This window comes from Alishewanella sp. BS5-314 (assembly GCF_025377695.1).
Lineage (GTDB): Bacteria > Pseudomonadota > Gammaproteobacteria > Enterobacterales > Alteromonadaceae > Alishewanella > Alishewanella aestuarii.
In genome coordinates this window covers 710,603-1,171,975 of sequence record NZ_JACEHJ010000002.1, presented here as the reverse complement: position 1 = coordinate 1,171,975, position 461,373 = coordinate 710,603, and the positions used below count along the sequence as shown (strand labels likewise).

The 461,373-nt window shown below is 51.0% G+C and carries 399 protein-coding genes, 9 tRNA genes, 3 rRNA genes, 1 other RNA gene and 3 pseudogenes (1 of these 415 running past the window's edge); 233 read left to right on the top strand and 182 right to left on the bottom strand.

Annotated features, from left to right (window positions below; genetic code table 11):
- Nucleotides 1–44 precede the first annotated feature (44 nt).
- Together H1D31_RS09900 and H1D31_RS09895 are read left to right on the top strand one after the other, a co-directional pair.
- Nucleotides 45–467: a YqaA family protein gene (locus H1D31_RS09900; protein ID WP_261258185.1), complete on the top strand. Its 423-nt coding sequence runs from the start codon at nucleotides 45–47 to the stop codon at nucleotides 465–467.
- A gap of 76 nt (nucleotides 468–543) precedes the next feature.
- On the top strand, nucleotides 544–936 hold the full coding sequence (locus tag H1D31_RS09895) for a DUF2750 domain-containing protein (protein WP_065955316.1): 393 nt from the start codon (nucleotides 544–546) through the stop codon (nucleotides 934–936).
- Between the two features lie 80 nt (nucleotides 937–1,016).
- On the opposite strand, the gene H1D31_RS09890 is transcribed toward H1D31_RS09895, so the two are convergent.
- The gene (locus tag H1D31_RS09890) at nucleotides 1,017–1,997 is read right to left on the bottom strand and encodes a 2-hydroxyacid dehydrogenase (RefSeq protein ID WP_008608112.1); all 981 of its coding nucleotides are present in this window, start codon (nucleotides 1,995–1,997) and stop codon (nucleotides 1,017–1,019) included.
- Between the two features lie 70 nt (nucleotides 1,998–2,067).
- A complete protein-coding gene (locus H1D31_RS09885; RefSeq protein WP_008608113.1) occupies nucleotides 2,068–2,547 on the bottom strand; it encodes a glutathione peroxidase in 480 nt (159 codons plus the stop codon).
- An 80-nt stretch (nucleotides 2,548–2,627) separates the two neighbouring features.
- On the opposite strand from H1D31_RS09885, the gene H1D31_RS09880 reads away from it, so the two are divergent.
- Nucleotides 2,628–3,509, top strand: a complete 882-nt coding sequence (locus tag H1D31_RS09880) for an NAD(P)-dependent oxidoreductase (RefSeq protein ID WP_261258182.1) — start codon at nucleotides 2,628–2,630, stop codon at nucleotides 3,507–3,509.
- Between the two features lie 642 nt (nucleotides 3,510–4,151).
- Here H1D31_RS09880 and H1D31_RS09875 read toward each other — a convergent pair.
- From H1D31_RS09875 to H1D31_RS09835, 9 genes are all read right to left on the bottom strand, one after another.
- Nucleotides 4,152–5,663 (bottom strand): leucyl aminopeptidase, encoded by a 1,512-nt coding sequence (locus H1D31_RS09875; protein WP_261258180.1) that lies wholly within the window; start codon nucleotides 5,661–5,663, stop codon nucleotides 4,152–4,154.
- A 146-nt stretch (nucleotides 5,664–5,809) separates the two neighbouring features.
- Nucleotides 5,810–6,469: a CoA transferase subunit B gene (locus tag H1D31_RS09870; protein ID WP_261258178.1), complete on the bottom strand. Its 660-nt coding sequence runs from the start codon at nucleotides 6,467–6,469 to the stop codon at nucleotides 5,810–5,812.
- Between the two features lie 10 nt (nucleotides 6,470–6,479).
- On the bottom strand, nucleotides 6,480–7,181 hold the full coding sequence (locus tag H1D31_RS09865; RefSeq protein ID WP_261258175.1) for a CoA transferase subunit A: 702 nt from the start codon (nucleotides 7,179–7,181) through the stop codon (nucleotides 6,480–6,482).
- Between the two features lie 704 nt (nucleotides 7,182–7,885).
- A complete protein-coding gene (locus H1D31_RS09860; protein ID WP_261258173.1) occupies nucleotides 7,886–8,797 on the bottom strand; it encodes a hydroxymethylglutaryl-CoA lyase in 912 nt (303 codons plus the stop codon).
- Complete coding sequence (locus tag H1D31_RS09855; protein WP_065955313.1) at nucleotides 8,794–10,776, bottom strand: acetyl/propionyl/methylcrotonyl-CoA carboxylase subunit alpha; 1,983 nt, start codon at nucleotides 10,774–10,776, stop codon at nucleotides 8,794–8,796. The genes H1D31_RS09860 and H1D31_RS09855 overlap by 4 nt, the downstream gene beginning before the upstream one ends.
- An 81-nt stretch (nucleotides 10,777–10,857) precedes the next feature.
- On the bottom strand, nucleotides 10,858–11,649 hold the full coding sequence (locus tag H1D31_RS09850; protein WP_261258170.1) for an enoyl-CoA hydratase/isomerase family protein: 792 nt from the start codon (nucleotides 11,647–11,649) through the stop codon (nucleotides 10,858–10,860).
- A gap of 767 nt (nucleotides 11,650–12,416) precedes the next feature.
- Nucleotides 12,417–14,024, bottom strand: a complete 1,608-nt coding sequence (locus tag H1D31_RS09845; RefSeq protein ID WP_261258167.1) for a carboxyl transferase domain-containing protein — start codon at nucleotides 14,022–14,024, stop codon at nucleotides 12,417–12,419.
- A gap of 1 nt (nucleotide 14,025) precedes the next feature.
- On the bottom strand, nucleotides 14,026–15,195 hold the full coding sequence (locus tag H1D31_RS09840) for an isovaleryl-CoA dehydrogenase (protein WP_008608134.1): 1,170 nt from the start codon (nucleotides 15,193–15,195) through the stop codon (nucleotides 14,026–14,028).
- Between the two features lies 1 nt (nucleotide 15,196).
- Nucleotides 15,197–15,610 (bottom strand): MerR family transcriptional regulator, encoded by a 414-nt coding sequence (locus H1D31_RS09835; RefSeq protein ID WP_008608135.1) that lies wholly within the window; start codon nucleotides 15,608–15,610, stop codon nucleotides 15,197–15,199.
- 262 nt (nucleotides 15,611–15,872) lie between these two features.
- On the opposite strand from H1D31_RS09835, the gene H1D31_RS09830 reads away from it, so the two are divergent.
- The 10 genes from H1D31_RS09830 (at nucleotide 15,873) to H1D31_RS09785 (ending at nucleotide 24,883) form a co-directional block, all read left to right on the top strand.
- Nucleotides 15,873–17,057, top strand: a complete 1,185-nt coding sequence (locus H1D31_RS09830; RefSeq protein WP_261258163.1) for a thiolase family protein — start codon at nucleotides 15,873–15,875, stop codon at nucleotides 17,055–17,057.
- 185 nt (nucleotides 17,058–17,242) lie between these two features.
- Nucleotides 17,243–18,739: a CoA-acylating methylmalonate-semialdehyde dehydrogenase gene (locus H1D31_RS09825; protein WP_261258161.1), complete on the top strand. Its 1,497-nt coding sequence runs from the start codon at nucleotides 17,243–17,245 to the stop codon at nucleotides 18,737–18,739.
- A 134-nt stretch (nucleotides 18,740–18,873) separates the two neighbouring features.
- Nucleotides 18,874–20,031, top strand: coding sequence for an acyl-CoA dehydrogenase family protein (locus tag H1D31_RS09820; RefSeq protein WP_261258160.1), 1,158 nt, complete (start codon nucleotides 18,874–18,876; stop codon nucleotides 20,029–20,031).
- Nucleotides 20,032–20,158: 127 nt separating this feature from the next.
- Nucleotides 20,159–21,304, top strand: a complete 1,146-nt coding sequence (locus H1D31_RS09815; protein ID WP_261258158.1) for an enoyl-CoA hydratase/isomerase family protein — start codon at nucleotides 20,159–20,161, stop codon at nucleotides 21,302–21,304.
- Nucleotides 21,305–21,354: 50 nt separating this feature from the next.
- Nucleotides 21,355–22,248 carry a 3-hydroxyisobutyrate dehydrogenase gene (gene mmsB / locus H1D31_RS09810; RefSeq protein WP_261258155.1) on the top strand — a complete coding sequence of 298 codons (894 nt, stop codon included), beginning with the start codon at nucleotides 21,355–21,357 and terminating at the stop codon, nucleotides 22,246–22,248.
- 382 nt (nucleotides 22,249–22,630) lie between these two features.
- Complete coding sequence (locus H1D31_RS09805; protein ID WP_008608149.1) at nucleotides 22,631–23,389, top strand: SDR family oxidoreductase; 759 nt, start codon at nucleotides 22,631–22,633, stop codon at nucleotides 23,387–23,389.
- A gap of 77 nt (nucleotides 23,390–23,466) precedes the next feature.
- Complete coding sequence (locus tag H1D31_RS09800; protein WP_409976779.1) at nucleotides 23,467–23,760, top strand: type II toxin-antitoxin system ParD family antitoxin; 294 nt, start codon at nucleotides 23,467–23,469, stop codon at nucleotides 23,758–23,760.
- Nucleotides 23,753–24,052, top strand: a complete 300-nt coding sequence (locus H1D31_RS09795) for a type II toxin-antitoxin system RelE/ParE family toxin (protein WP_008983781.1) — start codon at nucleotides 23,753–23,755, stop codon at nucleotides 24,050–24,052. Before H1D31_RS09800 ends, H1D31_RS09795 begins: the two co-directional genes overlap by 8 nt.
- An 18-nt stretch (nucleotides 24,053–24,070) precedes the next feature.
- Nucleotides 24,071–24,496 (top strand): nuclear transport factor 2 family protein, encoded by a 426-nt coding sequence (locus H1D31_RS09790; protein ID WP_261258151.1) that lies wholly within the window; start codon nucleotides 24,071–24,073, stop codon nucleotides 24,494–24,496.
- Nucleotides 24,497–24,586: 90 nt separating this feature from the next.
- Nucleotides 24,587–24,883 (top strand): DUF6482 family protein, encoded by a 297-nt coding sequence (locus H1D31_RS09785; protein WP_008608154.1) that lies wholly within the window; start codon nucleotides 24,587–24,589, stop codon nucleotides 24,881–24,883.
- A gap of 97 nt (nucleotides 24,884–24,980) precedes the next feature.
- On the opposite strand, the gene H1D31_RS09780 is transcribed toward H1D31_RS09785, so the two are convergent.
- From H1D31_RS09780 to wecA, 3 genes are read right to left on the bottom strand one after another with little or no spacing between them, the layout of a single operon-like run.
- Nucleotides 24,981–26,138, bottom strand: coding sequence for a polysaccharide pyruvyl transferase family protein (locus tag H1D31_RS09780; protein ID WP_261258148.1), 1,158 nt, complete (start codon nucleotides 26,136–26,138; stop codon nucleotides 24,981–24,983).
- A gap of 13 nt (nucleotides 26,139–26,151) precedes the next feature.
- Nucleotides 26,152–27,459, bottom strand: a complete 1,308-nt coding sequence (locus H1D31_RS09775; protein WP_261258146.1) for a flippase — start codon at nucleotides 27,457–27,459, stop codon at nucleotides 26,152–26,154.
- Complete coding sequence (wecA, locus tag H1D31_RS09770; RefSeq protein ID WP_261258144.1) at nucleotides 27,456–28,517, bottom strand: UDP-N-acetylglucosamine--undecaprenyl-phosphate N-acetylglucosaminephosphotransferase; 1,062 nt, start codon at nucleotides 28,515–28,517, stop codon at nucleotides 27,456–27,458. Before wecA ends, H1D31_RS09775 begins: the two co-directional genes overlap by 4 nt.
- A 161-nt stretch (nucleotides 28,518–28,678) precedes the next feature.
- Here wecA and H1D31_RS09765 point away from each other — a divergent pair, with 161 nt between their 5' ends.
- From H1D31_RS09765 to H1D31_RS09745, 5 genes are read left to right on the top strand one after another with little or no spacing between them, the layout of a single operon-like run.
- Entirely contained in the window at nucleotides 28,679–29,737 is a 1,059-nt protein-coding gene (locus H1D31_RS09765) for a glycosyltransferase family 4 protein (protein ID WP_261258142.1), read from the top strand.
- Nucleotides 29,734–30,471: a WecB/TagA/CpsF family glycosyltransferase gene (locus H1D31_RS09760; RefSeq protein WP_261258140.1), complete on the top strand. Its 738-nt coding sequence runs from the start codon at nucleotides 29,734–29,736 to the stop codon at nucleotides 30,469–30,471. Before H1D31_RS09765 ends, H1D31_RS09760 begins: the two co-directional genes overlap by 4 nt.
- Nucleotides 30,472–30,481: 10 nt before the next feature.
- Nucleotides 30,482–31,375, top strand: a complete 894-nt coding sequence (locus H1D31_RS09755; RefSeq protein WP_261258138.1) for a glycosyltransferase — start codon at nucleotides 30,482–30,484, stop codon at nucleotides 31,373–31,375.
- Nucleotides 31,372–32,712, top strand: a complete 1,341-nt coding sequence (locus tag H1D31_RS09750) for an O-antigen ligase family protein (protein ID WP_261258136.1) — start codon at nucleotides 31,372–31,374, stop codon at nucleotides 32,710–32,712. The genes H1D31_RS09755 and H1D31_RS09750 overlap by 4 nt, the downstream gene beginning before the upstream one ends.
- Nucleotides 32,709–33,398, top strand: a complete 690-nt coding sequence (locus H1D31_RS09745) for a YdcF family protein (RefSeq protein ID WP_261258134.1) — start codon at nucleotides 32,709–32,711, stop codon at nucleotides 33,396–33,398. The genes H1D31_RS09750 and H1D31_RS09745 overlap by 4 nt, the downstream gene beginning before the upstream one ends.
- On the opposite strand, the gene rrtA is transcribed toward H1D31_RS09745, so the two are convergent.
- On the bottom strand, nucleotides 33,385–33,963 hold the full coding sequence (rrtA, locus tag H1D31_RS09740; RefSeq protein WP_261258132.1) for a rhombosortase: 579 nt from the start codon (nucleotides 33,961–33,963) through the stop codon (nucleotides 33,385–33,387). The two genes, H1D31_RS09745 and rrtA, sit on opposite strands and share 14 nt — an antisense overlap.
- Before the next feature lie 69 nt (nucleotides 33,964–34,032).
- On the opposite strand from rrtA, the gene ggt (H1D31_RS09735) reads away from it, so the two are divergent.
- Nucleotides 34,033–35,772, top strand: coding sequence for a gamma-glutamyltransferase (ggt, locus tag H1D31_RS09735; protein WP_261258130.1), 1,740 nt, complete (start codon nucleotides 34,033–34,035; stop codon nucleotides 35,770–35,772).
- Between the two features lie 13 nt (nucleotides 35,773–35,785).
- Nucleotides 35,786–36,520 carry an enoyl-CoA hydratase-related protein gene (locus H1D31_RS09730; protein ID WP_008608178.1) on the top strand — a complete coding sequence of 245 codons (735 nt, stop codon included), beginning with the start codon at nucleotides 35,786–35,788 and terminating at the stop codon, nucleotides 36,518–36,520.
- A gap of 62 nt (nucleotides 36,521–36,582) precedes the next feature.
- Here the strand turns inward: H1D31_RS09730 and H1D31_RS09725 are convergent, their stop codons facing one another.
- The gene (locus tag H1D31_RS09725) at nucleotides 36,583–37,032 is read right to left on the bottom strand and encodes a hypothetical protein (protein ID WP_261258127.1); all 450 of its coding nucleotides are present in this window, start codon (nucleotides 37,030–37,032) and stop codon (nucleotides 36,583–36,585) included.
- 146 nt (nucleotides 37,033–37,178) lie between these two features.
- On the bottom strand, nucleotides 37,179–38,150 hold the full coding sequence (cysK, locus tag H1D31_RS09720; RefSeq protein WP_008608185.1) for a cysteine synthase A: 972 nt from the start codon (nucleotides 38,148–38,150) through the stop codon (nucleotides 37,179–37,181).
- Between the two features lie 112 nt (nucleotides 38,151–38,262).
- Between cysK and H1D31_RS09715 the strand changes: the two genes are divergently transcribed.
- The 3 genes from H1D31_RS09715 to H1D31_RS09705 are packed head-to-tail and all read left to right on the top strand — an operon-like array spanning nucleotide 38,263 to nucleotide 40,615.
- A complete protein-coding gene (locus H1D31_RS09715; protein WP_008608188.1) occupies nucleotides 38,263–39,108 on the top strand; it encodes an AAA family ATPase in 846 nt (281 codons plus the stop codon).
- A complete protein-coding gene (locus tag H1D31_RS09710; RefSeq protein WP_008951817.1) occupies nucleotides 39,109–40,278 on the top strand; it encodes a vWA domain-containing protein in 1,170 nt (389 codons plus the stop codon). It abuts the gene before it with no gap.
- A gap of 43 nt (nucleotides 40,279–40,321) precedes the next feature.
- Nucleotides 40,322–40,615, top strand: a complete 294-nt coding sequence (locus tag H1D31_RS09705; RefSeq protein WP_008951818.1) for a hypothetical protein — start codon at nucleotides 40,322–40,324, stop codon at nucleotides 40,613–40,615.
- 4 nt (nucleotides 40,616–40,619) lie between these two features.
- Here H1D31_RS09705 and H1D31_RS09700 read toward each other — a convergent pair whose 3' ends face one another.
- The 5 genes from H1D31_RS09700 to H1D31_RS09680 all read right to left on the bottom strand — a co-directional run bounded on the left by H1D31_RS09700 (nucleotide 40,620) and on the right by H1D31_RS09680 (nucleotide 44,071).
- The gene (locus H1D31_RS09700; RefSeq protein ID WP_008951819.1) at nucleotides 40,620–41,471 is read right to left on the bottom strand and encodes a PA4780 family RIO1-like protein kinase; all 852 of its coding nucleotides are present in this window, start codon (nucleotides 41,469–41,471) and stop codon (nucleotides 40,620–40,622) included.
- Between the two features lie 75 nt (nucleotides 41,472–41,546).
- Nucleotides 41,547–42,443, bottom strand: a complete 897-nt coding sequence (locus H1D31_RS09695) for a hypothetical protein (protein ID WP_261258120.1) — start codon at nucleotides 42,441–42,443, stop codon at nucleotides 41,547–41,549.
- A gap of 11 nt (nucleotides 42,444–42,454) precedes the next feature.
- Nucleotides 42,455–43,219, bottom strand: coding sequence for a hypothetical protein (locus tag H1D31_RS09690; RefSeq protein ID WP_261258117.1), 765 nt, complete (start codon nucleotides 43,217–43,219; stop codon nucleotides 42,455–42,457).
- Nucleotides 43,220–43,221: 2 nt separating this feature from the next.
- Nucleotides 43,222–43,779, bottom strand: coding sequence for a hypothetical protein (locus tag H1D31_RS09685; protein WP_261258115.1), 558 nt, complete (start codon nucleotides 43,777–43,779; stop codon nucleotides 43,222–43,224).
- A 7-nt stretch (nucleotides 43,780–43,786) separates the two neighbouring features.
- Entirely contained in the window at nucleotides 43,787–44,071 is a 285-nt protein-coding gene (locus H1D31_RS09680; RefSeq protein WP_008608197.1) for a J domain-containing protein, read from the bottom strand.
- A 209-nt stretch (nucleotides 44,072–44,280) separates the two neighbouring features.
- Between H1D31_RS09680 and H1D31_RS09675 the strand changes: the two genes are divergently transcribed.
- Both H1D31_RS09675 and secF read left to right on the top strand, forming a co-directional pair.
- The gene (locus H1D31_RS09675) at nucleotides 44,281–44,583 is read left to right on the top strand and encodes a hypothetical protein (RefSeq protein ID WP_008608198.1); all 303 of its coding nucleotides are present in this window, start codon (nucleotides 44,281–44,283) and stop codon (nucleotides 44,581–44,583) included.
- A gap of 74 nt (nucleotides 44,584–44,657) precedes the next feature.
- On the top strand, nucleotides 44,658–45,596 hold the full coding sequence (gene secF / locus H1D31_RS09670; protein WP_065955285.1) for a protein translocase subunit SecF: 939 nt from the start codon (nucleotides 44,658–44,660) through the stop codon (nucleotides 45,594–45,596).
- 14 nt (nucleotides 45,597–45,610) lie between these two features.
- Here the strand turns inward: secF and H1D31_RS09665 are convergent, their stop codons facing one another.
- Together H1D31_RS09665 and asnB are read right to left on the bottom strand one after the other, a co-directional pair.
- Entirely contained in the window at nucleotides 45,611–46,759 is a 1,149-nt protein-coding gene (locus H1D31_RS09665) for a hypothetical protein (RefSeq protein WP_261258112.1), read from the bottom strand.
- A gap of 174 nt (nucleotides 46,760–46,933) precedes the next feature.
- Complete coding sequence (gene asnB, locus H1D31_RS09660) at nucleotides 46,934–48,598, bottom strand: asparagine synthase B (protein ID WP_008983755.1); 1,665 nt, start codon at nucleotides 48,596–48,598, stop codon at nucleotides 46,934–46,936.
- Between the two features lie 152 nt (nucleotides 48,599–48,750).
- Here asnB and H1D31_RS09655 point away from each other — a divergent pair, with 152 nt between their 5' ends.
- The 6 genes from H1D31_RS09655 (at nucleotide 48,751) to H1D31_RS09630 (ending at nucleotide 53,766) form a co-directional block, all read left to right on the top strand.
- Nucleotides 48,751–49,569, top strand: a complete 819-nt coding sequence (locus tag H1D31_RS09655) for a DUF3025 domain-containing protein (protein ID WP_261258110.1) — start codon at nucleotides 48,751–48,753, stop codon at nucleotides 49,567–49,569.
- 12 nt (nucleotides 49,570–49,581) lie between these two features.
- A complete protein-coding gene (locus tag H1D31_RS09650) occupies nucleotides 49,582–50,382 on the top strand; it encodes an ABC transporter ATP-binding protein (protein WP_008951827.1) in 801 nt (266 codons plus the stop codon).
- Nucleotides 50,382–51,584: an ABC transporter permease gene (locus H1D31_RS09645; RefSeq protein ID WP_261258107.1), complete on the top strand. Its 1,203-nt coding sequence runs from the start codon at nucleotides 50,382–50,384 to the stop codon at nucleotides 51,582–51,584. The genes H1D31_RS09650 and H1D31_RS09645 overlap by 1 nt, the downstream gene beginning before the upstream one ends.
- Before the next feature lie 93 nt (nucleotides 51,585–51,677).
- Nucleotides 51,678–51,884 (top strand): bacterioferritin-associated ferredoxin, encoded by a 207-nt coding sequence (locus H1D31_RS09640; RefSeq protein ID WP_008951828.1) that lies wholly within the window; start codon nucleotides 51,678–51,680, stop codon nucleotides 51,882–51,884.
- A gap of 133 nt (nucleotides 51,885–52,017) precedes the next feature.
- Nucleotides 52,018–52,911 carry an aspartoacylase gene (locus H1D31_RS09635; RefSeq protein WP_261258104.1) on the top strand — a complete coding sequence of 298 codons (894 nt, stop codon included), beginning with the start codon at nucleotides 52,018–52,020 and terminating at the stop codon, nucleotides 52,909–52,911.
- A 138-nt stretch (nucleotides 52,912–53,049) separates the two neighbouring features.
- A complete protein-coding gene (locus H1D31_RS09630) occupies nucleotides 53,050–53,766 on the top strand; it encodes a substrate-binding periplasmic protein (RefSeq protein WP_261258102.1) in 717 nt (238 codons plus the stop codon).
- 48 nt (nucleotides 53,767–53,814) lie between these two features.
- On the opposite strand, the gene gloA is transcribed toward H1D31_RS09630, so the two are convergent.
- From gloA to H1D31_RS09570, 12 genes are all read right to left on the bottom strand, one after another.
- Nucleotides 53,815–54,216: a lactoylglutathione lyase gene (gene gloA, locus H1D31_RS09625; protein WP_261258100.1), complete on the bottom strand. Its 402-nt coding sequence runs from the start codon at nucleotides 54,214–54,216 to the stop codon at nucleotides 53,815–53,817.
- A gap of 9 nt (nucleotides 54,217–54,225) precedes the next feature.
- Entirely contained in the window at nucleotides 54,226–54,858 is a 633-nt protein-coding gene (gene nth / locus H1D31_RS09620) for an endonuclease III (protein ID WP_261258097.1), read from the bottom strand.
- A gap of 12 nt (nucleotides 54,859–54,870) precedes the next feature.
- A complete protein-coding gene (locus H1D31_RS09615) occupies nucleotides 54,871–55,566 on the bottom strand; it encodes an electron transport complex subunit E (protein WP_008608215.1) in 696 nt (231 codons plus the stop codon).
- Nucleotides 55,563–56,195, bottom strand: coding sequence for an electron transport complex subunit RsxG (rsxG, locus tag H1D31_RS09610; protein ID WP_261258092.1), 633 nt, complete (start codon nucleotides 56,193–56,195; stop codon nucleotides 55,563–55,565). The genes H1D31_RS09615 and rsxG overlap by 4 nt, the downstream gene beginning before the upstream one ends.
- The gene (gene rsxD / locus H1D31_RS09605; protein WP_008608217.1) at nucleotides 56,192–57,259 is read right to left on the bottom strand and encodes an electron transport complex subunit RsxD; all 1,068 of its coding nucleotides are present in this window, start codon (nucleotides 57,257–57,259) and stop codon (nucleotides 56,192–56,194) included. The genes rsxG and rsxD overlap by 4 nt, the downstream gene beginning before the upstream one ends.
- Nucleotides 57,256–59,496, bottom strand: a complete 2,241-nt coding sequence (rsxC, locus tag H1D31_RS09600) for an electron transport complex subunit RsxC (RefSeq protein WP_261258089.1) — start codon at nucleotides 59,494–59,496, stop codon at nucleotides 57,256–57,258. The genes rsxD and rsxC overlap by 4 nt, the downstream gene beginning before the upstream one ends.
- A gap of 6 nt (nucleotides 59,497–59,502) precedes the next feature.
- Nucleotides 59,503–60,054, bottom strand: a complete 552-nt coding sequence (gene rsxB, locus H1D31_RS09595) for an electron transport complex subunit RsxB (RefSeq protein WP_261258086.1) — start codon at nucleotides 60,052–60,054, stop codon at nucleotides 59,503–59,505.
- Nucleotides 60,051–60,635 carry an electron transport complex subunit RsxA gene (gene rsxA, locus H1D31_RS09590; RefSeq protein ID WP_008608221.1) on the bottom strand — a complete coding sequence of 195 codons (585 nt, stop codon included), beginning with the start codon at nucleotides 60,633–60,635 and terminating at the stop codon, nucleotides 60,051–60,053. Before rsxA ends, rsxB begins: the two co-directional genes overlap by 4 nt.
- Nucleotides 60,636–60,756: 121 nt before the next feature.
- On the bottom strand, nucleotides 60,757–62,685 hold the full coding sequence (locus H1D31_RS09585) for an EAL domain-containing protein (RefSeq protein WP_083216232.1): 1,929 nt from the start codon (nucleotides 62,683–62,685) through the stop codon (nucleotides 60,757–60,759).
- A gap of 139 nt (nucleotides 62,686–62,824) precedes the next feature.
- Nucleotides 62,825–62,901: transfer RNA gene (locus H1D31_RS09580), tRNA-Asn, on the bottom strand.
- A 31-nt stretch (nucleotides 62,902–62,932) separates the two neighbouring features.
- Nucleotides 62,933–63,009: transfer RNA gene (locus tag H1D31_RS09575), tRNA-Asn, on the bottom strand.
- A 21-nt stretch (nucleotides 63,010–63,030) separates the two neighbouring features.
- Nucleotides 63,031–63,107, bottom strand: a tRNA-Asn gene (locus H1D31_RS09570).
- 570 nt (nucleotides 63,108–63,677) lie between these two features.
- Between H1D31_RS09570 and H1D31_RS09565 the strand changes: the two genes are divergently transcribed.
- From H1D31_RS09565 to H1D31_RS09555, 3 genes are all read left to right on the top strand, one after another.
- On the top strand, nucleotides 63,678–64,982 hold the full coding sequence (locus tag H1D31_RS09565; protein WP_409976778.1) for an MATE family efflux transporter: 1,305 nt from the start codon (nucleotides 63,678–63,680) through the stop codon (nucleotides 64,980–64,982).
- 8 nt (nucleotides 64,983–64,990) lie between these two features.
- Nucleotides 64,991–67,006: an excinuclease ABC subunit UvrB gene (uvrB, locus tag H1D31_RS09560; RefSeq protein ID WP_261258077.1), complete on the top strand. Its 2,016-nt coding sequence runs from the start codon at nucleotides 64,991–64,993 to the stop codon at nucleotides 67,004–67,006.
- A gap of 120 nt (nucleotides 67,007–67,126) precedes the next feature.
- The gene (locus H1D31_RS09555; RefSeq protein ID WP_261258074.1) at nucleotides 67,127–67,915 is read left to right on the top strand and encodes a putative porin; all 789 of its coding nucleotides are present in this window, start codon (nucleotides 67,127–67,129) and stop codon (nucleotides 67,913–67,915) included.
- Nucleotides 67,916–67,970: 55 nt separating this feature from the next.
- On the opposite strand, the gene H1D31_RS09550 is transcribed toward H1D31_RS09555, so the two are convergent.
- The 9 genes from H1D31_RS09550 to H1D31_RS09510 all read right to left on the bottom strand — a co-directional run bounded on the left by H1D31_RS09550 (nucleotide 67,971) and on the right by H1D31_RS09510 (nucleotide 80,194).
- The gene (locus H1D31_RS09550; RefSeq protein WP_261258072.1) at nucleotides 67,971–69,248 is read right to left on the bottom strand and encodes an acetyl-CoA hydrolase/transferase family protein; all 1,278 of its coding nucleotides are present in this window, start codon (nucleotides 69,246–69,248) and stop codon (nucleotides 67,971–67,973) included.
- Between the two features lie 123 nt (nucleotides 69,249–69,371).
- Nucleotides 69,372–71,459 (bottom strand): elongation factor G, encoded by a 2,088-nt coding sequence (gene fusA, locus H1D31_RS09545; RefSeq protein ID WP_261258070.1) that lies wholly within the window; start codon nucleotides 71,457–71,459, stop codon nucleotides 69,372–69,374.
- A gap of 129 nt (nucleotides 71,460–71,588) precedes the next feature.
- Nucleotides 71,589–72,986: a 30S ribosomal protein S12 methylthiotransferase RimO gene (gene rimO / locus H1D31_RS09540; RefSeq protein WP_261258068.1), complete on the bottom strand. Its 1,398-nt coding sequence runs from the start codon at nucleotides 72,984–72,986 to the stop codon at nucleotides 71,589–71,591.
- Nucleotides 72,987–73,088: 102 nt separating this feature from the next.
- Nucleotides 73,089–73,502: a BLUF domain-containing protein gene (locus tag H1D31_RS09535; protein ID WP_261258066.1), complete on the bottom strand. Its 414-nt coding sequence runs from the start codon at nucleotides 73,500–73,502 to the stop codon at nucleotides 73,089–73,091.
- A gap of 9 nt (nucleotides 73,503–73,511) precedes the next feature.
- Entirely contained in the window at nucleotides 73,512–74,447 is a 936-nt protein-coding gene (ylqF, locus tag H1D31_RS09530; RefSeq protein ID WP_261258064.1) for a ribosome biogenesis GTPase YlqF, read from the bottom strand.
- Between the two features lie 18 nt (nucleotides 74,448–74,465).
- Nucleotides 74,466–74,972, bottom strand: coding sequence for a DUF3087 family protein (locus H1D31_RS09525; protein WP_065955268.1), 507 nt, complete (start codon nucleotides 74,970–74,972; stop codon nucleotides 74,466–74,468).
- 12 nt (nucleotides 74,973–74,984) lie between these two features.
- Nucleotides 74,985–76,031 carry a peptidoglycan binding protein CsiV gene (locus H1D31_RS09520; protein WP_261258060.1) on the bottom strand — a complete coding sequence of 349 codons (1,047 nt, stop codon included), beginning with the start codon at nucleotides 76,029–76,031 and terminating at the stop codon, nucleotides 74,985–74,987.
- Entirely contained in the window at nucleotides 76,031–79,507 is a 3,477-nt protein-coding gene (mfd, locus tag H1D31_RS09515; protein ID WP_261258058.1) for a transcription-repair coupling factor, read from the bottom strand. Before mfd ends, H1D31_RS09520 begins: the two co-directional genes overlap by 1 nt.
- Before the next feature lie 108 nt (nucleotides 79,508–79,615).
- On the bottom strand, nucleotides 79,616–80,194 hold the full coding sequence (locus H1D31_RS09510) for a PilZ domain-containing protein (RefSeq protein WP_065955265.1): 579 nt from the start codon (nucleotides 80,192–80,194) through the stop codon (nucleotides 79,616–79,618).
- Between the two features lie 109 nt (nucleotides 80,195–80,303).
- Between H1D31_RS09510 and H1D31_RS09505 the strand changes: the two genes are divergently transcribed.
- From H1D31_RS09505 to H1D31_RS09495, 3 genes are read left to right on the top strand one after another with little or no spacing between them, the layout of a single operon-like run.
- Nucleotides 80,304–81,503 carry a lipoprotein-releasing ABC transporter permease subunit gene (locus H1D31_RS09505; RefSeq protein WP_314732996.1) on the top strand — a complete coding sequence of 400 codons (1,200 nt, stop codon included), beginning with the start codon at nucleotides 80,304–80,306 and terminating at the stop codon, nucleotides 81,501–81,503.
- Nucleotides 81,496–82,173 carry a lipoprotein-releasing ABC transporter ATP-binding protein LolD gene (lolD, locus tag H1D31_RS09500; protein ID WP_065955264.1) on the top strand — a complete coding sequence of 226 codons (678 nt, stop codon included), beginning with the start codon at nucleotides 81,496–81,498 and terminating at the stop codon, nucleotides 82,171–82,173. The genes H1D31_RS09505 and lolD overlap by 8 nt, the downstream gene beginning before the upstream one ends.
- Nucleotides 82,167–83,411: a lipoprotein-releasing ABC transporter permease subunit gene (locus H1D31_RS09495; protein WP_261258052.1), complete on the top strand. Its 1,245-nt coding sequence runs from the start codon at nucleotides 82,167–82,169 to the stop codon at nucleotides 83,409–83,411. The genes lolD and H1D31_RS09495 overlap by 7 nt, the downstream gene beginning before the upstream one ends.
- Before the next feature lie 6 nt (nucleotides 83,412–83,417).
- On the opposite strand, the gene H1D31_RS09490 is transcribed toward H1D31_RS09495, so the two are convergent.
- Entirely contained in the window at nucleotides 83,418–83,963 is a 546-nt protein-coding gene (locus H1D31_RS09490; RefSeq protein ID WP_261258050.1) for a DUF2062 domain-containing protein, read from the bottom strand.
- Nucleotides 83,964–84,060: 97 nt separating this feature from the next.
- On the opposite strand from H1D31_RS09490, the gene H1D31_RS09485 reads away from it, so the two are divergent.
- The 7 genes from H1D31_RS09485 to tcdA are packed head-to-tail and all read left to right on the top strand — an operon-like array spanning nucleotide 84,061 to nucleotide 91,414.
- Nucleotides 84,061–86,214 carry a DNA internalization-related competence protein ComEC/Rec2 gene (locus tag H1D31_RS09485; RefSeq protein ID WP_409976777.1) on the top strand — a complete coding sequence of 718 codons (2,154 nt, stop codon included), beginning with the start codon at nucleotides 84,061–84,063 and terminating at the stop codon, nucleotides 86,212–86,214.
- A 56-nt stretch (nucleotides 86,215–86,270) separates the two neighbouring features.
- Nucleotides 86,271–87,998 carry a lipid A export permease/ATP-binding protein MsbA gene (msbA, locus tag H1D31_RS09480; RefSeq protein ID WP_261260084.1) on the top strand — a complete coding sequence of 576 codons (1,728 nt, stop codon included), beginning with the start codon at nucleotides 86,271–86,273 and terminating at the stop codon, nucleotides 87,996–87,998.
- Nucleotides 87,995–88,993, top strand: coding sequence for a tetraacyldisaccharide 4'-kinase (gene lpxK / locus H1D31_RS09475; RefSeq protein WP_261258046.1), 999 nt, complete (start codon nucleotides 87,995–87,997; stop codon nucleotides 88,991–88,993). The genes msbA and lpxK overlap by 4 nt, the downstream gene beginning before the upstream one ends.
- On the top strand, nucleotides 88,968–89,165 hold the full coding sequence (locus H1D31_RS09470) for a Trm112 family protein (protein ID WP_261258044.1): 198 nt from the start codon (nucleotides 88,968–88,970) through the stop codon (nucleotides 89,163–89,165). Before lpxK ends, H1D31_RS09470 begins: the two co-directional genes overlap by 26 nt.
- Nucleotides 89,153–89,905, top strand: a complete 753-nt coding sequence (kdsB, locus tag H1D31_RS09465; RefSeq protein ID WP_261258042.1) for a 3-deoxy-manno-octulosonate cytidylyltransferase — start codon at nucleotides 89,153–89,155, stop codon at nucleotides 89,903–89,905. Before H1D31_RS09470 ends, kdsB begins: the two co-directional genes overlap by 13 nt.
- Nucleotides 89,898–90,614, top strand: a complete 717-nt coding sequence (locus tag H1D31_RS09460) for a pseudouridine synthase (RefSeq protein ID WP_261258040.1) — start codon at nucleotides 89,898–89,900, stop codon at nucleotides 90,612–90,614. Before kdsB ends, H1D31_RS09460 begins: the two co-directional genes overlap by 8 nt.
- A complete protein-coding gene (gene tcdA / locus H1D31_RS09455) occupies nucleotides 90,614–91,414 on the top strand; it encodes a tRNA cyclic N6-threonylcarbamoyladenosine(37) synthase TcdA (RefSeq protein WP_261258038.1) in 801 nt (266 codons plus the stop codon). Before H1D31_RS09460 ends, tcdA begins: the two co-directional genes overlap by 1 nt.
- A 14-nt stretch (nucleotides 91,415–91,428) precedes the next feature.
- Here tcdA and H1D31_RS09450 read toward each other — a convergent pair whose 3' ends face one another.
- The 3 genes from H1D31_RS09450 to gltA all read right to left on the bottom strand — a co-directional run bounded on the left by H1D31_RS09450 (nucleotide 91,429) and on the right by gltA (nucleotide 94,499).
- The gene (locus H1D31_RS09450) at nucleotides 91,429–91,872 is read right to left on the bottom strand and encodes a SufE family protein (protein WP_261258036.1); all 444 of its coding nucleotides are present in this window, start codon (nucleotides 91,870–91,872) and stop codon (nucleotides 91,429–91,431) included.
- Between the two features lie 2 nt (nucleotides 91,873–91,874).
- Entirely contained in the window at nucleotides 91,875–93,089 is a 1,215-nt protein-coding gene (locus tag H1D31_RS09445) for an aminotransferase class V-fold PLP-dependent enzyme (RefSeq protein WP_261258034.1), read from the bottom strand.
- Between the two features lie 132 nt (nucleotides 93,090–93,221).
- Nucleotides 93,222–94,499, bottom strand: coding sequence for a citrate synthase (gene gltA / locus H1D31_RS09440; protein WP_261258032.1), 1,278 nt, complete (start codon nucleotides 94,497–94,499; stop codon nucleotides 93,222–93,224).
- 364 nt (nucleotides 94,500–94,863) lie between these two features.
- Here gltA and sdhC point away from each other — a divergent pair, with 364 nt between their 5' ends.
- The 11 genes and pseudogenes from sdhC (at nucleotide 94,864) to glnS (ending at nucleotide 108,125) form a co-directional block, all read left to right on the top strand.
- A complete protein-coding gene (gene sdhC, locus H1D31_RS09435) occupies nucleotides 94,864–95,241 on the top strand; it encodes a succinate dehydrogenase, cytochrome b556 subunit (RefSeq protein ID WP_138984257.1) in 378 nt (125 codons plus the stop codon).
- On the top strand, nucleotides 95,232–95,579 hold the full coding sequence (gene sdhD, locus H1D31_RS09430) for a succinate dehydrogenase, hydrophobic membrane anchor protein (protein WP_261258030.1): 348 nt from the start codon (nucleotides 95,232–95,234) through the stop codon (nucleotides 95,577–95,579). The genes sdhC and sdhD overlap by 10 nt, the downstream gene beginning before the upstream one ends.
- Nucleotides 95,580–97,352, top strand: a complete 1,773-nt coding sequence (gene sdhA, locus H1D31_RS09425) for a succinate dehydrogenase flavoprotein subunit (RefSeq protein ID WP_261258027.1) — start codon at nucleotides 95,580–95,582, stop codon at nucleotides 97,350–97,352. It abuts the gene before it with no gap.
- Between the two features lie 14 nt (nucleotides 97,353–97,366).
- Entirely contained in the window at nucleotides 97,367–98,086 is a 720-nt protein-coding gene (locus H1D31_RS09420; RefSeq protein ID WP_008608256.1) for a succinate dehydrogenase iron-sulfur subunit, read from the top strand.
- 100 nt (nucleotides 98,087–98,186) lie between these two features.
- Entirely contained in the window at nucleotides 98,187–100,997 is a 2,811-nt protein-coding gene (locus H1D31_RS09415) for a 2-oxoglutarate dehydrogenase E1 component (protein ID WP_261258025.1), read from the top strand.
- 62 nt (nucleotides 100,998–101,059) lie between these two features.
- Nucleotides 101,060–102,256: pseudogene (gene odhB, locus H1D31_RS09410) on the top strand (2-oxoglutarate dehydrogenase complex dihydrolipoyllysine-residue succinyltransferase); the annotation flags it as partial.
- A 139-nt stretch (nucleotides 102,257–102,395) separates the two neighbouring features.
- A complete protein-coding gene (sucC, locus tag H1D31_RS09405; RefSeq protein ID WP_008608259.1) occupies nucleotides 102,396–103,562 on the top strand; it encodes an ADP-forming succinate--CoA ligase subunit beta in 1,167 nt (388 codons plus the stop codon).
- Between the two features lie 10 nt (nucleotides 103,563–103,572).
- Nucleotides 103,573–104,445 carry a succinate--CoA ligase subunit alpha gene (sucD, locus tag H1D31_RS09400; protein ID WP_008951868.1) on the top strand — a complete coding sequence of 291 codons (873 nt, stop codon included), beginning with the start codon at nucleotides 103,573–103,575 and terminating at the stop codon, nucleotides 104,443–104,445.
- 71 nt (nucleotides 104,446–104,516) lie between these two features.
- Nucleotides 104,517–105,314 carry a nicotinamide riboside transporter PnuC gene (gene pnuC, locus H1D31_RS09395; RefSeq protein WP_261258020.1) on the top strand — a complete coding sequence of 266 codons (798 nt, stop codon included), beginning with the start codon at nucleotides 104,517–104,519 and terminating at the stop codon, nucleotides 105,312–105,314.
- Nucleotides 105,311–106,351: a multifunctional transcriptional regulator/nicotinamide-nucleotide adenylyltransferase/ribosylnicotinamide kinase NadR gene (gene nadR, locus H1D31_RS09390; RefSeq protein WP_261258019.1), complete on the top strand. Its 1,041-nt coding sequence runs from the start codon at nucleotides 105,311–105,313 to the stop codon at nucleotides 106,349–106,351. Before pnuC ends, nadR begins: the two co-directional genes overlap by 4 nt.
- A 109-nt stretch (nucleotides 106,352–106,460) precedes the next feature.
- A complete protein-coding gene (glnS, locus tag H1D31_RS09385) occupies nucleotides 106,461–108,125 on the top strand; it encodes a glutamine--tRNA ligase (RefSeq protein WP_261258018.1) in 1,665 nt (554 codons plus the stop codon).
- Between the two features lie 72 nt (nucleotides 108,126–108,197).
- On the opposite strand, the gene H1D31_RS09380 is transcribed toward glnS, so the two are convergent.
- Nucleotides 108,198–108,392: a DUF3185 family protein gene (locus tag H1D31_RS09380; RefSeq protein ID WP_008951872.1), complete on the bottom strand. Its 195-nt coding sequence runs from the start codon at nucleotides 108,390–108,392 to the stop codon at nucleotides 108,198–108,200.
- 132 nt (nucleotides 108,393–108,524) lie between these two features.
- On the opposite strand from H1D31_RS09380, the gene H1D31_RS09375 reads away from it, so the two are divergent.
- The 6 genes from H1D31_RS09375 to H1D31_RS09350 all read left to right on the top strand — a co-directional run bounded on the left by H1D31_RS09375 (nucleotide 108,525) and on the right by H1D31_RS09350 (nucleotide 112,370).
- Nucleotides 108,525–109,148 (top strand): LysE family translocator, encoded by a 624-nt coding sequence (locus tag H1D31_RS09375; RefSeq protein ID WP_008608266.1) that lies wholly within the window; start codon nucleotides 108,525–108,527, stop codon nucleotides 109,146–109,148.
- Nucleotides 109,149–109,160: 12 nt separating this feature from the next.
- A complete protein-coding gene (locus H1D31_RS09370; protein ID WP_261258014.1) occupies nucleotides 109,161–109,694 on the top strand; it encodes a hypothetical protein in 534 nt (177 codons plus the stop codon).
- On the top strand, nucleotides 109,688–110,035 hold the full coding sequence (locus H1D31_RS09365) for a hypothetical protein (RefSeq protein ID WP_261258013.1): 348 nt from the start codon (nucleotides 109,688–109,690) through the stop codon (nucleotides 110,033–110,035). The genes H1D31_RS09370 and H1D31_RS09365 overlap by 7 nt, the downstream gene beginning before the upstream one ends.
- Nucleotides 110,036–110,044: 9 nt before the next feature.
- Nucleotides 110,045–111,223: an elongation factor P maturation arginine rhamnosyltransferase EarP gene (gene earP / locus H1D31_RS09360; protein ID WP_261258010.1), complete on the top strand. Its 1,179-nt coding sequence runs from the start codon at nucleotides 110,045–110,047 to the stop codon at nucleotides 111,221–111,223.
- Between the two features lie 21 nt (nucleotides 111,224–111,244).
- Nucleotides 111,245–111,802: an elongation factor P gene (efp, locus tag H1D31_RS09355; protein WP_039925269.1), complete on the top strand. Its 558-nt coding sequence runs from the start codon at nucleotides 111,245–111,247 to the stop codon at nucleotides 111,800–111,802.
- A gap of 97 nt (nucleotides 111,803–111,899) precedes the next feature.
- Entirely contained in the window at nucleotides 111,900–112,370 is a 471-nt protein-coding gene (locus H1D31_RS09350; protein WP_008951877.1) for a DUF1456 family protein, read from the top strand.
- Nucleotides 112,371–112,379: 9 nt separating this feature from the next.
- On the opposite strand, the gene H1D31_RS09345 is transcribed toward H1D31_RS09350, so the two are convergent.
- The 5 genes from H1D31_RS09345 to H1D31_RS09325 form a co-directional block, all read right to left on the bottom strand.
- Nucleotides 112,380–113,039: an exonuclease domain-containing protein gene (locus tag H1D31_RS09345; RefSeq protein WP_065956332.1), complete on the bottom strand. Its 660-nt coding sequence runs from the start codon at nucleotides 113,037–113,039 to the stop codon at nucleotides 112,380–112,382.
- A gap of 1 nt (nucleotide 113,040) precedes the next feature.
- On the bottom strand, nucleotides 113,041–114,861 hold the full coding sequence (locus H1D31_RS09340; protein WP_261258006.1) for a putative nucleotidyltransferase substrate binding domain-containing protein: 1,821 nt from the start codon (nucleotides 114,859–114,861) through the stop codon (nucleotides 113,041–113,043).
- A 22-nt stretch (nucleotides 114,862–114,883) separates the two neighbouring features.
- Nucleotides 114,884–115,402, bottom strand: coding sequence for a hypothetical protein (locus H1D31_RS09335; RefSeq protein WP_261258005.1), 519 nt, complete (start codon nucleotides 115,400–115,402; stop codon nucleotides 114,884–114,886).
- An 86-nt stretch (nucleotides 115,403–115,488) separates the two neighbouring features.
- A complete protein-coding gene (locus H1D31_RS09330; RefSeq protein ID WP_261258003.1) occupies nucleotides 115,489–117,255 on the bottom strand; it encodes a sodium:solute symporter family protein in 1,767 nt (588 codons plus the stop codon).
- A gap of 5 nt (nucleotides 117,256–117,260) precedes the next feature.
- On the bottom strand, nucleotides 117,261–117,521 hold the full coding sequence (locus H1D31_RS09325; protein ID WP_008608280.1) for a DUF4212 domain-containing protein: 261 nt from the start codon (nucleotides 117,519–117,521) through the stop codon (nucleotides 117,261–117,263).
- A 425-nt stretch (nucleotides 117,522–117,946) separates the two neighbouring features.
- Between H1D31_RS09325 and H1D31_RS09320 the strand changes: the two genes are divergently transcribed.
- Nucleotides 117,947–121,504 carry a PAS domain-containing hybrid sensor histidine kinase/response regulator gene (locus H1D31_RS09320; protein ID WP_261258000.1) on the top strand — a complete coding sequence of 1,186 codons (3,558 nt, stop codon included), beginning with the start codon at nucleotides 117,947–117,949 and terminating at the stop codon, nucleotides 121,502–121,504.
- Between the two features lie 80 nt (nucleotides 121,505–121,584).
- On the opposite strand, the gene H1D31_RS09315 is transcribed toward H1D31_RS09320, so the two are convergent.
- A complete protein-coding gene (locus H1D31_RS09315; protein WP_008608282.1) occupies nucleotides 121,585–122,259 on the bottom strand; it encodes a response regulator transcription factor in 675 nt (224 codons plus the stop codon).
- 106 nt (nucleotides 122,260–122,365) lie between these two features.
- The gene (acs, locus tag H1D31_RS09310) at nucleotides 122,366–124,321 is read right to left on the bottom strand and encodes an acetate--CoA ligase (protein WP_261257998.1); all 1,956 of its coding nucleotides are present in this window, start codon (nucleotides 124,319–124,321) and stop codon (nucleotides 122,366–122,368) included.
- A gap of 234 nt (nucleotides 124,322–124,555) precedes the next feature.
- Between acs and H1D31_RS09305 the strand changes: the two genes are divergently transcribed.
- On the top strand, nucleotides 124,556–125,725 hold the full coding sequence (locus tag H1D31_RS09305; protein ID WP_065956339.1) for a DcaP family trimeric outer membrane transporter: 1,170 nt from the start codon (nucleotides 124,556–124,558) through the stop codon (nucleotides 125,723–125,725).
- Nucleotides 125,726–125,891: 166 nt separating this feature from the next.
- Here the strand turns inward: H1D31_RS09305 and rne are convergent, their stop codons facing one another.
- Nucleotides 125,892–129,029 (bottom strand): ribonuclease E, encoded by a 3,138-nt coding sequence (gene rne / locus H1D31_RS09300; protein ID WP_261260083.1) that lies wholly within the window; start codon nucleotides 129,027–129,029, stop codon nucleotides 125,892–125,894.
- A gap of 515 nt (nucleotides 129,030–129,544) precedes the next feature.
- Between rne and rluC the strand changes: the two genes are divergently transcribed.
- Both rluC and H1D31_RS09290 read left to right on the top strand, forming a co-directional pair.
- The gene (gene rluC / locus H1D31_RS09295) at nucleotides 129,545–130,498 is read left to right on the top strand and encodes a 23S rRNA pseudouridine(955/2504/2580) synthase RluC (RefSeq protein ID WP_261257996.1); all 954 of its coding nucleotides are present in this window, start codon (nucleotides 129,545–129,547) and stop codon (nucleotides 130,496–130,498) included.
- Between the two features lie 34 nt (nucleotides 130,499–130,532).
- Nucleotides 130,533–131,183 carry an HAD-IA family hydrolase gene (locus H1D31_RS09290; protein ID WP_261257994.1) on the top strand — a complete coding sequence of 217 codons (651 nt, stop codon included), beginning with the start codon at nucleotides 130,533–130,535 and terminating at the stop codon, nucleotides 131,181–131,183.
- Here the strand turns inward: H1D31_RS09290 and H1D31_RS09285 are convergent.
- On the bottom strand, nucleotides 131,160–131,771 hold the full coding sequence (locus H1D31_RS09285; RefSeq protein ID WP_261257992.1) for a Maf family protein: 612 nt from the start codon (nucleotides 131,769–131,771) through the stop codon (nucleotides 131,160–131,162). The genes H1D31_RS09290 and H1D31_RS09285 overlap by 24 nt on opposite strands.
- 154 nt (nucleotides 131,772–131,925) lie before the next feature.
- Between H1D31_RS09285 and yceD the strand changes: the two genes are divergently transcribed.
- From yceD to prpF, 20 genes are all read left to right on the top strand, one after another.
- A complete protein-coding gene (gene yceD / locus H1D31_RS09280; protein WP_261257990.1) occupies nucleotides 131,926–132,453 on the top strand; it encodes a 23S rRNA accumulation protein YceD in 528 nt (175 codons plus the stop codon).
- 15 nt (nucleotides 132,454–132,468) lie between these two features.
- On the top strand, nucleotides 132,469–132,633 hold the full coding sequence (rpmF, locus tag H1D31_RS09275; RefSeq protein ID WP_008951891.1) for a 50S ribosomal protein L32: 165 nt from the start codon (nucleotides 132,469–132,471) through the stop codon (nucleotides 132,631–132,633).
- Nucleotides 132,634–132,672: 39 nt separating this feature from the next.
- On the top strand, nucleotides 132,673–133,704 hold the full coding sequence (plsX, locus tag H1D31_RS09270) for a phosphate acyltransferase PlsX (protein ID WP_261257986.1): 1,032 nt from the start codon (nucleotides 132,673–132,675) through the stop codon (nucleotides 133,702–133,704).
- A 6-nt stretch (nucleotides 133,705–133,710) separates the two neighbouring features.
- Nucleotides 133,711–134,670 carry a beta-ketoacyl-ACP synthase III gene (locus tag H1D31_RS09265; RefSeq protein ID WP_008608293.1) on the top strand — a complete coding sequence of 320 codons (960 nt, stop codon included), beginning with the start codon at nucleotides 133,711–133,713 and terminating at the stop codon, nucleotides 134,668–134,670.
- 60 nt (nucleotides 134,671–134,730) lie between these two features.
- Nucleotides 134,731–135,666: an ACP S-malonyltransferase gene (fabD, locus tag H1D31_RS09260; protein ID WP_261257984.1), complete on the top strand. Its 936-nt coding sequence runs from the start codon at nucleotides 134,731–134,733 to the stop codon at nucleotides 135,664–135,666.
- Between the two features lie 21 nt (nucleotides 135,667–135,687).
- Nucleotides 135,688–136,422, top strand: a complete 735-nt coding sequence (fabG, locus tag H1D31_RS09255) for a 3-oxoacyl-ACP reductase FabG (RefSeq protein WP_039925270.1) — start codon at nucleotides 135,688–135,690, stop codon at nucleotides 136,420–136,422.
- 127 nt (nucleotides 136,423–136,549) lie between these two features.
- Entirely contained in the window at nucleotides 136,550–136,786 is a 237-nt protein-coding gene (gene acpP / locus H1D31_RS09250) for an acyl carrier protein (protein ID WP_008608297.1), read from the top strand.
- A gap of 81 nt (nucleotides 136,787–136,867) precedes the next feature.
- Nucleotides 136,868–138,106: a beta-ketoacyl-ACP synthase II gene (gene fabF / locus H1D31_RS09245; protein ID WP_261257980.1), complete on the top strand. Its 1,239-nt coding sequence runs from the start codon at nucleotides 136,868–136,870 to the stop codon at nucleotides 138,104–138,106.
- A gap of 156 nt (nucleotides 138,107–138,262) precedes the next feature.
- A complete protein-coding gene (pabC, locus tag H1D31_RS09240) occupies nucleotides 138,263–139,060 on the top strand; it encodes an aminodeoxychorismate lyase (RefSeq protein ID WP_261257977.1) in 798 nt (265 codons plus the stop codon).
- A complete protein-coding gene (gene mltG / locus H1D31_RS09235; protein WP_261257975.1) occupies nucleotides 139,054–140,103 on the top strand; it encodes an endolytic transglycosylase MltG in 1,050 nt (349 codons plus the stop codon). Before pabC ends, mltG begins: the two co-directional genes overlap by 7 nt.
- Entirely contained in the window at nucleotides 140,093–140,719 is a 627-nt protein-coding gene (gene tmk, locus H1D31_RS09230; RefSeq protein ID WP_261257973.1) for a dTMP kinase, read from the top strand. Before mltG ends, tmk begins: the two co-directional genes overlap by 11 nt.
- A gap of 1 nt (nucleotide 140,720) precedes the next feature.
- Entirely contained in the window at nucleotides 140,721–141,662 is a 942-nt protein-coding gene (gene holB / locus H1D31_RS09225) for a DNA polymerase III subunit delta' (RefSeq protein ID WP_261257971.1), read from the top strand.
- Nucleotides 141,663–141,674: 12 nt separating this feature from the next.
- Complete coding sequence (locus H1D31_RS09220; RefSeq protein ID WP_065956534.1) at nucleotides 141,675–142,001, top strand: PilZ domain-containing protein; 327 nt, start codon at nucleotides 141,675–141,677, stop codon at nucleotides 141,999–142,001.
- Nucleotides 142,002–142,035: 34 nt separating this feature from the next.
- Nucleotides 142,036–142,827, top strand: a complete 792-nt coding sequence (locus H1D31_RS09215) for a TatD family hydrolase (RefSeq protein WP_261257968.1) — start codon at nucleotides 142,036–142,038, stop codon at nucleotides 142,825–142,827.
- 1,475 nt (nucleotides 142,828–144,302) lie between these two features.
- The gene (locus tag H1D31_RS09210) at nucleotides 144,303–144,455 is read left to right on the top strand and encodes a hypothetical protein (RefSeq protein WP_261257965.1); all 153 of its coding nucleotides are present in this window, start codon (nucleotides 144,303–144,305) and stop codon (nucleotides 144,453–144,455) included.
- Entirely contained in the window at nucleotides 144,452–145,138 is a 687-nt protein-coding gene (locus H1D31_RS09205; RefSeq protein WP_065956535.1) for a GntR family transcriptional regulator, read from the top strand. Before H1D31_RS09210 ends, H1D31_RS09205 begins: the two co-directional genes overlap by 4 nt.
- A gap of 1 nt (nucleotide 145,139) precedes the next feature.
- Nucleotides 145,140–146,024, top strand: coding sequence for a methylisocitrate lyase (prpB, locus tag H1D31_RS09200; RefSeq protein WP_065956536.1), 885 nt, complete (start codon nucleotides 145,140–145,142; stop codon nucleotides 146,022–146,024).
- A 178-nt stretch (nucleotides 146,025–146,202) separates the two neighbouring features.
- Nucleotides 146,203–147,330, top strand: a complete 1,128-nt coding sequence (prpC, locus tag H1D31_RS09195; RefSeq protein ID WP_261257961.1) for a 2-methylcitrate synthase — start codon at nucleotides 146,203–146,205, stop codon at nucleotides 147,328–147,330.
- A gap of 232 nt (nucleotides 147,331–147,562) precedes the next feature.
- Entirely contained in the window at nucleotides 147,563–150,148 is a 2,586-nt protein-coding gene (gene acnD, locus H1D31_RS09190) for a Fe/S-dependent 2-methylisocitrate dehydratase AcnD (RefSeq protein ID WP_261257959.1), read from the top strand.
- On the top strand, nucleotides 150,148–151,335 hold the full coding sequence (gene prpF / locus H1D31_RS09185) for a 2-methylaconitate cis-trans isomerase PrpF (RefSeq protein WP_261257957.1): 1,188 nt from the start codon (nucleotides 150,148–150,150) through the stop codon (nucleotides 151,333–151,335). The genes acnD and prpF overlap by 1 nt, the downstream gene beginning before the upstream one ends.
- A 223-nt stretch (nucleotides 151,336–151,558) precedes the next feature.
- Here the strand turns inward: prpF and H1D31_RS09180 are convergent, their stop codons facing one another.
- The 3 genes from H1D31_RS09180 to H1D31_RS09170 form a co-directional block, all read right to left on the bottom strand.
- Nucleotides 151,559–151,822, bottom strand: a complete 264-nt coding sequence (locus tag H1D31_RS09180) for a Txe/YoeB family addiction module toxin (protein WP_261257955.1) — start codon at nucleotides 151,820–151,822, stop codon at nucleotides 151,559–151,561.
- On the bottom strand, nucleotides 151,815–152,069 hold the full coding sequence (locus H1D31_RS09175; RefSeq protein WP_008951909.1) for a type II toxin-antitoxin system Phd/YefM family antitoxin: 255 nt from the start codon (nucleotides 152,067–152,069) through the stop codon (nucleotides 151,815–151,817). Before H1D31_RS09175 ends, H1D31_RS09180 begins: the two co-directional genes overlap by 8 nt.
- 149 nt (nucleotides 152,070–152,218) lie before the next feature.
- The gene (locus H1D31_RS09170; RefSeq protein ID WP_261257951.1) at nucleotides 152,219–153,190 is read right to left on the bottom strand and encodes an integron integrase; all 972 of its coding nucleotides are present in this window, start codon (nucleotides 153,188–153,190) and stop codon (nucleotides 152,219–152,221) included.
- A 310-nt stretch (nucleotides 153,191–153,500) separates the two neighbouring features.
- Between H1D31_RS09170 and H1D31_RS09165 the strand changes: the two genes are divergently transcribed.
- From H1D31_RS09165 to H1D31_RS09115, 12 genes are all read left to right on the top strand, one after another.
- Nucleotides 153,501–154,340, top strand: a complete 840-nt coding sequence (locus tag H1D31_RS09165; RefSeq protein WP_261257948.1) for a tyrosine-type recombinase/integrase — start codon at nucleotides 153,501–153,503, stop codon at nucleotides 154,338–154,340.
- Complete coding sequence (locus tag H1D31_RS09160) at nucleotides 154,337–155,425, top strand: IS91 family transposase (RefSeq protein WP_261257945.1); 1,089 nt, start codon at nucleotides 154,337–154,339, stop codon at nucleotides 155,423–155,425. The genes H1D31_RS09165 and H1D31_RS09160 overlap by 4 nt, the downstream gene beginning before the upstream one ends.
- A 299-nt stretch (nucleotides 155,426–155,724) precedes the next feature.
- Entirely contained in the window at nucleotides 155,725–156,120 is a 396-nt protein-coding gene (locus tag H1D31_RS09155) for a hypothetical protein (protein WP_261257942.1), read from the top strand.
- Nucleotides 156,121–156,230: 110 nt separating this feature from the next.
- On the top strand, nucleotides 156,231–156,659 hold the full coding sequence (locus H1D31_RS09150) for an energy transducer TonB (RefSeq protein WP_261257940.1): 429 nt from the start codon (nucleotides 156,231–156,233) through the stop codon (nucleotides 156,657–156,659).
- Nucleotides 156,660–157,172: 513 nt separating this feature from the next.
- Nucleotides 157,173–157,961 carry a DUF2071 domain-containing protein gene (locus H1D31_RS09145; RefSeq protein ID WP_261257937.1) on the top strand — a complete coding sequence of 263 codons (789 nt, stop codon included), beginning with the start codon at nucleotides 157,173–157,175 and terminating at the stop codon, nucleotides 157,959–157,961.
- 101 nt (nucleotides 157,962–158,062) lie between these two features.
- Nucleotides 158,063–158,332, top strand: coding sequence for a hypothetical protein (locus H1D31_RS09140; RefSeq protein WP_261257936.1), 270 nt, complete (start codon nucleotides 158,063–158,065; stop codon nucleotides 158,330–158,332).
- Nucleotides 158,333–158,438: 106 nt separating this feature from the next.
- The gene (locus tag H1D31_RS09135; RefSeq protein WP_261257934.1) at nucleotides 158,439–158,786 is read left to right on the top strand and encodes a hypothetical protein; all 348 of its coding nucleotides are present in this window, start codon (nucleotides 158,439–158,441) and stop codon (nucleotides 158,784–158,786) included.
- 137 nt (nucleotides 158,787–158,923) lie between these two features.
- Entirely contained in the window at nucleotides 158,924–159,181 is a 258-nt protein-coding gene (locus H1D31_RS17350; protein ID WP_409976776.1) for a TonB family protein, read from the top strand.
- A gap of 476 nt (nucleotides 159,182–159,657) precedes the next feature.
- Nucleotides 159,658–159,978, top strand: coding sequence for a hypothetical protein (locus H1D31_RS09130; RefSeq protein WP_261257932.1), 321 nt, complete (start codon nucleotides 159,658–159,660; stop codon nucleotides 159,976–159,978).
- A 115-nt stretch (nucleotides 159,979–160,093) separates the two neighbouring features.
- Nucleotides 160,094–160,282, top strand: a complete 189-nt coding sequence (locus tag H1D31_RS09125) for an antitermination protein NusB (protein WP_261257931.1) — start codon at nucleotides 160,094–160,096, stop codon at nucleotides 160,280–160,282.
- A gap of 235 nt (nucleotides 160,283–160,517) precedes the next feature.
- A complete protein-coding gene (locus H1D31_RS09120; RefSeq protein ID WP_261257928.1) occupies nucleotides 160,518–160,937 on the top strand; it encodes a hypothetical protein in 420 nt (139 codons plus the stop codon).
- Between the two features lie 33 nt (nucleotides 160,938–160,970).
- A complete protein-coding gene (locus H1D31_RS09115; RefSeq protein ID WP_261257926.1) occupies nucleotides 160,971–161,324 on the top strand; it encodes a hypothetical protein in 354 nt (117 codons plus the stop codon).
- Between the two features lie 244 nt (nucleotides 161,325–161,568).
- Here the strand turns inward: H1D31_RS09115 and H1D31_RS09110 are convergent.
- A pseudogene (locus H1D31_RS09110) lies at nucleotides 161,569–162,648 on the bottom strand (IS3 family transposase).
- A gap of 137 nt (nucleotides 162,649–162,785) precedes the next feature.
- Between H1D31_RS09110 and H1D31_RS09105 the strand changes: the two are divergent.
- The 3 genes from H1D31_RS09105 to H1D31_RS09095 all read left to right on the top strand — a co-directional run bounded on the left by H1D31_RS09105 (nucleotide 162,786) and on the right by H1D31_RS09095 (nucleotide 165,899).
- Nucleotides 162,786–163,181, top strand: coding sequence for a VOC family protein (locus tag H1D31_RS09105; RefSeq protein ID WP_261257924.1), 396 nt, complete (start codon nucleotides 162,786–162,788; stop codon nucleotides 163,179–163,181).
- A gap of 177 nt (nucleotides 163,182–163,358) precedes the next feature.
- Nucleotides 163,359–165,206, top strand: a complete 1,848-nt coding sequence (locus H1D31_RS09100) for a sensor domain-containing diguanylate cyclase (RefSeq protein WP_261257922.1) — start codon at nucleotides 163,359–163,361, stop codon at nucleotides 165,204–165,206.
- Nucleotides 165,207–165,350: 144 nt separating this feature from the next.
- Complete coding sequence (locus H1D31_RS09095; protein ID WP_261257920.1) at nucleotides 165,351–165,899, top strand: hypothetical protein; 549 nt, start codon at nucleotides 165,351–165,353, stop codon at nucleotides 165,897–165,899.
- Between the two features lie 24 nt (nucleotides 165,900–165,923).
- Here H1D31_RS09095 and H1D31_RS09090 read toward each other — a convergent pair whose 3' ends face one another.
- The 3 genes from H1D31_RS09090 to sbcB form a co-directional block, all read right to left on the bottom strand.
- The gene (locus H1D31_RS09090; protein ID WP_261257919.1) at nucleotides 165,924–166,400 is read right to left on the bottom strand and encodes a DUF6644 family protein; all 477 of its coding nucleotides are present in this window, start codon (nucleotides 166,398–166,400) and stop codon (nucleotides 165,924–165,926) included.
- Nucleotides 166,401–166,403: 3 nt separating this feature from the next.
- Nucleotides 166,404–166,787: a hypothetical protein gene (locus H1D31_RS09085; protein WP_261257917.1), complete on the bottom strand. Its 384-nt coding sequence runs from the start codon at nucleotides 166,785–166,787 to the stop codon at nucleotides 166,404–166,406.
- 109 nt (nucleotides 166,788–166,896) lie between these two features.
- Nucleotides 166,897–168,330, bottom strand: a complete 1,434-nt coding sequence (gene sbcB, locus H1D31_RS09080) for an exodeoxyribonuclease I (protein WP_261257915.1) — start codon at nucleotides 168,328–168,330, stop codon at nucleotides 166,897–166,899.
- Between the two features lie 224 nt (nucleotides 168,331–168,554).
- Between sbcB and H1D31_RS09075 the strand changes: the two genes are divergently transcribed.
- The gene (locus H1D31_RS09075; protein ID WP_008949332.1) at nucleotides 168,555–170,102 is read left to right on the top strand and encodes a methyl-accepting chemotaxis protein; all 1,548 of its coding nucleotides are present in this window, start codon (nucleotides 168,555–168,557) and stop codon (nucleotides 170,100–170,102) included.
- A 26-nt stretch (nucleotides 170,103–170,128) separates the two neighbouring features.
- Nucleotides 170,129–172,471, top strand: coding sequence for a putative bifunctional diguanylate cyclase/phosphodiesterase (locus H1D31_RS09070; protein ID WP_261257913.1), 2,343 nt, complete (start codon nucleotides 170,129–170,131; stop codon nucleotides 172,469–172,471).
- Here the strand turns inward: H1D31_RS09070 and H1D31_RS09065 are convergent.
- Nucleotides 172,380–173,339, bottom strand: a complete 960-nt coding sequence (locus H1D31_RS09065) for a LysR family transcriptional regulator (RefSeq protein ID WP_261257911.1) — start codon at nucleotides 173,337–173,339, stop codon at nucleotides 172,380–172,382. The two genes, H1D31_RS09070 and H1D31_RS09065, sit on opposite strands and share 92 nt — an antisense overlap.
- A 123-nt stretch (nucleotides 173,340–173,462) precedes the next feature.
- Here H1D31_RS09065 and H1D31_RS09060 point away from each other — a divergent pair, with 123 nt between their 5' ends.
- On the top strand, nucleotides 173,463–174,386 hold the full coding sequence (locus H1D31_RS09060; RefSeq protein WP_008608350.1) for a sodium-dependent bicarbonate transport family permease: 924 nt from the start codon (nucleotides 173,463–173,465) through the stop codon (nucleotides 174,384–174,386).
- Here H1D31_RS09060 and H1D31_RS09055 read toward each other — a convergent pair.
- Both H1D31_RS09055 and H1D31_RS09050 read right to left on the bottom strand, forming a co-directional pair.
- A complete protein-coding gene (locus tag H1D31_RS09055; protein WP_261257908.1) occupies nucleotides 174,383–175,837 on the bottom strand; it encodes a protein adenylyltransferase SelO in 1,455 nt (484 codons plus the stop codon). The two genes, H1D31_RS09060 and H1D31_RS09055, sit on opposite strands and share 4 nt — an antisense overlap.
- A 77-nt stretch (nucleotides 175,838–175,914) precedes the next feature.
- Nucleotides 175,915–176,766, bottom strand: coding sequence for a MurR/RpiR family transcriptional regulator (locus tag H1D31_RS09050; RefSeq protein WP_008608352.1), 852 nt, complete (start codon nucleotides 176,764–176,766; stop codon nucleotides 175,915–175,917).
- Nucleotides 176,767–176,928: 162 nt separating this feature from the next.
- Between H1D31_RS09050 and H1D31_RS09045 the strand changes: the two genes are divergently transcribed.
- From H1D31_RS09045 to H1D31_RS09030, 4 genes are all read left to right on the top strand, one after another.
- Nucleotides 176,929–177,639: a hypothetical protein gene (locus H1D31_RS09045; RefSeq protein ID WP_039925328.1), complete on the top strand. Its 711-nt coding sequence runs from the start codon at nucleotides 176,929–176,931 to the stop codon at nucleotides 177,637–177,639.
- Between the two features lie 74 nt (nucleotides 177,640–177,713).
- On the top strand, nucleotides 177,714–178,559 hold the full coding sequence (locus H1D31_RS09040) for a DUF4394 domain-containing protein (RefSeq protein WP_261257904.1): 846 nt from the start codon (nucleotides 177,714–177,716) through the stop codon (nucleotides 178,557–178,559).
- Nucleotides 178,549–179,163: a methylamine utilization protein gene (locus H1D31_RS09035; protein ID WP_261257901.1), complete on the top strand. Its 615-nt coding sequence runs from the start codon at nucleotides 178,549–178,551 to the stop codon at nucleotides 179,161–179,163. The genes H1D31_RS09040 and H1D31_RS09035 overlap by 11 nt, the downstream gene beginning before the upstream one ends.
- A 117-nt stretch (nucleotides 179,164–179,280) precedes the next feature.
- Nucleotides 179,281–180,078: a hypothetical protein gene (locus H1D31_RS09030; RefSeq protein WP_261257899.1), complete on the top strand. Its 798-nt coding sequence runs from the start codon at nucleotides 179,281–179,283 to the stop codon at nucleotides 180,076–180,078.
- Between the two features lie 60 nt (nucleotides 180,079–180,138).
- Here H1D31_RS09030 and katG read toward each other — a convergent pair whose 3' ends face one another.
- Nucleotides 180,139–182,325 carry a catalase/peroxidase HPI gene (katG, locus tag H1D31_RS09025; RefSeq protein WP_261257896.1) on the bottom strand — a complete coding sequence of 729 codons (2,187 nt, stop codon included), beginning with the start codon at nucleotides 182,323–182,325 and terminating at the stop codon, nucleotides 180,139–180,141.
- 156 nt (nucleotides 182,326–182,481) lie between these two features.
- The gene (locus H1D31_RS09020; protein ID WP_008983652.1) at nucleotides 182,482–182,769 is read right to left on the bottom strand and encodes a hypothetical protein; all 288 of its coding nucleotides are present in this window, start codon (nucleotides 182,767–182,769) and stop codon (nucleotides 182,482–182,484) included.
- Between the two features lie 171 nt (nucleotides 182,770–182,940).
- Between H1D31_RS09020 and H1D31_RS09015 the strand changes: the two genes are divergently transcribed.
- From H1D31_RS09015 to H1D31_RS08900, 24 genes are all read left to right on the top strand, one after another.
- Complete coding sequence (locus tag H1D31_RS09015; RefSeq protein ID WP_261257890.1) at nucleotides 182,941–184,698, top strand: ABC transporter transmembrane domain-containing protein; 1,758 nt, start codon at nucleotides 182,941–182,943, stop codon at nucleotides 184,696–184,698.
- Between the two features lie 54 nt (nucleotides 184,699–184,752).
- Nucleotides 184,753–185,292 (top strand): hypothetical protein, encoded by a 540-nt coding sequence (locus tag H1D31_RS09010; RefSeq protein ID WP_261257888.1) that lies wholly within the window; start codon nucleotides 184,753–184,755, stop codon nucleotides 185,290–185,292.
- A 148-nt stretch (nucleotides 185,293–185,440) separates the two neighbouring features.
- The gene (recC, locus tag H1D31_RS09005; protein WP_261257886.1) at nucleotides 185,441–189,058 is read left to right on the top strand and encodes an exodeoxyribonuclease V subunit gamma; all 3,618 of its coding nucleotides are present in this window, start codon (nucleotides 185,441–185,443) and stop codon (nucleotides 189,056–189,058) included.
- A 46-nt stretch (nucleotides 189,059–189,104) separates the two neighbouring features.
- Nucleotides 189,105–192,908 carry an exodeoxyribonuclease V subunit beta gene (gene recB, locus H1D31_RS09000; RefSeq protein WP_261257884.1) on the top strand — a complete coding sequence of 1,268 codons (3,804 nt, stop codon included), beginning with the start codon at nucleotides 189,105–189,107 and terminating at the stop codon, nucleotides 192,906–192,908.
- Nucleotides 192,898–194,967 carry an exodeoxyribonuclease V subunit alpha gene (gene recD / locus H1D31_RS08995; RefSeq protein WP_261257882.1) on the top strand — a complete coding sequence of 690 codons (2,070 nt, stop codon included), beginning with the start codon at nucleotides 192,898–192,900 and terminating at the stop codon, nucleotides 194,965–194,967. Before recB ends, recD begins: the two co-directional genes overlap by 11 nt.
- A gap of 23 nt (nucleotides 194,968–194,990) precedes the next feature.
- On the top strand, nucleotides 194,991–195,704 hold the full coding sequence (locus tag H1D31_RS08990) for a DUF4919 domain-containing protein (protein ID WP_261257880.1): 714 nt from the start codon (nucleotides 194,991–194,993) through the stop codon (nucleotides 195,702–195,704).
- Between the two features lie 34 nt (nucleotides 195,705–195,738).
- Nucleotides 195,739–197,580, top strand: a complete 1,842-nt coding sequence (locus tag H1D31_RS08985; protein WP_261257878.1) for a protein kinase domain-containing protein — start codon at nucleotides 195,739–195,741, stop codon at nucleotides 197,578–197,580.
- Nucleotides 197,581–197,714: 134 nt separating this feature from the next.
- On the top strand, nucleotides 197,715–198,185 hold the full coding sequence (locus tag H1D31_RS08980) for a GAF domain-containing protein (RefSeq protein WP_261257876.1): 471 nt from the start codon (nucleotides 197,715–197,717) through the stop codon (nucleotides 198,183–198,185).
- The gene (locus tag H1D31_RS08975; protein WP_008608374.1) at nucleotides 198,185–198,496 is read left to right on the top strand and encodes a hypothetical protein; all 312 of its coding nucleotides are present in this window, start codon (nucleotides 198,185–198,187) and stop codon (nucleotides 198,494–198,496) included. The genes H1D31_RS08980 and H1D31_RS08975 overlap by 1 nt, the downstream gene beginning before the upstream one ends.
- Nucleotides 198,465–199,295, top strand: coding sequence for an RNA chaperone ProQ (gene proQ / locus H1D31_RS08970; RefSeq protein WP_238534577.1), 831 nt, complete (start codon nucleotides 198,465–198,467; stop codon nucleotides 199,293–199,295). The genes H1D31_RS08975 and proQ overlap by 32 nt, the downstream gene beginning before the upstream one ends.
- A 17-nt stretch (nucleotides 199,296–199,312) precedes the next feature.
- Entirely contained in the window at nucleotides 199,313–201,334 is a 2,022-nt protein-coding gene (gene prc, locus H1D31_RS08965) for a carboxy terminal-processing peptidase (protein WP_261257872.1), read from the top strand.
- Between the two features lie 83 nt (nucleotides 201,335–201,417).
- A complete protein-coding gene (locus tag H1D31_RS08960; RefSeq protein ID WP_261257871.1) occupies nucleotides 201,418–202,824 on the top strand; it encodes a sodium-dependent transporter in 1,407 nt (468 codons plus the stop codon).
- A 14-nt stretch (nucleotides 202,825–202,838) separates the two neighbouring features.
- Nucleotides 202,839–204,320 carry a Na+/H+ antiporter NhaC gene (gene nhaC / locus H1D31_RS08955; protein WP_261257870.1) on the top strand — a complete coding sequence of 494 codons (1,482 nt, stop codon included), beginning with the start codon at nucleotides 202,839–202,841 and terminating at the stop codon, nucleotides 204,318–204,320.
- Between the two features lie 65 nt (nucleotides 204,321–204,385).
- On the top strand, nucleotides 204,386–206,959 hold the full coding sequence (gene pepN / locus H1D31_RS08950; RefSeq protein WP_261257868.1) for an aminopeptidase N: 2,574 nt from the start codon (nucleotides 204,386–204,388) through the stop codon (nucleotides 206,957–206,959).
- Entirely contained in the window at nucleotides 206,956–207,180 is a 225-nt protein-coding gene (locus H1D31_RS08945) for a DUF2835 family protein (RefSeq protein WP_008608384.1), read from the top strand. Before pepN ends, H1D31_RS08945 begins: the two co-directional genes overlap by 4 nt.
- A 324-nt stretch (nucleotides 207,181–207,504) precedes the next feature.
- Nucleotides 207,505–209,580: a DUF1302 domain-containing protein gene (locus tag H1D31_RS08940; RefSeq protein ID WP_261257866.1), complete on the top strand. Its 2,076-nt coding sequence runs from the start codon at nucleotides 207,505–207,507 to the stop codon at nucleotides 209,578–209,580.
- 13 nt (nucleotides 209,581–209,593) lie between these two features.
- Nucleotides 209,594–210,958, top strand: a complete 1,365-nt coding sequence (locus tag H1D31_RS08935) for a DUF1329 domain-containing protein (protein WP_261260082.1) — start codon at nucleotides 209,594–209,596, stop codon at nucleotides 210,956–210,958.
- Nucleotides 210,959–211,050: 92 nt separating this feature from the next.
- On the top strand, nucleotides 211,051–212,100 hold the full coding sequence (locus tag H1D31_RS08930) for a WD40/YVTN/BNR-like repeat-containing protein (protein WP_261257864.1): 1,050 nt from the start codon (nucleotides 211,051–211,053) through the stop codon (nucleotides 212,098–212,100).
- Nucleotide 212,101: 1 nt separating this feature from the next.
- Nucleotides 212,102–214,420, top strand: coding sequence for an efflux RND transporter permease subunit (locus tag H1D31_RS08925; RefSeq protein ID WP_261257862.1), 2,319 nt, complete (start codon nucleotides 212,102–212,104; stop codon nucleotides 214,418–214,420).
- Between the two features lie 240 nt (nucleotides 214,421–214,660).
- Nucleotides 214,661–219,487: an NAD-glutamate dehydrogenase gene (locus H1D31_RS08920; RefSeq protein ID WP_261257859.1), complete on the top strand. Its 4,827-nt coding sequence runs from the start codon at nucleotides 214,661–214,663 to the stop codon at nucleotides 219,485–219,487.
- A 72-nt stretch (nucleotides 219,488–219,559) separates the two neighbouring features.
- Nucleotides 219,560–220,570, top strand: coding sequence for a quinone-dependent dihydroorotate dehydrogenase (pyrD, locus tag H1D31_RS08915; RefSeq protein ID WP_261257857.1), 1,011 nt, complete (start codon nucleotides 219,560–219,562; stop codon nucleotides 220,568–220,570).
- Between the two features lie 109 nt (nucleotides 220,571–220,679).
- Nucleotides 220,680–221,195 carry a cell division protein ZapC gene (locus H1D31_RS08910; RefSeq protein WP_261257855.1) on the top strand — a complete coding sequence of 172 codons (516 nt, stop codon included), beginning with the start codon at nucleotides 220,680–220,682 and terminating at the stop codon, nucleotides 221,193–221,195.
- Between the two features lie 60 nt (nucleotides 221,196–221,255).
- Nucleotides 221,256–222,761, top strand: a complete 1,506-nt coding sequence (gene cls, locus H1D31_RS08905) for a cardiolipin synthase (protein ID WP_261257853.1) — start codon at nucleotides 221,256–221,258, stop codon at nucleotides 222,759–222,761.
- A gap of 23 nt (nucleotides 222,762–222,784) precedes the next feature.
- Nucleotides 222,785–223,999, top strand: coding sequence for a class I SAM-dependent methyltransferase (locus tag H1D31_RS08900; protein WP_261257851.1), 1,215 nt, complete (start codon nucleotides 222,785–222,787; stop codon nucleotides 223,997–223,999).
- A 26-nt stretch (nucleotides 224,000–224,025) separates the two neighbouring features.
- Here H1D31_RS08900 and H1D31_RS08895 read toward each other — a convergent pair whose 3' ends face one another.
- From H1D31_RS08895 to ggt (H1D31_RS08885), 3 genes are all read right to left on the bottom strand, one after another.
- Nucleotides 224,026–225,042 (bottom strand): PHB depolymerase family esterase, encoded by a 1,017-nt coding sequence (locus H1D31_RS08895; RefSeq protein WP_261257849.1) that lies wholly within the window; start codon nucleotides 225,040–225,042, stop codon nucleotides 224,026–224,028.
- A 73-nt stretch (nucleotides 225,043–225,115) separates the two neighbouring features.
- Nucleotides 225,116–225,892 (bottom strand): amino acid ABC transporter, encoded by a 777-nt coding sequence (locus tag H1D31_RS08890; protein WP_261257847.1) that lies wholly within the window; start codon nucleotides 225,890–225,892, stop codon nucleotides 225,116–225,118.
- Nucleotides 225,893–225,902: 10 nt separating this feature from the next.
- Nucleotides 225,903–227,591 (bottom strand): gamma-glutamyltransferase, encoded by a 1,689-nt coding sequence (gene ggt, locus H1D31_RS08885; RefSeq protein ID WP_261257845.1) that lies wholly within the window; start codon nucleotides 227,589–227,591, stop codon nucleotides 225,903–225,905.
- A gap of 261 nt (nucleotides 227,592–227,852) precedes the next feature.
- Here ggt (H1D31_RS08885) and H1D31_RS08880 point away from each other — a divergent pair, with 261 nt between their 5' ends.
- The 4 genes from H1D31_RS08880 to H1D31_RS08865 all read left to right on the top strand — a co-directional run bounded on the left by H1D31_RS08880 (nucleotide 227,853) and on the right by H1D31_RS08865 (nucleotide 233,758).
- Nucleotides 227,853–228,851, top strand: coding sequence for an isoaspartyl peptidase/L-asparaginase family protein (locus H1D31_RS08880; RefSeq protein WP_261257844.1), 999 nt, complete (start codon nucleotides 227,853–227,855; stop codon nucleotides 228,849–228,851).
- Nucleotides 228,852–228,970: 119 nt separating this feature from the next.
- Nucleotides 228,971–229,390, top strand: a complete 420-nt coding sequence (locus H1D31_RS08875; RefSeq protein ID WP_261257842.1) for a CBS domain-containing protein — start codon at nucleotides 228,971–228,973, stop codon at nucleotides 229,388–229,390.
- A 125-nt stretch (nucleotides 229,391–229,515) separates the two neighbouring features.
- Nucleotides 229,516–233,397: an ATP-dependent RNA helicase HrpA gene (gene hrpA / locus H1D31_RS08870; RefSeq protein ID WP_261257840.1), complete on the top strand. Its 3,882-nt coding sequence runs from the start codon at nucleotides 229,516–229,518 to the stop codon at nucleotides 233,395–233,397.
- Nucleotides 233,398–233,458: 61 nt separating this feature from the next.
- Nucleotides 233,459–233,758 carry a PilZ domain-containing protein gene (locus H1D31_RS08865; protein WP_261257838.1) on the top strand — a complete coding sequence of 100 codons (300 nt, stop codon included), beginning with the start codon at nucleotides 233,459–233,461 and terminating at the stop codon, nucleotides 233,756–233,758.
- Between the two features lie 52 nt (nucleotides 233,759–233,810).
- Here H1D31_RS08865 and H1D31_RS08860 read toward each other — a convergent pair whose 3' ends face one another.
- Nucleotides 233,811–235,013, bottom strand: coding sequence for a class I SAM-dependent rRNA methyltransferase (locus tag H1D31_RS08860; RefSeq protein WP_261257837.1), 1,203 nt, complete (start codon nucleotides 235,011–235,013; stop codon nucleotides 233,811–233,813).
- A gap of 116 nt (nucleotides 235,014–235,129) precedes the next feature.
- On the opposite strand from H1D31_RS08860, the gene H1D31_RS08855 reads away from it, so the two are divergent.
- A complete protein-coding gene (locus H1D31_RS08855; RefSeq protein ID WP_261257835.1) occupies nucleotides 235,130–236,137 on the top strand; it encodes an NAD(P)H-quinone oxidoreductase in 1,008 nt (335 codons plus the stop codon).
- Nucleotides 236,138–236,186: 49 nt separating this feature from the next.
- Nucleotides 236,187–237,656 (top strand): hypothetical protein, encoded by a 1,470-nt coding sequence (locus H1D31_RS08850; protein WP_261257833.1) that lies wholly within the window; start codon nucleotides 236,187–236,189, stop codon nucleotides 237,654–237,656.
- A gap of 30 nt (nucleotides 237,657–237,686) precedes the next feature.
- Here H1D31_RS08850 and H1D31_RS08845 read toward each other — a convergent pair whose 3' ends face one another.
- Nucleotides 237,687–239,282 (bottom strand): MFS transporter, encoded by a 1,596-nt coding sequence (locus tag H1D31_RS08845; protein WP_261257831.1) that lies wholly within the window; start codon nucleotides 239,280–239,282, stop codon nucleotides 237,687–237,689.
- A gap of 21 nt (nucleotides 239,283–239,303) precedes the next feature.
- A complete protein-coding gene (metG, locus tag H1D31_RS08840) occupies nucleotides 239,304–241,364 on the bottom strand; it encodes a methionine--tRNA ligase (RefSeq protein WP_261257829.1) in 2,061 nt (686 codons plus the stop codon).
- A gap of 149 nt (nucleotides 241,365–241,513) precedes the next feature.
- Here metG and apbC point away from each other — a divergent pair, with 149 nt between their 5' ends.
- The 3 genes from apbC to H1D31_RS08825 all read left to right on the top strand — a co-directional run bounded on the left by apbC (nucleotide 241,514) and on the right by H1D31_RS08825 (nucleotide 243,789).
- Nucleotides 241,514–242,413, top strand: coding sequence for an iron-sulfur cluster carrier protein ApbC (gene apbC / locus H1D31_RS08835; protein ID WP_261257827.1), 900 nt, complete (start codon nucleotides 241,514–241,516; stop codon nucleotides 242,411–242,413).
- A 2-nt stretch (nucleotides 242,414–242,415) separates the two neighbouring features.
- Entirely contained in the window at nucleotides 242,416–243,012 is a 597-nt protein-coding gene (gene dcd, locus H1D31_RS08830) for a dCTP deaminase (protein WP_008949292.1), read from the top strand.
- Nucleotides 243,013–243,213: 201 nt separating this feature from the next.
- Nucleotides 243,214–243,789 carry a glutathione S-transferase family protein gene (locus tag H1D31_RS08825; protein WP_261257824.1) on the top strand — a complete coding sequence of 192 codons (576 nt, stop codon included), beginning with the start codon at nucleotides 243,214–243,216 and terminating at the stop codon, nucleotides 243,787–243,789.
- 42 nt (nucleotides 243,790–243,831) lie between these two features.
- On the opposite strand, the gene hepT is transcribed toward H1D31_RS08825, so the two are convergent.
- The 4 genes from hepT to H1D31_RS08805 all read right to left on the bottom strand — a co-directional run bounded on the left by hepT (nucleotide 243,832) and on the right by H1D31_RS08805 (nucleotide 246,077).
- Entirely contained in the window at nucleotides 243,832–244,263 is a 432-nt protein-coding gene (gene hepT / locus H1D31_RS08820; protein ID WP_065955096.1) for a type VII toxin-antitoxin system HepT family RNase toxin, read from the bottom strand.
- The gene (gene mntA / locus H1D31_RS08815) at nucleotides 244,253–244,651 is read right to left on the bottom strand and encodes a type VII toxin-antitoxin system MntA family adenylyltransferase antitoxin (protein ID WP_261257822.1); all 399 of its coding nucleotides are present in this window, start codon (nucleotides 244,649–244,651) and stop codon (nucleotides 244,253–244,255) included. Before mntA ends, hepT begins: the two co-directional genes overlap by 11 nt.
- A gap of 100 nt (nucleotides 244,652–244,751) precedes the next feature.
- Nucleotides 244,752–245,303, bottom strand: a complete 552-nt coding sequence (locus H1D31_RS08810) for a YaeQ family protein (RefSeq protein ID WP_261257819.1) — start codon at nucleotides 245,301–245,303, stop codon at nucleotides 244,752–244,754.
- An 81-nt stretch (nucleotides 245,304–245,384) separates the two neighbouring features.
- Nucleotides 245,385–246,077: a superoxide dismutase gene (locus tag H1D31_RS08805; RefSeq protein WP_261257816.1), complete on the bottom strand. Its 693-nt coding sequence runs from the start codon at nucleotides 246,075–246,077 to the stop codon at nucleotides 245,385–245,387.
- 1,230 nt (nucleotides 246,078–247,307) lie between these two features.
- On the opposite strand from H1D31_RS08805, the gene H1D31_RS08800 reads away from it, so the two are divergent.
- Nucleotides 247,308–247,982 carry a response regulator transcription factor gene (locus H1D31_RS08800; RefSeq protein ID WP_261257813.1) on the top strand — a complete coding sequence of 225 codons (675 nt, stop codon included), beginning with the start codon at nucleotides 247,308–247,310 and terminating at the stop codon, nucleotides 247,980–247,982.
- Complete coding sequence (locus H1D31_RS08795) at nucleotides 247,979–249,307, top strand: sensor histidine kinase (RefSeq protein WP_261257812.1); 1,329 nt, start codon at nucleotides 247,979–247,981, stop codon at nucleotides 249,305–249,307. Before H1D31_RS08800 ends, H1D31_RS08795 begins: the two co-directional genes overlap by 4 nt.
- A 134-nt stretch (nucleotides 249,308–249,441) precedes the next feature.
- Here the strand turns inward: H1D31_RS08795 and H1D31_RS08790 are convergent, their stop codons facing one another.
- A complete protein-coding gene (locus tag H1D31_RS08790) occupies nucleotides 249,442–249,843 on the bottom strand; it encodes a RidA family protein (RefSeq protein WP_261257810.1) in 402 nt (133 codons plus the stop codon).
- 187 nt (nucleotides 249,844–250,030) lie between these two features.
- On the opposite strand from H1D31_RS08790, the gene H1D31_RS08785 reads away from it, so the two are divergent.
- The 3 genes from H1D31_RS08785 to H1D31_RS08775 all read left to right on the top strand — a co-directional run bounded on the left by H1D31_RS08785 (nucleotide 250,031) and on the right by H1D31_RS08775 (nucleotide 252,481).
- Nucleotides 250,031–250,612, top strand: coding sequence for a TetR/AcrR family transcriptional regulator (locus H1D31_RS08785; protein ID WP_261257807.1), 582 nt, complete (start codon nucleotides 250,031–250,033; stop codon nucleotides 250,610–250,612).
- A gap of 171 nt (nucleotides 250,613–250,783) precedes the next feature.
- On the top strand, nucleotides 250,784–251,380 hold the full coding sequence (locus H1D31_RS08780) for a CGNR zinc finger domain-containing protein (protein WP_261257804.1): 597 nt from the start codon (nucleotides 250,784–250,786) through the stop codon (nucleotides 251,378–251,380).
- A gap of 150 nt (nucleotides 251,381–251,530) precedes the next feature.
- Nucleotides 251,531–252,481 carry an alpha/beta fold hydrolase gene (locus H1D31_RS08775; protein ID WP_261257802.1) on the top strand — a complete coding sequence of 317 codons (951 nt, stop codon included), beginning with the start codon at nucleotides 251,531–251,533 and terminating at the stop codon, nucleotides 252,479–252,481.
- Between the two features lie 190 nt (nucleotides 252,482–252,671).
- Here H1D31_RS08775 and H1D31_RS08770 read toward each other — a convergent pair whose 3' ends face one another.
- Both H1D31_RS08770 and H1D31_RS08765 read right to left on the bottom strand, forming a co-directional pair.
- Complete coding sequence (locus H1D31_RS08770) at nucleotides 252,672–253,133, bottom strand: nuclear transport factor 2 family protein (protein WP_261257801.1); 462 nt, start codon at nucleotides 253,131–253,133, stop codon at nucleotides 252,672–252,674.
- Nucleotides 253,134–253,147: 14 nt separating this feature from the next.
- A complete protein-coding gene (locus tag H1D31_RS08765; protein WP_261257800.1) occupies nucleotides 253,148–253,891 on the bottom strand; it encodes an SDR family oxidoreductase in 744 nt (247 codons plus the stop codon).
- Nucleotides 253,892–254,151: 260 nt separating this feature from the next.
- Here H1D31_RS08765 and H1D31_RS08760 point away from each other — a divergent pair, with 260 nt between their 5' ends.
- Both H1D31_RS08760 and H1D31_RS08755 read left to right on the top strand, forming a co-directional pair.
- Complete coding sequence (locus H1D31_RS08760) at nucleotides 254,152–254,958, top strand: AraC family transcriptional regulator (protein ID WP_261257798.1); 807 nt, start codon at nucleotides 254,152–254,154, stop codon at nucleotides 254,956–254,958.
- Nucleotides 254,959–255,043: 85 nt separating this feature from the next.
- Nucleotides 255,044–255,484, top strand: coding sequence for a GNAT family N-acetyltransferase (locus H1D31_RS08755; protein ID WP_261257796.1), 441 nt, complete (start codon nucleotides 255,044–255,046; stop codon nucleotides 255,482–255,484).
- Between the two features lie 161 nt (nucleotides 255,485–255,645).
- Here the strand turns inward: H1D31_RS08755 and H1D31_RS08750 are convergent.
- Nucleotides 255,646–255,722: transfer RNA gene (locus tag H1D31_RS08750), tRNA-Pro, on the bottom strand.
- A gap of 177 nt (nucleotides 255,723–255,899) precedes the next feature.
- Between H1D31_RS08750 and H1D31_RS08745 the strand changes: the two genes are divergently transcribed.
- The 7 genes from H1D31_RS08745 (at nucleotide 255,900) to H1D31_RS08715 (ending at nucleotide 262,697) form a co-directional block, all read left to right on the top strand.
- A complete protein-coding gene (locus H1D31_RS08745) occupies nucleotides 255,900–257,039 on the top strand; it encodes a 1-acyl-sn-glycerol-3-phosphate acyltransferase (RefSeq protein WP_261257795.1) in 1,140 nt (379 codons plus the stop codon).
- Nucleotides 257,039–257,890 (top strand): EamA family transporter, encoded by an 852-nt coding sequence (locus H1D31_RS08740; protein ID WP_261257793.1) that lies wholly within the window; start codon nucleotides 257,039–257,041, stop codon nucleotides 257,888–257,890. Before H1D31_RS08745 ends, H1D31_RS08740 begins: the two co-directional genes overlap by 1 nt.
- Nucleotides 257,891–257,896: 6 nt before the next feature.
- Nucleotides 257,897–258,154: a DUF2960 family protein gene (locus H1D31_RS08735; protein WP_008608438.1), complete on the top strand. Its 258-nt coding sequence runs from the start codon at nucleotides 257,897–257,899 to the stop codon at nucleotides 258,152–258,154.
- 61 nt (nucleotides 258,155–258,215) lie between these two features.
- Nucleotides 258,216–259,346 carry a M14-type cytosolic carboxypeptidase gene (locus H1D31_RS08730; RefSeq protein ID WP_261257791.1) on the top strand — a complete coding sequence of 377 codons (1,131 nt, stop codon included), beginning with the start codon at nucleotides 258,216–258,218 and terminating at the stop codon, nucleotides 259,344–259,346.
- 28 nt (nucleotides 259,347–259,374) lie between these two features.
- Nucleotides 259,375–259,701: a hypothetical protein gene (locus H1D31_RS08725; protein WP_008608440.1), complete on the top strand. Its 327-nt coding sequence runs from the start codon at nucleotides 259,375–259,377 to the stop codon at nucleotides 259,699–259,701.
- Nucleotide 259,702: 1 nt separating this feature from the next.
- Complete coding sequence (locus tag H1D31_RS08720; protein ID WP_008608441.1) at nucleotides 259,703–259,984, top strand: YeaC family protein; 282 nt, start codon at nucleotides 259,703–259,705, stop codon at nucleotides 259,982–259,984.
- Nucleotides 259,974–262,697, top strand: coding sequence for a DUF349 domain-containing protein (locus tag H1D31_RS08715; protein ID WP_261257790.1), 2,724 nt, complete (start codon nucleotides 259,974–259,976; stop codon nucleotides 262,695–262,697). Before H1D31_RS08720 ends, H1D31_RS08715 begins: the two co-directional genes overlap by 11 nt.
- A gap of 487 nt (nucleotides 262,698–263,184) precedes the next feature.
- Here the strand turns inward: H1D31_RS08715 and H1D31_RS08710 are convergent, their stop codons facing one another.
- The 3 genes from H1D31_RS08710 to H1D31_RS08700 all read right to left on the bottom strand — a co-directional run bounded on the left by H1D31_RS08710 (nucleotide 263,185) and on the right by H1D31_RS08700 (nucleotide 266,214).
- Nucleotides 263,185–263,787, bottom strand: a complete 603-nt coding sequence (locus H1D31_RS08710) for a cold shock and DUF1294 domain-containing protein (RefSeq protein ID WP_261257788.1) — start codon at nucleotides 263,785–263,787, stop codon at nucleotides 263,185–263,187.
- A gap of 378 nt (nucleotides 263,788–264,165) precedes the next feature.
- Entirely contained in the window at nucleotides 264,166–265,533 is a 1,368-nt protein-coding gene (locus H1D31_RS08705) for a TrkH family potassium uptake protein (protein ID WP_261257786.1), read from the bottom strand.
- Between the two features lie 27 nt (nucleotides 265,534–265,560).
- Nucleotides 265,561–266,214, bottom strand: coding sequence for a potassium channel family protein (locus H1D31_RS08700; RefSeq protein ID WP_261257784.1), 654 nt, complete (start codon nucleotides 266,212–266,214; stop codon nucleotides 265,561–265,563).
- Nucleotides 266,215–266,397: 183 nt separating this feature from the next.
- Between H1D31_RS08700 and H1D31_RS08695 the strand changes: the two genes are divergently transcribed.
- Genes H1D31_RS08695 through H1D31_RS08680 form a run of 4 tightly spaced genes read left to right on the top strand, consistent with a single transcriptional unit; the run spans nucleotide 266,398 to nucleotide 270,749 of the window.
- Nucleotides 266,398–267,882, top strand: a complete 1,485-nt coding sequence (locus H1D31_RS08695) for a TrkH family potassium uptake protein (protein ID WP_261257783.1) — start codon at nucleotides 266,398–266,400, stop codon at nucleotides 267,880–267,882.
- A gap of 12 nt (nucleotides 267,883–267,894) precedes the next feature.
- Nucleotides 267,895–268,971 carry a DUF4118 domain-containing protein gene (locus tag H1D31_RS08690; protein ID WP_261257781.1) on the top strand — a complete coding sequence of 359 codons (1,077 nt, stop codon included), beginning with the start codon at nucleotides 267,895–267,897 and terminating at the stop codon, nucleotides 268,969–268,971.
- 32 nt (nucleotides 268,972–269,003) lie between these two features.
- Nucleotides 269,004–269,678, top strand: coding sequence for a response regulator (locus H1D31_RS08685; protein WP_261257778.1), 675 nt, complete (start codon nucleotides 269,004–269,006; stop codon nucleotides 269,676–269,678).
- 45 nt (nucleotides 269,679–269,723) lie between these two features.
- Nucleotides 269,724–270,749, top strand: coding sequence for an FAD:protein FMN transferase (locus tag H1D31_RS08680; RefSeq protein ID WP_261257776.1), 1,026 nt, complete (start codon nucleotides 269,724–269,726; stop codon nucleotides 270,747–270,749).
- Between the two features lie 297 nt (nucleotides 270,750–271,046).
- Here H1D31_RS08680 and H1D31_RS08675 read toward each other — a convergent pair whose 3' ends face one another.
- The 7 genes from H1D31_RS08675 to sppA all read right to left on the bottom strand — a co-directional run bounded on the left by H1D31_RS08675 (nucleotide 271,047) and on the right by sppA (nucleotide 283,813).
- Entirely contained in the window at nucleotides 271,047–273,665 is a 2,619-nt protein-coding gene (locus tag H1D31_RS08675; RefSeq protein WP_261257775.1) for an AAA family ATPase, read from the bottom strand.
- 11 nt (nucleotides 273,666–273,676) lie between these two features.
- A complete protein-coding gene (locus H1D31_RS08670; protein ID WP_261257773.1) occupies nucleotides 273,677–274,903 on the bottom strand; it encodes a restriction endonuclease subunit S in 1,227 nt (408 codons plus the stop codon).
- A complete protein-coding gene (locus tag H1D31_RS08665) occupies nucleotides 274,896–276,530 on the bottom strand; it encodes a class I SAM-dependent DNA methyltransferase (RefSeq protein WP_261257771.1) in 1,635 nt (544 codons plus the stop codon). The genes H1D31_RS08670 and H1D31_RS08665 overlap by 8 nt, the downstream gene beginning before the upstream one ends.
- Before the next feature lie 61 nt (nucleotides 276,531–276,591).
- Nucleotides 276,592–279,708 (bottom strand): type I restriction endonuclease subunit R, encoded by a 3,117-nt coding sequence (locus tag H1D31_RS08660; RefSeq protein ID WP_261257769.1) that lies wholly within the window; start codon nucleotides 279,706–279,708, stop codon nucleotides 276,592–276,594.
- Between the two features lie 12 nt (nucleotides 279,709–279,720).
- The gene (locus tag H1D31_RS08655; RefSeq protein ID WP_261257767.1) at nucleotides 279,721–279,924 is read right to left on the bottom strand and encodes a helix-turn-helix domain-containing protein; all 204 of its coding nucleotides are present in this window, start codon (nucleotides 279,922–279,924) and stop codon (nucleotides 279,721–279,723) included.
- 934 nt (nucleotides 279,925–280,858) lie between these two features.
- Nucleotides 280,859–281,872, bottom strand: coding sequence for an asparaginase (gene ansA / locus H1D31_RS08650; RefSeq protein WP_008949279.1), 1,014 nt, complete (start codon nucleotides 281,870–281,872; stop codon nucleotides 280,859–280,861).
- 60 nt (nucleotides 281,873–281,932) lie between these two features.
- Nucleotides 281,933–283,813, bottom strand: a complete 1,881-nt coding sequence (gene sppA / locus H1D31_RS08645) for a signal peptide peptidase SppA (RefSeq protein WP_261257764.1) — start codon at nucleotides 283,811–283,813, stop codon at nucleotides 281,933–281,935.
- Between the two features lie 134 nt (nucleotides 283,814–283,947).
- Between sppA and H1D31_RS08640 the strand changes: the two genes are divergently transcribed.
- From H1D31_RS08640 to H1D31_RS08625, 4 genes are all read left to right on the top strand, one after another.
- The gene (locus tag H1D31_RS08640) at nucleotides 283,948–285,993 is read left to right on the top strand and encodes an NADPH-dependent 2,4-dienoyl-CoA reductase (RefSeq protein ID WP_314732995.1); all 2,046 of its coding nucleotides are present in this window, start codon (nucleotides 283,948–283,950) and stop codon (nucleotides 285,991–285,993) included.
- Nucleotides 285,994–286,348: 355 nt separating this feature from the next.
- Complete coding sequence (gene glgC / locus H1D31_RS08635; RefSeq protein WP_008949276.1) at nucleotides 286,349–287,596, top strand: glucose-1-phosphate adenylyltransferase; 1,248 nt, start codon at nucleotides 286,349–286,351, stop codon at nucleotides 287,594–287,596.
- Nucleotides 287,597–287,624: 28 nt separating this feature from the next.
- Entirely contained in the window at nucleotides 287,625–289,055 is a 1,431-nt protein-coding gene (locus H1D31_RS08630) for a glycogen synthase (RefSeq protein ID WP_261257761.1), read from the top strand.
- A gap of 97 nt (nucleotides 289,056–289,152) precedes the next feature.
- Complete coding sequence (locus H1D31_RS08625) at nucleotides 289,153–289,710, top strand: NAD(P)H nitroreductase (protein WP_008949274.1); 558 nt, start codon at nucleotides 289,153–289,155, stop codon at nucleotides 289,708–289,710.
- Between the two features lie 158 nt (nucleotides 289,711–289,868).
- On the opposite strand, the gene asnS is transcribed toward H1D31_RS08625, so the two are convergent.
- From asnS to bioA, 4 genes are all read right to left on the bottom strand, one after another.
- A complete protein-coding gene (gene asnS / locus H1D31_RS08620) occupies nucleotides 289,869–291,269 on the bottom strand; it encodes an asparagine--tRNA ligase (RefSeq protein ID WP_065954777.1) in 1,401 nt (466 codons plus the stop codon).
- Between the two features lie 149 nt (nucleotides 291,270–291,418).
- Nucleotides 291,419–291,919: a hypothetical protein gene (locus H1D31_RS08615; protein WP_261257758.1), complete on the bottom strand. Its 501-nt coding sequence runs from the start codon at nucleotides 291,917–291,919 to the stop codon at nucleotides 291,419–291,421.
- Entirely contained in the window at nucleotides 291,919–292,782 is an 864-nt protein-coding gene (locus tag H1D31_RS08610; RefSeq protein ID WP_261257756.1) for an MBL fold metallo-hydrolase, read from the bottom strand. Before H1D31_RS08610 ends, H1D31_RS08615 begins: the two co-directional genes overlap by 1 nt.
- A 58-nt stretch (nucleotides 292,783–292,840) precedes the next feature.
- Nucleotides 292,841–294,115 (bottom strand): adenosylmethionine--8-amino-7-oxononanoate transaminase, encoded by a 1,275-nt coding sequence (gene bioA, locus H1D31_RS08605; RefSeq protein WP_261257752.1) that lies wholly within the window; start codon nucleotides 294,113–294,115, stop codon nucleotides 292,841–292,843.
- A gap of 117 nt (nucleotides 294,116–294,232) precedes the next feature.
- Between bioA and bioB the strand changes: the two genes are divergently transcribed.
- From bioB to htpX, 5 genes are all read left to right on the top strand, one after another.
- On the top strand, nucleotides 294,233–295,288 hold the full coding sequence (gene bioB / locus H1D31_RS08600; RefSeq protein ID WP_008949270.1) for a biotin synthase BioB: 1,056 nt from the start codon (nucleotides 294,233–294,235) through the stop codon (nucleotides 295,286–295,288).
- 5 nt (nucleotides 295,289–295,293) lie between these two features.
- Nucleotides 295,294–296,499, top strand: coding sequence for an aminotransferase class I/II-fold pyridoxal phosphate-dependent enzyme (locus tag H1D31_RS08595; protein WP_261257747.1), 1,206 nt, complete (start codon nucleotides 295,294–295,296; stop codon nucleotides 296,497–296,499).
- 11 nt (nucleotides 296,500–296,510) lie between these two features.
- Complete coding sequence (locus tag H1D31_RS08590) at nucleotides 296,511–297,299, top strand: methyltransferase domain-containing protein (RefSeq protein ID WP_261257745.1); 789 nt, start codon at nucleotides 296,511–296,513, stop codon at nucleotides 297,297–297,299.
- 2 nt (nucleotides 297,300–297,301) lie between these two features.
- Nucleotides 297,302–297,994 carry a dethiobiotin synthase gene (gene bioD, locus H1D31_RS08585; RefSeq protein WP_261257743.1) on the top strand — a complete coding sequence of 231 codons (693 nt, stop codon included), beginning with the start codon at nucleotides 297,302–297,304 and terminating at the stop codon, nucleotides 297,992–297,994.
- A 137-nt stretch (nucleotides 297,995–298,131) separates the two neighbouring features.
- Complete coding sequence (htpX, locus tag H1D31_RS08580) at nucleotides 298,132–298,992, top strand: protease HtpX (RefSeq protein ID WP_261257740.1); 861 nt, start codon at nucleotides 298,132–298,134, stop codon at nucleotides 298,990–298,992.
- A gap of 84 nt (nucleotides 298,993–299,076) precedes the next feature.
- On the opposite strand, the gene H1D31_RS08575 is transcribed toward htpX, so the two are convergent.
- On the bottom strand, nucleotides 299,077–299,415 hold the full coding sequence (locus H1D31_RS08575) for a zinc ribbon domain-containing protein YjdM (RefSeq protein ID WP_008608465.1): 339 nt from the start codon (nucleotides 299,413–299,415) through the stop codon (nucleotides 299,077–299,079).
- 204 nt (nucleotides 299,416–299,619) lie between these two features.
- On the opposite strand from H1D31_RS08575, the gene H1D31_RS08570 reads away from it, so the two are divergent.
- The 3 genes from H1D31_RS08570 to H1D31_RS08560 all read left to right on the top strand — a co-directional run bounded on the left by H1D31_RS08570 (nucleotide 299,620) and on the right by H1D31_RS08560 (nucleotide 304,500).
- Nucleotides 299,620–300,750: a pyridoxal-phosphate-dependent aminotransferase family protein gene (locus H1D31_RS08570; protein ID WP_261260080.1), complete on the top strand. Its 1,131-nt coding sequence runs from the start codon at nucleotides 299,620–299,622 to the stop codon at nucleotides 300,748–300,750.
- 160 nt (nucleotides 300,751–300,910) lie between these two features.
- A complete protein-coding gene (locus H1D31_RS08565; protein ID WP_261257737.1) occupies nucleotides 300,911–304,195 on the top strand; it encodes a S41 family peptidase in 3,285 nt (1,094 codons plus the stop codon).
- Between the two features lie 62 nt (nucleotides 304,196–304,257).
- The gene (locus tag H1D31_RS08560; protein ID WP_008608470.1) at nucleotides 304,258–304,500 is read left to right on the top strand and encodes a TIGR02647 family protein; all 243 of its coding nucleotides are present in this window, start codon (nucleotides 304,258–304,260) and stop codon (nucleotides 304,498–304,500) included.
- A 19-nt stretch (nucleotides 304,501–304,519) separates the two neighbouring features.
- Here H1D31_RS08560 and H1D31_RS08555 read toward each other — a convergent pair whose 3' ends face one another.
- Genes H1D31_RS08555 through H1D31_RS08540 form a run of 4 tightly spaced genes read right to left on the bottom strand, consistent with a single transcriptional unit; the run spans nucleotide 304,520 to nucleotide 309,022 of the window.
- Nucleotides 304,520–306,484, bottom strand: a complete 1,965-nt coding sequence (locus H1D31_RS08555) for a DUF3488 and transglutaminase-like domain-containing protein (protein ID WP_261257734.1) — start codon at nucleotides 306,482–306,484, stop codon at nucleotides 304,520–304,522.
- On the bottom strand, nucleotides 306,478–307,413 hold the full coding sequence (locus H1D31_RS08550) for a DUF58 domain-containing protein (protein WP_261257732.1): 936 nt from the start codon (nucleotides 307,411–307,413) through the stop codon (nucleotides 306,478–306,480). Before H1D31_RS08550 ends, H1D31_RS08555 begins: the two co-directional genes overlap by 7 nt.
- A gap of 16 nt (nucleotides 307,414–307,429) precedes the next feature.
- Nucleotides 307,430–308,338 carry an AAA family ATPase gene (locus H1D31_RS08545; protein ID WP_261257730.1) on the bottom strand — a complete coding sequence of 303 codons (909 nt, stop codon included), beginning with the start codon at nucleotides 308,336–308,338 and terminating at the stop codon, nucleotides 307,430–307,432.
- 48 nt (nucleotides 308,339–308,386) lie between these two features.
- Nucleotides 308,387–309,022 carry a response regulator transcription factor gene (locus H1D31_RS08540; protein ID WP_261257728.1) on the bottom strand — a complete coding sequence of 212 codons (636 nt, stop codon included), beginning with the start codon at nucleotides 309,020–309,022 and terminating at the stop codon, nucleotides 308,387–308,389.
- Between the two features lie 68 nt (nucleotides 309,023–309,090).
- On the opposite strand from H1D31_RS08540, the gene H1D31_RS08535 reads away from it, so the two are divergent.
- Nucleotides 309,091–309,582, top strand: coding sequence for a low molecular weight protein-tyrosine-phosphatase (locus H1D31_RS08535; RefSeq protein ID WP_261257726.1), 492 nt, complete (start codon nucleotides 309,091–309,093; stop codon nucleotides 309,580–309,582).
- A gap of 99 nt (nucleotides 309,583–309,681) precedes the next feature.
- Entirely contained in the window at nucleotides 309,682–311,031 is a 1,350-nt protein-coding gene (locus tag H1D31_RS08530) for a class II 3-deoxy-7-phosphoheptulonate synthase (RefSeq protein ID WP_008608477.1), read from the top strand.
- 64 nt (nucleotides 311,032–311,095) lie between these two features.
- Here the strand turns inward: H1D31_RS08530 and H1D31_RS08525 are convergent, their stop codons facing one another.
- Complete coding sequence (locus tag H1D31_RS08525) at nucleotides 311,096–311,905, bottom strand: pyruvate, water dikinase regulatory protein (RefSeq protein WP_261257724.1); 810 nt, start codon at nucleotides 311,903–311,905, stop codon at nucleotides 311,096–311,098.
- Nucleotides 311,906–312,038: 133 nt separating this feature from the next.
- On the opposite strand from H1D31_RS08525, the gene ppsA reads away from it, so the two are divergent.
- The 3 genes from ppsA to H1D31_RS08510 all read left to right on the top strand — a co-directional run bounded on the left by ppsA (nucleotide 312,039) and on the right by H1D31_RS08510 (nucleotide 316,966).
- Nucleotides 312,039–314,420, top strand: coding sequence for a phosphoenolpyruvate synthase (gene ppsA / locus H1D31_RS08520; RefSeq protein ID WP_261257722.1), 2,382 nt, complete (start codon nucleotides 312,039–312,041; stop codon nucleotides 314,418–314,420).
- Nucleotides 314,421–314,597: 177 nt separating this feature from the next.
- On the top strand, nucleotides 314,598–316,109 hold the full coding sequence (locus H1D31_RS08515) for an alanine/glycine:cation symporter family protein (protein ID WP_261257720.1): 1,512 nt from the start codon (nucleotides 314,598–314,600) through the stop codon (nucleotides 316,107–316,109).
- Nucleotides 316,110–316,270: 161 nt separating this feature from the next.
- Entirely contained in the window at nucleotides 316,271–316,966 is a 696-nt protein-coding gene (locus H1D31_RS08510; RefSeq protein WP_261257718.1) for a glutathione S-transferase family protein, read from the top strand.
- Here H1D31_RS08510 and H1D31_RS08505 read toward each other — a convergent pair.
- A complete protein-coding gene (locus H1D31_RS08505; RefSeq protein WP_065954763.1) occupies nucleotides 316,963–318,807 on the bottom strand; it encodes an ABC transporter ATP-binding protein in 1,845 nt (614 codons plus the stop codon). The two genes, H1D31_RS08510 and H1D31_RS08505, sit on opposite strands and share 4 nt — an antisense overlap.
- Nucleotides 318,808–319,069: 262 nt before the next feature.
- Between H1D31_RS08505 and ribA the strand changes: the two genes are divergently transcribed.
- Both ribA and H1D31_RS08495 read left to right on the top strand, forming a co-directional pair.
- Nucleotides 319,070–319,651, top strand: a complete 582-nt coding sequence (gene ribA / locus H1D31_RS08500; protein WP_065954762.1) for a GTP cyclohydrolase II — start codon at nucleotides 319,070–319,072, stop codon at nucleotides 319,649–319,651.
- Between the two features lie 83 nt (nucleotides 319,652–319,734).
- Nucleotides 319,735–322,776, top strand: a complete 3,042-nt coding sequence (locus tag H1D31_RS08495) for an FAD-binding and (Fe-S)-binding domain-containing protein (protein ID WP_261257713.1) — start codon at nucleotides 319,735–319,737, stop codon at nucleotides 322,774–322,776.
- 58 nt (nucleotides 322,777–322,834) lie between these two features.
- On the opposite strand, the gene H1D31_RS08490 is transcribed toward H1D31_RS08495, so the two are convergent.
- Nucleotides 322,835–325,399, bottom strand: a complete 2,565-nt coding sequence (locus tag H1D31_RS08490) for a TonB-dependent receptor plug domain-containing protein (RefSeq protein ID WP_261257711.1) — start codon at nucleotides 325,397–325,399, stop codon at nucleotides 322,835–322,837.
- A 166-nt stretch (nucleotides 325,400–325,565) separates the two neighbouring features.
- Between H1D31_RS08490 and H1D31_RS08485 the strand changes: the two genes are divergently transcribed.
- The 5 genes from H1D31_RS08485 to H1D31_RS08465 all read left to right on the top strand — a co-directional run bounded on the left by H1D31_RS08485 (nucleotide 325,566) and on the right by H1D31_RS08465 (nucleotide 330,027).
- The gene (locus tag H1D31_RS08485; protein ID WP_261257710.1) at nucleotides 325,566–326,150 is read left to right on the top strand and encodes a GNAT family N-acetyltransferase; all 585 of its coding nucleotides are present in this window, start codon (nucleotides 325,566–325,568) and stop codon (nucleotides 326,148–326,150) included.
- A complete protein-coding gene (locus H1D31_RS08480) occupies nucleotides 326,150–327,493 on the top strand; it encodes an NAD(P)/FAD-dependent oxidoreductase (protein WP_261257708.1) in 1,344 nt (447 codons plus the stop codon). Before H1D31_RS08485 ends, H1D31_RS08480 begins: the two co-directional genes overlap by 1 nt.
- Nucleotides 327,494–327,535: 42 nt before the next feature.
- Nucleotides 327,536–328,177: a LysE family translocator gene (locus H1D31_RS08475; RefSeq protein ID WP_261257706.1), complete on the top strand. Its 642-nt coding sequence runs from the start codon at nucleotides 327,536–327,538 to the stop codon at nucleotides 328,175–328,177.
- Between the two features lie 125 nt (nucleotides 328,178–328,302).
- The gene (locus H1D31_RS08470; protein WP_261257704.1) at nucleotides 328,303–329,220 is read left to right on the top strand and encodes a rhodanese-related sulfurtransferase; all 918 of its coding nucleotides are present in this window, start codon (nucleotides 328,303–328,305) and stop codon (nucleotides 329,218–329,220) included.
- Between the two features lie 237 nt (nucleotides 329,221–329,457).
- On the top strand, nucleotides 329,458–330,027 hold the full coding sequence (locus tag H1D31_RS08465; protein WP_261257701.1) for a YceI family protein: 570 nt from the start codon (nucleotides 329,458–329,460) through the stop codon (nucleotides 330,025–330,027).
- Between the two features lie 56 nt (nucleotides 330,028–330,083).
- Here the strand turns inward: H1D31_RS08465 and H1D31_RS08460 are convergent, their stop codons facing one another.
- From H1D31_RS08460 to ubiG, 5 genes are all read right to left on the bottom strand, one after another.
- Nucleotides 330,084–331,058 (bottom strand): tetratricopeptide repeat protein, encoded by a 975-nt coding sequence (locus tag H1D31_RS08460; RefSeq protein WP_261257699.1) that lies wholly within the window; start codon nucleotides 331,056–331,058, stop codon nucleotides 330,084–330,086.
- 65 nt (nucleotides 331,059–331,123) lie between these two features.
- Nucleotides 331,124–331,381, bottom strand: a complete 258-nt coding sequence (gene yfaE, locus H1D31_RS08455) for a class I ribonucleotide reductase maintenance protein YfaE (RefSeq protein ID WP_065954756.1) — start codon at nucleotides 331,379–331,381, stop codon at nucleotides 331,124–331,126.
- Nucleotides 331,382–331,386: 5 nt separating this feature from the next.
- Nucleotides 331,387–332,517 carry a class Ia ribonucleoside-diphosphate reductase subunit beta gene (gene nrdB, locus H1D31_RS08450; RefSeq protein WP_008608508.1) on the bottom strand — a complete coding sequence of 377 codons (1,131 nt, stop codon included), beginning with the start codon at nucleotides 332,515–332,517 and terminating at the stop codon, nucleotides 331,387–331,389.
- Between the two features lie 69 nt (nucleotides 332,518–332,586).
- Nucleotides 332,587–334,872 carry a class 1a ribonucleoside-diphosphate reductase subunit alpha gene (gene nrdA / locus H1D31_RS08445; protein ID WP_261257696.1) on the bottom strand — a complete coding sequence of 762 codons (2,286 nt, stop codon included), beginning with the start codon at nucleotides 334,870–334,872 and terminating at the stop codon, nucleotides 332,587–332,589.
- 352 nt (nucleotides 334,873–335,224) lie between these two features.
- Nucleotides 335,225–335,953: a bifunctional 2-polyprenyl-6-hydroxyphenol methylase/3-demethylubiquinol 3-O-methyltransferase UbiG gene (gene ubiG, locus H1D31_RS08440; RefSeq protein ID WP_008608512.1), complete on the bottom strand. Its 729-nt coding sequence runs from the start codon at nucleotides 335,951–335,953 to the stop codon at nucleotides 335,225–335,227.
- 188 nt (nucleotides 335,954–336,141) lie between these two features.
- On the opposite strand from ubiG, the gene gyrA reads away from it, so the two are divergent.
- The 11 genes and pseudogenes from gyrA to H1D31_RS08385 all read left to right on the top strand — a co-directional run bounded on the left by gyrA (nucleotide 336,142) and on the right by H1D31_RS08385 (nucleotide 348,583).
- The gene (gene gyrA / locus H1D31_RS08435) at nucleotides 336,142–338,772 is read left to right on the top strand and encodes a DNA topoisomerase (ATP-hydrolyzing) subunit A (protein ID WP_261257694.1); all 2,631 of its coding nucleotides are present in this window, start codon (nucleotides 336,142–336,144) and stop codon (nucleotides 338,770–338,772) included.
- 105 nt (nucleotides 338,773–338,877) lie between these two features.
- A complete protein-coding gene (gene serC, locus H1D31_RS08430; protein WP_261257693.1) occupies nucleotides 338,878–339,960 on the top strand; it encodes a 3-phosphoserine/phosphohydroxythreonine transaminase in 1,083 nt (360 codons plus the stop codon).
- Nucleotides 339,957–341,237, top strand: coding sequence for a 3-phosphoshikimate 1-carboxyvinyltransferase (gene aroA / locus H1D31_RS08425; protein WP_261257692.1), 1,281 nt, complete (start codon nucleotides 339,957–339,959; stop codon nucleotides 341,235–341,237). Before serC ends, aroA begins: the two co-directional genes overlap by 4 nt.
- A gap of 144 nt (nucleotides 341,238–341,381) precedes the next feature.
- Complete coding sequence (gene cmk / locus H1D31_RS08420) at nucleotides 341,382–342,074, top strand: (d)CMP kinase (protein WP_008608517.1); 693 nt, start codon at nucleotides 341,382–341,384, stop codon at nucleotides 342,072–342,074.
- Between the two features lie 110 nt (nucleotides 342,075–342,184).
- Complete coding sequence (gene rpsA / locus H1D31_RS08415) at nucleotides 342,185–343,864, top strand: 30S ribosomal protein S1 (RefSeq protein WP_008949235.1); 1,680 nt, start codon at nucleotides 342,185–342,187, stop codon at nucleotides 343,862–343,864.
- Between the two features lie 41 nt (nucleotides 343,865–343,905).
- Nucleotides 343,906–344,214: pseudogene (gene ihfB, locus H1D31_RS08410) on the top strand (integration host factor subunit beta); the annotation flags it as partial.
- Nucleotides 344,215–344,252: 38 nt separating this feature from the next.
- A complete protein-coding gene (locus H1D31_RS08405) occupies nucleotides 344,253–344,498 on the top strand; it encodes a DUF1049 domain-containing protein (protein ID WP_008608520.1) in 246 nt (81 codons plus the stop codon).
- A 5-nt stretch (nucleotides 344,499–344,503) separates the two neighbouring features.
- Nucleotides 344,504–345,637: an N-acetylglucosaminyl transferase gene (locus H1D31_RS08400; RefSeq protein ID WP_261257688.1), complete on the top strand. Its 1,134-nt coding sequence runs from the start codon at nucleotides 344,504–344,506 to the stop codon at nucleotides 345,635–345,637.
- A 21-nt stretch (nucleotides 345,638–345,658) separates the two neighbouring features.
- The gene (pyrF, locus tag H1D31_RS08395) at nucleotides 345,659–346,357 is read left to right on the top strand and encodes an orotidine-5'-phosphate decarboxylase (protein ID WP_261257686.1); all 699 of its coding nucleotides are present in this window, start codon (nucleotides 345,659–345,661) and stop codon (nucleotides 346,355–346,357) included.
- 145 nt (nucleotides 346,358–346,502) lie between these two features.
- A complete protein-coding gene (locus H1D31_RS08390) occupies nucleotides 346,503–348,227 on the top strand; it encodes a potassium/proton antiporter (protein WP_261257684.1) in 1,725 nt (574 codons plus the stop codon).
- Nucleotides 348,228–348,301: 74 nt separating this feature from the next.
- Entirely contained in the window at nucleotides 348,302–348,583 is a 282-nt protein-coding gene (locus H1D31_RS08385; RefSeq protein ID WP_261257682.1) for a hypothetical protein, read from the top strand.
- A 26-nt stretch (nucleotides 348,584–348,609) separates the two neighbouring features.
- Here H1D31_RS08385 and H1D31_RS08380 read toward each other — a convergent pair whose 3' ends face one another.
- A complete protein-coding gene (locus tag H1D31_RS08380; protein ID WP_138984171.1) occupies nucleotides 348,610–349,107 on the bottom strand; it encodes a hypothetical protein in 498 nt (165 codons plus the stop codon).
- A 331-nt stretch (nucleotides 349,108–349,438) separates the two neighbouring features.
- Here H1D31_RS08380 and H1D31_RS08375 point away from each other — a divergent pair, with 331 nt between their 5' ends.
- Nucleotides 349,439–350,152: an SGNH/GDSL hydrolase family protein gene (locus H1D31_RS08375; RefSeq protein ID WP_261257677.1), complete on the top strand. Its 714-nt coding sequence runs from the start codon at nucleotides 349,439–349,441 to the stop codon at nucleotides 350,150–350,152.
- Between the two features lie 16 nt (nucleotides 350,153–350,168).
- Entirely contained in the window at nucleotides 350,169–350,768 is a 600-nt protein-coding gene (locus H1D31_RS08370; RefSeq protein ID WP_261257675.1) for a class I SAM-dependent methyltransferase, read from the top strand.
- 35 nt (nucleotides 350,769–350,803) lie between these two features.
- Here the strand turns inward: H1D31_RS08370 and H1D31_RS08365 are convergent, their stop codons facing one another.
- The 7 genes from H1D31_RS08365 to H1D31_RS08335 all read right to left on the bottom strand — a co-directional run bounded on the left by H1D31_RS08365 (nucleotide 350,804) and on the right by H1D31_RS08335 (nucleotide 361,039).
- Nucleotides 350,804–351,952, bottom strand: coding sequence for a GNAT family N-acetyltransferase (locus tag H1D31_RS08365; protein ID WP_261257672.1), 1,149 nt, complete (start codon nucleotides 351,950–351,952; stop codon nucleotides 350,804–350,806).
- Nucleotides 351,953–351,954: 2 nt separating this feature from the next.
- Nucleotides 351,955–352,848, bottom strand: coding sequence for a DUF4434 domain-containing protein (locus H1D31_RS08360; protein WP_261257671.1), 894 nt, complete (start codon nucleotides 352,846–352,848; stop codon nucleotides 351,955–351,957).
- Nucleotides 352,773–355,595 carry an NfrA family protein gene (locus H1D31_RS08355; RefSeq protein WP_261257669.1) on the bottom strand — a complete coding sequence of 941 codons (2,823 nt, stop codon included), beginning with the start codon at nucleotides 355,593–355,595 and terminating at the stop codon, nucleotides 352,773–352,775. Before H1D31_RS08355 ends, H1D31_RS08360 begins: the two co-directional genes overlap by 76 nt.
- A gap of 71 nt (nucleotides 355,596–355,666) precedes the next feature.
- Nucleotides 355,667–357,889 (bottom strand): glycosyl transferase family protein, encoded by a 2,223-nt coding sequence (locus H1D31_RS08350; protein ID WP_261257667.1) that lies wholly within the window; start codon nucleotides 357,887–357,889, stop codon nucleotides 355,667–355,669.
- Between the two features lie 86 nt (nucleotides 357,890–357,975).
- Nucleotides 357,976–358,713, bottom strand: a complete 738-nt coding sequence (locus H1D31_RS08345) for a VPLPA-CTERM sorting domain-containing protein (protein ID WP_261257665.1) — start codon at nucleotides 358,711–358,713, stop codon at nucleotides 357,976–357,978.
- A 94-nt stretch (nucleotides 358,714–358,807) separates the two neighbouring features.
- A complete protein-coding gene (locus H1D31_RS08340) occupies nucleotides 358,808–359,893 on the bottom strand; it encodes an AI-2E family transporter (protein WP_261257663.1) in 1,086 nt (361 codons plus the stop codon).
- A 60-nt stretch (nucleotides 359,894–359,953) separates the two neighbouring features.
- A complete protein-coding gene (locus H1D31_RS08335) occupies nucleotides 359,954–361,039 on the bottom strand; it encodes a phospholipase A (protein WP_261257661.1) in 1,086 nt (361 codons plus the stop codon).
- Between the two features lie 150 nt (nucleotides 361,040–361,189).
- Here H1D31_RS08335 and yghU point away from each other — a divergent pair, with 150 nt between their 5' ends.
- Nucleotides 361,190–362,026: a glutathione-dependent disulfide-bond oxidoreductase gene (yghU, locus tag H1D31_RS08330; protein ID WP_261257659.1), complete on the top strand. Its 837-nt coding sequence runs from the start codon at nucleotides 361,190–361,192 to the stop codon at nucleotides 362,024–362,026.
- A gap of 34 nt (nucleotides 362,027–362,060) precedes the next feature.
- Here the strand turns inward: yghU and H1D31_RS08325 are convergent, their stop codons facing one another.
- Nucleotides 362,061–362,720 (bottom strand): tellurite resistance TerB family protein, encoded by a 660-nt coding sequence (locus tag H1D31_RS08325; protein WP_261257657.1) that lies wholly within the window; start codon nucleotides 362,718–362,720, stop codon nucleotides 362,061–362,063.
- Between the two features lie 66 nt (nucleotides 362,721–362,786).
- Complete coding sequence (locus H1D31_RS08320) at nucleotides 362,787–363,764, bottom strand: endonuclease (protein WP_261257656.1); 978 nt, start codon at nucleotides 363,762–363,764, stop codon at nucleotides 362,787–362,789.
- Between the two features lie 235 nt (nucleotides 363,765–363,999).
- On the opposite strand from H1D31_RS08320, the gene H1D31_RS08315 reads away from it, so the two are divergent.
- Complete coding sequence (locus H1D31_RS08315) at nucleotides 364,000–366,984, top strand: ligand-binding sensor domain-containing diguanylate cyclase (RefSeq protein ID WP_261257654.1); 2,985 nt, start codon at nucleotides 364,000–364,002, stop codon at nucleotides 366,982–366,984.
- A gap of 78 nt (nucleotides 366,985–367,062) precedes the next feature.
- On the opposite strand, the gene H1D31_RS08310 is transcribed toward H1D31_RS08315, so the two are convergent.
- The 10 genes from H1D31_RS08310 to zwf all read right to left on the bottom strand — a co-directional run bounded on the left by H1D31_RS08310 (nucleotide 367,063) and on the right by zwf (nucleotide 379,558).
- Entirely contained in the window at nucleotides 367,063–368,760 is a 1,698-nt protein-coding gene (locus H1D31_RS08310) for an NAD-dependent malic enzyme (protein ID WP_261257652.1), read from the bottom strand.
- A gap of 63 nt (nucleotides 368,761–368,823) precedes the next feature.
- Complete coding sequence (locus tag H1D31_RS08305) at nucleotides 368,824–369,669, bottom strand: HDOD domain-containing protein (RefSeq protein WP_261257650.1); 846 nt, start codon at nucleotides 369,667–369,669, stop codon at nucleotides 368,824–368,826.
- A gap of 234 nt (nucleotides 369,670–369,903) precedes the next feature.
- Nucleotides 369,904–371,349: a sodium:proton antiporter NhaD gene (gene nhaD / locus H1D31_RS08300; RefSeq protein ID WP_261257647.1), complete on the bottom strand. Its 1,446-nt coding sequence runs from the start codon at nucleotides 371,347–371,349 to the stop codon at nucleotides 369,904–369,906.
- 223 nt (nucleotides 371,350–371,572) lie between these two features.
- Nucleotides 371,573–372,040 carry a Dps family protein gene (locus tag H1D31_RS08295; protein WP_008608545.1) on the bottom strand — a complete coding sequence of 156 codons (468 nt, stop codon included), beginning with the start codon at nucleotides 372,038–372,040 and terminating at the stop codon, nucleotides 371,573–371,575.
- 176 nt (nucleotides 372,041–372,216) lie between these two features.
- On the bottom strand, nucleotides 372,217–373,815 hold the full coding sequence (locus H1D31_RS08290) for an ABC-F family ATPase (RefSeq protein ID WP_008949208.1): 1,599 nt from the start codon (nucleotides 373,813–373,815) through the stop codon (nucleotides 372,217–372,219).
- A 131-nt stretch (nucleotides 373,816–373,946) separates the two neighbouring features.
- Complete coding sequence (locus tag H1D31_RS08285; RefSeq protein WP_065954746.1) at nucleotides 373,947–374,591, bottom strand: bifunctional 4-hydroxy-2-oxoglutarate aldolase/2-dehydro-3-deoxy-phosphogluconate aldolase; 645 nt, start codon at nucleotides 374,589–374,591, stop codon at nucleotides 373,947–373,949.
- A 3-nt stretch (nucleotides 374,592–374,594) separates the two neighbouring features.
- Nucleotides 374,595–375,563 (bottom strand): glucokinase, encoded by a 969-nt coding sequence (locus H1D31_RS08280; RefSeq protein WP_261257643.1) that lies wholly within the window; start codon nucleotides 375,561–375,563, stop codon nucleotides 374,595–374,597.
- Nucleotides 375,556–377,388, bottom strand: coding sequence for a phosphogluconate dehydratase (gene edd, locus H1D31_RS08275; RefSeq protein WP_261257641.1), 1,833 nt, complete (start codon nucleotides 377,386–377,388; stop codon nucleotides 375,556–375,558). Before edd ends, H1D31_RS08280 begins: the two co-directional genes overlap by 8 nt.
- A gap of 9 nt (nucleotides 377,389–377,397) precedes the next feature.
- On the bottom strand, nucleotides 377,398–378,111 hold the full coding sequence (gene pgl / locus H1D31_RS08270; protein WP_261257639.1) for a 6-phosphogluconolactonase: 714 nt from the start codon (nucleotides 378,109–378,111) through the stop codon (nucleotides 377,398–377,400).
- Nucleotides 378,089–379,558, bottom strand: a complete 1,470-nt coding sequence (gene zwf / locus H1D31_RS08265) for a glucose-6-phosphate dehydrogenase (protein ID WP_261257637.1) — start codon at nucleotides 379,556–379,558, stop codon at nucleotides 378,089–378,091. The genes pgl and zwf overlap by 23 nt, the downstream gene beginning before the upstream one ends.
- Before the next feature lie 302 nt (nucleotides 379,559–379,860).
- On the opposite strand from zwf, the gene H1D31_RS08260 reads away from it, so the two are divergent.
- A complete protein-coding gene (locus H1D31_RS08260; RefSeq protein WP_261257635.1) occupies nucleotides 379,861–380,718 on the top strand; it encodes a MurR/RpiR family transcriptional regulator in 858 nt (285 codons plus the stop codon).
- 129 nt (nucleotides 380,719–380,847) lie between these two features.
- Nucleotides 380,848–382,284: a pyruvate kinase gene (gene pyk, locus H1D31_RS08255; RefSeq protein WP_261257633.1), complete on the top strand. Its 1,437-nt coding sequence runs from the start codon at nucleotides 380,848–380,850 to the stop codon at nucleotides 382,282–382,284.
- Nucleotides 382,285–382,346: 62 nt separating this feature from the next.
- On the opposite strand, the gene H1D31_RS08250 is transcribed toward pyk, so the two are convergent.
- A complete protein-coding gene (locus H1D31_RS08250) occupies nucleotides 382,347–383,318 on the bottom strand; it encodes a DMT family transporter (RefSeq protein WP_261257631.1) in 972 nt (323 codons plus the stop codon).
- A gap of 157 nt (nucleotides 383,319–383,475) precedes the next feature.
- On the opposite strand from H1D31_RS08250, the gene H1D31_RS08245 reads away from it, so the two are divergent.
- A complete protein-coding gene (locus H1D31_RS08245) occupies nucleotides 383,476–384,471 on the top strand; it encodes an ATP-dependent 6-phosphofructokinase (RefSeq protein WP_261257629.1) in 996 nt (331 codons plus the stop codon).
- Between the two features lie 61 nt (nucleotides 384,472–384,532).
- Here the strand turns inward: H1D31_RS08245 and H1D31_RS08240 are convergent, their stop codons facing one another.
- The 4 genes from H1D31_RS08240 to H1D31_RS08225 all read right to left on the bottom strand — a co-directional run bounded on the left by H1D31_RS08240 (nucleotide 384,533) and on the right by H1D31_RS08225 (nucleotide 387,521).
- Complete coding sequence (locus tag H1D31_RS08240; protein WP_008608557.1) at nucleotides 384,533–385,351, bottom strand: LytR/AlgR family response regulator transcription factor; 819 nt, start codon at nucleotides 385,349–385,351, stop codon at nucleotides 384,533–384,535.
- Entirely contained in the window at nucleotides 385,344–386,432 is a 1,089-nt protein-coding gene (locus tag H1D31_RS08235) for a sensor histidine kinase (RefSeq protein WP_008608559.1), read from the bottom strand. The genes H1D31_RS08240 and H1D31_RS08235 overlap by 8 nt, the downstream gene beginning before the upstream one ends.
- 135 nt (nucleotides 386,433–386,567) lie before the next feature.
- Entirely contained in the window at nucleotides 386,568–387,035 is a 468-nt protein-coding gene (locus H1D31_RS08230) for a DUF962 domain-containing protein (protein WP_008608561.1), read from the bottom strand.
- 87 nt (nucleotides 387,036–387,122) lie between these two features.
- Nucleotides 387,123–387,521, bottom strand: a complete 399-nt coding sequence (locus tag H1D31_RS08225; RefSeq protein ID WP_008949198.1) for an acyl-CoA thioesterase — start codon at nucleotides 387,519–387,521, stop codon at nucleotides 387,123–387,125.
- A gap of 198 nt (nucleotides 387,522–387,719) precedes the next feature.
- Between H1D31_RS08225 and H1D31_RS08220 the strand changes: the two genes are divergently transcribed.
- Nucleotides 387,720–389,486 carry a M61 family metallopeptidase gene (locus tag H1D31_RS08220; RefSeq protein ID WP_261257622.1) on the top strand — a complete coding sequence of 589 codons (1,767 nt, stop codon included), beginning with the start codon at nucleotides 387,720–387,722 and terminating at the stop codon, nucleotides 389,484–389,486.
- Here H1D31_RS08220 and H1D31_RS08215 read toward each other — a convergent pair.
- The 3 genes from H1D31_RS08215 to H1D31_RS08205 form a co-directional block, all read right to left on the bottom strand.
- Nucleotides 389,479–390,324 (bottom strand): M23 family metallopeptidase, encoded by an 846-nt coding sequence (locus H1D31_RS08215; RefSeq protein WP_261257620.1) that lies wholly within the window; start codon nucleotides 390,322–390,324, stop codon nucleotides 389,479–389,481. The two genes, H1D31_RS08220 and H1D31_RS08215, sit on opposite strands and share 8 nt — an antisense overlap.
- On the bottom strand, nucleotides 390,284–391,144 hold the full coding sequence (locus H1D31_RS08210; protein ID WP_261257618.1) for a 6-pyruvoyl trahydropterin synthase family protein: 861 nt from the start codon (nucleotides 391,142–391,144) through the stop codon (nucleotides 390,284–390,286). Before H1D31_RS08210 ends, H1D31_RS08215 begins: the two co-directional genes overlap by 41 nt.
- Nucleotides 391,145–391,239: 95 nt before the next feature.
- Nucleotides 391,240–391,497, bottom strand: coding sequence for a hypothetical protein (locus H1D31_RS08205; protein WP_008608567.1), 258 nt, complete (start codon nucleotides 391,495–391,497; stop codon nucleotides 391,240–391,242).
- A gap of 199 nt (nucleotides 391,498–391,696) precedes the next feature.
- On the opposite strand from H1D31_RS08205, the gene fabA reads away from it, so the two are divergent.
- Nucleotides 391,697–392,209, top strand: coding sequence for a 3-hydroxyacyl-[acyl-carrier-protein] dehydratase FabA (fabA, locus tag H1D31_RS08200; RefSeq protein WP_065954738.1), 513 nt, complete (start codon nucleotides 391,697–391,699; stop codon nucleotides 392,207–392,209).
- A gap of 64 nt (nucleotides 392,210–392,273) precedes the next feature.
- Here the strand turns inward: fabA and rmf are convergent, their stop codons facing one another.
- The 5 genes from rmf to rlmKL all read right to left on the bottom strand — a co-directional run bounded on the left by rmf (nucleotide 392,274) and on the right by rlmKL (nucleotide 398,867).
- Nucleotides 392,274–392,456 (bottom strand): ribosome modulation factor, encoded by a 183-nt coding sequence (rmf, locus tag H1D31_RS08195; RefSeq protein ID WP_008608569.1) that lies wholly within the window; start codon nucleotides 392,454–392,456, stop codon nucleotides 392,274–392,276.
- A 264-nt stretch (nucleotides 392,457–392,720) separates the two neighbouring features.
- Nucleotides 392,721–394,541: a DUF3466 family protein gene (locus H1D31_RS08190; RefSeq protein ID WP_261257612.1), complete on the bottom strand. Its 1,821-nt coding sequence runs from the start codon at nucleotides 394,539–394,541 to the stop codon at nucleotides 392,721–392,723.
- Between the two features lie 18 nt (nucleotides 394,542–394,559).
- Nucleotides 394,560–396,473, bottom strand: coding sequence for an ATP-binding cassette domain-containing protein (locus H1D31_RS08185; protein WP_261257610.1), 1,914 nt, complete (start codon nucleotides 396,471–396,473; stop codon nucleotides 394,560–394,562).
- 16 nt (nucleotides 396,474–396,489) lie between these two features.
- Nucleotides 396,490–396,753 (bottom strand): glutaredoxin family protein, encoded by a 264-nt coding sequence (locus tag H1D31_RS08180; RefSeq protein WP_261257608.1) that lies wholly within the window; start codon nucleotides 396,751–396,753, stop codon nucleotides 396,490–396,492.
- On the bottom strand, nucleotides 396,750–398,867 hold the full coding sequence (gene rlmKL, locus H1D31_RS08175) for a bifunctional 23S rRNA (guanine(2069)-N(7))-methyltransferase RlmK/23S rRNA (guanine(2445)-N(2))-methyltransferase RlmL (protein ID WP_261257606.1): 2,118 nt from the start codon (nucleotides 398,865–398,867) through the stop codon (nucleotides 396,750–396,752). The genes H1D31_RS08180 and rlmKL overlap by 4 nt, the downstream gene beginning before the upstream one ends.
- 235 nt (nucleotides 398,868–399,102) lie before the next feature.
- On the opposite strand from rlmKL, the gene H1D31_RS08170 reads away from it, so the two are divergent.
- Nucleotides 399,103–399,179, top strand: a tRNA-Met gene (locus H1D31_RS08170).
- A 61-nt stretch (nucleotides 399,180–399,240) separates the two neighbouring features.
- Nucleotides 399,241–399,317, top strand: a tRNA-Met gene (locus H1D31_RS08165).
- 282 nt (nucleotides 399,318–399,599) lie between these two features.
- Here H1D31_RS08165 and H1D31_RS08160 read toward each other — a convergent pair.
- The 4 genes from H1D31_RS08160 to H1D31_RS08145 form a co-directional block, all read right to left on the bottom strand.
- Nucleotides 399,600–400,802 carry a type II toxin-antitoxin system HipA family toxin gene (locus H1D31_RS08160; protein WP_261257604.1) on the bottom strand — a complete coding sequence of 401 codons (1,203 nt, stop codon included), beginning with the start codon at nucleotides 400,800–400,802 and terminating at the stop codon, nucleotides 399,600–399,602.
- Entirely contained in the window at nucleotides 400,792–401,100 is a 309-nt protein-coding gene (locus H1D31_RS08155) for a helix-turn-helix domain-containing protein (protein ID WP_261257601.1), read from the bottom strand. The genes H1D31_RS08160 and H1D31_RS08155 overlap by 11 nt, the downstream gene beginning before the upstream one ends.
- 109 nt (nucleotides 401,101–401,209) lie before the next feature.
- Nucleotides 401,210–401,971 carry an MBL fold metallo-hydrolase gene (locus H1D31_RS08150; RefSeq protein ID WP_065956589.1) on the bottom strand — a complete coding sequence of 254 codons (762 nt, stop codon included), beginning with the start codon at nucleotides 401,969–401,971 and terminating at the stop codon, nucleotides 401,210–401,212.
- Nucleotides 401,972–402,147: 176 nt separating this feature from the next.
- Nucleotides 402,148–402,777 carry an SOUL family heme-binding protein gene (locus H1D31_RS08145; protein ID WP_065956596.1) on the bottom strand — a complete coding sequence of 210 codons (630 nt, stop codon included), beginning with the start codon at nucleotides 402,775–402,777 and terminating at the stop codon, nucleotides 402,148–402,150.
- A gap of 200 nt (nucleotides 402,778–402,977) precedes the next feature.
- On the opposite strand from H1D31_RS08145, the gene H1D31_RS08140 reads away from it, so the two are divergent.
- Nucleotides 402,978–404,114, top strand: a complete 1,137-nt coding sequence (locus tag H1D31_RS08140; protein WP_065956590.1) for a transglycosylase SLT domain-containing protein — start codon at nucleotides 402,978–402,980, stop codon at nucleotides 404,112–404,114.
- A gap of 44 nt (nucleotides 404,115–404,158) precedes the next feature.
- On the opposite strand, the gene H1D31_RS08135 is transcribed toward H1D31_RS08140, so the two are convergent.
- Both H1D31_RS08135 and rmuC read right to left on the bottom strand, forming a co-directional pair.
- Nucleotides 404,159–404,749, bottom strand: coding sequence for a nucleoside deaminase (locus H1D31_RS08135; protein ID WP_261257594.1), 591 nt, complete (start codon nucleotides 404,747–404,749; stop codon nucleotides 404,159–404,161).
- The gene (rmuC, locus tag H1D31_RS08130; RefSeq protein ID WP_261257592.1) at nucleotides 404,742–406,400 is read right to left on the bottom strand and encodes a DNA recombination protein RmuC; all 1,659 of its coding nucleotides are present in this window, start codon (nucleotides 406,398–406,400) and stop codon (nucleotides 404,742–404,744) included. Before rmuC ends, H1D31_RS08135 begins: the two co-directional genes overlap by 8 nt.
- A gap of 218 nt (nucleotides 406,401–406,618) precedes the next feature.
- Here rmuC and H1D31_RS08125 point away from each other — a divergent pair, with 218 nt between their 5' ends.
- Both H1D31_RS08125 and H1D31_RS08120 read left to right on the top strand, forming a co-directional pair.
- Nucleotides 406,619–408,241: a methyl-accepting chemotaxis protein gene (locus H1D31_RS08125; RefSeq protein ID WP_261257590.1), complete on the top strand. Its 1,623-nt coding sequence runs from the start codon at nucleotides 406,619–406,621 to the stop codon at nucleotides 408,239–408,241.
- An 87-nt stretch (nucleotides 408,242–408,328) separates the two neighbouring features.
- Nucleotides 408,329–409,702 carry a M24 family metallopeptidase gene (locus H1D31_RS08120; protein ID WP_261257588.1) on the top strand — a complete coding sequence of 458 codons (1,374 nt, stop codon included), beginning with the start codon at nucleotides 408,329–408,331 and terminating at the stop codon, nucleotides 409,700–409,702.
- A 58-nt stretch (nucleotides 409,703–409,760) separates the two neighbouring features.
- On the opposite strand, the gene H1D31_RS08115 is transcribed toward H1D31_RS08120, so the two are convergent.
- The 8 genes from H1D31_RS08115 to H1D31_RS08080 all read right to left on the bottom strand — a co-directional run bounded on the left by H1D31_RS08115 (nucleotide 409,761) and on the right by H1D31_RS08080 (nucleotide 420,052).
- Complete coding sequence (locus H1D31_RS08115) at nucleotides 409,761–410,984, bottom strand: ABC1 kinase family protein (protein WP_261257585.1); 1,224 nt, start codon at nucleotides 410,982–410,984, stop codon at nucleotides 409,761–409,763.
- Between the two features lie 743 nt (nucleotides 410,985–411,727).
- Nucleotides 411,728–411,842, bottom strand: a 5S ribosomal RNA gene (rrf, locus tag H1D31_RS08110).
- A 99-nt stretch (nucleotides 411,843–411,941) separates the two neighbouring features.
- Nucleotides 411,942–414,827 (bottom strand): 23S ribosomal RNA (locus tag H1D31_RS08105).
- Between the two features lie 227 nt (nucleotides 414,828–415,054).
- Nucleotides 415,055–415,130, bottom strand: a tRNA-Ala gene (locus tag H1D31_RS08100).
- Nucleotides 415,131–415,360: 230 nt separating this feature from the next.
- A tRNA-Ile gene (locus tag H1D31_RS08095) sits at nucleotides 415,361–415,437 on the bottom strand.
- Between the two features lie 207 nt (nucleotides 415,438–415,644).
- Nucleotides 415,645–417,180: ribosomal RNA gene (locus H1D31_RS08090) — 16S ribosomal RNA — on the bottom strand.
- Together the 16S, 23S and 5S rRNA genes with 2 tRNA genes alongside form the textbook arrangement of a ribosomal RNA operon.
- Before the next feature lie 327 nt (nucleotides 417,181–417,507).
- Nucleotides 417,508–418,227 (bottom strand): DUF3581 family protein, encoded by a 720-nt coding sequence (locus H1D31_RS08085; RefSeq protein ID WP_008610502.1) that lies wholly within the window; start codon nucleotides 418,225–418,227, stop codon nucleotides 417,508–417,510.
- A gap of 43 nt (nucleotides 418,228–418,270) precedes the next feature.
- A complete protein-coding gene (locus H1D31_RS08080; protein ID WP_261257582.1) occupies nucleotides 418,271–420,052 on the bottom strand; it encodes a phosphodiesterase in 1,782 nt (593 codons plus the stop codon).
- 161 nt (nucleotides 420,053–420,213) lie between these two features.
- Between H1D31_RS08080 and H1D31_RS08075 the strand changes: the two genes are divergently transcribed.
- Both H1D31_RS08075 and H1D31_RS08070 read left to right on the top strand, forming a co-directional pair.
- Complete coding sequence (locus tag H1D31_RS08075; protein WP_261257580.1) at nucleotides 420,214–420,630, top strand: SulA-like leucine-rich domain-containing protein; 417 nt, start codon at nucleotides 420,214–420,216, stop codon at nucleotides 420,628–420,630.
- A gap of 222 nt (nucleotides 420,631–420,852) precedes the next feature.
- Nucleotides 420,853–421,239, top strand: coding sequence for a YchJ family protein (locus H1D31_RS08070; protein WP_237709394.1), 387 nt, complete (start codon nucleotides 420,853–420,855; stop codon nucleotides 421,237–421,239).
- A gap of 102 nt (nucleotides 421,240–421,341) precedes the next feature.
- Here H1D31_RS08070 and H1D31_RS08065 read toward each other — a convergent pair whose 3' ends face one another.
- Nucleotides 421,342–421,812, bottom strand: coding sequence for a VC2046/SO_2500 family protein (locus H1D31_RS08065; RefSeq protein WP_261257578.1), 471 nt, complete (start codon nucleotides 421,810–421,812; stop codon nucleotides 421,342–421,344).
- 106 nt (nucleotides 421,813–421,918) lie between these two features.
- On the opposite strand from H1D31_RS08065, the gene H1D31_RS08060 reads away from it, so the two are divergent.
- Both H1D31_RS08060 and H1D31_RS08055 read left to right on the top strand, forming a co-directional pair.
- Nucleotides 421,919–422,003 (top strand) — tRNA-Tyr (locus tag H1D31_RS08060).
- A 43-nt stretch (nucleotides 422,004–422,046) separates the two neighbouring features.
- Nucleotides 422,047–422,170, top strand: a non-coding RNA gene (locus tag H1D31_RS08055) — RtT sRNA.
- Between the two features lie 181 nt (nucleotides 422,171–422,351).
- Here the strand turns inward: H1D31_RS08055 and deoC are convergent.
- Nucleotides 422,352–423,083, bottom strand: coding sequence for a deoxyribose-phosphate aldolase (deoC, locus tag H1D31_RS08050; protein WP_065955739.1), 732 nt, complete (start codon nucleotides 423,081–423,083; stop codon nucleotides 422,352–422,354).
- Nucleotides 423,084–423,318: 235 nt separating this feature from the next.
- On the bottom strand, nucleotides 423,319–424,002 hold the full coding sequence (locus tag H1D31_RS08045; protein WP_261257572.1) for a M48 family metallopeptidase: 684 nt from the start codon (nucleotides 424,000–424,002) through the stop codon (nucleotides 423,319–423,321).
- A gap of 119 nt (nucleotides 424,003–424,121) precedes the next feature.
- On the opposite strand from H1D31_RS08045, the gene xthA reads away from it, so the two are divergent.
- A complete protein-coding gene (gene xthA / locus H1D31_RS08040) occupies nucleotides 424,122–424,934 on the top strand; it encodes an exodeoxyribonuclease III (RefSeq protein ID WP_065955741.1) in 813 nt (270 codons plus the stop codon).
- A gap of 69 nt (nucleotides 424,935–425,003) precedes the next feature.
- Here xthA and yfbV read toward each other — a convergent pair whose 3' ends face one another.
- Nucleotides 425,004–425,450: a terminus macrodomain insulation protein YfbV gene (gene yfbV, locus H1D31_RS08035; protein ID WP_261257569.1), complete on the bottom strand. Its 447-nt coding sequence runs from the start codon at nucleotides 425,448–425,450 to the stop codon at nucleotides 425,004–425,006.
- Nucleotides 425,451–425,977: 527 nt separating this feature from the next.
- Between yfbV and H1D31_RS08030 the strand changes: the two genes are divergently transcribed.
- The 5 genes from H1D31_RS08030 to H1D31_RS08010 are packed head-to-tail and all read left to right on the top strand — an operon-like array spanning nucleotide 425,978 to nucleotide 428,958.
- Nucleotides 425,978–426,490, top strand: a complete 513-nt coding sequence (locus H1D31_RS08030; RefSeq protein WP_261257567.1) for a PTS glucose transporter subunit IIA — start codon at nucleotides 425,978–425,980, stop codon at nucleotides 426,488–426,490.
- Nucleotides 426,487–426,831 (top strand): ArsC family reductase, encoded by a 345-nt coding sequence (locus tag H1D31_RS08025; protein WP_261257565.1) that lies wholly within the window; start codon nucleotides 426,487–426,489, stop codon nucleotides 426,829–426,831. The genes H1D31_RS08030 and H1D31_RS08025 overlap by 4 nt, the downstream gene beginning before the upstream one ends.
- 15 nt (nucleotides 426,832–426,846) lie before the next feature.
- Entirely contained in the window at nucleotides 426,847–428,019 is a 1,173-nt protein-coding gene (gene dapE, locus H1D31_RS08020; protein ID WP_261257563.1) for a succinyl-diaminopimelate desuccinylase, read from the top strand.
- The gene (locus H1D31_RS08015) at nucleotides 428,006–428,698 is read left to right on the top strand and encodes a M15 family metallopeptidase (protein ID WP_261257561.1); all 693 of its coding nucleotides are present in this window, start codon (nucleotides 428,006–428,008) and stop codon (nucleotides 428,696–428,698) included. Before dapE ends, H1D31_RS08015 begins: the two co-directional genes overlap by 14 nt.
- Entirely contained in the window at nucleotides 428,695–428,958 is a 264-nt protein-coding gene (locus H1D31_RS08010) for a DUF2897 family protein (protein WP_261257559.1), read from the top strand. Before H1D31_RS08015 ends, H1D31_RS08010 begins: the two co-directional genes overlap by 4 nt.
- On the opposite strand, the gene yejK is transcribed toward H1D31_RS08010, so the two are convergent.
- A complete protein-coding gene (gene yejK / locus H1D31_RS08005) occupies nucleotides 428,897–429,928 on the bottom strand; it encodes a nucleoid-associated protein YejK (protein WP_261257556.1) in 1,032 nt (343 codons plus the stop codon). The two genes, H1D31_RS08010 and yejK, sit on opposite strands and share 62 nt — an antisense overlap.
- Before the next feature lie 69 nt (nucleotides 429,929–429,997).
- Here yejK and H1D31_RS08000 point away from each other — a divergent pair, with 69 nt between their 5' ends.
- Entirely contained in the window at nucleotides 429,998–430,222 is a 225-nt protein-coding gene (locus tag H1D31_RS08000) for a DUF1414 domain-containing protein (RefSeq protein WP_008610482.1), read from the top strand.
- A 5-nt stretch (nucleotides 430,223–430,227) separates the two neighbouring features.
- Nucleotides 430,228–431,736, top strand: a complete 1,509-nt coding sequence (locus H1D31_RS07995) for a DUF3413 domain-containing protein (protein ID WP_261257555.1) — start codon at nucleotides 430,228–430,230, stop codon at nucleotides 431,734–431,736.
- A gap of 4 nt (nucleotides 431,737–431,740) precedes the next feature.
- Here the strand turns inward: H1D31_RS07995 and H1D31_RS07990 are convergent, their stop codons facing one another.
- Entirely contained in the window at nucleotides 431,741–432,031 is a 291-nt protein-coding gene (locus tag H1D31_RS07990) for a hypothetical protein (protein WP_065955750.1), read from the bottom strand.
- Nucleotides 432,032–432,201: 170 nt separating this feature from the next.
- Here H1D31_RS07990 and H1D31_RS07985 point away from each other — a divergent pair, with 170 nt between their 5' ends.
- Together H1D31_RS07985 and H1D31_RS07980 are read left to right on the top strand one after the other, a co-directional pair.
- The gene (locus H1D31_RS07985) at nucleotides 432,202–432,420 is read left to right on the top strand and encodes a DUF2061 domain-containing protein (RefSeq protein WP_008610476.1); all 219 of its coding nucleotides are present in this window, start codon (nucleotides 432,202–432,204) and stop codon (nucleotides 432,418–432,420) included.
- A gap of 83 nt (nucleotides 432,421–432,503) precedes the next feature.
- Nucleotides 432,504–433,355 (top strand): S1 RNA-binding domain-containing protein, encoded by an 852-nt coding sequence (locus H1D31_RS07980; RefSeq protein ID WP_261257554.1) that lies wholly within the window; start codon nucleotides 432,504–432,506, stop codon nucleotides 433,353–433,355.
- A 71-nt stretch (nucleotides 433,356–433,426) separates the two neighbouring features.
- Here H1D31_RS07980 and H1D31_RS07975 read toward each other — a convergent pair whose 3' ends face one another.
- The 14 genes from H1D31_RS07975 to dapA form a co-directional block, all read right to left on the bottom strand.
- Complete coding sequence (locus H1D31_RS07975; RefSeq protein ID WP_261257553.1) at nucleotides 433,427–434,671, bottom strand: SAM-dependent methyltransferase; 1,245 nt, start codon at nucleotides 434,669–434,671, stop codon at nucleotides 433,427–433,429.
- Complete coding sequence (locus tag H1D31_RS07970) at nucleotides 434,668–435,417, bottom strand: DUF1365 domain-containing protein (protein WP_261257552.1); 750 nt, start codon at nucleotides 435,415–435,417, stop codon at nucleotides 434,668–434,670. The genes H1D31_RS07975 and H1D31_RS07970 overlap by 4 nt, the downstream gene beginning before the upstream one ends.
- A complete protein-coding gene (locus H1D31_RS07965) occupies nucleotides 435,417–436,670 on the bottom strand; it encodes an NAD(P)/FAD-dependent oxidoreductase (RefSeq protein ID WP_057785957.1) in 1,254 nt (417 codons plus the stop codon). Before H1D31_RS07965 ends, H1D31_RS07970 begins: the two co-directional genes overlap by 1 nt.
- A 53-nt stretch (nucleotides 436,671–436,723) precedes the next feature.
- The gene (locus tag H1D31_RS07960) at nucleotides 436,724–437,155 is read right to left on the bottom strand and encodes a nuclear transport factor 2 family protein (RefSeq protein ID WP_261257551.1); all 432 of its coding nucleotides are present in this window, start codon (nucleotides 437,153–437,155) and stop codon (nucleotides 436,724–436,726) included.
- Nucleotides 437,148–438,590 (bottom strand): deoxyribodipyrimidine photo-lyase, encoded by a 1,443-nt coding sequence (gene phrB, locus H1D31_RS07955; protein ID WP_261257550.1) that lies wholly within the window; start codon nucleotides 438,588–438,590, stop codon nucleotides 437,148–437,150. Before phrB ends, H1D31_RS07960 begins: the two co-directional genes overlap by 8 nt.
- Nucleotides 438,590–439,531, bottom strand: a complete 942-nt coding sequence (locus tag H1D31_RS07950; RefSeq protein ID WP_261257549.1) for a YbgA family protein — start codon at nucleotides 439,529–439,531, stop codon at nucleotides 438,590–438,592. The genes phrB and H1D31_RS07950 overlap by 1 nt, the downstream gene beginning before the upstream one ends.
- A gap of 128 nt (nucleotides 439,532–439,659) precedes the next feature.
- On the bottom strand, nucleotides 439,660–439,956 hold the full coding sequence (gene ihfA / locus H1D31_RS07945; protein WP_008610466.1) for an integration host factor subunit alpha: 297 nt from the start codon (nucleotides 439,954–439,956) through the stop codon (nucleotides 439,660–439,662).
- 2 nt (nucleotides 439,957–439,958) lie between these two features.
- Entirely contained in the window at nucleotides 439,959–442,346 is a 2,388-nt protein-coding gene (gene pheT / locus H1D31_RS07940) for a phenylalanine--tRNA ligase subunit beta (protein ID WP_261257546.1), read from the bottom strand.
- A gap of 15 nt (nucleotides 442,347–442,361) precedes the next feature.
- Entirely contained in the window at nucleotides 442,362–443,342 is a 981-nt protein-coding gene (pheS, locus tag H1D31_RS07935) for a phenylalanine--tRNA ligase subunit alpha (protein WP_008951997.1), read from the bottom strand.
- A 118-nt stretch (nucleotides 443,343–443,460) separates the two neighbouring features.
- A complete protein-coding gene (gene hda / locus H1D31_RS07930; RefSeq protein ID WP_008951996.1) occupies nucleotides 443,461–444,162 on the bottom strand; it encodes a DnaA regulatory inactivator Hda in 702 nt (233 codons plus the stop codon).
- A complete protein-coding gene (locus tag H1D31_RS07925; RefSeq protein ID WP_261257541.1) occupies nucleotides 444,163–445,227 on the bottom strand; it encodes a DUF2066 domain-containing protein in 1,065 nt (354 codons plus the stop codon).
- 86 nt (nucleotides 445,228–445,313) lie between these two features.
- Nucleotides 445,314–446,030, bottom strand: coding sequence for a phosphoribosylaminoimidazolesuccinocarboxamide synthase (purC, locus tag H1D31_RS07920; RefSeq protein WP_261257539.1), 717 nt, complete (start codon nucleotides 446,028–446,030; stop codon nucleotides 445,314–445,316).
- Between the two features lie 86 nt (nucleotides 446,031–446,116).
- Nucleotides 446,117–447,175, bottom strand: coding sequence for an outer membrane protein assembly factor BamC (bamC, locus tag H1D31_RS07915; RefSeq protein WP_261257536.1), 1,059 nt, complete (start codon nucleotides 447,173–447,175; stop codon nucleotides 446,117–446,119).
- Nucleotides 447,176–447,180: 5 nt separating this feature from the next.
- Nucleotides 447,181–448,068 (bottom strand): 4-hydroxy-tetrahydrodipicolinate synthase, encoded by an 888-nt coding sequence (gene dapA / locus H1D31_RS07910; protein ID WP_261257534.1) that lies wholly within the window; start codon nucleotides 448,066–448,068, stop codon nucleotides 447,181–447,183.
- A 167-nt stretch (nucleotides 448,069–448,235) separates the two neighbouring features.
- Between dapA and H1D31_RS07905 the strand changes: the two genes are divergently transcribed.
- The 4 genes from H1D31_RS07905 to H1D31_RS07890 all read left to right on the top strand — a co-directional run bounded on the left by H1D31_RS07905 (nucleotide 448,236) and on the right by H1D31_RS07890 (nucleotide 452,486).
- Nucleotides 448,236–448,757, top strand: a complete 522-nt coding sequence (locus H1D31_RS07905; protein WP_008610455.1) for a glycine cleavage system protein R — start codon at nucleotides 448,236–448,238, stop codon at nucleotides 448,755–448,757.
- A 9-nt stretch (nucleotides 448,758–448,766) separates the two neighbouring features.
- Complete coding sequence (gene bcp / locus H1D31_RS07900; RefSeq protein ID WP_008610454.1) at nucleotides 448,767–449,234, top strand: thioredoxin-dependent thiol peroxidase; 468 nt, start codon at nucleotides 448,767–448,769, stop codon at nucleotides 449,232–449,234.
- 115 nt (nucleotides 449,235–449,349) lie between these two features.
- Nucleotides 449,350–450,471, top strand: a complete 1,122-nt coding sequence (locus H1D31_RS07895) for a PQQ-dependent sugar dehydrogenase (protein WP_261257530.1) — start codon at nucleotides 449,350–449,352, stop codon at nucleotides 450,469–450,471.
- Nucleotides 450,471–452,486 (top strand): TonB-dependent receptor family protein, encoded by a 2,016-nt coding sequence (locus tag H1D31_RS07890; RefSeq protein WP_261257528.1) that lies wholly within the window; start codon nucleotides 450,471–450,473, stop codon nucleotides 452,484–452,486. Before H1D31_RS07895 ends, H1D31_RS07890 begins: the two co-directional genes overlap by 1 nt.
- Before the next feature lie 129 nt (nucleotides 452,487–452,615).
- Here the strand turns inward: H1D31_RS07890 and H1D31_RS07885 are convergent, their stop codons facing one another.
- Nucleotides 452,616–453,686, bottom strand: coding sequence for an AI-2E family transporter (locus H1D31_RS07885; protein ID WP_261257525.1), 1,071 nt, complete (start codon nucleotides 453,684–453,686; stop codon nucleotides 452,616–452,618).
- 515 nt (nucleotides 453,687–454,201) lie between these two features.
- On the opposite strand from H1D31_RS07885, the gene H1D31_RS07880 reads away from it, so the two are divergent.
- The 5 genes from H1D31_RS07880 to H1D31_RS07860 all read left to right on the top strand — a co-directional run bounded on the left by H1D31_RS07880 (nucleotide 454,202) and on the right by H1D31_RS07860 (nucleotide 457,718).
- Nucleotides 454,202–455,650: a M48 family metalloprotease gene (locus tag H1D31_RS07880; protein WP_261257523.1), complete on the top strand. Its 1,449-nt coding sequence runs from the start codon at nucleotides 454,202–454,204 to the stop codon at nucleotides 455,648–455,650.
- 45 nt (nucleotides 455,651–455,695) lie between these two features.
- Complete coding sequence (gene arsC / locus H1D31_RS07875; protein WP_008610449.1) at nucleotides 455,696–456,043, top strand: arsenate reductase (glutaredoxin); 348 nt, start codon at nucleotides 455,696–455,698, stop codon at nucleotides 456,041–456,043.
- Entirely contained in the window at nucleotides 456,040–456,624 is a 585-nt protein-coding gene (gene wrbA, locus H1D31_RS07870; protein ID WP_008951988.1) for an NAD(P)H:quinone oxidoreductase, read from the top strand. The genes arsC and wrbA overlap by 4 nt, the downstream gene beginning before the upstream one ends.
- Nucleotides 456,621–457,067 (top strand): DUF2069 domain-containing protein, encoded by a 447-nt coding sequence (locus H1D31_RS07865; protein ID WP_008951987.1) that lies wholly within the window; start codon nucleotides 456,621–456,623, stop codon nucleotides 457,065–457,067. The genes wrbA and H1D31_RS07865 overlap by 4 nt, the downstream gene beginning before the upstream one ends.
- A gap of 72 nt (nucleotides 457,068–457,139) precedes the next feature.
- The gene (locus H1D31_RS07860) at nucleotides 457,140–457,718 is read left to right on the top strand and encodes an LON peptidase substrate-binding domain-containing protein (RefSeq protein ID WP_065955768.1); all 579 of its coding nucleotides are present in this window, start codon (nucleotides 457,140–457,142) and stop codon (nucleotides 457,716–457,718) included.
- A gap of 3 nt (nucleotides 457,719–457,721) precedes the next feature.
- Here the strand turns inward: H1D31_RS07860 and queE are convergent, their stop codons facing one another.
- Complete coding sequence (gene queE, locus H1D31_RS07855; RefSeq protein ID WP_261257517.1) at nucleotides 457,722–458,387, bottom strand: 7-carboxy-7-deazaguanine synthase QueE; 666 nt, start codon at nucleotides 458,385–458,387, stop codon at nucleotides 457,722–457,724.
- Between the two features lie 104 nt (nucleotides 458,388–458,491).
- Between queE and queC the strand changes: the two genes are divergently transcribed.
- From queC to H1D31_RS07840, 3 genes are all read left to right on the top strand, one after another.
- Nucleotides 458,492–459,148, top strand: a complete 657-nt coding sequence (gene queC, locus H1D31_RS07850; RefSeq protein ID WP_008610444.1) for a 7-cyano-7-deazaguanine synthase QueC — start codon at nucleotides 458,492–458,494, stop codon at nucleotides 459,146–459,148.
- Nucleotides 459,149–459,230: 82 nt separating this feature from the next.
- Entirely contained in the window at nucleotides 459,231–460,469 is a 1,239-nt protein-coding gene (locus H1D31_RS07845; protein ID WP_409976790.1) for a dicarboxylate/amino acid:cation symporter, read from the top strand.
- Nucleotides 460,469–460,906 (top strand): hypothetical protein, encoded by a 438-nt coding sequence (locus H1D31_RS07840; RefSeq protein WP_261257510.1) that lies wholly within the window; start codon nucleotides 460,469–460,471, stop codon nucleotides 460,904–460,906. The genes H1D31_RS07845 and H1D31_RS07840 overlap by 1 nt, the downstream gene beginning before the upstream one ends.
- A gap of 69 nt (nucleotides 460,907–460,975) precedes the next feature.
- Here the strand turns inward: H1D31_RS07840 and lysC are convergent, their stop codons facing one another.
- A protein-coding gene (gene lysC, locus H1D31_RS07835; protein WP_261257508.1) for a lysine-sensitive aspartokinase 3 crosses the window boundary here: on the bottom strand, nucleotides 460,976–461,373 show its 3' end. 952 nt of this gene lie beyond the right edge of the window; the window shows 398 of its 1,350 coding nt (coding positions 953–1,350); the start codon falls outside the window, past its right edge; its stop codon occupies nucleotides 460,976–460,978.

Here is a 461,373-nt window from a genome sequence, read left to right as displayed (position 1 = left end):
AAAAATGCTAGACTTTGCCGCACCTGATTAGACAGAACTGTGTTGTGGCTTATTTTTCACTTTTTCTAACCGGCTTTATTGCCGCGACGCTATTCCCGGCTTCCTCCGAAGTACTGCTGCTGACCTTACTGGCGCAGGGCTATCTGCCTGTTTGGTTGTGGTTGGCAGCGACCCTTGGTAATACCCTGGGATCCTGTGTTAACTGGTATCTTGGTCGGGAGTTGTTACGCTTTCAGCATAAAAGTTGGTTTCCCATTTCAGCCGCTGCCCTGACGCGAGCGACAACACAGTTTCAGCGTTATGGCCGCTGGAGTTTACTCTTTGCCTGGTTACCGGTGGTGGGGGATCCGCTGACCATGGTAGCCGGGGTACTCAGAGTACCCTTCCGGTTGTTTTTGCTGCTGGTGGCACTGGGTAAGGGGCTACGCTATGCGCTGTTGATTTGGCTGGGGCATCAGCTCTGGTAACAGCGCATTTTTCTGATAGCTTTTGCGCAGCGGATCCGTCATCATTAGCAGTATTTACTGGCAAAGAGAACACACTATGGATTATCAACTGACTGCTGAAGAACTGGCCCGGATCACCGCGCTGGATGCGGAACAGCGCTATGAGTATTTTATTAAGGCCGTCGCCGATCTGGAGCAGATCTGGATCCTGACCGATGACGAAGGCTTTGTGCTGGTCAGCGCCGAGGACGAGCGTTGCATTCCGGTATGGCCACATGCTGAGCTGGCAGAACAGTGGATCGAAGGCGAGTGGTCAAATTGTACCGCTCAGGCTGTTGCCATCGATACCTGGCTGGAAAAATGGACTGAAGGTTTAAACGGTGACGAATTAAGTATCGCTGTACTGCCGGATACGGACGGTCCTGGCGTGGTGGTAACGCCGGACGAATTAGCCGAAACTCTGGTGAACGAGCTGGAAGACGAAGCTTAAGCCAGCGGCAATACCAGAAGAAACGGCAGGGGAACCTGCCGTTTTTTATGAGGTAACATCAAGGATAAAGAGGATAAGCCTTAATTAACCAGCTCATTACCATTACTTTGCCCCCCGGCAAAAGCCACCAGATTATCACTGGTGATCTGGCTGATTTGTTGCAGCGCTTCGCGGGTGAAAAACGCCTGATGGCCGGTGATCAGCACATTAGGGAAGGTGAGTAAGCGTTTAAAGACTTCATCTTCAATCATCTGCTCAGACAGATTCTCAAAAAAGATATCCGCTTCCTGTTCATAGACATCCAAACCCAGATAGCCGATTTTCCGGTTCTTCAGGCTATGGATCACGGCTTTAGTGTCAATCAGGCCGCCACGACTGGTATTAATCAGCATCACACCGTCTTTCATCTGTGCCAGACTATGTTGATTAATCAAATGCTTAGTTTGCGGGGTAAGCGGGCAATGTAAGCTGATAATATCGCTTTGCTGATACAGATTTTCCAACGTGGTGTAGTGCTCGGTTAGCTCAGCGTCTGGCTGAATATCGTAACAGAGCAACTTACAACCAAAGCCTTTCAAAATGCGGGCGGTCGCCAGACCGATGCGACCGGTACCAATCAGACCAACGGTTTTGCCGTGCATATTAAAGCCGAGCAAACCGTCCAGGGCAAAGTTATCATCCCGCACTCTGTTATAGGCCTTATGCAGTTTGCGATTTAAGGTCAGCATCATTGCGATAGTGTGTTCGGCTACCGCCTCTGGTGAATAGGCCGGCACCCGGGCTACTCTGATCCCTAACGCCTTGGCGGTATCCAGATCGACATTATTAAAGCCGGCGCAGCGCAGGGCGACCATTTCGATGCCCATTTCGGATAGCAGCTGCAGTACCGGAGCAGACAGATCATCGTTGACGAAAACACAGACGGCGTGACAGCCCGCGGCCATCTTCACCGTCTCAACATTCAGACGGCTGTCAAAGTATCGAAATTGCAAGCTGGCATCAGCCCACTGGCTAAAGCCGTCCTGATCGTATTTTTTCGCACTGAACACAGCGATTTTCATTGCTTCTCTCCCATCTTGATGACGGGAGAATACCGGATCCTGATTTTGCATATTTAGCGCCAGATCAAAGTTACAGTAATTCTTCGATGGCTTGCGCTATGCTGGCAGGTTTAGTGCGCGGGGCATAGCGTTTTACCACCACCCCCTCTTTGTTTACCAGAAATTTGGTAAAGTTCCACTTAATAGCACGGCTTTTTAGTAAACCGCGGGCATGATCTTTTAAATACTCAAATACCGGCGCGGCTTCCGGACCATTCACATTGACTTTTCCCATCAGCGGAAAGGTCACACCGTAATTCAGTTCACAAAACTGCATAATCTCAGCGTTAGAGCCTGGTTCCTGGCTGCCAAACTGGTTACAGGGAAAGGCCAGAATCACCAGACCACGCTGGTGATACTCTTTATGCAAGGCTTCAAGATCTTTATATTGCGGCGTAAAACCGCACTTACTGGCGGTATTGACAATTAAAACCACTTTACCGCGAAACTGGCTTAGCTCAAGCGGCTTACCGGCATTGTCCTGGACGGTAAAATCATAAAGTGTCGTCATGGTCATTCCTTTAGACTTTCAATTAGGCTGATAACTTTGTAAGCTCACACTCCACTATGTCACAGCTTTAAGTCATTTTTATGTCAAATACTAGCAATAAAAGCGTCGCCTTTATTGGTCTTGGGGTAATGGGCTATCCGATGGCCGGTTATCTGCAGCAAAAAGGCTATCAGGTTTGTGTGTATAACCGTACTACGGCCAAGGCTGAGGCCTGGGTCAGTCAGTATGGCGGCAAGTGCGCGCTAACGCCAGCAGCGGCGGCAGCGGGCGCCAGTCTGGTATTTATGTGTGTCGGTAATGATGATGATGTGCGCTCTGTAGTTTACGGCGAGCAGGGAGTACTGGCCACCATGGCCGCCGGCGCAGTGCTGGTCGATCATACTACGGCATCTGCCGAATTGGCGCGTGAACTGGCCGCAGCTTGCGCTAAACAGCAGTTGGGCTTTTTAGATGCGCCGGTATCCGGTGGCCAAGCAGGTGCTGAGAAGGGCATTTTAACGGTGATGGTCGGTGGCAGTGCAGCCGACTACAGTCTGGCTGAGGCGGCGATGCAGAGCTATGCCCGTTGCGTTAAGTTACTCGGGCCGGCCGGTTCTGGCCAGTTGGCGAAGATGGTGAATCAAATCTGTATTGCTGGTGTGGTGCAGGGGCTGGCTGAGGCCCTAAACTTTGCTAAAAATGCCGGATTAGACGGTGCCGCTGTGGTCGAGGTGATTTCGCAAGGTGCCGCATCCTCGTGGCAGATGCAGAACCGCTCACTGACGATGCTGGATGATAAATTTGATTTCGGTTTTGCGGTGGATTGGATGCGTAAGGATTTATCAATTGCGTTAAATGAAGCCCGCAAAAATGGCAGTGCTTTACCGCTGACGGCGCTGGTGGATCAGTTTTATGCTGAGGTGCAGCAGATGGGCGGCGGACGCTGGGATACGTCGAGTTTAATTAAGCGGTTGAGCCGGTAAAAGATCATTTACTATCTAAGATTCGTGCATCCGGCGGCTAAACACGCCGTACAACTTTCCTGGGACTCGCCGCGAATACCTCACTGGGGGTTATAAACTTCATCCTGAAGTTTACCCAGCTAAGGTCGCAGCAATGGGCTCGACGCTTCAGAATCGTGATATAAGCATCCGGTGGCAAGCACACCGTACAACTTTGACGGGACACGCTGTGAATACATCCCTGTACGCTTGCATTTTTCATCCATGAAAAATACATTCCCTTACAAAGTGTACGGAATGCTTACCACCTCGTTTTATATCTGCTGTGTTCTAAGATGTTTTTCGTGACGTCTAAGAGATTCTATTTAAGCCCTTGGCTGCGGTAGAATTTTCGTAACAGCAGCAGGGATGCTGCGGAGGCTGAAAGGGCACAGGGATGTGATCCTTGAAGCCGGTGGAGAAAATTACTACCCTGCTAAGGGCGTTGCGCAGGTCTAGACGCTGCAGAGTCGAGGGTGAAGCATCCGGTGGAGAAAATTACTATCCAGCTAAGGGCGTTGAGCAGGTCTAAAATCTGCATGTCAGGTATCGAACTCAGATTTTAGTGACAACAGTGATAAATCCGGATAGCCAGCAAAGTGACTACCCGGTTTAATTTACAGATTACTCAGCGGTTAAAACCCACTCGGTTAACAAGCGCACACCATAGCCGGTTGCACCCTCAGTTTGTAAGCCACGGTTGCCACTGCTTAGAGCGTTACCCGCGATGTCTAGGTGCGCAAAAGGCGTGTCTTTAACAAACTGCTGCAGGAATAAGGCGGCAGTTGATGCGCCGGTGCTGCTGCCGGTGTTACGTAAATCGGCGATGCGGCTCTTTAGCTCTGGCAGCATTTCGTCGCTAAGCGGTAAGCGCCAGACTTTTTCCTGCACCTTATCACCCGCTTGTGTTAGTTGCGTAACTAGCTTGTCATCAGTACTGAATAACCCGGCGTAGTAACTGCCGACAGCGCCCACTTTGGAACCGGTTAAGGTAGCGATATCAACGATAGCGCGCGGTTTAAAGTTTGTCTCAGCATAGAACAAGGCATCGGCCAGCACCAAACGGCCCTCGGCATCGGTATTGATAATCTCAATGGTTTTACCATTACCTGCGGTGATCACATCACCGGGCAGGTAAGCGCGGTCAGAAATCATATTTTCAGCCATTGCCATTAAGCCAACAACATTGACCGGGGCTTTTTGTTTCGCCAGGGTGTGCATGGTACCGAGTACTGCCGCCGCGCCCGCCATATCACTGGTCATTCTTAGAATAGAGTCACCCTGAGTTTTCAGGTTATAACCACCGGTATCAAAGGTAATGCCCTTACCAACCAGTGCAACCGGCGCTTCTTTGCTGCCTTCCCATTGCACAATCACCAGGCGCGGCGGGCGGGCACTGCCGCGGCCAACCGCAAGAATTGCGCCTAAACCGGCCTTTTCCAGCGCTTTTTCATCCATTACTGTCACTTTAGCGCCAAGTTTACGCAGCTCCAGTGCCTGTTTAGCGAAGGTCTCAGGATAAATTCCATTGGCTGGTTCATTGGTCAGATCACGAGCCAGTGCTACGCCTTCACTTAGTGCTGTTAATTGGGCCAGACGTTGTTCAGTAGCCGCTTGCTCCGCACTCAGCAAATGCAGTTGGCGAACTTTTGAAGGTTGCTTATTGGTATGGTAACGAGTGAAGGTGTAGCTTGCTAAATCAATACCATGACTGATTTGGGCTAATAATTCTGCCTGGCCAATCGGCGCCTTAATTAATGAGGCATCAAGCTGGATAGTATTGGCAGCGCTGCCTTTCAGGCTACGGGCGGCGGTGGCACCGAGCAGGCTGGCCTGATAAGGAGTCAACTTAGCACTGTCGCCGGTACCCAGTAGCAATACGCGCTGATACTGAGAATAGGGCGAAGCCGGTGCCAGCCAGTTCAGCGTTTTGCCATGCGCGGCGCTAAAATTCTCTTGTTTGCTGATCGCTTCCAGTTGCGGATTAGCATTGAGTTGATCCGGGCTAACCAGCAACACCAGGGTATCAGCAGTGGGAGCAATACTGCTGCTGGCTTTTACCTGAAATTGGTCAGCAATAGCCGAAAAACTGCAGCTGGCGGCAAGGATGGCGGCGATAGCGCTTAAACGAAACATAGACAAGACTCCTGTTAATTCAGTTTGTCGCTATAGTGACGAAAAGGCTGCATTTATACAATAAAACGGCGGGTAATCTGTCGTGAATTTCTGCGGATACAACAAAAAGGCGCCATAGCGGCGCCTTGTCTGATAGGCATTACGGCTTAGTTAAACTGCATTTCCGGAATATCGCCGTTAATCACCAGTTTACCGGCGGTTTTCTGCTGAATTTCCTCAACCGAAATGCCCGGTGCGCGTTCCAGTAGGTGGAAGGCGCCGTCTTTGACTTCCAGCACCGCCAGATCGGTCACGATCTTCTTAACACAGCCCACGCCGGTCAGTGGCAAGCTGCAGTTTTCCAGCAGTTTGCTGCTGCCGTATTTGTCGGCGTGGGTCATCGTCACAATAATATTCTGGGCGCCGGCTACTAAGTCCATGGCACCACCCATGCCCTTAACCAGTTTACCCGGAATCATCCAACTGGCGATATTTCCGTTCTGGTCGACTTCAAAAGCACCCAGAACCGTCAGATCAACATGACCGCCGCGGATCATGGCAAAGCTTTCCGCGGAGCTGAAAATCGCCGCGCCTTTAATCGCGGTGACGGTTTCTTTACCGGCGTTAATCATATCGGCATCAATTTCGGTTTCGGTTGGGTAGGGGCCCATACCGAGTAAACCGTTTTCCGATTGCAGCATTACTTCAATACCGGCTGGTACATAGTTTGCGACCAGGGTCGGGATGCCGATGCCGAGGTTAACGTAGTAACCGTCTTTTAATTCCTGCGCCACCCGCATGGCGACTTGTTCACGTGATAAAGCCATTGTTGTCTCCTTAACCCTGACGAACCATACGGCGTTCGATGCGTTTCTCAAAGTTGCCTTTGATCACGCGCTGCACATAGATACCCGGCGTATGAATTTGTGAGGGTTCTAATTCACCTGGCTCAACAATTTCTTCGACTTCGGCCACGGTAATTTTACCGGCAGTCGCCGCCATCGGGTTAAAGTTCATCGAGGTATGACGGAATACCAGGTTGCCGTAACGGTCGGCTTTCCAGGCGCGTACTATGGCAAAATCACCGGTAATGGATTCTTCCAGAACATAGTGCCGGCCATTGATTTCGCGGGTTTCTTTGCCTTCAGCCACTGGTGTGCCGTAGCCGGTGGCTGTAAAGAATGCGGGTATTCCGGCGCCGCCGGCGCGCATCTTTTCTGCCAGCGTGCCTTGTGGGGTTAATTCCACTTCCAGCTCGCCGCTAAGCAGTTGTTTTTCAAACAGGGCGTTTTCGCCAACGTAGGAGGCAATCATTTTTTTAATTTGCCGATCTTCCAGCAGAATGCCTAAGCCAAAGCCGTCGACGCCGCAGTTGTTTGAAACCACTGTCAGATCTTTGGTGCCCATTTTTTTTATCTGGGCAATTAGGCCTTCCGGAATACCACATAAACCAAAGCCACCGGCAATAACGGTCATGCCGTTTGTCAGGCCGGCCATGGCGTCTTCGTAGCTATGTACGACTTTATTAAACCCTGCCATTTGTTGTCCTCTGTTTTTTAAACTCTGCAGTTACTTATCGTCTTGCAGGCTCGATTACCGGGCATCCGGCGGTCAAGCTCTCCGTACAACTTTCCTGGGGCACGCCGTAAATACATCCCTGGGGGGTTATAAACTTCATCCTGAAGTTTACCCTGCGGGCCAGCGCAAGCGCTGTTCAAATTCGTTCCCGACGAATTTGTCTCTTTGGCATCCATGCCAAAGACGTCCCCAGAAAAGTGTACTGCGCGCCTGCCACCTCGTTCACTTTTTGCGAGTCGTCATGACTCACCGATATTCGTTTAGCCCTTGGCTGCGGTAGAATTTTCGTAACAGCAGCATGGATGCTGCTGAGGCTGAAAGGGCACAGGGATGTGATCCTTGAAGCCGGTGGAGAAAATTACTACCCAGTTAAGGGCGTTGCACCAATCTCAAATCTGCGGTTACTTATCGCTAAACAAATGGCGAGTCCGTTGCATCCGGCAGCAAGCACACCGTACAACTTTGCCGGGACACGCTGTGAATACCTCCCTGTACGCTTGCATTTTTCATCCCTGAAAAATACAGTCCCTTACAAAGTGTACGGAATGCTTACTGCCTCGTCTTGTCTCTGTTTTGCTCTAAGACCTTTTCTGTCATGACATCACTGATTTTCGTTAATTCCATGACTGCGTTAGAATCTTCTTAACAGCCGCATGGGCGCGTTATCAACTAGTTTGACTGCACTTGGCTTGTAACGCCAATCCTACTTTAGAACTAGGCTGCTTCCCTAACTCGCGGGTGATAAACCAGCCGGCCTGCGCCAGCAGGGTTAAATCTACGCCATGTGCAATGCCAAGACCATTTAGTAAATACACCACATCTTCGGTAGCGACATTCCCCGAAGCGCCGGCAGCATAAGGGCAGCCGCCTAAACCGGCGACCGCGCTGTCAATAACGGCTATACCGCGACTGAGCGCCACATAAATATTAGTCAGTGCCTGGCCATAGGTATCGTGAAAATGCACCGCCAGTTGTTCTTTTGGTACTACTGCCAGCACCGCATCCAGCATAGCATTGACTTTAGCCGGGGTGCCGACACCTATGGTATCACCCAGTGAAATTTCGTAGCAGCCCATGTCCAGCAGGGCTTTGGCGACGAAAGCCACGTCAGCTGGTGCAACCTCACCCTGATAAGGGCAGCCGACCACGCAAGAGACATAACCGCGCACTTTGATACCATCAGTTTTCGCCGCTTCGAGTACCGGCGCAAAGCGCTGCAGGCTTTCAGCCACCGAGCAGTTGATATTCTTTTGGCTAAAGGCTTCCGAAGCCGCACCAAAGATCGCCACCTCTGTGGCGCCAGCGGCTTTGGCAGCTTCATAGCCTTGCAGATTTGGCGTGAGCGCGGCGTAAGTCACACCGTGATGGCGCTTTATCCCGGCAAACACTTCCGCTGAATCGGCCATTTGCGGCACCCACTTGGGTGAGACAAAGGCGCCGGCTTCGATATACTGATGGCCGGCCGCGCTGAGCAGATCAATCAGTTGAATTTTTGCGCCGCGGCTAACGCTGCTTTCGTTTTGCAGGCCGTCACGCGGCCCGACTTCGACCAGCCGGACCTGTTTTGGAAAACTCATGCTTCCTCCGGGCTAAAGTCCACCAGTTGGGCGCCATCTTTTACCAGATCGCCGGCAGCATAGAATACGGCATTGACGGTACCGGCTTTAGGGGCCTTAATCGCATATTCCATCTTCATCGCTTCCATAATCACCAGTGTTTCACCGGCTTGCACCTGCTGCTCTGGCTGACACAGCACGGCAACGATAGTGCCGTTCATCGGCGCGGTCAGGCTGCCGGCGTTATCGGCGGCATCAGTAACCGTAGCGACTTCGGTCTGATAGACGATGTCGTAGCGCTGATGTTTGATAAAGACACTGATGGTGTCCTGATACTGGCTAACCCGCACTTTCATCCGGTGCCCGGCGAGGATGGCGCTCAGCTCATCGCCATTTAAACTGGCCTGACAATCCAGCGTCTGGCCGTTTAACGTCAGGCTATAGTGCTGTTGCTGCGCCGCTACGTTAATCAGCTGCTTGTCATCACCCAGCTTTAACTCCAGGTTTAAGCTTGGGGTTTCGTTTAGCCGCCAACCATGGCTGAATTGCCAGGGGCTGCTGGCCGTTTGACAGCTTGGAGCTTGTTGCTTACTGACAATATAAAGTGCGGCCAGCAATAATGCCTGGCTTTGCTGGTTATGCGCCGGCGCAAACAGACTGGCCTGATGCTTATTGATAAAATTGGTATCCAGCTCCGCTGCTTTAAAGGCCGGATGCTCGACCAAGCTGGTTAAAAAGCCAAGGTTGGTAGTAACACCAGCAATGCGGTAATCATCCAGCGCCCGCAGCATACGGCTGATGGCGCGGTCGCGGCTTTCATCCCAGACAATCAGCTTGGCGATCATCGGATCGTAGTAGGGCGTGACTTCGTCGTGCTCGACCACACCGGTGTCCACCCGTACATGCCGGCTTTGCTCTGGCTGGCGCAGGTAGGTGAGCTTACCGGTAGCAGGCAGGAAGTCGTTATCCGGATCTTCGGCATAGACCCGCACTTCAATAGCATGGCCATCCAGCTGAATTTGCTGTTGCGATAGTGGCAGTTTCTCCCCGGCAGCGACCAGCAATTGCCATTGCACTAAATCCTGACCGGTAATCATCTCGGTGACCGGGTGCTCAACCTGCAACCGGGTATTCATTTCCATAAAATAGAAGGAGCCGTCTTCGTCAAACAGGAATTCGACGGTACCTGCACCACGATAATCAATCGCCTGAGCTGCCTTTACTGCCGCTTCACCCATTGCCTGACGCTGTGCCGGGGTAAAATTCGGCGCCGGTGCTTCTTCAATCACTTTTTGATGCCGGCGCTGAATCGAGCAGTCACGCTCGGCCAGATAGACCGCATTGCCGTGGTTGTCGGCAAACACCTGGATTTCGACATGGCGTGGTTTGGTCAGGTAGCGCTCCAGCAACATCTTATCGTTGCCAAAACTGGCTTTGGCTTCGCGGCGGGCGCTGGCCAGTGCCGGTGCAAATTCATCGGCGTTCCAAACCACGCGCATACCTTTACCACCGCCACCATAGGCAGCTTTTAACAATTGCGGATAGCCAATTTTGGCAGACTCCGCAGCCAGGGTGGCATCACTTTGATCATCGCCATGATAGCCCGGCACTAGCGGCACACCTGCGTGCTGCATAATTTTCTTGGCCGCGCTTTTTGAACCCATGGCTTCGATAGCTGGTACCGGTGGGCCAATAAAGACCACGCCTGCTTCAGCACAGGCGCGGGCAAAGTCTTCGTTCTCAGATAAAAAGCCGTAGCCCGGGTGAATCGCCTCGGCGCCGCTTTGTTTGGCAATAGCGAGGATTTTGTCCGCCCGCAGGTAAGAATCTTTACTGGCGGCAGGGCCAAGTAAAAAGGCTTCGTCGGCCAGACGCACATGGCGGGCGTTGGCATCGGCTTCTGAGTAAACTGCCACACAGCGAATACCCAGCTTGTGTGCGGTGTCGATCACCCGGCAAGCGATTTCGCCGCGGTTTGCTATCAGTATTTTACGGAACATACTTCCTTATCCTGCTGAGTTGGCCGGTATCATCTCCGGCTGGCGTTATTCGTGATAATGCTGTGCTTTACGTTTTTGCTGTTAATTCGTCAACCAGCCTGGCTTGCGCTTTTCTAAAAAGGCCGTTAAGCCTTCCTGGCCTTCTGCCGAAACCCGAATTGAGGCAATAGCTGCGGTGGTATCACCAATCAGTTCGGCATTAATCGGGCGCTGGTAGATATGCTGGATCAGCTGTTTGGCACTAGTCACTGCTGCCGGACTATTTTGCAGCAGGCTGTTGATCAGCGTTTCAGATTGAGATTCCAGTTCACCGGCAGCGACAACCTGATGCAATAAGCCCAGAGTTAAGGCGCTGTCTGCACTAAAGCGCTCGGCAGTTAAAAAGTAACGCCGGCACTGGCGCTCACCCAGCGCCCGCATGACATAGGGGCTGATTACCGCCGGGATCAGGCCGATTTTTACTTCACTCAGACAAAAACTGGCGCCTTGTTCGGCCAATGCCATATCACAGCATGCGACTAAACCCACAGCTCCACCAAACGCGGCGCCTTGTACCAGCGCGATGGTCGGTTTTGGGAATTTATCCAGCTTATGCATCAGTGCGGCCAGTTCGTTGGCATCGTCCAGATTTTGCTGGTAGTTTTTTTGCGCCATCGAGCGCATCCAGTTTAGATCAGCACCGGCAGAGAAGTTTTTACCGCGGGCGCTTAGCGTTAATACTTTGACCTTATCGTCGGCAGCCAGTTGGTCCAGTACCCGGATCAGTTCGGCGATCATCTGGTCGTCGAAGGCGTTGTGGACTTCCGGGCGGTTTAGGATCAGGTTAGCGACACCGCGGGAGTCAATGCTGATTTCGGTATAATGTTGGCTCATAATGATGTCGCTCCGTTATTCTTGCTGTGTTCTGAACTGGAATCTGCGGCCCCCGGTTCAGTGCATCCGATGACGAGCACACCGTACAACTTTGCCGGGACACGCTGTGAATACCTCCCTTACGGTTACAAACTTCATCCTGAAGTTTGCCCTTCGGGCCAGCGTGCCGCTGTTCAAATTTGTTCCTGACAAATTTGTGCATTTTTCATCCCTGAAAAATACAGTCCCTTGCAAAGTGCACGGAATGCTCATCATCTCGTTCGCAATCGCTTGTTAGTTAAGCCCTTGGCTGCGGTAGAATTTTCGTAACAGCCGCATGGATGCTGCGGAGGCTGAAAGGGCACAGGGATGTGATCCTTGAAGCCGGTGGAGAAAATTACTACCCAGTTAAGGGCGTTGCACCGATCTAAAATCTGTAAGTCAAAATCCGGTGCATCCGGCGGCTAAACACGCCGTACAACTTTGTCGGGGCACGCTGTAAATACCTCCCTGTACGCTCTTGTTTGGCATCCATGCCAAACAGGTCCCCGAGCAAAGTGTACTCTGCGTTTACCGCCTCGTTTACCTTCTGTGAGTCGTTATGACTTACTGATATTCGTTAAGCCCTTAGCTGCGGTAGAATTTTCGTAACAGCAGCATGGATGCTGCGGAGGCTGAAAGGGCACAGGGATGTGATCCTTGAAGCCGGTGGAGAAAATTACTACCCTGCTAAGGGCGTTGCACCGTTCTAAACTCTGCTATTTTCAAACACTCACAAGGTGTTTTATTTACATTCTGAACACGCCAAAGCGGCTCTCTTCAATCGGTGCGTTTAACGCTGCAGCGAGCGCCAGGCCCACCGTCATCCGGGTTTGCGCCGGATCGATAATGCCATCATCCCACAGCCGCGCACTGGCATAATAAGGATGTCCCTGCTGCTCATACTGCGCAATAATCGGCTTTTTCAGCGCAGCTTCGGCTTCCGTTGATAAGGTTTCACCCTTACGTGCCAAACCGTCTTTGGTCACCTGCGCCATTACACCGGCGGCTTGCTCGCCGCCCATTACTGAAATGCGCGCGTTGGGCCACATCCACATCATGGTTGGATCATAAGCGCGGCCGCACATGCCGTAGTTACCGGCGCCGTAGCTGCCGCCAATCAGTACGGTAAATTTCGGTACTTTGGCACAGCTTACTGCCATCACCATCTTGGCGCCGTGCTTGGCAATACCCTCGGCTTCATACTTTTTGCCGACCATAAAACCAGTGATATTTTGCAGGAACAACAGCGGGATCTTGCGCTGGGCACAGAGCTCGATAAAGTGCGCGCCTTTTTGCGCTGATTCTGAGAATAAAATCCCATTATTGGCGACAATGCCTACCGGATAGCCGAAGATGCGTGCAAAACCACAGACCAGGGTCGCGCCATAGTATTGCTTAAACTCATCAAAGTCTGAGCCATCGACAATCCGCGCTATCACTTCTTTCACATCAAACGGCTTACGCAAGTCGGTACCAACAATGCCGTACAGCTCTTTGGCATCGTACAGTGGTTCTGCTACCGGTTTCACGTCCAACTGCGCTGGCGCAGGGCGGTTTAAGCGCGATACCGCATTGCGTGCCAGTTGCAGTGCGTGTTCGTCGTTTAATGCGTAATGATCGGCGACGCCGGAAATTTTACAGTGCACATCGGCACCGCCCAGCTCTTCGGCGGAGACCTCTTCGCCCGTCGCGGCTTTAACCAGCGGTGGACCGGCCAGAAAGATGGTGCCTTGTTCTTTAACGATAATGCTTTCATCAGCCATTGCCGGCACATAGGCGCCGCCGGCGGTACAAAGGCCCATTACCACAGCAATTTGTGGGATACCTTTGGCAGACATATTCGCCTGATTAAAGAAGATGCGGCCAAAGTGCAGCTTATCCGGGAAGACTTCATCCTGCCGTGGCAGGTTGGCTCCGCCGGAGTCAACCAGATAAATACAGGGCAGGTGACAACGTTCAGCAATTTCCTGGGCCCGCAGATGTTTTTTTACCGTCAGCGGATAATAGGTACCGCCTTTGACGGTGGCGTCATTGGCGACAATCATGCACTCGACGCCGCTGACACGGCCGATGCCAGCGACGACACCGGCGGCAGGGACATAGTCGTCGTAGCATTCCCAGCCGGCAAACTGGCCGATTTCCAGAAAAGGTGAGCCCGGATCCAGCAACTTTTGCACGCGGTCGCGGGCAAAGAGTTTGCCGCGCGCCACATGGCGGGCGATCAGGCTTTCGCCACCGCCCAGTTTAATTTGCCGGACTTTGCTTTGCAGATCATCGACCACCGCCTGCATCGCTGCCGCGTTTTTCTGAAACTCGTCGCTGCGCGGATTAATTTTACTGGTGATTTTTGCCATCTTAGTTCGACTCAGTAAACAGCTCACGGCCGATCAGCATGCGGCGGATTTCTGAGGTGCCAGCACCGATCTCGTATAACTTGGCATCCCGTAGCAAGCGGCCTGTCGGATATTCATTAATATAGCCATTACCGCCTAATAACTGGATGGCATCCAGCGCCATCTGCGTTGCCAATTCAGCCGCATACAGAATCACACCAGCGGCATCTTTACGGGTGGTTTCGCCACGGTCACAGGCTTTAGCAACCATATAAACGTAAGAGCGGGCGGCATTCATTTTGGTGTACATATCGGCAACCTTGCCCTGTACCAGCTGGAATTCACCAATCGCCTGGCCAAACTGTTTCCGATCATGGATATACGGCACGACCACATCCATACAGGCTTGCATAATGCCCAGTGGGCCTGCTGACAGTACCACGCGCTCGTAGTCCAGACCGCTCATCAGTACCTGCACGCCGCGACCAACCTGACCCAGCACGTTTTCTTCCGGGACTTCGCAATCTTCAAATACCAGTTCGCAGGTGTTGGAGCCACGCATCCCTAGTTTGTCGAGCTTTTGCGCCTGCGAGAAACCTTTAAAGCCCCGTTCCACGATAAAGGCGGTGATGCCTTTGCTACCGGCGTTAACATCGGTTTTGGCGTAAATAACATAGGTGTGGGCATCCGGACCATTGGTGATCCACATTTTGTTGCCATTCAGAATATATTTATCGCCTTTTTTGTCAGCGCGCAGTTTCATGCTGACGACATCAGAGCCGGCATTCGGCTCACTCATTGCCAGAGCGCCAATGTGCTCACCAGAGCAGAGTTTCGGTAGATATTTTTGTTTTTGTGCTTCGGTGCCGTTACGGAAGATTTGGTTTACGCACAGGTTGGAGTGCGCGCCGTAGGACAGCGCTACAGAGGCTGAGGCGCGGCTGATTTCTTCCATCGCAATCACGTGCTCTAAATAGCCCAGGCCTGAACCGCCGTATTGTTCGTCAACCGTGATGCCTAACAGGCCTAAATCGCCGAATTTACGCCATAAGTCATTGGGGAACGCATTATCATGGTCAATTTGTGCTGCACGCGGGGCAATTTCTTCGCGGGCAAAGCTATTTACCTGCTCGCGGATCATATCTACGGTTTCGCCCAGGTCGAAATTCAGGCCTTTATATGTACTAATCATCTTATTCCCCGTTTGCGTTCTTTTGCTGTTTGGCTTCGGCCAGCGTGTCGCGGCAACGTTTTTCTACCGTTACCAGCTCCATCAACACGACCTTAATGTCATCCATCTGCTGCTGCAGCTCGGATTTTTTATGTTCAATTAACTTCAGCATGGTATTGAGCTGGGTTACGCTGCTTTTATCGGCATCGTACAGCTCAAACAACTGGCCGGTTTCGGACAGACTAAAGCCCAGACGTTTACCGCGCAGGATCAGTTTCAGCCGCACCCGATCGCGTTTGCTATAAATGCGGGTTTGGCCGGCGCGGGTTGGTGATAACAGCCCCTGATCCTCATAAAAGCGGATACTGCGGGTGGTGATATCAAACTCTTTTGCCAGTTCACTGATACTGTAGGTTTTTTCGTCTTTTTCTTTCATTGCAGGCCTTCCCGAAAAGTGCAGGCAACTATAAGTGAAGTTTACGTAAAGGTAAAGCTGTGGGCGCGCGAATTAAGGCCTGCAGGCGGACGAAACGGCAAAAATGTAAAGATATGATGCCAAATAGCCGGCACTTTTCGGGACGAAAATCGCCGCTGCGTTTTCCGGCTACAACCATAGTGTTATGATGTTGACGTTGGCGTAAACGTAAATTTGGTGTAGGCTCTGTGCCAGAAAAAATGCCGTAACGGGAGAGAACCGCATGACTCAGCAGAATAGTATTGTGATTGTTGCCGCTAAGCGCACCGCCATGGGTGGCTTTATGGGCGGTCTGGCCGAGGTGGATGCGACCGTATTAGGGGCCACGGCAATTAAAGCGGCGCTAGCCGATGCCGGCATTGCAGCTGAGCAAGTTAGCGAAGTCATTATGGGTAACGTGCTGCCAGCCGGTTTAGGTCAGGCGCCAGCCCGTCAGGCAACCTTAAAAGCCGGGCTGCCACTGAGTGCCGGCGCGACTACTATTAATAAGGTATGCGGTTCCGGCTTAAAAGCGGTGATGTTGGCTGCTGACTTACTCAATGCCGGCAGTGCTGATGTTGTGGTAGCCGGTGGTATGGAGTCAATGAGCAACGCCCCGTATTTACTGGATAAAGCACGCAGCGGCTACCGCATGGGCCACGGTCAGATTAAAGATCATATGATGCTGGATGGGCTGGAAAATGCCTATGACGGCAAAGCCATGGGCTGTTTTGCCCAGGACACGGCGAACGAGAAAGGCATTAGCCGGGAGCAGATGGATGCCTATGCGGTGGAGTCATTACGCCGTGCCCAGCACGCGATTAGCAGCGGTGCTTTCGCCGCTGAAATTACCCCGGTGGTGTTCCAAACCCGCAAAGGTGAAGTCAGCTTTAATGTCGACGAACAGCCGGGTAACGCCAAACCAGAGAAGATCCCTTCGTTAAAACCGGCTTTTGCCAAAGACGGTACCATCACTGCTGCCAACTCCAGCTCGATTTCAGACGGTGCTGCGGCGCTGGTGTTAATGCGTGAAGCCGATGCCAAAGCTCAGGGTTTAACGCCACTGGCGCGGGTCGTTGCGCATGCAACACACTCGATGGAGCCGGCACTGTTTACGGTTGCACCGGTTGGTGCCATGCAAAAAGTATTGGCCAAAGCCGGCTGGCAAAAACAGCAGGTTGATCTGTGGGAAATTAATGAAGCCTTTGCCATGGTGACCATGCTGGCGATTAATGAGCTGGGCTTAGAGCACAGCAAGGTTAACGTCAATGGCGGTGCTTGTGCCCTGGGCCATCCGATTGGTGCCTCTGGTGCCCGGGTATTAGTGACCTTAATCCATGCATTAAAACAGCGCGGTTTAAAAACCGGTATCGCCTCACTCTGTATTGGTGGTGGTGAGGCCGTTGCTCTGGCTGTGGAAGCGCTGTAAGTCAAATTAGCTGTACCACTATAACAAAAAGCGGTTGGGGAGAAGCGCCGCAAACTGCCTGAATAATAATAGGTCAAAAGATCAGCCAGGCACGCTTAACAGGGTAGGAACCGGCCAACAACACAAACACTAAAGCGCCGGCCGCCCGTTTACTAATAGCAGTTAAAAATCAAAGAGATAATAAAATGACACAACAGGTTAAGTTATTTATTGATGGTGAATTTGTGCACTCGAACAGTGACAAATTGATCCCGGTAACCAATCCGGCCACCCAGGAAGTGATTGCACAGGTACCTTGTGCTACTGCCGCCGAGATGCAGCAGGCGATCGACTCTGCGAAAGCCGCCTTTAAAACCTGGAAAGAAGTACCGGTGTCTGAGCGCGCCCGTTTAATGATGCGCTACGCCCAGTTGTTAAAAGATCATCAGGGCGAAATCGCCGCCATTATCTGTGAAGAGCTGGGTAAAACCGTGGAAGATGCCAAAGGTGATGTCTGGCGTGGTATCGAAGTGGTGGAGCAGGCGGCAAATATTCCGTCACTGATGATGGGCGAAACGGTGGAGAACGTTGCTCGCAGCATCGATACCTACAGCTATATTCAGCCATTAGGTGTCTGCGCCGGTATTACGCCGTTTAACTTCCCGGCGATGATCCCATTGTGGATGTTCCCGATGGCGATTGCCTGCGGTAATACCTTTATTTTAAAACCGTCTGAACAGGATCCGATGACAGTAAATAAGCTGGCGGAGCTGTTTGTCAAAGCCGGTGCACCCAAGGGCGTATTACAAGTGGTGCACGGTGCCAAAGAGCAGGTCGATACCATTTTGCATCACCCTGATATTAAAGCGATTTCATTTGTCGGTTCGGTTAATGTCGGCCAGTATATTTACAAAACCGGCACTGACAATTTAAAGCGTGTACAAGCCTTTGCCGGTGCGAAAAACCATATGGTGATTATGCCGGATGCGAATAAGCAGCAGGTGATTAATGCGCTGGTGGGAGCCTCTGTCGGCGCGGCCGGTCAGCGTTGTATGGCAATCTCTGTGGCGGTGTTTGTGGGTAGTGCAGCTGAGTGGATCCCGGAAGTAGCTGCTGCCATTGGCAAGGTAGGTCCGGGTCATTACAGCAATGACAAAGCGGCCTATGGCCCGCAAATCAGCCCGCAAGCAAAAGCCCGTATTCTGTCGTTAATTGCCCAGGGTAAAAAAGAAGGTGCAACCTGTCTGCTGGATGGCTCCGATTGTCAGGTTGACGGTTACCCGAACGGTAACTGGGTTGGCCCAACGGTGTTTAGCGATGTCACCACCGAGATGGAAATCTACAAACAAGAGATCTTCGGCCCGGTATTAACCACTATGACAGTAGCTAACCTGGATCAGGCTATTGAGCTGGTAAATAGTAGCCCGTACGGTAACGGTACCTCGATCTTCACCGCCAGTGGTGCCGCAGCCCGTAAGTATCAACATAATATCGAAGTGGGTCAGGTCGGTATCAATGTGCCGATCCCGGTGCCGCTGCCGTTCTTCTCGTTCACCGGTTGGAAAGGCTCTTTCTACGGTGATCAGCATGCCTACGGCAAGCAAGCGGTGCGGTTTTACACCGAAACCAAAACCATTACAGCGCGTTGGTTCGATGACGATATTCAGGTAAGTGGCCCGAATATGTCAATTAACCTGCGTTAACCGGTGACAGGAGCAGGCGTGGCGGCGTCTAAAGTAAAGACAAACTAAAAAAATTTTGCAGCTTTAGCGTCGCCCGTTTTGCCTTTTACTGTGCACTTTTACTGTAATTAATCTGGTAGTACAGGACAGTAACGATGAATTTCAATCTGACTGAAGATCAACAGGCCTTTGTTGAGGTCGCCCGCCAGTTCGCTGAGCAAGAGTTAGCGCCGCATGCCGCGACCTGGGATCGCGAACATCATTTCCCGAAAGACGTGCTGCAAAAGGCCGGTGAGCTGGGCTTTTGCTCGCTGTATACGCCGGAAGAGTTTGGCGGTATGGGCTTATCCCGGCTGGATTCCTCCATTATTTTTGAACAGCTGGCAATGGGCTGTACCGCGACTACAGCGATGCTGACGATTCATAATATGGCAACCTGGATGATTGCCAGCTTCGGCACTGAGGCGGTTAAAGAAAGCTGGTTACCCAAGCTGGTTACCGGTGAGCAATTAGCGTCCTATTGTTTAACCGAACCGGGTTCAGGCTCAGATGCCGCCAGTTTACGCACCAGTGCCCGCAAAGACGGTGAACACTATGTGTTAAACGGCTCAAAAATGTTTATCTCTGGCGCAGGCTCAACTGAAGTCTTAGTCGTGATGGCACGCACCGGCGAAGCCGGCCCGAAAGGGATTTCTGCCTTTGTGGTACCTGCTGATGCGAAGGGCGTGATCTACGGCAAAGCCGAAGAAAAAATGGGCTGGAATGCGCAGCCGACCCGACTGGTAACCTTTGAAGACGTGCGTATTCATCAGTCTGCGCTGTTGGGTAGTGAAGGGCAAGGCTTTAGTTTTGCGATGAAAGGCTTAGATGGTGGCCGGATTAATATTGCTACCTGTTCTATTGGTACTGCGCAGCAAGCCCTGAATACGGCCCGTAATTATATGCTGGAGCGGCAGCAATTTGGTAAGCCGCTGGCGGCGTTCCAGGCACTGCAGTTTAAACTGGCTGATATGGCGACCGAGCTGGTCGCCGCCCGTCAGTTAGTACGCTTAGCCGCCTTTAAACTGGATACTCAGGATCCGGAAGCAACTGCCTATTGTGCGATGGCCAAGCGTTTTGCTACTGACGTCGGTTTTAGTGTCTGTGATCAGGCACTGCAGCTGCATGGTGGTTATGGTTATATTAAAGAATATCCGCTGGAGCGGCACTTCCGTGATGTACGGGTACACCAGATCCTGGAAGGCACCAACGAAATCATGCGGCTGATTATTGGTCGTCGCCTGCTGGATGAAGCTGCCGGCGCTATCCTGTAATACAGCCAGGTTAAACTCGGGTAGGTTTGTTGCAAAGCCTAGCCGTGGCCGTCACCGCTTAGCCAGACGCTATGCGGTGACGGCAAGCGCTGCGCCTTACACCTGCAGCCAAACAGAAGGACTCATCATGCTTGAACACTCTGTTGCTCCGGTGCTCTATCAGGAGCTGACCGCAGTTAATGGCAAAAAAATTGCCGTCGCTACCCTTAATTCTGAAAAATCCTTAAACGCGCTTAGCCTGCCAATGGTGGAGTCATTGCTGCCACAAATGCTGCAGTGGAAGGCCGATACGCAAGTGGCGCTGGTGGTATTACAAGGCGCTGGCGATAAAGCCTTTTGTGCCGGCGGCGATATCCGCGATCTGTACCAGGCGATGAAAGATCAGCCCGGCATTTATCAGCCCTATGTCGAAGATTTCTTTACCAAAGAATACCGGCTGGATTATTTAATTCATACCTTTGATAAACCGGTACTGGTTTGGGGCAACGGTATTGTGATGGGCGGTGGTCTGGGCTTAATGGCCGGTGCCTCGCATCGCGTAGTCACGGCGAGCAGCCGGATTGCAATGCCGGAGATGGCCATAGGCCTGTATCCGGATGTCGGTGCCAGCTGGTTTTTAAATCGTATGCCAGCAGGCTGCGGCCTGTTTTTAGGTTTAACCGGCGCTTCTATTAATGCCGCTGATGCGCGTTTTATTGGTTTGGCTGATGTCTTTATCTGCCATGAGCAAAAAGCCGAACTGCTGGATAAACTGTTGACGGTTAATTGGGGTAATACGGTGGCGCTTAATCATCAGAAGCTCTCTGATGTACTGCGCGCGCAGGAAGAAGGTTGTCGCACCCAGATGCCACTTAGTCAAATCCGGCTGCATCAGGATGCGATCAGCCGCTTACCCGGGCAAGCGGATCTGGCTGGCGTAATGGCGGCAATAGACGCCATGCAGGGTGAGGATAAATGGCTGCTAAAAGCCAAGGACTCACTGCGCTACGGTAGTCCAATCACGGCACATATTGTGTATCGCTTATTGCAACTGGGGCAAAGTTTAATTCTGGCCGACAGTTTCCGCTTGGAGCTTGGCTTAAGTGTGCAATGCGCCAAACTGGGCGAGTTTCAGGAAGGGGTGCGGGCACTGTTGATTGATAAAGATTTACAACCCAAGTGGCAGTATCCGGATGTGAGCGCTGTGCCGCAGGCGGTGATCGATGAGTTATTCCGTTCACCGTGGAGCGCCGGGCAACATCCGCTGCAGGATTTAGGCAAGCTAGAAAACTAATTTATTGCGCTGGCCGCAAGGCGGTCAAACCTGATAACAAGGATAAGACAATGGCAAAAGTAGCTTTTATTGGTTTAGGTAATATGGGCGGCCCGATGGCGGTCAATCTGGTTAAAGCCGGTCATCAGGTTACGGCTTTTGACTTATCGGTCAATGCATTGGCCCAGGTAAAAGCCGAAGGGGCAGCCGTGGCCAGCTCGGCAGCTGATGCCGTTGCCGGCGCTGACTTTGTTATTTCGATGCTGCCTGCGGCGAAACACGTGCTGAGCTTATATCTGGGGGAGCAGGGCATTGCCACCCACATCGATAAAAAAGCGCTGGTAATTGATTGCTCGACTATCGATGCGGACAGTGCCCGTAAACTTGGTGCAGCTTTGGCTGAGCAAGGTCTGGCCTTTATTGATGCGCCGGTTTCCGGTGGTGTCGGCGGCGCTAAAGCTGGTACCTTAACTTTTATTGTCGGCGGCAGTGACGCAGATTTTGAGCGGGCGAAAACCGTACTTGGCAATATGGGGAAAAACCTGTTTCATGCCGGTGCGGTTGGCGCCGGGCAGGTCGCAAAAATTTGCAACAATATGCTGCTCAGTATCCTGATGGCCGGTACCTCAGAAGCGCTACAAATGGGTATTGATAACGGTCTGGATCCGAAGGTTTTGTCGGAGATTATGCTAAAAAGCTCGGGCCGTAACTGGACCCTGGAATTATATAACCCTTGCCCGGATGTGCTGCCAAATGTGCCGTCATCTAATGGCTATCAGGGCGGCTTTATGGTCGATTTGATGGTAAAAGATCTGGGTCTGGCGCTGGAAGCTTCGCTGCAAAGTGGCAGCAGTACGCCGCTAGGGGCTTTGGCGCGTAGCTTGTATGTGGCGCATCAGCGGGCCGGCAATGGTAAGCTGGATTTTTCCAGTATTTTTACCGCCTTCGAAAAAGTTAAGAATTAACACTGAGAAAACTTTCTCCGAACCGCGGGATGACTGCGTACATTTTTTCTGAGACACGCCGTGAACCGTCCCTGGGGCTCGATTCCGGCCATCCATGGCCTCCAACGGTCTCAGAAAAAAGTACATCCGCCATCCCGCTTACTACGGATGTACCCTTAGATTTTCATCTGAGACAGATGCGGATGTACTTTTTTGACGGAACGTCTTTCGCATGGATGCGAAAGAGACAAATTCGTCGGGAACGAATTTGAACAGCGGCACGCTGACCCTAAGGGCAAACTTCAGGATGAAGTTTGTAACCCTACATGGATGTATTCACGGCGTGTCCGGCAAAAAATGTACGCAGTATCTGTCGTAGCCTGATAGAAGTGGTGAATTTATTATGAACTTAAAAGATAAAACAATAGTAATTACCGGTGGCGCTCAGGGCTTAGGTCTGGAAATGGCGCGGATGTGTGCTGCAGAGGGTGCCAAACTGGCGCTACTGGATATGAACCCGGAGCAGCTGGCAGCGGCGAAGGCGGAGCTGTCAGCGCAAACCCAGGTGGCAGTCTATGTTGCTAACGTGGCGGATGAGGCGCAGGTCGAAGCCACTTTTGCCCAAATCGATGCCGATTTTAACGGTATTGATGGCCTGATTAACAACGCCGGTATTTTACGCGATGGCTTGCTGCTGAAAGTTAAAGACGGTGAACTGGTTGCCAAGATGCCATTGCAGCAGTTCCAATCAGTCATCGATGTCAACCTGACCGGGGTATTCCTGTGTGGTCGGGAAGCCGCGGCACTGATGGTTAAACACGGTCGCAAGGGCGTCATTATCAATATGTCGAGCGTGGCCCGTGCCGGTAATATGGGGCAAACGAACTATGCTGCCTCTAAAGCCGGGGTAGTGGCGATGACTGTCACCTGGGCACGTGAACTGGGCCGTTACGGCATCCGCGTAGGCGCTATTGCCCCTGGTGTGATCCGCACCGCCATGACTGATGCAATGAAGCCGGAAGCGCGCGAGCGCCTGGAAAAAATGAAACCGGTTGGCCGTTTAGGTGAAGCTGCAGAGATTGCGCATACAGCTAAGTATATCTTTGAAAACGATTTCTTCACCGGTCGGGTGGTAGAAATTGATGGTGGTATCAGTTTCTAAACCGTTGTTTTCTCTTTGCTAAAGAAAAGGCGCTGCGGCGCCTTTTTTAATTGCATTATTGAGTTGCAGTATTTATATTGAGATTTAATATTTTGTGGTGCAATAACGCATCACTTTTGCACCAGAGGCGCGCAATGACGAGACAGAGTGTAACACTTAGCCAAGCGAACGAGCAGTGGCTACAAGAAAAAGTGCAGAATGCTCATGAATACAACAGTAAAAGTGAGCTGATCAACGAGTTAATCCGCAACGCGAGGCGAGCTGATGCCATTAATCAAAAACTCGCGGCAGCAGAAGCGGCCGGCTTTACTGATAAAAGTGCGGAGCAAATACTTGCAGAGTTTAAAAAAAAGCTGCTGATTAATGACTGAGTCTTATCAATATCGCTTATCAGAATTAGCAGTAGCTGATTTAGAGCGGATCTATGCTTACGGGATTTGCAACTATGATGTTTCGCAAGCGGATCTTTATTATTATGAATTTTTTCAGATGTTTCAGAAAATAGCAGAAAATCCTTTTTTATTTCAAACGATTGATCACATAAGACCAGGATATAGACGCTGTCTTTGTGGTCGTGACCATATTTATTTTCGCATTAATGGGCAAATAATTGAAATTATGGCAATAATAGGTTCTCAATCATTAGAGTTATGGCTACCTTAACCGGCGTACGGAGTTTATATGCGAGCTATCTTTATAACCTTGTTATTATTAATGTCTTCTACTGCTTATGCTGATGATAGGGCCGAGCTGACTGCGTTACTGGCCGAATTTCTGGATGGCGCGACCCGTAATGACCCTGCGGTACACGATAAGTATTGGGCGGAAGAACTCATTTATACCAGTTCAGCCGGGCGGCGTTTTGGCAAAGCCGAGTTAATGCAAGGGGTTAATAGTCGTGGTGAGCTGCCAGCGGCTGAGATTAGCATGCGTTATAGCAGTGAAGATCTGCAGATCCTGCAATATGGCGATACCGCAGTGGTCGCTTTTACTCTGGTTGGTACTTCAGCGCAGGAAACCTTACGTTTTTTAAATAGCGGCACCTTCGTCAAACGTAATGGTAAATGGCAGGCAGTAAACTGGCAGGCCACCCGTAAGCTGGATTAAATAAAGTTTTGCCAGGCGGCGATCTGAGTAAAAATTATGAGCGTAAGCTAAGCTAGACTAACAAGCTGTCTAGCAAAGTAGGAGCTAATTATGCCTTATCATCGCGCAGAGCATCTTAATCATCAGGATGTACGGATTGACGAGCTGGTGGTGCATTCTTACGAAATGGGTGTCTATCTGGTCGAGGCTGACTACGATGGTCGTCGTGGTTTTTTGGTTAATGATGACAATCATCCACAGCGGTTTCAGAGTGTGGAGCAGGTGAAGCAATCGCTGAGTGATTGTACCGTGCGCCAGGCCTGGTTGGTGCATCAGTCGGCCTATGACGAGATGTGTGGTGGCCCGGAAAAGACCGATAATACGCTAAAAGTGCCGCTTTGGGTCTGAGCGGCTCCAGCTGGACCAATACTGGTTAGCTGAATCTGTTTATTTCAGCACAGGCCGGGCGCTAGTGGCGCCATGCCTGTACTGCGTATTTAACTGCTTAAATGACCTGCGCCAGACGCTGCCACATTTTCTGGTTACGCTGTTTTAGTGCAGCCGCCCGCTCTGCCACCACTGCAGCTAAGGTTTCTTTTTCGTGCAGTAGCTGCGCTAAGGCATCTAATAAGCTTTGCTCTGACAATTCAGCAACACAAAAATCACCCATGCCAAAATCGCTCATCATCGCATGATATTTGTGGCTCCAGCTGGTGGCGATACAGGGGACACCCTGGCTGAGCGCATTTACTGCACCGTGAAAACGTGAACTGACCGCCAGCTCCGCCTTACCAATAAAATATTTTACCGCCAGCGGATCTTCGATTTGTACCAGGCCGCAGGGCGAACGGGCGGCAATTTCGGCGCATAGCTCAGCATCTTCCTTACCTTCATGGTTAACCAGCACCGGCTGAATGCCCAATGCCGTTAGATAATCGGCCGCAGCAGCGAAAGCTGCAACATAGTCGCTGCGCATCGCTTCAGCATTGGCATGGTTAAACTTGGAGACGACCTTGGAATTTGGGATCAGCGCCGCGAAAGGCACATTCAGCTGTGGCACCTCGGCATTGGCTTCCGCGCTTAAACCGACGGTAAAGTCCGGGGTTAACACCACATGCTCTGGCAGGACATCGACACAGCTTTGTAAATGTTGCAGTGAGACCGGATCACGGACAAAAATCAGCCGTGCGTGCTGAATAATATCGCGCATTGCCGCTTTACTCTCCTTAGAGCTAAAGGGGCCAAAGGCTTGCGGCATAAAGACAAAGGGTTTACCGGCTTTGCTAAAACGCACCACTTCTTTGGCAGTATTCTGCAAGAAAGTCAGCGGCCACTGGTCACCATAAGCAAAGCCACTGGCCTCCAGAATCAGATCAACATCGCGCTCGGTAACCATACCGTAACGTTTAAATAAACGTAGTAAAGGCCCGGGTAGTTTGCCCAGAACACCGGTGAGATCCAGGCCTTTGCGCCGGAATGAGAGTTTTTGCCAGGCGCCATGGCGGGCACGCTCCGGGTAAGGCAGATTGGGGCCGGGAGACAGCACCAGCTCAAAGGATTTATTGAGTTTTTTCAGGCCTTGTAAACAGGCCAATAGCATCAGATAGGCGCCCTTATTACGGAATTGCACGCCTTTAATTTCGACAAAATAGGGTTTAGTCATAAGGTTTCCTTGATCAGGCTTTTACCCGCAGCAGTTGCCAGAACTGTTCGCGGGTGCGCTTGGCGAAAAATAAAAAGAAGAAAGAGGCATAGGCATAAGAAATCAGCGTCGCCCAGGCGGCACCTACGATGCCGTACTGAGGGATTAACCATAAATTCAGCCCGACATTTAAAAGCGCACCTATCCCATGGCTAAATAGCGATAGTGGTTCTTGTTCGGTGATCACCAGGTGCTGGCCAATCAGATAACGGACAAAGATAAAACAGCCGGACCAGATATGAATTTGTAATACGGTTACTGCGGCGCTAAAGGCTTCACCAAATAATAGCACCACTATCCAATCTGCTGTCAGGCTCATCACCACCGCGATCGCCAGGGCAGCACTAAAAAACAGCAGGGCAAAACGGCGTAGCTTGATTAAATAACCGTCCCAGCTTTTTTCATAGGCTTTTAGCATATCCGGGTAATAGCGCACGGCCAGCGTGGCCGGAAACACATACCACAGCTCCGACAAGCGGCTGGCCGCGGCATAGATACCGGCTTGCTCAGTGCCGGCCATTGCACCCAGCATCACAATATCAATTTTCAGATAGATAACAGAGACAATGCCGGATAACCACAGCCAGGATGAGCGTTGCAATAACTGCTTGCCATAGGCCAGGCTAAAGTATTTTGGGTGATAGCCCGGCCAGCGCTGTTGCTCTTCTTTAAAAGGCCGGTGTTTCTGGCGATAGATCCAATACTGGGCCAGCGCGACAATCAAAAACTCGCCGGCGTAAATCAGCAATAAACTGGCAATGCCGAAGCCCTGATAGAGCAAAACCAGTTTTAAGCCAAAACTTACCAGTGAAATTATCGATTTAACATAGGCCGGGGTGCGGAAAGTCCCCTGATAATTCAGATAAAATTCAAACAACAGAAAGCCAAAAAACGCCTGAAGTATAAACAGCAGCGGTATGGTATAGCTTAGATGGCCGCTAAAGAGTTCGCCATTAAGCAGGTAGAATAGCGCCAGCATCAGGGCGCCGCCGACTAGCCCCAGCCCCAACCGGATACTGACGGCGGTGTAGAGCATCGTCATTGCTTGCTGACCGCTATCGAGCTTCACCATTTGCCGCACGACCAGATTATTTAGTCCCATGCTGGTTAGCGGCACTAAAAAGGCACTCCACGCCATCACGATAGAGTATATACCCAGCTCACTGGCACCCAGCATCCGCGCGACAAAGATCGTCAGTACTGCACCGGCACTGAGTTTAACCAGCTTATCACCCAGCATCGCCGTAGCGCGGGCCAGTAAGATTTTTTTGAGCAGCTTCAACCTTTGACTCCCTGTAAACGGCGGCGTAGTGCCGATAGAATGCGCCAGACATTCTGCAATAGCTGGATATAACCGGCGAATAACAGCAAAAACAGCAACAACATAATGCCATCCGGGATCAGCAGATATTCACCGATAATGCCGATACAGGCAAAGATACAAGCCAGAGCGGTAATCAGCGTTAACGATTCGCGGGAGTTCAGGCCCAGACGCAGTGAGATATGGTGTAAGTGTTCGCGGTCGGCCTGAAAGGGGGACTGGCCTTTGCGGATCCGCCGCACCATAATGGCGACCATATCCATCAGCGGTATGGCAATTAACCACAGTGCAGTAACGGGCCGGAAACTGGCACTTTCACTCTGGGTGCCGACGATCAGCAGCCAGATCACAGAAAAACCAATTAACATGCTGCCGGCATCGCCCATAAAGATCTTTTTGCCCGGCACCAGCTGTAAATTAAACGCCAGATAAGGCAGCATGGCGCAGATCAGCACCATCGGTAGCAGCGCCTGTTCAATTTGGCCCCACAGCAACATAAAGCCGGCAATAGCAACAAAACTGACAAGGCTGAGCATGCCGGCTAAGCCATCTATACCGTCAGTCATATTAAAGGCGTTAATGGCGGCAATCACCGCAATCAGGGTGACAGGGATACCGAGAAAACCGAGCCTGACATCGCCATAACCAAATAAATTACCCAGATTTGCCAGGTGCAGATCGAGTACATAGACCATGGCTGCACTCAGCAGTAACTGCACCGCCAGGCGTAATTTCACACTCAGATCCAGATAATCATCAAAGGCACCGAGGATCACCAGCGCACCGGCAAGTGTCAGGTAGTAGCCGGCATCTAAGTCCGCAACCGGAAACAAGACAAAGCCAAGCAGCATGCCGGTAAATACCGATAGACCGCCGATCAGCGGAATCGCGCCCTGATGTTGTTTGCGGCCACGCGGAATATCGACCAGACCAATACGTTGCGATAACGGATAAAAACTTAAAATGGCAAGCAGGCAACCGGCAAAAGCCGTTATCATCAATAGAAGCTGAGTTGTCATAGTGGTTTCTTTTTCATCATCTTTTTATTCAGCTGGCTGTCAGCAGCACTCTGGTGTAATGATACTGCTTAGTGCGACAATAAACGACTAGCTGGCCGCGGTCCTGATAAATAAATTAATGGAACCGGCAATTATCCGTCTTCTCAGGAGTAAAGCACAGGGTGACTGCAACACAACCCCGGGTCCTCGTGATCACTAATATGGGTCCTAAACCCTCATCACCGTTTCAGGGCAACTTTGTGCGCGCCCAGGTCACGGCATTACAGGCTCAGGGCCTGCAACCTGCCTATCATTATATGCGCTGGCACCGTGACTCTTGGCTGAACAGGTTATTGAAGTATCCGGTTTTTTTCCTCGATTTTTGCCTGCGCTTTCTGTTTAGCCGCCAAGGCTATCAGATATTGCACGTCCATTTCTTTTATCCAACAATCTGGTTAGCGCTGTTATACCGTTGGTTACGCAATCCGCAGGCGAAAATTGTCGTCACCTGCCACGGCTCAGATATCTATCATTATCAGCCACCCGGGCGCCTGTATCGCTGGTGTGCGCGGCAGGTGGATAGCTGGATCTTTAGTAGCGAGGCGCTGCAGCAACAATTTTTTATGCAGCCAGCGCGGGCGCAGGTGTTGGCGGCCGGTATTGATAACCGTTATGCTAGCGCGACCTGGCACAGCAAAACCGATAAAGATATTGATTTGCTCTATGTTGGTACACTGGACCAGAATAAAGGGATGGATCGTTTACTGGCCATGCTGCCACAGCTGCAAGCCTGGCGCGTAGTGATCGCCGGTTCAGGGCCCTGGCAGGCAGCACTGGCACAAGCCACTGCTTCCTATCCCAATATCACCTTGCTTGGCCCACAAAGTGGTGCGGATTTGCTGGCACTGTATCAGCGCGCCCGTTGCTTTATCAGTTTATCGCGCAAAGAATCTTTTGGTCTGGTAATGGCTGAGGCGATGGCGTGTTATACGCCTGTTGTGGCGACCGATACTGATGGTGCCAGGGCGCAAGTACGGCAGGGTGTCACCGGTTATGCTGTGTCACAGCAGGATGAAGCCTTATGCCAGCAGCAGTTGCTGGCTGCGATCAGGCAATTGCTGGCGCTGGATGAGACCGCCTACCAGCAGTTGCAACAGCAGGGCCGGATGCAGGCCGAGCAAATCTTACTGCCCGTGATCGTGAATAAACTACGTAAACATTATCAGGAACTTATGTTATGACGAGCACATCCTCGACCGCTATCGCTGAAATCGGTATCGGTCCGGTTCAGGTGTCGGCCTTTGCCAATATGGCGCAATTGCTGTCCTATATTATCCGTGCTGATGGTTCTGTTTATGCCGGTTCGGCCATTGCCATTAATCCGGAAAAAATTCTGACCGCACTGGAAAACCCGCAGGTGTTAGCCGTGATCCAACAAGCCGATCTGCGCTATGCCGATGGTATCGGGGTGGTGAAAGTGATGCAAAAACGTCTGCAGCGGCCGGTGGAGCGGATCCCGGGTTGTGAACTATGGCAGGCGTTGATGGCGCGGGCAGCAGAGTATCAGGTACCGGTGTATCTGGTCGGTGCCAAGCCCGAAGTGCTGGCGCAAACCCGCGATAAGTTACAGCGGCTCGGGGTGCCGGTAGTGGGCGCGACCGATGGTTATTTTAAAGATGAAGCGCAATTGCTGCAGACGATCAAAGCCAGTGGCGCCCGCTTTGTCAGCGTGGCGATGGGATCGCCCAAGCAAGAGTTGCTGATCCAGCGCATCCGGGCAGTCCATCCGGATTGTTTTTATATGGGCGTTGGTGGCACCTATGACGTCTTTACCGGCAATGTAAAACGCGCTCCGGCACTGTGGTGTAAGCTTAATCTGGAATGGGCTTACCGTTTATTGGCGCAACCAAGCCGCATTGGCCGCCAATTACGCTTATTCAGGTACCTGTGGTGGGTGCTGATTGGAAAAATTTAAGGAGCAAAGGGTGAGAGCATTACCGTTAATCAGTGTTTATATGCCTACCTATAACCGGGCTGAGATGGCCTGCCGGGCCATCGACTCGGTACTGGCGCAGGATTATCCGAACTTTGAGCTGATCGTGGTGGATGATGCGTCAAAAGATCAGACCTATGAACAGCTGAGTTCGCGTTATGCTAACGAGCCACGGGTACGGATCCTGCGGCAGGAAAAGGGGCAGGGTGCCTGCGCCGCCCGCAACAGAGCCATTAATGAAGCACGTGGCGACTTTGTCACCGGCCTGGATGATGACGATGAGTTTTTACCGCAGCGCCTCAGTAGTCTTTATGCGGCCTATGATGATCAATTCAGCATGGTCTGCAGCGCCTATATCTGGGATTACGGTACCTTTAGTAAAACCTTGTTTGCCGATGAAGCTACGGTAAGTCTGAGTGAGTTACTGGATTTGCACACGCTGTCAAATCAGGCGTTGGTGCGCCGTGAGCGGATGTTAGCACTGGGTGGTTTTGATACCGGTCTGGCGGCGTTTCAGGATTATGATATGTGGGTGCGGGTGGTCGCGGCCTATGGCCCGGCGAAGCGGATTGCTAACGCCAGCTATAAGGTGAATGTTGGGCATGAACTCGGCCGGATCACCGATTCGCCAAAACGACTGGACGCACATCAGCAATTTGTTGCCAAACACCGGCCACTGATGAGCGAGCGTAACCTGCAGAATCAGATGTTTTACCGCTTAACAATGCAAAAGAAACCTCTGACACTGACGGAGTTTTTCCGCCAATGCCGCTATGGCCTGTTAAATCTGAAATGGCGTTATTTTTTAAAGCATAAGTTATCGTGGTTTAGCGCGCTCCGTTTACGGTTGATGAATAAAGGTATCCGGGGCTTGCTTAAAAAATGAACTGGCAAAACCGGCTGCTTTTCGTGTCGCCGCAGCTGTTAGATCGGCTGATCCTGGTGCTGGCAGCACTTTTTGTGCTGGTCGACTGGCTAAACGGTCTGTTACGACACAGTCTGGGCAGCGTGCTGCCGCTGTCAGCAGCATTTAAAGCCTTGCTGTTAACGCTACTGCTGTGGCGCGGCTGGCAACTGTGTCGCAGTGAGCTGCGTTTACCCTTACTACTGCTGGTACTGATGCTACCCGGTCCTTTGTATATCAAATGGTTGACCGGTCATCCTTATTTGTTGAGCGACCTGCAACTGATAGCCAAAGCTGGCGCCATGCTACTGGCACTGGCCTACTTTGCTGCCCGCGCGAAAACACTGCAGCAAGACTACCTGCGTTATGTTGATGCTGTGGTACTGGCAGCCTTTATGCTGTTATTGCTCAATACTGTGCTCGGTACTATCGGCTACGGCGGTACAGCCTATCAGCCGATGGAGCAGGTCAGTCAGAAATTTCTCGGTATCAAAGGCTACTTTGTTTCTACTAACGAGCTGTCCGCTTTATTATTGGTGTTAAGCGGCTGGTTACTTTGCCGTAGCTGGCAACGACGGCGCTGGGCCTACCCACTGATTGCACTTGCGGCTTTTTTTATCGCTGCACTTATGCTGACCAAAACCGGTTTATTTGGCATCCTGCTGTTAGTATTGCTGACGCCGCTGCTAGTAATGGATAAAAGGCAGTGGCAACAGGCTAAACCTTATCTGCTGGCCGCTGGCTTGGTATTAGTCGTACTCACCGCTTTGCTGCTCTATCATCTGACCGCCTTGTTGCAGTGGGTTGGGCTGTACGACAAGCTACAGTTTGCCTATCAACAGCGTGGACTGAGCGGCATTTTGTTATCATCGCGCGATTTTTACCTGCAACGTAACTTTGCGTTAGTTGCTGAACACTATCCGCACTGGTTACAGGTATTAGGCGTCGGTCAGGGGGGCGTGCGCCTGCTATTGAAAAAGTATTTTATTGAATTGGATTTTTTCGATCTGCTGCTGTTTTATGGGGTGGCAGGTGCCTTATTGTTTTGCTTAAGTTTTCTGCGTCTGTTTAGTTTGCTCTGGAGTCGCATGTCAAAGAGTGAGCTGGTGTTGCCGTTAGCTTTGCTCAATCTGCTGTTATTGGCAGTGGCCTTGCTGGCCGGGCATGTCCTGACCTCGGGTATGTTATGGTTGCCCTGGGCGCTGATTAACGCCGCGGTTCTGGTAAATCGTGCGCCATCAATGTTAACTGCAGCCATGCCGCAGACGGTTGGCGGGGCGTCGACGCCAGTTGTTCAGCCAGATAAGGAGGTAAGATGAAGGATCTGTTAGAGCCCTTTTTATATCCGCAAAACCTGTTGCTTTATGGCCTGTTGCTCGCATGTCTGCTGTATCGCAAAAAGGGCCTCTGGCTGCTGTGGGGCTTTTACTATCTGGTTGGCAATACCTATATCGCCAATCACGCCCGGCTCTGGTACCAACAGGGCATTTCCAGCGCCACAGCCCCGGCCAGCCTGTATGTGGTGCTGGGCTGTGGTGGTTCTGCGACGCAGCTACCCGCCTGTGCCAGAGCCCGGATCCAACAACTTACCGCCGAAGCCGCACAGCCGGGGCCAGTGGCGGTATTAATCACCACCCGTTATTGCCAGCCTTATCTGGATTATCTGCAGCAGCAACTCCCCGCCGTGGTTGCTGACTGCTTTGATGCCGGTGACAATACCTATCAGGAGTTTGCCAGCCTGGCGCCACGACTGGCACAGCAGCGGCAAATTCGTTTTATCACCAGTGATTTTCATAGCTGGCGTGTTAGCCGGCTGATTGCGGAATATCAGTTGGACGCCAGCATTGGTGCTGCCAGCAGCCAGACACTGAGGCCGGTAAACTGTAGTTTAAACTGCTTCTTTACCGTTAATCTGTCAAACCTGGATTTTTACAGTAAATTGACTGCAGAGTTTAGTAGTTACGCGGTTTACAAGTTAGGCGGACGCAAGCTCACTGGTGTTTGATCTGACGCCAGCTAAGCAGCGCCAGCAATACGCCACAAAGCGCACCGAGCAGGTGCGCATCAATCGCGACTTCGGCCCCGATCTGTGCTCCTAACACCGGATCAGGGCCTTGCCATTGCTCTAGCGCCAGTTTCGCACTGACCCCGAGTAAAATCAGGATACCGGAGCGATAGCCCTGACGCAGATCGGCCACGGCACCATAGCAGAGTAAGCCATGCAGCATACCTGATAATCCGACATAGATGTCAATCTCAGGGGCGAGTAGTAATAAAGCCAAGGCTGTGGCCAGCAGTAATAACAGGAGCTGCCAGCCTACAGCTAAACGCCCCGGCAACCGGCCGTGTAGTATCATCAAAACCGCTAACCCTGCCAAATTCATCAGCAAATGATAAACATTGCTATGCAGCAGCTGACCACTTAGCAGGCGCCAGAGCTCGCCACGCCAGATCATCGTTTGGTTGTATTCTAATGCGTGTTGCCAGGCCGGGGGCAATAAAAACAGCAGGACACAGCAGCTGGCCAACAACAGATAAGGCAGATCAGACTTTAGCTTTAGTATGGGCATCAGATGGTTGAATTTGCACTAAGAACTGGTTAGGGTGTCAGGGAGCCGTTAATTAGTAAAGTCCTGACGATGAAAAAATCCCTCACTGCTTTAAATCTGTTACTTTGGGCGCTACTGCCCGCGCTAAGTGTGGCGGTAACGCCACAGGAAACCCGTGAGCCGGAAGCGGCTACGGGGCTGGTGCAACAGCAATTGACCCGTCATGCCAATGCGATGGTCGCGGCTGCGCATCCGCTGGCGGCGGAGGCGGGCAAGCGGATCCTGCAAGCCGGTGGTAGCGCTATTGACGCGGCCATTGCCACCCAGTTAATGCTTGGTCTGGTTGAACCGCAGAGCTCCGGGATTGGCGGTGGCGCCTTTATCCTGCATTTTCAGGCTGACAGTGGTCAGTTAACCAGCTTTGATGGCCGTGAAACGGCGCCTGCTGCCGCCGGCCCCTGGTTATTTGCCGAGGACGGTAAAGTATTAGGCTGGCGAGAAGCCTATGTTGGCGGTAAGTCTGTTGGCGTGCCGGGAGTGTTACGGGCGCTCGCTGATGCCCATCAACAGTTTGGTAAGTTGCCCTGGGCTGTGCTCTTTACCGATACCATCGCCGCGGCAGAGCAGGGCTTTATTGTGAATGAGCGGATGGCGAAACAACTGGCGCTGGGATGGAATCAGGGATTACGGCAGTTGTCACCGGCAAAAGAGTTTTATTACCCGGATAATCAGCCACTGGCTGCCGGTACCCTATTAAAAAATCCCGAGTACGCGGCCTTATTACGAAAAATTGCCAGCGAAGGTGTTAGCGCCTTTTATCAGGGCGCGAACGCCGAAGCTTTGGTGCGCACTGTCAATCAGGCTGCGGTCAATCCTGGTACTTTGACGTTACAGGATCTTGCCAATTATCAGGCCCAGCAAAAGGATGCCCTCTGCATTCCGTACCGGGTGTATCAGATCTGCTCGATGACCGCACCCAGCTCCGGTGGCGTGGCGGTACTACAAATTATGGGTATGCTGGCAGAGTTTGATTTGGCAGCGCTTAAACCTAACAGTCTGGAAGCTGTGCATCTGATCAGTCAGGCATCGCGCGCTGCCTTTGCCGATCGAGATCGTTATCTGGCTGATCCGGATTTTGCACCGGTCCCGGTGGCGGGTTTGCTGGATGCGGAATATCTGAAGCAACGCGCGGCATTACTAACAGGTCGTGACCAGGCATTTAGCGCCGGTCAACCTGAAGGCGCCCAGCCACTGGCCAGCAGCCAGGCAGTGGAATTTCCCAATACCAGCCACTTGTCAATTGTCGATGCTACCGGCAATGCGGTCAGTATGACCACCAGTATTGAAAACGTCTTTGGCTCGGGCTTAATGGTGAATGGTTATTTGCTAAATAATCAGCTAACCGATTTTAGTTTAGAGCCTGTCGTTGACGGCGTTTTGGTAGCAAACCGGGTTGAGGGCGGTAAGAGGCCGCGCAGTTCCATGGCACCGGTGATGGTGTTTGATGCCGACAATCAACTGAAACTGGTGATAGGATCGCCAGGCGGCAGCCGGATAATTAATTATGTGGTGCAAAGCCTGGTTGCGGTTTTGGATTGGCAACTTGATGTACAACAAGCCCTGAATTTAGCCCGCTTTACCCATCGCAATGATTATCTGGCGCTGGAAGCCGGTACTGAGCTGGTAGAACTAGCGCCGGCACTGCAGGAGCTGGGTTATCAGGTACAACTGCAGGATCTGAATAGTGGTTTACACGCCATTGAGGTCAAGCCAACCCAGCTTGAAGGTGCTGCCGATCCCAGACGTGAAGGGCGGGTAGCCGGATTTTAACAAGGAATACCTTATGATACAGCAACAACAAGTGGATGCCGTACTGATCCTGAGTATGCAACGCTTTGAAAAGAAAAATGCGCTGAACTTACAGATGTACCGCGAGTTATCTGCGGCTTTGCAAAGTGCGGCGGCAAACCCGGCGATCAAGGTCGTACTGCTGCAAGGCAACGAACACTGTTTTAGCAGCGGTAATGATCTGAAAGATTTTTTATCGGCCGGCGAATTAAATCGCCAGCATCCGGTGGTGGAGTTTCTGTATACCGTCGCCGCCTTTCCTAAGCCGCTGGTGGCTGCGGTAGCAGGGTTAGCGATTGGTATCGGCACCACGGTGTTACTGCATTGTGATCTGGTTTATGCGGCGCCGGACTGCCGTTTTCAATTGCCCTTTACCCAACTGGGGCTTTGTCCTGAGGCCGCTTCCAGTTTGTTGTTACCACAAATCGCCGGTTACCAGCGTGCGGCACAATATTTACTGTTAGGCGAGGCTTTTAGCAGTGAGCAGGCTGCGGCCTTTGGTCTGGTAAATGAGATTGTGCCTGCTGCGCAACTACTGGCGCATGCTGCCAGCAAAGCGCAAGCATTAGCGGCGTTACCGGCGCAGGCGGTACTGGTTAGCAAAGCGCTGTTAAAAGCCAATAATAAACAAACAGAACACGCGATAGCGACAGAGTTGGCCGAGTTTCAGCAGCTATTACAGAGTGACAGTTGTCAGCAACGACTACAGGCTTTTTTCAGCAGAAAATAGACTGTGGCAAGCGGGACGCCGGCAGGTTTTGCCGGCGCGCTGCTTTTACGGGTGCGCTGTGCTTAACGGATGCTGGTACTGAATTTATCTGCCTGCACTTCGCTGACCAACCAACTGCCGCGCTGGCGGATCAATTGTACTGTCCGTACTTCCTGCACTCTTTTACCATCGAACTCTCCATCCAGAATTAACTGGATATTGGCATCATTCTGATACTGCTCGCGCAGATTACGGCCACTGCGGTTAACGTTAATTTGTACGGTATCGAAATTCATGTTGTATAAAATGCGGCCAGCTTGCCGCGCTGTACCGTAAGATGCCAGCAATTTCGCGTAATCAGCAGTCGCCATACTTTTGGCTTTGTCTAAATCCTTCGCGTTATAAATGGCGTCGAAAAAGGCTTCCGCTACGCTTTCCGGACTACCGCTCTGGGTGCTCAGTTGGGTGTTGCCGTCGCAACCTGATAGCAGCAAAGCAGCCAATAACAGCAGGCAATATTTTCTTAGCATCATGTGTTCACCTGTAGGGGCAAGCCTGAGCCTGCAGTTTTTCGCTGGCAAAATTGTGCGACTATTTAAGCTGGGTGTAAAGCAAAAAGGCCGCTAAGGCGGCCTTTTTGCTTATGCCGGCGTTAAGCCGGCATGACTAGTAACGAAGACTAAGCACTAAGTTCTTGTTCACTAAACACATTGGCAAATAATGGGCTGGTCAGGTAACGCTCAGCCGCGCTGGCCAGCACTACGACAATATTCTTGCCTGCATACTCTGGTAATTCTGCCAGGCGAGCAGCAGCCACAACGGCAGCACCTGAGGAAATCCCAGCCAGAATGCCTTCTTCTTTCATCAGGCGGTGTGCCATGGCAATGGCATCATCGCTGCTGACTTGCTCGACGCGGTCAATCAGATCCAGCTCTAATACTGACGGGATAAAACCGGCGCCAATGCCCTGGATTTTATGCGGACCTGGCTTTAATTCTTCACCGGCTTTGGCCTGGGTAATCACCGGTGATTCCACTGGCTCCACCGCGACACTGACCAGCGGGTGATTTTTTTCCTGTTTAAAGAAACGACTGACTCCGGTAATGGTACCGCCGGTACCGACGCCAGCGACAAAGACGTCAACCTGACCATCCAGATCATGCCAGATCTCCGGGCCTGTGGTTTCAAAGTGGATTTGTGGGTTGGCCGGGTTATCGAACTGGCCGAGGATTAAATACTTATCCGGATTAGAGGCCTGAATTTCTTTGGCTTTTTCAATAGCGCCCTTCATCCCTTTCGGGCCTTCGGTTAGCACCAGATTGGCTCCCAGTGCCTTTAACAGCTTACGGCGTTCTAAACTCATGGTCGCCGGCATGGTCAGAGTCAGTTTATAACCGCGGCTGGCGGCAACAAAGGCCAGCGCAATACCGGTATTACCCGAGGTAGGCTCTACCAGCTCTTTGTCAGCGGTTAAGATGCCACGTTTTTCGGCATCCCAAATCAGCGCCGCGCCCAAGCGGCACTTGACGCTGAAGCTGGGGTTGCGTGCTTCAATCTTGGCATAGACATTCGCGCCTTTAACCACGCGGTTTAATTTGACCAGCGGGGTGCGGCCGATCGACAATGAGTTATCTGCGTATACATTTGCCATAAAAAACTCCAGAATCAGAAGATATTGGTTATAAGAATACGCGTCTTAATAAAAAACTGAAGAAGCATTTGGCTATAAGTTATAGCGGATTGCACTTTAAGCTGAGGAAGTTATGTCATTTCAGAGTACTGAAAATTATATTGTCTCCGATGAATTGGCGCTGGCAGTAAATGCGGCTATGACGCTGCAAAAGCCGTTACTGTTAAAGGGCGAGCCGGGTACGGGGAAAACCCGGCTGGCGGAAGAGCTGGCCCAGAGCCTGGGTGCAGAACTGATCCAGTGGCATATCAAGTCCACAACCAAAGCCCAGCACGGCCTCTACGAGTACGACGCAGTATCGCGGTTACGTGATAGCCAGCTCGGCAGTGACAAGGTGCATGACATTGCCAACTACATTAAGCCGGGCAAGCTGTGGCAGGCCTTTACGGCACAGCAGCGGCCGGTGTTGTTAATTGATGAGATTGATAAAGCCGACATTGAATTTCCAAACGATTTATTGCACGAGTTGGATCGGATGAGCTTCTATGTGCATGAGACCGGGCAGCAGGTCAGTGCCGCGCAGCGGCCTATTGTACTGATCACCTCAAACAACGAAAAAGAGCTGCCCGATGCCTTTTTGCGCCGCTGTTTTTTTCACTATATCCGCTTTCCGGATGCCGACATTCTACGCCAGATTGTGGCGGTGCATTTCCCGCAGATCCGTCAGCAGCTGCTTAGTACTGCGCTGGACGTCTTTTTTGAACTACGCGAGCTACCGGGGCTGAAGAAAAAGCCCTCGACGTCCGAATTACTGGATTGGTTAAAACTGTTACTGGCAGAGCAGATCCCGGCTGAAGTGTTACAGCAAAAGCAACAGCAGGGCGGCCTGATGCCGATGTTTGGTGCCCTGCTAAAGAACGAACAAGATGTGCAACTGGTCGAAAAGCTGGCCTTTTTGGCCAAGCGGCAAGGGCGTTAAATGCTGGTCGAGTTCTTTTTTACGCTGCGCAAATATGGCCTGAAAAGCAGTATCACTGAGCTGCTGGATTTACTGCAGGCGTTGCAGCAGCAGGTGATTTTTGCCGATACCGAAGCTTTCTATCAGCTGGCCCGGCTGACACTGGTCAAAGATGAAAGCCAGTACGATAAGTTTGACCGGGCTTTTGCCGAGTATTTCGAGGGCGTCGCAGCGATAGATCTGGCCAGCCAGATCCCGGATGATTGGTTAATCCCGGATATTATTCGCCAGCTCTCAGCTGAGGATAAAGCGGCCTTGCAGGGGCTCGGTAGTTTAGAAGAGTTGTTGAAGCAACTTCGCGAGCGCCTGGCTGAGCAGCAAAAGCGCCATGCCGGTGGCAATAAATGGATCGGTACCGGTGGCACCTCGCCCTTTGGCGCTTACGGCTTTAATCCGGAAGGGGTGCGGATTGGTCAACAAGGCAGTGGCGCACGGCGCGCGGTAAAGGTGTGGGATAAACGCGAATTTAAAGATTTAGATAGCCAAAGCGAGTTGAATAACCGCAGTATTAAACTGGCACTGCGTCAGCTCAGACGCTTTGCCCGTAGCGGTGCCGCGACCGAGCTGGATCTGAACGGCACCATTCAGGCTACGTCTGAGCAGGGCGGTTATCTGGATCTGCGTTTTGTACCAGAGCGGCATAATGCGGTTAAGGTGCTGATGCTGTTTGATGTTGGTGGTTCGATGGATGATTATATTGAGCTGTGTCAGCAAGTCTTTGCTGCCGTGCGCACTGAGTTTAAACATCTGGAGTTTTTTTACTTTCATAACTGTGTCTACGAAGGCGTCTGGCGCAATAATCAACGCCGCCATACCGAGCAAGTCAGTGTGCTGGATCTGATCCACACCTATGGCAGTGACTATAAACTGATTTTTGTCGGCGATGCCACTATGGGCCCCTATGAAATTGATTACCCGGGCGGCAGCGTCGAACACTGGAATCAGGAGCCGGGCCGGCTTTGGTTAGAGCGATTGCTGGCACAGTATCCAAAAGCGGTCTGGCTGAACCCACAACCTGAGCAGTGGTGGCGGCATTATCAGTCAATCAGTATTATTAAAGACATTATGCAGCAGCGGATGCAGCCGTTAACGCTGGAAGGGTTAACCCAGGCCATCAAACTTCTCAGTTAAGCGCATTGCAAAGATGCTGTAAGGATAAAGCGAAGCGAGACAGATGTTGACAGTAGAATTGGCAGTGATTTTGTTAAATGCGGTGTTGTTGCTGTTGGCCTACTTCTGGTGGTATCCCAGAGTAGCCGGCGCTGATCTGCGTAAAGTGGCGGTATTTGATACCCTGATAACGCTGCTGGCGTTGTTGATTGTCGGTTCCCGCTTCTGGGGCACGGAGCAAGCTTTTGAACTCTTTGGTTTTCATACTAATTGGTTCTGGTTTACTCTGGTGACTTATCTGATCCTGGAAATGCCGCTGGCCATCTGGTATTTCCGCCGCTATGGCCCACCGCGCTAGCGGCCTATTCCGGTTCGGCTTGTTGTCTGGCGCGACGTAGTGCCGCTTCGTCACTGGCCGCCTGAATTTCACTGAGGATAGCGTCAAGATCGACAGCACCTTGCTGCTCGTTGTAGCAGCCGGTTAAGGGGTGCTTGGGGTCGAGATTGCCGGCTTCAAATAAGGCCCAGATTTCATCGGCATAGCGGGTTGCCGCCAACTCCGGCGCAAAGCGGGCATAGTAGGCGGTAATATTGTCGACATCGCGTTTCAGCATCCAGCGCGCATTATTATTGGCCGCGGCATCCACCGCCTGGGGTAAGTCGATAATTACCGGCCCCTCGCTGCCTTGCAGCACATTAAACTCAGACAGATCGCCATGCACCAGGCCTACTGCCAACATCTGCAGTATGGCTTGCATCATTTGATGATGGTCTTGCCTTGCTTGTTCTGCCGTTAAGCTGATGTCATTTAAGCGTGGGGCGACATCGCCTTCGGCATCGACCACCAGTTCCATCAACAGCACGCCGTCATAGCAACCGTAGGGCGTCGGCACCCGGACACCGGCAGCAGCCAATTTAAACAGGGCATCGACTTCAGCCGATTGCCAGCTTTCTTCAGCCTGCTCACGGCCAAACCCTGAGCCTTTTTCCATCGCTCTGGCGCGACGCGAGTTTCTGACTTTACGGCCTTCCTGATATTGGGCGGCCTTTTTAAAGCTGCGCTGGCTTGCGTCTTTATAGACTTTGGCGCAGCAGATCCGCCCGGCGCTTTGCACCACATAGACGGACGCCTCTTTGCCACTCATTAAGGCATAATGCACTTCATCAATTAAGCCTTCCTCCAGCAGAGGGTGTAAGCGGGCTGGCGTTCTCATAATGTGGCCTTAACAGAGTGGAGGGTAGTCAGACCGGCAGCGAAGTGCGGTCTGAGCACCGTCTGAGCTTTGCGCTTAGAGTTCAAGATAGTGCGGCCAGCCCAGTAGTGGGCTTTGCAGGCCTTGTTTATGTTCAAACGCATCCAGCTTTTCCGGGCTGGCATCGGTTTGCTGCAATTTTTGATAGTCGCGGCAAAAGTGTAGGGTACGCAGTAGCGCCGGAATAAAATGCTGGCCCAGATCAGCGCGGATCGCGTCGGCGTTAGCCTTGGGTAAGGCCGATAGCACTGCCTCGGTTTGTAAGCTAAGGTAGGTATCGTTAAACCAATGTTCGGCCAGGCTGATTTGCCGCAGGCGCTTTTTCAGATCCTGCTTCACTTTGTCGCCACTACAGAGTGCGCGGTACAGCACGATTTCGGCCAGCACTTCTTCCAGACTAAAGTGTTCAAACTCGTCAAAAACCTGCTGCTGGTAAAAGTGTTGCCGTAACAGTTGCATCGCCTGATGCCGGTGATGTTCAGTCAGGGCTTGCTGATAAGCTTGCCAACCTGGCCAGTCTTCAGCATCCGGCGGCGAGGAAACTTGCTGTAATAGCTGTTCATCGACGTCGCCATATAACGAGGTCTTGCCTGGTACTTTCTTGCTGACCAGACTTAACATCGACCAGCCTTTTTGAAAGGGCTTAACCACACCCTCCGGGCTTAACAGCAGATCTATCGCCTGTCTGGCGTCCCCATCTGACAAGGCCTGCAGGCCCAAACTGGTGATACCAATCACATCGTGCGCGGCCTGTTCTAACAGATGCATCTTGTACTTATTGTAGAATTTATCTGCAAACTTCAGGCTCATCAGCACGGCTTTGCTTTTGATCTGTTGCAGCTGTTCGGCACTGAGTTGTTGCTCAGCGCGTGCTAAGGTCAGGACCTGGCTTAAAAACGGGCCGGCACCCTGCTCACGTACTACTAACTGCATTGAAAAGTCCTTTAATCCAGAAAACTGAACATATCGTCGACTTCGGCAAACTCATCTTCGACCTTGTTCTTTTCTTTCGCCTGCATCACCAGTTCAGTGGCAAATTTGCTGATGATGGCTTCCCAGCCCGATTTTTCATCGCGGATCAGGGCTTTGATCGAGGTTTCCACCTTGGGGGTCAGTTGCCGGATCAGCGCCAGTAAACTTTTCGGATCATCATAGCCAATATTGTGCGCATCTTCCGCCAGTTGCCGTTCTGTGTAGCTTTCGGCTTCTTCCAGATGTTCTTCATCTTCGTACAGCTTATCTTCCCAGTAGTTTTCATACTCGAGAATTTCACCGCGATAGATCTCAATAAAGGGGATCGACAGATAAAACAGACCCGCCGGATCTTCGGCTATGCATTCCAGAATTTCTGCCTGTTTTTCTTCGTTGTCCTGAGTGCGGATCAGGTAGGTCAAAAAGTCGAAGGTATGCTGCTTCAGTTCTTCGGCATTATTTTTGATTTTCTCTTCCCAATACAGCGGTTGCTGGCAGACGATGTCGCGGATTTTCTCTGGCGTCATTAACTCGGAAATAATCGAAGGGAACGAGAGATCATGCTGGCTGTTAATTTGCGTCAGGGTCACGATATCAATTTGTTCAATGACCTCGGACAGCTGCTCATCGCTCATGGTATTGGCAATGATCTCGAAGCGTTCGCTGGCTTGTTTCGGCTCCACCAGCGCCAGTTGTTTAATTTCATCAGCCGCGATTCTAATCAGCTCAGTACTCATTATTAGCCCTCGTGCTTAAAGCGGATTTCATCGTATTGATCGTCGTAGCCTTCTTCATCGCTATCCTCTTCATCGGCATAGGGATCATCATAATCCTCAACATCCAGCTCTGCATCATCAGCGCTATCGTCATCTGCCTGATCATGCTGGCGCGCTTTGGCAGGCAAAGGCTTATCCAGGCTAAGTAAATACAGCGCAGCGCAGGCCTCAATTAAGACGCTTTCTGAGTAGGCCCGAATGGCTTTAACTAAAGCCAGATCGGCATTATTAAAGGCAACTGAGATTTTAAATTCGTCCCAGGACGGCACCTTGCCGCTGCTAAGCCATTGCTGCCATTTGAGCTTAGCGGCGCTCGGGAACTGCACCCGGCCAAACAGTGCCATCGGCAGGTATTCCGGTACCGACTCCAGCATTTCCGGATCGGCCAGCAATACGGCTTTCATTTTGTTGGTAAATTGTTCCAACGCTTTCGGCTGCTCGGGATCGATATAGGAGTCCATATTTTCCCGGGCATCGGTTGTTAGCTGTTTAATTTTCGCCAGATTAAGTTTGGTCGCCATCTTGGTCTCACGCGTAATATTCGTCCCACAGCTCGCGCATTGCCGCGGCCGGATCATTCACAATAACGTTGTTAAAGTCTTTTAAAAAGGCACTGCGCTGTTTCGGATCGGACAGCACCTCGTAAGCGGTTTTTACCTGCTGTAGTTGTGTCGCGGCCCGTTGTTGTTCATCTTCCGACAAACCATGCAGTTTATCCGGATGATATTTATTGGCCAGCCGCCGGTAAGCTTTTTTGATGTCTTCGTCACTGGCATTCGTTTTTACGCCCAGGATCCGAAAATGATTTTGCATCGCTGTGGTTCCTCAGATCGCTAACGGTTAAGCGCCTTGCGTCGCTAATCTGTCGCGCAGCTATGATAAAGGGCTGATCATAGCAGATTGCACTGCTCAGCACATAGCAGGAGTTTTTTTAAATCGCCCCCTTGTTTATCGCCGGGCGCACCGTCATCATAAGCAGCATAACTGCAATCTGCTGCAGTTGTTGTCGTTGGCGGGAAGTGATGCGCTGGTTCAGTGGTTTAGCCATTTTGTTGTACCTGAGTTTATTGTGCACGCCACAAGGCTTTGTGGTGCACGATTTACGTCTGGCACCACTGGCCGATCAGCAACTGACAGCTGTTACCGCCAAACCACATAGCCTAAATGAGCGCACTCTGGCTGCGGATGATAATGATGACGTTGTCAGCGGTGGCGAAAACGTCGCCCCGGCTGTTACCGCACCGCCGGTAGTCACTGCCTTACCTGCTTTTGCTGCTGCCGGCTTTTATCGGTACTTCAGCGCCCGTGGCCCGCCACAACCCTAATCCCAATCGTTAAGTATCTATATTGGGCGCCCTCTGGGTTTGCCTGTGTTTGGGTTTATGGTAATGGAGCTGTTATGCAGCTATTTCGTAATGATCTGTCGATCAATTTTATGCGTTGGCGTTGGCTGGCCGTGGTGCTGTCCAGCCTTTTAGTGGTGTTGTCTTTAGTGTTATTACTGACCCGCGGTTTGAACTGGGGATTGGATTTTACCGGCGGTACTGTGCTGGAGCTTAGTTTCGCGCAGGCGGCCAACCTCGATCTGCTGCGGCAACAGCTGACGCAGGCCGGCTATGCAGAGGCGGTAGTGCAGTTTTTTGGCAGTACCCATGATGTGTTGGTGCGGTTGCCTTCAGAGGCGGGCGCAGTGCAACAGCAAGTCGGGGAGCAGGTGTTTCGTGCCTTACAGGCGCAGAGTGAGGTGGCAATGACACTGAGCCGGGTCGAGTTTGTCGGGCCGAGCGTCGGTGAAGAGTTAAAACAGGATGGTGGCCTGGCGGTATTGGTCGCCCTGTTGGGGATCCTGGTGTATGTTGGCTTTCGTTTTGAATGGCGGCTTTCGCTGGGCGCCGTCTTGTCGCTGGCGCACGATGTTATCCTCACCCTGGGGCTATTTTCGCTGTTACAACTGGAGTTTGACCTGACAGTGCTGGCGGCCATTTTGGCGCTGATTGGCTACTCGATTAACGATACGATAGTCGTATTTGACCGGGTACGGGAGATGTTCCGCAAGCTGCGTGACGAAACGGTACTGGAAACCATCAATCAGGCGATCACTTCCACCTTGAACCGTACAGTGATTACCTCACTGACGACCATGCTGGTACTGGTGGTATTGTTTTTCAAAGGCGGGGCTTTGATCCACGGCTTTGCGACCGCACTGTTGTTTGGTATTGCCGTGGGTACCTATTCGTCAGTCTATGTTGCCAGCGGTGTGGCAGTGTTGCTCGGACTAAGCCGCGAAGACCTATTGGCCCCTAAACCCGTTTCTGAGCAGGAAGAGCTGCAGCCTTAGGCTGCAGCAGTAGTTTAATACCAGCGCGGATCAAGCTGCAGTTTAAACAGCAGTGGCGAAAACTGCTGAAACGCCGCAGCATTATCCGGACATTGAATATTCTCCGGATAATGCCGCTTCCATGGATCGTTGACGAGCACCACCTGATCACCTACCACGGCAACACCCTCGATCGAGGTATTGGCCAGCGGCTCATAGGGCGGGCAACTGCTGTCTGGACGGGTCGGCGCGTAAAAACGCAGTGGAATCACCTTTGCCGGTTGCTGGCGGCTTAAATCCAATACCCAGAGCTGATCATCATTGCGTGCCGCAGCCAGCAGATAACCGGGATGGCCCTCTTTTCTGGCTGGCAGAAAGTCCAGACCATTGATCGGGTGATCTTTGGCATCCGGTACCGGCAGCGGCAATTTAAGGTCGGTAACCTTAACAAAATCATCGCTGAGCCAGAAATCGTCGCTATAGGGCGTGACAAAGATCATCGGTGCATTGGCCTGATTTTTCTCCAGCGCCAGATACAGGTTACGTTGATTATCAAACGCCAGGCCTTCAATGCCATCATTAGGGAAGTCACCGACCTTTGCTGCTGCCGGGAACTGTACTGGCCGCACCGCCACGACTTCGGCAAAGCTTAAGGCTTTATCGGTACGGATTTTTACCAGTAGGGTCGGATAGGCGGTGGAATGGGTAACGCCGAAGCGCCGGGCGCAATCTGCGGTTAAGTGAAATTTGCTGGAGTCTTCGGTGACGCTGATTAGCGTGCTGTCGTCCAGGCGATCCCAGGTCAGGGATTCCCAGTCTGGATCGCCGGCTAACAGCTCGGCAAAGCAGCTCTGTTTTAGCGCCGGGTTAACGTTAATGGCGAGGGGTGGTGCGACCAGCTGCCCGGTCGCCGGGTTGATCCGCAGCAGCTTGTTTCTAAGCGCCGGGGTCGCGCTATTATCGCCAATATGCACCAGTTCACCATGGCGGTAGGTTAACCCTGAACTTTGTGGATCCGGGATCGTCTGCCCGTTGCCATCGGTGAGCCATTGGCCAGCGAGATGCTGCTCGGTTAACCATAGCGCAGGCGTATCTGCCGCGACAGCAAGACTGCCAGCAAGGTTGCCAGCAAGGTTTAGAGTGCAGCCAGCGGCGAAAAGTAAAGATGTAACAGCAGGTTTCATTAGCGAATAGTCCGGAAATAAAAGGCGTATTCTGCCAGTGTCGGATGACAATTCAAGTTTTGCGGTGCTAGTGGCAACAAAAAACCCGGCGGACCGGGTTTAGATTGTTAGTGCTTGGCTTTCGCTGCGCTCTGCTTTGTCAGCGCTTGGCTGGGTCTACACTTGGCTGTGCGGTTAATAACCCTGAGCGTGTACATCGCGCACGGCACGACCAGACGGATCCGTCAGCTCGGCCATTTTGGCATCCCAGGCCAGAGCTTCCGGCGTAGAGCAGGCGACGGATTTACCGCCCGGTACACAAGCAATGGCGCCAGCATGCGGGAAGTGCTCTTCAAAGATCACCCGATAGTAATAGGCTTCTTTGCTGTCCGGCGTATTGACCGGGAAGCGGAAGCTGGCAGTCGCCATCTGCTGATCACTGATCTCTTTCGCGGCATGGGCTTTCAGGCTGTCGATCCAGTTATAGCCAACGCCATCCGAGAACTGTTCCTTTTGCCGCCATAGAATTTCATTCGGTAATAAGCCATCAAAGGCCTGACGCAGGATATGTTTTTCCATCTTACCGCCACCGCACATCTTCGCTTGCGGGTTTAAACGCATCGCCACGTCCATAAATTCCTTATCCAGGAAGGGCACCCGGGCTTCAATACCCCAGGCTGACATTGCTTTGTTGGCGCGGTTACAGTCGAACATATGTAAGCGCTCCAGCTTACGCAGCGTCTCTTCGTGGAACTCTTTGGCGTTGGGCGCTTTATGGAAATACAGATAGCCGCCGAAGATTTCGTCCGAGCCTTCGCCCGATAACACCATCTTAATGCCCATGGCTTTGATTTTCCGGGCCATCAGATACATCGGGGTCGAGGCACGGATGGTGGTAACGTCATAGGTTTCTAAATGATAAATCACATCACGCAGCGCATCTAAGGCTTCCTGCACACTAAAATGGATGGTGTGATGCACAGTACCGATGGCGTCTGCAACTTTTTGTGCGGCCGCCAGATCCGGTGAGCCGGGCAAGCCAACGGCAAAAGAGTGCAGCCGTGGCCACCAGGCTTCGCTTTGATCATCATCTTCCACCCGGCGCTTGGCAAATTGCTGGGCAATGGCCGAGATCAGCGACGAATCCAGACCTCCGGATAACAGCACACCATAGGGCACGTCTGACATCAGGTGGGTTTTGACACTGTGCTCCAGCGCGGCTTTTAACTCCGCCTCGCTGGCCGGGTTATCTTTTACCGCGTCAAACTGCATCCAGTCGCGCTGGTAGTATTTACGCAGTTCGCCAATTTTGCTGTCAAAGTAATGACCTGGTGGGAATTCTTTAATTTGCTTGCACACCGGCACCAGCGCCTTTAACTCTGACGCTACAAACAACTGACCATGCTCGTCATAGCCATAGTACAGCGGAATAATACCAATATGATCACGGGCGATCAGGTAGCGGTCTTGTTCAGCGTCATACAGCACAAAAGCGAACATGCCATGCAGGCTGTCGATAAACTCAGCGCCATGCTCTAAATACAGCGGTAGAATAACCTCACAATCCGACTTAGTTTTAAACGGATAGGGCGTGGCCAGGTTTTTTTCCAGTTGTTTGTGATTGTAGATCTCGCCATTCACTGCCAGAATGTGATTTCGATTATCATTAATGAGGGGTTGTGCACCATTTTCAGTATCTACGATGGCCAGGCGCTCGTGCACCAGAATGGCATTGTCGTTATTCCAGATCCCGGACCAATCCGGGCCACGATGACGTAATAACTTAGATAACTGCAGCGCCTGCTGGCGCAATGCTTTAACATCGGTTCTGATGTCAAGCACCCCAAATATCGAACACATGATAACCTCTGATAATCAAATTAATAACACATAGTTTGGCAGTATGTACGTCTAAACGTACCCCCTGACTGTGCCATGCCCGCTTAAAATTGCAAGTGCTTTTTGGGCTGCTGGGCGAAATTTATCACTGCTCCGATTACTGAAAGTCAACAATGCTGAAAAATTCATCAAAAAGCCGTTTTACCCCACCTACTGACTGGTCAGCCGCCTTACTAACGGCCAATCCAATCTTTACTGATTTGTTGGCGCGTTTTCCATTGCAGAACCAGAGTCATTGGCCTGAACCGGCTCAGCTCAATAACTGGCGGAGTCATACCGACTTTAGCTTTGTTGAAAATGCCTTACTGGAGCAAGATGGCCGTTATTATGAAGACTTTATTTTTGCTACCCGGCAAATTCCGACCCGGGCAGCAAACTGGCATGACTTTTTTGGGGCGCTGATTTGGTGTTTGCTGCCCCGCAGTAAGGCGCTGTTAAACCAACTGCATATTGCGGAAATGGCTAGACATGGTCAAAAACAGCGTACGCCGCTGCGCAATAAGCTAACGCTATTTGATGAGTGCGGTGTGGTACTGTGTCTGGAACCCTCAGCCCTGGCACATGCCGGCTTACTGCGCGATCACCAGTGGCAACAAAGTTTTTGGCTGCAGCGAGCTGACTGGTGGCAGGGTGTGCGGCCGCTGATCTTTGGTCATGCCATCTATGAAATGGCGACTGCGCCCTTTCTGGGACTGACGGCCAAAGCGGTGTTTATCGAGGTGCCTGCTGGCTTTAGTCAGTGGTCTTTAACAGATGCTTACACTTTTCTCGATGAAAAGCTGGCGCTGCAAATTGCTAACAATCACTTACTGCTTGATAATCTGCAGCTAACACCGCTACCCTTGCTGGGGGTACCAGGCTGGTACGCTGCAAATCAACAGGCGGAGTTTTATGCAAATACGGATTATTTTCGTCCACGTAGAAGGCCATAACAGGACAGGCAGATGATTGAAATAAAAAATCTGGCCAAGGCATTTGCCCTTGGTAAAGGCAGCAAGTTATCCGAGACGGAAAAGCAGGATGTGCGTTATGCCGACAAGGAGTTCCGCTCAGTACGGGATGTCAGTTTTCATTGTGGGCAGGGTGAAGTATTGGGTTTATTAGGCCCTAACGGCGCCGGTAAAACCACCACCTTGCGGATGCTCTCTACGGCGCTGAAACCGGATGCTGGCTCGGTACTGATTAATGGTGTCGATGTGCTGCGCGAACCGGTCAAAGCACGCAAGCAAATCGGCTTTTTATCGGCCGATACCGGCCTGTACGGCAAGCTGAGTGCCTATGAAAATATTGCCTATTTTGGCCGCCTGCACGGGATGAAAGAGGCCGCATTAAAACAGCGTATTGATGAGCTGTTCACTATGCTGAATATGCATGACTTCGCCAGCCGCCGTGCTGACAATATGTCGACCGGTATGAAACAAAAAACTGCCATTGCCCGCGCCGTAGTGCATTCACCAAAGGTAGTGATCCTGGACGAACCCACCACCGGCCTGGATATTATGACGGTACAGACTGTACTGGATTTTATTAAAGGCTTAAAGCAAGCCGGTACACCGGTGATTTTCTCCACTCACCATCTGGATGAAGTAGCCAGCTTATGTGACCGGGTGGTAGTAATTGATAAAGGGATCAGCGCATTTTCCGGCGATCTGGCGGAATTTAAAGCCCTGGCGCCGGCTGGCGATTTACGTGACGCCTTTTTAAGCGTGCTAAAACAACAACCCCGCGAGCAAGGAGCAGCCTGATGTGGCAGGTTTATTTAAAAGAATTAACTGAACTGATGCGTGATCGCAAAACCCTGATTTTTGTGATCTTACTGCCAATCTTTATTTTTCCGGTGATTTTCGGCGTGATGGGGTTGGTGCTATCGTCTACCACGGCCAAAGCGATGCAGGAGCAACACAAATATGTGATTGTGAACGGCGAACAAGCGCCGGAATTCGCTGAAACCTTGTTTTACCATAAGAACTTTAAGCGGGTTGAGTCGGCTCTGACCGCACCGGAGGATCTGATTGCCGCTATCCGCGCTGGCGAGTTTGCCGTGGCGGTGGTGATCCCGGATGATTTTCAGGCTAAACAAAATGCGGTGGAACAAAGCCAGTGGCAGCTGATTTATAATCAGTCCAGTCAGCTGGATTTTATGTCGCGTTACTTTAACGAATTACTGGAAAACTATACCGGCCAGCTACAGCGCCAGTCTTTATCTGCGCTGGGGGTCGATCCGGTAAAACTGACCGCTATTTTAAAACCGGTGTCAGTACAGAAAGTCGATACGGCCGATAAACGCGAAAATATCGGTGAGAAGTTTGGCGCGCTGATCGCCTATATCCTGATCCCGCTGTGTTTGCTGGGCGCTTCCTATCCCGCTATTGATATGGGCGCCGGTGAGAAAGAGCGCGGTACCCTGGAAACGCTGTTGATCTGTCCGGTTAGCCGCTCGGCCATTGTATTGGGTAAATTCTTAACGGTACTGACTACCGGTCTGGCCGGTGCACTGATTACCGTCGCCAGTTTCGGGATCTGGGGTGCCGTTATCGGATCCTTTGCCGGTTTTGCCGTGGTGCAGGAGGCGATGGGAGCGATCGCGACCGTCGAGCTGCTGCTGATCTTCCTGATGATCGTGCCCACCTCAGCCATTTTTGCCTCTTTGTTGTTGGCGATCTCTATTTACGCCAAAACCTTTAAAGAAGCGCAGAACTATATGAGCCCGTTGTCAATTCTGATGTTTGTGCCGCTGGCTGCCGCCATGATGCCAGGGGTAGAGCTGACCACCAAGACCGCGATGATCCCGGTGATGAATGTGGCACTGGCCATTAAAGAGCTGATTAAGGGCACCGCTGATGGCAGTATGATTGCGCTGATTTTCGGAGCGACAGTGGCGTTGGCCGCTGCCTTGATTGCGTTCTGTGTGCACTGGTTCCAACAGGAAAAGGTGCTGTTCCGGTAACAGTAGACTTTTTATCCATCAGCATCAAAAAGCTATTGATAACGATTCGCAATAATATTATTATGGCGCAGTTTTCTGAGAAGAGGCTGCGCCATGTTTGTTTGTATTTGCAAAGCGGTAACGGATAAAGCGATTAAGCAAGCGATTGCTGATGGTGCTGAGTCTATGCGTGATTTAAAGGCACAGCTGGGCGTAGCGAGTCAGTGCGGTAAGTGCGTATGCCAGGCACAACAGATCCTACATAATGAGCTGGTGAAACAGCAGCAATTAATCGATAGTCTGGCCAAGCCAGCAGCCTGAGCCATAATTAAACTGCAGTCTCAGCCTTTTAGTTATTCTCATTCTGGTTAAACAGCGCCATAATAAACCCTGATTTTACTCAGGGTTTTTGTTTTTTAGTTACAGACATTTTATCGGTCGTCAGGAGTAGCAAATGGATCAGATCAAGCAGGTTGCGATAGTCGGTGGTGTGCATGGTAACGAGTTTTCCGGCATCTATCTGGTAAAACAGTATCAGCAGCAGCCAGAGCAGGTCCGTCGTTGCAGCTTTACTACCGAAACCGTTTGGGCCAATCCGGAAGCGCACTATGCCAATAAAAGGTATCTGCACAGCGATTTGAACCGTCAGTTTAAAACTGTCGATCTGGCCAATCCCAATCTCTGCAATTACGAGCAAAGCCGCGCCAAGGTGCTGAATGCGCAACTGGGGCCCAAGGGTAATGCCCGCACTGATCTGCTGATTGATTTACATAATACCACCAGCAATATGGGCGCCTGCTTAATCCTGACCCAGGCCGGCCCGTTTTATAATAAGCTGGCTGCTTACGTCAAAATGAAAATGCCGGAAGCCATTATCTCGCGTGATGAGGATCATTTTGCCGCTGAAGAGCATGCGCTGATGTGCACACTGGGGCGTTATGGTGTGCTGGTCGAGGTTGGGCCGCAGCCGCAATCGGTGTTGCGACAAGACGTGCTGGAGCTGATGCATCGGATGACGCAGCATATTCTGGATTTTGTCGAGCTGTACAATAACAATGCCTTGCCGGTACTGCCAAAACAAACCGAAGCTTTCCGCTACTTGCACAGTATCAAGTTACCCATGAACGAGCATGGTGAGCGCATTGGTATGGTGCACAAAAATGTGCAGGACCGCGATTATCAACCGATTTACCCCGGTGACCCGCTGTTTACTCTGTTTGATGGCACTGTCGTAAAGTACGAGGGCGAGCAGGTGGTGTATCCGACCTTTATTAATGAGGCGGCTTATTATGATAATAATCTGGCGATGTCGCTGAATGAAAAAGTACTAATTGAACTCGACAATTAGCCAGGGTTTCTTGCACTATACTCTTGAGGTCAAATTGGTTACAGGATGTACTGGATGCGGCTGCAAATACTTTTAGTTCTGTCAAGCTTGCTGTTTTCTGCCCGCACACTTGCTGAACCTGCTAACGAAATTGTTTTTTTGACTGAACATAGTATGCCGGGTATCTATCTGGATGAGCAGGGACAGGTAGCTGGGCCGACAGTTGAGTTAGTAAAAGAATTAAACCGGCGTATGGAGCAGGGGGGATATTACTATTTGATGCCTTGGGCCAGAGCGATGCAAAGGGCACAACAAACGCCCCGCTCTGTATTATTTGAAACAGTACGTAACGAGGAGCGTGAAGCGCTCTTTAAGTGGGTGGGGCCGGTCAAATTTTATGATATGCAGCTTTATGGTCCGCCACAGTTGGCGGGTTTGGGGTTGAGTTCGACCGAGCTGAGCCGGCGTCATGTTGCCTGTGGTTACCGCGGTGCCTCCTACCACAGTGCTTTGGAAGCAATGGGGTTTAGCGAAGAGAACAATCTGGTATTGATCGCCCGGGCCGGTGATTGTATCCAGATGCTAAAGCTGGGGCGGGCGGAGCTAACACCCTTAAACCGGTTAAGATATGGCGAGCGCTTTAGTGCTTTTGGCGTTGAGTTAGTGCCGTTGCAACCCATCCGTAATGTGGAACTGTATCTGGCTTTTTCGCTGGACTTTAGTGATGAAGAAATTCAGCGTTGGCAATATCAGTTGGATCAGATGTTTTTAGATGGCACGGTGCGCCGTCTTTATCAGCAAGACTTTCCGGAAGAGTTGATCAACAGGTTAGAGCAGGCCGCGGCAAAGTCCTTGCAACGGCGTGGTGCCAACTAGCCCGATACTACTTCGGTTCTCGGCGCTATAGCGCTGTTCGGCTGTGGGTTATAGCGTGGTGTAGCTGGCTTTTTTCTGGATCAGCTCGATAGCATAGTTATCCGGATCCCTGACAAAAGCAATCTCTGTGGTCCCCCCCTTTACCGGTCCGGGTTCACGGCTAATTACACCGCCCTTAGCACGGATTTTGTCACAGGCCTCATAAACATTATCTACTTCCAGCGCGATATGACCAAAAGCAGTGCCCAGCTCATAGCTCTCTACCCCCCAGTTATAGGTCAATTCCAGCACCGCATTACTGCTTTCATCACCATAGCCAACAAAGGCCAATGTATATTTATACTCAGGGTTTTCTGACTGACGCAGCAGCTGCATCCCCAGCACTTCAGTGTAAAAAGCGATCGACCTTTCCAGGTTACCGACCCGTAACATCGTATGTAACATACGCATGCTTAACTCCTATTCGGTTTTTTCTTTAAATTCACACAGATCTTCGATTAAACAGCTGCCACAGCGCGGTTTTCGTGCCACACAAGTATAGCGGCCATGCAGGATCAGCCAGTGGTGGACGTCCAGCTTAAACTCGGCCGGTACTACTTTAAGCAGCTTCTGCTCAACTTCGTCGACATTCTTACCGGGTGCTAGCTTGGTGCGGTTACTAACCCGGAAAATATGGGTATCCACTGCTATCGTCGGCCAGCGAAAGGCAGTATTTAATACGACATTAGCTGTCTTACGGCCGACACCCGGCAGTGCTTCCAGTGCCTCGCGATCCTCGGGTACTTCGCCGTTGTACTGTTCCACCAGGATGCGGCAGGTTTTAATCACATTCTCGGCCTTCGTATTAAACAGGCCAATGGTTTTAATATAGTCCTTTACGCCATCAACGCCCAGTGCCAGCATCGCAGCTGGCGTACGCGCTACCGGAAACAGTTTACGGGTGGCTTTATTGACACCGACATCGGTGGCCTGCGCCGAGAGCAAGACCGCAATCAGTAACTCAAAAGGCGAGCTGTACTCGAGCTCAGTAGTCGGGTGAGGATTGGCCGCACGCAGGCGGCTTAACATAGCAATACGTTTGGTTTTATTCATGCGTTGTTTGTCTTATTGCACCGAGCCGGTAACCCGGGCGCGGGCAATACTGCCTTTTTCAATGATCTGCCGCTTAGCCAGGCGCTGGTCAATACTGTTCTTTAACGCAATCAGCAGCCCCATACCAATAAAGGCGCCTGGCGGCAGCATCGCCAGTAAGAAATGATTGTCGCTGTGAAATACTTCAATCCGCAGTACCCTGGCCCAGTCGCCCAACAATAGCTCAGCACCGTCAAACAAGGTGCCCTGACCCAACAGCTCGCGCATGCCGCCTAACACCAGTAATACCAGTAAAAAGCCGAGCCCCATCATCAGCGCATCAATAGCGGACGGTAACACCGGGTTTTTCGACGCAAAGGCTTCGGCGCGGCCGATAATGGCGCAGTTGGTAACAATCAGTGGAATAAAGATCCCCAGTGATTGATAGAGCCCGAAGGTAAAGGCGTTCATCAGCAGCTGCACCACTGTCACAAAGCTGGCAATAATCAGTACGAAAATTGGGATCCGGATTTCGTTAGGTACGTGTTGGCGCACCAGAGATACCACGATATTCGAGCCCAGTAACACCAGTAGCGTTGCCAGGCCCAGCCCCAGCGCATTGGTTAGGGTACCTGTTACCGCTAACAGTGGGCAGAGCCCGAGTAACTGCACCAGGCCAGGGTTGTTTTTCCATAGCCCCTGCAGGCTAAGCTCTTTAAATTGACTCATGGCATGACCTCACAATTTGCCGTGGCGTCTGCCAGTTCCGGGTGTTGTTGCACGAAGCGGGCGGTGCGATAGATGGCATTGATCACCGCTCGGGGGGTAATGGTCGCGCCGGTAAACTGGTCAAAGTCACCGCCATCTTTTTTTACCGCCCAACGTTTGGCATCGGCCTCGGTTGCGCTCTGGCCGCTAAAGGCATAAATCCAATTATTGCGACGGCTCTCAATTTTATCACCCAGCCCCGGTGTTTCCTGATGGTTCAGTACCCGGCTGCCCAATACTTCGCCGTCAGGTGTTACTGCAACCAGTAAATCGATATTGCCGCTGTAACCGTCCGGTGCTGTCGTTTCGACAATAAAGGCTTTTAGTTGTTGCTGAACGCGCCAACGGTATACCGCCTGTGCTGTGCTGCGCCCCAGCGCCTCAGGTGCCGTTACCTGGACACAATCGGCCAGTAGGGTGCGGACATCGGCTGGCTCGGGCAACACCTCCTGCAGGGTATTCATCCGGCTTAACAGCTGTTGTTCGGCAATGCGCTCTGCCGTGAGCTGATTTATGGTACCAAGAATAGCCACACAAAGCAGGGCGACCAGTGCCAGGATCAGGGCATTTTTACTGATAAAGCGGATCATTTCAGGTTCCGTTTTGCTTTGTGGCCATAGGTGCGGGGCCGGGTATAATAATCAATCAAGGGGACGCTCATATTGGCCAGCAGCACTGCGAAGGCAAAGGCATCCGGATACCCGCCATAGCTACGGATCAGGTAGACCAACAGACCAATTAAAGCGCCATACCAGAGGCGGCCTTTATCGGTAGTAGAGGCTGAAACCGGATCGGTGGCAATAAAAAAAGCCGCCAGCATAGTCGCGCCGCTAAACAGATGGAATAGCGGGCTTGGGCTGGCACCGGCTGAACCCAGCCAGAATAACAGCGAAGGCACGGCCAGACCTGCCAGCACGGCTGCAGGAATACGCCAACTGATCACCTTTTGTTGGATCAGTAGCAGTCCGCCCAGTAAGTACGCCAGATTCACCCATAACCAGCCGGCACCGGCAAAGCTATAAAATACCGGCCGTTGTAAGCTTTCTGCCAGCGTCATCCCGGCCGCGAGATCCTGACGCAAACTATCCAGCGGCGTCGCTTGTGTACTGCCATCAACGCCTTGTTGTAGCTGCGACAAACTAAAGCCACTGCAGCTGTACTCGGTAAACACCATACAAAACGCATCGAGCGGGCTGAGCGCGACCGGTTGTAAACTGACCGACGGCAGCCACTGCGTCATCTGCACCGGAAAAGAAATAAGCAGCATGACATAGGCGGCCATCGCCGGATTAAACAGATTATTACCCAGGCCACCATACAGCTGTTTCACCATCACAATCGCAAAGGCCGTACCTATCACAATCAGCCACCAGGGCGCATAGGGCGGTATTGCGATCGCCAGCAGTACCGCGGTTACCAGGGCACTATGATCAAGCAGGCGCGGCAATACCGCTTTCTGGCGCAACCGGAGGATCAGGGCCTCGCAAAGCCAGGCGGTACAAATAGCCAGCAGCAGTTGCACCAGCACACCGTAGCCGAAAAAGACTGCCTGAACTGCGATACCGGGCAGGGCAGCCAGCGCCACCCATTGCATCAGACTGCTGGTGGTGCGTTGGTTATGGTGGTGTGGTGAGCTGGCTATTTTAAAGCTCATTCTGTTTTACTCTCTTCACTGTCTCGTTGTTCACTGTGTTGCTGCTCAGTAGTCTGCTGCTCAATACTCTGCTGCGCTTTACGGGCTTTGGCGCGGGCCAGGGCGGCGGCGACTGCGGCTTTACGCGGGTCGTCATTGCCGGCAGCGTCAGGCTGTATCGCAGTATCAGCTGCCTGGCGCTGCTGCTCTGTGGTCACAGGGATGTCTGCCACATCAGGCTTAACTATGGCTGTTTCTTGTGCCGGCGCTGCCGATTGCTTTGCTTTGGCTCTGGCCAGTGCTGCGGCAATAGCCGCTTTACGCGGATCTTCAGGCTTCGCAACTGCATCTGCGGCCACAGGCTCTGTTACTGTTGTTGCTGCGGTCGCTGTTACTGATTGTTTGGCTTTGGCTCTGGCCAACGCTGCAGCAATAGCGGCCTTGCGCGGATCTTGCTGTTCGGGTTCGGCAGCGATGGCAGAGGGTTCTGCCATGGTGCTATTGGTCTGCCCTGCTTGTCGGGCTTTGGCTCTGGCCAGGGCGGCGGCGACGGCAGCGGCTTTATTGTCCGACGAGCCGTCAGATGTGCTGACCGGCGTGCGGTCTGCCACACTGGCTGCGGCTGCAGCCTGTTTCTGCGCCTGATATTCGCGGGCTTGTTGTTTTTTCAACTCGCGTTCGGCCAGAATTTGTTGATGATCTTTGGCGCTATCGGTTGCCTGCAGCGCTGCTTTTTCCGCTTGTTGAGCTTTAACCCGCGCCAGAGCTTCGGCAACAGCCTGGTTTTCATTCGGTTGCGCCTGCTGTCTGGCGGCCGCCAGTTGCTGATTGCGCGCCAGGCGCTGCTGCTTTTCCTGCTCCAGCCGGGCATTGCGGGCTTCAAAGCGGGCTTTTGCCTGCTCGGCTTTTAAGGCTTCGCGTTGTTGCTCACGGATCTCGGCCTTGGCCACGCGGTAATATTGCACCAGTGGAATTTCACTGGGGCAAACGTAAGCGCAGGCACCACACTCTATACAGTCAAACAGGTTGTATTCCTGCAGCTTTACCGGATCCCGGGCCTTGCTGTACCAGAGCAGCTGCTGGGGTAATAGTGTAGCCGGACAGGCATCCGCACATTGGCCGCAGCGGATGCAGTCGAGCTCAGGGCCATTATCCGGTAATTCGTCACGGGTTGGTGCTAAAATACAGTTAGTGGTTTTTACAATGGGTACCGCCAGATCTGGTAGCGTAAAGCCCATCATCGGGCCACCCATAATGACTTTCTGCTGAGCTTCGCTTTGAAAGCCACAAAAATCCAACAAGGCACTGACAGGAGTACCCAGCAGTGCCAGCACATTTTGCGGCTGGCGCAGCGTTTCGCCGGTAACCGTAACAATACGCGAGATTAACGGCTGATCATCCAATACCGCCTGGGCAATGGCAAAGGCGGTGCCGACGTTTTGCATCACAATGCCGATATCAGCTGGCCGGCGGCCGGCGGGAACCTCTTTATTGGTGAGCAATTGGATCAGCTGCTTTTCACCGCCAGAAGGGTATTTAACCGGGACTTCCCGTACATAGTAGTGTTCGCGTTGGCTGCAGGCGGCCTTCAGGGCGGCGATTGCAATAGGTTTATCCGCTTCAATCCCAATCAGTACCGCCTTGGGGTTTAGCAACTGACACAGAATATCAATACCTTTGACGATGGTGGTAGGTGCTTCCTGCATCAGGGCATCATCGGCGCTGATATAGGGTTCGCACTCAACGGCATTAATAATCAGATAATCTACCGGCTGCTGCATTCCGGCTTTTAAATGCGTTGGAAAGCCTGCGCCGCCCATGCCGGCAATACCGCTATCCTGGATCCGCTCCAGTATTTGATGCCGGCTGCTGGTGGCAATATTCAGTGGCCGCCGCTCGCGCCATTCGTCTTTGCCATCCGGTACTAATACTATCACTGGCTCCGGTAAGGCTGAAGGGTGAGCGCTGGTATGCTGGCTGATACTATGAATAACACCTGAGGTTGGCGCATGTACCGGCACCGCCATAGAATTATCGGCGCTGGTTAAGGCTTCACCCTTGAGTACCCGTTGTCCGACAGCGACAATCAAACGGCCGGCAACACCAATATGCTGACGTAATGGCAGATAGAGCCGGTCTGGCAGCGGTAACTGCGCCACCGGCTTACTACTGGTTTGACTTTTCCGTACCGGCGGATGGATGCCACCGTGAAAGTCCCACAGGGTGCCGGCCTGAATTTGCTGAAATAAGGTTGGCAAATGTTGTTACTCCACCATCTTAACCGGTATGGCCTGCAGATCCCATTTCCAGCGCTCCACAGAGTCGGCAACAGGGATCATATCAATACAATCTACCGGGCAGGGTTCAACACAGAGATCGCAGCCGGTACATTCATCGGCAATCACCGTATGCATTTGTTTTGACGCGCCGACGATGGCATCAACCGGACAGGCCTGAATACATTTGGTACAGCCGATACATTCATCTTCACGGATAAAGGCCACCCTTTTGATGGCAACTTCCTGCGCGGCATTCAGCGGTTTGGCTTCTACCCCTAATAGATCCGCTAATTTTTTAATGGTTGCCTCACCACCGGGGGGACATTTATTAATGTCATCGCCATTGGCGATGGCTTCAGCATAAGGTCGGCAACCAGGGTAACCACACTGTCCACATTGGGTTTGCGGCAGAATATCATCAATCTGCTCTACCAGTGGGTCGCTTTCGACTTTAAAGCGGATTGCTGCATAGCCGAGCAGTGCGCCGAAAATTAAAGCCAGGGTACCTAACGCCAGTAATGCATTGAATAAGGTCATAGCGCTTTCACCAGACCACTAAAGCCCATAAAGGCCAGCGACATCAGACCGGCGGTAATCATCGCAATGGCCGCGCCTTTAAAGGGTACTGGTACGTCAGCGGCGGCCAGCCGTTCACGCATGGCAGCAAACAGGATCAGCACCAACGAGAAGCCGACTGCCGCACCAAAACCATAGAGGGCGGAGTTAATAAAATTATGCCGGGCGTTGACGTTTAATAAGGCGACGCCAAGCACCGCGCAGTTAGTGGTGATCAACGGCAGGAAGATGCCCAGTAAACGATATAATCCCGGGCTGGTTTTATGCACTACCATCTCCGTAAACTGCACCACCACCGCAATCACCAGAATAAAACTCAGAGTGCGTAAATACAGCAAGCCCAAAGGCGCCAGTAAATAGCTGTCGACCAGATAGCTGCAAATCGAGGCCAGGGTTAACACAAAGGTTGTCGCCAGCGACATACCAATAGCCGTCTCCAGCTTACCAGACACCCCCATAAAGGGGCAGAGGCCAAGAAATTTGACCAGTACAAAGTTATTCACCAGTACTGTGCTGATTAACAGCAGCAAGAATTCAGTCATAAGGGTAAAGTACTCAGCATAGGGCCTATATTATGCAAGCTTGGGCTAAGGCTTACAACCTGATAAAACAAAGGGTTTTACCTTGCAGTAAAACCCTGGTTGTAAAGCAATACAGACTGGACTACAAAGGTTGCGGCTTGCCGATGTAGTAACCCTGGGTGCCATCGATAAACAGCGACTCCAGCATATGTTTTTCTTCCTGAGATTCAACACACTCGGCAAAGACGCCGACACCGATACGGTGTGCCAGGTCGATCATCAGGCGCATAAAGTATTGATTGTTTTTGTCGTTATCAATATGACGGGTATAGCTACCGTCCATTTTAACGTAATCCGGTTTCAGGTCACGGAAAAACTTGAAGGAAGTGATACCAACACCGAATTTCTCTACGGTGATCCGGGCACCGGCGCGGTGCACCATATCGATAAAGCGTTTACTGGTTTTCAGGTTCTGCTGCAGACCAAATTCGGTCACTTCAAATACCAGCCGTGAGGCAATATTGGCATCCTTTAACAAACGCCGCTCTAGCCAGATATTAAATTGGTCATCGTGGACAGTACGTGGGGACAAGTTAATACCAAAATACTGGTCTTGCATACTGCGCTCTTTGATTGTCGTCAGCGCGGTCTCAATAATCATCCGGTCAACTGAAATAATTTTATCCAGTTTTTCTGCCATCGCTAAAAAGGATGCGGTAGGTAAAATCTGATCTTCGTGCGTTTTAAAGCGCACTAAAATCTCGGAGTAGGCCTTGGCCGCGCGACTGGAAGGCTGAATGGTTTGCACTAACAAGCTGATTCTGCTGTTCGCTAACACCTCTTCAATCACATTGCGCCAGTTCTGGTTGCCGTAGCTGTTGCTGGCATTTTCCAGACCACTGCTGTCTTTCTGCAGATGCCAGGCGTTAGGCTGTTTGGTTTGCGCCAGGCTAATCGAGGTATCGGCTGTTGCCAGCAACTCCCCGAGCGGTTTCCCGGCTTCGTAACTCACCAGGCCGGTATAGGCAACAGACTCCAGCTCCGCCAGCTTCTGGAACTCGTTAAAACGACTTTGCAGCTGCAGCGCAAAATTCTCCGCTTCTTTTGGCGTGACATGAGGTAACAGCAAACCAAAATCGGAGCTGTTCAGCCGATATAAACGCGCATGCTTATAGGTTGCGATGGTTTTCTTGATAATTTCCGCGACCTGGCTGACATAGTTGTCACCTTCCTGGAAGCCCCGGCTCTGATTAATACTCTGTAATTCGGTACAACGGGTAATAGCAAAAATGCCAAATTTATTTAAGTCTTCGTTTTGGCTAAGTTCGTCATAGCCTTGAACAAAGCGATTACGGTTCGGCAGGCCGGTTACCGGATCTTTATAGGCTTCCTCGGCAATTTGCTGAGCGTCGGCTGTCATTCTTTCATATTGCTGGCGGGTGTGTTGTGCCAGGCGCTGTAAAGCCTGAGCAAGATCAGAAAACTCCGCCGGGAGCTTCCGAAAGGCATGAACATCCGGTTGCTGTTGATTCAGGAAGCCTTCGATTGCCTGATTCACGGCCGCGCTGGTGCGAGTGTATTTTCGCTCCAGGCTACTTTTCACAAAAAACACGGGCACCCAGCCTAATAACAGTGGCAATACCAGCAGTAGCCAGAAAAAGCTTTGTAGTGGCGCCAGAATTTGCTGCGGGTTTAACTCAAAGCGTACCACCAGCTCTTGCGCTTCATCTCTGACATACTGTGACGCAAAGTTATGTCCGGTCAGATTTAATAGCGCATGCAGCAGACTGGATTGACGTTGAGGGTTGTTATACTCGTAAAGAATAGTGCCATCAGTTTTGCTGATCTGCAGACTGTTTAACGGGAAACTGCGTTCAACCTGACGGCTGAGTGCTTTACCATCTACGCCCACGTGTGAGATCAGCACCTGTTCCATGGCGAGCTTGGTTTGTACTTCCTGTTGCTGCAGTAAATTTTTACTCTGGTGTAAGAACGCAATCATTAAAAGCAGGATTAACAGCAGGGCAGAGACAAGTTGCGCGATAAGCAGTGTACGAAAATTTTTGATCATGCTAAGCCACCTTCAGAGCCAAGTTCCTGTGCGCAGGTCGGGTATTCCTTAATCACTTATATTAAAGCAAAAAAAACCTTAAAAATAAATAAATAACCAAAAAGGCTGATTTACGCGATGAGTGACACAGAAAAGAATGTGGCTCCCCAGACTGGACTCGAACCAGTGACCTACGGATTAACAGTCCGCCGCTCTAACCAACTGAGCTACTAGGGAACGATAAGTGCCTTTACGGCTGATAGTGAAGTGGCTCCCCAGACTGGACTCGAACCAGTGACCTACGGATTAACAGTCCGCCGCTCTAACCAACTGAGCTACTAGGGAACAAAAATGCTGTTGAGGAAGTGGCTCCCCAGACTGGACTCGAACCAGTGACCTACGGATTAACAGTCCGCCGCTCTAACCAACTGAGCTACTAGGGAACAGCATTCAACGGGGCGCAATACTAATGCCAGCACATCAGCCTGTCAACACTTTGACTGCGGGATTTTCAGCACAAAGGTTCACTTGCATAGAGTTTCGCCATTATGCTGCTTTTGACAGCATTCTTGGGCACCAGAATGGTGTGATTTTCAGAAAAGACAACCGCTGCTACAGATAAATTTGTTGTGCAGCGCTCGCCGGTAAAGGGGTGGCAAAAGTTACTCACAGAAGCTGTGGATAACTCTGTGAGTTATCAGTTATCTGTTGCAGCCAAGCCTTGATTCTGCTGCGTTTGGCTGCGGTCAATAGCTTTGCGGTAAAAAATTATGTCATTAAAAAACAATAAGTTATTCTTTGTGACTTCAGGTTGGAGGTGGATGATTAGCTGATTGTTGGTTAAAGCGGCGATTTGCCGCTATTGTGCACTTTTTTGCTTTTTGTCGGTCGTAACGCTAATACGGGCATGGTGCTGGACGGCGAACTTAACTACAATAGAGCGCCCTTATCCCTCAGTGTATAAAATGTCAGAAAGTCGGCTTCAATCTCAAAATCCGCTATTAACAGCTGCTATGTCGCCTTTGCTGCAACGCCTGACCTGGCCGGTACTGGGCGGTATGCTGACGATGATGAGCTTTAATCTGGTTGATACCTTTTTTATCAGCTTATTAGGTACCGCACAGCTGGCGGCGATCAGCTTTACCTTTCCTGTTACTTTTTTACTAATCAGCCTGGCAATAGGTTTAAGTATCGGTACTTCAGCCGTCATTGCGAAGGCGCTGGGAGCCGGTTTAGCTGATACGGCTAAAGAAGACAGTCTAGCTGCTTTATGGTTAGGTGCCGCGCTGGTTAGTGTGCTGGCGCTGATTATCGCCTTTTACCTGGAACCATTATTTAGTTTACTGGGCGCCACTGACACGACGTTGCCGTTTATCCGGGAATATATGCTGATTTGGCTGGCAGGTTCAGTGCTGCTGGTTACGCCAATGATTGGTAATGCTATTTTGCGCGCAGCGGGCGAAACCAAGATCCCCAGCTTAGTGATGGCGATTGGTGGTTTGGTCAATGCGGTGCTGGATCCCATCCTGATCTTCGGTTTAGGCCCGGTGCCAGCCATGGGTATGCAGGGGGCGGCACTGGCGACCGTGTTCTCCTGGTTAACGGGTTTTATTTTTATTATTTATTGGCTGGCAGTGAAAAGAGGTCTGCTTGATCGTTTCTATTTGCCGCTATCGCTAGCACTGCCGATCTGGCGGCGCATCTTGCATATCGGTATGCCGGCCGCTGTGGCAAATATGCTGACGCCGATAGCTATGGCGATACTGACGGTAATCATTGCGTCCTATGGTCCGGAAGCGGTCGCTGCGCTGGGGGTTGGTATGCGGCTGGAAAGTATTGCCTGTCTGTTGGTGCTGGCGCTCTCGATGACCTTACCGCCGGTTGTCGGGCAAAACTTCGGTGCCGGCTTGTTGGGGCGGGTGCAACAAGCCTACTTTACGGCTTGCCACTTTGTTTTAAAGTGGCAAGCCGGCGTCTTCCTGTTACTGGCGCTGCTGGCTTATCCGATAGCGGCCTTGTTTACCCAGGATCAACAGGTTGCGACCTATATCCGCTATTTTATCTGGTCATTACCGCTAAGTTATGGCATGCAGGGCGTAATCATCTTAACCAACTCCTCGTTCAACGCTTTACATTTGCCAGCGAAAGCAATGATATTGAGTTTGGTGCGGTTTTTTGTCTGTTATATTCCGCTAGCCTGGCTGGGAGCAAAAATCGCTGGGGTGCCAGGATTATTTATCGGCGCTATGGTTGGCAATTTACTGACCGCCAGTCTGGCCTATTATTGGTTTAAGCAGGTTATACAACGTTATCAGTAGGGAATTATATGTCGCGCGCTTTTGAACTTGTATCCGACTATCAACCGGCCGGCGATCAACCTGAAGCCATTCGTAAATTAGTCGAGGGTCTGGAAGACGGACTGGCGCATCAGACCCTGCTTGGGGTAACCGGCTCCGGTAAAACCTTTACTATGGCCAATGTGATTGCCAAAGTAGGGCGGCCGACGCTGATTATGGCGCATAACAAAACCCTGGCCGCGCAATTGTATGGCGAGATGAAGGCGTTTTTCCCACACAATGCCGTCGAATACTTTGTCTCTTACTACGATTATTACCAACCTGAAGCCTACGTACCCTCGACAGATACCTTTATTGAAAAAGATGCCTCGATCAATGAGCATATCGAGCAGATGCGGTTATCCGCCACTAAAGCGCTTATGGAGCGCCGCGACGTAGTGATTATCGCATCGGTATCCGCGATCTATGGTCTGGGGGATCCCCAGTCCTATATGCAAATGTTATTGCATCTAAAGCAGGGCGATATCGTCGATCAGCGTTTTATCCTGCGCCGTCTGGCGGAGCTGCAATATACCCGCAATGATCTGGCCTTTGAACGCGCCACTTACCGCGTGCGTGGTGAAGTGATCGATATCTTTCCGGCGGAATCAGATGATATTGCGGTAAGGGTTGAGCTGTTCGATGAAGAAATTGAGCGTATCAGCTTGTTTGATCCCCTGACCGGCGCCGTTGAAAAAATTGTCACCCGTTTTACTGTTTATCCGAAAACCCACTATGTGACACCGCGGGAGACTATTTTAGCGGCGGTAGAGCAAATTAAAGTGGACTTATCCGAGCGGCGTCAGGAGTTACTGGCGGCCAATAAACTGGTGGAAGAGCAGCGCTTGGCACAGCGCACCCAGTTTGATATCGAAATGATGGTCGAGCTGGGTTATTGCTCGGGTATTGAAAACTATTCGCGCTATTTGTCTGGCCGGGAGCCCGGCTCGCCACCGCCAACGCTGCTGGAATATTTCCCGGGTGATGGCCTGATGTTTATTGATGAGTCGCATGTCACCATTTCACAAATTGGCGCCATGTATAAGGGCGATCGTTCGCGCAAAGAAAACCTGGTGAATTATGGTTTCCGGCTGCCTTCGGCTCTGGATAACCGGCCGCTGAAATTTGAAGAGTTTGAAATTATTGCACCGCAGCGGATCTATGTGTCGGCAACACCAGCGGCCTATGAGCTGGAACACTCCGCTGGTGAGGTGGTAGAGCAGGTGGTGCGACCTACCGGCCTGGTAGATCCGGAGATTGAGATCCGGCCGGTGGCGACCCAGGTCGATGATTTGATGTCGGAAGCGATGCAACGGGCAGAGCGAAATGAGCGGGTACTGGTCACCACCTTAACTAAGAAAATGGCCGAGGATTTAACTGAGTATCTGAGCGAACATCAAATCAAAGTGCGTTATTTGCATTCAGATATTGATACCGTCGAGCGGATGGAAATTATCCGGGATTTACGGCTGGGCGTGTTTGATGTGCTGGTGGGTATTAACCTGCTGCGGGAAGGCCTGGATATTCCGGAAGTGTCGCTGGTGGCCATTTTGGATGCCGATAAAGAAGGGTTCTTGCGCTCAGAACGCTCGTTAATTCAAACCATCGGTCGGGCGGCGCGTAACCTGAGTGGCCGCGCCATCCTGTATGCTGATCGCATCACCGACTCCATGCAGCGGGCTATTTCGGAAACGGAGCGGCGGCGGGCCAAACAGCAAGCCTTTAATGCCTTGCACGGTATTGCCCCGCAAGCGATTAAAAAGAAAGTGGCCGACGTGATGGATCTAGGGCAGGCACCTCAGCAAGGGGACACTAAACTCAGGCAGGTGGCGGAGCAAAGCCGGTTGCGGCAGGGCAAAACGCCGTATCAGTTACAGGCGGAAATTAAGCAACTGGAGCAAAAAATGCTGCAGCATGCCCGCGATCTGGAGTTTGAACAGGCGGCGGCGTTGCGGGATCAGATCCACCAATTAAAGCTAGTATTGCTCGAATTACCGGCAGATTAAGGTGTGATTGCTTAAAGTCTAAACGTTTTCATAGGGTTATTCAGTTTTCATTAAGTTGCAACGCCTAAGATGCGCTCAGTTGCACGAAACCAACGGAAAACTGACTAAGTGAGGTCATCTATGAAACGTACTTTAATCGCAACCGCCTTATCTTTGTGCTCTGCCGGCGTACTGGCCAATAGCTTCCAGCATCAGACTAATCTGGACTATCAGTGGGGCGATATCCTAAATGCCGACCTGCGCTCTTACAATTTGTCACACCAGTTCTATTTAAACCCGGTGCAGGCTGCCAACAATATGCCACTGGCAGAAGCTGGCTTTTTAAGCCGTAGCAGCAGCCTGCTGTTTGGCTACAGCTATAACCAGTTCGACTTTGGTAATCTGGGCAAAACCAGTTTAAGCGGTTGGAGTCTGGGTGGTGAATACCGTGATGTTAACCATAACTTCTATGCCAGCTTATTATGGACTGAACTGAACAATAGCGATGATCGCGTGGGTCAGGCAAGTCTGGGTTATTACCTGGATCCAAGCTGGTTGCTAAAACTGGATGTAGAACACCTGCGTCCTGATGGCGATGGCAGTGTTACCCAGTACGGGGTAAGCACCAAAAAGTTAATGACGCTGGCACATGGCGATTTTATCAGTGTTGAAGCCAGCTATATGGATCAGGCCAATAGCTCACTGGGCCGTTTCGGTGTCGCGGGTGATTACTATTTCGGTCGTAACCTGTCACTGGGACTGGCGTACGACTGGACCAGCAAGGGCGTATTTGATTCTGAGTCTGATGCCTTTACGGTTCGCGGTCAGTGGTATGCCATGCCAAATCTGGCGTTACGCGCTGGCGTGACCTTTGATAGCCTGGAAACCGGTGATGATCTGTACCATCTTGGTGCCAGCTTCCGCTTCTAAGCTGCTAAACCTTTGTTGCTGATGTTAGGGGCCATGCTGGCCCCTTTTTTACGTGCTATACCGATAAACCCCAATCATCGCGGGCTTGTCGCGCCAGGGTTTCCTGAAATTGTGGCGCTGCTATTGCGATCAGCGCTTTTGCCCGTTCGGTTAAACTGCGGCCACGCAACTGGGCGATGCCGTACTCCGTCACAATATAGTTGACGTGGGCACGGGTCGTCACCACACCAGCACCAGGAGCCAGCAAGGAGCTAATGCGGGAAACCTTGCCAGCAGCGGCGGTAGCGGGCAGGGCAATGACCGCCCGGCCACCTTCAGACAGACTGGCTCCGCGGACAAAATCCATCTGTCCACCGACACCGGAATAAATTTTAGTACCGAGCGAATCGGCACAAACCTGACCGCTAAGATCAACCTGCAGCGCACTGTTAATCGCCACCACTTGCGGGTTTTGGCGGATCACCGCGGTATCATTGGTATATTCGACATCCAGGAACACTACTTGCGGATTGTCATCGACAAAGTCATACAAGGCTTGTGAGCCCATCGCGAAGGTTGTGACAATTTTCCCGCGATGTTTCTTTTTATTTTGATTAGTAATGATGCCCCTTTCCAGCAGCGGTAACACGCCATCGGAAAACATCTCGGTATGTACACCCAGCTGCTGATGTGAGCCCAGACAGGCCAGGGTGGCATCCGGGATAGCACCGATGCCCATTTGTAAACAGTCGCCATCGCGGATCAGGCTGGCAACGTGCTGGCCAATTTGCCGGGTCACCGGATCCAATTCTGCCGGCAGATGCAGCGGCATCGGTGCACTAAATTCGACATAGCGGTCTATTTGACTCAGATGAATAAAAGAATCGCCATGGGTTCTTGGCATCTGCGGATTAACCCAGGCAATCACTTTTTTCGCCATTTGTAAGGCCGCCCGGGTGGCTTCGACCGAAATGCCCAGGCTGCAGTAGCCATGTTTATCCGGCGGTGAAACCTGAATCAGCGCAGCATCTAACGGTTGTTCACCACTTCTAAACAACTTCGGGATTTCTGACAGAAATAACGGCACGTAGTCGGCCTGACCGCACTGGATAGCACTGCGGGTACTGCCACCGACAAAGAAACAACGTTGTCGCAGATGGCCCTGTAACGCCGGGTCGCACAGCATATCACTGTGTTCGGTATGCAACTGCAACAACGTCAGATTACGATAACGGGGGGCGATATTCGCCAAGCCCCGCAACAAAAACCAAGGGGTGGCGGCCATCGATTGGCACCAGATTTGATCATGATCGGCGAGGATACTTAAAGCCTGTTCGGCGGTTTCGCAGCGCATAGGGTCTCCACTGAGCGGTAAAGCCCCAGTTTAGCTGTTTTTGCGCGGCGCAAAGCTGATAACGATCAAGTCGCAGCCATAAAAAAGCCCCGCACGGGGCGGGGCTGTTTCGAGAAGCGACAATTACTTGTTAGCTTTCTTTTCTTTTTCTTTGGCGATAACCACTTCAGCCACGTTGTTTGGACATGGTGAGTAGTGATCGAATTCCATTGAGAACTGACCACGACCAGAAGTCATAGTACGCAGGTGGCTGATATAACCGAACATCTCGGCCAGTGGTACGTGCGCTTTTACGCGAACGCCCATAGCGCCTGATTCCTGGCCTAAGATCATACCACGACGACGGTTTAAGTCACCGATCACGTCACCGATGTTGTCTTCTGGTGTGAAAACGTCAACTTTCATGATTGGCTCTAACAGCTGTGGACCGGCTTTCGGCATAGACTGACGGAAAGCGCCTTTGGCTGCGATTTCGAATGCGATAGCTGATGAGTCAACGGCGTGGAAACCACCGTCGAACAGCTCAACTTCAACGTCCAGTACCGGGAAGCCTGCCAGAGGACCGGTAGACATCATTTCTTTAAAGCCTTTCTCGATAGCTGGGAAGAATTCCTTCGGAACGCTACCGCCCACTACTGTTGACTTAAAGGTGTAACCGGTATTCACTTCACCCGGACGGATGCGGTAGTCGATCTTACCGTACTGACCAGAACCACCAGACTGCTTCTTGTGCGTGTAGCTGTCTTCAACTTCACGGGTAATGGTTTCGCGGTACGCAACCTGTGGTTGACCTACAATCAGCTCAACGCCATAGGTCCGCTTCAGGATGTCAATCTTGATATCCAGGTGCAGTTCACCCATACCTTTCAGGATGGTTTCGCCAGAATCTTGGTCAGTTTCGACGCGGAAAGTTGGGTCTTCAGAAACCAGACGGCCGATAGCCACGCCCATCTTCTCGATAGCGCCTTTATCTTTTGGCTGTACAGCGATAGAGATTACCGGCTCTGGGAATACCATTGGTTCCAGTGTACATGGGTTTTTCACGTCACACAGGGTGTGACCGGTTTGCACGTTTTTCAGACCGATCAGTGCAACGATGTCACCAGCTTGAGCAGACGTCAGGTCGGTACGGTCGTTAGCATGCATTTCTACCATCCGGCCAACGCGCTCGGTTTTACCAGTGAACGAGTTCAGAATGGTATCGCCTTTGTTCAGTACGCCAGAGTAGATACGGATAAAGGTCAGGGCGCCGAAACGGTCGTCCATGATCTTGAACGCTAACGCACGGAATGGCTCGTCGGCAGAAACGATAGCGTATTGGCCAGTTTCGTTACCTTCTTCGTCAGTCAGTGGCTGTGGGTTAACTTCAGTTGGAGCTGGCAGATATTCAACCACGCCATCCAGAACCAGTTGCATACCTTTGTTTTTGAAGGCTGAACCACAGAAAGTTGGGAAGAAAACCAGGTCGCGGGTACCTTTACGGATACAACGCTTGATTTCTTCGATTGAAGGCTCTTCACCTTCCATATAAGCCATCAGCAGGTCGTCATCCATTTCCAGTGCAGTTTCGATCAGCTGCTGACGGTACATTTCAACGTCATCAGCCATATCTGCTGGCACGTCGGTCACAGTGTAGTTTTCTGGTTGGCCAGACTCGTCCCACACGTATGCTTGCTTGGTTAACAGGTCAACCACACCAGTAAAGGTATCTTCACGACCGATTGGCAGCACCATGATCAGTGGGTTAGCGCCCAGTACTTTTTTAACCTGTTCAGTAACACGGATAAAGTCAGCACCGATCCGGTCCAGTTTGTTAACGAAGATCAGACGAGATACTTTAGCGTCGTTTGCGTAGCGCCAGTTGGTTTCTGATTGTGGTTCTACACCACCAGAGCCACAGAATACGCCGATACCGCCGTCCAGAACTTTCAGTGAACGGTATACTTCTACGGTGAAGTCAACGTGACCCGGGGTATCGATAACGTTGAAACGGTGACCTTTCCAGTAACAGCTAACAGCCGCTGACTGAATAGTAATACCGCGCTCAGCTTCCTGTTCCATAAAGTCAGTAGTCGATTCACCTTCGTGAACTTCGCCCAGCTTATGGATTTTACCGGTCAGTTTCAGGATCCGTTCGGTGGTAGTAGTTTTACCGGCATCAACGTGAGCGAAGATACCAATGTTTCTGTATAACGATAAATCAGCGGCCATAGTAGTCTCTATAAGCTTGGGTTTGAAAATAGGGCGACAATATACAGGATTTTTTTTCAGTTTGCCCGAAAAAAAATCAGCGAAATAAATGAAATTTCTATGTCATTGTCAGTTCTTTGGCCCGGCGCCTTATTCGACGACCGTGGCCCATAAGTCATATTCATCTGCATGTTCGACCAACGCCTGCACCAGCTGACCTGGTTTAAGGTTGGTTTCACCATTCAGATAGACAGCACCATCAATCTCAGGCGCGTCAGCAAAGCTGCGGCCAATGGCGCCTTCTTCATCTACTTCATCAATCAGCACGCTGATGGTGCGGCCGACTTTGGCTTGCAAACGCTCAGCACTAATGGCTTGCTGTAGCTGCATAAAACGATGGTAACGTTCTTCTTTTACATCCTCTGGCACCGGATCCGGCAGCTCGTTGGCTTTGGCGCCGTCGACCGGGCTGTATTTAAAGCAGCCAACCCGATCCAGCTGCGCCTCTTGCAGCCAATCCAGTAACATCTGGAAATCTTCCTCGGTTTCACCCGGGAAGCCGACAATAAAGGTGGAACGGATGGTCAAATCCGGGCAAATTTGCCGCCATTTTTTGATCCGCTCCAGCACCTTTTCCGCCTGTCCCGGCCGTTTCATCAATTTTAAAATCCGTGGGCTGGCGTGCTGGAACGGGATATCCAGATAGGGTAATACTTTGCCTTGCGCCATCAGCGGAATAATGTCATCGACATGCGGATAGGGGTAAACATAATGCAGCCGCACCCAAATGCCCATGTCGCCCAGCGCTTCACACAGTGATTGCATCGAGGTTTTTACCGGCTGACCATTCCAAAAACCAGTGCGGTGTTTAACATCGACGCCATAGGCACTGGTATCTTGCGAGATAATCAACAGCTCTTTTACGCCAGCGTTTTTCAGGCGCTGCGCCTCGTCCAGTACTTCGCCAATCGGCCGGCTGACTAAGTCACCGCGCATCGACGGAATAATGCAGAAAGTACAGCGGTGATTACAGCCTTCGGAAATTTTTAAATACGCATAATGCTTGGGCGTTAGTTTGACACCATGGTCCGGCACCAGCATGGTAAAGGGATCATATTTCGGCTTCGGCACAAACTCATGCACCTGCTTTAACACATTCTCATAACTGTGCGGGCCGGTAATACCCAGCACATTGGGGTGTACTTCACGAATTTCATCTTCCCGGGCGCCTAAACAGCCGGTGACAATAACCTTGCCATTTTCCGCCAGCGCTTCGCCGATGGTGTCTAAGGATTCCTGCACTGCAGAGTCAATAAAACCGCAGGTATTGACGATCACCAGTTCGGCGTCGTCATAGGTAGGTACGATGTTGTAGCCTTCAGCTTTTAACTGGGTCAGGATCCGTTCTGAGTCGACCAGGTTTTTCGGGCAACCGAGCGAAACAAAGCCTATTTTGCTGCCAGTACCATTGCTGTCTTGGGCGGCTAAGGTTTTGGCCGGGGTATCCAGGGTTGTGGTCTGGCTGGGATCGAAAGTCTGAACGCTCATAATTGCCTGTGCTGGTTAAAGGAAAAAACCGGGCGCGCATTATACCTGAAGCGTGGCAAAGTAACAGCGGCTGCTGGCCAAAAAGTCGACACCCCTGTGCGCTTAAAGTGATTTTAGCAACAAGGCGATGGCATCGGCATGTTGCTCCGAGAACTGTTGCTGTTGTCCATACAGATGAATAACGGCCTGCAAGTCAGCGTGCTCGTCCTGATCCAGTAAGCGTTTTAACCCCATTTGCCAGCGCGGAAATTGCCGTTGTTGCACCAGCCGTTCACTGACCAGCCGTACACTTTGATGTCGCGGATCGGCGGCAATCACCGCAAAACGGGCTTGAACCTGTTTGGCAGGGCCCTCAAGTAACTGCAGAAAGTGTCGGCTGGTGACCAGCAACACACCGGTGATCTGAAACTGCTGATTATTGCGCTCGGCTTGCTGATGGATAGCGGCGATCTGCTCGCGACTTAATCCGGGCGCGATATCGCTGATGTAAGTTAACTGCAACAAGGGCTCGGACATAGCGTTTCCTCAGCGATAACGCTTTTGTGCTTTACGTTTCCGTTCGGCTTCGCGTTCGGCTTTTTCGGCTGCTTTCGCGGCTTCTTCGGCCTTGGCGTCAATCAGCTCTTGACTCACCATCTCCGGTGTTTCCAGCGTAATGGGGCCAAGGTTACCGGCTCGCAGCTCCGTAATCAGGATAGCACCGGCTTTTTCTAAATCGACCACGCCGCCTTTACGCATGGCACCGCGGCGCATGCCGATCGCATCCAGCAGCGCCAAATCGTTCTCTGGCTGCTCAGTCAGTCCGAACCGTGCCATTACTGCTGCCGGATAGGCTTGTAGCAGATAGTCGGCGGCAAAGAGCGCGATATCGGCATAATCAAAAACCGTGTCTTTGATGGCGCCGGTCACCGCCAGCCGGTAACCACAGGTGGTCGGGCTAAGTTTGGGCCATAAAAAGCCCGGCGTATCGGTTAAGATCACGTTATTTTCCAGCTTGATCCTTTGCTGTGCCTTGGTCACGCCGGCTTCGTTACCGGTTTTAGCGATAGTACGGCCCGCCAGGGTATTGATCAGCGTGGATTTGCCGACATTGGGGATACCCATAATCATCGCCCGGGCGGCACGCACCTCAAGATTGCGCTCCGGCAACATGCTATTGCAAAGCTCCAGCAGGGCTTTGATTTGTTCCGGTTGCTGTTGGCTGATCGGGATGGCGCGGACATTTTTTTGCTCGGCAAAATAGTCAACCCAGCGCGCGGTGAGGGCAGGATCGGCCAGGTCGGCTTTGTTTAATACCTTGATACAGGGGGTATCTTTGCGCAGTTGCGGCACCAGCGGATTCTCGCTGGAAAAGGGGATCCGCGCATCCAGCATTTCGATAATAATATCGACCTGTGGCATCACCTCGGCGATTTCTTTGCGGGCCTTGTGCATATGGCCCGGAAACCAGTTAATTGACATGGGGTATCCTGTATAAGGTTAAAATTGGTCCAGCAGCTCGCGCCGGTAATCTGCTGGGTCCAGCTTAAGTCCCAGCTCGGCTATCTGCTGTTGTAATTGATTATCAGCCAGATTTAGCTCCGACATCATCAGCGTATTATCGTCGAGTTGCCAGATCAACCTGGAGCCGGCATAGCTGTATGCCAGTATCAGCAGTGCGCTTGGGTTATGCTGTTCGGCCGCCACCTGGATTGCCCGCAGTTTGCGCTGAATTAAATTCAGTTCGTGTTTCAGATCCCAGATATAGGCGACTTCGCTAAAGTAGGGATGACGCTTTAGTTTTTTTAAAGCGCTGCCAACCAGGATACAGCCGATAACGACCCCTGCGAAGTTTAGCCAGAAATTAGAGCCGCTGCCGTCCGATAGCAGGCTGATCAACAGCGTCGAACTGGCAAGGCTGACAATCAGCAGCGCCAGTATACTTAGTACCGTAATCCGGTTCAGGCGTTTACGGTATAGCGCTTTATCAATCACTTTCAGTTGCATAATTTTCCTAGACTACTCGATGATGCTGGCATCAGAGCGTGCCGTCGCCGGATCAAAACGGCGGATCTGTAAAATAATGCCCAGTTTGGGATGATCCAGATAATGGATTTCGCCACTGATTAAGCGCCGGCTTTGTTTTACGTTAATGCTTTGCAGGCTGTTAGCCTGAGGGCGGCGCAGGTTAAAGTCGGTATTCACAAACAGATAACGATCCAGGTGTAAGCGAAACAGGCCATCCAGCTGCCAGACCTGAGACGGTAAATTAGCCGCGCTTTGCTCCAGCCGCCGCTGTTCGTCTGTGCTGCTTTCCGGCTGGGTCAGCGCCACACCGGCCGCCAGTTGTTGCCGCCGGCTGGCGATCTGGGCCAGTAAATCGGCTTCCTGCTGCTCTTCTGTGGCAAACGCCAGATTGCTGTCCACTTCACTCGGCAGCGGCTGGCCCCAGTAATCAAACTGCTGGCTAAAGTTTTTGCCGGCAAACCAGCGGCTGGGGATCGCCCGGCGCTCTGTTACCGGTGCCTGACGCCACACCGTATGCAGTAATATCTGATGCTGGCGCTGCCGTCTTAAGCGGTTAACTACCTCATTAAGCTGAAAGGCGTTTTCGTCCGCCAGATAGGGCACCGGCTGGTGCAGGCCTTCGCCAAAGATCCGTACCGGCAGTTGTTCTGGCCAGTATTGATGTGGGGTGGCTTGTTCCAGCACGGCAGCCAGCAAGGCATCAGTGTTGTCACTAGCAAGCGTTGTCTGTTCTGTCGGCTGCGGCATGCACTCTGCTGCTGGTTCAGCTTCGCCCGGGATAGCTAAGCCTGTCGCATCGACAGCGTCTGACGTTTGACATTCAGGATCTACCGGCAGCGGGATATAAAATTGATCTGTCAGTAAATCGATATGCCGCCCCAGTCTGATTGGGGTGACCTGGGTAGGGAAATGTTCTTTTAGCGCACTGTCGCCGGTGCGTTCAAAAATAATCATTTCTACCTCAAACCAGCGTTCGTTGGCTTGCAGTGTCAGGGCGTTGACGAGTAAACAACTGCCAAGTAACAGCCGAAATTTCATTAATGTCCCACCTTATGTTTGGCCAGTTCGGCCAGCATATTACTGATAAGTTGTAACCGATCTTTGTAGTCCGCTGCGGCAATAGTAAAACGCAGCTTTTGGCCCTGTTCCAGCTTAAAGATCCGCGACTGAGTCTGGATCAGCTGAATAATATAGGCCGGACTCACCAAAGTCCGCTCGGCGAATTCTAGCACACCACCCTTGGCATTGGCTTCAATCCGTTTAATGCCAAGCTCCTGTGCTAACAATTTAAACTGACTGAGTTGCACCAGGTGTTTGGCCGCGTCCGGTAATAATCCAAAGCGATCGATTAATTCAACCTGAACCTCGTCCAGTTCCTGCTCATTGCGCACGCTGGCCAGCTTTTTATAGAACGACAAGCGTAAATTGACATCTGGAATATAACTATCAGGTAATAGCGCCGGGATCTTTAAATCAATTTCTGTTTGCTGACTTAGCAGACTATCTAAACTGGGTTCACGGCCGGCTTTCAAAGCATGCACGGCTTCTTCCAGCATTTCCATGTAGAGCGTAAAGCCAACCGCTTCAATCTGACCGCTTTGCTCGTCGCCCAGCAGTTCACCAGCCCCGCGGATCTCCAGGTCGTGGGTAGCCAGCGCAAAGCCAGCGCCGAGATCTTCCAGGCTGGCAATAGCCTCCAGCCGCTTTTCCGCGTCCTTGGTTAAACGCTTCGGTGGCGGCGTTAACAGATAGGCATAGGCCTGATGGTGCGAGCGACCGACCCGGCCCCGTAACTGGTGCAGTTGCGCCAGGCCAAAGTTATCGGCGCGGTTAATAATAATGGTATTGGCAGTGGGGACATCGATACCGGTTTCAATAATGGTCGAACACAGCAGCAAGTTATAACGCTGATGATAGAAATCGGCCATAATCTGCTCCAGTTCGCGTTCGCGCAGTTGGCCATGGGCAATCGCAATATTGGCTTCCGGTACCAGCTCCAGCAAATCGCTGGCCATTTTCTCAATGCTGGCGACATCGTTATGCAGAAAGTACACCTGACCGCCGCGCAGAATTTCGCGCATGATGGCTTCGCGTAACAGACCATTTTCGAACTCGCGGACAAAGGTTTTCACTGCCAGCCGCCGGGCTGGTGGTGTGGCGATAATGGAGAGATCGCGCATGCCGGACATCGACATATTCAGGGTGCGTGGAATGGGAGTGGCGGTCAATGTCAGGATATCGATATTGGCACGCAGCGCCTTGATCTTCTCTTTTTGCCGTACGCCAAAGCGGTGTTCTTCGTCGACAATCAGTAACCCCAGATCGGCAAACTTAATATCGTCCTGCAGCAATTTATGGGTACCAATCAGAATATCGACCTTGCCCTGGCTCAGGTCGTCCAGAATGACTTTTTGCGCTTTACTGCTGACAAAGCGCGACAGTACTTCAACCCGTACCGGCCAGTTAGCGAAGCGATCTTTAAAGTTTTCAAAATGCTGCTGTGCCAGCAGAGTAGTCGGCACCAGTAGCGCGACCTGTTTTCCATCGTTAACTGCCACAAAAGCGGCGCGCATCGCCACCTCGGTTTTACCAAAGCCAACATCACCGCACACCAGCCGGTCCATCGGTTGCGGCTGTTGCATATCCTGCAACACGGCGCTAATGGCATCAAGCTGATCCGCGGTTTCTTCAAACGGGAAGCTGTCGGCAAAGGCGGCATACTGCTCCTGGTCCAGTTTGAACGCATAGCCCTGGTGGGCCGCACGCTGGGCGTATATATCCAGCAGCTCAGCGGCAACATCGCGCACCTTTTCTGCCGCCTTTTTGCGGGCCTTTTCCCAGGTATCGTTACCCAGCTTATGCAAGGGCGCATGCTCGGCATCACTGCCGGAATAGCGGCTCAATAAATGCAACGAGGTCACCGGCACATAGAGCTTGCTGCCACCGGCATATTCAATGGTGACAAACTCGGCGCTGATGCCGGCGGCGTCTAATACCTGTAAACCCTGATAACGGCCAATACCATGTTGTAAGTGCACCACCGGCTGACCAAGGCTCAGCTCCGCCAGATTACGGATAATGGTTTCTGAGGAAATCTGCTGGCTTTGTTTGCGTCGCCGGCGCTGGCTGATCTTCTGGCCAAACAGTTCGTTTTCGCTGATCAGTGCCAGCGGTGTGGCTAGCTGCAGCAGCGCACCTTGCTCCAGATTCCCCACCATCACGCCGAGATCATCATCAGCTTGCCAGAAAGCGGTCAGGCTGGGGTATTCGCGTAAATGCACCGCAGCTTTATGCAGCAGTTGCAGCAGACTTTCGCGCCGGCCTTCACTTTCCACCAGAAACAGGGCCCGGCCTTTTTGCTGCTTCAGGCTGAGCAAGAATGCCAGTAAAGCATCCAGTGGCTGCTTGAGCTGATGATTAATATTCAGTGCCGGTAGCTCTGCCACCGGTAAGTTGTGCATTCCGGCTTTGGCCGGCAGGCTGGCGCGGCTGAGTTTCAGTCTGGGTAGCCCTTTAAGCAGGCCAAACAGCTCATCTACCGCCAGATATAACTCCTGGGGTGGCAGAATTGGTCGCAGTAAATCGATGGCTCTGTCCTGATAGCGGCGCTTCAGTTCGCTCCAGAATTGCTGTGCGCTGTGTTCAATATCACCACAGATCAATACCCGGCAATCGGCCGGCAGATAGGCAAATAAGTTGCTGGTCGTCTCGGCAAATAACGGCAGATAATACTCGATCCCGGCTGGCAGGATGCCCTGGCTGACTTGCTGATACAGCGATTCCTTCTCGTTGCGGGCAGCAAAACGTTCGCGATAGCGCAGCCGGAAGCGCTCAATGGCTGCCTTATCGGTCGGGAACTCATGGGCTGGCAACAGCGCGATGTGCGGCACTTTGTCCAGACTGCGCTGCGTATCCGGATCGAAAGTACGGATGGCCTCGACTTCGTCATCAAAAAAGTCAATCCGGTAGGGGGTATGGGTCCCCATCGGAAACAGGTCAAGCAGCGAGCCACGCACGGAAAACTCACCGTGCTCCATCACCTGTTCTACATGGCGGTAACCGACGGCAGCCAGCTGTTGTTTCAGCGCCGTCAGATCCGTTTGCTGTTGTTCACGGATCAAAAAGCTGTGTTGCTCCAAATGCTCCCGACCGGCAATTCTCAGTAGCAATGTGCTGACCGGCACAATCACCAGCGCCTGTTTTAGGCGTGGCAACTGATACAGGGTTTCCAGCCGCTGTGAAATAATATCCTGATGCGGGGAGAACACATCATAGGGCAGGGTTTCCCAATCCGGTAAGGTCAGTAACGGACACTGACTTGGTTGCAAAAACACCGCCAGCTCCTGCTCCAGACGCAGGGCAGCAGGGGTGTCTTGCACGATAAGTAGCGTAACCCCGGGCTGTTGTTGCAATAATTCGCTGATAAAAAGAGGTAGGGCGGCGCCCGTTAACTGGCCCAGGCTTTGCGGTTCGCTGGCGTTGACCAGGGCAGGAATAGTCGAAAAAAGCTGCATCTGAAGTTTAAACCTGTTATTTCTTAAAAACGGGGCGGTCGCGGCTATTGCCAAATTACCGGCCCCGGCTTGCCGGTTGCTTGCTTACGTTAAGCGCTAGAGTTTTGTTCAACGCTCAGCGGCTTTTTGTTTCAGTTGCCGGGCTTGTTGTTGCAAACTGGCGCGCACCAGCAGTTCGCGGTCTTCTTCCCGGATCCGCATAAACACAACCTGAGTCAGATAGCCGTTTGCATCAGGTTCGCAGCTTAGCACCTGCCCGTAGCAGAATACGGCACCGGCATTGTCGGACAAAAACAGTTTGACCTCCAGCACCGACAGTGGTGCCAGCGCCTCCCGAGCCAAAAAGGTCAGGCCGGCACCGCCATAGCTTAGCGTTTGGTAGCGATACTCAGCCAGGTCCTGTTGTCGCAGCACATAATGTAACAGCAGATCGAGCTTATGCGCCTGTTGTTGCAGATAGTGCGCCAGTTCTTCCGCCAGTTCACCCAGTCGCTGTAGCGAGCGCAGAGCGCTGATATTTAGCTGCCCGATATTACCGGCTAACAAAAACGGCTCCGGAATTGCCGCCTGAAATTGTGTTTCATCCGGCAGTGGACTGTGCGTCGGTTGGATATTGATGGCGATGGCGTGTTCCACTTTAAAAAACTGCGAAAAGGCCTCGCTCAATTGCTGCAATTCGGTGTCCATGGTTGTTACCTCAGGCTGCCGCTTGTTATTGTGCCGAATAGTCTCTATCATCGGCACCAGTCTGAACGCTAATTTATCATCTAACCGGCTCAAAGTCCTGAATTATCACATGCATCTGCCAGTCAGTCTCTACATAGGGCTAAGATATAGCCAAAGCCGAAAAGGCAATGCGTTTATCTCCTTTATTACTCTGTTTTCGGTTACCGGTATTTTGCTGGGGGTTATGGCCTTGACCATTGTCAGCTCGGTTATGAATGGCTTTGAAGCCGAGCTTAAAAAACGCATTCTCGGCGTTATTCCGCATATTCTGCTAAAGCCTGCCGCGCCAGATAGTGACTGGCAGCAACACTTGCAACAACAGTATCCGGTACTGGACGTCAGTCGCTTGCTACAAACCGAAGCCCTGATCCAGTCACCGCGGCAAATGACAGCAGTGATGCTGCAAGGCGTCGATGTCAGCGCTATCCCGCAATTTTTACAACATTCGCTGCTACTGGGCGACTGGCAAAGCCTGGATCTGCAGCGTTACAGCATTATGCTGGGCCGCGAGCTGGCCAAGCAATTGGATGTGCACCTGGGGCAACAGATCCGGGTGTTATTGGCGCAGGGTGGCAGTTATACGCCCCTGGGCTGGATGCCGCGGCAACGGTTATTCACGGTAGCCGGTTATCTGGATACCGGCTCTGAGCTGGATAGTGTGATAGCGATTACTGCACTGGATGATCTTAGTCGGCTTTTGCCGGTAGAGCAGCGCGAGGTCAGCTGGCGGGTTAGCTTAGAGGAGCCTTTCCAGGCCCCGGTGCTGGCAGCGCAATTACAACAACAGGGACACTTTAGCCTGGTGCAGGACTGGCGCCAGAGTCATGGCAAATTGTTTGCTGCGGTAGCGATGGAAAAAGCCATGATGTCGCTGATGCTGCTGCTGATTGTTGCAGTAGCGGCTTTTAATATCGTGTCGGCGCTGGTGATGATGGTTACCGAAAAGCAGGCTGAAGTGGCGATCCTGAAAACCCAGGGCATGACCGATCGGGCATTGTTTACCGTCTTTGCCGTGCAGGGCTTCTTAAATGGTCTGCTCGGCGCTCTGCTTGGTGTGGTGCTTGGTGTGCTGATTAGCTGGCAGCTTAATCCGTTACTGGCGTTATTTTCATTGCAGGTTGCTGGCGGTATCGAGTTACCGGTAGTGATGAAGCTATCGCAAATTCTCAGTATTTTTGCCAGTGCCCTGGGCCTGACGTTGCTGGCAGTGCTGTATCCGGCCTGGCGGGCCGTTAAACTTAATCCGGCGGAAATTTTACGAGATGAATAAGGTGTTACAGGCCAGCGGGATCAGCAAAAGCTACCGCGATGGCAAGAATATAACCCAGGTGTTACATCAGGTCGATTTGGCAGTACCTGTGGGTAAGATGGTGGCGATTGTCGGTAGCTCAGGCTCAGGTAAAAGTACCCTGTTACATATTCTCGGTACCCTGGATCAGGCCGATAGCGGGCAACTGACCATTGCCGGTCAGGATGTCAGCCGCTTATCGGCTAATGCCAAAGCCCGGCTCAGAAATGAAAAGCTGGGTTTTATCTACCAGTTTCATCATCTGTTGATGGACTTTACGGCGCTGGAAAATGTGGCGATGCCGCTGCGGATCCGCGGCACTGCTGCGGCCCAGGCAGAGCAACAGGCTGCTACGTTATTACAGCGGGTAGGGCTTGGGCATCGGATGCAACACAAGCCTTCTGAGCTCAGTGGTGGCGAGCGGCAACGGGTGGCGATAGCCAGGGCGCTGGTTAATCAGCCGGCATTAGTGCTGGCGGATGAGCCGACCGGTAATCTCGATCAACAGGCTGCCGAGTCGATCTATCAGTTATTGCGCAGCCTGAATCAGGATTTAAAAACCAGCTTTATTGTGGTGACACACGACCGACAGCTGGCCTCAAGGCTTGACCAGCAATATCAAATGCACGACGGACATCTGCAACCATGTTAGGCCGCGCTCTTGTCTGGCAACTGGCCCGCCGTTACCGCTCAACCCGCCATACCAGTGGTTTTATCCGTTTTATTTCGGCGTCATCGACCCTGGGTATAGCACTGGGGGTGGCGATTCTGATCCTGGCATTATCCGTGATGAATGGTTTTGAGCAGGCATTGAAGCAACGTTTACTGGCGGTGATCCCGCATGTTGAGCTGGAGGCGGTGTCGAATCAACTGGATAACTGGCCCGATAAACTGCCTGCGTTAGCATCGGTACCGGGCGTGGTGGCAGCAGCACCCTATATCAAAGCCAACGGTATGCTGCGTAAGGGCAATCAGATCAAGGCTGTACAGTTTCGTGGTATTGAGCTGGCGCTGGAGCAGCAAATCAGTGACTTTGCCGATTACCTGCAAAGTGGCAGTCTGCAAAGTCTGAACGACGAGCAGCTGGTGCTTGGCAGCGGTATAGCTGAATTGCTGCAATTAGAGGTCGGTGATAGCGTGCAGCTGATGTTGCCACGTTTTACCGAGGATGGCCGGCTGGCGAGCTATTCCAATCGCCTGTTAACCGTAAGCGGTATTGTGCATATGGGCGGGCAACTGGATCAGAGCCAGGTCTGGCTATCGCTAACAGCGTTAAACAAATTTCTGGAAATGCCACTCGGCTCGGTACAGGGCTTTGCCTTCCGGCTGGACGATATTTTCGCCGCCCAGCAGATGGCCAGAACCCTGGGCCAGGTCTCAGAAGACTATGTCTATCTGCTCGACTGGTTCCGCACTCAGGGCCATGTTTACAACGATATCCAACTGGTACGCGGTATTTTGTATCTGGTGTTAACCCTGGTTATCGCAGTGGCCTGTTTTAATATAGTCGCAACGCTGGTGATGGCAGTGCGGGAAAAGGAATCGGATATCGCGATCTTACTGACCATGGGCATGCAGCCTGCCAGGATAATCAAAGTCTTTGTGCTGCTCGGTTCTTTAAATGGCGTGGTCGGCACTCTGAGCGGCGCGGTCTGTGGTGTACTACTGGCGCTGAATATCGAACAGATTTTTTACTGGGTCACTCAGGCGCTGGGTCGCTCTTTGCTCGACCCCAGTATCTACTTTATCGATTTTATTCCGTCGCTGCTGCAGTGGCAGGATGTTGCAGTAACAGTGGCGCTGGCGCTGGGACTGAGTACCCTGGCTACGCTTTATCCGGCTTACCGCGCCAGTTTGGTTAATCCGGCGCGGGTGCTGGGGCAGCGTTAATATCGGTTAAGGGGCATCTTCAGGGGGGGGCTGTTTATTGCGCCGCAGCAATAAACGGCTGAGTTTTTCCTTGCGGATTGAAAAACGCCACAGCCAGTCAATGGCAAAATAGCCGACGATACTGGCAGTAATCCCCATCAGCAGGCAGCCAGTTACTAGTGGTTTCCCGATCGTTTGCATACTGTGCCACAGCCAGGCAAAGCTGGCTTCGAAGGCAAAGGGTTCGGCCGGCGCGGCTAATACCACAGTGCCAACCAGATAACACAGGTACAGCATAACCGGCATCGTCAAAGGGTTAGAAACCCAGACCAGCGCCACTGAAAGTGGTAAATTAACCCGTAACGGCACCGCCATCACCGCCGAAAATACCATCTGAAATGGCAGTGGCATCCAGGCCCAGAATAAACCCACAGCAAAGGCGCCGCGCGCTGAACGGCGGTTCAGATGCCAGAGGTTGCCATCATGCAGCATGGTCCCGAACAGATTCAGGATTTTCATCTGCTTGATTTTTTCCGGCGATGGTAAATATTTCTTAATAGTTTTCTTTGGCATTACAACTCATTTACATAAAGTAAAAATGCACAGGCTCTATTATGGTGTGCTGGCTGGTTGTCTATTGTCGTTATTTTTGCCGCTTCTGCCAGCTTTTTTGAAAATTATTTTGCCATTGCTGCTACTGTTGGCAGTACTGCACCGCTGCTGGTTAGTTACCGGGCTGTTATGTTTTCTCTGCAGCTGGCATTGGCAGTTGCTGAGCCATCATCAAGCCGTATCGCAGCTACTCGCTGCTGCGCCAGCTTACTATGAGGTGCAGATCCGGGCTGTACAGCAGGACAGTGACAGCAGTTTGTTGCAGCTGGAGATACTGGACCCGCAAGCCAGAGGCTATCAGCTTAGAGTGCGCTGGTTACAGGCACCTGCGCTTGAAGTCGGTGAGCGGTGGCGCCTACCGCTGCGGTTAAAAACGGTACATGGCCGGCAAAATCCCGGTATGGCCAATAGTGAGCATAGCGCTTTGCAACAAGGAGTGATTGCAACCGGTTATGTGGATCGGCAACGCCCGGCGATTAAGCTGGCATCCAGCCGGGCTTTACGTCCACGACTTCTGCAGCAACTGGAACTTGCCTGGCAGGAGCGGGAGACGGCTATCCTGCTGCGGGCTCTCAGTAGCGGTGAGCGGGATTTTTCGCCTGAACTCTGGCAGGGATTGCGGCACAGTGGCCTCGGGCATTTACTGGTGATCTCGGGATTACATATTAGCCTGGTCTACGGCTGGAGTCTGGCGCTGTTGCTGGGGCTTGGCACCATATGTCGTCGTAAGGCACCGCTGCCGCTGGCATTAGTACTGTCGCTGGTACCGGCACTGGCTTACGCCTGGCTGGCCGGCTTTGCGGTGCCGACGTTGAGAGCCATAGTAGCACTCGGATTATTTTTAACCGGACGCTTGCTGTTACGTCCGGCAAATGCGGCTAATTACTGGCTGCTGCTCTGTAGCACGCTGCTACTGCTCAATCCGTTGTGGGTAATCAGTGTCAGTTTCTGGTTATCGATCCTGGCCGTTGGCATGATTTTGTTGCTCAGTTGGTATCTGGGGCCGCTGCCACAGCCCTGGCGGCAGCGTCTGCGCTACTGGCTGTGTTTTCATCTATTGCTTACCGCGAGCATGAGCCTGCTGACCGCGGTGTTTTTTAATGGCTTAAGTGCGCTGACGCTAATTTCTAATCTGTTATTTATCCCCTGGTGTACTTTGCTGGCGATCCCGCTGGTCTTACTGGCGCTACTCTATAGCCTGAGCGGGTTGCCTTTTGCCACCGAGGTCTGGCTGCTACCGGATCTGGCGCTCAGGCCATTACAGCTTTGGCTGGATTGGGCGGCGCAGTGGCCGGTGTGGTGGAGTTTACCAGAGTTAAGTGGCACGGTTGCACTGCTGTTATGTGCGCTGTTTTTACTATTGTTACTGTTAAGAGTAAGGTATCTGGTTTGGGGCTGCTTTGTATTAACCTTTAGCATTGCCATGCTGCTAACGCCAACAGCGGGTGTCAGACTGACGTTGCTGGATAGCGGTCAGGCAACGGTGTTACTGCTCGAGCAAAGAGACACTAAGCTGCTGTATCTGGACATCCCGGCGCCTCAGGCCGAACAACTGGTACGGCAACAGCTGCTGCCGCTATTGCAGTTCTACCGCATTCGCCAACTGGATGCCGTGATCTGGCCACGCTTAACGGCAGAGCATCTGCCTGCTGTAGCGTTATTACGTCAACACACTGCAGCCTGGCCGCTGTTTAGTGCCGATGCGCTGCCGGCGACCAGCCAGGCTTGTGCTGCTATTGAAAAGCATGAACTGGCGGCGAAACTGACGCTACGGCACTGGTCACTGCCTGACAAGGATCCTTGCAGCTTAAGTATTAGCCTGAATGGCTGGCAACTACTGTTGCCCGGCAGGTTGCAGCGACTGACTGAGCAACGGCTACTGGCACGTTATCCTGAATTGAGCGCAGATCTCTATTTGCTAAGTGATTTTGGGCGTGACAGCGCGAATTCACTGGCCTTATTACAGCAGTTGGCACCGGTACAACTGCTGCTTGCTGCCAATGGCGCCGCTGCGCACCCGTATCCGGTGACGGCGGTTCGGCAACGCATTGCCTTGTTGCAGTTGCCGCTCTACCACAGTGGGGAACAAGGTGCTATTGTCGTGGATTTTCAGCCAAGGCAGCTTAAAATTTCAACCTGGCGACAGCGGCAGCGACCGCGCTGGACAGAAAACGTGACGCCAGGTGCTGAAACTGAGATCAGAACGCGCTAGAATAGCAAGCTTAGAATAAAAAGGTGCTTATTTTGCAGTCAGATAACGATTCAGGCATGGCGGTCTACCGTCGTTTACTAGGCTATTTAAAACCTTATCGTTTAGGTTTTATTGCGGCTATTGCGGGCATGGTCGGCTACTCTGCCGTTGATGCTGGCTTTATTGCGTCCTTGCAACCCTTTATCGATCGCGGTATTCAGGATAAAGATACTGATTTTTTGAAATACGCGCCATTAATCGTCATTCTCATGTTTATTCTGCGCGGTATTTTCCATTTTACAGCGACTTATTGTATGAGCTGGGTCGGTAATCAGATCGTAAAGGATATGCGGCAGCAGTTGTTTGGTCATATGATGCGGCTGCCGGTCAGTTTTCATGATAAGCATTCCACCGGCGAGCTGATCTCAAAAATTACCTATGACGCCGAGCAAATTAAACAATCGTTGACCAAGGCACTGATCGTGCTGGTGCGCGACGGCGCCCTGGTGGTTGGCCTGATTTTCGTTATGTTCTGGTATAGCTGGCAGTTGTCACTAATCTTCTTTCTGATTGCGCCGGTGATCGCCGTCATCGTCAGCCTGGTATCAAAGCGCTTCCGGCAATTGAGTCATAAGATCCAACATGCGATGGGCGGTGTTACCACCGCCTCTGAGCAGATGTTAAATGGCCATAAGGTGATCCTGTCTTTTGGTGGCCAGCAACTGGAAGATCAACGTTTTGCCGAGGTGAATAACCAGACCCGTTTGCAAGGGGTCAAAATGGACTCAACCTCGGCCATCAGCTCGGGTGTGATCCAACTGATCGCCTCCTTCGCACTGGCGTTTGTCGTCTTTATGGCAAGTCAGCCAGAAATGCTGGAGACGCTGACGCCAGGTATTTTCTCATCCATCGTCACGGCGATGGTGATGATGCTAAAACCGCTAAAGCAATTAACCACCGTCAACAGTGAGTTTCAACGTGGTTTAGCTGCGGCTGCCAGCATTTTTAAGATCCTGGATCAACTGACGGAGCAGGAAACCGGCCGGATAGAGCTCAAAGCTGCCAGGGGCGATATCAGCTTTAGCCATGTCAGTTTTCATTACCCGGGACATCAGCAACAGGTATTAAAGGATCTCAGCTTCAGTATCAAAGCCGGCCAGACGGTGGCGCTGGTCGGGCGCTCCGGCAGTGGCAAAACCACGATATCCAGTCTGCTGCCGCGTTTTTACGAAGTGGAGCAGGGCGAAATCCTGCTCGATGGTCAAAATATTCAGAGTTACACCCGGGCTTCGTTGCGCAGTCAAATTGCTGTGGTGTCGCAGCATGTCATGCTGTTTAACGATACTATTGCTAATAATATTTGCTATGGCATGCCCGGTCCGGTCAGCCGCGAGCAGTTGCTTGATGTGGCGGAGAAAGCACATGTGCTGGAATTTACCGATAAGCTGCCGGATGGGTTGGATACGCAAATTGGTGAAAATGGCGTCAGTTTGTCGGGCGGCCAGCGCCAGCGCATTGCCATTGCCAGAGCCCTGCTACGTCAGGCACCGGTGCTAATTCTGGATGAAGCGACCTCGGCGCTGGACACCGAGTCAGAGCGAAAAATTCAGGCGGCACTGGATGTATTATTAAAGGGCCGCACCAGCATTGTGATTGCGCACCGCTTATCGACGATTGAAAAAGCAGACAATATTATTGTGATGGATCAAGGACGTATTCTGGAGCAGGGCACCCATCAGCAATTGCTGGCAAAGGACGGTGCCTATGCCTCCTTGCATAAACTGCAGTTTGGTGGCGACGCATGAATCTGTTAGAGCAAGCCTGGTATAAAAAACACTGGTGGTGCGCCTTGTTGCTGCCGTTTAGCACCTTGTTCTATCTGGTTAGCAGTGTCAGGCGCTTATTGTTTCGCACTGGGGTGCTAAAGACAGAAAGATTGCCGGTACCGGTGCTGATTGTCGGCAATATCACGGTAGGCGGTACCGGCAAGACGCCTTTTACGATTTGGTTGTGTGACTATCTGCGGGAACGGGGTTATACACCCGGCATTATTTCACGTGGTTATGGCGGTAAGGTTAAGGCGCCGCGGCTGGTCACTGAGTTGGATAGTCCGGCGCTGGTAGGCGACGAACCCCTGTTACTGGCGCAGCGCAGCGGCTGTCCGATCGTGGTGTCACCCGATCGGGTAGCAGCAGGGCGTTTTTTGCTGGAGAAGCGTCCGCAGGTTGATATTATTATTTCCGATGATGGTTTACAGCATTACCGTCTGGCCCGGGATCTGGAAATCGTGTTGCTGGATGGGCAACGTGGTCTGGGCAATGGCTGGTTATTGCCGGCGGGGCCGCTACGGGAGTTACCAAAACGCCTTGCCAGTGTCGATCTGGTGATTGCCAATAGTGGTAGCTCAGTGCTGGCGGCTGGCGAAATCAAGCTCAGTTCTGCGGCAGCATCGCCGTTATTGCCCGATGCGGAGCCACTGACGCCTGACACCGAGATTCAACTGGTTGCCGGCATTGGCAATCCGTTACGTTTTAAAGCCTCAGCTGAACAGGCTGGATTTAAAATCAAACATTGCCACTTCTGGCCCGATCATCACCCTTTTCAGGCGGATGACTTTAACATGGTCTCAGGTCCGATCCTGATGACGGAAAAAGACGCGGTAAAATGCCGCAAATTTGCCCGCCCTGACTGGTATTATTTACCAGTGCAGGCGGAGCCGGACGCGGCAGTCGTCGCCCGTCTGAACGCCTTATTAAATACTTTGGGAATTCGTTATGGCACTCAATCCGGCATTGACTGATATCCTGGCCTGCCCGGTCTGCAAGGGTAAACTGAAATACGACAAAGACGGTCAGCGCTTGATCTGTACGCTGGATCGGCTGGCCTATCGTTTAAGTAATAATATTCCGGTATTACTGGCCAATGAAGCGAGCATATTGAGCGCTGAAGAGTGTGAAAAATGGCGTTCCTAGTGGTGATACCGGCGCGCTTTGCCAGTAGCCGCCTGCCAGGTAAACCCCTGGCTGATATCAACGGTAAAACGATGATTGAACGGGTATACCGCCAGGCGTTGCAAAGTGGTGCGGCCCGGGTGCTGGTGGCAACCGACGATCAGAGGATTAAAGCGGTTGTGGAAGGTTTTGGTGGTGAGGTTTGTGTTACTGCCACTCACCACAACTCCGGTACTGAGCGTTTGGCAGAAGTGGTGACGAAGCTGGGGCTACCGGCAGAGACTATAGTCGTTAATGTGCAGGGCGATGAACCCTTTATTCCACCGGCATTAATCGGTCAGGTGGCGGCAAATCTGGCGGCTCAGCAGCGGGCTCGGATGGCCACGCTGGCAGTGCCGCTTGGCGATGCCAGCGAAATCGCCAATCCTAATATCGTTAAAGTGGTGACCGACCAACAAGGTTATGCGCTGTATTTTAGCCGTTCGGTGATCCCCTTTGATCGCGATCAGGCGTTTCAAGCCGAGCTTGCTCAGCATTACCGGCGGCATATCGGCATCTATGCCTACCGCGCCGGTTTTATTCAGGATTACGTACGCTGGCCGGTGTCTACCCTGGAGCGGCTGGAAGCGCTGGAGCAATTGCGGGTGCTGTGGCAGGGTGAAGCCATCCATGTTGCCGATGCCATAGCGCCGCCGGCGATGGGGGTGGATACTGCCGAGGATCTGGCAAGGGCCATCGCCCATGCTAAAACCTATGACTGATGCTTTTCAGATAGTGGCGCAAACCGACGATTTCTATGTTCTGAATAAAGCCGCCGGTGTCAGTTTTCATTCTGAGCAAGGCCCCGGCTTGGTGGCGTTGGCCGAGCAACAGCTGGCACAAAAGCTTTATCCGGTGCATCGGCTGGATAAAGTCACCTCTGGCTTGCTGTTACTGGCACGCCGGCCTGAGGCAGCGGCTGAGTTAACCCAGTTATTTGCCAAGCGGCAGGTGCAGAAATGCTATCTGGCACTTAGTGCGGCGCGACCACAAAAAAAGCAAGGCTGGGTCAAGGGCCCCATGCAACCGGCGCGGCGTGGCGCCTGGCGTCTTGGTCAGGGCGAGCAAGCGCCTGCGGTGACCTATTTTGTCAGCCAGGGCTATCAGGATGCACCGTTTCGGGCTTTTCTGTTAAAACCTTTCACCGGTAAAACCCATCAGTTAAGAGTGGCGCTAAAGAGCGTCGGTGCTGCTATTCTGGGTGATGAACTCTATGGTGGTGCAGTGGCAGAGCGGGTCTACCTGCATGCCTACGCGCTCAGCTTCAGCTTGTTCGGCAAGCAGTATCAGTTCCAGGTATTACCTGATAGCGGCGCGGCCTTTGCTGAACTATTGCAACTTGGCTTGCCACCGAGCTGGTTAACACCGGCTGATTTTCCCTGGCCAGCTGCTCCTGTGCAGTTGGCTGCTTGTTCAGATCAGGATGAATAATGTCAGATTATGAAACCCGTTTTGCCGGTATTGCCCGGCTTTATGGTCAGACCGCATTGCAGCAATTTCGCCAGGCGCATGTGGTGGTGATAGGCATTGGTGGAGTAGGTAGCTGGGCAGCAGAGGCTTTAGCCCGCTCTGGTATTGGCGAGCTGACCTTGATTGATTTGGATGATGTCTGTGTCAGCAATATTAATCGCCAATTACATGCGCTGACTGCAACAGTGGGGCAGGATAAGGTGGCGGTAATGGCAGAGCGGATCCATCAGATCAACCCGGAATGCGTGGTGCATCAGGTGGCAGATTTTATAGCGGCTGACAACCTGGCGACTTTACTAAATGGCAAAATTGACTATGTGCTGGATGCGATTGATGCAGTAAAAGCCAAAACAGCATTAATTGCCTGGTGTAAGCGGCGCAAGATCCCGCTGATCACCACCGGCGGCGCCGGAGGTCAACTTGACCCGACGCAGATCCAAATCGCCGATCTGACACAGGCCTACAACGACCCGCTGTTAGCGAAGGTACGCAATATGCTGCGACGTGATCATCAGTTTAGCCGCAATCCGAAGCGGCGTTTTGGCGTCGATTGTGTATTTTCAACCGAGCAGTTACGTTATCCGGCTGCTGATGGCAGTGTTTGTCAGCAAAAGCCGGATACTAGCGGCGCGATGCGGCTGGATTGCAGCGGCGGCTTTGGTGCCGCCACTGTGGTGACGGCCAGCTTCGGTTTTGCTGCGGTTTCGCGCCTGCTAGTCAAACTGGTCCGCAAGGGTGTAAGCGAGCAACAGGCTGAGTAAAGCGATAGGCTATTTTACTTTGTGACCGTTTGCCGTATGTGTTGCATCATCATAGTCAGGCCATTGCCCCGGGATTGGCTCAGATAAGGGCGCAGATTAAGCGCGTCAAAATGGCGGCTTAAGTCCAGTTCGGCAAGTTCACTACTGGTTTTGCCATTCACAAAACAGAGCATAATTGCCAGTAGACCTTTAACGATACGGGCTTCACTATCCAACACAAAATAATGTTTGCCGCTTACCGGCTCCTGATAGTGTAATAGCCAGGCCCGGCTTTCACAGCCGCGCACCAGATATTCAGTCTGGCGCATTTTCTCTGGTAAGGCAGGCAGTTTCTTACCCAGTTGCATTAACAGCCGGTATTTACTTTGCCAATCGGTGGGTTGTTGCAATACCGGTAGCTCGTGCTCCGCGATTTGCTGCAGGCCGCTGGCAGTGTCGGTAATAAGTTGTTGTAGCATGGTTACCTCAGGATCTCAGTGGCTGCCGCTAATGCCTGCAGGGTGACATCGACCTCGGCTGGTAAATTATAGGCTGCAAAAGCAAAACGCACCGCGCCGGGCAACTGTAGCGTGGCAAATAACGGCATGGCACAATGAGCACCGGCACGCACAGCTATTTTTTGTTCATTTAACAACATTGCCAGATCATTTGGATGCTCTCCGGCCAGCTGCAGACTAACAATACCGGCACTGTGTTCAACCCTGGTCAAGGATCTCAAGCCGGGAATTTGACTAAGCCCAGCAGCAAATTGTTGTAATAACTCGCCTTTATACTGATTTATTTGCTTAGCGTCAAACTGCCGGATAAAGTCAATGGCAGCGGCCAGGCCTATGGCGCCGGCAATATTGGGTGTGCCGGCCTCGAGCCGGGCCGGTAGTGCAGCAAAGCTAGAGCGCTGAAAGCTGACATCGCTAATCATCTCGCCCCCGCCCAGCAAGGGCCTTAACTGTTCCAGATACTGCTCTTTGCCATATAAGACGCCAATACCAGTGGGGCCATAGAGCTTATGGCCGGAGAAGCAGTAAAAATCTACCGGCCATTGTTGCACGTCCGGTACCTGCCAGCTTATGCCCTGAGCCCCATCCACTATGGTAATTGCCCCTGCGGCTTTAGCTGCCCGTAACATAGTTGCTAAGGGCAGAATATGCCCCAGCGCATTGGATACCTGGGTCAGGCTGACAATCTTAGGTTTGAGCGCCAATAACTGCTGGTAGACGTCAAGGTCAGGCATTAACTGCTGATCCAGAGGGATCACATCCAGCTGCACACCACGACTTTGGCAGTGTAGCTGCCAGGGTACAATATTGGCGTGATGCTCCAGCGCGGAAATCAGGATCCGGTCGCCGGGCTTGAGAATGGTATCCATTAAACCAAACGCCAGTTGGTTAAAGGCGGCAGTGGTGCCGCTGGTAAAGATGATTTCAGAGCGGCATGCCGCGTTCAGAAATTGTTGCACGCTGTCCCGGGCTGCTTCAAAGGCCGCAGTGGCGTGCTGGCTTAGCTGGTGGGCACCGCGATGCACGTTACTATTTTGCTGCTGATAAAATGCCAACTCGGTGTCGATCACCTGCTGTGGTTTCTGGCTGGTGGCTGCGGTATCCAGATAGATCCACTCCGGGTTATGGTTAAAAAACGGAAAAAACTGCCGGAAGGCCAGGGCATCGAAACTTGACATGAGAACTTGGACTCCATAACACCAATGGCATAATTATGCCAATTTATGGCCAATTTATCGAACGACAGTGTGCATAAAAATGCAAAAAATAAAAAAGCGGCCTCAGGCCGCTTTGATATTTAGCAAAAAATATTATTTCTTGCTGACATAATCACGGGCAGTATAGCCGGTATACAGCTGACGCGGCCGACCGATCTTATGGCCTTTATCCGACAGCATTTCATCCCAGTGTGAAATCCAGCCAACAGTACGTGACATGGCGAAGATCACAGTGAACATACTGGTTGGAATGCCAATAGCTTTTAAGATGATACCAGAGTAGAAATCGACGTTTGGATACAGTTTCTTCTCGATAAAGTACGGGTCTGACAGCGCAATACGCTCCAGCTCCATCGCCACATCCAGCAGTGGATCTTTAATATTCAGCTCGCTCAGTACTTCATGACAGGTTTCACGCATTACTTTAGCCCGTGGGTCAAAGTTCTTGTACACGCGGTGACCAAAGCCCATCAGACGGAAAGAGTCATTCTTGTCTTTGGCGCGGGCGACAAATTCTGGGATACGATCAACAGAGCCAATTTGTTGTAACATCTTCAGGCAGGCTTCGTTGGCGCCACCGTGTGCCGGCCCCCATAATGACGCCACACCTGCAGCGATACAGGCATAAGGGTTAGCGCCTGATGAACCGGCTAAACGCACTGTTGAGGTTGAAGCGTTCTGTTCATGGTCAGCGTGCAGCATAAAGATGCGGTCCATCGCTTTTGCTAATACCGGGCTGACTTTGTACTCTTCTGCCGGCACTGAGAACATCATATGCAGGAAGTTTTCTGAGTAGCTCAGTTCGTTGCGTGGATAGACGAATGGTTGACCGACAGTGTACTTATAAGCCATAGCTGCAATAGTAGGCAGCTTGGCAATTAAACGGTGCGCACTACGCTTGCGCTGCATTGGGTCGTTGATGTCTAAATCGGAATGATAGAAAGACGACATGGCACCAACGACACCACACAGCATCGCCATTGGGTGGGCATCAACGCGGAAACCCTGGAAAAAAGCAGCGATTTTCTCGTGAACCATGGTGTGGCGGGTAATGGTCTTTACGAAGTCCTGATACTGCTGTTCAGTCGGTAATTCACCTTCTAACAGTAAATAACAGGTTTCCAGATAATTTGATTTTTCAGCAAGTTGTTCAATCGGATAACCGCGGTGCAGCAATACGCCATTGTCGCCATCGATATAGGTAATCTTCGATTCACAGGAGCCGGTAGACATAAAGCCCGGGTCAAAAGTGAAGTAGCCCTGTTGCCCGAGAGTACGTACGTCGATTACGTCAGTGCCTGCCGTGCCAGAATAGATCGGTAGCTCGAAGGTCTTACCATCAATCTGCACGACGGCCTTTTTATCTGCCATTGGATTTCTCCTATTGTTGTAGTATCGGATATTAGGGTTTGGGCTATTCTACTCGCAAACCACACCTGAAAGTCAATTCTAAAGACTAATCGTTGAATAAGTATTCGACTCTAGTCGTATTGCTGCTTTTGACAATTTATGTAAATTTCCATCTGCGGAATTTTCCGTGTAAAACCAAACAAAAATTGTAATAGCCTTTTATGAAATATATACTATTGGCGGCGTAAAAGCAGTTCACCTGACACCAGCTTTTTTGCTGAACCAGCTTGGGGCATAAAGAGTATATTGGCGTTGGGATGTCACTGGTTTTACAGCGACAATAATGACAACTACGCTCTACACGGGCATCGATGGGCAAGAAACTGTGAAAAAGCAAAGACCAATAAATCTCGATTTATCGACTATCTCTCTACCTGCGACTGCCAAAGCTTCTATTCTGCACCGGGTTACTGGTGTAGCAATGTTTTTCGCACTGCTGTTTGTGATCTGGGCATGGGCGACTTCATTGCAAAGCGCAGAAGGCTTTGACTACGTGAAGTCCTTGCTAAATTCACATTTAGCGAAATTTATCGCTTGGGGCACTATCACGGTACTGATTTACCACCTGTTAGGTGGCATTCGCCATATGATTATGGATCTGGGGCACTGGGAAGAACTGAAGTCCGGTAACCTGAGTGCAAACCTGACCATAGGTTTGTGGATTGTATTAGCCGTTTTAGCAGGAGTTTGGGTATGGTTCTGAATCAGGCAAGCCTGAAGCGCGATGGCGTTCAGGATTATGTTTCTCTGCGCGCGTCGGCGGTGGTGCTGGCGTTATATAGCTTGTTTATCCTGGGTTTCTTCCTGTTCACCCCTGAAGTGACCTTTGAAGTCTGGCATGCACTCTTTGCCAACCTCTTTGTAAAAGTATTTACCTTACTTGCCCTGATCTCTATCGCTATCCATACCCGTATCGGGTTATGGCAGGTACTGACTGACTACGTGAAATGCGCCCGTATCCGCGCCGTATTACAGTTCGTACTTTATGTGATTGCCTTCGCGTATGTGGCAGTAGGTTTATTTGTGTTGTGGGGTGCTTAAGTGACTATTCCAGTAAGAGAATTTGATGCCATCGTTATTGGGGCCGGTGGTGCAGGTATGCGTGCGGCGTTACAGATCACCCAGTCTGGTTTAACTTGCGCCTTATTGTCTAAAGTGTTTCCAACCCGTTCGCACACTGTATCTGCCCAGGGCGGTATTACGGTAGCACTGGGTAACTCCCATGAAGATAACTGGGAATGGCACATGTTCGATACCGTTAAGGGCTCGGACTATATCGGTGACCAGGACGCCATTGAATATATGTGTAAAACCGGCCCGGAAGCCATTACCGAGCTGGAAAATATGGGCTTACCGTTCTCTCGTTTTGAAAACGGTCGCGTCTATCAGCGCCCATTCGGCGGTCAGTCGAAGAATTTCGGTGGTGAGCAGGCTGCCCGTACTGCTGCCGCTGCTGACCGTACCGGCCATGCGCTGTTACACCTGCTGTATCAGCAAAACGTTAAAAACCGTACTCAGGTCTTCTCTGAGTGGTACGCGCTCGACCTGGTAAAGAATCAGGACGGTGCCGTAGTAGGCTGTACCGCTATCGATATCGAGACCGGTGAGATTGTTTACTTCAAAGCCAAAGCGACCGTATTAGCAACGGGCGGTGCCGGCCGTATCTACGCCTCGACGACGAATGCCCACATCAATACCGGTGATGGTGTTGGTATGGCCCTGCGTGCCGGTGTGCCGCTGCAGGATATGGAAATGTGGCAATTCCACCCAACCGGTATCGCCGGTGCCGGTACGCTGGTAACCGAAGGCTGCCGTGGTGAAGGTGGCTACCTGCTGAATAAAGACGGTGAACGCTTTATGGAGCGGTATGCACCAAACGCCAAAGACTTAGCCGGCCGTGACGTGGTAGCCCGCGCCATGATGACTGAAATCCGTGAAGGCCGCGGTTGTGATGGTCCTTGGGGCGTACACATCAAGCTGAAACTGGATCACTTAGGTGAAGAAGTGCTGGAAAGCCGTCTGCCAGGTATTTGTGAATTGTCACGCACCTTCGCACACGTTGATCCGGTAAAAGAGCCAATTCCGGTTATTCCAACCTGTCACTATATGATGGGTGGTATTCCAACTAACGTCCATGGTCAGGTTGTTTCACCAAAAGCTGACGGTTCAGAAGCCATAGTCCCAGGTTTATTTGCCTGTGGTGAAATTGCTTGTGTATCGGTACATGGTGCCAACCGTTTAGGCGGTAACTCACTGTTAGACTTAGTGGTATTTGGTCGTGCTACTGGTTTGCACCTGGGCGAAGCCCTGGCTGCTACCGCAGAAGCCCGCGCTGCCTCTGCTGATGATATTGATGCTGCGCTGGCCCGCACCCGTCGCTGGGAAGACAGCAAACCAGGTCAGGGTGAAGATCCGGTACAGATTAAGAAAGATCTGCAAAACTGCATGCAACTCAACTTCTCGGTATTCCGTGAAGGTCAGGCAATGGCCGAAGGTCTGCAACAGTTAAAAGAAATCCGCGAGCGGCTGAAGTTTGCCCGTCTGGATGACAAGAGCTCAGATTTCAATACCCAGCGTATTGAGTGTTTAGAGCTGGACAACCTGATGGAAACGGCTTACTCAACTGCAGTAGCAGCGAACTTCCGTACCGAAAGCCGTGGTGCCCATGCCCGTTTTGACTTCCCGGATCGTGATGATGAAAACTGGTTATGCCACAGTGTTTACACACCGGATACCGAATCTATGTTTAAGCGTAAAGTGAATCTGGAACCGAAGTTCCGTGAAGCTTTCCCGCCAAAAGCACGTAAGTACTAAGAGGGGCCACAACGATGCAGAAGTTAGTATTTTCCATCTATCGTTATAACCCTGATGTCGACCAAGCGCCGCGCATGCAGGATTACACGCTGGATAACCCGGAAGGCCGGGATATGATGGTGCTGGATGCACTGTTAAAGTTAAAAGAGCAGGACCCAACCTTGTCGTTCCGCCGCAGCTGCCGTGAAGGTGTTTGCGGTTCAGATGGTCTGAACATGAACGGCAAAAACGGTCTGGCCTGTATCACGCCATTATCTGCTGTCGGCTTAAAAGGCGGTAAGATTGTGCTGCGGCCACTGCCGGGTTTACCGGTAATCCGCGACCTGGTGGTTGATATGAGCCAGTTCTACACCCAGTACGAGAAGGTAAAACCTTACCTGATCAACGACAGCAAGTTACCACCAGCCGGTGAGTTCCTGCAGTCGCCGGAAGAACGTGCTAAACTTGACGGCCTGTACGAATGTATTTTATGTGCCTGTTGTTCAACCTCTTGTCCGTCGTTCTGGTGGAACCCTGACAAGTTTATCGGCCCGGCTGGTTTGCTGCATGCATACCGTTTCCTGGCTGACAGCCGCGATACCGCGACTGAACAACGCCTAAATGATTTAGATGACGCTTTCAGCGTGTTCCGCTGCCACGGTATTATGAACTGTGTCAACGTGTGTCCAAAAGGGCTGAACCCAACCAAAGCAATCGGACAGATCAAATCGATGTTGTTAAACCGGGCGCTGTAATGCGCCCTTTTTTAGTATTTAACTGAAACTGTCCGGGCTGCATGCAGCACGGCAGTTTTTTTGCTAATTTTTCCAGGTGCTCAGAAATAAGGGAAACTAAATGCACGAAGGTGTAATGAAGGCGTGGTTAGAGTCTTCACATCTTGGCGGTGGCAACATGGCCTATGTGGATGAACTCTATGAATCCTACTTAGCAGAGCCCACCAGTGTTGGTGACGAATGGCGCGAATTTTTTGCCAAGTTACCAAAAATCGATGGGGTCGATCTCGAAACCCGGCACAGTGATGTCCGGCAACAGTTTGCTGAATTGGCTAAAAACAAACACCGTGAAGTGGTGGTCGTCAATAGCGGCAGTGGTGCCGACAGCCGTCAGGTCAAAGTGCTGCAATTAATCAACTCCTATCGGTTCCGTGGTCACCAGCATGCCAATCTTGACCCGCTGAATTTATGGAAGCAACCGAGGGTACGCGACCTTGAATTGTCTTACCATGAACTGTCTGAAGCTGATTACGATACTGAGTTCCATGTTGGATCATTCGCAGCTGGTCAGGAAACGATGAAATTAGGCGATTTGCATAAAGCCCTGGAGCGCACTTATTGCGGCTCTATTGGTGCTGAGTATATGCACATCGTATCGACTGATGAAAAACGCTGGATCCAGCAACGTTTGGAGAGCATTCAGTCACAGCCGCGCTATGATAAAGCTACCAAGTTACAGATCTTAAAAGGTCTGGTTGCTGCTGATGGCCTGGAAAAATATTTAGGTTCAAAATTCCCGGGTGCCAAACGCTTTGGTCTGGAAGGTGGCGATGCCATGATTCCGATGCTCAAAGCCATGATCCACCGTGCCGGTGAGCAGGGCGCGCAGGATTCCGTTATTGGTATGGCGCACCGTGGCCGCTTAAATACGCTGATTAACGTGCTGGGTAAGAACCCGTCAAAATTATTTGACGAGTTCGCCGGTAAATACGAAGTGGTGGGTGCCGGTGACGTGAAATACCATATGGGTTTCTCGTCTGACTTTGAAACCAAAGGCGGTATCGTCCATTTAGCCCTGGCGTTTAACCCGTCACACCTGGAAATTGTTAACCCGGTAGTACTGGGTTCAGTGCGCGCCCGCTTAGATCGCCGTGGTTGCACTGATGGCTCTTTAGCTCTGCCAATCACCATTCACGGTGACTCAGCGTTTGCCGGTCAGGGTGTAGTCGCCGAGACCTTTAACCTGTCGCAAACCCGTGCCTTTAAAGTCGGTGGCACCGTGCGGATCGTGATTAACAATCAGGTTGGCTTTACCACCTCTAACCCGGAAGATACACGTTCTACACCTTACTGTACCGATATCGCTAAGATGGTACAGGCGCCAATTTTCCACGTTAATGGTGATGATCCGGAAGCCGTCGTATTTGTGGCGCAACTTGCCGTAGATTACCGCAACACCTTTAAACGCGATGTGGTGATTGACCTGGTTTGTTACCGTCGTAATGGTCACAACGAAGCGGATGAGCCGAATGCGACCCAGCCGTTGATGTACCAGAAGATTAAGAAGCATCCGACGCCGCGTGAAATCTATGCCGAGAAACTGCAGTTAGAAGGCATTGTCACCGCGGAAGAAGTGAAGGCGCTGATTGATGGTTATCGCGATGCCCTGGACAAAGGTGATTGCGTAGTAGAAGAACTGCGTCCTATGGCTCCTACTTCAGTTGATTGGACGCCATACCTGAATAAAGATTGGGATAGTCCTTATGACGCCAGTGTACCAGTGGAGAAACTGGTCGCATTGGGTGAAAAAGCGATTCAGGTGCCGGCAACGCACGCCCTGCAACGGCAGGTCGGTCGCGTCTATGAAGACCGCGCCCTGATGTTAAAAGGCGAGAAGAAAATCGATTGGGGCTTTGCCGAAATTCTGGCCTATGCAGCCACTGTTGCCGAAGGCAGCCGGATCCGGATTGTTGGTCAGGACTCTGGTCGTGGTACCTTCTTCCACCGCCATGCAGTACTGCACAGTCAGACTGATGCCAGTACCTACACACCGCTTGAACATATTGACGAAAAGCAGGGTGTGTTCCAGGTCTATGACTCGGCGTTATCTGAAGAAGCAGTATTGGCTTTTGAATATGGTTATGCCACGGCAGAACCTCGCGCCATGGTGATCTGGGAAGGTCAGTTTGGTGACTTCGCCAACGGTGCCCAGGTGGTCATTGACCAGTTCTTAAGCTCAGGCGAGCAGAAGTGGGGTCGTCTCTGTGGTTTAACTCTGTTATTACCACACGGTTACGAAGGTCAGGGCCCGGAGCACTCTTCGGCCCGTTTAGAGCGTTTCCTGCAACTGTGTGCCGACCACAATATGCAAATTTGTGTGCCAACCACACCGGCTCAGGTATTTAATATGCTGCGTCGGCAGATGGTGCGGCCAATGCGCCGGCCATTGATCGTGATGTCGCCAAAATCTTTACTGCGTCACCCACTGGCAACTTCCACACTGGAAGAGCTGGCGTCAGGCGTCTACCATAACGTGATTGGTGAGATTGACGAGCTGAACCCGGCCGATGTGAAACGCGTGGTGTTCTGTAGCGGTAAGGTGTACTACGAACTGCTGGAAGAGCGGCGTAAGCGCGAGCAGAAAGATGTGGCGATTATCCGTGTTGAGCAGCTGTATCCGTTCCCGCATCAGGAAATGGCGCAAGCGCTGGCAGCCTATCAGCATGTGACTGATTTTGTTTGGTGTCAGGAAGAGCCGCAAAACCAGGGCGCCTGGTACTGTAGTCAGCATCATTTCTGGGCCGCTATTCCGCAAGGCGCTAAGCTGACTTATGCCGGTCGTGAAGCCTCGTCTTCGCCTGCTGTTGGTTACCTGTCGGTACACAACAAGCAGCAGCAAGCGCTGGTAAATGACGCCCTGACACTGAAATAAAACGCTTTTCAGCCCGCTGTGGCGGGCTGTTATAACTGATAAGACCAACCGTTAAAGGTGAAAAAGTGGAAATTAAAGTACCCGTATTACCGGAATCTGTTGCAGATGCAACTATCGCCACCTGGCACGTAAAAACCGGTGAAGCCGTAAGCCGTGATCAGGTATTAGTCGATATCGAAACGGACAAAGTTGTGCTGGAAGTGGTAGCTCAGGCCGATGGTGTGATGGGCGAGATCCTGCATGATGTTGGCGCCACTGTAACAGCTGAGCAGGTCATCGGTAAGATGACTGCCGGTGGTGCACCAGCCGCTAAAGCTGAAGCACCAAAAGCAGAGGCTGCACCAGCCGCTGCTGCGCCAGCTGCCAGCGATGACAGTGATGACGCATTAAGCCCGTCAGTGCGTCGTTTAATTGCCGAAAAAGGTCTGGACGCCAGCAAAATCAAAGGCACCGGCAAAAACGGCCGTGTCACTAAAGAAGACGTTGAGAAATTCCTAGCCGGCGCACCTGCTAAAGCCGCAGCGCCTGCCGCGGCCGCACCTGTAGTTGCTGCCGGTGATCGTAGCCAGAAACGTGTACCGATGACCCGTCTGCGTAAGACCATCGCGAACCGCTTACTGGAAGCGAAAAACTCTACCGCCATGTTAACCACGTTCAATGAAGTGAACATGAAGCCGATTATGGATCTGCGCAAGCAGTATCAGGACGTGTTTGAAAAGCGTCACGGTATCCGTTTAGGCTTTATGTCTTTCTATGTTAAAGCAGTTACCGAAGCCCTGAAACGCTTCCCGGAAGTGAATGCGGCGATTGATGGCGATGATATTGTTTATCACAACTACTTCGATGTCAGCATCGCGGTGTCTACGCCTCGTGGTCTGGTAACGCCAGTACTGCGTGACTGTGACAAGATGAATCTGGCCGAAATCGAAAAAGCCATTAAAGATCTGGCCATCAAAGGCCGTGATGGCAAGCTGGCGATGGACGATCTGATGGGTGGTAACTTCACTATCACTAACGGTGGTGTGTTCGGCTCTCTGATGTCTACGCCAATTATCAATCCACCACAGTCAGCGATTCTGGGTATGCACAAGATCCAGGACCGCGTGATGGTAGTCGACGGTAAGATGGAAATTCTGCCAATGATGTATCTGGCGCTGTCTTATGACCACCGCATCATCGATGGTAAAGAGTCTGTGGGTTTCCTGGTAACCATTAAAGAGTTACTGGAAGATCCAACCCGTATTCTGCTGGATATCTAAGCGGTAAAAGCGGATAAAAATGCTGTTGTTTGCGCAACAGCGTTTTTAAATACATCGGGTTGGCGCTATAATGCGCGCCGACCTAAACGACAGGCTGCGATAACTGCAGCCTTCAATCAAAAATGAACGGAAAATAGCCATGAATTTGCACGAGTATCAGGGTAAGCAACTGTTTGCCCAATATGGTTTGCCTGTATCTAAAGGCATCGCTGCAGCCACTGTAGAAGAAGCAGTTGCCGCAGCCGATCAGATCGGCGGCGATATGTTTGTTGTTAAGGCTCAGGTTCACGCTGGTGGCCGCGGTAAAGCGGGCGGCGTTAAGCTGGTCAAGAGCAAGGACGAAATTCGCGCCTTCGCAGAAAAATGGCTGGGTAAGAATCTGGTAACTTACCAGACAGACGAAAAAGGTCAGCCGGTTAGCCGTATTCTGGTAGAAACCTGTACTGATATCGCCAAAGAGCTGTATTTAGGTGCGGTAGTGGATCGTTCTTCACGCCGTATCGTGTTTATGGCCTCTACTGAAGGTGGTGTGGAAATTGAAAAAGTTGCCCACGAAACGCCAGAGAAAATCTTAAAAGCTACTGTTGACCCGCTGGTTGGCGCTCAGCCATACCAGGGCCGTGAACTGGCATTCAAACTGGGCCTGGAAGGCAAGCAAGTTAACCAGTTTGTCAAAATCTTCTTAGGTTTAGCGAAACTGTTCCAGGACAAAGACCTGGCACTGTTAGAAGTAAACCCACTGGTTATCACACCTGCTGGCGATCTGCACTGTTTGGATGCCAAACTGGTTATCGATGGTAACGCCTTATACCGTCATCCAGAACTGAAAGCGATGCAGGATCCTTCACAGGAAGATCCACGTGAAGCTCATGCTGCTTCATGGGAACTGAACTATGTTGCTTTAGGTGGTGATATCGGTTGTATGGTTAACGGTGCCGGCTTAGCCATGGGTACCATGGACATCGTAAAATTACACGGTGGCCAGCCAGCTAACTTCCTCGACGTTGGCGGCGGTGCAACCAAAGAGCGCGTTGTAGAAGCATTCAAAATTATCCTGTCTGACGCTGCCGTTAAAGCAGTATTTATCAATATCTTCGGTGGTATCGTGCGTTGTGACATGATCGCTGAGGGTGTGATCGGCGCCGTAAAAGAAGTTGGCGTTAAAGTACCGGTAGTCGTGCGGTTACAAGGTAACAACGCTGAACTGGGCGCGAAGGTACTGTCAGAAAGTGGCCTGAACATTATTGCTGATACCGACTTAACTGGCGCTGCCCAGAAAGTGGTTGCAGCTGCGGCCAAGGCATAAGGGGTAAGCAATGAGCGTTTTAATTAACAAAGATACCAAAGTAATTTGTCAGGGTTTCACTGGCGCCCAGGGTACTTTCCACTCTGAGCAAGCTATTGCTTACGGTACCAAGATGGTTGGCGGTGTAACGCCGGGTAAAGGCGGTCAAACGCATTTAGGTCTGCCAGTGTTTAACACGGTAAAAGAAGCGGTTGATGCCACTGGCGCCGAAGCTTCTGTGATCTATGTACCAGCACCATTCTGTAAGGATTCTATCCTGGAAGCGGCTAACGCCGGTATCAAACTGATCGTCTGTATCACTGAAGGTATCCCGACGTTAGATATGCTGGATGCCAAAGTAAAATGTGACGAATTAGGCGTACGCTTAATTGGCCCGAACTGCCCAGGCGTCATCACGCCAGGTGAATGTAAGATTGGTATTATGCCAGGCCACATTCACAAGCCAGGTAAAGTCGGTATCGTGTCACGTTCAGGCACCCTGACTTATGAAGCCGTTAAGCAAACTACTGATTACGGTTTCGGTCAGTCTACCTGTGTTGGTATCGGTGGCGACCCAATCCCGGGTTCTAACTTTATCGATATCCTGAAGTTATTCCAGGAAGATCCACAAACTGAAGCCATCGTGATGATCGGTGAAATCGGTGGTTCTGCGGAAGAAGAAGCTGCAGCTTACATCAAAGCACACGTCACTAAGCCAGTGGTATCTTACATTGCCGGTGTCACTGCACCTGCTGGTAAGCGCATGGGCCATGCTGGCGCCATCATCTCTGGTGGTAAAGGTACTGCTGATGAGAAGTTTGCTGCCTTAGAAGACGCCGGTGTAAAAACCGTGAAGAGCTTAGCCGATATCGGTAAAGCCCTGAAAGAGCTGACTGGCTGGTAAGCTATTACTGTGTTAGTCTGAAAACCCGCTCATCTGAGCGGGTTTTTTTGTTAATGAATTTAGGTAATCCGATGCTTTGGCAAGATTTAACCCGGCTGAACCGCTACGAGCGATACTGGTTAGCCGCGTTCTTACTGATTATTATGCTCAGTACGCTCTGGTTTAGCAGTACGGGCACTGATTGGCAAAGCTGGCGCTCGATTACGCTGAACTGGCTGATCAGCCCGCTGAGTGCTATTAGTGGCGTGCTTTGCGTGGTGATGGCGGCCAAAGGCTTACTGTCAAACTGGATTTGGGGCCTAATCAGTGCCAGCAGTTACGGCCTGATTGCCTGGACCTCAGGCTATTATGGTGACTGGTTATTAAATTGGTTTTACTTCTTACCGGCACAATTCTTTATTTATTATAGCTGGCGCCATCAGTTACACAGTGAAACCCGACAGGTCAGGGTGCGGCGTCTCGGTTGGCATTGGCTATGGGTGTTGGTCGTTGTAGGGGTTGGTGTTACCGCTTTGGCGCAAATGCTTAATGGCCTGGATGGCTTTATTAGTGACGCGCTAAAGCGTAACTCGGCGGTCTATGATAGCCTGCAGACGTTGACGGGATTTGACCTGAGCGGCCCCTTACTGGATGCCAGCACGGTGGTACTGCAAATTACTGCGCAATTGTTAATGATTCGGATGTTTGCGGCGCAGTGGCCATTTTGGATTGCCACCAATGTGCTGACCATCTTTGCCTGGAGCCTGGTTCTGTTAACCACGCCAGACTCAGCGCCTTATGCGGTTCCTACCTTATTAATGTGGATCGCCTTTTTAATTAATTCAGTATATGGTGCCGTCAGCTGGCATCGCGGAGCTAAAATAGCGTGAACAGAGTAGGGGTTTTCCCGGGTAAATTTTTACCGCCGCACCGTGGTCATCTGACCGCGATTTTACGCGCGCATGCGCTCTGTGATGAACTCTATGTGGTGATCAGTGAACGACCGCAGGAAGATGGTGAGCTCTGCGCCCAGGCCGGTATTCCTTATATCGATGGTGTACTGCGCCAACGCTGGTTATCACAGGAGCTGCAGGGGCTGGGTATTAAGGTGCTGTTACAACAGGAAGGACAGATTCCGCCATTTCCACAAGGATGGGGCGAGTACGCGGCCTTATTACGGCAAAGCGTACCAGTGCCGTTTCAGCTGATTTTCGGTGGTGAAGAAAGCTACCGTACCGGTCATCAGCAGCATTTTCCGGATATTCAGTATCAGGTGTTGGATCCACAGCGTACCCAGTGGCCGATTAGTGGCACTGAGATCCGCAACCACCCCTATTTACACTGGGATTATATTGCTGGTGCCGCGCGGCCATTTTTTGCCCGCAAGGTGCTGATCACCGGTCCGGAGTCCTGTGGTAAAACCACCTTAACCCGCAAGCTGGCAAAGGTGTATTGCACCTCCTGGTCAGAAGAGCTGGGGCGGGATTATCAGGAAGAAGTGGTCGGTGGTAATGGCGATCTCTTTAACCTGGAAGATTTTAACCGTATTACCCACCTGCAGTATGAGCAGGATTATCAGGCGCTGCGCAGTGCCAACAAAGTCTGTTTTTTTGATACCGATGCGGTGGTAACCGCCTTTTTTAGTCAGGTGTTTCTTGGTCAGTTGGCCAGCCGGATTGAAAGCTTTATCGACCCCAACAAATATGACTTGATTATCGCGCTGGAGCCAACTGTGCCCTGGGTAGCTGACGGTATGCGTGAACTGGGCGATCCCGGTGTGCGTCAGCAAAGCTTCGAGCAGTTATTGGCGCTTTATCAGCAGTACGGTTTTCCCGCTGAGCGGATCCTGCGGGTCAGTTCAGCCAATTATTATGAACGGCTGGAGGCCTGTATCGGCGTTGTTGATGCCTTATTGGCCGCCAGATAGCCGTGGGGCGAAAATCTCAGTAGGCATTACAGCCAGATATAGCCAGCGGGCTTTTCGCTGCTATAATGCCTCATCTTTTACGTATTCGTTTTATAGGATTATGCAGTTTATGTCGGACGTCGCGAATCGCCCAACTAACTTTATCCGGCAAATTATTGATGCCGATCTGGCTAGTGGCAAACATCACAGTGTGCAAACCCGTTTTCCGCCTGAACCAAACGGTTATTTGCATATCGGTCATGCAAAGTCGATTTGTCTAAACTTTGGCATCGCCGAAGATTATCAGGGTCAGTGTAATCTGCGTTTTGACGACACCAACCCGGAAAAGGAAAACGTAGAGTTTGTGGAATCGATTCAGCGTGACGTGAACTGGCTGGGCTTTCAGTGGTCTGGCGCGGTGCGTTACTCTTCTGATTATTTCGAGCAGCTGTATGGTTACGCCGTTGAGCTGATCAATAAAGGCCTGGCCTATGTTTGCTTCCTGAATGCGGAGCAAATGCGTGAATACCGCGGTAATCTGACCCAGCCTGGCAAACCCAGCCCATACCGCGACACCAGCCCGGCCGAAAATCTGGCGTTGTTTGAAAAAATGCGTGCCGGTGGCTTTAAAGAGGGGGAATGTTCACTACGCGCAAAAATTGATATGGCCTCCAGCTTTATCTGTATGCGGGACCCGGTGATTTACCGGATTAAGTTTGCCCATCACCATCAAACCGGTGATAACTGGTGCATTTATCCTATGTACGATTTTACCCATTGTATTTCGGACGCGCTGGAAGGCATTACGCACTCGCTGTGTACGCTGGAGTTTCAGGATAACCGCCGTCTATATGACTGGATCCTGGATAACATCACCATTCCTTGTCACCCGCAGCAAATCGAATTTTCGCGCTTGAATCTGGAATTTGCAGTGATGAGTAAGCGTAAGCTGCAAACACTGGTTGAGCAACAGCTGGTCAGTGGCTGGGATGATCCGCGGATGCCGACCATTGCCGGTTTGCGCCGTCGTGGCTACACGCCATCCGCGATCCGTGAATTCGCCAAGCGCATCGGTATTACCAAACAAGATAACGTGATTGAGATGAGCGCGCTGGAAGCCTGTATCCGGGAAGATCTGGATGCGACAGCACCGCGGGCCATGGCTGTACTGGACCCAATCAAAGTGACCATTACCAACTATCCGGCCGACAAGCTGGAGTGGTTAACTGCGCCGAACCATCCAAAAGAAGATATGGGTGAGCGTAAACTGCCATTTGGCCGTGAGATCTATATTGACCGTGCCGACTTCCGGGAGGAAGCCAACAAAAAATATAAGCGGCTGGTGTTAGGTGGCGATGTGCGGCTGCGCAATGCCTATGTGATCCATGCCGATGAAGTGATTAAAAACGAGCAGGGCGAGGTAGTCGCACTGAACTGTACTTATCTGCCGGAAACCCTGGGGGAAAACCCGGCCGATGGTCGTAAGGTTCGCGGCGTGATCCATTGGGTTGAACAAAGTCAGGCCCTGCCTGCCGAGTTCCGGGTGTATGACCGTCTGTTCAGCGTGGCCAATCCGGCGGCGGAAGAAGACTTTATCAGCACCGTAAATCCTAACTCACTGGTAGTGAAGCACGGCTTTGCCGAACCCTCGCTGCAAACCGCGGTAGCGGAAAAGGCGTATCAGTTTGAACGCGAAGGTTATTACTGCGCCGATAACAGGGACTCACAGCCCACCAAGCTGGTATTTAACCGTACCGTCGGCTTGCGTGATAGCTGGGGTAAAGACGAAGAGTAAGCTGCGTTAAAGGCGGCAGGCGTTAGCCTGCCGCTACCTCTGCTATTGCTGCAACAGCTATTTTGGTCACTGTTATTTCTTTAACAGCATGCCAACCCCAATAATGGCGGCAATAGCCCCGCCCACCAAAAACCAGATGGCATTATCAGTGGGATTCCCGGTCACCATCTCAGTTACTTTGGATGCCGTTGAATTGTACTCGGTATAACCGAAATACAGTAGGATGGCGCCTGCTACCAGTAAAGCTAGTCCAATTATCTTATTCATCACATTCTCCTGTTGTGTTACGGTGTTAAAAGCAGTTAACTTTAGGTTCTGAGGTGACCGCGATGGTCAACATACTGTTTTACTGTAGCTAAATTAACTTAACTTTGGGTGAATTCTTTAGCGGATGACGTGATGGAAATTTTTTTAGCCGTTTTATTCTTTGCTTTTTCGACAACGATTACGCCGGGACCGAATAACATTATGATTATGTCCTCCGGAGTAAACTACGGTGTTAAAGCCAGTTTGCCGCATTGGCTGGGGATCTGTCTCGGTTTTCCGCTGATGGTGTTATTGGTGGGGCTGGGCTTTGGTCTGGTATTTGACCGTTATCCGCATCTGCATCAGTTAATTAAAGTTTTAGGTACCGCCTATCTGTTGTATCTGGCATGGAAAATTGCCAGCGCACGGCCGGAAACTATTGCCACTGGCAAGAGTAAACCACTGAATTTCTGGCAAGCTGCCGCCTTCCAGTGGGTTAATGGTAAAGCCTGGGTGATGGCCTCAGGCGCTGTTGCGGCCTTTACCTCGGTAACCGGTGTCTACTGGTGGCAGGTATTGATGATTACGCTGGCCTTTTTACTGGTGGCCTTTCCCTGTGTTGGCGTCTGGATGCTGTTCGGAGCTGGGCTGCGTAAGCTGTTAAATAATGCTGTGGCGCAGCGGATCTTTAATCTGCTGATGGCTCTGATCCTTTTACTATCAGTGTTACCTGTTGTGATCGAAATCTGGCAGTATTACCTCAGTCCTGCCCAATAGCGGATAACAGTGATGAATGCAGCAACAGAGAAAGTGGCACTGGAGCATGAAGCCGCCCGGATCTTTATGCGGCACTATGAGCAGCGTTTTGGCATTAAGATGCGGCATATCTGGCACAATGAACCCAGACGGCCGGATGTGTCCTGCTATTACGATAGCCAACGCCTGGATTTGGAAATTGCGCATCTCTATGGCAGTGAAGCCGAAGCCATGCATATCCTGGGGCGGGAGCTTAGCCAGCAAACGCATCAGGAATTACTGGCTTTATTGCGCTTACCGGTCGAGCAGCGGATGTTGGAGGCGTTAAACCGTATTATCTGTAATAAAGCCCAAAAATACTATGACAGCCAGCGGGTCTGGCTGGTGATCCGCAATGCTAACCCATTGTGGCGGCGCGAAGATATGCTGGCACACTGTGACAAACTGCATTTACCCAAGCTGCATCCGTTTGAGCAGATCTGGGTGGTGGGCGATATGTTGGGCATCTCCGGCATTTTGCCGTTATTTCCACTGACCTTACTACACGCTGAGGCGACGCTGTGCTAAGGCATTACCGTGCGCTGGCACGTTGCTTAAAGCCCTGGCGACCGCTGCTGTTGCTGGCGGCCTTGCTAACGGCAGCCGGCTTTTTCTGGCAGTTATTACCGGGGAACGGGCAGGGGCCTTATTTGCTACCCACCCTGGTTAGCGCCATCCTGTTCCTGTGTTTACTGTTGTTAGTGCAGTTCTTTGGCACCGAGCGGCCAGCCCCCGCCAGTCGCTGGCGGCGTGCACTGGCGACGCTGTGGCAAGGGTTACTGGCGGTACTCCTGACGCTGATCTTGCTCAGCTGGTTTTTTCTGTTTTTAAAAGCCTTATCCGCTATAATCCGCCTGCATTTTTTTTAGGTCCAGGCTATGTCAAGCGATAATACCCATAAGCTGCGCTGGGAAATCTTCTGCAGCGTCGTAGATAACTTTGGCGATATTGGCATTTGCTGGCGCTTGTGTCGTCAGTTAGCTGCCGAATTCCAGGTACCGGTTCGGTTATGGGTTGATGATTTGCTGAGTTTTCAGCGGATCTGTCCTGACGTTAAACCTGCTTTGCCAGAACAACAATTGGCTGGGGTAGTGATTTGTCACTGGCAACCGGATCTCGACTGGCGCACTATCACGCCGGCACAGGTAGTGATTGAGGCGCTGGCCTGTACTATTCCTTTTGCCTATCAGCAGCAGATGGCCGCGCAAACTGTGCCACCGCTGTGGCTAAATCTGGAGTACCTGTCAGCTGAAGCCTGGGTGGAAGACTGTCATACGCTGGCCTCACCACAGCCGCAATTACCGCTGAATAAATACTTCTTTTTCCCCGGTTTTACCGCAAAAACCGGTGGTTTACTTTGCGAGCAGCAGCTAATCACACAACTGGACCAGTTTGCCAGCGACCGGGCCGCGCAGCGGCATTTCTGGCAGCAATTACAACTGGATGATGCTTTAGACTTCTCGCGCCGGATTTCGCTGTTTGCTTATTCGCAGCAGCAACTGGCCGGTTTATTGCAGCTTTGGCAACAGCAAACCGAGAGCACCCTATGCCTGATCCCGGAGGGGGCCCTGGCAGAGCAAGCGATGGCGCTGTGTCCTGGTCTGGCGCTGGGCAAACCCTGGCAACAGGGGCAGCTTAAGTTGTGTATTTTGCCGTTCTTACCACAACCCGATTATGATTTACTGCTGGCGGCCTGTGATATCAACTTTGTCCGTGGCGAAGACTCGATCATTCGTGCTCAGTGGGCGGCGAAACCCTTTATCTGGCAGATCTACCGCCAGGCGGAACAGGCACATCTGGATAAGCTGGCAGCATTTTATCAGCGTTATAGTCAGCATTGGCCGCCACAGCTGGCAACGGCAGTCTGGCAATTCTGGTTAGGCTGGAATACCGAGCAGGAGCTCAGTACCGCCTGGCTGGACTTTGTACAGCAACTTAATGAAATAGAACAAAAAAACCGGGAGTGGCGGGCGCAGCTTATCGCCAATGGCGATCTTGCGACTAACCTCGTGCGTTTTGTTGAAAAAAAAATTATAATGCCTCGCAATTTTTCCTAACCAGAAGATCTTTTTATTATGATGAAGACAGCTCAAGAAGTCCGCGCCGGCCAGGTAATCATGGTTGGTACCGAAGCGATGGTAGTGATCAAAGCCGAATTTAACAAATCAGGCCGTAACGCTGCTGTAGTTAAAATGAAATTAAAAAACCTGCTGAACGGTCAGGGCACAGAAACGGTTTACCGTGCTGATGACAAGTTCGAGCAAGTGATGCTGGAAACCAAAGAAGTTACCTATTCTTACTTCGCTGATCCGATGTACGTCTTTATGGACGCTGAGTACAACCAGTATGAAATCGAAGCCGAATATATGGGCGAAGCCCTGAAGTATCTGGTTGATGGCATGGAGTGTTCAGTGGTGTTCTATGGTGAGCGTCCAATTTCTGTTGACCTGCCAACTGTGGTCGTGCGCACTGTTACTTACACTGAACCAGCCGCCCGTGGCGATACCTCGGGTAAAGTGATGAAGCCAGCGAAAATCGAAACCGGTTTTGAACTGATGGTGCCTGCGTTCGTGGAAGAAGGTGACAAGATCGAAATCGATACCCGTACCGACGAGTACCGCAGCCGCGCCAAATAATGGCCGGTAACAAAAAAGGCGCGTCAGCGCCTTTTTTACTGTTGTTCTCTTTTTTTACTGCTCTCTCGTAATTGCTTAACACAGCCGGACCCCTGCCATGACTAACAACGATATCCTGCGTCGGTTACGCTATATTCTAAACATCAACAACAGCAATCTGGCGGCAACCTTTGCGCTGGGCGGCCTGGTCGCCACTAAGGAGCAAATTATCAGTTGGTTGGCCAAGGACGAAGATCCTGAATTTGTTGCCTTGCTGGATATTGAATTGGCGCAGTTTTTAAATGGTCTGATCACCAGCAAAAGAGGGATGCGCGAAGGCGAGCAGCCGGTTGCGGAGAGTCGGCTGAATAACAACCTGATCCTGCGTAAATTGAAGATTGCTTTCAATCTGCGCGATGACGACTTTTTGGAATTGCTGCAATTGGCCAATTTCCGGTTGGGTCGCTCAGAGCTGAGTGCCTTTTTCCGTAAACCCGATCACCCGCACTACCGGCAATGTCAGGCGCAGGTGTTGCGCAATGTATTAAAAGGCCTGCAGTTAAAACTGCGCCCGGGCACTAGCGAGTAAATTTCTGCGCTAACTGCTTTGTACTAACAAATCGCCCAGGGTGATGTGTGGGTGGCTTTTTTTCAGCTGGCTCAGAAACAACAGGGCGCAGCCGTAGGCATCTTCCAACGCATGATGCTGTGCACTGACCGGCAATTTATGCCGGGCCAGACACTGCGGCAAGCGCAGCGCATCCTTTTTCATCACGGTGCCTTGTTTTTGCATGCGGTGCCACTCGATATTCAGCGTATCCATAAACTGCATGGTCGGCGCCTTGCCAAACAAGCGTTGATACGCAATTTGTAAAAAGGCCCGGTCCAGTCGGCAGTGATGCGCGACAAACACATACCCGGCGTAGTCCTGTAATAGTTGCAGCAACACATCCGCCAGCTCGCTGGCGTTTTTCAGATCCTTGTCATGCACACCATGATAAATAGCGCTCTGGCCAACACTGGTTGGTGGCCGGAATAAATAGTGTTTGGCTTCGCTTAAACAAATTTGCTGGTTGCGAATAGGTACCCAGCCGATACTGACGATATGATCTTGTTTGGCATGCAGGCCGGTTAGCTCTAGATCCAGTGCCAGATAATGGCACTCCCTGGCCTGGGTGTTGGCCGCAGGGATCCCGACCTGATTAAAGGCTTGTACCGCGCTATAAAGCGGTGGTTTCTTTTTCAGCCAACCCAGCATGTTATACCTCCTTACAGAACCGGTGTTTAAGGGAGGATTGGGCGGCGTTGATCACCGCAAAGCTGTCCTTTAGCTGATGACGTTGCAGACCGGAGAGCACTGCCGGATCCAGCAAATTGCTGGCATCATGCCCCTGATCTAAATCATGCAAATGTTTATCCCAACGTAGCTGTGCCAGCACATCAAAGGCGTCGCATAAATTCTGGGTATCCTTACTGTCCAATACGCCGTCGGTGGCCAGTTGCTGCAAGCGGCTACGGGTATTCACTTCCAGCACGCCATTGGCCAGCGCATAGACCCGGACAATATCAGTGATTAGACTGATGCCACGCTTTTTCAGGTCCAGGCCTTTTTTCTGTTTGCCGTCGTGCTCCAGAATAAAATTCCGCAGGAAACTCAGCGGCGCGGTGCGTTGTAACGCGGTCTGTGCCATATGCATTAAAAACAGCGAGTTATTGGTGCGTGCCAGAATATCCTGTTGTAAGGCATTAAACAGACCTCTGGAGCCCTCGACAACCCGCATATCAAAGAAAATCGTCGATTTTAAGATGGCATCCGGAGTGGGGGCGGCGATCCATTTGCTAAATTTGCCGGACCAGCCTTTCAGGCTCATCCGTAGTTCCGGGTTAGACGCCATAATATTACCCGGACAGAGTTTAATGCCGCAGCGCGCCAGGCCCTGGCAGACGAAGTCAGCCAGTTGGCTGAAATAGTCGGCAACGTCGCCAACCGGCTCTTTTTCCAGCAATAGCGCATTATCCTGATCGGCATTGATACTTTGATCCATCCTGGCTTGCGAGCCAAAGCTAAGCCAGCTAAATACACAGGGGGCAGGGCCCAACTCCTGCTGGGCCAGCTTAATCAGGCGCTGGGTAAAAGCATCGGTAATGGTGGTGATAATATGGCCGGCCTCATAGGCTGGCACCTGCTGTTTACCGAGGATTTGCGCCAGATTACTGATTTGCAGACTGCAGTGTTCCAGGCCATCCAGGCTGGATTGACGATGGATCTCACCAATCAGATAGACCGGGTGATCTTGCTGCGAGCGGATAATGTCGGTGGCGGTAATCATACTGAAACTTAAACCCTGATCGACCACCGGTAAATGATGCACATTAAAGCGGCTCATTAGCTGAACGGCTTCAAACAAATAAGCGTGCTTTTCAATAGTATAGGGTTTGGGTGTCATCACCTCTTTAATAGCGGTAGTGGGGGGCAGGCCTGCTGCCAGCACCCGGCTACGTAAATCGCGATCGGTTAGAATACCAATCAAACGGTTCTCATCCTCCACCAGCAAGGACGAGACGCGCTTTTCCGACATCAACCGGGCCGCTTGTTGTACATCCTGATCGCCACTGATCGCGACTTTTCTGGCCTGCACGATATCAGCAACCTTTAGCGTAAAACGTGAGCTTTGCTGTTCTTTATATTGATGTAAACGGCGGCCAAACAGCCGCTGGAAGAAAATATCAATGTTCTTGTACTGATAACGCAGCTGATGAAACACCTCACTGGGTAACCAGTACACCAGGCCGTCTTCTTCACAGATCAGCCGGTCGTTGTCGGCCAGACCGGTAAGCAGCAGCTGGTAACCGTAAAAGTCGCCTTCTTCCAGCTTGGTCAGCAGTTGTTGCTGATCACTGAACAGCGCGAAGATGCCGGTGCGGATAATCAGCAGTCGTTCCTGACTGATATCCAGATGCTCACCGGCCTGGCAATAGTAGACATTAAAATGTGCGGCTAACCCGGCAAGTTGCGCCAAACCCAGTTGTTCAAAAGGAATGGTTTGTTTTAGAAAATTGGTAACTTCAGCAACTTCCATAGTTCAACCCCAGTGATAACACTTATTCCTGACACAGGTACTGATATAACAGATCGCTGGTGTCCAGCGGGAACCACTCAGCACCCAGCTCTGCTCCGGGCAGTGGGATTTCCAGACTATCGGTAAAGTCTGCCCGGGCTTGCTTGCCACAATGCACGACTTGCGGAATACGGCGCGCACTCATCCGGCGCTCAAAAATATAGAGGTCGACCAGATACACCTCCGGATTACGTTGATTGCGGGCTGCGTTTTCGATATCGGCAGCCAGAAAGCGCATCGTTTGCGGATATAAATAACTCCAGGGCCGCCAGGCAGCGGTTTCTTCCACGGTACGGACCACCTTTACCCCGGCGGGTAACCGGCTACTTTGATGGTCGAACCAGATATATTCATTAACAATCTGATAGCCGAGCATACCGGCACCGGCAGCAACCGGGATAATCCAGCTCGGTAACTTTTTAAGTGTTAGTAATCTAAGTACCAGCGCAATACCGGCAGCACCTAAACCAGCAGAAAAAGTTGCAATTAATTCCCACAACATAGTTATCTTCCTAAAAATTCGGGCTTTCTGTTGAAAGCCCGAGTGTACTGCAGAAGTCTCGTTTCTGCTATCTAAGCAGGTATTGCTTAGTGGTCAACAGCGGCACCGGCACCTTTCGGATAACGGACGCTTTCAACCAGATCCTGGATTTCTTTCGGTGGCGCTGCAGTGACAGATGACACAGCAAAAGCAACCACGAAGTTAATCATGGCACCCACAGCACCGAAAGACAGTGGAGAGATACCTAAGATCCAGTTATCCGCTGTATTTGGCAACATATTGGTACCAGGGATAAAGAACCAGCCCAGATAGGTAAAGATATACAGTAAGGTGACCAGCAGACCGGCTAACATACCGGCGATAGCGCCCTGACTGGATACGCGTTTTGAGAAAATACCCATCATCAGTGCCGGGAACAGGGTAGCTGCGGCAATACCAAATGCCAGCGCAACCACCTGTGCGGCGAACCCGGGCGGATTAAGCCCCAGATAAGTCGCCAGTAAAATGGCACCGGCCATGGAAATCCGGGCGGCTAACATTTCACCTTTTTCACTGATTTGCGGGTTAATGATATTTTTGATCAGGTCATGGCTGATAGCCGAGGAAATCGCCAGCAGCAGACCGGCGGCAGTAGACAGTGCCGCGGCAATACCACCGGCAGCAATTAAGCCCACGACCCAGCCTGGCAGATTAGCAATCTCAGGGTTTGCCAGTACCAGAATATCATTGTTTACTGTCAGCTCGTTACCAGCCCAGCCGCGCTCTTCTGCTTTGGCAGCGAAAGCCGGGGTATCGTTATACAGCTGAATACGGCCATCATTATTTTTATCTTCCCAACGGATCAAACCGGTTTGTTCCCAGTTTTTGATCCAGTCCGGACGCTCAGCATAATTAATCGCATCCGCGGTAGGACCAGCAGGGTAGATAGTGGTTAACAGGTTTAAACGTGCCATAGAGGCTACTGCTGGTGCAGTTAAATACAGCAGGGCAATAAACACTAGCGTCCAGCCGGCAGACCAGCGGGCATCGGCAACCTTAGGCACGGTGAAGAAACGAATGATAACGTGCGGTAAACCGGCAGTACCAATCATCAGTGACAGCGTAAATAACACCATATTCAGTTTGTTGCTGACGTCAGCGGTATAATCCTGGAAGCCCAGTTCACGCACAATTTCATCCAGCTTTACCAGCAACGGTTGACCGGATTCAACGTGGGTGCTGAACATACCAAACATTGGAATAGGGTTATTGGTCAGTTGCAGCGAAATAAATACCGCTGGAATGGTATAGGCGATAATCAGCACGACATACTGCGCAACCTGAGTGTAGGTGATACCTTTCATGCCGCCAAATACCGCGTATACGAACACCACTCCGGCCGCAATCCAGATCCCGGTTGAGGAACTCACTTCCAGGAAGCGGGAGAAGGCAACACCGGCGCCGGTCATCTGGCCGATTACATAGGTTACCGACATAATGATTAAGCACACCACCGCTGTTAAGCGCGCGCCCCTGCTGTAAAAGCGGTCTCCGATAAAGTCAGGTACAGTAAACTTACCGAATTTACGTAAGTAGGGTGCTAACAGCATCGCCAGCAGTACATAACCACCGGTCCAGCCCATTAGGAAGGTTGAGTTGGCATAACCGCCAGCGGCGATTAAGCCTGCCATTGAAATGAAAGACGCCGCTGACATCCAGTCGGCGGCGGTTGCCATACCGTTAGTGACAGGGTTAACGCCACCACCGGCAACATAGAATTCTTTGGTAGAGCCGGCACGCGCCCAAATGGCGATACCGATGTAGAGCGCAAAGGAGGCGCCTACAAAGATTAAGTTTATTGCAAATTGACTCATGCCAATCACTCCTCTACACCGAATTCTTTATCTAACTTATTCATTTTCCAGGCGTAAATGAAGATGATAGCGATAAAGGTTATGATAGAACCCTGCTGTGCGAACCAAAAGCCAAGATCAGTACCGCCAACACTGATGCCGGCCAGCATAGGTCTGAGCAAGATCGCAAAGCCATATGATACAAGTGCCCAGACAAACAGGCTTATCGATATGTAGCGCAGGTTAGCGCTCCAGTACGCGGCGGCATTCATGTTATGATCTGCCATAGTTGTGTCTCCTTTAGTTTATTTTTTATCGAGCAAGTTTAATCTAGCAGCAGTTAGCCAAGGCGCTAGCCCGACTTTAGTCGAAGGCAACAGCCACAGCATTGACATAACGACTGGCTGCCACCACAGTTAGGGCGTGTTAACCTTTGCTGCTTAGCTTTTGTTCGCACTGGCGGCGCTTTGATCGCGAAACGAGGAGCGCAGTTTAGTTATTCTAAATAAGTGACGAGTGACAAAGAGCAAAGTGCCGCCAGCGCGAACCCTTCGGGCAGCGTTTGGCTGGCGTTTCTACTGCGTTATCGCTTGTTCATGTAGAATAACTACACATCACAAGCTCTGCCTTGTATAAACACCAGCCAAACGGCTGCAAAAACAAGCAGCAAAGGTCAACACGCCCTAGTTAAAATAAGAAAAGGGAGAACCCCGTGACGGTATGGACTGTAGCCTTATTGGCCCTGTTATATGTGGGCGGATTGTTCTGGATTGCCAACTGGGGTGAACGGCATGCTGATGACCGCCTGATACGAAAGTATGGGGGCCTGATCTACAGTCTGGCGTTAGCTGTTTACTGTACGTCCTGGACCTACTACGGCGCTGTGGGAACGGCCGTGACCCGGGGCTGGGATTATATGGCCATCTATCTCGGGCCGATCCTGCTGTTTATCTTTGCCCAGCCGTTCTTATTTAAGCTGCTGTATGTTTCCAAAAAACAAAACGTAACTTCGATTGCTGACTTTATCTCCGCCCGTTACGGAAAAAGACGCAATATCGCGACCCTGGCTGCCATTATTTGTCTGATTGTCGTTATCCCTTATATTTCGCTGCAACTGAAAGCCGTGGCCGGCTCCTATCAGGTATTACTCGGTGGCGCCTTTGATGACGCACAGGTCGCCTGGTATCAGGACAGCGCCTTACTCAGCGCCATAGCGATGGCGTTTTTTGCTATTTTGTTTGGTACCCGCAAACTGCATCTGACCGAGCAAAACCGTGGTGTGATGGTGGCTATTGCCTTTGAGTCGGTGGTTAAGCTGTTTGCGCTACTGACGTTGGCCATCGCCGTCTATGTCTTTATTTTGGATACCGATCAATCCGCATTACGCGCCTTTACTGAGCATTCGATCCGTCAGCAAGAAAAGCTCGATACCCCCGGACTGGTCGAGTTTATTACCAAGACTATTTTGGCGATGGTGGCAGTATTTTTGTTACCGCGGCAGTTCCATGTCGCCTTTGTCGAGAACGTTTCGCACCATCATTTACGGCACGCCCGGCGCTGGTTTTCCGGTTACCTTTTAGCTGTTACCCTGGTGGTGATCCCGATTGCCGTTGCCGGGATGCAGCTGTTTCCCGGTATCCTGGCGCAGGCTGATAGCTTTGTGTTGCTGATCCCATCCAGTATGAACTGGAATGTGCTCAGTATTATTGTCTTTATCGGTGGTTTCTCGGCCGCAACTTCAATGATTATTATCGCGACGTTGGCACTGTCGACGATGATCAGTAACGACGTGGTAATGCCTGGCTTACTGAAATCTACCAAGCAAAAAGGCATGTCGCATGATTTTAGTCTGCTAATTCTGCTGGTGCGCCGTACCATGATTATTGTGGTGATGGCGCTGTCTTATCTTTACTACAGTATTTTTGCCCGTAACTATGAGCTGGCTGAAACCGGCTTGCTGGCCTTTGCGCTGACTATCCAGCTGGTACCGGCAGTGATAGGGGGGCTGTATTGGCGGCGTGGCAATGCCTATGGCGTCTATGCCGGCTTAAGCTTGGGACTGCTGCTGTGGTTCTACACCCTGATGCTACCGCAGTTGGTCAATGCCGGTGTGATCAACAGCGATATTATGCAGCAGGGTCTGTTTGGCCTCAGTTGGCTGCTACCCACTTCGATGTTTGGCATCCAGCTCGACTCGCTTAGTCATGGCGTGATTATTTCACTGGGCTTTAATCTGCTTGCTTACTTGCTGGTGTCCTTAACCACCACCGTCAATTTACAGGACCGCTTACAGGCTGTGGCCTTTGTTAAGCCAAATCTACCTATTAATCATCAGGATACACCAGCTCGTCGCATCCGGATCCGCAACAACGATTTGAAAACCCTGTTAGAGCGTTTTGTCGGACCGCAGCGTGCGGCAGAATGTCTGGCGGAGTTTGGCCGTAAACAGCAGCAAAGCGTGCAGTTGGATGATTTGCCCTCAGTCGGCCTGGTCGAACACGTCGAGCGTGAGCTGTCTGGCGTTATCGGCGCTTCTTCGGCATCCGCCATGGTTAATGCCGTATTGGAAGGTCGCCAGCTGGCCTTTGAAGATGTAGTGACCTTATTTGATGATACTACGCAGGCGATCCAATTTTCGCGCAAGATTTTGTTCTCCACGCTGGAGCATCTGAGTCAGGGCGTCAGTGTGGTCGACCGCGATCTGAATCTGGTGGCCTGGAATAAAGCTTATCTGGAAATGTTTAACTATCCGGAGGGGATGATTCGAGTAGGCCGGCCGGTAGCCGATATCGTGCGGCTGAATGCCGAGCGCGGTCTTTGCGGGCCCGGTGATCCGGACGAGCATGTTGAAAAGCGTACCCTGCATATGAAAAACGGCACCGCCCATGTGTTTCAGCGGGTAAGGCCGGATGGCCGGGTCATTGAAATGCGCGGCAATCCGATCCCGGGGGGCGGCTTTGTAACCAGCTTTACCGATATTTCTGAGCATGTAAAAGCCGTACAGGGCTTAGCTGAAGCCAAACAATATCTGGAAGATCGGGTTAATGAACGTACTCAGACGATTTCTGAGATGAACCAGGAGTTACTGGCCGAGGTATCCAGGCGGCGCGAAACCGAGCAGCAATTGCTGCAGGCTAAAGCCGAAGCGGAAGCGGCTAATGCCTCGAAAACCCGCTTTTTGGCGCTGGCCAGTCACGATATTTTGCAGCCGCTGAATGCTGCCCGCTTATTTACTGCCGCTTTAGCCGGGGTGAAGGAACCGCAGCAGCAGGCGGCGATCCTTAACCAGCTGGATAATTCGTTAAAGGCGTCAGAAGAGCTGATCTCTACCCTGTTGGAAATTGCCAAACTGGATGATGGCAAGCTACAGCCGAATGTACAGCCGGTAGCCTTAAAAGACTTACTGGCGCAACTGGCTGAGGAATACCGTCTGGTGGCGGATCAAAAAGGCTTGCAGCTAAGTGTGCGCACCAGTCGCTATCAGGTGATGACTGACGCCACCTATTTGCGCCGGATCCTGCAAAATATGTTATCCAACGCCATTAAGTACACTCTAAATGGCCAGATCTTGCTGGGTTGTCGCAAACGCGGCAGTCAGTTGTTACTGCAAGTCTGGGATACCGGCCCCGGCATTGCTGAGCCGGATTTGCAGCGTATTTTCGAAGACTTTTATCGGATTGATGCCACTGCCAAAGGGCAGCAAGGCGTTGGGCTCGGTCTTGGTGTGGTGCACCGGATGGCGAAACTGCTTGGCCATCCGCTTGAGGTGCGATCCTGGCCTGGCAAAGGCACGGTATTTAGTATTAGCTTGCCGTTAGCGGCTGTAAGAGCGCGGCAGGAGCTCACCGTCGAAACCACGCTACAGCAAAGGCCCTTACCCGGCTTGAGTGTCGTCTGTGTCGATGATGATGCCGCGAATTTATCCGCGCTTAAAGTCTTACTGGAGCAGTGGCAAATCAGTGAGGTACAGTGTTTTTATGATACCGATGCTTTAATGGCGTATGCGGCCACCGCCGCTGCGCCGGATGTGATCTTGCTTGATTACCAGCTGGGGCAACAGCTAAATGGTCTGCAGTTGTATCAGCAAATCCGGCAACATTGGGGCGCGGTGCATGGCGTACTGGTGTCAGCATCACCACAGGCTGATCTGGCGGCGCTGGCAAAAGCTCAGGGCTTGATGTTCCTGGCTAAACCCATTAAACCGGGCGCGCTCAGAGCCACCTTAAATCACTTTAAAATGTTAAAGCGGGCCGGCACAGTTGCAGACTAAGCCCGCGCTAAGCGGGCGGTCGGGAAATCCCTTACAGAGAGGGCGCGATATTAAAGCGGATTCGCTGCAAGCCTGGCAGGCTAATGCTGCTGCGCCATAGCGCGGTCGACGGGAGGTTCCAGCGTCAGGCGCTGTGCCTGGATCACCACCTGGGTGCGGTTAGTACAGCCTAATTTGCGGAAAATCGCGGTAATATGCGCTTTTACCGTCGCTTCTGAGATATGTAAATCATAGGCGATCTGTTTATTCAGCCAACCTTCGGTCAAATAGTACAACACCTTATATTGTTGTTGAGTCAGTTGTGCGACCTTGGCGGCTAAATCCAGATCCTGTTCGGTTTCCTGCTGATCCAGCACCTGCTTACGCAGCTCTGCCGGCACCCATAATTCACCTTCCAATACCGCGTTCAGGGCGCTGCTGATATCCTGCGGCCGTGCTGATTTTGGCACATAGGCCGAAGCACCAAATGCCATCACGCGGCGGATCACATCCAGGTCTTCACTGGCCGAAATCACCACTATCGGTAAGCTGGGGTAGTTTTTGCGCAGCTGGATCAAGCCAAGGAAGCCACAATTACCAGGCATATGTAAATCCAGCAGCAATAAGTCCGCATCAGGATGTTGTTCCAGTGCGGTGCAGGTGCTGTCAAAACTGTCAGTCTCAATTGTTGCTTTGGTAGCAAAGGTGCTGCTAATGGCGTTGATCAGCGCATTGCGAAATAACGGATGATCATCTGCGACGATAAGCTTCGCCATTGTTTCCTCCAGCATAGTTCTGGTTATAGTTATAAGAAAGGCCGCAATGTGGCGGCCTTTCTGCTGCAACTGGAGACACGCAAGCTCAGGGAGCGGTGTTGGTGTCCTACTTACGATTTAAGCGGTTATTCACCAGAATTTCAACTACTGACGGATCAGCCAGGGTGGAAATATCACCTAATTGGTCATGCTCGTTCGCAGCAATTTTCCGCAGAATACGACGCATGATCTTACCTGAGCGGGTCTTCGGTAGGCCTGCTGGAGCCCACTGTATCAGATCCGGACTGGCAATAGGTGAAATTTCTTCACGTACCCAGGCACGAATGGCTTTCGTCAGATCTTCACTGGGTTCAACACCAACCCGCGGCGTGACATAAACATAAATTCCCTGGCCCTTAATATCGTGCGGATAGCCAACCACAGCGGCTTCGGCGATAGCCTCATGCGCTACCAGGCAGCTTTCGATTTCCGCAGTGCCCAGACGGTGGCCTGAGACGTTTAACACATCGTCGACCCGGCCGGTTAACCAGTAATAGCCATCTTCATCCCGGCGTGAACCGTCACCGGTAAAGTAACTGCCCGGATAGGTGCTGAAATAGGTTTGTTCAAAGCGCTCGTGATCGCCATAAAGAGTACGCATTTGACCCGGCCAGCTGTCGGTAATCACCAGATTTCCTTCACCCGCGCCCGTAACCGTTTTACCCTCGTTATCGACGATGGCTGGTTTGACACCGAAGAATGGACGGGTCGCTGAGCCGGGCTTTAAAGCAGTGGCACCCGGTAACGGCGTAATCAAAATGCCACCGGTTTCAGTTTGCCACCAGGTATCAACGATAGGGCAGTTGCCCTTACCAAACTTATCGTGATACCAGTTCCAGGCTTCAGGGTTGATGGGTTCACCCACACTACCTAAAACCCGAAGTGAATTCAGCTTGGTGCCTTCAACCGGCGCCTCACCATGTGCCATCAGGGCACGAATGGCGGTAGGTGCGGTATACAGAATATTGACTTGATATTTATCGACAATCTGAGCGATACGCTTCACGCTGGGGTAGGTAGGTACCCCTTCAAACATCACGCTGCTGGCCCCGTTGGCCAACGGGCCATAGACAATATAGCTGTGACCGGTAACCCAGCCGACGTCGGCGGCGCACCAGTAGATATCACCATCGTGGTAATCAAACACATACTGATGGGTCATAGCGGCATACACCAGGTAGCCGCCGGTAGTGTGCAGTACCCCTTTTGGCTTACCTGTTGAGCCTGAGGTATAAAGAATAAACAGTGGATCTTCGGCGTTCATCGGCTCAGGCGCGCACTCTTTTGGCTGCGCAGCAATCAGCTCGTGGTACCACAGATCGCGGCCCTGATGAAAATCAATCGGCTTACCAACGTGTTTAATCACAATAACGTTTTGCACCGGATTGGCATCACCCAGATGTGTCAAAGCGATATCAGTATTATCTTTCAGGTTGGTGGCCCGGCTACCACGCAGGGCCTGATCGGTGGTGATCACCAGCTTAGAATCACAGTCAGTGATCCGGCTACCCAGCGCATCCGGTGAGAAACCGGCAAATACCACTGAGTGCACAGCGCCAATACGGGCGCAAGCCAGCAGCGCTACTGCTGCCTGGGGGATCATCGGCAGATAAATAGTAACTCTATCCCCTTTGCCAACACCTAAAGCCCGCATCGCATTTGCCAGCTGACAGGTCTCTTCGTACAGCTCGCGATACGTGACTTTTTTCTCAACGCCAGGCTCATCGCCTTCCCAATAAAAAGCAACCTGATCGCCACGCTTTGCCAGATGACGGTCCAGACAGTTAACGCTGGCATTCAGTACACCATCAGCAAACCATTTGATGCTGACGTTACCCAAAGCGAAACTGGTGTCTTTTACCTGGGTATAAGGCTTGATCCAGTCCAGTCTTTTACCGTGTTCGTTCCAGAAAGCTTCCGGCTGCTCTACCGATCCGCGATACATCTCAAGATATTGCTCATTGATGACATGAGCGCGTTGTTTGATGGTTTCCGGTACCGGATAAAGTGTTGCTTGTGTCATAACATCCCCTGCGGAGCTTATTAAAATAATGAGGTATTTCTAAAGGAGCATTCACATAAAAGGAATTAGACCATAGTCTAGACGAGCTGCTGCGGTTATGCGAACTGCGACTAAAGGCTAATTGCACATAACGATAGTGTCGACCAAAGTTTACAAAGAAGAGACTGCCAGCTGTAGTTTCTGTAAAATAACCGCGAAGACAGTAAAACTATAAAAACCAATGGAGAACTCCAGATGAGACAAAGAAAGACGCTCAACGCCCTGACTGCAGCTGTGGCACTTGCCCTGACAGCAGGCGCGGCTCAGGCTAATAACGGTTTTAAAGTTGGCGATACCGAAGTTACCTACGGTGGCTTTATCAAGCTCGATATGATGTACAGCGATTCTGACGGCGAAATTGCTGCCTTAGGTCGCGATTTCTACGTACCGGCATTAACGCCAATCGGCGGCAGAAACACAACCCGTTTCGATGCACATGCCCGCCAGTCACGGTTTTTCTTTGCAACCTCAACCGATCTCGGTAATGGCGAGAAAATGACCGGTCGCCTTGAGTTCGATATGATGACCAGTAATAACGGCAACGATGAGCGGACCACTAACGGCTATAGCCCGGTAATGCGTCATGCGTTCGTCAGCTACAAAAACTGGACTGTCGGCCAGACCTGGTCAAACTTTATGGATCTGCAATCGCTGCCAGATACGCTGGACTTCGTTGGTAACCCTGATGCAGCTGTGTTTATCCGTCAGGCGCAAATCCGTTACACCTCTGGCAATTTCTCGGTTGCGATAGAGAACCCGGAAAGTACCATTACGCCATTTGGTGGCGGTGCCCGCATTACTACCGATGATAATGCGACACCGGATCTAACCTTCGGTTACAACTTTAAAGCCGGTAATGCGTCTTTCCGTCTGGGCGGTTTATTACGTCAAATCGCTATCGACGAGGGCGTGTTTGACGATACCGTCACCTCTTATGGCGTATCGTTCAGCGGTAAGTTTAATCTGGCAAACAATGATGATATCCGTTTTACCCTGAACCATGGTAAGGGCTTAGGCCGTTATGTGGGTTTAAATACCATTAATGGCGCTGTATTAACAGGCACCACTAATGCAGCCCGGCTGGAAGCGATTGATGTGACGGCGTTCTCTGTGGCTTATCGTCATCTGTGGAATGACAAGTGGCGTTCTACCTTCTTGTACTCAATGTTAAGTGCCGATAACGATACCACCTTAACCGGAACCGGCGTGACTAAGAGTACTCACAGCTACAGCGCTAATGCTCTGTATCAATTCAATCCGAAGTTTATGATGGGTATTGAATACAAGTTTGCGAATCGTGAAATTGAAAGCGGCCTGGATGGTGATATGCATCGCATTCAATTTAGCGCTAAGTACGACTTCTAAGTAAGACTGATGCCTGGTCAAAAACCACCGCTCTGACGGTGGTTTTTTATTGCTGCTAGTTTGTATCAGATATTGCTGGCTGACTGTTCGCGATCCGACAGCGATATACTTAAAAGAAGATAATAAAAAAGCCGGCACTGGCCGGCTTTTGCTACAGAGCGGTGATTTACTCCGCTTGACCAGGCTTGGTCATAGGCGCAGATACTGCCTGACGGGCAAAGGCTGAACCGGCTGGCCGCTCAGACGATTGCACCACCGGACGCTGTTCGGCGCTGGCAGCATTGATCACGATCTCCTGCTGCGTATCGGTAACCGCAGTAGGCTTAGTCATTTCAGCGACTACCATATTGCCAAAGCGACTGCCAGCAGGGCGCTTGGTCGCAACGGGTGCCACTGCTGTTTCAACTGCAACAGTTGCGGCGGCTGCTTCAACTGGCGCGGCTGATGTTGGCTGCACCGGCGCTGCTGCGGCTGACTCAGTGGCTGCGGCTTGCTCAACGGCCGGCTCTAACGCCAGGCTTTGTTGCTCAGGGCTGCTCTGGCTGGCGGCCGCTTCCTCAGTTGCCGTGACCTCTACTGCTGCCACTTCAGTCTCAGCAACAGGCGCTTGCGTTACGGTATCAGCGGTATCCGCTTTTGTCGTGCGACGACGGCTGCGGCTACGGGCTGGTTTGTCTTCAGCATCGACAGAGTTTTCCTTTGACGCAGCTGCCTTAACAGCGTCATCAGTAGCCACCTCAACTGCGACAACCACAGGCTCTGCGACCGTCTCAGTAACAAGCTCTGAGGCGACAGTCGCTGCAGTCTCGGCTGTGGCTGCAGCAACAGGGGTCTCTGCTTGGCTACTAACAGCAGCTTGTTCCGCTGTGACAGTGGCTGTTATCGCTTCATCTGCGGCAGCTGTTTCCTCAACGGCATTATCGGTCTGCTCTTTGCGACGCTTCTGACCGGCAGCACGTAAATGACGTGGTGAACGACGGCTACGGCTACGCGGCTCTGCAGCTTCTGCGGCATCATCGGCTAACACTTCGGTTTCAGGCACTGCTGCTGTGGCAACAGTCGCTTGAGCAGAGGTATCAACAACAGTATCAACAACAGCCTCAGGTGCCTTGGTCAGAGCTTCTGGCGCGGTATCAACTACAGTAGTCGCTGCTGCACTGACTACAGGCTCGGCAGCGGTTACCGGCGTTTCAGCTGTAGCAGCGTTAGCGACGGCTTCTGCTTTTGCTACCCGCACTGAACGCTGTAACTGACGACGGGCCCGACGCTCAGCGGCAGCGGCGCGGCTATTTGGCTCGTCCGCTTCCTCACGTTCTACCTTATCAACCTTAGCTTCAGCTGGCGCTTTACGGGCCTCTTGCTGCCGTGGCTGACGTTCTTGTTGCTTCGGACGCTCCTGGCGCTCCGGGCGACTGGCCGGGCTTGCCTTTTCTTCGCTTACCTTGTCCTGTGCTTTATCGGCAACTTTCTCAACCTGATCGCGACGCTTGTTGTTACGATTATTGCGTCTTCTGCTATCGCCACGTTCACCACGCTCACCACGTTGTTCCGGACGAGCGGTTGATTTCTCTTTCGGTTTATCCGCCGGTTTTTCCGCTGCCGGTGCGGCAAATAAACCCGATAACCAGCTTCCTAAACGGCTGAATAAACCAGGTGTGTTGGCCACAGGGGCAGCAACTTCGGCAACGACAGTTTTCGGTTGCGGTGCCGGCGCAGCAGTTTGCGCCATACTCAGTGCTGATATTGCCGGCTTTTCTTTTACCGCATCCGAAGCAGGCTGATACAGCTTGGTGGTGTGTTCCGGTACCTTGGTCAGGTTATAGCTGACATCTTCGATCTCTTCATCGATACGGATGCGGATCACTTCGTAGTTTGGTGTTTCCAGATGCTCATTCGGGATCACATATACCTGAACGCCATTGCGCTGCTCGATGCGACGCACGCCTTCGCGTTTTTCGTTCATCAGATAAGTAGCAACTGATACCGGCACCTGTGCCTGCACCTGGCTGGTGTTATCTTTAATCGCTTCTTCTTCGATTAAACGTAAAATTGACAGGGCAGAGGACTCAACGCTGCGGATAGTGCCACGGCCATGACAACGCGGACAGACATGACCGGCTGACTCACCCAGTGACGGACGTAAACGCTGCCGTGACATTTCCAGCAGACCAAAACGCGAAATCCGGCCAATTTGTACCCGGGCACGGTCTTGCTTCACGGCGTCTTTTAAACGGTTTTCCACTTCACGCTGATGCCGTACCGGCGTCATATCGATAAAGTCGATCACGATCAGACCGCCCAGGTCACGTAACCGCAGTTGGCGGGCGATTTCATCGGCCGCTTCCAGGTTGGTATTAAAGGCGGTTTCCTCGATATCGCCGCCTTTAGTGGCTTTCGAGGAGTTAATATCAATTGCTGTTAAGGCTTCGGTGCTGTCGATAACGATAGAACCACCAGAGGGTAACCGTACTTCACGGCGGAAGGCGGTTTCGATCTGGTTTTCAATCTGATAGTGCATAAACAGCGGCACTTCACCCTGATACATCTTCACGCGGTGCGCGAAGTCCGGGCGGAATTGCTGGATATAAACCTTGGCTTCTTCGAAAATCTTCTGGCTGTCGATCAGGATCTCACCGACATCGCGGCGCAGATAATCACGAATAGCACGGAATACCACATTGCTTTCCTGGTGGATCAGGAAAGGCGCGGCACGTTTCTGCGCTTCCTCGGTAATGGCCGACCAGTGTTTCAGCAGGGCTTTTAAGTCGTAATCCAGCTCTTCGTAGGATTTGCCAACACCAGCGGTACGCACAATCAGACCCATGCCATCCGGCATTTCCAGCTGGCCTAAGGAATCTTTTAATTCCTGACGCTCATCGCCTTCAATACGACGGGAAATGCCACCGGCGCGCGGGTTATTCGGCATCAGTACCAGGTAAGAACCGGCCAGGCTGATAAAGGTGGTTAGCGCGGCGCCTTTTTGGCCACGTTCTTCTTTATCGATCTGGATAATGACTTCCTGACCTTCTTTTACCACTTCTTTGATGTTTGGACGACCATCGAAGCTGTAACCAGCAGGGAAGTATTCGCGGGAGATTTCTTTTAACGGCAGGAAACCATGGCGCTCAGCACCGTAGTCAACGAAGGCGGCTTCTAAACTCGGCTCGACCCGCGTGATTTTACCTTTGTAAATATTGGCTTTCTTTTGTTCATGGCCTGGGCTTTCAATGTCCAGGTCGTACAGTTTCTGGCCATCGACCAGGGCTACGCGGATTTCTTCTTCCTGCGTGGCATTAATTAACATTCTTTTCATTGTGTGGTGACTCTATTGCGAAGCCACAACACAACAACCGGGCACCTGAGTGTCAGCCGTTATCAAACACAGAAGGGTGCAGTCTCACGACTGGGTGCTTGAGGGAACCTAATTTTACGTTTTACAACCCCGCTGCCGGCAAAACAGTGCCTGGCAGCGGGGTTTTCGTTATGCTTTCTGACACACAGCGCCTGCAGGCGTTGTGTTCTGACTAATCTTTACTGTTGTTGCCCGGTGACCGGACTTTGTGGTTTGCCGTTATTGGTAACAAATTACTCAACATTACCTCAGGCAAGTGGCAGTGGATTAACGCCGGGGTTATAAAAAACATTGGTTTTCACCACGATTTCGGTATGATCACATCCCCTGACGGTGCCGCACAAATTCTCTTATGTCACTTTGAGCGCCCTAATTGCCGTATTTCGGCACAATTAGCGGGCTGATTATCCCACTAATCTGCGCTGATTAGCAACTGAATTGTAATTTTAGCTGAGTATTTTGCAAAGATGACCGATGAAATAAAATTGCCAGTACAAATAATTGAAATTGAAGATGATTTCATCGGTCAGCGCATAGACAACTTTTTAATCGCCCGGCTGCGCGGTGTACCAAAAAGTGTGATTTACCGCGTTTTGCGCAAAGGTGAGGTGCGGGTGAATAAAAAACGCATCAAACCTGAGTATAAATTAGAGCAGGGTGATGTGGTGCGGGTGCCACCGTTAACCGTTGCCAGCGAACCCGATGCGGTATCGGTGAAATTGAGTCTGGTCAAAGATCTTGAGCAGCATATTTTGTATGAAGATAAAGATTTGATCGTACTGAATAAACCCTCTGGCATGGCGGTGCATGGTGGCAGTGGTTTACAGTTTGGTGTAATAGAAGCGCTGCGGGCGCTGCGCCCGGACGCTAAGCATCTGGAATTGGTGCATCGGTTGGATCGCGATACCTCGGGCTGTTTGCTGATCGCGAAAAAGCGCTCGGTTTTAACGCATTTACACGAGCAGCTACGCAATAAAACGGTAGAGAAAAAATACTGGGCGCTGGTTGCCGGCGATTGGGATAACAAAGTACGCAAGGTCACAGAGCCGCTGCGAAAAAATACGCTGCAGTCCGGTGAGCGGGTGGTCAAAGTGGATGCTGTGGAAGGCAAGCCATCGGAAACCCGGTTTCGGATTTTGCAGCGCTATCAGGAAGGCACCTTGGTAGAAGCCTTTCCGGTTACCGGCCGTACCCATCAGATCCGGGTTCATACCGCCTGTAAAGGCCATCCGATTGCCTGTGATGATAAATACGGTGATAACCAGTTTAGCCAGCAGATGCAGCAAATTGGACTTAACCGGCTGTTTCTGCATGCCTTTAGCTTAAGCTTTATCCATCCGATCAGCGAAACCACTATGCGCTTTGAAGCGCCATTGGATCCGAAATTAAGCCAGACTCTGGAACGGTTAAACCGTAAGTAACAAGGTCAAAACAGCGTAACGACGCGGAGTAGTGATGTCAGCAGTAAAACTGGTTATTTTCGATTGGGACGGTACCGTGATGGACTCGGTCGGACGCATTGTATCCTCAATGCGTGCCGCCGCAGCCTTAACCGCATTAGAGGTACCCAGCCATGATGCGGTAAAACAAATTATTGGCCTGAGCCTGGATCCGGCTTTTGACCAGCTGTTTCCGACTGCCAATAAAGCCCAGCGGCAGCAAATATTTGAACATTATCGCGATCAATATGTGCTGCATGACACCACGCCTACACCCTTGTTTGCAGGTGCTGAGGCAACGTTAAAGCAGCTGGCTGAGCAGAATATCCTGTTGGCAGTGGCAACCGGTAAGGCGCGCAAAGGGCTGGATCGGATGTTTGCCGAAACCGGGCTGGCGCCATACTTTGCTACCAGCCGCTGTGCCGATGAAGCGCAGTCAAAGCCGCATCCGGATATGCTTAAGCAAATTATCACTGAACTCGGTGTTAATGCGGAACAGGCTATTATGGTCGGCGATACCAGCCATGACTTAAAGATGGCGCAGGCGATTAATATGCCAAGGGTAGGGGTAAGCCATGGCGCCCATCCGGTATCGGTATTGGCGCAATATCAGCCGCTGGCAATTATTGACCATTTACCAGAGTTAACCTCCATCGTTGTGCAGTAACAGGTTTAAGCCTTCATTACGTAGCATCGCCAGCAGCCTGATCAGTGGTAAGCCAATTAGGCTGTTGGGGTCATCACCTTGCAGTTTGTCAAACAGGGCGATGCCCAGCCCCTCGCTTTTAAAGCTGCCGGCGCAATCCAGCGGCTGTTCCCGCGCCACATAGTGGCGGATTTCGGCCTCACTCAGCTCACGAAAATACACCACAAAGGGTTCAATCGCTTGCTGAACCTTGCCGGTTGCTGCATTCACCACGGCCAGCCCGGTTAAAAACGTCACCGCCTGGCCGCTAAACCGTCTAAGCTGGGCTTCAGCATTAGCTACAGTATGTGGCTTACCAAGTATTTCCCCCTGAAATACCGCCACCTGATCCGACCCTATCACTAAACCGGCACTTAGCGTCGCGGCTACTGCCTTGGCTTTAGCCAACGTCAGCCGGTTAACCAGGGCTTCTGCGGTTTCGTCAGGTAAAGGGCTTTCATCGACCTCGGGTTTAACACAGCTAAACTGTGTGGTGAGCTTTTGCAGCAAGGCGCGCCGGTAAACAGAGGTAGAGGCCAGATAGAGTGGCGGATGCTGCTGCGTAGTCATTTTTCATCCTTAGGGTGATTTCACGCTATGATTCAGGGGGCGGGCGCACTATAATGCGAAGCCGCGCTATTCGCCAGAAAGCTGCGAGAAATATGTTAAAAAACCTGCAGAACCCTTTGACACTCAGGGACTGCTTCTATATGATGCGCGCCTTATGCAAAAAGTGAAAATACCTGTTACGCTGGATCCGGTAAAGGCAGCGCAAAAGCGGTCGGACTACGAAGGCATTATAGTGCTGAGTACGTTAAGCCGACTGTCTGAAAGCTTGCTGAGTAACGACGGCGAAGTAACAGTCAGAATTGAATGCGGAACTGACCAGCAGGGACTGACTGTACTACAGGGTACAGCAACTTGTCTGGTAAGTGTAAAGTGTGAGCGATGTGGCGAAGCGATGCCGCTAACACTAGACTGCAGTTTTGCATATACTCCGGTTAACGGAGATGATGATGCGGCTTTGGAGTTGATTCCTGAGCGCTACGACGTGATCGAACGTGATGAACACGGCGAAATTAATTTACGGCAGCTTATTGAAGACGAGTTGATTCTGACGCTTCCTTTGTACCCGATGCATGCGCCTGAAGATTGTTCAGTGAATCCAGACGGCATGAGTTTCGGTGACATAGGCCCGGAGCCGGAAAAGCCCAACCCGTTTGCAGTGCTGCAAGAATTGAAGAAAAAGTGATTTAGGAGAAATACAATGGCTGTTCAGCAAAACAAAAAATCTCGTGCACGTCGTGACATGCGTCGTTCACACGATGCTTTAACTGGCCCAACGCTGTCAGTTGATTCAACTTCAGGTGAGACGCACCGCCGTCACCACATTACTGCCGACGGTTTCTATAAAGGCCGTAAAGTAAAATAAGTCCGGACCCTTGTCCTGACGGTTTTTACTGGTAGTAAAGTGCAGCCGCTAAAGCCGACTCTGGCTTTAGATATGATGGGGGGCGACTTTGGCCCCCGATCTACCATACCTGCCGCCCTGGCAGCGCTAACAGAATTCCCCGAACTCGAACTTGTCTTTTGTGGCGACCAGCCACTGCTTAGCCGTATGCTGACTGAAGCCGGCGTTGCTGCGCATCCGCGCATTCGCTTTGTACACAGTGACGAGCAGGTTTCGATGGCCGATAAACCCTCATTGGCCTTACGCACTAAACGTGACTCTTCGATGCGCCACGCCCTCGATCTGGTTGAGCAAGGTAAGGTTCAGGCCTGTGTCTCTGCCGGTAATACCGGTGCTCTGATTGCGATGGCGCACTATGTACTGAAAATGCTCAATGGCGTCGAGCGGCCTGCGCTGGTCAGTGCCTTACCCAGCTGCAACGGTAAGCCAGTGTATATGCTGGATTTAGGTGCTACCGTCAATTGTGATGCCGACACCTTGTTTCAGTTTGCGGTAATGGGCGCGGTGATGGCCGAAGAAGTGATCGGCATCCGGGCGCCGCGCGTGGCACTGCTAAACATGGGCGAAGAAGAGATCAAAGGCTCTGATCAAATCAAACGCGCCTCACAGTTACTGCAGGAATGCCGGGATCTGAATTATATCGGCTATATCGAAGGTAATGATATTTTCTCCGGTAAGGCGGATGTGATTGTTTGCGATGGCTTTGTCGGTAACGTGGCGCTAAAAACCTGCGAAGGGGTAGCGAAACTGATCCTGAAGCGGGCGCAACAAGGCGTGAAACAGCGGCCTTTTGCTGCTTTATTAAGCTGGCTGTGTAAACCCGCCCTAAAAAGTCTTTATCAGGGGATGAACCCCGACCAGTATAATGGTGCAAGTCTGATAGGATTGCGCGGCATTGTAGTGAAAAGTCATGGAAATGCGACGAAAGACGCATTTTTAAGTGCCATCCGACAAGCAGTGTGCGAGGTTCAACGCCAGGTACCTGCAAAAATAAAAGATCGGCTGGAACAGGTTCTGATAGATAAAGCATAGGCCAGCATGTACTCAAGAATTATTGGTACCGGAAGTTATTTTCCGGCAACAGTCCGCACTAATGCGGACTTAGAGTCTATGGTGGAAACCACAGACGAATGGATTATCGAACGCACCGGTATTAAAGAGCGGCGCATTATCGGTAAAGACGAAAGTGTGGCGACCATGGGTGCTGCAGCTGCCCGGAAAGCACTGGAAGCAGCCAACGTAGATAAAAACAGTGTCGATATGATTATCTGCGCCACCACCAGTGCCTCGCGCGCCTTACCCAGTGCTGCCTGCGAAATTCAACGCGAACTGGATATTCCTGCTATTCCTGCCTTCGATATTGCTGCCGCCTGCGCCGGTTTTTGTTATGCCTTAAGTATTGCCGATCAATACATTAAAACCGGTCTGGCAAAACGTATCCTGGTGATTGGCTCAGATTGTCTGTCACAGTTGGTCAGCCCGGAAGATCGCTCTATGGTGATCCTGTTTGGTGATGCCGCCGGAGCCGTGTTACTGGAAGCGTCAGAACAGCCAGGTATCCTATCAACCCATATTCATGCCGACGGTAAATACTCAGAATTGCTTTACGTCGATAACCCTATTCGCGGTGACGAAGCCTCGGTACATAACTCCTGGGGTAGCATGAAGGGTAACGACGTCTTTAAAGTCGCCGTAACCAAGCTGTCTGAAGTGGTTGAGCAAACCCTGGCCGCTAATAATATGGATAAATCACAAATTGACTGGCTGGTGCCGCATCAGGCGAACTTACGAATTATTGCTGCGGTGGCGCGTAAACTGGATATGTCGATGGATCAGGTGGTGATTAACCTGGATCGCTATGGCAATACCTCGGCGGCGACAGTGCCGACAGCGCTGGATGAAGCAGTACGTGATGGTCGGATTCAGCGTGGTCAAACCTTATTGTTAGAAGCCTTTGGCGGCGGTTTCGCCTGGGCCTCTGCACTGGTTCGCTACTAAGCTTTTATTTCAATGAAAATTCTTAATTTCAATGCAGGCACCTTTTAACAGGGTATAACGATGACGAAAAAACTTGCAATTGTCTTTCCTGGTCAGGGTTCACAGAGTGTTGGTATGTTAGCCGATCTGTATCAAACTTACCCGCTGGTACAGGATACGTTTAACGAAGCTTCAGCGGCACTGGGTTATGATTTATGGGACCTGGTTGCGAATGGCCCGGAAGAGCAGCTGAATGAAACCCAGCGCACCCAGCCGGCGTTATTAACGGCTTCCGTTGCCGTCTGGCGTGTATGGCAGCAACAAGGCGGCGCTACGCCAGCCTATTTTGCCGGCCACTCGTTAGGCGAATACTCGGCACTGGTTTGTGCTGGTGTACTCTCTCTGGCCGATGCGGTAAAACTGGTAGAAAAGCGTGGTCAGTATATGCAGCAGGCAGTTCCGGCCGGTACTGGCGCCATGGCAGCAATTATTGGTCTGGACGATGCGGCCATTGCCAAAGCTTGTGCCGACGCGGCTCAGGGTGAGGTAGTGGCGCCGGTTAACTATAATTCACCGGGTCAGGTGGTGATTGCCGGTCATAAAGCGGCGGTAGAGCGGGCCGGTGAAGCCTGTAAAGCGGCCGGAGCCAAACGCGCGCTGCCGTTGCCAGTAAGCGTACCTTCGCACTGTGCGTTGATGCGCCCGGCAGCTGAGCAACTAGCCTCCGATCTCGCTGCGCTAAGCTTTAAAGAGCCGGCGATTCCGGTGGTAAATAACGTTGACGTGCAAATTGCCAGCAATGGCGATGCGATTAAAGATGCATTAATTCGTCAGCTGTATAGCCCGGTGCGCTGGACTGAAACTATTGAGTATTTCGCCGCGCAGGGCGTAACCGAGGTACTGGAACTGGGCGCGGGCAAGGTCCTAAGTGGCCTGATTAAACGCATTAATAAAGAGCTTAGCACCAGCTCAATCACGGATAGCGCCGCGTTAAGCGCTGCCCTTACAGCAGAATAAGGTAACAAGATGACAGCATTTATTTCATTAGAAGGTAAGGTCGCGCTGGTAACAGGCGCCAGCCGTGGGATTGGTAAAGCCATTGCTGAGCAACTGGCTGCTCTGGGTGCCAAAGTAGTCGGTACCGCGACCAGTGAGAAGGGCGCAGCCGCTATTTCTGACTATCTGGGCGCTAACGGCAAAGGTTTAGTGTTGAATGTGACCGATGCCGATTCTGTTGAGCAGTGCCTGGCGCAAATCAAAGAAAGCTTTGGCGAGATCGATATTCTGGTAAATAATGCCGGTATTACGCGCGATAATCTGCTGATGCGGATGAAAGATGAAGAATGGTTTGATATTATGCAGACCAATTTAACTTCGGTGTATCGGCTGAGCAAGGCGGTACTGCGTAGCATGATGAAAAAGCGTTTTGGCCGCATCATTACTATTGGCTCTGTTGTGGGGTCAATGGGCAATGCCGGACAAACCAATTATGCTGCGGCGAAAGCGGGTGTGCTGGGCTTTACCAAATCACTGGCCCGTGAAGTGGCATCACGCGGTATTACCGTAAATGCTATCGCACCGGGTTTTATTGATACGGACATGACGAAAGAGTTGTCGGACGAGCAAAAAGAAGCTATTTTCTCGCAAGTCCCTGCAAATCGTTTAGGGCAGCCAGAAGAAATTGCGGCGACAGTGGCATTTCTGGCGTCCACGCAGGCAGCCTATATTACCGGTGAAACAGTTCACGTTAACGGCGGTATGTATATGGTGTAAGCAAATCAGGTTTGACCAGCAAAAAATGCCAAGGGCATTGCTTGCATCAACCCCTGCTTACGCATAAACTAGCGCCAAACCAAATTGCACGATTTGTTGCGATTTAGATGAGAAAAAGGAAGAAAAGATGAGCAACATCGAAGAACGCGTTAAAAAGATTATTGTTGAACAACTGGGCGTTAAAGAAGAAGAAGTGAAAAACGAAGCTTCTTTCGTTGACGACCTGGGTGCAGACTCACTGGACACAGTAGAGCTGGTGATGGCGCTGGAAGAAGAATTCGATACTGAAATTCCAGACGAAGAAGCAGAGAAAATCACCACGGTGCAATCAGCCATTGATTACATCAAAGCCCACGCTGAATAAGCCGAAAGCTTGAGAAACGGGTAGCGAGGCTACCCGTTTTCGTTTTAAGAATCAGAAAAACAGGTATCTACGGAGGACACGGTGGCAAAACGTCGTGTAGTGGTAACAGGTTTAGGAATGTTGACGCCGCTGGGCAATGATGTGACCAGCAGCTGGCAGGGACTGCAGCAGGCGAAAAGCGGCATTGGCCTGATCGAGCACTTTGACACCAGTGCTTATACAACTAAATTTGCCGGCTTAGTCAAAGATTTTGATGTTGAGCCTTATTTCCCGGCGAAAGACGCCAAAAAAATGGATTTGTTTATCCAATACGGCGTAGCAGCAGCCATGCAGGCCTTTCGTGACTCCGGCCTGGAAATTAATGAAGTGAACGCCCATCGCATTGGCGCCGCTATCGGTTCCGGTATTGGTGGTTTAGGTTTGATTGAAGAAAACCATACCAAACTGCTGAACAGTGGCCCGAAGCGTTTATCACCGTTCTTTGTGCCATCAACCATTATCAATATGATTGCCGGCCAACTGTCGATTATGCTCGGCCTAAAGGGGCCGAATATCAGTATCGTCACCGCCTGTACTACAGGTGTACACAATATTGGTCAGGCAGCGCGGATGATTGTTTATGGTGATGCTGATGTGATGGTAGCCGGTGGTGCTGAAAAAGCTTCAACCGAGCTCGGTATGGGTGGTTTTGGCGCGGCTCGCGCGTTATCAACTCGTAACGATGCGCCGCAGCAAGCCAGCCGGCCCTGGGATAAAGACCGTGACGGTTTTGTGCTGGGCGACGGTGCCGGTGTGATGGTGTTGGAAGAATATGAGCATGCCAAGGCCCGTGGTGCGAAAATTTACGCCGAGCTGGTCGGTTTTGGCATGAGCGGTGATGCCTACCATATGACCTCGCCACCGGAAAACGGTGATGGCGCTGCCCGTGCGATGAAAAATGCACTGAATGATGCTCAGGTTAACCCAGAGCAAGTGCAGTATATCAATGCCCACGGTACCTCAACGCCAGCGGGTGATATCGCGGAAACCATGGCGATTAAAACCGTATTTGCCAACAACCTGGATAAACTGATGGTCAGCTCATCGAAGTCGATGATTGGTCATCTGTTAGGGGCTGCCGGTTCAGTGGAGTCTATTATTACCGTGCTGTCGCTACAGGAACAGCTGGTGACGCCAACCATTAACCTGGATAATCCAAGCGAAGGTTGCGATCTGGACTATGTGCCGCATCAGGCGCGTCAGGCGAAACTGGAGTATGCACTGTGTAACTCCTTTGGTTTTGGTGGCACTAACGGCTCGATTTTGTTTAAGAAAATCTAAGCCGCGATGCTGTTTGCAAGAAACCGCAGTTAAATACTGCGGTTTTTTTATGCAGCTAAAGCCGCCAAACCGGGCTTTGCTTTGCAAGGCGGCAGCCTTAAGGCATACTGAGCTCAACCTTATGCAAAGCTGTGGCAAATTTCGTAAAGAGCAGATATGGCTGATTTTATCCTGATTAATTCGCCAAACAGTACCGCCGTTGCCGGCGGCTGCCGCGCTTTACAATATGGCGATGGCTTGTTTACGACAATGCGGGTAAGTCAGGGTGAAATTGCACTCTGGTCGTTGCATCTGGCGCGGCTACAATACAGTGCCCGGCGCCTTGGCTTTGTGGAACCAGACTGGCAACAGCTCAGCGCCTGGCTGCAGGTGCAAGCCCGGCAAATGACAGCTGACTGCGTTTTTAAACTACTGATTTCACGCGGTATCGGGGGGCGCGGTTATGCAGCGGATCCAAAGGCAGAAGTCAGCTGTTATTTGTATCAGGCACCGATGCCGGATTATCGCGCGCTAAAGGCCGCCGGTTTAAAGGTGGGGCTGGCCAAACTGCGTCTGGCAGCACAACCGGCGTTGGCAGGGTTAAAGCACTGTAACCGGCTGGAGCAGGTGCTGCTAAAACAAGAGCTGGCGGGCACAGCATTAGATGATTTGGTGGTGGCAGACAGTAATGATCTGGTGATAGAGGGCAGTGCCGCCAATCTGTTCTATCAGTTGCATGGACAATGGTACACCCCGCCGCTGGATAAATGCGGCGTAGCAGGGGTAATGCGCAGCCATATTTTGCAGCAGCAGCCGCAGATCACTGAACGGCCGTTAGCGCTACACGAATTGCCGCTTCTAAACGCGATGTTTTTTAGCAATGCATTGCTGGGGATAGCCGCAGTGCGAGAATTAGATGGCCGGCCGCTGCCGATGGCGGCCGTGCATAGCTTACAACAACAGGTATTATGCTAAGACGTTTATCTTATTGGCTGCCGGTACTACTGGTCCTGGTACTGGTTGCCGGCAATAGTTACTGGCAACAGGCACAACAGGCCTTATTGGCGGCGCCGATCCGTTTTAGCGAAGCCTTGTATGAGGTAAAGCCCGGTGCTTCGGCCCGACAGTTATGCCGGCAGTGGCAAACACAGCAACAACTGACCGCCTGGCAGTGCCAGCAGTTGAAACTTTATCTGCGCCAACATCCAGAGCAGGCGCAATTGCAACAGGGCCTGTACCGGGTAGAAACCGAAATGTCGTTGCAACAGGCATTGGCACTGTTTCGCTCGGGTCGAGTCGCACAATTTAGTGTTACCCTGATTGAGGGCGAAACCCTGGCGCAAAGCTGGCAACGCTTTGCCGATTTACCTTATTTACAACAGGATTTGCAGCAGATCGCCGAATTACAACAGCTGTTACGCTGGCCAGCTGAGTGGGGCGAATTGGCGCCGATGCCAGAGCTGGCTCAGCAGATGGAAGGATTATTTTTTCCGGACACCTATTTTTATACTGCCAACAGTAAAGCCAGCGCTATCTGGTTGCGCGCCCATCAGGCACTGTTAACGCAGCTGGAGCAGATTTGGCAGCAACGGCAACCCGATTTACCACTGCAAACGCCCTATCAGCTGTTGATACTGGCGTCGATTATTGAAAAAGAGAGTGGTTTGCAAGCTGAACGCGGTCTGGTTAGTTCGGTGTTCGTCAACCGTTTAAATACCGGGATGCGCTTACAAACTGATCCGACAGTGATCTATGGTGTGGCGGATTATAATGGCCGCATTACCCGGGCGCATTTACGTGATCCACACCCTTACAATACCTACCGGCATCATGGTTTGCCGCCGGGGCCAATTTCACTGGTGAGTATCAGTGCGCTAAAAGCGGCAGCGGCACCGGAGCAAAGCGATTATTACTACTTTGTCAGCCGCGGTGATGGCTCTCACGTGTTTTCACAAACACTAGAGCAACATAACAGCGCAGTACGCAAATATATTCTTGGGCAAAATAATGAGCAGTAACGGCAAATTTATCGTTATCGAAGGGCTGGAGGGCGCCGGTAAAAGTACTGCTATCGCCACGGTGAAGCAATACCTGGAAAGCCGTGGCCATCAGGTGGTTTGCACCCGGGAGCCAGGCGGAACACCTCTGGCAGAGCAGTTACGGACTTTGGTAAAGCAAGCCGATCTTCAAGAGCAGATAGCGCCGGAAACAGAGCTACTGCTGATGTACGCTTCACGGGTACAGCTGTTGACCAATGTGATCCGGCCGGCGCTCTCTGCCGGTAATTGGGTGCTGGCTGACCGGCATGATTTATCGTCACGCGCCTATCAGGGCGGTGGCCGGCAACTCGGTGATCAACTGATTGATACGTTACGCCAGGCGGTACTGGGTAATACCAGGCCGGATCTGACACTGTATCTGGATCTTGATCCGGCACTCGGTTTAGCCCGTGCTGCCAGCCGCGGTGAATTGGATCGGATTGAACAGGAACAACTGAGCTTTTTCCAGCGCACCCGGGCCAAATATCTGGAGATCGCCGGCAAAGAGCCGAATATCGTGGTGATTGACGCCAGTCAGCCGCTAGCCGAGGTACAGCAGGCGCTAGTGACTGCCCTGGCTGCGGCCGGAGTTTAAGATGGCGCTGGTGCAACTGCACAATTATCCGTGGCTGGCCGAGAGCTTTGATAAGCTCTCCTTGCTATATCAGCAACAACGGCTGGCGCATGCCTTATTGTTAAGCGGCCCGGAGGGGATGGGCAAGTTTGAGCTGGCGCAGCTGCTGAGTGCCTTGCTGTTATGTAAGAACCCGCAGGCCGGTCAGCACTGTGGCCAGTGTAAAAGCTGTTTGTTGCTGGCCGCAGGTAACCATCCGGATTTACTGATGCTGCAACCGGAGGGCACTAGCCTGGGCGTGGATGAAATCCGCCGTCTTACCGACTTTACTCAGGGCAGGGCGCAGCAGCATGGCCATAAGGTGATAGTTGTACGTCATACCGAACGGATGACCGAGGCCGCCGCCAATGCACTACTTAAAACACTGGAAGAGCCGCCGGCAGGCTGTTTTTTACTGTTATGTACTGCGCAGGCACAGCGCTTAAAGCCAACTATTTTAAGCCGTTGTCAGCGCTGGGCTATAGCGCCGCTGGCGCCACAGGCGCTGGCCGATCATCTGGCAGCACAGCACAGCGGCCCCATTGCTGATTTTATCGTTAGCTTTAGCGGCGGGGCGCCGTTAAAAGCCATGGCGTTGCTGCAATCGGACCAGTACGCGACCCTGGATACGCTGTTACAGCAGTTATTAACGTTGCTGGTGCAGCGGCAACCGCTGCAGCCTATGCTAAAAACCCTGGAAGGACGCACGGATCTGACGTTGATCCTGAGTTATCTGCTACATAAATTCAGTTTAGAGCAGCGGTTAGGCGCACCGCAGCTGCAGACTATGCAACAAAGCTTAATCCGCTTCTGCCGTGACGAGCAGCAGATTTTAGGGCAAAATAAGAGTCTGGCAATCAGCGCTATACTTAGTGAGTGGCAACAGTTGTTGGCGCCGGCGCGCGCCCAGCCTGGTCGTCGCTAACCGGAGGCAAGAATGGAAGAGCTGGCATTAGGTTTTACTGATACGAAAGAGCTTTATCGCTGTTATATGCCGTTTTTCAAAAATGGCGGCTTGTTTATCCGCTCGGCCCGTCATTACAAAATGGGACAATCCCTGGCGTTAAGCGTTACCCTGCCTGATGCACTGGAGCCGGTTGTGGTAACAGGCAAGGTTGCCTGGGTATCGCCGCTGGGCGCACAAAGTTCTAATCCGGCAGGAATAGGTGTGGCCTTTATCGACGATAAACATGGTTTAAGCAGCCGGATAGAAAAGTTACTGGGTGTGCAATTACACAGTAATGAAATTACATACACGATGTAACAACTGCGATGCAGTTAATGAATTTGAGGTTATTTTGTTTGTAGATTCACATTGTCATCTCGACCGTCTGGAGTTGGACAAATTAGGGCTGACATTACAGCAGGTTTTGGATAATGCCCGGCAACGCCAGGTTGAACATTTACTTTGCGTTAGCGTGTCATTAGCTGAGTATCCGGCGATGGCCGAACTGGTGGCTCCTTTCTCCGAAGTCTCTGTCTCCTGTGGCGAACACCCGCTGCATCAAACCGATAGTGTTGATGCTGAACTGTTATTACAGCTGACGGCGCAGCAACAAGTCGTTGCTGTTGGCGAAACCGGGTTGGATTATTTCTATAATCCGGATTCAAAGCTAAGCCAGCAGGATGCCTTTGTGAAACACATTGATGTCGCCCGTCAGTTAGAAAAGCCGCTGATTATCCATACCCGTGATGCCCGTGCTGATACGATTGCCCTGATGAAAGCCCATGCCGCGGCAGATGCCGGGGGCGTATTGCACTGCTTTACTGAAAATTACGAGATGGCTAAGGCGGCTTTAGATCTGGGATTTTATATTTCGTTGTCGGGCATTATGACCTTTCGTAATGCCAGTGAGCTGCGTGAGGTGGTGCGTAAATTACCGCTGGATCGTTTACTGATCGAGACGGATGCGCCTTATCTGGCGCCGGTGCCACATCGCGGTAAAACCAATCAGCCAGCCTATGTTACTGACGTCGCAGCGGCAATGGCGGAGATTAAGGCGGTGTCGTTAGTGGAGTTAGCGCAGCAGACCAGCGCCAACTTTTACTCACTGTTCCCGCTGGCAGCAGCCAAACGCAAAGCCGCTTGAGCATAGCCTAACATTTTGAAAGTAGTAGATAAAAGGAGCCCGGAACCAATCCGAATTGTTCCGGGCTTAGGGGAATGGCTCATAGGGAATGAGCCGTGCGCTATCGAGAAGAAGTTACAAAAGGTAAAATCAAGTGTAGCCAAGCCTCACTAATTTTCATGTTCCTAAAGCAGCTAAATTAGCAAGCGCTTGCATCAATCATCCGTCGGGTTATACCCAAGTTATCCCCAGCTTATCCGTGCAATTATGCACAGCTACTGAATTTGACCTGTAATAGGGTCAGAATTTGTTATCATTATGTAAGCTAAAAAGCCTGCTTTATATTCTAAAAAAATCTAAAAAATTCATCTTCAGCTACAACGATAGCTCGGGTTTATTGCTCACTATCGCAGGATGGACTCCGGTACGGCGGGCGTACCGGAGTCAACCCTGCGGTGTAGGGCAGAAAACAGGTGTGCTTGTTTTATGGTGCTGTTGTTCGGAGTCCTGGAGCGGTGCTGCATTGCGTTTGGTGTATATCTCACTATCGCAGGATGGACTCCGGTACGACGGGCGTACCGGAGTCCTAAAGCGGGTTCTGGCTACTGCGTCTGACTCCGGTATGCTTGTCGTACCGGAGTCAACCCTGCGATGTAGGGTAGATAACCGGTGTGGTTGTTTTATGGTGCTGTTGTTCGGAGTCCTGGAGCGTCGTTGCTTTGAGTTAGGTGTTTATCTTGCTATCGCAGGATGGACTCCGGTACGGCGGGCGTACCGGAGTCCTAGAGCGGGTTCTGGCTACTGCGTCTGACTCCGGTATGCTTGTCGTACCGGAGTCAACCCTGCGGTGTAGGGTAGAAAACCGGTGTGGTTGTTTGGCGGCGCTTTTGTTCGGAGTCCTAGAGCGGTGTTGCTTTGAGTTAGCTGTTTATCTCGCTATCGCAGGATGGACTCCGGTACGGCAGGCGAACCGGAGTCCTAAAGCGGGTTCTGGCTACTGCGTCTGACTCCGGTATGCTTGCCGTACCGGAGTCAACCCTGCGATGTGGGGTAGATAACCGGTGTGGTTGTTTTATGGTGCTGTTGTTCGGAGTCCTGGAGCGTCGTTGCTTTGAGTTAGGTGTTTATCTTGCTATCGCAGGATGGACTCCGGTACGGCGGGCGTACCGGAGTCCTAGAGCGGGTTCTGGCTACTGCGTCTGACTCCGGTATGCTTGTCGTACCGGAGTCAACCCTGCGGTGTAGGGTAGAAAACCGGTGTGGTTGTTTGGCGGCGCTTTTGTTCGGAGTCCTAGAGCGGTGTTGCTTTGAGTTAGCTGGTTATCTCGCTATCGCAGGATGGACTCCGGTACGGCGGGCGTACCGGAGTCCTAAAGCGGTGTTGCTTTGAGTTAGGTGTATATCTCGCTATCGGAGAATGGACTCCGGTACGGCGGGCGTACCGGAGTCCCAGGCCGGTGTTGCTTTGAGTTCGGTGTATATCTTGTTATCGCAGGATGGACTCCGGTACGGCGGGCGTATCGGAGTCCTTACGCATTGATATGTACTTTAGTCTGATTGTCGACAATCCTGCCGATTTTGACTTGACACTGGCGTTAAATAAGCCTAAAACTTACCCATTCTTTGTTTATGTCGACAATCAGCTATGAATCCTGCTTTGCAACGCCCCGCTGTAACCGCTGCTGATCGTGTACTGCAAGAGCTGCTGCGCGCCATTGTGGCCGGTGAAATTGCGCCGGGCTCAAAGATCAGCGAGCCGGAGCTGGCGAAACGCTTTGATCTTAGTCGCGCGCCGCTGCGTGAAGCCTTAGCAAGGTTAGAGCGTTGCCACTTGCTGGAGCGCACGCCGAATGCCGGGGCGCGAGTCGTGAAATTGTCGACAGAAAATTTGTTATCGCTGTATCAGCTACGTGAAGAATTAGAGGGCTTAGCCTGCCGGTTAGCGGCGACCCAAATGAGCGATGCCGAAATTCGTGAGATGCAGGATCTATTAGATCAGCATCTTAGCTCGCAGCGGGTGCGTGAGGGCGAAAGTTATTACCAGGAAGCCGGCGATCTGGATTTTCATTACCGCATTATTCTTGGCAGTAAAAACCCGTATTTAATCAATATTCTCACCGACGAGCTGTATCACCTGATGCGGATGTACCGGGTACAGCTTGGCATGAATGGCCCGCGCGTATCGCGGGCATTTGACGAACATAAGGCTATTATTAATGCCATTGCCAATCGTGATGGTGAACTAGCCGATCTACTGATGCGCCGGCATATCGCTGCCTCCAGGCGCAATATCGAACATAAACTGTCTGAACTAGAGCAACAGGGGAACTAAGATGAGCAATTTAACCGCCGGCCAGAAATTCCGTGCCGCCATTACCGCCAATTCGCCACTGCAAATCGTCGGCACCATTAATGCCTACACCGCGATGATGGCCGAGCGTACCGGACACCAGGCGCTTTATCTGTCTGGTGCTGGCGTAGCCAATGCCTCCTTTGGTTTACCTGATTTAGGCATGACCTCATTAAATGATGTCTGTGAAGATATCCGCCGCATTACCGCAGCAACCTCAGTACCGTTACTGGTAGATGCCGATACCGGTTGGGGTGGTGCTTTTAATATTGCCCGCACGGTAAAAGAAATGACCCGCGCCGGCGCAGCGGGCTTTCATATTGAAGATCAGGTCGCGCAAAAACGTTGTGGCCATCGCCCGAATAAAGAAATTGTCAGCTTAGATGAAATGGTTGACCGGGTTAAAGCCAGTGTGGATGCCCGTACTGACGAAAGCTTCTTTATTATGGCGCGTACCGATGCGTTAGCACAGCAAGGTTTAGATGCGGCTATTGAGCGCGCTATTGCCTGTCAGGACGCTGGTGCCGATGCCATTTTTGCTGAAGCCGTGCATACGCTGGAACAATACAAAGCCTTTACCTCAGCGTTAAAGGTGCCGGTACTGGCTAATATCACTGAGTTTGGTCAAACCCCACTGTATAACAAAGCTGAGCTGGCCAGCGTCGGTGTGGCGATGGTGCTGTATCCGTTAAGTGCCTTCCGTGCCATGAATAAAGCCGCATTAAATGTGTATCAGTCAATTTTGGCAAACGGCGATCAGAAAGCCGTGGTAGACAGCATGCAAACTCGCGCTGAGCTGTATGACTTTTTAAATTACCACAGCTTCGAGCAAAAACTGGATCAGCTGTTTAGCAGCAAAAAATCTTAAAATAAATATTTTACATTTTTAATTATTACTTTTAGCCAAAATCATTGCCGCTGCAGCAAGGCAGCAAGTGAGTGAATCCTCGGGAGCATAGTCTACTATGTGACCGTGGTTCGCGAACGCAGCTAACACCGCTGCAGTGACAAGGATGAAGGCTAAACAGAACAGGAGCAACAAAACCATGTCAACAGGTAAAGTACTCTCAGGCGCAGGTTTGCGCGGCCAGGTAGCAGGTAAAACCGCCTTATCAACAGTAGGTAAAACCGGTTCAGGCTTAACCTATCGGGGCTATGATGTAAAAGATTTAGCCGCCAACTGTACCTTTGAAGAAGTGGCGCACTTAATTTTAAAAGGCGAATTGCCAAATAGTGCTGAACTTGCCGCTTATAAAGCCAGATTAAAGAGCCTGCGCGCACTGCCTCAGGCATTAAAAGATGTGTTAGAGCGTATTCCCGCCAATGCTCACCCGATGGATGTGATGCGTACCGGTTGCTCGATGCTGGGTAACCTGGAAATGGAACACAGCTTTGCCCAGCAGCAGGACGTGACCGACCGGATGCTGGCGATTTTCCCAGGATTGGTTAACTACTGGTATAACTATAGCCACCATGGCAAGCGCGTAAACGTGGAAACCGACGCTGATTCTATTGCCGAGCAATTCCTCTGGACCTTACACGATAAAAAGCCAGAAGCCTTGCATGTGGAAGTAATGCAAGCCTCGCTGATTTTGTACGCCGAGCATGAATTTAACGCCTCTACCTTTACTGCCCGCGTTTGCGCGTCAACCTTAAGCGATATGCACTCCTGTATCACCGGCGCTATCGGCTCACTGCGCGGCCCATTACATGGCGGTGCAAACGAAGCGGCGATGGAGCTGATTGAGAAAATGGATAACGCCGACGATGCCGAGCAAAAACTGCTGGGCATGTTAGAGCGCAAAGAAAAGATTATGGGCTTTGGCCATGCCATTTACTCAGAGTCGGATCCGCGTAACGCCGTAATTAAAGAATGGTCAGAAAAACTGGCCAAAGCCAATGGCAATACCAAGCTGTACGATGTATCAGTGCGCTGTGAAGCGGTAATGTGGCGCGAGAAGAAACTGTTCTGTAACGCCGATTTCTTCCATGCTTCGGCCTATAACTATATGGGTATTCCAACCAAGCTGTTTACACCGATTTTTGTGTGTAGCCGCTTAACCGGTTGGGCCGCCCATGTGATGGAGCAGCGCGCCGATAACCGGATTATCCGGCCAAGTGCGGATTATGTGGGTGTTGAGCCACGTACTGTGAAACCGATTGAATCAAGATAGAGTTTAGGTATCCGAGAATCGGATTGCTCTAAGCCAAGCTTTGATGGCATGGTGCCTGACAAATGCGTCTGGAGCGCATTTGGACAGGCACTGGCCCGCAAGGGTGAATGTCAGGATGACATTCACAATGAAGCCTACAGGGATGTATTCACGGCGGCTTGGCGTGAGCAATCCGGTTTTACGGTGCATGCCTGACTCTGAATCCAAAGTGCTATGCAGACAGAGACCGACCATGAATAGCCAATACCGCAAAAATTTACCAGGTACCCAGCTTGACTACTTTGACGCCCGCGAAGCGGTAGACGCCATTGAGCCGGGTGCTTATGCCAAACTCCCATACACCTCGCGCGTGCATGCCGAAAACCTGGTACGCCGCTGCGATCCGGCGCTATTGCCAGATGCGTTAAAACAGCTGATTTACCGCAAGCGCGATATCGATTTTCCGTGGTTTCCGGCCCGTGTGGTCTGCCACGATATTTTAGGCCAAACCGCGCTGGTTGATTTAGCCGGCCTGCGTGATGCCATCGCGGAAAAGGGTGGTGATCCGGCCAAAGTGAACCCGGTGGTGCCAACGCAGCTGATTGTTGACCACTCCTTAGCGGTTGAGCATGCCGGTTTTGAAAAAGACGCCTTTGAAAAAAACCGCGCCATTGAAGACAGACGTAACGACGATCGTTTCCACTTTATTAACTGGACCAAAAAGGCCTTTAAGAATGTGGATGTGATCCCGCCGGGTAACGGCATTATGCACCAGATTAACTTAGAGCGGATGTCGCCGGTGATCCATGCCAAAGATGGCGTGGCCTTTCCGGATACCTTAGTGGGGACCGACAGCCATACGCCGCATGTGGATGCATTAGGTGTTATCGCTATTGGTGTCGGTGGCTTAGAGGCCGAAAGCGTGATGCTGGGCCGCGCCAGCTGGATGCGCCTGCCGGATATTATCGGCGTAGAGCTAACCGGCAAAGCGCAACCAGGTATTATGGCAACCGATATTGTACTGGCGCTGACCGAGTTTTTGCGTAAAGAAAAAGTGGTATCCAGCTATCTGGAATTCTTTGGCGAGGGTGCCGACAGCCTGAGTTTAGGTGACCGGGCTACAATATCCAATATGACACCAGAATACGGCGCTACTGCAGCGATGTTCTCTATCGATCAGCAAACGCTGGATTATTTAACCCTGACTGGCCGTGAGAGCGCACAGGTGAAATTGGTAGAAACTTACGCCAAAGCCGCTGGCCTGTGGAGCGAGAGTTTAAAAACGGCGGAGTATGAGCGGGTACTGCGCTTTGATTTATCCAGTGTTGGCCGCACTATGGCTGGCCCATCTAACCCGCATGCTCGCTTATCCACCAGCGATTTAGCCGCTAAAGGCATTGCCGGTAAGTATGAAATTGAAGAGGGCAAGATGCCGGATGGCGCGGTGATTATCGCGGCCATTACCAGCTGTACCAATACCTCTAACCCGCGCAATGTGATTGCCGCAGGTTTGCTGGCGCGTAATGCCAATAAGCTGGGGTTAAGCCGCAAGCCGTGGGTGAAAACCTCGCTGGCGCCTGGCTCCAAAGCGGTGCAGCTGTATTTGGAAGAAGGCGGTTTACTGCCCGAGCTGGAGCAACTGGGCTTTGGTATTGTCGCCTTTGCCTGTACTACCTGTAATGGTATGAGCGGCGCACTGGATCCGGTGATTCAGCAGGAAATTATTGACCGTGATCTGTACGCCACAGCAGTGTTATCGGGTAACCGTAACTTTGATGGCCGTATTCACCCTTATGCCAAACAAGCGTTTTTAGCATCACCTGCGCTGGTTGTCGCCTATGCCATTGCCGGTACTATCCGCTTTGATATCGAAAAAGATGTACTGGGCTACCATAATGGTAAAGCCATTACCTTAAAAGATATCTGGCCAAGCGATGCCGAAATTGATGCGGTAGTGGCACAAAGCGTAAAACCAGAGCAGTTCCGTAAAGTGTACGAGCCGATGTTTGCGTTAAGTGTGGATTATGGTGAGCAAATCAGCCCGCTGTATAACTGGCGGCCACAAAGTACCTATATTCGCCGCCCACCGTATTGGGAAGGCGCACTGGCAGGCGAGCGCAGCTTAAGCGGCATGCGGCCACTGGCGATTTTGCCGGATAATATTACCACTGACCACTTATCACCGTCGAATGCCATTCTGCTGGACAGTGCTGCCGGTGAGTATCTGGCCAAAATGGGCTTGCCGGAAGAAGACTTTAACTCTTATGCCACGCACCGCGGCGACCACCTGACTGCACAGCGCGCCACCTTTGCTAACCCCAAACTGTTTAACGAAATGGTGCTGGAAAACGGCAAAGTAAAGCAGGGTTCGCTGGCACGGGTTGAGCCGGAGGGCAAGGTTATGCGGATGTGGGAAGCGATTGAAACCTATATGGATCGCAAACAGCCGCTGATTATTATTGCCGGTGCCGATTATGGCCAGGGCTCATCACGCGACTGGGCCGCCAAAGGCGTGCGCTTAGCGGGTGTCGAAGCCATTGCGGCCGAGGGTTTTGAGCGGATCCACCGTACTAACTTAATTGGTATGGGCGTATTACCGCTGGAGTTTAAGCCGGGCACTAACCGTAAAACTCTGCAGTTAGATGGTACTGAAACCTATGATGTGAAAGGCGCCCGCACGCCGCGTACTGATTTAACGCTGGTAATTAACCGCGCTAACGGTGAAGTGGTGGAAGTGCCGGTAACCTGCCGTTTAGATACCGCTGAAGAAGTGTTGATTTATGAGGCCGGTGGTGTGCTGCAGCGCTTTGCGCAGGACTTTTTGCAAGGAGCGGTGTAATGACTGCACCACAAATTAAAGTCCCTGCGACTTATATGAGAGGAGGCACGTCGAAAGGCGTGTTCTTTAAGCTGACCGACTTACCCGCTGCCGCCCAGCAGCCGGGTAAGGCGCGGGATAACCTGCTGCTGCGGGTAATTGGCAGCCCGGATCCTTATGGTAAACATACCGATGGCATGGGCGGCGCGACCTCGAGCACCAGTAAAACGGTGATCTTAAGTAAAAGCAGCAAGCCAGAGCATGATGTTGATTACTTATTTGGTCAGGTCGCTATCGATAAACCCTTTATTGATTGGAGTGGCAACTGCGGTAACTTAACTGCGGCGGTAGGCGCTTTTGCGATTAGTAATGGTTTGGTCGATGCCGCGCGGATCCCGCAAAATGGCCTGTGCACAGTGCGGATTTGGCAGGCCAATATTGGCAAAACCATTATTGCCCATGTACCGATGACAAAGGGTGAGGTGCAGGAAACCGGTGACTTTGAGCTCGACGGCGTGACTTTCCCGGCCGCTGAAGTGCAAATTGAGTTTCTGGATCCGGCCGCCGATGAAGGCGAGGGTGGTGGTGCCATGTTCCCAACCGGCAATTTAGTCGATGACTTAGAAGTGCCAGGTATTGGTACCTTTAAAGCCACGCTAATTAACGCCGGCATCCCGACCATCTTTGTTAATGCCGCGGATATTGGCTATACCGGCACTGAACTGCAGGACGCGATAAATAGCGATGCGGCGGCGTTAGCGCGCTTTGAAACTATCCGCGCCTATGGTGCAGTAAAAATGGGTTTGATACAGGATATCAGCGAAGCGGCCGCCCGCGCCCACACGCCAAAAATTGCTTTTGTCGCGCCGCCACAAAGTTATGTGGCGTCCAGCGGTAAAACCGTTGCTGCCAGCGAAATTGATTTGCTGGTACGGGCCTTATCAATGGGTAAATTACACCATGCGATGATGGGCACGGCAGCGGTGGCCATTGGCACGGCCGCTGCAATACCCGGTACCCTGGTAAATTTAGCCGCCGGTGGTGGCGCCAGAGAAGCAGTACGCTTTGGCCATCCGTCTGGTACCTTACGGGTTGGCGCCGCCGCCGCTGAAGTGGACGGTCAATGGACGGTGACCAAGGCCATTATGAGCCGCAGCGCGCGGGTACTGATGGAAGGCTGGGTAAGAGTGCCTGGCGATTGTTTCTAAAAGCTGCTTTTACCCTTCGTCTTTCAAGATGCACGGGTGTTGGCTGCGTCCGTCCACTGGTACGCCAGCCCGGCCCAATCACTTAGAAAAGCTAAGCTCATGGGGATGAACGGTCTTGCCGCCTACGTGCATCTTGAAATCCATTGGGTATATTACGGTCAATGATTTAACAGAGCGCTATCAGCGCTCTGTTTTTTTTGCCAAACGGTAAGCAAGCGGGAAACTAGTAATGATAGCGGCAGGAAATAATGGTTAATGCCTGATCAGCCACCGCGTAAACTAAGCGGTTAGTGTCATCGATACGGCGAGACCAAAAGCCAGACAAGTTTTCTTTTAACGGCTCCGGCTTACCGATACCAGCGAAAGGTGAGCGTTTGGTATCGTTGATTAGCAGGTTTATGCGTTTTAAGGTCTTTTTATCCTGGGTTTGCCAGTACAGATAGTCTTGCCAGGCTTCGTCGGTCCATACCAGTAAACGACTACTCATCCAGTAAATCCCGCTGGGTTACTTTAGCGGCTTTAAACTGCGCAATTGAGCGTTGCAAATGTTCGGCATTGGCAGGCGAGCGTAATAAATGCACGGTTTCCATTAGGCTATTGTAATAATCCAGCGACATCACCACCGCATCTTCGGCATCGCGGCGGGTAATAACTGCCGTATCGGCGTCATTCACTACGGAATCTAATACCGATTTTAAATTATTGCGCGCCTCGGTAAATGACACTATTCGCATAACATTGCTCCACCTGTACCAGTTGTTGGACAAGTATAGTGCCAAACTCCAATCTGTACAACTTAAAGGACATGTTGTTTGCGTTGCTGAATTACGATGGTTGGCTAACACATCTTACTTATCGAATCCGTTTCAAGCTTTTAGTTAGCTTAGAGGAGTTGTGATAGCGGGCTTTGCACGGCATTGCCTCCTTGCTTTAACACATGGGTATAAATCTGCGTGGTTTTAACATCGGTATGACCTAGCTGCTCTTGCACAGTACGGATATCCATACCGGCTTGTAAAAGGTGCGTGGCGAACGAGTGACGTAAGGTGTGGCAGGTGACATGCTTGTCGATCCCAGCTTTACGGGAGGCACTTTTCACCGCCTTTTGCAAACCCGACTCATCAATATGATGGCGACGCAGCAATTTAGAATCGGGATCAATACTCAGTTTGTTAGATGGAAATAAATACTGCCAGCCAAGCTCTTTTGGCGCACCAGGATATTTGCGGGCTAAGGCAAAAGGTAACCAAACTCCGGCATAATCTTGAGTTTCCAGATCTTGCTGATAATAAGCCTCGACCAAGGAAATTTGGCGTTTTAATGCCGGCACCAGCTCTGGCGCTAAGGTGACCCGCCGGTGTTTACCGCCTTTACCATGCCATACCATGATAGATAGGTAATCAAAATCAATGGCCGCAACCCGTAACCGCACCGCCTCCATTAACCGTAAGCCACTGCCATATAGCAATTGCGCCAGCAGCAAATAGCCAGGATCAATTTCTCTAAATAGGCGTTTAATTTCGTCTTTGGTTAATACAACCGGCAGCTTTCTGGGCTTACTGGATTGATTAAAATTAAGGTTGAGTGACAAAGGTCGCTGTAAAATCTCTTTGTACAAGAAACTGAGTGCATTTAGCGCCAGTGCCTGCGTTTGCACGGCAACATGCCGATTTACCGCAAGGTAGGTTAAAAACTGCTCTACGTGTTGCTCCGCTAAGTCCTTAGGATGCTGCTTTTTATGAAATAAAATATAAAAACGGATCCAATGTAAATAGGTTTCAACCGTGCGCTTAGCATAGCGCCGCTTATACATTTCCTCTGCCACAAAGTCTAAAAAAGGGGATTGTGTTGCCATATAGCACCTCTCTTTGACCACTGTTTAAGTATACAGTTGTATGGGAAATGTCAAGTCAATCTTGTTAGGCGGATGTTTCCATATTTGTCGCCTGCTGTTAAAGGTTAATCTCAATAAGATATTGTCTCTGCGAAAATTTATGGTTAATGTAGCTACAGGGAAATTTACAATTACGGAAAAGTCCGTGTTTAAATACGGAAAGTTCCGTCGAATAAGCGTTGAACTAAGCCGCTACGCGGAGCCCTAGCAAAGACCTATCGTTGAGCCACACTTACTCCGGGAATGTTCCCAATTCAACCGGAGAATCACCATGACCCCGTTACGTCAGGCGATGATCGACGAATGTCGGTTGCGCGGTCTTGCCAAAAGAACTGAAGAAACGTACCTGTATGCTGTTGAGCAGTTAAGTCGTCACTACCACCAGCGTCCAGATACCATTACCGAAGAGCAGCTGGATTTGTATTTCAGGTATCTGACATTAGAGAAGCAGTTGGCACGCAGTACTATCCATATTCAACTCAATGGAATTTGTTTCTTTTTTAAAACGGTATTACACAAAGAGATTACGATCACCAAGCCCTTATCAAGGCGACCGGTTAAAGCGCCGGTGATATTAAAGCCGACCGAGGTGCAGCTGGTTATTTCGCTTTGTCCCGACAGAAAGCATCGTTTTATGTTAATGACTTACTATGGTACGGGTTTGAGGCTGATGGAGCTTATCCACACTAAAGCCGCTTACATTGATGGCCAGAGAAGCACACTTAAAGTGGTGGCCGGTAAAGGCAGTAAAGATCGTTATGTCGTGCTGGCTCCGGCAGTACTTAACTTACTTCGTGAGTACTGGCAGTTATATCGGCCAAGAGACTATCTATTTTATTCTGGTCGAGGCATGGATAAGCCTATATCTGGTAGCGCAATCACCAAGGCATTTAAAGAGGCGGTTCGGGCAGCAGGTGTACCGAGTGGATGCAGCATCCACAGCTTACGGCATGCTTACGCGACACATCAGTTGATTGCGGGGATGCCATTGTATGAACTGCAAAATCAGCTAGGCCATACAGACATTAAGACCACTCAACGCTATTTACACTGGCTACCTGAGATGGGCAGTGGTGCCAGAGATTTATTGGCGGGCTGGGTTGTATCATGAGCCTGCATGTAAGTGATGTTCTGACGCAGTTCTTACCGGACTATCAGCAACATCATGCGCTGAACTGGCAACAGCAAGCGGCTTGTAAACACATTCTGGCATGCCGTACCGCGGCCTTAGGACAACAGGTATGGCAGTGTGATAACTGTCATCAGCAACAAGTGGTGTACTGCTCCTGTCGTGACAGACATTGCCCACGCTGCCAGGGGCAGCGAACCCGAGAGTGGATAGAAGCGCAGGCTGCCAATCTATTACAGGTTAAACACTTCCATCTGGTGTTTACGCTGCCGCATGAGCTGAATGTGATTAGCCAGTATGCGCCGGAGCAGCTGTATAAAAGCTTGTTTAATGCGGTGTGGCAAACGCTAAGTAAGTTCGCCCAGCAGCATCGAAAAACAGCCGGCGAGTTGGGTATGACGGCCGTCTTGCATACCTGGGGACAAACGCTAACCCAGCATATCCACCTGCACTGTTTAATCCCTGGCGGCATGTTAAGTAAAACTGCGCACTGGCAGGTGATAGATAAAGGCTATTTGTTCCCGGTAAAGGCGCTATCGACGGTGTTCAGGGCAAAGATGTTACAGCAGCTGCGTGATGCGCAGTTGTGTATCCCAGACAAGGATACCGTGCTAACAAAACCCTGGACGGTATTCAGCAAAGCGTGTTTGTGTAAACCCGAGACCGTACTGCGCTATCTTGGTCGTTACACGCGAAAAGGCGTGTTGCATGAAAGCCGCTTGCGGCGAATTGGCACAGAGGGCGTGAGTTTTAATTATCGTGACTATCAGGATGGCAATAAGCGCAAAGTGATGACGCTGAGCGGTTGTGAGTTTATCCGCCGTTACCTGAGCCATGTGCTACCTAAAGGCTTTATGCGCATCCGGCACTATGGTGTGCTGGCGAATCGCTGCCGCAAGCGAAAGCTGACAATCATCAGGCAGCAGGAAACGCCGCGTAAATCTAAAGCTGAAGCAACCGTTACGGAAAAAGAACCACCCTGTTGGTATTGCCCGCATTGTCAGGTTGGGTTGCTGCATCTGGCATCGGTATTCGTCGAACGACCTGCTGTGAAACCTGACGGCTGACAGTTCAGAATGTAGAGCGAAAAATACAGACCACTGTGGCCTGGGGCCGGGTATTGACTGACTATTGGAAAACCTGCAAAAAGTGCAGGTGAGTAATCAAATGAAGGGTAGAAAAAAGTATCAAAACCAACCACATCTTCAGCAGCAGCCTGTAAATTAATTGTTCCCTAAATAAACAAATTCCATTAGCATCAGTTATACCAAAAATTAAGTGAACCGGGCCGTTCAACAGGAGTTTATCCGTCACTGAAAAGCGTGCCGGATAAAACTCTAAAGCGTTATGTTTTCGCAGGATTCCGATGAAGCAGAAAAATTACAATACTCAGAAATTTCTAAATTGGTTGTACCAACGTTACGTCGAGCGAATGGGATATGGTGTAAGAAATATCGATGATTGTCCTTTTTACTGTACTTATCCAATCAACACTTTGCCCGATTGGCTTTATGAGCCCTCCGGCGAAGGTGTGAAATCTTTAGTTATTGATTATGCAAAAGAGCTTGAGGCTTATGGCTTAGTGAGGTTTGATGGTAGTGGTTTAAAATTTTACTTCACTAAAGAGGGCTATCAAAAAGCATCTCGAACTCCACTGCAAAGATTCATGGAGTGGTTAAATAAGCACCCAGGTAGTTTAGCGGCTTTTGCGCTATTCGTTTCAATAGCCAGTTTAATTGTTTCTTGTGTTAGCGATACATGAACAAACATAACAATCAAATATTATCGCCAGCAAAAAGCGCTGGCTGCGACGTCAACCCGCTGCGCGGCTTTCCGCGCTAAATTTGGGCGTTAGGGCAATAAGGACGTTAAGTGAATAAATCAAATCTATTAGCAGTTTCGGCAATCTTTATATTAAGTGCTTGTTCAACAGTAAATCAGCCGGTCGAAAGAGAATATCTAGACTTAGTTGGCAACAAAGAGGCCGTTGAAAAATACTGGGTTGTTGAGCGAAAAGTTGCACCCCAATATCCTGCGGAAGCAGGTAAAAATAGTATATCAGGCTGTGTAGAGTTTACGCTGTTAATTGACGGTAATGGTAAGCCTCAAAATTTGACGGTAATTAAAAGCTTCCCTGGCTCAACCTTTAATAAAAAGGCATATGAGGCGTTAAGAAAATGGCGGTGGACTGCCAGCGAAAGCAATGATCAAAACCAACCAGTTTTAACAACAATACAATTAGATTTTACGACTCAAAAGTCAGTTAACCATGCTGAGGCTTACAGCGCATGCAAAATTTAAATTGCCCTAACAAACAAATTTTATCGCCAGCAAAAAGCGCTGGCTGCGACGTCAACCCGCTGCGCGGCTTTCCGCGCTAAATTTGGGCGTTATGCCATATTAAATCTGAGGGACCAGTGAATGATACCGGAAATTTTGTTTACTAATATACCGACACTATTGGTTTCGGCTTATGTAATATATGTCTTAATTTCTCGCAAAAGCCCCCACCTAAAAACAGTAACAATTGGTTTGTTAATAATGGCCGTTTCTGGCTTCGCTGGAGTCCCTTTTGTAGAGTGGTTGCTGGAGAATCATTGGGAGTGGTTAAAAGGTAGTACTTACAATATTGCTTTATCAACGCTACCCCTCGGAATTGTCAGTGCAATTGGATTTTACATATGCTTAAGTCCGCTACTAAAGAGAGTAAAGGATGCATAACAAGGCGCATCATTCGCTCCCTCCGGTCGCTGGGATGCCAACCGCGTTGCGGTCGTCACCCATGTGCTTTGCGTTAAATTTCAAGGAAACATCGTGCAAGAGTCGAGGAAGCTAGAAGACTATCTGGTACAGAGGCCGAAGCCGAAGGGTATAGACGTGCTCTGTGGTCTGAAGCATTTCGCTATCATAACCTATGCTGTTCCAGCGGATAGGTTCAAAGGGATATTCCCAGACCGATTTCGACTCGATGTTGTAGAAATAGACGGCCAAGATATGGGGTTAATATCAGTAGTGCCTTTTATAGATGTTGATTTCACTTCAGCCGTGTTCCCCTTCCCGAAATTCACAATGGGGCAAACAAACTATCGTATTTATATAATCGATACTGAAACTGGTGAACGTTGCGTATGGTTCCTTGGCACAACGCTTGACTCTTGGACTTTGATGGTTCCCAGATACCTGTGGAATTTGCCATGGCATGCAGGAAGGATAAGCTTTGATTGCTCCCTGAACGAATCAACCGGATTGTATGAAAAGTACCGGATGGAAACATCATCCAGTTGGGCTGAGGCTTCAGTTGAATTGGTACAATCAGAATCTGACGAACTAGATTTTCCTGGATTCCCTGATGTTGAGTCAGCATTAGTTTATCTTACACACCCTCTTGCTGGCTTTTATTATCGAAGAGACAACAAGCTAGGTACATATCGGGTGTGGCACAAAGAGCTAGAGGTTAAACCAGCCAAACTAAAGTCGGCTAATTTCAGGCTTTTGTCTGATTTGGGTATAGTTAAAGAACTAGAGCAAAGTGCCCCTTATAGCGTGTTAATAGAGCCAATAAACGAATTTACTATCTATTTGCCGCCTACCGTTATAGGGTGAAAATTTAACAAGGGCAGGCACGGCGACGCCTTTTTCGTTGCGGCTTCGCCTTCACTACAAAGCCGCGCATGCTGGCGGCGTTATAAGCCATGGAGGCTTCAGTGAAAGATCTGGTTATCGGTGTGATTATCGGTGTTTTAATAAGCGCAGCGGTGTTTTACCCTCTTCTAAAGATTGAACAAAAGAATAAATTTAATCTTGGTCAATCCCAAGGCTTTATAGACGGACAATGGAAAGCTATTGAGTCGTTAGAGCCGTATTTAAATCAAGTTCCTCTGGGGCAAGAGGTTACCATTTTGTTTTCGGTTAAAACCTCCGATATTGTTGTTTATGAAGAGAGTGGCGTAAAAGTAATTGGGCTACGCAAGTAAAATGGCTTATAACAAGGCCAGGCACGGCGACGTCTTTTCCGTTGCGGCTGAGCCTTCACTACAAAGCCGCGCATGCTGGCGGCGTTAGCTTTTAAAAGGAGTTTTCGTGACATCGTTCAATTTTTATCTCTTTATGTTTGCTTTGATTTCAACCGGCTTAGTTTTCTGGTTGCATCGTTCCTCTAAATTTAATACTCCAACAGCAATAATTGAAGACTTGGGTGAAGTAGTCGTCATTAGACAAACATTGTTTTCCAGAGCGACAAAGCTCGGTGGTAAATCGATTAAAAAAAATGACATTGTTAAATTGCAGAGAGCAGGCCGTTGTTTAACCCTCTTTAATAAGGGCGGTAATGCTTATGATATGTGGATTTCGAGAAATTTTATTACTAATGTTATAGCGCATTGCCATGAGCTTTTTCCAAATGCTACATATGATGAAATTCAAAGCTAACAAACGCCATCAAAATGCCGCTTTGCGGCTCGACTCGCAACAAGTTGCTCGCGTTTGTGGCGGGCGTTAGGGCAATAAGGACGTTAAGTGAATAAATCAAATCTATTAGCAGTTTCGGCAATCTTTATATTAAGTGCTTGTTCAACAGTAAATCAGGCTGTGTAGAGTTTACGCTGTTAATTGACGGTAATGGTAAGCCTCAAAATTTGACGGTAATTAAAAGCTTCCCTGGCTCAACCTTTAATAAAAAGGCATATGAGGCGTTAAGAAAATGGCGGTGGACTGCCAGCGAAAGCAATGATCAAAACCAACCAGTTTTAACAACAATACAATTAGATTTTACGACTCAAAAGTCAGTTAACCATGCTGAGGCTTACAGCGCATGCAAAATTTAAATTGCCCTAACAAACAAATTTTATCGCCAGCAAAAAGCGCTGGCTGCGACGTCAACCCGCTGCGCGGCTTTCCGCGCTAAATTTGGGCGTTAGGCCCCTATGGAGAAATGTGCATTTGCCAAATATTCAAAGTCATAAAATTACGGGATTTTCTGGCACGGCGATCGGAACAATTGCATGTTTGGTAGCTTTGTCTCAGCAAGTTAGTGTTTTAACGACTAACGGCATAGTAATTTACTTATGTGTTCCGTTGTTGTCAGTAATACTTGTGTTTTTTCTTTCGCGTGCAAGGATCAAGCCTCTTATCGCAATTGTCAGTATTAATTCGGTAGGACTATTTACATTTTTATATGGTTTATTCATCTTGGTTTTATACAGGCATGTGGCCTAACAAGGCGCTGTTGTCGCCACTATCGTGGCTGGGACGGCTTACGCTGCGCTCCAGCCGCCCCAAAGCTTTGCGTTAGGATTTTGATATGACGATCTATTGGACTTTAAAAAGCATTCCTGAGCTTCGCGATCTGCCCAGGCATGAGCGTATGCATCGATGGCAGAAGGCCTATCACGAATGCTTTCGGCATTTGACTACTTGGGTTGCACTTTTCGCGGTAGTCGTGTTTGGTTTTATAGGAAGCCAATTCGGTCAGATATTAGGGATGACGCTTCTAGGAGGATGTATTGGTGCCAGCATAGGTGGGTTCATATTCGGGCAAATTACTATTATTGTTGCACGTAAGAACTACCGTAGCATTTTACTTGGTAATGGTCCTGAGAAGTCAGGAAAATCGAGTGCCTAACAAATTGCTAAATTTCGTTCCGGCCACAAACGGCGTGGCCTCCACGGGACTGCCTACGCTGCGCTCCGGCAGCCCATTAGCAACGCGTTAGCAGAAACGAGAAAAGGAGATTCTTTTGAGTCCTGAATACATTGAGGTTGGTAAGCAATATTTTGTCGGATGGGGAACGTTGATGCTAATTAATGCAGTACTAGCCCAAGGCAAAAATCGTAGCGGTTTAGTTTGGTTTTTAGTTTCATTAATTTTAGGGCCAATTGCGACATTGATATTGGCGCTAGTTCCGAAGCTACCTGACAGTCAGTAGATGCAGCTCCACGTGCACAAGGTTTTTAAAGTTTCAGCCGTTTCGCAGTATCGTAGCTTGCATGCTGGTTAGTTTTTTAATTTATGAGTGCAGTTTCAACTGTCAACATTGTATGGCGGCAAAGCCGCGAAAGTGTGATGTCTGCTGCTAACAAGTTACTGCACCGGAAAAATAACTCGCTGGCGCTCGTCATTTTCCGGTGAGCAATGCGTTAGCACTATTACAGGGAGTTAAGATGACCACCAAGAAAATGGTTGATTATGCAGCACTTTTACATTTCATATTTTATGGTGTTGTGTTTATCGCCGAGTTATTGAGCAAAAGTACTATACCAGCCAACTATATTCAGTTTGTTATTGTTGCTCTGGGGTTAGGTTTTGTTGCACTAACTACAGACAGAAGCCATCTTGTTAATTGTTTAGCCTTTTCTGCCATGGTAAGCAGCTTTCTTTTGTATATGGCATCCCTTTTAGGCGCGGTAATAACAGATGATATCTTTATGGTATTTACTGGCTATTTCGTCATTTGTTGGTGCGTTGCGCTAGTTAATGCCATTCGGGTTAAGGTGTTTAATTCCCGTGCTAACAATCAAATTTTATCGCCAGCAAAAAGCGCTGGCCGCGACGTCAACCCGCTGCGCGGCTTTCCGCGCTAAATTTGTGCGTTATGGCTTTACAAGGAATAAACAATGGCAGATATCATAAGCTCAGTGTCTACAGCTATAACCTTAGCCACAAGGCTACGAGAAATAAGCAAAAACATTGAAAATGCGGAGTTCAAGAACCTACTGGCCGACCTTAGTCTAGAGCTTGCTGATGCAAAACTGAAAATGGCTGATCTAATATCTGAAAATGCTGCCATGAAAGAAAAGCTCAATTCCTTAACTAGTGCTACTGGCGAGCTTTGTCCCAAGTGTAATAATCGGACCTTTGAAATTATCTCTACAAAAAGGCATCCCACATTTGGTGACCTTGGTGCAAAAGAGAGAGAATATAAATGTTCGGGGTGTGGGTTCGAGGAGTCTAAGTTCATTGAGCCATAACAAGGCCGTTAAATTCGTTCCGGCCGCAAAAAGCGCGGCCTCCACCGGACTGCCTACGCGTTGCTTCGGCAGCCGTTTACGGCGGCGTTAGGCAATCGCTAGAGAAAGTATCAAGGATTATGGATTTCAGAGAAAAATATAAAGAATGGCTTGAAGCGCCCGATAACGCGCCCTCCACTTGGTATCGCCAAAGGGGTGACCTTTCCCCGGAATTAATACCAATCCCGTGATGAGATTTTCCAGCTTATGCGGCCTGCTTTGCATATTCAACAGGCGACATGTAATTCAATGAGCTATGCGGTCGAACATTGTTGTAATGTTCACGCCATAACTCAATTTCATATCTGGCTTCGTCCAGTGTTCTGAACCAGTGTTGGTTCAGGCATTCGTTCCTGAATTTACCGTTTAGGCTCTCAACAAACGCATTCTGCGTCGGCTTACCCGGCTGAATAAAACCTAAAGTGATACCTGTTTCTTTGCTCCAGAAGAACATAGCCTTGCTGGTAAATTCAGTTCCGTTGTCACAGACCACCTTGCCAGGCTTACCGCGTTGTTCAATCAGCAGGCTCAGGAATCTATCTGGCTACCTGTCTGCCGCTGATAGACACTTGAACTAATTGACCAACCATTTCGCGCGAATAGTCATCCACCACATTCAACACCCGAAAGCGTCTGCCGTTACTAAGCTGGTCTGACACAAAGTCCATTGACCAACGCTGGTTAGGGGCGGTTGGTACTTCAATTGGCTGTCGCGGCCGAGTCAGTTTTTTGCGTTTCTTCGTCCGAACCTGTAAGCCTTCTTCGGTGTAAAGCCGGTATGTGCGTTTACGATTCTTCACCCAGCCCTCGCCGCGTAGCAAGCCATGCAGCATCAGATAGCCATAGCGTGGGTATTGCGTTGCCAGTGCCTTTAAGCGCTTCCTGAGGCCACTATCTGCACTTGTTTTAGGTTTGTAGCGAAATGCTGTTCGGCTTAGCCCCGCCAGCTTACAGGCAACCCGTTCACTCAAACGAAATGCGTCAATCAGATGCTGAGCAACCGGTTTCCGTGCCGCTGGCGTCACCACTTTTTTGACAGCACATCCTTCATGGCTTCGACTTCCAACATCTTGTCAGCCAGCATCTTTTTAAGTTTGTTGTTCTCGGCTTCAAGCTCCTTCAGCCTCTTGGCTTCGTTCACTTCCAATCCGGCATACTTGCTACGCCAATTGTAGAACGTGCCAACAGAAACGCCCATGTCACGGCAAATGTCGTCGACCTTTGCCCCTGCTTCATGCTGCTTGATAGCTTTGATAATTTGCTCTTCGGTGTAACGCTTTTTCATTTTGAGATCTCCATTGGCTCCATTTTATTGGAAATCTCATCGATGTCATGGTTTTAAATTTGGGGGAAAGGTCACTGTCATAGTCAGATAAGGCAGCTAATATTGAGATAAGTATTACGGAATCCAGGAAACCTACCATGCAAACTAACCCTGTCGTGCATTTTGAAATATATGTCGCTGATATGACCCGGGCAAAAGCCTTTTATGAAGCCGTCTTTGCCACGACGCTGGAGAAGATGCTAAGTCCGATCCCTGAGGTAGAAATGGATATGTGGTTTTTCCCGATGGATAAAGAAGCCGGGATGTCGCAGTATGGTTCTGGTGGTATGTTGGTGAAAATGGATGGCTTTTCCCCGGGAGCAGGCGGCACCCTGGTATATTTTTCCTGCGCGGATTGCGCCGTAGAGGCAGCTCGTGCCGCAAAATATGGCGGTGAGATCGTGCAACAGAAGCAATCTATTGGTGAGCATGGGTTTTGCGCACTGGTGCGAGACACTGAGGGCAACCTGATTGGCCTGCATTCAATGCAATAAGCTAACAGCAATGGCTTGCAATAGCCGGCTTTAGCCAATTACTTCATCTGATAAGAACTGATGCTGCAGTGACAGCCTCATTAGTAATAGTCTTTGGTGGGCTTTCAGCTAAGCTTATGACTATTATTAGTTAAAGTGAACTAAGCAAGTCAGCCCGAGCGGTCGTGGGGAGAAGGGATGAGATTAGTTTGGCAAGGAGTTGTACTCTGCAGCGGTTTGTTGTTTCTTAGTGCCTCCGCGTCCGCCAGTTGCCTGGGTAGTGGCGATCCGCAGATTGAGGCGCTTGCCAAAGACATCGGCCGTCAACCTTATCAGGCTTTAGCTGCGATTGAGCAAGTATTGGGTCATACAGATCTGACTATTGAGCGGCGCGCCTGGTTGGAAGCTGCGCGCGCTCAAGCTAAACGCATGCTTGGCCAGGAGAAAACCGAGCTACCACTTGCTTTAGAGGCGGCGCAGGCACTGCCGGCCGATCATCCGGCATTATTGCATCTACAGATTGCTCATCTTTACGGTGGCGGCTTGCGCGCCTCAGTTGACGAAACCCTCGATAGGCTGCTACCGCAGCTTGCCTTATTGCCTGTCAATCAACCGACCTCGCTTTGTCTGAAAATTCGTCTTGCCTCCGTTATGGCCGACATCGAAGCACTTAATGGCGAAACCTTTGAATTGGCTTCAAATGCTTACCGGAGCGCTGATAATGAGTCGCTGGCCTGGATGCGTGCCGAAGCAGCATCAGTGCTGGGGCAGATTGCCCTGAGAACAGATGGTGACTACGGTCGGGCGCTGAGCGAAGAGGCGCTGCGTTACTTCGAGGCTCAGCAAATGCACGATATGGTTGCCAATGAGTTATATATGAGTGCGTTTTCCTGGTGGAAGCAACGGGATAGCCAATCGCTGAAAAACGCCGAACAGCTCTTTCGCCGCTCTGCCGAAGCGGCACAACGGGCCGATAATCCTTTTGGTGTGGCCTATGCCGAAGCCGGGCTTTGTGGTGTGCTGGAGCAGCAGGGACGGGTGGCAGAGGCTCTGCTAAGCTGCCGCGCCAGCTTGCCTAAACTAAAGGGTATTCGGCATATCACCGAGTACAGCACTAACGTGAATTATGCGGCGGCGCTGCTGGCGAATAAAGAGCCGGGGCAAGCCATGGTGATACTTGAATCGTTAGCAAAGGACTGGCCAGAATGGGACGTCGGTTATCATGGCTACAGGTATTACTTTATCAGAGGGCAAACTTATGCCGCTTTGGGTCATTACGAAGCTGCGGTGTCAGATCTTAATGTCGCCTTAAGCGAACTGTTGGAGTTTGGCGATAACAGTTGGGCACGTAATAACAGACTGGTACAGGCGCGGTTTCGTGTAGAACAGCTGGCACAAAGTCTGGAGCGCAAAACTCTGGAAGCAGCAGAAAAGGATCGCCGCCACCGCTTGCTCGTGGTCAGTGGTGTTATAGTGACGCTGCTGCTTAGCGTTATCGTGATGATGCTGCTGCGACACCGGCGTTTTTACCGGCGGATGGCCTTTACTGATCCCTTAACCGGCTTGGCAAACCGCCGCTACACAGAGGCACGGGCACAGGAGGCCTTTGTGCATGCGAAAGCCCGGCAACAGCCGCTCTTTATTGCACTACTGGATTTGGATCGCTTTAAAACCTGCAACGATCGTTATGGTCATGATGCCGGCGATGAGGCGCTGAAACGTTTCGCTTATGTGGCGAGTAAAATTCTACGTCCGGGGGATATATTCGGCCGTTGGGGAGGCGAGGAATTTTTGCTGGTATTACAGGGCGTTGATCGTGACGAGGCGAATACCATCCTGGAGCGGTTGCGCAGTGCCGCGGCTGCCGAACGGTTGAAGCTGGCGCCGGATTATCCATTGCATTTTAGCGCGGGTGTTGTGGGATTACAGCACGATACCGAGCAGCTTGCTGAATTGCTGACTCTGGCAGATCAGGCGCTGTACCAAGCTAAGAAAGCCGGGCGGAATCGGAGTTATTTTGCGAAGGACTACGCAGTTTTAAATTGAAAGTGTTATCACAGTCTTGTCATACTGGCAGTTGGCCATAACACTGATTGCTTTGGCCCTGCACAGCGAATTATTCTCCCGTCGCAGGGCGCGTCATTGTGATTACCCCAAAATAGTAAAGGTTGCCTCTTTTCAGGAGCGGATATGCAAGGTAGCGCAGTAAAAAAATGGACATTGGTGTTGGGTTTTGTGCTCGCCATGGGGAGTGGCATCGTATTTTTCCATCAAAAGCTGATTTCGGCACTGATACTGCCGCAGTATATTGAATGGGCCACTGACACTGAACTGTTGGGCCTGCAAACTGGACAGCCGTTGGATGACATACAGTTGGCACTCGCCCGGGAAATTGGTATCAAGAACCCGCAACAGGTGAGGCTGGTCTTTGTTGATCAAGTCCCTTTTCCGTACGATAACCTGCTGTTAAAAACAGTGGGTGAAGCCGTGGGCTTTATCGGCGAGGGTATTGTCAATAATGCTCAGGTATTTGGCTACTCCATTTATGTCCGCGAAGACTACCCGCTTACTACGCCACGTCTGGCCCATGAGCTGGTGCATGTTTTGCAAATTGAACGCTCCAGTTTGCAGCAAGTTATTACACAGCATTTTAGCGACTTGGCGACCTATGGCTATGACAACGCCCCCCTGGAAGTGGAAGCTTATCAGGCAAATGAAAAGTATCGTGATGTGTTATAGGCTAGGATTTTAAGTACTTGCTGTTCAAACAAAAGCTATCCAGCGCCCGGCGAAAAGTATGGTTAGCCAGAGCAGTAACGAACTGGCGGCGGCAAGCTTAAGACTGTTACTGACTGGCCCGCCACTGCAGGCCTGCTGCCAGGCCCGGCTCAGGTGCACTATTAGCAGATTTAGCAGTGCCAGGGCCAGGAGCAGCATTTTCAGCAAAAAAGCCTGATTGCTCAGATATTGCAGGGGTTGCACGCTAAATAACAGCACGCCACTACCGATAGCCAGCAGCAAACCGATGCCCGCCAGCCGGCTAAACAGCTTAAATAAGTCTGATAACGCGCTTTGGCGTAGCACTCCGAGTAGCCGCAGATCTAACAGCAGGATATTACCAAGCAGCAGGGCGATGCCCAGAATATGCAGGGCGCTCAGCGCCGGATAAGCCAGTGCCGACTGGCGGATAAGGTTAATGAGCGCCAGTTCGGACAGGCTGGTCAGGCTGTTTGCCAGCAAGGCTTAGTCTTCGCGCACCAGCTGCGGATAAAAGGTATAAACCTTCCCATTAATGGTGGCGCGAACTGCTTTGATAATCCGTTCATCCGTTTTTGCCGAGCGATGACCACGCACCAGCACGGTATCACCGACCACAGCTTCGCCTTCGACAAAGCCAGCATCCCGGGTTTGCCGTGGATTGCCCAGATCGACCTGCCAGGCACCATCCGGGGTGTTGATCATTAAACGCGGATGCGGCGGGCCAATATAGATTTCGGTAATTTCACCGCTCATCTCGGTTTGCTGCTGTTCGGTCCAGTTCCAGCCGTGGTGGGCTGCGGCGCTGGCAGCCCAGAGTGCGGCAGCAAGTAAACTTAACTGGCTGACTTTAGTCAGGGTGGTACGCATCTTTACCTCGTCTGCTTTGCTTTAAAATCACTTTAGTATACGAAGCAATAGGCGCTATGGCGCACAAAAAAGCCGCTTTTGCGACCACCCGACAATCAGATGGGATCTGTTACAGTGCTTCTGCGTAGCGATACAAGGCTTTTAAAATCGCCATTTTCTGCTCATCGGCGCTGTGCTCATGTGCCAGGTTTTCCAGTGCTAAACTAAATTGCTCCAGCGTCAGGTTGGGATTATCCAGGCCATGCATCAGCTTGTCAGTGCGGTAACGTTGCCATTTTTGCAGCTCGCTATCGGTAAGGCTGAGCGGGTAATTGCGTGCCCGGTACAAAAAATATAAGCGGTTTAGCCGCTCTTCGCTAAAGATCAGGCTATCGGCGGTTAAGCTGGCCGGATCCAGTTGGTGCAGCTGTTGCATTTTTTGTTTATCGGCGTCGCTGATAAAGCCGTTGTAAAGCTGATAGTCGGGGTTAGTTTCAGCGCCGTAGTCGCCGGCTTGTTGATACAGCTCGACCACTTTTTGTTGTAACTGGCGATTTTGGCGCAGCCATTCCAGATGGTGCAGGCATTGGCTGCGGTCAATGCCAAGTTCGGTTGCGCGTTCGGCACTCAGAGTTTTCGCATTGGCCAGCACCGGGCATTTATTCAGATGGATTAGCTTTAACCCCAGCCGCTGTTCGCCGTCGGCCAGTTCACTGCTCTTACGGTAGAGTTTTTGTTGCAGTGTAGCCAAATCATCATCCAGCAGTGCTCTGGGGTCGAGTTGCAGGTTATAGCAGATAACCGCGTTCTTATTGCCAGGGTGGTAAGCCAGCGGCACTATCCAGCTGGCACAGCCCTGAGTCGCCGGGAATTTCGAAGAAATATGCACTAAGGGTGTTAAGCCTGCAACGTCAATCAGCTCGGCGACTTTTTGCTTTTTCCGCAGTTCAAACAGATAGTGAAACAGCTTGGGTTGTTGCTGTTTAATCAGTTTGGCAATAGCGATGGTGGCGTACACATCGGACAGGGCATCGTGGGCGGCGCTGTGTTCTAAGTTATTGGCTTTGGTTAGCAACTCCAGCTTAAAACTGGGGCTGCCATCGTCACGTAGCGGCCAGTTAATACCCTCGGGGCGCAGCGCGTAGCAGGCGCGCACCAGATCAATCAGATCCCAGCGGCTATTGCCCTGTTGCCATTCGCGGCCGTATACATCATAAAAGTTACGATACAGACCGTAGCGGGTGACTTCATCGTCAAAGCGCAGGCTGTTATACCCCAGCACGCAGGTATTGGGGATACTAAAGGCGTTTAGGATCCGCTGCATAAACTCGGTTTCAACTAAGCCTTTTTTATTACAGAGCTGCGGAGTTAAACCGGTGATCAGGGCGGCTGCCGGATGGGGCAGGTAGTCATTAGCGAGCTGGCAATACCACATGTCTGGCTCGCCAATAATATTCAGTTCATGGTCGGTACGGATACCGGCAAATTGGGCAGGGCGATCTTTTTTCGGATCGGCGCCCCAGGTCTCAAAGTCATAGAAATAAAAGCTTGGCGCTTGGCTCATGGCGGTTCCTGTCCGGAATTTCAGCAGCTTACTAGCAACATCAGATAGCCGCATCATAACCGATCGCTGGCCTGCAGGTACAGTCAGGCGGGAGTCCCCAGCATGGTAAGCCGCAGCTCACTTAATCGGATAAAATGCGCTGCTACACGCTTTTCTACCTCCAAGGTGGTAAATTACGCTACAATGTTTTATGTGTTTTTCTAATTATTTAAAGAGCTTACACCATGCGTAAAAACCTGCCTGTTACCAATCAACGCCGTACATTTGGTCCAGAGGAGCGGTTAATCTCGGTTACCGATACCCGCGGTATTATTGTTGACTGTAATGAGGCTTTTGTCGCGGTAAGTGGCTACAGCAAAGAGGAGCTGCTGGGACAGCCGCATAATCTGGTACGGCATCCGGATATGCCTGCGGCGGCCTATGAAACCATGTGGCGTTACCTGAAGCAGGGTAAAAACTGGATGGGCCTGGTGAAGAACCGCTGTAAAAACGGTGATTATTACTGGGTTGATGCCTATGTGATGCCGATTTTTGAAAAAGGCCAGATCGTGGGTTATGAGTCGGTGCGTTGTGCACCGAAAGAGCAGGATGTCACCCGCGCTGAACAACTGTATCAACACATCAATCAGGACAAAGCTGCTGCAAGGCGCTGGTCGGTGGAGGCGGGGCTCGGTTTATTGACGCTGCTGGTCGCTAGCTTAGCGCTGTGGCAAGGCGGTTTAATGGCGCTGGCGTGGGTGCTCGCTGCTGCGGCACTGACCTGGGCATTGTTACAAAAATGGCAGCAGGCCAAACTCTTTAGTGAGCTGGATGCCTTATTACCCGGTGCCTTTGGTGATCGCTTGGCGGTGCTAAGTTATACCGATGATCGTAATGCGGTAGGCAAGTTAAAAGTGAATGTGCTTAGCGAACGCTCGCATTTGCGTGCCATGCTAACCCGGATTGAAAATGCGGCCAGTAGCGTAGCTAAGGACTCACTGCGCGGCTTACAACTGACGCAGGAAGCCAACCAGGAGATTGATCGCCAGCAGGCCGAAACCATGCAGGTGGCCACGGCGATGAATCAAATGACGACGACTATCGCCGAAGTGGCGCACCATGTTACTGATACTGCAGCCCAGGCCGATAAAGCCAACAAATTAGCGGCACGGGGCAATGAAATTGCCGGTACCACCCGCTATTCGATTGAGAAATTACGCGATACGGTCAGCAGTATCGGCCAGTCGGTGACTGAGGTGTCTGATCAAACCGATAAGATTGCCAAGGCGGCACAGTTTATTGAGCAAATTGCCGATCAAACCAATTTACTGGCGTTAAATGCAGCGATAGAAGCGGCTCGCGCCGGCGAACAGGGGCGGGGCTTTGCGGTGGTGGCAGAGGAGGTGCGTAATCTGGCGCAGCGTACTCAGCAATCGACCAAAGAAATTTATGCTATCGTCGCGGAGTTGACGGCGCGGGCGAATAACGCGGTACATGTGGCGCAGTTAGGGGCCCAGGATGCCGAAAATGGTTTACAAAAAGTGCTGGAAAGTGGTGAGATGTTAAGTGGTATCAATGGCGCAGTGAATGAAATTGCCCATATGTCAACCCAGATGGCAGCTGCGGTAGAGCAGCAGGCCCATGTGGCAGACGATATCAACCGTCAGGTTGTCAGCATTTCCACGTTGGCGGGACATAGCACTCAGGCGGCGACGGAAGCGGCCCATACGCTAAGCCAGCTGAAAAAAGTGTCGGATAATCTGGCCGATTTGGTTCATCGGTTTAAACGCTAAACGCAAATCGCAGGCCCGGGGGCTCGATGTTAAGGTCGTTACGTAGTCAGTTAACCTTATTGCTGGTCGGTTTATTGCTGTTGCTGGCTGTATTTACCGGTTATGCCACCCTAAATACTATGCGTAACGACAGTGAGCAGCAAGCACGACAGCTGCTCAAAGTTGCCAGTAATGCCGCCGGCCAGACGCTGCAAGTGCGCAGTGATCAGTTAACTGACAGCGTCCGCCTGCTGGCGGCCGACTTTGGTTTTCGTCAGGCCGTGGCCACCGCCGAAGCGGAAACCATCAGCAGTGTTTTAGACAATCATGGCGCCCGGATTAACGCCGATCTGGCGTTTTTATTTACCCCGGATGGCCGGATGCTGGCCAGTACCGCTGCGGTGCAGGATAACGCCGTATTACCCGGTTTATTTGAACAAGCCCGTGCTCAGCAAGGTTCGCAGGCCAGCGTACTTAGCGTGGGAGAGCGTGCCTATCAGTTAGTGCTGGTGCCGGTACGGGCGCCGCATATTATTGCCTGGGTTGGTATGGGCTTTAGTGTCGATCAGCAACTTGCCAGCCAAATCGCCGATTTAACCGGGCTGCAGGTGAGTTTTATCAGGCTCAGCGGCGAACGTTTGGTGCTAAGTTCCACGCTTTCGGCAGCGGCCAAACAGCAGCTGGCCGAGCAGCTGCAACCTATCATGCTTGATGATCGCGTATTGCCGGAGTTGTTACCCCAGCATATCAGTCAGCTATTTGCGCTTAGCGAAACCCAGCAGTTATGGGGCGTATTGCACCTGCCAAATGCGCAGTGGCTGGCAAATTATCAGGCACTGCGTAATCAGCTGCTACAGATCTTTAGTCTGGGCCTGGCGCTGGCGTTGGTGGTGGCCTTTGTATATACCCGTAGTGTCACCCGGCCATTGGATAAACTGGTGCGCTACGCCAAGGCGATCGGGCGTGGTCAGGAAGTACAGCCGCCAGCGGTAGCCTTAGCTGAAGTGGGCTTGCTGGCAAATACCCTTACCCAGATGCGTGCGGCAATTCAGCAGCGGGAGCGGCAACTACTGGAGCAGGTGGAGCGCGACCCGTTAACCGGGTTAGCAAACCGGCTGGCGGTCGAGAAGCACCTGGCAGCCAGGCTGCAGCAACAGGCGTCGACTTTATTGCTATTAAATATCGCAAAGTTTCGTTACGTAAACGATAGTCTGGGCTATCACAGTGGCGATTTGTTATTGCAACAGCTGGCGCTGCGGCTTAACAATGAAACCACAATTAATTTTTGTGCCCGGCTGGGGGCTGATGAGTTTTTACTGGTGATCCCCTCCACGTTGGAAGAGGAGCAGATCAATAGTTTGCTGGTTAATCTGGCGCAGCCCTTCGACTTGGCCGGTTCGGCGATTAATCTACAGTTGGTGGCCGGTGTCTATGCCACCACGGCGCTGGCGCAGGATGTCAATGCGATATTGCGGCGGCTGGAAATTGCCCTGGCTAACGCCAAAGCGGACAATCTGCCGCAAGCCTGGTATCGCACCGGGCAGGATGAAAGCCATCAGCGGGAGCTGACCTTGATCCGCGATCTGCCACAGGCGTTAGACAGTGGTCAGTTTTCGGTGGTATTCCAGCCGAAGGTCGATATCGTTGCCCGCCGCTGTCGGGCGGCAGAGGCGTTGATCCGCTGGCAACACCCTACACTGGGTTTTGTCTCACCCATGGAGTTTATTACCCTGGCCGAGCGAACCGGCAATATTAGCCTGATCTCGAACTGGATGTTACAGCAGGTGATCCGGCAACTCGCCAGCTGGCAACAGCTGCACCCGCAAGTGGCAGTGGCAGTAAATTTATCGGCGGCCGATCTGCTGGATGATGCTTTGCCGGCGCGTATTTTGGCCGCACTGGCTGAAGCCGCTGTGCCAGTGAGTGCCTTAACACTGGAAGTGACCGAAAGTGCGGTGATGCAGGATGCCAGCCGGGCTATCGCTAATCTGAAAGTATTAAAGCAGGCCGGGATCAAGCTGGCGATTGATGATTTTGGTACCGGGCAGTCATCACTGGCTTATCTGAAGAATTTGCCGGTACATGAAGTGAAAATCGATCGCGCCTTTATCAAAGATATCGAACACAACCAACAGGATGCGTTGATTGTGCAGGCGACCGCGCAGCTGGCGGGAGGACTGGGGCTGACCGTTACGGCGGAAGGGCTGGAGAATCATGCCGGTTTAAGCCGGGTATTGGATGCCGGCTGTCAGCAGGTGCAGGGGTATTACTTCGCCAAACCGTTATCCGCCAAAGATTTTAGCCAGTGGTTGCAGGATTTTGCGACTCAGGGCGAGCGTTTCTTTCCGCCTGCAGTGGATCCTGCCACAGCGCCAACTGCTGCTCAATAAAGCTGCCGAGTTTGACGGCGGCCTGCGGCAAGCGTTTATTACTGTGCCGTACCAGATACCAGTGACTTAGCAGCGGAAAACCGCTTACCTCCAGTACAGACAGCAGATGTTGCTGTCCCTGCAAGGTATGGGCAGATAACAAGGCTACGCCCAGACCAGCCATCACACTAAGCCGGATCGCTTCATTTGACTCCATTTGCATACTATATTTGATTTCAGTGGCCTGGCTACTGAGCCAGCTATCAAAGGTCATACGGGTGGCTGAGCCGGGTTCGCGCAGAATAAAGCGTTCCTCCTGCAGCATCCCAAAACTTAAGCCGCTTTGCCGGCTGGCCCAGTGCCCGGGCGGGGCTACCAGATACAGCGGGTTGGCGACTACGGCCTTGGCTTTAACATTTTCCCCGCCGGGTGGGTGACTGAACAAATACAGGTGATCCTGTTGCTGGGCAAAGCGGTTTAAAATATGAGCCCGGTTGCCGATCTGCAGGTTGATCACCACCCTCGGATAGTCGCGGCTAAAGTCGGCCAGCAGTTGTGGCAACAGATATTGGGCGGTATTGACTACCGCCAGCGAAATGGTGCCGGCATCGCCACGGCGCTGTTGATGTAGCTGCTGATTAAATTCTGATAGCCGTTCATCAATATCCAGCACCGCCTGATACAGCAGTTCACCACTGGCGGTCAGTTGTAAGCGTTGTTGCTGATAATCAAACAGTGGCTCGCCAATGATTTCACTGAGTTTTTTAAGTTGTAATGATACCGTGGGTTGCGTCAGGTGCAGTAAACGGGAAGCGGCGGTAATATTGCCACTTTCGGCAACCTGGCGGAAAACCTGTAATAGCCGGAAACTAAGATGACGGGCGTCCATAGATAATTATCAATAGTGATTTGTTAGATTATTAATTAGCATAAAGGGTAGGTTGCAGGCAAGATCGCCGCCGATATTTACACAAACTAAAACTACATGATGCTCTAGAACGGGGAGAACTTAATGCCAGATGTGGTTATAGCGTTTTTTGCCTTGGGTTTAATTGCCGGCCTGGTGAAATCCGATCTCAAAGTGCCGGTGTCGATTTATGAAATCCTGTCAATTTTACTGATGTTGGTAATTGGCCTGAAAGGCGGTATGGCATTGCATGGCGAACCCTTGTTGCCGCTGCTGCCGGAGCTGGCGCTAATCGTATTTTGTGGTGCCCTGATCCCACTGCTGCTGTATCCGCTGTTAAGACGCCTGATTAAGCTGGATAGTGCCAACGCTGCCAGTATTGCCGCGCACTATGGCTCCGTTAGTGCTGGTACCTTTGCGGTGGTGCTGGCGGTTGCGATGGCGAATAATCTGGAATTATCCGCCCAGACCACACTTTACCTGGTGCTGCTGGAATTGCCGGCTATCGTGGTAATGCTCTGGCTGTACCGCTTTATTAATGGCACCAAGGCCAATGGTCTGGCAATTTTACATGAAGCCCTGACCAGCCGCGGTGTGCTGCTGTTATTGGGCGGCATGTTGATTGGGGCTTTTTATGGTAATGAGGGCTTATCGGAAATTACCCCGGTATTGCTGGGTGGTTTTAAAACCATGCTGGCGCTGTTTTTATTGGAAATGGGCCTTTGTACGGCCCGGGTCTGTAATCCGTTGCCGTGGAAGCATTGGCGGCTGATGATTTTCGCACTGGTTACGCCGTTGGTACTGGCCAGTGTCGGACTGCTGGTTGCCGGCATCCTGGGCATGCCAGCGGGTAGTGCCCTGGTGTTTGCGACGCTAATGGCCAGTGCTTCTTATATCGCGGCACCCGCGGCGATCCGGGCCGCCATTCCACAGGCCGATATCGGCCTGTCGATGCTGGCGGCGCTCGGGATCACCTTCCCATTTAATATCTTAATCGGTATTCCACTTTACCAAAGCTGGATCCTTTAGGTACCACAAAAAGTCTGGCAGACGCGCTGTTCCGGGCGCGCTGCCAGGCTGTATGGCTCACCTGCTGCGGACTGCTGATAGGGTTGTTGCCATAGCTGCTGCAATTGTTGGAATAAAGCTAAATCGCCATGCTGGCTAACCTGGTCTATCACCTGTTGGATCAGGTGATTGCGCGGGATCAGATAAGGGTTGGCGGTTGCCATAATAGCCTGCGGATCGGCTGTCTGCTGGCTAAGACGTTGCTGCCATTGCCGCTGCCAGGCACTGTACTGTTGTTTGTCCAGTTGCTGTGTTAAATAGACACTGTCGCCTTGGCGCAGCGCGAAAAAACTCTGGCTAAAATCAGCCTGGCCAGCGCTCAGTAACGCAAGAAAATCGGTGATCAGCTGATCGTCCGCCTCTTCCTGTGCCGGTGCCGTTAATCCCAACTTGGCCCGAAAGCGCTGCCGGTATGCAGTTTGATAATACTGTGGAAAGGCGTTCAGCACCGACATTGCCAGCGCAATCGCCTGCTCTTGATCCGGGTCAATCAGGGACAGCAGGGCTTCGGCCAGCCGGGCCAGGTTCCACTGCGCAACGGCTGGCTGATTCTGATAGGCATAGCGACCCTGTTGATCGATATAACTGTAAACCTGCCGCGGTTGATAGGCTTCCATAAAGGCGCAGGGACCATAGTCAATGGTTTCGCCGCTCAGGCTCATATTATCGGTATTCATGACACCGTGGATAAAACCCAGGCTCATCCAGTGCGCGACCAACTGCGCCTGGCGCTCCGCTACCTGCTGTAACAGCGCCAGATACGGATTATCCTGTTGCCACAGCTGTGGATAGTGACGGTTTATGACATAGTCTGCCAGTGCGGGCAGCACAGCCGGATCAGGCTGGCTGGCGGCATACTGCATTGTACCGATCCGGATATGACTGCTGGCAACCCGGGTTAAGATAGCGCCCGGTAGTGTTTCATCACGGAACACCAACTCACCGCTGCTAACGGCTGCTAACGCCCGGGTGGTGGGTACGCCTAAGGCATACATGGCTTCGCTAACCAGATATTCGCGTAGTACCGGGCCCAGTGGGGCGCGGCCATCGCCACTGCGTGAAAACGGGGTACGACCGGCGCCTTTTAGTTGCAGATCGTAAAGCTTACCATCCTTGGCCCGCAGCTCTGCCAGTAGCAGCGCCCGGCCATCGCCTAAGCGGGGAACATAGTTAGCAAATTGGTGGCCAGCATAGGCCTGAGCCAGCGGCAATGTCCAATCGGGTAGGTTGTTACCGCTAAACAGCGCTAAGCCCTCAGCTGTGCGCTGATACTGTTCTGGCAACTTTAGTTCGCTGGCCAGAGTCTGGTTAAATGCCAGCCAGGCCGGGGCGCGCACCGGCGTTGGCGCACAATCGGCGTAGCAGGCAGCAGGGAGGGTTCGGTAGCTATGTTCAACCTGAAATAATGACATAACGGCTCTAAGGCAGTGACAGAATAGTTGAGTAGTTTACTCAGATATTCCCGCTCTGGCTAGGTTGTGTGCATGCTTTAGCGTTTACGGTATTCAGCTACTGCCTGATTTGAGGCTTCGACCATTTTGCGCCCGCGTGCTGAGCTTTGCGTCAGCATAATAAACAGTAGGTCAATGACCAGCTCCTGAGCATTACGTGACAAAATAGACGACAGCCGGGCGGCATTTTCATTGGCGACGGTTTTTAAATTTAGCACTGAGAGTTTCGCTACGGTATTAGGCGCAAAACCGGTCAGGCTCAGCAGCGGAATGCCACGGCTACTGGCATACTGGCTGACGACGATCATCTCCGGTGTTTCACCGGATTCACTGATCACCACCAGTAAATCTTTATTGTTGTAGTGGGCTAAATCAGCCAGTTGGATATGGTTATCACTTTCTGCGATGGCTTGTAGCCCCAGTTTGCGTAGCTTCAGGCAAAAATCCTGTGCCACCAGAAAGGAGGCACCTTTACCGGTTAGCATAATGCGTCTGGCCTGGGTCAGCAGTTGACAGCCTTGCTCCATACTGGCCTGATCATTGGCACTAAGGGTATTGGTCAGAACTTCAATTTTACCGGCCAGCAGTTTGCGCGCCATTTCCTGAAAATTATCATTCAGCGCAATATCACCATGCAATTTAATGCTTTTCGGGCTGGCTTGCTGGTGCAGGCTGTCGTTAATTGCAAACTTAAAATCCGGGTAGCCCTTATAACCCAGCTTTTGCGTAAAGCGGACCACTGTAGCCTGACTAACGCCAACGGCCTGTGCCAGTTCCTGTGATGATAATTGACGAATTTGTGCTGAGTTCGCCAGTACATAGTCCGCTATCGCCAGTTCAGCGCTGCGTAAGCGGCTTTTTAGAAGCACAATTTTTTGTAATACGGCCATACCTGGCTCCAAACTGCTGTTATGGTTTGAGTATACGCGTATTGCGGGCAGAAAGACCAGCCGCACGCCCACGCCAAAATGCTGTGCCGGCTAACGTTGCCAAAGGCGGTACTTCTGCATAAAATCGCCGGCCTGGATCTTCAACGCGAAGCGGAGTGCATGGTGAATAAAAATCTACTGACAAATGGGGCGGCTTTGGTGCTGGTACTGGGCGGCGTGCTGCTTGCTCAGCCACTGCTGCTGAGTATCGGTATGTTTGCTTTGGCCGGCGCCATTACCAATACCCTGGCTATCCATATGTTGTTTGAGCGGGTGCCTCTGCTGTATGGCTCAGGTGTGATCCCGGCGCGCTTTGTGGAATTCCGGCAGGGGATCTATCAGTTGGTGATGACCGAGTTTTTTAGCAGTGAAAATATCGACCGCTTTTTAGCGGAGAAAAAACAACAACACAGCCGGGCCTTTGATTTTGAACCGGTAATCAAGCAAACCGATCTCAGTCCGGCCTTTAATGCGCTGGTCAGTGCCGTGGAGCAATCTTCTTTTGGCAGTATGCTGTCGATGTTCGGCGGCAGTGCGATGCTAAAACCCTTACAACAGCCCTTTACTGAAAAATTACAGAGCGCACTGATTGAGATTAGTCAGAGTGAGCAGTTTAACCAGTTGCTGTTGACGCAATTGGACAGTCCGGAGCAATTAGCCGAGCTCAGACAACAGATCGAACAAATTGTTGAACAGCGGCTGGCTGAGCTGACCCCCGAGCTGGTAAAACAGATTATTCAACGGATGATCCGCGAGCATCTGGGCTGGCTGGTGGTTTGGGGCGGGGTTTTTGGTGGTGTGCTTGGTCTGCTGGCAGGACTGATTAGCCGCTAATCCCTTGCTGAACCGCTGAAATGTCAGTACCGTAGTGTAACTGCCAGTTGGCGTTCTTAAAGCGAGGTACAACCATGACGGTAACAACCAAGACCTGTAGTATTGCAGCAGCGCTATTGTTAAGTCCCCTTTATTTGCAGGCAATGCCAGAACTAAAAGGCAATGAACAGCTGTGGTTATTAACGGCTGAACAGCAGTTGGTTAAAGTTGCGGCCAAGGCGCCACAGCAAATTATCGAGCAGCGTGCCCTGCAGGGACTTTCTGCAGCGGAGCAGTTAATTGGTATTGATTACCGGGTGGCATACGGCGTGTTGTTTGGTTTATCGAATCAGGGCCAGCTCTATCAGATCAATACGACAGACGGTAGCCTGACTAAAGTTGGTACTGCATTACCCGCAGGTACTCTGACTGACGCTGCTTATGGTTTTGATTTTAACCCGGCGGCAGATCGGATCCGGGTCGTTAATGTGCAGGGACAAAATTTACGCCTGCATCCGGAAACCGGCGCGCTGGCCTTTACTGATCCCAAGCTGCATTATGCCGCGGACGACATCAATGCCAATAAGCAACCAGCGATAGTTGCTGCCGCTTATACCTATAATCAGCAAAATGAGAAACTCACCACCAATTATGCTATCGATCTGGCACAAGGCGCGCTGGTGACTCAGGGCAGTATTGAAGGCCAGGAGCCGGCAGTTTCACCCAATACCGGTACCCTGTTCACAGTAGGTAGCCTGGGCCTGGCAGCACTTAGCGACGTCGCCTTTGATATTTCCGATCTGCGTAATATTGGCCTGTTGGCAGTCAGCAAACAAGGCGCAGCGGTAAGTAGCTTGTATCAGGTGGATCTGGCCAGTGGTAAAACACTGTTACTTGGCGAGTTACCGACCACGATAACGGGTATCGCCATTGAACCTTAAACTACTGACCATCCTACTGACGCTGACGCTGCTGTTTAGCGGCGCTAGCCTGGCTGCTGGGTTGCAGGTACAGGTAATTGACGAGCAGGGCAAACCGGTTGCCGGGGCAGTGGTGTTTTTAGAATCCGCTGCTGCCAGTGCAGCGGTAAAGCCTGTCGACGATGCCCGTATTGTGCAAAAGGATAAAACCTTTATCCCGGATGTGCTGGTGATCCCGCGCGGTACCGCCGTGTATTTTCCCAACGAAGATACGGTGCGACATCATGTGTATTCGTTTTCTGCCATCAAGCCGTTTGAAATTAAGCTTTACGTTGGCACCCCTGCAGCGCCGGTGCTGTTTGACCAGAGTGGCGTCGCGGTACTCGGCTGTAATATTCACGATGAAATGATTGCCTGGGTGGTGGCACTGGATACGCCTTATTACAGCCGCAGTGATCAGCAGGGATTATCCAGGCTGGAGCAGGTACCGCCAGGACGCTACACCTTGCGGGTTTGGCATAAAGACTTATTAAACGAGCAGGATGTGCCAAGGTTGGCGATAGAAATCGGCCAGCAGCCACAGCAAACGACAGTGCAATTGCCGAAACTGGCACCGGTATTTTAAACCTATTTTATGCCGCCGGTAATACGGCGGTCTTTTCCGCGTCTATACTAGAGCTGGCGTTTTGATGTCGCTTCGGTTGGTAGTTATTATCAGCAATATGCATCAAGGAGAGCCAGTATGTTCATAAGGTCTATCGTGGCGCAGTTTTTCAGCGTCAGTCTTTTTTTTAGTGGGTCGCTGCAGGCTGTACCGAGCGAGCAGTTAGATATTGCCGGTATTAAGCTTGGGATGACCGCATCGGAAGTTAAAACTGCGATCAACGTCTTTGACCCGGCGCTGCGGATTGAAGAAGTTGGCGCAGTATTTAATATCCATGATGGTGCCAGCTCGCTGCAAAGTCCCGAGTTTTTAGATCGGATAGAAGCCTTGCAGGGGAATCAGGGGGCAGTGTTAAAGGTATTCTTCTCCGGTCCGGTGGGCGAGGTACGGGTAATTGGCGTGGCCCGCAAGGGATTGATCCTGAGCAACCAGCCGGCGTCAGCGCAATTTATGCAGTCGCTTACCGCACGTTATGGTCAACCAACGGCATTTAATCGTAATCAAAAAGATCAGCCGGTATGGGAAGCGAGCGGCAAAATGTCCTGTCTGAAAGCCCGGGATTATAAGAATGAGCCGCAGGTGAATATTGCGCCGGGTTTTGGTGAAAGTGTGTTAGTCAATGTCAGTGCGGAGCAGTTCTTTAGTAGCCGGGCCGGCAATAATACTGGTAAGGGATTATTCCCGAAAGAATTTACTGACTGTGGTAGTTACCTGAGTTACTTTTTCCCGGGCGATCCGATCAGTAGCTTTAGTGGCGAACTAATGGATCTGGGTGCGATAGTGCACACAGAACGCAGCCGACAACAATGGGTTGAACAGTTAACGGCAGAAGCGATACAGAAACGGCTATCAAAAGGTCAGGTACCGAAGTTTTAGGCGAGATGAAGATTACGAAACAGGCCGGTCTGGTGACCGGCCTGTTTGGGTAAAGACCACTTATTTCAGATCAAAACGATCGGCATTCATCACTTTTACCCAGGCGTTAACAAAGTCTTGTACAAACTTCTGTTTGTTATCATCCTGGGCATAGACTTCAGCATAAGCGCGCAGAATCGAATTGGAGCCAAACACCAGATCAACCCGGGTCGCGGTCCATTTCACTTTGCCGCTGCTGCGCTCGACAATGTTATAGCTGTTGCGACCGGTCGGTTGCCAGCTGTAGTTCATGTCGGTCAGATTGACGAAGAAATCGTTGCTCAGCACCCCCGGCTTATCGGTAAAGACACCATGCTTGCTGCCACCAAAGTTGGTATCCAATACCCGCATGCCACCGATTAAAGCGGTCATTTCCGGGGCGGTTAAACCCAGTAACTGGGTTTTATCCAGCATCATTTCCTCAGGCTGTACCACATAATCTTTTTTCAGATAATTGCGGTAGGCATCATGTAGCGGCTCCAGCACTTCGAATGACTCAACGTCAGTTTGCGCCTGAGTCGCATCGCCACGGCCCGGTGCAAAAGGTACTGTGATATTCACACCGGCCGCTTTAGCTGCCTGTTCAATCGCCGCCGAGCCACCCAGTACAATCAGATCGGCCAGGCTGACTTTTTTACTCAGGCCAGCTTGAATGCCCTCCAGCGCCTTCAGTACCTTTTGTAACCTTGCGGGCTCATTGGCTTCCCAATCTTTTTGTGGCGCCAGCCGGATGCGGGCACCGTTCGCGCCGCCGCGATAATCTGAACCGCGGAAGGTGCGGGCGCTATCCCAGGCAGTGGCAACCAGCTCACTTACTGTTAAACCGCTGGCCAGAATTTTTGCTTTCAGCTCACTGATTTCGGCCTCAGTCAGGTTGTAGCTCACGCTCGGTACCGGATCTTGCCAAATCAGTTCTTCTGTTGGCACATCTGGTCCGAGATAACGGCTTCTTGGTCCCAGATCGCGGTGGGTTAATTTAAACCAGGCCCGGGCAAATACATCTTCAAAGTAGGCCTGATCTTGGTAGAAGCGCTCCGAGATTTTACGGTATTCAGGATCCATTTTCAGCGCCATATCGGCGTCGGTCATAATGGGGTTATAGCGAATGGCGCTATCTTCAACATCAACCGGCTTGTCCTGCTCTTTAATATTTACCGGCTCCCACTGCCAGGCACCGGCCGGGCTCTTTTTCAGCTCCCAGTCGTGTTCCAGCAACATTTTAAAGTAGCCGTTATCCCACTTGGTCGGTTCGCTGGTCCAGGCACCTTCAAGGCCGCTGGTGACAGTATCACGGCCAATACCGCGGGTTTTATGGTTCATCCAGCCAAAACCCTGCTCATGTAATTCAGCACCTTCTGGTGCCGGGCCCAGGTTTTCGGCAAGGCCATTACCGTGCGCCTTACCGACAGTATGACCACCAGCGGTCAGCGCCACCGTTTCTTCATCGTTCATCGCCATGCGAGCAAAGGTAACGCGCATATCGTGGGCGGTTTTCAACGGATCCGGATTACCATCCACACCTTCAGGGTTGACATAGATCAGACCCATCATTACCGCAGCCAGCGGATTTTCTAAATCGCGTTCACCAGAGTAACGGCTGCCTTCGCTACCAGATTTGGCCAGCCATTCTTTTTCGCTACCCCAGTAGGTGTCTTTTTCCGGATGCCAGATATCTTCGCGGCCACCGGCAAAGCCGAAGGTTTTAAAGCCCATCGACTCATAGGCCATATTACCGGCCAGGATCATCAGATCGGCCCAGGAAATTTTGTTACCGTATTTTTTCTTGATTGGCCACAGCAGACGGCGGGCCTTGTCGAGATTGCCGTTATCCGGCCAGCTATTAAGTGGGGCGAAACGCAGATTGCCGGTGCCGGCACCGCCACGGCCATCAGCAATGCGGTAGCTACCTGCACTATGCCAGGCCATCCGGATCATCAGGCCACCATAATGGCCCCAGTCTGCCGGCCACCAGCTTTGGCTTTGCGTCATCAGCGCTTTCAGATCGTTTTTAACGGCTTGCAGATCCAGCTTGGCGAACTCGGCAGCATAGTTAAAGTCGGCACCAAGCGGGTTAGACTTGCTATCGTGCTGGTGCAGAATATCCAGGTTCAGCGTTTTCGGCCACCAGGCCATCACGTTATCGCTGTTGCTGGTATTAGCACCGTGCGCGATAGGGCACTTACCAGTGGAGGGGGTGTTCTTGTCCATGGGTCACTCCTGTTTTGGTTATTGCAAAGGGTACGACGCGTGATACGTCAATAAGTTGCAATAACTATAGACCCCAATATGGAAAAGGAAAAATAACTTAAAACGAATAGCCTAATAGCTTTTAGCAATTAAAAAGCAAGATTTTAACTGTTTATTTCAGCCTGGCTGACCATTAAACCACTGGATCCCATAGTGCGAGAAGATTTCGGCATCGCGGTTATACCAGCGCCTAAAAGGCTCAATATTAAAACCATGGAGTTGCGCCAGATACGCATAGCGCATGGCGGTTTGCAGCATATCAGGATAGCGCCAGATCCGGCCGTAGGCGACCACATGCAGCTGTGGGTGCTCCCCCAGAATATCCAGCGCCTGCATCACTTTATGTAAGTAACGCAGTTCCGAGGTTTGCTCCGGGGTAATTGCCTGCGGATGAAATTTGGCCATGCTTAGCTCCGATCAGAACGGGTTTAACGTCAGTATTTTTATATCGGCTGTCGCCGCACAGATTTGAGCTGCATTTTTAGCGGATGCAGAAATTTTCTGTCGACCTCTTGTTTAATGCCGGTTACAACGCCACTTCTGAGCTTTTAGCCGAGCAGAATTGCAGAATTAATGATGAGTGCTTCGCCACAACAACAGCAGCCAGGTGTTTTAAGCTGGGTTGCCGGGTTTTTAAATCCTTATCGCGGTCGGGTGTTAGCGGCGCTGCTGTTTTTGCTGCTTAGCTCGCTGGCTTGGCTGGCTTTAGGGCAGGGCGTACGTTTACTGGTAGACGAAGGCTTTGTTGCCGGCAATAGCAGCCGGTTAAACGAACTGACGCTACTGGTACTGGCTATCACGCTGGTGGGGGCTCTGGCGGTATTTTTCCGATTCTACTTTATGAGCTGGCTCGGTGAGCGGGTCAGCGCCGATCTGCGCAACCAGGTGTTTCAGCATTTACTTAAGCTATCACCGGCGTTTTACAGTGAAACCCGTACCGGTGAGGTGATTTCACGTTTTACTGCTGACACTACCTTGTTACAAAGTGTGGTTGGTTCCAGCCTGTCGATGGCGCTGCGCTCAGCGGTTACCGCCATCGGTGGCCTGACGATGATGGCCTTTACCAGTATTAAGCTGACATTATTGGTGTTTCTGGCGGTGCCCTTGGTATTGGCACCGATTTTTATCCTTGGCAAAAAGGTGCGCAAGCTGGCCAGGCAAAGTCAGGATCGGTTGGCTGATATTGGCGCTCACGTTGATGAAAGCCTGCATGAAATTCATACCGTGCAATCCTATGGCCATGAACTGCGCGATGAACAGCATTTTGCGCAAAAAATCGATGCGGTACTGGCAGCGGCGCGGGGCCGGATCTTTTATCGTGCCTTACTGATTGCCTCGGTGATGCTACTTAGCATCGGCGCTGTGACAGTGGTTGGCTATATTGGTGCGCAGAATGTGTTAACTGGCAGTATCAGCGCCGGCCAACTTACCGCGTTTTTGTTCTATGCCGTGATGGTTGCCGGCGGCATGGCCACTATTAGCGAAGTGATAGGTGAAGTGCAGCGGGCGGCGGGTGCAGCAGAGCGGCTGCAGGAACTGGCCAGTGAACCGGTACAAATTGCTGCGCCGCCCCAGCCGATTGCACTGCCAGCAAAGCTGAGCGGCGATTTACGTTTTGACGCAGTCAGCTTTGCTTATCCGCTGTCGCCGGCACAACAGGTGCTGCACCAGCTTAGCTTTGAGGTGAAGGCGGGTGAGCGGGTGGCGTTAGTTGGCCCCAGTGGCGCGGGTAAAAGTACTCTCTTTCAGTTGTTGCAGCGTTTTTATGATGTTAGCGCCGGGTCGATTTATCTGGACCAACTGCCGATCACAGCGCTCGAGCCGGCACAACTGCGCCGTCAATTTGCGCTGGTGCCACAGGAGGCAGTGATCTTTGCCAACTCGGTGCTGGAAAACGTGCGTTATGGCCGGCCAGAGGCCAGTCTGGAGCAGGTGATTGCCGCCTGTGTTGCGGCGCGGGCTGATCAGTTTATCCGCGACTTGCCTGAGGGGTACCATACCCAACTGGGCGAGCGGGGCGTGCGCCTGTCTGGCGGTCAGAAGCAGCGTATTGCGATAGCGCGGGCCATTTTGGCGGATCGCCCAATTTTATTACTGGACGAAGCCACCAGTGCGCTGGACGCGGCCAGTGAACATGCGGTCAAACTGGCGTTGCAGGAGTTGATGCAGCAAAAAACCACGCTGATTATCGCCCATCGGCTCAGCACGGTATTAAATGCTGACCGGATCCTGGTGCTGGATCAGGGCAGGCTGCTGGCCAGTGGCAGCCATAGCGAACTGGTGGCGACCTGTCCGCTTTATCGCGAGCTGGCCGAGTTGCAGTTATTGGCCTGATCGGTTTTACTTAGTATCCGATCCCCAATAATGATAACGATAACGGAGTAACCCATGCTGCGAATAAGCCAAGTCCTGCTGATCCTGCTATTGAGCCTGTTTAGCTTCTCACTACAGGCTGAGCAACCTACATTACATCCAAAACTTGAACCCTTCAGACCCTATCTGGATACCTACTGGCAGGGTGATCTGACACAAAGTGGCGCCGCCGAAAAAATGATTGACCGCTCACATTGGCAACGGGCTTTAAACGGCAATGCGATAAAAACGGTGCACTCAATTAATGATGGCGTCTATGGCGGCGAGTCGATTATTTATTGGGATGAAGCCAAACAAAGTATTAATTACTACTATTTTACGACGGCCGGTTTTTATACCCACGGCAGTATGACGTTTGAAGATAATAATCAGCGGATCATCGCGCGCGAGGCAGTCGAAAATAATGCCAACGGCATTACGATGGTGGAGTCGGTCAGTACCCTGAGTGCCGATACCTTAACCGTAAATTCGCGTTATCTGCAAAACGGCGAATGGGTAACAGGACACAGCGCCAGCTATCGCCGGGTGGCGCCATTTGAGGTTAAATTCAAATAATCTGGATAAAAATCGGGCAGTTAGCGGTGTCGGGCTTGCACTGCTGGCGGTTTAGGGTACAGTGGATATATTTACAGTCTGACAGCTGAAACTGGATCTTCTATGCTGTCTGCCTGCTGTTAACTGTCGCCTGTGAAAAGGAATCTTGATGCTGACGCCCGGTTTTATTGTTGCGCATAGCCACCGCCTCGAAGATCTGACCGCCCTAACTGTCGAATTGCTGGATCGCTATCCACTGCCACCGCTGGAGCAGGAAGTGCTGTTGGTGCAATCCAATGGTATAGCGCAGTGGTTAAAGCAAGCGCTGGCACGGCAGACCGGTATTGCGACTATGCTGGAAGTCAGTTTGCCGGCGCGTCTGGTATGGCGGCTTTATCGCAGTGTGCTGGGCCCGGATATTCCGAAACACTCCCCCTTTGATAAGCAGCGGCTCCGCTGGCGTATTCTCCGGCTATTGCCGGCACTGGTCGCTGCGGATCCAGACTTTAAGGCGCTGGCGCATTATATCGCGCCGGCAGATAAGGCCGCTGCTCACCAGCTGCAGTCTGCCACCGACGCGCAGCAAAGCAGTCAGGTCGTGCCTGATCAGCGCAAATTATTTCAATTAAGCGACAAGCTGGCCGATCTGTTTGACCAGTATCAGGTGTATCGCGCGGACTGGCTGGATAGTTGGGGCCGTGGTGAGCTGGTGCTGGCCCACTCGGGGCAGAATATCCCCTTGCCCGACGAGCAGCGCTGGCAGGCAAAACTGTGGCAGGCTCTGGTGCAGGATATTGGTGCCGAGCAAATTTGTAGCAACAGGGCGGCACTGCATCAGCGCTTTTTAAGTGCTGCGGCCAGCCTGACGGCGCAGCAGCGCCCCGACGGCGTGCCACCGCGGATTGTGGTATTCGGTATTTCCTCATTACCCCGGCAAACGCTGGAAGTGCTGCACGCCCTGAAAGGACTATGTCAGATCGTGCTCTGCGTCCATAACCCCTGTCAGTATCATTGGGCCGATATTATTGCCGGCCGCGATCTGCTGCGCCAGTATGCTAAGCCGAGATTTCGCAGCAAAAACCAAAGCTCCGGCTCGCTGCTGCTGTCAGAGCTGCATCAGTATGCGCCGCCGTTACTGGCGTCCTGGGGCAAACAGGGGCGGGATTATATCCGGCTGCTGGATGAATTTGATGAAACGGCAGCCAAAGCGGCTGCCTTTACCAATTTACGGTTTGATCTGTTTGATGAGGCAGAGCCAACGCATTTATTAGGCCGCCTGCAACACGATATTCTGCACCTCAGGCCCAATCAGGAAAGTCAGCAATATTGGCCAGCGCCGGATCCGCGAACGGATAAATCGATAGTATTTCAGCGATGTCACAGTGCTTTGCGGGAAGTGGAAGTGTTACATGACCATTTGCTGGCGGCCTTTGATGCCGATCCCAGCTTACAACCGCGCGATATTATGGTGATGGTGCCTGACATCAACAGCTATGCGCCCTATATTGCTGCCGTGTTTGGCCGGCTGGCGGCGGATGATCCGCGTTATATCCCCTATACGCTGGCCGATCAGGGCCAGCGCCAGCGCAACCCGCTATTGCAGGCGCTGGAGCTGATACTACAGGCGCCAACGCAGCGCTTTAGTCACAGTGAACTGTTTGACTTACTGCAGGTTCCGGCACTGCGGCGTCGTTTTGTTCTGAGCGAGCAGCAGGTCAGTCAACTACAACAGTGGGCCGCTGCCGCAGGGGCACGCTGGGGTCTGGATGCCACCCAGCGTCAGGGGCTGGGGTTAAGTTATAGCTGGCAGCAAAACAGCTGGCAGTTTGCGCTGAACCGCTTGCTTTATGGTTATGCTGCCGGCGCCACGGCCGCATCCTGGCAAGATATCGCCGCTTATGCTGAGGTGTCTGCACTGGAAGCGCAAGCGATAGGGGCGCTGGCAGCACTGGTGGAAACCTTACAGCACTGCTGGCAGCAGCTGCAGGTTGAGCGCAGCCCGGCCAATTGGCATCAACTGCTGAGTAACCTGTTAGATCAACTGTTTACAGCAGACAATGAGCAGGAAATGTTACTGCTGACCAGGTTACGCGATACGCTGGATGGCTGGTTGCAAAGCACCCAGGAGGCACAGTTCACGGCGGTTTTACCTGTTAGTATCGTCGCGGAGCTGTGGCTTGCCAGTGTCGACGAGCCCAACCTGCAGCAGCGGTTTATGGCCGGAAGTGTGAACTTCGCCACGCTGATGCCAATGCGGGCCATTCCGTTTCAGCGTATTTGTCTGCTGGGGATGAATGAGAGTGATTACCCGCGGCAAAGCCCGAAAACCGACTTTGATCTTATGCGCCTGCATTACCGGCCCGGCGATCGCTCGCGTCGTGAAGATGACCGCTATCTGTTTTTAGAAGCCTTGTTATCGGCCAGACAACAATTCTATATCAGCTGGGTTGGCGCCAGCGCCCAGGATAACAGTGAACTGCCGCCTTCGGTACTGGTCGGCCAGCTACAGGACCAACTGAATGCACTTTGGCCAGCGCCAGCGGGCACCCCGACACTGGCCGCACGCCTGACCACCGCTCATAAGCTGCAACCTTTTGCGCCGGCATACTTTACTGCCGAGCCAGACTCACCTTACTTTAGCTACGCCAAAGAATGGCTTAGCATTCATCAGGATAGCGAAAAATCCTCAGGTGAACGCGTAACCAAGTTGCCGGGTGTTGCGGTACGCGTTACCGGTGGCGAGGCTGAACCTTTGGCACCATTTCAGGCCGAAGCGCCCTTTAGCTTATTGGATTTACAGCTACTGTTAAAAGAGCCAGCGCAGTTATTGGCGCGGCGCCGCTTAGGGGTTTACCTGCAGAGTACGCCTGAGGCCTTGCCGGATGTTGAGCCCTTTGCTTTGAACGGACTGGCGGTGTGGCAGGTAAAACACCAGCTACTGACAGCATTGCTGGCAGAGCAGCCGCAAAATGATGAACAAGCTTTAGCACTGATGCGGCAGCAGCAACAACGTCTAAAGCAAGCCGGTGACTTACCCTATGGTGCAGCAGCCGGGCCGGATCTGGCCCGCACCGAGCAAACCGTGTTGGCGTTATATCAGGCACGGTCTGCGCTGGTGCAGCAAAGTGCGCCGCTCGCGGCCAAGACTTATCAGCTGCAACTGGGTGATGTGTTGCTGGAGGCGGAGCTCAATACGCTCTATGCCTCGCCAGAGGCGATGCTGCAACTGGAGCTGACCGCCAGTAAGGTGGTCGAAGTCAAACCGCGCAGTGTCAGTTATCAGTGGCGTAATTTGGTTACAGGGTATCTGAAACATCTGGTCGCCTGCACGGTCCTGGCGCAGGCACCCAGCACGGTGATCCTGGGCGCCGATGGTTTTCTGACTCTGGCGCCGCTAAGCGCGTCGCAAGCCAGAGCAGAACTAGAGCAACTTGCAGCTTGGTTACAACAGGCGCTGTGTCAGCCATTACCGCTGGCACTAGAGCTGGCGGCTGATTGGTATAAAGCCGAGCAGAAGCAGGAAGAGTACAGTCTGTCGAAACTTGCCGGCCGTTATCACGGTAACGCGTATCAGTCAGGGGTGCGGGCCGATACGCCTTATCTGGCGCGCTATTACCCGCAGGCACAGCAATTGTTGGATGCCGGCTTTAGTGAATGGGTGGCGTGTTACCGGCCGTTCTTCCAACAGCTGCAGGCAGCAACAGCACAACCGCTTAGTGCCCTGGTGGCATCGTTAGGCGCTTTAGATCTGAATTCCGCGGTTATAACAGCGGAGGCGCAGCCATGATTCAGGCGCAGCATGAGTCATTAGCAATCACGAGCCAGGAGCAGCCATGAGCCAAGAATTAACCAGCCCGCTGCAATTGCCGCTGCACGGCAGTGTATTGATTGAAGCCAGTGCTGGTACCGGTAAAACCTATACCATAGCAGCGCTGTATTTACGTTTTATTCTGGCGCATCTGCCGAGGCTGACAGCGGCAGCTAGTCGCAGCACACCGCTATTGCCGGCGGATATTCTGGTGGTGACCTTTACCAAGGCGGCAACGGCCGAGCTAAAGGATCGGATCCGTCAGCGTTTAGTGGAGGCGGCGGCGGTGTTTCGTGACGCTTCAGCCAGCGCCGATGCGGTGTTGCAGGCACTAAAAGCCGATTTTGCCCCGCAGCATTGGCCGGAATGTGCCTATGCGCTGCAAATGGCCAGCGAAGCCATGGATGAGGCCAGTGTAAAAACCATCCATAGCTGGTGCCAGCAGGTGCTGCGCGAACATGCGTTTAATAGCGGCAGTTTGTTTCAACAGGAGTTGTTGACTGATCTTAGCGCTCTGCAATTAGAAGCGGTAAGAGACTTCTGGCGTAGCTCTTGCTATCCGCTACCTGAAGCACAGCTGCAGCAGATCCAGGCTTTATACCGTACACCGGAAGCCTTACTGGATGATCTACGGCCGCTATGGGCACAGGCCAGTGCCAGTTCTGAGCCGGTACAATTAGCTGAACTGCTGTTGGCGGCTGAGCAAGCTTATCAGCAGCGGCTAAGTAGCGCCTTTTACTACTGGCAACAGGCGTTACCGGCCTGGCTGGATTGGATTGCCGCGGCCGAAGCGGCCGGCAGCTTTAGTAAACCCAGAACCTATAATCTGAAAAAAGCCCGCCAGGATTTTGCCCCCTTGCTGGATTGGACGGCCTTACCTGTTGCTGAGGCCGTAACGCAGTTACCTGAACTAAAAACCTCTTTTGTCGATAATTATGGCAAGCAGTTTTACCAGCATTATCAGGGTGAGCCGCTGGCGGCGGATTGGCCGGCGGCCTTACTGGATCTGGTTGCGCTACTCTCCGAGGGGCCGGTGCTGCGGCCATTACTGTTACCAAAGGCGGTAACTTGGTGTAAGGCCCGGCTGGAGCAACAACTGCAGCAGCAAGCCAAAATGGGCTTTGATGACATTATCCAGCAATGCCGGCGTGCATTGGAGGGTGATGCCGGGCCGGCACTGGCCGCTATTTTACGCCAGCAGTACCCGGTGGCGATGATTGACGAGTTTCAGGATACCGATCCGGCGCAGTACGCCATTTTCAATGTGGTATACCAGCTGGCCAGCAATGCAGCGGCACAGGCAGTCTATTTGATTGGCGATCCGAAGCAGGCGATTTATGCCTTTCGTGGCGGCGATATTTTCACCTATCTGCAAGCCCGCCGCGATACCGTAGGGCGCCACTATACGCTGACCACCAATTTCCGCTCCAGTAAGCAGATGGTGGCGGCCGTTAATGCGTTGTTTCGACCGGCCGAGCAAAGCGCCGCCAGGCAGGCATTTTTATTCGCGGACAGCAGCGGCAACCCGTTGCCCTTTACTGAAGTTAACGCCAGGGGCGTTAAAGCTGAGCTGGTGATTGACGGTCAACCGGCCACGGCTGCCTTAACCCTGTGGACTGCCAGCGCCGGCAGTTTCGACGAGGGTGCGGACGATAGCAAAGCACTGAGTAAAACCCTGTACCGGGAGCAGTTGGCGGGCCGGGTTGCTGACTATATTGGTGCTTTGCTGGGCAGTGCGGCCGCCGGGCGCACGGGTTTTATGCTGCGGCACGAGGCTGCGACAGCGACGACCTTACAACCGCTGCAAAGTAAAGATATTGCGATTTTGGTCAGTACCCATCAGGAAGGGCATTTGATCCAGCAGCAGCTGCGTGAGCGCGGTATGGCCAGCGTGTATTTATCGGATCGTAATTCCGTGTTCGACAGTGAAGTGGCCGGCGATCTGTATTTGCTGTTGCAGGCCTGTGCCGAGCCGGCCAATCAGCAGGCGCTGCTAAACGCGCTCTATACGCCGCTGGTGGCCTTGCCGCTGGCGCAGTTGGATGCGCTAAGGCATGACGATAGGCTTTGGCAGCAGTATCAGGAATGGTTTTATCAGTTTAGCCATTGCTGGCAGCAGCGCGGCGTGTTAGCGCTGATCCGCCAGTTAGTGCAGCAGTTTCAGGTGGCAGAGCGGGTGTTAGCTGACGCCGGTGGCGAGCGCTATCTGACCGATTTACTGCACCTGGCCGAGCTGTTGCAGCAAGCCAGTGTCAAACTGGATGGTGTGCATGCGTTGCTGCGCTATTTCTATCAGCATCTGTACCAGCAGGAAGCCATTGCCCAGCCTGCCGATGATCAGATAGTGCGGCTGGAAAGTGATGCTGAGCTGATCCAAATTGTCACCATCCATAAATCGAAAGGGCTGGAGTATCCACTGGTATTCTTGCCCTTTATCAGCCTGTGCCGTCCGGTAAGTCATGATGACCGGCTGGTAAGCTTTCATAATGAAGCCGGTGAACTGGTGCAAAGCCTGACGCCCGGCAAGCTTGAGCTGGCAACCGCCGATCAGGAGCGGCTGGGCGAAGATATCCGCAAGCTCTATGTGGCAGTGACCCGGGCCAAATATGCGACCTGGCTTAGTTTAAGTCCGGTAGGTGATTGGCAGCGCTCAGCGCTGGCCTATCTGCTGGGCTGTGATCAGGCGACAGAGCCGCTGCAGCTGCTACAGCAAGCCGAGGCGCTGTGGCCTGCTAATGCCAATGACATTCAGGTGGTTGCCTTGCCTGCTTTTAGCACACCGCAGCATTTGCCGCCGGTGCTTAGTGGCTCAGCCTCACAGTTTGCTGCGCGGCAACGCAATACCGCGCAGCCTTTTCAGCCCTGGTGGATCGCCAGTTATTCGGCGTTAACCTATGGTGCTGCCAGTCAGGGCGATACCGCGTTGGAGCATAACCTGTTGGAAGAACAGGCCAGTGCGCTGCTTGCAGAAGCTATGCCGAATGCCTCCCCGGGAGCCTTGGCTGCAGACAGTACAGCGCAGTTTGCCGCTGTAGCGCAGTCCTTGCCAGCAACGCCAGACTTAGTCAGTTTGCATGACTTTCCACGCGGAGCCGGGCCAGGGACCTTGCTGCATAACTTGTTGCAGGATGCGGCCGAGCACGGCTTCGCCGCAGTGGCAGCCGATCCTGAGCTGTGTCAAAGCCTGGTTGCCCGGCGCTGCCGCCACGGCAGCTGGGCGCAGCGAACTGAGTTATTAAGTCGTTGGTTACATGGCTATCTGCAGCTGAGTTTTCCGTTACCAGGTGGTGGGCAGGTAGCACTTAATGCCTTGCGCAGCTATCGGGCTGAGCCTGAGTTCTGGTTTGCCGTGCAGGGGGTCAGTACCCGGCAACTGGATAAGCAGGTTAGCGCCGCTGTACTGGGCGGTGCCGCCAGACCTGAGCTTAGCCGCAACTACTTAAATGGCATGTTAAAAGGCTTTATCGACTTGCTGTTTGAACATCAGGGTAAGTACTACGTGCTGGATTACAAATCAAACTATCTGGGACCGGATGATGCGGCTTATCACCCGGCAGCGATGCAACAGAAAATCTTACAAAGCCGCTATGAGCTGCAATATGTGCTTTATAGCCTGGCACTGCATAAGCTTTTAAAAGCCCGCTTAAAAGACGCTTACAGCTATCAGCAGCATGTCGGCGGCGTGGTGTATCTGTTTTTGCGTGGCCAGCAAGCCAGCAGCCGGGGTGCCTTTATCGATCGGGTACCGGAGTCGTTGATCCTAAGTTTAGAGCAATACTTTCTGCAACAAGAGCCACAGTCTGCTGTGGAGGTCGCCGATGCTGATTAGTGCAGTGCTACCTGAGGTATTACAACGGCTACAGGATCGTCAGGCGATGCTGGCGCTACTGGCCGCCTATCAGCGCCAGCAGTTGTTAAGTCAACTTGACCTGGCCTTTGCCCGCTTTCTGGCGCAAAACGCACCAACAGTACAACCCCTGAGTTTGCTGCTTGCGGCCTTACTGTCACGACAGGTTGGCCGCGGCCATGTCTGTTTGCCACTGGCGGATTTACTGGCCGATGCACCACAGCTGCTCAATTACCAGAGTGCGCAGTTAAGCCCTGAGGCGTTAAGTCAGCAGGATGGCAGTCTGTTACCGGATCCGGCACTGATACTGGCGTCATATAGTCTGGAAGAGCTGGAGGCCTGCCTGGCACAGTGTGATACGGTGTTTACTGTAACACCGGCCAACGCTGAGTCGATTGCCAGCGCAGCGCCGGGACGGCCGCTGGTATTAGATCAACAGATACTCTATTTCGCCCGTTATTGGTCAGCAGAGCAGCAGATCGCTGCCGACTTGCGCGCTTTGATGCAAGCGGTAGCCCTGCCGGCAGAGCCGGCGCAGCTAAAACTTTATCTGGATCAGCTGTTTGGAGCTGAGTCGTTAGCAGCCAGCGCTGGCGATGCCTTCGCTCAGATCAATTGGCAAAAGCTGGCCTGTGCCAACAGCCTGCGTAGCCGTTTTAGTGTGATCACCGGCGGGCCGGGTACCGGTAAAACCTATACCCTGGTGCGCTTACTGGCGCTGTTACAGCGTTTGTCGGCCACGCCACTGACCATCAAGCTGGCGGCGCCCACCGGTAAAGCCGCGGCGCGGATGAAAGAGGCGATTACCCAGGCGATGCAAAGCTTACAGGCGCTGGCAGCGGACTGGCAGAGCGCGGTTGCCGCGATCCGCGCCGACAGCGCGACCCTGCATAAACTGTTGGGGGTACAAGCCGGCAGCCGGCAATTTAAGCATCAGCGCAGTAAACCGCTGGCGCTTGATGTGTTGATTGTCGATGAAGCCAGTATGATTGATATTGAGCTGATGCAGGCGCTGCTCGCGGCACTGCCGGCGGATGGCCGCCTGATTTTATTAGGCGATAAGGATCAGCTGGCCTCAGTGGAAGCCGGCGCTATTTTAGGACAGCTTTGTCAGGATGCCGAGCAGGGTGGCTATAGTGCAGAAACTATGGCTTATCTACAGCAATTCAGCGCCGCACCGATACCGGCGCAGCTGGCAACCAGCACGCCGCGGCAACGGCTACAACAGGTGGTGATGTTGCGGGTTAGCCGGCGTTTTGATCAACACAGTGGTATTGGTGCCCTGGCCCGCGCGGTCAATCAGGGTGAGCAGGCGCAGGTCGATTATCTGCTGTCAGGTCAGGCGGGCTATCAGGATCTGCAGTTATTAGCCGGAGAGCCGGAACAAGATCCGCTGCAACAACTGGCAGCCTTGTGCCGCCGTGGCTTTGCCGCCTACTGGCAGCAGCTAGCGGCCAAACCCGAAGCGGGTGCCGAGGCGGCTGCTATTGAGCAATGGGCGCGGGCGGTGCTTAACAGCTACCAGCAATTTCAGCTATTAACGGCCGTACGTGATGGCCCCTTTGGCGTTGCTGGTTTAAATCAGCTGGTGCAACAGGCCTTGCCACAACTGCCGGCCAGTCGCAATCTGCAGCAGGATAGCTGGTATGAAGGGCGGCCGGTAATGGTCAGCAGTAATGACTATAATCTGAATTTGCGTAACGGTGACATCGGCATTGTCCTGATATCACCGCAGGATCAGCAAAAACGCGTGGTCTTTATTGATGCCGATAACCAGTTAAGGTGGATCTTACCCAGCCGCCTGGGCGCTGTTGAAACCGTCTTTGCAATGACAGTGCATAAGTCGCAGGGCTCAGAGTTCAGTCATACGGTGCTGGTGTTGCCGGAGCGGGATAACCCGGTGCTCTGCCGCGAGCTGCTGTATACCGGTATTACCCGGGCGGCAAAGCAACTGACTCTGGTGGTGCCAGACTATCAGGTGCTGAAACAGGCGGTGCAAAGACGCACCTTACGGGCCGGGCGCTTGCCCTTAGATGAATAGAACCATTAGCAAAGGATACTACTATGGTGTTTCGGATCGGTATTTTGACAGCTTTACTGCTATTACTGAGTGGCTGTGCTCAACAGCTTCAATCACAGCAGGGTGCGGCAGCTGCGATGTCTGCTTCGCCTCCAATGACTGCTGCTCCCCCAATGTCTGCCGCGCAGAGAGCGCAACAAGATGCGGCGGACCAGCACTATCAGCTGTTGCTCTCAGAGGTGCAGCAAGCACCAGAGCCAAGGCGACTGGCCAGTTTGCGGCAGGCCTATACCAAAACCTCAGCTTACCGGCCATACAGTATGGTGGAGCGGGCACTGTCCAGCCTGATGTTTGAAGCCATCGCCAAAAAAGACTGGCAGCAGTGTCTGAGTCATACTACCAAACTATTAGCGGAGCAGTTTATCAGCCTAAACGGCCATTATGGTGCTATGGTCTGTCAGTTTGAGTCGGGCAATACCGAGCAGGGCGAGTATCATCAGGAAGTGTTAGACGGTCTGATGGCCGCGATCTGGCAAAGTGGTGATGGTAAAACACCGGAAACCGCATTTTTCTGTACCAGTACCACTGAGCTCTATACCTTTATCAATCTGCATGGTTTTAATGCTAAGGCTCAGGCGCTGGTGTGGCATCAGGAGCAACCCTTTGATTTGATGACCATCATTAATCCACGCGATGAGCATGAGTTTAACTGGTATTTTAATATCAGTGCCCAGATGGCGCGTGGTATCGTTGAATAAAATCGCTGAGTCAAATTGCTGAGTAATGGCCCTGATGCAAGAACGTAATCTGCGCAATTTCTATATCCCGGAAGAACAGTCGATCTATCTGCTGAACGCCAATGACGCGAAAAAGCTGAAAGATTGGGTAGCGCTCTGTATCAGCAAGTTGCAACAACTGGGATACCGGGATATCCATTTGCTCGGTAAAGGTGCTTACGGTTTTGCCTTTGCCGGCTTTGGCATTAACGACGAATGCTATGTGTTTAAGTTCTCGCGCATCAATCTGCCGCAGCATATTCAGGAACGGCTTGCCGATGAAGCCTATATGTTGTCGCAGGTACAACATCCGGCGGTGCCGCGTTATATCACCTATCAGGTGGTGCGCAAGCAGGGCATTCTGATGATGGATCGGGCGCCGGGTATCGATTTAGAGCAATACAGCCTGCAGCATGGCCGCCTGCCGGTGCGTTTGCTGGTGGATCTGGCGGCACAACTGGCTGAGTTGCTGCAATATCTGCGTAGTATCGAAAAAGACGGCGCACCAGCGCCGATAGTCCATGGCGATATTAAGCCGTCCAATCTGGTGTTTGAGGAGCAAAGCGGCCACCTGAGCCTGATTGACTGGGGCTCCTCGGTGTTTGCTCAGTTGGATCACGAGGGGCATTATCTGTCGAATAATGTGATGCAGCTGATGTCAGCCGATCTGCAACACTCCAATGCCCGGATGGGCGATGTCTACTTTATTGGCCCGGAACAGCGCAGCGGGCAGTTATCCAGCCCACGCTTTGACGAGCAGGGCGTCGCCAGTACCCTCTATGCGCTGGCCTCGGGGCAGGCCTGCCGTTTCGGCCGCAAAGCTATTCCTGCACGTAGTCTGGGTTTGCCGCTGGAGTTTGCCACCATGCTTGATAGTATGCTGGCCGATGATCTGACATTACGCCAGCAGGCCGGTGATTATTTTATCAAGCAGATGCCGCGCTTAAAGCAGTTGGTATTACCGGAACTGCCGCTGTTTGATGACAGCCCCGTATTGCCGGTTTGGGTGAGCCCACAGCGGCGTGAGCTGGATACCGTGGTGTACTCGTCGCGCAAATCCTTTTTACGCGAGCATAACGAAGAGCTGGATATCGCCTACGTCGATGATGTGCAGCTGGAACGCTATTACAAAAACTATCTGGAAGGGATGGGCGAAACCGAAAAAGCCTTTATCGCTGCCGTGAGCCGGCTCGGGCGCTATCCGGTAGTAGGCGGTTTAGCCATCCACTGGCAGGCCGGCGGCATCTATATCGACAGTAGTCTGAATTTATATGATCAAAGCCTGAGTCAGGCCTTCGCGCTGGCGGTCAATAACGTGGTGACGCTGGCCCGCGCTATTGGCAAGGTCGGGATCTTTAAAGCCTGTTTATTTAATGCCCGCAATACTATTCATATTAGCCGCGCATCGGAAGCTGAGCCCTTTGTGGCGCCAGCAGAGAGTCGAATTCCGTATCAGCTGGCGCCGGTACTCAGTGCAGAAGAGGCCAGTAAGCAGCATTCTTACTTTGAAGATGGCAAGGATCCGGATGAGCAACTGGTATTACCCGATGCCATTATGGACGATATCGCGCGGCTTAACCTGATCCGGCATACCGGTTGTATTATCTTTGAGGTCACGCCGTTATATATGAAGATCCACAGCTACTACCGCCTGCTGGATCCGGCGGCTGAACCAGAATTTAACCGGCTACTGCAGAGTATTCTCAGTAAGGTCGGTTTAATCAGTGGTGACGGAGTTGGGGGCTTTATGAAGCTGCCATATAAAGACACCCGCAAGTTCAGTCATCAGAGTCAGGCACCACAGCTGTTGTATCCCGCCAATCCGTTACAGTTTAACGCCGCGAGCGGCCCTTGCTGAAATAAGCAGCAATTAACGCTGTTTAGTGTACTGACTGCGCCTGGCCGCCAGCGCGACGCGCTAAAAAAGGTTTAAATTAGTGCTTAAAACAAGTAATGTACTGCTTTTGACCCTAACTCACTTTACGAACGAAGATGTCGAGCGAAAAACACGCACTCTATGCTGAATTGCTGCAGCAGGCTAAGGCTTTGCTGCAGGAAGAAACCGATGTGATTGCCAATATGGCCAATTTCAGTGCTTTATTATTTCAAAGCCTGCCTGATTTAAACTGGGCAGGCTTTTATATTATGCGCCAGGGCGAACTGGTACTGGGGCCTTTCCAGGGTAAGGTGGCGTGTGTGCGGATCCCGGTGGGCAAGGGCGTCTGTGGCACCTGTGTTGCAACAGGTGAAATCCAACGCGTTGCCGATGTGCATGAATTCCCGGGTCATATCGCCTGTGATGCTGCCAGTAATTCAGAGATTGTGTTACCGGTAAGGCAAGGTGGCAACATTATTGCGGTACTGGATATCGACAGTCCGTCACTGAACCGCTTTGACGACGTCGATCAGCAAGGCCTGGCTGCCTTGGTTGCTGCGTTTGAACAAGTCTTGGTTGCTGCCTGATGAAAGACTTGCTCTCGGTACAGGATTACCTGCTGCAGGTGGAAGAAGTCGGTGACTGGGACGGCGAAGAAGAGCTGGTTGCCGATAAGTTTAATGCCATAGTGCATAGTGTATGGGATGCCTTGCCTGACAGCCTGAGTATTACCCAAATCCAGCAATTGATGCCACAATTGTGGGAACAGCTGCGCGGCGATACGGTATTACTGGACGCTGACGAAGACGAACTGATTGATTGGGCGCTGTCCTATATCCAACAACAAATAGAAGAAGGCATGGCTGATGACGAGCCTGCTGCTGACGAAGAAGAGTGAATGCTGCATGACCATTGCAACCCCCGTAACGGCTGAAACCCCGGAACAAGCAACAACCCTGGAACAAGTAACAACCGAGCAACAAGCTGTTCCGACATCAGAAAAACCTGCTAATGTTAAAGATGTACTGGCATTTCTATGTCAGAGCTTTCCGAAATGCTTTATTAGCAGCGGACCTTTACAGCCATTAAAAGTCGGTATCTTTCAGGACTTGGCCGCCCGCTTAGGTGAGAACGCGACGGTGAGTAAAACCCAGCTGCGCCAGGCGCTGCGCGTTTACACGTCCAGTTGGCGTTACCTGGAGGCGACTAAAGAAGGCGTAAACCGGATTGATTTGGAAGGCCAACCGGCCGAGCTGATTGACGCCCAACAGGCAGAGCATGCGGCAAAATTATTGGCGGAAAGTAAACAAAAAGCCGCTGAGAAACGTAAGGTAAAACAGCAGGAGCAACGGGCACAGCAAACTGCTAAGCCTCAGGCTGACAGAGCAGCTGCGAAAGACAAAGTGGCAAGACCGGTACAAAAAACCGCGAACAAAAATCCAAAAGCAGCCTCTAATGCTGCACAGCGGTCGGCAAAACCAGCCCGTGCAGCAGAAAAGCCTGCAGTGGTACAGCCAGTAGTACAACTAACAGCCTTGGTTGCTGAACAGCTGAAAGTGGGCGCAGCGGTGCTGGTTAAACTTGGTTCAAGCCCAATGCCGGCGACGGTAACCGAAGTCAATTTGCCTGATGTGACAGTGCAGTTGAGTTCAGGCATGGTCATCAAAACCCGTCAGGATAGCCTGTATCAGGCCTGACGTAAAACGAGAGAGTTATGAAGAAATTTTCCCTGATAGCGGTTGGATTATTTTTAGCTTTAGGTGTAGCAGCGGAGTCAGTGAGTCCGCCGGATATCAATGCCTTGCCGGTGATCAGTCAGTCACCGCAGCATGCCACGGCAAGTAAGCGTGTCGCAGCCACCTTTACCCGCGCTCACTATATTCCGGTACAGTTAAATGATGAGCTGTCAGGGCGAATTTTCGACCTCTATCTGAAAAACCTCGATTTTTTCCGCAATCATCTGCTGGCCAGTGATGTGGCTCAGTTTGAGCAATATCGTAATCAGTTTGACGATGCGATTAACCGCGGCAATCTGAGTTTCGCTTTTGATATGTTTAATCTGGCGCAGCGTCGCCGTTTTGAACGCTTTGACTTTGCCATTGCCCAGTTGGCGCAGGAGCATGACTTTGAAGCCGATGACTATTATGTCTACGATCGTGAAGATGCGGCCTGGCCGGTCGATACTGCCGAGCTGGATGAGTTATGGCGACAGAGAGTCAAGTTTGACCTGTTGAATCTGAAGCTGACTGGCAAAAAGCTGGATGAAGCGAAAGAGATCTTGGAAAAGCGTTACCGCAATACCCAAAAACGCTTAATGCAAACCAATAGCGAAGACGTGTTCCAGCTGGTGATGAATTCGTTCGGCCGGGCAGTGGAAGCGCACACCTCTTATCTGTCGCCGCGCAATGCAGAGCGCTTCCAGCAGGATATGAATCTGCAATTGGAAGGTATTGGTGCCGTGCTGCGTGCTGAAGAAGACTATACCGTAATCCAGAGTCTGGTACCCGGTGGTCCGGCAGACTTAACCCAGCGTCTAAAGCCGAAGGATCGAATTATTGGTGTGGCGCAGGATAACAAAGACTTCGTAGACGTGGTGGGCTGGCGCCTGGATGACGTGGTGGATTTAATTAAAGGTCCCAAAGGCAGCCGGGTGCGGTTACAGGTGTTAGGTGGCAGTGATCTGAATAATCAAACACAGATCGTTGAGATTGTGCGCGACAAGATCCGACTGGAAGATCGGGCTGCAAAATTTGAAGTGTTACAGCCGAAGCTGGGCGAGTTACAAAGCAAGGTAGGTGTTATTACCATTCCGGGCTTTTACAATAACCTGTCTGAAGATGTGAAAAAGTTGCTGACCGAAGCCAATGAACAGAAAGTCGAGGCACTGATTGTTGATTTGCGTGGTAACGGTGGCGGCTCACTGCAGGAAGCGACGCTACTGACCGGCCTCTTTATTGAACGCGGTCCGGTGGTACAAATCCGTTACGGTGATGGCAAAATTGACTTAAATGGCGATCGCGATGGCATTTCTTACTATGATGGTCCGCTAACGGTATTGGTTGACCGGTACAGTGCTTCAGCGTCTGAGATCTTTGCCGCAGCGATGCAGGACTATGGTCGGGCCCTGGTGATTGGTGAGCAAACCTTCGGTAAGGGTACAGTGCAGCAGCACCGTGGTATTGGCCGCATCTACGATATGTTTGAGCAGCCATTGGGTAGCGTGCAGTATACGATGGCCAAATTCTACCGCATTAACGGCGGCAGTACTCAGCACAAGGGTGTGATCCCCGATATCAGCTTCCCATCGGCGATTGATCCGGCGGAATGGGGTGAGAGCAAAGAAGATTATGCTTTACCCTGGGATGCCATAGCCCCGGCACAGTATAGTGCGCAGCAGGATATTCAGCAGTTGGTGCCAGCACTGGTGAAGAAACATCAGCGACGCATCGCCAATGAAGTGGAGTTCAGTTATCTGTTGGCGGATATTGCTGAGTATCAGCAACAGAAAGATGAAAAACGCATTTCGCTGAACAAAGCGGAGCGGATTGCCAAACGCGAAGCCGACGAAGCGCGAGCACTGCAGCGCACAAATGAGCGTCTGAAGCGCCTGGCCCTGCCTACCGTGAAGTCGGTAGATGATGCGCCGGAAGTACTGACCAAGCTGGATCCACTACTGGAAGAGGCCGCTTATATTACGTCTGACTGGTTGCAGTTAAACCGGCTGGCGAAGAAATAGCCAAAGCAAGAAAAGGCGGTTTTTACCGCCTTTTCTCAATAATAATACGTATTACAACAACATAATAATTATAAAGGTTAACTATGTCGGGAACTCGTCAATCCGTGCACGGCCTCTGGTCGAGCCGTCTGGCTTTTATTCTTGCAGCCACCGGAGCTGCAGTCGGTTTAGGTAATATCTGGAAATTCCCCTACATTATGGGACAAAACGGCGGCGGTGCCTTCGTATTGGTCTACCTGTTATGTATTTTTCTAATCGGTATTCCGGTGATGATGTCGGAAGTGCTGATTGGCCGGCGTGGCCGGCAAAGCCCCGGTTTATCGGTGAAAACCCTGGCACTGGAAGCCAATGCTAGTACCCGCTGGCAACTCGCCGGTTGGAGTGGCCTGGCGGCCAGCTACCTGATCCTGTCGTTCTATGCCGTGATCGCCGGTTGGGCGCTGTACTATGTGTACAAAACGGCCGTCGGCACCTTTGTTGATATGCCAGCCGCCGAAGTCGGCGCTGAATTTGGCCAGTTTATCAGTAATCCTTATTTATTAATGGGATTCTCCGCCGTCGTACTGGCACTGACGATCTATGTGGTTGGCCGCGGTGTGCATAAGGGGCTGGAAAAAGCCGTTAATTATCTGATGCCAGCGTTGTTTGTGCTGTTGTTATTGATGGCAATCTACTCTGCGTTAAACGGCGCCTTTGCCGAAGCGCTGGAGTTTATGTTTAAGCCGGACTTCTCCAAGCTGACTATGAATGGGGTACTGCTGGCGCTTGGGCATGCCTTTTTCAGTTTAAGTCTGGCCTCGGGGGCGATGATTATTTATGGTGCTTACCTACCTTCTAATGTGTCTATTGGTAAAACCACGCTATTAATCGCGCTCTGTGATACCGCTGTGGCTTTACTGGCCGGCTTAGCGATTTTTCCGCTGGTATTCGGTTATGGTTTAACCCCGGCCGAGGGCCCGGGTCTGATTTTTGTTACGCTACCCATTGCCTTCGGCGCTATGCCCTTTGGTACCTTTTTCGGCACACTGTTTTTTGTGATGTTAGTCTTTGCCGCCTTTACCTCAGCCATAGCAATGATTGAATCGACCGTTGCCTGGCTGGTTGAAACGAAAGGCTTAAAGCGTTACCAGGCAACACTGGGTACCGGTATATCTTTATGGTTGCTGGGTCTGGCGACGGTATTCTCATTTTCTGGTGCTGCCTGGGCGACGCTGGACTGGACTCTGCTCGGCAAACCCATTGCCAGTTTATTTGAACTGAAGGATTATCTGACTTCGGCAATTATGTTACCTATTGGTGGGCTCTTTATCGCGATCTTTACCGGTTGGGTGATGTCGGAGCGGGCAAGCCGTGAAGAGTTGGCGACCAGCAAGCTGGCGTATCAGTGCTGGCGCTTTGCTATCCGTTGGATCACGCCGGTTGCAGTGATTATTGTGTTTTTCAATCTGATTGGGGTGCTGGATATCTTCCGTGCCTTTAGCGGCAACTAACGGAGAAGCAGCAAATGGATAACACAACACAAAAAGCGCCAAGTTTGCTTGATGCATTGCTGCCGATGGTGGTGCTGATTGCCTTATTGGCAGCGTCAGTGCTTCTGTTTAAAGATGACTCGTCCTATGGCCCGAACCAGATTGCGCTCTTTATTGCGGCTGCGGTTGCCGTGGTGATTGGCCTGAAAAATGGCCATAGCTGGCAGTCGATTGAACAGGCCATGGTAAAGGGGATTTCGCTATCGCTGGCAGCGGTATTAATTCTGCTGGCTGTGGGCGCGTTGATTGGCACCTGGCTGTTGTCTGGTACTGTTCCTACGCTGATTTATTTCGGTTTACAGCTGCTTAGCCCGAGCTGGTTCTATGCCGCCAGCTGTATTCTGTGTGGTATTGTGGCCATGAGTATCGGCAGTAGCTGGACCACTGCCGCGACTATAGGTGTGGCGTTGATTGGTGTCGCGACCGGCCTTGGGCTATCGCCGGCTATTACCGCAGGTGCCATAGTGTCAGGCGCTTATTTTGGCGATAAAATTTCACCACTGAGTGAAACCACTAACCTGGCACCGGCCGTCGCGGGTGCCGATCTGTTCCAGCATATCCGGCACATGCTGTGGACCACCATTCCCAGCATAGTGCTGGCGTTGCTTGGCTTTGTGCTGATCGGTTTTAATACTACTGTCAGTGCTGATCTGGCGCATGTTGAGCAAATCAGTGCTGTGTTGCAGAGTCAGTTTAATATCAGTCTGTGGACACTGGTCCCGCTGGCGGTACTGCTGCTGATGGCGATGCGTAAGATACCGGCTTTTCCGACGGTCTTTATCGGCGCCTTACTCGGTGGTGTCTGGGCGCTATTTTTCCAGCAAGAGCTGATTAGCCGCCTAGCGGATGAGCAATTACCGGCACTGGTGGCGGTATTTAAGCTGGTATGGCAGACGCTGTTTGCCGGTTTTAGTATCAGTACCGGCAATGACGATATGGACAGGTTGCTCAGCGGTGGCGGTATGGCCAGTATGCTAAATACCATTTGGTTAATCTTCTCGGCTATGATGTTTGGCGCTGTGGTTGAGCATATTGGTTTACTGCGTAAGTTTGTCGAGTCGATTTTGACCTTTGCGCGCAGCACAGGGTCGTTAATTACCAGCACGATGGCAACTTCGCTGGCGACCAATATTTTAACCGCTGACCAGTATATGTCGATTGTGATGCCGGGTCGGATGTATAAAGAAGAGTATGAGCGCCGAGGTCTGGCGCCGGTTAATTTGTCGCGGGCACTGGAGGATGGCGGTACCATTACCAGCCCTTTAATCCCGTGGAATACCTGTGGTGCCTATATGCACGGCGTACTGAACGTTAACCCACTGGATTATCTGTTCTATGCCTTCTTTAACCTGATTAACCCGGTGCTGGCAGTGATCTATGCTTATCTCGGCATTAAGATCCTACGCTTAACGCCGCCAGAGTCGGTAGCCCCCATCTTAGCCGGTAAAAATAGCTAGCAAAAAAGCCTGAAGTGATTCAGGCTTTTTAACATCAGAACGCAGTAGAACTAGGAAATTATCGTATGAGCGATCTTCGTCAGCCAAAACGTTTAGCGGACTATCAGATCCCGGCCTTTGTGATTGAGCAAACCAGGTTGCGGATTGAGCTGCATCCGACCGCAACCCGGGTGCAGTCTGAGTTAGTATTCCGACGCCAGAGTGCAGGACCTTTGTGGTTAGATGGTCAGGCCTTAACCTTAATCAGTATCCAGCTGAATGGGCAGCCACTGCAGCAGACGGAGTATCAGCTGAATGACAAAGGACTGATGCTCACCGATCCGGGGGCAAGCGGTAGCCTGCAACTGGTTACTGAAATAAATCCTGAGCAGAATACTGCGCTTGAGGGTTTATATCTGGCAGAAGGGGTATATTGCACACAATGCGAAGCAGAGGGCTTTCGGCGGATCACCTATTACCCGGATCGCCCCGATGTACTGTCAGTATTTACCACTACGCTGGTCGCTGATACGGCGCAGCTGCCGTTTTTACTGTCGAACGGTAACAAGGTTGCAACCGAGCTGTTGGCCGATGGCCGTACAGCAGTGACCTGGCATGATCCCTTTGCCAAACCCAGTTATTTGTTTGCGCTGGTTGCCGGCGATTTTGATCGGCTGGCTGACCGTTTTACCACTGCCGGTGGTCGTGAGGTCGAGCTGGAGTTTTTTGTCGAGAAAGGTAAGGGCAGTCGTGCCGGTTTTGCGCTGTCATCACTGAAGCGGGCGATGCGTTGGGATGAGCAGCGTTTTGGTCTGGAGTATGATCTGGATCGCTATATGGTCGTCGCCGTTGATTTTTTTAATATGGGGGCGATGGAAAATAAAGGGCTGAATATTTTCAATAGCAAGTACGTACTGGCAGACGATGTTACTGCCACCGATCGCGATTACTTTAATATCGAATCTATTATCGGTCATGAATATTTCCATAACTGGACGGGGAACCGTGTTACTTGCCGCGATTGGTTTCAGCTGAGTTTAAAAGAGGGCTTAACCGTATTTCGCGATCAGGAATTTAGCGCCGATATGGCCTCTGCCACCCTGACCCGGATTGATGCGGTAAAGCTGATCCGTACTGCACAATTTGCCGAAGACGCCAGCCCGATGGCGCATCCGATCCGCCCGCCGCAAGTGCTGGAAATGAATAATTTCTACACGGTCACAGTGTATGATAAAGGCGCCGAGGTGATCCGGATGTTACAAACCTTGCTCGGACGCGACGGCTTTACTGCAGGCCATAGTCTGTATTTACAGCGCCATGATGGGCAGGCGGTAACCTGTGATGACTTTGTGCAGGCCATGCAGGATGCCACCGGTCAGGATCTGACGCAGTTCCGCCGCTGGTATAGTCAGTCCGGTACGCCGGAGTTAACCGTTGCCAGCCATTATGATCCGGACAAGCAGCAACTCAGACTGCAGCTGCGTCAACACACCGCTGCAACAGCTGATCAAATGTCCAAATTGCCGTTGGTGATCCCGGTAAAAATTGAGATCCTGCAACCTGCAACGGGCCGCTGCCAGCAACAACTATTGGTGTTAAGCGCCGAGTCGGGTGAATTTCTGTTTAATGATATTGCTGATAGCCCTTTAGTGGTCTGGCTGGAGGATTTTTCCGCGCCGGTTAAGCTACATTGCCAGTATACTGCCGAACAGTGGCTGAGCATTGCCGAGCTGGCCAGTAATGATTTTGCACGCTGGGATGCAATGCAGCAATACTGGAGTCAGTTGTTACAGCGAGCTATCGCTGCGGCTGAGCTACCAACGTTAAATCCGGCTTTGCTCGCTTTGTTTCGTCGTTGGTTGCAGCAGCCGCTTGCTGATCTGGCGTTAACGGCGGAACTGTTACAGCTGCCGGATTTTGATAGTCTGGCCGAGCAGTATCAGCAGATCCCGGTCGAGGCACTGGTGCAGGCGCTGGACAGCCTGCAGCAGCAACTGGCCACGGCGCTGTATGAGGATTGGTTAGGCTGTTACCAGCGATTAACTGTAACACCCTATGTCTATGAGCAAACTCAGGTTGGCTGCCGGGCGCTACGGAATCTGTGTTTAAGCTATCTGGTGCACGGTGCAGCAGGCGCTGCTTTAATGCAGCAACAATACCAGAGTGCTGACAATATGACCGATCGTCTGGCAGCTTTGCGTTGTGGCCAGTTAGTAGGGTTAGCTGAAACAGCGGCCTTGCTGGAGGATTTCGCGGCACGCTTTGCTGATGATGTGCAGGTATTGGACAAGTACTTTAATCTGGTCGTCAGCTCGCCCAAAGCGCAAGTTTTTGCTGCCATGGCGCAGTTAACCGAGCATCCGGCCTTTAGCTGGAAGAATCCAAACCGGGTCAGGGCCGTGTATGGCGCGTTTTCACAGCGTAATCCGGCGCAATTCCACCGGGCAGATGGTGAGGGTTACCGTCTGCTGGCCGATGTCGTAGGCCGGCTGGATCAGGTTAATCCGCAGCTGGCGGCACGCTTAATTACGCCGCTGTTATCCTGGCAGCGTTATGATCAGCAGCGGCAGCAGATTTTAATCGCTTTACTACAGCAATTGGCCAAGCGCAGTGATCTATCCGATGACCTGTATGAGAAGGTTAGTAGAAGCCTGGTATGAGTCGCAGCTATCTGTTTGGGGCATTTTTGTCAGTTGAAAAATGTCAGCGTTATTACCAGGGCCAGTCGCGCTACGTGCTGGTTACCGCGGACAGCGGCGAGCGGATCCAGCTCGCTTTCCGGCATTTTCAACCCTTTATCAGCGCCATTGGCATCCGTGGCCGTTTCCGGTTAACGGTAACGGACAATGGAGAATTTTTGCAACTGGAAAAAATTAATTAGAGTTTATACTTTAAACAAGAGATTAAAACATTGACTTGCATTATTAGCTGGTTTGACCTTTAATTTCATTAGCTTAGCTTTAGGTGTAGCTGGTCCGGCCTGCAAGGTTAAACTGTAAACCGTCGATACCAGCGTCTAATACCGCAATGCGGTTAAAAATTGAATAAAAATCAACAGATTTACATTTAGGCAAGCCTTGCTAACGCCGGTAAATGATGTAATTATTTTAATGAAAGGAACTGGTTTGAGCTCTGCTCAGCTACCAGCACAATAAATAAAAAAGCACATAACACTACCTGTCGGGACAGGGGGGGAGACAACAACATGAAGAAAAGGCCAATCCGCTTTGCAAAAAGTCCGTTGGCAGCCGGTATTGCCACCGCGCTGTTTACGCTGTCTTATGCACCGGCTCAGGCAGCCACTTTTAATTTCGGTGATGTAGAAGTGGTGTTTGACTCGACCTTCTCATACGGCGCCAGCTGGCGTACTGAGGAGCGTAATTGGGACACTATTGCCAAAGTTAATCATCCACGCTTTAACTGGACCGGTTACAACGCTGCGACTAACGTCATTTACCCTGCTTCTGATATCTGGGCTCAGCCAGGCGCCTATTCCAGCAACGGCGACGCCGGTAACCTGAATTTCGACCGTGGTGATATGTTTAGCAGCCTGTTTAAGGGCCTGCACGAGTTATCCATCAAAAAGGATAATATCGGTTTCTTCAGCCGTTTTATGTACTTCTATGACACGGCAATGAACAGAGGCAGCTTTGCCTATACTAATCCGCTCAGTGGTAACAAGGTTGATCCTTGTGACGATAAACGCTCGCGCGAATTAGCCTGTAAAGATATACGTTTACTTGATGCCTTTGTTTACGGCAATTTCTCCTTTAACGATGGTATGAATCCGGTCACTATCCGGGTGGGTAATCAGGTACTAAGCTGGGGTGAAAGCACCTTTATCCCGCACGGTATCAATATTACGCCGGTTGACGTCGGGATCCTGCGCGCACCGGGTGCGGATTTAAAAGAAGCCTTTATTCCTACCGGTATGGTGACGTTGGCTGTCGGTCTGACCGATCAACTGTCAGCAGAGTTGTTCTATCAGTACAGCTGGCAGGAAAGCTATCTGCCACCTCCGGGCACTTACTTCTCAACTAACGACTTCGCTGGCCGCGGTGGTTATGCCCAGAATATTCAGTTAGGTTTCTCCGGTAACCCGGATATTGACCTGGCATTCTTACTGCAAAATCTGAATGGTTTAGGAGCTGCAGTAGCGGCCGGTCAGATTTCTGCTGCTCAGGCATCACAAATTTATCTGGCGTATCCTACCAAGGTTGCACTGCGGCCTTTTGGTGATGCCGGTGAAATTAAGCCGGATGATGGCGGTCAGTACGGTATTAAACTGGAATATTTCGCGCCTAACTTAGGCGATACCGAGTTTGCGCTGTATTACATGAATTATCACAGCCGGGTGCCGGTGATCTCAGGTATTGCCTCAGATTTCCGTCAGCAAGCGATTCAAGCTGACCTGGGTTATCTGGTACAAAATGCCGGTAATCTGAACAAAGATAATGTACAGAACCTGCGGGCCTTCTCTAAAGGCTTACTGGAATATCCGGAAGATATCAAACTGTACGGTTTTAGCTTTAACACCAACTGGGGTACAACCTCGGTTGCCGGTGAAATCGCTTACCGTAAAGATGAACCGCTACAGATCGACGACGTTGAAATTCTGTATGCCGGTATGCCAGAGCAGCTTGGTAATGCCGGTATTCGTCCGGATCTGGTCGGTATCTCGCAACTTGGACGGGTAATTGGCGTTAAGGCAACACCGGGCAACTATGCTCAGGGTTATATTTTACGTGATACCGTGCAGGCACAGGCGACTATCACGCATTTATTTGGCCCGACGCTGGGTGCGGATAACTTCACAATGTTAGCCGAAGTGGGTGGTGTGCGGATTAACAATATGCCAGCGCAAGACGTGCTGCGCTTGAACGGTCCAAACACTGACCGTAGCGGCGCGCCGTTAATTGGTGCTAATGGTCCGTCACAAGGTTTACATACTGGTTTGTCGAATGGTCCTGAGACTAACCCGTTCCCAACGGCATCGGCCTGGGGTTACCGGGTGTTAGCCAAGGCGGATTACAACAACGTTTTTGCCGGGGTGAACTTATCGCAGCGTCTGGTGTTCTCACATGATGTGAACGGTATCACACCTGATCCGCTGTTTATGTTTGTCAAAGATCGTAAGTCCGCTTCTTATGCGGTGTCTTTCGACTACCTGAACAAATGGTCTGGCGAATTAAGTTATAACTGGTTCTGGGGCGGCGTGGGCACCACCAATAACACTGCTGACCGTGACTTTATTTCTTTCAATATCAAGTACTCTATTTAAGGGACGAGCGCGAATTATGAAAAAACTCACCCTATTAGCATCAGCCGTTGCGCTGGTGTTCAGTTGTAACGCTCTGGCGAAGTTACCGGCAGATCAGGTGGCGCGTCTGGGGCAGGATTTAACGCCGGTTGGTGCGGAGAAAGCAGGTAATGCTGCCGGTACCATTCCAGAGTGGACAGGCGGTATTCTGGCAGCCCCAGCGGGTTATAAGCCAGGTGATCATCATCCTAATCCGTTTGCTGATGATAAAATCCTGTTTACTATTACCAAAGCCAACCTGGACCAGTATCGGCAATTCCTGAGCCCGGGGCAGATTGCATTATTTGATCTGTATCCTGATACGTTCAAAATGAATATCTACCCAACCCGGCGCAGTGCCTCTTACCCGCAGTACTTCTATGATGCGACCAAGCGTATTGCCGCTAACGCTGAATTAGTTGAAGGTGGTAATGGTCTGCGTAATGCTGCCATTGGTATTCCGTTCCCGATCCCAAGCAATGGCCTGGAAGCGATTTGGAACCATATCGTCCGCTACCGTGGCGTTGCGGCTAGCCGTAACGGCGGTCAGGCAGCACCTACCGCGCAGGGCGCTTATACGTTAATCGGCTTTGAAGAGCAGATTATGTTTAAGTACTCGCATCCGGACGCAACTCCTGAGGCATTACAGGCTGAAAATATCCTGTTCCGTTTCAAACAAAGTGTCACGACACCTGCGCGTCTGGCCGGTACTGCTTTATTAGTACACGAAACCATGGACCAGGTGGCAACGCCGCGTCAGGCCTGGACCTATAACACCGGTCAGCGTCGGGTACGTCGCGCGCCAAACGTGGCTTACGATGCGCCAGGTACGGCATCGGATGGTCTGCGTACTACCGATGATTTTGATATGTTTAACGGCTCGCCTGACCGTTACAACTGGGAGTTAAAAGGTAAGCGCGAAATGTATATCGCTTACAATGACTACAAGTTGCACAGCAATAATCTGAAGTACTCAGATATTCTGATGCCTGGTCATATTAATCCTGAACATGTTCGTTATGAGAAACACCGGGTCTGGGTAGTGGAAGCGACCTTGAAAGAGGGTACCCGCCACGTTTATGGCAAACGGGTGTTCTTTATCGATGAGGATAGCTGGCAGATCCATGTTGCCGATCTGTACGACAACCGTGGTGATCTGTACCGCGTTGCCGTGGCGCATGGTTTAAACTACTACGAAGTACCAACGCACTGGAGTACGCTGGAAGTTTACCATGACCTGAACTCGCGCCGTTATATCGCGATTGGTCTGGATAACGAAGATAAGATGTATGATTTCTCTGTCACCTTATCTGATAACGACTTCACACCAGCATCGCTGCGTCGTGAGGGTACCCGCTAAACCGGGTGCCGGAAAAAGGCTGGCTCGAGCCAGCCTTTTTTTTAACTGCAGGCATCAGCCTGCGCTTGATAATCAGAGCGTGTAACTAAGCTATGCATAAGTATTTTCTGGCCGGCTGTATGTCGGTGTTGTCCCTGACCCATCTGGCCGCAGCCGTTGCCGAAACTGACGATGAAATTGCCGATGCCGCACCCAAGGCGGCCTTTATGGTGCCACTGGCCGAGCGCAGTTTATTGACGGATGTGGTCGCGATCCCAACGGCAGGTTTTGCTGCGGTCGGAGAGCGCGGTCATATATTGTTAAGTGCGGATGGCCAGCAATGGCAACAGGCACAGGTACCGGTGCAGGCCCTGCTGACCTCTGTCTATTTTGTCGATGCGGATTATGGTTGGGCCGTTGGGCATGATGCCACTATTCTGCATACTCAGGATGGCGGCAAGAGCTGGCAGATCCAGCAGTTTTTGCCACAACTCGACAAGCCATTAATGGATGTCTATTTCTTTGACCGCCAGCGTGGCATGGCCATTGGTGCTTACGGCATGTTCTATACCACTCAGGATGGCGGTGACAGCTGGCACAAGGCCTTTTATCTGGCACTGGCTTCGGAAGAAGATCAGGAGTTTCTGGCTGAGTTGGCAGAAACCGATCCGGAAGGCTATATGCTGGAGCGTGAGTCGGTACTGCCGCATTTTAACCGTTTAATGGTGCAGGGCGATGAAATCCTGATGGTGGGCGAAGCGGGTTTTGTCGCTGTTAGTCAGGATGGCGGAGAAAACTGGCAACGGCTGGAGAATTTTTATAACGGCTCCTTGTTTGATGTGCATCGCACCAAGCAGGGCTCGTTACTGGTAGCGGGGCTGCGCGGGAATCTATTCCGCAGTACAGATGACGGCGAAAGCTGGCAAGATATCAGTTTACCGCAATCGGCAACGCTAAATAGCATCTTTGAGGATGAACAGGGACAACTTTTCCTGACCGGTAATGCCGGCACCCTGTTACTCAGTGGCGACGATGGGCAATCATTTCGCGATCTGTCGCAAACTGACGGTCGGGCAATTTTAAATGGTCTGCCGCTGGCAGGACAGTTGGTGCTGGTGACGGAAACTGGTGTGAGATTAACCTCGATAAGTAAGTCTGAATAATATGAGTATAAATTGGCTGGTTAATAAGTTCGAATATAGCCTGTTTCGACATCGCCTGGCGGTGCTGGTGCTGTTTGCGCTGGCCACGCTGTTTCTATTATGGCGGGCCACAGACATCAAGCTCGACGCGGCCTTTAGTAAGAATATTCCGCTCAAGCATGAATATATGCAAACCTACCTCAAGCATGAGCAGGATTTTGGTGGCGCCAATAACATCCTGATCGCCATGTGTGATGCCAGTGGTGATATTTTTAATGCCAACTTCTTTGATAACTTCCGCCGTGCTCACGATGATGTGGTGTATACGCCGGGGGTGGAACGGGTACTGGTTAAATCACTGTTTAGCCCCAGTACACGCTTTATTGAAGTGGTCGAAGACGGTTTTGCCGGCGGCCCGGTGATCCCGGCTGATTTTACCGCCGATGCTGAAGGTTTGGCCCGGGTTAAAGAAAACGCCGAAAAAGCGGGCATTGTCGGTCGCATGGTGGCAGATGATTATAGCTGTGCGATGATCACCGCCTCCTTACTGGAGATCGATCCGGAAACCAACTTACCACTTAATACCATCGCCTTTGCCGGCAAGCTGGAAAATGACATCCGCGCTAAATATCAGAGTGAGCAGATCAGCGTCCATATTATTGGTTTTGCCAAGATGGTTGGCGATGTCGCTGAAGGTGCAAAGGGCGTAGTAGCGTTCTTTGGTATTGCCATAGTGATTACCACTATTATGGTGTTCCTGTTCTCGCGCTCAGTGATGTTAACGGTACTACCGATAGCCTGTTCCCTGATTGCGGTAGTCTGGCAGATGGGGCTGTTAACCGTGCTGGGCTTTGGGATCGATCCGATGTCGATTCTGGTGCCATTCCTGGTATTTGCTATCGGCGTCAGCCATGGCGTGCAGATGATCAACTCCACCGGGAAAAGGGTTGCCGCCGGCATGAATGCCAAGGCCGCCGCACAAGCCAGTTTCCGTAAGTTACTGGTACCAGGCGGCGTGGCCTTGTTGTCAGATACGGTCGGCTTCCTGACGCTGCTGATTATCGAAATCGGCGTGATCCGCGAACTGGCGATTACTGCCAGTCTGGGTGTGGCGGTGATTATCCTGACTAACCTGGTCCTGCTACCGGTGTTAATGTCTTTTGTACGTTTTAGCAAGAGCTATCAGCAGCGGGTGTCAGAGCCAAGCCCGGCTACCGAGAAAATCTGGCATGCGTTATCGGCCCTCGCCACCCGCCGGTATGCTGCAGTGATCCTGGTTTGTACAGCCGCGCTGTTTGCTTACGGTTATTGGCAGAGCCAGCAGCTGAAAATTGGCGATCTGCATGCCGGCGCGCCGGCGCTGCATGAAGACTCGCGTTATAACCAGGACACCTTTTTGATCACCGACCGCTTTGCGATCTCGGTCGACTATATCAATGTGATGGTTGAGAGTATCCCAAGTGCCTGTACCAGCCATGACATTATGGACCGGATCGATCAGTTCCAGTGGTTAATGGAGAATGTGCCCGGCGTACAGTCTGCGGTGTCTTTGTCCTCGGTATCCAAAGTGATTAACGCCGCCTATAACGAAGGCAATACGAAATGGCGGGTGTTACCGCGCAATACCCAGAGTCTGGTACAGGCGTCGTCACGGGTTGAAACCAGTACCGGCCTGTTAAACGCCGATTGCTCGGTGATGCCGGTGATGATTTTCCTGGAAGATCATAAAGCAGAAACCATAGAGCGGGTTGTGCGCGCTGCCAAGTTACACGGTGCTGAACTGGGTGATGCCGATACCCGCTTTATGTTAGCCACCGGGCCTGCTGGTGTTATGGCCGCTACCAACGAGGCGGTAAGTGCCGCCCAGCAACCGATGATGTGGTATGTTTATCTTGCGGTGATAGTGCTTTGTTTGCTGAGCTTCCGCTCTGTGAAAGCGACCGCTGCTGTGATTATCCCACTGTATGTGGTGTCGGTATTGGCAACGGCGCTAATGACCAAACTGCAGATCGGCTTAACCGTTTCGACCTTACCGGTTATTGCGCTGGGTGTCGGTATCGGTGTTGACTATGGTATCTATATCCTGTCGACGATGAGCCAACAGCTGCGCGATGGTATGCCGCTGCGCCAGGCCTATTTTGAAGCGCTGAAAGAGCGCGGCAGCGCCGTACTCTTTACCGGTATTACACTGGCGATAGGTGTCAGCACCTGGGTATTCTCAGCGTTGAAGTTCCAGGTAGACATGGGGATCCTGTTGACCTTTATGTTTATTGTAAACATGTTAGGGGCGATAGTAGTACTACCGGCACTGGCTGCATTTTTCTGGCGCAAAAATAATTAAAAAATATTTTTGCAAATAATTATGCAATGAAAACCAAGAAAATGGCCGAAAGGCCATTTTCTATTTAGAGCCATTGAATAATCAGCCAGAACTGCCTGCAATTCAGTGGTATAACCAGCTTAAAAGCCACAAATATCGCTTCAAAAGCGCTACAATAGCTACTACACTGCGCAGCTTAAAACATCCCCGTTAATTTTGTGGATCCTGCAATGTCGCAGTGATTGATAAAAGGATGCAATAATGGCAAAGATAGACGGTCTACCCTCAGTACTACTACAAAATGTCAGCAAACTCATCAAACAAAAAGTAAAAGAGCAGGTCGAGCTGGTCGATAAATTTTCCCATACTTTGTATGGCAATATTTCCAGTGAAGATTTGGTAGGTCGTAACGACAGTGATCTGTACGGTGCGGCATTAAGTTTGTGGCAAACCTTTAACCAACATGCCGAACCACAGGCGCGGATCCGGGTGTTCAATCCGGAAATTGCCCGTCATGGCTGGGAATCCAAGCACACCATTGTTGAAATCGTGGTGCAGGACATGCCGTTTCTGGTCGATTCGGTGCGGATGGCACTAAACCGGCACAATATTACTGCGCATTTACTGTTGCATTATCCGCTGCAAACCAAACGTGATAGCAAAAACGCCATCACTGACTTCGCGAAGCTGGGTCGCTTAGCCGACGCCAGTACCCAGCAAACCGTATTCCATATTGAAATTGATCGTATGACCGATGCTGATGCAATAGCGGCGTTAAAGGCGGAACTGCTGTCGGTCATGGAAGATGTGTCGCTGGCAGTGCAGGATTGGCAGCCGGCGCGGCAAAAGCTGTTAGATGTGATCAAAGCCTTACCTAAACATGCCGGTAAGGCATCGGCAGCTGAGCTGGCCGAAACCACCGAGTTTTTAAACTGGCTGGTAAAAGATAATTTTACGCTGCTGGGTTACCGCTCGTATGAAATCAAGCCGGTAAAAGGTGATTACCAGATTGTCGGTGACCGTGATTCGGCACTGGGTTTGATGCGCCGCTCTGAGCCTCGTGATCTGATGCTGTCGGAATTACCGGAGCGCGGCCGTCAGCAAGCGCTGTCCAGTGGCTTGTTGATCCTGACGAAAACCAATGCTAAATCGCGGGTCCATCGTCCAGCCTATATTGACTATATCGGTGTGAAGCGTTTTGACAAAAACGGCAAGGTGGTCGGTGAGGACCGCTTTATCGGCTTATATTCATCTAGTCTGTATAACAACAGCGCTGCCGATATTCCACTGCTGAAAAACAAGCTGCAACAGGTGATGGAGCAGTCTGAGTTTGCAGTGGGGACCCACGCCTATAAAGCCTTACTGAATATTCTGGAAACCTATCCCCGCGATGAGCTGATCCAGGCCAATGCTGACGAATTGTTAGACGTAAGCCGTGGTGTGTTGCAAATGCAGGAAAGGGATATGACACGGCTGTTTGTGCGTGAAGATACCTTTGGCCGCTTTGTGACGGCGATGGTGTATGTACCGCGTGAGCGCTACAACACCCAGTTGCGTAAAGACACCCAGGCCATCCTGGCGCAGGCCTTTGGTTCAACCGAGCCGGTTGAATTTACGACCTATTTTTCAGAATCTGTGTTGGCCCGCACCCATTATCTGGTGCGGATCAACGATAGCCAAGTCGAGTATAATGTGAAAGAAATCGAACGTAATCTGGTTGAAGCCGCCCGCACCTGGGAAGATAAACTGGAAACAGCTTTGATCGGTGTGTACGGCGAAGCCCGCGGTCGCGAGTTAAGCCGCAAGTATGTTAATGCCTTCCCGCGCGCCTATAAAGAAGACATGTTGCCGAATGATGCGCTGGTCGACATCGGTAAACTGGAATCTTTATCTGCCGAACATAAACTGGAAATGTTGTTCTACCGGCCACAGGAAGAGGGCAAGGACAGTAAAGCTGTGCGGCTGAATCTGTTCCATAAAGATCACCCAATCCATTTGTCTGATGTGTTGCCGATGCTGGAAAACTTTGGTTTACGGGTTATCGGTGAAACACCTTATGCTGTTAAGTGCCCGGACGGCTCGGTGAGCTGGATCCTGAACTTCGCAATGGAGTTAAACGGTGAAGTGCCTGCCGATTTCGCCGCTGCGTCGCAAAGCTTTCAGGACTCACTGACGAAAGTCTGGGCGGGCCAACTGGAAGATGACGGCTTTAACCGCCTGATCCTCGGCGCTGGTCTGAGCGGGCGTGAAGCCTCTATTCTGCGTGCCTACGCCAAATATAAGCGCCAGATTGGCAGCACCTTTAGTCAGAGCTATGTTGAGAGCACCTTTGCCCGTTATGCGACCCTGGCCGGTTTACTGGTACAGTTGTTTAATGCCAAGTTCTCACCCAGTGAAAAAACCAGCGCCAAACAGCTGGAGAAACTGGAAGAGCAAATCGCCGCTCAGCTGGAAAATGTGGCTAACCTCGATGACGACCGCATTATCCGGCGTTTTGTCGATATGATTAACGCTACCCTGCGTACTAACTTCTTCCAGCGTTATGACGACGGTGCTGAGAAACCTTATATTTCCTTTAAGATAAAACCTGATCTGATCCCGGAAATGCCGTTGCCAATGCCGATGTTTGAAATCTTTGTCTACTCACCACGGGTTGAAGGTGTGCATCTGCGTTTCGGTAAGGTCGCCCGTGGCGGTTTACGCTGGTCTGATCGACGCGAAGATTTCCGTACCGAAGTGCTGGGCCTGGTAAAAGCACAGCAGGTGAAAAACACCGTGATCGTGCCATCTGGTGCCAAGGGCGGTTTTGTTTGTAAGAAGTTGCCGGAAACCGGCGGTCGCGAAGCCTTTATCAATGAAGGTAAAGAGTGTTACCGCACCTTTATCCGCGGCTTGCTGGACATTACCGACAATATTAAACAGGGTCAGATCGTGCCGCCAAAAGATGTGGTGCGTTTAGATGAAGATGATCCTTACCTGGTTGTTGCGGCCGACAAAGGTACGGCGACCTTCTCGGATATTTCTAATGGTATCTCGGAAGATTACGGTTTCTGGCTGGGCGATGCCTTTGCCTCCGGCGGTTCGAACGGCTATGACCATAAGAAAATGGGCATCACGGCCCGTGGCGGCTGGGAAGCAGTAAAACGGCACTTCCGCGAAATTGGTATCGATTGCCAGACCACTGATTTCACCTGTGTTGCTATTGGTGATATGGCCGGTGACGTGTTCGGTAATGGTATGTTGCTGTCTAAGCATATTCGCTTACAGGCTGCCTTTAACCATATGCATATCTTTATTGATCCGAATCCGGATGCGGCCAGCTCCTTTAAAGAGCGTGAGCGTTTATTTAATCTGCCGACATCTACCTGGGATGATTATGATAAAGCACTGATTTCTGAAGGCGGTGGCGTGTTCGCCCGTAGCGCCAAGTCAATTAAGTTAAGTCCGCAAATGAAAGAGATGCTGGGCACGACCAAAACGACCATGACGCCAAATGAGCTGATCCGGGAATGTTTGATGATGCCGGTCGACCTGATTTGGAACGGCGGTATCGGTACTTACGTCAAAGCCAGCAACGAAACCCATGCTGAAGTCGGTGACCGTGGTTCGGAAGCGCTGCGGGTTAACGGCCGCGAGCTGCGCGCGCGGATCTTCGGCGAAGGGGGCAACCTGGGTTGTACCCAGCGTGGCCGGATTGAATATGCGGCCAACGGTGGTCGTATCAATACCGATTTCGTCGATAACGTGGGCGGTGTAACCTGTTCGGATAACGAAGTTAATATCAAGATCCTGTTAAACTCCCTGACGGCAGCCGGTGATTTAACGCTAAAACAGCGTAATAAATTACTAAATGATATGACCGATGATGTGGCTGCGATCGTGATCGGCGATTGTTACCGGCAAACCCAGAGTATCAGTCTGTCGTCGCTGTTAGGTTCTGAACAGATCAAGGAATATACCCGCTTTATCCATGCCCTGGAGAAAGACGGTAAGTTAAACCGTGAGCTGGAGTTCCTGCCATCTGATGACGACCTGGCCGATCGGATGGCCAAAGGCATGGGGTTAACCCGTCCTGAACTGGCGATCCTGACTGCTTACGGTAAGATGGTGTTAAAAGAGCGTTTAGTGACGCCGGAAATTTCGGATAATCCTTACTTCCAGCAGTTGTTAACCGGTGCCTTCCCGGCAGTATTACAACAGAAGTTTGGCAAGGAAATCAGTCAGCATCCGTTGAAAGCCGAGATCGTGGCCACCAAGCTAGCCAATATGCTGGTTAACGAAATGGGCCCGAACTTTGTGCAACGGATGTTTGAAGAAACCGGTGCCAGCGTAGCGGAAGTGGCCATTTGTTATGCCATAGTGCGAGAGCTGTTCGATGTAGCCAAGCACTGGCAGCAGTTGGAGCAACTGGATAATAAAGTGTCGGCGGCACTGCAAAGCCGGGTCTTGTTCCAGTTACGCCGTACCATGCGCCGGGCTACCCGCTGGTTTGTGCGTCACCGCGACAAGGCGCTGGATATTAACCAGACCATTAAGTTCTTTAAACCGGCTTACGAGAGCATCAGTAAAGATCTGGCCAAGTATATGGCCGAACGCGAGATGCAGGAGCTGACTGAGAAATGTAACGAGCTGACAGAGCAGGGGATCCCAGCGACTGTGGCACGTTATCTGACGCAGTTAAGTACCGTATTCTCGGTAATGGATATCGCACAGGTTGCCGACGCCCAGCAGACGCCACTACCGATGGTAGCGGAAATTTACTTCAAACTGGGTGATAAACTGGATCTACACTGGTTCCTGGAGCAAATTACCCGGCAACCGGTGGCAAACCACTGGCAGGCGTTGGCACGGGCTTCGTACCGTGAAGAGCTGGATTGGCAGCAACGGGGTTTAACCTCAGTGGTGGTGAAGAGCTGTGGCAGTGTCTGTAATGCCGATGACATTATCCAGAACTGGCTGGATCAGCATCAGCATCTGGTTGAACGCTGGCGGTTAATGTTGTCAGAGTTTAAGACTACGCAAAGCCATGAGTTTGCGAAGTTTTCAGTAGCAATGCGTGAACTGATGTTGTTAAGTCAGTCGGTCTGACGCTGTTAACTTTAGTCTGAAGTCATTACAATACCCCGCTTAGCCGGGGTATTTTTTATTGCAGGATTTGTTATGTTCTATCCAGTTGCCAGAAAAGTGTTGTTTAGTTGTGATGCCGAACGCTCACATGATTTTGCCCTTGGCAGTTTAAAGCGCTTGGCAAATACGCCGCTGTCTGCGTTATGGCGGCAACAGTTGGTCGCCAAACCGAAAACGGTAGCCGGTATCCGCTTTGAAAATCCGGTTGGTCTGGCCGCAGGGCTGGATAAAAATGCTGATTGTATTGCTGCCTTTGCCCAGATGGGCTTTGGTTTTCTGGAAGTGGGTACCGTGACGCCAAGGCCACAGGAGGGCAACCCGAAACCACGGATGTTCCGCTTGCCGCAGGCTGAAGCCATTATTAACCGCATGGGTTTTAATAATAAAGGCGTCGATTATCTGGTTAACAATGTCAAACACAGCCAGTTTAAAGGCGTACTAGGCATTAATATCGGCAAGAATAAGGACACGCCAAACGAACAGGGCAAAGACGACTATGTGCACTGTATGCGTAAGGTTTATCCCTATGCCAGCTATATTACGGTCAATATTTCATCGCCCAATACCCCCGGTCTGCGCGACCTGCAATTCGGTGAAGCGTTATTTGATTTATTACAAAGCGTTAAGAATGAACAGTTAGATTTGCAGGCACACTATGATAACTATGTGCCAGTCTTTGTAAAAATCGCGCCGGATATGGACAGCGTCGCGGTAGAGCAGGTGGCAGAGACCTTACTGCGCAGTAAAATGGATGGCGCCATTGCCACCAATACCACCCTGGATCGTAGCCTGGTAGCTGGATTAAAATATGCGGACGAAGCCGGTGGCTTAAGTGGCAAGCCAGTGCAACAGCGTAGCACAGCGGTATTAACCCAGCTGCGCCAGGCTGTCGGCAAAGATTTTCCGATTATTGGTGTTGGCGGGATCCATGATGTCAGCTCTGCCCAACAAAAACTGGCGGCGGGCGCCGACTTGTTGCAGCTGTATACCGGTTTTATCTACGGCGGGCCGGCGCTGGTAAAATCAATCGTTGATGCGTTATAAAGATCCGTCGCTGATCAACATTTTTTAGACATAAATAATCTTTAACTTTTTGATCAGCGTGCTATATTAGTGCTAATTACTGCGTAGTCTGACCAGATTTAGGAGAGCGATGTTAACGCCGTCAGAGCAATGGACCTGGTATTACTGCCCACAGCAAGATCGGCTGCTACTGGATATTGATGACCAGTTGCAGTTTAGCTCTGAGCTGTCTGCTGCCAACCTGAATGACAAACCCGTCCGCCAGCCATTTTCACTGGCGGAAGCGGAAGCGTTCTGGCGTTTTCATGAAGCGCTGCAGCCAGTCATTGTTGATGATGCCCTGCGCTTTGAACTCTGTTTACATGCCCTTGCTAATCGTTACCGGCAACTGAGTGCCCATAAAAGCTGGTATTTCGCGACCCAGCGGGCGCAGGATAGCGGTTTGTATCAATTGGTGCAGTTGCAAGGTAAAGATACCTTACTGGCTTTGGTTGTGGCCTCGGATCTGGAATGTGTCGAATGCTTGTTGCTTGAAGACGGCGAGTCGTTAGCAGGCAAACAGCTTAGCCGCCATACCGTGATCCGCGTGCTGCGCAACCGCGCCTTGCCGACTGAGGTTGATGTCGGTTATGCCCGTACCGCCTGATGCGGTCACATACTCAACTGCAGACACAGTGTTAGGCCGCTCTGAGCTGGCTGTCACCGCATGTTAAAAATCAAATCTCTGTTACAGCAAGCCTTTGCCCGGCAGCCATTGGTTGACGGCAGGCGGGTGGGCGGCCTTAGTAAAAGGCGCCGCTTTTTGCTGTTGCTGTTAGCCTTATTCCACCTTTCCGGTGCCTTATCGTCGCTGGATGCCCTGATGTCGTCGCGCACCGCTCAGGGCAGTATCGCCTGGATTATTTCCCTCAATACCTTTCCCTATGCGGCAGTGCCTGCTTATTGGATCTTTGGCCGCAGTCGTTTTCAGGGCTATGTTATCTCGCGTCAGGAAACCGAGCATGAGCTGTTTAACAAGCATCAGTTAAAAGCATCCGGGGTTGAGGATTTTGTATTACACAGCATTCGCGATCGCGGCAGTTTGCAAGCAGTGGAACGCCTGGCCAAGATGCCGTTTTTACGCGGTAACAGCGCGCAACTGCTAATCGATGGCGAGCAAACCTTTGCCAGTATCTTTGACGGTATTCGCCAGGCACAGCAGTATGTGCTGGTGCAGTTCTATATTGTGCGTGATGATCAGCTCGGTCGGCAGTTACAGCAACTGCTGATTGAAAAAGCCCGTCAGGGCGTGCAGGTATACTTTTTATATGATGAAATCGGCAGTTATCGCTTACCGCAAAGCTATTTACGTGCAATGACCGATGCCGGTGTCGCAGTACGGCCTTTTCATTCCACCAAGGGCGCGGGCAATCGGTTTCAGCTGAATTTTCGTAATCACCGTAAAATCGTGATTGCCGATGGTAAACAGGGCTGGTTGGGCGGTTTTAATGTCGGTGATGAATACTTAGGGCAGGTCGCGCGTTACGGCCAGTGGCGGGATACCCATTTAAAACTCACTGGTCCCGGCGTGCTGGCACTGCAATTGTCTTTTGTCGAAGATTGGTATTGGACCGCCGAAACCATCCCGGCGCTTTACTGGCAGGCAGAAGCGGCGGCGCAAGGGGATATCCCGGTATTGATCTTGCCATCGGGGCCAGCTGATCGCTTTGAAACTGCCAGCTTACTGATCCAGCATGCGTTACACAGTGCCAGAGAGCGGATTTGGATCGCCAGTCCGTATTTTGTGCCAGACGAGGGGACCCTGGCGGCACTGAAGCTGGCAGCGCTGCGCGGGGTGGATGTGCGGATCCTGATCCCGGAGCGCACTGATAATCTGCTGGTTACTCAGGCGGCCTACGCCTTTATTGGCCCTTTACTGGATGCTGGTGTTAAAATCTATCGTTATCAGCAGGGCTTTTTACATGCGAAGAGTTTTTTGGTCGATCAGCAGCTCAGTGCTATTGGCACCGTCAATCTGGATAACCGCTCGTTCCGGCTGAACTTTGAAATTACTGCGCTGCTGTTAGATGAGGCGTTTAATGCTGAGGTTGCGACCATGTTTGTTGCTGATTTTCAACGTTCCCGGCAAATGAGCCTGACGGAAATTATTGAACGGCCGTGGTGGCTGCGCGCAGTATCGCGCGCCGCGCATCTGATGGCCCCGGTTTTATAGCACCGATTTTTAGGAGAACACTGTTGGCTGAACATCAGGCCGCCTGGCTAAGTTTTACCGCCCTGTTAAACGACAGTCTGCAACAACAGCAGCTGGTCAAGCTGGTGTTAAGCAAATACCAGGGCACGGAGCCAGCATTACAGCGGCTGGAGGTTACACCGGTACAGTTAAAGGACAGCTGGCAGCTGAAATTTCTGTATCAATATCAAACTAACCATGTGACTAAGAACTACCCGGCAGCGCAGGCAGCGACTGTGCTGGACGGCCTGCTGACAGAGTTTGCGCAAGCTAATCTGCAAAGTACCCAGCATAGCGCGCAACTGTCGAAAAGTAAAAAAGGCAAGTATCTGCTGGCCACTAAGCAACAGGCACAAACGGCCAAAATCGAGAGTCATAACAGAGCCAAGCAACGCTACGTTGAACAAAGCCGGCCATTCTTAACGGCGTTAGGCGTCACCGATAGCCGTGGTGAGATCATTCCGTCGATGTCGAATAAGTGGAAGCAGATCAATAAGTTTATTGAAATTCTCTCCGGCGCAGTAAAAGACACCGGCTTGTTAGAACGCGCCGAGCTGCATGTGGCGGATTTTGGTTCAGGTAAGGCGTATCTGACCTTTGCGATGCATGACTATTTCCGGCATAGCGCCGGCATCGCGGCGCAGGTAACAGGGGTGGAGCTCAGACAGTCGCTGGTTGACCTGTGTAATAACACTGCGACTCAGTTGCAGCTCGATGGCATCCGGTTTGCCCAAGGCGATGTAAAGCATTTTAAAGCGCAGGGCATTAACGTGATGGTGGCGCTGCACGCCTGCGATACCGCCACCGATTATGCTATCCATATGGGTATTCGCACCGGCGCCGAAATTATTATGTGTTCACCGTGTTGCCACAAGGAGATCCGGCCACAGGTGCAGCTACCCGCAGTACTGTCACCCATGTTACAGCATGGTATTCATTTGGGTCAGGAGGCTGAGATGCTGACCGACAGTCTGCGCGCACTGCTGCTGGAGGCCTATGGTTATGATACCAAGGTGTTTGAATTTATTTCACTGGAGCATACCAGTAAAAATAAAATGATCCTGGCGACCCGGCGACAAAAACCAAAACCCCGAGCGCCGATCCTGGCACAGATTGCGGCGTTAAAGCAGTTTTATGGGGTCCGTCAGCACTGTCTGGAGCAACTGCTGCAGCACAGTGCTGATGAAAATGCAGCCGATGAGGTAACACCGGCAACCTAGAGTGACATCAATAAACAGCAACAGCACTAGCGCCGCTGTTGCAGGGCATCCACTAACTGTTTTACCGCTTTTATTTGCTCGCCGGCATTAGTCGCGTAATCCTCGCCACTATAGCCCCACCAATCCCAGCAGCCATTCGGGTTAAAGGGCGACATCGCACTTTTCTCAACCTGTGGATACAGGATCACCAGCTGATTGCTATCGGCATATTCGTTCAAGCCGGTATACCGGATAAAGGCATCACCCACCTGGCTGGCGTCCTGACGGCAACCATGAAAACTGACGTGCAAGCGACAGTTGTTACCCGAGGCACAGGCCGTTGGCACATACAGATAACCATACTGTGCTAATTGGCCGCGGGCAGCACTGGCCAGCTGGTGCTGATCAAATTTCAGCAAGGTGCCACTGGTTTTGCTGGCGGCGTCCTGTAGCTCACCAAGCAGATGGGATAGCAATTTGCCAGCAGCGTCATACTCACAGCTGGCAACAAAGGGTGCCTCGGATTTATTACAGTCGGTTAAACCGCTTTTAGCCGTCGGAAAATGATGGGCAAAGGGCTGGTCGTTAACCCATACCAGCTGCTCAGCCGGCAGCCATTGCTGATATTGTTGGTACAGGGCGGCGCTGACTTGCGGCAACACGGTGCTGTCGGCACTCCCGCTAAAGATCCAGACCCTGCTATTTACCAGCGCTGCCGGCGCTGCCAGCTTGCCGGCTTGTTGCTGTTGCTCAAGGTAAGCGTTGATCGCCTGTAGATCCGGTGCTGCGGTTGCCTGATTCATACAGTGTGCTAACGCCTGACGTAAATCATTACGCGCACAGTACACCGGGCCTGCCGCCAGGATGGCCGCACCGGAAACCTCAGGAGCAAACGCCAAATGGAACTGTGCTGCCATGTAGCCGCCGGATGATAACCCCGACACCGTCAGCGACGGTGACAGCTTAAGCTCCGGGACCGCTTGTAAATCGGGAAGAGCGGCCGCCTGAGCCGCGACACTGCACAGCATGGCAGTACTGAAAACACTGGGAATAAAAGGGCGCATAGTCACTCCAAAGGAAATACGCTACCAGCTTAGTTGCTGTGTCACGTCTGGCAATAATGCTTTAGTACAGCTGCTATTGCTGTGGCTGCTGTAAATAGTCCAGATAACGGTTGGTATCCCGCTGTTGCGCTACCTGTTGCCAGATCCTGACAGCAAGATCCGGATTTTGCTGATAAAAGGCCTTACTGAACATCAAATAACCAACCGAGTGGTACACCGGTGTCGGGTAGATCTGCAGCGGTCGCAACAGTAGCTCGGCGGGCTCGACATTGATGCCGTTCAACTCACAGAGCACTGTGGTGGCGTCCACGCGTCCTGAGCTGACTAATTCCAACGCATGGCCAATTGAATCGGCAGATACCTCAATATGGGGGCCGGGCATCGGCAAGGGGCGGTAGCCAAGTGGGCGGGCCAGGGCAAACTCGCGCTGTTGACTCAGTTTCTCCGGTAGCAAACCCTGTTGATGATAAGTCAGACACAGTCTAAAGCTACTCATGGCCAGACTCTCATCGGGTTGACCATCAGGGCGTCGTGGCGCCTGCATATAGTGGTCGCGCTCGCTGGCATATTCCGCTACCAGCGCATCGACCTGATTGGCTTCCAGTTGCGCCAGGCAGCGTAGCCAAGGTTGGCGGATCAGAACTAGCTCGATGTTAGTAGCCTTTGCTACTGCTTGCAGATGCTCGATAGCGGCGCCAGGCTGTGGCGCAGGCAAGTCACCGTGGCCATTATAAAAGGGTAACAGCGGTTTATCTTCATAGCAAAACCGCAGACTGGCGGTATCAGCCATGGCCTTGTTTTGCCAAAGCAGAGTGGTAACCAATAACAGACTAGAATAAAGATACTGCATAGGGCGACCGTTACGGCTGGCCTGGCGGCGCGGCGATAAGCCTTGTCGCGCCGCGACCACGCGGATCGGACACCGCTTGTGTGCCATCCTGATTAAGCAGGATCAGTTGGATATCGCCTAAGTCCCAGTTTGGCGTATGCAACGAATAACCGCGGGCGGTCAATTCAGCTTGTACCGGTTCAGCCAGAGCTTGCACACTTTCCATCCGGATCTGATCTTTTGGCAGCAGCTGGTGGTGAAAGCGGGGTGCGGCCACAGCGTGTTCTGCTGTCATGTTAAAGTCATACAAATTATTTATCACTTGAAAAATACTGGTAAAAATCGTCGAGCCACCCGGCGTACCGATCACCAGCTCCGGTTGATTATCTTTTAACACTATAGTCGGTGTCATCGAAGACAGCATCCGTTTACCCGGTGCTATCGCGTTAGCATCGCTGCCGACCACGCCAAAAGCATTAGGCACACCTGGCTTGGCAGAAAAATCATCCATTTCGTTATTCAATAAAAAACCAGCACCGCTGACTACCACACCACTGCCATAATCCAGATTCAGGGTGTAGGTATTGGAGACGGCATTGCCGGCATGATCAACAATCGAAAAGTGCGTAGTTTGCTCTGATTCCAGACCTGGTTTAATGGTCTCAGTGGCCGATATAGCTTTGGGATTGATCTCCTGAGCCCGCCGGGCCAGGTAGTCAGGCGCCAGCAATTTTTGGCTCGGCACCTCGGTAAAGGCCGGATCGCCCAGATAGTCGGCCCGATCGGCAAACACCCGTTTCGCAATCTCAGCCATCAGGTGTACATACTGGGCGGAATTGTGTGCCACACCTTGAAAATGTTGTTGATTCAGCTCTTTGAGCGTCAGTAACTGCTGTAAGGCAATTCCGCCTGAACTGGGGGGCGGTGCGGTGATAAGCTGCCGGTCACGCCAGCGCGTTACCAGAGGGGTACGCCAGACTGCTTGATAGGCAGCGAGGTCTGCCATCGAGATCAAGCCTCCACCACGCTGCATTTCGGCAACAATCAACTCAGCGGTTTTGCCCTGATAAAAGTCGTTCGGGCCTTCGGTGGCGAGGCGTTTTAACGTCGCGGCCAACTCAGCTTGCACAAAGCGTTCACCCGGCTGCATCTTGCCAAAGTAGTCAACAAAATTGGTTTTACCGGCAAAGCGTTGCAGCATATCGCCTTCATACAGATAGGCTTTATCTGGCACAATAAAACCCTGTTCAGCCAGTTGGATCGCTGGCGCCAGCAATTCCGGCCAGCTCTTACTGCCAAATAATTGATGTAATTGCCACATGCCCATCACCGTGCCCGGCACGCCGGACGCCTGATGGCCAATTAAACTGAGGTTTTCAATCACCTCACCTTCGGCATTCAGGTACATATCGCGGTGTGCTCTGGCCGGAGCCGTTTCCCGGTAATCCAGGAAATAGGCCTTGCCATTAAACCATAAGGTCAGAAAGCCACCGCCACCCAGATTACCCGCCTCTGGATAGGTGACTGCCAGGGTAAAGGCTGTGGCAACAGCGGCATCGACTGCATTACCACCCTGGCGCAAGATTTCAGCCGCCACTTGTGCACCATACTGATCCGGGCTGGCCACGGCGGCAGTGAGCTGCTGTGTTTTGGTTGTCGCGTTAAGATGTAGGCTTGCCAGAATAAGGCAACTGATAAGGCTGATTTGACGCAATAACATAGGCAGGGATCGGCTTGTTAACTTAAAACTAAACCTTAGCATCAGCCGCAGGGAAAAGAAACTATGAAAAAAAGGCGCCACAGAGAGGGGCGCCAAGCGTCAGGTTTACGCAGTACGTATAACAACAGACCCCAGTCTAACGCGCTGCTGCTGCGACGCCTTGATCCAACGCAATAAAAGCACCATCAGCCGGAATAAGTTGCTCTGCGTCTGATAATGTCTTACAACAATCAGCAACCCTTGTTTACCCGGAGTCGAATCATGAAACCTCAATCTTTGTTAGCTGCGCTTTGTCTCGTCCCTGCTTTGTCTTTTGCTGCTGCACCATCCGGTATTGTGATCCACGGCGGTGCCGGTACTATCAATCAGGCTCAGCTGACGGATACCCAACGTCAGGCGTATGAGGCAACCCTTAAGCATGCCGCCGAGCAAGGCTATGCCGTGTTGCAACAAGGTGGTAGCAGCCTGGATGCGGTAACCCGCGCCGTAATGATTCTGGAAGACTCGCCGCTGTTTAATGCAGGCAAGGGCGCGGTTTACACCTATGATGAAAGCCATGAGCTGGATGCCTCTATTATGCAAGGGCAAGACCGGCAGGCCGGCGCCATTGCCGGTGTCAGTACCATCAAAAATCCGATCTTGCTGGCGCGGGCAGTGATGGAACAATCCGAGCATGTGATGCTCGCCGGTGCCGGCGCTGAGGCCTTTGCCGATACTCTTAAGCTGGAGCGGGTACCGAACAGCTATTACAACACTGAATTTCGCTTTGAGGCGTTAAAACGCGCGAAACAAGCGCTGCAACCACAGCCACATCAGGCGGCCATTCCTTTTGACCCAGCCTGGCGTATGGGCACCGTTGGCGCTGTGGCGATTGATAAGGCTGGTAATCTGGCGGCCGCGACCTCAACCGGTGGCATGACCGCCAAACGCTATGGCCGGATTGGCGATGCTCCGGTGATTGGTGCCGGTAATTTTGCCGACAACCAAAGTTGTGCGGTCTCCGCCACCGGCCATGGTGAGTACTTTATCCGTTATCAGGTTGCTTCAGATATCTGCGCCAGGGTGAAATATCAAGGTAAAACGGCCAGTGCGGCGGCAACGGAAGTGATGGCTGAGCTGGCACAAGTCGGCGGCACGGGTGGTGTCATAGTCGTGGATCCGCAAGGGCGCTTAAGCTGGGCCTTTAATACGGAAGGTATGTACCGGGCGATGCTGGGCGATACGACACCACTTAAAGTTGAGATTTTTCAAGCCGAATAACGCGTGAATAGCAGGCAAAGCGGCGGTTCATCGTCTAATCTTAACTAAGCGGTTGCGGGAAGTCCGGTGTGACAGGATTGCGGCAACCGCACTTTGTATTAAGAAGATAAGGGGGACGCATGGACTTACTAAAAGTTGCCGACTATATGAATCGTCATCCGGTGACCTTTGATGCTGAAATGCCAGTGGAAATGGCGGTGGATCGGCTGATTAAAGGCCGGCAAACCGGTGGCCCGGTGATTGATGCGCAGCGCAAAATTATAGGTTTTATCTCCGAGCAGGATTGCCTGGCACGGATGCTGATGTCGACTTATCATGACCAGCAGGCCGCGCGGGTCAGTGATGTGATGCGGACCGACGTACTGACGGTAAAAGAGTACGACGGCATTATCGATCTGGCGCAAACCATGTTAAAGGCCAAACCCAAGCTGTATCCGGTGGTTGATGATAACGGTCATCTGCTGGGAATTATTACCCGCTCTGATGTGTTAGGCGCCATAGATAAAGAACTTCACTCGCACTATAGCAAAGCGGGTTAGCGTAAAGCTGGCTAGCGGTAAAGCGGAGCAGGACGTAAGAAAGCTGGCGCTAAGGCTGCAGTAGCGTTGCACTCCTAACCCCTAACTTGATAGCATTGCGCCCTCTGAAAGCTGAGGGCGCTAACTTGTCTGTCGAAACACCATCCACTGTCTCCACCTTGTCGGCCCAAATCGGTCAGTGTCTGCTGCAAGACCAATTCCGGCTACGCCGTAAACTGGCCCAGCTAAAACAGCTGCCACCAGAGCAAGCTGCGGCGCAACTCAGCAAACTTGAAGCGCAAATCGCTCAGTCCTCAGCGCTACGTGCTGCCAGGCTCTCTGCCATGCCGAAGTTAAGCTATCCGGCTGAGCTGCCGGTGGTGGCGAAAAAAGACGAAATTAAAGCTGCTATTGCCGCCCATCAGGTGGTAATTATTGCCGGCGAAACCGGCTCTGGCAAAACCACGCAAATTCCGAAAATCTGTCTGGAGCTGGGGCGGGGTGTGGCCGGCACTATTGGTCATACTCAGCCCAGGCGTCTGGCGGCGCGCAGTGTCTGTGCCCGCCTGGCTGAAGAGCTGCAATGTCAGGTTGGTCAGCAAATTGGTTATAAAATTCGCTTTGGTGATCATACTAATCAGCAAACCCTGGTCAAATTAATGACCGACGGCATCTTGCTAACCGAAATGCAGCAAGACCGCTTTTTAAATCAATACGACACCATCATTATCGATGAAGCGCACGAGCGCAGCCTGAATATCGACTTTCTGCTGGGCTACTTAAAGCAGTTATTACCACGGCGCCCGGATCTGAAGCTGATTATTACTTCAGCCACCATCGATCCTGAGCGTTTTTCCCGGCATTTTTTCGATGCCCCCATTATTGAAGTCTCAGGCCGCACCTATCCGGTAGAAGTCCGCTACCGGCCTTTTACCGAGCAGGATGATAAAGATGGCGACCAGCTGCAGGGTATTTTTGATGCGGTAGAAGAGCTGTATCGTGAGCCGCCGGGCGATATTCTGATTTTCTTAAACGGTGAGCGGGAAATTCGTGATACCGCCGATGCGCTGGAAAAACTGAAGCTGCCGCATACCGAAGTGTTACCCTTGTATGCACGCTTAAGTGCAGCAGAGCAAAACCGCATTTTTCAAACGCATGCCGGGCGGCGGATTATTTTATCGACCAACGTCGCCGAAACCTCGCTTACTGTGCCGGGTATTCGCTATGTGATCGATCCGGGTACCGCGCGTATTTCGCGATATAGCTATCGCTCCAAGGTACAGCAACTACCGATTGAAGCCATTAGTCAGGCCAGTGCCAATCAGCGTAAAGGCCGCTGCGGCCGGGTCGCGGCGGGGATCTGTATCCGGCTTTACAGCGAAGAGGATTTTTTAGGCCGGCCGGAGTTTACCGATCCGGAAATTCTGCGCACTAACCTGGCGTCAGTCATTATGCAGATGCTGGCACTGGGACTGGGTGATATCGAAGCCTTTCCATTTTTGCAAAAACCAGACAGCCGCTTTGTTAACGACGGCATCAAGTTGCTGGAAGAGCTGGGCGCGATCCCACAGCAACGTAGCAAGCAACAGCTCAGTTTAACGCCATTAGGCAAAACGCTGGCGCGTTTACCGATCGACCCCAGGTTGGCGCGGATGGTGCTGGCGGCCAGCGAGCAGGGCGCCTTACAACAAGTGTTGGTGATTGTTGCCGCCTTATCCATTCAGGATCCGCGCGAGCGGCCGCTGGATAAGCAACAAAAAGCCGATGAGCTGCATGGCCGCTTTGCTGATCCGGATTCTGATTTTAGCAGCTGGTTAAAGCTTTGGGATTACCTGCAACAACAGCAGGAGGCGCTGAGCAACAACCAGTTTCGCCGATTGTGTAAGCAAGAGCTGCTAAATTATTTACGGGTACGGGAGTGGCAGGATCTGGTCGCGCAGCTGACTCAGGTCGCGCAGGAGCAACAGCTTAGTTTTAACACCAATCCGCCGGGCTATCAGGCTATTCACAGCGCCATTTTAACCGGCTTATTGGGACAAATCGGTAGTAAAGACAGCGATGCCGACTATCTTGGGCCACGGCAAACCCGCTTTTATGTATTCCCCGGCAGCCATCTGTTTAAGCGCAAACCGAAATGGATTATGGCGGCCGAATGGGTTGAAACCAGCCGCTTGTATGCGCGTACGGTAGCGAAAATTGAACCTGAGTGGATTGAGCCGCTGGCGGCGCATCTGGTTAATCGCAGCTACAGTGAACCGCATTGGGAAAAGAAAAAAGGTGCTGTGGTGGCTTACGAGCAGGTCGCGCTGTACGGCGTGATTATCGTGGGTAAAAGACCGGTGCTGTATAGCCGGATTGACGAGGCGGTATCACACCAGCTGTTTATCCGGGAAGCCCTGGTCAATGGCGAACTGGGCTTAAATGAAGCCTTTTTAAGTTATAACCAGCAACAAATCAGCAAGGTGCAGGAACTGGAAGAAAAATCCCGCCGCCGTGATATCCTGGTAGACGAAGATGCGCTGGCCGCGTTTTACGCCGAACGTATCCCGCAGTGGGCGAATAACCGTATCGACTTTAGCAAATGGTGGAAAAAAGCCCGCCAGACGCAGCCAGCGTTACTGAATTTTGACCCAGAGCTGCTGTATCAGCGCGATGCCTCTGATATCAGTGCCGAGCGCTTCCCGGAAAGCTGGCGCCAGGGCAATTTAACGCTGCCGCTGGAGTATCATTTTGCCCCCGGTGAGCCGGATGATGGCGTCAGCGTGTTGATCCCACTGGCACTATTAAACCAGGTCGAAGAGCAGGGCTTTGACTGGCAGATCCCGGCGCTGCGCCATGAGCTGTTAGTGGCGCTGATCAAATCGCTGCCTAAGCAATACCGGCGCAACTTTGTCCCAGCGCCGAATTATGCCGATGCCTTAATGCAAAGCCTGACCCCCTTTAGCGAGCCACTGCTCACTGCGATTAGCAGCAAGTTAAAGCGCATGTCAGGCATAACTATCCCTGACGATGCCTGGCAGTTAACAGAGTTACCGGCGCATCTGAAAATAAATTTTAAAATTGTCGATGAGCGTAAGCTGGTGGCGCAGGGGCGCTCTTTGGCGCTACTGAAACAGCAATTACAGGGCGCAGTGCAGCAAAGCCTGAGTGAAGTGGCTGAGCAGGGTATTGAGCAGGAGCAACTGACCGAATGGAGTTTTGGCGAGCTGCCCAAAGAGTATATTAAGCTGCAGGCCGGTTTTGAAATTAAAGCCTTTCCTGCGTTGGTCGACGCCGGTCAGAGCGTTGCCATTAAGCTGCTGGATAATCCACTGCGGGCAGAGCAGGAGCATATTAAAGGCTTACGGCGCCTGGTGCTGCTGAATGTACCCTCACCGGTAAAATATCTGCAGGAGTCGTTACCGAACAAAGCCAAGCTGGGTCTGTACTTTAATCCCTTTGGTAAGGTGCTGGAGCTGATCGATGATTGTATCGCTGCGGCAACGGACGCCTTGATCCGCCAGCAATTACCGGTGCAGGACAAAGTCGCCTTTGAGCGGTTACGCGAAACGCTACGCGCTGAGCTGAATGAGCGGGTACGGCAGATCGCATTGCAGGTGGAACAAATTTTAACGGTCTATCACGATATTCAAAAACGCTTAAAAGGTAAGGTGGATCTGGCACACTTTCAGGCGCAGGCCGATATTAAACAGCAGTTAGAGCAGCTGATTTTTAAAGGCTTTGTCAGTCAACATGGTGCTGCAAGACTGGATGATTTAAAACGTTATTTGCAGGCAATGTTAAAGCGGCTGGAAAAGCTCCCGGTCGATCCTAACCGTGACCGTTTATTGATGCACGAGTATCAGAAGGCTGAACAGGCTTATCAGAATTTACTTGGTAAATATGCCGGTCAGGCCATTCCGGAGCCGGTCAGTCAGATCCGCTGGATGCTGGAAGAGCTCAAGGTGTCACAGCATGCGCAGCAGCTGGGTACCCCTTATCCGATTTCGGTAAAGCGTATTTTGCATGCGGTGCAGGAGCTTAAATAATAAACTTGCGTCGTCGCCACAGCTTGCTAAGATGATGCAAAGCGTAGCGAAGGAGTTGTATATGCCACACAGGAATGATAACCGCCACTTTTACCGCATGATGGTCAACGCCGAGGTAAAGGTGATGATCAACGACCCTGAGGCCGCCCGGGTAATAGACGGGGTGTGTCGCGACCTTAGCGCCTCAGGGATGGCGGTGGAGATCGATGAACCGCTGGAAATGGGTACTTTGGTAAGGATCCGGTTAGAGTCGCCGGATGCCAGTGTCGCGCCGCTGGATGCGACGGCTAAGGTGATGCGTTGCAGTCAGGAAAGTGAAGATTGCTATCAGTTAGGGCTGGCGTTCCTCGATCTGAATTAGCCAAAGCCCATAGCGGTTTGAGCGGCTGCCCAGAGCGGGCAGCCCGGTATTGTTAATAGATCTTACAGATCAAGCCTTTCAGATAGTAACCTTCAGGGTAGAAACTGGCGACCGGATGATCGCTGTCTTGTTGTAAGCGTTCGATAAATAAGCAATCTCGTTTCGCATCCAGTGCCGCATCGGCGACCACCTTCTGGAATAAGCCCTCTTCCATTAAGCCGGAGCAGGAAAAGGTAAACAACAGACCACCTGGCTTCACCAGTTGCATCGCGACCCGGTTAATATCCTTGTAGCCACGACAGGCACTGTTAAGCTGGGCTTTGTTGTCTGCGAACTTCGGCGGGTCTAGCACCACGATATCAAAGGTTTTGCCTTGCTCCTGATACTGACGCAGCAGTTTAAACACATCGGCTTTCTGATTACTCAGTTTACTTAGATCTAACTGATTAAGTTCGGCATTACGCGCCGCGGTTTCTAGTGCCAGCTCAGACAGATCGACATTGGTCACCTGTTTGGCACCGCCCATTAAGGCTGCCACGCCAAAGGTGCCGGTATAGCTAAAGCAATTTAAAATCTCGGCGTCCTTAGCAAAACGGCGCAGCGCCGCCCGGTTTACCCGCTGATCCAGATAAAAGCCGGTTTTATGGCCGTTAACCACATCGACGACCAGCGTCATACCGTGCTCTTTAATCAGCACCTCACCACTGTCACGTGGTAAATGCAGCCAGCCGGTTACCAGCGGCAGGCCTTCTTTTTTGCGCACATCCACATCGGAGCGCTCGTAAATACTGTGCTCCGGGAATACCTCCAGCAGCGCAGCGACCAACTGTTTACGCTTGGCATCGGCACCGGCAGAGAGTAGCTGCACTACCAACACATCCTGATATTTATCAATAGTAATACCTGGCAGACCATCTGACTCCGCAGCCACTACCCGTAGCCCATTAGTCTGCTCTGTGTTGAACAAGCTCAGCCGCAGTTGCCAGGCGCGCTGCAGACGTTGCTTAAAAAACGCCTGGTCAATCTGTTCGTGTTGTTGAAAGCTCCAGATCCGAGCACGAATTTGCGATGCAGGTGAGTAGGCTGCCCAGGCCAGCCATTCGCCTTTGCTACTGACGACCGCAACGGTATCGCCACGATTTGGCGTATTATGGACTTTGGCAATGGCGTTAGAAAAAATCCATGGGTGTTTGCGATTAAGGGCTTTTTCACGGCCCTCGGCCAGGATCACCGCCGGTACGCTGCTATTATTCATATCTGGTAGGTCGCTATGCTAGACTAAAGGCCGCATTTTAGAGAAGACGCAGCGAAAGCTAAAGCAAAATCGGCAAGTGGCCGCCGCTTTCGCTACACAGCCGATATAGGAATCTTATGGCGCACATACTCCCTGCCAACATGCAAGCGGTAACCGTTGTGGAGCCGGGCAAACACAGTCGCTTAAGCTGGCAACCCAGTGCGCTGCCGCAACTGGCTGGCGGCGAGTTGTTACTCAAGGTCGCAGCCTTTGGCATTAACCGGGCTGATTTAATGCAGCGTCAGGGACTATATCCGCCGCCGGCTGAAGACAGCCCGGTGCTGGGGCTGGAGGCAGCAGGAACTGTTGTTGCGGTTGCCGATCACAGCTTAGCCGGTTGGCTTGGGCAACAGGTGTTTGGCCTGGTGAATGGCGGGGGCTATGCCGAGTATGTCCGGATCCCGGCTACACAAGCTATGCCTGTGCCCCAGGGCTGGACTTTTGAGCAAGCAGCCGCTACCGCTGAAACTTTTCTTACCGCCTATCAGCTGTTATTTATGCTTGGTGCAGCCGATACCGGACAACGGGTGTTGATCCATGCCGGCGCCAGTGGCGTGGGCACCAGCGCAATCCAATTGGCAAAGGCCCGTGGCTTGCAGGTCGCCGTGACCGTAGGCACTGAAGAAAAAGCGACGTTCTGCCAGCAGTTAGGCGCCGATCTTAGTATCAATTACCGGCAACAGGATTTTGCAGAGGTGTTAAGCACAGCCTGGCCTGAAGGGATTGACCTGGTATTGGATCCGGTGGCGGGCAGTTATCTGAACGCCGAAGCTACGTTATTGGCGATGGATGGCAAAATTATTATCTATGCCATGATGGGGGGGCGCAAAATACCCGAGTTCGACCTGAGTTTGTTGTTTAAAAAACGTGGCCAGCTGCTATGCTCAACGTTACTTAATCGTAGCGCAGCCTATAAAGCACAGTTAACCCGGTTATTTAGCGCTGATTTTGCTGCCATGCTGGCTGAAGGAAAGATCAAACCGGTGTTAACCGGCGTATATAAACCGGAGCAGTTGGAGCAAGCACATCAGTTGCTTGCCAGTAATCAGACTGTGGGTAAGTTAGTTGTGAGTTTTATCGAGTAATCCGGTTCTATCGAGCCACTATGGAATTAAGCTGAGGAAAGAAGTCAGGATGCCACCAAGTTTTGGAAAAGCGGCTTATGCCAAAGTTATTCAACGGCTGGTTGAGCGTATTTATAACCAAAGTCCGTTACAGGATTCGTTATATGAGCAGGCGGTGCAGTGGTTTGCTGAAAAAGCACTGCGCGATCAGAAGTCGGCCGAATTAGAGCAGCAATTATTTTTATTTGAAAGCCGGCATCAACAAGCAAAAAAGGGCGAACAGGCAGCGATTGCGCGTAATCTGAAGCAGGCCGAAGATCAACATAAGACCTTTAGTGAGGACCTCGAAGAGAGCCGGTTTCTGCGCTACAACGAATTGTTTTTACTGTGCCGTGATATTTTATCGATCTGTCAGGGTGAGAACTTTAGCGATACCAACAGCTACTCCGCCAAGATGCTCGGCACCATCCAGTTAATCTGCCCAACCCGTGGGCGCAATATCGCCAAGGAGAATCAGAAAGCCCGCCACCTGTATAAAGCCGTATTAAGTTTACGCCTGTTAGACCGGTTGGTGATTGATGGCATGATTGACCATCCCTTTATTATGGAGCGTTATGAGGAGGGGAAGGCTATCCCTTATAACGATGAAACGGAATACCATCCCTATCGTGACGATGTACATGTACCGGTGTTGATGGCCGCCTTATTGCAGGATATCGGGCGTTGTCATCCAAGCTGCCAGGCGATCTTAAAAGGCCCGGACGGCTCCTTTGATGAGTTCCGCGAGCTGGATGCCGAAGAGCGCAATACCTTTTTGCAGACCAGTTATACTGAGGCGCTGAGCTATGTCCAGGATGCACTGACCACTGGCCGCTATCTGGGGCGCAGTAAAGAGGAACGGGATCGTTTTGTCCAGGGCGAAATTGAAAAGCGTGAGCTGATCCAGTTGCTACTGAAGCAGGCGGTCAGGCCGCAGGATATTATCGGCAGTATTCTGCGTATTCCGCAGATTTATACCGGTATGGTGTTATCAACCCGGCAAAACTATAACTACGAGGATTTACCGAAGGCGGCACTGTTACTGGAAAAAACCGCTGAGCAGGGCAAACTGAGTAAAAATGCGGTGGCAGCTTTTCTGCGGATTGCCGGCATGTTTCCGCAAGGCTATGGCATTACCTATATCCCGAAAGACTCGGATGGTAATGATATGGAGCGTTATGAGTACGCCATTGTCACCGGCCTTTATCCGCCGGATTTTCGAAAAGCCATCTGCCGGATTGTTACCTACAGCCTGACCTATCAGGCGTCGGCGCGTGGCTGTGTGGTTAGCCCGGATAATAATTTGTATTTTCCGCAGGCGCGTCGGAAACTGGAAATTGTACCGGAGGAACGCTTGCTGGATATTTTGCGTAAGCTGGTGTACAACTTTGAGGAGCGGATGGCATCGCCATTATTACCGCGTTGCTGGCATCCGGATGATTACTTCCTGAATCAAAAGAACCAGAATCTGTGGAACAAGGCGGAAATGGTGCAAAACTAACCAGACTCCGCCGGCAACAGGCCCAACAACTTACTCAGCTGTTGGGCTTTTTCTTTTTGCCGCCGCACGCTCCAGCAGACTTTGACTGTCCTGGGCCGTGGCTTGGTCGGCAGCGTCCGGCGCAGCTTTAATGTCTTTACTTTCAGGCTCTGCAGTCGCGGTGTCAGGCGTCACAATAGTGTGTGGTGTCTCAACTGCTGCAATGTCAGCGCTGTCGCTGGGCGCTAGCGGCGTAGTCGTTGTTTCTACAGTTGTCGCAGCCGCCGCGGTAGTAATGTCACTAGCCACGTTGTCTGCAGCATCGTCCACAGGACCTGCCTCTGCAGTGTGTTGGCTGGTGTTGCTGGTTGCGGGCTCATCCAGCATTTGTTCTTTTACCAGTTGCTCATCAACGCGCGGATCCAGTGCTGCAGCCAGCGGGGAAGACACCAGATCGCCAGAGGCGAGCTGATAATCTGAGGGTTGCTGTTCGGCCAGCAGCCGCTTGGCCATTTTCTGGTTATAGTTAACCCGGGCTAAGCGCAGGAATAGGATCAGACAGCATACCGACATATAGCCATACAGCATGGCATTACCGAGCATTTGCATCAGAAAAGATGCCACCAACGGCCCCAGGGTGGCACCAATGCCAAAGGTCAGCAGGATGGTCGCCGACAGGGCCACCCGTTCCGGTTGTTCGATATTCTGATTAGCCAGTGCTGTGGCCAGTGGATACAGCGTAAAGGCCAGAATGCCAAAGCAAAAGGTGGCGATCAGCAGTGCCATACCTTTAAGTGGCAACAGCGCAATGGCTAACACTAAAATGCCGAGCAGGGCGCTGTTAAAGCGCAACAAGCGGCTACGTGGAATACGGTCCGATAGTTTACCCATCGGCCACTGGGCTAATAAACCTGCCAGAATAGTAGCCGACATAAAGCTGGCAACCTCGGCTGTACCCATGCCATTACTGGCGGCAAAGGCGGGCGCCAGACCATAAAAAGAACCGGAAATCCCGCCAGCGATCAAAATCGTGGTCAGGGATTGCGGCACCTTGCGCCAGAACGGCAAAATTTTCAGCGGCGCTGGGTGCATAGGCTGTGGGTGGATGCGGCGGGTAAGCGCTATTGGCACGATGCAAAGCGCGTAACAAATACCAATCAACAGCAGCGGTTGCAGTCCCAGCTCAGGGAAGAACGACAGTACGGTTTGCCCGGCCACCATCCCCATATAGGAGACAATCATATAACCGGCAAAGACACTGCCACGCTGGCTGCTATCGGCCTGCTCGTTTAACCAGCTTTCCAGCACCATATACATACACATCATGCCGGTACCGACGATTAACCTGAGTAACAACCAGATACTGAGCACATCGGTTAAGGCATGGCACAGCGCTGACGCCGTTACAATGCCGGCACTGGCAACAAAGGTACGGATATGACCAACCCGGGCAATCAGCTTATGACCGACTTTCGAGCCGACGACCAGCCCGAAGTAGTAAGCCGACATCATGCCACCGATCCACAGTTGTTCGACACCATCCCGGCTTAAAGATAATGCCAGGTAGGTAGTTAACAAACCTGATCCCAGCACCATAATCAGGGTGCTGGAGAACAGTGACGAAAAACTGCGAAACGGTGAGGCCATCCTAAGCTCCTGTAAACGACTTTATTTAACGCGCATACCTGCGGTGGCGCCCTGATCCGGTGTCAGCAGGAAGATATCGCTACCGCCCGGGCCTGCGGCCAGTACCATGCCTTCGGATAAACCAAAACGCATTTTGCGCGGAGCCAGGTTGGCCACCATCACCGTTTGCCGGCCAACCAGACTCTCTGGCGTGTAAGCGGCTTTAATACCGGCAAACACCTGCCGGGTTTCTCCGCCGCCGATATCCAGTTGCAGTTGTACCAGTTTGTCGGCGCCCTCCACCGGCTTGGCATCGACAATAGTCGCGACCCGCAAGTCTATCTTGGCAAAGTCATCAATGCTGATGGTATCGCTAATGGGTTCCCGTTCGCCGCTAACAACGTTAACCTCAGCCTTAGCTGTTTCAGCTTTAGAGACTGCAACCGGCTCAGCAGTGGGTTGTAAGTTCTCTTTTGAGGCATCGACCATGGCTTGCACTTTTACCGGATCGACGCGCTGCATCAGTGCTTTAAAGGGGTTAATCGCATGGTTTAACAGCGGCTCACGGTAATTGGCCCACAGCAGTTCAGTATTTAAAAAGGCTTCACTGTCGCTGGCCATTTTCGGCAACACCGGCTTTAAATAATGCATTAACACGCGGAACAGGTTCAGGCCCATTGAGCACACCTCATGCGCCTCCTGCTGCTTGCTGTCATCTTTTACCAGCACCCAGGGCGCCTTAGCATCGATATACTGATTGGCTTTATCGGCCAGCGCCATAATATCGCGGATGGCCCTGGCAAATTCCCGCTGCTCATAGCTTTGCGCAATGCTGTCCCCAGCGTTAATAAAGTCGGCGAACAGCTCCGGTTCACTCAGATTGGCAGAAAGCTTGCCGTCAAAGCGCTTACTGATAAAACCGGCACAGCGACTGGCGATATTCACCACTTTACCTACCAGATCGGCGTTAACCTTCTGGGTAAAGTCTTCCAGATTTAAGTCAAGATCGGTAATGCCGCTGGTTAGCTTAGAGGCGAAGTAATAGCGCAGATATTCCGGGTCCAGATTATCCAGATAGGTACGGGCCTTGATAAAGGTACCACGTGACTTGGACATCTTGGCGCCATTTACCGTGACAAAACCGTGGGCAAAGATAGCATTGGGTTTGCGGAAACCGGCGCCGTGCAGCATCGCTGGCCAGAACAGACTATGGAAGTAGATAATATCTTTACCGATAAAATGATACACCTCGGCGTCAGAATCCGGAGCCCAGTAGCTGTCAAAATCGATACCGGCTGTTTCACACAGGTGTTTAAAGCTGGCCAGATAGCCAATAGGTGCATCCAGCCACACATAAAAGAACTTACCTGGTGCGCCCGGAATTTCAAAGCCAAAATAAGGCGCATCGCGGCTGATATCCCAGCGCTGCAGGCCATCTTTAAACCATTCCTGCAGTTTGTTAGCCATTTCATCCTGCAAGGCACCGCTACGGGTCCAGTCCTGCAGCATCTGGGCAAAGGCCGGTAAATCAAAGAAGTAGTGTTCACTGTCTTTCAGGATTGGCGTAGCACCGGATACAACCGAGCGCGGGTTCTTTACTTCGGTTGGGCTGTAGGTGGCACCGCAGACATCGCAGCTATCACCGTTTTGGTCTAATGCGCCGCATTTCGGGCAATCGCCTTTAACAAAGCGATCCGGTAAGAACATTTCCTTCTGCGGATCATAAAGTTGGCTGATGGTATCGCGCTTGATGTAGCCGCCATCATTTAAACGCTGGTAAATCAGGTTGGCAAAGTACCGGTTTTCGTCACTGTGCGTAGAGTGATAATGATCAAAGGCGATACCAAAGCCGGCGAAATCGGCCATATGCTCAATTTTGGTTTGCGCAATCATCTGCTCCGGCGTGATGCCTTGTTGCTGCGCTTTTAGCATAATAGGGGTGCCGTGCGCATCATCAGCACAAACGTAGTAACACTGGTGACCGCGGGCTTTCTGAAACCGTGACCAGATGTCGGTTTGAATATATTCCAGCAGGTGTCCGAGGTGAATAGGGCCATTGGCATAGGGTAACGCACTGGTGATCAGAATTTTCCGGCTCGACATTGACGATTGCTCTTGAGAATAAATAACTGAAAAGATATGAACTAATGATACTATAACCGGCATTAAATCGCATCCGCACAAGCGGCGTTTCCCAACGATTTGTCAACAAAAGCGATTAGTCTACAAAAAAGCCTTTTAACGGAGTGACCATGTTTAACTGGCTAAAAAAGAAAACTCAGGCAGCAGGACAGCCCGAGCCGGGCGCGAATGAGTTAAGCGGCGTTATTGAGGCCTTAAGAGCCAGACCCGGTGCTTTTAAGTCGATTAAAACCATAGTACTGGTGGCATCGGGTAAGGGCGGGGTCGGCAAATCTACCACCTCCGCTAACCTGGCGATGGCGTTGGCGGCAATGGGCGTGCGCACCGGCCTGTTAGATGCCGATATTTATGGGCCTTCGGTACCTACGCTATTTGGTTTAACCGGCGAGAAAGTCACGTCACCGGATAATAAATTAATGCATCCGCTACAGGCGCATGATGTCTGTTTGCAGTCGATTGGCTTTTTGGTTGACCCGGAGCAGGCGTCAGTCTGGCGCGGCCCGATGGCCAGCCAGGCGTTATTGCAGTTACTGAATGAAACCCTGTGGCCTGAGCTGGATATCCTGCTGGTGGATATGCCGCCCGGCACCGGTGATATTCAGCTCACCATTTCACAAAAGCTGCCGGTAACCGGTGCTGTGGTGGTGACGACACCTCAGGATCTGGCGCTGGCCGATGCCCGCAAGGCGATTACCATGTTTCAACAGGTGAAAATCCCTCTTCTGGGCCTGATTGAGAATATGAGTTTTTATATCTGCCCCAGCTGCGGCGCCAGCGATGATGTATTTGGCAGCGAAGGGGGCTTAAAGCTGGCCGAGCGCTATCAGGTGCCGGTACTAGGCCAGTTACCACTGCAAGCTGCGCTGCGGGAACAGGCCGATAGTGGTACTGCCTTAACGGCCGGAGATGCCAGCTTGCTGGAGTATTATCAACAAATTAGTCGTGCCTTGCTGTGGCAACTTACCGGTGCCAGCAGCCAGAGCGTGGAAATTGTTATAACGGATGATTAGTAATGAGATTATGTGACCGCGATATAGCGGCCTATCTGGCCGAGGGAAAAATCCGCATCAGTCCGGCACCGGATGCCGAAATGATTAGTGGCGTCAGTGTTGATATTCGGCTTGGCCATAAATTTCGGGTATTTCAGGCGCATACCGCGCCCTTTATCGATTTGAGTGGCCCCCGTGCTGAAGTCGATGCCGCCTTAAATGCGGTAATGAGCGATGAAATTGTACTGGAGGACGATGGTGTCTTTATTTTGCACCCGGCCGAGCTGGCACTGGGTATTACGCTGGAGTCGGTAACGCTGCCGGCGGATATCGTCGGCTGGCTGGATGGGCGCTCTTCCTTAGCCCGTTTAGGCTTAATGGTGCATGTGACCGCGCATCGCATTGATCCGGGCTGGTCGGGCAATATCGTACTGGAGTTTTTTAATAGTGGTAAGTTGCCGCTGGCGCTTCGACCCAATATGAAAATTGGCGCCCTGAATTTTGAATTGATGACGGGTCCGGCGGATAAGCCTTATAACAAGCGCAGCGATGCCAAATATAAAGAGCAGAGCGGGGCAGTAGCCAGTCGTATTAGTCAGGATGATAAGACAGCGTTATAACAATCGACTGCGTTAAAAAGAAAAAGCCCACGCAAAAACGTGGGCAGCAAGCTTATATAAAGCAAAATGAAGCGGGATGATTATGCAATAAAGCTGCATAGCTTGGCAATGCCGCTGGCAGCTTTTTTCCATCTTTAGTTGGTTTGTCCGTAACAGACCGGCATTTTGTTAGCACACTTTGATAGCGAGGGAGATATAGCGATGCAATTATATGGTTCACAGACTTCACCCTATGTCCGGCGGATCCGGCTGTTGCTGGCCGATACGGCGCATCAGTTTATCAATATGAATATTTTTGCCGAGGCTGATCGGCAAAAGTTATTGGCGCTGAACCCAACGCTAAAGATCCCGATGTTGCAGGATAACGACGAGATTATCTTCGATTCGAATGTGGTCTACCGTTATCTGGCGGCGAAAATGGGCCTGGCAGCATTAAGTTGGTATCAGGAAAATCAACTCACGTTGATTAATGCAGTCAATGATTCGCTGGTCTCGCTATTTTTATGTACCCGCAGCGGTCTGAATACCAATGAAGATCGGCTGTTCTTTAATGCGCAGAAAGAGCGTATTGCCGCCTCAATGTTTGTGCTGGAGCAGCAGGCCGCCAATCAGGAATTTGCCAACTGGCAATATCCGGCGATGGCATTGTATTGCTTACTGGACTGGGTGATATTCCGCGAATTGTTGGATCTGGAAGATTATCCGGCCTTACTGGCCTTTCATGCAGCCAATCAGCAACAGGCCGGCGCCGCAGTATCGGATCCGCGGCTGGCCTGAGTCAGAGGATAACGATATTCGGTGTATGCGTTCACAATAGCATTATCGTAAAAATCGGATTGCTTTGTCACAAAAGTCTGCAAGGGTGTTATAACGCCCTTGCGCGACAATCAAACGCACAATGTTGACATCAATATTTAAGTAATCGTGTACTAATCCGTTTCGCATACCAATAATCTGGCGCCATTCTGACAACTCGTCAGCCGTAATCATGCCGTGCTGATGCAGCTGTGAGAAAGTTTGATAGGCGTCGACAGAACTGTGTTGCTGATATCTTTTTAGACAATGCTTGGCCAGGCCAATACTCAATTCTGTTAGCAGTTGTAATAAACGTTCTATAGCTAGGTAGTCACGCCGGCGTAGTTCCCCCAAGGCTAAGTCTGCACGCAATTCATCTAATTGTTGGCAGTAGTCTTGTTTATGTTTGGCGGCTTCAGTTAAATAAAGCTTTAAGCCGGCATCTTCAAACCTCATGACTTGCTTCTCTTTGTTGATACTCAAATAAGCTATTAATCCGCGTTATTTCTTGCCATGCTCTTGCACTACCATCGCTATATATCAGTTGTCCGGTATCAATAATCTGATACGCCAGATAAATCGGCGCCTGGTTGATATCGACGATAGATATTTTGGCCTCAGGCAGGGCGAGCTCTGCGGCCCAATCAAGTGCCAGACAGTGGGGACGATTGTAGCGCGCTAAGTTATCGAGTGCGAAATCATTAAAGGCAACAGCGAGATCATAATCACTGTCTGGCCTGGCTCTTCCTTGTACTCTTGAGCCATATAACCAGATAGCCCCAATATCCGCGTTTTGTTTTGCGAGCTGCGTAATCCGAGATATTGTCGGCTCAGAGTTAGTCATCAGTCTGAATAAAATAAGTTTTGATATAACAAGAGCGTATCAGAATAACAGGGTTATCGCCAGTTAGCTCACAGTTGCATATTCAGGAAAAACACCGGGCTTAGCGGCTGGCGGCTTTTAACAGCACAGGCTCAATCAGCACACTCTGGCTGTCATCCGATAGCCAGATTTGGCCTTCGCTGATATTACATTGCAGGTTCATACTGCGCTGTACCAAAGTTGCCATCTGCTGCACGCCTTGCTCCGGAATGTCCCAAATTGATAGTTGCTGATAGCGGCTAAGCGCACTCTGATTCGCCTGCCACCAAATCGGTACCACCCGGCCACCATAGCAATATAGATGCACCTGCTTTGCCCGGCTACAGGCCTTTTTCAGCCATTTTTCATCGGCCTGACCAAATTCGACCCAGAGGTTAACGGTACCATCCAGCGCCAGATCCCAGAGCTCTGCCTCGTCGCTTTCACTGCTTAGCCCCTTGGTAAATTGCAGGGTGTCATTGGCATTCAGCGCAAAGGCCAGTAAGCGCACCATCATACGCTCGTTATTTTCCGACGGGTGCTGTGCCAGCGTCAGGCTGTGGTCTGCATAATAATGCCGATCCATATTAGCAATTTGCAGCTGGACTTTGTAAACAGTGGCTTTAAGTGCCATCAGATGCTCTTTTAGTCAGATACGAAAAGGCCGCAGTGTACAAAGCACGGCGGCCTTTGGCAATGCAACTTTGCTTGGCTGTTACTTAGTGCTGGCTTGCTCGAACAACTGATTCACTTTATGCCAGTTAACTAACTGCCACCAGGCCTGACTGTAATCACCACGGCGATTCTGATAGGCCAGGTAATAGGCATGCTCCCAAACATCCAGCGCCAGAATCGGCGCGCCGCGCTCCTCAACGACATCCATCAGCGGGTTGTCCTGATTTGCGGTTGACGTTACCTGTAACTTACCGTCTTTATTCACAATTACCCAGGCCCAACCCGAACCAAAGCGGCTGGCCGCTGCCTGATTAAAGGCCGTTTTCATTGCATCCAGTGAACCAAAGTCACGTTCAATCGCTGCAGTTAAGGCAACTGAAGGTGCGCCGCCCTGACCAACTGGCGCCATTAACTGCCAAAACAGCTGATGATTATAATGCCCGCCACCATTATTACGCACTGCTGCATTAAAGGATGACATCTGCTGCATCATTTGCTCTAGGCTCAACTCTGTCAGCTTTGGAAAATTTTCGATCTGCGCATTCAGGTTATTCACATACGCCAGATGATGGCGGCCATGGTGAATTTCCATAGTCTTAGCATCAATTATCGGCTCCAGCGCATTGGCCGCATAAGGCAGTGGTGCCTGAGTAAAAGGGGCAGCAAAGGCGGATAACGAGGCCAATAATAAGACAGCGGTGCCGACGGATTGCAGCAGGGTAGATTTCAACATACAGACTCCTTGAAAGAAAAAAGGCGAACAAATAGTCATTAAAGCGATTCAGACCCTGCTCAACTCGTTGAGTTCACGAAAAAATACGCTTAAGCATGATATTAGGCTCAGTTTTACAACCACTTTTGGTTAGGTTTTTATTTATAACCAAAAGTGTTTTTTTGTGTGACGTGTAACCGCATTTGGATGCTCGATATTGAATATCATGCAACTTAGACCCTTATGCCGCCTTTTTTTACCGTGTTCACAGGCGACTTTATGAGTTCACGCCATGTAGCGAGTGAACAGTACAACACCATAGTGCACAAACTAGAGTAGTCTTAGTAATTAGTTTATTGCTGGCAAAGCCAGTCACACCTAAGCAAACTAATTAACAATTAGCTCAGGCCGGCGGACATTTGATAGGCATTGCCGAGCATTTATCGGCTCACCCCAACAAACGACTTCAGATAATCAGATACAGACCATGTTCACGCAATGTTCGTGCTTTATCCTTGCTGCGTTGCGATAAGCGACAAGTGAATAGAGAAGGAGAAATTATGCGAAATTTGAACGCGCGGGCTTGGATGAGGTCAGGTTCAATACTGATCGGATTGCTGACAGTCATTACCCTTAGCGCTTGTCAGTCAACGCAGGAGCGTGAGCGTCTTGCCAGGCAAAATGATAGCCAGACTTGTATTGAATTTGGAACAACTCCGGGCTCAATAGAATTTGCAGAGTGTATGTTGAAGCAGCAAGATCGCCGCGACAACGCTGCCCTCAAAGCGGCTGAGATGCAACGGGCTTTGTCAGAAACAACGCGGAATAATACAGAAACAGTGCGACGTCTTGGCTGTGAGCGAGAGGCCGAGAAAGAGCGGAAACGGGGCGAAAAGCCACGGGACTGCAGATAGTATAATGCTGTTACTGATGTAGCGCGTTTGCACGACTCATTACAAATCGTGCTAAACCGCAAAGTTAGGCCGCTGTGATAGTTTGACTTAATTTTGTCATCGACAATAAAGGTCTTGATACAGCGGTCTGACTGAGCTAGTGCTCGAATACATCCTACATATGTTAAAATCCCGGAAGTCATCACGATACGATATAACGTAATATTTTCGTAAAAATCATGTCTGAAGATATAACTCAAACCTATTCTTACCATGCTGGTTTTACGCCAGGTTGGTGCGCTCCTGGATAATAAATGCACTTATATTCAGTGTTTTAATGGATTTCTGCACACAGTAAATGAAAATTTTATTAATAGAAGATGAGGTTAGCTTAGCTCACACTTTGCGAAGCGTTCTTGAACGAGAGCGCTTTGTTGTTGACCATGTCACAGAAATAAAGCTGGCACGTGAAGTGCTGCGGCTTGGATTCTACGAGCTTATTCTGCTTGATCGCACCTTACCCGATGGTGATGGACTTGTATTGGTATCAGAAATACGGTCAAGTCATCCTGGCATACCAATTATTGTGTTAAGTGCGAGAGGTGATATTGCCGAGCGTATCGAGGGGTTAGACAAAGGTGCAGATGATTACCTTGTAAAACCTTTTGCATTGGACGAGATGCTTGCGCGTATCCGAGCGGTGCGAAGACGACCAAATATTCAAGAAAATGCCGAAATCCGTGCCGGCCGACTCGTGTTTGACTTATCGAGTGACGAGGCAATAGTAGATGGTCAAATATTGCAACTTACCCGTCGTGAGCTACGTGTGCTATCCGCGCTGATGAAGCGTCGCGGTCGAGTGCTACTTCGGGAATCATTAGAGCAGGCGGTGTACCGCCTTGACGACTATGTGCAATCCAACACTCTTGATTCTCATATATCAAGATTAAGACGCAAGCTTGCCGACGCTAACGCCGGTATTGAAATACATTCAATTCGGGGTGTTGGGTATTTTCTGAGAGCCGAGATATGAAAGACAAAACGGTTTCTTTGAAAAGAACGCTAATAACACTCCCGCTGTTCTTCCAGCTTACTGTTCTTTTGGTGTTTTTCGTAGCTCTTATGTCTTACGCGGTACGTTTAGACAGTGGTGGTAGTTACACAGATGAGTCTATTACTCCGGTCATTGCACGCGCAATCGTCCGTATGGCGGATGGAAACCTGGGAATCCGAATCACACCTGAATTGAAAAAGCTGATCAGCGAAACGCCAACACTATGGTTTGTTGTAGAAGATGAAGTGGGTCGTTACGCGGAATTTGGTAAGGTTCCGGCTGAATATGCATCGTTGCGCGGTATGCTGCATAAATTGTCTTATGCGCAAATTCGGGATCGTTCATCACCATACCGTTTATCTGCCGTTATCAGGCAAGAGCAATCGCAAATTGGCGTTCTCACTATTCTGGGACATGGTAAACTGAATCAAGTGAGTCTGATTCTGCTATTTGCCTCGAGCGCCTTTCTTCTACCAATTTTTGTTGTGTTTACGCTAATTTCGCTTCTGTTAACGCCTTTTCTGGTCAGGCGGGCGCTGTCTGGCGTCTCTGCTATCGCCATACAAGCTCAGCAAATTGACATTACGCAGCGGGGGAGTCGTCTTGGTGAACAGCAGGTACCAGTTGAGATCCTGCCGTTTGTTCGTGCAGTAAACGGTGCCTTGCAAAGGTTTGATGACAGTTATGACAGCCAAAAACGCTTTATTACCTCAGCCGCACATGAGCTGCGTACGCCTATTGCAATACTACGTGCAAAGCTAGAGTGCTCGGACAATCAGGCTAGCCGGGAATTTATTCTTGACGTTGACAGACTCGCTAATATTGCTGAGCAATTATTAGATCTCCGGCGTTTGGACATGGTTAATTCACGGGAAGTCATTTACCTGACTGAATTAGCGCTTGATGTTGCTGCAGATATTGCGCCATTACTCGTTGAGCTTGGTTGCTCGGTAGAGCTCATAATATCAACTCATTGCTCCATCAGGGGCGACTCAGGTGCTATTGAACGAGTAATCACAAACCTTATTCAGAATGCAGTCCAGCATGGCGGAAGGCATGTGATAATTAGAATAATTGAAAATGGTTTTGAAGTTGATGATGACGGTCCCGGAATTCCAAAGGAAGAAAGATCGCGTGTATTCGAGCCTTTCCATCGTTTAAAACCAAGAAATACCGGCAGCGGTCTGGGGCTTAATCTTGTTCAGGAAATTGTTCGAAAACACCAGGGTGATGTTTCAATTCATACCTCCCTGCGAGGTGGGGCGATTTTCCGCGTAGCGTTTTTAAAAGAGGTTTGTATTTAACAATTTAAGGAAAGGATATTGCTACTGCAAGCCTCTGATATATTTGCTTTCATATATTAGATTATAAACGAGTAAACGGGCTACACGCCCGTTAAACCGATATGGGATGGTAACATCGAGTTCATATTTCAACATCAGCCATTGTGCGGAATTCGTGCGATAACTTTTATCTCAAAATCAAAGCCCGATAACCAGGTAACGCCAACTGCAGTCCAGTTTGGGTAGGGGGCGTGAGGAAATAGTTGTTGCTTTACAGCCATAATTGATTCGAACTGATTTTGAGGGTCAGTATGGAATGTGGTGACATCGATAATATCTTCCAGTGAGCAACCCGCTGCGCTCAACACACTTTGCAGATTATCAAAAGCTAACTCAACCTGACGTTTAAAATCAGGTTCCGGCGTGCCATCTGGCAAGCTTCCAACTTGTCCGGACACAAAGAGTAGATCGCCCGATTTAATTGCAGCTGAATAGCCATGTTGTTCGTACAGAGCATGCTTCCCTTCAGGGATGATTACTTTGCGCTTTTTTGTCATTTATTTTTCCACATCTAAATTTTGTCGGTAACGGGCTGTGCTGTTCATTCACTAAAGGTCCCATTAATAAAGTACTATACGGTCCCTGTATGTCCGTTTAATATACACGGCGTATACAGAATATTGATATACGCGACGTATGTCAAAGTGTTTGATACGCGGCTTATGCGAGTTTGATGGGGTAATTGTGAATAAACGTTTGAAATCAATGGCAGAAAACCGCGAAAAATTAATTTCTGCCGCCCGAGTCGCTTTCGCTAAAGATGGATACGGTAACTCCTCTATGGACGACATAACCGGCAGTGTCGGCTTGACCCGGGGGGCGCTGTACCATAATTTTGGTGATAAACGCGGATTGTTAGCGGCTGTTGTTGAACAAATAGACACAGAAATGGCTGTTTATGCGCAACAAGCCCGCTTAGCGGCGGGAGATGATTGGCATGGTCTGCTTGCTGAAGGTGCGGCCTATATTGAGCTCGCCCTTGATCCTGAGGTGCAGCGTATAGTGCTTCGTGATGGTCCCGCTGTGTTGGGCGATCCCACGCAATGGCCAAGTCAGAGTAGTTGTCTGGAGTCGACCAAAGTCACTGTTGAGCGGCTAATTGCCAAGGGCATAGTAAAAGACATTGATGCGGAGGCAGCTGCCCGTCTAATCAATGGCGCAGCGCTTAACGCATCACTCTGGGTGGCTGCAAGTGCAAATCCACAAGATGTGTTACCAAAAGCGCTTGCTGCGTTTTTTGCGTTAGCGACCGGACTGCTTAGATAGATGCTATTGGTATCGCAACCATTATTTTGAACTGACAAAAGTTAATTGTTTCAGTGATTTGTTGTATGTGATAATCAATCTTTCAACCTGTATTATTCGTATTTAGTGGTTACTTGATGTGGCTTGGATGTAGTATCAGTAACTTCCCAACGTCTCTTCAAAAGGTTACTTATGCCGATATCTAACATTTCTCATGATAAAAGCGCGCTCCCGTTCATAACGCTTGGTGATCATTTAGCTATGGATTTGCTAAATACTGAAGCTCGAAATGGTGAAAGCATGGTTGACTACTGGACCAGTGATGCAGATGTGCTGAAATGGCTGCAACAACATGAAGTTTGGCCTGTCGCGGAGCCGAGTGTATTTGCTGTCGGTGAGTTACTCTCGCAAGCTAAAGCATTACGAAGTGTTGCGCTTCGGCTGATTACTGCGTTTAAGCAAGAAAAACTTCAAGACATCAGTGAGCTGAATGTGTTCCTGCATGCCTACACTAGCGCACCGCATTTAGTTTCAGATAACAATGGTAAATGGGTAATAACTCGTATTTCGGGCGCTAATACCGCCTTAGCTATGCTTGGGCCTGTTGCGCAGAGCGTGGCGATGTTATTGGTAGAGGGGGACGCAACTTTAGTTAAGCAATGTGAGCATCCAGATTGCATTCTGTGGTTTTATGACCGGACTAAGGCGCATAAACGTCGCTGGTGTAGTATGGCGACGTGTGGCAATCGGTTTAAAGCAGCACAGTTTAGGAAAAGAAATAGCAAATAAGCGGCAAGGCAATACATAAAGACGGCATTCATTACAACGCTCACTACTAATAACAGACTCATTACAAAGTAACCTATAAATTGCTTGTTGACAGGTTACCTTTGTTGTCGTAACCTTTAAAAGTAATTTTTATTGGTTATGAGGTTATTTGTGAAATCTAAAGTAATTCCAGCGATGTTATTGTCATCTACAATGGTGAGCTCAGCGGTATTGGCTGAACATAGCAACAAAGTCATTGGGCAGAAGGTGCGTTTTCACTATGAACAAGTTGAAAACGTTAATATGTTTTATAGGGAGGTTGGAAATAAGGATTTACCCACCATTCTGCTGCTACATGGATATGCGGCTTCTTCTTTTATGTGGCGTGATGTCATTGATGCGTTAGCTGACGAGTACCATGTTATCGCTATAGATCTGCCGGCTTTTGGGTTTACCCAGTCGCCAGCGAGAGAAGACTACGAGTACACCTTTGCTAACCTTGCAAATACCGTCGATAAATTTATCAAACAAAAGGGAATTAACTCTTTTGCTATCGCCGTTCACGATTATGGCGCACCTGTGGGATGGCGTTTAGCACTCAAAAACCCTGGTAAGGTAACAGCGATCATCTCTCAAAATGGCAATGCTTATGAAGAGGGATTGGCTGATGGCTGGGAGCCTATTATAAAATATTGGCAAGACCCATCTGCCAAAAACAGAGCCGCCTTGAGTGATTTCCCAACTCCTGAATCAATTAAGTGGCAATACATTGAAGGCGTGCCAGATTTGCAAAAAGTCTCGCCCGATGGTTACACCCTGGAAGGACTACAGGTATCAAAAGCTGGCATGGCAGAAATTCAGCTAGATTTGCTACTTGATTACAAATCTAACGTCGAGCAGTATCCGCAGTATCAGGCCTATTTCCGAAAATACCAACCGCCACTGCTCGCCGTGTGGGGAAAGAACGATCCTTTTTTCTCACCCGCAGGCGCGCAAGCATGGAAGAGAGATATTCCTAAGGCTGAAATTCATTTCTTTGATACAGGGCATTTTGCATTAGAAACCCACCAATCAGAGATAATTCCAGTAATTAAAGATTTTCTTCGCCGTAATGTGAAATAGCGAGATTACAGCAATGAAGGGAGAGGTTTTCACTTCATTACTGTTTTCCATAAAAGCGATTTTCAGAAGCTCAGTGGCATGACCAAATCTGTTGGTTGTATTGAATGATAAGAGACTCGAGAAAGGTATCTCTGTATGTTATAAAGCCTGATCTGTCAGGCTTTATAACTTGTCAGATTTAAACTTAAAACTAAATAGCCATCGACATTACATCGTCGTAAGCGTTTAAATCAAGCACTGCCCGGACTCTGATGACCCGGTCTTGATACATCGTAAAAAACCAAGCATAGCTATTTCGATAAACATTACCGTTTATCAAGGTTGCTTCCGCTTCAAACAGTATGATCACCTCATCTCCGGTTTGATAAATATCATGGACTTTAGGTTTCAGTGGTGTGAGCAAGCGCTTATTAAAAGGGGCAATAACTAACTGCCGTAACTCAGCTAAATTATAGGTTCTGGCAGACTGAGTTGGTCCTAAAATCGTCCATGTAGCATTTTCGGCTAGTAGCTCAAATGGCGAGCCAGTACCCAGCCGCCATTGATCAAAAACATGTTCAACCATCTTTTTATGATCCAGCGTATCAGCCATAACCTGAGTACTGCATAGGAGTGCCACAATAAACAAAGCTCTGATGTAAAATTTATCCATTGTCCGAACTCCTGCTAAAATGCATGCCCAACACTGCTAACAGAACGAATGACAATTTCACTTGCTTCAACATCTTCAGGTTGAGAAATCGCATATAACACGGCATTGGCGACTGCTTCGGCGCTTAGTGACATAGTACGAAGTTGTCCTACAAGCGTTGCCGCTGCCTCATCAGTAATGTCATGGCCAAGTTCAGTAGTAGTTACCCCCGGAGAGAGCACTGTAACTCGAATGTTGCTGCACTCCTGACGCAAACCTTCACTGATAGCCCATACTGCGTATTTACTCGCGCAGTACACGCCACAAGAGGGGCCAACGGCATAGGCTCCGGTGGACGCTGTGTTGATTATCTGCCCCCGGCCTTGTTGTTCCATCACGGGAAGTACCGCAGCGATGCCGTTTAAAACACCTTTAATGTTAATATCGATAATGCGATTCCACTCCTCAGTTTTAAGTGCGTTCATGGGTGATAATGGCATAACGCCAGCATTATTGAATAAGACATCGATATGACCGAACGCAGTTTGAGCCGTATTCACAAAGGCCTTTAGCTGTTCGGCATCTACAACATCCAGCTCTTGATAGACAGCATGTCCACCGGCTTGTCTAATCTCCTGGACTATAGATTCAAGACGCTCAGTGCGACGCGCGCCAAGCACAACCTTGGCACCATGTTTTGCTAATAACCTGGCAGTAGCTTCACCAATTCCACTGCTTGCGCCTGTGATTAAAACTACTTTGTTCAGTATGTTTGGCATTTTGCTATCCTCTTATCAAATGGCGTCAAATCGACCCTCTAGATAGTAGGAACTTAACCAGCGATTGGGGATGCAAAGATCTACGAGATGATTGCCTAATTCTACAATTTGCTAGAGCCAGAAAATATTCAAGCCTATAATCAAATTACCTTTAAAATTGCGGTTAATGCAAAGTGAAAGAGAGCCAACGCATATAACTTGCTGAATTAATTAATAAATTCTCGGCTGGTAATGGTATTCACGCTACAACTATAGCAGGGTTGAATTGCATAAAGCTCAATGTGGTTGACGAAAATTTACCTAGCGTTTATTGCCCATCTTTATGTGTAATTGTTCAGGGCAAAAAACGGGTGTTACTGGAGAATGAGATTTTTCAATATCAGCCGTCTGAGTATCTGGTTGCATCTGTGGATTTACCATTAATAGGGCAGGTGATTGAGGCGACAGAACAGAGCCCCTATTTGTGCATGCAATTAGAACTTGATCTACACGAATTGGCCGAGCTAACGGTACGGAGCAATAAATTTAGCGAGATGCGTAAGTCGATACAGCGCGGTATTTTTATCGGTGATGTCGATGACTCGCTTGCAGACAGTGTGGTAAGACTGGTTCGATTATTGGAAACGCCTCAAGATATCGAGGTGTTAGCACCCCTTGTTAAACGAGAGATCTATTACCGGCTGTTAAATGGCCAGTTCGGAGGCAATATTGCAGCGGTAGCCCAATTTGGTAGCCAAATGCAACGAATTTCAGCTGCTATTAAAATCCTGAAAAGCAATTTTAATTCCAGGATAAATATCGAAGAGTTGGCAGCTCAAGTAGGGATGAGTATTTCTTCTTTTCATTCACATTTCAAAGCCGTTACTGCTATGACACCTTTACAATATCAAAAGCGTTTCAGGCTTATTGAAGCGCGCAAAATTATGATGACAGTTCGTCAAGACGCTGCGCGTACGGCATATCAGGTAGGTTATGAGAGTCCTTCACAATTCAGTCGCGAATATGCACGTCTATTCGGCAAACCCCCAGTTCGTGATATTGATTCTATTTACTGGAAATACTCCTGAGCTTCCCAGACTGTAGTTCTTTTCGCACAGTGTTGGTACTACTTAGGTGGGCTTAGTGCAATAAGAGAGTTGGAACTATTTAGCTATGGTAATAAACATAGAAATCGGCAATGTCGCGGATATTGCAACCCTGAGTAAAGAAATTCCCGAGTTTGAGCAAGCAACGACTCCGACGCGACTAAATAGTAAGCTCAATGGGGTGGTTAATCTAATATTGGTCGCCAAAGTAGATGCCGTTCCCGTGGGATTTAAAGTGGGTTATCAGCTAACAGAAGACACATTTTACAGTTGGTTAGGTGGCGTCGTTCCAGAGTACAGAAAATGTGGTATCGCAACGCTATTGCTTAACTATCAAGAACAATGGGCGCGGCAATCAGGTTACAAACGCATTAAGGTCAAATCTATGCACCGTTTTCCTGGTATGCTTAATCTGTTGATATCTAACGGCTATAAATCAGAAGGAGTAGAAGACAATGCCGATGGCTCGGAAATCAAAATAGTGTTCTCAAAAAACTTAAGCCTTTAGGCATAACAAGAAGGTTGTAACAACACGGCAGATGGAAATAATAGTCAAAAACATCATTATTATGCATCTATTGCTTAAGAGTAACAGCAGCTGAGTCCGGATTAAAAAAATTGTGGAGCGGGTAGGCTTTATGGCTGACGCTATGAATTGAAAGGGTTAAATGGTCGGTACGGCGGGATTTGAACCCACGACCCCTGACACCCCATGACAGTGCGCTACCAAGCTGCGCTACGTACCGACGTAGGGCGTATCATAATGATTTCGGTATGAAATGCAATGCGCTTTTGTGTGACTGCAGCTTTTTTACGCAGCCTTGCTGCTCCGATGTTTTCGACAAAGTTATTGCGGTGCTGGCGAATTCTGTCTGAAAGAGTAGAATACGCCTCTTTATAATAATTAGCAGTGTTGTAAGCTTGTGAGCGACATCCAGAACGATCCTTTTGCCGATATCCGGCCTTATCATGACCATGAAGTTCAAGCCGCTATTGGCCGGCTGATTGCCGATCAGGAATTTATTGCTGCCATTTTGCATTACCGCTTTCCGCATCTGGCCGGCAGTTTTGGCTGGTTGCTAGCGCCGGCGGTCAAGTTTTTCCTAAAACGCAAATGGGCCAAGCTGCGCTCCATTGAACAGGTGCAGCTACAGGTCGCCGCCTTTATGGAGCGGATGCTGAAAACCTCGACCACCGCCATGACCTTTAGCGGGATAGAACATTTAAAGCCTGGTCAGGCGTATCTGTTTATCTCCAACCATCGCGATATTGCGATGGATCCGGCGCTGGTTAACTGGTGTTTGCATAAGCATGGCTTTGATACGGTACGGATTGCCATTGGCGATAACCTGCTGCGTAAAGCCTGTGCGACCGAGCTGATGAAGCTGAATAAAAGCTTTATCGTCAAACGCGGTGCCAAAGGGCCGCGGGAAATGCTGAAAAACCTGTCGCAACTCTCAGCCTATATCCGCCATTCGCTGGATGAACAGCAATCTATCTGGATTGCGCAAAAAGAAGGCCGCGCCAAAGATGGCAATGATGAAACCGATCCGGCAATTCTGAAAATGTTTTATATGGAAGGCAAAAAGCGCGGGGACAGCTTTGCTGACTATATGCGCAACCTGAATATCGTGCCGGTGTGTTTATCGTATGAGTTAGATCCCTGCGATCAGGATAAAGCCAGAGAACTTTCTCACAAACAGCAGCATGGTAATTACCAAAAAGGCGAGTTTGAAGATATCGATGCCATTATCAAAGGCATTGTCGGCTTTAAAGGCCGGGTGCATGTTGCTTTCGCTAAACCGTTAACTGATATTCCGGCGGATGCTGACGCGCTGGCCGCGATGATTGATCAGCAGATCTGGCAAAACTATAAACTGTTTCCGGTTAATTATCTGGCCGCAGGTGACAGCGCCAAAGCCGATGCCGCACAACAGGCAAGCTGGCAACAAAGGCTGGATGCGTTACCGCCGGAGTCGCAGCCGTTTTTAACACAAATGTATGCTGCCCCGGTGCTGAAACAGCATGCGCAAGCGGCTGAAAGGCCGGTAGCTAACGCCTGATGGGCTATCTCGTTGGTGTTACGCTGTTATGGGCGTTTTCATTTAGCCTGATTGGTGTGTATCTGGCCGGGCAGGTCGATGCCTATTTTGCGGTTCTGACCCGGGTGGCGCTGGCACTGTTGGTGTTTTTACCCTGGTTGCTGCGTTATCCGATAAAAGCCGGCTTGGCGCTGCAGCTGGCCGCGCTGGGAGCAGTGCAACTGGGGCTGATGTACCTGTTTTATTATCAGTCGTTTTTGTTGTTGTCGGTACCACAGGTACTGGTATTTACCATCTTTACCCCGGTTTATATTACGCTGCTTTACGATGTGCTGGCCGGGCGCTTTCAGCCGCGCTTTTTACTGGCGGCGGCAATGGCGGTAGTGGCAGCGGCGATTATGCGTGATGGCATGCCGGCACCGGATTATTGGCTTGGCTTTTTGGTGGTGCAGGGCGCTAACCTGTGTTTTGCTGCCGGGCAGGTGGGTTATAAACGGCTAATGCAGCAAGGTGGAGCGCCTGCCAGGTTGCAATACCAGCAGTTTGGCTGGTTTTATGTTGGGGCACTGCTGGTGGCTCTGCCGGCTTGGTTTATCCTTGGCACAGCCCAATATCCGGTTAATACCACGCAGTGGGCCGTATTATTATGGCTGGGGCTAGCGGCCTCCGGCGGCGGTTATTACTGGTGGAATAAAGGCGCCAGTCTGGTCTCCAGCGGCACCCTGGCCGTAATGAATAATGCACTGATCCCGGCGGGCTTGCTGGTAAATCTGTTAATTTGGAACCGTAGCGCCAATCTTTGGTCTCTGGCTTTGGGCTCGGTAATTTTGCTGGCGTCGCTTTGGTTATGCCGGCCGGCCAGACAGGAGTAAACCGATATGGCACGACAGGTCACCTACTTATACAAAGGGCAACGCAAAGTCATTGCCTTTAGTTTTGATCGCTTTCGCGACCCTTATGAAGCCGCCGCGGCGGAAGAGGGTATCGACTTAACGCAGTTTCTGGCAATGGAAAAGCAGTTAATGCAAACCGCTAAAGATAAGTCGGCAATTAAAAACTATCGATTACAGACATTTAGTAAATTTGGGTTTGCAGAGATCGCCTTTGTGCGCGAGAATCCGCCAACAGAAGAATAACAGGCTGCGCGATCCTATCGGATTGCAGCAGCGTATCAGCCTACAACCAATGAGTTTTGTTATGAAAATTACCGCAAATTTTGACAGTGGCAATATTGAAGTTATCAATGCCACCGATCCGAATAATATTCAACTGGCGATCCGTAAAGACAATATGTCGGATTTTTACCAGTGGTTCCATTTTCGCTTAAACAGCCCGTATGCCCAGGTGCATAAGCTGCACATTACCAATGCCGGCACCTCTGCCTATCCGGATGGCTGGAAAGACTATCAGGCAGTGGCCTCTTATGATCGGCAGAACTGGTTCCGGGTCGAAACCGAATATGATGGCAATACCCTGACCATTACCCATTATCCGGAAGCCGAGTCAGTTTATTTTGCTTACTTCGCGCCATATAGCTACGAGCGGCATATGGATCTGCTGCATCAGGCACAAAACGACTACAACTGTCAGCTGGTTGAACTGGGCGAAACCCTGGATGGTCGTGATATGAGCATGCTGGTAGTCGGTGAGCCGGATGACAGCAAAAAGAAAGTCTGGATCATTGCCCGGCAACACCCGGGTGAAACCATGGCCGAGTGGTTTGTCGAAGGCTTATTAGATCGCCTGCTGGATGAAGATGACGGCGTAGCGCGTAGCCTGCTGGCCAAAGCCGTGTTCTACATCGTACCTAATATGAACCCGGATGGCAGCGTGCGTGGTCATCTGCGTACTAACGCTGTTGGCGTTAACCTGAACCGCGAATGGCAAAACCCGAGTATGGAACAGAGCCCGGAAGTGTTCCTGGTGCGCCAGAAGATGCTGGAGCTGGGACTGGATATGCTGCTGGATGTGCATGGTGACGAAAACCTGCCGTACAACTTTGTTGCCGGTGCCGAGGGCGTGCCTTCTTATAGCGCCAAAATGGCCCAGTTAGAAACCAACTTTAAGCAAGCGCTGCTGGCAGTAACGCCCGAGTTCCAAACCACTTACGGCTATGATCGGGATGAGCCGGGCAAAGCCAATTTAACCGTGTGTTCAAACTGGGTTGCGGAGCAATTTAAAACCCTGGCCTATACGCTGGAAATGCCGTTTAAAGATAACGCCAACCTGCCGGATGAAGCCTATGGTTGGTCAGACGTACGCTCAATGAAACTGGGGCAGGATGCATTAACGGCGATTTTGGCCGTCGTTGATGATTTAGGCCAGTAATAACAACCTAACCACACAGGAACAGCAGATGGCAATTATTTCCTGCCCGGTGTGCCAACACCGGGTTTCTAACAAAGCAGCAGAGTGCCCGAAGTGTAAAACCGATCTGACTGCGGCCACGCCGGAGAAACTGGCGGCGCAGCACCGGGATCGGATGCTCAGACAGTCACAATCACTGATGAATCAGTCGATGTTGGCGTTACTGCTGTTTCTGGGTGGCTTCGGTATTCTGTACTGGTGGCAACCGGAAACCGGCAGCTATAACGAATATGTCTCAACGGCGGCGATCGCGCTGGGTTTTATCTGGTATGTGGTTTGCCGCGCCCGGATTATCTGGTTAAAGCGTAAGAAGTAGTATGGATTTTAATGCACTGGTCAGCGCCATGGCGCCTGACACCTACGAAAAGCTGGCGCAGGCGGCCGAAACTGGCCGCTGGGCTGACGGTACACCACTGTCTGACGAGCAAAAAGCCCACACCCTGCAACTGGTGATGGCTTATCAGGCCAAGGTAATGAAATCGGACGAGATTTTTACCGTTGGCGCCGATGGCCAAATTGTCCATAAATCCAAAGCTGAATTAAAAAAGCAATTTTCTGATCCTGCCGCTATCGCAAGGTTTTCACACGATGATCTTTAAACGCTGGTTTAAACCCAAATGGCAACATCAGGATGCCGCAGTACGCCTACAGGCGCTGGAAAGTCTGGATCCGCAAAATACCGAACATAAAAATACCCTGCATGAGCTGGCCTTTAATGACGGCGCCGAAGCAGTGCGCAAGGCTGCGCTGCACCGCTTAAATGATTTTGCACTGTGGTGGCAAGCCAGTAAGCAGGACGCCGCCGAGCGCCTAAAACTTTATGCCGAGCAACAGCTGATCCAGCAGTTGCTAACCGGTAAGGTGGCCGCAGGCTTAAAACAGAAATTTATCGAACAATGTCAGCGTAGCAGTATTCTGGAGCAACTGGCACTGCAAGATAGCGATGTCAGTTTGCGCTTTAGTTTGCTACAGCGCCTGGAGCGTCAGGATCTGGTGCTGCAAAGCCTGCAGGATGCCGATTTCCCGGTAGCGTTAAAAGCGCGCTTACTTACCGACATCCAGGATGAAAAGCAGCTCGATAAGCTGGCGAAGCAATTACCGGGTGAACTGGCTGAGCAGGCGGCACAACAACTGGCCAAGCTACAGGCAGATAAGCAGCGCCCGGTAAAACTGCGCAAAGAACTTACCTTGTTACTGGCCAAGATAAATGCGCTTCGCGATCGCACTAACCTCAGCGACGTGCCAGCACTGCAACAGCAACTGGCGACCGAATGGCAGCAGCTGGCTGCCGATCTGCCGTTGTTACCTGAGGCCGAAGCGGCACAGTATCAGGATAAGTTTCAGCAGCTGAACAGCAAGTTATCCCTCTGGTTAGCACCCAAATTAGCCGAAATTGCAGCAAAGCAGCGGGAGGCCGAGCAGCAGGCTCAGGCTGCAGCCAGTTTTCAGCAGTTACATCAGGCGGTAACAGCGTTAGAGCAGCAAATCAGTGTACAACTGACTGCGCTATCCTCTCTGACGCCAGAACAGCTGTCACTGTTAGAAGCGGCGCATCGTGAACTGGTGCAGGAGCTCTCTGCCGCGCCGCTGGCCGCCAGAGAGCAACAACAGCTGGCGGCGCAACTACAAAATCTGGCGCAGCAGCTTAGCGCCTTGCCGGCAGCAGCGGCAAAGTTGCAGCAACTAACGCTGTTAGTGTCAGAGTTTAGCGCTATAGCACTGCCGCAAACCGCAACCGATTTGCCCGCCGCTGAGCAACATTTTTCGCAGTTTAAAGCCAGCTGGCGGCAGCTGGAGCAGGGCCTTGGGTTACCTGTGCCGCAGCCATTACTGGCCGAGCGCCAGCAATTGCAACAGCGCTGGAAAGAGGCGCTGACCGGCTTGCAGCAACAGCAACAACGCCAGTTACGGCAACTGCGCAGCAAATGTGCAGAGTTTAAACGCTTGCACAGTGCCGGCCGTTATAAGGTGTTGTTTGGACTCTTTAAAGGTCTGACCGAGGATTATCAGCAGTTGGATGCCAGTTTACAGCAGCAAGCCGAGCGTGATTTTAGCGAAGTTAGCGCACTGTATCAGGCGCTGAACGAGCTGCAACAATATATTGCCACGCCACGAAAACGCGAGATGCTACAGCAGATGCAGCAACTCTCTGCAGAGCCGCTAACCGATGCCAAAGCGCGCGCTGAGCAGGTGAAACTCAGCCGCGCTAACTGGAACTCGCTGGGTAAAGCCGATCCGGCGGAAGACGATAGCCTGAACCAGGCGTTTGACCTGGCCTGTGAAGCAGCCTTTGCCCCGTGTCGCGAGTTTTTTGCCAAGCAGGATGCCGAACGTGCTGCACACCTGGCGCAGCGGCAGCAAATTCTGACCGAACTGGCGTTATTGCTGCATACAGAGCTGCCGGAAAAAGCGCTGGAACAATCGCTGCGTCAGTTAACCCAACGCTGGCGTGAGGCCGGCGCGGTAAACCGGCAGGATTATCAGGCGTTACAGCAACAGTATCAGCAACTTACCCAGCAGTTAAAAGCCCGCTTAAACCAGGCACAGCAAACCCAGGCCGCAGCAAAACAGGCATTGATTGACGAGGCCAAAGCCGCATTATTGCTAACCGATGCTGGCCAAACGGCGTCGGTGTTAAAAGAATTGCAGCAACGCTGGAAACAACTGGGTTTTGCCGGCAAGCAGCAGGATCAGAGCTTATGGTTAGAGTTCCGCGCACTGTGCGATGGGTTCTTTAATCAACGTCAGGCAGAGCATCAGGCGCAGCAAGCTGCGCAGCAACAGGCGTGGTCGGCCCTGCAACAGCAGTTGCAAGATATTACGCAGGCGCTGACTGCGGCCACAGACTTAAGCACGGTACAACAGCTGCAACAGCAATTGCAGCAGCTGACCTTGCCGGATCTGGCCGAAGCAAGGGCCGCGCGTGAACAACTGGCCGCTGAATTAGCCAGTAAAGCCGCCGGTATGCGCCAGCAAAAGCACAAAGCCGAGTTAAACCAGTTATTCGAAGCGCTGGCTGCAGGCCAGTGGCGACCAGAGCTGGTACCCGCCGGTTATCGTGATGCTTTACAGGGCGCAACACCGCCACTAAGCCGACGCGAACTAACAGTAGCCCTCGAGCTGTTAACCGGGCAGGGCGCAACCCAGGTTGAACCCGGCGAAAAACAGCAGGTGCAGTTAGCGCTGTTATCTATGAAGCATAACGGTGGTCAGCAGGTTAATGCCGAGCAATTACTGCAACACTGGTTAGCACACGGCCCGGTCGCCGCCAACGAACAACCGTTATTACAACGCGTCGCCGCATTGTTCTAACAGCTCTACGACGCTACACCACACCACGACTCCGGTACGTCCACCGTACCGGAGTCGGTTCTGCGCTATCAAGTTAAACACCTATCTTAACGCTACACCAGACCACGACTCCGGTACGCTAGCCGTACCGGAGTCGGTTCTGCGCTATCAAACCAAACACCTATCTTAACGCTGCACCGCACCACGACTCCGGTACGCTAGCCGTACCGGGGTCGGTTCTGCGCTATCAAACCAAACACCTATCTTAACGCTGCACCGCACCACGACTCCGGTACGCCCGCCGTACCGGAGTCGGTTCTGCGCTATCAAACCAAACACCTATCTCAACGCTGCACCGCACCACGACTCCGGTACGCTCGCCGTACCGGAGTCGGTCCTGCGTTATCAAACTAAGCATCTATCTTAACGCTACACCGCGCCTCGACTCCGGTATGCTCGCCGTACCGGAGTCGGTCCTGCGATCGCGACAAGTAGCGCTAAGTAAAAATTAAAGCCAGATTTTTAACGGCAAAAACTGCTGTGACGCCGCCCAGCTAAGTGCGATCAGGTTTACCACCACAGCAAACCAAAACACCACTAAAAATGGCCGTTTTTGTGACTTATGCCGCAAGTAGGCTTGCGCTAATAAGGCCCCCGGCCAGCCACCCAGCAACGCCAGTAGCTGCAATGTCGACTCAGGGGTTCGCCAACGTCGAGCCTGGGCTTTTCGCTTATCCAACCAGTAGGCAATAAAAGTCAGCACGCTTAGCAGCGCATAAGCTACAAACACATATAGCGGTAACTTACCGAAAAACAGTGCCAGCGTTAAAACGCCAGCAAAACCCAATACCAACAGCAAGGGTGCCTTTGACGCCGTTCTCGCGGTTCTGATGCGATGCTTTTCACCGGCAAAGGTAACGTCCTGCGCTTGTAACCTGTCTTGTTCATCTTTACCCAGGCTGTAAGTGACTACCTCACCCAGTACTGGTCGGCGGGTGCGGTTTTGGAGGGCTTTGATATGCACAAATACCCGTTCGCCTTTCAGCATCGGCTGAATAAAGCCAAAGCCTTTGGCATCATCCCACTGCGTAATTTTTCCCTTTATGCGCATCAGGTTCCCTTGTCTGAAAAATACATCTACTGAATAGAGTTAAAACAAAATCGGCGTCGATTGAACCGTGTTTGAACGCGCTCGTCAATGCTGGGGTTTGTTTTGACTCCAGAATGCAAAGGTACACTGCTCGACGACTCCGGTATGTTACTTGTGTCGGAACCCATCCTGCGATAGTGATACTAGCGCTAATCTCAACGCTACCCCGACCCAGGACTCCGGTATGCTCGTCGTACCGGAGTCCTTCCTGCGATAGTGGGATAAGCAACTTTTAGTTGATGTAGTGGCAAAGTTGTGGCGGTCAAAGACGACTTTGAGCGAAAGGCCAGTATTCAGCAAGAATTTAGCGCTAATTTACACCTCTAAGCGTGCGCCTGATTAACCAACCTGAATTTTTGTCTCGGCATAGCGGCTTTTACGTTGTTTAGGGGTTGCCAGAAAATAGGCGAGAGTTAATGGCCCTAAACGACCGGTTATCATCAAAAAGATCACCACAAACTGACCGGGCGTCGATAGCTCCGCTGTTAAACCGCGTGATAAGCCAACGGTACTGAGGGCAGACACTGCCTCAAAAGCAATATCCAGAAAAGGCGCACGCTCCAATGCAGTTAATGCGAAAATCGCGACAAATACCAGAGCCAGCGACACGAAGGTTAAGGCCAGCGCCCGTAACACTGTCTGATGAGGAATAGTGCGTTGTAGTACACAAACCTCATCGCGCCGCCGCAAGAACGCGTAGGTCGCCATCATTAACACCACAAAAGTCCCCAGCTTAATGCCGCTGGCGGTACTGAGTGAGCCACCACCGATAAACATCAGCAACAAGGTCAGTACATTGGTCGCATCCGTCATTTGGCTGTAATCCAGCGTATTAAAACCGGCAGTGCGGGGGGTAACTGCCTGAAACCAGGCTGCAAGTGCCTGCTCTTTTAATGGCATCGCCCCCAACGTTGCCGGATTCTGAGCTTCTAACAGCCAGATCAGAAAAAATGCCAGCAGATTTATGTAAAGACTTGCCAGCAGGATCAGCCGGGTGTTGACGCTGAGCTGTTGCCAACGATGGTGCTTTTTCAGGTCGATCAGCACGGTAAAACCAATGCCACCGACAATAAACAAACCACTGATAATCATATTAACCGAAATACTGGCGGCGTAGGGCATCAGGCTGGCACTGTCCAGCGCAAAGCCGGCATTATTAAAGGCGGATATGGTGTAGAAAAAGGCATGATAAAAAGCCTTCGACAAACCGAGTTCCTGGTACCAGACTATTGTCAGCAACACGATGCCAAGTGCTTCTATCAGCACAGAGTAAAGTAAAACGGCTTTGGCTATCTGCGCAACTTGGGCCAGGCTGGTCTGATTCATCGCTTCCTGAGCAATTTTCTGTTGTGTTAAGCCAATGCGGGTGCCAAGGCTTATCACCGCCACGACGGCAAACGTCATAAACCCCAGTCCACCCGCCTGGATCAAACCGGCAATCACCAACTGGCCAAACAAGGTAAAGTGGCTGCCAGTATCAACCACCACCAACCCCGTTACCGTAACAGCCGAGGTGGCGGTAAAAAGTGCCTGCAATGGCGTCAGGGGTGCCGTCGTGGCGACAGGCAGCAGTAATAACAGAGATCCAAGGGCGATCAATGCCATAAAACCGAGCGCTAGCACTGCCGGCGGGCTTAATTTCAATCTGATCTGATTAAGAGGGCGAAGCCGCTTGTATGGCAGATTATGGGGTAACCAGTTTTTCATTGTCGTTACATCATCAGCTGTGTCTGATTAGCTTAATTTGGGCGCTAATGACTTGAGAATGTCCAGGCTGCCAGCCAGTACCAGACTGTCATGACTTTCTAACACGAAGTCGGGCTGTACCGGCGAAACTACCTTGTCGCGTCGCTTTACCAATACGGCTTTGACAAAAGCCTGCCCATCTGCAAGTAATTCCTGAATGCGGCTACCCTTTAAACGGGGGATAATATCGATTTCTACCAGATACTGATTGTGCCCCAAAGCCAGATATTGGTTCACCATCGGGTAGTTCAGAGCTTGCGCGACTTTGACACCCATTTCCTCTTCCGGATGGATGATCCGGCTTACACCCAGACGTGTCAGGATAGTGTGATGCGCTTTCGAGGTGGCTTTTACCCAAATCTGACTTACCCCGAGATTTTTCAGATTGAGCACGCACAAAATACTGGCCTCGAGATTTTCACCGATGGCAACCAGCGCCGCATCACAACCCGGAATATCCAGCTCAGCTAAAGCCTGCTCGTCCGTAGCATCCGCTATCACGGCGTGACTAAGATGATCGGCTAATCGGTTGATAAACTTCACGTTACTATCAATCCCAATGACCTGATGTCCTAGCCGCATCAGTTCCAGTGAAGCGGCAGAGCCAAATCGGCCCAGACCTATTACCGCAAATTTTGACATTATCGCTGCTGTCCCGGTTGGAAATGGTCTGCATTAAAGACACTAATGCTCTGACTGTCAGCCCTTAACGGTGAAATTTTATAAAATCTTTATAGCCGTGGCGCTAATCTTTAGAAAAGCTTTACAGCGGGCCTGTTCTGCGCCGGTTAAGCTAATTGCTCATCCAGATCGCTGTTGTAGTTTATGTCGACCTACTCCTATTCTTTTGCCGATCGGCAGACCCGAACCCAGCATTTCTTCTACCGGGTATTAGGCTATTTATTAGTGAGCCTTAGCGCAGCGCAGTTACTGACCATGATGGTCAGCTTCAGCTTTGCCGAGCGGGAGTTCTGGAACTTTCTGCTTTCTGCTGTTGTGACGGTGATCACCGGAGTCGTGCTGGTCATGCGTTCCGGTGGCGCTGTGCATCTGAAAAAACGCTATTTGTTCTTGTTAACGACGCTGTGCTGGCTGAGTATTTGTGTTTTTTCGGCCTTACCGCTGTATCTGAGTATTCCGGGGTTAAGCGTGACCGATGCCTGGTTTGAGACGGTTTCGGCTATTACCACCACCGGCTCAACGGTATTAAGCAATCTGGATACGATGCCTAAGGGCGTGCTGTTCTGGCGGGCAATGCTGCAATGGATTGGTGGCATCGGCATTATCGTGATGGCGATTGCCATCTTACCGGCGTTAAAAATTGGCGGCATGAAGCTGTTTAAAACAGAAAGTTCTGATATCTCCGACAAAATACTGCCCCGTAGCAGCAGTTTGTCGGGCTATATTTTGTTGGTCTATCTGGCGATTACTCTGGCGGCCAGTTTGAGTTACAAACTGGGTGGCATGTCCTGGTTTGATGCTATCACCCATGGCATGACCTCGTCTGCCACCGGTGGTTTTGCCAATTATGACGCTTCCTTTGGGCATTTTAATGATAAACCCTGGCTGCTCTGGTTGGCCAGTTTGTGGATGACGTTAGCTGCCTTACCTTTTGTACTCTTTGTCGGTATGGCCAAAGGTGACAAGTGGGCTTTGCTGCGCGATCCGCAAGTTAAAGCCTTTTTAGCGATAGTCGTGATGGTGGCATTGCTATTAAGCCTGTATCAGGTATGGCATCATCAGCGCCCGTGGTGGGATGCGCTGACGCACAGTGTATTTAACGTGATTTCAGTGATTACCACCTGTGGCTATGCCTCTGAAGATTACACGCTCTGGGGCAGTATGGCCGTGGTTTTGTTCTTTTATCTGACATTTTGCGGCGGTTGCTCCGGTTCGACCTCCGGCGGCCTGAAGATTTTTCGCACCCAACTGGCCGGCTATTTACTACTAAAACAATTTAATTTACTGATCCATCCCAATGCCGTCTGGACTCAGAAATATGGCAGCAAAAAAGTCGATGACAGCTTGCTGGGAGCCGTGCTGGCTTTTGCCTTTATCTATTTTGCCACCATCGCTGCGCTGGCATTGGTGTTATCGATGTTTGAATTGGATCTGGTCACTGCTCTAACCGGAGCGGCTACGGCGGTAAGTAACGTAGGGCCCGGGATGGGCGAGATTATTGGCCCGGCCGGCAACTTTGCCAGCTTACCCGCCGGTGCAAAGTGGAGCCTGACCTTTGGTATGTTACTGGGCAGACTGGAGATTTTAACTATGCTATTGTTATTTACGCCCATGTACTGGCGTTATTAAGTTGAACTGATTATGAAGAATCGTCCTGCGCAGCGTGTAAGCTGGTGGCAACTTGTGCTGCTGACGCTGGTCATGCCGGTTGTTATTGCCTTGCTATTATTGCCGGCACGGGTGATGGCGACCACAACCGATGTTGCCATGTTACAGCTGTTGTGGGTGACCTGGGTGGCACAATATGCGGGGCAACGCTGGGCCATTATTTGTACCTTCGTCAGTGTGCTGTTGTTAAATTTACTCTTTGTTGAGCCGTACTACACCTTATTCGTGCATCAGGGCGATTACCTGATCACCTTTGTGGTAATGCTGCTGTTGGGCATTTTTATTGCCCGTTTATCTGGCCGACTGCGCTTTGAACTGGCCCGCGCCAAAAAGCATCTGCGCCAACGCCAGTTACTGGCAGGTAAGGCCCGGCAAGCCAGAATGCAAGCCGAGCTTGAGCACAGTCGCGCTATGATGCTGCGCTCTTTATCTCACGATTTACGCACTCCACTGGCAACCATTATGGGAGCCTCCAGCATGCTGGCTGAGCAGGATGTGGCGCTGAGTGCCGAGCAGATCCGCGAGCAGGCCGGTCATATTTATCGCCAGGCCAGTTTGTTGAACGCGCATTTTGACAAAGTGATGGAGTTAAGCCGGGTGCAGCAAATGCAAAGCTCCGTTGTATTAGCTACCCACAGTATCAACGATATTATCTCTGCTGCGATCGCCAGGCGGGCTATGCTATTAGCAGAACAGCAGTTCGAGATACAGTTAGCTGCCACAGACTGTGTGGCCGATGCCACCTTACTGGAAATTGCACTGGCCAATATGCTGGAAAATGCCGTGAAGTACGGTAAGCCACCGCTGCAAATCACCTTTACGCGGCAGGCGGGAAACTATCGATTGCAGGTGATAAACCCGGTTGCCAGCGAGCGTAAGGCACAGCGTGATAGTAGTAGTGGTCTGGGTACCGCGATTTGTGAGGCGGTGATGCACCTGCATCAGGGCCATTTTGCTGCGGCTGTCGCCGAAAACGGGTATTTTACGGCTAGTCTGAGTTGGCCTGACCATCCGCTTGCTCATCAACAACAGGCGCTAACAGATGTCTAAGTGTGTGCGTATCACCCTACAAGGAGTTGTCTTTGGCTGAACGTATCCTGGTGCTGGAGGATGATCCGGCGATGCAAAGTTTTCTCACCACCTTGCTGAAAACCAAAGCCTATCAAGCGCTGAGTTTCGAGCAAGGTTTACCGGCGCTACAGTATTTAGTGCAGCAAAGCGTAGATCTGATCTTGTTGGACTTAGGGCTGGCAGATATGGATGGTCAGCATTGGCTTACGCAATTACGCAGCTGGTCTGATATCCCAGTTATTGTTATTTCGGCGCGACAAAGTGAGCAAGACAAAGTAAAGGCGCTGGATAACGGCGCTAATGATTATGTGACCAAACCCTTTAGCGCAGCTGAGTTATTAGCGCGGATCCGGGCGAACCTGCGCCAAAGCATACCTTCGCAGCAGGTATTTAGTTTTGGACAAATTCAGGTTGACCCGGTACAACGCAAGGTGAGCCGGGCAGGGCAGGATATTCATCTTACCAAAACCGAATACGATATTTTGCTGTTGTTGCTGCGCCATGCGGACAGGGTGCTAACCCATAATCAAATTCTCAGCCAGGTCTGGGGCGCGGCCTATATCGACAGGCCTGAATATGTCCGGGTACATATGGGGCAATTACGGCAGAAACTGGAAGAGCTGCCGGCAGCGCCCCGTTACCTTAAGACTGAACCTGGTGTCGGTTATCGCCTGACACTGGGTTAACACTATTACTGAATATAAGAATTGTCGTCGGTCGGGGAGCAGAGCATGAGAAATGGGCTGTTGGCGGTGTTGTTACTTGTTATTTTGTCGGCCTGTGAGCGTTCAGCGGTATTACATAAATTCTCTGGCCAGGCGCAGGGTACAACCTATAGCGTAACCTACTGGAGTCAAACGACGGTCGAGCGGCAGCAATTTGAGCAGGCGATCGCAACAGAGTTACAACGGTTGGATAAGTTAATGTCAAATTATCGGCCAGACTCGGTGATTGAGCATTTTAATCAAAGCGAGACGTTGGAGCCGCTTCACGTCGGTGAGGAAATCACTCAACTGGTGTTAACGGCACAGCGTATTAGCCAGGCCACTGCGGGTTGCTACGATCCGACTGTCAGACCGTTGTTTTCATTGTGGGGTTTTCGGGCACAACAGCTGTATATTCCAACCCAGGACGAACTTAACGCTATTGCACCGCAACTTGGCATCGATAACGTCATCGTCTCAGACGCTTTAACACTCCAAAAACCACATCCCCAGCTCAGTATTGATCTGTCATCCATTGCACAGGGGTATTCGGTGCATCGGCTTACGGTGATTGCCGAACACTTTGGTATTGAAAATTATTTGATAGAGATAGGCGGCGAGTTACAAACCCGGGGCAAAAAGCCGGATGGCAGCCATTGGCGCATCGCAATCGAGCGGCCACTGCCAGGGGCGCAACAGCTGCAAAAAATTGTGCAAATTCAGCAGCAGGATCCGCTCGCAATTTTGACTTCCGGTACCTATCGTCATTTTTATGATCACGACGGGACGCGTTATAGCCATATCCTGGATGGCCGTAATCTAAGACCAGTAACCCATAGCACAGTATCCGTGACGGTACTGCATGATGATTTAACAGAGGCTGATGCCTGGTCGACAGCGTTGCTCTGTTTGGGAAGCGCTGAAGGTTTAGAAGTTGCAGAAGCTTATTCACTGGCTGTGCTATTTATTGACCAACAGGACAAGCAATTTACAGAGCTAAAAACCAGCCATCTACGGGAGCACAAAGGCATAAAGCTGATGGACGTAAAATGAGAGAATACAATTTGAATTAATGACCGCTTTGAGCGAAAAGCAGACGTTCAGATCAGACGCTCACGCAAAAACGAATCTCTGCTTTGCCTTATTTGCAGACATTCGTTTTTTCAAGAGCCCTCACTGTATCCTCAGATCTGATGGCAAATTTGAGTGTGCCACTGTAGCGAAAGAGTTTTCGAAGAAACTGTCGTCTTTGGTTTTTCGGTAACCAAAAAGAAGATTTTCTACCATTTCCGAGCGCCAGCTAGAAGACTCAGCTCGGTATACAATGATGCTAACTCGTATTTTCAGATTCTACTGCAGTGCCGCATCTATTTGTTCAAGCGATCTAATGATTAATTCAACCGTTTGACGATCAAACTCGGCTCGATCATTTTCTTCATGTGTTCCTTTATTTAGATAACGCCATTCTCGAGACTCTCCACTGCGGTTCAATAGTTGATCTAGTGGCTCGTAAACATTAGCTTTATTCGGATCAGAAAATTCGGCTTTGGCAATTTTACTGCGCAATTGATCGGCTAGTCCTCTTAGCTCAATTGGCGAAGATGCTGTCCGAAACTTCAAACTTAAGTTTCCATCACCAAATTTACTTACATATGTCCAAACCTTCCCTTTTGTAAGTGCCTCCAACCCTTGCCGTGACTTTGCCAACGCCTCTCTCACTTCATTTCTATCCATGTGATTACGTGCAGCCAAAATATAATTCCTGGGAGCACAATTGAAATCAACACGGACATGCTGTTCACCTAACCGTGGAAGGAAGCTTAGAAGTCTTGCGTTACGATTCTCAGCAACCGGCAGCAAGTTCTGAATGTCCTTAAAAAACTCCTCACCATGGCAAGTCAGAATTATCTGCTTTTGAGAAAAATATTGGTCTTGGAAGAGAGTTAGTCTGATGGACTCCCGATGGTCATCGTCAATCGCATTAACTGGGTCATCAAAAATCAACACAGGGGCTTGTTCTTTTAAATTCTTCGCAAGCAATATAGCTAAGCCCAAGCAACGCACGTGGCCTTCACTCAAGATATGTAATGCATCATATAGCTGCTCAGGTCGATCCCGAAAGGCTATCCGCAATCGTTGATTTGGAGCTAATGGCAGCTTAACGTTTGCCAACAGTTCTGATTGAGCATCATTCCGATTGAAAGAGTTATACAACTGAACAACCAACTCACCTAGATCAGCGACTAACTGCGCTGGCAATCTTTCACTGTAGTTTGATAATTTTTGAACAAATATTTGGTATGCCGCGACTATTTCTTGGTTCCTTGCGAGAACTGGTTTTTCCGCTTCGACGCTTGCTATTAGTTGTACGTTTTCAATTTGAAAATTATCAATCAGTTTTTGAGCATTAATCTGGTTACCTAAAGCAATTTGCTTCTGAGTTGCCAATACTGTTATTTGTTGTTCAATATCGCGAAGGCGCTTTAGCTCGGCCTGTTTACCTGCCCTGTTTTGTATAACAGCTTGCGCTTGCTTATCATTTGCTTCAAGTTGCTGGATTTGGCTTACAAGGTGTTGCCATACCGTGTAAGTATCTGGCAACGGCACGAATAGTGAATCCCACCAGTGTAAACCTTGTTGAATATTGACGAATTCAAATGGTTTTAGTGGATTATTCAGTGGGAAAAACTGCAAACAAGTATTCAACAATTGCCCAACCTTGAATATTGCCTGCAATGATTGTTGTTCAAGTTGAACGATTTTTTGCTGAAGTTCGCCTAATTGCTGCAACTTAGGTAATTCTTGCCCTGCATTCAGGTACGGATTTACCTGAACGTGTTGTAATGGCGTCTTACATGCCGGGCATGCATCAGGGCTACCCTGTTGAACCTGTAGTAAAGCTTCATACAGCTGCTTAAATGAAACGTCTTGGCTAGCACCTACCAGTTGCTGTTGGCTTTGCCTGAAATCATTGACTACCGCCCAAGCTGCGTTACCCATCGCCTCAAACGCAGCAATACTAAGGTTACTTGTAGGCGGAGGTGGTTGCTGTAACTCAGCATCTAATTGTGCAATGAGTCCCGGAGCCTGACCATTACCGTTCAGTTCAACGATTAATTGTTCAAAGCTGACACCAGATCTGTAGCTATTCGATAGTGTTAACTCTGCAGCGGCTATTCTCTGTAGCTCTGTGGTGCTTGTTTGTATCTGCTGATACGCACCTTGAAGGCCTTGTTGCTTTTGAACTAAACGCAAAGTTTGTTGGCCCTGCAAATCGATATATTGGCCACCAATCTCTGAACTGAAGTTACGAACAAATTCGGTAAATGCTTCAAGACCAAATAGTGTTGCTATAAGCTCGGTTTGCTTCGCTGGGGCTTGTGCTGCAATACGGGAAAAGCTATCAATGCGGTTCTTTTCAACAAAACAGAAACGAAAGGCTGACTCATTAGGAACGATAGCAATATCGTTTCCCCGTGCATCACACGCGACTAGTGAAGGGGCTACCAGAGCATTTACAAATGCATTTCTTAGATATTCGTTTTGATCACGAAACCGTTTGCTGTCTGCTTCAGCAACATTGCCTAATAGCGTATATTCAAGGGCCTCACAAAAGCTTGATTTACCCGTGCCGTTTGGGCCATAAATCAAGACCAATCGACTATTTAGATCAAATACTTCTTGTCGCGCAAACCCTCTAAACGGCCCAACAGCTAAGCTTTTTAAACGCGATAGTGGTACTTCCTGTGTCACTGCTTGCTCTACCGCTGGAGGAATATTTGTAGCCGTGCTGCCCCAGTGGGCTTGGCACAGCTCAACCACCTTCCGAATGCGTTGTCCTTGGTGAGTAGTTAAAGGAAGTAATTCATCAAAATGGGCTGAAACTATATTGGCTATCTTACGCACAGAGTCCGTGGCATTTTGACCGTGCAATGTTTGCACAAAGCGTTGATATTCAGCCCTAACCATAAAAATTCCTTTTATTTCACAGTAACTTGGCCGTTCATTAGCATAGGGAGGAGCCAGTCACGGAGCTCGATCAGATTCTGATTTTCTTGGTTCACGATACTGGACTTTTCAAATAGCCCTTTTGTTATTTCTTCATATTTTTCGAACATATTTTTGTGTGTACTCCCGGGCTTGAGAACAGGAATTTTACGAAGTAACTGTATTCCAACCGCAGGACGCGTGGTGCCGGATGTATTTTTTATAACTTGCTTATAAAACTCATCACTTTTGATAACCGTATAAACATATCCTGCATATTCTGGTTTCTTAGGATTGATAACGGATAGCGTTGGTGACAATGCGTAGCGAAACTTTTGCTTCTTCAATCTTACTACTTTTCCAACCGTACCTACTCTTCCATAACCAATTGAGTATTCACCAATTTCATAATCTTTCTCTTGCTTGAGTACAAACTCTTCATCTATTTGACGTGCCTTTGATATTGAAATATTACCTGCTTCATCAATGTCCCCGATACCAGCAAACGGGAACCCACTTTCCACCTCCGTCGGTGCCCGATGACTAGGGTGTGGATCAATCACATCTGCAAAATATTCAATTGGGACTAATTCCCACCCCTCAGGTATTTCGCGCCTGAGGGTTGAGTTGTAGACCATTTTTCCGCCGGAGGTTTTATAGGGTTTGCCGTTGGCGTCGGGGAAGTCGAACTGCACAAACCAATATTCGTACAGGGTTTTAGCTATGGCTTCCAGTTCGGCGTTGATGCGGTTATTGAGCTCGATTTTTTTATCTAATATCGAAAGAACTTCAGCTACTTTTTTCTGAATAGAAATAGGTGGCAATGAAATAGTTTTGCAGGAAATATCAGGAATGGTAATTTGAGGCTGTCCAGAACCAGTGCCTTTTTTACGATTTTGCTTTAGGTCATAATAAAGATAGTCGACGTCTAAATGCTCTTTTTTCGGTATCAAAGACAGTAATCTGACTACAGGGAAAAATGGTTCTTTTCTAACTGCAACAAATCCTACATTCGATCCCCTTGCTGCGATAGTAACAGCAGGTTCAAAGATTCTTGCATTATCCGTGTATCCCATCAAACCATTATTTTTTTCTGCGTTTGCAAGTACAGGTACACGGATTGATGCTTTTTTTTCCAGGCTGAATACTTTCGGCTTGTCGCCTCCTGCAATAATTTCTGCGACTTCACCTAATTGATGCGTTCTAAACAGGTTACTCATACTTCAACCCCGCCAACTGCTTTTTAATCTCAGTTTCCAATTCACGAGACTGACTGAACAAGCTATCTAAATTGTTGGTAAAACCTTGCATCTTTTCAGCAAACTGATCTGCGGTAATATCCACATATTCGATTTTGACGTCAAAGTACTGGCCTGCACTTAACGAGTAATTTTTAGCTTCGATCTCGTCATAACTCACTGCGACGGAAAAATCCTCTACCGTTTCTTTGGCGTTAAACACATCAATAATCTGTTGTTCTTCTAATGGTGTTAAGACGGTTTTTTGGTTTTTGCCGTCTTTGACCTTTTCACCCAAGTTTGAGGCATCCACCAGAACCACATCACCATCGTTGCTGGCGTCGATAAACAAGATAGATACGTTTGTTCCGGTGGTGGCAAAGATATTGGATGGCATGGAAACGACGCCTGCCAGCATTTTGTTTTTCACCAAGTGCTCACGAATGCCTTTATCAATACTCGATTGCGCAGTGATAAAACCAGTAGGTACAACCACGGCCGCTTTGCCGCTAGGTTTAAGTGAGACAATGATGTGTTGCAAAAACAATTGGTAAATTTCCATTTTGTCTTTGTCTTTAGGTTTGATCTTGGGAATACCGGCAAAGAAGCGCTCTTTGTTTGCGTTGTTGTCTAGCTCATCTCTAAAGTCGCTAAAATCGAGCTTAAATGGCGGGTTGGAGACGATGTAATCAAATCGTTTTAGTGTGTTGCCATCTTTATGGTAGGGATGCAGTACGGTATTCCCCTGAATCACATTGGGAATTGAGTGCACCAAATTATTTAAGATCAAGTTTAAACGCAGCAGGTTTGATGACTTTTGTGAAATATCCTGCGTGTAAATACTACAGCGGTTTTCACCAATAGCATGCGCCACGTTCATTAATAAAGTACCCGAACCTGCCGATGGGTCATAACAACTGACATTGCGTACGATGCCGCGCTGCTCTTTGGGTACTAAGATTTCGGACATAATGCGCGCTACCGCATGAGGGGTGAAGTACTCAGCGTACTTGCCGCCCGAATTACTGTTGTAGTCTTTGATCAGGTATTCAAAGATGGTGGCATAGAAGTCGAATTTTTGCGTGAAGATGCGCTCAAAGCTGAACTCGATCAGTTTATTGATAATCGCGCGGCAAAAAGCATCGCGTTTGGAATCGTCGGCAATATATTGGCTGATGCGGTCAAACAGCACCACTTTTGCGCCGCCATCGGTTTTTACCGCGAACACATCGTTATTGGTGATAGCAATATCAATGAGAGTGTCGTCAAACAGTTTGGCAAAGTCGGGGGCGTTTTGTCGGCTAAATAAATAGCTGATAAAATGCTGTGGTTTTAGCCTTGCAGTATCGCCACCCATTTGCAGTTGCAGCATGTCGAGGTCATCCTCGCTCATTGCTTCCAGAGTTTCTTCCCATTTGTCGGCTTTGGCGATGTTTTCGTCGAGTTTTTTGGCTTCAAAAGCGAACTTGTCGTTTAAAAACTTGTACAAAAAGGCTTGGGTAATAATTTTAAATTCGTTACCGTCGTTACCTAAACCGTAGTTAGCACAGATGCTTTTTAAGCTATCAATCAGAGCTTTGGTTTTTTGCTGAAATTCTAATTCAACCATTTAATTTTTACTTCCTAATCAATTTCGCCGGTGCTTATTGTCAGTAGTTAATCATTAGCCACTACCACGCTTGGCTGCCGGTATTAAATTCTTTTAAATATTCGGCGACGACGAGGCGGTTTATATAACGCGAGGCGTCGGCGTTCAGTTTGATTTGCTGTTCTTTCACAAAGCGACTAATGACCAGCGGTATCATTTGTCGCTCGAAGTAGCTTTCGTTATCTAACATTTGGCTGTTGTTGACCACTTGCTCGTCGGCGTCTTGCTTGACGCCAGCCAATGCTGCAAAGATTTTACGCTCTGATTCACTAATATCGCTTTGGCTTTGCTGACGCTCTTGCAAGCGTTTGTGAATGCGGGTGTATTTGGCATCACCTAAGTACTTTTGCCGCAATTGGTTGTTTTGGCGATTCAGCTCTTTTACACGGTCGTGAATTTTATTCAGAGCGTTTATGTTGGCAACCATTTCATCCTGAGTAACTTCGCTGAGATTTTTCTTTTTAAATAGGCGCTCTAACTCTTCTTTTAAGCTAATGAACTGGGGATCTTGTTGGTCGAAGTTGCTGGCCAGTGCTTCGCGGGTTTGACGCAGGGTGTTTTTGAGCTTGTCGGCCAGTACCAGCTCTTCTTCGCCGATTTTTACAAACTTGAAGATCACGTCTTCCAAGGCGCGGTTGAGCAGGTTACTTGTGTCTTGACCACTTTCTAAATCATTTTTAAGGTTGAGTAAGTCTAAATGGTTGCAGGTTTCACGGAACAACACATTGATCTTGGCAAAATCTAGCTCATGCAGAAAGTCATGCTCACCTTGCAAGCGAATAAGATTATACAAGCTGCGCGCATCTGCTAAGGCTTTCTTAAGCGCTAATACGGTGTCGCGGTCTTGTATTTGGCTGATTTGGTTGCAGAACTCCTCCATGTTGTCCGTATCAAAACGGAATAGGACATCTTTGATATGTTCGATCTCTTGTTTGATCTCTTCTTGAGATTTAAAGAGGTGCGAATAGTGCTCCATCTCGTCGCCAAGCTCTGACTGTAATTCTTCGAAATAGGCTTTATTGGTGGCATCGAACTCATTACGAATATCAGCAAAATCCACCACGTAGCCATAGCGGAAATCTTTGTAGGTGCGGTTCACTCTCGTTAGTGCTTGCAGCAGGTTGTGCTTTCGGATCACCCGGCCAAGGTAAAGCTTTTTCAGGCGCTTGGCATCAAACCCGGTGAGTAGCATGTTGTACACAAACAAAAAGTCGATTTTGCCTGCCTTGAATTCTTCTACCCAGTTTTTACGTTCTTCTTTTGTGCCGATGTCGTGCAGGATTAACGCGGCGTTTTTTACTTTTTGTGCTTTTTTAACCGATTCTGTATAGGCTGTAGGTGCAGTCTCGAAGATTTCGAGCACTTGATTATCAGAAGCTACCGTTTTCTTTGGGAGAACAGGTGTTTCAGCATAAACCGCATTAAAATTTTCGAACATTTGTTCGGCTTGCTCTGCACTGTCGCAGATAACCATACCACCGATGCTGGCGTCATTGAGTGCGCCACGACTTTTTTCAAAGTCGTTCACAATGTAAGCCAGCATAGGTTCAACAAAACTTGGGTGGGCGTAAATCAGCTTGCGCTCGACATCGCCCATTTTGACTTCAGCTTCTTCAAGCGCTTTTTGCAGTTGGATTTTATATTGGGTGCTGATTTCTTCACGGATTAAACGCAAGGTGTAGCCGTCGGCAATAGATGCGTTGTAGTAGTACTTGTGAATGTAATCACCAAATAAGACGCGCGAGTTGTAGTCATCCCCTAATAGTGGCGTGCCGGTTAAGCCGATTTTGATGGCGTTGGTGTCAGATTGGCTTAAGTTGGCTAAAAAACTGCCTTTGGGGTTATAGCTGCGGTGTACTTCATCTAAAAAGTACACGCGCTGTATCGCTACATTATAGTCTTTAGTGCTGACCACATCTGAGGCTTCTTGAAACCTTTGGATGTTCACTACGGTGATTTCTGGCCTACCAGAATGGTTGTGGATCACTTGAGTAGCTTTAATATCACGTGTAAAGGCTTCTCGTGAATTTATGGTATGAACCGTTAAACCACGGCAGGTAAATTCACGCTGCGCTTGCTGCAATAAGTCTATGCGATCGACAATGAAGTAAAACTTTGGAATGACTTGTTGCTTTTGGAAGTAGTCGGTTAAAAAGTGCACGTTGTAAAATGTCAGTGCGGTTTTACCACTGCCCTGGGTATGCCAAATAATGCCTTTTTTAACTCCTTCACTAAGCTTTTGTTCAATAGCTTTTGTGGCAAACAATTGTGGGTAACGCATGATATGTTTTTGCAGCCCATCTGACTCGGATACATAAGCCAAAGCGTAACGTAAAATGAAGGTTAAGCGTTCACGGCTAAGTAGCGAGGTACAAATGCGGTTGGTTGGGCGCTCAGGCTGCTTGTTTGTTTGAAACTCAGGATTGCTGCGGATCACTTCCAAATTGTTGTCTTTTAAGACGTTCAGCTCGTCTGCATCTGATACCGATTTCAGCAAAGCAGTTAGGTTTAAGATTTCCTCTTCACGGAAATAGTTAAATATCGGCTTGTGGTAGGAACTACTAGCATAGAACGCACCTTGCACAGGTTCTGGGTCTCCATCATCGTACTCCATGTTATTGGAGAAAATCATAAACTGGGTGATGTTGGCAAAACGTTTAAACTTTGGGTTTTGGAAGCGTTTGTTGATGCGGTCTCGCTCGGCCAAAATACCTTCACGGTTATTGGGCTTTTTCACCTCAATAAACACTAGCGGCATACCATTGATTAACAGCGTGATGTCCGGGCGGAATTCTTCATCGCCATTCTGATACGTTAGCTCGGTAACAACATGGAAAGTGTTGTTATTGAAGTTTTCAAAGTCAATCAGCTTGGTATTCGAGCGCTCAGATAGGCGTTCAAAAAAGGCTTTGCCTAAGTCTTCGTTATCTATTAAGAGCTTAACATCTTCCAGTAAACGGCCTGCGTCATCATCTCCAATACCAGGGTTGATTTTGCAGATAGCGGTTTTAAATAATTCAGGGAAGATATTGGTATCTAGATCCCAGTTTTGCCCTTTGAGTGATAGATACTTATAACCTAATCGCATTAGGTGCAGTATTGCGGGGATTTTGACGCGGCTATCTTCATTAAATTTCATAACATTCCTTGTTTAATTTGGTATCAGCTCAAGTAGGTCGCCGACCTGGCACTCAAAAAGCAGGCAGAGTTTTTCAACGGCTTCCAGATCCACTTTCTTGGCCGTCTCTTTATAGAGTAGAGTCACCGTAGCGCGGCTTAACCCCGTTTCTCTGGCAACGTCGGCTATACGCATCTTGTGCTCACCCATCATGCGGGCTAGATGGCAGCGGATCATGGTTGTGCCTCTCGCTGATAATCAGGATTTCGGAACAATAAAATAGCGTATCATGACTTTGAAATTTGCATAGCATTTTGTGAGTTGAACTTAAATTTTGTATGGGTAGTCATTCCACAACCTTACAGACCAATCACTTTTTCTGCGGCTCAAGATACCCATGCATCCACAGCATTTTGTTAGTTAAATTTCTAATATCTGAATCTTCCTCGTTTTGTCCCGTTTAATCGCAGCATCGCAAAACCAACGCGATCTCTATCCAACCAAATGTGGGCTGTGGCATATCTTCTTTGGAACCAATTCTTGTCATTGCAATACAACCAAGGATAGATGGGCCACAATGCTTGGTATTTCTAAGTTCTTTGTTAACTTTTTGGCAATATGAAGATGTCTCGAAATTTTCGAGAGCCCCCAGTTCAGTTTTTGTTGGGAATGTCCGCTTTCAGTGAAAAGCGCCGATTTAATCAAACTTCAGTGAATTTCCGCTTTTGGCACAAAGCAGCATTTCTTCGTAACAGGATTGCTTACATATCACGCCCAAAGTTTATAACCCACTATCGCAGAACCGACTCCGGTACGACAAGCATACCGGAGTCGAGGTCTGGTGTAGCGTTAAGGTAGCTGCGTGATTTGAGATCGCAGAACCGACTCCGGTACGACAAGCATACCGGAGTCGAGGTCTGGTGTAGCGTTAAGGTAGCTGCGTGATTTGAGATCGCAGAACCGACTCCGGTATGGCAAGCATACCGGAGTCTAGGTCTGGTGTAGCGTTAAGATAGTTGCTTAGTTTGATATCGCAGGACCGACTCCGGTACGGCAAGCATACCGGAGTCGAGATTTGGTGTAGCGTTAAGGTAGTTGCGTGATTTGAGATCGCAGGGTCGACTCCGGTACGGCAAGCGTACCGGAGTCGTGGAGTGGGGTTGCTTTATGCTTATAGGGTGAGTTCGCCGCGCAGATCTTGCTGCATCTGAGTGCGGATCTGCTCCGGGCTGAGTGGTTTGCTTAGCAGGTAATGCAGCTTGGTCAGGCTTGCTTCCAGCGTCATATCAAAGCCACTGATCACGCCGGCGCGGCGTAAGGCATTACCGGTGGCATAACCATCCATATTGACCTTGCCTTTAAAGCATTGGGTGCAGTTTACTAATACCTGGCCGCTGTTACTGGCATTCTCCAGCACTTTAAGTAGTTCCGGGCGCTGTGGTGCATTACCCACACCAAAAGACTTAATAATTAGCGCCCGTACCGGTGCGGCCAGCATATTGCTGATCACGTCGGTGGTAATGCCGGGATAGAGTGTCACCACACTGATCGGCTGCGGGGTGATCTCAGCAACTTGTAACGGCAGGGCCTCGGCGCTATTGCTTAGCTTGCCGGCTAATAGCTTGATATGGATCCCGGCTTCCAGCAGCGGCGGTAAATTGGGCGAGGCAAAGGCATTAAAGCCGTCGGCATCGGCCTTGGTCGCGCGGTTGCCGCGGAACAGCTGGTTATTAAAGAACAGCGACACTTCCGGGATCGGATAATTGGCCGCCAGATACAGCGCGTTTAACAGGTTAACCTGGCCGTCGGAGCGCAGCTGCGCCAGTGGGATCTGTGAGCCGGTGATAATCACCGGTTTTTGCAGATTCTCCAGCATAAAAGACAGCGCAGAGGCGGTGTAAGCCATGGTATCGGTGCCATGTAGCACCACAAAGCCGTCATAATGCTGATAGTTTGCCTGAATATCTTTGGCAATACTTAACCAGTGCGCCGGCGTCATGTCGGAGGAGTCAATTACCGGATGATACTCATGAATGTCGAACTCGGGCATTTCCGGCCGGTAAAACTCCGGCATCCGTTTTACCGTGTCGGTTAAAAAGCCCGGTACCGGAATAAAGCCACGGCTGGATTGCTGCATACCGATGGTACCGCCGGTATAGGCGACATAAATACGTTTTCTTTGCATGGGAACCTTAAAAAAATGCCCGGTCAGAGCCGGGCATTGTAATCCTTATTGCGTTTGCTGTCAGTGGATCTGGCAGCTCAGGCAGTAGGAGTAGATACCATTAGGGTCATTAAACTGGTTCATTAACAGGAAGTCCTGTTGTACCTGCTGGCTTAACTGACGCAGGGCACGGTTTTGCATCGACTGGCCGAAGCTCGGTACCCAGCCTTTGGCCTGGGCCGCACCAAACATATCAACAAAGAATTGCTCTGTTGGGCTTAACTCTTGCTGGATCACTTTGACATCGTAGTTATCCAGGCCAGCCATTTCCGCAGCACGGGCAATGGCATCGTCGAAGGTACCCAGTTTATCCACCAGGCCAAACTCCTGCGCCATCCGGCCGGTCCAGACGCGGCCTTGGGCAACCTTATCTACCGCTTCCACGCTCATATTGCGGTTTTTACCCACCATGGTCAGGAATTCGGAATAACCGCGCTCGATCAGCAGCTGCATTAAATCTTTCATTGGGTCATTTAACCCTTTAAACAGCGGAACACCGGCAGATAAGCCTGCCAGCTCAGTGGTACCTACGCCATCTACGTTTAAGCCCAGAGTTTGCATCGCATTTTCCAGGGTGTGCATTAAACCGAAGATACCAATAGAGCCGGTGATCGTAGTCGGGGCGGCCCAGATTTCATTGGCAGGCGCGGCAATCCAGTAACCACCTGAGGCAGCAACGGCGCCCATAGAAGCGATAACCGGTTTGCCAGCTTCACGCAGCAGGGTAATTTCCTGACCAATCACTTCTGACGCGAAGGCGCTACCGCCGCCACTGTCAATGCGCAGTACCACGGCTTTTACTTTATCGTCATGACGGGCACGACGTAACAGCGCTGCAGTAGAGTCACCACCAATGGTGCCGGCTTTAGCGGTACCATCGATAATCATACCGCGGGCCACGACAACGGCGACTTTTTCGGTCATCGGATTATCAAACTGCTTGGCCGGTAACACCAGCTTGCTGTAATCATCGAAGGTGACATGGTTATAGGTATTCTTGTCGTTCTTACCGACAACGGCAATTAAGCTGCGACGGAACTCTTCGCGGGTTTGGATACTATCAACCAGCTTGTTTTCCAGCGCGTACTTGCTTAAATCGCCCTCGGCGGCAGCCACCTTGGCATACAGACTGGCAAAGGTTTCGTCAAAGTTATCCAGTGCAAAGCCACGACGGCCGGCAACCTGTTCTTTATATTCCTGCCACAGCGCATTTAACCAGGCGATATTGGCTTCTTTGGCTTCAGCAGACATATCATCGCGGGTGTAGGGCTCTACCGCAGATTTATAGGTACCCACGCGGAACACATGGGTGCTGACCTTCAGTTTTTCCAGTGCGCTCTTGTAGAACATCGGATAGCTGCCGTAACCTTCCAGGATCACGGCACCCATCGGCTCCAGGCTGATTTGATCAGCATAGCTGGCCAGGAAATACTGGTTTTGGGCAAAGAAGGCGCCGTAGGCGAATACTTTTTTACCGCCTTGCTTGAAATTCTCAATCGCGCTGCCAACGGCCAGCATCTTGTCCAGTGAAGCACGACCTAAACCGGATAAATCCAGCACCATGGCCTGAATGCGGTTATCTTTAGCGGCATGATTAATTACCGCAACCAGATCGCTGACCAGGATCTCCGGCGTTTCTTCCTGGCCACCCAGGCTCTGATTCATAATGGCGGCGATAGGATCAACAAAGCGTTTCTCTTCAACCAGATCGCCTCTCAGGTTCAGGTAGAGGGCAGAGGTTTTCGCCACTTTAACTTTGTCGCCGCCACCGAAGATGGCGCTGCCAATTAAGATCACAAATAAAATAAAGATGATATTAAGCACGGTGGAGCGAAAGCCCTTATAGACGGCCCAGATCGCGCCAAAGAAGCGCCGGATGATGCCTTTCTTTTTTTCTGCCATGAGATATTCCTGTGTCTCGAACGATTTTTTGCATTAAGTATGCTAACTGCTTTTGCTGCAAAGTCGAAACCGAATTTGTAAGAAAATGTATATCGCTTGCGAAACGGCGCCAAACTCGCTAGAGTCTGGCATTTATGACAGGTACGACCAGAGAGGTTTATGTGGCTTATCAACAATTATTACAACCGCTCGATCTCGGTTTCACAACATTACGCAACAGAGTGATTATGGGGTCGATGCATACCGGCCTGGAAGAAGAGAAAAATGGTTTTAGTAAACTGGCGGCCTTTTATGCTGAACGCGCGAAAGGCGGTGTCGGGTTAATTATTACCGGCGGTATCAGCCCGAATTTTCGCGGCAATCTGGTACCTTTTGGCTGTCAGTTGAGCTTCTGGTGGCAGGTTGGCAAGCATAAGCAGGTCACTGAAGCTGTACATCAGCACGGCGCCAAGATCTGCCTGCAACTGTTACATGCTGGTCGCTATGGTTATCATCCGTTTAACGTCGCCCCCAGCAAAATTAAATCACCCATTACCCCGTTTAAGCCATCAGAGCTGTCTGGCCGTCAGGTGCGTGCCACCATTAAAGACTTTGCCAATGCCGCCAAACTGGCGAAAAAAGCCGGTTACGATGGTGTGGAAATTATGGGCTCGGAAGGCTACCTGATTAATCAGTTTATTTGTCAGCGCACTAACCAGCGTACCGATGAATGGGGCGGAAGCTTTGATAACCGCAGCCGTTTTGCGCTGGAAACGGTGCGGGCGGTGCGTGAAGCCTGTGGTAAGGACTTTATTATCATTTACCGGCTGTCTATGCTCGATTTGGTAGAAGATGGTAATACCTTTGATGAAGTCGTCGCTTTAGGTAAAGGCGTTGCCAAGGCCGGTGCGACGATGATTAATACCGGCATTGGCTGGCATGAGGCGCGGATCCCGACCATTACCACCCGGGTACCGCGGGCTGCCTTTAGCTGGATCACGGAGCGGGTGCGCAAAGAGCTGTCTGTGCCGGTGATTGCCACCAACCGTATTAATGATCCACAGGTAGCGGAAGATATTCTGGCTAATGGTCAGGCTGACCTGGTGTGTATGGCGCGACCTTTCCTGGCTGACGCCGACTTTGTGAATAAAGCGGCTGCTGATCAGGCTGATCTGATTAATACTTGTATTGCCTGTAATCAGGCCTGCCTGGATCATATCTTCCAGCAAAAGCGCGCCAGTTGTTTAGTTAACCCGCGTGCTTGTTACGAGACTGAGCTGAATTTTACCCCGGCTACAACCCGTAAAAAGCTGGCGGTAGTGGGTGCCGGCCCGGCTGGCCTGGCCTTTAGTGTTTATGCTGCGCAGCGTGGCCATGAGGTGCACTTATTTGATAAATCGCACCAAATCGGCGGCCAGTTTAACTATGCCAAGCAAATTCCGGGCAAAGAAGAGTTCCACGAAACCCTGCGTTATTACGGCCGCATGCTGGAGCTGCATGCGATTAAGCTGCATTTAAATGCCGAGCAAAGCGTGGAGTCGTTAAGCGCCGGTGGCTTTGATGAGATTATTCTGGCCACCGGGATAGTGCCGCGTGATATTGGTTTGCCGGGGCAGGACCATCCGAAAGTACTGAGTTATCTGGATGTGCTGCGCGACCATAAAGCCGTGGGTAAGCATGTGGCTATTATTGGCGCTGGTGGCATTGGCTTTGACGTATCGGAATATCTGACCGAGGAGCATTCACTGACGCTGCAACCGGATGCCTGGTTAAAAGACTGGGGCGTTGATAAGGCGTATCAGGCGCGTGGTGCCTTGCTAAAAGCCGAGCCGGCTGAGCCAGCCAAGCGCAAGATCTATTTGTTGCAGCGCAAGAATACCAAGGTTGGCTCTGGCCTGGGTAAAACCTCGGGATGGGCACACCGGGCCTCGTTGCAGAAAAAAGGCGTGGAAATGCTGGCCGGCGTAAATTATCTGAAAGTAGATGATGCCGGGCTTTGGATCAGCATTAATAACGAAGAGCGCTGCCTGGCGGTGGATAATGTGGTGATCTGTGCCGGTCAGGAGCCGCTGCGGGCGCTGCAACAAGGTTTAATTGAGCGGGGGCAGAAAGTGCATTTAATAGGCGGTGCGGATGTTGCTGCCGAGCTTGATGCCAAGCGCGCCATTCGTCAGGGCGCGGAGCTGGCGGCACAAATCTAGTCGTTTTTGCCTGGCTCTGGCCAGGTTCCCTACCTTTGACTGGCCGGTTGCACCAAAAAAGTGCGACCGGTCATCTCTTTGTCATCTTTTTGTCCTTTACTTGCCCTATTTTTACGCAGTATTAGCTGCTATCTTTATTAGTAGTTTCATTAACACTAATAAAATGCAAAGCCGCCAAGCAGTAGTCAGATATTGGTATTGCTATTGCATAGCAGGTGAAGGCCAAGCAGTGCAGTGAAAAGCCTGCAGCAATCGCCTGAACCCCGCACAACCAAGACCAACCCCGGGGATAACACAGTATCAATTTCATTATATGGAACCACTGTGCCAGGCACAGTGCTAAAGGGGAGAAACTATGTCAGGTGTATTAACGATGATTCTGGCGGGTGGTGAAGGTACCCGTTTGGCGCCTTTAACCGGCGTGCGGGCGAAACCAGCGGTGCCGTTCGGTGGTAACTACCGGATCATTGACTTTGTCTTAAACAACTTTGTGAACTCAGACTTGCTGCAAATTTTTGTGATTACGCAGTTTAAATCGCACTCTCTAATGAAACACCTAAGCCGCGCCTGGCGGGTCGGCGGCATTACCAACCGTTTTATTGATCCTATCCCAGCCCAGATGCAAACCGGTAAGCACTGGTATTTGGGCACGGCTGATGCCATCTATCAAAACCTGCATTTAATTGAAGGCTTGGATCCGGAGCATATCTGTGTTTTTGGTGGCGACCATATTTATAAGATGGATGTGCGGCAAATGCTGGACTTTCATCGCAAAAAGCAGGCTAAGTTGACGGTGGCTGCCATTCCGGTACCGGTGTCGCAGGCGCATGAGTTTGGCATTATTGAAGTCGATGCCGACGGCCGGATGATCGGTTTTCAGGAAAAACCGAAACAGGATCCGAAAACCATCCCCGGCCGGCCCGATATGGTGTTGGCCTCGATGGGTAACTATATTTTTGAAGCCAAATGTCTGGTTAAGGTGTTAAACGACGATGCCGATAATCCGGACTCCAAACATGATTTTGGCCATAATATTATTCCGGGCCTGGTGCCGGGCGGTGAAGTCTTTGTCTATGATTTCTCGACTAATAAAATCCGTGGTGAATCGGAGAGCAGTTCCGGTTACTGGCGTGATGTTGGTACGCTGGACTCTTATTACGAGGCCAATATGGATCTGATTTCTATTGATCCGCCGTTTGATGTATACAACCGTTACTGGCCACTGCGTAGCTATACGCCACCGATGCCGCCGGCGAAATTTGTGCATGATCAGGCGAACCGTACCGGGCAGGCGATTAGCTCAATGGTCGCAGCGGGTTGTATTGTCAGCGGCTCTATCGTTTATCAGTCGATTCTGGGTTACAACGTGCATGTACATAGCCATAGCTATATCGAAAAATGCGTACTGATGGGCAATAACGATATCGGCCGTGGCTGCCGTATTCGCCGTGCCATCATCGACAAAGATGTTAAGATAGCACCCGGCACGGTGATTGGTGAGGATATTGAAGCGGATCGCAAGCGGTTTCATATCTCGCCAGGTGGTGTGGTGGTGATCCCGAAAGGGGCCAAAGTGGGTTTTGATGATGACAGTGGCAGCTAAGGCTGCCCGCTAAAAAAGGATCTGCCTGGTGCGAGTTCTGTTGTTATGTAGTGAATATGAAGGGCTGATCAAAACCGGTGGGCTGGCAGATGCCTGTCGCGGCATAGCGCAGGGGCTGGTTGATGCTGGCCATCAGGTCACCGTTTTATTGCCGCAATATACCAATCTGTATAGCCGGCCAACCGGGGAATGGCACTCGGTTTATTTTCATTTAGGCGGCCGGCCACTGGGCTGCGCGGTACGGCAGTTGGCGCAAGCCAGTCAGGGTGGGGTGGATATCCGCCTGCTGGAGCATCATGATTTCTTTCATCGTGAGCGGCCCTATGATGATGGTGATCAGGGTTATGCCGACAATCCGCTGCGCTTTGCGTTTTTCTGCAAAGCCGCGCTGGAATGGTGCCGCCAGTATTTACCGGATGTCGATCTGATCCATGGCCATGACTGGCAAACCGCAGTGACAGCGGCCTATTTAAAACAGCATTATGCGCAGGACCCGGTACTTGGCAGGGTCCCCTTTGTGTTTACTATCCATAATGGCGCCTATCAGTTAACGGCCGGCGCAGAGTGGTTTGGTAAGCTGGAACTGGCGCAGCAGCAGGATCACTTTCTGAATATGCTGGAGCAGGGCATTCGTTATGCGGCCAAAGTGAATACGGTCAGCCAGGGCTATCGTGACGAGTTGTTATCGGAGCCAGCGGCCAATGGTTTGGCCCGCTTGTATCAACAACGGCAAGCTGATTTTGTCGGTATTCTGAATGGTTGCGATTATCAGCAGTGGGATCCGGCCACCGATTTAACCTTGATTAAAAATTTCGATAGCACCGATCTAAGTGGCAAAGCAGCCTGCAAACAACAGCTAAAAGCCCGGTTTCATTTACCGGCGGCCGACGTGCCGTTAATGGTGGCGGTAAGCCGGATCACCGGTCAGAAAGGCTATGACTATCTGATCCCGGCACTGCGCCAGTTTTTGCTGCAAAGTCCGGTGCAGGTGTTTATTGTTGGCAGTGGCGAGCAACATTATTGCCGGCAACTCTATCAGTTACAGGAAGATTTTCCGGCGCAGTTCCGTTTTTTTGAGGGCTTTGATGAGACCCTGGCACACCAGACTGAAGCGGCCGGTGATTTCTTTTTAATGCCATCGTTATTCGAACCCTGTGGCTTAAATCAGCTGTATAGTCTGAAATATGGCGCTGTGCCTTTGGTGCGGTTAACCGGGGGGTTGCAAGATACCGTTGTCCCATGGCCAGACCAGGCCGCAACGGGCATTGGTTTTAGTGATGTCAGTATCGCCGCTTTATTGTCGGCGTTACAGCAAGCCGAGCAACTTTATCTGCAACAGCCAGCCTATCGGGCGGTGCAATTACGCGGTATGCAGCAGAACTTTAGCTGGCAAAGCTCGGTGCAAAGTTATATTCAGCTTTACCAACAGGCGTTGACTGAGCAGTTTTCGCGGAGTTAATCGCCACTTGCGCAGCTTGCTGCAAAATTGCCGTGAGTCAGACGGTTTTTTTTGATAGCCTGCGCAGCAACAGCTCTCGCTATTTACAGGTAAGTTTATGGATGCATTAACTCTTCTGACCAGCCGTTATTCGTCGCCGCGCCTAACCGAGCCGGCTCCCTCAGCTGAGGCTATGGCACTGATTAAACGTGCCGCGGTGCAGGTGCCGGATCACGGTGCCTTACGTCCGTGGCGTTTTGTGGTAGTGCAGGGTAAAGCAGCGCTAACCCGGTTGGGTGATGTCTTTGCCGAAGCCGCCATTGAAGAAGATCCAACCTTGTCACTGGAGCTGCAGGAGCGTGCCCGGCAATTGCCATTGCGGGCACCGATGGTAATCGTCTGTATTGCTAAAGTCACCGAGCATGCCAAGGTGCCGGCAGCCGAGCAGGTGCAATCAACCGCCTGTGCGGTGATGGCAATGCAGCAAATGGCCTTTGCCTTAGGTTATGGTGGCATTTGGCGCACCGGCGCTTACACTCAGTATGATTATGTTAAGCAGGCGTTTGAGCTGGCGGCAGACGATGAAATTGTCGGCTTTTTATATCTGGGTACGCCAAATGGCGGTGCGCCTAATCGTACGCCGCTGGATGCAGACGCTTTCTTTAGCGAGTTTTAGTCGCTGGCATTCGTAGTGAGGTGATCCGGTCTGACGGTATATTCCTCATCAAAAAAGAACCCGCAATTGTTGCGGGTTCTTTTTTGCAAGTACCGGGCTTTCCCCGGCACTGTTGATTTTCCGGCAGTGCTGATACCGAAGCCTTGCCCAGTCAGTGTTTAGAACTCAGCATTACCTGGTGTCCGTGGGAACGCAATCACATCGCGCACGTTACCGACACCGGTTACATAAGATACTAAACGCTCAAAACCCAAGCCAAAACCGGCATGCGGTACAGTACCGTAGCGGCGTAAATCGCGATACCAGCCGTAATCTTCTTTGTTCAGGCCCATCTCATCCATACGCTTATCCAGCATTTCGAGGCGCTCTTCACGCTGACTACCGCCGATAATCTCGCCGATACCCGGTGCCAGGACGTCCATCGCGGCCACGGTTTTACCGTCTTCATTTAAGCGCATATAGAAGGCTTTAATGTCTTTCGGGTAGTTTTGCATAATGATAGGAGCACCAATATGCTCTTCGGCCAGATAGCGCTCGTGTTCAGACTGCAGATCGACACCCCATTCCACCGGGTACTCGAATTTCTTACCGCAGTTTTTCAGAATTTCGATGGCATCGGTGTAGTCCATCCGCACAAAGCTGGAGTTCACCACCTTTTCCAGCCGGTTGATCGCATCGGCGTCAATCCGCTCGGCAAAGAAGGCTAAATCATCGGCGCGCTCGGTCAGTACCGCTTTAAACACGTATTTCAGCATATCTTCGGCCAGCTGGGCGATATCTTTTAGCTCAGCAAAGGCGACTTCCGGTTCAATCATCCAAAACTCAGCCAGATGGCGGCTGGTGTTCGAGTTCTCGGCACGGAAGGTTGGGCCAAAGGTATAGATCTTTGACAGCGCACAGGCATAGGCTTCGCCGTTCAGCTGACCTGATACCGTTAAAAAGGTCTCTTTACCAAAGAAGTCCTGGCTAAAATCGATTTTACCCTGGTCGTTACGTGGCAGGTTGTGAATATCCAGCGTACTGACGCGGAACATCTCACCGGCACCTTCGGTATCAGAGCCAGTAATAATTGGCGTACTGATCCAGTAATAACCCTGTTCATGGAAAAAGCGATGGATGGCTTGTGCCAGGCAATGCCGTACCCGGGTGACTGCGCCCATAATATTGGTACGTGGCCGCAGGTGCGCCTGCTCGCGCAGATATTCCATACTGTGGCGTTTGGGTGCCATAGGGTAAGTATCCGGGTTTTCTACCCAGCCTAACACTTCAACGACATCGGCCTGAATTTCATACGCCTGGCCCTGACCTTCAGAGCGGGCAATCACACCTGAAACTGCCACAGAGCAAGAGGTGGTCAGACGCTTTACTTCTGTTTCGTAATTGGCCAGATTGGCCGGAACCACGGCCTGTACCGCATCAAAACAGCTGCCGTCATGCACGGCTAAAAAGGAAATACCGGCTTTTGAATCGCGGCGGGTGCGGATCCAGCCTTTTACCGTGATCTTTTCGCCAACCGCATAGCGACCGGCCAGAACATCTTTAATAACAGCATGCGTCATGCAAACAACTCCAAAGGGACAAGCAGGGGCGGCATCAGCTCTAGCGCCCGGATTGAATTAAAGCAGTAATGATACTTGGCGCAAGGCTGAATACAAGCAAAAAATTGCGCCAGCAGAAAAGAGTTGGCTCGCCGGAAGAAAGTTGCGTACTAGGGCGTGGCGACCTGACGGACCTGCACCTTTTTCAAATTAGGTAAATAAATAAGCTGTTGACCATCGGCACTTAGGATCACCTCAGCTGTACCCCGAAAGTGCCGGCTTTCGAGTCGATCCGCATCCAGCACCCAAAGCCGGATATTATTTTCCAGCAGCAGTTGCTTGCCATCCTGCTGACTGGCTATCAGTTGCAGCTTATAACCTTGTTGCGCCGGCAGCTGACCATCCTGATAACTCAGATCAAACTGAAAGCCGCCACTTAATGCCTGTACGTTGCCAGTACGTAAGTTACGGCCGCTAATCAGAATAGCGCTACCACGGGCTAAAGCCCGCGGTGCCGTTAAACGCCAGAGACTGCCATCGGTCAGCGCCAGTTGGTTCGCGCCGCTGCCATTTATTTCCGACAACAGATACTGCACTGGTTCACCCGGGGTTTGTGACAAGATAGCGGCGCTGAAAAACAGTGCGCCAAGCAGGCTCAGGCGTTTTAGCATCAGGGTACCGCCTGATACAGGGTTTTTATCCAACGCTCTTCGGTAATAAAGTTCCAGTGCCAGGCTTTGAACTCGTCGCCAAGGCCCTTGGCAATGAGTTCGGCTTCAGAGACGCCTTGCTGTTTGGCGGCAGTCACCAGCGCCAGCGTTTGCTCCATCATAGCCAGTTCTCGCTGTAAGCCGGCTTTATTAGTCAGCTCACCATGGCCCGGAATCACCTGCGTTTGCTCATCAATTTTGCTAATCACATAGCGGGTATTTTCAATATATTGCTGCACATTGCCGCCATTATTGGTATCAACGAACGGAAAGCGGCCCTGAAACATCAGATCGCCCATATGCACAATATTCTGTGCCGGGAACCAAATCAGCAAGTCGCCGTCGGTATGGCTGGCCGGCATCGGCTCCAGCACCAGCTCCACGCCATAATGATTAAGCGTAGTTTTCTCTGTGATGCTGGTTTTCGGTAAGCCCGCCGGATCGAAATTGGCGTTAGCGGCCAGCCGGGTTTTAACATTGGCATGAGCAATAATGTCAGCCTGCGCGGCCAGGGCGGCATTGCCACCAACATGATCGCCATGCATATGGGTATTAATCAACGTTGTGAGTTCAGCCGGGCTTAGCGTTTTTAAGCTGGCGCGAATTTTCTCCGCCAGCTCCGCGTACTGGCTGTCAATCAACAGCACGCCCTGAGGTGCGGCGACCGCAGCCATATTGCCGCCTGCGCCGGTCAGCATATAGACATTATCTTTTAACGGGGTGGCACTAACCTGTACATCGGCAAAGCGGTTGGCCAACGCCACGCTACTACAAAGTAGCAGGGCTGCGCCGGTAAAAAGGCTAAGGGTTTTAGTTAATTTCATTATCGGCTCCAATAGTTTAGGCACAAAAACTACGGCCTGTTTTGCTGTTTAGTTTACTCTAGCACGACGAGGCGACCTCGTACATCGACGAAGTGAGACGGCTTAGCTGTGCACTGCTAATGGTAAAGGGCGGCATAATATAGATCAGGTTATTAAAGGGCCGGATCCAGACGCCGCGCTCGACAAACTGAGCCTGTAATTTCGCCACGTCCACTTTTTGCCGCATTTCCAGTACGCCAATGGCGCCCAGTACCCGCACCTGTTTTACGGCGGCAAGCTTAGCGCAGGGCGCTAACTCCGCGCTGAGCTGTCGTTCAATGGCAGCAACCTGCTGCTGCCAGTGCCCTTCGGCAATGATGCGGATACTCTCCAGTGCCACTGCGCAGGCCAGCGGATTGGCCATAAAGGTCGGGCCATGCATTAACCCGCCGGCCGCACTTAAACTAATACCGCGGGCAATTTCATCACTACACAGCGTGGCGGCCAGCGTCAGATAGCCACCACTTAACGCCTTGCCCAGACAGAGGATATCCGGATTGATTGCGGCATGCTCACAGGCAAACAACTTACCGCTGCGGCCAAAGCCGGTAGCAATTTCATCGGCAATCAGCAGCACCTGATACTGGTCACAGAGCTCGCGTACACCGCGTAAATAATCCGGATGATAAAAGCGCATACCACCATAGCCCTGAACGATCGGCTCCAGAATGATGGCGGCGATGTCATTGGCAGACTGGTGCAGCAGATCACGCAGCGGCATCAGATCGTTATCGTCAAAGGGGCCGGCAAAAGCACTCTGTGGTGCCGGCAGGAAATAATGCTGTGGCAATAACTGGCTAAACATACTATGCATACTGTCATGCGGATCGCAGACCGCCATCGCCGCGAAGGTATCCCCATGGTAGCCTTTGCGCAGACTTACCAGCCGGGTCTTTTGGGTTTGACCCACACCTTGCCAGTATTGCAGCGCCATTTTCAGCGCCACTTCTACCGCAATAGAGCCGCTGTCGGCCAGGAAAACCTTGCTGAGATTGGCCGGTACCATCTTAAGTAGCTGCTGACAGAGTGCCACAGCAGGTTGATGGGTAATGCCGCCAAACATCACGTGCGCCATCTGGCTAAGTTGGCTGCTGATGGCTTGATTAAGCCGCGGGTGATTATAACCATGCACGGCTGACCACCAGGAAGCGGTACCGTCAATCAGTTTACGGCCGTCTTCCAACTCCAGTTCGCAGCCATCGGCCCGCACTATCGGATAAACCGGTAGTGGCGTTAACATCGACGTATAGGGGTGCCAGATATGCTGGCGATCAAAATCCAGATTTACGCTCATAAAATAATCATTAGTAAACTTTGATGGCTGGTCTGCGTTGACAAGCCGGGGTTGGTCGCTAGACTAGCGGAAAAACCATTGCGGCTCAATGCTGCTACGCTGATAACAGGGATCCCCATGCAGGCCACATCTTTTCAGGTTACTCCCCGCCATAACTGGACTTTAGCCGAGGTTAACGCGCTGTTTGCCTTACCCTTTAACGATCTATTGTTTCAGGCACAGTCGGTGCACCGGGCACATTTTAATGCCAATGAGGTGCAGGTCAGCACCTTGCTGTCGATTAAAACCGGTGCCTGTGCCGAAGATTGTAAATATTGTCCGCAAAGTGGCCATTACAATACTGGCCTTGAGCGTGAGCGGCTGTTGGAGGTAGAAAAGGTGCTGCGCCAGGCTGCGGCCGCGAAAGACAAGGGCGCCAGCCGCTTTTGTATGGGCGCCGCCTGGAGTAACCCTAAGCAGCGCGATATGCCGTATTTAATTGAAATGGTGCGTGGCGTAAAAGCCATGGGCCTGGAAACCTGTATGACACTAGGTAAGCTGGAGCCGGAGCAGGCGCATTCACTGGCTGCAGCGGGTCTGGATTACTACAACCATAACCTGGATACCTCGCCGGAGTTTTATGGTGAGATTATCACCACCCGCAGTTATCAGGATCGACTGGATACGCTGAGCCATGTACGCGATGCCGGCATGAAAGTCTGTTGTGGTGGCATTGTCGGTATGGGCGAAAGTGCCAATGACCGCTCGGCGTTACTGATGCAAATTGCCAATTTGCCGCTGCATCCGGAGAGTGTGCCAATTAATATGCTGGTCAAGGTAGAAGGCACACCGCTGGAGAATGTCGCCGATCTGGACGGTTTTGAGTTTATCCGTACCATCGCTGTGGCCCGTATTATGTTGCCAAAAAGTCATGTTCGCTTATCAGCCGGTCGCAGCCGGATGAATGAACAGATGCAGGCCTTGTGCTTTTTCGCCGGCGCCAACTCCATTTTCTACGGTGACAAACTGCTGACCACCGAAAACCCGGCGGCGGATGCGGATATGCAATTATTCGCCAAGCTCGGCATAGTGCCGGAAAAGCGCCAGGACGTGTCGGATGAAGCCCATGCGCTGGCACTGGCCGATGCCATTAAAGAGCAGCAAAATCCGCCGCTATATCATGCTGCAGGCTAAGCGCCATGCAGCTTGCCGCCATGCAACAGGCACTTGCCGAGCGCGAGGCTAAGGCGCTCAGGCGTAGCACCAGGGCACTTGGCACTGTCTCTGGCCGGTTATTGCATGTTAATGGCCGGCAGTATCTGAATTTTTCCGGTAATGACTATCTGGGGTTGGCCAGCGAGCCCAAAGTCCAGCAAGCGCTGTGTGATGCCGTCGGCCAATATGGGGTAGGCAGTACCGGCTCGCCTTTGGTAACCGGATTTCATGCCGCGCATCAGGCGTTAAGCGCCGAGCTTTGTGACTGGCTTGGCGTCGAGCAGGTCTTGCTGTTTAGCTCGGGCTTTGCCGCTAACCAAAGTATGCTGGAATGTCTGGCCAGTGCCGATGATCAGCTGCTGCTCGACAAGCTCTGTCATGCCTCGTTGATTAGCGCTGCCCAGCAGCATCCTTCACAGGCCAAGCAGCCACTGCGGCGTTTTGCGCATAATGAGTTGGCATCCTTAGAAAAGCTGTTACAAAAAACCGCCAGCGCTAGTCATCAGTTGGTAGTGACTGAAGGGGTGTTTAGTATGGATGGTGACAGCCCGGATCTGCCGGCTATGCTGAGGCTGTGTCAGCAGCATCAGGCCGCGCTGCTGCTGGATGATGCGCATGGGCTTGGTGTACTGGGGCCAGAGGGGCGCGGTACTGCGGCGGCTCAGGGCGTGGCAAACAGCGAACTGTTCTGCACCATGGCCAATTTTGGCAAAGCCCTGGGCGCCAGCGGTGCTTTTCTGGCAGCGAACAGTACCGTTATCGAGTATCTGGAACAGTTTGCCAAACATTATATTTACAGCACAGCGCTGCCACCGGCACTTTGCGCGGCAGTGCACTGTGCTATCCGTTTAGTTCGCACTGAGCAGTGGCGACGTGACCAGCTGCAGGACAATATCCGCTTGTTCCGACAACTGGCAGCAGAGGCCGGATTACCGCTGCTGCAAGCAGAAGAGGCGACAACGAGCTGGCTGGATAGCAGCCAACACAGTGCCATTCAACTGCTGCTATTAGGCGAAGCCAGTCGCGCTTTGGCACTAAGCCAGGCCCTGCAACAACAAGGGGTTTGGCTGACCGCGATCCGGCCACCGACGGTACCGCCTAATAGCGCCAGGTTACGCATAACACTGAGCGCCAGTCATCGGCCGGAAGATATCCGGTTTTTAATCAATACCTTAAGGCAGTACTTTTAATGCAGGCTGTAATGCAAGCTTCTCAGGGCGCTATCGCCGCCTGTTTTGGTAAAGCGGCGGCAAGTTATCAGCACGCGGCCCGTTTACAGCGCCAGGTCGCCTATCAGGCTTTAGCCGGTTTAACGGCTGCCGGTTCGCTTACAGGCACAACACTGGGCAAGACGCTCGATTTGGGCTGCGGCCCGGGTTGGCTGCATCCGGAGTTAGCACCGCATACCGAAACGCTGACTGCGCTGGATTTTAGTGCCGGCATGCTGGTTGCGGCCAAGGCACAGGGGCAGGCGGCGCATTATCTGTTAGCCGATGCGGCGGCGATCCCACTGGCAGATGCCAGTATCAATACTGTCTTTTCCAGTTTAATGCTGCAGTGGTGCCCTGAACCAGCCGAGGTATTGCGCGAAATTAGCCGGGTATTGACGCCAGGGGGCCGTGCTGTGGTCACGACCTTAGTTGCCGGCACCCTTAGCGAGTTGCAGACCGCGTTCGCCGCCGTGGATCAGCACCAGCATGTGCAACATTTTTTACCCCTCAATGCACTGAGCGCCGCCGCAGCGGCCTCAGGTGCAAGCTGGCAAGTGGACCGCTATCAGCTTGACCTGAGCTACCCGGATATCTTTGCGCTGGCAAAAGAGCTAAAACAATTGGGCGCCAGTTATATTGCCAATCGTGGGCGGCAGGGGTTAACCGGCAAGGGTTACTGGCAACAGGTTGCGGCGGCCTATCCCAATGCCAGTGCCGCAGGTTTAACGGCCAGCTATCAGGTTGCGGTGTTACAGCTTAACAAGCCAGGCAGGGATTAATGATGAGTCAACACTGTTTTTTTGTTACCGGCACTGATACCGATGCCGGTAAGACCTATGTCAGTGCCTTGTTGTTACAAGGCTATGCCGCTTTGGGCATCACTGCGCTGGGCGCGAAGCCGCTGGCAGCGGGTGCAGAGCAGGCGGCGGATGGCAGTCTGCAAAATAGTGACGCGTTACTGCTAAAGCAATATTCCGGTATCGCGTTGCCTTATGCGCAGCATAATCCGGTGTGTTTAGCGGAACCGGCGGCACCGCATCTGGTGGCCGCGGCGGCCGGTGTCAGGCTGGATGAGCCACAACTGACTGCACATTTGCAGCAGTTACAGCAAACTCAGGCGCAGCGCATTTTAATCGAGGGCGCTGGCGGTTGGTTATTACCCTTATCGGAAAAGCGTTATCTGGCAGATTGGGTGCTGGAACAGCAATTGCCGGTGGTGTTAGTGGTAGGCATTAAGCTGGGCTGTTTAAATCATGCCATGCTCACGGTGCGGGAACTAGAGCGCAGTGGCGCCAAAATCCTTGGTTGGGTCGCCAATATTATCAGCCCGGAGATGCTTTACCTGGCACAAAATATTGCGGACTTAACGCAGCGTATTCAGGCGCCCTTGCTGGCTACTGTGCCTTATGCCGCTGTCGCTAAGCCGGCAGTCGCGCTTCAGTTAGCGACTGCCCTAGAGCAACAACTGGCTTAGAGCGTGCTGAGTGCTTATATTTGCTTACACTTTTTACCTGACTTTTCATACTTTTTACCGTAAAACGGCAACCAGAAATTGAATTCAGGGTCTATGCCCATATATACAGGTGCAGTAAATCTTAAGAGGGTGTATCGATGAAACGGGTGTTGTTATTTCTGGCAACCAACTTAGCGGTTATTTTAGTTCTGAGCATTGTATTAAATATCGTGTTCAGCTTTCTGGGCATAGACCATAGCAGTATCGGCGGCTTACTGGTGTTTGCCGCGATTTTTGGCTTTGGTGGTTCCTTTATCTCGTTACTGATGTCTAAGTGGATGGCCAAGCGCTCTACCGGCGCTGTGGTGATCACTCAGCCGCGTAATGCTACTGAGCACTGGCTAATGAATACCGTGGCCAAACAGGCGAAAGCGGCAGGCATTGGTATGCCGGAAGTGGCGGTCTATGATTCGCCGGAAATGAACGCCTTTGCTACCGGGGCTAACCGTAATAATGCGTTGGTCGCCGTCTCTACCGGCTTGCTGCGCAATATGAGCGAAGATGAAGTCGAAGCGGTGTTGGCACATGAGGTGTCTCATATTGCCAATGGCGATATGGTGACGCTGACGCTGATCCAGGGCGTGGTGAATACCTTTGTGATTTTCTTAGCGCGGCTGATTGCCGGTGTTATTCGCAACAACAATCAGCAGATGGGTCAGCTGGCGTATTTTGCCATTGTGATCGTACTGGAAATGGTATTTGGTATTCTGGCCAGCATTATTGTGATGTGGTTCTCACGCCAGCGTGAATACCGGGCTGACGCCGGTGCCGCACGCTTAGCCGGGGCTAATAAGATGATTAAAGCGCTGGAGCGGTTAAAGTATAACCATGAAAGCCGGCTGGAAGGCAGTATGATGGCCTTTGGTATTTCCGGTAAGAAAGCCAAATCAGAGCTGTTCTTAAGCCATCCACCGCTGGAAAAACGCATTGCTGCGCTGCAAAACAGCCGGCAGTTTTAAGCCTTAACTTAAGTCTGCAATTAAGCCTTAACCGACAGCACCCCGCACTAGCGGGGTGTTTGCTATCTGGTGCGCTACCGCCAGTTAAACCTTACGTACAAACTCCGACTTCAGGCTCATGGCGCCAAAGCCATCAATTTTACAATCGATATCGTGATCACCACTGACCAGCCGGATATTCTTCACCTTAGTGCCAATTTTCACTACTGCTGAAGAGCCCTTCACTTTTAGATCTTTAATTACGGTAACGGTATCGCCGTCCTGCAGCAGGTTGCCGGCGCTATCGCGGATTTGCAGTCCTTGCTCAGGGGTTGCGTTGTCAGTCGCAGACCATTGATGGCCGCAGGCCGGGCAAAGCAGCAACTCGCCATCCTGATAGGTGTATTCAGCCTGACAACTGGGACAGGCGGGTAGGGTTTGCATAGGGTACTCCCACTGACGAAACCGGCGATTATAGCCGACAACAGCACGGCTGTCGTGCCGCTATTTCGCCGCTTTATCTTCGTTATTCAGCTAAATGCCGCGCCTGCACCGTCTTTGGCCGGATAATTTGCTATGCTGCCAGTTCGCTTTTTTGCCTTGCACGCTGCAGGCTATGTTAAGGAGAGCTTATTTATGACCCTGGCGCTGATCCCCGCACCTATTATCGCGGCTTTTAATCCACCGCGGCGTATTTTAATGGGCCCCGGGCCTTCTGATGTCTATCCGACGGTGCTGGCCGCACAAAGTAAACCCACTGTCGGCCATTTGGATCCGCTGTTTGTCGGCATGATGGATGAACTGAAGCAACTGCTGCAATATGCGTTTCAAACCCGTAACGAGATGACGCTGGCCATCTCCGCACCGGGCTCAGCCGGGATGGAGGCCTGTTTTGTCAACCTGGTGGAGCCAGATGAGAAGGTAATCGTTTGTCGTAACGGCGTGTTTGGCGAACGGATGCGGCAGAATGTCGAACGCTGCGGCGGTATTGCCGTGACGGTCGATCATAGCTGGGGCGAACCGGTCGACCCGGCTAAGGTGGAACAAGCGCTGCAGCAGCACCCGGATGCGCGCTTTCTGGCCTTTGTGCATGCGGAAACCTCAACCGGAGCGCTATCAGATGCCAAAACGCTCTGTGCGCTGGCCAGGCAGTATGATTGTCTGAGTATTGTTGATGCCGTCACCTCACTTGGTGGTGTCGAGCTGCGCGTAGATGACTGGGGTATTGATGCTATTTATTCCGGTAGTCAGAAATGTTTGTCTTGCGTACCGGGTTTATCACCGGTGTCTTTTTCGCCGGCTGCAGTGGCAAAAATCAAAGCACGTAAGACGCCGGTGCAAAGCTGGTTCCTTGATCAAAGCCTGGTGATGTCCTATTGGAGCGGCGGTGCTAAACGGGCTTATCACCACACCGCCCCGGTTAACACGCTGTACGCGCTGCATGAGTCGCTACGCTTACTGGCGGCAGAGGGTCTGGAGCAAGCCTGGGCCAGACATCAGGCGATGCATCAGCAATTAAAGCAGGGGTTACACCAGCTTGGGATCGACTTTGTGGTGGCCGAGCCTTATCGCTTACCGCAGCTTAATGCCATTTATATCCCGGCCGGCGTGGATGACGCCGCTGTGCGTAGCCGTTTGCTAAACGACTATAATCTGGAAATTGGCGCTGGTCTTGGTGATCTGGCCGGCAAGGCCTGGCGCATTGGCCTGATGGGCTTTGGCGCCAGGCGGGAAAATGTGGCGCTGTGTTTACAGGCGCTGAGTGAGGTCCTGCGTTAGTTTCAGATGATATTTTACCAGCAAGCCAGCCTTTAAGCGCTGGCTTTTTTACTGCTGACTTTTGCTTATCGTTTTTTCCGGGCATTTGACCGGCTGTGACTACCGGCCTGGCCGGCATTCTGTTAGCTTCTTACAAGATAACAGCAATGAGGTATTCACCATGGCTATTGGCCGCCGTTTCCCGCTAACCCTACTTTCTCTGTGTTTTGCTAGCTGCTTTAACCCAGCATTGGCCAGCACAGCAAGCGAAGGCTACTATCGTTTTCCGGCTTTGCAGCAACAACAACTGGTATTTACCGCTGAAGGTGATATCTGGAAGGGCAGCCTTGGTCAGCAACAGGCACAGCGCCTGACAACTCATCCGGCACTGGAGCGCGATCCCTTGCTCGCCGCCGATGGTCAGACGCTGTATTTTGTCGCCAATTACGAGGGTACGGACGAGGTTTATCAGCTGGCACTCAGCGGTGGTCCGGCCCAACGCCTGACCTTTGAAAACAGCCGGGTGCGTTTGTTACAAAGCCTGAGCGATGGCCGGTTGCTATATGCTACCGATAACGCCAGTGGCCCGGCGAATTTCTGGCAACTGACCTTACTCGATCCGAAAACCGGCCTCAGTACCATATTGCCGCTGGCCGATGCCAATAGCGGTCAGCTGGATGAGAGCAGTAATACGCTATTTTTTACCCGTTTTGGCCTGCATCTGACCGGTGATAATGCCAAAGTTTACCGCGGCGGCGCCATGGGCGAGCTGTGGCGCTGGACCTTAGGCTCAAGCGCAGAGGCCGAGCGTTTATTGCCGGAACACGCTGGCTCGATCAGCCAGCCACAGGTGGCTAATGGCCGGGTTTACTTCGTCAGTGATGCCGATGGCAATAGTAATATCTGGTCGGTCACCTTAGCTGGTCAGGATCTGCAACAGCATACGCAACAGCAAGACTGGCGTATTGGCCGCTTATCGGTCAGTGAAGGTAAGGCGGTGTATCAATTGGGTGCCGATCTGGTGCAGCTGGATCTGCAGACGGGGCAAAGCCAGACGCTGCCATTACAACTGGCGTCGGATCGGCTGCAACAACGCGAGCGCTGGCTGGATAAGCCGCTGAGTTACCTCACTGACGTCACGGCTAATGCGAATAGCAAACAAGCGGCCTTAACGGTACGTAGCCAGATTATCCTGGTCGGCCAGGACAACAGACGCACAGTACAGATCGCAACGCCAGAAGGCAGTCGCTCCCGGCAAGCCTTGCTGAGTCATGATGGTAACTGGGTGTACGCTATTAACGATGCCAGTGGCGAAAACGAGATCTGGCGCTTTGCTGCCGATGGCGCTAACCGTGCTGAGCAATTGACCAAAGACGGGTCAACCTTCCGTTGGGGCTTACATCTGTCACCGGATGGCCGCTATCTGGCGCACGATGATAAAAACGGCGATCTCTGGTTACTCGATCTGCAAAACGGCAGTAATCGCAAAATTTATCAGCAAGGCTGGGGACATTCACCCTACGCCGATGTGATCTGGTCAGCAGATAGCCAGCTTCTGGCCTTTACGCTGAATCATCAGCAGCGACCACGCAGTCAGGTGGTGCTGTACAGTCTGGCTGAGCAGCGCAGCGAAGTACTGACCAGCGATAAATATGAATCCTATGCCCCGGCCTTTAGCCCGGACGGGCTCTGGTTGTACTTTCTCTCGGATCGTCAGTTCCGTGCCACCCCGTCCAGCCCCTGGGGCGACCGTAACCTGGGGCCGATGTTTGATAAAAGAGCGGAAATCTTTGCCCTTAGCCTGAAAAGCGACGCCTGTTTCCCCTTTGCGCCGGCGCAAGAGCTGGTTAACTGCGATAACAAGGCCGCCACCGAGGCGATGCAGGGCCGTCGCGCGCAGCGTATTGATTGGCAAGGGCTAGCCAGCCGTTTATGGCAGGTGCCCGTTAGTGCCGGCAATTACCGGCAATTAAGTTTGAATAATGAACGGCTTTATCTGCTAAGCCGCGAGCAGGGCGAGCAAGCGTCCGAATTACTGACCGTTAATATTGCCCAGCGTGCGGTGAAAACCAGCAGCGTTAGCAAAGGCGTGGCGCGTTATCAGTTAAGTGCCGATGGCAAAACCCTGTTTATTCAAAAAGCGGCTCAGGATAACAGTGGCGAGCTGTTACTGGTGCCGGCCAGCGATAAGTTACCGGCGGATCTGAGCACGGCCCGGTTAAATACCGCAGCACTGCGCCTCGCGGTGGTGCCGCAAACCGAGTGGCGGCAGATGTTTAATGACGCCTGGCTGATGCACCGCGATTTTCTGTTTGATAAAAATATGCGGGGGCTGGATTGGCAAGCGACCCGCAGCAAGTATTTACCGCTCTTACAGCGCGTCACGGACCGGCACGAACTGGACGATCTGTTATCGCAAATGATGGGCGAGCTAAACGCTCTGCATTCGCAGGTGCGCGGAGGGGAATATCGTGACGATCCCACAGCGCCCGGTGCGGCAAGTCTGGGTGCGCGTTTAAACAATCAGCCGGGCGGGGTGCAGGTCGCGCATATTTATCAGACCGATCCGGAACTGCCGGCTCAGGCTTCACCGCTGGCAAGACCAGGGGTTAATATTCAGGCCGGTGATCTGATTATCGCGGTGAATGGTCAGCGCATCAGCAATCTGGCGGAATTGACCACAGCACTGCGCAATCAGGCGGGGCGTCAGGTGTTGCTGGAGCTAAAGCGCGGTAATACCGCACTGAAGCGTATTGTCGAACCTGTGCCGGCGGCGCAGGAATCGATGTTGCGTTATCAGGACTGGGTACAGCGCAATTTGCAGCAGGTTACTGAGGTATCAAGCGGGCGCTTTGGCTATTTGCATCTGAATGCGATGGGGCCGGCAGATATTGCCAATTTTGCCCGTGAGTTTTATGCCCATTTCCAGAAAGAGGGCCTGATTATCGATGTGCGGCGCAACCGTGGCGGCAATATTGACAGCTGGATTATTGAGAAGCTGTTACGCCGGGCCTGGTCGTTCTGGCAACCAACCCATGGCGCACCCTATACCAATATGCAGCAAGCCTTCCGCGGCCATTTAGTGGTGCTGGCTGACCCCTTGACTTACTCTGATGGCGAAACCTTCTCCGCTGGCGTGCGGGCGCTGGGCCTGGGCCCGGTGATAGGGCAACGTACCGCCGGTGCCGGTGTCTGGTTATCCGGTCGTAACTTACTGGCCGACCGTGGTGTGGCGCGGGTAGCGGAAACGCCGCAGTTTGCCATGGATGGCCGCTATATCATCGAAGGTTATGGCGTAGAACCGGATATTGAGGTGGTGAATTTGCCTTATGCCAGCTTTAACGGCCAGGATGCCCAGTTGCAGGCGGCACTTAACTATTTAACCACACAGTTAAGCCGCCAGCCGGTACAACCGCTGCAGGCGGCGCCGCTGACACCGGCGATAGCTGAGGATATTAAACGCTGATTAAGCTTGCTTTTTTGCTGCCCCGGCGTATCTTGAATAAAAAAGGCAGAGAAGGAGTGACTATGCCATTTAGTGCTGAGCTGATAGAAGAGTTACGGGTGCTGGCGTTGTTTAATCTGGACAGCATCAATTCCGGGATCAAAGCGCACAAGGTCGCGCAACCGGAAGTGTTGGCGGCCATTAGCCGTCTTTATGCCAAAGGCTTGATCAGCCAGCCGGACGGCGGCTATCTGACTGATCTCGGGATCCACTGTGCGGAGCAATTGCAAAGTACCTTGCGTATTTTGGGTGCACATCAGAGTTAAGGTGCTGTTGTACGGCATATTACGGGCGCTTTAGCGCCCGTAATTGTTTACGCTCACGCTTGATAAGCTGCTGCAACGGGTAAGCCGCTTGCTGATTACCGGCAAAGATCAGCTGTTCATAGTGCTGCCGCAGCTGCTGCAGTAGCTCAGCCTGGCCCGGATTGGCTGTTGCCAGCCGGTTTAGCCAATGACTCAGTGGTTCAGCACTTTGCCCGGGCGGCGGCAATACGGACAATACCTGACGTCGCCAGTGGTCCGGCGCCTGTTGCTGTCGCAGCCGCTGCTGGCGGTAATGTAGAAGCGTATAAGCCATCAGCAGTGACAGCACCCCGAGTGAGATAGCGACAAGCAGCGGCCAATAGTGCAATAAGGCGGCGAGTTGCTGCCACAGCACCGATTGCTGGTTTTGATCAAAGCCTAACACCCACACCGACCACAGATAATCCAGATGTGACCACTGTAATGCCAGTTGTTGCAGCCAACCCGGCTGCCAGCCACTGAGTAGCGCGCGCTCCGGTTCACTTAGCGCCTGCGCCAGCCCCTGTAAAATCCGCTCAGGTGCAATAGCCGCAGTCGGGTCAAACAAATGCCAGTAGCCATCCTGCAAATACTCAACCCAGGCATGGGCGTCACGCTGGCGCACAATTAAATACTGCTGACTGGCTTGCCAGTCGCCGCCCTGATAGCCGCCAACCACCCGTGCCGGTACGCCGGCAGCTCTGAGTAACATCGCGCTGGCCGAGGCATAGTGGCTGCAAAAACCGCTGCGGGTTTGAAACAGAAACTGATCAATGGCATCGGCCCCTAACCTTGGGGGCTCCAGTGTGTAGTAAAAGGCTTGTTCACGAAATAGCGTGGCCAGGGCCGCACTAAGCTGATGGCCATCACTACCATATTGTTGTTGCAGCTGCATGGCCAATTGCTGGCTGCGAGGATTGCTGTTGCCGGCTTGTTGCAAGTTAAGCTGCCGCTCAGCGTTTGCCACCAGGGGTAACGGGCTTAACAGGCTGCTGACCTGATAACTAAGACGCTGACTGATCAAATGCGTACTTTGCAATAGCGCTGCCGGACGCGGCTGCAGGTTTTCGCTCCAGCTCAACGGCAGGCCGAGGCTAAACACATCGCGCTGAAAACTGCTTTCTGCCAGTACCTGATAGTCGAGCCGGTTTTGGCTATCAGTGATTGCCGGGGTGGCCAACGCCGTTAGCTGCTGCTGTCGCCGGTCAAAACGGCTATGCTCCTGCCAGCGGCGGCCATCAAAGTGTTCATAGACTTTAGCACGCCAGTACCAAAGTTCGCGGGCTGGCGGCGGCCCGTTAAAACTAACCCGAAAAGCCAGGGCATCATTTTGTACCAGCCGTTCAATACTGCCGGGATCCAGTTCACTGCCAAGGCCGGTACTGGCTTGTTGCTGATTCGGCATTTGCCACAGCGGTGGTAAGCGCGGGAATAACAGGAAAAGCCCGAGCCAGATCGGCAACGCCAGTGCCACGGTTTTTAATAACGGCTTAAGTTTAAGTTGACTACTATTCGGGGCAAATAACTGAAAATGCAGCATTAAGTTCAGTGCTAACAAGCCAAAAATCAGCAGTGCCATTAGCATTTGCTGATAAAAAATAAAACCGCAACTGAGCGCAAAATATTGCACCCACATCAGTTGTATCGCATCACGGCGTAATTTCAGGCTAAAGCTGCGTCCTACCGCAGAGAGCAGCAGAATATGAAACATCAGATTCATCGCACCGATACTGCGCGCCTGCCAGAATAGCAGCAGTAACAGCGGTGCGAGCAGCCAGTTGATCTGGCGTGGACTCAGGGGTTCTGCCTGCTGATAAAGCCGCAGCAGCAACCAGCCAAATAATAACAGAAATAAAGCGCTGCTCCAGACAGTAAAGGCATCCTGAAACAGCAGCAAGATACTAAATTGCAGCGCCACAGCCAGCTGCTGCCAGCGCCGGCTAAGTTGCAGCTCCTGGGCTAACATAACGCCAACTCCTGTAAGCAACGTTGCAGATGTTGCGCACCCTGACCCAGGGCCAAGGTTTTGCCCGGTAACAATAAACCATAACGTGAACCGGCGCCTTCCAGCTGTTGTAAACGGTAACAGGCGTGCTGCAGGGCCAGCTCCAGCGCCGCGCCACTGGCATTAGGCACCTTAACCCACTGCTCATTTACGGTATTGCCATCCTGTTGCTGGCGGACTATTGGTTGTTGCGGGTTGGTCGCCAGTTTTTTCCACAGTATGCGCCGGGGTTGATCACCCGCCTGATACGGTTTTAGCCATTCACTGCCTTCCAGCGGTTGCGTCTGCCCCTGATTATCCGGATCCTCGTCGAGGTTTTGCTGACCGGTCGGTGCCAGCGCTGACGGATAGACCCAAAGCTGCGCACTGAGCGCGGGATAACTCCAGCAATTAAACAGCCCGAACGGGAACTGGCTACTGAGTTTAAGCCGTGGTAATTCATAACAGCCACGGCTAAGCAGCGGTAGCTGCAGCGCAAACGCCAGCGGTCCGGAAATGACTGGCACCAATTGTTGCAGTCGTTGCCCCTGTAAACCCAGTTGCAGCATCTGACAATTTGCGCTGTCAAGCTGTAGCGGCAGGGCCGCAGGTTGATTAGCGAAGGTTTCGGCATCGGCAACCACGCTAAGTTCAAGCCGGTACAGGTTATAAAACGCCAGTAGCATGGTCAGCAACAGTAAACTCAGCAGCATAAAGCTGCTGAGCAGGATCAGATTGTTCTGATAATTGGTGCCCAGTAAATACAGCAGCAGCACCAACAGCGCAAACCAGAGCCCAAGCCGGCTTGGTAAAATATAGATCCGCTTTTGCGTCAGGCAGACGCTGGGTTGCGCCGGTTGGCTACGCGCCAGATAAGCCTGAAACTTTTGCTGCAACAGCCGCTTTAGCATAAATAACAAAGCCTGCTTAAACCGGGCAGGGGGTTTGTTCCAGCAGCTGCTGGCTAAGTGGCGACAAGCCAGCCACGCTTTGCGGGTTTAAGCGGTGCTCGGCTAGGTACGGAAAGACGCTTTGTACATCTTCGGCGGTGGCATAATCCCGACCTTGTAAAAAGGCCAGGGCTTTTACGGCCCGCACCAGGCCTTTGCCAGCACGCGGCGATAACGGCAGCATACCGCTTTGGCCACGACTGGCCCGGATTAACGCCAGTAAATAGTCCAGCAACGGCTCACTGAGTTTCACCTGTTGCAACTGTTGCTGCATCGCGATCAGTTGCTCCGGTAACAGCGCGCGGCTGATAAAGCTCAGGCGAGAACCCTTGCTGTCGTCACGGAGTAGCTGCTTTTCTGCTGCCGCATCAGGAAACCCCAGCGATAAGCGGAATAAAAACCGATCCAGCTGCGATTCCGGCAAGGCATTAGTACCGGAGTGAAAATGCGGATTCTGGGTGGCGATCACGAAGAACGGCTCTGGCAAGGGCCGGCTATCACCGTCAATGGAGACCTGACGCTCTTCCATGGCTTCGAGCAGGGCGCTCTGGGTTTTCGGGCTGGCGCGGTTAATTTCATCGGCCAGCAATACCTGACTAAACACCGGGCCTGGCTGAAAATAAAATTGCGCTGACCGGGCATCGTAAATATTCATTCCCAACAGATCAGCGGGCAGCAGGTCGTTGGTAAATTGCACCCGCTTGTAGCTTAAGCCGAGCGCATTGGCCAAGGCATGCGCCAGCGTGGTTTTGCCCATGCCGGGTAAATCCTCCAGTAGCAGGTGGCCTTGCGCCAGTACTGAAGTTAACGCCAGACGGATCTGCAGGCTTTTACCCAGAATCACCTGATTCAGTTGTTGTTCGATATGATGTAGCTCGGCTAACACCCTGACTCCTTAAAAATTGCTACGGTCAGGGCTGTTACTCCTGAACCCTTAGGTTGATGCTTCCTGTAGCCACCGTACCAGTTCAGTCCGATTCCGGCTATGGGTTTTTTTAAAGATGGCAGATACATGGACCTTTACGGTATTGGCACTGATTTGGAGCTGTTCGGCAATTTCTTTATTCCGGGCGCCTTCGGCGATCAGCATGCTAATGCGTTGCTCCTGATCGGTGAGTAACGACGGCAGTTTAATCCGTTTATTATTCTGTTCACGCAGCTGGAACAGCGCATCCAGCGCATCAGACATCACCTTGCGGCCGTAATAAAGCTGACCAGACATCAGGGTTTGCAAGGCAATTTTGATAATGTCGGGTTTTTCATCGTTGTAGATCACGCCCCGTAAACCGGCGAACAAAGCGCGGTTTGGATCAATCAACTGGCGCTCGGCCTGAAATAAAAACAATGGCACCTGCCGGCTGACACTGAGTAATTTAGCGGAAAAGCCTTTTTTGACCGAGGTTTCACTGCTGAATTGGTATCCAGCCAGAATACCTTTATACTGGCGCTGCGCTGTAAAGGCGGCGAGGGTGGTTTGCTCGACATCAATGCCAGCGGCACGGGCATGGCGGCACGTACTAAGTTGTTCAGTTTCATCAGTGAGTAATATCAGGCGTGAAAACCTTTCCATAACAGCTACCCTTATCGCGAATACCCTAACTATATAACGTCAGACCATAATTTGAAAAGCAAAGACGCATGAAGAGAATACTTTTTGTTTGTTTAGGTAACATTTGCCGCTCACCAACGGCACATGCTGTGCTGCGACAGTTAGCGGTGCAGCAGGGGCTGGAGCTAGAAGTGGAGTCTGCCGGTACCAGCGCCAGCCATAAGGGTGAGCCACCGGATCCGCGCTCGGTACGGGTTGGTTCGGCTGCCGGCTATGATTTTTCAGCGCTGCGCTCCAGACCAGTAATGGATGCTGACTTTGCCTATTACGATTTGATTCTGGCGATGGATAAGCAAAACCTGCGGGAATTAACTACCCGTTGTCCAGAGTCCTATCAGCATAAACTGCGCTTAATGCTGAGCTTTCACCCTGAATATCCGCGCTATCAGGAAGTGCCGGATCCTTATTATGGCGGCAGTAAAGGCTTCGAGCTGGTGTTAAGGTTATTGGAAGAAAGCTGTCAGCAACTGCTGCAACAACTGCCGGCCTTAGCTGAGTCAGAGGGGCAATCAGCGCGATAGCAGGCACTTTGCTGCGAAAAAGTGTCAGCTCAGGATTGAATTTACGTCCAGAAGTCTATAAGTTTAGCGGGTGTGTAACTAACTTACAGGAATAGCATCGTGACCACCTGGACGCCACATAGCTGGCGCAACCTGCCGATCCAGCAGCAACCGCAGTATCGGGATCAGCAACTGTTAACCCAAACAGAACAACAACTGCACAAATACCCACCTTTGGTTTTTGCTCAGGAAACCCGGGATTTGTTTAGTCAGCTCGGCCAGGTGGCCGAGGGGAATGGGTTTTTACTACAGGGTGGTGATTGCGCTGAAAGTTTTAACGATTTTAATGCGCCGAAGATCCGCGATACCTTTAAGGTATTAATGCAGATGGCGGTAGTGCTGACCTTTGCCGGTGGTTTACCGGTGGTGAAGGTGGCACGGATGGCCGGGCAATACGCCAAGCCACGCTCCAGCGATCTGGAAACCATTAATGGTGTCAGTTTGCCGAGCTATCGCGGTGATATCGTCAATAGCTTCGAGTTTACCGCTGAAGCGCGGGAGCCGGATCCGGCACGGTTGATCACCGCTTATCATCACTCTGCGGCAACGCTAAATTTACTGCGTGCCTTTGCGCAGGGTGGTCTGGCTGATTTGCACCAGGTCGCGCGCTGGAATATGGGCTTTGTTGAGAGCAATCCGCTAAAAGAGCGTTATATGAGTGTGGCAAACCGCATTCAGGAAGCGCTGCGCTTTATGGAGATTTGTGGGATCACGGCACAAAACTCGCCGTCGATCCGCGAAACCCAGCTGTTTACCTCGCATGAAGCCCTGTTGCTGAATTACGAAGAAGCCTTGACCCGGCGGGATACCTTAACCGGCAAATGGTATGACTGTTCGGCACATATGGTATGGATTGGTGAGCGTACCCGGCAACTGGATCATGCGCATCTTGAGTTCTTCCGCGGCATCCATAACCCGGTCGGGGTGAAAGTGGGGCCAGGCATGCAGGAGGATGATTTAATTCGTCTGATTGATGCGCTAAATCCGGACAACACCGCAGGCCGTTTGACGCTGATCACCCGGATGGGCGCCGATAAACTGGCCGATAAACTACCGGCCCTGGTTCGCCGTGTGAAGCAGGAAGGCCGTAAAGTGGTCTGGAGCTCAGATCCGATGCACGGTAATACCGTGAAAGCCAGCAATGATTATAAAACGCGGGATTTCGAAGCCATTTTGCGGGAAATCCGCAATTTCTTTGCCGTACATAAGGCAGAGGGTACCCATGCCGGCGGTATTCACCTGGAGATGACCGGTGAGCATGTTACCGAGTGTACCGGTGGCGCCTATGGTCTGAGTGAAAGCGACTTATCCAGCCGTTATTTCACCCAGTGTGATCCGCGCTTAAATGCCGATCAGGTACTGGAACTGGCGTTTTTAATTGCTGATACTTTAAGCGCCGCCCGTAAATAAGCTTAAGCCCTGACTGCTTCTTCGGTCAGGGCTTTTTCTCTGTCCTGCTGCCACCCCAAGCGCACTAATACTTCTGCCGTTTTAAGCCGGTCATAGCGATAATTTTCGCCGAAATTTCTTCAATCGATAACTGGGTTGAGTTTAAAAACGGGATCTGCTCGCGCTGATATAAGCGCTCCACCTCTTTTAACTCCAATGCGCACTGGCGCACCGAGGCGTAACGGCTGTTGGGCCGGCGCTGTTCGCGAATTTGGCTTAAGCGTTCCGGACTGATGGTCAGGCCAAAGAGTTTAGCTTTATGTTGTTTTAGCTCCGGCGGTAATCGCATAGCCTCCATATCTTCTTCGACAAAGGGGTAGTTCGCCGCTTTGATGCCGTATTGCAGCGCCAGATAGAGACTGGTCGGGGTTTTGCCGGAGCGGCTGACGCCAATCAGAATAATATCGGCCTGACTAAAATTCTTCATATTGGCGCCATCGTCATTGGCCAGCGCAAAATTGACCGCATCAATCCGAAAATCGTAGGTTTTCTCATGCATGCTGTGGGTGCGGTGAGTTTTCGGCACCGGCGCCAGTTGCAGCTCTTGTTGCAGCGGTGCGACAAAGGCATTTAAAAAGTCATAACAGATGCCGTTACTTTGGCTGATCTGTAGCCTGAGTTGCTCGTCAACGAAGGTATGAAACACCAGCGGCTTTAAACCTGTAGTTTTATAACAGTCATTAATGCGTTGGACCACCTGCTGTGCCATGGCGAGCGTTTCGACAAAGGGTATGGTAACGTGCTCGAATTGCGCAGGAAACATCGTCAATAGTGCATGACCAAAGACTTCAGCGGTAATGGCAGTACCATCGGAAATATAAAAAGCAGTGCGCACGTCAGCTCCATTTCTTGTAAAAAAACTACATGAAAATTAAAGATTTTCTTACTTGCAGCCAAAGTGTAAAATCGCTGCGATTGTAACCCTTGCTGTAAGCTTACCTGCTTGGCAACAAAAATTGGAGAGAAAGGTGCAAGAATTCGTCATTTGGTATCAGGACCTGGGCATGCATGATGTTGACCGGGTCGGCGGCAAAAATGCTTCTTTGGGCGAAATGATCAGTAATCTGGCTTCGGCCGGGGTGCAGGTGCCGGGCGGTTTTGCCACCACGGCCTATGCCTTTAATCAGTTTTTAGAGCAAAGCGGCGTCAATGAGCGTATTTATAAATTGCTGGATACGCTGGACGTTGGTGATATTCAGGCGCTGTCAGAAGCCGGCAAGCAGATCCGGCAATGGGTTATCGATACGCCGTTTCAGCCTGAGCTGGAACAGGCGATCCGCGCAGCCTACCAGCAATTACACCCGGACAGCAGCCAGGATGTCTCCTTTGCCGTGCGCTCCTCAGCTACAGCAGAAGATATGCCGGATGCCTCCTTTGCCGGCCAGCAGGAAACCTTTTTAAACGTCCGTGGCTATGATGCAGTGATTACTGCGATTAAACATGTGTTTGCGTCGCTGTTTAATGACCGCGCTATTTCTTACCGGGTGCATCAGGGTTATGACCACCGCGGCGTCGCGTTATCTGCCGGCGTGCAACGGATGGTACGCTCTGATCTGGCCTCATCCGGCGTTATGTTCAGTATTGATACGGAATCCGGTTTTGAAGATGTGGTCTTTATTACCTCGTCTTACGGCCTGGGTGAAATGGTAGTGCAGGGCGCGGTAAATCCGGATGAGTTCTATGTGCACAAACCCACGCTGGCAGCCGGCCGGCCGGCGGTGGTAAAGCGTAACCTGGGTAGTAAGCTGCTGCAGATGGTTTACTCCAGCGAACAGGGGCATGGCAAGCAGGTAAAAATTATTGATGTTGAGCAAAGCGCCAGACGCCAGTTCTCACTAACCGACAACGAAGTCGAGCAACTGGCGGCGCAAGCGGTGATTATTGCCAAACATTACGGCCGGCCGATGGATATCGAATGGGCCAAAGATGGCTTAGATGGTAAGCTCTATATTGTACAGGCACGGCCGGAAACGGTAAAAAGCCGCGAAGATAGTAACAGCATTGAACGTTACCAGTTACAGGCGAAAAGCGAGGTACTGGTTGAAGGCCGGGCCATCGGGCAACGGATTGGTCGCGGTACTGCCAAGGTGCTAAGTGATATTTCACAGATGGATCAGATTCAGCCGGGCGATGTGCTGGTTACTGATATGACAGATCCGGATTGGGAACCGATTATGAAGCGCGCCTCGGCTATCGTTACTAACCGTGGCGGTCGTACTTGTCATGCTGCCATTATTGCCCGCGAGCTGGGGATCCCGGCCGTCGTTGGCTGCGGTGATGCAACGGCGAAAATTCAGGCCGGGACTAAAGTTACCGTGTCGTGTGCCGAAGGCGATACCGGCTTTGTTTATCAGGGCCTGCTGGACTTTAATGTGGTAACCAGCCAGGTTGATCAGATGCCAAAACTGGATCTGAAAGTGATGATGAACGTCGGTAATCCGGAACGCGCCTTTGCTTTCTCGCGTTTACCGCATGCCGGTATTGGTCTGGCCCGGTTAGAGTTTATTATTAACCGGATGATCGGCGTCCATCCCAAGGCGCTGTTAAATTACACCAGTCAAAGTGCCGAGTTAAAAGCAACCATCGATGAAATGACGGCCGGTTATGCCGATCCGGTGGAATTTTATATCGCCAAGCTGACCGAGGGTATTGCCACGCTGGCCTGTGCCTTTGCACCGGAAAAAGTCATAGTACGGATGTCAGACTTTAAATCCAACGAATACGCTAACCTGATTGGTGGTCAGCAGTATGAGCCGCACGAAGAAAACCCGATGATTGGTTTCCGTGGTGCCTCGCGTTACCTGTCAGAGGATTTCCGCGATTGCTTCGCGTTAGAAGTAGAGGCATTAAAGCGGGTTCGTAACCAGATGGGGTTTAATAACGTCGAAATTATGATCCCCTTTGTGCGCACCCTGGAAGAAGCCGCCGGAGTGATCGACTTGCTGGCCGCACATGGTTTAAAACGCGGCGAGCATGGCCTGCGGGTTATTATGATGTGTGAGCTGCCGTCTAATGCTTTGCTGGCTGAAGAATTCCTCGAATATTTCGATGGTTTCTCGATTGGCTCTAACGATCTGACGCAGCTGACGCTGGGACTGGATCGCGATAGCGGTTTGATTGCGCATTTGTTTGACGAACGTAATCCGGCTATTAAAAAGCTGCTGGCAATGGCAATTCAGACCTGTAAAGCCAAAGGCAAGTATATCGGCATCTGTGGTCAGGGACCTTCGGATCATGAAGACTTTGCCGCCTGGCTGATGGAGCAGGGCATTGAGAGTGTGTCGTTAAATCCGGACACTGTGGTCGATACCTGGCTGTATCTTGCTGAAAAATATGGCAAGCCTCTATAACAAACGTTAAAGACTATCGGTGTTAAAATCCCGCCTTTTGGCGGGATTTCTTTTATATCAGCATAGCCATAGCGCCACGCTTGTGGCAAATTACTAAGGTTAGGCTGCCAGGGCGGCACAGAGCAGGGCGCAGATGGCTTTGGCTCGACAACAATAACAACAATTCAGGGGAACGTAATGCAACAATTGGTGAATACCATTAACGGCATAATCTGGAGTGAGGCACTGATTTATCTGTGTCTGGGGGCCGGTTTATTTTACTCCATCATGACCCGCTTTGCGCAGGTGCGGCATTTTAAAGAAATGTGCAAGCTGCTGTTTAACAACACGAGTTCAGATAAAGGTATTTCGTCGTTTCAAGCCCTGGCAGTATCGCTATCCGGCCGGGTCGGTGTTGGTAATATCGCCGGTGTTGCTGCTGCCATCGGTTTCGGTGGTCCGGGTGCCGTGTTCTGGATGTGGGTAGTCGCCTTTTTAGGCGCCAGTACCGCTTATGCCGAATCAACGCTGGGTCAGGTATACAAAGTTGAAGAAAATGGTCAGTACCGTGGCGGTCCGGCTTATTATTTCGAGCGTTGCCTGGGCTGGCGCTGGCTGGCAGTGTTATTCGCTGTCTCAGCGATTATCGGCTGTGGTATTTTCTTACCTGGCGTGCAGGCGAATGCGGTCGGCAATGCGGTAACTCAGGTCTTTGGTGACGGCAATATGGTAACCACCAGTTTTGGCGAAGTTGGTACCAACAAACTGGCGGCGTTGGCACTGATCTTAATTGTGCTGGCCTTTATTATCTTTGGTGGTATTAAGCGCATCGCTAACTTTACTCAGATTGTTGTCCCTTTTATGGCGCTGGGCTATATCGTAATGGCGCTGATTATCGTGTTCTTAAACTTAGATAAAGTACCGGGTGTGTTTGGCCTGATTTTATCAGATGCGTTCACTGCACAAGCCGGTTTTGGCGCGGCCATTGGCTGGGGTGTAAAGCGCGGTATTTACTCCAATGAAGCTGGCCAGGGTACAGGGCCACATGCTGCCGCAGCAGCAGAAGTGGATCACCCGGCGCAGCAGGGGTTAGTGCAGGCATTCTCGGTTTATGTTGATACGCTCTTTGTTTGTACCGCCACGGCGCTGATGATCCTGATTACCCAGCAATACAATGTGGTTGGCGAATTACCCGCTGGCCAATTTATCGTGCAGAATGTTGCTGCAGAAACCGTCATTGGCTCTGCCGCCTTTACCCAGATGGCGCTGAACTCAGTGTTTGGTAACTTCGGTCAAATCTTTGTTGGTCTGGCACTGTTTTTCTTCGCCTTTACCACTATCCTGGCCTATTACTACATTACCGAAACCAATGTCGCTTACCTAAACCGTCTGTTTAATAACAAGCTACCATTGATCGTGTTTAAAATTGTGCTGATGGCGATGGTGGCGTACGGCACTGTCAATGCAGCAGGTTATGTCTGGGATATCGGTGATATTGGGGTAGGCTTAATGGCATGGATCAACGTGCTGGGTATTCTGGTGATTTTCTTCCTGCATAAACCTGCCATTCTGTGTCTGAAGGACTATGAAGAACAGAAGAAAGCCGGCGGCCCAATCAGCTTTGACCCGGTTAAACTAGGCATTAAAAATGCGACCTTTTGGGAGCAGCGCTTAGCCAAATCTCAGGCGGAGCAAAAAGGCAGCGACTAAGCTTAGCAGCAAAGCTGAATCGCGATGATGTTTGATATATATCAGCCCTGGCCCTTGCCGGGGCTGTTTTTTCGGCTAAGCTGACAACTTACAGAAACACATCATACCAGTTAAGCCCCAAAGCATTGAGGGGTAAACCTAAACAAGTGACGGAGTCTGTTATGCGGGAACTCTATATCGCCAATAAAAACTATTCTTCCTGGTCATTAAGGCCCTGGCTGTTGATGAAACAGTTGGATATCGCCTTTACCGAGCAACTGGTTCCCTTCGCCGAACAAGACAGCTTTGCCAAATTCCGCAGTTTCTCACCCAGTGGCAAGGTACCCTGTCTGGTGCAGCACAATACGGTGATCTGGGATTCGCTGGCGATTGCCGAGTATCTGTATGAGCATTATCCGACGGTGTGGCCAGCGGATCGCCGGGTAAGGGCCTGGGCGCGCTGCGCAGCGGCAGAAATTCATGCTAATTTTAATGCGTTACGCAGTATTTGCAGCATGAACTGCGGCCTGCGTATTCAGCTGCATGAACACAGTGCGCCTCTATTACGGGATCTGGCCCGGCTGGATGAGCTGGTTACTGAAGGGGTGCATAAATTTGGCGGCCCCTATCTGGCCGGCGCACAGTTCACTGCGGCAGATGCCTTTTATGCGCCTGTTGCCTTTCGTCTGCAAAGCTATGGCCTGAGTTTAAGCCAAGAGGTCAATGCCTATTTTGCCCGCTTGCTGCAATTGCCGGCAATGCAGGACTGGTATCAGCAAGCATTGGCTGAGCCCTGGCTGGACAAGGCACATGATGCCCTGATCCCAGAGGTCGGCACTATCACTGCCGACCTGCGTACCGGGGTACAGGCGGTTTAATCCAGACCGATAAAACCGCCGGTTTGATGCGCCCAAAGCTGGGCGTAAATACCGCCGGCGGCAACCAGTTCGGCATGCGTACCTTGCTCAACGATCTTACCCTGGTCCAGCACTATTAAGCGATCCATCTGGGCAATAGTCGACAGCCGGTGTGCAATAGCAATTACCGTTTTATTGGTCATCAGTTTATTCAGGCTGGCCTGGATCGCAGCCTCGACTTCAGAGTCCAGCGCAGACGTCGCTTCATCCAGGATCAGGATAGGGGCGTTTTTCAGCAGCACCCGGGCAATGGCAATACGCTGCCGCTGGCCGCCAGAGAGCTTAACGCCGCGTTCACCCACCTGGGCGTCCAGTCCGCTATTGCCTTTAGGATCGGTTAGCTCATCAATAAACAGTGAGGCTTCCGCTTGCTCTGCAGCTGTCAGCAGTTCCTGCTCACTGGCATCCGGCTTACCATAGCTGATGTTGTCACGTACCGAGCGATGCAACAAAGAGGTGTCCTGCGTGACCATCGCGATTTGCCGGCGCAGACTTTCCTGACTGACCTGACTGATATCCTGGCCGTCAATCAGGATCTGACCGCTTTGGACATCATAAAAACGTAGTAACAGGTTAACCAGCGTCGATTTCCCGGCGCCGGAGCGGCCAACCAGACCAATTTTCTCACCCGGTTTAATCGTCAGGTTCAAGCCATCGATCACCGGCGATTTTGCGGTGTTCAGGGCCTTGCCGTAGTTAAAGCTGACGGCAGCAAAGCGGATCTCGCCCTGACTGACTACCAGCTCACTGGCATTGGGCTTATCCAGCACGCTGGCCGGTTGCGACAGGGTAGTGATGCCATCGGCGACAGTACCGATATTTTCAAACAGGCTACTGACTTCCCACATAATCCACTGTGCCATGCCGTTTAACCGAAGTGCCAGACTAACGGCAATGGCAATGGCGCCAACGGTGATGGCGCTGCCAGCCCATAAGTACAGCGCCAGGGCGGCGACGGCAAACACCAGCAGATAGTTCAGGCTTTGTACCGACACGCTTAAGCCGGTAGCCAGCCGCATTTGCCGGTATACCGGTTTTAAAAATACCTCCATACTCTCGCGGGCATAGTCTTCTTCGCGCCGGGTATGCGAGAACAGCTTAATCGTATTGATATTGGTGTAGCTATCGACTATGCGGCCGGTCATTTCTGAGCGCGCATCAGCCTGCTCGGTTGATACCCGCTTTAAACGCGGTACAAAATACAGTTGTAAACCAATATAAAAAACTAGCCAGATCAGCATCGGGATCATCAGGCGCCAATCGGCATCGGCAACAAAAAACAGCATTGCAGAGAAATACACCAGTACATACACCAGCACATCCAGCAGCTTCATTACGGTTTCGCGCACCGCCAGCGACGTTTGCATGACTTTGGTTGCAATACGGCCGGCAAAGTCATTTTGATAAAAACCGATACTTTGTCTTAGCAGATAACGGTGAGCCAGCCAGCGGATAGACATTGGATAGTTCCCGAGCAGGGTTTGATGCACCAGAGCGGAATGAAACAGTGTTAACAGCGGCAGTAATACCAGCGTAACTAACGCCATCCAAATCAGGTTAGCTCGCTCTTCACTAAAGAATGTTTCGGGTTCTTTCGCTACCAGCCAATCGACCAACTGGCCCATAAAGCTAAATAACGACACTTCGAGGATCGCTAACAGTGCCGAACTTATCGACATCACCAGCAGCGGTAGCTCCATACCTTTGGTATAGTGGCGGCAAAAGGCTAGCAGGCCCTGCGGTGGTTGCGTGGGTTGTTGTTCTGGAAAGGGGCGCGTTAAGCGTTCAAAAAAACCTAGCATGCGAATTAATCCGATAGAGAAAAGCGGGATAGCTAAAAACGAAATAGCCAAACATAAAACAACAAAGTGCCACCAGCGGCACCTTGCTGATTGTAACCGATCCGACGGGCAAAAGTCTTAACCGTTATTGCTGGTAATGTGATACTATCACAATTGTTGCGAGGGAGCTTTTTTAGCTGAGCGTTGCCGCTAAGACTTGATTCCTGGACTGGGGATCCCAATTTCCGCTACTGTGTTGTCAGCGTTTTATTTGAGAATTTAAATGAGTATTAAACTGGTTACTTCCACCCTGTTACCGACGCCTTTTGCCGAGTTTCGTTTACACGGCTTTGAAGCGGCAAATGGTAAAGAACATGTCGCGCTGACCCTCGGTGATATTAGCAGCGATGAGCCGGTATTAGCGCGCGTGCACTCTGAATGTTTAACCGGTGATGCGCTCTTTAGCTTGCGCTGTGATTGTGGCCCGCAACTGGAAGCCGCCATGCGGAAAATTGCCGAAACCGGTCGCGGCGTGATTTTATATCTGCGCCAGGAAGGTCGGGGTATTGGTCTGATCAATAAAATCCGCGCCTATGCTGAACAGGACAAGGGGCTGGATACGGTCGAAGCCAATGAGATTCTGGGTTTTTTACCAGACCAACGCGAGTATGGTATTGCCGCCGACATGTTTGCCCAACTGGGTGTAAAACAAATCCGCTTACTGACCAATAACCCCCGCAAGTTAAAAGCACTGCAGGATGCCGGCGTCAATGTGCTGGAGCGGGTACAGCACCGGGTAAAAACTACAGCGCATTCACATCGCTATCTGGCGACCAAAGCGGCAAAACTCGGCCATATGGATTAAGCAGGAATAAAGCTCTAAGCCCACTTTGGCATAACCTGACGCAGTGCTATACTGCGGCCAGTTTAAGCTGAAGTGGCAGAATTATGATTGCGAAGCTGAATCCTGAGCTGGCATTGGACGCCAGCGTGGTTGCCTTTACCAAAGCCCTGCAACATGCCGGCTTTACCGGCGATATCGAAACCAGCTATGGCAGCAGGCTGGCCGTGGCTACCGATAACAGTGTTTATCAAGCCTTGCCACAAGCCGTGTTACTGCCGCGCAGCACCGATGACTTAGTGATCATGACGTCACTGGCGCAAACCTCCAGCTTTAGCCATCTAAAATTCAGCCCACGTGGCGGCGGCACCGGCACTAACGGTCAGGCCCTGACCGAGCATATCGTGGTCGATTTATCACGCCATATGCGGCAAATTCTGGAGCTGAATGTCGAAGAGCGCTGGGTACGGGTGCAGGCCGGGGTGATTAAAGATCAGCTGAATGCCTTTTTAAAGCCTTATGGCTTTTTCTTTGCCCCCGATCTGTCCACGTCCAACCGCGCCACTATCGGCGGCATGATTAATACCGATGCCTCAGGTCAGGGCTCGCTGGTCTATGGTAAAACCAGTGACCATGTGTTGGCCCTGAAAACGGTGCTGATCGACGGTAATGTGCTGAATACCCGTAAGATGCCGCTGTTTGAAGCTGAGCACAGAGCCGAGCAACCCAATAGCATCGGACGCATCTACCGCCAGGTACTGGACAGCTGCCGTAACAAAAGGGCGCTGATCTTAGATAAATTTCCACGTCTGAACCGTTTTTTAACCGGTTATGATTTAGAGCATGTGTTTAACGCCGATCTGACCGAGTTCGATCTGTCACGGATTATTACCGGCTCGGAAGGCTCGCTCGGTTTTGTTACCGAGGCCAAGCTGAATATCACGCCGATCGCGAAGTACAAGTGTCTGGTCAATATTAAATACGACAGCTTTGAAAGTGCGCTACGTAACTCGCCTTTCCTGGTCGCAGCGGCAGCCACTTCGGTAGAAACCGTCGACAGTAAGGTGCTGAACCTGGCACGTAGCGATATCGTCTGGCATCAGGTCAAAGATCTGATTACTGATGTGCCCGGCAAGGAGATGCAAGGCCTGAATATTGTCGAGTATAACACTGAGTCTGAGCAGGAAATTCACGACAAAATTTCCGCTTTAACTGCGCGTTTGGACGAGGCTATCGAACAGCAGCAAGGCGGTATCATTGGCTATCAGCTGACCTATGATGCAGCAGCAATTAATGCGATCTACACCATGCGTAAAAAGGCGGTGGGGCTGCTGGGCAATACCGCCGGCAATCATAAACCGGTGGCTTTTGCCGAAGATACCGCGGTGCCGCCGGAAAATCTGGCTGATTTTATCCTCGAGTTTCGTGCGCTGTTAGATGCGCATGGGTTGCACTATGGCATGTTTGGTCATGTTGATGCTGGGGTGCTGCATGTGCGGCCAGCGCTGGATTTGTATGATCCAGAGCAAGAACGTTTGCTGCGGACTATTTCCGATCAGGTGGTCGCGTTAACCGCCAAATATGGCGGTTTGATGTGGGGCGAGCACGGTAAGGGCTATCGCAGTGAATACGGACCGGCGTTTTTCGGTGAGGAACTCTTTACTGAGCTTAGGAAAATCAAAGCGGCTTTTGACCCGCGCAACCGCGTGAATCCGGGAAAAATCTGTACGCCTTACCAAAGCGCTGATGCGCTGGTCAGTGTTGACGGTCAAAAGCGTGCCTGGTTTGACCGGCAAATTCCGGTTGCGGTGCGTGAGAGCTTTGACAGCAGTCTGAACTGCAATGGCAATGGCCTGTGCTTTAACTATGAAGAAAGCTCGCCGATGTGTCCGTCCAGTAAGATCACTAAAGATCGGCGCCATAGCCCGAAAGGCCGCGCCGGTTTAATGCGTGAGTGGCTGCGCTTACAACAGCAGGCGGGCGAAGATATTCTGCAAACGGAACAGCGCTTGTTAAGTGAAGGCCAGAGCATCAGCAGTATCTGGCAGAAAATAAAGAATACGCTGGCCAAACGCCAGGGCGAGGCGGACTTTTCGCATGAGGTGATGGAGGCAATGGAGGGCTGTCTGGCCTGTAAAGCCTGTGCCGGCCAGTGTCCGATCAAGGTTGATGTGCCAAGCTTCCGCGCCCGTTTCCTGCAGCTTTATCACAGTCGCTATTTACGGCCGGCAAAAGACTATGTGGTTGCCAATATTGAACGTACCGCGCCCTTACTGGCCAAAGCCCCTAAGCTGGTGAATTTTTTCCTCGGGCAGCGCTGGCTGCAAAAAGGCCTGGAGCATGGCGTTGGCTATGTCGATACGCCACTGTTATCGGTACCCACGCTGGCGCAGCGGTTGGAGGGACGTTACAGCTTTTCGTTTGATAAACTAAACACCTTAACGGCTGAGGAGCGGCAACGCACGGTACTGCTGGTGCAGGATCCTTTTACCAGTTTTTACGAAGCGGAACTGGTGGCAGACGCGCTACAGTTACTGGAAAAACTGGGTTATCGGCCGCTGTTATTGCCATTTTTGCCAAACGGTAAGCCGGAGCACGTCAAAGGCTTTTTAAAGCAATTTGCGGCGACCGCTGCCACGGCGGCAGCCTTTTTTAACCAGCTAAATCAGTATCAGCTGCCATTGTTAGGTCTGGATGCGTCATTGGTGCTGGTCTATCGCGACGAGTATGTGAAAGCGCTTGGCACAGAGCGGGGGGATTTCCAGGTCTTACTATTGCAGGAATGGTTAGTACAGCAAAGCTTGCCCAAGGTGGCGCAGGCACAGCAATTCTCGTTACTGGCGCATTGCACTGAGAAAACCGCCTTACCTGCCAGTGAAAAGCATTGGCAGCAGATCTTTGCCCAGATGGGGCTGGAATTAAAGCCTGTTAGCGTTGGCTGCTGTGGTATGGCTGGTACCTATGGCCATGAAAAGCAGCAACTTGAAAACAGCAAAGCGCTGTTTGAACTCAGTTGGCGCGCGCCGGTAACCCAGCTCGGTAATGAGCAGATCCTGGTGACCGGTTTCTCCTGTCGCAGCCAGGTAAAACGGCTAGTCGGTGATAAGCCGCGCCATCCGCTGCAGGCGCTGTTGCGAGCCTTGGTGTAGCGAGTATCGCTAAAAAAACACCCGGCAGTTGCCGGGTGTTTTGCTGCTGTGAGCCAGCTTAGAAGCGATAAACGCCTTTCAGGTAGTAGTAACCACCATTTATACCCATTGGCGAAGTTTCAAAGTACTTGGCACCCAGAATGTCACTCATCCACTGCGGTAAACGTTCTGGTTTGGTATCAAACAGGTTTTGTGCTCCGACGGCAACAGTAAAACTATCATTCCAGTGGTAGGCTAGTTCAACATCAAAGGTTACTTTGGATGAGCCCTTACCGGTTAAGTCTGGATCATCAGCATGCACGCCCTGGAAACTGCCGTAGTAGTTAGAGCGCACAAACATGTCGATATCCTGCCACTGCTGATTCCAGGTCAGGGTTGCCCGGTGATCCGGTAAATCCTTCTCCAGGCGTGACACTTTAAAATCACCTGTGACTGCGCTGAAACGTTTTACTTCGGTATCAGTCCAGTTATAGGCCAGACTAAAGGTACTACGGCCATTCAGAATACTGGTGCTGTAGTTGGCAACCAGATCTAAACCTGTGGTCACGGTATCAAAGTCGTTAGTCAGGAACGTTACCTTCGACAGTGATTCCACACCACGCACTCCAGCCGCGCGCAACACGTCACGGTCAGTTTGGCTAACATCAAACTCAGTAGACTGGCTGATCCGATCATCGACTTCAATCCGGAACCAGTCAGCGGTAAAGAAGAAACCACTGCCACTGTATACCAGACCCAGGGTATAGCTGCGCGATTCTTCCGGTGTCAGCTCTTTACCACCTTTTAACAGCGATACCGGGTGCGTAGGAGGCAACAGGGCAACGTCTTGCAACTCGCCTTCAAAGATTGCGGTACGAACGTTACGCACGTTCGCCTGGCCAACAGTAGGGGCCCGGAAGCCGGTGCTGTGCGAGCCGCGCAATGCCCAGTCATCGTTTAAACGATACTGGCCGGTGATCTTGTAGTTAGTGGTAGTGCCAAAGCTGTCGTAATCTTCAAAACGCAGCGCGGCTGCCATCAACAGGTTGTCCGTAAACTCGGCTTCGACATCAACATAGGCCGCATAGTTACGGCGGGTATTCACACCAGCATCGTCTGGCTGAAAGCCCGGGAAACCGTTAGAGCCATTGGTTAATTGGCTGACATAAGGGCCGATTTCCCAGGAGGCGACTTCACCGGCAACAATTTCAAAGGTTTCTTCAGTCCACTGTAAACCACCGGCGACCGCGACATCATTATGTAAGCCCATATTGACGTACTTAATAAAGTCGGCAGTAAAGTTCTTCTCTAACTGGATATATTTACCTGCTTCGAAGTCTGTTGGGGTATCTGGCCCCAGTGAGGCATTTACCGTGTTGATTATGTTGAAAGCGGATTCGTTACGACCGACTGAGGCCGAAAAATCATAGAACACGCCCTGCGCAAAGCCAGATTTAAATTCGCCCTTAGTGCCTGCCGTTAGTGAGGTATCAGTAATATTACCGCCAAAATTCGGGGTAAAGCCGCCCGGGAACATCGAGAAGAAGGTAAAGCAGTTTGCTGGCAGTGCATTGACCCGGGCGGTAATTTCATTGTGGTTCAGTTTGCGCGTGCCATCAAATAGCGAGACATTGCTACAGTTACCTGAGCCGGTAGTATCAATCACTTCCAGCGTTTGCCCACCGTCATTTGAGAATACGCCACCACGGGTATGAGGGTTACGGTAATAGAAGCCACCGGTCACATCACGCTCAGAGTAGTTACCGAAGATATAGGCTTCACGATCATTACCCAGATCCAGGCCAGCGTTGGCAAATAGTGTTATATCATCTTTGATCTTCGGCGAACCCCAAACCTGGGTAATAGGGGCAATAAAGGGGTTACCTTGGGCTGCCAGCGCGGCAGCATCAGCGCGCTGGACGCTACGGCTGGTAGGGTCAACGTTCTTGTACTGCATACTGACGTTAAAGAAACCATTATCAGTCAGCGGCATGCCAATGTTGGCAGCGATTTCTGTCGAGGTACCATCGCCGGCAAAAAACTCGCCTTGCTTCACTTCAATAGAACCGCCATCAGCGTTATCTTTCAGTACAAAGTTAATCACACCTGCGATTGCATCAGAGCCGTACTGAGCAGCGGCACCGTCTCGCAGCACTTCAACTTGTTTTAAAGCAATACCCGGGATCACCGAAATATCCGGCCCCTGAGCGCCGTCATTCAGGCCACCACCTAAAAAGGTGATAACCGAAGCCCGATGGCGGCGCTTGCCATTTAATAACACCAAGGTACTGTCTGATGATAATCCGCGCAGGTTGACCGGGCGGATCAGGGTAGCGGCATCACTGATCGGTGTGGTTTGCACGTTTAACGAAGGAATGGTGGTGGTCAGCATATTTAGCATATCGCTGCTACCACTTTTCATTAGTTCATCACCGCCGATAATATCAACCGGTACCGGTGAATCGGCAATCGATCGTGGCGCAGCGCGGGTACCGACCACGGCAATTTTTTCAACTTTTTGTTCTTCAGCTGCTGCTTCCTGAGCCAGAGCACTGGTAGAGTAGAGTCCCAATGCCAGCCCGGAGGCTAACGCGTATTTTACTGCCCGGCAGACCGGGCTATATTGGTTAGCTTTATTGGTCATGATTAGTTCCTGGATAATTGACAAAAGTTGCGGACGCTACGCTGTTATTTTTAATGGCGTCTTTTTAAACATATTTTAATATTGCGGCGCTGTCTATCTTATTTAAGCTGCATTTTGGCGCAACTGCAGGATTTTTAAACAGCAAAACCTTAAAGAGGAACAGCCTTTGCATACATTCAAGACTGTAGGTAAAGCGGAGATCCGGATTATACCCTTAACTGACATCGCAGCTCAGTCAGTGGTCGAGCTCGCAACCTTGGTGCATGGTCCGGGCTATTTGGACAAGGCTACGCTGACGGAGTGGCAGAGTCTGGGGCAAAGTGCCGGCGTTAATGCCAACTTTATTGCGCTTGCGGACGAGCAGCTAGTCGGATACCGGCTCAGTTTTAGCGCCGGTAACTGGCGACAAGATGAGTGGTGTTCGCCAGAGTTGTGGCCGGTAAGCGCCACAGAGCTAGCCTATTTTAAATCTGTGGCAGTACATCCGGCTTGGCAAGGGCTGGGTATTGGTCAGCAGTTGTTGCAGCAGGCAATTGCAGTACTCAGACAGCAGGGCGCGAAAGCTGGTCTGGCGCATTTATGGCGCGAAAGCCCGCATAACAGCGCCGTGCGCTACTTTAGTAAAGCCGGGGGACGCTTATTAAAAGTTCACCCTAACCGCTGGCAGCATCTATCTGCGGCAGGTTATCTGTGTCCGCGTTGTGGTACGCTTTGTTACTGCAGTGCGGCCGAGATGGTACTGGAGTTTTAATGCCCGCTTTTTACGACCCTTATATCGCAACATCATTAGATAGCGGTAACCGCTATGTTGACTCTTACTGGACCGCAAATACTTCGATAGCAAGTCAGCCTCAGACCTCAGCACTGCCAAAGCAGGCTGAGATCGTGGTGGTCGGAGCCGGTTATACTGGCCTTAGCTGTGCTTACGAGCTGAGTCAACGCTATCAGCGTCAGGTACTGCTGCTGGAAGCGAATCAACCTGGGTGGGGCTGCAGTAGCCGTAACGCCGGTTTTGTACTGCGCGGTACCGGTCGGTTAGGCCTCAGCCAGCTTAAAGCCCGGTTTGGCTTGGAGCAGGCCCAGCTATTTCACCAGGAATATGGCTTAGCTTTGCAGCGATTAAAAGACTTGGTCGCTGCCGGTAATATCGATTGTCAGGCGCAAACACCGGGGTATCTGAAAATTGCCCATACCGTGAAACAGGCGCAGTTACTGCAGCAACAAGCTGAGCGTTTACAGCGGGATTTTGCTTATGCGGTCAGCTTTCTGGATCAATCAGCACTGCAAGCTTGTATTAATAGTCCGGGCGCCTTTGGCGCCTTACGACTACCGGATTGTTATGGTATTAACCCGTTTTTATTGCTGCAGGGGCTGGCAGGTTTAGCTGAGCGCAGCGGGGTAAAGTTATTTACCAATACCTCACTGCAGGCGATTAATCACAGCGGCACAGGCTACCAACTGACTACCAGTGCCGGTTCACTGCACTGTGACAAATTGGTGCTGGCCACCAATGCCTATACACCGAAAAATATTCTGCCTGAGCTTAACCGGGGCTGCCTGCCGGTGCTAAGCAGCATTATTGTGACCCGGCCACTGACTGCCTCAGAGCTATCGGCCTGTGGCCTGACGCCCGGTTTTATGGCGATGGATACCCGAGCCTTGAAATATTACTACCGGCTATTACCGGATAATCGCGTGCTATTTGGTGGTCGCAGTGCGATCAGCGGCGCTGATTTGGCCAAGCCGCATTATCCGGCGCAGTTACGCCAAGCGCTGTGGCAAACCTTGCCGGCGCTGCAAGGTATCGATTATCAGTATCACTGGGCGGGTTGGGTTGGCGTCTCTTACGACGATCTGCCGCGTATTGCTCAAACTTCCGAGGGAATTTATTATGCTGCCGGCTATTGTGGCAGTGGCGTATCTTATAGCTTACTGGCCGGACAACGCCTGGCCGAAAAGCTGATGGGCGAAACCTTACCGCCATTGCCGCTGTATCAAAGCCCGCTGCAGCCCTTTCCGTTTACCCGCGGCCGCCGGTTGGCACAATATGCCTATTATCAGTGGGCCCAGTTTGCTGACCGCTTTTTAAGTTAGGCGTCACAAAGCTAGAACTTATAAAAATAAGGATTAAGCAGTATGCCAGCATTTTGGCCAGAGTTTTTGTTAATTGCCACCGCACATTTATTAGCGGTAGCCAGTCCAGGACCCGATTTTGCGATTATCCTGCGTTATGCCGTGCGCTACGGCCGGCAAACCGCCATTTGGGCTAGTCTGGGTATTGGTACCGCTATCCTGTTGCATATTACCTATTCGCTGGTTGGTATTGGCTTATTGATAAAAACCACACCCTGGTTATTTCAGGCGCTAACGGTGGTGGCAGCCGGTTACCTGATTTATCTGGGGCAGGGCGCGATTCGGGCCCGGCCGCCGGTTGGCATAGCAGGTGAAGAAGAGGCGATGCCTGATGTGCCGGCCCGGCGCGCCGCGTTTTTAGCCGGCTTTATTACCAATGGTTTAAATGTTAAAGCGACCTTATTCTTTTTGTCGCTGTTCGCGGTGGTGATTTCAGCCAGTACACCGCTCAGTTATAAAGTGATCTATGGTCTCTATATGGCCGTTGCCACCGCGCTCTGGTTCTGTTTGTTATCCGTTTTGCTAACCCGACCGGCGGTGCGGAGCTTGTTGCTGGCGAAAGGTTATTGGTTTGATCGGTTAATGGGTATCGTACTGTTAATGCTGGCTGGCCATTTATTACTCAGTACCTTTTTACCGGCTTAACAAGCTGGCAGCACGAAAACAGCGGTTGGACAGCAGGCCGGATGTCGTTATAATGCGCGCCGCCCTTGTGGCGCTAACCATTAATTGCACTGGATTTGCGGTCCAGCCTGGCAAGAGGATAAAAGATGTTTGTTGTAGCTGCCTTATATAAGTTTGTTGATTTACCGGATTATGAAGCTCTGCGCGAGCCGCTGTATAACCATATGGTGATGCATAAGGTGAAAGGCACCTTGCTGTTAGCCGCGGAAGGGATTAATGGCACTATTTCTGGCCCGCGCGAAGGGGTTGATGCGGTCAAAGCCTGGCTGGAGGCTGATGGGCGCTTTGCGGGGATGAGTTACAAAGAATCTTTCGCCGCAGAGCAGGCGTTTTACCGTACCAAGGTTAAGCTGAAACAAGAAATCGTGACCATGGGCGTCGAAGGCCTGGATCCAAAGCACATTGTTGGCACCTATGTTAGGGGTGAAGAGTGGAATAAGCTGATCAGCGATCCGGATACCATTCTGATCGATACCCGTAACGATTATGAAGTGGCGATCGGTACGTTCGAAGGCGCGATTAACCCCAACACCACCAGTTTCCGCGAGTTCCCACAGTGGGCCGCCGAGAATCTGGATAAAACTAAACATAAAAAAGTAGCGATGTTCTGTACCGGTGGCATTCGCTGTGAAAAGTCGACTGCCTTTTTAAAAACCCAGGGCTTTGAAGAGGTTTACCACCTGGATGGCGGTATCCTGAAGTATCTGGAAGAGATGCCGGAAGAAAACAGCAAATGGCAGGGCGAATGCTTTGTGTTTGACCAGCGCGTGGCGGTAAAGCATGGATTGGAGCAGGGCAGTTATGATCAGTGTTATGCCTGCCGGATGCCGTTATCGGCTGCCGATCTGGCGTCTGAGCACTATGTCAAAGGCTTAAGCTGCCCGCATTGTCACGACAAAACCACGGACGAGCAAAAAGCAGCCTTCGCCGAGCGGCAAAAGCAGGTACAACTGGCGCAAGCGCGCGGCGAAAAACATATTCGCGACGGCAAATTCGAATCCTAAGCGAAACAGCCGTTATCCACAGCACTCCGGTACCAGTCTGAACTTATCCACAGCACTCCGGTACCGGTCTGACCAGCTTATTAGCGCTAAAGCAACATCTTCTCGCCAATGCTGCTGCATAAGGCTGCAATAAATCTAATTAATCGAACACTACCTGCGTTTTAATGCAATTTTCTTTCGGGTTCTTTCAGGTAAGCTGGATAGCGTTACGTAATGACTGTCTCTCGGAGGAACCTGATGAAAAAATTACTGTTAGCATCATCTTTAGCTGCATTAATGGCATTGCCGGCACAAGCCGCTGACTATGTGATTGACACTGAAGGCGCACATGCCTTTATCCAGTTTAAAATTAGCCACTTAGGTTATAGCTGGCTGTATGGCCGTTTTAATGACTTTAGCGGCGACTTTAGTTACGACAGCAATAATCTGGCCGCCTCGAAAATCAATGTCACTATCGATACCACCAGTATCGACTCAAACCATACTGAGCGCGATCAACATTTACGCAGCGCTGATTTTCTAAACGTTGAAAAATTCCCGCAGTCCAGCTTTGTTAGCACCAAGGTCGTTCCCACCACCGGTGATAACTTTGAGCTGCATGGCAAGTTCACGTTAAATGGTGTAACCAAAGATATCGTGATTGCTGCCGAGAAAATTGGTGAAGGTCAGGATCCCTGGGGCGGTTATCGGGCAGGTTTTGCCGGCACCACCGCCTTTGCATTAAAAGACCTCGGCATCAACTATGACTTGGGCCCGGCCGCGGCAACTGTCTATCTGGAACTGAGTGTCGAAGGGATCCGCAAGTAAGATGCTCAATTGCCGCAGTTTTGGCTGCGGCACGCCCTGCGGCCTATGTCTGAGGATTAACGCTGTTCCAGCTGTGTTGCTAATTGCGCTCTGGCTTCGATAAAGTCGGCTTCATCCAGCACCACCCTGGCAATTTGCTGATACAGCGCTCTGGCACGGACAATATCACCCTGAGCGAGGTATAACTGCGCTAAACGTAATCGGGCGCGCGGCAGACGGGGTTGCTGGCTATTATCATAGAATGACAGATAGCTTTCCAGCGCATGGATCCCCTCCAGCTGGTAGCGCTCGGTAAACACGGCCAGCCGCCCTAACTGGAAATGTACATTCTGCTGGCTTACCGGATCGCTAAGCAACGGTAACAGCTGTAAATAGGTTTGTTGTGCTACCAGAAAGGCGCTTTGCTGGGTTAAGACGGCACCTTTGCGTAGTAAGAGTTCAGTGTTATCCGGTGTCTGCAGTAACTGGGCATCAAGCAGCGCTTGCGCATCACTCAACCGGCCCTCAGCCACAGCAATACCAGCCCGGGCAAGGGTGCCCTGCACCGGATTTTTCGCAAATAACTGCTCGGCAAGTTCAGCTGCTAAAGGCTTGCTACCACCGGCAGTGGCAGGAGCGACCTGATAAAAGTTAATCAGCGCTTGCTGTGCCAGATAGTTTTCCGGATCCAGGCTGATGGCTTTTTGCAGCAGCTCAAGACCATCGGTTGCTCTTTTACGGGCGTTAAAGATATTGCCACTATTCGCCAGCGCGATTTTGTTCAGTGCCGCCTGCGTCAGCAGGGCACTGTGCTCCGGGAATTCTTCAATCAATTGATTTAACAGCGTACTGGCTTCTTCGCGGAACTGTTGCTGGATCAGCGAGCGTACCATCAGCAGCATCAGCTGCGGATCGCGCCGGGCAGCCGGATCTTGCTCCATGCGTTGTAATAACTCGGTATAACGCGCCTGAGCAAATAAAGACTGATAATCGCTGTTGGCGAGTGCCGGCAGCGGTAGCGTTAACATCAACGACAGAACAAGAGCTTTCATCAACAACCGTCTAAAGCAGCCAAAATCCGGCGCTAATTTTGCTTTAACTTAAGCAAAAATACCATTTATTTCGGAATTTCCAGCTCGATATCGGTCTGTGGAATACTGCAACATGGCAAGAATTCGCCACGGCGGACAAAGGCCAGCGGCTCTTGCAGGTAGCTAACTTGTCCGCTTAACAGTTTACAGCGACAAGCGCCGCAAAAGCCCTCGCGGCACTGATAGTTAACGGCCTGCTGTTGTTGCTCCAGAAACTGTAGCAGGTTAGGCGAGGAGCCATCGAAGTTGACGACCACCTCGCCATTAATGCGAACCTGCGGCATCGGCGTTACAGATCAAAATCACCAAAGTCGGCGGTATCGACTTCGTTATCAATCTGACCTACCAGATAGGAGCTGATCTCCGATTCCTGCGGTGCCACCTGCACATTGTCGGATACCAGCCAGGTGTTGATCCACGGAATGGGGTTTTGCGTGGTGGCAAAGCGTGGTTTTAAGCCGACAGCCTGCATCCGGCTATTGGTAATAAACTCGACATACTGACACAGAATATCTTTGTTCAGACCAATCATCGAACCATCTTTAAACAGATAGGCTGCCCAGTCCTTTTCCTGCTCCGCCGCGCGCATAAAGATGGCGTAAGATTCCTCTTCGCACTCTTTGGCAATCTCCGCCATTTCCGGATCATCATCACCGCTGGCCAGAATATTCAGCATATGCTGAGTGCCGGTAAGGTGCAGCGCTTCATCGCGGGCAATCAGCCGGATAATCTTGGCATTCCCTTCCATCAGTTCACGCTCAGCAAAAGCAAAACTGCAGGCAAAGCTGACATAAAAGCGGATCGCTTCTAATACGTTTACCGACATTAAGCACAGGTAAAGCCGCTTTTTCAGCTCACGCAAGGTGATCTGCTCGGTCTTACCATTAATTTGATGAGTGCCTTCACCACAACGCTGATACAGATTAATGCCATCAATCAGATCGTCATAGTAACGGGTAACATCAACTGCTCGCTCTAAAATCCGCTCGTTCAGCATAATATCGTCGAAGATCTTATGCGGTTCAGCACTGATATTACGGATAATATGGGTGTAGCTGCGGCTGTGAATGGTTTCACTAAAGGCCCAGGTTTCAATCCAGGTTTCCAGCTCCGGAATAGACACTATTGGCAACAGGGCGACGTTAGGCGAGCGGCCCTGTACCGAGTCCAGCAGCGTCTGGTATTTCAGATTGCTGATAAAGATATGTTTTTCATGCTCAGGTAATTGCTGGAAATCAATCCGATCTTTACTGACGTCAATCTCTTCCGGCCGCCAGAAAAAGCTCAGCTGCTTTTCGATCAGCTTTTCAAAAATCGGATACTTTTGCTGGTCATAACGGGAAACGTTTACGGCATTACCAAAGAACATCGGTTCCTTGAGCTGGTCATTGATATTGCGGTTAAAGGTGGTGTACGCCATGCTGATTTTAATCCTGAGAATCTGACAAAAACTTACTAAAAAAGAGCGGCCGGGCCGCTCTTCACTGCATTAGATCTTACAGGCGCCACCGGCGCAGCCGTCGTCTTCTGCTGCGGGCTTGATATCATCCTGGATATCTGAAGCGCCATCACGGGTGTTGTGATAATACATTGTCTTCACACCCAGCTTATAAGCGGTAAGCAGATCTTTCAGCAGGATCTTCATCGGTACTTTACCGCCTTCGAACTTGGCCGGATCATAGTTGGTGTTAGCCGAAATGGTCTGGTCGATAAATTTCTGCATAATGGCCACCAGCGTCAGATAACCATCGTTGGATGGAATATCCCACAGCAGCTCGTACTGATCTTTTAAGCGCTCATACTCTGGCACAACCTGCTTTAAGATACCGTCTTTACTGGCCTTGACGCTGATATGGCCACGCGGCGGCTCGATACCATTAGTCGCATTCGAGATCTGCGATGAGGTCTCAGATGGCATCAGCGCAGACAACGTTGAGTTACGCAGGCCATACTGCTGAATATCTTTACGCAGCTGCTCCCAATCCAGTTGTAAGGCTTCAGCACAAACCTTATCCAGATCCTTTTTATAGGTATCAATCGGCAGAATACCCTGCGCATAAGTGGTCTCGTTAAACTTCGGACAAGGGCCTTGCTCCTGCGCCAGTTTCACCGAGGCTTTCAGCAGATAATACTGCATTGCTTCGAAGGTACGGTGGGTCAGGGCATTGGCCGAGCCGTCCGAGTATTTCACGCCATTTTTCGCCAGGTAGTAGGCATAGTTAATGACACCAATGCCCAAGGTACGGCGCGCCATGGAGCCGGATTGTGCGGCCGGAATAGGGTAGTCCTGATAATCAAGCAGACTATCCAGTGCCCGCACCGCTAAATCCGCCAGCGGTTCAAACTCGTCCAGCTGTTCAATGGCGCCGAGGTTAAAGGCTGACAGTGTGCAGAGCGCGATCTCACCGTTTGGATCGTTAACATGCTCCAGCGGTTTGGTCGGCAGCGCAATTTCCAGACACAGGTTGCTTTGCCGTACCGGTGCCAGCGCCGGGTTGAACGGGCTGTGCGTATTGCAGTGATCGACGTTTTGCAGGTAAATGCGGCCGGTACTGGCGCGCTCCTGCATAAATAAGGTAAAGAGTTCGACTGCCTTAATGCGCTTTTTACGGATCTTGCTGTCAGCTTCATACTTCACATATAAGGCTTCAAACTTTTCCTGATCTTCAAAGAAAGCATCATACAGCCCCGGCACATCAGACGGGCTGAATAAGGTGATATAGTCATCTTTAATCAGGCGCTGATACATCAGGCGGTTAAACTGCACGCCATAGTCCAGATGCCGCACCCGGTTCTCTTCCACACCACGGTTATTTTTCAGTACCAGCAGCGATTCCACTTCCAGATGCCATAAGGGGTAGAACAGGGTGGCGGCACCACCACGCACACCGCCTTGCGAGCAGCTTTTTACTGCGGTCTGGAAATGCTTATAAAACGGGATACAGCCAGTATGGAAGGCTTCACCGTTACGGATTGGGCTACCCAGAGCACGAATACGACCCGCGTTAATACCAATACCGGCGCGCTGCGACACGTATTTTACAATGGCACTGGAGGTGGCATTGATCGAATCCAGGCTATCACCGCACTCAATCAGTACGCAGGAGCTGAACTGACGGGTTGGAGTACGTACACCGGACATAATAGGTGTGGGCAGTGAAATCTTAAACAGCGACGTCGCATCATAGAAGCGGCGTACATAGTCCAACCGCGTGCTTTTCGGGTAATTGGCAAATAAACAGGCGGCAACCAGCATGTAGAGGAACTGGGCGCTTTCATAAATCTCACCGGTTACCCGGTTTTGTACCAGATATTTACCTTCCAGCTGCTTAACGGCAGCATAACTGAAATTCAGATCGCGGCTATGGTCGATATAGCTATTCAGGATATCCAGCTCTTCGCGGCTGTAATCAGCCAGAATATGCATATCGTAGCGTTTGGCTTCGACCATCTTCACCACCTGGTCATACAGGTGGGGTGGTTCGAACTGACCGTAGGCTTTTTTGCGTAGATGGAATACTGCCAGCCGGGCCGCCATATACTGGTAATCCGGGGTCTCTTTTGAGATCAGATCGGCAGCGGCCTTGATAATGGTTTCATGAATATCGGACGACTTGATGCCATCATAGAACTGAATATGGGATTTCAGTTCCACCTGCGACACCGACACGTTTTTTAACCCCTCGGCCGCCCAGTCAATGACGCGGTGAATTTTATCTAAATCCAGAGGTTCGCGCCGACCATCGCGCTTAGTCACAAAAAGAGTTTGAGTCATCGCTGAAGTATTCCATTTCTTTTAATAATAAATGAATCGGGTTTAGCGCACGGCTATCAATACACCCGGGTTGCTGACGATTTACACAACATATGGGTGTATTTCAAAAGACGATCACAAGATAGTGTGTATTGCAGGAATTTGCAAGCGAGGAAAAAGCGGCTTTTTTGTGCAGTTTTTTTGCCGGTTAGCAGCCACTAACCTTGAGCTCAGTGTGCCCGGATGCACCGGTCAGAGGCAAGCTTTTTTATAGATTTTTTTGCTTGGATTTATTTGTTCTATAAAGCGTCATTTTTAGTTTAAGCGGTTATTTAGCAGCCAGGGTGTATCACGGTCCCCAGCTGCTTGACCATCAGAGTGGCTTACGCGCTACCACGAAGTAGTTGACATCCAAACCGGCACCAAGCTTAAAGCTGTTATTGAGAGGGTTAAAATGCAGACCAGTGGCATCCACTAATTCCAAACCGGCGTCTTCGATATAGCGCATCAGTACTGAGGGGCGGATAAACTTATCAAACTGATGGGTACCGCGCGGCACCAGCTTTAACAGATACTCAGCGCCGACTATGGCAAACAGGTACGCCTTGGCGGTTTTGTTAATGGTCGAGAACACCAGAGTAGCACCGGGTGCGGCCAGTTCGGCGCAGGCGCGCACCACCGATGCCGGATCCGGCACATGTTCCAGCATTTCCATACAGGTCACCAGTTCAAATTCGCCGGCGTGGCGCTCGGCAAAGTCTTCTGCGGTGCTTTGCTGATAATCAATATTCACTCCGGCTTCCAGGGCATGCAGGCGGGCGACATTCAGGCCATCCGGCGCCATATCAATACCAGTTACCTTTGCGCCGGCGCGCGCCATACTCTCGGCCAGGATGCCACCGCCACAGCCGACGTCGAGAGTGTTGCGGCCAAACAGACCACCGAGTTGATCACTGATATAACCTAAGCGGGTCGGATTTAATAAATGTAGTGGTTTAAACTCACCTTCCGGATCCCACCAACGGGCAGCAATCTCATTAAACTTACTGATTTCATTCTGATCGACGTTACTGTTTTTATCGAAGTTATCGGGGCTGTTCATAGTCACTACCTGATTGTTTTCGCGCATTATAAAGCCTTAGCCGGTGCTGGCAACGGCGGCAATTCGAGCAGGCGGTGCAAACAGGCATGGCAAGGTAATATTTCTGTGATAGAATCCGGCGTTGTCTCGCGCTAAACAAAGGCAAGAAAAGCGAGTTATCTATCTGATTTAAGGGAAAATAACGTTTTATGACAGATCTGGCCAGAGAAATAGTTCCAATAAATATCGAAGAGGAATTAAAAAATTCCTACCTCGATTATGCCATGAGCGTAATCGTTGGCCGGGCCTTACCCGATGTCAGGGATGGTCTGAAGCCAGTGCACCGCCGCGTGTTGTTTGCCATGAAGGAACTGGGTAACGACTGGAACAAGGCCTACAAAAAATCCGCCCGTGTCGTCGGTGACGTTATCGGTAAATACCACCCCCATGGTGACAGTGCGGTATACGATACTATCGTGCGGATGGCTCAGCCGTTTTCGCTGCGGTATATGCTGGTGGACGGTCAGGGTAACTTTGGTTCGATTGACGGCGACTCTGCCGCCGCCATGCGTTATACCGAAGTCAGAATGGCCCGCATTGCCCATGAGCTGTTAGCCGATCTGGACAAAGAAACCGTAGATTTTGTGCCGAACTACGACGGCACCGAACAAATTCCCGCCGTATTACCGACCAAGGTACCGAACCTGCTGATTAACGGCTCATCCGGTATTGCCGTAGGTATGGCAACCAATATTCCGCCGCATAACCTGAATGAAATTATTGATGGCTGTCTGGCACTGATTGCGAATCCGGATATTGAATTGCACGAACTGATGCAACATATTCCGGGCCCGGATTTCCCGACTGCGGCCATTATCAATGGCCGTAAAGGTATTGAAGAAGCCTACCGTACCGGCCGGGGCAAGGTGTATATCCGCGCCAAAACCACGTTGGAAACCGACGAGAAGACCGGTCGCGAAGCCATTATCGTTAATGAAATTCCGTATCAGGTAAATAAAGCGCGGCTGATTGAAAAAATTGCCGAGCTGGTAAAAGAAAAACGCATTGAAGGTATCTCAGCGTTACGTGATGAGTCTGACAAAGACGGCATGCGGATTGTGATTGAGCTAAAACGCGGCGAGTCCTCAGACGTGATGCTGAACCAGTTATATGCCAATACCCAGATGCAAACGGTATTTGGCATTAATATGGTGGCCTTGGCCAATGGCCAGCCAAAGCTGTTAAGCCTGAAAGAGATGCTGGAATACTTTATTCTGCATCGACGCGAAGTGGTGACCCGCCGTACGGTATTCGACCTGCGTAAAGCCCGCGAACGTGCCCATATCTTAGAAGGTTTAGCCGTTGCGCTGGCCAATATCGATGCCATTATCGAACTGATTAAAACCTCAGCCAGCCCGGCAGACGCCAAAGCCGGCTTAGTTGAGCGCGGCTGGGAGCTGGGTGGCGTCAGCGCCATGCTGGAACGTGCCGGTCAGGACGCAGCGCGTCCGGAATGGCTGGAAGAACATTTTGGCATCCGCGACGGCCAGTACTTCCTGACGGAACAACAAGCCCAGGCCATCCTCGACTTACGTCTGCACAAGTTAACGGGGCTGGAACATGAAAAGATCCTGGCCGAGTACAAAGAACTGCTGGATCTGATTGCTGAGTTACTGCATATCCTGGCAAGCCCGGAACGGCTGATGGAAGTGATCTGTGAAGAGCTGGCCGCAGCCAAAGCCCAATACGGCGATGCCCGGCGCACCGAAATCCAGGACAATATGCTGGATATCAACTTAGAAGATTTGATCACCGAAGAAGATGTGGTGGTGACCTTATCGCATCTGGGTTATGCCAAGTATCAGCCATTGACTGATTATGAAGCGCAGCGCCGTGGTGGCCGCGGTAAAGCCGCAACTACCGTAAAAGATGAAGACTTCGTGGATAAGCTGCTGGTTGCCAGTACCCACGATACCATTTTGTGTTTCTCAAACCGCGGCCGTTTATACTGGCTGAAGGTGTATCAGTTACCGCTGGCCAGCCGCACCGCGCGTGGCAAACCTATCGTCAATATTCTGCCGTTGGAAGAGGGCGAGCGCATCAACGCCATCCTGCCGGTACGCGAATATGAGGAAGGTAAGTACGTCTTTATGGCTACCGCCAACGGTACCGTGAAGAAAACCGCCTTGACCGAATATTCGCGGCCACGCAGCAACGGTATTATTGCGGTGAATCTGAATGAAGGCGATAAGCTTATTGACGTTGGCATTACCGATGGCAGCAATGAAATTATGCTGTTCTCGGATGATGGCAAGGTTGTACGCTTTGCAGAAGAAGCTGTAAGACCGATGGGCCGCGGCGCCACCGGTGTACGCGGTATTCGCTTACGCGATGGCGGCAGCGTGGTGTCACTGATTATTCCTCAGGGCGAAGGCGCTATCCTGACCGTGACAGAAAACGGCTATGGAAAACGTACTGCACTGACCGAATATCCGACCAAGAGCCGCGCTACCCAGGGTGTGGTCTCGATCAAGGTCTCTGAGCGTAACGGCCTGGTGGTTGGTGCGGTGCAGGTCGCGGAAAGTGACGAGATCATGATGATTTCAGACAAAGGTACGCTAGTACGCACCCGGGTACGTGAAGTGTCAGAAGTGGGTCGCAATACCCAGGGCGTGATCCTGATCCGTACCCAGGAAGGCGAAAAAGTTTCGGGTGTGGAGCGAATTGCTGAAATTCAGGAAGAGCAGGTCACAGCGCTGGCTGATGCTGAAGCTGTAGTCCGTACGCCGGAGGTACAGGACAGCCAACTGGCGCAGGATGACGCCGGCGAAGAAGAATAATACTGTTTAGAAAACGGGCGCTTTGGCGCTCGTTTTCTTTTAGGCAGAACGAGAAAGAACAACTAAGGCCAGTTTTAAATTACGCAACGAAAGTGAGATCTAACCATGACAACCTATAATTTTTGCGCTGGCCCGGCGATGCTGCCTGTTGAAGTAATGGCGCAAGCCCAGCAGGAATTTGTGAACTGGCAAGGCCAGGGCTGCTCGGTAATGGAGCTGAGCCATCGCAGTAAGCCTTTTATTAAAGTTGCCGCTGACGCGGAACAAGACCTGCGCGATTTACTGGCGATCCCCACCAACTACAAGGTGCTGTTTATGCACGGTGGTGGCCGTGGCCAGTTTTCCGCCGTGCCGCTTAATTTATTAAAGGCCGGTCAAAGCGCCGACTATTTTGTCTCTGGTGCCTGGTCATCCGCAGCGGTTGAAGAAGGGACTAAGTTTGGTCAGATTAATGCGCAGGATATCCGCGTTAAGAACGCCGATGGCAACCGTAGTTTGCTAAGTCCAGCAGACTGGCAGATTAACTCAGCTGCGGCCTATGCGCACTTTTGCCCGAACGAAACCGTTGATGGCCTCGAGTTCTCGACCTTACCGCAAACCTCAGTGCCGTTAGTTGCGGATCTGTCATCGACCATTTTATCGCGGCCACTGGATGTCAGCCGCTACGGTTTGATTTATGCCGGCGCGCAGAAGAATATCGGCCCCTCAGGCCTGACCGTTGCCATAGTCCGAGAAGATTTATTGCCGGCGCCCAACAGCGCCATTCCGGCGGTACTGGATTACCGCCTGGCGGCCGAAAATGACAGCATGTTTAACACGCCACCAACCTATGCCTGGTATCTGGCCGGTTTAGTGTTTAAATGGTTAAAAGCTCAGGGCGGTGTGGCGGCAATGGCGAAATTAAATCAGCAAAAAGCTCAGACGCTGTATCAGTTTATCGATCAAAGTGATTTTTACCGCAACGACGTTGATACGGCATATCGTTCCTGGATGAATGTGCCGTTTTTCCTGGCCGATGAGCGCTTAAACGATCTGTTCGTAACCGAAGCCGAGCAACATGGATTACTGGCGTTAAAGGGGCACCGCATGGTCGGCGGCATGCGCGCCAGTATTTATAATGCGATGCCGTTGGCGGGCGTACAAACGCTGGTCAGCTTTATGCAGGAGTTTGAGAGGGTACACGGATGAAAACCCTAACCCTGCAACCTATCGCAAAAGTGGCCGGTGAAGTGCATTTACCCGGCTCGAAAAGTATCTCTAACCGGGTCCTGCTGTTAGCTGCACTGGCCGAAGGCACGACCCGCATTACCAACTTGCTCGACAGCGATGATGTTAAGCATATGCTGAACGCTTTAACGGCGCTCGGCGTCAGTTATAAGTTATCAGCCTGTCGTACCGAATGCGAAGTACATGGTCTGGGTGGTTTATTTCATCATCCGCATGCGCTAACGTTATTTTTAGGTAATGCCGGCACCGCGATGCGACCGTTAACGGCGGCCCTGGCCGCGTCTAATGTTGATGTGACGCTAACTGGCGAACCTCGGATGTATGAGCGGCCGATCGGTCATCTGGTCGACACACTGCGCCAACTTGATGCCGATATTCAGTATCTGGAGCTGGATGGTTTTCCGCCACTGCGGATCAAAGGTAAATCCCTTAGTGCTGGTACAATGCGGATTGATGGCAGTATCTCCAGTCAGTTCTTAACGGCGGTGCTGATGGTAGCGCCACTGCTTGACGGCGATAGCGAGATCCTGATTGACGGTGAGCTGGTTTCAAAACCCTATATCGATATCACGCTGGCATTGATGGCACGCTTTGGTGTCACGGTGGAAAATCAGCAATATCAGCGTTTTTTGGTAACGGGTAACCGGCGTTACCGCTCACCGGGCCACTGGCTGGTTGAGGGCGATGCGTCATCGGCGTCCTACTTTTTGGCGGCCGCGGCGATTAAAGGCGGTACCATTAAAGTCACCGGCATTGGTAAAGATGCGGTGCAGGGTGATATTCACTTTGCCGATGCGCTGGAGGCGATGGGCGCCACAGTGGAATGGGCCAGTGACTATATCGCCGTTACTCGTAACCAATTAACTGGCATTGACCGTGATTATAACGCCATTCCGGATGCTGCGATGACCATTGCCACCACGGCGCTGTTTGCCAAAGGGCCGACGGTGATCCGCAATGTTTATAACTGGCGGGTTAAAGAAACCGATCGGCTGGCAGCGATGGCAACAGAGCTAAGAAAAGTTGGTGCTGAGGTAGAAGAAGGCGAAGATTATCTGAAAATCACGCCACCGGCGCAGCTAAAGCATGCCAGCATTGCCACCTATAATGACCATCGGATGGCGATGTGTTTCTCACTGGTCGCATTAAGTGATACGCCGGTAACCATTGAAGATCCGGATTGTACCGCTAAAACTTTCCCGCAATACTTTGAGGTATTCCGGCAGCTGAGCCAGTAAAACCGGCTCTCTCGGTCAAAACGCGTAACCAAGCCGGCTACGCGTTTTCTTTTTCTCCACCGCAGTTAAACACAGCTTTTGTCATAAAAAGCTGTATAATATGCGCCGTTTTCAATAGCTATTAATCTGTTTTCTGGGGGTAGGATGCCACTTAATGCACCTGTTATTACTATCGATGGCCCTGGTGGCGCGGGTAAAGGTACGATCAGCCGTTTAGTTGCGCAGCAACTGGGATGGCAGTTACTCGACAGCGGCGCCATATACCGGGTGTTAGCGCTGGCGGCGATGCATCATCAGATTGATGCCGCTGATGAAGCAGCGCTGCAACCACTGGCCGCGCACCTGGATGTGCAGTTTGCCAGTGACGAAGCCGGTAATACCCTGGTGATCCTGGAAGGTGAAAATGTTAGCCACAGTATCCGTACGCAGGAAGTGGCTGAAATGGCATCAAAAATTGCGTCCTTACCCACAGTGCGTGAAGCACTGCTGCGTCGCCAGCGCGCCTTTGCCGAACAACCGGGTTTAGTCGCCGACGGCCGTGATATGGGTACAGTCGTATTCCCACAGGCTGAAGTTAAAATCTTTTTAACCGCCACCGCGCAAGAGCGCGCCAACCGGCGCTTTTTAGAGTTGAAACAAAAGGGTTTTGATGTTAATATCGGCGACCTTTTAAGCGAAATCCAGGCCCGCGACGATCGGGATACCAATCGCGCGACGGCACCGCTAAAACCGGCTGCGGACGCCTATATGCTGGATTCGACCGGTAAAACTATTGAACAAGTGCTGCAAGAGGTGCTGCAGGTGGTGCAAGGCAAATTGCCTGTGCACAACCGGTGAACCAGGCCGAAGCTGCATGTTGGACAGCCAGTAACACGGATGCTTACTGGTAAATTTAGCAACCCCATAACACAAGATGTGAAGTGGAGCACTTAACCGAAAAAGTGACTATGACTGAAAATTTTGCTTTATTATTTGAGGAAAGCCTCAAAGCCATCGAAACCCGCCCAGGTGCCATCGTTAAAGGTACTGTTGTTGCTGTTCTGAAAGACGTCGTTATGGTTGACGCCGGTCTGAAATCAGAAGCAGCCATTCCGGTTGAGCAGTTCAAATCTCTGAGCGGCGAAATCGAAGTGAACGTGGGTGACATCATCGACGTAGCCTTAGACGCTATCGAAGATGGTTTCGGTGAAACCTTACTGTCTCGCGAGAAAGCTAAGCGTCATGAAGCCTGGGTTCGCCTGGAAAAAGCTTGTGAAGACAAAGAAACTGTTATCGGTGTTATCACTGGTAAAGTTAAAGGTGGCTTCACGGTTGAAGTTGACGGCATCCGCGCTTTCCTGCCTGGTTCATTAGTAGACGTACGTCCGGTACGTGATACAGCACACTTAGAGCACAAAGAGCTGGAATTCAAAGTTATCAAGCTGGATCAGAAGCGTAACAACGTGGTGGTATCACGTCGTGCCGTGATCGAATCTGAGAGCAGCCAGGAACGTGACCAGCTGTTAGAAAACTTAGAAGAAGGCATGGAAGTTAAGGGTATCGTTAAGAACCTGACTGACTACGGTGCTTTCGTAGACTTAGGCGGCGTAGACGGCTTACTGCATATCACTGATATGGCGTGGAAGCGCGTTAAGCACCCAAGCGAAATCGTTAACGTTGGCGACGAAATTCCAGTTAAAGTACTGAAGTTCGACCGTGATAAGCAACGCGTATCTTTAGGCCTGAAGCAAATGGGCGAAGATCCGTGGGCAGCTATCGCTTCACGTTACCCAGAAGGCGCGAAAATTTCTGGTCGCGTAACTAACCTGACTGATTACGGCTGCTTCGTAGAAATCGAAGAAGGCGTAGAAGGCTTAGTACACGTATCTGAAATGGACTGGACCAACAAGAACATCCACCCATCTAAGGTTGTTAACCTGGGTGATGCAGTGGAAGTTATGGTTCTGGAAATCGATGAAGAACGTCGTCGTATTTCTTTAGGTCTGAAACAGTGTAAAGCTAACCCATGGGAAGAGTTCGCTAAGGGCTTCAACAAGGGCGATCGCGTAAGCGGTAAGATCAAGTCTATCACTGACTTCGGTATCTTCATCGGTCTGGACGGCGGCATCGACGGTCTGGTTCACTTATCTGACATCAGCTGGAACTCTACCGGCGAAGATGCAGTTCGTGAATTCAAGAAAGGCGACGAAGTACACGCTGTTGTACTGCAAGTTGACCCAGAGCGTGAGCGTATCTCTTTAGGTATCAAACAACTGGACGAAGATCCGTTCAATGATTACCTTGCTGACAACAAAAAAGGTGCTATCGTTAAAGGTGAAGTTTCAGCCGTTGACGCTAAAGGCGCTACTGTGATGTTAGAAGGTGGTGTTGAAGGTTACGTTCGCGTGTCTGATATTTCACGTGATCGCGTTGAAGACGCTACTACAGCGCTGAAAGTTGGCGAAGCCATTGAAGCCCGTCTGATGGGCGTGGATCGTAAGAACCGCGTAATCAGCCTGTCTATCAAAGCCAAGTTTGAAGCTGAAGAAAAAGAAGCTATGGATAACATCAACAGCAAGCAACAAGATGCTGACTTTGGTGTAAACGCTATGGCTGAAGCATTTAAAGCTGCTCAAAAGCAGGACTAAAATGCCAGTGAAGCAGGGGGCCTAAGCCTCCTGCTTTCTCTACACGCAGGTATGCCGGAGGGTCTATGACCAAATCTGAATTAATTGAAAAGCTTGCCACCAGTTTCCCCCATATTCAGGTCAAAGATGTTGAAGCGTCTGTAAAAGAAATTCTGGAGCAGATGGCACAATCGCTTGCTTCCAGCGAACGTATTGAAATTCGTGGTTTTGGTAGCTTTTCGCTGCATTATCGCGCCCCCCGTGTTGGCCGTAATCCCAAAACCGGCGACAAGGTTGAGTTAGATGGCAAATACGTGCCACACTTCAAGCCCGGTAAAGAACTGCGGGATCGGGTAAAAGATAACACCTGATAGTTATTGCTTGTTATCGGCAAACTTAACGGAGCTGAGTGTTGCGTAGACTGGTTTTTATTTTTTTCACGCTGCTGGTAATCTTGCTGGGTTTTTTACTCGGCTCCACTAATCAACAACTCACTGAGCTGAATTTACTGGTCGTCAGACTGGAATTGCGCGTCGTCGATATCGCCGTGATTTTTTTACTCACCGGCTTACTTCTGGGCCTGGTATTCAGTTTGCTCTTCTCGCTACAACGTAAAACCCGGGGCTGGTTTAGTAAAACCGCTGATAAAGCCTGACCGCTATGCCTGAACTGCTATTTCTGTTACTTCCTGTTGCCGCTGCTTATGGTTGGTTTATGGGACGAAATAGCCTGAAAACCAAAGAGCTTAAGGGCAGAGCTGACGTTACCCGCAATCTGTCATCTGGTTTGAACTTTCTGCTCACCGATCAGGAAGATAAGGCCATAGAGCAACTGCTGGAACTGCTGGATATTGAAGCCGCTACTATTGATACCTATCTGGCACTGGCAAACCTGTTCCGGCGCAAAGGCGATTGGGACAAGGCGATAAAAATTCATGAAAAGCTGCACCAGCTAAAACTGCCAAAAAACAAAGCACAGCAGATCCAGTTTGAACTGGCAAAAGACTACTTTTCTGCCGGTTTGTTTGACCGCGCCGAATACCTACTTCTACCTCTAACCGATAATGAGATATTGCGTGAAGCTGTGCTGAAACAGCTATTCAGTATCTTCCTGGCCACCCATGAGCCACAAAAAGCCGTAGCATTGCAACCGGCGGTTGAGAAAACCCAATCGCGTAGTTTGCGCATTATGTTGGCAAATATGCAAATTCAGCATCTGGAAAAAAGCCAACAGCTGGATCTGAACCGCCTGCAGCAACTGGCGGAGCATTTTCCACAAGCGATCCGGCCTCGCGTTGCGCTGGCCCGTCAGGCATTGGCTGAACAGCAGCCGGCAGTGGCGAAAGCGGCAATACTGAGTGTGTTAAAGCAGCGCGTACAATGGGCAGCAGAGCTACTGCCATTATTGCAGCAATGTCAGTTGGACGTGACCGAATGGCAACAGTTACTCAGCCCACTGGCAGACAAGCATAATATCAGTGCCTGTTTGTTACTAACGGACCACCTGGCTGAACATCAATCTGCCGCCGCCGCAGAGCAATATTTATTACCTAAACTGCGGCAACAGCCGAATATCCGCTTATTCCAGAAATTATTGCAGCTGCGTCAGCAGCAATCGGCGCTGGCTGCCGAGGCACTGATCTCGGTGGAAGAGCTGGTAAACGCCTATCTCGACTCCAAAGCCCTGTATAGTTGCCGCAGTTGTGGCTTTAAAACCCGTCAACCTTATTGGTTATGTCCGTCCTGTCAGCAGTGGGAGACTGTAGAACCCATTGCCGGGATCGATGGCCGTTAATTTTTAGCTAAAGGATACCTCATGTCTTGTCGTTCGCCTGTGATTGTTGCGCTGGATTTCGAACAGCAGCAGCAAGCGCTTAATCTGGTTAGCCAGTTAGATCCCAGCCTGTGCCGGTTAAAAGTGGGCAAGGAGATGTTTACTCATTTCGGACCTGACTTTGTTAAAGCGCTGCAACAGCGAGGCTTTGAGGTTTTCCTGGATCTGAAGTTTCATGATATTCCGAATACGGTAGCCAAAGCAGTGGCGGCAGCGGCCGAGCTTGGCGTTTGGATGGTAAACGTCCATGCCAGTGGCGGCAGTCGCATGATGCAGGCCGCCAAAGAAGCGCTACTGCCTTTTGGCGCTCAGGCCCCCAAACTGATCGCCGTGACTGTGCTGACCAGTATGGAGCAAGCGGATTTAACGGAACTGGGCATTATGCTTACGCCAGCACAGCAGGTACAAAAACTGGCGGCGTTAACTGCTGCAGCGGGTCTGGATGGTGTAGTGTGCTCAGCGCAGGAAGCGACTTTGTTAAAGCAGCAATTTGGTCAGCAGTTTCAACTGGTTACTCCGGGGATCCGACCGGCCAACAGCACTGCAGACGATCAACGCCGGGTGATGACACCCAAAGCGGCACAGCTGGCGGGCGTTGATTATATGGTCATTGGCCGGCCAATCACTAAAGCCGCTGATCCGCTTAGCGCTTTAAAGGCAATTGTTGACGAACTTGCCTGATTTTTAAGCTAAAAACCAGCAATTTACGTTAAAGACTGGTAATAGGCCCGCCCAATCCGCTATTCTCGGTACAGCGGCACCGGATCCTGGTGCACTCCATACTGCCAGTTACCGCTGGCAGTATGCTGTTAGCGGAGCAACATAAATGGATGGAATTAACCTGGCCATACTGGCCGGCGCCTTATTGTTCTTTATCAGTATTATCGCCACGCTGATTTCGGCGCGGCTCGGTGCACCTATGCTATTGGTGTTCCTGCTGATTGGAATGGTCGCCGGTGAGGATGGAATAGGGGGTATCCAGTTCGCTAACCCTCAGATTGCCTTTTTGATCGGCTCCATCGCGCTGGTGATTATTCTGTTCGACGGCGGTATGCGGACGCACCCGGAGCGATTTCGGGTTGCCTTGGCGCCGGCGTCGATGTTAGCAACGCTGGGAGTGGTGATTACCTGTGGCACTGTCGGGGTGGCAGCTGCCTATTTACTTGGCTTGGGTTGGATTGAAGGTTTGTTGCTTGGCGCCATCCTAAGCTCTACTGATGCTGCGGCCGTATTTTCGATTTTCCAGTCACAGCGGCTAAAAATTAAAGAGCGGGTGGCGTCGACATTGGAGATCGAATCCGGTAGTAACGATCCGATGGCGGTTATTCTGACGCTGACGCTGGTTTCGCTGCTGGCTCAGGACAAGGCGCTGGATGCCTTTGTCCTGGTGACCTTTTTGCAGCAAGCCGTAGTCGGCGCTGCTATGGGTTATGGTGCGGGCAGGGTATTCGTATTCTTGTGCCGTAAGCTGCCGCTAAGCTTTGCATTCTTTCCACTGCTGGCAGTGGCCAGCAGTATTATGATTTACGCACTGACAAACTCCTTTGGTGGCAGCGGTTTTCTGGCGGTTTACCTGATGGGTTATATCGTGGGTAACGCGCGCTTACCTCAGATCATCCATATTCTGCGGATGCACGACGGTCTTGCCTGGATCAGCCAAATCAGTATGTTCTTAATGTTAGGTCTGCTGGTTTCACCCGGCAACCTGATGGATCATCTGTGGCATGCATTATTAATAGCGGGGGTGCTGATCTTTATCGCCAGGCCACTGGCTGTATTTATCTGTTTGATCCCGTTTAAATTCCCGATGCGCGATCAACTCTTTATCAGCTGGGTTGGCTTAAGAGGCGCGGTGCCTATTATTCTGGCGCTGTTTCCATGGCTGGCCGGTGTGCCAAATGAGCACCTATATTTTGACGTCGCCTTTGTGGTGGTTATTGTCTCGCTGGTGTTACAAGGCTGGAGTTTGATCCCGGTAGCCCGTTGGTTAAAACTGGAAGTTCCGGCAGAGCTTGAGCCTGACCAGGCCATGCCACTGGATGCGGTGCCATCAAAAGATGTGATGGAAGTACTGGCCTATAAAGTGACATCACGTTCACCGGTACTAACGATGCGCTGGCAACAACTCGGCGTACAGCTGCCGGTGCAGTATCTTGGGCTGATCCGGGATGGTGACTGGCTACAAGCCAGTGAAGATCCTGCTATCGCCGCCGGTGATACCATTATGGTGTTGTCGCATTTAAAACATGTGAAAAAGCTAAGCGAAATCCTCGCCAGTGATGCTGAAAAGAGCGTGTTGGATAACAGTAACTTCTTCGGTGATTTCTTACTCAATGGCGCAGTTAGCCTGAGTGATTTAGATGCGTTCTATACCATTAATATGGCAGAGTTAAATCGGGAGCAGACGCTGTCTGCCTATATTAGCGAACGTTTCCATCGCCGGGTGGTAATAGGTGATCAGGTGAAGCTGGATCAGTTACTTTTAACGGTACGTGAAATAAATGAGCAAGGCGATATTACTCAGGTTGGTATTAAACCGCTGCAAGATTGAGATTTGAGCTAAAGTGAAGACTACAGCGTATAGCTGCTTATGTGCTGTAACATAAAACATGATTGGATGTCGTAATGCCAACCACTGCGGCTCAACACTGCATGCTGTGCCAACGGCAAGTCGAATTAACCTTTCATCATCTTATTCCAAGAAAAATGCATCGCCGGGCGTTTTTTAAAAAGCATTATGACAAAGCTCAGCTTCAAGCCGGCATTATGCTTTGTATGCTGTGTCATAAGACTATCCATCGGTTTTACGACGAAATGACCCTGGCTAAAGAATACAACAGCCTGGCATTGCTGCTGACGAGCGATAAAGTCCAACAGCACATCGAATGGGCTAAAAAGCAACGCTAGGCGGTACCTAAATGGCACACAACCATCTATGGGTTTTGCTTAGACCATTGGCGCTCAAACTCGCGACGTTGGTCGGCTTTATCCTCTGCGCAGAATACAAAATCCTCTGGTGCAGTATCTCTGCTGCGGCAACGAGCGGGGATCTTGTAAAAAGCATCCCAGGCAGCACTTTTTTCAGGTGAGAAAACGTGGTTTCTAGCACTGAAGTTTGCCCTGGGTGAGCGTGTAACAGAAGACGTTGTAGCGGAATAGCTCGTAGTTTGCTCAGAGCGCACCGGTGTTTGTATTGAACTTAACCGACGTTCCTGGACTGGTTTCTTACAATGGGTTGATATGAGCATAAATAGCTCACGATCGCGTTTGTTCAAATAATTGCGTTCAGAAACACCATAACCACTGTTAAAACGCTTTCTAATGGTTTCACGCTCTGCATTGAGGGAATCACATCGGCGTTGGCTGTATTGGTCGTTGGCCAGTGCCGCAAGAGGAAAAATTAATAACGCTGCAGTAAGTATCCGCTTCATTCAACATCCTGTCATAGAGGGTTACATAATTTGTTACTCACCTTAAGCGAAAATGGTGCCGGAGAAAAGACTAATAGTTATTGCGGTTAGTCTGCTAAGGTGATTAAGCTTATGGGACGAGGTCAAGCGGCCAAAGGGTTGGTTAGACTGGCTATGTCTATTTTAAAAGCTTTCTTCGCCTAAGCTATAATAGCCCATAATGTATATTATGTTAAATGTATTAAATGCTGGAAATGTCTAAGCAACTGTATTTGATAGATTTAGTGTTATAATCCTAACTTCGGATTTATAGCGAGTTTTGAGAACAGCTTATATGCAGGTATTTTGGTACTTGGTCACTGCTCTGCTTTGGCCATTATTACTTTGGCAAGGCAAGCGCCTGCGCAAGCTGGCTGTGCGGTTACCGGAAGCCACTGGTGACAGAGCTGGCAGTATTGCTGCAAGCAATGCTGCACAACAATCTGTATTAAGAGTTTTGATTTGCGGTGACTCGGCGGCAGCTGGTGCCGGTATCGCTTCGCAGCAACAAGCGCTGGCAGGCTACCTTACCCGGGCGTTAGCAGTTACGAACACAGTAGAATGGCAATTAGTCGCGCAAAGCGGTCTCTGTTGTAACGGGCTGGTTAAGTTACTGCAAGATCTGCCAGAGCAACGCTTTGATCAGATCTATGTTTCGATTGGCGTGAATAATGTCACTGCTCTGACCGGAAATCGCCAGTACCTCGAGCAGTGTCGGGAATTACTCACATTGCTTAGCAACCGATTTCAGTCGCCACAGATTATTATCAGCGCTATACCTCCGATGCAGCAGTTTACCGCGCTACCCTGGCCGTTAAATCAGTGGCTTGGGTTGAAGGCCCGGTTGTTAAACAAGGTTTTAACGCAAGAGCTAGCCCAGTGGCCCAATGCAGTAATGGTTGATGCTAAGCTGCCGTTAAGCCCGGAGCTGCTGGCAGCAGACGGCTTTCATCCTTCGGCTAAAGGTGCGGCGCTTTGGGCGCAATTACTACTGGAAACCGCTGCTACAGACTGTGAGCAAACCTAAGATAAGTGTGATAACGATGAACGATAGCGATCTACCCTACTCGCAAGCCTGTGAAAATAATAAGTCTCCTATTCTGTCGGTATTAAATCAGGCTTTTGCCAATTGCCAGCAGGTACTGGAAATTGGCAGTGGTACTGGCCAGCATGCGGTTTACTTCGCCAGTCAGCTGGCTCACCTTAGCTGGCAAAGCAGCGATCAGCACTGCAATTTACCGGCACTGGCTGAACGGATCCGCCGTGCGGCTTTAGCCAATTTGCCGTTACCCCTGGCACTGGATATCAGCAATGACAGCGCGCCCGCGCAGCGATTTGATGGTATTTTTACTGCCAATACCTTACATATTATCAGTTGGCAACTGGTTAAGCGCCTGTTTAGGCGCTTAGATGAGTTTGCCGCACAAGAAGCAACGCTATGTATCTATGGGCCTTTTAACTATCAAGGCGAATTTACCAGCGCCAGTAACCAGGCTTTTGATGCCAGCTTAAAAAGTCGGGATCCGGCGATGGGTATTCGCCATTGCGAAGACATTCTGCAACTGGCTGCGGCACAAGGTTTTTTGCTACAGCAGGATATCGCGATGCCGGCGAATAACCGGCTACTCTGGTTTAAACGCTAGCCGCTGCTTCAATACCCATTTATTCAACCAGAGCTTTATTTAACCAGAGCTTTGTAGGGTAAAGCCGCCTCTGCAGCTTGAAGATAGTGCTGCAAATGCCGCTGCTCTTGTTTGAAATAGCCCTGGATCGCAGCTGATAACGGCGTATCAGCAAAACAGTAGGCACCATAGCGTAGTACCGGAGCAAAACCGCGTTTTAGCTTATGTTCACCTTGAGCACCGGCATCAAAAAACGCTAATCCCCGCTTGATGCAATACTCAATACCCTGATAGTAACAAAGCTCAAAATGCAGATAATCATTGTGTTCCAGTGCCCCCCAGTAACGGCCATAAAGCGCATCCTTACCCCGAAAACAGAGTGCAGCAGCAACAATCTGCTGCGGTTGTTGCGAGTCAAAAGCCGCAAATACTACGATCTGTGTCGCCATTGTTTTCGCCATTAGTTGAAAGCTTTGTGGCGTGATATAGCCGTGATGGCCGGAACGTTTGAGGTAAGTGGCCTGATAACAACGGATCAATTGTTGCCAGTGGTTATCGGTAAGCTGCTCACCGGTCAGAGTTTGCAAGCTAAGTCCGGTACAGGCGGCGCGCTCCTTGGCAATTTGTTTGCGTTTGCGCGAGTTCAGCCTAGCCAGAAAGTCGTTAAAATCTGTGTAACGCTGATTTTGCCAGAGAAATTGCACATCATATCTAAGCCATAGCCCCTGCTCTGCTAAGGACGTAGCTAGCTCAGCCTCTGGGTAGAGCCACTGCACACTATGTAGCTTACCTTGGTTTAGCTCAGCTTTTAGAAACTGACAAACCACGTGTAGCACCGCATATTGATCAGTGCCTTGCCGCATGCCAAGCCTTGGCCCGGTCACCGGCGTAAACGGCAGCGCCGCTATCCATTTTGGATAATACGGTAACTGCAATTGCTGATAGGCCTGCGCAATTTGCCAGTCAAACAGATACTCGCCATAAGAGTGAGTTTTTAAGTAGCCAGGTACTAAGGCAACCAACTGCTCGCCTTGCCAAACGGCAAGATGCTGGCTTTGCCAACCGCTATTACTATCAACACTTTTTCCGTTCGCCAGCGCATTAAGAAAAGCGTGATCGGTGAATGGAAAGCCTGATTGAAAGAGCGTAAGCCAGCAATTTTCAGAGATTTGACTTAAATCTGTTAACCACTCTGCGCGAAGCATCGTTAGTCCTTTAAAGGCAATAAAGCATCAGACAAGGACAGGTATCGCAACGAGAATAACAGTACATTATGACAGGGTTTGATCTCCGCTAAGGCCTGTTGTAACTCTGTTGATGATGCACTTCGTGCCGCGAACTCCCCGTCGTAGCTACCGTCACGGAAAGCTTCAACAATCAGACCGACATCACAATCTAAAGCTGCCAGCAGTTCTTGCCTATAGTCTGGCGAGACCAAGGCCGCGCCACTACCATCCTGCAGCCATAACTGTACCCCGGACATTTGTAACTGCCGTAGTGCTTTTCGAAACAATACTGGCGCAAGCTGGCCGTTTGCAAACACCGAGATCATTATTGGCTTTTTGGTGTGCTGTTGTAACGCCTGTAACTGGTGTTTTAAATGCAGTACGCTGGCTGCAGACGTTAAATCCAGGTCAAACAGCTCAAGTGGAATAAACCACCCCGCCACATTTGGCGGCAACTCTGGATAATTAACGGGTAAGATTTTAAGGTCAGCTGCAAAGTTGGCAAACTGGGACTCAACATAACTGCGCCGGCTATCGCGTGTCCAGTCGTGCTTAAACTGCTCTGGATCGGCGCTTAAGCCAAGCCAGACATCCAAAGCCTGTTCCCGGGCAGCATCCAGCAACAAGGTTACCGGCGATTCGGAGTCAAGGAAATGCTGCTCACCATACTGACTCCATTGCACAACAAGTTGCTTATATCCTGCTTGACGGACATTCGACATTAAAGACCGCCAATCTGCAACCGTCAGATGTCTGTCACGGTTCAGCGGCTGATAAAATACGCCTGTCGCTGCGCCTTCTACCAAACAGCTGAAAACTGCAGATACCAGGCATGCTGCGCCGGCAATGTTACGCCATCTAGCTGGTAACGCCATTCTAATGATACCTCTAAGCGTTGGTGTAACGCCTGCCCCAACCAACGACGCCAACTCAGGCCCAAACCAGCCGTTGTAAGATGACCATCATCGAAGGTCGCGTCATTTTTTAATTTGCGGTAGTCAAATTGCGCCAGCCAATACGCCTTAACGGCATCAGCTTGAGTATCCGGCAAGGCATAAACCACGCCTTGATCCCAACGCAGCACTAGCTGATTATTACCTGACTCCGGCCATAAAACAAAATCCGTATACAGTCGCCGCTCATACCAGGACCTTTGTTCTGGCCGCCAATCAGCCTGCCACGGTGCCTGGTTAAAAAGATCGGCACTCAGGCGCAACATAGAGCGCCAGTCGCCACCACTTAATGGTACTTTCTCCATCGCAGCGGCCAGCCAAATATTCTGTTTTTCAAAGGGTTTATAGCTTAGACCAAGCTGCAAGCCCTGTTGATCCGTTAATTCTGTTTCGCCGCCGCTACTCAGCATTAGATAACCACTAAAATTCTGATGTAAGGGATCAAGAAAATAGTCTGTCCGCAGCACTGAGCTATATTTTTGTGCTACACCAGTATTAAGTAGTTCCGGGCTACTAAAACCGTTTTCAACAAAACTCGCTCCGAGACTAAAACGCCAGGGGGAGTTAAGTTGTTGTGCGAGCCGCTGAATAGCAAGATGTTCAGTCTGGCGCACCGGGTCATCCGCCCACTGGGTAGCCAACAGTGCCTGCGGTGCGGCCTGAGCAGCATTTCCTGTCAGATAGTACAAGTACGCCAGCTGGGTTTGCATATTCGACTCAACCTGGTCGGTTGCGGTTGCTATCAGCTGTTCAAATAGTGCTATAGCTCTTAGCGGATCTGTTTCTGCTATTGCATACGCCAATTCTGCGCGTACTTGCCGCGCATATGGCTCTGCCTGTATGGCGAGTTCCCACGCCTGTATTGCATCCGCCATTCGCTGTTGCTGCTGATACGTTCTTGCCAAAGTACTCCATTTTTGCGCAGCCAACTCATCAGGTACCGGGAGCGTTTCAAGCGTTTTTACCGCGAGATCAAGCTGTTGGTTTTGACGTGCCAATTCGGCCAGCCGCAATCTTTGTTCGATAGGTAAGTTTGGATCATTAACTGAAGCCAGGGTTTCAAACGCAGCGGCAAAATCTCCCTGTGCTTCCTGCAAATAAGAAATCTGAATCAGGTATTCGCTATCTGCCTGTTGTTGATACAGATATTGCCAATATTGAATCGCATAAGCTGGATTACGCTGTGACTCGCATAGTGCCAAAGTTCGCCAACCGGCAACAGAAACCGGCTCAGGAGAGAGTAAACTGCGAGCTTGGTCACATTGCCCTACCAAGCGCCAAAGCTCCGCCCGTTGCGCCTGATACTGTGGCCAATTGCTTAATAAATTCAGTACCTCAGCTTTCGGACTTTGCGAAAGCAGATTCAGTAAACGCTCAGCCAGTTCCCGGTTATCCAGCCAGTCGTTATGCCATGGCAGGCTATTTACCAGTATATTCAACGCGGCATCCTGCCGTTCTGATTTTATATAAGCAACACTGAGGCGATTTAGCACCTCCGCTTTCGGAAATTGTTGGTAGAGCCGTTCCAGATATATAACCTGCTGCTCTGGTTCATTTAATTGGTCCAACAGATTCACAGCCAAGCCGTAATCATCGCTGTGCAGCGGTTGTTGGAATAAACGCTCAAGTACCGTTGAAACACGACCTGCCGTTAGCTCACGCGCACGTACTATGCGGTCGCGTTCCCGCTTCGCAGCAATGCTGCTGAGCCTGGCATTGACTAATTCTGGTGTTGTTGCCATTTTCTCAGCGTATACCAACCAGCGTTGCTGATCCGTTATCGGGTGACAACGGCGAAATTGTGCTGCGGCCAGTTTAGTTTCATTAAGCTGAAGTAACAGCTCTGTCTGATCCAAACAGTCAACCTCACCCAGAGCGCTGTAGTATTGCAATTGCGCAACATCTCTCAGATTCCATGCCGCTATTGTCAATTGACGGGCTTCAGATTGCGCAAGCTTATCAACTTGTTGTAACCCACTAGCCAATTCCAGAGCAATTTGCCAACCACCTTGAGCAAGTTGTAGTTGTAAAAGTTGTCTGTAACAGGCTGCTAACTCTGGTGCGGGTTGGCTGGCAAGCGCAAATTCTGTGGCCTTCTCAGTTTCTGCAAACGAGGCAAGAACCAGACAGTATTCGGAACGATAGTCGGGGATGTTGTGCTGCGCTAACAGTCGCAAATAATCAGCCTCGGCCTTCGGTAACTGCGACTGTGTTACCGCATATCTGGCCCGATATAACAATAAATCCAGCTCAGGTTCGGTTAGTAGCGCAAGCCAATCAGCAGCTAGCTCAGGCTTGTTGACTGAAATATAGTGTTGGGCAAAATGGGTCGCAATCTTCTGCTGCAAGCCAGCAGGGACAGCATCATAGAACTTTCGGACTTCTTCCTGATCCTGAACGCTGACTATTTCAAACAGGCGGTATACCCAAGACTCCCAAAACGCCTGTTGTTCCGTATCAGGTAACAGCGCAATGGTTGTCGCTGCCTCCGCCAAATAGGCTGATTTGAGCTGCAGCTCTGCTAATTTTCTAAGGAAAGGTAAATGATTAGGAACAATACCTAATGCATATTCCAGCTGTTTGCTGGCAGCACGAAAATCCTGTTGTTGCTCCAGACGATATGCCTTTTCTACATAGGGATAAACCCGATGTGTTTGAAAATTTGACAACGTATCAGCCCAATCTGGTGTCGCTGCTGCTAAGTTAAACGAAGTAAACAAACCAAACAGAAGGCAAGGAATTATACGCACGTTGCTGCCCTACTATCACTTGATTCAAAAAGTTGAGCAAAGAGCTCGGTTAAACTGGGTTGGTAAGCCTGTTGTAAGCTCAGAGTTTGTTGCAGAACCGCGTCACTGATCAGATTCTCACTCAGCAGATACTCTCCCAACCTTTGCTCACCGCTATAATCAAAATTGATCAGCACCTGGTTGACAACACTGGCTTCAAGCATTGACGCTTGCAACAGCGCCTCGCCAAACTGGATCCGGGTAGAAAAGTATTGATCGCGAAGTAAGTTTGCCTGCTCAGTCGTTAGCTTACCTTGCGCCAGATAATGGTTAAGCTCTGGCTCGGGGTTAGCATCTTTTTGGTATTTATACCAATAACGTAAAGCCAAGGTCACAGCGCCACCCTGACAGATAACATAACTAATATGTCGTTGCAGCTGCCTTTCCATAGCGCCAATGGCTACCGGAGACAAGCTACTTTCCCGCGCCAGCAACAGCGTTTTACCATCATCCTGTAATGGGATAACACTGTACTTTAAAGCAAGCTTTTCCGGAAACTGCGTAATAGGTTTTGCGTTTAGTGTAAAAGGATCTAATCGTTGATAAGAAACGCCAGCTTGCTCGGCCAATATTTCCCCTAGCTGGTCAGGAGTCAGGAAGCCTAACCTTACCATGACCTGACCAATCTTCTCACCGCGGCGTCGTTCTTGCAGTGCTAACTCAAGTTGTTGCTCTGTCAACAGTCCGGCTTTAAGCAACATGCCGCCAACAGTTAAGCCGAGTTGCCGATCACTGACGGTCGGGTAAATGTGCTGTGTTTTGTCCCAGGCTACCCGGCGCGGATCACCTTGTGCAATAACCTGGCGGATTGCCCGGATATTGGCGCAAAAGTTAATGATATTGCCCCAGAATTGACGCGGTACAGACATCAGCGCCTGACCAATACCGTAATAGCGGCGCACAAAAATGGCACGTTGTATGGTACGGTTCAAAAACAGTACCAAGTTGGCACTGAGTAACGCAACGATCAGGGGATCTCCGCTATAAAGGTCAATAAATCGATATGGCTCCTGAGCCAAGAATTGGTAACATGTCAGCGCAATTAGCTGGAAGAATACTAAGGTCGCTAAAAAGCTCACAAAATAACTGATCACCCCTTTACGATCGCGCCATAGAAAGTAGTTTAGTTTCCAGTTATCGCTCCATTTATGCGTTTTCATGCCCTGAAATACAATGCCAATAATCCACCGGCTTTTTTGTCTGATCGCTTTGGACAAGGTTTCCGGGAAATACTCTCTAACACAAACTACGTTACCTTCCAGCCTGTTACGACTGGCTGCTTTTTCGGCAAAACTGGCTAAGCCGTCATCCTGAACGGAGAAGCGGACAAAGATCTCAGACATCCCCCATTGCTTTAAGCGAAAGCCGATATCGTAATCTTCTGTCAGAGATTGTACGTCGAACGGTAAGCCGTCACCCTCCGCAGAAAGTTTAAGAATGGCGCGGCGGCTAAAGCAGGTGCCGACACCAGCACTGGGTACCTGACCAACCAGCGCCTCGCGAACAACAACATCTTTACCGTGCATCTCAGAAAACTCATCCAGATAGTGTCCGGACGTAAACGAAAACAATCCGGTAGCAAAAGGATACACCGGCAGTTGGATCAGATCCTTTCTGGGCAGCAAATAGTTAAAAAGACGCAATTCCATCGCTGAAATCACATCTTCAGCATCATGCATGACAAAACCGGCAAAACGAATATTGGCTTTGAGCTCGAACTCAAGGATTGACGCAATAACATTATTTAGGCAGTCGGCTTTACTGGTTGGTCCGGGGCGGGCGCAGACTACCTTATGGATATGTGGAAATCGCGCACAAACTGCATCAACATCTGCCTGCGTCTCTTCGTCATTCGGATAGGTGCCGACGAAAATCTGATAGTTTTCATAATCCAGCTCCGAGGCGGCAAATTCAGCCATTTTGCCAACAACGCCCACCTCTTGCCAGGCCGGAATCATAATGGCGATAGGTTGCTCTTTTGAAAGAAACAGCTTTTTCTCATCAAACGCCGGTTGCTTCCGATAAACGGTAACTTTGCGCCATATACGGCGAACCCAATACACCAAATCTATAAACAGGTCATCAAGTGCAAAGAATAGTAGTGCGAACAGTAGAATAACGGAGATAGTTTTCAGCAGATATAGGTAAATAGCTGCGATATCTACAAAAATCATCAAAACATCCTACATCTCGAACTTAATAAAAAAAGAGATCAACTACTTGCGGTAGTTGATCTCGTACGTAGTTTGGATAAATGAAACTAGCGCGTTACCCTACGCCGCCGCTTCAGCGCTAGTAAGGCTAACCCTGAAAACAACAGCCAAGAAGATGCTGTCGCGGGTACCGTGATGGTGGCGCCTGGCGTTGATAAAGCACCACGATCCCGAACAAGTAACGAGGCGACATTAATTAACGGATTTCCGATGACATCTTGCGCACTCCATAATGGCGAGTTTTCATCAGTAAAATATCCGCTTGCGCACAATAACGAATACGTCGCGCAGTTAACTGCTGAGTTATTCCAGGCAAAATCGGCCATCCAAACCGAATTAAACTGCTCCTGCACATAAGTACCAAACTGCCAGTAAGTGTAACCTTCAAAATCATAACCATTTTGTTCGGTAAAGGCAGGACCGGTGCCGTTTAGTAAGAAGAACAATGCTGAACCGGCTTTTTGTCCCTCAGACCAGCCATTAGCATAAGGATCTGAGTCAAACCAATGATGGATTAATTGAAGCTCTTGCAGCGTCGCCCAGCGCCACCCGTCAGTATTGGCCTGGATAAAACTATCAATATCAGATTTCTCTGCCTGAGTTGACGCTCCCAGCGTATCACTCCAGCTTAGGCGGGCAATATCCAGATTTGCATCGAGCAGTGACCAATACATTGCATTCTGGGTGTCATTCGTATAATTGGTCAAAGGAACAACACTACTTTTTACGGAAAACACACTTAAGGTCGAGAGTAATATCGTTAAACAGACTGCTTTTTTAATCATTTAAAAAATTCACCAGAGCAATGTAATAATAAAAAAGTATTACGCCATTCTAACATTAGGGTAAAAATTGGCAATCACTAGCCGGTAATTTTGTTTAACTTTTATCCTGCTTCTCTAAGAAGTCTCTAAACTCAATGGTATAAATGCGCAGCAACACCAGTGTCAGCGCAAAAATAATTGGGCCATAGATCACACCGATCAGCCCAAACAATTGGATCCCTCCGATTAATGACAGGAAAATCAATAAGGTGCTCATATTAGAACTGCCTTGCATCAGGATCGGCCGCAAGACATTATCAATAGAACCGACGACCACCACGCCCCAGCCGGCGAGAAACAAACCCCAACCCCAATCACCAGTAAGGATCAGATATAAACTGGCTGGTAGCCAGATCAGCGCCGTACCCACGGCCGGTATAAAAGAGGCAAAGGCCATCATGGTGCCCCAGAACAATCCCGGAAAGCCAACAATGGCCATAGCAATACCGCCGGCAATACCCTGCGCGATAGCAGTAAGCACCGAACCCAATACTGCGGAACGGGCGACCATCTTTGCTTCAGTTAGTAAGGCTTCTTCTTGAGAGCGTGAAAGCGGTAAGACCCAGTGCAGGGTATCAACAATTTTGGCGTGGTCGCGCAGTAAAAAGAACAGCACGAACAACATCAGAATAAAACTAAACACCAAACCGGTCAGATCACCTACTAATTTGGTGCTAAGATTCAGTAGCTCTTTACCAAAACCTGCGGCGAACTCGCTAATCCTTTCAATAATACTTCTGGCATCCAGGGTTTCACCGGGTAGCCACTCTGCCAGAAAAATCTGCAATTGCTGTAAATAAGGATGTTGTAATAGTTGCTCCGCACCACCCTGCCCAAGCCAGCTATAGCTTTGTTTGGTAAAAGTTAAACCCTGCTGCACTATGGCGCCAAATACCAGGGCCGCCGGCACCAGAATCACGACTACCAACAACAGCAGCGATACTGTCGCTGCCAAATTTGGTTTGCCAGGCAATTTGGTTTCAATCCATTCATGCACCGGAAAACACAGTAGCGATAACACAAAAGCCAATACGATAGCGCCAATATAAGGCGCTATTAGCAGGTAACTGCCATAGAGCGCCAGTAATAGCGCAACAATCAGGATATAGTGGCGTGATTCAATCTGAAATTTAGCCGGCATGCGTCTTCCCTTCACAATTTACTGACCTTTAGCTCGCTGCGTACCCAATCTTTATAGGTATCAGAAATTAAACAACATTACGCCTAAGCCTATACTATTTTGCCGATGATTGTAATCCAGTAAGGTCTCGGCGTAACCGGAAAATAGCTGTAAATGCAGCCGTAAACCATCGGGTTGTTGCTTATTGATTGGATAAGTCAAATCCAGCTGCCAAGAGCCCTTGGAAAAATCCTGCCAGTTCATTCTGCGCGTTAATGAAGCGGTGGCACTGCCCGGTAGCCAACTCAGTTGTAGCTCGGTACTGCCCAGGAAGTTTGTCAGATCCGGGTTATCGTCTTCCGACAATGATTCAGCAACCCGTTTATTAAACTTCAGCAAAAGTCCAACCTGCTCACGCTCGAACGCTGCCGCGGTATAAAAGCGGTTCCAGCTGCGCGATAACGGCTCGCTCTGACCGTTAGATTGGTGCACAAAACCAAATTGCAGCATCTGTAATCGCCAGCCAAAAGGCAAAGCGCCTAGGTACTCGGCCGTCGGAATTACATAAACCACCTCCGGCTGATAGTCGGTACTACGAAAAGGTGCCGAGTCTTCAGAGTTCCACAGCTGCCACATTGAGGTCTGGGTGTAGGCGAACCAGAGATCGGCATTGGGCAATAGCCAGTCTTCAAGAATTTTCGCCCGTAGTGATACCTGCAGCTTGGTTTCAATATCTTTATAGTTTTCCTGTAGCTCAGCACCGCTGCGGGTTGGACTTGCCGGTTGGCGGTTTACACCGCTACTGTAATGCACTGGCAAAATAAAGTTAGGTTGATAGGTACGCACCCGAAAGGTGCCGCGTTTATCCTGTTCGGTAAGTTCCCACAAGCTTTGTAGGATGGTAGCAACTGGAATTACCGGCGCAGCTGTGACTGGCTCGGCGTCCGTCGTATCGGGCTGTTCTGCTACAGTTTGGGCAACCGCCGTTACTGGCTGTCGCTCAGCCAGTAAACGCTGCTTTTGCATGGCTTTGACTATATCGTCATAACAACTGAGTCGCTGCTGATCGGCAAGGGCTAAACATTGTTCCAGACGTTGCTCCGCCTCAGCGCCCAGTGCCGGGTTAACAATACCCAAGGCGACGGCCAAAGCAATTAATCTCTGCATAAATTACTCCCTGTAGCGATCTCAAACTAACTTAGTGTACGGGATAAAAATGACAAATAGCTGAACTGAACTGTAAAAAATGTCTTAATGGCCTTGTAGTTTATCAATATCAGCCCGATTTACGACAACAGCAGATCACAGGAGCACAGGATGACAACCTCATATACCCCACCCGCAGTCTGGCAATGGCAGTCTGAAAACGGCGGCGCCTTTGCCAGTATCAACCGCCCGGTTTCCGGCGCTACTCACCAGCAGCCTTTACCCGTTGGCGAACATCCGCTGCAGCTATATTCACTGGCGACGCCCAATGGTATTAAAGTCACGATCTTACTGGAAGAGTTATTAGCTGCCGGTCATGCGGCTGAATATGATGCCTGGCTTATCAGTATCAAAGACGGTGCGCAATTTGGCAGTGGCTTTGTCGAACTGAATCCTAACTCGAAGATTCCGGCATTATTTGACCGTGACAGCGGCATCCGGGTATTTGAATCTGGCTCAATTTTGCTGTATCTGGCAGAAAAATTTCAGGCCTTTCTGCCCACTGATCCAGGCGCCCGAACTGAAGTGATGAACTGGTTATTCTGGCAAATGGGTAGCGCCCCCTTTGTTGGCGGCGGCTTTGGTCATTTTTACGCCTATGCGCCGGAAAAATACGAATACCCGATCAACCGCTATGCTATGGAAACCAAACGTCAGTTGGATGTGCTGGATAAGCAGCTGGCGCGCCAGCCCTTTGTTGCTGGCAACGAATATAGCATTGCCGATATGGCAATCTGGCCCTGGTATGGCGGCCTGGTATTGGGCCGGCTTTACAATGCGGCTGAATTTTTGGATGTCGGCAGCTACCAGCATGTGTTGCGCTGGGCACAACAACTGGATGCACGTCCGGCGGTAAAACGCGGCTATCTGGTAAACCGTAACTTTGGTGATACACCAGGTCTGGCTGAGCGCCACAGCACGGCTGATTTTGCGACCTTCGGTTTGTAAAGGTAGGCGCCGGTAGCGGCGCCTACTTTTTCGTTTATCCGGCCACCAATTGGCCTGCAGCCTTAACTTGCTGCCGCAGCTCCAGCTGCAAGCTTTCCGGTAACTTTAGCTGTCTGGCCAACTCGGTCAGATAGCTACGCTCCATAAAGCTTTCTTCATCGATCACCAGCAGGGTCGCCATATACATCTCGGCAGCCAGTTGTTCTGAGGTAGCTAATCTTGCCACCGCGGCCGGATCCAGTGGTTTTTTCAGTTCAGCATCAACAAATTGCCGGATCCCGGCATCCGTGGTCAGTCTGCTGATTTCCTGCTCAATCAGCTGTAGCTCACGCTCATCAATATGACCATCCGCTTTTGCAGCAGCAATCAAGCAGACCAGAATGGCACGGCAACCGCTTTCAGTATGCAGCTCGGCCGCTGTGCTGCTTGCTGGCTGATTTCCCTGTTGCTGCTGCCAGTTACCATAGGCCTTGTAAGCCAGTATACCAAGCGCGGCCAGGCCACCGTAGGTTAGCACCTTGCCACCGAGTTGCCGGCCCTTTTTACTTCCCAGCAAATACCCTAGTGCGCCGCCGGCTACCGCAGCACCGGCCCGACCTTTTAATAAGTCATTGATGCTACCACCGGTGCCCGGTGCACCAGTAAGCCCTGTACCATTACTCAGTAATTTGTTAAGAAAATCTTTATTTAGCATAGCCGGCTCCTTAGTTAAGATTTTGCTTAGAGCTTACGGCGGTAAATTAATTCCTTGGTCTGTTTTTTATATTGCCGGACAATTCGCCGCCACCCGATAGCCCTGTTGCTCGGCTTCAGATATGGTTTGGAAAATCACCCGGTTTGCTGGCGCCATACTTTGATAATTGGGGCAATCCGGCCGGTGATAGATTTTGGAGTTGCGGTTAGCATGGATTGGACCTGTCACTTTGCTGCTGCTTTCCACTTTGGCAACCTGCGTGTCGTTGCGGTTGTCCCAACCGGCAGCGGTTAAGCCAATGCCGCTGGTAGCAAAGCCTAGCTGCCAGCTTTTTTCACCGGTTACAAAAGGATTATTACGCTCGGTCTGCATAGCTGTGCGCTGGTGGATCTGCCGCTCTTTCTCTGAAACCGGATCCTGACTGTGCCAAGCCAGAAACATTTGCTGATCCTGGCGGCTTAATTTCAGGTTGTAGCGATCGGCCATATAAAACGCCACCCGCGCAATATCGCCGCGGATATCTGCCTTGGGCTGAACCTTACGCTGTTTGGTATCAATCCGGATATCACAGCGGCCAAACTGACCGCTGAATTCTTGCCCAACCATACCAAAGGGCAGATCGGCCCGCAGACCATTGATCTGTCCTACGGCATAGGTCAGGTTAAACAGATCAGCTTCAATCAGGTTAAATAACGGATCCTGTTGCTGGCAGTTCTTACGGCCGCCGTTTTGCCAGCATTTTAATTGCTTCCCCACCCAGGAGATCGGAATAATATGCTCCACTTCTGAACGAGCTGCTCTGGCCAGCGTTGCCTCACTGGGGGTACCCCGGGGCGCATAGACTTCGAAGCCACAGCTTTGATGATCAACCCGACCACCACTGCGTCCAACCCAACTGATCGCACAATCGCAATAAAAGGTACGTTCATGGCCCTGATAAATTTGCTTGAGGGTAACTTTGGCCTGTTCAAAATTGCCTGGATTGGCAAATACCGGACTGCTAATGCTAAGCAGCAGAATAACGAACAAAAAGTGTCTGATCACAACAACTACCGCGCCGGCCGTGGACGCTCTGATGACTGCAAGTCAAAACCGGCCTGTTCTGACTTTGATCCTGTTGCGAACCCAATTTGTCCGCCAACCCTGATCTTAACAGTAAACACCTTGCAGATTAAAGCTTGCGATCTGCTTAACCTGACGCCAGACCAAGGTCAGATTGTGCTTTTTTATTAAAACAGGTATAACTTGAATACGCTCAAATAATATTAGTCCGGGTCTGATGTCAAAGTTGTTGCAACCCTTGCTACTTCTACTGGCGATATGCTGTTTCAGTGCTGTTGCAGACATAGACTATGTGTTTAGCCCACCTACCGATAAGCTGACCGCCCGACAGTCTTCGGTTTATCACATCACTCAGGACCAGCATGGCTTTATGTGGCTGGCAACGGACAGCGACGGACTGTTACGGTTTGATGGCAGCGAAAGCGTTAATTGGCTAAGTGTCGCAGAAAGTGGTTTACGGCGGCAAAATGTCAATAAATTTGTATTAGAGAATAATGGCGCTATCTGGATGGCCAGTTGGGGTCATGGTTTAACCTATCTCGCTGCTGCAAACGATGTTCAGTACAATTTCCGGGCCGATAGCGGCGATCCTGACGCGCTGGCATCTGATCGGGTACAAACCTTATTTCTGGATAGCAAGCAACGTTTATGGATTGGTACTGTCGCGGGGGTTAACTATATTGATTTAGCTAACCCCAGGGAGATCAAGCGTTATGCGGCGTCGGAGCTCGAACATCCATTGCATAAGAACCGGATCTGGTGGATCACTGAATCGGCTGAAGGTCTGTGGTTTGCCACCGCTGACGGCATAGTGCTGCTTAATACAGAGCAGCAGGTAAAACGCTATCTGTTGCCGCAACCGGAAAAAAATATCCTTGAACGAGCGCGTGAAGTACGCGCTATTCAGCATTTTAGCTCGGGTATCTGGGCCAGTTCAGCCACGGGGGTTTATCAGTATCATTCCGGCTGTGACTGTTTTGCCCGTCTGGAAATGCCGGCGCAATTCGCCTCTCCCCGAGTAAATGTACTTTATCAGAGTCCGGATAATTATTTATGGGTCGGCAGCACCGAAGGATTATTTTTATATGATACCGAGGCTAAGCAGTGGATTAAAAATCGTCAGGGCTTTAATTATCTGCCGGATGTCGATGTCCGAACCCTCTATGAAAACGCCGACAGCCAACTCTGGGTAGGTAGCCGGGATCAGGGACTCTTTATCGGTAATCCGCAACAACGGGCTTTTCAACCCTTGAGTATTCAACTACCGAGCCCCCTGCAACAGGCGGCAAGTCGTTTAATTAGTGCCCTGTATCAGGACCAGCAACGTAATATCTGGATAGCCGCACACGGTGCCTTAATCTGGCTGGAGCATGCCAGCAACCAGTGGCATCAGGTTCTGTATCGCCAACAACATAATATTCGCAAAATTTATCAATTTGCTTCGCAGCCTGACGGCTCGCTCTGGCTGGCGACTGACAGTGGCTTATATCAAATGCAGGATGGCCGGCTTAGACCAGAACTGGCGCCTTTTGAGCTGGCCGGTATTCCTCCGGGCGCTATTACTGCCTTTCATATCTCTACTGACGGCGATTTCTATCTGGGGGTTTGGCAGCGGGGTCTACTTCGCTGGCAACCGCAAACGCAGCAGGCGACTATTAGCCTGACTAACCTGGCGACAAACAGCGGCGACCAGATTTATCAGATCGTCACTGATCAAAGCGGCAATTTATATGCAGCAACCCGTTACTCCGGATTGTATAAAAGACCTGTCGGGCAAAGCTGGCACCAGGTAGAAACCGGTGTCGCCAATCTGGTTGAAGGATTTAATTGTGTATTACCTGTCGCTGAGACCATAGTTTGGCTTTGCTCCGAATATGGGCTGTGGCGCCTTGATCTACAAAGCGGCAGCAGTTCACAATTTTTAACCGAGCAAGGACTGCCAAGTGTCTTTATTACCGGCGCCTTCCTCGATCAGCAACAACGGTTATGGGCTTTGACTAATCATGGTCCTGCCCGCTTTAATGAGCACAGCCAACGTTTTACCAGTTATAGTCTGAATGACGGTCTACCCGATCTGACGATGCAACGTAATGCCCATCTATTGTTACCCGACGGCAGCTTTTTGCTGGGTACCGCTATGGGGGTCGCCAATAGCAAATTTGATATAGAGGCCGAGTATATGCCTGTGCCCAGAGTCGCGCTGAGCCAGGTTGAAATCGATGGCAGAGATCAGACCCGGCATTATCCTGTTAATCAGACGCAAATTGCGTTACCGGCTAACTTTCGGGAATTGGTGATCGGTGTCTCAGTTCTGGACTACCGTGAACCAGACAAAAACACTATCCGATACCGTCTGCTAGGGTTGTCATCGAACTGGAGTAGCGCAACCCGTAACCGCGAATTACGTTATTTGGGCTTAGCTCCCGGCAATTACCTGTTAGAAGTGATTGGCCAGAATAGTCAGGGTATCCAATCCGCAGAGCCATTGCGGATCCAAATTCAGGTCGCTGCACCCTGGTGGTATTCACCTTACTTATGGATTGTCTCTGCTGTCGTTTTCCTGACTACCTTGTTATTAAGTGTCTATCTGCGAGAGCTTAATTTAAGAAGACGCAACGCACGTCTGGCCGGCCTGGTTAGTGCCAGAACGCAGGAGCTTGAATTGTTAGCACAACAACTGCAAAACAAAGCTGATCATGATGAGCTAACGGGGTTATTAAATCGCGCCGGTTTTACGGAACACTTTCAACGTTTACGTTTACAGTTACAACGCAGTCAGCAATCTCTTAGCCTGGTGTTAATTGATCTGGATTATTTCAAGAGCATTAATGACCAGTTTGGTCACGCCGCAGGTGATGCCGCCCTGCAGCATTTCGCTGCTAAGCTCAGTACAAGGGCAAGAGGCAGCGATCTGACTGGGCGCTGGGGAGGCGAAGAATTTATTCTGGCTCTGGCGGACTGTACAGCAAGTGATGCCAAAGTATTTTGTGAGGCCTTACTACGAGAGATGCAGCAGGAGCCCTGCTCATATCAGGGCGCCATATTAAAGCTGAGCGCAACTTTCGGCATAGCGCAGCTACCCGTCAGTTGCAGTTCGCTCGAACAGTGGGTAAAACTTGCCGACGACGCCCTCTATCAGGGCAAGCATCGTGGTCGCGCTCAGGCCGTTATCGCAAAGCCGACTCAGCTGCTCACCAATTGATGCGCGACCTAAAGCCCTTGCAAAAATAGTAACCGAAACGACGACAGCGAAAAAGCGGGCGATTCACCCGCTACATCGCTAGTTACTGACGCGGCGGTAATTTCGGTACTCCGGCCGCCAGAAATTATCTTCAATTTTTTGCTGCAGCGCGTTGTCGTCCATCTCCAGCGCCAGGCCCTGCTGCATCGCAATCTTAGCGACAGCAAAGGCTATCTTTTTACTTAACGCAGCAAGTTCGGTAAAAGGTGGTAACAAGCCCCCTTTTCCGGTGTTAGCCAGAGGCGAATTCGCTGCCAGGGTTTCACTGGCGGCACGCAACATCTCGTCTGAAATCAGTCTGGCATTAGCGGCTATGACGCCTAAACCGATACCCGGGAAAATATAGCTGTTGTTACACTGGGTAATCAGAAATTCACGGCCCTGATAATGAACAGGCTTAAAGGGGCTACCAGTCGCGACAATCACCTCGCCCTCTGTCCACTCAATAACCTGCTCTGGTGTCGCCTCTACCTGCCGTGACGGGTTACTTAATGGAAAGATAATCGGCAAGGCACAGCCCTTTTTCATCGCGCGGATAATCTGCTCGGTAAATAATCCGGCCTGGCCAGACACCCCAATTAACACGGTTGGCTGAGCACAATGCATTACATCTAACAGGCTTGGATAGTCACCGCTAAAGCTCCAGTTGGCAATATGCGTACTGCTTTGCACTAACGCTTGCTGGAAGTCACGTAAATCCGGCATGGTATCGGTAAGCAGTCCGAAGCGGTCAACCATATACACCTGACTGCGCGCCTGAGCTTCAGCCAAACCTTCAGCCACCATCTGACTGATAATCGCCTCGGCGATACCGCAGCCCGCAGAGCCTGCGCCAACAAAGACCACTTTTTGCTGATGTAATGGCACACTTTTGCTACGGCAAGCCGCAAGCAAGGTGCCCACCGTCACTGCAGCAGTGCCCTGAATATCATCATTAAAACAGCGCACGCTGTCACGATAGCGCTGCAGAATCGGCATCGCATTGGGCTGGGCAAAATCTTCAAACTGGATAATTGCCTCCGGCCAGCGCCGTTTTACCGCCTGAATAAAGAGGTCAATAAACTCATTATATTCCTCCTGCCCAACCCGCGGTTGCCGCAGGCCCATATACATAGGATCGTTAAGTAATTTTTCGTTGTTAGTGCCCACGTCCAGCATCACGGGTAAGGTATAGGCCGGGCTGATTCCGCCACAAGCGGTATAAAGCGACAACTTACCGATAGAAATGCCCATACCGCCTATGCCCTGATCACCCAGGCCGAGCACCCGCTCACCATCTGTTACCACTATGACTTTGACTTTGCTTTTTGTGGCATTACGCAGCACATCATCCAGATTGTAGCGATCGTCATAGCTAATAAAGAGCCCACGGGCGCTGCGATAAATATCAGAAAACTGTTCACAGGCGTCGCCGACCGTCGGTGTATAGATAATAGGCAACATCTCTTCCAGATGTTGTTGCACCAACCGATAAAACAGGGTTTCGTTATTATCCTGAATGGCTCTGAGGTAAATATGCTTGTTAATCGCTTCTTCAAAGCTACGGTATTGCTGATAGCATCGGCTTACCTGCTCTTCAATGCTTTCATAACGTGGCGGCAGCAGGCCGGTCAGGTTAAAGGCGGCTCGCTCTTCCGCGGTAAAAGCACTACCTTTATTCAGTAATGGTGTTTCCAATAAAGCCGAGCCGGCATAGCCGGTATAAAGAGGCCGTTTTTTAGTTGAGACTAAAGACATGATTCATTCCGGGATTAACAAGATACCGCCGGTCACACCGGCGGTATAGGATTGATTAATAGATTAATAAATAGTACTGATCCGGGGGTTTAGCACAGATAAGATAAAAAGCCCTTCGGTATTGCAAAAGTCGACCGCCTTCAGCAAATCTGCCTGCTTAAGCTGTAGCAGCTCGAATAGAAACGGATCGACCAGGGTCTTAATGTTATATAATTCAGGATGTTGATTTGCAAGTGCCAGACGCACCGACAAATAGACAATTAGCTCTTCCTTTGAACGTGCTTCAAACTGGCTGTTATGTTGTAAAGCCAGAGGTTCAACAATGGCATCGGGTAACTGCCATAAATTCAGCAATTCAGCACCGCAGCTGGCATAAGTAAACCCCAGCACCCTTTGCTGCAACTGCCAGGGCTTAAGCTCAGTCGTATACTTTTCACAGCTGCTGGCCAGTTCAGGATCAACCTGAGCCACCACTAACTCCCCAATATTATGCAGCAAACCCGCCACATACACTCTGTCAGCCTGCTTTAATGCCAGATGGTTGGCCAGGTAGCGCGCAATCAGCGCCGCATTGACGCTTTGCTCCCAGAACCGGTCCAGATCAATGGCTGAAGTAGAGATTTGGCTACAGGCTGAGCTGATACCAATACTTAGGATCAGGTTATAAACCTGCGTTTTACCAAGTACCAGCAAGGCTTTGCTGACAGAGTCAACCTGGTAGGGCAAGCGGTACACTGCTGAGTTGGCAAGTTTCAGAAGCTTAGATGTCAGTACCGGATCCAGTAAAATCACCTCAGCGATATCATCCAGACTCGCCGTATCGGATTCCATCAACTCCCGCACCCGGAAATAACTGTCAGGTAAAGAAAATAGCTCTACTACATTCTGCGCATACTGTAACGCATTCATCTTAGCTTCTCCGGTTGTCACAACCTACTGACTGAGTAACGCAGCGTTTGATACAAACTGACCACACTGCGGCGAACACCTTTTTACTAAGTGTCGCTGTTGTGATGAATTTTACAAGGTTTTCCGGAAAAATCTTAGTAGTTTTTTCGCCAGCTGCACTGGACAGACCCCGGCCATAAAAAACGCAGCCACCAAGGACTGCGTTTTTCGGATCAAGCCAGCGACTGAATAGCGTCAGCCGTATACGTCAAATAAGCTGGCATTTAACCACAGGTGCGCAAAAATCGAGGCGATATAGCCCAAAGCAATTACCGGAGCCCATTTCAAATGACCGGCAAAGGTATACATGCCTCTGGCCTGGCCCATTAATGCCACCCCAGCGGCAGAGCCAACCGACAGCAGGCTACCGCCTACCCCGGCAGTAAGTGTAATCAGCAGCCACTGGCCATGTGACATCTCCGGTTGCATCGTCAGCACCGCAAACATCACCGGAATATTATCAATCACTGCAGAAATGACACCTAAGGCAACGTTGGCATTAGTTGGGCCCCATTGACTATAAAGCAGGTCGGACATCACGGCCAGATAGCCCAGAAAGCCCAGGCCGCCAACACACATCACTACACCGTAGAAAAACAGTAAGGTATCCCATTCGGCACGTTGAACCTTACTGAATACATCAAAAGGCACCACGCCACCTAAGCGCCGTAAACGTTCCATATCCCCCGCCCGCTCTGCCATAGCGCGTTTACGGGCCAGCGAACCCGGTAACGTCATACGCAGGAAATAACCAAAGAACTGCAAATAGCCCAGTCCCATCATCATACCCAGTACCGGTGGCAGATGCAGGAAGGTATGACAGGCGACAGCTGTGGCAATCGTAAATAAAAACAGGCAGACAATACGGATCGCGCCACGTTTTAACTCCACATCTTCTTCAATGGCATTAGGCTTACGTTTTTCAATAAAGAAACTCATAATCGCCGCCGGGATCAGGAAGTTGACCATTGACGGGATAAAGAGCACGAAAAACTCCTGAAATTTCACCATCCCCGCCTGCCAAACCATTAGCGTCGTAATATCGCCAAAGGGGCTAAAGGCACCACCGGCATTGGCTGCGACCACAATATTAATACAGCAGAGGTTAATAAAGCGTTTGTCTCCTTCGGCTACCTTCATTACCACAGCACACATCAGTAGAGCTGTTGTCAGGTTATCGGCCACCGGCGAGATAAAGAAGGATAAAAAGCCGGTGATCCAGAACAGGTTCTGATAGCTAAAGCCCTTGCGAATCATCCAGGCACGCAGCGCATCAAATAGCCGGCGCTCTTCCATGGCATTGATATAGGTCATCGCGACCAGCAGGAATAACATTAACTCGGCGAACTCGAGCAAGTTATGTCTGAAAGCATCCTCGGCTACATTCGGCATGCCATTTTGCACATAGACCCAACCAATCAGGATCCAAATCAGACCTGCTGCAACCAGCACCGGTTTCGATTTGCGCATATGCAACTTTTCTTCGCCCATCACCAGCGCATAAGCCAGCACGAAAATGGCGATACAAATAAAACCGATAGTTGAAGATGTCAGGGAGAGCTCACCAGCTGCCGCTGCCAGAGCGGCGGGGCTGGCCAGCAACAGCGCGGCACAGCAGGACAAAACACTTAACGTTCGCATGATTAAACCTGTTACTTTTTTGCACAAATTTAGTTGAGGGTAAGTTGCCCGTAGGCTGGGCGGCCGGATGGTAACACATCCGGGCGCTAAGAATGTCAGATGAATGGCAAAAATACCACGATAAAATGCAGAATTAGACCAAAGTGGTACAGAGTTGCTTAAAAAGAAAACAGGGAGCCAAGGCTCCCTGTTTTATCTGGGTATAATAACGTTAATATTGTGCTTAAGCGATTAGACTACGCAGCATCCAGGCATTTTTCTCATGCACAGTCATGCGCTGAGTTAATAGATCCAAGGTTACCTCATCTGAGGCACCATCGGCGACCGGCACTATAGAGCGAGCTGTTTTGGCAATGGCTTCCTGACCTTTTACCAGATCTTTAATCATCTCTTCTGCGGCTGGAATACCATCCGCTTCTTTCAGATTGGTCAGCTTGGCGTACTCTTTATAAGAGCCCGGTGCAAATTCGCCCAGCGCTCGGATACGCTCGGCGATTTCATCAACGGCCAACGCCAGTTCATTGTACTGGGTTTCGAACAGGGTGTGCAGCGTCTGAAACATCGGGCCAGTCACGTTCCAGTGATAATTATGGGTTTTCAGGTATAACGTATAGGTATCCGCCAACAATACAGACAAACCGTGGGCAATGGCTTTACGTTGCTCTTCATCAATACCGATATTAATCTTCATTCGACACTCCCGTTATTTGTTCAGGTATAAAAAGCAATAGCTAAAAAATAGCATAGCTACCTGAATTTCTGAATTAAGTTTTATTTACGTTTATTGATCTGGGGCCTGAAAATAAAAAAAACAACCCCTAAGTCTGGCTTAGGAGTTGTCTGGTAACGGGAAGTCAGCTATTGATGTTAGGCTTGTAAGGCCAGTTGTCGCGCCAGGTATTCGTCATAGCTGCCCACGAAGTCACGCACTTCCTGATCAGTGATTTCAATGATCCGGCTGGCCAGCGATGACACAAATTCGCGGTCATGGCTGACAAATAGTAAAGTGCCCTTGTAATTTTCCAATGCAAGGTTTAGTGATTCAATCGACTCCATATCCAGGTGATTGGTCGGTTCATCCATAATCAGAATATTTGGCCGCTGCAACATCAGCTTTCCAAATAACATCCGGCCCTGCTCACCACCAGACAGCACCTTAACAGACTTTTTAATCTCATCCTGAGAGAATAATAAGCGGCCTAAAATGCCACGGATCGCCTGCTCATCATCTGATGGCTGTTTCCACTGGCTCATCCAGTCAAATAAGGTCATATCTTCAGCAAAATCATGCGCATGATCCTGCGCATAGTAGCCAATATTCACGTTTTCTGACCATTTTACGGTGCCGCTTTCTGGTGTTAAATCGCCAACCAGGCATTTTAACAGTGTCGATTTACCAATACCGTTGGTACCGAGGATCGCCACTTTTTCACCCACCTCAACCGTCAGTTTCAGGTTTTTAAACAGCTTGTGTTCCGTAAAGCCTTTGGTTAGCCCTTCGACTTCTAATGCCAGACGATACAGGCCTTTTTGCTGCTCAAAGCGGATAAAGGGGTTAACCCGGCTGGACGCTTTTACCTCCTCTAGCTTAATCTTATCAATTTGTTTAGCGCGGCTGGTGGCCTGACGGGCCTTAGAGGCGTTAGCTGAGAAACGGCTAACAAAGGTCTGTAACTCGGCGATCTGCGCCTTCTTTTTGGCGTTATCGGCTAATAAACGCTCCCGCGCCTGTGTCGCCGCTGTCATATACTCATCGTAGTTACCCGGGTAAACCCGCAACTCACCAAAGTCCAGATCGGCCATATGGGTACAGACACTGTTTAAAAAGTGCCGGTCGTGCGAAATAATCACCATGGTCGAGTTACGCTCGGCCAATACGTTTTCCAGCCAGCGAATGGTATTGATGTCCAGGTTGTTGGTCGGTTCGTCCAGCAACATAATATCCGGATCAGCAAACAGCACCTGGGCCAATAGTACCCGCAGCTTAAAGCCCGGTGCGACAGCTGACATGGGGCCGTAATGCAGTTCAATCGGAATACCGACACCCAGTAACAGCTCGCCGGCACGTGATTCGGCGGAATAGCCATCCATCTCACCGAAGGCAACTTCTAAGTCTGCAACGCGCATGCCGTCTTCTTCTGACATCTCCGGATCCGCATAGATCCGATCCCGCTCGGCTTTCACCGCCCACAGTTCAGCGTGCCCCATAATAACGGTATCAATCACTGAGTACTGTTCGAAGGCGAACTGATCCTGATGCAGTTTGGCAACACGGTAATTCGGCTCAACAAAGACATTACCAGCAGTAGGCTCTAGCTCACCGCTCAGAATTTTCATAAAGGTTGACTTACCGCAGCCATTGGCGCCAATTAAGCCATAACGGTTACCGTCACCAAACTTAATGGAGATATTTTCAAACAGCGGCTTAGCGCCAAACTGCATGGTTACATTATTGGTAGAAATCACTGCGGGAACCTATTGTTGCTGCCGGAAAAAAGGGGCGTATCATACGCTGTTATGCGGAAAAACTCAAAGTTAGTGCGTTAACAAAACGCAACGGGCCAGAATAGGCCCGTTGCTGGTTAAACTGTATTAAGTTACAGCGCTTCAGCGACGGCCTTGGCGGTCAGCTCAGTGACCTTTGCCCAGTCTTTAGCGGCTACCGCGCTGTCAGGTACGATCCAGGAGCCGCCAACACAACTGACATTTGGCAGTGCCAGATACTCACGGAAGTTCTGCTCGTTAATGCCACCCGTTGGGCAAAACCGGATGTCAGCGAAAGGACCGTGAATCGATTTTAACGTTTTTACGCCACCGGCGGCTTCCGCCGGGAAGAATTTAAAATGGGTATAACCCAAACCTGTGCCTTCCATCAGCTCAGAGATACTGGCGATACCGGGGATCAGCGGAATGCTGGCCTCTTTGCCGGCTTGCAGTAATTCGCGTGTTAAGCCCGGACTGATCGCAAACTTGGCGCCGGCAGCTGCGACTTGTGCCAGTTGTTCCGGATTAGTCACGGTACCAGCGCCAACTACTGCATCTGGTACCTGCTCGGCTAAAAGCTTAATGGCTTCCAGCGCTACTGGCGTGCGCAATGTCACTTCTAATACTTTGATGCCACCCGCTAGTAAAGCTTTCGCCATTGGTACGGCGTCGGCTAAATCTTTAATCACAATAACCGGTACCACCGGGCCCATTGCAAACAACACTGACGGTTGTAACTGCCAATTCGTAAATGCCATAACTTAACCTGCCAATGTTTGTTTTAAATAGACGGCTGCGCCCAGTAAACCCGGCTGCTCAGCGGTGACGATAAAGGTTGGGATCTGTTGATTAAAGCCCGCGAACCGGCCTTTGGCTTCAAAGCGGGCGCGAAACTCGCTGCTACCGAGCAATGGCAGTAACTTGGGTACTATACCACCTGCAACATAGACGCCACCAAAGGTGCTCAAGGTCAATGCCAGATCTCCGGCAACGCTGCCGAGGCTGGCATAAAACTGCGCGACGGCGTCTTTTGCTAATGGCGACTGACCAGATAGCGCCTGTTGACCGATTTCTCCGGCACTAAGCATGGGTACACTTTGCTGTTGATACGCCGCTAACGCCTGATAAATGGCTTCCAAACCCGGGCCAGAGAGCAAACGCTCTGGCGACACATGCCCATACTGTGCTGCGAGTTGGCGCTGAATAAACCATTCCTGCTCAGTTTGCGCCGCCCAGTCGATATGGCCGCCCTCGCCTGGCAAAGGTAAAAACTTACCGTCGACCGGGAGCAAATGCGCGACGCCTAAACCGGTACCGGCACCTAACACCGCCATGGGTTTGCCGGCCTGCGCCTGACCACCGCCAATCTGGATTTTCTGATCCTCTGCCAGCGCGGGTAAACACATCGCCACCGCCGTAAAGTCATTCATCACCAGTAAGGTGTTTAGCTGCAGCTCGGCTTGCATCGCTTTGATCGAGAATTGCCAATGGAAATTGGTCATTTTCACGTTATCGCCGTTCACCGGACAGGCAATAGCAATGGCGACATCTTTAATCGCCGTTAAGCCCAGTTGCTGTTGATAATGTTGTAACGCCGCTGCCAGGGTTGGGAAATCAGCGCACGGATAAACCGCCACCTGATCCAGCGCCAGCGTATCCAGTGCCACCCGGCTAAAGCGGGCGTTGGTGCCGCCAATATCAGCGACGATCGCAAATTGGCGCTCAGCCATGCAGATGCTCCTCCGTGACAAATAAGCTGCAAGCGCCCTGCTCGGCGCCGGTTAACTGCAGACGCATAGCTCCAAACATCTCGCGCCCCATACCGTACAGGTTATGGCTCAGATCCGCTGTTGCCGGGGTACGGGCCGCAAATTCAGCAGCGTCAACCAGCACTTCCAGTTTGCCGGTTTCACCATCGACCAGCAGCAGATCACCGGTTTGAATCCGGGCAATATTGCCACCGTCCAGTGCCTCGGGTGTGACATGGATCGCCGCTGGGACCTTACCTGAAGCACCCGACATCCGGCCATCCGTAACCAGAGCCACTTTAAACCCTTTATCCTGTAACACACCAAGTGGTGGCGTTAACTTATGCAGCTCGGGCATACCGCAGGCTTTGGGGCCCTGAAACCGTACCACCACCACACAATCCTTATTCAGTTCACCGGCTTTAAAAGCGGCTTCCAATTCATGCTGGCTATGAAAAACCACAGCTGGCGCTTTAACCACTTCGGTGCCTGGTCGCAGTGCTGAGGTTTTCAATACCGCGCGGCCGATATTGCCGGATAACACCTGTAATCCACCGGTAGCTTTAAACGGCTTATCAACCGTGGTTAGTACGTCAGGGTCCTGAGATTGAAGCGGTGCATCTACCCAGCGTAATTCACCGTTTTCCAGCAACGGCTGTTGGGTGTAGCGACGTAAACCAAAACCGGCTACGGTCTGCACATCTTCATGTAACAGGCCAGCGTCTAATAGAGTCCGGATCAGGAAAGGCACACCACCGGCATGTTGAAAGTGGTTAATATCAGCCTGACCGTTCGGGTAAATTTTTGCCAGTAACGGTGTGGCGTGTGATAACTCAGCAAAATCGTCCCAATTAACAATAAAGCCAGCCGCGCGGGCCACAGCAATTAAATGCATGGTATGGTTAGTAGAACCACCGGTTGCCAATAAGCCCACTATGCCATTGACCACGACCTTGGCATCGACCAACTTACCAATTGGCAGGTAATCAGTACCCAGATCGGTCAGGCGGGTCACCTGGCGGGCGGCTGCGCGGGTAAGCTCATCACGCAGCGGCGTGTATGGGTTGATAAAAGATGAGCCAGGTAAATGTAGGCCCATCACCTCAACCACTAGCTGGTTAGAGTTGGCTGTACCATAGAAAGTACAGGTACCGGCAGCATGGTAAGATTTTGCTTCCGCTTCCAGCAGCTCCTCTTTACCGACCTTACCTTCGGCAAACAGCTGGCGAACCCGGGCTTTTTCTTTGTTCGGAATACCGGACGGCATGGGGCCGGCGGGCACAAACACAAAAGGCAAATGACCAAAACTCAGCGCCGCTAACAATAACCCTGGCACTATCTTGTCACAGATCCCGAGCATCAGGCCACCATCAAACATATTGTGGGATAAGCCAATAGCTGCTGCCATCGCGATATTGTCGCGGCTGATTAAACTCAGCTCCATCCCCGGCTGGCCCTGGGTCACGCCATCACACATGGCGGCGACACCACCGGCAAACTGTGCCACGCTACCCACTTCGGCCACCGCTTGTTTAATGATTTCCGGGTAGAACTGGTAAGGCTGATGCGCTGACAGCATATCGTTGTAGGACGAGATAATAGCGATATTGGCTTTGGTCAGACTACGCAGGTCGCTTTTCTCAGACGCATTACAGGCGGCAAAGCCATGCGCCAGGTTACCACAACTTAAGGCGCCACGATGTGGGCCCTTCCGGCGGGCTTCTTCCAGCCGCTCCAGGTAAATAGCCCGGCTTTTGCTGCTGCGCTCGATAATGCGGTCAGTGACGCGCTGAATAACTGGGTTCATTCTTTACCTCTAACTTGGCGAGTACAGCACTGCCATTGGCACCGCTGTTTGGTGTAAAAAGGCACGGATCGGCATCGCGAAAACGTCATTCGCGCCCTGCGCTTGCTCCAGCACCGCCAGCTTGCTACTGCCAACCAAATGTAAAAACAACTGCCGGCTTTGTAGTAAGCGCGCTTTACTCAGGGTAATACGCTGATAAGGTGCCGTGGTTGGGCTGGTGGCCAGCACCGCCGGGGCATCATCCGCCATCCCGGCTTTAAGTTCGGCACAACAGGGAAACAAGGATGCGGTATGACCATCTTCACCCATGCCCAGGATCACCGCATCAAAGGTCGGTAAACCGGCCAGCCGTGTACTAATTTCGCTTACCGCTGCGTATGCATCTGCCGCCGGGGCATACAAACTGATAAAACGCGCGGTCGCAGCATAGTTTTGCATTAAGGTACTGCGCACCAGCCGTTCATTACTGTGCTCGGCATCCGGTGGCAGGTAGCGGTCATCGGCCAGTAAAATGGTAACCTTATCCCAGGCCAGTGGTGTACTGGCCAGTTTGGCAAACAACGCCTGCGGTGTACGGCCGCCCGATACCACCAAATAGGCAGCACCACGTTCCGTAATGGCCTGTTCCAGAATCGTCACCAGTTGGCTGGCAAAGGCGGCATTTAAGGCATCAGTATTAGCAAACTGCTGTAATTGCATATTATTCATCCCAGTTGCGCTCATCGCGTGCCATCATTGAAATGGCCGCGACCGGACCCCAGCTGCCAGCCTGATAACTTTTTGGCGGTTCATTACTGGCTTTCCAGGCTTGCATTATGCCGTCGACCCACTTCCAGGCTTGTTCAACCTCATCACGGCGGACGAACAAATACTGATTGCCCAGCATCGCTTCCAGCAATAAACGCTCATAGGCATCGGCAATACGCTGTGATTCGAAAGTTTCATCAAAACTCAGGTCCAGCTTACTTTGCTGCAGGCGCATATGCTCGCCCAAACCCGGGATCTTATTCATCATCTGAATTTCGACCCCCTCATCCGGCTGCAAGCGAATAATCAGTTTATTAGCCGGTAAATCACGGTAAGTCTCGCGGAAAATATTGTGTGGTTGTGGCTTAAAGCAAATCACCACTTCACTGTGCTTTTTCGGCATCCGTTTACCGGTGCGCAGGTAAAACGGCACCCCGGCCCAGCGCCAGTTATCGATATCGACTTTAATCGCTACAAAGGTTTCGGTTTTACTATTGGGCCGTGCACCCTCTTCTTCCAGATAGCCCGGCACCGCCTGTCCGGCGACAAAGCCAGCACTGTACTGACCACGTACGGTTTTTTCCTGCACGTTAGACTGATCGATTTTGCGCAGTGCCTTTAACACTTTTAGCTTTTCATCACGGATACTGTCAGCGTCCAGCCGCGCCGGCGGCTCCATCGCAATCAGTGATAGCACTTGCAACAAATGGTTTTGTACCATATCGCGCATCTGGCCGGCGTCGTCATAATAGCTCCAGCGGCCCTCTACCCCGACCTCTTCGGCAACAGTGATCTGCACATGGTCAATGGCATTATGATCCCAGTTCGACGCAAAAATGGCATTCGCAAAGCGCAGCGCCAACAGGTTCAGTACAGTCTCTTTACCCAGGTAGTGGTCAATGCGGTAGATTTGCGATTCTTTAAAGTATTCAGCAACCTGATCGTTAATCACTTTTGATGATGCCAGATCATGGCCAATCGGTTTTTCCAGCACCACCCGTGATGGTTCAGCGGCTAAACCAGCAGCCGCCAGGCCCCGGCACAGATCCCCAAATAGTGAAGGTGGTGTCGCGAAATAGCTCACCGTAATACGTTTGCTGGGGTCGGTAACGGCAGTTAACTTTTGATAATCGTTAATATTGGTCATGTCCAGCTGCACATAATGCAGCTTGGCGGCTAGAGCCTGCCATACCGTCTCGTCCAGCGCTTCTTTTTTCAGAAAACGCACCAGGTTGGTTTTAACCAGCTCGATGTAGCCATTACGATCCAGGTCATCCCGTGCTACACCGATAATATGTGACTGCTCGCACAGCAAGCCGGCTTTTTCTAATTGGTATAAGGCAGGCAGTAACTTACGGCGGGCCAGATCGCCCTTGGTACCGAATAACACTAAATCACAAGCCTGGTTTGGAGTGGTTGTCATAACTCGCCTTTAAAGAAGATGTAATTTTACAACACTTAGCCCAGTCTAGCGGACTGAAATGCCGTTGTAAACGCCAAATAATGTAATTAAATTACAAAATAACTGGCCTGATGCCTGATTGGATTATTATAGTGTACCCTTGATCGCATTCCGGATAAATTGTGGTAAATTTAATACCGTTTTGTCAGCCCGATTGAAAGCAGACAGCTCAGCTAACAGGCCGTTGTAGCCAAAACGCCGATAAAAACGCACTATAGCATAGCCCTCGAACCCCGGGGACGGACAAGCGCAGGTAATCGCTAATGAATGTACTGGAAAAAATCGTAAGCAGTGTCAACAACTTTAGCAAATCAGAACGCAAAGTTGCCGATGTTATTCTGGCTAATCCCCAGACGACCATCCACAGCAGCATTGCTGCCCTGGCCAAGATGGCCGACGTAAGCGAACCCACTGTTAACCGTTTCTGTCGCCGCCTAGACACTAAGGGATTCCCGGATTTTAAACTGCACCTGGCGCAAAGCCTGGCGAACGGCACCCCCTATGTTAACCGTCATGTTGAAGAAGAAGATGGTCCTGAGGCTTACACCGCGAAGATCTTTGAATCGACAATGGCGGCGCTGGATACGGCACGGCAACGCGTCGATATCAGCGTCATTAATAAAGCGGTTGATGTGCTGACGCAGGCGAAAAAAATCTCCTTTTTTGGTTTAGGTGCCTCGGCCTCAGTGGCACACGATGCGCAAAACAAATTTTTCCGTTTTAATGTCCCGGTAGTCTGTTTTGACGATATCGTGATGCAGCGCATGTCGGCGATTAACAGCACCGAAGGTGATGTCGTAGTGTGTATCAGCCATACCGGCCGTACCAAGAACCTGTGTGAAATTGCCGCCATTGCCAAGGATAATGACGCCACCGTGATCGGCATTACTGCTTATGACAGTCCGCTGGCGCGGGAGTGTTCACTGGTGTTATCGCTGGATGTGCCGGAAGACACCGATCTCTATATGCCGATGGCGTCTCGGGTAGCGCAACTGGTACTGATTGATATTCTGGCCACCGGTTTTACCCTCAGACGCGGCAGTAAATTCCGCGAAAACCTGAAAAAGGTAAAAGATAGTCTGCGCGGTTCACGCTTTGATAAAAAGGATATGTCACTCTGATTTCCGGGGCTTAGGCCCCAATCACATTTAGCTTTGTAATTTTTATTCAGTTTTCAGCTATATTCTGTAATAAAATTACATTAGACTACAGGCACGCTTGATCAAGCGCCTAATCAGCAGGAGTTTCCGATGCCAAGAAGAACAAAGATTGTTGCCACCCTGGGGCCAGCAACCAATAGCCAAGCGACTATAGAGAAATTAATCCAAGCCGGCGCCACAGTGTTCCGGCTTAATTTTTCCCACGGCTCAGCCGAAGACCACAAAGCCCGGGCGCAGATGGTGCGCGCCGCCGCAGAAAAAGTCGGTGCCCATGTTGCAATTCTGGGTGATCTGCAAGGTCCGAAAATCCGGGTTTCAACCTTTAAAAACAATGCGGTGATGTTGGAAGAAGGTCAGGACTTTGTACTCGATGCCAGTCTGCCCAAAGGCGAAGGTGACGAGACCCAGGTGGGTATCGACTACAAAGAGCTGCCGCAGGATGTCAAAGCCGGCGATCTGTTATTACTTGACGACGGCCGTATTCAGTTGCAGGTTACTGCAGTTCAGGGCGAGCGCGTCACGACGTCCGTCGTCGTTGGTGGCAAGCTAAGTAATAATAAAGGTATTAACCGTCAGGGTGGCGGTTTAACTGCGCCAGCCCTCACCGATAAAGATAAGCGCGATATTATTACTGCTGCCGAAATTGATGTCGATTACCTGGCGGTGTCGTTTCCGCGCTGCGGCGACGACCTGCGTTATGCCCGTGAGCTGGCCGTAGCGGCAGGCTCTGAAGCGCGCATTATGGCTAAAGTCGAACGGGCCGAAGCCGTTGCGGATGACGCTACCCTGGATGATATTATTAAGGCCTCAGATGCCGTGATGGTAGCCCGGGGCGATCTGGGTGTTGAAATTGGTGATGCTGAACTGGTTGGCCAGCAAAAGCGCATTATCGCCCGCTCACGGCAGTTAAACCGCATCGTAATCACGGCAACCCAGATGATGGAAAGCATGATTGAAAGTCCGATGCCAACCCGTGCTGAAGTGATGGACGTTGCGAACGCAGTACTGGATGGCACCGACGGTGTGATGTTATCGGCCGAAACCGCTGCTGGTAAGTACCCGATCGAAACCGTCAAAGCCATGGTGCGCGTTTGTAACGGTGCGGAAAAACATCCGTCAGTGCAAAGCTCAAAACACCGGATGAACCTGACGTTCTCTGAGGTTAGCGAAACCATCGCCTTATCCGCGATGTATGCAGCAAACCATCTGGAAGGCATTAAGGCTATCATTACCCTGACCGAGTCAGGCTATACCGCTAAATTGATGTCGCGGATTACCTCACCACAACCGATTTATGCCCTATCCCGCCATACCCGCACTCTGAATAAAATGGCGATGTACCGCGGCGTTTATCCGGCATTCTTTGATAGTACTGAAGTCTCTGCGGCAGAGATGGCGGATAAAGCGATTGACGTGATCCGTGATAAAGCCGGGCTGAAAAGTGGTGATCTAGTGATTATGACTCACGGTGATGTAATGGAGACGGTAGGCGCATCCAATACCTGCAGAATTGTTACCGTAAAATAACGATCTCATTCTGAAGAAAATGGCCCTGATTAGGGCCATTTTTCGTTTACCCGCAGTGCACGTTACAACACATCACGCTGAAGCTTTCGAACCTTACGCGCCGCCCGGTATTGCACAAACTGCGGCGCCAATGCGGTTAGTGCCGAACCTACAACCACCAAACACGCGCCCAATAATGACCAGCCATTTAATTGCTGGGCACTGATCAGCTCTGGCCAGATCCAGGCAAGTACTTTTGCGCTGCCGATAGTCACCAGTGGTGTTATCGCCAGCACAGCACTGACTTTAGAGGCTTCCCAATGATGTAATGCCTCAGCAAAGGCGCCATAAGCCACCACAGTATTCAGACAACAAAACAGTAGTAAACTCCATTGCAATACACTGAACGTCACCAGCGGACTCAGATCCGACACCGGCAGAAAGGCCAGTGCTCCGGCAAAGTAAATCAGATACATTATCTGCTTCGAACTGTAGGTTACCAGTAGCTGCTTTTGCGCCAGCGCATAGGCCGCCCAGGTAACGGCAGCTGCGATCACCAATAATACGCCGAGCGTTTCAGAGCTGGCCTGAGCAATCAACGTCAGCAGACGCTCGTTAAAAAACATTAGTAAACCAGTAACCAAGGTCCAGGCACCAATTTTCTGCCACAGCAATAAGCGTTCTTTAAAAATCCAGATCCCACCTAACATCATTAAGAATGGCGCCAGCTGGATCACGGTTTGCGCCGTTTCCGCGCTTAATCTATCCAAACCGGTTAAATACAAAATATAGTTAAGCAGCAAACCGACAATCGAAATCGCCAGCAACACGGCCAATTTGGGGCGTTTTAACAGAACGAGCGTCGGCAGCTTACCCCTAAAGCCCAACCAGACGCCAACGATGACGGCGGCAGCGAGAAAGCGAATCGCAGTGATGGTATTAGCAGTCACCACCTCAAGTAGAATTTTTAAGGCAATGGGTAACACGCCCCACAGCACAGCAGTGGTAAGCGCAAGCAAAAAGCCTAACAGCGTTTTTCCGGTAATTTGATGCATCAGCGGGATCCTAAAAGCGACTGCACGGACGGCAGTGTTGCTATTGTCGCGCAAACGAACGTACCTGTCCTGTGCTTTTCGTATTCTTGCGACAAATCAAGGTAATCTGCCGACTAACGCTTATACTGATCTCAATTCATCATTAAGGAGCATACAAATGAATAGGATCAAACGTTTGGCGGTACTGACTTCAGGTGGCGATGCGCCAGGCATGAACGCCGCCATCCGCGCGATTCAACTGACGGCTGCCGCCTGCAATATTGAAGTGATTGGCTTTAAACATGGCTATAACGGTTTGTTCGAGCAGGAATATAAGACGCTGCTTGGCCATCATGTACAAAATATAATTCAGCGCGGCGGCACCATTTTGAAAAGTGCCCGCTGCCCTGCACTGCAAACACCGGATGGCCCGGCACAGGCGGCTGCGACCTTGCATCAATTGGATATTGATGCGCTGATAGTGATTGGTGGTGATGGCAGCTTTCGCGGTGCGCTGGAAATTGCCAAACACTATCAGGGGCAAATTATTGGCGTACCCGGTACCATCGATAACGATGTTGATGGTACCGACAACACCATTGGTTATGCCACCGCTATTGATACGGCGCTGGATGCCATTGATAAAATTCGTGACACCGCCGATGCTTTTGAACGGATTTTTTTGGTTGAGCTAATGGGACGCCATAGTGGCTATATTACGCTGTCAGCCGGGATTGCCGCTGGCGCTGAACAGATTATCTGTCCGGAGTTTGGCAGCCTGAGTCCGGATGATCTGCGTTCAGTGATCACGCCTATTCAACACGCACAACTGCTACTGGGTAAAAGTAGTTATATTATTGTCGTTGCCGAAAATAGCTATCCGGGCGGTACCACCGCCCTGGCTGAAGCCCTCAGTCGCGCCATTGGCATTGAATGTCGCGCCTGTATCTTAGGTCATATTCAGCGTGGTGGCAGCCCGGTAGGTGCCGATCGGATCCTAGGCACAAAACTGGGTGCCTTTGCCGTTGAGCAACTGTTACAAGGGGCACATTTGCAAATGGCTGGCGAAATTAATGGTGAAGCGGTGCTGTATCCGCTTTCGAAAACCGGCGAACGCCAGAAAGCTATCGATCCTTTCCTGGTTCGCTGGCAGCAACAAGTTGGCAGTTACTGATAGTAAAAAGGTGCACTCTGCTGCACCTTTTTATTGCGATTAAAAACGAAAGTAGCCGGCTTTAATGACTAAACACCTGCTTTACGCGATCTTTATAACTGCGGCTGACCTTGACTGCCTGGCCATTGGTCAGCACCAGTTGATGCTCCCCATTAGTCAGCATCTGCAGCTTGGCGATGGTATTGACGTTGACAATCGCAGAGCGATGTACCCGCACAAATAACCGCGGATCCAGCTCACTTTCCAGCTCTTTCATGGTGCGACGCAAAATATGGGTTTGACCATCCCGGGTATGGATACACATATAGTCACCGGCGGCATCAACCCAATCAATATCCTGTACCTGTACCCGCGTAATTTCACCGCTGTCTTTAATGCTAATAGCTTCCGGGTAACGGTCATTCACCACTGGCTCGGCTTTATCCAGACGTTCCAGTATATGGTCTGGCTGGTCGCCGGTCAGGCGTGCTACCGCAGCCGCCAGCTGATCGGTACGCTTTTGACTATCAGCAGCATTATGGAAGGTTAATACTTTTTCTACCGCAGCTTTAAGGCGCTCCGGCTCTACCGGTTTTAAGACATAATCAACAGCCTGTACCTCAAAAGCATTAAACGCATAGTGGTCATAGGCCGTAACAAACACAATATAAGGCAGCCGCGTATTTTGCTGCTGCAAGGCTTTTAAAACCGCAAAACCATCCATGCCGGGCATTTCGACATCTAAAAACACCAAATCCGGTGCCGCCGTGCTGATAGCAGCGATGGCATCCGGGCCATTAGCACATTCGGCAACTACCTGCAGCTCAGGAAAAGCCGCCAGGCGCACTAACATACCTTTGCGGGCCAGAGGTTCATCGTCTACTACTATGACTTTAAGCATTGTCCGTTTCCGTTTGTTCTAGTTGTAATGGAATTCTGATATTCACTTTTACGCCACGTGGCTGATTTTGGGTTAGTACCAGCGCAAAATCATTGTCATACAGCGCGGCCAGTCGCTCACGGGTGTTCACCAGCCCGACACCGCTGCCATTATCCGCCGTTTTATCGGCCACAACAATGTCTGGTAACCCCGGGCCATTGTCTGCGACTTCTAACAGCAGGTCGTGACCGAATTTGCGGGCGGTGATCACAATCTCGCCGCCATTAACCTCGCGCGCCACCGCATATTTGATCGCGTTTTCAATCAGCGGCTGCAAGATCAAACTGGGCACCAGCGCTTTCTCAGTACCGGGCTCAATATCAATACCGATCGACAGGCGCTCAGAAAAACGCACTTTCTCTATTTCCAGATACAGCCTGGCAGCGTAGATTTCCTGCTCCAGCGGTACCTTGTTAATGGGATCTTTGTATAAAGAATAGCGTAAAAAATCACTTAACCGACTGACCATTTTATTGGCAGTGTCGTTATCGTTGATCAGCACCAGGGTAGAAATGGCATTTAGTGTATTAAACAAAAAGTGCGGATTGAGCTGATAACGCAGCATTTTTAGCTGCGCTTCATGCGCTTTATTCATCGCAGTCAGCGATTTTTGTTTTTCTGCCTGCAGAGTCTGGTAATACTTGATGCCAAAATACAGACCGCTCCAGCTTAACATTACATAAAACGCCGCCGGCGTATCTTTGATATATAACAGCCAGTCACTGGGCCGGTAACCGTGGCGGTAAATTTCCCAATAGTTAAAATTGCGGATCACTGTCCAGAACATGGCAATCAGTAAGGCGACCACCAACACGGTCAGGATCATCTTCCATGGGTGCCAGGCCCAGATTGAACGATACAGATAGCGCAGCGGTATCGTCAGCAGCCAACCAACATAGGCATCTAAACTGATGACAATCAGATAAGCATCGCGGGTATCCAGCACCAGTGAGCTCAGGTAATTTACAATCGCGAAACCCAACCAGCCCAGGGTGTGTAGGATCCAAAACTGGCGGTTGCGGTCTTCAAACAGCTTATTCAAATTCGATGCCGGAAATTACAGAATAATACGATTATTATACGGTGACTTAGCCACAATGCCGCTACCACCTGCCGTGTTTCGACAGACATTAATCGCAAGCAGGCGGTCGCTTACGATTAACATCTGCTAAGCAGTCTAATAGCGAATGCGTAAGCGTTTTAAAATAAAGCCCAGTAACCAGGCCGGGCCAATCAATAAAAACGCCAGGTCCTGAAAAAACGATGGCTTTTTGCCCTCAATCTTATGGCCGATAAACTGCAGGATCCACATCAGCACAAACACCAGCAGCGATAATTGCCAGATCTCCAGCACACTCTGCTGCTCCAGCGCTCGCAATAAGGTCACCGCTGCTGCAGTAAAGATGGTCATGCCAAGACCAATACTAAAAGACAACAAAAAGTAAAACAGCAGTGCGGGCAGAATCAGCAGTAATGCCCAGTTGATGCCCTGCTCGGCAAAACCAGCAAAGGGCATCGGAATTTGCCACAGCAGCCCCAGCACCGTGATGTAAATAATGGGCACCGCAAACCAGTGGATCAGTTTATTGACGGGATTTTGATGGCTGACAGCGTATTCGCTAAACCATTGCTCGGCTGTTTTCATGACGACCTCTTTTAACGGGGCTTATTTTGAACGAACATAACAAGGTCGGGCCAGTAACACAAGTAGCCCGACACTGCCAGCGGCAAACTAGCCCAGTACTGGTGTCGGTTTACGCTCGTCATCCAGCGCCACAAAGGTAAAACTACCGGAAATGGCTTTATGCTGATTATCGTCGTACATATGCTCAACAAAGATATCGACCTGAACCTTGATACTGGTGCGGCCTACATGCGCCACCCGAGCTACCAACTCCAGAATAGTCCCGGCCGGGATCGATTCTTTAAAGTCGACCCGATCTGAACATACCGTTACTAATGGCTTGCGACAGAAGCGCGTGGCGGCGATAAAGGCGGCTTCATCCATCCAGGCTAAGGCTTCGCCACCAAACAAGGTGTTATGGTGGTTGGTGCGGCCCGGGAACACCGTTTTAGTAACACGCGTAACCGCGTACTCGATTCTTTTTTGGATAAGCGCTTCATTTGCCATAACAAAACCTAATGGTAATATAAAGCTGCTATTATACGTGAAGCGATGATGGCGTGTGGCAATGTCGCTACCGTTTTTGCTGCTTTAAACAGCAGTCGCAGCTGTTAAAGTCAGTGCCTGAACTATGCGCTTAAAACACGTACCTAAAACAGGTAGTCAAAAAGCAAATCAGGTTGCAACAATTTCAACAGGGGAAATATGGACCGCGTTCACTATCGAATCGAACTTAGCGATATCAGCGCACATCAGCTGAGTATCCAGCTGACCTTTATGCCAAGCAGCACCTCGCATGAACTGAGTTTGCCCGCCTGGATCCCCGGCAGCTATATGATCCGCAATTTTGCCCGCCACATTATGCAGATCAGTGCCAGTGATGCCGACGGCGCCTTGGATTTAACACAGTTGGATAAGCAGCGCTGGCAGCTTAGCTGTCGTAATCAGGCGGTTACCGTCAGCTATCTGATCTACGCCAATGATATGTCGGTGCGTGCTGCTTACCTCGACGATGAAGTTGCTATTCTGAATCCTGCTTGTTTATGTCTGGCCGTTAGCGATCAGACTAGCTTGCCACAGCAGCTGGAGCTGATCCGCCCGGGGTTTCGCGTAACCGAAAACTGGCGCGTCGCGACCGCGTTACCACGCTGCAGCGGTACTGCCATGCTGGATTTTGGTCTGTATCAGGCAGCGAACTACTGCCAGCTGATTGATAGCCCACTGCTGCTGGGGCACTTTACGTTGCAACAATTTGCCGTTGACGGTGTACCACACTATCTGGTGGTCAGCGGTCAAAATCATTACGACAGCGCACGTTTACTGGCAGACACCGAGCAACTCTGTCTGGCGCAGCGCGCAGTATTTGGCGGTTTACCGGACGATCTCAGTCATTACTGGTTTTTACTCTGGATCACCGAAAACGGCTACGGCGGCCTGGAACATCAGGACAGCACCTTACTGCTATGCAGTCGCCATGACCTGCCAGCGCCGCAACTTAAAGCGCCGGATGAAGCCTATCAAACCCTGCTGGGATTAATCAGCCATGAGTACTTTCATACCTGGTGGGTAAAACGGTTAAAGCCGGCACCTTTTCATGCTTATCAGTTAGCGCAGGAACAATACACACCGCAGTTGTGGCTGTATGAAGGCTTTACCTCGTATTTTGATGATCTTGCGCTGGTTAAAAGTGGCCGGATCAGCCAAAGCGCTTATCTGACCGCGCTGGAGCAGCTGGTTACGCGGGTTACGCGAAACCCATCCGATAGCCGGCAAAGCTTAGCCGACAGCAGTTTTAACGCCTGGACCAAGTATTATCTGCAGGATGAAAATGCCCCTAACAGTATCGTCAGCTATTATGCTAAGGGGGCCCTGGTGGCGCTGGCCGTTGAGGCCGAGCTACAAGCAGCCGGCACAAACCTCAGTGCCTTTTGCCGAGATTTCTATCAGCAATATCTGGCAACCGGCACCGCCGATCAGAGTTTCTGTCAGGCATTAGCTGCACAGGGTTTCACTGCACTGGCCAATCAGGTTACAGAATGGGTTAACCGCGCCCAGCCATTACCGCTGGCTGAGAGCTTTGCCAAGCTCGGCCTGACGCTAAGCTGGCGTAGCCCACAGCATTTTGACGATACCCATGGCAATAATGAACAAGCGGCAACGGCCAGCCTGGGGTGTAGCCTGAAAGCACAAAATGGCGGCTTAACGGTACAACAGCTCTATCTGGACTCTGCAGCCCATCAGGCCGGTTTGATGGCCGGCGACCAGTTGCTGGCACTGGCTGGCTATAAGGTGACGGAAAAAAGCCTGCTGCAACTGTTAAAGCGGCTGCCTTATGGTTCAGTACAGCCGTTAACGATTTTCCGTAAAGATCGCCTGCTCACCTTATCCTTAACGCTACAGGCGGCGAAGGCGCAGGTCGCGATGCTCAGCGTCGCAGATCAGAACAAGGTTACGTCCTGGTTAACTAGTTAAGCGGGATCCGCTTTGGTGCGGCTGGCGCAAACTCAGGCAATAATAACTGCGGATCCAGTCGCTCCTGGAACCAGTTTATCCGCCAATCCAGATGCGGCCCGGTTACCCGACCGGTGGCACCCACTTCGGCAATTTGCATACCGGCCGTTACCGTATCGCCGACCGCGACATTAAAACGGTGCAAATGCATAAAGGTTGAGGTTACCCCCATGCCATGATCCACGATCAGGGTTAAACCGGAAAAATACAGATCTTCAGCCAGCAGTATCTTGCCATCCCAGGGAGCCAGTACCGGCGCCCCGACGGGTGCCGCGATGTCCAGGCCAAAATGAGGATTACGCGGCTGACCATTAAAAATGCGCTGGCTGCCATAGACGCCGCTGATCCGCCCTGCCGCGGGTTTTAACGGTGTGTCCAGGAATAGCGTTTTCGCGCTAAAGGTTTGCCTTACTTCCCTGACCCGCCGATTATCGCGGGCGATGCGGGCTGTAACCTCTTTTGGCGGTTCAACATATTTTTGTTCGACGCCACTAATGCGTTGAATATCATACTGACGGCCACTAAAGGTCAGCGGGATCTGCTGCCGCTTCCCCTGATGTTCTACCGTTAACTGATGCTTAAATGCGGCATCGCGACCAATGCCAAACACAAAATGCCCCTGTTCACTGACTGCCAGGGGCTGGTCGTTAAACCAAACCTTAGCACCTGACGGCACAGTGGCGCGGATCAGGCTACCCTGGGTTAACTGCCCGTCTAAAACCAGTTCTTTGGCACTGCTACTTGCCAGTGCAGCCCAATTAAGGGCGCACAGCAATAGCGCCTTTGCCCACACCTTCATAAGCTACCACCTTATACGAATGAGTACTGTGCTGCGCCTTTAACGTATCAGCAATAAAGTCGGCCAGACATTCGACCGTGGTATCGCAGGGCACAATTTCACAATGGCTTTGCGGGATACAGAGTTCAAACCAGCCCTGCGACGCCTGATAGCGGAAACTGTAGTCCTGCGCGCCGGGGGTAAGATGTACCAGCTGCTCTGCCGCGACCAGATCGCTCTCGGTACCCAGGTAAATATCCTGCCAGCGCTCCGCCCACCCTTTATTGAGTTTCGGCGCCAGCATATTGTTTTCATAAATCTGAATAGTTGAGCGGTGACCATGGGCAATACGCTGACAGTTACCATCATGCTTTTTCAGGCCATGACTGTAGTGATAATAAAAACCACTGATATTTTCCGGGCGCAGTGTCAGTGTTAGCTGCTCAACATTGGCTGGTAATAACGGCTTAATTTTTTGCTGTAAAAATGCCGTTACCGTCGCTTCATTGATTTCAGTACCAGGGATCACGGCAAAGGCCTGCTCTGGACAGGCTAACTGCAGCAAACCGCGCTCACTCTGATAGCGCAGCAACGTCAGCTCGCCGGTGGTATTCAGCTGCAGTGCCGGGCACTCTGCCGCCACCGCTAATTTATGGTCAACCAGGCTATCGATCGCCTGCTTAATCACCTTTTTCACCTTGCCAAAATCAAACACCATAGCGGTATCGTCCAGCGCGCCTTGCAATTCGACATCGACGATATAACTCTCACCCAGCATGCCGCGCTGGCGGTGCAGATAAGAGAAGTCGATAACGGTAAGATCGCGGACAAATAAAATCATGCTGAATTCCTGGCTTGGCTAGTCACTGATCCGCGCTAGGGCGCGATCATAATACGGCGGCCATTATAGCGCGAAGCAGCAGCAGCGTGCAGCTATTAACGTTTATGCTCATTTAGCCAGCTATTCAAAATGCCAATTTGCCCCAGCTTATGCGCGGCGTACATTAAGCGAATCGCATTGCTGAGCAAGGTACTGTCGTTCCACTGGGTTTTTTCAGCAATTTCCTGATAACACTGCAGTGCCTCCGGTGTTAAATAACCGCGCAGCTCTTTTTTACCACAACCCTTTTGCCGCTCCCGATAACGCCGCTGTTTTTCGGCATTGCTTAGCGCCCTGGCCTTTTCATCACTCATTACACCCTCAACTTATCCACAGCACTCCGGTACCGGTGCGACCTCATACCAGATAGGGATGTCAGTTTAACTATACGAAAATTCGTTGCCAACTTAGCCAGTTATCTGCGATAAAAATAGCAAAGTTGTACAAATCGGACTTGTCTGGCGTACAGCTGTTCGCTAAGCTGACGCAGCATTTTTATTGGACTAAACATACATGACTAAGAATAGCTTTACAAAAGAAGATTTAATCGCCTGTGCCAATGGTGAACTCTTTGGCCCGGGCAACAGCCAACTGCCGTCAGACAATATGCTGATGATGGATCGGATTGTCCATATTTCTGAAGAAGGCGGTTTATATGGCAAGGGTCAGATTATCGCTGAACTGGATATCAATCCGGACCTTTGGTTCTTTGCCTGCCATTTTAAAGGCGACCCGGTTATGCCTGGTTGCTTAGGCTTAGATGCAATGTGGCAGCTGGTGGGCTTCTTCTTAGGCTGGTCTGGCGGTCCGGGCAAAGGCCGCGCTTTGGGTGTCGGTGAAGTAAAGTTCACCGGTCAAATTCTGCCAACTGCGAAAAAAGTGACCTATACCATCAATATGAAGCGGGTGATTAAGCGTAAACTCTTTATGGGTATTGCTGATGGTGTAGTCAGTGTGGATGGACGCGAGATCTATGCCGCGACCGATCTGAAAGTCGGTTTATTCCAGGATACCTCAAGCTTCTAAACGCTTGCCCTTATAAACCAGAAAGCCCCGCTGAATAACGGGGCTTTTGTGTTACAGGCCGTAATCAGGCACCTTTATTAAATAATCCGACATTCCTGTCTGCCATTGCTTCCCGCCAACCTCCGAGCCATTCTGAGCGGGCATCTAAATTCTGATAAGGGCATATTTCTTTTGAGCGGCCGGTAACACCAGCGCGGTAACCTTGAGCATGAGCACGTTCCAGACGATCACGTTTTTGTCTTTTCATACGGCAGTCTTCCTCAACTTTTTGTGTTTTGAACGGTAACAAAGTTGCGCCTAACACAACAATGTTACAGTTTATAGATAGCCAATATGACCGGAAGGTTCAAACCAAAATTGAGTAATATAATGCTTGACTTCTGCTAAGCACATGAGATGTCGGCACAAAAGCCTGGAAAGCTTTTTAGACCAAAATCATCTAAAGAATTTTTTTTGATTACAAAAAACCCCGGCACCTTGCGGTGACCGGGGTTTGCCAAGACATGAAAAATTAGAACCGACGGCGGCGCAGCAACGGCACGGATGCCAGTAATACTAACCAGAATGCCGACACACTGCCGCTTTTACGCTGATACTGGTTGTCATCGGCATTGCAATTTGCTGGCTGGCCATTTGGGATTGGACGCAGTTTAACTGCAGTGGCTTGCTCTTCGGTAATGACCTGACCGTTTTCCCCAACCTGCTGTTGACCATTTACATCTAAGCGCGGCCGACGAACCAAAGCGGTAGCCAGAATTTCGCCATTATCATTAATCGCTGTGGCATCAACTAAGGTATAGGGCGCATCACAACCCACCAGATCATTCAGATCCCGGAAACTACCATCCCGGTTATCATACATAAAACCGTGGAAACGACGGCTGATAGTACCGCCAATGACAACTTCAGCTCTACCGACAATCTGTCCATTGCTATTGATTGCCCGAGGTTCAGTTGACGAGCTGTTGAAGAATCCCTCAACAAACTTAACTTCACGGCTATTGATATTATAAGTAAACAGTTTGGAACGAATCGCACTGTTGATATTCTTTAAACCATAACCGGTAACTAAACCCTGGTTGTTAATATCAACAGCAACACTTGCCAGCCATTCCTGCGGATCGATAAAACCGGTTACTTCGCCCTGACGATAAATTGTGGCATGAGGGGCGTTGTATACGCGGCGAAATTCGCGGCCAATATTGTCAAAAAAACGAATAATCCGGCTGGAGTCAGAATATAGCGAATGACCAACAACAATCCCCTCGTCGTTAATGGCGTTAGCCCGACTGTAGTAAATAGGAACCGGATATTCCTCAGAGGTTGGCGCTAACTGGCCAGTACCTTTCTCGCCTAAAAAGCCAAAGGTTTGGGTTAAACTGGCACTACCATCACCGTTTAATTGCCATAATGCAGCTCGCTCCTGGTAACCTGCCGGCAGGCTATCGATTGTTTCATAAGCACGAACCTGTGCTAACAAGCCGCCTAAATCTACGGCACGGCTGGCCATCGATAAATTCAGACAAAATTGCAATGGCTGTGAACGACCGGTACAAATACCATTAATTACGTTTTTAACTTCGTCAGTTACGCCGCTGGAGGTAAAGCCAACCACCTGGCCATTGTTATTAATGTCCTGCGCCGCAGACATCCCGCCACCCAACTCGGTAAAAGCGGGCGGTAGCAAAATACTTTGATTACCGTCTACCACATACCCCAACATATAACCAGGCTCTGGTACCCAGGCCAGGTAAGGCTGCGGGATCACCGGGATTTCTGGCTCTGGGGTATCCTCAGGCACTGGCTCTGGTAATGGTTCAAAACGCACTTTGACAGCCGGAGCCGTCGCTACGACAGCTAGCTGCCCAGTGTTGTTGCTGGTATAGGCAAATTCGGTATTGGTTCTGGTCTGGTTGATATCCCGTACCGGGACACCGGTGACCACGCCGTTTTGTGGCTGATTAAAAATGCGGGTAATGCCAATAGGCTGATTACGAACCGAAGGGCTGTTGTTCTGCGTCGCCAATAGCAGATTAAGCAGAATATTCTTAACTGTCGCATCGATAATACCGTTTTTAGCGTCAGCCAGTTGCTCCTCGGTAAGCAAAGCTTTCAGTGCTTCGCTTTCAAAATCGATGGTTTCCAGATCTAAGGTTATATCCAGAAAAGTGCTGCCATTGGTCACAACGGCGCCCTGTGCGGTTGCAGCAGCACCGCTGGTGGCACGGACTTTATTATTGGTATCTAATTCAACAATCTGATACACCGCGGCTTGCGCCGAGAACATGGTCAGCAACGGCAATACTGCTAAGCTGATCGGTGATAATTTCATTAACGGGCCCCTAAAAATTTACGATATTGCGGCTTCTAATTCTTCCCAGCGCTGATACGCCTGCGCCAGCTTCGACTCGGTTTCTTGGATTAGGTTCAACCTTTGCTGGGTGTAGTCTGCGCTGTTCTTGAAAAAATCGGCATCATTCACTTCAGTCTGTAAGGCGCTAAGCTGCTGATCCAGGCTTTCAATCAGCGCCGGCAGCTGCTCTAATTCACGTTTCTCTTTGTATGATAACTTCTTAGCGCTGTTAACAGAAGCCTGCGCCGGTTTTTCCTGCGCATTAGTTTTAACTTCGGCTACCGGCTCGGCTTTTTTGGCGGTGAGATCAGCGCCCTGCTTCGCTTGCCAGTCCTGCACATCGTCATAACCGCCGGCAATTTCAATAATCCGGCCCTGGCCAGCAAACAGCAGTGAGCTGGTCACGGTATTGTTAACAAACTCCCGGTCGTGGCTGACCAGCAAGACGGTGCCCTGATATTGTTCCAGAATATCTTCTAAAAGCTCCAGGGTTTCCACATCCAGATCGTTGGTCGGTTCGTCGAGGATCAGCAGGTTGCTGGGTTTAGCAAATAGCTTGGCCAGTAACAAGCGGTTTTTCTCACCACCGGATAAGGCGCGCACCGGCGTACGGGCGCGCAGCGGCGGAAATAAAAAGTCTTGCAAGTAACTTAACACATGGCGGCTTTGACCATTTAAGTTTATCTCCTGCTTGCCGTCAGCGACGTTATCCTGCACCGTCGCATCCAAGTCGAGCGCCATCCGGTGCTGATCAAAGTACGCCACTTCCAGATTAGTGCCACGTTTAATCTCGCCACTATCCTGCTGATAGTCACCCAATAACAGCTTAATCAGCGTGGATTTACCGACACCATTGGGGCCCACTAAGGCCACGCGATCACCACGCATTACCAGTAAGTCGAGATCACGGATAACCGGCACACCATTAAAGGCGTGGCTGAGTTGTTTTGTTTCAAACACCAGCTTGCCGGAACGCGCCGCTTGCTCAATCGCAAAATCGACCTTACCTAACTGCTCAACCCGCGCCGCACGTTCACGGCGCAGCGCTTTTAACGCTCTTACCCGGCCTTCGTTCCGGGTGCGGCGGGCTTTAATGCCCTGGCGGATCCAGACTTCTTCTTCAGCCAGTTTTTTATCGAACAGCGCATTGGCTTGCTGCTCGTCTTCAATCATTTTTTGTTTGCGATCCAGATATTCCTGATAGTTACCCGGATGCGAGGTCAATAAGCCACGGTCAAGATCGATAATCCGGGTGGCTAAAGCACGGATAAAGGCGCGGTCGTGCGAGATAAAGATAATGGCACCAGCAAAGCTCTTTAAAAAGCCCTCCAGCCATTGAATTGCAGCCACGTCCAAATGGTTAGTCGGTTCGTCCAGCAGCAGAATATCGGGTTTAGCAATCAGTGCGCGCGTCAGTGCGGCTTTGCGTAACCAGCCGCCAGATAAGGTGGCTAAACTGGCGTTACCGTCCATATCAAACTGCTGACACAGCATCTCAACCCGCGCTTCTAAGCCCCAGCCATCGCGGGCGTCGAGCTCACTTTGCAAGCGTTCAAATAACCGGTACTCAGCATCGCCGGCACCGTCCAGGTTCTCAGATAAGGTATAAAACTGCTGCAGTTTTTCGGCTAAATCACCGGCACCTTCACGGATAAAGTCGGCAATTTTGACGTCCATTTTGGCTGGCGGGTCTTGCTCTAAGCGGCTTAGCACCACGCCGTTAGTCATCACAATTTGACCATCATCCAAATTTTGCTGACCGGTCAGCAATTTTAAAAAGGTCGACTTGCCGGCGCCATTACGGCCAACCAGACACACCCGCTCACCGGTAAATAAACTAAAATCCACCTTATCCAGTACCGGGTGGGTACCAAAGGCCAGGCAAGCCTGCTGAAAACGTAATAACTCCACGTTACCCTATCCTGCTTTAATCGGTTGTTGTCAGATCCAAAGCGTCTAGCCAACTGGCTAGCGCACTTTGATCAAAAGGCCAATACAGTAATTGTTCCTGCCCCTGGGCATCACTGGCTGCCAGCACCGGAATATGCACCCGAAAACGGGCAAATAACGCCTCATCATCGACGATATCCTGTACCTGCAGTTTATCGGCCAGGCCAGCTTGCTGCACCAGGGCTTCGGCCTGTTCGCACAGATGGCAGCCCCAGGTGCTGTATAGGGTTAAATCACTCATGGCCGGGTTAGCTCAAAACAGACATGAATATGCGGGTTGCGCTTAAAATCTTCCGGTAAGGTCGCGGCCGAAATATCTTTCACCTGCCAGCCGGCTTCCTCAAGCGCCGCGTAATCGAGCTTAAAGCGCCGCTTATTGTTGGAGAAAATGACCTTAGCGCCCGGTGCCATCTTGCTAATCAACATATTCAGTAATTTGACATGATCGCGCTGTACATCCCAGCTATCTTCCATCCGTTTCGAGTTAGAAAAGGTTGGCGGATCGACAAAGATCAAATCAAATAAATTCCGGCTGCGGGCGAGCCACTGTAAGCAATCTGCCTGTTCAAACTGGTATTGTTTACCATTAAGACCGTTCAGCATAAAGTTGCGTTTAGCCCAATCCAGATAGGTGTTGGACATATCAACGGTAGTGACACTGGTCGCACCGCCAATAGCCGCATGCACCGAGGCACTGCCGGTGTAGGCAAACAGGTTTAATACCCGTTTACCCTGCGCTTGTTGCTGCAGCATGCGGCGGGTAATACGGTGATCTAAAAATAACCCGGTATCCAGATAATCGCGCAGGTTGACCCAGAACTTAGCACCATACTCTGACACTTCTTTATACTGGCCGGCTTTAGCCAGTGCCTGATACTGGTTAGTACCCTTTTGCTTTTCCCGAACCTTCAGGATCATCTTATCCGGGCTGATCCCCAGCACCGTTGGTACCTGATTAACCACATCGAACAAGCGCTTCTGGGCAATTTGCTCATCGACAGTGCCGGGCGCGGCATATTCATGCACGACCACTTCGCCGTCATACCAATCTACCGCGACGTTATATTCCGGAATATCGGCATCATATAAGCGATAGCAGCTTAAGCCTTCGCGTTTGGCCCATTTTTGAATCGCTTTTAAGTTTTTCGCCAGCCGGTTACCAAAGGCGCTGCTCTCACTAAAAAACAACGCTGGTGCGCTGGAGCTAACCTGCACCTGCTTTTCTGTGAGGTCAAACAGCGTAAATTCACAGTCCAGCGGGCCGTTACTAAATTTGTAGCTCTTGGCTTTAGATAAGCGCAGCGCACGCAGTAAGTCGCTGTTCGAGGTAATAATTGCCAGGCGCCAGCCCTGATAGTGGGTTTTTAGCGCCAGCGAGAAATTACTGTAAAGCGGGATCAGTGCCGGCAGATCGCCCAAGCGCTCGCCATAAGGCGGGTTAGTCACTATCACACCCTGGGTATTCGTCACGGCGCCTTTTAACGCAGTGGCATCGGCATAATCAAATTTGATTAAGCTTGCCACGCCGGCACGGGCAGCATTTTGCCGGGCTTTACTCAGGCTGCGCTCGTCAGTATCAGTGCCCCAAAACTGGATAATGTCGCCCGCGGGCAAGGCCTGCGCTTTAGCATCGGCTTTTAATTGCTGCCATACCGCGGCCCGGAAACCCGGTGCCCGCTCAAAGGCAAAGCTTTCCCGTGCCAGTCCCGGCGCCTGATTCAGGCTGATTTGCGCCGCTTCAATTAAAATAGTGCCGCTACCGCAGAACGGATCGTACAAAGGGGTACCGACAGTCCAGCCAGAGCGCTTTAACAAAGCTGCCGCTAAATGCTCTTTTAACGGTGCCTCGCCCTGCCCGGTACGGTAACCGCGCTGATGTAACGACGGGCCGGAGAAATCCAGCAAGAAATGAAAATGCTGTTTATCCAGACGGACCTGAAACCGCACATCGGGGTTTAAGCGATCCACATCCGGCCGATCGCCGGTTTCTTCGCGAAACTGATCGACAATGGCGTCTTTTAAGCGCATGCCGCCATATTGGGTATTATCAATTTTTGGATGCTTGCCAACACAGTCGACGGCTAAGCTTTGCCGCACTGACATTAACTGGCCCCAGTCGATATTACTTGCGATCTGATACAGATCCGACTCGGCAGTAACCGGCTCCGACTGAATTAAGCGCAGGATCCTTGTTGCCAGGCGTGACCATAAACATAGGGTGTAGGCCGTTTTAATATCGGCCTTAAAGCGTACTACGCCCATTGAGACCTTTAACACTTCACCCTGATAACTGCGGATCTCATCCGCTAACAGCTCTTCCACGCCCTTCGACGTTAAAGCCCAAAATTCCAGCATTGCAGCAAACCTTAAAATAAAATGGCCGCTAGTATAGCAGAATCGACAACCCCGGCGCCGCACTTTCTCAGAGTTGCGGCCAAGGTTATTTCAGCGCAGCTTGGTAAGCATTTAGGGAGCAATAGCAGCAACAAACCGCCGCTTTGCTTAGCAAATAGGCAACCGAACCAAATAAGCGAAATTAACGCTTGCGTATGTAAAGCGAAAGCTCTAAGATGCGCCCCGCAATGACGGACGCGGGATGGAGCAGCCTGGTAGCTCGTCGGGCTCATAACCCGAAGGTCGTCGGTTCAAATCCGGCTCCCGCAACCAAATCTACACCGAACATTGCAGACAACTTATTACAACCACTGCTCAGTTGTAGTAACACGGACGCGGGATGGAGCAGCCTGGTAGCTCGTCGGGCTCATAACCCGAAGGTCGTCGGTTCAAATCCGGCTCCCGCAACCAACTTAAAGGCCAGCACTAAGCTGGTTTTTTTGTATCTAAATTTCGGGAACCCGAAGGTCGTCGGTTCGCTTTTCATAAACAGCAGGGCTCCCGCAACCAACTTAAAGCCAGCACTAAGCTGGTTTTTTTGTATCTAAATTTCGGGAACCCGAAGGTCGTCGGTTCGCTCTTCATAAACAGCAGGGCTGCCGAAACCAACTAAGCCGACTACAACGCGCCCGTCTCCGGTATGCTTGCCGTACCGGAGACGCGATCTTACTTTGCATTTACCACAGCAAAGTCTTAATCAATACGCGGAATAATTCCGTGTAAGCGTTCGATATCCCCCTCTCCCACGGCCAGTCTGGCAAAATAGCTAGGCCACTCACTTACTAAATCCTGCACCTGCGATATCAGTTTTCTGGCTTTTACCGTTTTTAACCCAAAACGGCTGGCATGACTGAGTAAGTTTTCTGCACTACCGAACCGGCCCAAGGCGCCAATACCAAGCCCATGCTGGCGGGAGTTGTTAATTGGCAAGACATCATAAGCTGGCGCCAAACACCAGGTTCGTTGGCTGAAACTGTAAAGTAGCGCATGATTACGGCTGTGATCATCGGTATTGCCAAGCAGAACATTAAACACCATGCGCTGATATAACTCTTGCGCATCGGTTGCCGCAGCAGAATGTTTGGCCAAAAACTCCGCCAAAAAGCCATAACTGTAGTTGGGGTTTAACTGGTCTGGATTAACTGCAGCAATATTGATTAGCGAATTGGCACTGATAAAGTGATGGGTTGGCCGCTGGGCATCACAGTCGAAACGTTCTACCAGCAATACATCCTCATCAGCAGCTGACACAACGCGGGTATTGGCAACGTGCACCGGTAACTCGGCTAGCATCCGCATACTGGCGTGCTCAACTTTCACCTGATTAAAGAGATCATCTGGTCGATTAAATTTTGCCAGATAGGTAATAGCTCCCTCTGTGATCAGTGTTTTAGGTCTGGCACCGCCCAGGCTGGAACCATGCTCGAACGCTTTTGTTGCCTCAGGCGGGATCGCCTCATCTGACAAAATTGCGGCCTTACCCCGCAGTAACATGGGTAAATCCCCCAAGGTATTTTTGTTATATTTGGGCTTGGAAGACGAGCGTGACTTGCTAAATACCAAGGCGCCAACGCCCATGCCCGAACCAGCCAACAAAAATTGCAACGCATTAGCCGGCTTGGTTTTATGTAAAGAAAGAATAACCCGTTGCCCCCAGGCATCTGCTCCAGCATCGGTTAAAACACCAAATAAGCCTTTACCGCCGGATGTGGTAAATAGCTCATCTGATAAGGGTAAATTAAGTGGATCCAGCGCAAAGGCATCTGATCGCGCCAGATAGCTTTTACCATAACGAAACTCACCATAGCGGCGTGCAGGATCCAGTGTTACCACACCGCAAATCACGGGAGAGTCTTCCAGACCATCTATAAAAACATAGGCTTGCTCAGAAGTCATTCGACAACTCCGCTTTAGGCTTACGGGCTTTGCGTTGCTGCCGTTTATCGAGCTCGGCCAATTGCCCGTTAACTGGCTCAGCCAGTAAATGCAGCAAATTAAGGTGCGCTAACACAGCAAATAACGCCTCGGTACTAACGGATTTACCATTTTCAATCGCCGAAATAGTATTGCGGCTAAGGCCAGTGCGTGTAGCAAGTTCGCCCTGAGCCATACGCTGAGCCCGCTGATGCTTAACTAACTTCCCCAATGACATCGCAAACTGGTGTTGCACACTCAGAATCATTATTTTTTGCATTAAATTTTTCGCATTAGATAGTAATGCACAAATTATTGCGCAAAAAACCAATAAGTCAAAGTTTGTTTCAGAACAGCGTTATCATCGCAGCTAGTGCCAACAATCTGGCTTAATGCGACCGGTTTTGTCGCCCTAGCGTATGTAAGATGCGGTTCTTCATCGAGTGCCAATGGTTTTTTGGTAAAGTTGGAGCCTGCGCCAGTATCGCGGCAAAGTCGATACTCTTAGCGGCACGTGCCGGCAGATGGGCAAAATAGATCTGGCTGGGTGCAAGGTCCTGCACCCGCTGCAATGATTGCTTATATTGGTTCGGGTGACACACCGGATATGGCGGTACCAGCCGTTTTTTAACCGAGACGATTAGGTCAGCGATATACAACTGCCTGGTTGGCAGATGCAGCAAGGATAAATCATGGTCAGTGTGGCCAGGTGTGTACAACACTTGCCACTCAGCAAAGTCCGGTACCTGCTGCCCGTCCAGTAATAACAAGTCTGGTTTTAGCAGCGGGTTATACCAAATATGCCGCTTGGGCTTACCCAGCCGGGTAGCAACCCACCAGGTCAGGCTAACATCAATCAGATGCGCGGTACGGCCCAACAGGCCACTGTACCAACGCCGTGCTTTAGGATGGCTGGCAATACGGGCGCCGGTTAAACGCCTGAGCTTATGTGCACCACCCGCATGGTCCGGATGCATATGGGTCACAATAATCAGCTTTAACGCCTCCAGCGGCAAACCCAGTTGCTGCTGAATAAAATCCGTTACCGTAGCGATATCAGCACGACTACAACCATCGAGCAGCATTAACTTGCTGTCATGCTGCACCAGATAAATATGCTGAATATAGCCATGTAGAATATGTAACTGCATTAGAAAAGATTTAACCCGGCAATAGCAACTGGTCCGACATTACAGAAAGCGGACGAAATTTTCCAGCAACAAATCCTTTTCTCTGATCTGTTGCGGCTTGCTAAGTTATTTCGTAACACGCCAATTAGCCAAGACGGTTTCGACAGTAAAGCCACAAATTGCGCGAGGTGTTAAACTTAATGCCGAATCTCAATCAAAATCTCATTGCGCCTGAGCATTGGCAACGTTAAAGGGCCGTTATATCCGGCAGTAACAGGGTCGCTAACTGCAGTATGGCCATTGGCGGTAATCCATTGCTGCAATTGCTGACTGTAACGCTGCACATTGCGCTGTGATAAGGTGCCACTGAAGCGAATAGCGGCTACTGTATAGTCGCGCACCTCCTCAACCAGCAGATCTGGGTTTGTCGGCTTGGGTGTGCTGTCGAGAGTAAAGTGCTTTGGCATAACAAAGGCCATCCGCGGCTCACTATTGGCCCCCGACATAAATACCGGGGCGGTCATGGCGATTTTCGTACCCTGGTTTGCCGGCTCTCCTGCCATCAATACCGGTGCTGTCATCGCAATATTGTTGCTACCTGCATTATCACCTGAGATGTAACGGAATAATTTTCGAAAAGCGTTATTTCTGCCATCGCCGGCCATACTGGTCGACACCAGTATCATAGGCTCGTAACGGCGAACTTCGATGTCCAGGCTACTATCGGCCTTAAGCACCTGATAAGGAGCAATCTCTACCTCACTGCGACCGACCACTGAACAGGCGGCTAAACACAACGCCACAACCAGGCTAACAATAGTTTTCACCGCATCATCCTTCTTCACGACATTACGCTGTTATACGTTGTCGCGGCGCTTTGGATTGCTTGGCTGCCGCGCGAACAGCAATTACAGAGCGCACTGCTCCAACCTGTAAAAAAGTCGGCCTCTCATCCTAATGCCGTATTGTGTTCAGCTATCATTCAGTAATACTATTCAGCGAAATAGCATCAGCTCACGGAGTTCGCATGGCACTCTTCTCTCGTCGCAATAGTGTGCCACTGGTCCTGGCAGGACTGGTATGGTCGCTTTTTACGCCGCCCTCCCTGGCACAGGGTGCGGCCTTTCAAAGCTGGACCGATGTGGTCCGTACCAAGGCCTTTGATGATAGCCAGGGCGTTTACGACAATATGATGAATGTACGGCGCTGGATCCTGACCCGCTCCGGCTACTGTACCGAGCAGAAGCGTCATGTGTTGTTCGATATGCGCGGTAACTTTTTACAATACGTCGAAGATGCTGATAATTCTTTGCAAACGCAGCAGCGATTAAATCAAAGCCGGCAGCAACTGGCGCAGCAAGGCTTGGTACCGGCCTATGTTGCCGGCAACAGCAATACCGTCGGTTACCCCTTTGCCATTCGCTGTCATCAACCCTATGTTGATTTACCGCTCGCAATAGCCCGCTATCTGGGTGAACATCCGGATGGTCGCCTGTCTGGCAATTGGCAGGGTATTTCGGTCGGCACGCCAAAGAAGCAGGCGTCGCTGCATGAGGTATTACAAACCGTATACAACCGCCGGGTACAGCAAAAGAAGATTACACTGCCCCCCAACCTGTTACCGGATCTGGCGGGGATGCTGATTATCGAAAGCGGCGGTGTGCGTGAAGCCAAATCCAAAGCCAATGCCCGCGGTATATTACAGCTTACCCCAACCGCCCTAAAAGATTGTGGCGTACCGGCCAATAAGCATTTACACCGCATTGCTCAGGTGGATTGTGCGCTCTGGCTGTTTGAGCGCAACCACCGCATGCTACAGCCGGTGTTTGTGGCAAAATTTGGCCATTTGCCGGAAGACAAGCAGGAGCAAATTTATCGCCTGCTACTGATCCAGGCTTATCATGGTGGGCCAGGTCGGGTACGCTCGTTACTGGTTGACGAGGAACTTAGCCGGCCGGCCAGTTATTTTGCAGCCAATCACCAACAATTCAGCGCCGGCGACATTGCCTTTGGTATGGTGTTTCACAACTTAGGCCGCAACCGGCTGGGTTTTGCATCGCTTTACTACACGGCAGATATTCGTATTGCGCAGCAGCTTTTACAATCGAAGAAGAGCCCAGGGCTGTTCCCGGCGTTGCAACAAACGCTTACATCCTTACCCTAGAGCACAGTATGGTAGAGGTATAACCATACTGTGCAGCCTCTGATTTAGTCTTTGTTCTGCCGCAGGCCAAGCCAGTCTTCACGCTCTAACTCTGGTTGCTCACGCCGGAACTGCTGATACAGCGCTACACCTTTGCTATCTTCAAGCACCTTGACCGCAACACCGTGATTGCTTAGCGTTTGCTCATTGCCACCAGCACTGCTGACATCGCCAACCACCACCCGGTTAAAACCACGGTTAATCAACAGCGCCGTACAGATATTGCAAGGGCTGAGTGAGGTAAAAAGTGTGGTTTGACCAAAGTCGATGCGGCCAGCATCCCGAATGGCTGATGTTTCGCCATGATTATAAGGATGGCTTTCCTGCACCAGCGTATTATGGCCCTTGCCGACAATGCGACGGCTGGCGTTATCGATAATTACTGCCCCAATCGGGCAGCCACCTTCGAGGTAACTTTTCTCGGCCAGTAGCACCGCGATGCGCATCAAATCGGCATCAGATAACCGGCACCAGAACTCGTCGGCGACCAACAGTCCTAAGCTACGGGTCGGCAAATGAGCCAGTGTACGCAATACCGCATCATTTAGCGGGGTGCTGGCAGAAAACAGTTTTATTTCAACCTGGGGTTCAGTCATCAGCAAACTCCGAAGGTAAAGGTTGTGGTTTATCGCCGTCGCTTGCGGCAATAAAATCAATCTCAAGCTCAGCTTTTTCGACAAAATACTGTGGTAGCTCTGCCTTGATCGCGGGTGCCAGATTTTTAAAATCGGCTACCTGTTTTACCAGATTACCACGGCCACTGACCAGTTGGTTTTCAGCAGCCAGATAGGCCGCGCCAGCGCTGTCGAGCCCGCGTTTAATTTTTTCAAAGTTCCCCAAAAAGCTGTTCAGCTTTTTAAATACCGCTTCGGCTTTGTCCGCCAGAGCCGCAGTGTGCTTGTTCTGATCTTCATAGCGCCACAGCTGACGCACAATATTCAGGCTGGTCAGCAAAGTAGTGGGTGTCGCTACCAGAATATTATTTTCGATGGCTTGCTGAAACAGACTTTCATCCGCCTTCAGGGCTTCAACAAAAGCCGATTCAATCGGGATAAACATAAACACCATATCCGGCGAGTTTAAACCCGGCAAACGGAAGTAGTCTTTCGCCGACAACTCTTTGATCCGGCTAGCCACCGCCTGCACATGCTCTTTTAAGGCTTGTTGCCGCTCAAGCTCCTGTTCAGCGTTAACATAACGGGTATAGGCGTTGAGTGACACCTTAGCATCAATTACCAAATGCTTGTTTTGTGGCAGGTACACTATCGCATCGGGGCGGAATTTGCCGTCGTCAGTACTAAAACTGACCTCTCGCTGATAGTCCTTGCCCGGCTGCAAGCCGGAGCGATCGAGCACATTTTCCAGTACCAGTTCGCCCCAGTTGCCCTGCAACTTCTTCTGCCCCCGCAGTGCGGTAGATAACTCATGCGCTTCTTTGGTGATATGCTGATTCAGCTCTTTTAACGATGCCAGCTCTTTTTTCAGCTCACCCTGAGCAGTAGTTTCCCGGTGATGAATATCCTGTACTTCTTTTTTAAAAGCGTCTATCGATTGCTGAAACGGACTTAACATCGCAATTAAGCTTAGTTTGCTGGTCTCCTGCAGACTCTGTGCTTTTGCGTCCAGGATCTCGTTAGACAAGGCTTTAAACTGCTCCACCAGGCTTTGTTTTTGTTTTTCGAAGTTAACCAGTTCCCGCTGATGGCTGGCTTCACGCTCATCGAGCTCGGTTTTCAGCTGTGTATAACGGTTTGAGAGATGATGATATTCCTGTTGCAGCTGCTCGCGGGCGCTACGCATCTGCTCCAATTCTGAACTGCGCAGCACCAACTGCTTAGCGCTTTCTTCAAGCTGTGCGCTAAGACGCTGGTTCTGTTGCTGTTGTTCATGCGTAAAACCAGTTTGTTGCTCCAACTTCTGCAATAACTGTTTAACCTCAAGTTGCGCTTGCACCAGTTCTTGCTGAACACGTTGGTTAGTGGTTTCGCTAAAATGTAACTTCTCAGTATTTTTCGTATCGGTCAGTTGCAGCTGCTGTAGTTGCATCTGCGTTGTTTGATGGCTCAGTTGTAGCTGTTCAAGTTGCAGCTGACTTGTCTGACTTATTTGCTGCTGAGTTGCTAATTCGGTGGCAAGCTGCCCCAGTTTTTGCCGCAGCTTAACGCTGGCCAATAAGTAACCGAGCGTAGCGGCCAGTAAAGCCAGCACACTAAGCAGCAAGTAGCCGAAATTTGATAATTCAATCACGCTTTGAATGTCCTTTACAATAAAATAGCTGTCAATGCCATGATAACTGGCTTCGCAAAATTCTCCATACTTTCTAAATAATTAACATGCCAAACCAACTCAAGATGATGTCATAAAAAGTTGGTCGCAATTATCTTACTGGCAAACGGTAAAAAATTGAGCTTCTGGTAACACCCTGCTATAACTTCTACCACTATATAAGTTTGGAGGGAACCACCATGGTAAGACAACTCAAAATTGGACTTCGCGCAACACTGGCTTTTGCATTACTGGGGCTTATTACCTTAATTCTCGGCATTATCGCCATTAGTCAATTTCATCAGACAGGTCAAGTGGTTGGAACCCTGGTTGAACGCAGAGTTCCTGCAGCTATCACCGTTGGCGAGCTAAGGCGCGACTTTTTACTTACCCGCCTGCATACCCTCAATGCAATCTACGCTCCCAACCCACAAGCCAGACAACAAGCCCTTACACAGTTAACTGAGTTAGAGCAAAGCTTTAATGCTAGTTATGAAAAGATGCGGCGCTTGGTCGAGTCCGCAGAGGGTCGGCAAATGCTTGAGGCCGTGATGACCGGCAAGAGAAATTATGATGTACAGCATGCGCGGCTGATGGAGTTTGTCCGCGCTGGTGATTTTGCTCGCGCAGACAGTTTTCGGCATGAGGGCTTCACTGAGCTGGGGTTTCAGGTCACGGATGCTCTCAATCAACTTGGGCGCTATCAACAAACACGGGCGGAGGCTGCTGGCACCGATGTGTATAGCATTATCAACCAGGCCAATACCATGATGATCACAGCGATCGTTATTGCGGTTGGTTTAGTCGCCCTCTTTGCGTTCGTGTTTAGTCGCAGTTTATTACAACCGATCAATCAGGCTCTGAGTGCTACCGAAACAATCGCTAAAGGCGATCTGACACAACACTTTGATGACCAGAGCCGCGATGAAATGGCGGCGATGATCCGCGCGTTAGTACAGATGCAACAACAGCTGAAGCACACTATTGTTGCCATTAATGATTCATCGAATCAGCTATCAACAACAGCAGAAGAACTCAGCGTTGTTACTGAGCAATCAACCCGGGTACTCCACCAACAAAGTGATGAACTAGAGCAAGCCGCTACTGCAGTTACCGAACTTACCACTGCTGTTGAAGAAGTAGCCCGTAACGCTGCCGCAACATCACAGAACTCAGAGCTTGCTGAGGAACAGGCGAAATCTGGCCGGGACAAGGTCAAACATACCATCGCGACTGTTGCCGAACTTGAGCATGAAATTACCAATACCCGCCAGGGTGTACAAACTCTGGCTGAGCGGGTAACCAGCATCAGCAGAGTCCTTGATGTCATTCGTGCTATCGCAGAACAAACTAACCTGTTAGCTTTGAACGCGGCTATAGAGGCCGCCAGAGCAGGTGATTCAGGCCGGGGGTTTGCCGTTGTCGCCGACGAGGTACGGGCATTGGCGCATCGAACACAGGAGTCGACGAAAGAAATTGAAAGTATGATGCATGCCATTCAGGCGGAAACCAGTAATACCGTTAAAGCCATCAGCGTTAGTGCCGAAAAAGCCGATCGCACCCGGCAAATTGCACACGAAGCCGGCGCAGCCCTGGAACAAATTGCTGCTTCGGTACTGCAGATCAATGAACAAAACCTCACCATCGCCAGTGCTGCAGAACAACAAGCTACTGTAGCGCGGGAAGTTGACAAGAACCTGGTGAATATCCGTGATCTTTCTTTGCAAACGTCATCCGGCGCTAATCAAACCAGTGCCTCGAGCAATGAGCTGGCAAAGCTGGCGGAACAACTGCATATACTGGTACAGAAGTTTCGTATTTAATCGCCCGTTGGCGGCAACTCTCGTTGCAGCCAACGCGAATAACCTAAAACCCAATAACAAAAACCACATCTAAGAAGAATAAACTATATGAAGCATAAAATTCGTTTAATTTTAAAATGCTGCCTGCCTTTACTTATCTGCCACCCCTTGCATGTCGCCGCCGAAGCGAGCTTTAATCAGGGGCGCTATATTAATAGCGCTGCAGATTTTGCGGTGCTACCGCAGCGGGAGCGTATTGCTCCGGAAAACGCGATGCTTACAGAGAGGTTAGAGCAACTCTTGCCACAGCTAATGGCAGAACAAAACCTGGATATGTGGTTGGTACTTAATCGCGAAAAGGCCGAAGATCCGGTGTATTTTACGCTGGCGCCCCAACCCAGCTTTGCTGCCAGACGCACGACCATGCTGGTATTTAACCGCTTGGCTGATGGTACTATCGAAAAACTGACGGTAAACCGCTACCCGTTGGGCGCGCCCTACACTGCGGCCTGGCAAGGCGGCAGCCTCGATGAGCAGTGGCAGGCGTTGGCTGATTTAATTGTCAGTAAAGATCCAAAAACAATTGGCATTAACGTCTCAAAAGAATGGCCGGTGGCGGATGGTTTAACTTCTGCTTTGCATAGCCGCTTAAAAGAAGTTTTACCACAGGCTTACCAAAGTCGCCTGGTGTCTGCGGAAAATCTGGTGGTGCGTTGGTTGGAACAACGTACTGCCAGTGAATTGGCAGTCTATCCGCATATTATCGGCATTGCCCGTGGCGTCATTGCCGAGGGCTTTAGTAGCCGGGTCATTACGCCTGGTGTAACCACCACTGAAGATGTCGCCTGGTATCTGCGTGAGCGTTTTAGTGAGTTGCAATTACCGATCTGGTTTATGCCTTATGTCAGCTTACAGCGCCCTGGCACACCTTGTGATAAAGATACGGCATTTTGCGGCGAGTCCGGCGTTATTCAACGTGGTGATATTCTGCATACTGACGTTGGGATCTGTTATCTAAAGCTGTGTAGCGACACCCAGGAAATGGCCTATGTGCTTAAAGCCGATGAGGAGGATGCCCCTGCAGGATTAAAAGCCGCGCTGGCAACCGGCAACCGCTGGCAGGATATCCTGAAAAAGGAGTTTATAACGGGGCGTACCGGCAATCAGATTTTAAAAGCCACCCAGCAAAAAGCTCAGGCAGCCGGCATTCTCAGCAGTACTTACTCACACCCACTGGGATTTTTCGGCCATGCTCCGGGGCCCACCATCGGAATGTGGGATAATCAGGGGCCAACGCCAGTACAGGGCGACTGGCAGCTTTATGCCAATACTGCCTATGCGATAGAGGGCAACATCAAGCAGGCCATTCCAGAGTGGCAAAATCAACTGGCACATATCAAGCTGGAGCAAAGCGCCTACTTTGACGGTAAAACGGTGATTTATCTGGCAGGCCGTCAGACTAAATGGCATTTGGTACGCTAAATACCGGCAACAAAAGCGCAGGCTAGACACCTGCGCTCACTATCTCCCTTTGCTGCGCTCAAACCAGGTGAGGAAGTAATATAGCCTGCAAATTAACGCGCGCTTTTAACCGGGCAGCCAGCAGATAAAGACCGCCAATTTTTCGGTGCAAAAAGATTGCGTCTGCTGGCGGCGTATGCCAATAGTTCTGCTTCATACTGAGGGCCATACCGGCCTCGCGTAGCCGGTTGGCTAAATCAGATGCTCCGAAATCGAAAGCATGCGGCTGTTTTAACGGCTCACAGGCCAAAGCAACTAACTCTAGTACCGCGACTTTCTGGGATTCGACGATATGCTGACTGAAAAAACCAATCTGTTGTAAGGCGGTTTCAATGTTGGCTTTATCATTTTTAAGCGCTGCGCCAAACAAGGTGCGATAACCGTCACTAAAATCCGCAGAATATTCGCGACAAGCGCCAAAATCCAGCAGGACTAATTGTTGCCGACGACTGTCATACAGATAGTTGGCAAAATTGGGATCGGTTTGCACCAGGCGGAATTCAAACAATTCCCGAAATAATAGCTGAAACAGTAAGGTCATCACCCTATCACGTTCAGCCTGACTTGCCTGCGCCAGGCTTTCAATATGCGCACCTTCCACATAACTCATCACCAGAATATTGGCTGTACTCAACTCCGGAAAAACAATGGGCACCTGATAATCAGGGCTGGTAGCAAGAAGTTGACCGTAGCGACTTAAATAGCGCGCTTCCAATAAATAATCCGCTTCATGCTTTAACTGTTGTTTGGCTTCTTCAAGTAAGCTTTGGTAGTCGACACCCTTTGGCAACAAACCACTTAACCGCAGTAGCGTTGCCACGTTATCAACATCACTATCAATACTTTGCCTGACGCCAGGGTACTGGATCTTAACTGCCAAACGTTTACCGTTGTCATGATAAGCCTGGTGCACCTGACCTATTGAAGCGGCAGCCATAGGCACAAAGGTAAAATCAGCAAAATGCCGTTGCCAGTTATCCCCCCACTCCTGCTGCAGTACCTGGGCCAACTGCTTAGCTGGCATTGGGTTGGCACTGGCGCGTAGCCTTACCAGAATCTCGGTCAACGCTGGTGGTAGTAGATCGCCGGCATCCATCGACAATAGCTGGCCTACTTTCATCGCGGCACCACGCAGATGTGCCAGTTGCTCGGCGACACGTTTAACATTGCCAGGAGTTAACAACAAATCCTGTTTCGCTGGCAGATGGCCTTTGACAAGCTGGCGCGCACCTTCGGCTAACATTCCACCTGCGACCCTGCCCGCTAACGAAGCCAAGCTACCAAAACGTGAAAGTCGGTGTGCAGGGACCTTTGAGCTGTTTTGTGTCATAACACTTCCTAAGATTCATTAGCTCAGGTATACGGTGCAAAAAGAGCAGTGGTTGTCACTTAAAGCTGTATTTTATTGAACAGTGCTTAGACTTATCTGGTCGTAAGTGCAGCGGTTGATGTCGTTGCTACGGCTCGCTGTGATAAGTCTTTGGTTGCGTTTGGCTTAATCTGTTCTATCGCTATCGCAGAATGACTCCGGTACGACGGGCGTACCGGAGTCTGAGTATCGTGTCATCGTTTAGTTTGGCGCTTCGTACAGAGGCCGTGTAGTCGAAGTACCGTCTAGCATGGCGACAACTTCGTCAGGAACGAAGTTGGACTGCCGAAGGCAGGCCCGAAGGGCGAAACACAGGGATGTGTTTCGCAATGCCACCGCTGTGGCTGGCGTGGGAGTGTAGTACCCCCGCAGGCGCATCAATGCAAAAAGGCCCACCCGTTAGGGTAGGCCTTTTGCTTGAATGAGGTGCCTTCATGCCCCTCGCAGAGCTCGGGGCGTTCAGCCGGCGCCAAGCCAAACTGTTGGCTTGCCGTCTCCCGGCTTCACTGTACTACTCTGCGCATGGTATCGCCCTGCTCGAGCAGTACACCGCGTCAGAATCGCAGCCAATAAAAAAGCCCCACTCTTGCGAGTAGGGCTTTTCTATTGAATGAGGTGCCTGGCGGTGTACTACTCTCGCATGGCGAATGCCACACTACCATCGTCGCAGCTGCGTTTCACTTCTGAGTTCGGAATGGAGTCAGGTGGTTCCACAGCGCTATTGCCACCAGGCAATAACTGGTTTGTCTGTTCTTTAACTTAGCAAGCTGATTGTATGCACACTGTATTCACTTTTATACGCTTTTTCGCGTAAAACATCTTGGGCGTTGTATGGTTAAGCCTCTCGGGCAATTAGTATGAGTTAGCTCAACGCCTCGCAGCGCTTCCACACCTCACCTATCAACGTTGTGGTCTCCAACGACCCTTTAGTACCCTCTAGGGGTAAGGGATAACTCATCTTGTGGCCGGCTTCCCGCTTAGATGCTTTCAGCGGTTATCCGTTCCGAACATAGCTACCGGGCAGTGCCATTGGCATGACAACCCGAACACCAGCGGTTCGTTCACTCCGGTCCTCTCGTACTAGGAGCAACTCCACTCAATTATCCAACGCCCACGGCAGATAGGGACCGAACTGTCTCACGACGTTCTAAACCCAGCTCGCGTACCACTTTAAATGGCGAACAGCCATACCCTTGGGACCGACTTCAGCCCCAGGATGTGATGAGCCGACATCGAGGTGCCAAACACCGCCGTCGATATGAACTCTTGGGCGGTATCAGCCTGTTATCCCCGGAGTACCTTTTATCCGTTGAGCGATGGCCCTTCCATACAGAACCACCGGATCACTATGACCTACTTTCGTACCTGCTCGACGTGTCTGTCTCGCAGTTAAGCTGGCTTCTACCATTACACTAACCGTACGATGTCCGACCGTACTTAGCCAACCTTCGTGCTCCTCCGTTACGCTTTAGGAGGAGACCGCCCCAGTCAAACTACCCACCAGACACTGTCCGCAATCCCGATTCAGGGACCTACGTTAGAACATCAAACATACAAGGGTGGTATTTCAAGGACGGCTCCACCAGGACTAGCGTCCCAGCTTCAAAGCCTCCCACCTATCCTACACATGTAGGGTCAATGTTCAGTGCCAAGCTATAGTAAAGGTTCACGGGGTCTTTCCGTCTAGCCGCGGGTATACGGCATCTTCACCGCAATTTCAATTTCACTGAGTCTCGGCTGGAGACAGCCTGGCCATCATTACACCATTCGTGCAGGTCGGAACTTACCCGACAAGGAATTTCGCTACCTTAGGACCGTTATAGTTACGGCCGCCGTTTACCGGGGCTTCGATCAAGAGCTTCGCTTGCGCTAACCCCATCAATTAACCTTCCGGCACCGGGCAGGTGTCACACCCTATACGTCCACTTACGTGTTTGCAGAGTGCTGTGTTTTTAATAAACAGTTGCAGCCAGCTGGTCACTGCGACTCTCATATGCTTACAGCGCAAGGCCTTCACACACAAGAGCGTACCTTCTCCCGAAGTTACGGTACTATTTTGCCTAGTTCCTTCAGCCGAGTTCTCTCAAGCGCCTTGGTATGCTCTACCTGACCACCTGTGTCGGTTTAGGGTACGGTCACCAATACCTGAAGCTTAGAGGCTTTTCCTGGAAGCAGAGCGTCAGCAACTTCGTCACCGTAGTGACTCGTCTCGTGTCTCAGTCTTAGAGAAGCGGATTTACCTACCTCTCCAACCTACGCACTTTCACGCGGACTACCAACGCCGCGCTTGCCTAGCTTTCTCCGTCCCCCCATCGCAGTATTGGCCGGTACGGGAATATTAACCCGTTTCCCATCGACTACGCCTTTCAGCCTCGCCTTAGGGGCCGACTCACCCTACCCTGATTAGCATGGGATAGGAACCCTTGGTCTTTCGGCGGGGAAGTTTTTCACTCCCCTTATCGTTACTCATGTCAGCATTCGCACTTCTGATACCTCCAGCATGCCTCCCGGCACACCTTCGCAGGCTTACAGAACGCTCCTCTACCACTCACACATAGTGTGAATCCGCAGCTTCGGTGGATGATTTTAGCCCCGTTACATCTTCCGCGCAGGCCGACTCGACTAGTGAGCTATTACGCTTTCTTTAAAGGGTGGCTGCTTCTAAGCCAACCTCCTAGCTGTCTATGCCTTCCCACATCGTTTTCCACTTAATCATCACTTTGGGACCTTAGCTGGCGGTCTGGGTTGTTTCCCTTTTCACGACGGACGTTAGCACCCGCCGTGTGTCTCCCGAGTAGTACTCACCGGTATTCGGAGTTTGCATGGGGTTGGTAAGTCGGGATGACCCCCTAGCCCAAACAGTGCTCTACCCCCGGTGGTATTCGCTCGAGGCGCTACCTAAATAGCTTTCGAGGAGAACCAGATATCTCCGAGCTTGATTAGCCTTTCACTCCAAGCCACAAGTCATCCCCTACTTTTTCAACAGTAGTGGGTTCGGTCCTCCAATTAGTGTTACCCAATCTTCAACCTGCTCATGGCTAGATCGCCCGGTTTCGGGTCTACACCCTGCAACTAGTTCGCCCAGTTAAGACTCGGTTTCCCTACGGCTCCCCTATTCGGTTAACCTCGCTACAGAATGTAAGTCGCTGACCCATTATACAAAAGGTACGCAGTCACCCAACAAAGTGGGCTCCCACTGCTTGTACGTACACGGTTTCAGGTTCTATTTCACTCCTCTTACAGAGGTTCTTTTCGCCTTTCCCTCACGGTACTGGTTCACTATCGGTCAGTCAGGAGTATTTAGCCTTGGAGGATGGTCCCCCCATCTTCAAACAGGATACCACGTGTCCCGTCCTACTCGTTTTCACTATAAAGGTGTTGTCGTGTACGGGGCTATCACCCTGTATCGCTCAGCTTTCCAGATGATTCCACTAACACCAATCTAGCTTAAGGGCTAGTCCGCGTTCGCTCGCCGCTACTGACGGAATCTCGGTTGATTTCTTTTCCTCGGGGTACTTAGATGTTTCAGTTCTCCCGGTTTGCCTCCTTAACCTATGTATTCAGTTAAGGATAGTGAGTAAACTCACTGGGTTTCCCCATTCGGATATCTACGGTTCAGCGCCTCTTACCGGCTCCCCATAGCTTTTCGCAGGTTAGTACGTCCTTCATCGCCTCTGACTGCCAAGGCATCCACCGTGTACGCTTAGTCACTTAACCATACAACCCCAAAATGTCTTCAAAGTCGTACAGTGTGCTCGCGTCACAATCCTTCCGCTTGAGTTCGGAAGTATGCTTAGCTTGTTTTATTACTATCAGCTTGCCAAATTGTTAAAGAGCAGTTTGAGATAAACTCAAATCAAATCATTCTTCTAAGAAAAACTTTCTCGTAAGAACAGTTTGATTTGAATTTTTAGAGCAATCATTTATCAGTGTCACGTAAGTAGTGGTGGAGTTAAGCGGGATCGAACCGCTGACCTCCTGCGTGCAAGGCAGGCGCTCTCCCAGCTGAGCTATAACCCCTCTTCTTGCTTCTGCTTTTTCCTTTATGCCGCGTTATGCTTCCTCACTCACTCGGTCATGTACCTGATGTACACTCCCTCACTCGTTCGTCGCATGCCTTGCCTAAAGCAAAAATCATCGCAATAAGTCTTTCTATGGTCTTTGCTCTATATTCGTTGTCAGGCTAGGCGCAGTAAACCGAAGCATACTTTCGTATGTGAGGTTTGCTGCAACAACGCCTGGCGGCGAATTGGTTGGTCTGAGTAGACTCGAACTACCGACCTCACCCTTATCAGGGGTGCGCTCTAACCACCTGAGCTACAGACCAATGCTAACTTGTCTGTTTGCCTTATCGCTGCGTTGCATTCTTCACTCGCTCGGTCATGTACACCTCGTACACTCCCTCACTCGCTCAGCCTGCGCCTTGCGCTAAACCAAACATCCTTCGTTATCACCACTCACATGGCTTAACACTGTTTGCTCTATCTCATGCAATCAATCATCTGTGTGAACACTTATGAATCGTTCTAATAGGTAAGGAGGTGATCCAACCGCAGGTTCCCCTACGGTTACCTTGTTACGACTTCACCCCAGTCATGAATCACAAAGTGGTAAGCGCCCTCCCGAAGGTTAAGCTACCTACTTCTTTTGCAACCCACTCCCATGGTGTGACGGGCGGTGTGTACAAGGCCCGGGAACGTATTCACCGCAACATTCTGATTTGCGATTACTAGCGATTCCGACTTCATGGAGTCGAGTTGCAGACTCCAATCCGGACTACGATATGCTTTAAGAGATCCGCTCACTGTCGCCAGCTTGCCTCCCTCTGTACATACCATTGTAGCACGTGTGTAGCCCTACTCGTAAGGGCCATGATGACTTGACGTCGTCCCCACCTTCCTCCGGTTTATCACCGGCAGTCTCCCTAGAGTTCCCGACCGAATCGCTGGCAACTAAGGATAAGGGTTGCGCTCGTTGCGGGACTTAACCCAACATTTCACAACACGAGCTGACGACAGCCATGCAGCACCTGTCTTACAGTTCCCGAAGGCACCTAGGTATCTCTACCAAGTTCTGTAGATGTCAAGAGTAGGTAAGGTTCTTCGCGTTGCGTCGAATTAAACCACATGCTCCACCGCTTGTGCGGGCCCCCGTCAATTCATTTGAGTTTTAATCTTGCGACCGTACTCCCCAGGCGGTCTACTTAATGCGTTAGCTGCGATACTCACGGTACAAGACCACGAACATCTAGTAGACATCGTTTACGGCGTGGACTACCAGGGTATCTAATCCTGTTTGCTCCCCACGCTTTCGCACCTGAGCGTCAGTATTGTGCCAGGGGGCCGCCTTCGCCACTGGTATTCCTCCAAATCTCTACGCATTTCACCGCTACACTTGGAATTCTACCCCCCTCTCACATACTCTAGCTTCCCAGTATCAGATGCAATTCCCAGGTTGAGCCCGGGGCTTTCACATCCGACTTAAAAAGCCGCCTGCGTGCGCTTTACGCCCAGTAATTCCGATTAACGCTTGCACCCTCCGTATTACCGCGGCTGCTGGCACGGAGTTAGCCGGTGCTTCTTCTGTGGGTAACGTCAAAAATTGCAGCTGTTAACTACAACCCCTTCCTCCCCACTGAAAGTGCTTTACAACCCGAAGGCCTTCTTCACACACGCGGCATGGCTGGATCAGGCTTGCGCCCATTGTCCAATATTCCCCACTGCTGCCTCCCGTAGGAGTCTGGACCGTGTCTCAGTTCCAGTGTGGCTGATCATCCTCTCAAACCAGCTAGGGATCGTCGCCTTGGTGAGCCATTACCCCACCAACTAGCTAATCCCACGTAGGCGCATCCGATAGCATGTGGCCCGAAGGTCCCACACTTTGGTCCGTAGACATTATGCGGTATTAACAGTCGTTTCCAACTGGTATCCCCCTCTATCGGGCAGCTTCCTACGCATTACTCACCCGTCCGCCGCTAAATCAGGGAGCAAGCTCCCCTCATTCGCTCGACTTGCATGTGTTAGGCCTGCCGCCAGCGTTCAATCTGAGCCATGATCAAACTCTTCAATTAAAGTTCTTTCTGCCACCGAAGCGGCGCTCAGTCACTGACTAATTTTACTTGGTCACTTTCTGATTAATTTCATTTCGAAACCATCATAAGTGCCCACACAGATAATTGATTGCTTATTGTTAAAGAGCGTGCTTCGTTCTACGAAGCGAGGCGCTTGCCTCAGGATTCTTTCAGACTTGGAGTTCGTTGCCGTTGTCCCCGTCTGTGGATGCGCATTATAGGGAGTTTAGAACAGCCTGCAAGCAGTATTTTTGAAAATGCGTTTGTTCGACTGTTTTTTGCACAAAAGCTTGATTTGGATCGTCTGGCGGCCGTTAACAGCCGCTGTTAAACGGCCAAATCGTAGCAACCTGCAGCGGAACGGCGGTTATTATAGTCAGTAACCATTTGCTGCATCAGACTTTCATCATAAGGTTGCAGGTTACTTAGGATCATTTTCTTGGCACCCTGCCCGATAACGACGCCTTGCTCGGATAGTGTAAAGCTTAAAGTCACATTACCGCGCTTACCTTCGACCTCTAATTTACTGCCTGACAGCGCCAACTTAACTGGAGAGGTTGGCAGTTGTTGAAAAGACAGCGACATACTTTCATAAATGACTAAAGGTCGCTGCGGGTTAATCATCACGCCCTGCTCCGCCATCAGCGGTTGCAGAATGTCGGGAAAGTTCTTACCGGAAAATCGGACATAGTCCTGAAACAATGGCTCGATAACGCTCAGGTCGTGGCGATGCTCGCCGCTAAATTGAATGGTCAGATAAACCCGGTCCTGCTCGTCACAGACCTGGATTTGACCTGCAGTGATCTTACAGTGCAGTAAGACATCCGCGCTGACCATACCCGAGAACTGGCAATTTAATTGTTGGCTTACACCATACCGGCTCAGCAGATAACTGAACAACAGATCGCCTGGCACACAGAAACGCTTGGCGTCGACATCATGAATAGGATTAAAGTCTCCTGCGACTTGCTTGGCGAAGGTACAGGAATGTTGCCGGCTAAAGCTAAAAGCCTCTCCCTGCCGGCTGACAAAAGCATCTAACAACATCTATTGCTCTCTGTTGCTGGTAAAAAGGCTATATTAACGTAAATCAGGCAACAGATGGTCCAGCCAGTACATTTATATGTTGCCGCTCAGGTCCGCGACGGCGTGAAATGAACACCGTATTGCCGCCGAGACGCTTTGCTTCCTGCTTTGCGGCAGCAGACAGCGCCGCGACATCGTGATGGCTGAAGCATTGCGCCGGATCAGGATGGGCGATACCAACTGCGAGAGATAATAGTGGATAAAAGCGGGAATCACCGTTACGGCTTAACGCCGTGATACCCCCCAGACGCAGATCCTCTTGCCGATAGTACAACGCGATACGCTTAGCAAAAAGCTGCACAACTTGCCGGCAAAGCGTTTCGCATTCGTCAGGCTCAGCAATCAGCACAAAATCATCACCACCAATATGACCAACAAAGGATTGCGACGAACTATGCTGCTGTAATAGCTCGGCGACCAGTAATAACACTGCATCGCCTTTACTGTAACCGTATATATCGTTGTAAGGTTTAAAATGATTCAGATCCAGATAAGCCACGGCAAAATTGGCTTTTTGTCGCAGCAATTTATCAATACGCTGGTAAATAGGCACATTACCGGGTAATAACGTTAACGGGTTGGCATATCGAGCTAGTTGTAGTTTGCGTTCACTGATTTGTTTGAGCAGAGCCCTTACCGAACCCAGACCACAATATTCACCCTGGCGGCAAATAATAAAAAACCAGCTGGCGGCATTGTGCTCATCATCAGCGACGCGCTGGCTTACCTCCTCGAGCGTGGCACTGATCTCAACCACTACCGGTTGCCGGTTCATCACACTGGCTAAAGATTTCTTTTCATAGAGCGCCCGGCCAAAAGGCTGCGCCAGCAAGGCTTGCAGATCAGTGCGGCAAATCAAACCAACAGGTCGGCCCTGTTCAACTACAGGTAAACTTTGCAACTGACTATCTGATTGAAATAGGGTTGCTGCCTGGGCAACCGTTTGCTGCGGACTGACAGCGGCAACCTCAAGCAACAAGGCTTCGACTTGTTCAGAACTGATTTCACTATGAAGTTCAGTGCTAAAGAGCGTCCGACAACGTTGCGGATCGGCAAAACTGGCTTGAGGCCGTCCTAACAAATAGCCCTGTCCCAAATCGGCACCCAGTTCACGACACCATCTTAACTCTTCAGCGGTTTCTATTCCTTCAGCCACTACGGTTGCGCCAATCGCTTTGGCCAGACTAACAATATTACGCACGAAAGCTTGTTTGGTAAGGTCTTTGTCCAGTTCGCTAATAAAATGCCGATCAATCTTCACAATATCAGGCTGTAACTCAGACCACAGTTTCAAACCTGAAAAGCCGCTGCCTAAATCATCAATCGCAATTTGAAAGCCCAGTTCCCGATAATGCTGCACAGCTTTAACCAGTAAACCGGCATCTTCCACCTGATACTGTTCGGAAATTTCGATCACCACTTCCGAGGGGTCAATCTGTGCCGCCTTTAACAGTTGTTTGGTCAAACCGCTGGGATGGTCTGCCGTCAGTAAGATAAGTGGATTGACGTTAAGAAAGAGTTTGCTATTCAGTTCTGCTTTAGCAAAGCTCTCTATACTCAGCTCACGGCACAGCATCTCTAACTGCTCCAGCTGACCACAGCCCAGGGCAGTTTTAAATAATTGTAGTGGCGAATGTAACGGGCTATCAGAGGGGCCACGGATCAGCGCTTCATAGGCAATGACAGTACCGTCCTGCAAATTCAGAATGGGTTGAAACACTGGCTGTAACGCCCGTTTATGTAAAATTTTATCCAGTTCTGTGCAACAGAGTTCAGAAACCGCCATTTTTTGGCTCCGCCAGCAATAACTGGCGAATAGTAGAACCTTAAAATGACAGTTGCATGACAGGCGACTGCAAAATTGCCTGCAGAAAAGCACTTGCTTTTTATTTAAACAGCAACTACTGTATATGCATACACTGTATAAATACACAGATAGAGGTTGCCATGTTTGTATCTAACCATTCTTACCAAACTGAATCGAGTCAGCATCAAGCTGCCAGCAGCACAGCACATCACTGGCAGCAATTGCAACAACACAGCAGCGAGTTGCAATTACTTAAGCTGTTACAACAGTATCGCCAAGCGAGCGGCTGGATTGTTCTAATCGCCCCTGGTTTTAAACCGGCAAAAGCATTCTGGCAAGCTTGTCAGTTGCCATTACAGCATATTCTCGTGGTTCATACTCAAGCAACAGCCGACTTGTCACAGCTGATCCAAGCGACATTACAGAACCCGGATTGCCAGGCGGTGATCTGTTGCCAGAAATTACCGTCTCAGCAACAGCAGCTACTGCAGACTTTTGCCATACAGCAACAATGTACCTTGCATATACTGCCTACAGATACGACGGCGGCTCACTAATAACAGCCGCTGCCCCTGGGCTATCAGCATTGCAGCAAAGTCGTTAAACTATATAGCGTAATACCCTCGCAACCAATGACATGAAGAGTACGCTAACGCGTGCGGAACAGGTCGGCCCGGAGAGATAAGATGTTATGCTATTGCTGTTCAGGTAAGGCTTTTGCAGAATGCTGCCAACCCTATTTAAGTGGGCAGGCTCAACCTGATAGTTGTGAACGCCTGATGCGTTCTCGCTATAGTGCCTTTTGTGTTGCCGACAGTCAGTATCTGCTTGCCACCCTTGCCGCAGAGCAACGGGCCAGCGAATCTGCTGCCGCGCTGGAAGCTTTTGCCAAGGCGGTACATTTTTGCAAACTAGAAGTGAAACACGCCATATCCGAGCCTAAGCAGGGACAGGTTAGTTTTATTGCCAGCTTTATTCAGCACAACAAGCTGGAGTTTATCGCGGAAGTCTCGGACTTTATCTTTCAGGATCGTTGGTATTATACCAGCGGTAAGCTTACTGCGTTGCCGGCGATTAAATTGGGCGCTAATGATCCCTGCCCCTGTGGTAGCGGTAAAAAATTTAAGCGCTGCCAAACTCATTTGCCTAGTGGTCAATTGCGATAGAACGGCAGTAGGATAAAGGATGCACTAGAGAAAGGGCAGGATCGAGCATGCTGTGCTTTATCGGGTGATTTTGTGGTTATCAGCACGGGTCGCTACAGCTCATCAAACCTGCGTCGCTGATAACTGTTCCAGGATCTCGTAAAGTGCAGTTTCATCACTGACAGAGGGGGGCATTTTATCCCCAGCCAACCGACGGCGACAGTGCAAATCCAGGTCGGCAACCACCTGAGGTTCGAGTTTACGCTTATCTTCCTGCCACACCCAGGGCTGTTCCTGTAGATAACTGTACAGCTTTAATTGCGCCAAACCTTGCTGCGCGGCCTGGCTCTGTTGCAATAAGGCCAGCTCGTCTGTGGTTTGATAAGCGAACGGGCGACGTCTACTGACCGCCAGCTGCTGGTACAGATCATGTTTGGGTTGCGCAGCCTGATTTACAGGCGTTTGAAATTCTGCCATCTCCTCAACTGCAGGAGATAAGAATGCTAACCATAGGGAAAAGTCAGCCCGCTGCTGATGCTGCAGTGCCTTACCTAAACGATCCCCTAACTGCCATTCATTGATAATTGGCTGCATACTGATGCCATCTGACAACGACTGTTGAGTTAATCGGCAAACGGTCAAAAAACTTTAGCAAAATGCTTTACATCAAACTTCAGTTTGATAAGATGCGCGCACTCGTGGAGGGGTTCCCGAGTGGCCAAAGGGATCAGACTGTAAATCTGCCGGCACTGCCTTCGAAGGTTCGAATCCTTCCCCCTCCACCATTCTCCTTCTCAGCGTCAAATTCCTATGTTAAACCACTCTTAGCAAATACGACTCAGGGGAAGGTGAGAACCTTCGTCAGGTTCGACAATGCGTAGCATTGAACAGCGGAACATAGTGACGCTGGCCTGTAAGGCGAGCGCAGCGAGTAATCCTTCCCCCTCCACCATTCTCCTTCTGAGCACCAAATTCCTAAGTTAAACCACTCTTAGCAAATACTACTCAGGGGAAGGTGAGAACCTTCGTCAGGTTCGACAATGCGTAGCATTGAACAGCGGAACGCAGTGACCAATACTATTGATTCTGGAACAGCACCGCACGGCAAGCCGAACGGAGCTGCCCTACTTCACTTAACGGGGTAACAGCTGTAATAATTCAGTTAATAAGCTGCTGGCACCAATGCGCATACCTTGCCTGGTCGCCGTCAGTCCGGTGATCTCTTCATACAGTTCCAGTAATTGCAATGCCTGTTCAACTGTCTTAACACCACCGGAGGCTTTAAAGCCCACCGGGCGCTCTGCTGCCGCAATACTGGTCAAAATGATCCTGGCCGCTTCCAGTGTACATCCCACTGGTACCTTACCGGTTGAGGTTTTAACGAAGTCGGCGCCACTGGCAATAACCAGTTCGGTAGCCTTAGTCACTTGCTGCGCCGTCAGTAACTCACCTGATTCAATAATTATTTTCAGCCCCAACCCCAGGCTGGCCTCTCTGACCGCGGTCAGAAAAGCACTCACCTCAGACTCGTTACCTGCCAGTAATTGTGAGTACGGCAACACACAATCAATTTCGGTGGCGCCCAAGGCCCGGCAGCGTGCAATATCAGCCAGAACCTGTGCCAGCGGCTGGTCACCGCCGGGAAAATTAACAACTGTCGCCAACTCGGTTGCCTTAGCGGCTGCGGCCAGATAGTCCGCCGTCTGAGACAAAAACTCCGGATAAACACAGAGCGCGGCAACAGGTGCAGGCAAAGCCGGGATGGCATTCAGCCAGGCGGCCATCTCAGCCTGACTATCTGCTTCAGTCAGCCGGGTGAGATCAAGTAGTTTCAACAGTTGTAATAAACGTAACGGATTGGTCATTGTCGGGTACTCTGTCTGAGCTTATTATTGAGTTTTGTTGCTGTAGTGACACGGTTTAGGCGCTAGATTAAACCAGAACTGATAGCCTAATGCCAAAATGTTTTCAAAAAAATCGCTACCAGCGGGAATTTTTTGCTGCGCGCAGAGTCTGACTAGGTGAAGTAAAGCTGGTGAACATCTCTCCTTTAATCGATGTCCTTATGTTGCCGACCTGATGGTCGGCTTTTTTTTACCCCTAATTCAACAGTTCGGCTTGGTGTTGTTTAAGCCAGGCTTTCGCTTCTCTATACTGTGGACAATGTTGCTGCACCAACTGCCAGAATGCGGGTGAATGATTCATATGCTGCAAATGCGCCAGCTCGTGGATCACTACATAGCGCCGGACCCAGAGCGGCACTTGCATTAACCGCCAGTTAAAGCCCAGCTCGCCGTTTTGTTTACAATGCCCCCACCGGCTGCGCCAGTTACCGACAACAACCGGACCTAATGTCTGCCGTAACCGCGCGGCAAGCTCGTTTGCCAACACGGGTAACTCCAGTAAGGCTTGCTCAGTAAAATGCTGTTGTATCAATTTTCGCGCATAATGTTCATGTCGCTCCGCGGCGATCTTTGTTGATAGCCTGAGCTCAAGCCCGTTTGCGTCAACATTGACGCTACTTTTTGCCGCCAGTTGCCAGCGAAATGGCACTGCCTGTCCCGAGACCAGGATCCTATCCCGCTGTAACCACGGCAGTATCGGCGGTGTTGTAATGCGCGCCAGCGTTTGCTGAACCCAGAGTTCTTTCTGCTGCAGCCAGGCACTTAGCCAGTGCCGGCAGATCGTGGCCGGAGCTCTGACATAAACCTCACCATTACGGATCGCCAGCTGCACCGTACGCCGCCGCTGACTATAGGAAATCTGGTATTTAATGTCCTGCATGTTGTCTACTTAGTCGTCACTATTACGGAACTAACGGTCACGGCGTTTCGCCGCTTGTCTGATGCGTGCTATTATCGAGCCAGCCTATTCGCGCAACGAAAAAATTATCTGGAATAACAATGAAGATCATCTCTTTTAATATTAACGGCATTCGCGCACGCCTGCATCAGCTGCAAGCGCTGATCGACAAACATCAGCCCGACATTATCGGCTTGCAGGAAATAAAAGTACAGGATAGCGAGTTTCCGCTGGCCGAGGTACAGGCCATGGGATATCAGGTATATCACTTTGGTCAGAAAGGGCATTATGGCGTTGCCATCTTAAGCAAAGTGCCAGCATTGTCGATGCAGTATGGCTTCCCTACTGACAGTGAGGACGCGCAGCGGCGCATGCTGATTGGCCAGTTCGCACTGGCTGACGGTAAACAGCTCACGGTATTAAACGGCTATTTCCCACAGGGAGAGAACCGTAGCCATGAAACCAAGTTTCCCGCTAAAACCAAATTTTATGCCGACCTACAGGCATATCTTGAGCAATACCATGACAGCAGTAAAGACTATCTGGCGGTGATTGGTGATATTAATATTTCACCAATTGACCTTGATATCGGCATTGGTGAAGCCAATGCCAAACGCTGGTTACGGGAAGGCAAAACATCCTTCTTACCGGAAGAGCGGGCCTGGTTACAACAATTGAAAGACTGGGGTCTGGTCGATACGTTCCGCGCGCTACACCCAACGCGTGACGCCCAATATAGCTGGTTCGATTATCGCTCTAAGGGTTTTGATGACAATCGTGGCCTGCGCATCGATGTCGTCATGGCCACGCCCCCCTTAGCTGCGCTTTGTACCGAAGCTGAAATCGATTATCAGATCCGCGGTTTGGAACGCCCTTCAGATCACGCACCGGTCTGGTCTGTATTTGCACTCTAACCAAGATCTGAACAGCACGCAGTAACGTCAACCTCGACCACCGGGCCTTTTTTAACGGCCCGGGTGATGTTAAATCCAGCGCCGCATCACAGTTTTATCGAGCTGCTGATAAGCTAACTGCAACAAACGGGCAAGATCGAAGTAATTCTTAGGGCAGCCCGGCAAAGCGGTGGTTTTTGCGTGTTGCTGGATCTGTTCACGGATCTCATTACCCCAGTTGATTAGTGCCGGCGGTAATGCGCTGTTAGCTCTGATCCCAAGCCAGTACCAGCCTTGCAGTGGCATTGAAGCCAACAGCAACATCATCGCCACTGCCGGCCCAAGAAAGCTAACACCTAATAATTTAATCTGCAGTATCGCAGTGACTATCGCCAGCACCGGCAAGTAGCGGGCAGCTTGCTTAGTCAGAAAAATAACTTTGTTTTCCGGGAAGATAGCATTAAGCTCAGGTTTCGCCGGCCAGGTCTGGCTGTACTTCCAGCCGGTATTCAGGGTTGCAAACCAGGTAATCCGCATAACATCTCCCCTCTCTAACGACCATTACTCAGGATTAGACTCTCTTTACTCTAGCATAGTTGCCAGCTGATAGCTGCCGGCTTTTTCGGTCATGCGTTCCCGCCAGCACATTAAACCAGATACATTTTTGTTACAACGGCATTTGCTACTATTCGGAAATCGAAAGCTTCATTTTTGTCGCTTTTTTACAGAATTCTTGCCCACTAACAGGCTATCAAAATTCATGCCATCGAATAATATAGATTAAATACAATAGCATGGCGATTAACGACAGAGGTTTTCAACAAAGTTATCCACAGAAACTGTGGACAACCTTTGCAGGATAAATTCAGACCCCGCCGGCCTCTGGTCTATTTTTAACTATCAAAAACAACCTATTTCGACGCTAATTTTTATCAAAGCGTTGAAACACGCTATTTTCGCTAAAACACCTTACCTTGAATCACGGATTTCAGCACAAACTACTGCATCTGTTGATCCTTTACGTTATTATCAGCACATCAGATTGATGGAGTTACGGTGATACTGTGATCAGTTGGCAGCAAGACTGGCGAAAAATAACAGGCGCCCCGATCAAAAGCCCGTTCACCGGGGCGGTGTTGCCGGCAGAGCAACATCCCGAACCACTATACCAGCAGAACCTGTTACCGGTTGCGATTACGGCAAAGCTACAGCATGGCCTGATCGTCGCCCCCTTTGCCGGTCTGTTCACCACCCAGCTTGATACCGAACGCCGCTTAGTATTGCGCCATGCTTCCGGGCTGCGGTTATTATTAGAGTTACCGTCAAGCATCATTGATTTGCAAGGTCGCGGCTTGCATTGGCTAAGCAATCGGCAATTGCAGGTGAATGCCGGCCAACCATTACTGCAGCTGGATCTGGCATTTCTGGAATTAGAACTGGAACTGGATGCTCTGTACTGTGCGCTGGTGCTCGATTTGCCCAAACCGGCAGAGAGCAAAGTATTTTGCCGGCAAGCCAAGGTCAACGCTGCCCAGGACCCTCTTTTTATTATTCAAACGAGCAGAACCTCAGCATGATGACACTATATGGAATTAAAAATTGCGACACCGTAAAAAAAGCCCGCCGCTTTCTCGAACAACGCAGCCAACCCTATCAGTTTCACGATTACCGGCAGGATGGGTTAACTGCAGAACTGTTAGAACAGTTTGCTGCGCAGCTTGGTTGGCAATCGTTGCTGAATACCCGCGGTACCACCTGGCGCGCCCTCGACGACGCTGACAAAGCGGAGCTGGACGAGCAAAAAGCGCTACGTCTGATGCTGGCACAGCCCGCCTTAATCAAAAGGCCACTACTGGTCGCGGGCGAGCGCTATTTACTCGGTTTTTCCGAGCAGAGTTATCAAGATTTTACTAACTAATCCTAAGGCAGCAGTATGAGTAATCTAGTAGATCCAGCCGCAAATCCAACCTTAGCGCTGGCAATGGATCTGATGGCCCGGCCGTCAGTCACACCGGAGGATGCGGGATGCCAACCGTTAATGGCAGCGCGCCTGCAACAACTTGGTTTTCAGATTGAGATGTTGCCCTTTCACGATACGTTAAACATGTGGGCTCGCCGCGGCCGGGGTAAGCCACTGTTTTGTTTTGCCGGACATACTGATGTGGTTCCTGCTGGCCCGCTGGAACAATGGCATACTCCTCCTTTTACGCCAACCATTATCGGCGATACCCTGTTTGGGCGCGGCGCGGCCGATATGAAAGGCAGCTTAGCGGCAATGGTGGTCGCAACAGAGCGTTTTATCGCTGAATATCCGGAGCCTGCCTTTGATCTGGCCTATCTGATCACCAGTGACGAAGAAGGCCCCTTTATCAATGGTACCGTGAAAGTGGTTGAAACGCTGGAAGCGCGACAGGAGAAAATCCGCTGGTGTCTGGTCGGTGAGCCGTCCAGTGGTAAGCAACTTGGCGATGTGATTAAAAATGGCCGCCGCGGCTCCTTAACCGGCCATTTAACCGTTAAGGGTATTCAAGGCCATGTTGCCTATCCGCAACTGGCGGATAACCCGGTGCATAAAGCCGCTCCCGCTTTAGCGGCACTGGCGGCAGAGATCTGGGATCAGGGTAATGCCTTCTTTCCGGCTACCAGTTTCCAGATTGCCAACATTCATGCCGGTACCGGTGCGTCAAATGTGATCCCGGGTGAACTTAAGGTGATGTTTAACTTCCGCTACAGCACTGAAGTCACGGCCGATATTTTACAAAAGCGGGTCTACGCCATTTTGGATCGCTTCGGCCTGAACTATCAGCTGGACTGGACACTGAACGGTCTGCCGTTTTTAACTGCCAGCGGTGATTTAGTCGCGGCAACTGTCGCGGCGGTGGAACAGGTTCGTGGTCTAACACCACGTTTGGAAACCACTGGCGGCACCTCGGATGGCCGCTTTATTGCGCCGACCGGGGCTCAGGTCATAGAACTCGGCCCAATTAATGCCACTATTCATAAAATCAATGAATGCGTGGCCATAGCCGATCTGACGCAGCTGACGGATATTTATCACGCCCTGCTGGTTAACCTGCAACAACGGCTCAGCCATGCAGCTAACTGAACTGAGCCCGGCGCTTCTTACCGGGCAGGATCCTGACCCGATGCAACTGGTCGAACATAACCAGCAATTGCATCAGGCCGTGATACCCGCTTACCGGCAAATGCAGCAGGCAGCCGCGCAGCAGGGGATCGCAATCAGATTGGTATCCGGTTGGCGCAGCTTTGAACGCCAGGCTGCGATCTGGCAAGCCAAATGCGAAGGTCGCCGCCCGGTATTTGACCGCTGGCAGCGTCCGCTAAAGATTGAGCATTATCAGGGTCTGGCGAAGCTGGAAGCCATTATGTTGTACTCTGCCCTGCCCGGTGCCAGTCGTCATCATTGGGGCAGTGACCTGGATATTTATGATGCCGCTGCGGTCAGTAACGACTACCAGGTACAACTGCAACAGAGTGAATATAGCGCCGGCGGCCCGTTCTATCGCTTAAGTCAATGGCTGACGCAGCATGCTGCGCAGTATGGTTTTTTTTTACCGTATCGCGAGTTTCAAGGCGGGGTCGCGGCTGAACCCTGGCATCTGAGCTATCAACCGCTGGCGGCACGCTGCCAACAGGCACTGACGCTGGAACAACTGCGCTTAGTGCTGCAGCAGCACCCTATTGCCGAACAACAGACTGTACTGGCACATTTACCCGAGTTGTACCGGTGTTTTATCTGTAACATTTGCGAGGCACCACCATGAACTGGCCATTATTCTGGGCACTGTTACTGGCCTTTGGCTTTATTATCGGCAATGTGTTGTTGGTTAAGCACTCAGCCAAAATGAAAATGCCGGCGTTAAAAGCCCTGCCAGAAGCCTTACCGAAACAACCGATGCCAGCCGATACCACGGCGGCGGCATCAGATTCAGCCACCTCTGCTACAGCAGCGGCGGCAGCCGCTACGACTGCTCAAAAGCCGAGTAGCCCTGAAGAAAGCGCTGCAGCTGATCGCGCAGATTAGGCGGGGTGCCTTTGATCACCAGGGTATCGGTTTTCAGATCATAATTAATTCGCTCACCGAGCAGCTTTTCATCAAAGCTGAGCGATAAGCCACCGCCGGTACCGTTAAATTTTACCAGCTTTTTCAGCTCCTTAACTTCTACCGGGAACTGCTCCGCTACTGCCAGCTGTTGCTCGGCACAATAGTGCAGGAAGCCGTTTTCCTGCTCCGGATCGACCACGGCAGAAAGCTCAGCTAACACTACTTCTTGTCCAGCTTTCGCACGCTCTTCACAATAATCAAATACCTGGCGCCTTGCTGCGGTTTTTTCTTCCGGCGCAAATTCTGCCGCCCCCAGATATTCCTCCACCGAAGCTAACACCAGCTGACTGTTTACTTTGGCATCAGTGCCTTCGGCACAACCCAGAAAATCCAGAAAGAAATCCGCGACCTTACGCCCGGCGCGACCACGGATAAAGCTGATGTAATGCCCCTGCTCACGATTTACCGCGTATTCGGTCAGATCCAGCCGCGCCGCCAGTTGCATCCGGCTGATATCCAGATGGCGGGAGGTTGCCAGCTCCAGCTGCTCAGTTAATTCAAAATGATCTTTACTGCCCAGCAGGCAGATCAATAAGAATTCGCTGGCCAGATAACGATAATGTGCCAGCAGTAAATAACCGGTCTCCGGCAGTTGATGCTGGGATAACTCCTGCACCAGCGCGTCGGTGGTAGCACGGCTAAACCCCAGATAATCACTGTTGCCGCTCTGCCAGTCTGCCAGCGCCAAAGCCACCTTGGGTGACTTTTCAGTTTCAAAGGCAGCGTAGCCTTTGGCCGGCTTGCCGTTATAAGCCAGGTGAAGCTGCTCGACCAAATTCGCTACGGCACCACTACGCCCTATCAGTGCTTCCCGATAGTGGGCCTGATGCTCACCACTGTCTGTTAGCGCAATATAATTAATGGCCAGATGCTGCATCTCTACCGACATAAATTTTCCTGTTTATTCTGAATTCTGTTACTATTCTATCTGTTTATGCGTCTTTAATCTGAGTAATCCATGCCGATTGTATCAAAATATTCCAGTAGCCAGATTGAAAAGCTGGTCAATCAACTGCTCGACACCCTGCACCAGCAACACGCCACCACTGAGCTAAGCCTGATGTGTTTGGGTAATGCGGTTAGCCATATTATCAATACCTCTGTGCCGGCAGCGCAACGTGCTGCGGTCGCCAGCAGCTTTAGTCAGGCTCTGACTGACGCCATTCAAAGCGACAAGCATTAAGCCTTATGGTGCTGGAACAAAACCTGTCCTTAGTCAAAAAAGTTAACCGGTTACTAAACTGGGGACACTGGTTTACCTTTTTTAATATTTTGCTGGCACTGCTGATAACCAGCAGTTTCTGGTGGTCTGAGTCCCTGCCGCAAACGGTGTTGGGCAGTCTGTATCTGCTGGTTAACTGGTTAGGACATACCGCATTTCTATGCTTTATGTTCTTTATTCTGACCATTTTCCCACTGTCGCTGATCTTTCCTTATCAAAAACATGTCCGCGGCCTGGGCGCAATCCTTGCCACCGTTGGTATGGTATTGCTGATTTTTGATGCCTATGTCTATAACCAGCTTGGTTATCATCTAGGTAGTGCGTCCTATGACCAAACGCTGGCCTTACTCAGGGCGCAGGTGGTCACCAATTTGCGCAATTTTGTATTAATTGTCACGCTGGTCGGCGCCCTGTTGCTAACGCTACAGATCTGGTTAAGTAACTTTTGCTGGAAAAAAATCAGCCGCCTTTCCGCCTCCGGCGTCGGCCAACCGGCTTTGGCCATATTCTTTGGTAGCTTTATGCTCAGCCATCTGCTGCACATCTACGCCGATGCCAGCTTGAATTTCGATATTACCCGCCAGGATAATGTGCTGCCTTTCTCCTACCCGGCCACAGCGAAAAGCTTACTGGCTCGCTATCAGTTGGTAGATTTAACCGCTCGCGCCAAACGCCAGGCCGATAAGCTGAGCCTGGAACATGCCAATCGCAGCAGCCAGCTGTTAAGCTGCCAGGCCGGCGCTACCGAATCGACCTTATTATTAGTTACAGCCAGCATCACAGCGGAACAATTAGCTTTGTTACAGCAACAGGGCCTGCGCAGCCATGATCAGCATTTCGCCCCAAACAATGCTGCTGAAGCGCTGTTAAACCTGCTGTACGGTCAGTTTAAAGCGACAGCAGATGCCGCCAGCGCACTGCAGATGATACCGGCCTGGCTTAACAGCGTTAACGCTACTGACATTCAAGTGGTTAACCGCACACCAGAGCTGAATTCGTTACTACCCTGGGCCAACACAGAGCTTAGCCCTGCCAGGCTAAATATCGTATTTGATGCGGACTTTTCCCGGCATTGGTCAGAATACCAGCAATTTAGCCGGCTAATCGTCGTGCCGTTACATAGTGAAAATGCCAAGTTTCAGCTGGCGCCGGTTACAGCCTATCTGCGCTGGCCGGCGCTGTTAAGTCAGGCCCGGCAACATGGTAGTCAGCAACTGGACTGGTTACCGACCTTATTGGGCAGTATTGGCTGTGAAACGGAAAACCGCTGGCTGGGAGACAATTTATTTCAGCCGGAAACCCTGCCCAAACTGAATATCAGTCAGCAGGATATTATCAGTATCCGCAAAGATAAGATGATGATCTTGCGCCAGGACGGCAGCTACGGCGTCTGGTCGGCAGGTACCCTGGTGCCACTTAACGATCCGCTCAATGTGCCTATGCTGGTTGACGCCTTAAAGCGACTCGAGGAATAAGCCGTTACTGTAACGAGGTCGGAGCCTTAATTCTTGGCCGGCGCCCCGCCAGTTCTAATTCAGCCAAGTGATACAGGTTGGTTAAGGCGATTGGCGGTGGTGGCTCGGCAAAGCATTCAATATAAGCGACTTCCGCTTCTTTGGTAATTTGCTGAAACAGTTGGTCGTAAAGGCTAAAGCCATCATAGCTATAGGGCTCATTTAGCTCCGCTACTTTCAGCTCCTGCTGGCGGCGCATAAAATAATTCATCAAAAACTCGTACTGCTTAATATCCAGCAATTGCCGACAATCCACCTTGCCACCTTTTTCTCTATTGCACGAACCTGCGCGAACTTTGCCATTTTACGCTGCCAAAGCACGAAAGATTCATCACATTTTCTGATTAACACAATTTTATTTATTCACTTTAATTAATAATGAGAACCGCTATCATTTACTTAAGCAGATGATTCGGGAGACCCGTTATGATTAAAACCATTACCTTTGCCATTATGCATTTTAGTATTGCCTTTGGCGTAACTTACCTGATCACCGGTGATTTGGTGTTAGGCGGTCTGGTGGCCATTATCGAGCCAGCCGTTAACACTGTGGGCTACTTCTTTCACGAGAAAATCTGGCAGAAGTTTGATCGGAAAAAAGCACCCGCAACACCGTTATTAACTAAAGGTTTTATCAAGTTATAGCCGTGCTGCTGCGATTATGCAGCAGCAAAGCGTTAAAACCGCTATACTAGCCGCTATTTGATTGTAATAAGGCAAAAATAGCGATGATGTCACTGGGTACCCTTAATACCCTAACCGTAAAGAAACAGGTTAAGTTCGGTTTTTATTTAGATGGCGAAAGCTGGGGCGAAATTTTACTGCCCAACAATGTCGCGCCCGCGGGTTTACAGCCAGGCCAGCAACTGAATGTGTTTCTGTATCTCGACTCCGAAGATCAATTAATAGCCACTACCGAGCGTCCCAAAGTGATGGTAGGTCAGGTTGCTTATTTACCGGTCGTCGCCAGCACTAAAGTCGGTGCTTTTTTAGATTGGGGCCTGAAAAAAGATTTGTTGGTGCCCTTTAGTGAACAACAAATTCCACTAAAAGTCGGCCAGCACTATCTGGTGTATTGCTATGTTGATGTCAGTAACCGGATTGTCGCCTCAACCAAGCTGGATCGCCATCTGCATAAAACCGCTGCGCCCTATAAAGAGGGTGACAAGGTGGAAGTGATTATCAGTGAGCAGACCGATCTCGGTTACAAAGCCGTCGTTAATCATCAACACTTTGGCGTGTTATATAAAAATGAAGTATTTAAGCCACTGCGCCGCGGTGACAAGCTGACCGCTTATGTGGTAAAGGTTCGTGATGATGGTAAGCTCGATTTACGGCTAAACAAAGCGACCTTTGAGCAAGCTAACGTGCTGGGTAACCAGATCTTAAAGCAGTTAAAAGCTAACGGCGGTAAACTGGCGTTAACCGATAAGAGCGCACCGGAGCTGATTTATCAGCAATTTGGTGCCAGCAAGAAAGCCTTTAAACAGGCTATCGGTACCTTATATAAAGAGCGCAAAATTGTGATCACTGAGCAAGGTTTGCTGTTAGTACCGGAACAACCGGCTACTGACGCCTGACAGGGTTAGTATTAAACAACAACGCCGGCAATAATGCCGGCGTTGTTGTTTTGTTGCTTCTTTAAAGTGGGTTAAAACACACTGCGGTTCTGTGGTTTACTGAGCACTAAATGCACCGCACTGGTGGCGCGCTCGCGAAAGCCGCCTTCGCAGTAACACAGGTAAAAATGCCACAACCGGATAAAATTATCGTCATACCCGAGCTGATGCACCGCATCACGCTGCGCCATAAAATTATCACACCAGTCTTTTAAGGTTCTGGCGTAATCAAAACCAATATCCTGTACCTGACGGATCACCAGATCGGTTTTATTGGCTACGGCACTGGCCATCCGGCTAATTGAGGGTAAACAACCGCCCGGAAAAATATAGCGTTTAATAAAGTCGACCTCACGTACATACTGTTGATAACGATGATCGACCATCGTTATCGCTTGCAGCACCATAATGCCGTCCGGCTTTAACAAGCTGCTACACTTTTCAAAGTAGTTATCCAGGAAATCATCGCCGACGGCTTCGATCATTTCTATTGAGACTAACTTATCGTATGTACCGGTTAGTAAACGATAATCTTCAAATAGTAAGGTGATTTTATCCTGCAGGCCAAGCTCAGCTATCCGCGCCTTAGTATAATCATATTGTTGCTGTGAAATCGTGGTGGTGGTGACTTTACAGCCATAGTGTTGGGCGGCATAGATCGCCATACTGCCCCAACCGGTACCAATTTCAAGCAGGTGATCAGAAGCTTTTAACTGCAAACGTTCACAGATCTGCTGTAACTTATGCTGTTGTGCCTGCTCTAGTGTACTGTCAGCTGCCGGATATACCGCACTGGAATACATCATGCTCGGATCCAGAAACAGCTGATACATGGCATTACCCAGGTCATAATGGGCAGCAATATTGCGTCTGGACTGTGAAATCGTATTGCGGTTACGGAAATTCAGCAGCTTAAGCATTGGCCGACTCAAGCGCGCCCAGGTGGAATCCATCTTATCCAGAACATCAAGGTTACGAGCGAAAATTTGCACCAGCGCAGTTAGGTTATCGCAACGCCAGAAACCATGAATATAAGCCTCGCCCCCGCCCACTGAACCAGCCAGCACCAGTTTTTGATAAAAGGCAGGATCGGTGACCGTAATAGTAATTTTCAATTCGGCATCAGCATCACCAAACTGCTGCGCTTCACCGGCTTCTATTACGGTAATACTGCCATGGCGGAGCTGACTTAAGAAATTCAGGGTAAATTTGCGACACAGCCGGTCAAACCAGCCTAAATTATCAAACACCGCTTTTTCGCTTAGCGATAAACTCATGACTCAGAACCTCGGGATTTAGGGTGGGCATACACCGGAACGCGTTTTATCAAAAGCTTCAATGCCTGCCAGTAGATACGACTCATAATCTGTACGCTTTGCCACGGCTGCCGGATCAGGATCCGCCGGCGTACCGCCTGGGTCAGCGCAAAACGCTGTAATTTAAACCAGGCGCTAAATACCGCCTGCTGCTGCTTTAAATTGGTAATACTGCAAAACAGCTGCTCAGTGGGCGCCTCAATTTGCCAGCGATATTCCATATCCAGCGGATTAAAGGGCGAGACATGAAAGGCTTTTTGATGCTGATACTGCTGCTGTTCGCTACTTAGCGTTTGCAAATAATAGTGCCGCTCATTCCACGGCGTATTGGTAACTTCACAGAGCAAATAACGCAACTCACCACTGTTGTTATAGCAGTAGTACAGCGTCAGCGGACTAAAATAAAGCCCCCAACTGGCCAGTGGTGACAGTAAAAACACCTTGGCGATTGGCTCTGTACCACCCAGCAGTTGTACCTTATCGCGTACCGCCTGCGCTAAATCAGCATCACCCGCCAGATAATCGGCACGGCGAAAACTAATAGCGCCGAAACGTTCAGCCTGAATACCCACCGCGGTTAAGCTGGCAGGGGTCAGTTGGCTGCAGTCCAGCCAGTAGGCAGCATAGGGGTAATCAAAACCATGCTGCTTTGGCAAAAAGCGTTTATGACCGACCCGGCCACAATAGACAGCGTGACCGGGCTGCATCAATAGTCCACTCCCAACAGGGCGGCAACGTCAACTGCGCTACGGGCGCCATCTTCATGAAAGCCGTTATACCAGTAGGCACCGCAGAAATAGCTATGCCGCTGACCGTTAATTTGGCTGCGTTGCTGCTGACAAGCCAGGGTCATATGGTTATACACCGGATGGGCATAGTGATAGATCCCCAAAATCTTATCCTTAGCAATACGTTGGGTATTATTCAGCGTAACACAAAAGGTGACAGGTGCCTGCAAACGCTGCAGAATATTCATATTGTAAGTCAGGGTGGCGCGATCGCTATGCTGGCTGTCCAGATTATAGTTCCATGAGGCCCAGGCGGCTTTACGCACCGGCAACAAAGAGGTGTCGGTATGCAACACCACCTCGTTTTCCTGATAGGCAATACCGCCGAGAATTTGCTGCTCCTCGTTACTTGGATCCTGCAACAGCTTTAATGCCTGATCGCTATGGCAAGCAAACACGACTTTGTCATACTGCTCGGTATGACCGTCCGCAAATTGAATGGTCACGCCCGTCTCGTCACGGCGCACACCGCTGATCTGCTGATTTAAGCGAATGCTATCAGTGCCCGCCTTTGCCAGCAGCGCGTCAACATAGCTTTTGGAGCCACCTTTGATCACCGCCCACTGTGGCCGCTCATTGACATTAAGCAGACCATGATTGTTAAAGAAGCGCAGGAAAAAACGCACCGGAAATTTTGGCATTTCGGTCAAACCGGCTGACCAAATCGCCGCGCCCATCGGCATTAAATAGTTATCGCGAATACCTTTACCAAAGCTATGTTTATCCAGAAAGGTACCGAGATCCAAATCCAGATCCGCATGATCTTCAGCAACCAACTGCTTACCAAGCTTGTTAAAGCGCACAATCTCCAGCAGCATTTTCCAGAACGAAGGCCGCAGGATATTTCGCTTCTGCGCAAATAACGAGGCGAAGTTATTGCCGTTATATTCCAGATTATGTTGGGTATTTTTAACGGAAAAGCTCATCTCAGTAGGCAGCGATGCCACACCGAGTTCGGCAATAAACTTATTAAACACCGGATAGGTCCAGTTATTAAACACAATAAAACCGGTATCGATAGGATAGGTTTTACCCTGGTATTCCACCAGCTTGGTCGCGGTATGGCCGCCCAGATAATCATTGGCTTCCAGCAAGGTCACCTGGTATTTTTGCTTCAGTAAATACCAGCTGAGCATACCGGCGATACCGCCACCTATTACTGCTATACGCATAAGATCCCTTATGAAATACTTATCATTAATTTAAGCGACATAAGCTGCGAACATCAGCTCGCGGCGATTTTTTGTTTAACCTGCCGGGTTAACCAGCCCAACAGCGGAATATGCTGATAGACCATTTCAGTCAGATCATAGTAATCGCGGTGATAACAAATCCGGCCATCCTGCCAGGCCAGCTCGGTGCTACCGTGCACCAGAATTTCCTGCCCTTTGGCAAAGGCCGGGTGACTAAAGCGCATCTGCCAGCTTAGAAAGCCCCGCTCGCCCTGACACAGGCCGCTTACCGGCGTAAAGCGGGCATAATTTAAGCGCTGATAACCATGAGCCAGATATTGTTGTAACGCAGAGCGGCTATTAATTTCATGCACCGGATCAATAAACTGTACCTGTTCCGCATAATAGTCAGCGATGGCATCCAGACCATTCGCAGACAGACTGTTATAAAAATCTAAAAACGCTTGTAGTTTAGGGTCAAGCATCGACTGCCTCCGCCGCCTTACCTTTTACTGCCGCAAACAGCTCCATCGTCTGTTTACGGGCCTCATTATGATCAACTATTGGCTTTACGTAGCCTTTGGGGGTGACCAGCCGGTGCGGCCAATGTAAATCCTTGCCAGTTTTCGCCGAGAGCTCTGGCACAAATCGCCGGATAAAGTCACCGCTAGGGTCAAAACGCTCACTTTGGGTAACCGGATTAAAGATCCGGAAATAAGGTGCGGCATCCGTGCCGGTAGACGCAGCCCATTGCCAACCGCCATTATTGGCAGCAAAGTCACCATCGAGCAGCTTTGACATAAAATATTGCTCGCCCCAGCGCCAATCAATATGTAAATCCTTAACCAGAAAGCTGGCAGTAATCATCCGCAGCCGGTTATGCATCCAGCCGGTTTGATTCAGCTGGCGCATGGCGGCATCCACGATCGGATAACCGGTTTCACCGCGACACCAGGCAGCAAAGCGTGCCTGCTCGTTTGGCCATTGGATCAGATCGGTCTCTGCCTGAAAGGCGCGGTGTTTGATTAAGTGAGGAAAGGCGACCAGGATATGCTTATAAAAATCACGCCAAATCAGCTCAGACAGCCAGACCGCCGCGCCGCTTTTCTCCTGCCACAGTGCCTCTTTAGCCTCCAGTTGCAGCCGGGCGACACACTGCTGTGCCGATATCACACCGATGGCTAAATAAGGCGATAACTGTGAGGTACCATCGATCGCTGGGAAATCCCTATCCTGCTGATAAGCGCTGACCCGCTGCTGACAAAAATTGCGCATCCGCGTCAGGATCTCCGCTTCGCTAACCGGCCAGTCACTTGAGCTCTGATCCGGCGCTTGCATCGGCGCTAATGCCGGTAGCGACAATGTGTGTTCCATCTGCAGCGTAGGCTTCGGATAACACTGAATACCATCGGACGCCAGGCGCTGTAACCAGTTGCGCTTAAAGGGGGTAAAGACCTTATAGATCTCGCCTTGCTGGGTGCGGATACTACCAGGCGGCATAACGCAAAGCCGGTCAAACCAATGTGCGGCGACACCCTGCTGTGCTAATAAGGCGCTAACCTGCTGGTCGCGGCGCTGCTCGCGCAGTTCATATTCAACCTGCGCATACAGTGCCTTAACACCAAGCGGCAATAGCGCTGCGATTAATGGCGCGCAGCTGGCATAGTCACTGCCTTCCACCGCCAGCAGAGGAATATTCAACGCCGCCAGCTCTGTTTGCATCGCCTGCACGCGACGGCGCAGCAGATCCTGACGCAGCGGCGCCATCTGATGCGCATTCCAGCTTAGTGGTGTCGCGATAAACAGCGCCAGCACAGTGCCCTTGTCGTACGCTGCAGCACTGCAGGCGGTATAGAATGCCTGATTATCATAGACACGCAAATCATGTCTCAGCCAGACCAGATGTACAGGTGTTTGCATCAGGCGCGTAATCCTAATTGTTCCGGATAAGGGGCAAAGTAACTTTGCTGTTGTAAGTATTGGTTTGGATAGCGCCGCAGATGATGCTGTAATAAGGTCACCGGCGCTAACAGTGGTACGAAGCCGCGGCGGTAGCGATCAATCAGTTCGCTTAATTCAGCACGGCTGGCTGGCTCCAGCACTTTCTTAAAAAAGCCCTGTAAATGTTGCAGCACATTGGTATGTTGTTTACGGCTGGCAATTTGCCGCATCGCCTGCATTAACTCCGTCAGATAGCGCAGCTGCAACTCTTGCGGCTGAAATAACTTAGCTTCAGCGACCAGACGCCCCAGCTGCCGGTATGCTTGCGGACTATGCGCCAACAGCTGGAATTTATAGCGGCTGTGAAACGCCACCAACTTACCAATACTAAAGCCATCGCGCATACTTTGCTGGTAGTCATAACAGGCAAAAACCCGGGCGATAAAATTCTCCTTTAACGCCGGATCCAGCAAGCGGCCATCTTCCTCCACCGGTAACCAGGGATAATGCTGCATCAGCTGCCGGGTATAAAGCCCGACCGCTTGTTTCCCCAGGTTGTTACCTTCAACATCATAAAGTTTTACCCGCTCCATGCCACAGCTTGGTGACTTGGCGCACACAATGTAACCACTTAAATCTGCCAACTGCGGCAGCAGTTTAGCGGTGAAGCTCAACATCTGCTCGGTATAATCCAGACTATTATCGCGGGTTTGCACTAAACGGATCTGCTGCTCAGCATTATACTGCAGGCGAATTGGCGGTCGCGGCACACTCATGCCAATGGCTTGCTCCGGACACACCGGCACATACTCCACCAGCGCCTTTAACTGCTGCGTACAAAAGGTTGAAGCTTTATGCCCGCCGTCAAAGCGGACTTGCGCGCCCAGCACACAGGCACTGATGCCAATTTTTACTGCCATATTCTTTAACTCATAACTGACTTGTTTTCTTTACAGCACCGTAGTGCAAACGGATCAATCATCTTGAAAAAAAGCAAAAAAAAACGGTAGTTAGTTACCTAACTACCGTCTCTGTCGAAGATACAGCCCTACTTCTTACTGGTGCCTGTCTCAACCCGCGACTTTAATTTCTGTCCCGGGCGGAAAGTCACCACGCAGCGGGCCGAGATCGGAATGTCTTCACCGGTTTTCGGATTGCGTCCCGGTCGTTCATTCTTCACCCGCAGGTCGAAATTACCAAAGCCGGAAAGCTTAACCTGTTCGCCCGACTCCAGTGCCGTCCGGATTTCTTCAAAAAAAGCTTCCACTATCAGCTTGGCATCGCGTTTGCTCACGCCAAATTTGGTAAACAGACGTTCTGCTAAATCAGCTTTGGTAAGCGCCATCTTTAATCCCTCAACGTTGCGTCGAAATCATCTTTAAGCACGCTAACCACTTGATTTACCACTTGTTGGATATCTTTATCCTCAAGGGTACGCGCCTTATCCTGCAAGGTCAGCGCGATCGCCAGTGACTTAAAGCCGTCTGCGACACCCTGACCGGTGTATACGTCAAACAATTTTAGGTCAACTAACTGATTTACGCCAACTTTTTTTATACTAGCAACAATATCGGCAAAATGCACATCAGATTTCACGACAATCGCCAGATCGCGACGGTTCGCCGGATACTTCGACAGCTCCTGCGCCTGTACTATATGCCGCTCGCCAAGTGCAGCCAGTTCTAATTCAAACAGATAGGCTTTGCCTTTGATCCCCAGCTTGCGCTCGGCTTCCGGATGTAAGGCCCCCAGATAACCTGCCGCCTGATCATTGACCCACACTTGCGCGGTTTGCCCCGGATGCAGTGCACTGTGCTCAGCGGCACTAAAGCGTACCTGCTCATTGGCTGACAGTAAGCCCAATAAGGCTTCTACATCGCCTTTGATATCAAAGAAGTCTACTGGCCGCTCAGCAATACTCCAGTGCTCATTGGCCAGTGAACCGACAATCACACCGCCAATCACCGGTACCTGACGCACACCACCTTCTGCTGTCGCATCAGGAATAAACTTCAGGCCATATTCAAATAAGCGTAAACGGTTTTGCTGCCGGCTTTGGTTATATTGCACGGCCTGCAGTAAACCTGGCCACAGGTTAAGCCGCATTGCCGACATATCGGCTGAAATCGGGTTGGGCAATACCAACGCATCTACGCCCGGGAACAGGCTTTGCTGGACCTTAGGATCGACAAAGCTATAAGTGATGGCTTCCTGATAACCACGGTCAACCAGTAGCTGGCGCATGGTGTCAACACTTAAGGCGGCTTCTTTAAAGCTGCGCATTTTCAGGGCAGCTACCGGCGCAACATTCGGAATATTGTTATAGCCATACACCCGCGCCACTTCTTCAATCAGATCTTCAGCGATACTGATATCAAAGCGATAGCCCGGTACCAGAACCTGCCAGCCGTCCACTGTCTCAGTGACCTTTAAACCCAGCCGGCTTAGAATATCGCTGACTTCTGTTTTCGCGATCTGATGCCCCAGAATACGGTCAAGCTTAGCTTCCGTTAACAGGATCGGGGCTTTTTGTGGTAAATACTCAGGCGCCACCGCTTCGACCACCGGACCGGCTTCGCCACCGACAATTTGCAGTAACAGCGCCGTTGCCCGCTCCATCGCCGTGCGTTGCAGCTCAGGATCAACACCGCGCTCATAACGATGTGACGCATCGGTGTGCAAACCGTATTGCCGTGCTTTACCAGCAATCAGCTGCGGTGCAAAGAAGGCGCTTTCCAGGAAAATATCCGTCGTTTCCGCCGTTACACCACTGTACAAGCCACCGAAAATACCGGCCATCGCCAGTGCTTTCTGCTGGTCAGCAATCAGTAAGGTATTGTCTTGCAGCGTGACCTCGTTGCCATCGAGTAACGTCAGTTTTTCACCGCTGTGAGCAAAGCGCACCTGAATATCACCGTCCAGCTTCGCCAGGTCAAAGGCATGCATCGGATGACCGAGCTCCAGCAGCACATAGTTGGTGACATCCACTACCGGATCAATACTGCGGACACCACAGCGGCGCAGTTTTTCGGTTAACCACAGCGGACTTAATGCACTGAGGTTAACATTACGGATCACCCGGCCTAAATAACGTGGGCAGGCCGCCGGTGCCAGTAACTGAATGGCTTTGCTGTCACTGATAGTGGCTGGCACCGCGCTAATTTCCGGCTCACAGACGCTCAGTTTATTCAGTACTGCGACTTCCCGCGCCAGCCCCTTAATGCCCAGACAATCGGCACGGTTTGGCGTTAGGTCTACTTCGATACTCAAATCATCTAGCGCTAAATACTGGCGCAGGTCCTGACCGATTGGCGCATCGGCCGGTAACTCAATAATGCCGTCTGAATCATCCGCCATGCCAAGCTCAGAGAACGAACACAGCATGCCATGCGATGGCTGACCGCGTAACTTAGCCTGTTTAATTTCAAAGTTACCCGGTAACACGGCACCAACGGTAGCAACAGCCACTTTAAGACCAAGACGGCAGTTTCTAGCACCGCAGACGATATCCAGCAGCTCGGCGCCACCGATATTCACTTTAGTTACCTGCAGTTTATCCGCTTCCGGATGCTTACCACACTCGACGACTTCGCCCACTACCACACCGTGGAAATCACCAGCAACCTTGTCCATGCCGTCCACTTCCAGACCGGCCATCGACAACTGTTCAGATAAGGCTGTGCTATCCAGTGCCGGATTCACCCATTCCCGTAACCAGGATTCACTAAATTTCATTGCTTGCTACTCCGCTTATCTGAACTGCTTTAAGAAACGAACATCATTTTCGAAGAAGGCGCGCAGATCGGTCACACCGTAGCGCAACATCGTCAGCCGCTCTACACCCATACCAAAGGCAAAACCGCTATACACTTCAGGGTCGATGCCGACCGAGCGCAACACATTCGGGTGCACCATACCGCAGCCCAATACCTCCAGCCATTTGCCATTCTTACCCATCACATCCACTTCGGCGGATGGCTCAGTAAAGGGGAAGAACGACGGCCGGAAACGGATTTTTAAGTCTTCTTCGAAGAAGTTATGTAAAAAGTCATGCAGGATACCTTTGAGCTCGGTAAAGCTGACATTTTTATCCACCATCAAACCTTCCACCTGGTGGAACATCGGGGTGTGAGTCATGTCGTAATCGTTACGATACACGCGGCCGGGTGAAATAATCCGCAGTGGTGGCTGTTGCTGCTCCATAGTACGGATCTGTACACCCGAGGTCTGGGTGCGCAACATCAGCTTCGGATTAAAATAAAAGGTATCGTGATCGGCCCGTGCCGGGTGATGCTCCGGAATATTCAGCGCATCAAAGTTGTGGAAATCATCTTCAATTTCCGGGCCCTGCTTGGTTTCAAAACCCAGCTCAGCGAAAAAGCTTTCGATCCGCGCTATAGTGCGGCTGACCGGATGCAGACCACCTTGCTCCAGAGTACGGCCTGGCAGGGTAACATCAATTTTTTCCTGTGCCAGCTTGGCCAGTAATTGGGCTTGCTGCAGCGCATCACGCTTCTCATTCAGCGCGTCCTGAACCTGTTGCTTTAACTCGTTAATATGCTGGCCGGCCAGCTTACGCGCTTCCGGATCCATCGCGCCTAAAGATTTCAGCAGCTCAGTAATGCTGCCTTTTTTGCCCATAAAGGTTACGCGAACCTCTTCCAGAGCCGGAATATCGTTAGCCGCAGCTACTGCGGCCAGCGCTTCTTGTAATATCGCTGACAGGTTCATGGTTATCCTCAGTGTCACCAGGATTGATCAATTTCAAAGCCGCTAATCATACAATAAAAAGCAGCCGGCACGCAGTGCACGTTAAGGATTTTTTTGGACTTTTTCAGTAAAACGGCGTTTAACCAGCTTGCAGGGTTTCGCGGATAAAGGGGATGGTCAGTTTACGCTGATGCACGATGGAAGCTTTATCCAGCCGATCCAGGATACTGACCAATGAGCGGATATCCCGATCATGATGGTTCAGCAGATAACGCGCCGCTTCATCCGGCAACTCAATACCGCGCAAGCGGGCTTTTTGTTGCAGCAGTTTCTGTTTATCGTCATCACTTAATAACCGCAACTGAAAGCTGGTACAGGCATGTAAGCGCGATACCAGATCCGGCAAGGTAATACCCAGCTGTTGTGGTGCCTGATTACCGACAATGATCAGGGCTTTGCCCTGCTCGACCAGGCGGTTGTAGAGATCAAAAATTGCCACTTGCCAGTGCAGCTCGCCGGCAATGGCCTGGATATTATCCAAACAGACCAAATCCAACTGCTCCAGATTATCCAGCAGCCGGGGACTGAGCTCTGCCATATTCTCTAATGTCAGTAATTGACTGGTGAGGCCCTGCTCCTGCGCCTGCACACAAGCGGCGTACAGTAAATGCGATTTGCCGCTGCCGCTGGCACCGAACAGATAGACCGGTGCCTGGCCAGCGGGTTGGCGCAGGTAATGCTTTAAAAAATTGACCGCCGGGCTCTCTGCCGCCGCATAAAAGCTATCCAGGGTTTCATCCTCTGGCAGCGTCACCGCCAGCGTAAACTGCAATGGCTGCATTCAGGGACGGGTTAGCTGATAAACGGCCAGGGGCGCATCTGTAACCACCGGCGCCGGGTTAGCCCAGTCAAAAGCTGGCGGCGCACTATTGTCAGTTAACAGCTGCAGGCTGGGTTCAAAGTTAAGCAGTTGCAGTAATTGCGCTGGTGATACCTGAATCGTCAACTGCAGCTCGGTTTGTTGCTGGCCCTGACTGAGCAGCTTTACCTGCTTAATGCCCAGGGTTGCAGCCAAGGTCCGTTCCAGCAGTACCACATCCCGCAAACTGCTGGTACCCTGCACCTGGATCCGCACCTGCTGCTCGGCCGCCGGATCCAATAAAATGGCATATTGCCGCGCCAACTGCTGACTGAGCAAGGCAGCATAGTCACGCAGTAAGCTCTGTTGATCGGTGCCGGTTAGCTCATCGCGCTGTTGCTGGCCGGCCTGCTGACGGATCGCTGTCAGGCGCCACTCGGTATCGCTGCTCTGCTCCAGTAATAACAGCACCACTTCATTGACCCGATAACGACTGCTGGCCAGTAAAATCGGCTCCCAGAAGCCGCCCCAGACGTCATTCTCGGTTAGGTTTAATAAGTCATCGATATCATAAAGCGGCAAGGTTAAAGGTAGCGCCTGTTCAGCCATCACCTGGGTCAGGGCTTGCAGCCAGAGGTCATCACTCTGCCGTACAAAGCGGCGCTCGCTGCCGGCTTGCTCAACGATCCAGAACAACATTTCCGGCCGCTGACCGCCCCAGATCGGGATCTGAAGTTGCTGCAGCAAAGTCCGGATCCGCTCGGCATCCAACAGGACCCGCACCCTGTTGCCGGCTTCGCCTCTGACTGCTTCAAATTGCTTAACATAGCTGCTGGCATTGTTTAATTCGGTCCGTAGCTCGGCACGCTGCATAATATCCGGGTTACCAGTGACCCGCACCAGGATCTGCGTCAGTGCTTCCCGTTGCCATTGTTGCTGAGTTTGCTCGGCACTCACTTCAGCCTGATACAGCTCAGGCTTAGCCATTACAGCGCTGCTGAACAGCAACCAACTGCTTAACAGCACACACCAAATTTTCTGCACCATGCACACTCCTGTTTTCTTTACTTCAGCAACGTTGTTACCGACTAGCTAAAATAAAGCCACCTGACGGTGGCTTTATTCTGACGGTATTACCCGAGATTTACGCCTAAGCGTTGCGCCACTTCCTCGTAGGCTTCAACTACGCCGCCAAGGCCCTGGCGGAAGCGATCTTTATCCAGTTTTTTACGGGTTGCTTTATCCCACAGCCGGCAACCGTCTGGCGAGAACTCATCACCCAGCACGATTTGGCCCTTAAACAAACCAAATTCCAGTTTAAAGTCAACCAGCAGCATACCGGCCGCATCAAACATCGCAGATAATACTTCGTTAGCTTTGTAGGTCAGACGCTTCATTTCTGCCAGTTGTTCCGCCGTGGCCCAGCCGAAGGACAGCGCCAGTGACTCATTGACCATAGGGTCGTGCAGCGCGTCGTTCTTTAAAAACAGCTCAAAAGTCGGTGGCGTTAACTGCTGGCCTTCGCTGACACCCAGACGACGCACCAGAGAGCCGGCAGCATAATTGCGGATCACGCACTCTACCGGAATCATCGTTAATTTTTTTACCAGTACTTCATCGTCACTCAGTAACTGCTCGGCTTGCGTCGGGATCCCGGCCTGCTCCAGCTTTTGCATGATAAAGAAGTTAAACTTATTGTTGATCATGCCTTTGCGATCGAGCTGCTCAATACGCTCACCATCAAAGGCTGAGGTATCGTTGCGAAAGTGTAATACCAGCAGATTCTCATCGGTGGTGTGATACACAGTCTTGGCTTTTCCACGGTACAGCTCTGTTGTCTTTTGAACCATTTTTTACTCCGGACGGCGGGCACTGAAAATCAGGCGCAAAGTATAATGGGCTTTGGCCTGTTCGCAAATGACTTTTTCACCGCAGCTTAGAATTCTAAGCCGGCAGCGCGGATTGCCGCCACCATAGGTTCATACAACGCAGAAACCAGTGCCGGCGGCAGTGGCTCGCCACTCTTGTCCTGCCAGGAAATCGCCGTACCTGTGCCGTTGTGGCGACTCAGCACTAACTGATATTCACCATCCTCCAGCGGCAGGCTCAGCGGCGCATCCCGGAAGGTAATAGTGCGCCAGATGCCGCGTGTTGGTTTGGTATAGCTGACATAATAAGTCAGCACCGAGCGGTCAAAATCCGTTACCGTCAGGTTTAATTCCGGGAATAACAACTCCAGCTGTGACCAGGTCACATCTGTTGGCTGGCGTGTGATCAGCGCCGGGTTACCCGCCTGGTCCAATCCCGGCTCCAGCGATACTTCCGCTACGGCCAGACGTTGCTCACGGGCCGCTTGCACTTCGGCAATCGCAACCTGGTTAATAATGCGGTTTAATACGTTCACTTCGTTAGCCTTGGCGTCCTGAACGCTGAGTTGTTCACCGGCGACAAAATATTGATGTTCCAGTAATGTCGAGGTCATGCTCAATGAGCGGCCATGTGGCCGCGGCGCCAACTCAATTTGGTAGCGAACCTGATCAACCGGATTCTCACTCTTCCATAACCAGAAGCCTGAGCTACGTGAACGTTGGATCCAGCCGGTTTCATAGCGTAAGCCGGCATCGTCAAGTTGGGTCAACTCAACCTGTTGTGCCGCGAAAAAATCCCGTAACTGTTGCTGAATAAAGGGCAATAAATCGCCGGTAAGATCGTTACGTTCGAACCACACCCGCGACAGTTTTTCTTCCTCTTCCAACCGGCTGCTACTGGCGGTAGCCAGGATCAAGGTAGGTGGTTTCTTGTTAGCGATCTGACCCGATACCGGTGCCACCGCAGGGATATCAAAAGCAGCAGGCTGATTCGGTTTGGCTAAACCTTCAGGAATACGCAAATTAACCTGCGAGGTACTTGGGGTTTCTGTTGTTTCTTTGTCAAAAAAGGCGCAGCCACCTAACAGCACGCTGACCGCCACACATCCTTTAGCCCACTTTTGCACCTATACTACTCCTGCTTCTCAATACCGGCTTGTTGTAATGCCTGTTCGATTATACTTTGATAAATTGGTTCCAACTGCGTCAACGGCAAGCGCAGAAAATCTGACTGGATCAGCCCCATCTGCAGCAAAGCCCACTTGGTTGGGATCGGGTTGGATTCGATAAAAAGATCGCGATGTAACGCCTGCAGCCGGCTATCCAGTGCTTTAGCCGTTGCGGCATCACCCTGCGCCGCAGCACGGCAAATTGCTGCCATGGCCGCCGGTGCGACATTGGCAGTCACCGAAATCACGCCATGACCACCTTGTAACATAAATTCGGCGAAACTGGCATCATCACCGCTGAACAACAAAAAGTCGGCAGGACACAAGGCCTGCAACTCAGCCAAACGGGCCAGCGAGCCCGTTGCTTCTTTAATGCCGACGATATTAGGCACCTTCGCCAGCTCGGCAACCGTTTCGGCTTTCAAGTCGACACCGGTCCGCCCTGGCACGTTATATAAGAAAATCGCTTTATCAGTAGCCGCAGCTACCGCCTGAAAATGCGCCAGCATGCCTTTTTGGGTTGGCTTATTATAAAAAGGCGTAACAGTAAGATAACCGTCTATCGGTAGATCAGCGAAAAACCGGGTTTTCTCAACCGCCTCAGCAGTCGACATAGCGCCGTTTCCGACCAACACCGGGATCCGTCCGGCAACCTGCTGACACACCTGCTTTAATGCCGCATGCTGCTCTGTCAGACTCAGCGTCGCGGCTTCACCTGTGGTTCCCATAATGACCAGACCATCGCTACCCTGCTTCAGGTGAAAATCGACCAGTGTGTGTAAACTGTCATAATCTACCTGCCCCTGTGCGGTCATGGGGGTAATCAGTGCAACGAAACTACCTCTGAACATCTTAAGCTGGCTCCACGAATAAATTTACGGCCGCCTATGTTAAAGACAGAACCCCGGAAACACAAGGAGACTGTTTACCGGCTTGCATTGCCGCTTCGAGCAGTGACTTTAGATGACACTATGCTAAACTGCGACACCTTTATTTCCAGCGACACCATAGGAAAACTATGCCCCAACAACTGGTTGTGACCGCCATTGGCCCAGACCGCACCGGCATTGTCAGTAAACTGGCGCGACTGGTTACCGAATGTAACTGCAATATTATTGATAGCCGGATGGCGATCTTTGGTAGTGAGTTTACCTTTATTATGCTACTGGCCGGCGATCTGGCCGCCATCAGCCGCATTGAGCATTTATTACCCGCTCTGGGTTTAGAGCTTGATCTGACTACCATGACCAAACGTACAACTGGCCGTCCGCGCACCCAGGTGGTGGCGCATTACGTGTTGGACTACAGCGGGCCAGATCGGGTTGGTACACTCGGCGCCATTACCGGTTTGCTGGCCAGCCACAATATTTATATCGGCTCACTGCAATCTGAAACCTTTACCGAGCAAGATAAAATAATGATGCACACCCAGATGACGCTGGAACTACCCGAAGGCGTGAACGCCAGCATTATCGCGACAGAATTAACCGGTTTAATGCAACAACTTGGCCTGAGTGGACACTTTCAGGCCCAACAATAAGGATACATTATGCAAACACTGACTGCCGGCCAGCAGGCGCCAGATTTTACTCTGCCCGATCAACAGCAACAACCAACCAAGCTGTCAGCCTTACTGCAACAAAGCAGAGTGTTACTGTATTTTTACCCGAAAGCGATGACCCCAGGTTGCACAGTACAAGCTTGTGCGCTGCGCGACAGCAACGCCGAACTACAGGCGCTCGGTGTCACTGTGGTCGGTATCAGCACTGATGCCCCCGCCAAACTTGCCAAGTTTGCCCAGCGCGATCAGCTTAATTTTCTGCTGCTCGGCGATGAAACGCATCAGGTTGCCGCAGCCTTTGGTGTTTGGGGCCCTAAGAAATTTATGGGCAAAGAGTATGATGGCCTGCATCGTGTCAGTTTCCTGATCAATCAGGACGGCAGCATCGCTAAGGTATTTGATAATTTTAAAACCAGTAACCATCACCAGGTGGTGCTGGACTACCTGAAGTCTTAATTCGCCGCTAAACCGGGTCAAGTTACCGGATCTTGCTTGGGCAGCAGTTCACCCTGCTGCTAGTATCTGAAACGATATCAACTGGCAGCCTGGCTGCTCGCAACAGGAGCTGAATATGAACAAGACGCTACGTCTCTCACTACTCTCTTTAGGTTTACTCGTCACCTCACTAAGCGCAGTGGCGCAACAGCTGAACACCGAAAAGGCCACACTGCAAATGGATACCGTAGCAACGGGTCTGGAACATCCGTGGGGATTAGCCTTTTTACCAGACGGTCGCATGCTGGTCACCGAACGTAACGGCAATCTTCGTTATGTCAGCGCCAATGGCGAGCTGAGCAAGCCGTTAACGGGTGTTCCTACCGTACTGGCCGCTGGTCAGGGTGGTTTGCTGGATGTAATTTTACATCCGGACTTTGCGACCACCCGGCAAATTTATCTTAGCTATACCGAGCCAGGCGCCGAAAATACCAGCAGCACAGCTGTAGCGCTTGCTACCCTGGGTGAGACGGGCCTGAGTGATGTTAAAGTCGTCTTTAGTGCCCAACCCAAGTTCGCCAGCCGGCATCATTTCGGCAGCCGTCTGGTGGTAACGCCGGATCGTAAGCTGTTCGTGACCTTAGGTGATCGCGGTGCCCGGCGCCATGATGCCCAGACCTTTGATACCCATCACGGCAAGGTAGTACGCCTGGAACTGGATGGCCGGATCCCGGCGGATAACCCCTATGTAAAGGACAGCGCGGTGTTGGATGACATCTGGTCTTATGGTCATCGCAATATTCAGGGCGCAGCGCTGCATCCGACGACCGCCGAGCTTTGGACCCATGAGCATGGTCCTCAGGGTGGCGATGAAATCAATATCGCCCGGGCAACACTAAACTATGGCTGGCCGGTGATTACCTACGGTGAAGAATACGGTGGCGGCAAAATCGGCCAAACCGAGAAAGACGGTATGGAACAACCACTGCATAAATGGACACCCTCGATTGCACCAAGTGGTATGGCGTTCTACTTAAGCGACGCCATTCCGGGCTGGCAAAACAACCTGCTGGTCGGCTCGCTGCGGTTCGGGCAACTGGTGCGCTTAGAGCTGGATGGCGACAAAGTCAGTCATGAGGAACGTATTATGATCGGGCAGCGCATCCGCGACGTCCGTCAGGGGCCGGATGGCGCGGTTTATCTGTTAACCGATCAGGCCAATGGCCAACTGTTACGGTTACGGGCTGCCACTAACTGATGCCGGGGCCGCGTCTAAAACCTGTTACCGCCAGCATTATGCTGGCGGTATCGTCTGGCGCTCTGGCTCAGACGCCTGAAGTCATTGTTATTACGGCCAATGCCCAGCAGCAACGCTGGCTGGATGCCGCAGCAAGTATCGAAGTCCGCGCTCTGCCCCGCAGTGGCCTGTTAATTGATAGTGGCCAGTTACTGCAGGGTATTCCGGGCTTACAGGTCGACAGCCGGGCGAACTTCGCGCAGGACACCCGGCTGAGTATTCGCGGTTTTGGCAGTCGCAGCGCCTTTGGCGTGCGCGGGATCTATTTGTCACAGGATGGTATTCCAATTTCCGCGCCCGATGGTCAGGGGCAATTATCCAGTGTGTTACTGGATAATATTGCCGAAATCGAGGTGTTACGCGGGCCACTGGCAGTACTTTATGGTAATGGCGCTGGCGGGGTCATTGCCTTGCGCACCGCAACTGAGGCCACGGCACGCGCCGGGACAGCGCTGGCAGTCAGTCAGCAGCATCAGCAATACCAGTTAGCGGGCCGACAACAGCTCGGCCAGCATCAGCTTAGCCTGGCGGCAAAGCACTTTGAAAGCGATGGCTTTCGCCCGCATTCTGCCGCCCGCAAGCAACAACTGCAGGGACTCTGGCAAACACAGCTTTCAGACTCGCTAAGCGCCAGTCTGCGACTGGACTTCGCCTACGACCCCTTATTACAGGATCCGCTCAGCCTCACTCCGACACAGTGGCGCGCCGATCCGAAACAAACCGTGAGTCAGGCACAACAATTCGATACCACGAAAAGTACCCGACAACGCCAGCTTAGCCTGGCACTGCAACAAAGCGGTCACAGCCCCTGGCAACTGGCGCTATGGCGCGGTGAGCGTGAAGTCACGCAACGCCTCGCCTTTACCGGGGCAGCCATTACCTCAGCTGGCGGTGATATTGCACTGGATAGGCAATATCAGGGCGTGAATGGTCAATATAGCTGGCACCTTACAGACGCCCTGCAAAGTACTGTAGGTGGTGCCTGGGTGAGTAGTGATGATGAGCGCCAGGGTTTCGTCAACAATTTTGGGCAACGTGGTGATTTGCGCCGCGATGAAACCAATCTGGCAGAGAATCGCGATCTGTTCTGGCGTTTGCACTGGCAAGCGACAGCTCAGCTAAGTGTCGATGCCGGTTTGCGTTATACTGAGCTGAGTTATCAGATCCGGGACCGCTTTATTCAGGGTGCTAACCCGGATGATAGTGGCCGTAAAAATTACTATCAACAGGCGGCCGCTATGGGCCTGAATTACCGGCTCAATGACGCCTGGTCCTGGTTTATCAGCACAGGTCTGGGGTTTGAAGCCCCGACACTGGCAGAGCTGGCATATAAACCTGAGGGGAGTGGCCTGAATCTGGCACTGCTGGCCAGCGAAAATCGCCAGTGGGAGAGCGGTGTCAAATATGCTGCCGGCAGAGCGCGTTTTAGTGTTAGTGCCTTTAGCATCCGCAGCAGCGATGAGTTACTGGTTGCCAGCTCAGACAACGGCCGTACCAGCTTTCGTAACGCCGGTGCGACCGCCCGCCAGGGACTGGAGTTTTACTGGCAGCAACAACTTACACCGGCCTTATCACAGCACGTCGCCCTAACCTATCTGGATGCACAATTCGATAGTGCCGAACTTGCCGGCAAGCGTATTCCCGGTGTCGCCCGGCTGGATAGCCACTGGCAATTAAGCTGGCAACCCTGGTTAACCAGGCCGCTGTTTCTGGAGTGGACCAGCCGTTACCGCGATCAGATCGCGATTAATGATCAAAACAGCGACTTCGCCCCGGCAAGCCTTAGCTTCGATCTGTCACTGCTCAGCACGCAGCAACTGGGGCAATGGCAAATACGCAGCTGGCTGCAACTGCAGAATCTGACTGATCGTGATAACGTCGGCGCTGTGGTGGTGAATCAGAGCAATGGCCGGGCTTTTGAAAGTGCACCTGGCAGACAGCTCAGTGCCGGTATCAATCTGGATTACTTGTGGTAAGTCGTGGCAGGTCGTGGTAAGCACTTTTTGCTAGGTCGCGTGATGAAACCTCAGGTTATGATAAGGCTTAGCAACGCATCATGAGCATAAGCAGTGCCAACGCACTGCTTATGCTGCGACAGGAGCTTGTCAGGCGGCAGATTCAGTCGGATGCAGCCGCTCAGACCAGGCTTTGGCCGTCGCTTTGACCAAAGACGCCAGCGGGATAGCAAAGAATACCCCCCAGAAGCCGAACAAGCCGCCGAAAAACAGCACCGCCACGATAATATAAACCGGATTAAGATCGACCACTTCTGAGAACAGCAAGGGCACCAGTACATTACCATCCAGCGCCTGAATAATGGCATAGGCCAGCATCAGATAGCCAAATTCCGCGGTGAAGCCCCACTGAAACAGCGCCACCACTGCCACCGGTAGGGTGACAACGGCAGCACCGATATAGGGAATAAGGACGGATAACCCAACCAGGATCCCCAGCAATAGCGCATAGTTCAGCCCAAATAAGTAAAACACCAGATAACTGACGGCGCCGACAATCAGGATCTCCAGCATCTTGCCGCGGATATAGTTCATGATCTGCACGTTCATCTCATGCCAGACCTGGCCAATCAGCTTACGCTCGTTTGGCAGAAACTGCACAAAACCGCTGATTAGCTGCGCTTTATCTTTTAACATAAAGAACACCATTACCGGCACCAGCACCAGATAAATCAGCAACGCTACCAGATTCACCAGTGACGCCAGTGACATCGACAGCATCTGACGGCCAAAGGTCATCACCCGCTCTTCAACCGAGTGCATCAGTAACAGGATTTGTTCATCACTGACCATGCCAGGCAGTAACTCTGGCAGCTCGAGCAAATAGGTCCGGCCCAGCTCAATCATCTGCGGCAAGTCTTTCAGTAAATTCCGGCCCTGATACCAGGCCAGCGGCACTATCCACATTAATACTAATGTCAGTACCCCCATAAACCCCAGCACCACAACGGATGTACTCAGAGTACGGCTAAGCCCCATGCGGCATAATTTTGAAACCGGCCACTCCAGCAGATAAGCAACAGCAATGGACACCAGCACTGGCGCCAGCATCCCACTTAACCAGTAGATGCCAAGAAAACCCAAAACCAGGATCAGAAATAAGGTCACAACCTGCGGATCGGAAAACTTATTGGTGTACCACTTTTTTAGCCAGTCGAGCATAATCGCCAAAACCTGTAAGTTAAGTGCCTGCCAGTATAACAAGTTCCGCTAAGAATACATCGCTCAGTATTAACAATTCAACGCAGCCATTTTGCGTTCCAACCACCAGCACTAGTAATAAAATTCGTTAGCCGCCTGGGGCGTGTTGACGTTTGCTGCTTAGATTTTGTTCGCACTGGCGGCACTTTGGTCGCGAAACGAGGAACGCAGTTTAGTCATTCTAAATAAGTGACGAGTGAAGCTACCGCGTCCTGCTCTCGCCCCTGACCTGCATCCATGCAGGCCACAAAGAGCAAAGTGTCGCCAGCGCGAACCCTTCGGGCAGCGTTTGGCTGCAAAAACAAGCAGCAAACGTCAACACGCCCTAGCAAGTGATTGAATAAGATAAAGTAGGCAGGTTAGTATGCACCCTGGTTTTTTGTTGCCGAAGCCATGATTACACTGAACTTAACGCCGGTCACATTGCCAAAGCTTCAGCTTGTAGCAGCATTCTCCGGAGAAAGGGTTGCCTTATTATGCAAAACCCCGCAGTAAAAACGTTTTTTGCCATTTGTTTACTCAGTCTGAGCTCATACGCCCCTTTTGCGCAGGCGCAAAGTCAGTTGCCGGATATCGGTGGTAGCGCCTTCTCCACTCTGACCCCGGAGAAAGAAAAGCAGCTAGGTGATGTCCTGATGCGGCAAACCCGCGGCCGACTGCCGATGGTTTATGACCCGCTGCTCGATGAATATATTAATGCATTGGGTAACCGCCTGGTGGCACGGGCTAATGATGTCAAATTCCCGTTTAAGTTTTACTGGGTTAATAACCGTCAAATTAATGCTTTTGCTACGCTGGGTGGTAATATCGCCTCTCATACCGGCACCCTGGCAGTGGCGGAGAGCGAGAGTGAATTTGCCTCGGTGATGGCGCATGAAATTGCTCACGTTACCCAGCGTCATATTGCCCGCTTTGTCGAAGCACAAAATCAGCGGGCGCCGTTAACCATTGCCAGTTTGCTTGGCGCCATAGTGCTGGCAACCGTTAACCCGGAGGCGGGGATGGCAGCGATGGTAGCGTCACAGGGCGCAGCGCAACAAAGTGCCATTAACTTTACCCGCAGTAATGAACAGGAAGCAGACCGGATCGGCATGACGATCCTGGCAGAAGCGGGCTTTGATCCCAATGCGGTACCGGCATTTTTTGGCCGCCTGGCTGAGCAAAGCCGCTTTGCCAACCAACAGCTGGCATTTTTACAAACGCACCCGCTGTCGCAGGCACGGGTGGCCGATACCCGCTTACGCGCCCAGCAGTTCCCACAGCGTTTTGTACCCGATAGCATGGACTTTACGCTAAGCCAGGCCCGGGTGTTAGCCCGTTATCATCACAATACCCAGGATGCCTTGGTGATTTTCAAGCGCCGGCTGGCTGAACCGGGCGGAAATACCCGGGCGAACCGCTATGCCCTGGCCATTGCCTTACTGGACAGTAAAGACTATGCCGCCGCGCTGGAGATGCTGAAACCTCTGATGGAACAGGATGCGCATAATCTTTATTATCTGGACGTTTACACCGATATCTTAATTGGCCAACAGCGTTTTGATGAGGCGCTGGAGCGCTTACAGCAGGAGTATCTGCTGCGCCCCAACAACCAGGTTGTGACGCTAAATTACGCTAATGTCGCGGTTAAAGCCGGTAGCTATCCGCTGGCCATCCATCTGCTTCGGAATTTGTTGTATCATAAAGACGATAATATTCTGGCCTATGACTTATTAGCTGAAGCCTATAAAAAGCAGGAAGATTTCGCCCGTTACTATGAGGCACGAGCCGATCTGTTCTATCAGATGGCCAATTATCCGAAAGCGATTGACGATTTGAACGAGGCGCTAAATCATCTTAAGCCGGAAGCCCGGTTGGAGAACCGGCGCCTGGAAGCCAAAAAGCGCCAGTGGCAGGCTGAATTTGAGCGCTTACAACGGATGTGATCGCGGTTATCCCGTTAACTGTAATTTGAATAAAAAGAGTATCCTATGATTACCCTCTACCATAACCCACGCTGCTCAAAAAGCCGCGATGCCCTGGCACTGCTGGAACAAAGCGGCAAAGCCTTTACGGTGGTTGAGTATCTGAAAAACCCGCTGACGCTGGCTGAATTGACTACTTTACTGCAGAAATTGCAGCTGCCGGCCCGCGCCTTGCTGCGCAGTAAGGAAGAAGAATTCCAGGCACTGGGTCTGGCTGATCCCAGTCTCGATGATAAGGCGCTGCTTGCCGCCATCGCCGCTCATCCGCGTTTGATGGAAAGACCGGTGCTGGTCGTGGCAGAGCGTGCCGCTATCGGTCGGCCACTTGAGCAACTTCAGGCCTTGCTGCAATGAGTGCACAGGTTCTGGTTTTGTATTATTCACGCCATGGCTCAGTCGCTGCCCTGGCAGAAAAAATCGCCATCGGCGTGCAGCAAGCCGGCGCCGAAGCGCTGCTACGCAGTATTCCTGGCTTCGGGCAGCAGGACAGTGCACGACACCCACAGGTGCAAGCCAGCGAGCTGACAATCTGTGATGGCCTGGCCTTCGGCAGCCCGGTGCGCTTTGGTAATATGGCGGCTGAAGCCAAAGCCTTTTGGGATGGCACGACCGCCAGCTGGCTGAAAGGTGAGCTGATTAATAAGCCGGCCGGTGTCTTTACATCGTCCGGCAGCTTACATGGTGGCAACGAAGCCAATTTGCTAAGTATGATGTTGCCATTATTACATCACGGTATGCTGCTAATGGGGATCCCCTATTCCGAACCCGAACTGCATAAAACGCAAAGTGGTGGCACCCCTTATGGTCCAAGCCATGTCAGCGGTATGCAACACGATACCCAACTGACCGTTGACGAGCAGCGGCTGGCTCTGGCATTTGGCAAACGCCTGGCGCAGCTGAGCCTGGCGGTAAAACAACAAGGATTAACCTTATGACAGCACCCGCTGCCATCCCGATGGCTGCTGATACGCAGCGTTATTTATTACTAGGCCGCCTGGGGTATTGGGGGCTTTGGCTGTTGATCCCGCTCTGGCAAATTTGGCTCTCCCCGGTCAGCTATGGTGACGATCAGGCATTAAAACCAAGCCTGCTTAGTACCTTACTGTTACTGTGGTTGCCGCTGTGGTTACCGATGTGGGGTATTATCAAAGGCCATGCCTATACCTTTGCCTGGGCCAATTTTATTGTCATGTTGTACTTTCTGCACAGCCTGACCAATTTATGGGTCAGCACTGGTAGTTATTTCTGGTTTTCGCTGCTGGAGCTGTTGCTGGCTTGTCTGATGTTTTATGGCTGTACTTATTATGCCCGCAACAGAGGCAAAGAACTGGGGCTGAAAATTCCGAAACTAAAAGACGATCCGGTACGGCGCAGTTAATTTAACCGGCCTGCGATCTGCAGGCTGCTGCAAAGCGTAATAGATGCAGTGTCTCATTATTAAGCTATTACGATGAACGAACAACTGGCTCTGTTTCCTTTAGGAAGTTTTCTGTTGCCACGCGGCAAAATGAAGTTGCGGGTGTTTGAGCCGCGCTATGTGCGGTTAGTAAAAGAGGCCGTCAGTGGCAAACGGCCTTTTGCCATGGCCACGCTGAATCCGCTGGTCAGTCAACAGCATCCGGATCGGATCCTGCCACTGGTCTGTAAAGTCAGCGTTGATGATTTTGAAACCCTGCCCGACGGCTTACTGGGGATCACCATCAGTGGTATCAGCCGACAGCGTATCATCCGGCGCTGGCAGGAAGAGGATAAACTGCATGTGGCCGAAGTAGCGCCGGAAACAGACTGGCACAGCGTTGAACTTAGCACTGAACTGAACCAATTATCTGCCGCCTTTGCCGAGTTGTTGCAGGAGTATCCGCAGCTAGCCGCACTCTACCCACAGCCGCTGCTGACCGATGGCGCCTGGCTGGCTGGCCGCTGGCTGGAGTTATTGCCCATGCAGCCGGCGCTGAAGCTGAAGTTGGCGACTCAGGATCCGCAAAGCTGTCTACAACAATTACAGCACTGGCTGGCTCATAACGCCTGAGCCTTACTCAATACCCAGATATTTATGGACCTGCACACTGAGCTGCCAGTTATTGGCAATGCAGCTGGCCATGGCCAGTTCAGTGGCGCGTTTTTGCTGACTAATGGGCTGCAGATAGACCAGCTTATCCTGCAACTGATGCTCAGACAGCAAGGCTTGTAACTCCTCGATATGCTTTTGCATCGCCACCGGATGTTTAATTTCATTGGCACGCGCTAACGCACTGGCGAGTACCTTATAACCGCCCGGCATATTAATTTTCGGCGACACTGTGACCCAGGTGCTGTCAGGCGCTTTCACCTCAAAGGTGCCGCTGGTTTCAATCTGAGTGCTGTAACCAGCCTGATGCAAGGCCTCACAGAGCGGATATAAATCATAAAGACAAGGCTCACCACCGGTAATCACCACGTGCCGGGCCTGATAACCTTCAGCCGCAAACAACGCCAGCAACTGTAACGGGCTCAGCTCAGCCCAGGCGGGTGTATCGCTGCGTTTTGCCAGCATAGCCTCAGGGCTGGTTTTCAGTTCCGGATCCAGGGTCCAGGTATGTTTGGTATCGCACCAGCTACAGCCTACCGGACAGCCCTGCAGCCGCACAAAAATCGAAGGCTTACCGGTATAGCGGCCCTCGCCCTGAATGGTCTGAAATACTTCGTTTACCTGATACACCCTACCCAACCTTGTGTTAATCCGCCACAGCTGATGCAGCCACAGCATTCTTCAGCTATACTACGCGGCCCGATTTTCCGGCATTATACAAGAGAGAGCTGCTGATGACGCAAAAAGTTGTAGTGATTTATTCCGGTGGTATGGACTCCTACACGGTGTTACATAGGGCGCTGCGGGATGGTCATGACGTCTATGCGTTGTCCTTTAACTATGGTCAGCGTCATGTCAAAGAGCTGAAATGTGCTGAACAGGTCTGCCGTGAGCTGGGCGTGAAGCATAAAATTGTCGATATTTCAGCAATTAACCAGCTATTAAGCGGCTCCTCGCTAACCAGTGATATCGAAGTTCCGGAAGGCCATTACGCCGCCGATAATATGAAGTCGACCGTGGTGCCAAACCGCAATATGATCCTGTTATCGCTGGCTGTCGGTTATGCTGATTCTATTGGTGCCCGTGCTGTTTATTATGGTGCTCATAGTGGCGATCACTTTATTTACCCGGACTGTCGGCCGGAGTTTGTGCAAAAGATGAATGATGTCTGCCAGATCGCGAACTATCAGCCAGTCGATATTGTCAGCCCGTACCTGCATCAAACCAAGATCGAAATTTTAAAAGATGGCCTGGCAATGGGTTTGGATTACAGTAAAACCTGGACCTGTTATAACGGCCGTGAAAAAGCCTGCGGCAAGTGCGGTTCCTGTCAGGAACGGCTGGAAGCCTTCGCGTTGAATCAGGCAACTGATCCACTTCAATATGAATAGCTTATAACTTAGAGCAAAACGGCCTTGTTGGGGCCGTTTTTCATTTTATACTGTGTCGTTTTTAGCTGACTTGAGGTCAATGATGTTCAAATTCTGGTTTGCGATCCCTTTCTGGCAACGGGTATTAGGGGCGCTGGTGTTAGGAGTGCTGGCCGGCGTCGCCCTGGGCGAGCAGGCTACCGTGTTTAAACCGCTGGGAACGCTGTTTATCAATGCCATCCGGATGCTGGTCGTGCCACTGGTGTTTTTTGCGCTGATCAATAGCATTACCTCGTTAGCCGATCAGCACAAGATGCAGCGGCTGGCATTAAAGACGGTCGCATTATTTCTGGCAACGGCCTTGGTCGCCAGCTTAATTGGTCTGACAGTGGGTAGCCTGATGCAGTGGGGCTCAGATCTGCAACTGACCGCGGTCGAAGTACGCGAGCGGGTGATCCCGCCGGTATCCGAGGTAATCACCAGCCTGATCCCCACTAACCCGGTAGCGGCACTGGCGGAAGCCAAGGTATTACAGATCATCGTGTTTGCGGTGCTGTTTGGTATTGCCATCAATCAGGTGGGCGAAAAAGCCGAACCGATGAAAAAACTGGTTAATGCTGGTGCTGAGATTATGTACGCCATTACCCGGATGGTACTGCAACTGACTCCCTTTGGCGTCTTTGGTCTGATGGCCTGGGCCGTCGGTAGCTTTGGTTTAGCCACCCTGCTGCCACTAACCAAGTTTATTGTCGCTATCTATCTGGCCTGTCTGCTGCATATGGCCATCGTTTACGGTGGTTTGGTCAAGCTATACGGCGGTATGGGCTGGCGCGCCTTCTTTAAAGCGGTATTACCGGCGCAGCTGGTCGCGTACAGCAGTGCCAGCAGTTATGGCACCTTACCGGTGAGCTTTAAAGTTGCAACCGAAGATTTAAAAGTATCCAAAAATTACGCCAGCTTTGTACTGCCGCTGGGCGCAACCATCAATATGGATGGTTGTGGCGGTATTTTTCCGGCCATTGCCGCGATCTTTATCGCCCATCTTTATGGGATCCCGTTACAAACCACCGACTACCTGCTGATAGCCGGTACCGCAACCCTGGCATCGGTTGGTACAGCCGGCGTACCGGGTACCGCTATGGTGATGCTGACCGTGACGCTGAGTGTTGTCGGTCTGCCACTGGAAGGCATTGCCTTTATCGCAGCGGTCGATCGGATTGTCGATATGATGCGCACCGCCACCAATGTCACCGGCGATCTAATGGTAGCAAGAGTGATTGGTCAGCAAGAAGGCCTGCTGGAAACAGACGATGCAGCCACCAATGCCGCAGAGCCAGCCTGATGAGAATTAGTGTTGGCATTAAGTCGCTAAGCCGCCTGCCGTATCAGGCCGCCGCCGTGCTGCGAAACAGCAGCTACCCCGGCCTGTATAGCCTGATCATCGACGCCGATGAAACTGAGCTGGACCAGCTGCAACAGCAACAAGAGCAGCAAGTGCCGGTGCTGTTGACTCTGAGTTTGTGGCAGGCAGAACTTGCCGCGACTGAAAGCTTACCTAAGGACGCCGCAGCTCTGAACCAACCGCTGGCGGCGTTACCTGAAGTCTGGCTGCAAGGCCGGGTGGCTGGGCAACTCAGCGCCGACACAGCCCTGCTGCAACTTGAGAAAGAGCAGACTCCGCTTGTGGTCTGGTTTAGCTCGCCGATTGCGCTGGAACAAGGCTGCTGGCTTTGCGTAAAGGGCGAGCTACACGCGACACCGGTATTTGCACCAAACTAAATAACAGCACCAAACAAAATAGCAGAGCCGGCACTTGTGCCGGCTCTGTCGTTTTTTGCGGCTAAGTTATCAGGCGGCAAATAAGCGCTGATGCAGTTGTTTCACCACGCCCGGTCCATCGCTGTCCTGGACCAGAAAACACAGGTTATGTTTTGAGGCACCATGGCAAATCAGCCGCATATTAATGCGTTCCAGCGTACTGAACAGCTCACCCGACACCCCTTTGCTGCTGTGTAAATGATTGCCAATAACCGCGACCAGACTCAGGCCGGTTTCCACACTGACTTCACAAAAGGTTCTGAGCTCATCCAGAGCCGGCTCCAGATTGCTGCTAAAAGCACTGGTCATGCCGCCCTGATCTAAGGTAAGCGCCACGCTGATTTCAGAGGTCGTAACCAGATCCACTGAGATCTGATGCCGGCTCAGCGTGTCAAACACCCGGGTCAGAAAACCGGGCGCATGCAGCA

Bases quoted from the DNA above. Each gene is read 5' to 3' on its own strand.
- H1D31_RS09895 (WP_065955316.1), top strand. From the start codon at position 544: ATGGATTATCAACTGACTGCTGAAGAACTGGCCCGGATCACCGCGCTG.
- H1D31_RS09890 (WP_008608112.1), bottom strand. From the start codon at position 1,997: ATGAAAATCGCTGTGTTCAGTGCGAAAAAATACGATCAGGACGGCTTT.
- H1D31_RS09885 (WP_008608113.1), bottom strand. From the start codon at position 2,547: ATGACGACACTTTATGATTTTACCGTCCAGGACAATGCCGGTAAGCCG.
- H1D31_RS09880 (WP_261258182.1), top strand. From the start codon at position 2,628: ATGTCAAATACTAGCAATAAAAGCGTCGCCTTTATTGGTCTTGGGGTA.
- H1D31_RS09875 (WP_261258180.1), bottom strand. From the start codon at position 5,663: ATGTTTCGTTTAAGCGCTATCGCCGCCATCCTTGCCGCCAGCTGCAGT.
- H1D31_RS09870 (WP_261258178.1), bottom strand. From the start codon at position 6,469: ATGGCTTTATCACGTGAACAAGTCGCCATGCGGGTGGCGCAGGAATTA.
- H1D31_RS09865 (WP_261258175.1), bottom strand. From the start codon at position 7,181: ATGGCAGGGTTTAATAAAGTCGTACATAGCTACGAAGACGCCATGGCC.
- H1D31_RS09860 (WP_261258173.1), bottom strand. From the start codon at position 8,797: ATGAGTTTTCCAAAACAGGTCCGGCTGGTCGAAGTCGGGCCGCGTGAC.
- H1D31_RS09855 (WP_065955313.1), bottom strand. From the start codon at position 10,776: ATGTTCCGTAAAATACTGATAGCAAACCGCGGCGAAATCGCTTGCCGG.
- H1D31_RS09850 (WP_261258170.1), bottom strand. From the start codon at position 11,649: ATGAGCCAACATTATACCGAAATCAGCATTGACTCCCGCGGTGTCGCT.
- H1D31_RS09845 (WP_261258167.1), bottom strand. From the start codon at position 14,024: ATGGCAAAAATCACCAGTAAAATTAATCCGCGCAGCGACGAGTTTCAG.
- H1D31_RS09840 (WP_008608134.1), bottom strand. From the start codon at position 15,195: ATGATTAGTACATATAAAGGCCTGAATTTCGACCTGGGCGAAACCGTA.
- H1D31_RS09835 (WP_008608135.1), bottom strand. From the start codon at position 15,610: ATGAAAGAAAAAGACGAAAAAACCTACAGTATCAGTGAACTGGCAAAA.
- H1D31_RS09830 (WP_261258163.1), top strand. From the start codon at position 15,873: ATGACTCAGCAGAATAGTATTGTGATTGTTGCCGCTAAGCGCACCGCC.
- H1D31_RS09825 (WP_261258161.1), top strand. From the start codon at position 17,243: ATGACACAACAGGTTAAGTTATTTATTGATGGTGAATTTGTGCACTCG.
- H1D31_RS09820 (WP_261258160.1), top strand. From the start codon at position 18,874: ATGAATTTCAATCTGACTGAAGATCAACAGGCCTTTGTTGAGGTCGCC.
- H1D31_RS09815 (WP_261258158.1), top strand. From the start codon at position 20,159: ATGCTTGAACACTCTGTTGCTCCGGTGCTCTATCAGGAGCTGACCGCA.
- mmsB (WP_261258155.1), top strand. From the start codon at position 21,355: ATGGCAAAAGTAGCTTTTATTGGTTTAGGTAATATGGGCGGCCCGATG.
- H1D31_RS09805 (WP_008608149.1), top strand. From the start codon at position 22,631: ATGAACTTAAAAGATAAAACAATAGTAATTACCGGTGGCGCTCAGGGC.
- H1D31_RS09795 (WP_008983781.1), top strand. From the start codon at position 23,753: ATGACTGAGTCTTATCAATATCGCTTATCAGAATTAGCAGTAGCTGAT.
- H1D31_RS09790 (WP_261258151.1), top strand. From the start codon at position 24,071: ATGCGAGCTATCTTTATAACCTTGTTATTATTAATGTCTTCTACTGCT.
- H1D31_RS09785 (WP_008608154.1), top strand. From the start codon at position 24,587: ATGCCTTATCATCGCGCAGAGCATCTTAATCATCAGGATGTACGGATT.
- H1D31_RS09780 (WP_261258148.1), bottom strand. From the start codon at position 26,138: ATGACTAAACCCTATTTTGTCGAAATTAAAGGCGTGCAATTCCGTAAT.
- wecA (WP_261258144.1), bottom strand. From the start codon at position 28,517: ATGACAACTCAGCTTCTATTGATGATAACGGCTTTTGCCGGTTGCCTG.
- H1D31_RS09760 (WP_261258140.1), top strand. From the start codon at position 29,734: ATGACGAGCACATCCTCGACCGCTATCGCTGAAATCGGTATCGGTCCG.
- H1D31_RS09750 (WP_261258136.1), top strand. From the start codon at position 31,372: ATGAACTGGCAAAACCGGCTGCTTTTCGTGTCGCCGCAGCTGTTAGAT.
- H1D31_RS09745 (WP_261258134.1), top strand. From the start codon at position 32,709: ATGAAGGATCTGTTAGAGCCCTTTTTATATCCGCAAAACCTGTTGCTT.
- rrtA (WP_261258132.1), bottom strand. From the start codon at position 33,963: ATGCCCATACTAAAGCTAAAGTCTGATCTGCCTTATCTGTTGTTGGCC.
- ggt (WP_261258130.1), top strand. From the start codon at position 34,033: ATGAAAAAATCCCTCACTGCTTTAAATCTGTTACTTTGGGCGCTACTG.
- H1D31_RS09730 (WP_008608178.1), top strand. From the start codon at position 35,786: ATGATACAGCAACAACAAGTGGATGCCGTACTGATCCTGAGTATGCAA.
- H1D31_RS09725 (WP_261258127.1), bottom strand. From the start codon at position 37,032: ATGATGCTAAGAAAATATTGCCTGCTGTTATTGGCTGCTTTGCTGCTA.
- cysK (WP_008608185.1), bottom strand. From the start codon at position 38,150: ATGGCAAATGTATACGCAGATAACTCATTGTCGATCGGCCGCACCCCG.
- H1D31_RS09715 (WP_008608188.1), top strand. From the start codon at position 38,263: ATGTCATTTCAGAGTACTGAAAATTATATTGTCTCCGATGAATTGGCG.
- H1D31_RS09710 (WP_008951817.1), top strand. From the start codon at position 39,109: ATGCTGGTCGAGTTCTTTTTTACGCTGCGCAAATATGGCCTGAAAAGC.
- H1D31_RS09705 (WP_008951818.1), top strand. From the start codon at position 40,322: ATGTTGACAGTAGAATTGGCAGTGATTTTGTTAAATGCGGTGTTGTTG.
- H1D31_RS09700 (WP_008951819.1), bottom strand. From the start codon at position 41,471: ATGAGAACGCCAGCCCGCTTACACCCTCTGCTGGAGGAAGGCTTAATT.
- H1D31_RS09695 (WP_261258120.1), bottom strand. From the start codon at position 42,443: ATGCAGTTAGTAGTACGTGAGCAGGGTGCCGGCCCGTTTTTAAGCCAG.
- H1D31_RS09690 (WP_261258117.1), bottom strand. From the start codon at position 43,219: ATGAGTACTGAGCTGATTAGAATCGCGGCTGATGAAATTAAACAACTG.
- H1D31_RS09685 (WP_261258115.1), bottom strand. From the start codon at position 43,779: ATGGCGACCAAACTTAATCTGGCGAAAATTAAACAGCTAACAACCGAT.
- H1D31_RS09680 (WP_008608197.1), bottom strand. From the start codon at position 44,071: ATGCAAAATCATTTTCGGATCCTGGGCGTAAAAACGAATGCCAGTGAC.
- H1D31_RS09675 (WP_008608198.1), top strand. From the start codon at position 44,281: ATGCGCTGGTTCAGTGGTTTAGCCATTTTGTTGTACCTGAGTTTATTG.
- secF (WP_065955285.1), top strand. From the start codon at position 44,658: ATGCAGCTATTTCGTAATGATCTGTCGATCAATTTTATGCGTTGGCGT.
- H1D31_RS09665 (WP_261258112.1), bottom strand. From the start codon at position 46,759: ATGAAACCTGCTGTTACATCTTTACTTTTCGCCGCTGGCTGCACTCTA.
- asnB (WP_008983755.1), bottom strand. From the start codon at position 48,598: ATGTGTTCGATATTTGGGGTGCTTGACATCAGAACCGATGTTAAAGCA.
- H1D31_RS09655 (WP_261258110.1), top strand. From the start codon at position 48,751: ATGCTGAAAAATTCATCAAAAAGCCGTTTTACCCCACCTACTGACTGG.
- H1D31_RS09650 (WP_008951827.1), top strand. From the start codon at position 49,582: ATGATTGAAATAAAAAATCTGGCCAAGGCATTTGCCCTTGGTAAAGGC.
- H1D31_RS09645 (WP_261258107.1), top strand. From the start codon at position 50,382: ATGTGGCAGGTTTATTTAAAAGAATTAACTGAACTGATGCGTGATCGC.
- H1D31_RS09640 (WP_008951828.1), top strand. From the start codon at position 51,678: ATGTTTGTTTGTATTTGCAAAGCGGTAACGGATAAAGCGATTAAGCAA.
- H1D31_RS09635 (WP_261258104.1), top strand. From the start codon at position 52,018: ATGGATCAGATCAAGCAGGTTGCGATAGTCGGTGGTGTGCATGGTAAC.
- gloA (WP_261258100.1), bottom strand. From the start codon at position 54,216: ATGCGTATGTTACATACGATGTTACGGGTCGGTAACCTGGAAAGGTCG.
- nth (WP_261258097.1), bottom strand. From the start codon at position 54,858: ATGAATAAAACCAAACGTATTGCTATGTTAAGCCGCCTGCGTGCGGCC.
- H1D31_RS09615 (WP_008608215.1), bottom strand. From the start codon at position 55,566: ATGAGTCAATTTAAAGAGCTTAGCCTGCAGGGGCTATGGAAAAACAAC.
- rsxG (WP_261258092.1), bottom strand. From the start codon at position 56,195: ATGATCCGCTTTATCAGTAAAAATGCCCTGATCCTGGCACTGGTCGCC.
- rsxD (WP_008608217.1), bottom strand. From the start codon at position 57,259: ATGAGCTTTAAAATAGCCAGCTCACCACACCACCATAACCAACGCACC.
- rsxB (WP_261258086.1), bottom strand. From the start codon at position 60,054: ATGACCTTATTCAATGCATTACTGGCGTTAGGTACCCTGGCTTTAATT.
- rsxA (WP_008608221.1), bottom strand. From the start codon at position 60,635: ATGACTGAATTCTTGCTGCTGTTAATCAGCACAGTACTGGTGAATAAC.
- H1D31_RS09585 (WP_083216232.1), bottom strand. From the start codon at position 62,685: ATGATCAAAAATTTTCGTACACTGCTTATCGCGCAACTTGTCTCTGCC.
- H1D31_RS09565 (WP_409976778.1), top strand. From the start codon at position 63,678: ATGTCGCCTTTGCTGCAACGCCTGACCTGGCCGGTACTGGGCGGTATG.
- uvrB (WP_261258077.1), top strand. From the start codon at position 64,991: ATGTCGCGCGCTTTTGAACTTGTATCCGACTATCAACCGGCCGGCGAT.
- H1D31_RS09555 (WP_261258074.1), top strand. From the start codon at position 67,127: ATGAAACGTACTTTAATCGCAACCGCCTTATCTTTGTGCTCTGCCGGC.
- H1D31_RS09550 (WP_261258072.1), bottom strand. From the start codon at position 69,248: ATGCGCTGCGAAACCGCCGAACAGGCTTTAAGTATCCTCGCCGATCAT.
- fusA (WP_261258070.1), bottom strand. From the start codon at position 71,459: ATGGCCGCTGATTTATCGTTATACAGAAACATTGGTATCTTCGCTCAC.
- rimO (WP_261258068.1), bottom strand. From the start codon at position 72,986: ATGAGCGTTCAGACTTTCGATCCCAGCCAGACCACAACCCTGGATACC.
- H1D31_RS09535 (WP_261258066.1), bottom strand. From the start codon at position 73,502: ATGTCCGAGCCCTTGTTGCAGTTAACTTACATCAGCGATATCGCGCCC.
- ylqF (WP_261258064.1), bottom strand. From the start codon at position 74,447: ATGTCAATTAACTGGTTTCCGGGCCATATGCACAAGGCCCGCAAAGAA.
- H1D31_RS09525 (WP_065955268.1), bottom strand. From the start codon at position 74,972: ATGCAACTGAAAGTGATTGATAAAGCGCTATACCGTAAACGCCTGAAC.
- H1D31_RS09520 (WP_261258060.1), bottom strand. From the start codon at position 76,031: ATGAAATTTCGGCTGTTACTTGGCAGTTGTTTACTCGTCAACGCCCTG.
- mfd (WP_261258058.1), bottom strand. From the start codon at position 79,507: ATGCAGCTTTTTTCGACTATTCCTGCCCTGGTCAACGCCAGCGAACCG.
- H1D31_RS09510 (WP_065955265.1), bottom strand. From the start codon at position 80,194: ATGGACACCGAATTGCAGCAATTGAGCGAGGCCTTTTCGCAGTTTTTT.
- H1D31_RS09505 (WP_314732996.1), top strand. From the start codon at position 80,304: ATGCATCTGCCAGTCAGTCTCTACATAGGGCTAAGATATAGCCAAAGC.
- lolD (WP_065955264.1), top strand. From the start codon at position 81,496: ATGAATAAGGTGTTACAGGCCAGCGGGATCAGCAAAAGCTACCGCGAT.
- H1D31_RS09495 (WP_261258052.1), top strand. From the start codon at position 82,167: ATGTTAGGCCGCGCTCTTGTCTGGCAACTGGCCCGCCGTTACCGCTCA.
- H1D31_RS09490 (WP_261258050.1), bottom strand. From the start codon at position 83,963: ATGCCAAAGAAAACTATTAAGAAATATTTACCATCGCCGGAAAAAATC.
- msbA (WP_261260084.1), top strand. From the start codon at position 86,271: ATGGCGGTCTACCGTCGTTTACTAGGCTATTTAAAACCTTATCGTTTA.
- lpxK (WP_261258046.1), top strand. From the start codon at position 87,995: ATGAATCTGTTAGAGCAAGCCTGGTATAAAAAACACTGGTGGTGCGCC.
- H1D31_RS09470 (WP_261258044.1), top strand. From the start codon at position 88,968: ATGGCACTCAATCCGGCATTGACTGATATCCTGGCCTGCCCGGTCTGC.
- kdsB (WP_261258042.1), top strand. From the start codon at position 89,153: ATGGCGTTCCTAGTGGTGATACCGGCGCGCTTTGCCAGTAGCCGCCTG.
- H1D31_RS09460 (WP_261258040.1), top strand. From the start codon at position 89,898: ATGACTGATGCTTTTCAGATAGTGGCGCAAACCGACGATTTCTATGTT.
- tcdA (WP_261258038.1), top strand. From the start codon at position 90,614: ATGTCAGATTATGAAACCCGTTTTGCCGGTATTGCCCGGCTTTATGGT.
- H1D31_RS09450 (WP_261258036.1), bottom strand. From the start codon at position 91,872: ATGCTACAACAACTTATTACCGACACTGCCAGCGGCCTGCAGCAAATC.
- H1D31_RS09445 (WP_261258034.1), bottom strand. From the start codon at position 93,089: ATGTCAAGTTTCGATGCCCTGGCCTTCCGGCAGTTTTTTCCGTTTTTT.
- gltA (WP_261258032.1), bottom strand. From the start codon at position 94,499: ATGGCAGATAAAAAGGCCGTCGTGCAGATTGATGGTAAGACCTTCGAG.
- sdhD (WP_261258030.1), top strand. From the start codon at position 95,232: ATGGTTCTGAATCAGGCAAGCCTGAAGCGCGATGGCGTTCAGGATTAT.
- H1D31_RS09420 (WP_008608256.1), top strand. From the start codon at position 97,367: ATGCAGAAGTTAGTATTTTCCATCTATCGTTATAACCCTGATGTCGAC.
- H1D31_RS09415 (WP_261258025.1), top strand. From the start codon at position 98,187: ATGCACGAAGGTGTAATGAAGGCGTGGTTAGAGTCTTCACATCTTGGC.
- sucC (WP_008608259.1), top strand. From the start codon at position 102,396: ATGAATTTGCACGAGTATCAGGGTAAGCAACTGTTTGCCCAATATGGT.
- sucD (WP_008951868.1), top strand. From the start codon at position 103,573: ATGAGCGTTTTAATTAACAAAGATACCAAAGTAATTTGTCAGGGTTTC.
- pnuC (WP_261258020.1), top strand. From the start codon at position 104,517: ATGCTTTGGCAAGATTTAACCCGGCTGAACCGCTACGAGCGATACTGG.
- glnS (WP_261258018.1), top strand. From the start codon at position 106,461: ATGTCGGACGTCGCGAATCGCCCAACTAACTTTATCCGGCAAATTATT.
- H1D31_RS09380 (WP_008951872.1), bottom strand. From the start codon at position 108,392: ATGAATAAGATAATTGGACTAGCTTTACTGGTAGCAGGCGCCATCCTA.
- H1D31_RS09375 (WP_008608266.1), top strand. From the start codon at position 108,525: ATGGAAATTTTTTTAGCCGTTTTATTCTTTGCTTTTTCGACAACGATT.
- H1D31_RS09370 (WP_261258014.1), top strand. From the start codon at position 109,161: ATGAATGCAGCAACAGAGAAAGTGGCACTGGAGCATGAAGCCGCCCGG.
- earP (WP_261258010.1), top strand. From the start codon at position 110,045: ATGTCAAGCGATAATACCCATAAGCTGCGCTGGGAAATCTTCTGCAGC.
- efp (WP_039925269.1), top strand. From the start codon at position 111,245: ATGAAGACAGCTCAAGAAGTCCGCGCCGGCCAGGTAATCATGGTTGGT.
- H1D31_RS09350 (WP_008951877.1), top strand. From the start codon at position 111,900: ATGACTAACAACGATATCCTGCGTCGGTTACGCTATATTCTAAACATC.
- H1D31_RS09345 (WP_065956332.1), bottom strand. From the start codon at position 113,039: ATGCTGGGTTGGCTGAAAAAGAAACCACCGCTTTATAGCGCGGTACAA.
- H1D31_RS09340 (WP_261258006.1), bottom strand. From the start codon at position 114,861: ATGGAAGTTGCTGAAGTTACCAATTTTCTAAAACAAACCATTCCTTTT.
- H1D31_RS09335 (WP_261258005.1), bottom strand. From the start codon at position 115,402: ATGTTGTGGGAATTAATTGCAACTTTTTCTGCTGGTTTAGGTGCTGCC.
- H1D31_RS09330 (WP_261258003.1), bottom strand. From the start codon at position 117,255: ATGAGTCAATTTGCAATAAACTTAATCTTTGTAGGCGCCTCCTTTGCG.
- H1D31_RS09325 (WP_008608280.1), bottom strand. From the start codon at position 117,521: ATGGCAGATCATAACATGAATGCCGCCGCGTACTGGAGCGCTAACCTG.
- H1D31_RS09315 (WP_008608282.1), bottom strand. From the start codon at position 122,259: ATGGCGAAGCTTATCGTCGCAGATGATCATCCGTTATTTCGCAATGCG.
- acs (WP_261257998.1), bottom strand. From the start codon at position 124,321: ATGACACAAGCAACACTTTATCCGGTACCGGAAACCATCAAACAACGC.
- H1D31_RS09305 (WP_065956339.1), top strand. From the start codon at position 124,556: ATGAGACAAAGAAAGACGCTCAACGCCCTGACTGCAGCTGTGGCACTT.
- rne (WP_261260083.1), bottom strand. From the start codon at position 129,029: ATGTTAATTAATGCCACGCAGGAAGAAGAAATCCGCGTAGCCCTGGTC.
- rluC (WP_261257996.1), top strand. From the start codon at position 129,545: ATGACCGATGAAATAAAATTGCCAGTACAAATAATTGAAATTGAAGAT.
- H1D31_RS09290 (WP_261257994.1), top strand. From the start codon at position 130,533: ATGTCAGCAGTAAAACTGGTTATTTTCGATTGGGACGGTACCGTGATG.
- H1D31_RS09285 (WP_261257992.1), bottom strand. From the start codon at position 131,771: ATGACTACGCAGCAGCATCCGCCACTCTATCTGGCCTCTACCTCTGTT.
- yceD (WP_261257990.1), top strand. From the start codon at position 131,926: ATGCAAAAAGTGAAAATACCTGTTACGCTGGATCCGGTAAAGGCAGCG.
- rpmF (WP_008951891.1), top strand. From the start codon at position 132,469: ATGGCTGTTCAGCAAAACAAAAAATCTCGTGCACGTCGTGACATGCGT.
- H1D31_RS09265 (WP_008608293.1), top strand. From the start codon at position 133,711: ATGTACTCAAGAATTATTGGTACCGGAAGTTATTTTCCGGCAACAGTC.
- fabD (WP_261257984.1), top strand. From the start codon at position 134,731: ATGACGAAAAAACTTGCAATTGTCTTTCCTGGTCAGGGTTCACAGAGT.
- acpP (WP_008608297.1), top strand. From the start codon at position 136,550: ATGAGCAACATCGAAGAACGCGTTAAAAAGATTATTGTTGAACAACTG.
- pabC (WP_261257977.1), top strand. From the start codon at position 138,263: ATGGCTGATTTTATCCTGATTAATTCGCCAAACAGTACCGCCGTTGCC.
- mltG (WP_261257975.1), top strand. From the start codon at position 139,054: ATGCTAAGACGTTTATCTTATTGGCTGCCGGTACTACTGGTCCTGGTA.
- tmk (WP_261257973.1), top strand. From the start codon at position 140,093: ATGAGCAGTAACGGCAAATTTATCGTTATCGAAGGGCTGGAGGGCGCC.
- holB (WP_261257971.1), top strand. From the start codon at position 140,721: ATGGCGCTGGTGCAACTGCACAATTATCCGTGGCTGGCCGAGAGCTTT.
- H1D31_RS09220 (WP_065956534.1), top strand. From the start codon at position 141,675: ATGGAAGAGCTGGCATTAGGTTTTACTGATACGAAAGAGCTTTATCGC.
- H1D31_RS09210 (WP_261257965.1), top strand. From the start codon at position 144,303: ATGGACTCCGGTACGGCGGGCGTATCGGAGTCCTTACGCATTGATATG.
- H1D31_RS09205 (WP_065956535.1), top strand. From the start codon at position 144,452: ATGAATCCTGCTTTGCAACGCCCCGCTGTAACCGCTGCTGATCGTGTA.
- prpB (WP_065956536.1), top strand. From the start codon at position 145,140: ATGAGCAATTTAACCGCCGGCCAGAAATTCCGTGCCGCCATTACCGCC.
- prpC (WP_261257961.1), top strand. From the start codon at position 146,203: ATGTCAACAGGTAAAGTACTCTCAGGCGCAGGTTTGCGCGGCCAGGTA.
- acnD (WP_261257959.1), top strand. From the start codon at position 147,563: ATGAATAGCCAATACCGCAAAAATTTACCAGGTACCCAGCTTGACTAC.
- prpF (WP_261257957.1), top strand. From the start codon at position 150,148: ATGACTGCACCACAAATTAAAGTCCCTGCGACTTATATGAGAGGAGGC.
- H1D31_RS09180 (WP_261257955.1), bottom strand. From the start codon at position 151,822: ATGAGTAGTCGTTTACTGGTATGGACCGACGAAGCCTGGCAAGACTAT.
- H1D31_RS09175 (WP_008951909.1), bottom strand. From the start codon at position 152,069: ATGCGAATAGTGTCATTTACCGAGGCGCGCAATAATTTAAAATCGGTA.
- H1D31_RS09170 (WP_261257951.1), bottom strand. From the start codon at position 153,190: ATGGCAACACAATCCCCTTTTTTAGACTTTGTGGCAGAGGAAATGTAT.
- H1D31_RS09165 (WP_261257948.1), top strand. From the start codon at position 153,501: ATGACCCCGTTACGTCAGGCGATGATCGACGAATGTCGGTTGCGCGGT.
- H1D31_RS09160 (WP_261257945.1), top strand. From the start codon at position 154,337: ATGAGCCTGCATGTAAGTGATGTTCTGACGCAGTTCTTACCGGACTAT.
- H1D31_RS09155 (WP_261257942.1), top strand. From the start codon at position 155,725: ATGAAGCAGAAAAATTACAATACTCAGAAATTTCTAAATTGGTTGTAC.
- H1D31_RS09130 (WP_261257932.1), top strand. From the start codon at position 159,658: ATGACGATCTATTGGACTTTAAAAAGCATTCCTGAGCTTCGCGATCTG.
- H1D31_RS09120 (WP_261257928.1), top strand. From the start codon at position 160,518: ATGACCACCAAGAAAATGGTTGATTATGCAGCACTTTTACATTTCATA.
- H1D31_RS09115 (WP_261257926.1), top strand. From the start codon at position 160,971: ATGGCAGATATCATAAGCTCAGTGTCTACAGCTATAACCTTAGCCACA.
- H1D31_RS09105 (WP_261257924.1), top strand. From the start codon at position 162,786: ATGCAAACTAACCCTGTCGTGCATTTTGAAATATATGTCGCTGATATG.
- H1D31_RS09100 (WP_261257922.1), top strand. From the start codon at position 163,359: ATGAGATTAGTTTGGCAAGGAGTTGTACTCTGCAGCGGTTTGTTGTTT.
- H1D31_RS09095 (WP_261257920.1), top strand. From the start codon at position 165,351: ATGCAAGGTAGCGCAGTAAAAAAATGGACATTGGTGTTGGGTTTTGTG.
- H1D31_RS09085 (WP_261257917.1), bottom strand. From the start codon at position 166,787: ATGCGTACCACCCTGACTAAAGTCAGCCAGTTAAGTTTACTTGCTGCC.
- sbcB (WP_261257915.1), bottom strand. From the start codon at position 168,330: ATGAGCCAAGCGCCAAGCTTTTATTTCTATGACTTTGAGACCTGGGGC.
- H1D31_RS09075 (WP_008949332.1), top strand. From the start codon at position 168,555: ATGCGTAAAAACCTGCCTGTTACCAATCAACGCCGTACATTTGGTCCA.
- H1D31_RS09070 (WP_261257913.1), top strand. From the start codon at position 170,129: ATGTTAAGGTCGTTACGTAGTCAGTTAACCTTATTGCTGGTCGGTTTA.
- H1D31_RS09065 (WP_261257911.1), bottom strand. From the start codon at position 173,339: ATGGACGCCCGTCATCTTAGTTTCCGGCTATTACAGGTTTTCCGCCAG.
- H1D31_RS09060 (WP_008608350.1), top strand. From the start codon at position 173,463: ATGCCAGATGTGGTTATAGCGTTTTTTGCCTTGGGTTTAATTGCCGGC.
- H1D31_RS09055 (WP_261257908.1), bottom strand. From the start codon at position 175,837: ATGTCATTATTTCAGGTTGAACATAGCTACCGAACCCTCCCTGCTGCC.
- H1D31_RS09050 (WP_008608352.1), bottom strand. From the start codon at position 176,766: ATGGCCGTATTACAAAAAATTGTGCTTCTAAAAAGCCGCTTACGCAGC.
- H1D31_RS09040 (WP_261257904.1), top strand. From the start codon at position 177,714: ATGACGGTAACAACCAAGACCTGTAGTATTGCAGCAGCGCTATTGTTA.
- H1D31_RS09030 (WP_261257899.1), top strand. From the start codon at position 179,281: ATGTTCATAAGGTCTATCGTGGCGCAGTTTTTCAGCGTCAGTCTTTTT.
- katG (WP_261257896.1), bottom strand. From the start codon at position 182,325: ATGGACAAGAACACCCCCTCCACTGGTAAGTGCCCTATCGCGCACGGT.
- H1D31_RS09020 (WP_008983652.1), bottom strand. From the start codon at position 182,769: ATGGCCAAATTTCATCCGCAGGCAATTACCCCGGAGCAAACCTCGGAA.
- H1D31_RS09015 (WP_261257890.1), top strand. From the start codon at position 182,941: ATGAGTGCTTCGCCACAACAACAGCAGCCAGGTGTTTTAAGCTGGGTT.
- H1D31_RS09010 (WP_261257888.1), top strand. From the start codon at position 184,753: ATGCTGCGAATAAGCCAAGTCCTGCTGATCCTGCTATTGAGCCTGTTT.
- recC (WP_261257886.1), top strand. From the start codon at position 185,441: ATGCTGACGCCCGGTTTTATTGTTGCGCATAGCCACCGCCTCGAAGAT.
- recB (WP_261257884.1), top strand. From the start codon at position 189,105: ATGAGCCAAGAATTAACCAGCCCGCTGCAATTGCCGCTGCACGGCAGT.
- recD (WP_261257882.1), top strand. From the start codon at position 192,898: ATGCTGATTAGTGCAGTGCTACCTGAGGTATTACAACGGCTACAGGAT.
- H1D31_RS08990 (WP_261257880.1), top strand. From the start codon at position 194,991: ATGGTGTTTCGGATCGGTATTTTGACAGCTTTACTGCTATTACTGAGT.
- H1D31_RS08985 (WP_261257878.1), top strand. From the start codon at position 195,739: ATGCAAGAACGTAATCTGCGCAATTTCTATATCCCGGAAGAACAGTCG.
- H1D31_RS08980 (WP_261257876.1), top strand. From the start codon at position 197,715: ATGTCGAGCGAAAAACACGCACTCTATGCTGAATTGCTGCAGCAGGCT.
- H1D31_RS08975 (WP_008608374.1), top strand. From the start codon at position 198,185: ATGAAAGACTTGCTCTCGGTACAGGATTACCTGCTGCAGGTGGAAGAA.
- proQ (WP_238534577.1), top strand. From the start codon at position 198,465: ATGACGAGCCTGCTGCTGACGAAGAAGAGTGAATGCTGCATGACCATT.
- prc (WP_261257872.1), top strand. From the start codon at position 199,313: ATGAAGAAATTTTCCCTGATAGCGGTTGGATTATTTTTAGCTTTAGGT.
- H1D31_RS08960 (WP_261257871.1), top strand. From the start codon at position 201,418: ATGTCGGGAACTCGTCAATCCGTGCACGGCCTCTGGTCGAGCCGTCTG.
- nhaC (WP_261257870.1), top strand. From the start codon at position 202,839: ATGGATAACACAACACAAAAAGCGCCAAGTTTGCTTGATGCATTGCTG.
- pepN (WP_261257868.1), top strand. From the start codon at position 204,386: ATGAGCGATCTTCGTCAGCCAAAACGTTTAGCGGACTATCAGATCCCG.
- H1D31_RS08945 (WP_008608384.1), top strand. From the start codon at position 206,956: ATGAGTCGCAGCTATCTGTTTGGGGCATTTTTGTCAGTTGAAAAATGT.
- H1D31_RS08940 (WP_261257866.1), top strand. From the start codon at position 207,505: ATGAAGAAAAGGCCAATCCGCTTTGCAAAAAGTCCGTTGGCAGCCGGT.
- H1D31_RS08930 (WP_261257864.1), top strand. From the start codon at position 211,051: ATGCATAAGTATTTTCTGGCCGGCTGTATGTCGGTGTTGTCCCTGACC.
- H1D31_RS08925 (WP_261257862.1), top strand. From the start codon at position 212,102: ATGAGTATAAATTGGCTGGTTAATAAGTTCGAATATAGCCTGTTTCGA.
- H1D31_RS08920 (WP_261257859.1), top strand. From the start codon at position 214,661: ATGGCAAAGATAGACGGTCTACCCTCAGTACTACTACAAAATGTCAGC.
- pyrD (WP_261257857.1), top strand. From the start codon at position 219,560: ATGTTCTATCCAGTTGCCAGAAAAGTGTTGTTTAGTTGTGATGCCGAA.
- H1D31_RS08910 (WP_261257855.1), top strand. From the start codon at position 220,680: ATGTTAACGCCGTCAGAGCAATGGACCTGGTATTACTGCCCACAGCAA.
- cls (WP_261257853.1), top strand. From the start codon at position 221,256: ATGTTAAAAATCAAATCTCTGTTACAGCAAGCCTTTGCCCGGCAGCCA.
- H1D31_RS08895 (WP_261257849.1), bottom strand. From the start codon at position 225,042: ATGCGCCCTTTTATTCCCAGTGTTTTCAGTACTGCCATGCTGTGCAGT.
- H1D31_RS08890 (WP_261257847.1), bottom strand. From the start codon at position 225,892: ATGCAGTATCTTTATTCTAGTCTGTTATTGGTTACCACTCTGCTTTGG.
- ggt (WP_261257845.1), bottom strand. From the start codon at position 227,591: ATGTTATTGCGTCAAATCAGCCTTATCAGTTGCCTTATTCTGGCAAGC.
- H1D31_RS08880 (WP_261257844.1), top strand. From the start codon at position 227,853: ATGAAACCTCAATCTTTGTTAGCTGCGCTTTGTCTCGTCCCTGCTTTG.
- H1D31_RS08875 (WP_261257842.1), top strand. From the start codon at position 228,971: ATGGACTTACTAAAAGTTGCCGACTATATGAATCGTCATCCGGTGACC.
- H1D31_RS08865 (WP_261257838.1), top strand. From the start codon at position 233,459: ATGCCACACAGGAATGATAACCGCCACTTTTACCGCATGATGGTCAAC.
- H1D31_RS08860 (WP_261257837.1), bottom strand. From the start codon at position 235,013: ATGAATAATAGCAGCGTACCGGCGGTGATCCTGGCCGAGGGCCGTGAA.
- H1D31_RS08855 (WP_261257835.1), top strand. From the start codon at position 235,130: ATGGCGCACATACTCCCTGCCAACATGCAAGCGGTAACCGTTGTGGAG.
- H1D31_RS08850 (WP_261257833.1), top strand. From the start codon at position 236,187: ATGCCACCAAGTTTTGGAAAAGCGGCTTATGCCAAAGTTATTCAACGG.
- H1D31_RS08845 (WP_261257831.1), bottom strand. From the start codon at position 239,282: ATGGCCTCACCGTTTCGCAGTTTTTCGTCACTGTTCTCCAGCACCCTG.
- metG (WP_261257829.1), bottom strand. From the start codon at position 241,364: ATGTCGAGCCGGAAAATTCTGATCACCAGTGCGTTACCCTATGCCAAT.
- apbC (WP_261257827.1), top strand. From the start codon at position 241,514: ATGTTTAACTGGCTAAAAAAGAAAACTCAGGCAGCAGGACAGCCCGAG.
- dcd (WP_008949292.1), top strand. From the start codon at position 242,416: ATGAGATTATGTGACCGCGATATAGCGGCCTATCTGGCCGAGGGAAAA.
- H1D31_RS08825 (WP_261257824.1), top strand. From the start codon at position 243,214: ATGCAATTATATGGTTCACAGACTTCACCCTATGTCCGGCGGATCCGG.
- hepT (WP_065955096.1), bottom strand. From the start codon at position 244,263: ATGAGGTTTGAAGATGCCGGCTTAAAGCTTTATTTAACTGAAGCCGCC.
- mntA (WP_261257822.1), bottom strand. From the start codon at position 244,651: ATGACTAACTCTGAGCCGACAATATCTCGGATTACGCAGCTCGCAAAA.
- H1D31_RS08810 (WP_261257819.1), bottom strand. From the start codon at position 245,303: ATGGCACTTAAAGCCACTGTTTACAAAGTCCAGCTGCAAATTGCTAAT.
- H1D31_RS08805 (WP_261257816.1), bottom strand. From the start codon at position 246,077: ATGTTGAAATCTACCCTGCTGCAATCCGTCGGCACCGCTGTCTTATTA.
- H1D31_RS08800 (WP_261257813.1), top strand. From the start codon at position 247,308: ATGAAAATTTTATTAATAGAAGATGAGGTTAGCTTAGCTCACACTTTG.
- H1D31_RS08795 (WP_261257812.1), top strand. From the start codon at position 247,979: ATGAAAGACAAAACGGTTTCTTTGAAAAGAACGCTAATAACACTCCCG.
- H1D31_RS08790 (WP_261257810.1), bottom strand. From the start codon at position 249,843: ATGACAAAAAAGCGCAAAGTAATCATCCCTGAAGGGAAGCATGCTCTG.
- H1D31_RS08780 (WP_261257804.1), top strand. From the start codon at position 250,784: ATGCCGATATCTAACATTTCTCATGATAAAAGCGCGCTCCCGTTCATA.
- H1D31_RS08770 (WP_261257801.1), bottom strand. From the start codon at position 253,133: ATGGATAAATTTTACATCAGAGCTTTGTTTATTGTGGCACTCCTATGC.
- H1D31_RS08765 (WP_261257800.1), bottom strand. From the start codon at position 253,891: ATGCCAAACATACTGAACAAAGTAGTTTTAATCACAGGCGCAAGCAGT.
- H1D31_RS08755 (WP_261257796.1), top strand. From the start codon at position 255,044: ATGGTAATAAACATAGAAATCGGCAATGTCGCGGATATTGCAACCCTG.
- H1D31_RS08740 (WP_261257793.1), top strand. From the start codon at position 257,039: ATGGGCTATCTCGTTGGTGTTACGCTGTTATGGGCGTTTTCATTTAGC.
- H1D31_RS08735 (WP_008608438.1), top strand. From the start codon at position 257,897: ATGGCACGACAGGTCACCTACTTATACAAAGGGCAACGCAAAGTCATT.
- H1D31_RS08730 (WP_261257791.1), top strand. From the start codon at position 258,216: ATGAAAATTACCGCAAATTTTGACAGTGGCAATATTGAAGTTATCAAT.
- H1D31_RS08725 (WP_008608440.1), top strand. From the start codon at position 259,375: ATGGCAATTATTTCCTGCCCGGTGTGCCAACACCGGGTTTCTAACAAA.
- H1D31_RS08720 (WP_008608441.1), top strand. From the start codon at position 259,703: ATGGATTTTAATGCACTGGTCAGCGCCATGGCGCCTGACACCTACGAA.
- H1D31_RS08715 (WP_261257790.1), top strand. From the start codon at position 259,974: ATGATCTTTAAACGCTGGTTTAAACCCAAATGGCAACATCAGGATGCC.
- H1D31_RS08710 (WP_261257788.1), bottom strand. From the start codon at position 263,787: ATGCGCATAAAGGGAAAAATTACGCAGTGGGATGATGCCAAAGGCTTT.
- H1D31_RS08705 (WP_261257786.1), bottom strand. From the start codon at position 265,533: ATGAAAAACTGGTTACCCCATAATCTGCCATACAAGCGGCTTCGCCCT.
- H1D31_RS08700 (WP_261257784.1), bottom strand. From the start codon at position 266,214: ATGTCAAAATTTGCGGTAATAGGTCTGGGCCGATTTGGCTCTGCCGCT.
- H1D31_RS08695 (WP_261257783.1), top strand. From the start codon at position 266,398: ATGTCGACCTACTCCTATTCTTTTGCCGATCGGCAGACCCGAACCCAG.
- H1D31_RS08690 (WP_261257781.1), top strand. From the start codon at position 267,895: ATGAAGAATCGTCCTGCGCAGCGTGTAAGCTGGTGGCAACTTGTGCTG.
- H1D31_RS08680 (WP_261257776.1), top strand. From the start codon at position 269,724: ATGAGAAATGGGCTGTTGGCGGTGTTGTTACTTGTTATTTTGTCGGCC.
- H1D31_RS08675 (WP_261257775.1), bottom strand. From the start codon at position 273,665: ATGGTTAGGGCTGAATATCAACGCTTTGTGCAAACATTGCACGGTCAA.
- H1D31_RS08670 (WP_261257773.1), bottom strand. From the start codon at position 274,903: ATGAGTAACCTGTTTAGAACGCATCAATTAGGTGAAGTCGCAGAAATT.
- H1D31_RS08665 (WP_261257771.1), bottom strand. From the start codon at position 276,530: ATGGTTGAATTAGAATTTCAGCAAAAAACCAAAGCTCTGATTGATAGC.
- H1D31_RS08660 (WP_261257769.1), bottom strand. From the start codon at position 279,708: ATGAAATTTAATGAAGATAGCCGCGTCAAAATCCCCGCAATACTGCAC.
- H1D31_RS08655 (WP_261257767.1), bottom strand. From the start codon at position 279,924: ATGATCCGCTGCCATCTAGCCCGCATGATGGGTGAGCACAAGATGCGT.
- ansA (WP_008949279.1), bottom strand. From the start codon at position 281,872: ATGCAAAGAAAACGTATTTATGTCGCCTATACCGGCGGTACCATCGGT.
- sppA (WP_261257764.1), bottom strand. From the start codon at position 283,813: ATGGCAGAAAAAAAGAAAGGCATCATCCGGCGCTTCTTTGGCGCGATC.
- H1D31_RS08640 (WP_314732995.1), top strand. From the start codon at position 283,948: ATGACAGGTACGACCAGAGAGGTTTATGTGGCTTATCAACAATTATTA.
- glgC (WP_008949276.1), top strand. From the start codon at position 286,349: ATGTCAGGTGTATTAACGATGATTCTGGCGGGTGGTGAAGGTACCCGT.
- H1D31_RS08625 (WP_008949274.1), top strand. From the start codon at position 289,153: ATGGATGCATTAACTCTTCTGACCAGCCGTTATTCGTCGCCGCGCCTA.
- asnS (WP_065954777.1), bottom strand. From the start codon at position 291,269: ATGACGCATGCTGTTATTAAAGATGTTCTGGCCGGTCGCTATGCGGTT.
- H1D31_RS08615 (WP_261257758.1), bottom strand. From the start codon at position 291,919: ATGCTAAAACGCCTGAGCCTGCTTGGCGCACTGTTTTTCAGCGCCGCT.
- H1D31_RS08610 (WP_261257756.1), bottom strand. From the start codon at position 292,782: ATGAAATTAACTAAAACCCTTAGCCTTTTTACCGGCGCAGCCCTGCTA.
- bioA (WP_261257752.1), bottom strand. From the start codon at position 294,115: ATGAGCGTAAATCTGGATTTTGATCGCCAGCATATCTGGCACCCCTAT.
- bioB (WP_008949270.1), top strand. From the start codon at position 294,233: ATGCAGGCCACATCTTTTCAGGTTACTCCCCGCCATAACTGGACTTTA.
- H1D31_RS08595 (WP_261257747.1), top strand. From the start codon at position 295,294: ATGCAGCTTGCCGCCATGCAACAGGCACTTGCCGAGCGCGAGGCTAAG.
- H1D31_RS08590 (WP_261257745.1), top strand. From the start codon at position 296,511: ATGCAAGCTTCTCAGGGCGCTATCGCCGCCTGTTTTGGTAAAGCGGCG.
- bioD (WP_261257743.1), top strand. From the start codon at position 297,302: ATGAGTCAACACTGTTTTTTTGTTACCGGCACTGATACCGATGCCGGT.
- htpX (WP_261257740.1), top strand. From the start codon at position 298,132: ATGAAACGGGTGTTGTTATTTCTGGCAACCAACTTAGCGGTTATTTTA.
- H1D31_RS08575 (WP_008608465.1), bottom strand. From the start codon at position 299,415: ATGCAAACCCTACCCGCCTGTCCCAGTTGTCAGGCTGAATACACCTAT.
- H1D31_RS08565 (WP_261257737.1), top strand. From the start codon at position 300,911: ATGGCTATTGGCCGCCGTTTCCCGCTAACCCTACTTTCTCTGTGTTTT.
- H1D31_RS08560 (WP_008608470.1), top strand. From the start codon at position 304,258: ATGCCATTTAGTGCTGAGCTGATAGAAGAGTTACGGGTGCTGGCGTTG.
- H1D31_RS08555 (WP_261257734.1), bottom strand. From the start codon at position 306,484: ATGTTAGCCCAGGAGCTGCAACTTAGCCGGCGCTGGCAGCAGCTGGCT.
- H1D31_RS08550 (WP_261257732.1), bottom strand. From the start codon at position 307,413: ATGCTAAAGCGGCTGTTGCAGCAAAAGTTTCAGGCTTATCTGGCGCGT.
- H1D31_RS08540 (WP_261257728.1), bottom strand. From the start codon at position 309,022: ATGGAAAGGTTTTCACGCCTGATATTACTCACTGATGAAACTGAACAA.
- H1D31_RS08535 (WP_261257726.1), top strand. From the start codon at position 309,091: ATGAAGAGAATACTTTTTGTTTGTTTAGGTAACATTTGCCGCTCACCA.
- H1D31_RS08515 (WP_261257720.1), top strand. From the start codon at position 314,598: ATGCAACAATTGGTGAATACCATTAACGGCATAATCTGGAGTGAGGCA.
- H1D31_RS08510 (WP_261257718.1), top strand. From the start codon at position 316,271: ATGCGGGAACTCTATATCGCCAATAAAAACTATTCTTCCTGGTCATTA.
- H1D31_RS08505 (WP_065954763.1), bottom strand. From the start codon at position 318,807: ATGCTAGGTTTTTTTGAACGCTTAACGCGCCCCTTTCCAGAACAACAA.
- ribA (WP_065954762.1), top strand. From the start codon at position 319,070: ATGAGTATTAAACTGGTTACTTCCACCCTGTTACCGACGCCTTTTGCC.
- H1D31_RS08495 (WP_261257713.1), top strand. From the start codon at position 319,735: ATGATTGCGAAGCTGAATCCTGAGCTGGCATTGGACGCCAGCGTGGTT.
- H1D31_RS08490 (WP_261257711.1), bottom strand. From the start codon at position 325,399: ATGACCAATAAAGCTAACCAATATAGCCCGGTCTGCCGGGCAGTAAAA.
- H1D31_RS08480 (WP_261257708.1), top strand. From the start codon at position 326,150: ATGCCCGCTTTTTACGACCCTTATATCGCAACATCATTAGATAGCGGT.
- H1D31_RS08475 (WP_261257706.1), top strand. From the start codon at position 327,536: ATGCCAGCATTTTGGCCAGAGTTTTTGTTAATTGCCACCGCACATTTA.
- H1D31_RS08470 (WP_261257704.1), top strand. From the start codon at position 328,303: ATGTTTGTTGTAGCTGCCTTATATAAGTTTGTTGATTTACCGGATTAT.
- H1D31_RS08465 (WP_261257701.1), top strand. From the start codon at position 329,458: ATGAAAAAATTACTGTTAGCATCATCTTTAGCTGCATTAATGGCATTG.
- H1D31_RS08460 (WP_261257699.1), bottom strand. From the start codon at position 331,058: ATGAAAGCTCTTGTTCTGTCGTTGATGTTAACGCTACCGCTGCCGGCA.
- yfaE (WP_065954756.1), bottom strand. From the start codon at position 331,381: ATGCCGCAGGTTCGCATTAATGGCGAGGTGGTCGTCAACTTCGATGGC.
- nrdB (WP_008608508.1), bottom strand. From the start codon at position 332,517: ATGGCGTACACCACCTTTAACCGCAATATCAATGACCAGCTCAAGGAA.
- nrdA (WP_261257696.1), bottom strand. From the start codon at position 334,872: ATGACTCAAACTCTTTTTGTGACTAAGCGCGATGGTCGGCGCGAACCT.
- ubiG (WP_008608512.1), bottom strand. From the start codon at position 335,953: ATGAACAGCCCCGATAACTTCGATAAAAACAGTAACGTCGATCAGAAT.
- gyrA (WP_261257694.1), top strand. From the start codon at position 336,142: ATGACAGATCTGGCCAGAGAAATAGTTCCAATAAATATCGAAGAGGAA.
- serC (WP_261257693.1), top strand. From the start codon at position 338,878: ATGACAACCTATAATTTTTGCGCTGGCCCGGCGATGCTGCCTGTTGAA.
- aroA (WP_261257692.1), top strand. From the start codon at position 339,957: ATGAAAACCCTAACCCTGCAACCTATCGCAAAAGTGGCCGGTGAAGTG.
- cmk (WP_008608517.1), top strand. From the start codon at position 341,382: ATGCCACTTAATGCACCTGTTATTACTATCGATGGCCCTGGTGGCGCG.
- rpsA (WP_008949235.1), top strand. From the start codon at position 342,185: ATGACTGAAAATTTTGCTTTATTATTTGAGGAAAGCCTCAAAGCCATC.
- H1D31_RS08400 (WP_261257688.1), top strand. From the start codon at position 344,504: ATGCCTGAACTGCTATTTCTGTTACTTCCTGTTGCCGCTGCTTATGGT.
- pyrF (WP_261257686.1), top strand. From the start codon at position 345,659: ATGTCTTGTCGTTCGCCTGTGATTGTTGCGCTGGATTTCGAACAGCAG.
- H1D31_RS08390 (WP_261257684.1), top strand. From the start codon at position 346,503: ATGGATGGAATTAACCTGGCCATACTGGCCGGCGCCTTATTGTTCTTT.
- H1D31_RS08385 (WP_261257682.1), top strand. From the start codon at position 348,302: ATGCCAACCACTGCGGCTCAACACTGCATGCTGTGCCAACGGCAAGTC.
- H1D31_RS08380 (WP_138984171.1), bottom strand. From the start codon at position 349,107: ATGAAGCGGATACTTACTGCAGCGTTATTAATTTTTCCTCTTGCGGCA.
- H1D31_RS08370 (WP_261257675.1), top strand. From the start codon at position 350,169: ATGAACGATAGCGATCTACCCTACTCGCAAGCCTGTGAAAATAATAAG.
- H1D31_RS08365 (WP_261257672.1), bottom strand. From the start codon at position 351,952: ATGCTTCGCGCAGAGTGGTTAACAGATTTAAGTCAAATCTCTGAAAAT.
- H1D31_RS08360 (WP_261257671.1), bottom strand. From the start codon at position 352,848: ATGGCGTTACCAGCTAGATGGCGTAACATTGCCGGCGCAGCATGCCTG.
- H1D31_RS08350 (WP_261257667.1), bottom strand. From the start codon at position 357,889: ATGATTTTTGTAGATATCGCAGCTATTTACCTATATCTGCTGAAAACT.
- H1D31_RS08345 (WP_261257665.1), bottom strand. From the start codon at position 358,713: ATGATTAAAAAAGCAGTCTGTTTAACGATATTACTCTCGACCTTAAGT.
- H1D31_RS08340 (WP_261257663.1), bottom strand. From the start codon at position 359,893: ATGCCGGCTAAATTTCAGATTGAATCACGCCACTATATCCTGATTGTT.
- H1D31_RS08335 (WP_261257661.1), bottom strand. From the start codon at position 361,039: ATGCAGAGATTAATTGCTTTGGCCGTCGCCTTGGGTATTGTTAACCCG.
- yghU (WP_261257659.1), top strand. From the start codon at position 361,190: ATGACAACCTCATATACCCCACCCGCAGTCTGGCAATGGCAGTCTGAA.
- H1D31_RS08325 (WP_261257657.1), bottom strand. From the start codon at position 362,720: ATGCTAAATAAAGATTTTCTTAACAAATTACTGAGTAATGGTACAGGG.
- H1D31_RS08315 (WP_261257654.1), top strand. From the start codon at position 364,000: ATGTCAAAGTTGTTGCAACCCTTGCTACTTCTACTGGCGATATGCTGT.
- H1D31_RS08310 (WP_261257652.1), bottom strand. From the start codon at position 368,760: ATGTCTTTAGTCTCAACTAAAAAACGGCCTCTTTATACCGGCTATGCC.
- H1D31_RS08305 (WP_261257650.1), bottom strand. From the start codon at position 369,669: ATGAATGCGTTACAGTATGCGCAGAATGTAGTAGAGCTATTTTCTTTA.
- nhaD (WP_261257647.1), bottom strand. From the start codon at position 371,349: ATGCGAACGTTAAGTGTTTTGTCCTGCTGTGCCGCGCTGTTGCTGGCC.
- H1D31_RS08295 (WP_008608545.1), bottom strand. From the start codon at position 372,040: ATGAAGATTAATATCGGTATTGATGAAGAGCAACGTAAAGCCATTGCC.
- H1D31_RS08285 (WP_065954746.1), bottom strand. From the start codon at position 374,591: ATGGCATTTACGAATTGGCAGTTACAACCGTCAGTGTTGTTTGCAATG.
- H1D31_RS08280 (WP_261257643.1), bottom strand. From the start codon at position 375,563: ATGGCTGAGCGCCAATTTGCGATCGTCGCTGATATTGGCGGCACCAAC.
- edd (WP_261257641.1), bottom strand. From the start codon at position 377,388: ATGAACCCAGTTATTCAGCGCGTCACTGACCGCATTATCGAGCGCAGC.
- pgl (WP_261257639.1), bottom strand. From the start codon at position 378,111: ATGAGCGCAACTGGGATGAATAATATGCAATTACAGCAGTTTGCTAAT.
- zwf (WP_261257637.1), bottom strand. From the start codon at position 379,558: ATGACAACCACTCCAAACCAGGCTTGTGATTTAGTGTTATTCGGTACC.
- H1D31_RS08260 (WP_261257635.1), top strand. From the start codon at position 379,861: ATGAATGTACTGGAAAAAATCGTAAGCAGTGTCAACAACTTTAGCAAA.
- pyk (WP_261257633.1), top strand. From the start codon at position 380,848: ATGCCAAGAAGAACAAAGATTGTTGCCACCCTGGGGCCAGCAACCAAT.
- H1D31_RS08250 (WP_261257631.1), bottom strand. From the start codon at position 383,318: ATGCATCAAATTACCGGAAAAACGCTGTTAGGCTTTTTGCTTGCGCTT.
- H1D31_RS08245 (WP_261257629.1), top strand. From the start codon at position 383,476: ATGAATAGGATCAAACGTTTGGCGGTACTGACTTCAGGTGGCGATGCG.
- H1D31_RS08240 (WP_008608557.1), bottom strand. From the start codon at position 385,351: ATGCTTAAAGTCATAGTAGTAGACGATGAACCTCTGGCCCGCAAAGGT.
- H1D31_RS08230 (WP_008608561.1), bottom strand. From the start codon at position 387,035: ATGAAAACAGCCGAGCAATGGTTTAGCGAATACGCTGTCAGCCATCAA.
- H1D31_RS08225 (WP_008949198.1), bottom strand. From the start codon at position 387,521: ATGGCAAATGAAGCGCTTATCCAAAAAAGAATCGAGTACGCGGTTACG.
- H1D31_RS08220 (WP_261257622.1), top strand. From the start codon at position 387,720: ATGGACCGCGTTCACTATCGAATCGAACTTAGCGATATCAGCGCACAT.
- H1D31_RS08215 (WP_261257620.1), bottom strand. From the start codon at position 390,324: ATGAAGGTGTGGGCAAAGGCGCTATTGCTGTGCGCCCTTAATTGGGCT.
- H1D31_RS08210 (WP_261257618.1), bottom strand. From the start codon at position 391,144: ATGATTTTATTTGTCCGCGATCTTACCGTTATCGACTTCTCTTATCTG.
- H1D31_RS08205 (WP_008608567.1), bottom strand. From the start codon at position 391,497: ATGAGTGATGAAAAGGCCAGGGCGCTAAGCAATGCCGAAAAACAGCGG.
- fabA (WP_065954738.1), top strand. From the start codon at position 391,697: ATGACTAAGAATAGCTTTACAAAAGAAGATTTAATCGCCTGTGCCAAT.
- rmf (WP_008608569.1), bottom strand. From the start codon at position 392,456: ATGAAAAGACAAAAACGTGATCGTCTGGAACGTGCTCATGCTCAAGGT.
- H1D31_RS08190 (WP_261257612.1), bottom strand. From the start codon at position 394,541: ATGAAATTATCACCGATCAGCTTAGCAGTATTGCCGTTGCTGACCATG.
- H1D31_RS08180 (WP_261257608.1), bottom strand. From the start codon at position 396,753: ATGAGTGATTTAACCCTATACAGCACCTGGGGCTGCCATCTGTGCGAA.
- rlmKL (WP_261257606.1), bottom strand. From the start codon at position 398,867: ATGCTGGAATTTTGGGCTTTAACGTCGAAGGGCGTGGAAGAGCTGTTA.
- H1D31_RS08160 (WP_261257604.1), bottom strand. From the start codon at position 400,802: ATGACTTCTGAGCAAGCCTATGTTTTTATAGATGGTCTGGAAGACTCT.
- H1D31_RS08155 (WP_261257601.1), bottom strand. From the start codon at position 401,100: ATGCAAAAAATAATGATTCTGAGTGTGCAACACCAGTTTGCGATGTCA.
- H1D31_RS08150 (WP_065956589.1), bottom strand. From the start codon at position 401,971: ATGCAGTTACATATTCTACATGGCTATATTCAGCATATTTATCTGGTG.
- H1D31_RS08140 (WP_065956590.1), top strand. From the start codon at position 402,978: ATGGCACTCTTCTCTCGTCGCAATAGTGTGCCACTGGTCCTGGCAGGA.
- H1D31_RS08135 (WP_261257594.1), bottom strand. From the start codon at position 404,749: ATGACTGAACCCCAGGTTGAAATAAAACTGTTTTCTGCCAGCACCCCG.
- H1D31_RS08125 (WP_261257590.1), top strand. From the start codon at position 406,619: ATGGTAAGACAACTCAAAATTGGACTTCGCGCAACACTGGCTTTTGCA.
- H1D31_RS08120 (WP_261257588.1), top strand. From the start codon at position 408,329: ATGAAGCATAAAATTCGTTTAATTTTAAAATGCTGCCTGCCTTTACTT.
- H1D31_RS08115 (WP_261257585.1), bottom strand. From the start codon at position 410,984: ATGTTAGCCGAAGGTGCGCGCCAGCTTGTCAAAGGCCATCTGCCAGCG.
- H1D31_RS08085 (WP_008610502.1), bottom strand. From the start codon at position 418,227: ATGTTGTTAGATGCTTTTGTCAGCCGGCAGGGAGAGGCTTTTAGCTTT.
- H1D31_RS08080 (WP_261257582.1), bottom strand. From the start codon at position 420,052: ATGGCGGTTTCTGAACTCTGTTGCACAGAACTGGATAAAATTTTACAT.
- H1D31_RS08075 (WP_261257580.1), top strand. From the start codon at position 420,214: ATGTTTGTATCTAACCATTCTTACCAAACTGAATCGAGTCAGCATCAA.
- H1D31_RS08070 (WP_237709394.1), top strand. From the start codon at position 420,853: ATGCGTTCTCGCTATAGTGCCTTTTGTGTTGCCGACAGTCAGTATCTG.
- H1D31_RS08065 (WP_261257578.1), bottom strand. From the start codon at position 421,812: ATGCAGCCAATTATCAATGAATGGCAGTTAGGGGATCGTTTAGGTAAG.
- deoC (WP_065955739.1), bottom strand. From the start codon at position 423,083: ATGACCAATCCGTTACGTTTATTACAACTGTTGAAACTACTTGATCTC.
- H1D31_RS08045 (WP_261257572.1), bottom strand. From the start codon at position 424,002: ATGCAGGACATTAAATACCAGATTTCCTATAGTCAGCGGCGGCGTACG.
- xthA (WP_065955741.1), top strand. From the start codon at position 424,122: ATGAAGATCATCTCTTTTAATATTAACGGCATTCGCGCACGCCTGCAT.
- yfbV (WP_261257569.1), bottom strand. From the start codon at position 425,450: ATGCGGATTACCTGGTTTGCAACCCTGAATACCGGCTGGAAGTACAGC.
- H1D31_RS08025 (WP_261257565.1), top strand. From the start codon at position 426,487: ATGATGACACTATATGGAATTAAAAATTGCGACACCGTAAAAAAAGCC.
- dapE (WP_261257563.1), top strand. From the start codon at position 426,847: ATGAGTAATCTAGTAGATCCAGCCGCAAATCCAACCTTAGCGCTGGCA.
- H1D31_RS08015 (WP_261257561.1), top strand. From the start codon at position 428,006: ATGCAGCTAACTGAACTGAGCCCGGCGCTTCTTACCGGGCAGGATCCT.
- H1D31_RS08010 (WP_261257559.1), top strand. From the start codon at position 428,695: ATGAACTGGCCATTATTCTGGGCACTGTTACTGGCCTTTGGCTTTATT.
- yejK (WP_261257556.1), bottom strand. From the start codon at position 429,928: ATGTCGGTAGAGATGCAGCATCTGGCCATTAATTATATTGCGCTAACA.
- H1D31_RS08000 (WP_008610482.1), top strand. From the start codon at position 429,998: ATGCCGATTGTATCAAAATATTCCAGTAGCCAGATTGAAAAGCTGGTC.
- H1D31_RS07995 (WP_261257555.1), top strand. From the start codon at position 430,228: ATGGTGCTGGAACAAAACCTGTCCTTAGTCAAAAAAGTTAACCGGTTA.
- H1D31_RS07985 (WP_008610476.1), top strand. From the start codon at position 432,202: ATGATTAAAACCATTACCTTTGCCATTATGCATTTTAGTATTGCCTTT.
- H1D31_RS07980 (WP_261257554.1), top strand. From the start codon at position 432,504: ATGATGTCACTGGGTACCCTTAATACCCTAACCGTAAAGAAACAGGTT.
- H1D31_RS07975 (WP_261257553.1), bottom strand. From the start codon at position 434,671: ATGAGTTTATCGCTAAGCGAAAAAGCGGTGTTTGATAATTTAGGCTGG.
- H1D31_RS07970 (WP_261257552.1), bottom strand. From the start codon at position 435,417: ATGCAGCCCGGTCACGCTGTCTATTGTGGCCGGGTCGGTCATAAACGC.
- H1D31_RS07965 (WP_057785957.1), bottom strand. From the start codon at position 436,670: ATGCGTATAGCAGTAATAGGTGGCGGTATCGCCGGTATGCTCAGCTGG.
- H1D31_RS07960 (WP_261257551.1), bottom strand. From the start codon at position 437,155: ATGCTTGACCCTAAACTACAAGCGTTTTTAGATTTTTATAACAGTCTG.
- phrB (WP_261257550.1), bottom strand. From the start codon at position 438,590: ATGCAAACACCTGTACATCTGGTCTGGCTGAGACATGATTTGCGTGTC.
- H1D31_RS07950 (WP_261257549.1), bottom strand. From the start codon at position 439,531: ATGGCAGTAAAAATTGGCATCAGTGCCTGTGTGCTGGGCGCGCAAGTC.
- ihfA (WP_008610466.1), bottom strand. From the start codon at position 439,956: ATGGCGCTTACCAAAGCTGATTTAGCAGAACGTCTGTTTACCAAATTT.
- pheT (WP_261257546.1), bottom strand. From the start codon at position 442,346: ATGAAATTTAGTGAATCCTGGTTACGGGAATGGGTGAATCCGGCACTG.
- pheS (WP_008951997.1), bottom strand. From the start codon at position 443,342: ATGAACCTGTCAGCGATATTACAAGAAGCGCTGGCCGCAGTAGCTGCG.
- hda (WP_008951996.1), bottom strand. From the start codon at position 444,162: ATGCAGCCATTGCAGTTTACGCTGGCGGTGACGCTGCCAGAGGATGAA.
- H1D31_RS07925 (WP_261257541.1), bottom strand. From the start codon at position 445,227: ATGGTGCAGAAAATTTGGTGTGTGCTGTTAAGCAGTTGGTTGCTGTTC.
- purC (WP_261257539.1), bottom strand. From the start codon at position 446,030: ATGGTTCAAAAGACAACAGAGCTGTACCGTGGAAAAGCCAAGACTGTG.
- dapA (WP_261257534.1), bottom strand. From the start codon at position 448,068: ATGTTCAGAGGTAGTTTCGTTGCACTGATTACCCCCATGACCGCACAG.
- H1D31_RS07905 (WP_008610455.1), top strand. From the start codon at position 448,236: ATGCCCCAACAACTGGTTGTGACCGCCATTGGCCCAGACCGCACCGGC.
- bcp (WP_008610454.1), top strand. From the start codon at position 448,767: ATGCAAACACTGACTGCCGGCCAGCAGGCGCCAGATTTTACTCTGCCC.
- H1D31_RS07895 (WP_261257530.1), top strand. From the start codon at position 449,350: ATGAACAAGACGCTACGTCTCTCACTACTCTCTTTAGGTTTACTCGTC.
- H1D31_RS07890 (WP_261257528.1), top strand. From the start codon at position 450,471: ATGCCGGGGCCGCGTCTAAAACCTGTTACCGCCAGCATTATGCTGGCG.
- H1D31_RS07885 (WP_261257525.1), bottom strand. From the start codon at position 453,686: ATGCTCGACTGGCTAAAAAAGTGGTACACCAATAAGTTTTCCGATCCG.
- H1D31_RS07880 (WP_261257523.1), top strand. From the start codon at position 454,202: ATGCAAAACCCCGCAGTAAAAACGTTTTTTGCCATTTGTTTACTCAGT.
- arsC (WP_008610449.1), top strand. From the start codon at position 455,696: ATGATTACCCTCTACCATAACCCACGCTGCTCAAAAAGCCGCGATGCC.
- wrbA (WP_008951988.1), top strand. From the start codon at position 456,040: ATGAGTGCACAGGTTCTGGTTTTGTATTATTCACGCCATGGCTCAGTC.
- H1D31_RS07865 (WP_008951987.1), top strand. From the start codon at position 456,621: ATGACAGCACCCGCTGCCATCCCGATGGCTGCTGATACGCAGCGTTAT.
- H1D31_RS07860 (WP_065955768.1), top strand. From the start codon at position 457,140: ATGAACGAACAACTGGCTCTGTTTCCTTTAGGAAGTTTTCTGTTGCCA.
- queC (WP_008610444.1), top strand. From the start codon at position 458,492: ATGACGCAAAAAGTTGTAGTGATTTATTCCGGTGGTATGGACTCCTAC.
- H1D31_RS07845 (WP_409976790.1), top strand. From the start codon at position 459,231: ATGTTCAAATTCTGGTTTGCGATCCCTTTCTGGCAACGGGTATTAGGG.
- H1D31_RS07840 (WP_261257510.1), top strand. From the start codon at position 460,469: ATGAGAATTAGTGTTGGCATTAAGTCGCTAAGCCGCCTGCCGTATCAG.